This window comes from Erwinia amylovora, from assembly GCF_017161565.1.
Taxonomy (GTDB): Bacteria; Pseudomonadota; Gammaproteobacteria; order Enterobacterales; family Enterobacteriaceae; genus Erwinia; species Erwinia amylovora.
The window spans coordinates 3,219,891-3,681,263 of record NZ_CP066796.1 but is presented as its reverse complement, the minus strand read 5'-3'; the positions used below and the strand labels follow the sequence as shown (position 1 = coordinate 3,681,263).

Below are 461,373 nucleotides of genomic sequence, written 5' to 3'. Positions count from 1 at the left end.
ATCCCATGCTCTTACCTTTAACTCTTCTAAAATCTCAATAGCGAGAGGAGCAAGTGGGATGGCGATTCCTACACCAGACTTGCTTCTTTCTTTTGGTAAAGACCATTTTTTCTCTTTTAAATCAGATTCGGACCAAGGTGCTTCCGTTAGCTCACTTTTACGAACAGCAAGAAGCAATAGAAGTGCACAGGCCAGATAATTATCACGAGAGAAGCTGTCAGAGTGTTCTCTGAACACTTTAAAAACATGAGCAATCTCATCCAGGCTCAGTGCTCTTTCTCTGCTCTTTTCAATTCCTCCAGCATCGTTTACTCGGAATGCTGTGGCGGGATTGTTCTGAACAAGACCGAGTTTGATACCATGATTGAAGAGCTGTTTCATGTAGAGAAGGGCATCATTTGCGATAGTTGGTCTGTCACTCGCAGTAATTTTCTGGATGATAGAACGAACATCTATGGGAGTAACTTTCATCAAAGAGAGTCCACCAATCGTTGGTGCGATATCTTTTCTATAAACTCTTTCTGGTATGCCCGGATATTTTAATCTTTTAACAAGATCTTTATGCCAGTCTTCAAACAGCTCATTCACTGTAGTCAGTGCTTTAGGTCTGTTTAGCTTTCTTTCCGCGATAGGGTCATCTCCAGCTATAACCTTTTTGCGAACATCTTCTGCAAGGCTACGGGCTTCTGCGAGTGACACTATAGAAACCTTACCTAAAGTGATTTCCCGTCTCTTTGTGTGTGCTGTGTATCTCAGCATCCAGTATGGTTCACCCTTGGAGGGGATTTTCAGGTATAAACCTCGCTCATCTCCAAACTTACCAACTCCGCCTGCTTTTATCAGAGACTGAACGGCTTTTGCTGTTAATGAACCCATATACCTGACCTGTCATTTTTAGTGGGGGGTATCTGGTTATAGACTGTTATATTTTTCTAGTAAAGCAAATTACCCCCATTCTACCCCCCCGATATTTCTTGGATTTAAGCGGAGCAACATGTTCATTAGTGGAATTTATATACTATAAAAAAGCCCATTTAACATGGGCTTGCGGATAATAATGGGCGGTGTTGGTATTTACTCGATATTCTGAATCTGTTCTCTCATTTGCTCAATCAGCACCTTCAGCTCGATGGCCGATGCGGTGATTTCGGCATTGATCGATTTAGAACCGAGGGTGTTCGACTCGCGGTTGAACTCCTGCATCATAAAGTCGAGACGGCGGCCGACGGCTTCCTTCTTTTTCAAAATGTTATAGGTTTCTTTTACGTGCGCTTCCAGTCGGTCCAGCTCTTCCGCCACGTCAACGCGCTGGGCCAGCATCACCAGCTCCTGTTCCAGACGGTTGTTTTCCAGCTGTATCTGCGCATCTTCCAGGCGGCTGAGCAGGCGTTCACGCTGCCATTTCAGCACATCCGGCATATGCGCACGTACTTTGATCACTTCGGCGCTAACGCCTTGCAGGCGCTGCTCGATCAGCGCTTTAAGCGCTGCACCTTCACTTTCGCGAGCGATAATAAACTCATCGATGGCGGCATCCAGCGCGGTCAGCAGCTGGGCGGAAATGGCGTCCAGATCCTGTTCCTCTGCGGACATCACGCCTGGCCAGCGCAAAATATCGACCGGGTTGATTTCCCCCTCATCGCTCTGCATCTTCACCCAGTTTGCCGCCTGTACCAGCTGAACCGCCAGCTTTTCGTTCAGCACCAGCGCGCTTTGCGCGCGCGGGTCGGCGTCAAAACGCAGATTAACTTCGATTTTTCCGCGCGTCAGACGGTTGCGAATGCGTTCGCGCACCACCGGTTCAAGACCGCGGAACTGTTCCGGCAGGCGGATATAGGTTTCAAGATAGCGCTGGTTGACAGAACGCAGCTCCCAGGCTGCGCTGCCCCATTCGCCTTTGGTTTCGCGCCGGGCGTAGGCGGTCATGCTGCGGATCATATTGCGTACCGTGTCAGGGAAAGATGTGCAGATTATAGCGATGCAGGCGCTGGCTTAACAGGCATTCGCTTAAATGACGGCGTTTTGGCTGACGTTTGATCGCTCAGGGCTTAAGATGCTGACAGTAAAACCCTTAAACCAGGAGTACTGATGACGTCGCGCATAATGCTTTCTATCCTCATGCTATTGGCTTTGTCGGGCTGTAGCTCTCCGACGAGCCAGCTTATCTCATCTCCGTGGGCGGCCTGTGCCAGGGGAGATGCGATGACGCAATCCACACTCTATTTTGGCCTTAATCGCCCGCAGGGTACGGCGATTACCGAAGCAGAGTGGCAGTCTTTTGTTGACGAGCAGGTGACGCCGCGCTTTAAGGATGGACTTACAATATTCGCCGCAAAGGGACAGTGGATGGGCAATGATGGCCAGCTGGCGCGGGAAAACAGCAAAGCATTGTTGCTGATCCATGCGGCGGATCAAACCAGTGAACAGGGGATTGAAGCGCTACGCACGCTGTATAAACAGCGTTTTGCTCAAGACGCCGTGATGCGGGTTGATAACCCGGTCTGTGTCGCTTTCTGAAGATGACCCGGCGCGCATACGCCGGGTGGCATTGTTAAAGTACCAGTCCGGCGAAAGCTGCTGACAGCAGGCTAACCAGCGTGGAACCATAAATCAGCTTCAGGCCGAAACGCGATACCACATTGCCCTGCTGTTCGTTCAATCCTTTAATCGCCCCGGCCACAATGCCGATTGAGGCAAAGTTAGCGAAAGAAACCAGGAAGACTGACAGAATGCCCAGGCCGCGCGGCGACAGCTCTGCGGCGATTTTTTTCAGTTCGATCATCGCGACAAACTCGTTTGTCACCAGCTTGGTCGCCATAATACTGGCGGCTGGCAGGGCATCGGCCGTCGAAATGCCAATCAGCCAGGCAAATGGCCAGAAGAGGTAGCCGAGGATCTGCTGGAAACTGAAGCCGAAAAGGGTTGTAAACACGGCGTTCACCGCCGCAATCAGCGCAATAAACCCGATCAGCATCGCCAGAATAATCATCGCGACTTTAAAACCGGCCAGAATATACTCGCCGAGCATCTCAAAGAAGCTCTGATCCTCATGCAATTTTTCCAGGCGAATTTCAGGCTCGTCGCCGGCAGGCGTCGGGTTGATGATCGACAGGACAATAAATGTACTGAACATATTGAGGATCAGCGCGGCCACCACGTAGCGCGGTTCAATCATCGACATATAAGCCCCGACGATTGACAGCGACACGGTAGACATTGCCGCTGCGGCCATTGAGTAGAGGCGGCGTGGAGAAATATCGGTAAGGATGCCTTTGTAAGCGATGAAGTTTTCCGACTGTCCGAGGATCAGGGTGCTGACAGCATTAAACGACTCGAGTTTGCCCATTCCGTTCACTTTTGACAACAGGGTGCCAATCACTTTGATCAGCACCGGCAGAATTTTTACGTGCTGCAAGATGCCGATAAGTACAGAAATAAACACGATAGGACAGAGTACGCCGAGGAAGATAAATGCCAGCCCCTGTGAGCTCATGCCGCCAAATACGAAATCGGTGCCCTGTGCGGCATACTTCAGCAGCACTTCAAAGAAGCCGGAGAACGCGGTCACCACCTTCAGCCCGGCGGAGGCATGCAGGAAGAACCAGGCGAGCGCTGCTTCAATAACCACCAGTTGCAGCAGTACGCGCGGGCGGATTTTCTTGCGGTCAGAACTGGCCAGCAACGCCAGCAAGCCGATAACGGCCAAAGCCAGAATAAAATGGAAAACAGAGATCATGGGCAGCTCCAGCATCCGGAATCGAAACAGAGAGGCATTTAGCCATATTTCGCTACGGTTTACATCCTGTCAGTCAGACTCAGACTGTTTTATCCTTCAAATAGTCTTCAGTCGCATAACAACTTGCTTTTAGCTTAGTCTGCGATGGGCAATCATCTGCGAAATCCGTATAATGCGCAGCCAATTATGTTTTGCCAGCCGGAGATAAACTATGCGTCCATCAGGCCGTAGCGCACAGCAGGTGCGCCCTGTCACATTGACTCGCCATTACACCAAACATGCAGAGGGCTCGGTGCTGGTTGAATTCGGTGATACCAAAGTATTGTGCACCGCCACCATCGAAGAGGGCGTGCCGCGCTTTCTGAAGGGTCAGGGACAAGGTTGGGTCACCGCCGAATATGGCATGCTGCCACGCGCCACCCACAGCCGTAACGCGCGCGAGGCGGCGAAAGGCAAACAGGGTGGGCGCACGCTGGAGATCCAGCGCCTGATCGCCCGTTCATTGCGTGCAGCCATTGACCTGAAAGCGCTGGGTGAATTCACCATTACCCTTGACTGTGATGTGTTGCAGGCCGACGGCGGTACCCGCACAGCTTCTATCACCGGTGCCTGTGTGGCGCTGGCTGATGCGCTAAACCATCTGGTTTTTATCGGCAAACTTAAGGCCAATCCGATGAAAGGCATGGTGGCGGCGATTTCAGTGGGTATCGTCAACGGTGAAGCGCTGTGCGATCTGGAGTATGTCGAAGATTCTGCCGCCGAGACGGATATGAATGTGGTCATGACCGAAGATGGCCGCATGATTGAGGTGCAGGGGACCGCAGAGGGCGAACCATTCAGCCACGAAGAATTGCTGAAGTTACTGGAACTGGCGCGAGGTGGTATTGATACGCTGGTTGCCGCGCAGAAAGCCGCGTTAACCCACTGATCCTTCAGGCGACCTCCGGGTCGCCTTTTTTTGCCTGAATATTGAGGAACACGACATGAAAGCCTGGCAGCGCCAATTTATCGAATTCGCTATCAACAAGCAGGTGCTGAAGTTTGGTGAGTTCACGCTGAAATCGGGGCGGAAAAGCCCTTATTTCTTTAACGCAGGCCTGTTCAATACCGGACGCGACCTCGCTTTACTGGGCCGTTTCTACGCTCAGGCGCTGGTGGATTCGGGCATTGATTTTGATTTGGTCTTTGGGCCTGCTTACAAAGGCATCCCCATTGCCACAACCACCGTGGTGGCGCTGGCAGATCATCACGATCGCGATGTGCCTTACTGTTTTAACCGTAAGGAAGCCAAGGATCATGGCGAGGGCGGCACGCTGGTTGGCAGCGCGCTGCAGGGTAAAATCATGCTGGTGGATGATGTGATCACCGCAGGAACCGCCATTCGCGAATCGATGGAAATTATTGCAGCCAATCAGGCGACACTGGCCGGCGTACTGATATCCCTCGACCGTCAGGAGCGTGGACGCGGTGCGATCTCGGCCATTCAGGAAGTTGAACGTGATTATGGCTGCAAGGTGATTTCGATCATCACGCTGAACGAATTGATTGCATATCTGGAAGAAAAACCTGAATTGGCCGATCGGCTGGCGGCGGTACGCGCCTATCGCAGCGAGTTCGGTATTTGATGCAATAAAGCCCTGGCGGGCTGACAAAAAAGAGAGTCAGTCCCCGTCATGCGACGGGGCAGCAAGATCAACGTCAGATTAATTGTGCGGCCATTAGCGGCCAGCGCGCATCAAAGTCAACGGTGGGTCGATAGCGGAATTCGGAACGAACAAAGCGCGACAGTAACCCTTCACAGAATGCCAGCAGCTGAGTGGCCAGCAGCGCTTCGTCGGTAGTGAAGCCTTCACCCTCACGCATTTTTTTCTCGCGCATCACCTGACGCAACTGCATCTCAATTCGCTCAAACAGCTGGTTAATTCGCCCCTGCAGGCGATCCTGTTCGAACATCAGCGCATGGCCGGTCAGAATACGTGTCAGACCGGGATTCAGTTCACCAAAGCCTAATATCAACTGGGTAATCAGGCGCAGGCGGGGCATCGTCTCTTTTTCGTCTTTCAAAATCAGATTGATGCGCGTGATCAGGCTGTCTTCGATAAACTCGATCAGGCTGTCAAACATCTTGGTTTTGCTGGGAAAATGCCGATAAAGTGCCGCTTCAGAGACCCCAACACTCGCCGCCAGCTTGGCGGTGGTAATACGTTGACTGCCATCACTGGACTCCAGCATTTGCGCCAGTGCCTGCAAGATTTCTTCGCGACGATTCCCTTTCGCACTCTTTTTTTCAACCATCTTTTAAAAGACCCCTGAAACATCACCATAAACGGGCAAAAGCCCACGCAACGCCCGTGAGTTATCGCTCGCGGGAGAAAAAACAGGTTATTGTCGTTACGGGAGCAGTAGAGTTACTGGCGACCGGAGTGGCCGAAACCACCTTCACCTCTTGCGCTGGCATCAAAGTCATTCACCAGATTGAACTCTGCCTGTACCACCGGTACAAAGATCATTTGCGCTATACGCTCGCCTGGCTCGATAGTAAAGGAGTCCTGTCCACGGTTCCATACTGATACCATCAGCTGTCCCTGATAATCAGAGTCGATTAACCCCACCAGATTACCGAGCACCACGCCATGTTTGTGACCCAGCCCGGAGCGCGGCAGGATGACGGCTGCCAGCTGTGGGTCAGCAATATGAATGGCTAAGCCGGTTGGGATTAGCGTTGTGGCGCCGGGCGGTAACACCGTTGCTTCATCCAGGCATGCACGCAGATCCAACCCGGCAGAGCCAGAAGTGGCGTAAGTCGGTAAAGGGAAATCGGTCCCTACCCGGGCATCCAGCACCTTAACGTCGATTTTTTTCATCATATCGGCTGACAATCTCGTCTAATAAAAGTTGGCCAAGGAGTTGCTTATCGCTGAGCGGTAAGATTTTTTCTCCTTCATGCCAAAAAAGGTGAAGGGCATTGGTATCGCTGTTGAAACCCTGCCCGCTTTTGGCAACATCGTTGGCGCAGATCAAGTCCAGATTCTTGCGCGCCCGTTTTTGTTGTGCGTATTCTTCCACATTCTGTGTTTCTGCGGCAAATCCTACTACGTATGGACGGTACTGTTGCATGGTTGCAACCCCGGCAACAATATCCGGGTTTTTTACCATCTTTAGCGTGATTTCATCCCCCTGTTTTTTGATTTTTTCCCCGGCAACCGAGGCTGCACGGTAATCTGCCACGGCAGCGCAGCCGATGAATATCTGCTGGCTGGCCGCCAGGCCCATCACCGCTTGCTGCATTTCCAGCGCCGTAGTGACGTCAAGTCGATTGACCCCTTGCGGAGTCGGTAACTCTACCGGGCCGGCAACCAGCGTCACGGTCGCGCCGCGTTTCGCAGCGGCGGCGGCAATGGCAAAGCCCATTTTCCCTGAGCTATGGTTGCTGATGAAACGTACCGGATCCAGGGCTTCCCGAGTCGGGCCAGCGGTAATCATGATATTAAGATGTTGCAGATCGTTGACGGGGGTCGCCCATGCTGCGGTGTGGTCAACAATGACCAGCGGGTCGAGCATGCGGCCTGGGCCGATATCGCCACAGGCCTGGCTGCCGCTGTCCGGTCCCCAAATCATCACGCCGCGCCGGGCCAGCAGCCGTAAGTTGTCTTGAGTGGGCAGGGCGCGGTACATCTGCTGATTCATCGCCGGCACGATGGCAAGCGGGGCCGCCGTTGCCAGGCAAATGGTGGTCACCAGGTCATTCGCCATCCCGGCCGCCACGCGGGCAATCAGGTCAGCCGTAGCGGGAGCAAGAATGACCAGATCGGCCCACTTCCCCAGTTCGATGTGGCCCATCGCCGCCTCGGCAGCCGGATCAAGCAGGCTATCGGACACCGGATAACCTGATACCGCTTGCAGGCTTAACGGGGTGATAAACGCTTTTGCGGCGTCCGTCATCACCACTCGTACTTCGGCGCCGCGATCGCGCAGCCGACGTACCAGCTCTGGCGTTTTGTATGCCGCAATACCGCCGCTGACGCCCAGTACAATTCGTTTTCCGGTCAGTTCCATCATTTTGCTGTACGCCTTCTGCTTAAGCCTGCCGACATCTTCTTATGCCACAATCTGCCTATTTTACCACAGCCAGCCAGGTCGTTAATTTTGTCCCCTGCCAGCTTTGCGAGTCGTCTCGTAAATTCAACGGATAACCCTGTAAAAGTACTGTATATAATGCCATGCTTTCCCTCATTCAGGAAGGAGAAGCGCAAATGGATGAAAACTGGCTGGGGCTGCCCCCGCGTGAAAAACTGTTGAAGTGCGGCGCATCATCGCTTAGCGATAAAGAGTTATTAGCGATTTTCCTGCGTACCGGCGTGCGTGGGGTACATGTGATGACGCTGGCGCAGCAATTACTGAAGGAGTTTGGCTCGTTACACCGCCTGATGAACGCCCCGCACGATCGGTTTCAGGCTATCTGCGGAGTTGGCATGGCAAAATATGCCCAGCTGAATGCGGTGGCCGAACTGGCCCGACGTTGTTTTAGCTGTCAGGAAGCGCTGGAGGATCAGGTTGTCAGCAGTGTTGAGCAGATGCTGGACTTTTTAAACGGTTCGCTGGCACATCGGGAACGAGAAATTTTCCAGGTGATCTTTTTTGATAACCAACATCGGGTGATTCATACCAGCGAGATGTTCAGCGGCACGCTGAACAGCGTGGAGGTCCATCCACGAGAAATCGTGCGTGAAGCGTTAAAACGTAATGCAGCTGCGCTGATACTGGCGCATAATCACCCTTCTGGGTTGGCTGAACCAAGCCGTGCCGATCGCGATATTACGCTACAAATCGTGCGTGCCTGCTCTCTGATGAATATTCGGGTGCTTGACCATATGGTGATCGGCCGCGGTGAATATGTCTCTTTTGCTGAACGGGGCTGGATGTAAAATTGCGGCAACACCTAAGCCATTTAGCCAGTTAATTTTATTTTACAGGCCCAAATCCGTGCATTTCCCGTGCAAACAGGACGATTGTCAGCGATCCATAGAGATCTTTATCTGTTCGGGACTTGAGCACTTGCTCTTCAGAGCGTATACTACGCCACCTTTGAGAATCTCGGGTTTGGCGTTTGGGCCTGCTCAGCGGGTTCACACAGAACTCGCCTGGATGGGCTATAAGCCTGACGAGGCGGCCAGAACCTTATTTTTAAAGCTCGAGCTGATTTGATTTTTGGAGAATAGACATGTCACGAGTCTGCCAAGTAACTGGCAAGCGTCCGGTAACGGGTAACAACCGTTCCCACGCAATGAACGCGACGAAACGCCGTTTCCTGCCGAACCTGCACTCTCACCGTTTTTGGGTTGAGAGCGAAAAGCGCTTCGTTACACTACGCGTCTCTGCCAAAGGCATGCGTGTAATCGATAAGAAGGGTATTGAGACGGTCCTGGCCGATCTGCGTACCCGCGGTGAGAAGTACTAAGGTAAGGAACTGAAACATGGCTAAAGGTATTCGTGAGAAGATCAAGCTGGTTTCTTCTGCTGGTACAGGTCACTTCTATACCACCACGAAGAACAAGCGCACTAAGCCGGAAAAACTGGAACTGAAGAAATTCGATCCGGTTGTCCGCCAGCATGTGATCTATAAAGAAGCTAAGATTAAGTAATTAATCTCGGTGAATGGAAAACCCGGCTTCGGCCGGGTTTTTTTTTGTTTGCGGTATAGTGATACAGCACCCATTCAGATGTGACGACACAGCAACGGAGGCGAGGATATGCCAGAGTTACCAGAGGTAGAAACCAGTCGACGCGGAATTGAACCGCACCTTGTGGGAGCCACCATTCTGCACGCGGTAGTGCGTAACAATCGTCTGCGCTGGCCGGTTTCTCAGGAAATCCATACGCTCAGTGACCAGCCCGTGATCAGCGTCCAGCGCCGGGCAAAATACCTGTTGCTGGAGCTTCCCACCGGATGGATTATCATTCATCTGGGGATGTCGGGCAGCCTGCGTGTTCTGCCAGAAGATTTGCCGGCGGCAAAGCATGACCATGTCGACCTGGTGATGAGCCATGGCAAAGTACTGCGCTACACCGATCCGCGCCGCTTTGGTGCCTGGCTGTGGTGCGCCGACCTGAATGGCAGTTCGGTGTTATCTCATCTGGGGCCTGAACCGCTAAGTGAGGGTTTTTGCGCTCGGTATCTGTTTGAAAAATCGAGGGGTAGACGCACGGCTATTAAACCCTGGCTGATGGATAACAAAGTCGTGGTGGGCGTGGGTAATATTTATGCCAGCGAATCGCTATTTGTCGCTGGGATCCTGCCCGATCGTCCGGCGATGGCGCTCAGCGAGCAGGAAGCCGGACTGTTGGTCAGCACCATTAAAGCCGTTTTGTTACGTTCGATTGAGCAGGGCGGTACCACGCTGCGCGACTTTTTACAAAGTGACGGCAAGCCGGGTTATTTTGCCCAGGAGCTTCAGGTATATGGCCGGGAAGGTGAGCCTTGTCGCGTTTGCGCTTTGCCGATAGAGAGCAGTAAGCATGCGCAGCGTAGCACCTTTTTCTGCCGCCGTTGCCAGAAATAGGCCACGAGGTCAGAATCTGGCTTTAAGCGCCTGGTAAACCGCCGTCGGCAGGAAACTTTCTACATCACCGCCGTGGCGCGCAACTTCTTTCATCAGGGAAGAGGAAACAAAGGAATATTGCTCTGAAGGCATCAGGAACACGCTTTCCAGCGTTGGCAGCAGGTGGCGGTTCATCTGTGCCAGCTGCATTTCATACTCAAAATCAGACACCGCTCGCAGGCCGCGCACCAGTACGTTAGCCTGCTGCGCTTTGGCAAAGTTGGCCAATAAATCACTGAATCCCACCACTTCAACATTAGGCAGATGCGCGACCACTTCGCCTGCCAGCGCGACTCTCTCCTCAAGGGTGAACATCGGTTTCTTACTCGGGCTGGCTGCGATCGCCAGGACGATGCGATCGAACATCAGCGCAGCGCGTGTCACGATATCGAGATGTCCGTTGGTCATCGGATCAAAGGTGCCGGGATAGATGGCTTTAGTGCTCATGGTCTGCCGTTCCTCGATGCATGATTGAGAGCCCACAGGGCCGTGTATTTGTTGAAGGTATATTGGGCGTTAACCACCGCCAACAGCCAACCCTGTTTGCCATCCAGAAAGCCGGCGCGCAGGATCAGCGTCTTGATAAATGCCCCGGTGGTGTGGCCGAATATGGCCGCAATACCGCAACGCTTACCCTGCTGATGGCGCTGTTTTGCCCATGCTTCGGCGTAGGCAAACTGCTTCCATTGGAAGGCGGAAAAATCTCTGCAGGTGAGATGCAGCAGGTCGCCGCGCAACCGTTCTGTTTTTGCCTGTGCCGTTTCCAGCGACTCGTGGACCTGGTTATCGTTGTAGCGGAACTGCCGTGGGTAAAGACGGATAACGCGGTCCGGGTACCAGCCGCTGTGGCGCATAAATCGCCCGAGAAACAGATTGCAGCGCGCAAGGCTGTATACGACTTCTGTCGGCGGCTGTTGTAGTACCTTATCGATTGACTGCCTCAATTCTGGGGTTATGCGCTCATCGCTGTCGATCATCAAAATCATCGGGTGGCTGGCATAGCTCTGCGCGAGCTGGCGCTGCTTGCCGTAGCCGTGCCATTCGCTGGAGTGATAAACTTTTGCCCCATGACGCGCGGCTATCTGCGGGGTGGCGTCGCTGCTGCCGGAATCAAGTACAATAATCTCATCCGCCCAACTGACCGACTCCAGGCATTCTGGCAGCAACTCTGCCGCATCTTTGGCGATCGTCACCACCGACAGTTTTTGACGTGTGCTCATTTAATGATTCCGCTGTGGCAGATGAGGTTCAAGTAATTGCAGCAGGCGACCCAGCGCGCCCTGGTTCTGATGCAGCACGTCCACCGCGTGGCGGCCATAATAGAGACGATAGTCTTCATCGGTTAGCAGCGTATCAATTTCTTTATTCAGTGAGTCGGCATCGGTGACGGTGATCAGGCCATCGGCCCGTTGCAGCCGGGAACAAATATCCTTGAAATTGAAGGTGTGCGGGCCCATCAACACCGGGATGGCATGGGCGGCAGGTTCTAATGGATTATGGCCGCCGCGTTCGACCAGACTCCCGCCAACAAAGGCCAGGTCTGCAATGCCGTACAGCAACATCAGTTCACCCATGGTATCGCCAATCACCACCTGAGTGCTGCCGGATGGGATCTCGCCGCTGCTGCGCAGCGTGTAGCTGAAACCCTGCTTTTGCGTCAAAAAGCGAGCGGTTTCAAAACGTTCAGGGTGGCGCGGCACCAGAATCAGCAGCAAATTAGGGAAGCGCTCAAGCAGCTTACGGTGCGCGTCCAGAATAATGCTTTCTTCACCTTCATGCGTGCTGGTGGCAATCCACACCGGGCGGTGCGGCGCCCACTGCCGGCGCAGCGTCACCGCGCGCGCTGCCAGTTCTGGCGTCACCGAAATATCAAATTTCAGGCTTCCGGTGACCGCCAGCTGCGAGCGTTTTACGCCCAGGCCAATAAACCGTCCCCCATCTTCTTCATTCTGCGCGGCGATCAGCGTGATGCGCTGCAGCAGACGCTTCATGAACTTACCAATTTTTTGATAACCTCTGGCGGAGCGTTCAGACAGGCGGGCATTGGCAATGACCAGCGGGATTTTGCGCGCATGTAACAGGGTGATCATATTGGGCCACAGCTCGGTTTCCATAATGATCACCAGCCGTGGGCGTACCGTATCAAAGAAACGGCTCATGGCGCCGGGCAAGTCGTACGGCAGGTAAACATGATGAACATCTTTACCAAATGCCGAGCTGGCGCGCTCTGAACCGGTTGGCGTCATGGTGGTGACCACAATCGGCAGATCGGGATAGCGATGGCGTAAAGCCCGCACCAGAGGGATGGCAGCCAGCGTTTCACCGACCGAAACTGAATGCAGCAGAATACCGTCCGGTTTGACCTTACCCGTGCAGAAGCCATAACGTTCAGCCCAGCGCTTGCGGTAGGCAGGCGCTTTGCGGCCGCGTAGCCAGAGGCGAAGCCAGATAAAAGGCTGAAGGAGGTACAGCAAAGCGGTATAAATGGTCGTCATCACTTTGATTTCAGGTGAGCAGAGACTTGCGTCCGGAGATAGCCGAAAAATAATACGGCATGTTAGCAGATAAGTGTGTCCGGCTCACCCTACTTCATCTTACAGAGTCTGACTCACCTTATTACAGCGCCAGCTAGCGCCGCGAGCAAAACTGTCACCACCGTTGCAATCGGGTCAGGCGGGCACCACACAGGGCAAAAAGTTTTTTTGCTTTCGCTGTGCAATTTGGTTATTTGTGCTGTCACAGGGTATAGCAAAAACACACTTTCCCTTAAGGAAGACGCGATCCACGCGCTTTCAAACTGACAGTGAGTCCTTTTTACGCCGCCGGTCACAGCAGGCGAGAGGCATTGAGACCAGTACAGTAATGAAAAATATTTTGATTATACGGCGTGACAATATTGGCGATCTGGTTTGTACCACGCCGTTGATTGAGGGCGCTAAAACCCTTTTTCCTGATGCCAAAATCTATCTGTTAATCAATAGCATGTCCCAGGATGTGGTGAAAAACAATCCGTACATTGAACGGACTTTTATTTACCGCAAGGCCAAACACGCAGCCGGAAAACTGGCGAAGCTGGGCGTTCATTTTGAACGCCTCAAGATGTTCCTGCAATTACGACGTATCCGTTTTGATGCGGCGATTCTGGCTAATCCACAACCCTGTAAATACAGCGTGCGCCTGGCCAAAATGGCGGGAGCGAAGCACATCATTGGCGCGGATACCGGAGACCGGGCGATTACCGTGCCGTTTAGCCGCGCTGATTTTAGCGGGCAGCATCAGGTGGAACTGACTTTCAGCTACCTTTCCGCTCTCTCTGACAAACAGATCCCCATCCCCGAGGTGAGTATCTGGCTGACTGAACAGGAGCGGCAGCAGGCTCTCTGCCGTATTGACGGGCTGCACCCCGGCGTGCGTCCGGGGCTTGGGGTACATATCAGTAGCCGTAGTGCAAAACGTCGTTGGCCGCTGGAACGCTATGTCGACATTATCCAGCGTTATCTGCAGCAAAATAGCCACGGCAGCGTGCTGATATTCTGGTCACCACAAGGTGCGCTGGCCCCGGATGATATTGGCGACCAGCACCGGGCCGAGCAGGTGCTCGCCGCGTGTCATAGCTCGCGCGTATCGCTTTATCCTACCTCGTCGGTACGGGAACTGGTGGCTGCTTATGAATGCTGTGATCGGGTGTTGTGCAGTGACGGCGGGCAAATGCACCTGGCCGCTGCGATGAATAAGAAGCAGGTGGTGTTATTTGGTGATACTGACCGGAAAGTCTGGCATCCGTGGTCCGGTCAGTATGATATCTTGCAGACTCCATCCGGAGACTGTGTTGACGTCAGCGCGGACGATGTCTGGCAGCATCTGAGCCGTCTTTAACCGTTGAGGGTTAAATACTGCTGGCAGATGGGCTGCAGGTCGTAGCTCATCAACTGCTGTAGGTCTATTTCAGGCGGAGAATAGTAGATTTCGGCCATTTTCTCCGCCAGCGAACGACTGCTTAACTCCGCAAGGGCAATGTCCATCCCGGCCCGCTGCAAAATTTCAGCAGGTCCGCCCGGACAGCGCGTGCTGACGACCGGTGTTCCGCACAGTAAGGCTTCCACCAACACGTTACCGAAACCTTCGCTATCCGAACTGAGCACGAGTAGTGCCGCATGTTTAATCAGGGGGTAAGGATTGCTTTGAAAGCCGGCAAATATCACCCGTTCAGCAATACCCAACTGCTCTGCCTGCTTTTTTACCGCGTCGATCTGTTGCTTATCTCCGGTTCCCGCCAACACTAATTTTGCCGGGATGCCTGATGCCGCGTAGGCCTGCAGCAGGCGATCGTGACGCTTGTGCTGATGAAAACGACCAACATGGACCAGGTAGGGTTCCCCGGGCAGATCGAAAGGTTGAGCGGCCTGAGCAAGTATGTTCTTGATATCAAATGGATTATTAATCACCGCCAGCCGACCCGGTAAAATGGGCAGGTTTGACGTTAAATCTTCCGCCACGGCTTTTGAAACGGCAACGATACTTTTACCCTGATAGACGCGGGCGATTTTGCGCTGCTTCAGCCAGCGGTCCAGGCCGCGGCGATGTCCAAGATAGGAAGTGGACAGAATACCGTGGATGCAGAACCACACTTTATCCGCAGGCAGACGCCTGGCACCCGCAACGATGCGGTCGGTTTTGTGCAGATGGGAGAAAATAATATCGTAATCACCGCCCTGTTTTTCGCTTGCCTCAACGGCACGGTCCAGCGCGGCAGCCCGACGCGACAGCTCGGTGAGTTTGCGCCAGGGTAAGCGGCTGTGGCTTTCGACCACCTGATAGTCGATACCTTCAGGGAGCGCATAATGGCAAACATCACGCAGTGAAAACAGGCTGACCTGATGTCCCATTTGCTGCATGCCTTCACACAGTGTCAATACGACTTTCTCGGCTCCACCGCCGGGTAATCCGTCGATAATCATCAGGATGCGCATGGTTATTCCAGAATCTGTTGATAAAGGGAAACCAGCTGTTGAGACAGGCGTTGGGGGCTTGACCCCATTACCTGCTCGCGGGCATGTGAGGCCATCTGACTGCCGCTGGCCTGTTCGGGGAGCGCCATGATGGCGTCACGCAGAGCAGCGATATCAAGAGCATCGCAAATATAGCCATTTTCGCCAGGACGAATAAACTCGCTGCCGCCACAGCTGGTGGAGGTTATAACCGGTAAACCGCAGGCCATCGCTTCAAGGATCACATTCGGAAAAGGGTCATACAGGGTCGGTAGCAGCAGCCCGTCTGCGGCCTGATACCAGGGACGCGTATCCGCCTGCATGCCGGCAAATATCACCCGATTGGCGCAGCCCAGTCTGCTGGCTAACGCCCGATACTGCCGTTCCGCTTTGTCTTTACCCACTACCACCAGATAGCGGTTAGTCCCAGCCAGCGCACGCATCGCCGCTGCCAGCCCCTTACGTTCAAAACCGGAACCGACATAGATAAGCAGGCTGGCATCAGGCGGCAGGGAGAGCTGCTTCCTGAGCTGCCGACGCTGCTGCTCATCCACCGGAATAAACTGAGCGGTATTGATCGCGTTATAGATGACGTGAATTTTGTCGCTGGCGACGCCGAACCGCTCGATGATCTCCTGCCTGACCATGTGCGCGTTGCAAATCACCGCTTTCAGTTCAGGAGCCTGATACATAGCCCGCTCAGCCTCCATCACGTAGCGATGGTAACGGTTAGCCAGCAGCAGCTTCTGGCGCCAGGCAGGGAGCAGTCGGCAGCGCTGTTCCAGCCAGCGCTGGTGGACACCGTCTCCGGCTCGATAGATATCGCAACCGGCAATACGCTCGTGGCTCTGAACAATGTCGAATTTTTCTCGCTGCCAGAGTGCGCGCGCAGCGCTGGCAAAGCCGCGCTCGCGACTGATGCGCCCCCATTTCATCGGGTTGCACAGGTGCAAATGCCAGTTATCCTGACGTTGACCCTGCCACTGACGGGTGATCACGTTCAGATCCAGCGCCTGCTGATCAAGGGCCTCCAGCGCGCGGGCGATAAAGCGCTCAGCGCCGCCGTCCGGACGGTATTTCTGCCGGACTATCGCCAGCCGAATGGGTTTCATGCTAATAATCTCCTGGCCGCGTTCAGTACGGTTTCTACCGGGATAGCATCAAGATAGCGCTCTGAGGTTTTGGTATCGACGCTGTCCGGGTCCGGGAGTGGGGCGAAATCTCCCGCCCAGATCACCTCGCCGTTTACCTGCCACGGCCGCCAGAACACCAGTTTTGACGGGCCAAACAGCGCGATGCAGGGGGTTTTAAGCGCTGCGGCCATGTGCATCGGAACCGAATCCACGCCGATAAACAACCCGGCTTCGTCAATCAGCGCCGCCAGCTGATTCAGCGTTAGCTGGCCGGCCAGTGAAATCACCTTGTCGTCTGACGATAACAGGCTGATGATGTTTTTAACCATGCCAAGCTCTTTCGTATCGGGACCGGAGGTCAGCACGATGGTATGTCCGTCATCGCGCAGCGACTGCAATACGGCGGCAAATTTCTCTTCGCTCCAGCATTTAAAAAACCAGCGCGAGGTGGGCTGTATTACGATGTATTTCTCTGTGCCGTTGAGCAACCGCTGTACCGCATGTGCATCGTCCGGGCTGTAATGCATCCCCACCGTGCTGTCGATAGCGGCAAGATTCAGCGGGTGCAGCAGCGACAGATTTTGCTCAACGGTATGCATAGTCTGATGTTGATCGGTGGCAACCAGATGCGTATGGCAACGCTGCCAGAGTCCCCCCTGGCGTTTGGGGAAATCAAAGCCCAGCCTGACCGGAGCGCCAGTAAAACGCGTGATTATCGCACTGCGCCACTGGTCAGCGAGATTAACAACCACATCATAACGTTGTTGTCTCAGGATTTTTAGCAGCCGCCACTCCTGGCCAAGCTGAAAACGTAACCCTTCTTTCTTCCACGTACGGTCGATAGCATAAATCCGGTGAATATCCGGATGACAGGCGAGCATGGCCCGGGTTTCTTCATACAGCAGGACGTCGATTTCCGCTTCAGGCCATGCCGCCGTTAACGAGCGGATCACCGGAGTGGTAAGTAGCATATCGCCGTGGTGGCGGAATTTGATCACCAGGATGCGTTCAGGCTGGTGGGAAGAGGGCGGCAGGTGCGGACGTTTCATGCTATATCGCTGTTCAGTAAACCAGCCACTGATTCTAAAGCAGTCCTGTTAGCGTGACCAGCACCGCAACAGCAGCCTTAATGAATGGCAGAATAATTTTGCGCAATCGGCGTTCGCTACGTAACATAACCCGCATCTAAGCCACCGTGCAGGAAGGAAAATGGGTAAGCCCGCGTTTATCATCACCATCGATACCGAAGGCGATAACCTTTGGCAAAATCATGATCGGATCATGACGGAAAATAGCCGTTTTTTGCCGCGTTTTCAGCAACTGTGTGAGAAATATGCTTTTAAGCCCACCTGGCTGACCAACTACGAGATGGCGGTCGACCCGGCATATGTTGAGTTCGCTCGCGATGTTATCGCCCGTGATAGCGGTGAGATAGGTATGCACCTGCATGCCTGGAACAGTCCACCGCTGTATGATCTGACAGGCGATGACTGGCGGCATAAACCTTACCTGATAGAATACCCGCAAGATAACATCAGGGAAAAAGTCATTTATATGACTCGCCTGCTGGAAGATAGTTTACAGGTAAAAATGCGCAGCCATCGGGCGGGGCGCTGGGCGTTTAATGCCTTTTATGCCCGCTTACTGATTGAGCAGGGATATCAGGTGGATTGTTCTGTTACCCCGCGCGTAAACTGGCAGTTTTCCCCCGGAAACCCCGAAGGTAACGGCGGCACTGATTACCAGCATTTTCCCGATCGCGCGTATTTTATTGATGAACAGAATATTGCGAAAGCGGGGAACTCTGCGCTGCTTGAAGTCCCGATGAGCATTCAATACAAGCATCCACCGTTAATGAATCAGCTTAAAACGGTCTACGATCGTCTGCGTGGTAAGCAGCGTAGCCCGTCAGTGCACTGGCTGCGCCCGATGGGCGGGAACCTGGCGCAGATGATTCAGGTTGCGGAAAAAACGCTGTCCAACGGCAGCGATTATGTCGAGTTTATGCTGCACTCCTCCGAGTTTATGCCCGGCGGTAGCCCGACATTTAAGACGGAGGCCGACATTGAAGTGCTGTATAACGATCTGGAGCAGTTATTTGACTGGCTGCATATAAGAACAGTTGGTATGACATTGGCAGAATATTATCAGGAAAAAGTGAATTAACATGTCGAAGAAATGGAAGATTAATCTCACAAATTGGTTTCTGAAGAAATATACCGCTAAACATGGACGTCTGGAAAACAAGGAGAACTTCGACGCTGCCCTCTCGTTCGATAATATCGTCATCTATTCGACCACCGCACTTGGCGACTTTATGTTCAATACGCCAGCGATCCGTGCCATACGTGAAAGATATCCGGATGCACATATCACTTTGGTGGTTCATGAAAAAAATCGTGAGCTGGTGGAGGGGGGAAAAGACTATAACCGTGTCGTTTACTGGAACAGTAAAATAAAAACTCTTATGCCACTACTGAAGTCGTTGCGTCAGCATCAGCCCGACCTGGCGATTATTCTGCACTCACACTTGCCGTATGACGTTATCAGCGCGATTATGGCCGGTGCCAAATACGTGATAAGAGATAACTACAGTTCGGGGATCAGCGGGCTTGAGCAATGGCTGACTAACTACATTTTCCATTACTACGGTCATTTCATCCGTCGTAAACTTGAGTTAATTTCCATTCTGGGATGCCGTAGCGACGATCCCACTATGTTCATTCCTGCCCCTTATCGGGCGGCCATCAGAAATCCTCAGAAAACAACGATTGGCTTCCAGCTGGGTGCTTCAACGGAATCTCGCTGCTGGCCCGTTTCACACTACGTCACACTCGCGCAGCAGCTGGTTGCACAGCATGATAACGTGCAAATCGTGCTCATTGGCGGCGGCGGTGATGAAAATAAAGCCCGGCAATTTATGGCTCAGGTGAATGAGCAAACCCGCACCTTTACAGACGACCGCATTGGTAAAACAGGATTACAGCAACTGATTACGCTGATTGACGGTTTTGATGTACTGATTACCGGTGATACAGGGCCGTTGCATCTTGCAGTGGCATTGAAAGTAAAAACCATTAGCCTGTTTGTGACCGCCGATCCGCGTACCACCGGGCCGATCCAGGATAACGACCTTCATTGTATTATTCACGCTTCCCGGAGCGGGTTTACCATGCCATTGGAAGCAGAAAGCCCCGTTGGCGTGATCCAGCCTCAACGCGTGTACGACGAAGTCGTGAGGTTTTCAGGACTGCATTCAAAGGCATCCTGACGGCTTAACACACTATTTTTTGCAAAACAGACGGATTTTGGACAAGAACATATCCACCTGAGGATGGCGCATTTGCCAGATCTTTTTTGCCGGCACCGAGGTGCCAGCGCAAATGCGCGCTGCCTGCTGCAACGTGGCAATGGTCCGTTTATTATAGTGATAGTAACCATAAACTGCCTTAGTGAGACTCTTTACTTCACCAAAACAATTAACGATCATCATCGCGGCCAGGTTTTTTATTGCACTATTTTCTGTGTTTTTTGCAGCGTAGCGATCCATTTTATTTATCGCAAAAAGCATATCCTCAATATCTTCAGGTTTCACATTCCGGGTAATTCCCTGAGAGTTGTCACGATAGAAATAAAGCGTATGATCGAGATGAGCCATCCTTTCACTTTTAAAGTAAATGAACGGTGTAAATATAACATCCTCGTAGCGCCGACCTGGTTCAAAACGCTCCTCATTTAACAGTTCACGTTTATAAACCCTGTTCCACAGGTGCCACATCGATTGGCTGAAAAGGGGTTCCAGACAGCTTACGCCCTTCTTTTCAAAGCCGTATTCATTGATGCGAATGCCCTCTTCTTGATGGATTTCAGGTGGATTATCAGTAAAGCGGTGATAATCAAAATCGAGAAGATCATACTGGCCAGAAAATAAAACGGGTTTCAGTATTTCAACATAGTGGGGGCTTAATACATCGTCCCCATCAAGAAAAGTGATATAGCGCCCGCTGGCGTGTTGCAATCCGACATTGCGTGTACTCGCAATGCCGGAATTCTGTTGTGAGAAATAGCGCACCCTTGCTTCAGGGTAGCGTGCAAGGCATTGTGACGCCAGACAGGCAGAATTATCTGACGATCCGTCATTGATTAAAATGACTTCAATATCATTATCGATTTGGCTGAATAAAGATTCAAGGCAGGGGATAAGAAACGCTTCATTATTAAAAAATGGCACAATAACGCTGAGCAACGGGGGGGAGGTTAACATATGGGTTGCTCCGCCACAGTTTGATTTTTTTTCATGGAAAGGATGCTGGCGATAATCGCTAATAAGAACGTTGCAGTCGCCTCGGTACTGAAGAAAATAACATCACTTAATCCATAGATGATCATCGCCACAGTCAATCCAAACAGCATCGCATTACGCGACAGCCTGAAAGCAAGTACTGTCAGGCTGCCATAAAACGCTAATAGCAGAACGACTCCCCAGATCCCTTTCAGTGACCAGGTTTCAAGAATTTCATTATGCATATGCACGGTCAGGTAGCGTTTGGCATTATAGAGTTGTGGGTCAGCCTGAATGATTCTCATTGCCTCACTGGCACGTTGTTCTGCAGATTGACCCAATGGCGCCTCGCTACCCGTGCGGATTGCGACCACCTGCATCCATACGCGTGAGAATACCGAATTCTCTGCTTCAATATCATTGATGGCTATAATATTTCTTTCAAAATCATGTATTCTGCTCATCACCAGGTCTTTAAATACCAAACTGGTTGAGGTAAGGAGTACAGGGACTAACAGGATTACAGCGATCTTATGGCGTACGGTAATAATGTTTTTTGTCACAATTACCGTAAGCAGAATAAGGGCCGGGTAAGCTATCATTGCAGCTCGGGTGCCGGTGAGAATAATGGCGGAATAGCTAAGAATAAATGCGGCGATATAAAACCCAAGGCGATAGCGGATTTTAAGCATCAAAATCGACTGCATCATAACCAGGCTAATGGCCGTAAGCAGATAGGCGACTATCGTCGTGCGGTCGAAGTTTAGCTCGATTCTGGACTGAAGTAGCCACAATCCCTGATAGAGCGCGTATGTGTTAACCAACAGCCCAACGGCTACACTCACCACAAGGGTTATTTTCTGCATGGCAAGACGCTCGTTCAGCGCGACCAGACTCACCACCGACATGGCGCTAAACAGGCGTGCAGTCGACATATAAGATCGATATATATCGATATATGCACCCGGTTGCTTAAAAGCAATAAGCCAGAATGTCGTTCCCAAACCGAAAGCGAGAAATGACAACGAAACAACAAGCTTGAGTTTATCCAGCGTGTAATATCTTAGGTTTAAGACAATCGCAATGAATGAAATATAACTGGCAACATAAAAGATATCCCGGCCGAATTTCAAACCGAAAGGGACGGTAGCAAAAGCAATCGCACAACATGTGTAAATCAGGTAACTCAATATGGGCTGCGGACTTTTTTCTGTCAACATAATAACGGCAATCCTAAAATTACTGTCCGGTAAAAAGATTGAGTGTGTTGTCAAACTCTTTTTTAAACATTTCAAAGTTTGATAATTGTACGGAGTAAGTCTGTGCATTAAGGCTTAAATGGCGATATGTGTCTTCCACCATCAACTTCTCTACTGCATCAGCACAATCAATATGGGATAGCAGCATTGGTGGGACCATAGTGTCATTCACCGGATCGTAAACGTCATAGGGAAAATCAACGTTTAACCCTGAAAGTTTGTGATGTTCTGTTACCGACACCTTTGGTGAGATCCCCAGCCCACATACGCCATCACTGACGGCTTCTGGCTGACCATCGACAAGCGGGAAAATAACCGGGACGCCGTAATAGAGAGCCTCCATACAAGACAAGCCGAAAGGCTCAGTGACCGGAGTGCTCATGTAAATATCAATGCGGTTGAAGAAATCAGACACATTATGCTGAAAACCACTGAATGTGACGCGATCGTTTAACTTCAGTTTATCTGCCAGAGTTTCAAAAGCCTCTTTGTCCGGGCCTTTTCCGGCAATTTCCATAATAACGTCATGACCACGGCGGATTAATTCATCCAGCGTCAGCAGTGACACGCTAATCCCTTTCAGGCTGACTAAGCGCGATGCCGTACCGAGTCGCAGCGGTGTGTGCGGTACCTTTGGTTGATGACTTATGCCGGGCGGAGTTTTAATACGGTTAATGACTACCGGGTTCGGGCAGGGCAGGTTGAAACGCAATGCCATGACTCTTTTCGAAGCATGTGAAGCTGAAATGACGCCGTCCAGCATGGAAAAGAAGCGTAGCGTTTTTGCGTTACGAGCATAGCGCCACGAACAACCGTGATCGTAGTAGAGCAGCTTGCCTCGATCAGGTTTGGCAGCCAGCCCGGGGATCAGATCCCAGACAATGATGACATCGGCATTGGCCCTAAATATTTTCCATTGTAACAGATACTTACGCAAAAACTGCGGACAGCGTAGCGTTAACTTATTGCATAACCGGGTAGCAAAGGTCACCTTTTGTTGCGGCATCTGGCGCTTAATTTCTTCACCGATATCATTGCTTACACAGATTACCGCATCGCTGCCATCGGTGGTTTCATTGATGTATTGCAGAAACAGGCGCTCGACTCCACCCATTTTTGCCAAATTGATAATATGGAGTTTTTTCATGCTATAACCTGCTGTAGCGCTGTCTGAACTATCTCAGCGTTAAGTGTTGCCATATTTTTATCAGGTGAAATTAGCGCCTGTTGATGTTTGCCATAGCCGCCAATCAGCCCCGGATCGGTTGGGCCGTACAGGGTAATATTGGGGCGGTCAAGTGCGGCGGTAAGGTGGCTTAGTCCGGTATCGACTGACACCACGGCGCGTGCACCGGCCAGCGTACGTGCGACCTGCTCCAGCGTCAGTTTGGGCAGAACCTCCACAAAGTCAAAGCCCTCTGCCAACCGCAGCGCACGCTGGTATTCATGTCCGGCTCCCCAAGGCAATTTGATGCGCAAACCTGATGGTTGCATCAAAGCGATCAGCTCACGCCAGTGGCTCTCCGGCCAGTGTTTGTTATCGCGGGTGGTGGCATGCAGGAAAACCAGATACTGCCTGGCATCCTCGGGCAATTCCTGAGTAAAGTGCCGGGCGATAGCATAGTCACCGGTTGTTGCAGGTAGCGGATAGTTCAGACTTTTGGCGAACAGCTCGCGGGTACGCTGTACCGCATGTTGTTGTTTGCTGATTTCATAGCGTTTGTCGTACCACCAGCTGGCAAAGGGTTCCCGGGCGCTGCGGCTATCGGCACCATGTTTTATGCCTTTTGCCAGGCGGGTGACCAGCGCTGCGCTCTTAATCAGCCCCTGAGCATCGATGATGGCGTCATATTCACGCGATTGCAGTTCACGTTTAAACTCTACGCGCTCTTCGCGCGTCTGGCTGCCAAACCAGTGCTTGCGCCAGCGGCGTATCGCTACCGGCAGCACGCGATCCACGGCCGGATGCCAGCAAGGGATTTGGGCAAAGCCCTCTTCGACTACCCAGTCGAAACGGATCCCGGGAATAGCTCGCATCGCATCGGTGAGCGCCGGCAGTGAGTGCAGTACGTCCCCCATCGAGGAAGTTTTAATCATCAGGACCTGCATTCAAACTCCTGAAGTGGGGTGAAGCATGGTCAGTTCGGCCATGACCCGTTGTGGCGTAATATCGATCAGGCTCTGGTGATAGCCTTCTTCAGCATCCCCTTTGCGCAGTTTGTGATAGCCGGTAATCAAACGAATGACCCGTGCTTTCTCAGACAGCGGCGGGGTGAAGTCAGGGCTGCTCGGACCATAGAGTGCAATCAGCGGGCGATCCAGCGCGGCAGCAATATGCATCAGCCCGGAGTCATTGCTGACGATAGCGTGACAGCAGGCAAGCAGGATAACGGCCTGTTCAAGTTGGGTTTCACCGGCAAGATTGCGGCAATGTAGACGTGAGCCCTCTGACAGGCTTGTCAGGATCTGCTGCCCGGTGTCATGGTCTTTGGCAGAACCAAACAACAAGATTTGATAACCCTGTGCGATGAGACGTTGCGCCAGTGCAGCGTAGTGATAGTGCGGCCAGCGTTTGGCCGGGCCGAATTCCGCACCGGGACAGAACCCCACCATCGGCCGCTGGTTATCCAGTTTGAAGGCCCCGATGGTGGTCTGTTTTTCTGCGTCCAGCACCTTAAGCTCAGGGCGCAGCAGCGGCTGCGGCAGATCGTTGGCGCTGCGGATGATGGCTTTGTCATAGCCCAACGCCACATAGCGCTGCACCATCAGCGGGAAGGCGGTTTTGTCCAATACGCGCAGGTCATTCAACAGCCCGTAACGCATCTCACCGCGCCAGCCGGTACGGCGTGGAACGGCGGCGAAAAAGGGCACAAGCGCAGATTTGAACGAGCCAGGCAGCACGATAGCACGGTCATAACCAGTCGCCTGCAACGACTTACCCAGGCGACGGCGTTCAGCAATTTGTAGCGCACCGTGGCCCAGCGGCATCGGCAATGCCTGGTTGACTTCCGGCATGCGTGACAGTAACGGACGGCACCATGCGGGCGCCATCACATCGATGACCGTTTCAGGATTTTCGGTCTTCAGGGTGCGATAGAGACTGTGTGACATCATCATATCGCCGACCCATGAAGGGCCGATAACCAGAATTTTCATCTGCGGACCGCCTCTTACGCGTTACGGTTCAACCACGCCATATAGTCCGCGACACCTTCTGCAACGGTCTTAAAAGGCTTATCGTAGCCCGCTGCGCGCAGTTTGGTCAGATCGGCCAGCGTAAATTCCTGATAACGACCTTTCAGTTTTTCCGGGAAAGGGATGTATTCAATGTCACCGCTCTGATGGTATTTCAGCGCGGCGTCGGCGACTTCCTGGAAGGATTCGGCGCGACCGGTACCGCAGTTAAAGATGCCGGAAACGGCATTTTCCCAGAACCACAAATTCACCGAGGCGACATCTTCCACGTAGATGAAGTCGCGTTTGAAGCCGTCGCTTCCTGCGAACAGTTTAGGATTTTCGCCGTTCTTCAGCTGGGTGTTGAGATGGAATGCCACGCTCGCCATGCTGCCTTTATGCCCTTCACGCGGCCCGTAAACGTTGAAATAACGGAACCCACATACTTGCGACTGCGCTTCTGGCAGAATGTCACGCACGTAGTGATCAAACAGCATTTTAGAGTAGCCGTAAACATTCAGCGGCTGTTCATACTGGCGTTCTTCGATAAAGTCGGCGTTACGCCCACCGTAGGTGGCGGCAGATGAGGCATACAGGAACGGAACCTGATGTTCCAGGCACCAGTGCAGCAGCTCTTTTGAGTACTGATAGTTGTTATCCATCATGTATTTGCCATCCCACTCGGTAGTGGAAGAGCACGCGCCTTCATGGAAAACGGCTTCGACATCGCCGAAGTCTTCATCTGCCAGAATCGCAATCAGGAAGTCTTCTTTATCCATGTAGTCGGCAATATTCAGGTCGACAAGGTTAGCGAATTTAGTGCCGTCTTTCAGGTTATCGACCACCAGAATGTCGGTGAGACCCTTGTCATTAAGCGCTTTAATAATGTTACTACCAATTAATCCAGCACCGCCGGTAACGATAATCATGAGCTATAACCCTAAACAGTGGGGTGAAACAGGACGCTGCACGCGCGAATGGTTGACATCATAACATTTCCTCGCGTCATCGACAGCCTGCGGAATTTGTAACGCGCCTGAGTGTTTATACGACAGGCAGCAATTATTGCGCATGTTGCATCCCCAGGATACACGAGAACACAGCCCCGGTTTAAAAGCTGAACTTCACGGAAAGTTTTCTGCAAGTATCTTGCACCATTTGGTTGTTCTTAATGCTCTCGGTGATGGTGCCCAGCGCCCGCGATGCCGGAACCGGAGCCGCTTTTACAGGGCAAACAGCATCGCCACGGAAAGGATTACGCGGTTTCAGCGGATGTGCTTTGCTGTCTGCGGGCAAAGGGGCCGGGTTAATATGCTGTGTGGCATTGAGCAACTGACTGGGGCGCACCAGGGTAACGTCTGCGGGTAAGGTTGTCAGCATCTGCTGGAGTACCCTGACCGTCGATGGGTGAGGGTGGCCTATCGCAATGGCTGAGCCGTCGCGTTGGGCGAGGCGCACCGCGCGAGTGAACTGTACGCGGATATCCGCTTCATTCTGGCTGTCGTCCAGAAACACCCGACGTTTAACCACCTTCACACTCGTACCTGCCGCTGCGCGGGTGGCCTGACTGTTGCCGATAGTCATGCTGTCCAGGAAATAAAATTGATAGTGATTCAGTACCCGCATCACTTTCTGCATCCCCGGCAGGCTGGAGGTCATCGCGCTACCCATGTGATTATTCAGGCCGACGGCATAGGGTACTGCGGCAGCGGCCTCACGGATAATCCGGCCGATCTCCTCCGTGGACATATCAGGGCGCAGGGTATCTTTCTCCAGCGGCTGTTTGCTCAACGGTGCCATCGGCAGATGGATAAGCACCTCATGACCGCTCTGATGGGCTTTGGTGGCCATTTCTCGTGCGTGTGGCGCATGAGGTAGCACGGCGACGGAAATGGCGGCAGGCATCTGTAACACCTGCTGCTCTTGTGCGGGACGATAGCCAAAATCATCAATGACAATCGAAAGTTTAGCGGCCGAGGCCGGGCTGGCGATAGCGATGGCAATCAGCACCTCGCCGAGTTTTCGCAGTTGTTGCATCAAAACTTATCTTCCTAACCACGGTAGTGGATTGACGGCCTGTCCCTGGCGGCGAATTTCAAAATAGAGTGAAGGTGTGCCACGGCCACCGCTGGTGCCGACCAGAGCAATGGGCTGCCCGGCGTGCACCTGGGTCCCCACGCTGACCAGCGCGCTCTGATTGTAACCATACAGGCTCATATCGCCTTTACCGTGTTCAATCACCACCACCAGACCGTACCCTTGCAGCCAGTCAGCCATGAGGACGCGGCCATCGGCGATCGCTTTGACTTCGGTCCCTTCGGGAGCACCAATCACCAGCCCTTTCCAGCGCAGCTCTCCCTGTAACTGTTCGCCAAAGCGGTGTTCAATACCGCCGCGAACTGGCCATAGCGCCTGTCCCGCTGGCCGCCCAAGCCCGCCGGTACGCGATATCAGGGCGCGCTCGCTGTCGGTAGGTTTATAGGTCGAGCCTTTACTTTTGGCCTGTGCTTCACGCTGGCGTACTTTCTCGGCTTCACGCGCTTCCTGCTCTGCCCGCGCCCTGGCCTCACGTTCAGCTTTAGCCAGCTTATCACGCAGACGAATCTCGTTATGCTGCAGCTCAACCAGCTGCGCCTGATCTTTTTCCAGGGAGGACTCAAGGGTAGTCAGGGTTTTTTTACGCGCCAGGCGTGCCCCTTCCAGTTTCTGTGTCTGCGATTGCTGCTGCGTTAAGAGGGATTTTTGTTGCGTCTGTTTAGCGACCAGGCTGGTTTGCTGCAGCGTCAGGTCGCTGTGCGTCTGTCTGAGCGCCTCAATCGCTTTTTGCCGCGCCTCGTTCAGGTAGCCAAAATAAGCCAGCATGCGTTCGCTACGTTGGCTCTCTTCACCGCTCAGGATGAGCTGCAAACCGCTATGCTGACCCTGACGGAATGCGGCATCGAGCTGCGCGCTAAGGCTGGATTCCTGCTGCTTTTGCCGCTGCTGAAGTTGAGTCATTGAGGCGGCCAGTCCGGCAATCTCTTTATTCAGCGTAGACAGGTTGTCCTGAGTGACGCGCAACTGACGGCTGGCTTGCGCAATTATTTTTTCCTGACTTTGCAGCTGGTCCAGCAATTCGCTGCGCTGCCGTTTTTGCCGCTGTACGCTCTTCTCTTTCGCCGCGATATCTTGCTGAATGCTTTGCAGCTGTGATTTGCTGTCATCGGCTGCCAGCGCAAAAAAAGAGAACAACAGTGCCCCGGTGCAGAGTGCACTGGCGGTCAGGATGGACAAGCTTACACGTTGTGGCAGTGCTTTCACCTGCAGATAACGCGGGGTCCGTGAATGTAACACTGTTACTTTATCCCTCATAGCTGCGGATTATTCCACGATGAACAGCAGCTTACCAGCTGTCTCTCGGTGGTTTTCAATTTCTGGTAGTAACAATTCCGGCCTGACATGCGCAGCAGCGAACATGTTCATGTGGGCAGGCGGACGGTCAATCAGCATGTGCAAATATGTGAGGTTGCGCAACAATTGACCGCTTAAGATCGCTACGATGTCATCACAGGATAACCGTTTTCACTGATGGCAACTTTTTTTTGTCATCTGCCGCAGAAAACATAACTCTGAAGGGCTTCTCGACTGTACATGGCACTCCTGGCAGGTATACTCAGAACCCTTGTTTTAGCTTATTAACCCTTTCGGGAGTTGTTACCCCTCATGCAAGATATTATGCAGTTCGCAGGCAATCACACCATTTTGGCTTTGGCGTGGGTTGTTCTGCTGGTTTTGGTGATCGTGGCCACTGTTAAGGGCATGTTTTCCAAAGTAAAAGCAATTAGCCGTGGTGAAGCGACCCGATTAATTAACAAAGAAGAAGCCGTGGTAGTGGACGTGCGTGGGCGTGATGATTACCGCAAGGGCCATATTTCCAATGCGATTAACGTGCTGGCTGCGGATATTAAAAAAGGTAGCTTCGGCGAGCTGGAAAAACATAAAGCCCAGCCGCTGATCGTGGTATGTGCCACCGGCACCTCCGCTGTCGAATCCGCAGCGCAACTGAGTGCAGCGGGTTTCGGCCAGGTGTACGTGCTGAAAGACGGCGTTTCCGGTTGGAGCAGCGAGAATCTGCCATTGGTTCGCGGCAAATAACCCGCAGAGTCCATATAAACAAATGTTGGAGAGTCAGCATGGCCACCGTTGAAATTTACACCAAAGCAACCTGTCCTTTCTGCCACCGGGCAAAAGCGCTGCTGGACCAGAAAGGTGCCAGCTATCAGGAAATCCCGATTGATGGGGACGCCTCCCGGCGAGAGGTGATGATAAAACGCAGCGGTCGGACTACGGTCCCTCAAATTTTTATTGATGCACAGCACATCGGTGGCTGTGATGACCTGTTTGCTCTTGACGGTCGTAACGGTCTTGAGCCGCTGTTAAAATAGGAAAGGCTGCGCATCCGGCGCACTGTTGCCTGTCTATCGCTGCCGCACAATAACGGATTATTCACTAATAGGGTTAAGTACCATGTCAGAACAAAACAATTCCGAGACGTCTTTCCAGATCCAGCGTATTTATACCAAAGACATCTCTTTCGAAGCACCAAACGCGCCACAGGTTTTCCAGAAAGAGTGGGAGCCTGAAGTTAAGCTTGATCTCGATACCGCGTCGAGCCAGCTGGCTGACGATGTGTATGAGGTGGTGCTGCGAGTAACGGTGACCGCTACCGTGGGTGAAGACTCTGCGTTCCTGTGCGAAGTTCAGCAGGCGGGCATCTTCTCAGTCGGTGGCATTGAAGGCACCCAGATGGCGCATTGCCTGGGTGCTTACTGCCCGAACATCCTGTTCCCGTATGCCCGCGAATGCATTACCAGCCTGGTATCGCGTGGTACTTTCCCGCAGCTGAACCTTGCACCGGTTAACTTTGACGCGCTGTTTATGAACTATCTCCAGCAGTCAGAAGGTGCAGTGCAGCAGCAGGACGCGTAATGCGTAGCGCTTATGCTGCGATGAGCGTCATCGGTGCCGGTTCTTACGGCACCGCTTTGGCGATAACGCTGGCCCGTAATGGCCATAAGGTGGTGCTGTGGGGCCATAATCCCCGGCACCAGGCTCAGTTACAGGCCGACCGTTGCCACCGCGCTTTCCTTCCCGATGTGCCTTTTCCTGATACGTTGCTGGTTGAAACCGACCTTGCGGCGGCGATAGCGGCCAGTCGCGATCTGCTGGTGGTGGTGCCGAGTCACGTATTTGGCGATGTATTGCAGCAAATCAAGCCCCACTTGCGTGCCGATTCGCGTTTGGTTTGGGCTACTAAAGGCCTGGAAAAAGAGACCGGGCGATTACTCCAGGATGTGGCGCGTGAGATCCTCGGGGAGCGCATTCCGCTGGCGGTGATATCGGGGCCAACCTTCGCCAAAGAGCTGGCGGCTGGCATGCCAACCGCGATTGCACTGGCGGCGACGGATAGCATTTTTGCTGAAGAACTACAGCAGCTATTGCACTGTGGCAAAAGTTTTCGCGTGTACAACAATCCCGATTTTATCGGCGTACAGCTGGGCGGAGCGGTGAAAAACGTTATCGCTATCGGCGCAGGCATGTCGGATGGCATTGGTTTTGGAGCCAATGCCCGCACCGCATTAATCACCCGTGGCCTGGCGGAAATGAGCCGTCTTGGCGCTGCGCTGGGTGCCGATCCTGCCACTTTTATGGGGATGGCCGGGTTGGGCGATTTAGTGCTGACATGCACGGATAACCAGTCACGTAATCGACGCTTTGGCATGATGTTGGGGCAGGGCTCTGATGTTGAGGGCGCTCAGCTGACCATCGGCCAGGTTGTTGAAGGATTCCGCAATACGAAAGAAGTAAAAGTGCTGGCGGAGCGCTACGGTGTTGAGATGCCGATCACTGAGCAAATTTATCAGGTGCTCTATTGCGGCAAAAATGCGCATGACGCAGCATTAAGTTTGCTCGGGCGCACAAGGAAGGACGAGAACAACGGCAGTTAAGCCGAATGCAGTGCGCAGTCTGTGGCGTCTGACCGGGCGCCCTTTTTTATGGGGAGAAAGTCATGTGTGTGGAACCTGAACAGATCTGGGATGAAATCAAAACGGAAGCGCGCGAGCTGGCCGAATGTGAACCGATGCTGGCCAGTTTCTACCACGCCACGTTGTTAAAACATGACGATCTGGGCAGCGCGTTGAGCTACATGCTGGCTAATAAGTTGGCAAATCCGATTATGCCAGCTATTGCCGTGCGCGAAGTGATTCAGGACGCCTATCGGCAAGACCTGTCGATGATTATCTCCGCCGCCTGCGATATCCAGGCAGTACGTCTGCGCGACCCGGCGGTGGACAAGTACTCCACCCCGCTTCTCTATCTGAAGGGCTTCCATGCGTTGCAGGCTTACCGTATTGGCCACTGGTTGTGGAACGAAGGTCGCCGGGCGCTCGCCGTCTATCTGCAGAACGAAATTTCCGTCTCATTCGCTGTCGATATCCACCCTGCGGCGAAAATTGGTCGTGGCATTATGCTTGACCACGCAACCGGCATCGTTGTCGGCGAAACGGCAATTATCGAAGACGATGTCTCGATTCTGCAATCGGTAACGCTTGGCGGTACCGGTAAAACCAGTGGCGATCGTCACCCTAAGATCCGCGAAGGGGTAATGATCGGTGCCGGAGCCAAGATCCTCGGTAACATCGAAGTCGGGCGCGGTGCGAAGATCGGCGCTGGTTCGGTGGTGCTACAACCTGTGCCTCCGCACACCACCGCCGCTGGTGTTCCGGCTCGTATCGTCGGTAAGCCGAACAGCGACAAGCCATCGATGGAAATGGACCAGCACTTCAACGGGATGGTGCCTGGTTTCGAATTTGGTGACGGGATCTGACAACAGGCTGTAGGTTTGCCATTCTGGTCGTGGCGGTGCCCGTCGTTCCCGGGTATGGCCCGTTCATTCCGGCATCCCGGCCCCGCCTGCAACGTGATTCAGGTTCTCAGTATTGCGCCAGCGTAATCCAGCTGTCTCCACGCCTCGTAGACCACCACCGAAACCGCGTTAGATAAGTTCATGCTGCGGCTGTCCGGCATCATCGGGATGCGAATTTTCTGCTGTGCCGGCAGGGCGTTAAGCACCCTGGCCGGCAGACCCCGCGTCTCCGGTCCAAATAACAGGTAATCTCCCGCCTGGTAGCTTACCGCGCTGTGTGCAGGCGTTCCCTTCGTGGTTAAGGCAAACAGACGCTGTGGCGCTTCCGAGGCGGTAAACGCCTCGTAGCTGGCATGATGCCTGATTGCCGCGAATTCGTGATAGTCCAGCCCGGCCCGGCGCAGCCGTTTATCATCCCAGGCGAAACCGAGAGGCTCTATCAAATGCAGCTGAAAGCCGGTATTGGCACAAAGGCGGATGATGTTCCCGGTATTGGGCGGGATTTCGGGTTCAAATAAAACGATATGCATGTTATGGCCCTCAGGAACGAGGGCCGAAGGATAGCAAATTATTCGCTGTGAGTGGTATACAGCGGCAGCCATATTGTCAGGCGCAAACCACCCAGCGGGCTGTCATCGGCTCTGACCCAGCCGCGATGCTGTTGAATGGCGTTGTCAACAATTGCCAGCCCCAACCCGGTGCCGCCAGATTCACGGTCGCGCGCCTCATCGGTGCGGTAGAATGGTCGGAAAATCTGTTCGCGGTCTTCCTCGCTGACTCCCGGGCCATCGTCATCGACATGCACGGTAATGCCCTTTTTGTCTACTGCGAAGCTAACTGAGATTTTGCTGTGCGAATAACGTAAGGCGTTGCGCACGATGTTCTCAAGCGCGCTTTCCAGCGAGCTGGGGTTACCGTACAGCGGCCACGGGCCGGGAGGATAAAGGATTTCGAGCAATTTCCCCATCTGCTCTGCTTCAAAGCGCGCATCTTCCAGAACGTTCGACCACAGATGGTTAGCCTTGATTGCTTCGCTAATCAGCGCATTTTTGTGCTGGGTACGCGACAGCACCAGCAGGTCGTTGATCATCCCGTCAAGTCGCTGCGCCTCTGTTTCAATACGCTCCAGTTCTTTTCCTTCACCATGACGACGGCGCATCAGCGCGGTCGCCAGCTGCAGGCGCGTTAGCGGGGTACGTAGCTCATGGGAAATGTCGGATAATAAACGCTGCTGTGCGTTCATCATGCGTTCCAGCGCGCTGACCATCTGATTAAAACTGGCCCCGGCCGCGAGGAATTCCTGGGGGCCTGACTCCAGTTCGGGCCGCTGTCGCAAGTTTCCTGCTGCGACATCATCGGCGGCATGTTTTAGCTTTCGCGCGGGTTTTGCCAGGCTCCAGGCCAGCCACAGTAACAGCGGGGAGCTAATCAGCATGGTGACAATCAGCAGCAATAGCGGTCGGTCAAACAGCAGATTGATGAAGTCCAGCTGTGAGCTGCCTGCCGGGCGGATCAGATACAGCTGATAATTATCCTCGGCATCACGGATGGAGAACGGACCGACCATCTCCAGCCGGCCATACTTTTTCTTCTGCGGACGATCGGCATTATCAGATTGCCCGATAAAATTACGGATCACCTGCATTTCACTATGCTGCGCGCCAATCACTCGTCCTTCACTGGTGACCAGCAGCAGGCGTTGTCCGGGGGGGGCCCATTTGTCTATGGCGCGAAACAGCCTGCGCCACCACATTAAATCATTGGGCGGATCCTGCCTGAGTTCCGCTTCAACGTGCTGTTCAATCATCGTGCCCTGCCGCTGCTCGTTGTCCAGCAGCGGCGTCATCTGGCGCGAATCAAGTTTGGGCAGCATTAACACCAGCATCAGTACCAGCGCCAAAGTAAGCCAGAAGATGGCAAAGATACGGGTGGTCAGGCTGGATATCATGTTGCCGATACCATCAGGTATCCCCGGCCTCGCAAGGTTTTAAACCACGGATGGCCATCCTGGCGTTCCGGTAATTTGCGCCGCAGATTGGAGATATGCATGTCAATTGCCCGGTCAAATGGCGTCAGACGCTTGCCCAACACTTCCTGACTGAGATGTTCACGCGACACCACCTGGCCCAGATGCTGTGCCAGCAGGTACAGCAGCGTAAATTCAGTGCCGGTTAAATCCAGGGTTTGCCCATCAAAGCTGGCTTCCTGACGGCCCGGATTCAGGCGTAACAGATCAATGTCCAACGTCGGTGAGCTGTTATCGTGCTGCAGATGCTGCTGTTCGCTCCAGTTTGAACGGCGCAAAATAGCGCGAATACGCGCAACCAGCTCACGATCGTTAAAGGGTTTTGGCAGGTAGTCATCGGCCCCCAGTTCAAGCCCAAGTACGCGGTCCAGTTCGCTTCCGCGCGCTGTTAACATAATTACCGGCGTCTGATGTTGTTGACGCAGTTCCTTAAGAGTATCGAGACCGTTTTTCTTGGGCATCATCACATCAAGTAATAACAGGTCGACGGTGCTATCCAGTAGCGTCAGAGCTTGCTCGCCATCACCAGCAACCAGAACGTTAAACCCTTCCATTTCAAGCAATTCTTTCAGTAGCGAAGTCAATTCGCGGTCGTCGTCAACCAATAAGATCTTATTCATTTTTTGTTGCCCTCCGCAGGCAAAATACCGTGAACGAATGCGCTCAATCTATGACTTTACGTAGTTTTACACCCCCTTACGCATGTTTGCAGCATGCTCCGTAGACTCGATTTGGTTGAATCAAAATACGGAAACGTATCTGGGAGTGAACGATGCGCAAAGTAACTGCCGTCGTTGTGGTTCCGGCGCTGATAATGACTCTCTTCGCCGCCTGGGCTGCAATTGCCGCGACGACTGGAGAGATGCATCAGGATGACGCAACGAACCGTATACTGAGGCAAGTTCCACAAAGCAACATGTTTGATGGCATCAGCCTGACAGAGCAGCAACGTCAGCAGATGCGTGACCTGATGCAGCAGGCCAGGTACGATCGATCTCCTATAAGTATTAGCGATTTAGACCGTCTGCACGAGCTGATTATTGCAGATAAATTTGATGAAGCGGCCTACGAGGCTCAGGCGAAGAAAATTGCCCATGCTGAAGCTATCCGTCAGGTCGAAATGGGCAGGGTTCGCAACCAGATGTTCCATTTGTTAACGCCCCAGCAACAAAGTATTTTGCAACAGAAACACCAGCAGCGCCTTGATGAACTGCGCAGGCTGACGAATATGCAGCTATCTTCACCGCTGCAGGCAGCAAGCAGCACCGATAGCACCCCTTAGTCACCAGTAACACGGTCAGCAGAAACACATTATCCCTGTTTACCTTGCCACCGGCACATCCCTGTCTACCCCTGCCCTTATGGCGGGGTTTTTTTTGCCGGAGATCCAGTATACTTGATCAACTAAATCAGGTGAGCAGCGCTATGATGGCAAACTATGCGCGGCGGGTCTTTGCAGCGGCAATTGCCGCCACGGTACTGGCTTCGCTGCTGTTGATTATTAAAATCTTCGCCTGTTGGTATACCGGGTCGGTCAGCGTGCTGGCGGCGCTGGTGGATTCGCTGGTTGATATTGCCGCTTCATTAACTAACCTGCTGGTTGTGCGTTATTCGTTGCAGCCCGCCGATGCCGAACACACTTTTGGTCACGGTAAGGCCGAGTCTCTCGCCGCGCTGGCACAAAGTATGTTTATCTGCGGTTCCGCGCTTTTCCTGTTCCTTACCGGCTTACAACATCTTGCCTCCCCTGAACAGATGAAAGCCCCGTTGGTGGGGATTGTTGTTACGCTGACCGCACTGGTTTCTACATTGATTCTGGTCACTTTCCAGCGCTGGGTGGTTCGCCATACTCGCAGCCAGGCAATCCGCGCCGACATGCTGCACTATCAGTCTGACGTGGTGATGAATGGCGCTATTTTGCTGGCTTTGGCGCTGAGCTGGTATGGCTTTCACCGCGCCGATGCGTTGTTTGCTCTAGGCATTGGCTGCTGGATTTTATATAGCGCTTTACGTATGGGATATGATGCGGTGCAAGCACTGCTCGACCGTGCCCTGCCCGTTGCAGAACATCAGGCGATTGTTGATATTGTCGCAGCCTGGCCTGGCGTATGTGGCGCTCATGATATTCGTACCCGGCAGTCCGGCCCCACGCGTTTTATCCAGCTGCATCTGGAAATGGACGATCATCTGCCGCTATGTGAGGCGCATCAGCTGGCGGACCAGGTTGAACAGGCGCTGCTGCATAAGTTTCCTGGTTCTGATGTGATCATTCATCAGGATCCTCGCTCTGTGGTAGCGAAAGAACGCCGTGGCAAATTTGGCCAGTAATACGATCTCAGGAGAATGGCGTGCTCAAATTGTCTTAAAGATGCGACAGCGCAAAAAAATAGCCAAATACTGCCAGACCTCAACCAATTCAGCCTGCAGGGTTTGATATACTATTGCCATTAATTGAGTCGATTGTCTTTTTAGCACGTCGACCCGCTGCGGCGTCCAGAATTCATTATTTGCATCAACAAGTTCAGAGGTTGTCATGATCAAAAAAATCGGTGTACTGACCAGTGGTGGCGATGCCCCAGGCATGAATGCTGCGATCCGCGGTGTTGTGCGCGCCGCCCTTAGCGAAGGTCTTGAAGTTTGCGGCATTTATGACGGCTATCTGGGTTTGTATGAAGACCGCATGATCAATCTCGACCGCTACAGCGTGTCGGATATGATCAACCGCGGCGGTACTTTCCTGGGCTCCGCGCGCTTCCCGGAGTTTCGCCATGAGGACGTGCGCAGCGTCGCCATCGAAAACATGAAGAAACGTGGTATAGACGCACTGGTAGTGATCGGCGGTGACGGGTCTTATATGGGGGCCAAGCGCCTGACCGAAATGGGCTTCCCATGTATTGGACTGCCGGGCACTATTGATAACGACGTGGCCGGCACCGATTACACCATTGGCTATTTTACCGCGCTGGAAACCGTGGTGGAGGCTATCGACCGTCTGCGTGATACTTCGTCCTCGCACCAGCGTATTTCTATCGTCGAGGTTATGGGGCGTTACTGTGGCGATCTGACGCTGGCAGCGGCGATTGCCGGTGGCTGTGAGTTTATCGTGCTGCCGGAAATTCCTTATACCCGTGAAGAGCTGGTGGGTGAGATCAAAGCCGGGATTGCCAAAGGTAAAAAACATGCGATCGTGGCGATTACGGAACATATCTGCGATATCGACGATTTGGCGAAATATATCGAACAGGAAACCAAACGTGAAACGCGCGCGACGGTGCTGGGTCATATTCAGCGCGGCGGCGCTCCGGTTGCTTATGACCGTATTCTCGCGTCACGCATGGGTGCCTACTCGATAGAACTGCTGTTACAGGGCTACGGTGGCCGCTGTGTCGGCATTCAGAACGAGAAGATGGTGCATCACGATATTATCGACGCGATCGAAAACATGAAACGTCCGTTTAAAGGTGACTGGCTGGATACTGCCAAGAAACTATACTGAACAAAAACAAGGCGCTGGGAGACAGCGCCTTTATTATGCCAGTGTTTATTCCATATAGTTATTATAACTAATTTTTAATTCTTTAATACGTACAACACTCTGTGTCACGCTCCATAACAGATAAACCTTTGGGAGTGCGTGCAATGAATAAGTGGAGCGTGGGAGTTACCCTGGTACTGGCCTCAACCAGCGTACTGGCGAAGGACATCCAGTTATTAAACGTGTCATATGATCCGACCCGTGAGCTGTATGAACAGTACAACAGAGCCTTCAGCACGCACTATAAGCAGACTACCGGCGATAACGTCATCATTCGTCAGTCGCACGGAGGATCCGGCAAGCAGGCAACCTCGGTAATTAATGGTATCAAGGCCGATGTGGTAACGCTGGCGCTGGCGTCTGACGTGGACGCGATTGCCGAACGTGGCCGTATTGATAAAAACTGGATCAAACGCCTGCCGGATAACTCCGCACCTTACACTTCCACGATTGTGTTCCTGGTACGCAAAGGCAATCCGAAACAGATTCGAGACTGGCAGGATTTGATTAAGCCAGGCGTTTCGGTGATTACCCCAAATCCCAAAACGTCCGGCGGAGCGCGCTGGAACTATCTGGCTGCCTGGGGATGGGCGCTGGATCAGAATCACGGCAATCAGGCAAAAGCGCAGGAGTACGTTAAGGCGCTGTTTAAAAATGTTGAAGTACAGGACTCCGGCGCGCGCGGTGCAACCAACACCTTTGTTGAACGCGGCATTGGTGATGTGCTGATCGCATGGGAAAATGAGGCTTGTCTGGCGGTCAATAAGCTGGGTAAAGACCAGTTCGATATCGTTACCCCAAGCGAGTCGATCCTCGCTGAGCCGACCGTTTCCGTGGTCGATAAAGTGGTCGACGATCGCGGCACGCGTAAAGTGGCCGATGATTATCTGAAGTACCTCTATTCGACCGAAGGGCAGGACATTGCCGCACAAAATTTCTATCGCCCGCGTGATGCCGCCGTGGCTAAAAAGTATGCCGGCATCTTCCAGCCGGTAAAGCTGTTTACCATTGATGGCAAGTTCGGTGGCTGGACCCAGGCACAGAAAATTCACTTTGCAGAAGGCGGCACGTACGACCAGGTGATGAAGCGCTAATTCATTGCTTAATGCCGCCAAAGAGAGCTGACAACTGTTGGCTCTTTTTTTGGACCGTATTTGATTTAAGTGGATGTCGCGGTTAGTTTATTTCCAATAAATGCGCTAAAAATGAGTGATTCTCCATGATTTTCTGCCCTGCTTAGATTACATTGTGAGCAATTTTCGGGTAGAGGTTTGAAATAATGCAGGAGCGAAAACGGGTCATTACCGTTCTGATAGTTTTCTTGGGACTGATGACAGTATTTTGTGTCTATATCGCACTGAATCTTAGCAATAAATCAAATCATCTTTGGCAGGTAATCAGTCAGCAATGCATTCCAGGCCAGCTGCTGAAAAGCAACCCGGCCCCATGCCGTCAGGTCAATATTGCTGATGGATACGTGGTGATGAAAGATCGAAATGGCCAGCTACAATTTTTGCTGATCCCGGTTGCCAAAATTACCGGAATTGAGAGTCAAAAACTACTGAATCCTGCAACGCCTAATTTCCTCTCTGAAGCATGGCGGACACGCCACTTTATGGAGGAACGGCGCGGAGAGCGTATCGACGATCGCATCTATGCACTGGCCGTCAATTCACGCTGGGGGCGCACACAAAATCAGCTTCATGTCCATATCTCCTGTTTACGCCCGGATATTCGTCAGCGGCTGGATGAGCTGGGCCCGCAGCTGGATGCCACATGGCAAACCTATCAGCTCGGAGAACGTGAATATCTGCTGCGGGTAGTGACGCACGACGAATTTAAACGCACCAGCCCGTTTATCCGTCTGGCGAATGAACTGCCCGGCGCACGCGACGACATGGGCAGTTACAGCATCGCTGTCGCGGCATTAGGGGATGATAAACGGGTATTGATGGTCGTGAAACGTCATCTGCTGCTGTTAAACCGGGCTTCTGCCGAGGAGCTGCAGGATCACAGCTGTGCATTGTTGCAATAAAGCATTAACCAGTGGGATTCGGGAGCGTGGGCGACGAGAACCACTCCGGGGCCGACCTGTCAGGGGGATCGACCCGCAGGGAGTTCAGCCTTTCTCAGCGTTTTCAGCGTCTTCAGCGTCTTCCGGGTCGTTTGGGTATTGCGCCGTGGCGATCCAGGCGGCACAGAAAAGGATCAGCCGTGCAAAGAAGTAGAAAAATGCCATCAGTCCCAGCACTGAACCGAAAGCGGCCCCGGAAGGCGACGAAGCCAGTTCAGGCAGTGTCAGGGTCATGATGAATTTGATCGCTTCAAAACCTATTGCTGCCAGCAGGGTACCGCGAAACAGCGCCCGTTTGCGCGGTTTATGGCGCGGTAGTATCCAGAAAATCCACAAAAACAGTAAATAGTTAGCAAAAATCGAGATCGATAAAGCGATCAGCGTCATCACCGGGCGTAACCATTCAATATTTTCAAGCCCCAGTGCCCGCACGATACTTGCCTGTGCCGCCCCGGCGATTGAGGTAAGTGACAGGGTGATAATTAATGCCAGTACCAAACCGATTAGCGAAATAAAGTCGCGCGAATATTTAAACCAGATTTTTTCCTGGTCCTGCGGCGCCCGCTCCCAGACATCACGTGACTGGGCGCGGATGGCCTCGCGCAGGTTCCCCATCCAGCTAATTCCGGAATAAAGAGCGACCAGCAGTCCCGTCAGGCCGACGGTGGTGCGTTGCTGAATGGCGGTATTTACCGTATTTTTCAGCGTAGAGGCCAGCGACGGATCGCTAATGTTACTGACGATCTTGCCGATCAGCTCGGTCAGCAGATCCTGATTCGATGCGAGTACGAAACCGACGGCGGCAAACGAAACCATCAGGATGGGGATGAGTGACAAAAATGAAAAATAGGTGATGGCAGCGCCAAACTGGCTGCCGAGGCGGTCGTTAAATCGCTCTCCTGCCCGCAAAAAGTGCGCCACCGCCGGAATAGCCTGGAACCAGCTAACCAGCCGTGAGACGCGGGTGATGGATTTGTCGATAGTATGATTACCGGTTTTTATCGCAATCAGCGGGTGATCCGCAGACTGCGGTGAGTTTTCGATGTCGCATTGTTGATTATCCGTCATGAATCCTTCTTTTATCCTTTTGCTAAACTGTCTGCTGCCAATTATAGCCTGCTGGCCAGTCAACGTAAGGTTTCATAGCATGGCTAACCAGTTAATGAGCCTCGATAGTCTCTGTGGAGGATGAACAAAACCTGGCTTCATTAATGGTCATACTTGCAAAACGATAAATAACCAGGATATTTATGAGGGATTATCTTGATTTTCTCTTGCTACCTTACCCGCTTGTTGCCGTATCCGGAATGAGCAATCCACTACGCTTGCATCACCGCCAGTTGCCATGTTTCCAGGCATCACTGGCACGGCTGATGGAGGAGGTGTGGATCGCACATTTTCATCAGCCCGTGACATTGCTGCGAAGATCAGGCATTCAATCTGCCCGAACGTGCAATAAGCGGCGGACCAGACTGCCTGCCCGAACGTGCAATAAGCGGCGGACCAGACTGCACCCCGGCCCCGATATCTATACCTGAACGCTACCGTCAATCACCGTGACGGTTTGCCCGCCTATCCAGATACCGTCACAGGCATAATTAACGCTAAGCCGACCCGCGCGCTGTATCGCCGTTCCCTGGCGGACGTGATAATCCAGTTCCACCCCGCGCGCCTGGAAATAACGCGCCAGGCAGGCGTTGGCGCTGCCGGTCACCGGGTCTTCGGCCAGCGCGCCCTGTTCAGCCATCAGCGCCCGCACTTCGTACTGCTCATTTTCCCCTTGCAGCGGAGCAAATATCATTACCCCATTCACCCGTGCTTTTTGCACCAGGCGGGAAAACTCCACCGCATCTGGCTTCGTCGCTAAAACGGCCGCAGCAGAGGTCATCGGCACCAGCAGCCAGCGAATACCCATATCCGCAATCATCACCGGTAGCTGTTCCTCCAGCAGTTCGCTGTTCAGCGCGCTGGTGATGGGCGCATCGCTGAACGGGGTGAGAATGGCTTCAGGTGCGGCAAAAGCCAACGCACCGCCCGCGCTGATTTTGACTTTTACCAGGCCCAGCGGACATTCCTGCACCATCTGACCGGGCTGTTTGAGCGGATGACCGGCTTCCAGCAGCGCGTGGGCCGTGCCGAGCGTCGGATGACCGGCGAAGGGCAGCTCCATATCCTTAGTGAAAATACGCACCCGGTAGTCAGCAGCTTCATCGGTTGGCGGCAGCACGAAAGTGGTTTCCGAAAGATTGGTCCAGCGGGCGATCGATTGCATCTGCGCATCGCTCAGATTGCTGGCATCCATAATAACCGCCAGCGGGTTACCGCTGCAGGGGGTGGAGGTAAAAACATCGACCTGCTTAAAAGGGCGTAGTGGCGTCATAGCGGTACCTGTCAGGGTTAATGAGGGGGCGGTTGTCAGTATGCATCAGTATTAATAGAACATAATGGCTAAAAAAGGGATGGCATTATGCTTAAACATTAATTTTCGCCGGCGGCGATGCCGCTCATCTCTCAGGCCAGTGCGCCGGTGCCTGTCAGCGCTCAGATATAGCGTTGATCGAACGGATAGCAGCAGGAGAGCCGTAGCCTGGAGTTACAGCACACCCTCATGCTTGATCTCTCTTTTATCCGTTATATTACCGTGAGGTCGATGACCCGGGACCAATCAATCTGAAGCTGGCCACGTCCGGCGTTAACTCTGGACTGCGCCGGGCATGGCTGATGGCGGTTAACGTCGCGCTGATGCATGCGGTTAACAGCAAGATACTGACGGTGAGCTTTATGCTGCTGAACCTGCCGTACTTGTTGCTTTGGCCCTTGTTCGGCGATCGGCAGGGCAGACATTTACAGGAGGCAAGGAAGCTGCGGCTGTATCACTGCCTGATGGCGCTGTCATGACCGATGCCAACGCTGTCGTTGCTGAAAGCGGCAGTGGCTTAATGCGGGTGGAAGGTAAAGGCGATCCGCTGCGCGGTCGCCTTTGCCGCAGCTATTTTCCGATGACAGAACGGCTCGCGATGGTCGGCTCATCGTTGGCTGCCGGATCCATCGGCGTATAATCCAGCTGCAGAATGCGACTGGTTTCAGCCAGTTCTTTCTCGGTAGCTGCAACGTTACCGTTCAGCTTCTGTCCATAGAACGGAATAATCGCCTTCAGCTTGCTCTGCCATTGCGGCGTGGCCATCTGCTGTTTGAACACTTTGCTCATCAGTTCCAGCATGATGGGTGCTGCGGTAGAAGCGCCGGGAGATGCGCCGAGCAGCGCCGATATCGTGCCGTCCTGTGAAGTGACCACTTCGGTACCCAGCTTCAGCACGCCGCCCCTGTTAGCATCCTTCTGGATGATCTGCACGCGTTGACCGGCCTTCACCCTGCGCCAGTCGTGCTTCTGCGCCTGCGGGAAATACTCGCGTAATGCATTAATGCGGTCATCTTCACCCAGCATCACCTGGCCGACCAGATACTTCACCAGATTAAAATTATCAAGGCCGACACGCAGCATTGGTGCCAGGTTTGATGGGGTGATGGAGCTGAACATATCCCACAGGGAACCCTGTTTCAGGAACTTGGTGGAGAAGGTAGCAAAGGGCCCAAACAGCAGCACCTGCTTGCCGTCCAGCACTCTGGAATCCAGATGAGGGACCGACATGGGCGGCGCGCCAACGGAGGCTTTACCATACACCTTGGCTTGATGGCGCCTGACCAGCTCCGGGTTGTCGGTGACGAGGAACTCGCCGCCGACCGGGAATCCGGCGTAGTTTTTGGCTTCCGGAATACCGGATTCTTGCAGCAGCGTCAGGGCGGCCCCACCGGCCCCGATAAAGACGTATTTCGCCCTGATGACTGTTTTTTCATCGTTGTTTTTCAGGTCGGATACGGTAACGCACCAGCTGCCATCGGAATGACGTTTTATGGCACGTACTTCACGGTTGGTTTGACGCTCAAACTTTTCGCTCTTCTGTAGCGAAGCCACCAGCTGACGCGTGATTTCACCGAAGTTAACGTCAGTTCCGGTCGGAATTCGGGTTGCTGCCACTTTCTGCGTATGATCGCGGCCTTCCATCACCAGTGGTACCCACTCTCTGATCTGCTGCGGATCTTCTGAGAACTCCATACCACGGAACAGCGTGCTTTGCTGAAGGGTGGTGAAGCGTTTCTTGAGGAACTTGACGTTGGCGTCACCCCAGACAAAGCTCATATGCGACACGCTGGTGATAAAGCTTTGTGGATTGCTCATCACGTTACGTTGCACCTGGTGCGCCCAGAAACGACGGGAAATCTGGAATGCTTCGTTAATCTCTATCGCTTTTTTGATATTGACAGAGCCGTCGGCATTCTCCGGGGTATAGTTCAGCTCCATCAGGGCTGAATGGCCAGTTCCGGCATTATTCCAGCCGTTCGAGCTCTCTTCTGCCACGCCGTCCAGACGTTCTACCATGCTGATGCGCCATTCCGGCTCCAGCTCTTGCAGGTAAGTACCGAGTGTGGCGCTCATTACGCCACCCCCGATCAGTAATACATCGACGTGCTTGTCTACTGCCATTTTGCGCATGAGACGACATCTCCGTGTGTTGAATTAAATCAACCAGTTAGCCAGGGTAACAGCGCTGGGGTGTCAGCAACCAGTCTGACTGCCACGCTATTCCAGGGTTGCTGACAGTGAAAAACCACCTGGTTTAAAGGTGTTTAATCGCTGTGCAAACGCTTCAGAAATATACCATTGTTACGGGGAAATTAAAAAATTGTTTAAAGATTAAAAGTAAGAATGATAATGGTCATAGAATAAGTAACATTTATACTGATATTTGCACGATCGGCAGCGTTAGCGCTTGCCAGCATGATGAACAGCATGACCTGTTTGAACGGTTTGGTGTGAGCGTAGGGCAGATGAAAGAGGGGATAAAACGGTTTGGCAGGAACCTGCCCCGTATGGGGCAGGATAACCGCATCAGGCTTTTTTCGCTGCCGCTGCGGCTTTGACGATCGCTGCGAAAGCATCGGCCTTCAGGGATGCGCCGCCGACCAGGGCACCGTCGATATCCGGCTGAGCGAACAGCTCTGCCGCATTTTTATCGTTCACCGAACCCCCGTACTGAATGATGACCCGGGCGGCCACTGTCGCATCTTTCTTTGCAATATGGTCGCGGATAAATTTGTGTACCGCCTGAGCCTGAGCCGGGGTAGCTGATTTGCCGGTACCGATTGCCCATACGGGTTCGTAAGCAATAACCACGTTGTTAAAGGCATCAGCGCCCTGTGAATTCAGGACCGCATCGATCTGACGTGCGCATACTTCTTCGGTTTTACCCGCTTCGTTTTCCGCTTCGGTTTCACCAATGCACAGCACCGGGATCAGGCCCGCCGCTTTCAGCACGGCAAATTTCCTGGCGATCGCTTCATCGCTTTCTGCGTGCCAGGTACGGCGCTCGGAGTGGCCAATAATGATGTACCGTGCGCCGATGTCTTTCAGCATCTCGGCAGAAACTTCGCCGGTGAAAGCGCCAGACAGATTGACGTCCACGTTCTGCGCACCCAAGGCGACAGGGCTGCCGGAAATGGCCTGCTTCGCCTGATCCAGGTACATGACAGGTGGAGCAATCGCCACGCCACAACCATCAACGCCGTTCAGCTCGGTACGCAGACCGGCGATCAGTTCGTTGACCATGTGCTTGTTGCCGTTCAGTTTCCAGTTACCCATAACTAATGGATATCGCATTATATCCTCCACGCTTAGAGAGTGTTAAAGCTGCCACGGACAGCATTGTCTGCCGGACAGTATAAAGAGTAAATATCGGAAAGGCTTTGCTTTTCGTCATCCTTTGGGCCGGCCATCTTAAGGCGTTGCCAGCGCCAGCTTCACCGGCTCCACCGCGAAGGTCAGCCCTTTTTCGCCGTTATCCGCAACGATATAGCGCAGTGCGCCCTCGGTTTGCTGGTAAAAACGTAAACCCTTGCCCTTTGCCAACAGTGCGTTTACCCGCTGAACGCTCTTTTCAACACTGAGCATCGGTTCGAAGAAGCGTATCAAAGCAGCCATATAGGCCAGGGCTTTATCGCGTGAGCTTTTCTGCTCCGGGCCGGGTATCGGTAGCCAGGTAATCTGCAAGGTTTTGATTTTTCCCGTGCCGTGCTCCAGCGCGGTAGAGGAGTAAAGATTTTCATTGATCTTAGTGGCTGCACGCGTCAGATTGCTTTTATCATTCCGGCTGTCAATAGCGCGATATTCAGCTAAAGGCAGTGCGGCATTGGCCGCATTATACTTTTCGCGAAACTGAGCAATCGTGATATCGAAGACAGGCGCACCTGCTTGCAGGTACGGCGCGGACGAGATTGGATCCGTCTGGCCTGCTGGATCGACAGCGGCGCATGCGGCAGTTGTCGTTATGGAGGCAAGCAGTGCAATCCCTGCCCAAATCGCTTTCTTCATTTCGTCGGCCCTAATCCGTCATTTCAGCCCAAGATTAAAACGGACAATGGCTGTCCAAGTCAAAGGCGCCCGAATCCTGAGATAAAAATAATGACCTTACAAAAATGGTGTTTTTCTTATCGCGGTCGTCTGAGGCGGCGTGACTTCTGGATTTGGCAGTGTTGCTGGCTGTTAATGCTGGTACTGTTATTTACGCTGGCGGGCAATGGCCTACTGGAGACCCAGACCGCCGCATTCTGCGTTGTGGCCCTGCTGTGGCCAACCAGTGCGGTACTGGTGAAGCGTTTGCACGATCGCAACAAGGGGGGCCATTGGGCGCTGCTGGTGGTCGTGGCCTGGATGCTGATGGCGGGAAACTGGGCGCTGCTGCCGAACGAAGCGCAATGGCTGGTGGGCCGTTTCATTCCAACCCTGATCCTGATCGGCATGCTGGTGGAGATCGGCGGGTTAGCCGGCACGCCCAGCGACAATCGCTTTGGTAAACCGGCGCAGTCGGTGAATTTCCTACGCCGCAGAATGGCCGATTACCAGTAGTGTTCGCTGGTGATGTGCCCAGGCTTGCGTTTCAGGTGTTTACGCATACCGCGGCTCTCTTTCAGCAGCTGTTGCGTATCACGCACCATCTGCGGGTTGCCGCACAGCATCACATGGCTGTTTTCGGCATCTATCTTCAGGCCGGTGACGCTTTCCAGCTGCCCGTTTTCAATCAGCGCCGGGACTCTGCCGGTCAGTGAACCGGCAATCTCCTCACGACTGACAACGGTATGAACCTGTAGCTGCCCGCAGTAACGCTGTTGTAGCTGCTGCATCAGCGGCAGGTAGCTCAGATCCTGCGCGTAGCGCGCCGCATGGACCAGCACGATATTTTTAAAACGCGCCAGCCCTTTCCCTTCCTGCAAGATAGACAAATATGGTCCGATTGCCGTGCCCGTTGCCAGCATCCACAGCGTCTCGCACGGCGGAATTTCATCAAGGATAAAGAACCCCTGGGCGTCTGCGGTAATCATCACTTCATCACCGGGTTGCAGCGCATGCAGTTTCGGGCTCAGTTTGCCTTCCGGCACGGTAACCAGATAGAACTCGAGGTCCGGGCTGCGCGGAGCATTAACATAAGAGTAAGCACGCACCACGCGTTCGCCATCAGTTTCCAGCGCCAGCTTGGCATATTGCCCGGCAATAAACGGATCGATGGGGGCCGTCACCGTCAGGCTGAACAGACTGTCGGTCCAGTCGGTGACTTTTTTCACACGGGCATTAACCCATACGGCCATAAAACACTCCTTAATTCGTTTGCAACATGATTGGCGTTTCTGCGGCTATCTTTACCAGCCATGACGGTTTTTTCCAGCTGGCGAGCGTAGGGAAAGCTCATATCGACAAATTATGCGCACGAATGATCCCAGGCGTAAAAAAAAACTTACAGCAGCGCCTTTTTTTACTGACAGCAATACGTCTGCTATTTACGGCATCGCGCTCGCTTTGTCTGATAATCCTGATATTTTCTCCGCCATAATGCCGGATGTTCTGGCGGATCCTGCTGGCTAAAGGATTTTTTCCGCAAATGATACTGATGTGAGTCGATGAAAACGATTGAGAACAGATACCTGTTGGTGATGCTGATTACTTTGTTGGCGGTAGGGCAGATGGCGCAGACTATCTATGTCCCGGCGATGCCGACCATTGCTGCGGCATTTCATATTAGTGACGGTATGGTGCAACAGGTGATGGCTGCCTACCTGATGACCTACGGGGCATCACAGCTGTTTTATGGCCCGCTGTCAGACAGCATTGGCCGTCGTCCGGTGATTTTGCTGGGGATGGCGGTGTTTATTATGGGCTCTGTTACCGCGCTGCAGGCAAGCAGCCTGAACGCACTGGTGCTGGGAGCGGCCATCCAGGGAATGGGCACCGGCGTGGCCGGCGTCATGGCGCGTACCATGCCGCGCGATCTCTATGGCGGCAGCGCGCTGCGTCATGCCAACAGCCTGCTGAACATGGGGATCCTGATCAGTCCGCTGATTGCGCCTGCGATCGGTGCCGGGCTGACGTATCTGTTCGGCTGGCAGGCCTGCTTCGCCTTCTTACTGCTGCTGTGCCTGGCGGTGTCGGCGGCAATGCTGCGCTGGCTACCGGAGACCCGGCCAGCGGGTCAGCCGCAGCGGCCGTCTTTCTCACGCTATCGCCCACTGCTGGCCGATGGTCAGTTTGTTCGCTATCTGGTTATCCTGATAGGTGCACTGGCCGGCATTGCGGTGTTTGAGGCCAGCTGCGGCGTACTGATGGGTGGTGTGCTGGGCATGAGTAGCCTGGCCGTTAGCCTGCTGTTTATTTTGCCACTGCCTGCCGCTTTCTTCGGGGCCTGGTTTGCCGGACGCAGCGACAAACCCTTTGTTAGCGTGATGTGGTATGCGGTAAACAGCTGCCTGCTGGCGGGCGTGATGATGTGGATCCCCGGCTGGCTGGGGATTATGAACCTGTGGACACTGATCGTGCCGGCATCGCTGTTCTTTTTCGGTGCCGGAATGCTGTTTCCACTGGCCACCACCGGGGCGATGGAGCCGTGGCCGTATATGGCGGGTACCGCCGGGGCGCTGGTGGGCGGGCTACAGAATTTGGGTTCCGGCCTGACTGCGTGGCTGTCGGCCATGCTGCCGCAAAACGGTCAGTTCAGTCTCGGCATGCTGATGTTTACCACTGCGCTGCTGATCCTGCTGTGCTGGCTGCCGCTGTCAAAGGGACCCGAACCGTACAGGGCTTAAACGCCAGCGACCGGGCTTTATTGCGCGGCCCGCCCGGTGGATCACCAAATATACGGATGCAGATTTTCGTCTTTCAGGTCGAGATAATGAATCGACTGGATGCGGCGAATGGTGCGCGATTTGCCGCGGATCAGCAGCGTTTCACTGGTGGCCATATTGCCATTGCGCGTGATGCCTTTTAACAGGTCGCCGCTGGTAATGCCGGTGGCGGAGAAAATGACGTTGTCGTTGCGCGCCATTTGTTCCAGCGCCAGTACCTGGCCGGTCTTAATACCCATTTCATCGCAGCGGGCCTGTTCCTGCTCCCCCAGACGGCGATGTTCAGCGCTGTCGCCTTTTACCTCATGCCGGGCAAGCAGGCGGGCCTGCATATCGCCATCCAGCGCGCGGATCGCTGCTGCGGAAACCACACCTTCCGGCGCGCCGCCGATGCCATACATCACATCGACTTCGCTGTCCGGCATGCAGGTGAGGATTGAGGCGGCCACATCGCCATCCGGGAAGGTAAACACGCGCACGCCAAGACGTTGCAGGCGGGCAATCACCGCATCATGACGCGGCTTCGCCAGCAGCGTGACCGTCAGTTCACTTAGCGGTTTGTCCATGGCGCGGGCAACGCGCTGTAGGTTTTCTTCCAGCGGCAGGTTCAGATCGATCATGCCTTTTGCCGCCGGGCCGACCACCAGCTTTTCCATATACATATCCGGGGCGTGCAGGAAGGTGCCTTTATCGCCCACGGCCATTACCGCCAGCGCGTTGGCCTGGCCCAGCGCGGTCATGCGCGTGCCTTCAATCGGGTCGACGGCAATATCCACCGCATCACCGTTGCCGGTACCGACTTTTTCACCGATATACAGCATTGGTGCTTGATCAATTTCCCCTTCACCAATCACGATCTGTCCGTCGATATCCACCTTATTAAGCATGATACGCATCGCGTTTACTGCCGCGCCGTCCGCCGCGTTTTTATCGCCACGGCCCAGCCACTTATAGCCAGCCAGCGCGGCAGCCTCGGTGACACGGGAAAATTCAATCGCCAGTTCTCGTTTCATGTTATGCCTCGGGAAAATCATCAGGCGGCAAGTTTATCATCGTTACGCCCCTGTTTATCAAGGCTGTAGCGTTGCAGATCGGCTTTGTTCTGGTGCAACCGATTCAGAGGCGATACATTTCAGGACGCATCAGGCAATATGACTAAAATAACGCGTTTTTCGTCACGCTCCATGACCGGGCGTTGACCTCATAACAGAAGGATGAACGATAAGTGTCTGCGTCTGCCGCCAGCATGGCAGCCCGTATCAGGAACGGGTTTGAACACCATCAGGTCAGCATTTATTTTACCGCGGTAGTCGTTGCCAGCCTTGTCGCCCTTGTTCTGCCAGCGACAACAGCCCTTGCATCCGCCATTAACCCGGCGTTGGCGTTGATGCTGTATGTGACCTTCATGCAGGTGCCGGTGACGGAGCCTGGCAAAGCGATAACGCGGTTACGTTTCTTGTTACCTCTGTTACTGGCTAATTTTGTCATCGTCCCGGCTTTGGTTGCGGTGTTGATACCATTTCTGCCGGAAAACAGGATGTTGCTGCTCGGGGTGCTGTTGGTGCTGCTGACACCCTGTATCGACTATGTTGTTACTTTTTCCCAGCTTGGGCGCAGTGATTCCCGCCTGCTGCTGGCCTCCACGCCGGTGTTACTTATCGCTCAGGTGCTGCTGCTTCCACTATATCTGCATATTTTCCTTGGGGAAGATGCTTCAGGACTGATTAAGCCCAAACCATTTATTGAGGCTTTTCTCTGGCTGATTGCGGCTCCGCTGTGCCTTGCCGCTATCACGCAACGGTGGAGCAGGCGCAGCAGGCTGGGTGATTCAGTCTGCGAGGGGCTTGGCCTGTTGCCCGTTCCGGCAACCGCCGTGGTGTTATTTATCGTGGTGGCGGCCATGTTGCCACGGCTGGCAGGGGTTTGGCCCATGGCCTTGCAGGCCGTACCGATCTACGTGGCATTCGCCGTTCTGGCCCCGCTGGCCGGGTGGATGGTCGCCAGAATGTTCCGCCTTGAGCCTGCTGCGGGCAGGGCAGTGGCATTTAGCGCCGCAACCCGTAACTCTCTGGTGGTATTGCCGCTGGCGCTGGCCGTGCCCGGAGCCATCCCGGTTCTGCCCGCCATTATCATTACGCAGACTCTTGTAGAGCTGTTAAGTGAGCTGTTTTACATCCGCCTGATGCCTCAGCTGGGGCAGATGCGGCAAAATCAGTCGCGGACCTGATGCAAGGGGAGAGATGCCCGTGGCTGACTGCCACGGGCAGGTGCGCTTAGCTGTTGTCGGCCTCTTCCCATGCCTGAGCACGGGCAACGGCTTTTTGCCAGCCGGCGTACAGCACGTTACGCTGGGTGGTTTCGATGCCCGGGCGGAATTCGCGTTCGATCACCGACTTGGCACGTACTTCATCCAGGTCCTTCCAGAAACCAACGGCCAGGCCTGCCAGATAAGCCGATCCCAATGCGGTTACTTCACGCACTTCAGGGCGCTCAACGCGCGTACCGAGAATATCGGACTGGAACTGCATCAGGAAGTTATTGGCAACGGCACCCCCGTCCACGCGCAGCGATTGCAAGCGGGTGTTGGCATCGTTCTGCATCGCTTCCAGCACATCACGGGTTTGGTAGGCGATCGACTCCAGCGTGGCGCGGATAATATGATTAGCGTTGGCACCGCGCGTCAGGCCGAAAATGGCACCACGGGCATAGGGATCCCAGTACGGGGCGCCTAAGCCAGTGAAGGCGGGCACCATATAAACGCCGTTGGTGTCTTTCACTTTTGTCGCGAAATATTCCGAGTCTGTGGCGTCACCGATCAGCTTCATCTCGTCACGCAGCCACTGAATCGACGCGCCGCCGATAAACACCGCGCCTTCCAGCGCATAGTTGACTTCACCACGCGGGCCGCAGGCGATGGTGGTCAGCAGGCCGTGGGTAGAGGTGACAGCTTCGGTGCCGGTGTTCATCAGCATAAAGCAGCCGGTGCCGTAGGTGTTTTTCGCCATCCCCGGCTGAACGCACAGCTGGCCGTACAGCGCTGCCTGCTGGTCACCGGCAATACCCGCGATGGGGATGCGCGTACCGCCCTTACCGCCAATATTGGTCTGACCATAAATTTCAGAGGATGACTTCACTTCAGGCAGCATTTCATGCGGGATATCGAGAAGTTCCAGCATGCGCCGATCCCATTCAAGCTTATGAATGTTGAACATCATGGTACGCGACGCGTTGGTGTAGTCGGTGATGTGCACCCGTCCCTGTGTCATCTTCCACACCAGCCAGCTGTCGACGGTGCCAAACAGCAGTTCGCCACGCCTGGCGCGTTCGCGCGAACCTTCAACATGATCCAGGATCCATTTCACTTTAGTGCCGGAGAAGTAGGGGTTAATCACTAATCCGGTGGTGTGGCGAATGTACTCTTCCAGGCCCTGTTGTTTTAGCTTTGCGCAGTAATCAGCCGTGCGCGGATCCTGCCAGACAATGGCGTTATAGATCGGTTTACCGGTGTGTTTATCCCAGACAATGGTGGTTTCACGCTGATTAGTGATCCCGATAGCGGCAATCTGGTCGGAACTGATATCCGCATGCGCCAGCACTTCCACCAGCGTGGAGCTTTGCGAGGCCCAGATATCCATCGGGTCATGCTCAACCCAGCCAGGCTTAGGGTAGATTTGCTGGAATTCGCGCTGCGACACCGCGACAATGTTGGCGTCATGGTCGAGGATCACGGCGCGGGAACTGGTGGTTCCCTGGTCGAGGGCGACGATAAATTTCTTTTCGGCGGTCATAGTCTGTTCCTGATGGAGTAAGCAGTAAGCAGGACTGCGCTTATCATTGTTCAGCGCGCGAGGCTGGTTTTTCGTGTTTTACCACAACTTCGACCGGAAGGTTGCTGGTTATCAGCGCCCGATAGCCAAAGGCACCGAGGCTGGCACCAAGCAGCGGGCCAAAAATGGGTACAAGGAAGTAGGGAATATCACGGCCGCCGGTGAAAGCAATATGGCCCCAGCCAGCGACCCAGGCGAACAGTTTGGGGCCGAAGTCTCTTGCCGGGTTCAGGGCAAAACCTGTCAGAGGGCCCATTGATGCACCGATGGTGGCGATCAGCAAACCAATCAACAGTGGGGCTATCGGGCCACGCGGCAGGCCGTTACCGTCATCGGTGAGCGCCATGATCAGCGCCATCATAATGGCAGTGATGGTCAGTTCAACCAGAAACGCCTGGCCCACGCTGATATGCGGATTGGGGTAGGTTGAGAAGACGCCGGCGAGATCGAGACTTTCCACGCTGCCGCGTACCATTTGATGCGTCTGTTCGTAATCGAGGAACAGATTATGATACAGGCCGTAAACCAGCGCGGCGGAGCAAAATGCCCCGGCAACCTGGGCGGTAGCATAAGGGATCACTTTGCGGCCATCAAAGTTGGCAAACAGCCACATGGCAACGCTGACGGCAGGATTAAGGTGCGCACCCGAAATGCCGGCAGTGAGATAAACCGCCATGGCGACCGCAAGCCCCCAGACAATGCTGATTTCCCACTGACCAAAGGGGGTTCCTGCAACTTTCATGGCCGCGACACAGCCTGCCCCAAAAAATATGATGGTGGCCGTGCCGAGGAATTCCGCGATGCACTGCCCCTTAAGTGTGCTTGTTGCATAACTCATGATGTCATTCCTGTAGGCGAGGTGAAGGGTTGTTGTTTTGTCCATTGCTGGAACAGCCGAATCTGATGTAGGGCTAATGTGAATCTATCGTTAACGAACATTAACGAGAAATAGCGAAATTGAAAAATGTGTACCGCGTCATGAAAATGAGCGTTTTCGCGTATTTTAGCCTTCCCGGGGCCTCGCAAGGCGGATTTGATCGCTCACGGGTTGCGCGATTTCTTCACGCCGTATTCATCACCGGCGGCGTGATAAGAGAGCAAGGCCCGCTTAAAACGGAAAATTGTTACAGACTGCGCTCGCGTTGGGGTTCCCTGCTGGACTTGAGCTGCTGCTCTACTTACAATCGAAGCATCGTTGTTATCCGCGGAATGCCGGTTCATTCCTCACCCATGCGGCTAGCATCATCAATGCCCTGCGATTAGGAGAGGTTAGATAAATGTCATTTGAAGTGTTTGAGAAACTGGAAGCGAAAGTACAGCAGGCGATTGATACCATCACCCTGTTGCAGATGGAAATCGAAGAGCTAAAAGAACAAAACGGTAATCTGAACCATCAGGTTCAGCAGGCATCTGGCAGCAGAGAAACGCTGGTGCGTGAGAATCAGCAGCTGAAAGAAGAGCAGCACGTCTGGCAAGAGCGCCTGCGTGCGCTGCTGGGAAAAATGGAAGAGGTCTGATGCCTCTCCCTCGTTAAAACAGAGAGCGAAAGCTGAGAACGGGTGCCGTGAGGCACCCGTTTTGCTATTCGGTTGGGTTATTCAATATCAAGCGGGACTTCAGACAGGATCATACCGGTGTCGTCAGCATACAGGTGGTCGCCCGAAAAGAAGGTCACGCCGCCGAAATTCACCCGCACATCGCTTTCACCAATGCCTTCACCGGCGGCTCCGGCCGGAATAGCGGCAATCGCCTGAATGCCAATATCCAGCTCTTCCAGGTCATCAACCTGGCGCACCGAACCATAAACGACGATGCCTTCCCACTCGTTCTGCAGCGCCAGCCTGGCGAGAGCTGCATCAACCAGCGCGCGCCGCACCGACCCCCCGCCATCAACCAGCAGGATGCGGCCACGACCGTTTTCCTCCAGCAAATCGTAAAGCAGACCGTTGTCCTCGAAACATTTTACCGTGATGATTTGCCCGCCAAACGAGGTGCGCCCACCAAAGTTTGAAAAGAGCGGTTCAACGACGTTCACATCTTCGTGATAGATGTCGCACAGTTCTGACGTATCGTATTTCATAAGGTTATCGTCTGTTTGCCACAGGATGCTTAAGTATATCGCTTAAAGATGGCTGTTGGCAAAATCATCAATTTTAAACATTGATGCGTGGGCATAAAGAATTCTTTCAATTCAAGAAGCGAGTCGCAATGCGGCGTGGAAAACAGAAACCCGGCGGTAAAGCCGGGTTGGAGTAAGAGTTAAAGAATAAAGCGGCTGAGGTCTTCGTCGGCGACCAGTTCGTCCAGATGCTTGCTGACGTACTCGGCATCAATAGTGATCGACTGACCGTTAAGGTCGCTGGCATCATAGGAGATCTCCTCCATCAGACGCTCAAGCACGGTATGCAGGCGACGGGCGCCGATATTCTCTGCGGTTTCATTCACCTGCCAGGCGGCGGCGGCGATTTTGCTGACCCCATCCGCGGTAAAGTTGATATCCACCCCTTCGGTGTTCATCAGCGCTTTGTACTGCACGGTGATAGAGGCGCTCGGCTCGGTCAGAATGCGCTCGAAATCATTAGTAGTTAATGCCTGTAGCTCTACGCGAATAGGCAAGCGGCCCTGTAGCTCCGGGATCAAATCTGACGGGCTGGCCACCTGGAATGCACCGGAAGCAATAAACAGAATATGGTCAGTTTTCACCATGCCGTGTTTGGTTGATACGGTACAGCCTTCCACCAGCGGCAGCAGATCGCGCTGCACGCCTTCGCGTGAGACGTCCGGGCCGGAGGATTCGCCGCGTTTACACACCTTATCGATCTCATCGATAAACACAATGCCGTGCTGTTCGACCGCTTCGATGGCTTCCTGCTTCAGCTCCTCCGGGTTGACCAGCTTGGCCGCTTCCTCTTCCACCAGCAGCTTCATGGCTTCTTTGATTTTCAGCTTGCGGGGTTTCTGTTTCTGACCGCCGATGTTCTGAAACATTGACTGCAGCTGGCTGGTCATCTCTTCCATGCCCGGCGGCGCCATGATTTCGACCCCGCCGGACATCGCCGCCAGGTCTATTTCGATCTCTTTGTCATCAAGCTGACCTTCACGCAGTTTTTTGCGGAATGCCTGGCGTGCGGCGGATGGCTCTGCTGCTGCTTCGTTCTGGCCCCAGTTATTTTTCGCTGGCGGCACCAGCACATCAAGAACGCGCTCTTCTGCCATTTCCTCGGCGCGGTAGCGGTTCTTCTCAATTGCCTGTGAACGCACCATTTTGATCGCAGAATCGGTCAGATCGCGGATAATTGAGTCCACTTCCTTCCCCACATAGCCCACTTCGGTAAACTTGGTCGCTTCCACTTTGATAAACGGCGCATTCGCCAGCTTGGCCAGACGGCGGGCAATTTCAGTTTTACCCACGCCGGTTGGCCCAATCATCAGAATGTTTTTTGGCGTCACTTCATGACGTAATTCTTCGTCCAGCTGCATGCGGCGCCAGCGGTTGCGCAGGGCGATCGCCACCGCACGTTTGGCGCCATCCTGGCCGATGATAAATCTGTTCAGTTCGCTGACAATCTCGCGCGGAGTCATAGCAGACATAAATTAGGATCCTTACGCTTTGGACGGTAATTCTTCGATGGTGAGGTTATGGTTGGTGTAAATGCAGATATCACCTGCAATACCCAGCGCTTTCTCCACAATGTCGCGCGCGCCAATATCGGTATTTTCCAGTAGCGCACGCGCTGCTGCCTGAGCGTATGGACCGCCCGAACCGATGGCAATTAAGTCGTTTTCCGGCTGGATCACGTCACCGTTGCCGGTGATGATCAGTGAGGCGTTTTCGTCCGCCACGGCCAGCAGGGCTTCCAGCTTGCGCAGCATACGATCGGTACGCCAGTCTTTCGCCAGTTCCACCGCCGCTTTGACCAGGTGGCCCTGATGCATTTCCAGTTTTCGTTCAAAAAGTTCAAACAGGGTAAAAGCATCTGCCGTACCGCCAGCAAATCCAGCAATGACTTTGTCATTGTAGAGGCGACGCACCTTTTTAACGTTGCCTTTCATTACCGTATTCCCCAGGGTAGCCTGGCCATCGCCGCCAATGACTACCTGGCCGTTACGTCGTACGCTTACTATTGTTGTCACGGGCAGCCCCCTTGTTACAGTCAAAAAAACGGCCCTGCTCATTCGCGCAGGGCACTGATGTAACCAGATATGGGGCGAATTTGAGGGGTTTCAACCCCCGGCGGCAACGGGAATGCAATTTGAGTGGCCGGAACCATGCAGGCGTTTCAGGGTATTGTCCGCCGTGTTGCGCCCGTTATACGGGCCGATAACCACGCGGTTCCAGCCACCTCCGGTAGCGATGCGGCTTTCGAATCCTTCAAATGCCAGCTGGGCGCGGATGGACTCAGCCTGTTCAGTGCCTTTAAACGAACCACATTGCACAACCCAGCGTTGGGCGGCCTGTTTTTCCGCTTCTTTCGGTTTGTTTTCAGCTTTTGGCTGTAAGGCTGCTTCCGGTTTTGCCTGACGAACCGGCTCACGTGTTGCCGGCGTAATGGTAACGGAATGGGGAGAAGGAATCGGCGTGCGTGACGACGGAATGAGCTGCGCGGGCATGCGCGACTGCTGCTGTAACTGGTTCTGCTGCTGGCGTTGCAGGGTTTGCTGGCGCTGCACCGGGGTTTGTTCGTTCCACGGCACTTCGTTGAGTTGGGTTGGCTGCTGGCGCATATCCGCCTGCATCTGATCCAGCAGCTGTCGCTGCTCATCGGTGAGCTGCGCCTGCGAATGCGCCTCACCGCCTGAGGTCGGCTCCGTTGGCGTTGGGACGCCAATCTGGCGATTCTCCAGTTCTTTTATATAGCGCCAGCGTTCTTCCGGCTTGGGTGGCAGCCCGTTGCCGGCTGCCTTATGGTCCGCCATCGTCGGCGCCTGTTCTTTTTTATGATGCGCAATAAACCACAGGCCACCGACGAAGGTGATCAGAACGGCCACGGCCAGCACTATCATGATTTTCGATACGCCCGATCCGCTGCTGCGTTTTTTGCTGCGACTGCTGGCTTTTTTACCACGCGTCCCTGTCGCCCGCCCGCGGCTTACATAATCTTTTTGTGCCACTATCGTTCCGCTAATATTCTATGAAAGTAGGGCCGGGTGAAAAATGGTGCAGGTTGCCCGGCGATGGTCCGCCATGTTACTCAAGGGGCGGAAGTTTGACCAGCGACGATCTTGCTAAGAATGCACTGATTTACCCTCCGAAATGAGGGAAACCCGTCACTGCGGAAAAATCAGTCACAATCGCGCAGTGAAGGCGCAGTACTACCACGGATTTTTAACTCGAAATCCAGCAATCTTGAGCCGTTGCTGACGGTTTTTCCCTGTAGCTGCTCAAGCAAGAGTAGCATCGCTTCGCGGCCGATGTTGAATCGCGGCTGGGCCACGGTCGTTAACTGTGGATCGCTATAGCGTGACAGCTCTATATCATCGAACCCGATCAGCGACAGGGCCTGTGGCACGCGCAGCCCCATACTTTTCGCCTGTGACATGGCTCCCAGAGCGATAATATCGCTGTGGCAGAACAGGGCGTCGGGGGGTTGTGGTAGCCTCATCAGCTGTTTCATTGCCTGTGAGCCAGCGTCGAAAGTGAAGTCACCGCGCACAATGTATTGCGGATCCACGGTGACGCCGTGACGCCGCAATGCCTGAATATAGCCCTGCAGGCGATATTGACACAGCGGCATCTCCTCCGGCCCACAAATACAGGCTATACGCCGGTGGCCGAGCTTCTGTAGATGGCTGACTGCTTCAAAAGCCGCCGTCAGGTTGTCGATATGCACCGTCGGTATTTCCCGCTGCGGGGCAAACTCATTGGCCATCACCATCGGCGGCAAAATACGCGGATCCTCCATGCTGATATCAAACGGTATTAGCGACCCCAGCAGCACCACGCCGTCTGTCTGGCGCGTCAGCATCATATTCAGGAACGATTTATCCTGCTGGTTCTGGTGCGCGCAATCGCCGATCAGCACCAGATAACCGTGCCCCGCAGCGACAACCTCGATGCCACGAATGATTTCACTGAAAAAAGGGTCACAGATATCCGGGACAATCACCAATATGGTGCGTGATTCACCACGTCTGGCGTTACGCGCGATGGAATGAGCAGAGTAACCAACGGCAATAACCGCCTGTTCAACTTTGCTGCGCGTGGCAGCGGACACCTTTTCCGGATTCATCAGGGCGCGGGAAACCGTTGCCGTGGATACGCCTGCTTTGTTCGCCACGTCCTTCATGGTCGCCACGGTGGTATCTTGATAGTGCTTCAACGTTTCCCTCCTCACGCCAGCTTGAGCAGCTGACCTGACCAACTTATAACGATGAAAATTTAAAGTGATTCAGGCATCGTCCCTGAGCTGACAGGCCTGCATTGTTAACAAATATTGCGGCACGTTGTTACTTAATTTGCATAAAAGTTGTGACTTGTGCGACTTTTTTCGATGCGCTACGCAATTTTGCATGCAAACGGTGCCCCCGTTAACTCTCCGTCGGGTCGATATCCAGTGTCCATTTGACCTTGCGCGCCTGCGGCAACGAGCCAATTAACGGCAGGCTGCCTTTAATTAAACGCTGAAGTAACGCGCGGGAAGGATGCTGTAACAGTAACTGCCAGCGATAACGCCCGCTGCGCTTGGCCTGTAATGCCGGTACTGGCCCCATCACCCAGAAAGATTGATCGTTAAGGGGACTGGCCTCAAGCAGGTTGCGTAGCTGTTGCAGAAACAGGCTGGCCTGCTGGTTGTCATGATCTTCCGCGCGAAACAGAGCATGGCTGGTGAACGGTGGCAAAAATACGTTGTTACGTTCGTTCAATGCCTGGCTGGCAAACGCATCATAGCCCTGATGCAACAACGTTTGCAGTAGCGGATGTTCGGGATGGTGGGTTTGCAGCAGGACTTCCCCTTGTTTACCCGCGCGCCCGGCGCGCCCGGCGACCTGAGTATACAGTTGAGCAAAGCGTTCAGCGGAGCGGAAGTCAGCGGAAAACAGCGCTCCGTCCACATCCAGTAACGATACCAGCGTAACATCCGGGAAGTGGTGTCCTTTCGCCAGCATCTGCGTACCGACAAGAAGTCGTGCGCCGCCGCGATGCACTTCCGCCAACTGACGCTCCAGCGCCCCCTTGCGGCTGGTGGTGTCACGGTCGATACGCGTTAGCGGGGTGCCGGGAAACAGTTCTCCGAGATGCTGTTCCAGCTGTTCTGTTCCCAGCCCGACCGGCACCAGATGGGTGGATCCGCACTGCGGGCACTGATGCGGGACCGGTCGCTGGCTGTCGCAGTGGTGGCAGCGTAGCTGCCGCTGATGCTGATGGAGCGTGTAATAGCGGTCGCAGCGCTGACATTCGGCAATCCAGCCACATTCGTGGCACAGCAAGGTGGGAGAGAACCCACGACGGTTGAGAAACAGCAGTATCTGGTTATCGGCTTTCAGATGCTGGCCAATTTTTTTGACCAGCATCGGCGACAGGCCGCCCTGCAGCTTAACGCCTTTCAGGTCGACCAGCAGCTGTGTCGCTTTGGTGGCATTACCGGCTCGTTTGCTCAGGTTAAGCTGGCGATATTTACCTAACTGAACGTTGTGCAACGTTTCCAGCGCCGGGGTGGCTGACCCCATGACGATGGGGATATTTTCCTGACGTGCGCGGAACACCGCCAGATCGCGCGCGTGATAACGCCAGCCCTCCTGCTGCTTGTAAGAACTGTCGTGCTCTTCATCAATAACGATCACGCCCAGGCGGGCAAAGGGGGTAAACAGTGCAGAACGGGTGCCAATCACGATCGCCGTTTCACCGCTGCGCGCGCGCAGCCATACGGCGAGACGTTCGCTGTCATTTAACCCGGAATGCAGGACATCCACCGGGGCATTGAAACGCTGGCTGAAACGGGCGATAGTTTGTGGCGTCAGACCGATTTCCGGCACCAGTACCAGTGCCTGCTTGCCGCCGGCGAGGATATTTTCCAGCACGCTAAGATAAACTTCCGTTTTTCCAGAACCGGTGATGCCGGCCAGCAGCCAGGCAGAAAACTGGTCGTCGGTGCAGCGGATGGCACCCACGGCGGTGGCCTGTTCCGTGTTCAGCCGCAGACGTTCACCATTTACCGCATAGTTTTCGCGCCAGTCTTGTTGCGCGCGCGGCTGCGCCTTAAGTTCACACAGCCCCTTAGCGCACAGCGTCCGGAGCGTGGCCTCGGTGATGCCGTGCTGTCTGACTTCGTGGCGATAAAGCACCCGGTTACGCAACGCCGCCAGCGCCTGTTGCTGCTTCGGGGCGCGTTTCAGGCTTTCTGATGCGGTGGCACGTCCTTCTTCCGTTATCAGCCACTGCCACAGAGGTGCCTCTTCGGCCGCCTTTCCCTGTCGTAGCAGTAACGGCATGGCATGAAATAGGACTTCCCCTAACGGAAAGTGATAGTAGTCTGCCGCCCATTGCAAGATGCGCCAAAGGGAAGGGGGATACAGTGAGCAGGTATCCAGTACTTCATGCACGCTTTTCAACTGGTCGGGCGGAAAATCGCTGTGTTCGCCGATGGCCACCACCACGCCAATCGCCCGGCGTTGACCAAAAGGTACGCTAACGCGGCCGCCGATCACCGCATGGCAGAGATGGGGGGGCAACAGATAATCGAAGTTGCGGGCTAGCGGAACGGGTAGCGCGACCTGAACAACGGGCATGGATTCATCCGGGTGAAAAACAGAGCGAGTTAGTGTACACTGTGTCACCGGAAATGTGCGGATTCGATTGCAGCGGATGGTTATTTTCTGTATAGTCCGCCGCCGTTGGTACGGCATTTTGGTATCTACTTCACCTAAATATTAATCTTCGTGTGGTGCCGGTGCAGGAGTATTCCTGGCGCGGGAGAGCGACACGGCCTTAACTGAGGTTTTCCCATGAGAAAAGGTATTCACCCAAATTACGCTGAAGTTACTGCTAAATGTTCTTGCGGTAACGAAATCAAAACCCGCTCTACCGTGGGTCATGACCTGAACCTGGACGTGTGCGGCAACTGCCACCCGTTCTATACCGGTAAGCAGCGTGACGTTGCCAGCGGTGGTCGTGTGGATCGCTTCAACAAGCGTTTCAGCATCCCAGGCAGCAAATAAGCAATCCGCCAGAAACGTTTACCGTTTCGGATGCAAGAAAACCCGGCTTCGGCTGGGTTTTTTTATGGCGTTTATTCAGTCAATGGCGGCGATGCTGTGTGCCTGACCGGGGGAATTTTACACGATGTCAGAAATGTCGGTTGCTGCAGAGGCATGACGCTTCCCGGAGCAATCGATAAAACCTGGATAAAAGACACAAATTTGCCCCGCATGACCTGTCGGATGTCAGAAAATAACAAGAATTCGATTATTTGTGATAAAGATATATAACAGTATCTAAAAAAAACCTCAGTCCGCAGATATAGCTTAAGACAAGCGATTGTGAGAAAGAGTTATTTACAGGTTTTAAGGGGGCTTGCTTCATTCATCGTTTTCCTTGAACATGTGTTTGCAACCCCTTCCTTTTTCCACTACGCATTATCTCATATTTCACATTCTTCATTAGCGAGTTTTGCGGACGATAATAACCGCATTGATATATTTTTTACGGGAATATATTATTCAGAGTTGATTGTTACCGCGCGATTTAGCAGGATGGATATATACTGATACCTTGTGCCCTTGTTGGCGAAAACATATTTTTCTGTTATTTCAATGGCATCGGGGTACCTCGTTTCTGAGGTGTAATTCTACAGTTTGCTATTTACAGCGTTTATTTTGTCACAAAAATAAAGCGAATACCGCCGATCTTAACCATGACTTCTTTCTCTCTTATATGGCGGGGTATGACTTTCATACTGATAAGGGAGGATGGGTTTATGAGCCGGATATTCGTTCAGATTTTAATTGTCTGTCATTTTCGTAGGGGATGATAGTTTACTGCTTCAGAGATACATTCGAATTCAGTTTATTTTCTGCCATTAGTATCATCTTTTCAATTTTGATGATTTTTATTCTTACCGGCACGACGGATGCTGGTCATGTAAACCAGGTGTTTATCTCAACTTCATTCTTTTCTTTGTGACCAATATCAGGCTGGTCAATTCTACCTCCCCCGTTGGGAAAAAGCTGTTAAGCTGGGCGATTTTTCTGGGTGATTGATCTTAAACTTTGTATATTACGCATCTGCTTCATGCCAAATTAGCCTGAGCCATTATTGCAATGGGCCATAACGTTCCGGCTGTTATTGTGAACATATTTGTTATCTTGATAGCATGTGTTAAATATCAGTATACAGGTAAACCTTTGAACGAATTTGTAAAAAAAGCGGTGAATTAGAGCTAACTTCGTCTCTGATTTCTCATTTATGACTGACCCGGCTAAATGGCCGCGCGGATAACCGGACCGTTGCAGGCGTAGTGGCCATCCGACAGGCAATGAAGAAACGAGGACAGGGTGGGCACCTGCTATGACAACAGCTGCCCGACCTGATAACCGGTTTGTGCGTGCTCAGTATTCCCAGCTGTCGGGATCGACGCCCATAGCCCGCATGATCGCTTTTGCCTCTTCGGGGATTTCGTCACTGCGCTCTTTGCGCAGATCGACATCGTCCGGCAGGGGTTGACCGGTGAACGCATGCAGAAATGCTTCGCACAACAGTTCGCTGTTGGTGGCATGACGCAGGTTATTCACCTGGCGGCGGGTGCGCTCGTCGGTCAGAATTTTCAGTACTTTCAACGGAATGGATACCGTAATTTTTTTTACCTGCTCGCTCTTCTTGCCGTGTTCGGCGTAAGGGCTGATATATTCGCCGTTCCATTCAGCCATGAGATACCTTAGTCATATGTATAATGAGAAATGCCGAAATTTGGTGAATTATGCCCGAAGTCAGTGGCTGTCACATCGGGATGGCACCACTTTTTCCGGGCTATATTGGCATAATTCTAACGGTTATTGCGTTTCTGCTCAATCTATACGCAAAGACATTTAGAAGTCCAGATGTATTGACGTCTATCTTCCGGCTGTTTACTCTATACGCTTTCTCTATTCTCCAGCAGGAACTGATGCACCATGACGCGTAAACAGGCAACCATTGCAGTACGTAGCGGTTTGAATGATGACGAGCAGTATGGCTGCGTTGTCCCCCCTATTCACCTGTCCAGCACCTATAACTTCACCGAATTCAATCAGCCGCGCGTTCATGACTACTCTCGCCGGGGCAACCCGACACGTGATGTGGTGCAGCGTGCTCTGGCGGAGCTGGAGGGGGGATCCGGGGCGGTCATGACTAACACCGGGATGTCAGCGATTCATCTGGTGTGCACGGTGTTTCTGCAGCCGGGCGACCTGCTGGTCGCGCCGCACGACTGTTACGGTGGCAGCTACCGCCTTTTTGATAGCCTGAGTAAGCGCGGTGCTTATCGCGTGGAATTTGTCGACCAGGGCGACGAAGCTGCGTTACAGGCCGCGCTGGCGCAGAAACCGAAGCTGGTCCTGATTGAAAGCCCGAGCAACCCGCTGCTGCGCGTGGTTGATATTGCCAGCATCTGTCAGGCGGCGGCGGCGGCTGGCGCGATCAGCGTTGTGGATAACACCTTCCTTAGCCCGGCATTGCAAAACCCGCTGGCGCTGGGTGCTGACCTGGTTATTCACTCCTGCACGAAATATCTCAACGGTCACTCCGATGTGGTGGCCGGGGCGGTGATTGCCAAAGACCCGCAGCATGTTACCGAGCTTGCCTGGTGGGCTAACAATATCGGCGTAACCGGTGCGGCGTTTGACAGCTACCTGCTGCTGCGTGGGCTGCGCACACTGTCTCCGCGTATGGCCGCAGCACAACGTAATGCACTGGCGATTGTCGATTACCTGAAGCAACAACCGCTGGTGAAAAAGTTGTATCATCCTTCGCTGCCGGAGAACGCCGGGCATCAGTTTGCACTTACTCAACAAAAAGGCTTTGGCGCAATGCTGAGTTTTGAGCTGGATGGTGACGAGGCAACGCTGCGCCGTTTTCTCAAAGCGCTGCAATTATTCACTCTGGCGGAATCGCTGGGCGGCGTGGAAAGCCTGATTTCCCATACCGCCACCATGACGCATGCCGGCATGTCGGCCGCAGCACGCGCCGCGGCGGGCATTGCCGAAACGTTACTGCGGATTTCGGTGGGAATTGAAGATCATGAAGATTTAATCGCCGATCTGGATAATGCGTTTCAGGTTGCGGCCAAGAGGTGAGCATGAGTTATTCAGCAGTAGCGAAGGCGGGCAGTTCACGGCAGTTGCACAAATTTGGTGGCAGCAGCCTGGCTGATGCCAAATGCTACCAGCGCGTTGCCGGGATCATGGCGGAATACAGTCAGCCGGGCGATTTGATGGTGGTATCGGCAGCGGGCAGTACCACCAACCAGCTGATCAGCTGGCTCAAACTGAGCCAGAGCGATCGGCTGTCTGCCCATCAGGTGCAACAGGCGCTGCGGCGTTACCAGAGTGACCTGATTAGCAGCCTGCTACCGCCGGACGTTGCCGCCACGCTGATTGCTGAATTGATTTCTGACCTTGAAAAACTCGCGGCGTTGCTGGATGGCGTTATGACCGATGCCATCTACGCCGAGGTGGTAGGGCACGGCGAAATCTGGTCGGCGCGCCTGATGTCAGCGGTACTGACGCTGCGCGATATCGAAGCGGCTTGCCTGGATGCTCGCGATTTCTTACGCGCCGAGCGTGCGGTTCAGCCGCAGGTGGATGAAGTAAAATCATTGCCGCTGCTGCAACAGCTGATGGCGCAGTATCCGTCACAGCGCATGGTGGTAACAGGCTTTATCTGTGGCAATGATGCCGGTGAGACGGTGTTACTGGGGCGTAACGGCAGTGACTATTCGGCAACGCAAATCGGCGCGCTGGCGGGCGTAACACGCGTGACCATCTGGAGTGACGTTGCCGGTGTATACAGCGCTGACCCGCGCAAGGTAAAAGATGCCTGCCTGCTGCCGCTGCTGCGGCTGGATGAAGCCAGCGAGCTGGCGCGTCTGGCGGCTCCGGTGCTGCATAGCCGCACCCTGCAGCCGGTCTCCGGGAGCGACATCGATCTTCAACTGCGCTGTAGCTACCAGCCGGAGCAGGGGTCGACGCGCATTGAGCGCGTACTGGCCTCGGGCACCGGCGCGCGCATCGTGACCAGCCATGATGATGTCTGTCTGATTGAGTTCCAGGTGCCGGCGCAGCATGACTTTGCCAGTCTGCATAAAGAGATTGACCAGCTGCTGCAGCGCGCCCAGGTGCGTCCGCTGGCAACCGGCATCCATCCCGACCGTAATCTGCTTCAGCTTTGTTACACCTCGGAAGTGGTAAACAGCGCGCTAACCCTGTTACAGGATGCCGCTCTTCCGGGGCGCTTACAGCTGCGCGAGAGCATGGCGCTGGTGGCGATGGTCGGGGCGGGCGTTTGCCGTAATCCGCTGCACAGCCACCGCTTCTGGCAGCAGATGAAAGACCAGCCGGTTGAGTTTATCTGGCAGTCGCAGGACGGCATCAGCCTGGTGGCGGTGCTGCGCGTCGGGCCAACCGAGCATCTTATTCGCGGACTGCATCAGACGCTGTTCCGCGCAGAAAAGCAGATCGGCCTGGTGCTGTTTGGCAAAGGCAATATCGGTTCACGCTGGCTGGAGCTGTTTGCCCGCGAGCAGGAAACGATTTCCGCCCGTACCGGGTTTGAGTATATTCTGGCGGGGGTGGTGGACAGTCGCCGCAGCCTGCTGAGCTACCAAGGGCTGGACGCCAGCCGGGCAATGGCCTTCTTCGAAGATGAAGCGGTATTACAGGATGAGGAGTCGCTGTTCTTGTGGATGCGCGCGCACCCGTTTGACGATCTGGTGGTGCTGGACGTCACCGCCAGTGAAATCCTGGCCGGGCAGTATCTGGACTTCGCCAGCTACGGTTTCCACGTCATCGGTGCGAATAAAGTGGCAGGAGCCTCAACCAGCGACAGCTATCGCCAGATCCGCGATGCTTTCGCCAAAACCGGGGGGCACTGGCTGTATAACGCTACCGTCGGGGCCGGATTACCGGTAAACCATACGGTGCGCGATCTGCGTGAAAGCGGCGACAGCATTCTGTCAATTAGCGGTATTTTCTCCGGCACGCTGTCATGGCTGTTCTTACAGTTCGACGGTACGGTGCCGTTTACCGAGCTGGTCGATCAGGCCTGGCAGCAGGGGTTAACCGAACCGGACCCGCGTGTCGATCTCTCCGGGCAGGACGTGATGCGCAAGCTGGTGATCCTCGCCCGCGAAGCCGGTTATGATATCGAACCGGATCAGGTACGCGTTGAGTCCCTTGTGCCGGTGGATTGCCAGACGGGTTCCGTGGATCATTTCTTCGACAATGGCGATGCGCTTAACGACCAGATGCTGCAACGCTTTGAAGCTGCACAGGAAATGGGGCTGGTTCTGCGTTACGTTGCACGCTTCGATGCGAATGGAAAAGCGCGGGTCGGCGTGGAAGCGGTACGCGCCGATCATCCACTGGCCGCGCTGCTGCCGTGTGATAACGTCTTCGCCATTGAAAGCCGCTGGTATCGTGATAATCCGCTGGTGATCCGCGGGCCGGGGGCGGGGCGCGATGTGACTGCCGGAGCCATTCAGTCAGATCTCAACCGCCTGGCGCAGCTGCTGTAATATCACCTTAAAGACATGCCCCGGCGTACCATGCGCTACGTTGGGGTAATGCTGCCCTTGCTTCATCGCCTCTGGTGCCTTCTGAAATCGTCGCTGTTTTACAATACCTGAAATTTCCTCATCTGGGCGTGAGAAGATGTCAAGGCTGTTATTCATTTATCTGTTGACTGAATAACTGAACTCATCCATTTTGAATGTCTGGACGTCTAAATGGATAGACGTGTAATGGCAGCGATCGATGAGGTAACCGGGTATGAGTTTTTTCCATGCAAATCAGCGCGAAGCACTGAACCAGAGTCTGGCCGAAATCAGCGGACAGATTAATGTCTCCTTTGAATTTTTTCCGCCGCGTACCGGTGAAATGGAAGACATCCTGTGGAACTCAATCGATCGTTTAAGCAGCCTGAAACCGAAATTTGTTTCGGTAACCTACGGTGCGAACTCGGGCGAACGCGACCGAACCCACAGTATTATCAAAGGTATCAAGGAGCGCACCGGCCTGGAAGCGGCTCCGCATCTGACCTGCGTCGATGCCACCCGTGATGAGTTACGTAGCATCGCCGAAGATTACTGGCACAATGGTATTCGCCATATTGTGGCGCTACGCGGCGATCTGCCGCCGGGCGGCGGCCAGCCGGAAATGTACGGCGCCGATCTGGTTGCGCTGTTGAAGGAAGTGGGCGATTTTGATATCTCGGTCGCCGCCTATCCGGAAGTACACCCGGAAGCGAAAAGCGCGCAGTCTGACCTGATCAACCTTAAACGTAAGATAGACGCTGGCGCTAACCGTGCTATTACTCAGTTCTTCTTCGATGTGGAAAGCTATCTGCGTTTTCGCGATCGCTGTGTCTCTACCGGCATCGATGTTGAGATTGTACCGGGCATTCTTCCGGTATCGAACTTCAGGCAGCTGCAGCGTTTTGCCACTATGACCAACGTGCGTGTGCCGGGCTGGATGACCAGCATGTTTGCCGGGCTGGATGATGACCCGGAAACGCGCAAAATGGTAGGTGCCAACGTGGCGATGGATATGGTGAAAATCCTCAGTCGCGAAGGGGTGAAGGACTTCCATTTTTATACGCTGAACCGCGCGGAATTAAGCTATGCCATCTGCCATACGCTGGGCGTGCGTCCGGGTCTGGCGCTTGCCGCCTCTTAGCGGCACAGGAAAAAAAGGGTGGCTTTGTGCGCGTGCGGCCAATAGCAATCATATCAACGCACTTAATATCTCACGGCAGGCCAGGGCTTTGGCCAGGTGCACTGCCTGTGAGCGGTGGTGTTTATAGACGGTGATTTTTCCATTTTAACCCCTGCTTTCATCGAGTTAATGTTCTTATCATGGCACATCCCGGCGAGAGACAGGGAGTGATGCGCACTCCATGCCCGGTCTGATGACCGGGCAAAATGAGCATTTTCTGGCCAGCTGCATAGCCAGCGCCAGACGCAGCGTTAACCGGTATTACGCATTCCGGCCGCGACGCCAGCAATAGTCACCATCAGCGCCTGTTCGACGCGGGCATCCGGCTCGCTGCCCGCTGCTTCCTGCTGGCGTGAGCGGTGCAGCAGTTCGGCCTGCAATACGTTAAGCGGGTCGGTATAAACATTACGCAGCGCAATCGACTCGGCAATCCACGGCTGGTCGGCCATCAGATGCGCATCGTTGGCAATGGTCAGCACCGCTTTGATATCCGACTCCAGCCGATCGCGTAGCTGTTTGCCCAACGGCCACAGTGATTTATCGACCAGGCGCTGATCGTAATATTCCGCCAGCCACAGGTCGGCCTTCGAGAACACCATCTCCAGCATCCCCAGGCGGGTAGAGAAAAATGGCCAGTCGCGGCACATGGCTTCCAGCTGGTCCTGTTGACCGTCTGCCATCGCCTGCTGGAGCGCAGCCCCGGCACCGAGCCAGGCGGGCAGCATCAGGCGGTTCTGCGTCCAGGCGAAGATCCACGGAATGGCACGTAGCGATTCAACGCCGCCGCTGGGACGGCGTTTTGCCGGACGGGAGCCAAGCGGCAGTTTAGCCAGCTCCTGCTCTGGCGTGGCAGAGCGGAAGTACGGCACGAAGTCCGCGTGCTCACGCACATAGCCACGGTACATCTTGCAGGAGACCGCCGACAGCCGATCCATAATGCTGATCCACTCTGGCTTTGGCTCCGGCGGCGGCAACAGGTTGGCTTCGAGGATCGCCCCGGTGTACAGCGACAGGCTGCTGATGGTCACCTCCGGCAGGCCGTACTTGAAGCGGATCATCTCACCCTGTTCGGTGACGCGCAGCCCGCCTTTCAGGCTGCCCGGCGGCTGGGACAGCAGCGCCGCATGTGCCGGAGCGCCGCCGCGCCCAATGCTACCGCCGCGTCCGTGGAACAGCGTCAGGGTGATACCGGCTTTCTCACAGGTTTTGATCAGCGCGTCCTGTGCCTGATACTGCGCCCAGCTGGCCGCCATGACACCGGCATCTTTTGCCGAGTCAGAGTAACCAATCATCACCATCTGCTTGCCCTGAATCAGGCCGCGATACCAGTCGATACTCAGTAACTGGCTCATTACCTCGTTGGCATTATTCAGGTCGTCGAGGGTTTCAAACAGCGGCGCCACCGGCATGGCATAGCCAATCCCCGCTTCTTTCAACAGCAGATGCACCGCCAGCACGTCAGACGGCGTTTTCGCCATTGAGATAACATAGGCCGCAATCGATCCTTGTGGCGCTTCCGCGGCCACGCGACAGGTATCCAGCACCTCTTGGGTTTCGGCGCTGGGTTCCCACTGACGCGGCGTCAACGGGCGTTTAGAATTCAGCTCGCGGATCAGAAACGCCTGCTTGTCGGCTTCTGACCAGCTCTCGAAGTCACCCAGGCCGAGATAGCGGGTGATTTCAGCAATCGCTTCGGTGTGGCGGGTACTCTCCTGGCGGATATCGATGCGCACCAGCGGCACGCCAAAGCACTTCACGCGGCGCAGGGTATCAAGCAGCTGGCCGTTAGCGATAATGCCCATGCCGCAGGCCTGCAATGACTGGTAGCAGGTATACAGCGGGGCCCACAGCTGTTCGTTAGAGATCAGCAGGTTGGCAGGGCGCGCTACACGTTCGCCCTGCAGGCAGGCAGCCAGATAAGCCTGAGTGCCGTTCAGCTGGCTACGCAGGTTTTTCATGATCTCGCGGTACGGCTCCAGCGCTTCCGGGTTGCCACACAGTGCGCGCACTTCCGGCGTACACTCGGACATCGACAGCTCGGAAATCAGTACCGCGATATCGCGCAGGAACAGGTCGGTCGCTTTCCAGCGGCTAAGTTGCAGGACGTGGCGGGTGATATCGGCGGTGACGTTCGGGTTGCCGTCACGGTCGCCTCCCATCCATGAGGTAAACTGCACCGGGACAAAGTCGACCGGCAGGGTGTAACCAAAAGCGGCTTCCACCTGCTCGTTCAGCTCGCGCAGGAACTGAGGGACACCTTCCCACAGGCTGTTTTCCACCACCGCGAAGCCCCATTTGGCCTCATCGATCGGTGAAGGACGGTATTTACGGATTTCGTCGGTATGCCACGCCTGAGCCACCAGCTGACGCAGGCGGCGCATGATCTGTGCATGCTCGTAGTCTGACAGGTCATTGTGGTCCAGCTGCTTAAGGCAGCTGTTCACTTCCACCAGCTTGTGGATCAGGGTACGGCGCGTAATTTCAGTCGGGTGCGCGGTCAGCACCAGCTCCAGCGACAGGGACCCAAGTGCTTCATGAACGGCAGCTTCGGTCAGGCCCGGCTGCTGCTTCAGGCGCTGAAAAGTCTTCGCCAGCAGTTCCGGGTTCTTTGCGCCCTCGCCGTTAGGCGAAATGGTGTGGTACTGCTCGGCAACGTTGGTCAGATTCAGAAACTGGCTGAAAGCGCGCGCAACCGGCAACAGCTCATCGTTAGACAGATTTTGCAGCGTGGAAAGCAGTTGCTGACGGTGAGCGTCATTACCCGCACGAGATGACTTAGAGAGTTGACGAATGGTTTCTACCCGGTCGAGGATGTTCTCTCCCAGCGCATCCTTAATCGTATCCCCGAGCAGTTTGCCGAGCATACTGACATTACTTCGCATTGCGGAATATTGTTCGTTCATATGACCCCTGACACCCTTTCTGGTATTTATCGCGTTTTTCACCCTGACGGAGACTGTTATCTAGCCACGTAAAGCCCCGTCCGTCAATTGGCTTGGGTACGTCGTATGGTGCGGCTAAGTCCAAGAAATTTATAGCATTTAACGGCGCGATAGTGAGATTAATTATTCTAATTACCAGGAATAATCTAAATCGGGGGCAACTGGCTGTTTTTACAGTTGAATCCCCCGGACGTGACCTAATGATGGCAAAAGTGGTGCACCACCTGAGCAATTAATTCCCGCGTTGGCTTGATAAAGGCGGTATCGATAAATTCATCCGGCTGATGCGCCTGGTCGATCGATCCCGGGCCTAACACCAGCGTTGGGCAGATTTGCTGAATAAACGGCGCCTCGGTGCAATAGTTCACCACCTCGGTTTCGCAACCCAGCAGTTTTTCAACCACCTGCACCAGCTGGTGGTCACGCGGACACTCGTAGCCCGGAATGGGCGGGTGCAGCTCGCCAACGGTCAGACGGCCCGGCCAGCGCGCGCTGACCGGAGCCAGCGCCTCATTCAGCAGCCCGTCGAGATCGCTTAGCGTCAGGCCCGGCAGCGGCCGAATATCCATATGCAGTTCGCAGCAGGCGCAGATACGGTTGGCCGCATCCCCGCCGTGAATGTGGCCAAAATTCATCGTTGGGTAAGGAATGGCAAAACCCGCGTGATGGTAGCGCTCTTTCAGCGTGTTGCGCAGCCCCGTTAACCGGGTGATGGATTCGTGCATCAGTTCAATGGCGTTGACGCCGCGGCCCGGATCGCTGGAGTGGCCGGACTGCCCCTGAATACGGATGACGTTTGAGATATGGCCTTTATGCGCGCGCACCGGTTTTAGCGAGGTTGGTTCGCCAATGATGGCGCAGTCCGGGCGCAGAGCGGTGGATTCAGAGAAGAATTTCGCACCGGCCATCGTCGTTTCTTCGTCGGCGGTGGCCAGAACGTACAGCGGTTTTTTCAGCGCAGACAGGTCAACATCACGCAGCGTGTCTAAAATAAAGGCGAAGAAACCTTTCATATCGGCGGTGCCGAGTCCGTACAGCTTATTGTCATGCTCGTTAAGCGTGAAGGGATCGCGCGTCCAGCGGCCATCGTCAAAGGGAACGGTGTCGGTATGGCCCGCCAGCAGCAGGCCGCCGGCACCCTGTCCGCTCCTGGCCAGCATATTGAATTTATTGCGCGTGCCGGGAACCGGCTGTACCTCAACGCTGAAGCCAAGATCGCGGAACCAGCCGCCGAGCAAATTGATTAAAGTTTCATTGCTTTGATCGAGCGCGCTGTCGGTAGCACTGATTGATGGCGTTGCAATCAACTGGCGGTAAATCTCAATAAAATTGGGTAATTTTGTCTTCACTGTTGACAGTCCTTGCGTTAGGATAGTATCAATATTCATGCATTAATAGTGAATAAAAATACAATAGCGGCGGGCGAATGGGAACCGATAATTCTCTCTTACCCGCCGGCGGTTGCACCAACGCTTCGGCATCCCGCAGCGCAGTGATTGACAGAGAGCGACTTTATGACCAACCCGTTAATTATCAAGTTAGGTGGTGTTTTGCTGGACAGCGAAGAGGCGCTGGCGCGTCTTTTTACTGCGCTGGTAAGCTACCGTAGCACGCATCAGCGGCCTTTGCTGATTGTTCACGGTGGCGGCTGCCTGGTCGATGAACTGATGAGCAAACTGTCGCTTCCGGTGAAAAAGAAAAACGGCTTGCGCGTGACGCCTGCCGATCAGATTGACGTGATCACCGGCGCGCTGGCCGGAACGGCCAACAAAACCCTGCTGGCGTGGTCGAAAAAACACGGTATCGATGCGGTCGGCCTGTGTCTTGGTGATGGCGGCAGCGTCAATGTGGAGCGCTTCGACGATGAACTGGGGCACGTTGGCCTGGCGAAACCGGGTACGCCGCGCCTGATAAACACCCTGCTGGCTGCCGGCTTTCTGCCGGTGGTTAGCTCAATCGGTATCACGCAAGATGGCCTGCTGATGAACGTCAACGCCGATCAGGCCGCTACGGCGCTGGCTGCTACTCTGGGCGCCGACCTGATCCTGCTGTCTGACGTGAGCGGAATTCTGGACGCCAGTAAGCAGCGTATTGCAGAGATGACGGCCGGGAAAGCTGAAAAGCTGATTGCCGAAGGGGTGATCACCGACGGCATGGTGGTTAAAGTGAATGCCGCACTGGAGGCTGCCCGCACGCTGGGCCGCCCGGTCGATATTGCCAGCTGGCGCCATGCCGAACGGCTGCCCGACTTGTTTAACGGCGTGTCCATTGGCACCCGTATTCTCGCTCAATAAGTAACGTATTCATTCAAGGAAAAAAGACAATGCAAGACAAAAGCATCAAGAAAATCGTGCTGGCTTACTCCGGCGGTCTGGATACTTCAGCCATCATTCCGTGGCTGAAAGAGAACTATGGCGGCTGCGAAGTGGTGGCGTTCGTGGCGGATATCGGCCAGGAGCGTGGCGACCTGGAAGGCGTGGAGCAGAAAGCGCTGCAGTCCGGTGCGTCAGAGTGCCATGTGGTGGATCTGCGTGAAGAGTTCATCAGCGAGTACGTTTATCCGGTGCTGCAAACCGGTGCCCTGTATGAAGGCACCTACCTGCTGGGTACGTCGATGGCGCGCCCGATTATCGCCAAAGCCCAGGTAGAGCTGGCGCTGAAAGTGGGAGCCGATGCCCTGTGCCACGGTGCAACCGGCAAAGGGAATGACCAGGTGCGTTTCGAAACCACTTACACCGCGCTGGCGCCACAGCTGAAAGTGGTGGCGCCATGGCGTGAATGGGATCTGCGCTCGCGTGAGGCGCTGCTGGGCTATCTGAAAGAGCGTCATATCCCGACTACCGCATCGCTGGAAAAAATCTACAGCCGTGACGAAAACGCCTGGCATATCTCCACCGAAGGCGGCGTGCTGGAAAGCCCGTGGAACGCCCCGAACAAAGACTGCTGGGTGTGGACCGTCGATCCGCTGGAAGCGCCGGACCAGCCAGAACAGGTCACCGTTGCCGTTGAGAAAGGTCGCGTCGTGGCGGTAAACGGCGAAGCGTTAAGCCCGTTCGGCTGCCTGGACAAGCTGAATGCAATTGGTGCGCGTCACGGCGTGGGCCGTATCGACATCGTGGAAAACCGCCTGGTGGGCATTAAGTCGCGCGGCTGCTACGAAACCCCCGGTGGCACCATTATGGTCAACGCGCTGCGTGCGGTTGAACAGCTGGTTCTGGATCGTGACAGCTTTAAATGGCGCGAGCAGCTGGGGCTGGAAATGTCCTATGTGGTTTACGATGGCCGCTGGTTCGCACCGCTGCGTAAATCAATCCAGGCTTCCGCCGAAGCGCTGGCTGAAGAAGTGAACGGTGAAGTGGTGCTGCAACTCTACAAAGGTCAGGTTACCGCCATTCAGAAGAAATCAGCCAACAGCCTGTATTCCGAAGAGTTTGCCACTTTCGGCGAAGACGAAGTGTACGATCACCGCCATGCAGGCGGCTTTATCCGTCTGTTCTCACTCTCTTCACGCATCCGCGCGTTGAACGAAAAGAAGTAAATTTGCACCCGGGGCGAGGTTGACCTCGCTGCTGAATATATCAGGGGCGGCACAGGTGCCGTCCTTATCAGATAAGTTAAGGAGCACTGAGCATGGCACTTTGGGGTGGACGGTTTACGCAGCCAGCAGATCAACGTTTCAAGCAGTTTAATGACTCACTGCGCTTCGACTATCGTCTGGCAGAGCAGGACATTATCGGCTCCGTCGCCTGGTCCAAAGCGCTGGTAACGGTCAATGTATTAACCCACGCGGAGCAGCAGCAGCTGGAAAGCGCGCTGAATGCGCTGCTGGATGAAGTGCGCGCCGATCCGCAACAGATTCTGGCCAGTGATGCCGAAGATATTCATAGCTGGGTGGAAGGCAAACTGATTGATAAAGTCGGCGCGCTGGGTAAGAAACTTCACACCGGGCGTAGCCGCAATGACCAGGTCGCGACCGACCTGAAACTGTGGTGCAAAGCGCAGGTCAGCGAGCTGCTGGCCGCCACGCGTCAGTTCCAGCAGGCGCTGATCGCCACCGCGGAAGCCAATCAGGATGCGGTGATGCCGGGTTATACTCACCTGCAACGCGCTCAGCCGGTCACCTTTGCACACTGGTGCCTGGCCTATGTTGAGATGCTGGCGCGTGATGAAAGCCGGCTGCAGGATACGCTGAAACGCCTGGACGTCAGTCCGCTGGGCTGCGGCGCTCTGGCGGGAACCGCTTATGAAATCGATCGTGAGCAGCTGGCCGGCTGGTTAGGTTTTGCTTCTGCTACCCGCAACAGCCTTGATACCGTATCTGACCGCGACCATGTGCTGGAACTGCTGTCCGATGCTTCCATCGGCATGGTGCACCTGTCGCGCTTCGCGGAAGATCTGATTTTCTTCAATACCGGTGAAGCCGGGTTTGTGGAGCTGTCCGACAAGGTGACTTCTGGCTCCTCGCTGATGCCGCAGAAGAAAAACCCGGACGCGCTGGAGCTGATCCGTGGCAAGGTTGGCCGCGTACAGGGTGCTCTGACGGCGATGAGCATGACGCTGAAAGGCCTGCCGCTGGCCTATAACAAAGATATGCAGGAAGACAAAGAAGGGCTGTTCGACGCGCTCGACACCTGGGCTGACTGCCTGCATATGGCGGCGCTGGTGCTGGATGGCATTCAGGTGAAACGTCCGCGCTGTAAGGAAGCGGCCGAGCAGGGCTATGCCAATTCCACCGAACTGGCGGATTATCTGGTGGCTAAAGGCGTGCCCTTCCGTGAAGCGCACCATATAGTTGGCGAAGCGGTAGTGGAAGCGATTAAACGGGGCGTGGCGCTCGAAGCGCTGAAGCTGTCAGAATTGCAGCAGTTCAGTCGCGTCATCGGCGACGATGTTTATCCGATTCTGTCACTGCAATCCTGTCTGGATAAGCGTAACGCGAAAGGCGGCGTGTCTTTGCATCAGGTATCGCAAGCGATTACCGAAGCCAAACGGCTTCTGGCTTAAAAAAAGGGCGGGTCGTCAGACCCGCCGGGATCGCACTTCTGTTCGCGTCACTACGCTGTCAAAAACTGTTCTAAATCATCGCTGCCGCCAATATGGCGTCCGCCGATAAAGACCTGTGGCACGGTAGCGCGGCCGCTGACGGCGCGCAGGCTGACGGTGGTGGCATCCTGACCCAGCACAATCTCTTCAAACTGAATCCCACGATCCAACAGCATCTGCTTGGCTTTAGCACAGAACGGGCAGCCTGGTTTAGTGAACAGAGACACTGATTCCTGCACCTTATATTCCGGCGCCACATAGCGCAGCATGGTATCGGCATCGGACACTTCAAACGGGTCGCCCGGTTTGTTTGGCTCGACAAACATCTTCTCTACCACGCCGTTGCGAACCAGCATTGAGTAGCGCCATGAGCGCGGGCCAAAACCAAGATCGGCTTTCTCTACCAGCATTTCCATGCCTCGGGTGAAGTCGCCGTTGCCATCAGGAATAAAAGTAATGTGTTCGGCGCGCTGATCGGCTTTCCAGGCATTCATCACGAAGGTGTCGTTGACTGAGACACACAGAATGCTGTCCACGCCATGCTGTTTGAATACATCTGACAGTTCGTTATAACGCGGCAGATGGCTGGACGAGCAGGTAGGAGTAAACGCGCCCGGCAGTGAAAAAACGATCACCGTTTTGTCTTTGAACAGCTCATCAGTGGTGACATCAATCCAGCTATCGCCCTGACGCGTATGAAAAGTGACCTGCGGGATGGATTTACCTTCCTGACTTGCAAACATAAAAGACCTCTCGGTTAACAGATGAAGGAGTATTTAACGTGAACCGCCATATTATTAACATTCAAGCTTGATAGGGATAATCGTTGATTGCTATCCTATCTATCGCCACGGGCTATCGTGGAATGGAGGATAAGATGAATATTCGTGATCTGGAGTACCTTGTTGCGCTGGCGGAGCACCGCCATTTTCGCCGTGCGGCCGATGCCTGTCACGTCAGCCAGCCTACGCTGAGTGGCCAAATCCGTAAACTGGAAGATGAACTGGGCGTGATGCTGCTGGAACGGACCAGCCGCAAGGTGTTATTTACTCAGGCGGGTTTGCTGCTGGTGGATCAGGCGCGCACCGTACTGCGTGAAGTCAAGGTGCTGAAAGAGATGGCCAGCCAGCAGGGGGAAGCGATGTCCGGGCCGCTGCATATTGGTCTGATCCCCACCGTTGGCCCGTATCTGTTGCCGCAGATTATCCCCAATCTGCATCAGACTTTCCCTAAGCTGGAGATGTATCTGCATGAAGCGCAGACGCACCAGCTGTTGGCGCAGCTTGACAGCGGTAAGCTGGATTGCGCTATCCTCGGGCTGGTGAAAGAGTCGGAAGCCTTTATTGAAGTACCGTTGTTCGACGAGCCGATGCGGCTGGCAATTTATGCCGATCATCCGTGGCATGAACGCGATCGGGTGGCGATGTCCGAACTGGCTGGGGAAAAACTGTTGATGCTGGAGGATGGTCACTGTCTGCGCGACCAGGCGATGGGCTTCTGCTTCCAGGCGGGAGCAGACGAAGACACGCATTTCCGCGCCACCAGTCTGGAAACGCTGCGAAATATGGTGGCGGCGGGTAGCGGTATCACGCTGCTGCCCGCACTGGCGGTGCCGAAAGAGCGGGTGCGTGATGGGGTTTGCTACCTGCCGTGCTATAAGCCCGAGCCGCAGCGCACGATTGCCCTGGTGTATCGCCCGGGTTCACCTTTGCGTGGCCGTTATGAACAGCTGGCAGAGGCGATCCGTGAACATATGCAGGGCGTAATGTCGAATCTAAAATAGCCGGTTCAGGCCGTTTAGCGCCGCAACCCGGTAGGCTTCCGCCATTGTCGGGTAGTTAAAGGTGGTATTCACGAAGTACTCAATCGTGTTGCCACCGTTTTTCTGTTCCATGATCGCCTGACCGATATGAATAATCTCGGCGGCACGTTCGCCAAAGCAGTGAATGCCAAGGATCTCTTTGGTTTCACGGTGGAACAGGATTTTCAGGCTGCCGACGTTCATGCCGACGATCTGCGCGCGCGCAAGGTGCTTAAACTGCGCCCGGCCCACTTCGTAGGGCACTTTCATCGCCGTCAGCTGCTGCTCGGTTTTCCCGACGGAGCTGATTTCCGGGATGGTGTAGATCCCGGTTGGGATATCTTCAATCAGATGGGCGGTTGCTTCCCCTTTGATCATTGCCTGTGCGGCAATACGCCCCTGATCGTAGGCTGCCGAGGCCAGGCTTGGGTAACCAATCACATCACCTACCGCATAGATATGCGGCTGTGCCGTCTGGTACATGCTGTTCACTTTCAGCAGGCCGCGACCGTCTGCTTCCAGTCCAACATTTTCCAGAAACAATGAATCGGTATTGCCGGTACGGCCATTGGCGTACAGCAGGCAGTCAGCTTTCAGCTTTTTACCCGATTTCAGGTGCATGATGACGCCATCAGCCACTCCTTCAACCTTGTCGAACTCTTCGTTATGGCGGATCACCACCCCGTTATTCCAGAAATGATAGGAAAGAGAATCTGACATTTCCTGGTCGAGGAATGCCAGCAGGCGGTCACGGGTATTAATCAAATCGACTTTAACGGCAAGCCCGCGGAAAATAGATGCGTATTCACAGCCGATCACTCCGGCACCATAGATAATCACATGGCCTGGCTCATGGTGCAGATTGAGGATCGAGTCACTGTCATAGATACGCGGGTGGCTGAAATCGACGTCCGGTGGGTGATAAGGACGAGAACCACAGGCAATGACGAACTTTTCCGCCGTCAGCCGTTCAATGCTGCCGTCATGGCTTTCAATTTCGAGGGTGTTGGCATCAACAAAACGCGCATCCCCCTGATAGATCTGGCAGTGGTTGCGTTCATAGAAGCCCTGGCGCATATGGGTTTGCTGGCTAATCACATTTTCGGTGTGCTTGAGGATGTCGGCGAAAGAGGAACGCAGAAGACGTGTATGGTCGCTATAGAGGGGATTTTGGTTGAACTCGATAATACGGCTGACAGCGTGGCGCAGCGCTTTCGAAGGGATGGTCCCCCAATGTGTACAACCGCCGCCGATATTGTGATAGCGCTCAATCACGGCGATGCGCGCACCCTGTTTCACCAGCCCCATTGCGGCACCTTCACCGCCGGGACCTGATCCAATGACAATGGCGTCGTAATCATAAGACTTTTGCATACCAATACGCCCTATATTTTATACAAATTTACAACAGGATTGTAACATCATGCCGGCAACTTCCCAATTCTAACCGTATTTTATACCATCAATTGATAAAATGCCGAGTTAACAGGGATTGACGAAGTTTGCCGGACTGTACGCTGAAATTTTTGTTATAGTGCCCCTCTGGCATGCACAACAGGCTTAAAAATGGGCGTCAGGGCGCAGCAAAAAGAACGTACACGGCGTACACTTATCGAAGCGGCTTTCAGTCAACTTAGTGCCGAGCGAAGTTTTGCCAGTCTCAGTTTACGAGAAGTTTCCAGGGAAGCGGGTATTGCCCCAACTTCATTTTATCGTCACTTCCGTGATGTGGATGAATTAGGCTTAACCATGGTCGATGAAAGCGGTTTGATGTTACGGCAGCTGATGCGCCAGGCGCGCCAGCGTATCGCTAAAGGCGGCAGTGTGATCCGCACATCCGTCTCCACCTTTATGGAGTTTATCGACAATAATCCAAACGCATTTCGCCTGCTGCTACGTGAGCGTTCCGGCACGTCAGCCGCGTTTCGTGCCGCCGTTGCCCGCGAAATACAGCATTTCATTGCCGAGCTGGCGGATTATCTGGAGATTGAAAACCGCGTGCCGCGCAGCTTTACTGAAGCCCAGGCGGAAGCGATGGTCATTATTGTGTTCAATGCCGGTGCCGAAGCGCTGGATATCGATGGCGGCCAGCGTCGTCAGCTGGAAGAGCGGCTGGTACTCCAGCTTCGTATGATTTCGAAAGGCTCATACTATTGGTATCGGCGGGAACAGGAGAAGCTGGCGGTGATGCTGCAATCCAACGATAAAAAGGAGACGACATGAGTTTAGCTACGGGTCGCGATAAGGGAACCCTGTTATTGACATTTCTTAGCGGACTGGCGATCAACGGCTCTTTTGCCGCTTTGTTCAGTACGGTGGTGCCGTTTTCAATATTTCCTCTGATTGTGCTGGGCCTTTCTACCTGGGGCCTGCATCAACGTTATCTCAACCGTGCCATGCCGGACGGTATGCCGTCGCTGGCGGCGGCATTCTTCCTGCTGGGTATTCTGGTATACAGCGCGATAGTCAGAGCAGAGTACCCTGATATAGGCTCTAACTTTGTGCCTGTAATACTGATGGTGATAGTCGTTTTCTGGATTGGCATGCGCTTAAAACGGTACTCTTCCACCTAGCCGCTCTTTCCATGTTGCCTGCTTTCCAGCCAATAAGGCGACAGGTTAACGACAGAGTTTGCTATCACGCCCCTGCCTTGCTGACAGGGGCGTGTGGTATTAACTGCGGCGCGTGAGTAATACACCGCACTCCATATGATGGGTATACGGGAACTGGTCAAACAGCGCCAGGCGAGTGATGTCATGCGTGGTGGACAGCGTGGCCAGGTTGTCGCACAGCGTCTGCGGGTTGCAGGATATATAAAGAATACAGGGATAGGCCTGTACCATTTTCACCGTTTCATCATCCAGCCCGCTGCGCGGCGGATCGACGAATATGGTTTCGCACTGGTAGCTGGTGAGATCGATTCCCTCCAGTCGCTTAAAGCGCCTTTCGCCATTCATTGCTTGCGTGAACTCTTCTGCCGCCATGCGGATAATCTGTACATTGTCTATCTGGTTAACGGCAATATTGTACTGAGCAGAGGCCACCGAGGGTTTGGCGATCTCGGTCGCCAGCACGCGGTTGAAGTTGCGCGCCAGCGCCAGCGAGAAATTACCGTTACCACAGTAAAGTTCAAGCAGGTCGCCACTGGCATTGCGCGTGCTATCCAGCGCCCATTCCAGCATTTTGACGTTTACAGCAGCGTTTGGCTGCGTGAAGCTGTTCTCCACCTGGCGGTAGGTCATCTCACGGCCGTCTACGGTCAGACGTTCATCAACGTAATCTTGATCGAGGCAGATTTTTGTTTTAGTGGCGCGGCCGATCAGATGCAGATCGAAACCTTCCGCCCGCAGGCCATCACGTAGCGCAGTGGCGGCCCGTTGCCACTCTTCATCCAGCTTACGGTGATAGAGCATTGATACCACCATCTGACCGCTAACCGTTGACAAATAGTCAATCTGGAACAGTTTAAATCGCAGTACGTGCTGGTCACGTAACCTGTTAATCAGACGCGGCATCAGGCGGTTGATTAGCTCACTGGCTGCCGGGAAACTGTCGACGCGAATGCGCTCACGCGTCTGCTGGTCGAAAATAATGTGGTACAGATCGTCACCCTCGTGCCAGATGCGGAACTCTGCACGCATCCGATAATGGCTGACCGCTGAACGGAAGACTTCCACTTCAGGGACGTTAAACGCAGACATCATTGATGTCAGGCGTGTCACTTTCTCAGTGAGCTGGTCTTCATATTGCTCAATTGGCAGCTGTTCGGGGGTCATGTTGATTCCTGATGATTTGTCAGTGATAGCCGGCCGATTGTAGGGATTCTGCAACTCATGTCCAGCGTTGTCCTTATCGGCAAGCCGTCAGAATGAGCTGCGTTGGCTTGTGGTTTTTTTTCCCGTTTCCTATCCAGTGATATTCGGATTCAACGTTCGTGGTAGAATTGCCGACCTGTTCGATAAATCTCACGAGACAGCGTATGGCTATGAAACCCCTGGAAGGGAATATGACTTCAGAGGACGCGACACCTTCTGCTCCACGTCCCACCGTGCTGATCTTTGACTCCGGCGTGGGTGGGCTTTCTGTCTATAGTGAAATCCGCGCATTGTTGCCCGATCTCCATTATCTCTACGCCTTCGATAATGTCGCCTTTCCTTATGGTGAAAAGTCGGAAGAGTTCATCGTCGAGCGCGTGCTGGCCATTGTTACAGCAGTTACCCGCCGCTATCCCCTTGCTTTGGTGGTAATCGCTTGCAACTCTGCCAGCACTGTTACACTGCCAGCCCTACGTGCGCGCTTTGCATTTCCTGTGGTTGGGGTGGTGCCAGCAATCAAACCTGCCGCCCGCCTGACCCGAAATGGTATTGTCGGCCTGCTGGCAACGCGGGGCACGGTTAAGCGCCCTTATACACATGAACTGGTAGCCCGCTTCGCCGGTGAATGTAGAACCGAAATGTTAGGTTCAGGAGAGTTGGTCGAACTGGCCGAGGCTAAACTGCACGGACAGCCGGTGGCGATTGAAGAGGTGAGACGCATTTTGCAGCCGTGGCTGCGTATGTCGGAACCGCCTGATACGGTGGTATTGGGCTGCACGCATTTCCCTCTTATCAGCGAAGAGCTTCAGCAGGTACTGCCGGAAGGTACCCGGCTGATTGATTCGGGAGCGGCGATAGCTCGTCGCACGGTATGGTTACTGGAAAATGAGTCGCCTGTAGCGGTTTCAACCGATGACAACATGGCTTTATGTCTGGACAATACCGAACAGGCAGTACAATTAATACCCGTTCTGCAACGTTACGGTTTCAAAACGCTCGAAAAACTGGCGCTTTAAGGCTCTTTAGAATGAAAAAGCAACACTCAGAAAGTTTTTTTTGATTAGCCCTTGTCAGCCGTGAGAAACTCCCTATAATGCGCCTCCACTGACACGGAACAACGGCTTACCGGCCGGCGTGTGGAGAGGTTCAGGAAGTTCTGAACCGCCGGAAAAACTTCTGTAAAAGAGGTTGACTCCGGAGGAGGAAAGCGTAATATACGCCACCTCGCGACAGGATGCCAAGGCACTGTACGCACCGCTCTTTAACAATTTATCAGACAATCTGTGTGGGCACTCGCAGGATTGATATCAGACGCCTCCGGGCGTCAAAAAAATATCAAGTCTTAAGAGTGAACACATAATGAAATTCATTATGACGTTTTACGATTGAGCATCGCTGGACTTGTTTCAGCAAATCGAACTTTTAATTGAAGAGTTTGATCATGGCTCAGATTGAACGCTGGCGGCAGGCCTAACACATGCAAGTCGAACGGTAGCACAGAGAGCTTGCTCTTGGGTGACGAGTGGCGGACGGGTGAGTAATGTCTGGGAAACTGCCCGATGGAGGGGGATAACTACTGGAAACGGTAGCTAATACCGCATAACGTCTACGGACCAAAGTGGGGGACCTTCGGGCCTCACACCATCGGATGTGCCCAGATGGGATTAGCTGGTAGGTGGGGTAATGGCTCACCTAGGCGACGATCCCTAGCTGGTCTGAGAGGATGACCAGCCACACTGGAACTGAGACACGGTCCAGACTCCTACGGGAGGCAGCAGTGGGGAATATTGCACAATGGGCGCAAGCCTGATGCAGCCATGCCGCGTGTATGAAGAAGGCCTTCGGGTTGTAAAGTACTTTCAGCGGGGAGGAAGGGTGAGAGGTTAATAACCTCCAGCATTGACGTTACCCGCAGAAGAAGCACCGGCTAACTCCGTGCCAGCAGCCGCGGTAATACGGAGGGTGCAAGCGTTAATCGGAATTACTGGGCGTAAAGCGCACGCAGGCGGTCTGTCAAGTCGGATGTGAAATCCCCGGGCTTAACCTGGGAACTGCATTCGAAACTGGCAGGCTAGAGTCTCGTAGAGGGGGGTAGAATTCCAGGTGTAGCGGTGAAATGCGTAGAGATCTGGAGGAATACCGGTGGCGAAGGCGGCCCCCTGGACGAAGACTGACGCTCAGGTGCGAAAGCGTGGGGAGCAAACAGGATTAGATACCCTGGTAGTCCACGCCGTAAACGATGTCGACTTGGAGGCTGTTCCCTTGAGGAGTGGCTTCCGGAGCTAACGCGTTAAGTCGACCGCCTGGGGAGTACGGCCGCAAGGTTAAAACTCAAATGAATTGACGGGGGCCCGCACAAGCGGTGGAGCATGTGGTTTAATTCGATGCAACGCGAAGAACCTTACCTGGCCTTGACATCCACGGAATTCTGCAGAGATGCGGAAGTGCCTTCGGGAACCGTGAGACAGGTGCTGCATGGCTGTCGTCAGCTCGTGTTGTGAAATGTTGGGTTAAGTCCCGCAACGAGCGCAACCCTTATCCTTTGTTGCCAGCGATTCGGTCGGGAACTCAAAGGAGACTGCCGGTGATAAACCGGAGGAAGGTGGGGATGACGTCAAGTCATCATGGCCCTTACGGCCAGGGCTACACACGTGCTACAATGGCGCATACAAAGAGAAGCGACCTCGCGAGAGCAAGCGGACCTCATAAAGTGCGTCGTAGTCCGGATCGGAGTCTGCAACTCGACTCCGTGAAGTCGGAATCGCTAGTAATCGTAGATCAGAATGCTACGGTGAATACGTTCCCGGGCCTTGTACACACCGCCCGTCACACCATGGGAGTGGGTTGCAAAAGAAGTAGGTAGCTTAACCTTCGGGAGGGCGCTTACCACTTTGTGATTCATGACTGGGGTGAAGTCGTAACAAGGTAACCGTAGGGGAACCTGCGGTTGGATCACCTCCTTACCTGAAGATACCTTCCGGCGCAGTGTCCACACAGATTGTCTGATAAAAAGTAACGAGCAAAGTCACACCAGAGTCCCCATCGTCTAGAGGCCCAGGACACTGCCCTTTCACGGCTGTAACAGGGGTTCGAATCCCCTTGGGGACGCCATACCGGTAACGAAGTGAAAGACGTTATCACCCGTATCTCAAAACTGATTCCGCGAAAGCGAGTCACGTTTGAGATATTTGCTCTTTAACAATCCGGAACAAGCTGAAAATTGAAACGACATGTCGTGTTCATTCTCCGTAATCAGAATGAAGCCACGATATGTTCGAGTCTCTCAATGCCTGCAACCGACACACGTCTTTCGGGACGCTTGTGGGTTGTGAGGTTAAGCGACTAAGCGTACACGGTGGATGCCCAGGCAGTCAGAGGCGATGAAGGGCGTGCTAATCTGCGATAAGCGTCGGTAAGGTGATATGAACCGCAATACCCGACGATACCCGAATGGGGAAACCCAGTGCAATCCGTTGCACTATCATGTCATGAATACATAGTGGCATGAGGCGAACCGGGGGAACTGAAACATCTAAGTACCCCGAGGAAAAGAAATCAACCGAGATTCCCCCAGTAGCGGCGAGCGAACGGGGAACAGCCCAGAACCTGAATCAGTTTGTGCCTTAGTGGAAGCGTCTGGAAAGTCGCGCAGTAAAGGGTGACAGCCCCGTACACAAAAAGGCACTTGCTGTGAGTTCGATGAGTAGGGCGGGACACGTGACATCCTGTCTGAATATGGGGGGACCATCCTCCAAGGCTAAATACTCCTGACTGACCGATAGTGAACCAGTACCGTGAGGGAAAGGCGAAAAGAACCCCGGCGAGGGGAGTGAAACAGAACCTGAAACCGTGTACGTACAAGCAGTGGGAGCACCTTCGTGGTGTGACTGCGTACCTTTTGTATAATGGGTCAGCGACTTATATTCTGTAGCAAGGTTAACCGTATAGGGGAGCCGCAGGGAAACCGAGTCTTAACTGGGCGTTAAGTTGCAGGGTATAGACCCGAAACCCGGTGATCTAGCCATGGGCAGGTTGAAGGTTGGGTAACACTAACTGGAGGACCGAACCGACTAATGTTGAAAAATTAGCGGATGACCTGTGGCTGGGGGTGAAAGGCCAATCAAACCGGGAGATAGCTGGTTCTCCCCGAAAGCTATTTAGGTAGCGCCTCGTGAACTCATCTCCGGGGGTAGAGCACTGTTTCGGCTAGGGGGCCATCCCGGCTTACCAACCCGATGCAAACTGCGAATACCGGAGAATGTTATCACGGGAGACACACGGCGGGTGCTAACGTCCGTCGTGAAGAGGGAAACAACCCAGACCGCCAGCTAAGGTCCCAAAGTCATGGTTAAGTGGGAAACGATGTGGGAAGGCACAGACAGCCAGGATGTTGGCTTAGAAGCAGCCATCATTTAAAGAAAGCGTAATAGCTCACTGGTCGAGTCGGCCTGCGCGGAAGATGTAACGGGGCTAAACCATGCACCGAAGCTGCGGCAGCGGACGTATCACCCAAGCAGATTCACTGAAGTGGATAACGATTGACGGAGCGCAGCGACGTCAATGCGCCATCAAAGTCGAGTCGGCTTCGGGATACGTCCGTTGGGTAGGGGAGCGTTCTGTAAGCCGTCGAAGGTGTGCTGTGAGGCATGCTGGAGGTATCAGAAGTGCGAATGCTGACATAAGTAACGATAAAGCGGGTGAAAAGCCCGCTCGCCGGAAGACCAAGGGTTCCTGTCCAACGTTAATCGGGGCAGGGTGAGTCGACCCCTAAGGCGAGGCCGAAAGGCGTAGTCGATGGGAAACGGGTTAATATTCCCGTACTGGGTGTTACTGCGAAGGGGGGACGGAGAAGGCTATGTTAGCCGGGCGACGGTTGTCCCGGTTTAAGCGTGCAGGCTTGAGTTCCAGGCAAATCCGGAACTCTTTAAGGCTGAGGCGTGATGACGAGGCACCACGGTGCTGAAGTAACAAATGCCCTGCTTCCAGGAAAAGCCTCTAAGCATCAGGTAACATCCAATCGTACCCCAAACCGACACAGGTGGTCAGGTAGAGAATACCAAGGCGCTTGAGAGAACTCGGGTGAAGGAACTAGGCAAAATGGTGCCGTAACTTCGGGAGAAGGCACGCTGGCGCGTAGGTGAAGCGACTTGCTCGTGGAGCTGAAGCCAGTCGAAGATACCAGCTGGCTGCAACTGTTTATTAAAAACACAGCACTGTGCAAACACGAAAGTGGACGTATACGGTGTGACGCCTGCCCGGTGCCGGAAGGTTAATTGATGGGGTTATCCGCAAGGAGAAGCTCTTGATCGAAGCCCCGGTAAACGGCGGCCGTAACTATAACGGTCCTAAGGTAGCGAAATTCCTTGTCGGGTAAGTTCCGACCTGCACGAATGGCGTAATGATGGCCAGGCTGTCTCCACCCGAGACTCAGTGAAATTGAACTCGCTGTGAAGATGCAGTGTACCCGCGGCAAGACGGAAAGACCCCGTGAACCTTTACTACAGCTTGACACTGAACATTGAGCCTTGATGTGTAGGATAGGTGGGAGGCTTCGAAGCGTGGACGCCAGTCTGCGTGGAGCCAACCTTGAAATACCACCCTTTAACGTTTGATGTTCTAACCTGGCGCCGTTACCCGGCGTGGGGACAGTGTCTGGTGGGTAGTTTGACTGGGGCGGTCTCCTCCCAAAGAGTAACGGAGGAGCACGAAGGTCAGCTAATCACGGTCGGACATCGTGAGGTTAGTGCAATGGCATAAGCTGGCTTGACTGCGAGAGTGACGGCTCGAGCAGGTGCGAAAGCAGGTCATAGTGATCCGGTGGTTCTGAATGGAAGGGCCATCGCTCAACGGATAAAAGGTACTCCGGGGATAACAGGCTGATACCGCCCAAGAGTTCATATCGACGGCGGTGTTTGGCACCTCGATGTCGGCTCATCACATCCTGGGGCTGAAGTAGGTCCCAAGGGTACGGCTGTTCGCCGTTTAAAGTGGTACGCGAGCTGGGTTTAGAACGTCGTGAGACAGTTCGGTCCCTATCTGCCGTGGGCGCTGGAAGATTGAGAGGGGTTGCTCCTAGTACGAGAGGACCGGAGTGAACGCACCGCTGGTGTTCGGGTTGTCATGCCAATGGCATTGCCCGGTAGCTAAGTGCGGAAAAGATAAGCGCTGAAAGCATCTAAGCGCGAAACTTGCCTCGAGATGAATCTTCCCTGACTCCTTGAGAGTCCTGAAGGGACGTTGAAGACGACGACGTTGATAGGTCGGGTGTGTAAGCGCAGCGATGCGTTGAGCTAACCGGTACTAATGACCCGTGAGGCTTAACCTTACAACGCCAGAAGCGTTCTGGGTTGTGTTGAGAGACGAAAAACGATATTCAGCTTGTTCACCGGAAAACAGATTTGCAGGAAACGAAAGATTTTGTGCTGAAGCAAGGCGGCAGGTGCAGTGAAGGAAAGCGCATACTGAGGTATGTGACTGAGTTTACAGGCGCGGCCAGTGCGGCACCAGTGAAAAAGATCCGTTTCGTGCACAAAGAATTTGCCTGGCGGCTTTAGCGCGGTGGTCCCACCTGACCCCATGCCGAACTCAGAAGTGAAACGCCGTAGCGCCGATGGTAGTGTGGGGTCTCCCCATGCGAGAGTAGGGAACTGCCAGGCATCAAATACAGACCAGTCATCTGGTCGCGACTTTACCCCTGACAAGGTAAAGGTGATACACCTGAAATCAGACGTTTTCTGATATCAGTACAGAATCGGTGGAGCGGTAGTTCAGTTGGTTAGAATACCTGCCTGTCACGCAGGGGGTCGCGGGTTCGAGCCCCGTCCGTTCCGCCACCCTTTTAGGGGCGTAGTTCAATTGGTAGAGCACCGGTCTCCAAAACCGGGTGTTGGGAGTTCGAGTCTCTCCGCCCCTGCCAAAAATAAGAAAACCTTGCTTATGCAAGGTTTTTTTTTGCCTGAAATTCACGTCATTCCCTTGCTGTAACGCCTAAGACATCCTGTAAAAGAGGGCCAGTATTCTGACCCGGCGGGTTTTATGACTGGCTATTCACCGGGAATCTAAGCAACTGACGAATATGCGCCTGCTGGTCGCTGTTTCCCAACCATACCGCAAACAGCGGTCTGCGAGCGATTGCTGTGTCAGGAACAACCATAAGGTCGCTGTATTCTTTGCCCCAGGTTTCCGGTAAAAAAGCGCAGGCCCCGGTAGTATGAAGCAGCTGGCGGGTTAAGTGTGCAGAAGTCGTGCTTAACACTGGCACATCATCAGCACCGGCCAGGAAGCCTGCATGCTGGTGAAAATCAGCGCCCCAATCCATCCTGATATACTGATATTTTTCATTTTTGTTCGATTTACGCGAGCGGAATAGCGACAGTGCAATGTGACCAATTTGCTGGCTGGCCAGTTCGTCCATTTTTGGCGCTTCAGTGGCGATCAACAGGTCAAGCTGACGTTCGTGCAATTGCTTAACCAGCGAATTTCGCTGCGCGATCCGCGCTTCAATATGTAAGTTTTCATGTTTTTCGTATAATTTTTGTAACCATGGAGTCAGGCACGTTTCCCATAGTGAGGCACTGGCCCCTATCGACAACTCGTGATGTTGCTGGGTATGTGCCACCTCTTTTTTTGCCATCAGCCAGGTACTCATCAGGTTTTCCGCATAGGGCAATAAACGCTCACCCGCTGCTGTCAGTCTGATGTTATTACGGTGACGAGTGAACAGATTCACGCCCAGCTGGTTTTCAAGCTGCCTGATACGAAAACTAACAGCAGATTGAGTGAGATAGAGCGCTTCGGCAGCCCGGCCAAAGTGTCGTGTTTTGCTCACTTCAAGGAAGGTTTTCAGTAATTCCGTATCCACATCTGACTCCTAAAAAACATTTATCGTCATGATTTAAATGTTTTGTTTTACACTCTGTCAAGCCTATCTAATACTCCGCGCCATAAATAGCACGGCCATATAAGAGTCAGGAGCGTGTCAATGGCGGAAAGCTTCGCAACAACTAATCGGTTTTTTGACAACAAACATTACCCTCGTGGTTTCTCACGTCACGGTGATTTTACTATTAAAGAAGCTCAACTTCTTGAGCATTATGGTAACGCTTTTAATGAGCTGGACCTGGCAAAGCGTCAACCCACTACGGAAGAAGAGCGTTTGTTTATTGAGGTATGCCGTGGTGTGCGTGAGCCACAGACCGAGGCTGAAAAAGTATGGTCAAAATACATGACCCGCATTAAACGTCCTAAACGTTTTCATACCCTGTCCGGTGGCAAGCCACAAATGGAAGGCGTTGAAGACTATTCGGACAGCGATGATTAACGAAAAAGGGCTTCGGCCCTTTTTTATTAAGCTAATCCAGACTATTTTGTAGATGGATCAGTAAACGGTCGATAGCCCGGTAGCTAACGGCTTCGGTCAGGTGTTCCCGACTAATCCATGGCTCCCCGGCCATGTCTGCGATAGTGCGGGCAACTTTCAGAATGCGTTGCCATGCGCGTACCGACAGACCCAGCTGGATCATTACCCGCTCCAGCCATTCAGCATCCTCAGGCGTCAGTTTACAACAAGCCCGGATTTCCTGGTTGCTCATTGCTGCATTCATTTTATTACAGCGCGCCAGCTGCCGTTCACGGGCCAACAGCACCCGTTCGCGCACCTGATGGCTGGACTCACTTTCGCCATGTTGAGCACTCATCATTCCTGCTGGCAGCAGTGGTACTTCCAGAGAAATATCAAAACGGTCAAGGAATGGGCCGGAGAGGCGGCTCAGATAGCGCAGCGTCTGCTGGGGTGATGAGCGATTATGCGGGCCGCGATAATGTCCGGTTGGGCTGGGGTTCATTGCTGCAATCAGCTGGAAGCGGGCCGGATAAGTAATTTTTGCTCTGGCTCGCGAAATGCTAATCTCTCCCGATTCAAGCGGTTCACGCAGTGCATCCAGCGCACGGCGTTCAAACTCGGGCAGCTCATCCAGAAACAGTACCCCGTTATGGGCCAGCGAAATTTCCCCGGGTTTAGGCAGTGATCCTCCACCCACCAGCGCATACAGTGATGCGCTATGGTGAGGGGCGCGGAAGGGTCTCTGGCGCCAGTTATGCCGAAAATCGCTGCCGGATATCAGACTGGCAAGGCTGGCGCTCTCTAACGCTTCACGATCGCTCAGGGGCGGCATCAGGCCACTAAGTCTGGATGCCAGCATCGTTTTGCCGGTTCCCGGCGGGCCGATGAGCAACAGATTGTGCCCTCCCGCTGCCGTGATCTCCAGCGCGCGCTTTGCCTGCTGTTGGCCGATAATTTCATTTAAATCTCCCGTGGACGGCAGGGATTCTTCAGGTTCGCAGTGCGCAGCATCCAGTGGTGCTTTACCATGTAAAAAGGCGCACACCTCCAGAAGATGGGTGGCAATCAGGCTCTCGCCATGCCGAATCAACCCAACATCATGCTGATTCTCGGCTGAGAGAATCAGTTGCCGACGAGCGTCTAACGCCGCCAGCGCAGCGGGAGTAGCGCCCTGTACGCCACGTAGCGTGCCTGTGAGGGCCAGTTCACCCAGAAATTCATACTGAATAAGTTTTTCTGCCGGAACCTGTTCTGAAGCCGCGAGAATGGCGACAGCGATAGGTAAGTCATATCTGCCGCCTTCTTTAGGCAGGTCGGCCGGTGCCAGGCTAACGGTTATCCGTTTAGCCGGGAAAAAAAAACCGCTGTTAAGGATGGCGCTGCGCACTCTGTCACGAGCCTCCTTAACGGTGGTTTCCGGCAATCCAACCAGTGATAATGCAGGAAGGCCATTACTGAGATGAACTTCCACGGACACCAGTGGTGCCTGGATGCCAATCGCGGCACGGGTGTAAGCAACTGATAGCGACATAGACTCTCCTTGTCCATACTACTGTGCGCTACCTCGTTTTATTCGGCGAGCAGGAAATATCAGAATTATGCAGCATCCCGCAATACTGCCAGGCCCAACCAGCTCCTGCCCTCTCCTCTACGAAGTGATAACATACCGCCATGCCACGTGAGGAAGTGACGCAGCGTGATTAATGAAAAACATTCATAATGTGATTAAACACTGATTATAAAGCATATTTTACAAATCTGGTCGCGTCGCTCTGCAATTAAATTACGAAAAAAGTTGAATCAAATCCAGAAACTGTGATACCTCTGTAGGTATTACTTCGAACAAGCGAACGAAAAGAATTCCAATGAAAGCCCTTCTACGAGTCGTCAGCCTGGTCCTAATTAACGTCGTCGTGATTATTTTCACGCCGTGCGGGGCTACGCTCGGAGGAAGAAAGGCTTAAAAAACAAGCCTGATTTCGAAAGAACCCCCGCACCGAAAGGTCCGGGGGTTTTTTTTTGTCAAGGTATCTTCGGCAGATAAACGGATAAGGGATGGCAGAATAAAATGCTGTTCTATCCGGCAAGAGATGGTGGAATAACAATGAATGGTGCTCAGTGGGTAGTTCAATCTTTGCGTACACAGGGAGTCGAAACGGTTTTCGGCTATCCGGGTGGGGCTATCATGCCGGTCTACGACGCGCTTTATGACGGCGGGGTTGAACACCTGTTGTGCCGCCATGAGCAGGGTGCAGCAATGGCCGCTATCGGTTTTGCCCGTGCCACCGGCAAAGTCGGCGTTTGCATTGCTACCTCGGGGCCGGGTGCCACTAACCTGATCACCGGGCTGGCTGACGCGATGCTGGACTCGGTACCCATTGTGGCCATCACCGGGCAGGTATCTTCAGCGGTGATGGGAACCGATGCCTTTCAGGAGATCGATGTTCTGGGCCTGTCGCTGGCCTGCACCAAACACAGTTTCCTCGTTGAATCGCTTGCTGAACTGCCGTCGGTGATGGCTGAAGCTTTTGCGATGGCGAAATCGGGCCGCCCTGGCCCGGTGCTGGTTGATATCCCTAAAGATATCCAGCTGGCTCACGGCGAGTTAAGCGCGCACCTGATGCCGGTTGAACCGGAGATGGCGCACCCTCACACAGAATTACAGCAGGCGCGTGAGCTGCTGGCACAGTCCAGAAAACCCATTTTGTATGTTGGCGGTGGCGTGGGCATGGCGGACGCGGTTGATGCTCTGCGTGCTTTCGCCAGCGCCAGCGGAATTCCCACCGTGGCAACCCTGAAGGGGTTGGGCGCGCCGGATGCGGATGATGCCTGTTATCTGGGGATGCTGGGAATGCACGGAACAAAAGCGGCGAACCTGGCGGTACAGCGCTGCGACCTGTTGATTGCCGTGGGCGCACGCTTCGACGACCGGGTCACCGGCAAGCTTGACACCTTTGCACCCTGTGCCAGCGTGATCCATATTGATATCGACCCGGCTGAACTGCATAAACTGCGCCGGGCGCATGTCGGGCTGCAGGGCGATATCAATAAGCTGTTACCGGATTTGCATCAGCCGGCAGACATCAGCGCCTGGCGTGAAGAGGTCATGTCCTTAAAAGCCGGGCACGGCTGGCGTTATGATCACCCGGGCGACGCCATTTATGCTCCGCTGCTGCTGAAACAACTGTCGGACCGTCAGCCACAGAGTGCGGTCGTCACTACCGATGTTGGCCAGCACCAGATGTGGGCTGCGCAACACATGCGCTTCAGCCACCCGCAAAACTTCATTACTTCCAGCGGATTGGGCACGATGGGCTTTGGCCTGCCGGCAGCCGTTGGTGCACAGGTTGCGCGCCCAGATGACACGGTGATCTGCGTTTCTGGCGATGGATCTTTCATGATGAACGTCCAGGAGCTGGGTACCATCAAGCGCAAACAGCTGCCGGTGAAAATTCTGCTGCTGGATAACCAACGCCTGGGCATGGTGCGCCAGTGGCAGCAGCTGTTCTTCGAAGAGCGCTACAGTGAAACCAATTTGTCAGATAACCCCGATTTCCTCGTGCTGGCCAGTGCTTTTGGCATTAAAGGCCAGCGTATTAGCCGAAAAGATCAGGTCGACGCTGCATTAAACGCCTTGCTGCACAGTGAAGGCCCCTATCTGCTCCATGTGGCCATTGACGAACATGAGAACGTCTGGCCTTTAGTGCCGCCGGGTGCCAGCAACGAAAATATGATGGAGAAAACCTCATGAAACAGCATCAATTGTCTATAGAAGCGCGCTTTCGCCCGGAAATACTGGAACGCATTTTGCGCGTGGTACGCCACCGTGGTTTTCAGGTGTGCTCGATGAATATGGCATCGCTGGTCAATACATCCAATATTAATATTGAGATGACCGTTGCCAGCCAGCGCTCTGTCGATTTACTGTCAACGCAGCTGAGTAAACTGATGGATGTCGCATGCGTTCAGATCCAACAACAAACTACACAACAAATCCGCGCATAAGCGCGCAAGGAAACAAGAATGACGAAGAAAGCAGACTTTATCTGGTTCAATGGCGAGATGGTAAAGTGGGAAGAGGCTAAGGTCAGCGTGATGTCCCACGCATTGCACTACGGTACGTCAGTCTTTGAAGGCGTCCGTTGCTACGACTCGCACAAAGGGCCGGTGGTCTTCCGCCATCGTGAACATATGCAGCGTCTGCGCGATTCGGCAAAAATCTATCGTTTTCCTGTGAGCCTGAGCGTTGATGAGCTGATGGAAGCCTGCCGCGCCACTCTGCGCAAAAATAACCTGAAAAGTGCTTATATTCGTCCTCTGGTATTTGTTGGTGATGTCGGCCTGGGTGTTAACCCGCCGGCGGGCTACGATACTGATATCATTATTGCTGCTTTCCCGTGGGGGGCGTACCTGGGCGCGGAAGCGCTGGAACAGGGCATCGACGCGATGGTCTCGTCCTGGAACCGTGTAGCGCCAAACACTCTGCCAACCGCAGCGAAAGCCGGCGGTAACTATCTGTCATCGCTGCTGGTCGGTAGCGAAGCGCGCCGCCACGGCTATCAGGAAGGCATCGCGCTGGACACCCAGGGCTATATCTCTGAAGGTGCCGGTGAGAACCTGTTTGAAGTGAAAGACGGGATCCTGTTTACGCCGCCATTTACCTCTTCAGCGCTGCCGGGAATTACCCGCGATGCGATCATCAAACTGGCGCAGGATATGGGCATTGAAGTGCGTGAGCAGGTGCTGTCGCGTGAATCTCTCTACCTGGCCGATGAAGTCTTTATGTCCGGCACCGCCGCAGAGATCACTCCGGTGCGTAGCGTTGACGGCATCCAGGTTGGCGAAGGCAAACGCGGCCCGGTCACCGCACGCATCCAGTCCGCGTTCTTTGGCCTGTTCACTGGCGAAACGGAAGATAAATGGGGCTGGCTGGATCCGGTAAACCCATAAGAAAATTAATTTTCGCGGTGGTCAGATGACGGCCGCGCACTGTCTGATTTCTGGAGTATAAGAGCATGCCTAAGTACCGTTCTGCCACCACCACCCACGGGCGCAATATGGCCGGCGCCCGCGCCCTGTGGCGCGCCACAGGGATGACCGATGATGATTTCGGCAAGCCGATCATTGCGGTAGTTAACTCCTTTACGCAGTTTGTACCGGGTCACGTTCATCTGCGCGATCTGGGTAAGCTGGTGGCAGAAGAAATCGAAGCCTCCGGCGGCGTGGCGAAGGAGTTCAACACCATCGCGGTGGATGATGGCATCGCCATGGGCCACGGCGGCATGCTCTATTCTCTGCCGTCGCGCGAGCTGATTGCCGATTCCGTAGAGTACATGGTTAACGCGCACTGTGCTGACGCGATGGTCTGTATCTCCAACTGCGACAAAATCACTCCCGGCATGCTGATGGCGTCACTGCGCCTGAACATTCCGGTGATCTTTGTCTCCGGCGGCCCGATGGAAGCCGGCAAAACCAAACTGTCCGATCAAATCATCAAGCTGGATCTGGTCGATGCCATGATCCAGGGTGCGAATCCTAACGTCAGCGATGCCGATAGCGATCAGATCGAGCGCTCTGCCTGCCCGACATGCGGCTCCTGCTCCGGCATGTTTACCGCGAACTCAATGAACTGTCTGACCGAAGCGCTGGGCCTGTCACAGCCGGGTAACGGCTCGCTGCTGGCCACGCATGCCGATCGTCGCGAACTGTTTCTTAATGCGGGGCGCCGTATCGTTGGCCTGGCGAAACGCTACTACGAGCAGGATGACGACAGCGTGCTGCCGCGCAGTATCGCCAGCAAAGCGGCGTTTGAAAACGCCATGACGCTGGATATCGCCATGGGAGGATCTACGAATACCGTTCTGCACCTGCTGGCGGCGGCGCAGGAAGGGGAAATCGACTTCGATATTTCTGATATCGATCGGCTGTCACGCCAGGTGCCGCATTTGTGCAAAGTGGCACCAAGCACCCAGAAATATCATATGGAAGATGTGCACCGCGCCGGGGGCGTGCTCGGCATTCTTGGTGAACTGGATCGCGCCGGCCTGATGGACAATAGGGTACGTAACGTGCTGGGCCTCAGTCTGCGTGAAACGCTGGATCGCTACGACATTATGCTGACGCAAGATGAAGCGGTGAAAAAGATGTTCCGCGCCGGCCCGGCGGGTATCCGTACCACTCAGGCATTCTCGCAGGACACCCGCTGGGAGACGCTGGATGACGACCGTCAGCAGGGCTGTATTCGCTCCCGCGAATTCGCTTTCAGTCAGGACGGTGGCCTGGCGGTACTGTACGGTAACCTCGCTGAAAACGGCTGTATCGTGAAAACCGCTGGCGTTGACGAAGGCAGCCTGGTATTCAGCGGCCCGGCGAAAGTGTACGAAAGCCAGGACGACGCCGTGGCGGCGATCCTCGGTGGCAAAGTGGTCGCTGGCGATGTGGTGGTGATCCGCTATGAAGGCCCGAAAGGTGGCCCCGGCATGCAGGAGATGCTCTATCCCACCACCTATCTGAAATCGATGGGGCTGGGCAAGGCCTGTGCGCTGATCACCGATGGCCGTTTCTCCGGCGGGACTTCCGGGCTGTCGATCGGCCATGCATCGCCGGAAGCGGCCAGCGGTGGCACCATCGCGCTGGTGAAAGATGGCGATATCATCAATATCGACATCCCGCAGCGCGGTATTCAACTGGACGTGGCGGAAAACGAGCTGGCGGCGCGGCGTCTGGAAGAAGACGCGCGTGGTGAAGCGGCTTACACCCCGCACGGGCGTGAGCGTCAGGTCTCCTTTGCTTTGCGCGCCTATGCAACGCTGGCCACCAGCGCTGACAAAGGCGCCGTACGCGACAAAAGTAAGCTGGGAGGCTAACAACGATGGCTGAGTCTCAACCGCTGTCCGAACAACCCAGTGGGGCTGAATATCTGCGTGCGGTACTGCGCGCACCGGTATATGAAGCTGCACAGGTTACACCGTTGCAGAAGATGGAAAAAATTTCTGCGCGCCTCGGCAATACGATTTTAGTTAAGCGTGAAGATCGCCAGCCGGTACACAGCTTCAAGCTGCGTGGTGCCTACGCGATGATCGCCGGGCTGAATGAAGATCAGAAAGCGCAGGGCGTGGTGACCGCGTCGGCGGGTAACCATGCTCAGGGCGTTGCGCTGTCGGCGAGCAAGCTGGGCATCAAATCCCTGATTGTGATGCCGGTTGCCACGGCGGATATCAAAGTTGATGCGGTGCGGGCGTTTGGCGGTGAGGCTTATCTGTTTGGTGCCAACTTTGACGAAGCCAAAGCCAAAGCGCTGGAGCTGGCGCAGCAGCATGGCTATACCTTTGTGCCTCCCTTCGATCATCCGATGGTGATCGCCGGGCAGGGGACGCTGGCGATGGAGCTGCTACAGCAGGATGCGCATCTTGACCGCGTGTTCGTCCCGGTGGGCGGCGGCGGGCTGGCGGCAGGGGTTGCTGTGCTGATCAAGCAGCTGATGCCGCAAATCAAAGTGATTGCGGTGGAAGCCGCAGATTCAGCCTGTCTGCAAGCGGCGCTGGATGCGGGGCAGCCGGTCGATCTGCCTCGCGTCGGGCTGTTTGCCGAAGGCGTGGCGGTGAAGCGGATCGGCAGCGAAACCTTTCGTTTGTGCCAGGCGTATCTTGACGACATCGTCACCGTTGACAGCGATGCCATCTGCGCCGCGATGAAAGATCTGTTTGACGATGTGCGTGCGGTGGCCGAGCCTTCGGGCGCGCTGGCGCTGGCAGGAATGAAAAAGTACATTCAGCAGCACCAGATCCAGGGAGAACGCCTGGCCCATGTGCTGTCCGGGGCCAACGTTAACTTCCACGGTCTGCGCTACGTTTCGGAGCGCTGCGAACTGGGCGAACAGCGCGAAGCGCTGCTGGCCGTCACCATCCCGGAGCAGCAGGGCAGTTTCCTGCGCTTCTGCCAGCTGCTGGGGGGGCGGGCGGTGACCGAGTTCAACTACCGTTATGCCGATGCTGATGAAGCCTGTATTTTCGTCGGCGTCCGGCTGACGCGTGGATCGGAAGAGCGGCAGGAGATCCTGCACCTGCTGACCGGGGGCGGTTACAAGGTGGTGGATCTGTCCGACGACGAAATGGCGAAGCTGCATGTACGCTATATGGTTGGCGGGCGTCCTTCCAAACCGCTGCGCGAGCGCCTGTTCAGCTTTGAGTTCCCGGAAGCGCCCGGCGCGCTGCTGCGTTTCCTGCAAACGCTGGGCGCCCACTGGAATATCTCGCTGTTCCACTATCGCAGTCACGGTACTGACTACGGCCGCGTGCTGGCAGCATTTGAACTGAGCGACAGCGAGCCACAGTTTGAAGAGCACCTGGCGGCGCTGGGTTATGACTTCCACGATGAAAGCGATAACCCGTCGTTCCGCTTCTTCCTTGCCGGCTAAAGCAGTTTCCAGAAAGCATCAATCAGCGGCTCCATGAGCCGCTTTTTTTGTACGCACACGCCTATTTCCAACGGATCCACCATCTCCACGTCCGCCAGTTGCAGAATACGGTTACGCACCGATTCCGGGCTGTTTTCCAGCACCACGTCCGGCAGCAGGGCGATCCCGCAGCCAACCGCCACCATAGAGACAATCGCTTCATGCCCGGAAACCGTGGCATAAATCTGTGGGTTGGCGATGCGGCGGTGGCGAAACCAGAGATCGATGCGGCGGCGCGAAGGCCCCTGATCGGGCAGGATAAAAGGAATGTGTGACCAGTCAGGTTTCGGCTGCGTTGCCTGTACGCGCACCGGGCAGGGCAGTGCCGGGGCTATCAGCACCAATGGGATCAGCCCCAGCGGGGTAAAACCAACGCTGGCGGGCAGCGTGTCCGGCCGGCCGGCAATGGCCAGATCCATCTCACCGGACTGCACTTTCTCCACGGCATCGGCGGCGTCACCGGTGGTTAGCTTGATTTCGACTAAAGGGTGTTCGGCGCGAAAGCGGTCGAGGATCGGCGGCAGATGGCTGTAGGCTGCGGTCACCGAGCAGAACAGCCTCAACTCGCCGCTCAGTGACGGGCCGTTTTGTCCAAGCGCATGGCGCATCTGCTGATATTGTAACAACGTCTCTTGAGCGAACTGGCGCAGACGTTCTCCGGCATCGGTCAGGGTCACCGTGCGGTTGTCGCGTAAAAACAGCGCCTGGCCGAGGTCGTCTTCCAGCCGCTGGATCTGCCGTGACAGCGTGGACGGACTGACGTGCATGGCGCGTGCGCTGCGGCCGAAATGGCGGCTGTCGGCAAGATGGAGAAACAGTTTCAGGTCACGCAGATCCATCGGATTCAGCCCTTATTTTCACGTTGCAGAATGTGCAACAACACGTTGTTAATATATCAATTTAAGCAATGTATTTCCTGTCATATGATAAGGTCTATTCAGGGCAGGGAAATAAATGCCCGGACAACAAACAACAATGCGAACACAACCTCATACGGAGTACCCATGGCGAACTATTTCAACACGTTGAATCTGCGCAACCAGCTGGCGCAATTAGGCAAATGCCGTTTTATGGCGCGCGAAGAATTTGCTGATGAAGCCAGCTACCTGAAAGGCAAAAAGGTGGTCATCGTGGGTTGTGGTGCTCAGGGCCTGAACCAGGGGCTGAACATGCGTGATTCCGGCCTGGACATTGCCTACGCGCTGCGCGCTGAAGCGATTGCCGAAAAGCGTGCTTCATGGCGTAAGGCGACCGAAAACGGCTTCAAAGTCGGCACCTACGAAGAACTGATCCCACAGGCTGACCTGGTGGTTAACCTGACGCCGGACAAACAGCATACTTCCGTGGTGCAGGCGGTTCAGCCATTGATGAAAGACGGTGCTGCGCTGGGTTACTCGCACGGTTTCAACATTGTTGAAGTGGGCGAGCAGGTACGTAAAGACGTCACGGTCGTGATGGTGGCACCAAAATGTCCGGGTACTGAGGTACGTGAGGAGTACAAACGCGGTTTCGGCGTGCCTACGCTTATTGCGGTTCACCCGGAAAACGATCCGAAAGGCGAAGGCATGGCGATTGCTAAAGCCTGGGCTGCGGCAACCGGCGGTCACCGTGCGGGCGTACTGGAGTCATCCTTCGTTGCCGAAGTGAAGTCTGACCTGATGGGCGAGCAGACCATCCTGTGCGGTATGTTACAGGCCGGTTCGCTGCTGTGCTTCGATAAGCTGGTGGCTGAAGGTACCGACGCGGCTTACGCAGAAAAACTGATCCAGTTCGGTTGGGAAACCATCACCGAAGCGCTGAAGCAGGGCGGGATCACCCTGATGATGGATCGCCTGTCCAACCCGGCTAAGCTGCGTGCTTATGCGCTGTCTGAACAGCTGAAAACCATCATGGCTCCGCTGTTCCAGAAGCATATGGATGACATCATCTCCGGTGAGTTCTCATCCGGCATGATGGCTGACTGGGCCAACGACGATAAAAAACTGCTGGGCTGGCGCGAAGAGACCGGTAAGACCGCGTTCGAAACCGCCGCGCAGTTTGAAGGTAAAATCGGCGAACAGGATTACTTCGATCAGGGCGTAGTGATGATCGCGATGGTGAAAGCGGGCGTTGAGCTGGCGTTTGAAACCATGGTCGCTGCCGGGATCGTTGAAGAGTCTGCCTACTACGAATCTCTGCACGAGCTGCCGCTGATTGCCAACACCATTGCGCGTAAGCGCCTGTATGAAATGAACGTGGTTATCTCTGATACCGCCGAATACGGTAACTACCTGTTCTCTTACGCGGCGGTACCGCTGCTGAAAGAGTTTATGACCACCCTGCAGGCGGGCGATCTGGGCAAACAGGTCAACACGTCGACCAGCGTTGATAACGCGCAGCTGCGCGACGTTAACGAAGCGATTCGTCACCATGATATCGAAACCGTTGGCCGCAAACTGCGCGGTTATATGACCGATATGAAACGTATTGCGGTAGCAGGCTAAGCTTGCCGGGCGGATGATTTATCCGCCCCGATAAAAAAAGCGCCTTACGGCGCTTTTTTTAATTGCGGTACAGCACCTTAATGATGTGATACCCGAACTGAGTATGCAGCGGCCCCTGTGGCTCGATCAGCGGGCAGGAAAACACCACCTTATCGAATGCCGGTACCATGGCACCCTGTTTGAATTCGCCCAAGTGGCCGCCTTTCTTGCCAGACGGGCAGGTCGAGTGTTTCTTCGCCAGTTTTTCAAAGTCCGCGCCCTGCCTGAGCTGCTCTAACAGGTCAAGCGCCAGCTTCTCTTCTTTTACCAGAATGTGCAGTGCTGCTGCGTTTTTTGCCATGATGTTGCCTTGAGTTTTGTGGATTACGCTCGCTATACTACCACGCTGTAATTCCCCTCCTCCCGTAATTTCATCGAGTGATTTATCTATGCGTCTTAACCCTGGTCAGCAACACGCCGTGGAATTTGTTACCGGACCCTGTCTGGTACTGGCCGGAGCCGGATCGGGGAAAACGCGGGTGATTACTAACAAAATTGCCCATCTGATCCGCGAATGCGGCTATCAGCCGCGCCATATCGCGGCAGTGACTTTTACCAACAAAGCTTCGCGTGAGATGAAAGAACGCGTGGCGCAAACCCTGGGGCGCAAAGAAGCTCGTGGGCTGATGATCTCCACCTTCCACACGCTGGGGCTGGAGATCATCAAGCGTGAATACGCCGCGTTGGGGATGAAATCGAACTTTTCCCTGTTTGACGATCAGGACCAGCTGGCGTTGCTGAAAGATTTAACCGAACAGTGGCTGGAAAACGATAAAAATCTGCTGCAACAACTCGTTTCAACCATTTCAAACTGGAAAAACGATTTGATGGATCCGTCGCGCGCAGCGGCGGGCGCACTGTCAGAGCGTGACAGGCTGTTTGCCCACTGTTACGCGCTGTACGATAAGCATCTTAAATCCTGTAACGTCCTTGATTTTGACGACCTGATCCTGCTGCCTACGCTGCTTTTCCAGCGCAATCAGGAAGTGCGCGAACGCTGGCAGCAGCGCATCCGCTATCTGCTGGTGGATGAATATCAGGATACCAACACCAGCCAGTATGAGCTGGTAAAGCTGCTGGTGGGGACCAGGGCGCGCTTTACCGTGGTGGGGGATGACGATCAGTCTATCTATTCCTGGCGCGGGGCGCGGCCGCAAAACCTGGTGTTGTTACAGCAGGATTTCCCGGCGTTACAGGTGATTAAACTGGAACAGAACTACCGTTCTTCCGGGCGCATTCTCAAAGCGGCTAACATCCTGATTGCTAACAATCCGCACGTTTTTGAAAAACGTCTGTTCTCTGAACTGGGTTATGGTGCCGAGCTGAAAGTGGTCACCGCCAACCATGAAGACCACGAAGCGGAGCGGGTGATTGGTGAACTGATTGCCCACCATTTCATCAACAAAACGCAGTACAAAGACTACGCCATTCTTTATCGCGGCAACCATCAGTCGCGGGTGTTCGAAAAGTTGTTGATGCAGAACCGCATTCCGTATCGCATCTCGGGCGGTACGTCATTTTTCTCGCGCCCGGAAATCAAAGATCTGCTGGCTTATCTGCGGGTACTGACCAACGCCGACGATGACAGCGCTTTTATGCGTATCGTCAATACGCCGCGCCGGGAGATCGGTTCAGCAACCTTGCAGAAGCTGGGCGAATGGGCGATGCAGCGCAACAAAAGCCTGTTTACCGCCAGCTTCGATGTGGGCCTTGGGCAAACCCTGACCGGGCGCGGGCTGGAATCGTTGCAGCGTTTCACCCACTGGTTGCAGGATATCGCCAGGCTGGCGGAACGTGAGCCGGTGGCGGCGGTGCGCGATCTGATCCGTGGCATCGACTATGAAAGCTGGTTGTTTGAGACCTCTGCCAGCCCGAAAGCGGCCGAAATGCGCATGAAAAACGTCAATACGCTGTTCCAGTGGATGACGGAAATGCTGGAGGGCAGTGACATTGATGAACCGATGACGCTGACTCAGGTGGTCACGCGTTTCACCCTGCGTGACATGATGGAACGCGGTGAAAGCGATGAAGAGTCCGACCAGGTACAGCTGATGACGCTGCATGCCTCCAAAGGTCTTGAGTTCCCGTATGTCTTTTTGGTGGGGATGGAAGAAGGGCTGTTACCGCATCAGAGCAGCATTGATGAAAACAACGTCGAAGAAGAGCGCCGGCTGGCCTATGTGGGCATTACCCGTGCGCAGAAAGAGCTGACGTTTACCCTGTGCCGTGAGCGCCGTCAGTATGGCGAACTGGTGCGCCCGGAACCGAGTCGTTTTCTGCTGGAGCTGCCGCAGGACGATTTGCAGTGGGAAAGCGAACGTAAGGTGGTGAGCGCTGAAGAAAGAATGCAGACCGGCCAAAGCAGAGTGGCCGGTCTGCGTGCGATGCTGGATAAAGCCAGGAAGTAATGCAGCCTTCAGCGCTGCAAAGCACCTCTGCCTCAGACGATGATCAACGGCCAGTGCACGTAGCTCTGCCAGCGTGCCTCCTGCTGCAGCAGTTCAGCACGTAAGGGGTGCGCTTGCAGCCAGCCGGACGGCAGCATCACCGTCAGATTGTCATCATCGGCCAGCAGGCGCACCGCCGGTAATCTGTCATCGCGTCTGCGGCTGGCAAAAACGATCGCCAGACGCAGCAGGCGAGACAGGCGTTCAGCAATGCGCGGGAGTAGGGCATTTTGTTGGCTCAGTAACGGCAGGTCGATGTGGCCGACCTGATTTTGTAACAGGGTGGCCAACAGTTTTTTCTGCGCCGGAGTGAAACCGGGTAAATCCAGGTGGCCAACCAGATAGGCTGCATGCTGCGGTGCCTGACGGAAATCGACGCTTAGCCCAATTTCGTGGATCAGGCTGGCACTGGCCAGCAGCTCGCGGCTGCGTTCGTCCAGCTTCCAGCGCTGGCTGACCTGGCGGGCAAAGCTATCCGCCAGCTGGCGCACCCGTTCTGCCTGCTCCGCGTCGATAGCAAAACGACGCTGGACATCGTGTAGCGTGCGGCTGCGGATATCGCGATCGACCGGCAGATGCAGCATGCCATAAATCAGCCCTTCGCGCAGCGCACCGCCCGCCAGCGTCATGCTGCTGATGCCCAGTTCGTTAAAAATGGCGATAAGTATCGACAGCCCGCTCGGGAAGACCAACGCGCGTTCAAGGGTTAACCCTTCAATTTCCAGCTCTTCCAGCTTGCCACACTGAATTGCACGCTGTTTCAGCTGCTGCAGTTTGTTCAGCGTAATGCGCTCGTCCATACCTTGCGCCATCATGATTTCCTGCAGCGCCTGGACGGTGCCGGATGCCCCTACGCACACCTGCCAGCCTTGCTCTTTTAGCGAGCCAGCTATGGGGCGGATCATCGCGCGCGCGGCCTGCTCGGCCCGTTCGAAATTCACTTTGCCAAGTTGACGATCGCTGAAATAGCGCTCCAGCCAGGTGACGCAGCCCATAGACAGGCTAAACAGCGTAGTGGTTTGCGGCCCTTTGCCGGTCACCAGTTCGGTGCTGCCACCGCCGATATCGACCACCAGACGTTTATCCGATCCACCGGTGGTATGCGCCACGCCCTGATAAATCAGGCTCGCTTCTTCCTCGCCGCCGATCACGTTGACCGGGCAGCCAAGCACCTCTTGCGCTTTAACCAGAAAGCTTCCCGCATTGGCGGCAATGCGCAGGGTAGCCGTAGCCACCACGCGGATATGTTCGGAGGGGATATCCTCCAGCTGTTCAGAAAACAGCCGCAGACACTGCCATCCGCGCTCCATTGACTCATCGGAAAGGTTATTATCCGCATCAAGTCCGGCGGCAAGACGCACCTTGCGCTTGATGCGGGCGACGGTCTGGATGCTGCCAGCCACCTCACGCACCACCAACATGTGAAAGCTGTTCGACCCTAAATCGATCGCCGCATAGAGTGATGATGCGCTCAGCATAGCCCCTTAACCTGAACGTTTACGGTTAGGGCCACGTGGTGCACTGCTGCGGCGGTTGTTGTTACCGCCACGGCGCGGACCATTCCCTGAACGGTTGCGGGTTAAACGCTTAGGCGGCGGGAGATCGCCCATTAGCGCATCGCTGTTATACCGACTAACCGGGATGCTGTGGCCGATGTACTCTTCGATGGCCGTCAGATTCAGCGCGTACTCTTCACAGGCCAGGCTGATTGAATGCCCGTTAGCGCCCGCACGCCCGGTGCGACCAATACGGTGTACGTAATCTTCACGGTCGTCAGGCAAGTCGTAGTTAAAGACGTGAGTCACGGCGGGAATGTGCAGACCACGCGCGGCAACGTCAGTAGCCACGAGGATATCGACATCACCTTTGGTGAAGTCATCAAGGATGCGCAGGCGCTTTTTCTGCGCCACGTCGCCGGTCAGCAGGCCGACGCGATGGCCATCGGCAGCCAGATGGCCCCAGATATCTTCGCAACGATGCTTGGTATTGGCGAAAATGATGGTGCGATCCGGCCACTCTTCTTCAATCAGCGTTTGCAGCAAACGCATTTTTTCTTCGTTGGAAGGATAGAACAATTCTTCTTTAATACGATGCCCGGTTTTCTGGTCCGGCTCGACTTCAACGTATTCGGCATTGTTCATGTTCTCAAACGCCAGTTCTCGTACGCGGAATGACAGGGTGGCAGAGAACAGCATGTTCAGGCGTTGACTGGCGGCTGGCATGCGACGGAATAACCAGCGAATATCTTTGATGAAGCCAAGGTCGAACATACGATCGGCTTCGTCGAGTACCACGACCTGAATGGCGCCCAAATTGACGTGATTTTGTTTAGCGTAATCGATTAAACGGCCGGTGGTGCCGATCAGTACATCGACACCGCTTTCCAGCACTTTTAGCTGTTTGTCATAACCGTCGCCGCCATAGGCAAGGCCGAGCTTCAGGCCCGTTATCTGCGCCAGCGGTTCGGCGTCTGCATGGATTTGTACCGCCAGTTCGCGCGTTGGGGCAAGGATGAGTGCGCGGGGCTGGTTAACCTGACGGCCTTCCGGAGCAGGGTGAGAAAGAAGATGATGGAACGTTGACGTCAGAAACGCCATCGTTTTGCCGGTACCTGTTTGCGCCTGACCTGCTACATCACGCCCGGAGAGCGTAAACGGTAATGCCAGCGCCTGAATAGGCGTGCAATTATGAAACCCTTTAGTTTCAAGGGCTTCAATCACCTGAGGGTGCAGGGCGAAGTCGGAAAACTTCTGTTCTGTTAAGTGTGTTTTGCTCATAGTGTGGTAGAATATCAGCTTACTATTGCTTTACGAAAGCATATCCGGTGAAATAAAAGCAGTGAAATAAACTCAGCCTGATGCCGCTCAGTGCGACATCAAAGGTAAAGATAATCTCCTGGAGTAAACATGAGCGATAAAATTGTTCACCTGACCGATGACAGCTTTGAAACCGACGTCCTCAAAGCTGATGGGTTAACGCTGGTCGACTTCTGGGCAGAATGGTGCGGCCCGTGCAAAATGATCGCCCCGATTCTTGACGAAGTGGCTGCCGAATATGAAGGCAAACTGACTATTGCTAAGCTGAACATCGATGAGAACCCGGCCACGGCACCTAAATACGGCATTCGCGGTATTCCTACCCTGCTGTTGTTCAAAAATGGTGAGGTTGCTGCAACTAAAGTTGGCGCACTGTCTAAAGGCCAGCTTAAAGAGTTCCTGAACGCGAATCTGGGCTAATTATGTCCTGCCGGCGCCTTGCGGTTCGAATTTTTCGTTGACCGCTAGACGCCCGGCATTAAGCGTGCTAATTTAAGTCTACTGCACGACGAACTTACCTTTACCTGTAGTTTAAATCTTTAGAATTATTCCTTTGCTGAACAGCGTATCCATCTAAGCCTTACAAAGGTTCAGCAATCTGACGGTTAGTACCAACTGATTTCCGGATTCCTGTTTACCGTCTCCCTCGTTTCAGATCTGCATTTTCCTGCACGCGATCGTCGAGCGGACCTCAGAACCAGGAACCGATATAAACAGGCATGGATCTTTCGCCATACCATTCACGACAAACAGTTCAAGATATACCCCGAGTTTAAGAACCCACCATTATGAATCTTACCGAATTAAAAAATACGCCGGTTTCTGACCTGATCACTCTCGGCGAAAATATGGGGCTGGAAAACCTGGCCCGTATGCGTAAACAGGACATCATTTTCGCCATCCTTAAGCAACATGCTAAAAGCGGCGAAGACATCTTCGGCGATGGCGTACTCGAGATATTGCAGGACGGATTTGGTTTCCTCCGCTCCGGCGACAGCTCCTACCTCGCCGGTCCCGATGATATCTACGTTTCCCCCAGCCAAATCCGCCGCTTTAACCTTCGTACTGGTGACACCATCTCTGGCAAGATCCGCCCGCCTAAAGAGGGAGAGCGTTACTTTGCGCTACTGAAGGTTAACGAGGTTAACTATGACAAACCGGAAAATGCCCGTAACAAAATCCTGTTTGAAAACTTAACTCCGCTGCATGCCAACTCCCGTCTGCGCATGGAGCGTGGCAACGGTTCTACCGAAGACTTAACCGCACGCGTACTTGATTTGGCTTCGCCGATTGGTCGCGGTCAACGTGGCTTGATTGTCGCCCCGCCCAAAGCGGGTAAAACCATGCTGCTGCAAAATATCGCGCAGAGTATTGCCTACAACCACCCTGACTGCGTACTGATGGTGTTGCTGATTGACGAACGCCCGGAAGAAGTGACGGAGATGCAGCGTCTGGTGAAAGGGGAAGTCATCGCTTCTACCTTTGATGAACCTGCATCACGTCACGTTCAGGTCGCTGAAATGGTGATCGAGAAGGCCAAACGCCTGGTTGAGCACAAAAAAGACGTTATCATCCTGCTGGACTCTATCACTCGCCTGGCGCGTGCCTATAACACCGTGGTTCCTGCCTCTGGCAAGGTACTGACCGGTGGTGTGGACGCCAATGCCCTGCACCGTCCTAAGCGTTTCTTTGGCGCTGCACGTAACGTGGAGGAGGGCGGTAGCCTGACCATTATCGCTACCGCGCTGGTGGATACCGGTTCGAAGATGGATGAAGTGATCTACGAAGAATTTAAAGGTACAGGTAACATGGAACTGCATCTGGCGCGCAAAATCGCCGAAAAACGCGTGTTCCCTGCTATCGATTACAATCGCTCCGGTACGCGTAAGGAAGAGCTGCTGACGACGTCAGAAGAGCTGCAGAAAATGTGGATCCTGCGTAAGATCATTCACCCAATGGGCGAAATCGATGCGATGGAGTTTCTGATTAATAAGTTGGCGATGACCAAAACCAACGATGAATTCTTCGATATGATGAAACGTTCATAACTGAGTAAGGTTTGCGTAGCTTAGCGACGAGGCTGTCGTCATTGCCTGCAGCTGCTGCAACTAAACCGAACAAAACTCGGGTAACGCCACGCTAAGTCGTGGCGTTTTTTGTTTTTGCTCTATAGGATCTTCTCAACAAGCACGTTTACACCATAATATACGGCACAGGATGGAAGCCGCAGGGAGCGTTGATTATGCGCGCCCTGATGAATAAAATCAGAATCAGACGAGTGTATGTGGCATAAATTTTGCTTGTAACATGACGCGATTCCTAGCAGAGAGCTGGTTAATGTGAATTTACTCAATACGAGTACGGAGCTTGCCCTAACTTTTTTATTTTCGTTAGCGTTTCTTTTTTTTGCGCGTAAAGCCGCTAAGAAAATTGGACTGGTGGATAAACCTAACTACCGCAAGCGTCATCAGGGAGCGATTCCGTTAGTCGGCGGTATTTCAGTTTTTGCCGGAAGTTGCTTCGCCTTTACATTAACGGATTTCTACATTCCTCATATTTGGCTGTACTCAGGCTGTGCCGGCTGTCTGGTCATGGTGGGCGCACTGGACGATCGCTATGACATCAGCGTGAAATTTCGCGCCGTGGTCCAGGCGGCTGTTGCCGTCGTCATGATGATGAAAGCTAAGATTTATCTGCTTAGCCTGGGTTATATCTTCGGCCCCTGGGAGCTGATTGTCGGTCCATTTGGTTATGTCCTGACGCTGTTTGCCGTCTGGGCTGCTATCAATGCGTTCAATATGGTTGATGGAATCGACGGGCTGTTGGGCGGGTTGTCCTGCGTCACGTTCCTGGCTATGGGCATCATTTTACTCTTTGACGGCCAGAATAGCCTCGCCATGTGGTGCTTTATCATGATTGCCGCCATCATTCCCTATATTATGTTGAATCTCGGCATGCTTGGCCGCCGTTATAAAGTTTTTATGGGTGATGCGGGCAGCACGCTGATTGGTTTTACTATTATCTGGATCCTGCTGGAAACCACTCAAGGCCAGAATCATCCTATCACGCCCGTTACGGCCCTGTGGCTGATTGCCATCCCGCTGATGGATATGGTGGCGATTATGTATCGCCGACTGAGCAAAGGCATGAGTCCGTTCTCGGCTGACCGTCAACATATTCACCATCTGATCATGCGTGCGGGTTTTACCTCGCGCCAGGCGTTTGTGCTGATCACCGCAGCGGCGGCGTTGCTGGCGCTGATTGGCGGGCTTGGGGAATATCTTTCATTCGTGCCTGAATGGCTCATGCTGGTGCTGTTTTTACTGGCCTTTATGCTGTATGGCTACTGCATCAAACGCGCATGGCGTGTGGCGCGCATGATAAAACGCCTGAAGCGCCGGCTGCGCAATAGCAATAACGCTAATAAACCCTCTGATGACAGCTAAAAGCCTGACCACAAGGAAATTGAAGTATGAATCATCCTGATGCTGGCGATAACGAACTGGATATTCGCGGCCTTTGCTGCGCGCTATGGTGTGGTAAACTTTGGATTATCGCCGGTGGCGGGTTGTTTGCACTGCTGGCCTGGGTCTATTCACTGCTGGTGACGCCACAATGGAGTACGATTGCGATCGTCGATCGGCCAACGGTGAATGCGTTATCCGGGTTTTATTCTCAGCAGCAGTTTTTGAAAAATCTCGATATGCCTGCAGATAATCTGACCGTTGCACCGCAAACGGTCATTGATGAAGCGTATCAGGAATTCATCATGCAGCTGTTCGCCTGGGACAGTCGGCGTGAGTTCTGGCTGCATTCCAGCTACTACCAAAACAGGAAGAGCGGCAATGCGCGTCAAGATGCCGCGTTACTGGATGAACTGATAGCCAATATCCAGCTGCAGCCCGCCGACAGCGCAAAAAATATCAATGATACCGTTAAGATTGTGGCGGAAACGGCAGCCGATGCGAACACCCTGTTACGTCAATATGTGGCGTTCGCCAATGCACGCGCTACGGCTCATCTTAATCAGGAGTTGCGCGCGGCGTGGGCCGCACGCAGCATACAGATAAAAGCGCAGATCAAACGTCAGCAAGATGTCGCTAAAGCGATTTACCTCCGTCAGTTGAACAGCGTCCGGCAGGCTTTGAAGATCGCTCAGCAACAGGGTTTCGAGCAGTCAAGGACGCAAACGCCTTCCGAACAGCTGCCAGACTCCGAACTGTTCCTGCTTGGTCGCCCTATGCTACAGGCGCGGCTGGAGAATCTGCTGGCCAGCGGCCCGTCTTACGAACTGGCGTACTATCAAAACCGGGCAATGATGACGACGCTGAACGTTGGGCCAACGCTGGTCAAATCATTCCAGGCCTGGCGTTACTTGCGTACCCCGGAAGAACCGGTGAAGCGCGATAGCCCGCGCCGTGCGTTACTTATGATGATGTGGGGCGCAGTGGGCGTATTAGTGGGCGCTGGCACGGTGCTGATCCGCCGTCCCCGTCGTTAAGTTGTCACAGACTCATGCGGTTAAACACATTCGAATAAAGAGAGCCACGGTGAAAGTATTAACGGTTTTTGGCACGCGCCCCGAAGCGATAAAAATGGCACCGCTGGTGCATGCGCTGGCGCAGGAAGACGGAATAGAGTCGCGCCTGTGCGTGACTGCGCAGCACAGGGAAATGCTCGATCAGGTGCTACAGCTGTTCGCCATCGTGCCGGATTACGATCTTAATATCATGCAGCCGGGGCAGGGATTGACCGAGATCACCAGCCGCATTCTCGCCGGGTTGAAAACGGTATTTGCTGATTTCACCCCGGATGTGGTTCTGGTTCATGGCGATACCACCACCACGCTGGCGGCCAGTCTGGCCGCTTTTTATCATCGTATCCCGGTTGGGCATGTGGAAGCCGGGCTGCGCACCGGCGATCTCTGGTCTCCGTGGCCTGAGGAGGCGAACCGAACGTTGACGGGGCATCTGGCGAGCTATCATTTCACCCCTACCGCCAGCACGCAGCAGAACCTGCTGCGTGAGAATGTACCTGCTGAACGGATTTTCGTTACCGGCAATACGGTGATTGACGCGCTGTTCTGGGTGCGCGACCGGGTGTTAAGTGATGAGGGGTTAAGAAACGGTCTTGCGGCGCGTTACCCATTCCTCTGTACTGATAAAAAAATGATTTTGGTCACCGGACACCGACGCGAAAGCTTCGGCGATGGTTTTGAACGTATTTGCAACGCGCTGGCAGAGATTGCCCGCCTGCACCCGCAGACACAGATCGTCTACCCGGTACATCTTAATCCCAATGTGAGTGAGCCGGTCAATCGCATTCTGCACGGTATTGATAACGTCATTCTTATCGAACCGCAGGAATATCTGCCGTTTGTCTGGTTGATGAACCGCGCCCGGCTGATCCTGACTGATTCGGGCGGCATTCAGGAGGAAGCTCCTTCGTTGGGCACGCCGGTACTGGTGATGCGCGACACCACCGAACGCCCTGAAGCGGTTACTGCCGGCACGGTTCGTCTGGTTGGCACTGAGGGCGCGAAAATCGTTAGTGAAGTCACCCGTCTGCTGACCGATGATGAAGCCTGGCAATCCATGAGCCGCGCGCATAATCCCTACGGTGACGGGCTGGCGTGCCAGCGTATTGTGCAGGCGCTGAAAAAAATTGGATAACCTCATGAGCTTCAGAACCATTTCAGTCATCGGGCTGGGCTACATCGGCTTGCCCACCGCCGCAGCCTTTGCATCATGTCAAAGGCAGGTTATTGGTATTGATATCAATGCGCATGCGGTTGCCACCATCAATCGCGGAGAAGTTCATTTCACCGAGCCGGAGCTGGATCGCGTGGTGAAAACGGCGGTAGAGGGCGGTTTTTTACGCGCTGCAACCCGGCCGCAGCCTGCTGATGCCTTTCTGATTGCCGTTCCTACGCCGTTCAAAGGCAATCACCAGCCGGATATGACTTACGTGCAGGCAGCCGCAGAGTCTGTTGCAGTGGTACTGAAAAAGGGCGATTTGGTGATCCTTGAGTCCACCTCGCCAGTAGGCTCCACCGAGCAGATGGCGCAATGGATGGCGGCTGCCCGGCCGGATCTGTCGTTTCCACAGCAGGCGGGTGAAGCTGCTGATATCCAGGTGGCTTACTGCCCGGAACGCGTACTGCCAGGGAAAGTAATGACCGAACTGCGTAAAAACGATCGGGTGATCGGCGGCATGACCGCCACCTGTTCGCAGCGGGCCAGCGATCTCTACAAGCTGTTTGTGGAAGGCGAGTGCGTGGTGACGCACGCACGCACTGCCGAGATGTGTAAACTCACCGAGAACAGTTTCCGCGATGTGAATATTGCTTTCGCCAACGAACTGTCGCTGATCTGTACTGAACAGGGGATCAACGTCTGGGAACTTATCCGGCTGGCAAACCGTCATCCGCGCGTCAATATCCTGCAACCCGGACCTGGCGTTGGCGGTCACTGCATTGCCGTCGATCCGTGGTTTATCGTGGCACAGAATCCTGAGTTGGCGCGGATTATCCGCACCGCGCGTGAAGTTAACGATAGCAAACCGCACTGGGTACTGGAACAGGTACAGCGGCAGGTTGCCGATTGCCTGATGGCCAGCAACCGCCGTGCCAGCGAGCTGAAGATAGCCTGTCTTGGCCTGGCGTTTAAGCCCGACATTGACGATCTGCGTGAAAGCCCGGCGGTACAGGTGACCAGCATGATCGCCGCCTGGCATCAGGGGACCACGCTGGTGGTGGAGCCGAACGTGCCGCACCTTCCCGCCGCACTACAGGAAAAAGCCACGCTGGTCACTCTGGACGACGCCCTGCAACAGGCTGATGTACTGGTCATGTTGGTCGATCACCGTCAGTTTAAGGCCATCGATCCGGCCACGCTCAATCAGCCGTGGATCGTAGATACTAAAGGGGTATGGAAATGACGCGTATTCTGGTGACCGGTGGCGCAGGCTTTATCGGTTCTGCCGTTGTGCGTCACATCCTGTCTTCCTCGTCGGATCGGGTTCTGGTGCTGGATAAGCTCAGTTATGCAGGTAATCTGGCCTCTCTGGCTCCGGTTGCGGACAACCCGCGTTTTACCTTCAGCAAAACAGATATCTGCGACCGCGCCGCGCTGGATGGCGCGATCGCCGCTTTTCAGCCGCAGCTGATTATGCATCTTGCGGCAGAAAGCCACGTTGACCGCTCTATTGACGGCCCGCGGGCGTTTGTTGAAACCAATGTTGTTGGCACCTGCATGATGCTGGAGGCAGCAAGACACTACTGGCTTTCGTTGCCCGCACCAGAGAAATCGACTTTCGTTTTTCACCATATTTCCACCGATGAAGTGTTCGGCGATCTGGCAAACGACACGGATTTCTTCACCGAAACCACGCCTTATGCCCCCAGCAGCCCCTATTCTGCGACGAAAGCGAGTAGCGATCACTTAGTTCGCGCCTGGCATCGTACTTATGGGCTGCCGGTAATAGTGACCAACTGCTCCAATAACTACGGCCCGTACCATTTCCCGGAAAAGCTGATCCCTTTGATGATTATCAATGCGTTAGCGGGTAAGCCGCTGCCGGTTTATGGTGATGGCGGGCAGATTCGCGACTGGCTGTATGTTGACGATCATGCGCGTGCGCTTTATCAGGTTGTCACCGCTGGTAGGGTGGGGGAAACCTACAATATCGGCGGGCACAACCAACGGCGCAATATCGACGTCGTAGAAACACTGTGCGCATTGCTTGAAGAGCTGGCGCCTGAAAAACCGGCCGGATTGCGTCATTACCGCGACCTGATCACCCGGGTTGCCGACAGGCCGGGCCACGATCGACGCTATGCCATTGACGCCGGGAAAATTGAGCGTGAACTGGGCTGGCGTCCGCAGGAAACCTTTGAAAGCGGCATGCGTAAAACCGTAAGCTGGTTTATTAATCATCCGGCCTGGTGGCAAAGCGTTTTGGATGGCAGCTACCGCGGTGAACGCCTGGGGTTATCTTTGACTATGAAGAGAGGTAAACGATGAAAGGCATCGTTCTTGCCGGTGGATCTGGCACCCGCCTGTACCCGATTACCCGGGGGCTGTCCAAACAGCTGCTGCCGGTCTATGACAAACCGATGATCTATTATCCGCTGTCAGTGCTGATGCTGGCGGGCATTCGCGACATTCTCATTATTACCACCCCGGAAGACAAACCCCACTACCAGCGCTTGCTGGGTGCAGGAGATGCATTCGGCATCCGGCTTACCTATGCCGAACAGGCGAGTCCCGATGGACTGGCGCAGGCGTTTATCATCGGCGAGGCATTTATTGACGGCGACAGCTGCTGCCTGGTGCTGGGCGATAATATCTTCTTCGGCCAGGGGTTCAGCCCAAAACTGAAGCAGGTGGTGGAAAACCCCACTGGCGCGACCGTATTCGGTTACCAGGTGATGGACCCGGAACGTTTTGGCGTTGTCGAGTTCGACGACAACTTCCGCGCGCTGTCGCTGGAAGAAAAACCCAGCCAGCCGAAGTCGCGCTGGGCGGTGACCGGCCTCTATTTTTACGACAATCGTGTAATTGAATTCGCTAAACGGGTGCGCCCGTCGGTGCGGGGTGAGTTGGAAATTACCTCGATCAATCAGATGTACCTGGAGTGCGGCGAGCTTAACGTGCAGCTACTGGGCCGGGGATTTGCCTGGCTTGACACCGGCACCCATGACAGCCTGATTGAAGCCAGCACTTTTATACAGACGGTGGAAAAGCGCCAGGGATTCAAGATTGCCTGCCTTGAAGAGATCGGCTGGCGTAACGGCTGGCTGTCGGACGACGAGGTGCGCCGCTCTGCTGCTGCGCTGGCAAAAACCGGCTACGGCCAGTACTTATCCGATCTGCTGCATGTCCGTCCTCGCCAGTATTAAGCCCCTGGCGTGGGAGAGCGCCTTTTTTGGCCGCCGCTGCGCACTGCTGGAGCTGCAAGGTGACAGCGTGCTGGATGTGGCACGGCTGAATGACTGGGATCTGGTGCAGGTTAAAGTGATGGCGCAGCAGAGCGCCGAACTGGATGCGTTGAGCGCGCTCGGTTTTCGCCTGGTAGAAGGGGAAGCCGATTGCGCGTTGGGCATCGCTGCCGCTGATCGTCCGGCCGGTATCCGTATTGCCCGCGTGGAGCATATTGCGCAGCTTCGCCACGCCGCAGAACAAGCATTCACCTTTAGCCGTTTTCGAACCCCCTGGTTTGCTGCCGGCGACAGCGGGCGTTTCTACGCGCAGTGGATAGAGAATGCCGTGCGCGGCACTTTTGATCACCAGTGCCTGCTGGCGGTGGATGCGGCAGGCGCGATGCAGGGTTTTATCTCGCTACGTGAACTGCCGGATGGCACGGGGCGCATCGGCCTGCTGGCCGTGCTGCCCGAGTCACAGGGGCTGGGCATCGGCCAGCGGCTAATGAACGCCGCTAACGACTGGTGCCTGGCCCGCCGTCTCTCGCGTCTTCAGGTTGCAACCCAATTGGGTAATCTGTCCGCGTTGCGCCTCTATCTGCGCTGCGGGGGCATCATTGAACGTACCGCCTACTGGCTATATAGGGAAATAATATGATTCCGTTTAACGCCCCACCTGTGGTGGGCACTGAAATAGAATACATGCAGTCAGCAATGCGCAGCGGGAAGCTGTGCGGTGATGGTGGCTTTACCCACCGCTGCCAGCAGTGGATGGAGCAGCGTTTTGGTAGCCATAAAGTGTTGTTGACCCCGTCCTGTACGGCGTCGTTAGAGATGGCGGCGATCCTGCTTGATATTCAGCCCGGTGATGAAGTGATTATGCCGAGCTATACCTTTGTGTCTACCGCCAATGCGTTTGTACTGCGTGGTGCGACCATTGTGTTTGTCGATGTTCGTCCGGACACAATGAATATCGATGAAAACCTGATTGCAGCGGCCATCACTGAAAAAACCAAAGCGATTGTCCCGGTGCATTACGCCGGCGTGGCCTGTGAGATGGATACCATCATGGCGCTGGCGAAAAAGCACCGGCTGTGGGTGGTCGAGGATGCCGCTCAGGGCGTGATGTCGACTTACAAAGGCCGGGCGCTCGGCACGATTGGTCACATCGGTTGTTTCAGCTTCCATGAAACCAAAAACTATACTGCCGGAGGAGAAGGGGGAGCGACGCTTGTCAACGAGGCTGCGCTGGTCGAACGGGCAGAAATCGTTCGCGAGAAAGGCACCAATCGCAGCCAGTTCTTCCGAGGTCAGGTCGATAAGTACACCTGGCGGGATATCGGCTCCAGCTACCTGATGGCCGATTTGCAGGCCGCCTATCTTTGGGCGCAGCTGGAGGTGGCAGAAACCGTCAACCAGCAGCGTCTGCGCCTGTGGCAAAATTATCATGATGCTTTGCAACCCATTGCCGCACGTGGGCGGATCACGCTTCCCACCATACCGGATGGATGCGCGCACAATGCACATATGTTCTGGCTGAAACTGCGTGATAACGACGATCGCAGCGCGCTGATTGCCCGACTGAAAGAAGCCGGGATCCTTGCCGTGTTCCACTACATTCCGCTGCACGGTTCGCCTGCCGGAAAGCGGTTCGGCCGCCTCTGTGGTGAGGATCGTTACACGCAGCAGGAGAGCGACCGTCTGTTACGGCTACCGCTGTTTTACAACCTTTCTGACAGTCAGCAGAAAACGGTGATTAGCGCCTTGTTAAGTTATTTCTGCTGATATGTCACTGGCCAAGGCGTCAGCGTGGACAGCGGCTTCCACGCTGGTAAAAATTGTCGCCGGACTGCTGGTGGTGAAGATGCTGGCGGTTTCTTACGGGCCTGGCGGGGTTGGGCAAGCGGGGAATTTCCGTCAGCTGATTACCGTGCTGGGGGTGCTGGCCGGAGCCGGCATCTTCAACGGCGTCACTAAATACGTGGCGCAGTATCAGCAGCAGCCCACGCAGCTGCGGGCGGTTGTTGGTACCGCATCATCAATGGTGCTGGGTTTTTCGTTGATTCTGGCGCTGATATTTCTGTTGTTTGCTGCGCCAGTCAGTCGGGCGCTGTTCGGCCATGCGCAGTATCAGCAGGTGATCCGCATCGTCGCGTTTCTGCAAATGGGCATCGCCTGGGCCAATCTGGCGCTGGCGATCATGAAAGGCTACCGTGACGCTGCCGGTAACGCTATTGCCCTGATTGTCGGTAGCCTGATTGGCGTGGCCGCATGGTTTGTCTGCTACTGGCTGGGCGGCTACAGCGGTGCGCTGGTCGGGTTGGCTATGGTGCCTGCACTGGTGGTGGTGCCAGCCTTTGTCTTGCTGGCGCGGCGCGGCCGTCTGCCGATGAACTCTCTGTTACCCTGCTGGCAGCCGGAGTTGGCTCGCTGCCTGGGCAAATTTACCCTGATGGCATTAATCACTGCCGCCACGTTGCCCGTTGCCTGGATGATGATGCGTAATCTGCTGGCGCAGCACGCCGGTTGGCAGCAGGTAGGACTGTGGCAGGGGGTCAGCAGCATCTCGGATGCCTGGCTGCAGTTTATTACCGCTTCGTTCAGCGTCTGGCTGCTGCCAACGCTGGCGCGGCTGCAACATAAAGCGGATATTACGCGGGAAATCGTCAAGGCTCTGCGCGTTGTGTTACCGGTAGTGACCGCGGCGAGCCTTGCCGTCTGGCTGCTACGTGATTTTGCCATCTGGCTGCTGTTCTCCAGCGAATTTCACGCCATGCGCGATCTGTTTGTCTGGCAGCTGATCGGCGATGTGCTGAAAGTCGGCTGTTACGTTTTTGGTTATCTGGTGATCGCAAAAGCCTCACTGCGTTTTTACCTGCTAACGGAAGTGAGCCAGTTTGTCCTGCTTAGCGCATTTTCCCGCTGGCTGATCCCGCTGCATGGCGCAGCCGGCGCGGCTCAGGCTTATATGGCGACCTATATCGCTTACTTTGCACTCTGTGCTGGCGTATTTATCATCTATCGTAGAAGAGTATGACCACAGTAATTCATCTTTTAGGCGCTGATATCCCGCATCATAACCAGACGGTGCTGGGTTTCTTCGATCGGACCCTGTACCACGAGGTGCCCACGGCGGCGGCGCGTCAGTTCTGGCTGGTCAGTGGGCAGCCAGAACGGGCAGAACAGTTTCCCCGGTTGCATATCCGCGTCTTTGCCGACAAAGCGGCGCTGGCCAGCGCCGTCATCGATGCCGGTTGCCAGCAGCGCGAGCTACGCTTCTTCTGCCACGGTCAGTTTAATCCACGCCTGTGGCTGGCCCTGCTGTCTGGCAAGCTCAGGCGCAACCAGGTTTACTGGCATATCTGGGGTGCCGATCTGTATGAAGATGCGGCCGGGCTAAAATTCCGCCTGTTTTACCTGATGCGTCGCCTGGCGCAAAAACGCGTGGCGCATGTGTTCGCCACGCGTGGCGATATCCACCGTTTTCACCAGCGCAACCCGCAGATCCCGGCCTCATTACTCTACTTTCCTACCCGCCTGGCACAGCATGCAGTGACCAGCGAGCAGCCGGCGGGGCCATTAACGATCCTGCTTGGCAATTCGGGGGACGCCAGCAATCGCCATATTCAGGCCCTGCAGCAGATCCAACGGCAGTTTGGCTCAGAGATTAAGGTGGTCGTGCCGTTGGGATATCCGCTTAATAACGAAGCCTATATCCAGCGCGTGCGAGCAGTCGCTGACGATCTGTTTGCGCCCGGAACCGTGCAGCTGCTCACGGAGAAGCTGGCGTTCAGTGATTATCTGCAGCTGCTTTCCCGCTGCCATCTGGGCTACTTCCTGTTTCAACGTCAGCAAGGGATCGGCACGCTCTGCCTGCTGATGCAGGCGAATGTGCCTTTTGTAGTGAGTCGCAAAAACCCGTTCTGGCGGGATTTGGTCGAACAGCAGGTGCCGGTGCTGTTCACCAGCGACAGGCTGGACGTGGCCACGATAGGTGAGGCCCGCCGTCAGATGCAGCTGCTGGATAAAAGACACATCGCTTTCTTCGAACCGGGTTATCTGGCGGGCTGGCGACAGGCACTGCGTCTGGCAGAAGGAGATAACGCATGACGTTATTACAGTTCGCCGGCCTGCTGCTGGTCTGGCTGGTGTGCTGCGGTTTTATCCTCACGCTGACCTGGCGTGAATTCCGCCGCGTGCGCTTTAACTTTAATGTGTTCTTCTCAATGCTGTTTTTGCTGACTTTTTTCTTCGGCTTCCCGCTGACGAGCCTGCTGGTGTTCGCTTTTGATGTTGAGGTAGTCCCCGCGGAGTATCTGCTACAGGCGCTGCTGTCGGCAGGCTGTTTTTATGCTGTCTACTACGTCACCTACAAAACGCGTTTGCGTGCACGCCATCGCGCCCCGTCGCGTCCGGCATTTACCATTAATCGCATTGAAGCGCACCTGAGCTGGGCGATCATGGCGCTGGTGGCATTAGGCACCCTGAGCGTGTTCTTTCTGCACAATGGCTTCCTGCTGTTCAGACTGCACAGTTACAGTCAGATCTTCTCCGCTGACGTCTCCGGCGTGGCGTTGAAACGTTTTTTCTATTTCTTCATGCCAGCCATGCTGGTTATCTATTTTCTCAAGCAGGATGTTCGCAGCTGGCTGCTGTTCCTGGTCGGCACCGTGGCGTTTGGCCTGTTAACCTACACCATCGTCGGCGGTACGCGCGCCAACATAATTATTGCCTTCGCCCTGTTTCTGTTTATCGGCATTATTCGTGGCTGGATAACACTCTGGATGCTGGCCCTGGCGGGCGTTGGTGCAATTGTCGCGATGTTCTGGCTGGCGCTGAAGCGATATAACCTTGACGTCAGCGGATCACAGGCATTTTACACGTTCCTCTATCTGACGCGCGATACCTTCTCGCCGTGGGAAAACCTTGGTCTGCTGCTGCAAAACTACGACAAAATAGACTTCCAGGGACTGGCTCCGATCTGGCGTGATTTCTACGTGTTCATCCCGGGCTGGTTGTGGCATGAAAGACCTTCTGTGGTCCTCAACAGCGCCAACTATTTTACCTGGGAAGTGCTGGATAATCATTCGGGCCTGGCCATTTCTCCCACGCTGATTGGATCGCTGGTGGTGATGGGCGGCGCGCTGTTTATTCTGCCGGGCGCTATTACTGTTGGACTGATTATCAAATGGTTTGACTGGCTGTATGAAAAAGGTCGTCGTGAACATAACCGTTATAAAGCGGCTATCCTGCAAAGTTTTTGCTTCGGCGCGGTATTTAATATGATTGTGCTGGCGCGTGAGGGATTAGATGCGTTTGCTTCTCGCGTGGTCTTTTTTTGCATTATCTTTGCCGCCTGTGTGCTGGTGGCGAAACTGCTTTACTGGTTGCTCGACAGTGCAGGACTGGTGCGCGCGCGCGCCATGCCCAGCCCGCTTTCGGCCCGGTCGTCAACATTATCTTGAAGGGAACGATTGATGAGTGCCTCTCTAACCGTGCCGCAATATCAGATTCGCGGTTTAACCTTGACAGGCTTTGCCGATATGGCGCAGTTTGTGGATTACCTCAATCAGCATGGAGAGCTGAAAAAAGGCACGTTGGTAGCAATTAATGCTGAAAAAGTGCTGGCCGCTGAAGCCGACCCCGCCGTTTATCAACTGCTAAACGAGGCAGAATACAAATACGCCGACGGTATCAGCATTGTACGCTCCATCCGTAAGAAATATCCGCAGGCAAAGGTGTCACGCATTGCCGGTGCCGATCTGTGGGCGGCGCTGATGAAGCGTGCCGGACGTGAAGGCACGCCGGTATTTCTGGTCGGGGGGCGGCCTGAAATCCTCGCGCAGACGGCAGATAAGCTCATCAAACAGTGGCAGGTCAATATTGTCGGCTCTCAGGATGGTTTTTTCGCCCCGGGAGAGCGCGAAGCGCTGTTTGCGCGCATCAAAGCCAGCGGCGCTAAGCTTGTCACTGTGGCTATGGGGTCGCCACGCCAGGAGATCCTGATGCAGGAATGCAAGGCTGTTTACCCGCAGGCGCTGTATATGGGCGTAGGCGGAACCTATGACGTTTATACCGGGCAGGTCAAACGAGCGCCTGAGGTTTGGCAAAAAATGGGGCTGGAATGGTTGTACCGACTTATTTTGCAGCCGTCACGCCTTGGTCGTCAGCTAAAATTGCTTAAATACCTTAACTATCACCGGCGCGGCGATCTTTAACCGGCGACGTATTTTGTTCGCCAGAAATCGTATGGCCCCTGTTTTCGCAGCAAAAAGGCACAAAAACGCTGCGAGTTTAGACGTAATGCACAAAGCGTAAGCAAACGCGTTCTTTTGTGAAAAAAGCACTGGACAGGTAAGGCTCTCATCCGTAGTATGCACATCCGCAACGGCGCTACGCGCCCGTAGCTCAGCTGGATAGAGCGCTGCCCTCCGGAGGCAGAGGTCTCAGGTTCGAATCCTGTCGGGCGCGCCATTAACTTTGTGCGCAAGAGCTGCGGTGGTAACATTTACCGCGTTAGTAAGAAGTGAAGTTGTTCTGGTAGTTGTGGTGGCTATAGCTCAGTTGGTAGAGCCCTGGATTGTGATTCCAGTTGTCGTGGGTTCGAGTCCCATTAGCCACCCCAGATTTTGTTGTATGCGAAGGTGGCGGAATTGGTAGACGCGCTAGCTTCAGGTGTTAGTGTCTTAACGGACGTGAGGGTTCAAGTCCCTCTCTTCGCACCACAACATCGTCAGCGTTAAATGCAGTTTTCGGCGAGTAGCGCAGCTTGGTAGCGCAACTGGTTTGGGACCAGTGGGTCGGAGGTTCGAATCCTCTCTCGCCGACCAATTTTGACAACCTGCTGTTAAAAGCGGGTTGTGCACACCGAAAGGTTGCAGGATGAGAACCTCCGAAGGAGGTTTGAGCCGAGCGAAGCGAGACAACGTTGCTTTAGCAACGGCCCGAAGGGCGGCTCGAAGAGCCGTAATCCTCTCTCGCCGACCAATTTTGACAACCTGCTGGTAAAAGCGGGTTGTGTATAAAGATCAATAAACCTGCAGTTGCGGGTTTTTTGCTTAAACCGGAAGGGTTTTAGCAAAGATAAGAAAAGTAGTGGCAATAAAAGAAGTATTCGGCGAGTAGCGCAGCTTGGTAGCGCAACTGGTTTGGGACCAGTGGGTCGGAGGTTCGAATCCTCTCTCGCCGACCATTTCAGAAACCTGCTTGAAAAAGCAGGTTTTTTTTCGTCTGAAGCTAACAGGATGAGAACCTCCGAAGGAGGTTTGAGCCGAGCGAAGCGAGACAACGTTGCTTCAGCAACGGCCCGAAGGGCGGCTCGAGGAGCCGTAATCCTCTCTCGCCGACCATTTCAGAAACCTGCTTAAAAAAGCAGGTTTTTTTTCGTCTGAAGCTAACAGGATGAGAACCTCCGAAGGAGGTTCGAGCCGAGCGAAGCGAGACAACGTTGCTTCAGCAACGGCCCGAAGGGCGGCTCGAAGAGCCGTAATCCTCTCTCGCCGACCAATTCAGAAACCTGCCTGAAAAAGCAGGTTTTTTTTCGTCTGAAGTTAACAGGATGAGAACCTCCGAAGGAGGTTTGAGCCGAGCGAAGCGAGACAACGTTGCTTCAGCAACGGCCCGAAGGGCGGCTCGAAGAGCCGTAATCCTCTCTCGCCGACCATTTCAGAAACCTGCCTGAAAAACAGGTTTTTTTTCGTCTCAGGTTAACAGGCCAAGCCAGAAACGAATAAAGGCGGGATGGTAATTCCCCCGCCTTTATTCAGGTTTCTTCAGCCTTTACGGGCATCCGTTCAGCTGCTTGATGGCAACGATCATCTGCAATGTAACGAGGACAACCTCCAACGTGACAAGAATAGTAGCCAGGCTTATCACTTGGGCTACCTCCTTTCAAAGAGAGCCATACGCCGGTTATGCCTTTGGGTTTTCCTCCCGGTGCGCATCCTGTTGACAGACACAATCAGCATGGTTCCTGAAAGCGACCCCCCATCGTCACTGAACAGATAAAAAACCGGCAGATAATGCCGGTTTTTTTTCGCCGCCATCCAAACGCTGTATCAATCAAAGCGGTGTCTGAACGTGGGAACCGGGTGATCTTCTTGCCACAGGAATACTTAGCCGGTGAAACAGATCGCAATGGTCAGGCTTTATCGGCGCTGTTGATAAAGCGATGATACGGATTGTCGCCGTTTGCAGACGTATAACGTACTGATTTAAAAATGTTTTACTAAAATGTTTGCGATGTGTCTTTCGCTGGCGACGCATCCGGCATCCTTCCGTTATCTTCTGGTGTCAGTGAACTTAGCCAGTGAGAGCTGTTTGAAAATAAATAACAGGAAAATCATTGAGGTAGAAATTTTCTGCCAGAGTTACCGATATGGCACGTCATGTGCAGTGACATACCTGTAGATGCTCATTCCATCTCTTATGTGGGCGCAAGCGGCATAAACCGGGGAATGACGCAGAGCCATTACGGTACCTGTTGTCCAACCAGCCAATATGGTTCACGCCTTATTGGATTATCGGACAAAACGTTGAGTCGGGTACCCATCGGTTGTCTTGACCGACCTGATATTGACACCTGCCAACCGGCAGGTTTTTTTTCGTCGGTTTATAGCAGCATAAGCCCTGGCTATCTGCGATAGGATTGTGAACACAAAAAAGCCGGGCTATGCCCGGCGTGGTGAAATCCTTGATGACTCAGGGATTGTTTTTTAACGTCAGTAGCAGGCCATCGCGCCGCATGGTGGCGGCCTCTTCCGGCTTGTGCTGTCGGTCGAGCGTATCGGCCAGCCATGCATAGTCGAAAGCGTCCGGGCGCTGTTGCAACGCGGCGCGGAAGGCTTCGCCGGCCAGCTCCCACTCTCCGTGCTGCATCAACAGCTGCCCCAGCGTACTGTGCAACAGCGGCGTGGCACCGTGTTGCTTAATCTGCTGACGCAACGCTTTTTCCAGCTGTTGCGGATTGCCGGTTTTCAGTCGGGGCATCAGCAGCACCAGGCGCTCATCAAAGTGACGTTTCAACCCCTCCAGCACGATTGTCTGCGCGGTATCGTGATCGTCACAGACGATGAGATGGTCAGCCATCGCTACCTGCAGCGCGGTTTCATTGCGCGTTTTTCGACTTAGATTTTGCCACCAGCGCTTCAGGCCGTCGCTGCCCTGGTCGGCCATGGCCTGGTTCATCAGGCCAAGCCAGCACTGCTGTTGCAGTTCAAGGCGATGAGTGGCATCACCTAACTGGATCTTCTCCATGGCAGGCAGAATGTTCAGTAGAGCACCCCAGGCTTGAGTACGCATGTAAGCCTGTTCCGCCAGCCGAAGCACTTCAGGATGGCGCGGTGCGATCTCCAACAGGCGATCGATGCCGTGGCGTGCCGCATGATCTTCGTTACGTGCCAGCTGAATGCGCACGCGGGTGATCTCAACCGGCAGTGAGTCATTGTCATTCAGTTCGCTGGCACGATCCAGATGCTGGTTAGCGCGTGTTTCATCACCGCGCTGCTGCGCGGCTTCTGCCGCCAGCAGGTAGTTCACCATTGGCTGTTCGGCGTGGTCAGCATGGCGCGACAGCAGTTTCTCAACCTGCTTATAGTCGCCCTCAGCCAGTTTCACCAGCGCGGCGTTAGTCTGCTTACGTGCACTGCGTCTTTTGCGGCCGGTAAACCAGCCACGGGTGCGGGCGCCGGTGCGAAATAGCCGACGCAGCAGCCATTCAATCGCCAGAATGATGACCAGAGATAGCAACAGAATGATCGCCAGGCCGGTGACGCTGGTTTCAATATTCCAGTTATCGGTCTGGATCAGCACATAGCCCTGATGACCGGCAATCATCGGCCCTACGACCACGCCGGCAATCAACAGCAGAAATAACAGCAGAACTTTTAACATGATTAGTCTCCCTGTCCTGGCTGCGAGGTGGCAGCAGCGGCAGGCTGTGCAAGGAGATTGCGCACGCGTGTCTGCATCAGTTTGTCGACAATAGGCTGACTGATCAGTGTTTCGGGTACATCCATCGAGATACTCTGCTGGCTCAGGTCATCTAACTGATCGAGGTAAGCTTTGGTGTTCGCATCGCTGGTATCGTACCAGGCGCGTATCCACGCAGAGACGGTGTCGATCGACTGTTTGTAGATTTCATCCTGATGACGAGGCACCGCCTGAGCGGCGATTAACAGACGTGAACGGATGTTCTCACGCAGATAAACATCCTGATTCGGTGCCAGCAGGGGTTCGGCAGTAGCATCACGGCGGCGAATGGTAATGAAATCATCCATAAAGTTATGCCAGCTTTTCACCAGGTTCTGACGCCATTCACGCAAAGAGGAGGAGAGCGCACCGCTGTCGGCATCCATCGGCTCATCATCGCTGTCGTTATCAGCAAGACGCAGATTATCGATACCGTTAGATAGCTGATTCAGCTTGAGAATGACGCCGTCATAGTCAACCTGACTGAGAGCGGAAAGCGTGCTGATGTCCTGGGCCAGCGCACGGCGTGCGCCGATCATGCTGGGGTCGTTCATCTCTGCCAGGCTGGCATCGGCGCTTTTCAGCAGGGCGGCAGCGCTGGTGACATCCCGGTCGCTCCACAGCTTGCGTCCGGCCATTTTCACCAGATAGTCGGCTTGCGCCAGCATCCACGTCTGGGCATCGCTGCCTGAAATGGAGGCGACTTTCTGCTTCAGCTCATCCAATTGCTGGTTCATGGCGGCCTGCTGCTGACGTGCCGTATCAAGGGCGCTGGTTTGCGCCGTTAGCTTCTCCATAAGGGATTGCTTATCACTGATCGACTGCTGCTGTAGCTCTGCGATCTGTGCTGCCAGCGTCTGACTGGCAGCAGTCTGAAGTTGCGCCTGATGTTTTCCATACATGTAGAGACCCGCGCCCACCGCCAGAGCGATGGCGATGGCGATCACGCCAGGCACCACGCCACTGCGCCGGGTTTCAGGCGGCGGCTGTGGTTGACTGGTCGAGGTTTCAACCGCTGGAGTGGTCTCTTCAACCATGGCGGAGGAAGCTTTGTGTTCCGTCATAATGGCTAATCCCATATTTTAAGTAAAAAAGCCTTATTCTTTCGTGTTACTGGCGCATTGACTGCTTTTTTCCCCAATCGAATGAGGTCATTGTCGGCGATCCGCTCAGTTCTCGCTTATCTGCTGCACGAAATGGTTAAGGGCATAATTATAGCGCGCGTAACAGCGCATCGTTATCGGCACCGTCGGCGACATCAACGTTCGCCCACCCAAGCTTTCGCGCCAGAGTGGCCAGGCGTTCACTGACGACCACCAGCCGACAGTGCAGTAGCCATTCATCCCGATCGACATCGGGGAATAGTGAATAAAGCTGTTGCAACATTTCACCGCTGGTTACGACCAGCGTATCAATACCCTGGTTGCGCCAGCGCCGGCCCTCTTCCGCACCGTGATAATACTTTGCCCGCCGTTGGTAGCATTCAATAAACTCTACCTGAGCGCCCCGGCTAAGCAAAGTTTCTGCCAGTAATTCACGCCCACCGTTGCCGCGCAGAATTAAAGCACGCTTGCCCGCTACGGCCTGCAAAGCCGGAAGCTGGATCAGTATTTCACTGGTTTCCCGTTCATGCGGCCAGGAAACGTCATGCCCGCTGGCGGCATGAAACGCCAGCCCTGTACTGCGCCCTATTGCATAATAGTCCAGGCTGGCAGACCAGGGAGAATCTTCAGCGGTAAACGTGGGCCGGGCAAAATGAATGACGTGCTGTGACAAAATAAACACCAGGTCTCTTGCCTTCAGCGCCTTCAGGCGTTCGGGCAGAATATCCAGCTGTTTGCCCGGGGCAAACTCTATCAGCGGGAACGCCCAGGCAACACTCCCCCGCTGACGCAGACGGCTAACCAACTGATCGGCTGCCGGCAACGGGCGGGTGACCAGAATGCTCATGCTGGCGGATTTCCCTGATAAACGGCGGCGAGAATGTCGCGCGCGCCATTATCCAGCAGCTCTTCGGCCAGTGAGATGCCCATTTTTTCGGCATCCGCTCGCGAACCACGGCGTTCGCCGCGTACCATCTGGCTACCGTCCGGTGAGCCAACTAACCCACGCAGCCACAGTCGATCTCCCTCCAGCAGTGCATAACTGCCGATAGGCACCTGACAACCGCCCTCCAGACGGGTATTCATGGCACGTTCTGCGCTAACCCGGCAGGCGGTATCATCGTGATTCAACGCAGCGAGTAAACCGATCGTGCGCATATCATCGAGACGGCATTCAATACCGACCGCGCCCTGGCCAACGGCGGGCAGTGACTCTTCAGCAGGCATCACCTGACGGATACGACCGCTCAGGCCCAGTCGTTTTAACCCGGCGACGGCTAATATAATGGCATCATATTCTCCCGCATCCAGTTTACCGAGACGGGTCCCCACATTCCCACGCAGGGAGTGGATGACCAGATCCGGGCGGCGGGCGCTAAGCTGACACTGACGCCGCAGGCTGGATGTGCCAACAATTGCGCCCGCTGGCAGTGAGTCTACCGATGCATAGTGATTTGAAACAAATGCATCGTGTGGGTCGTCACGCTCGCAGATAGCGACCAGTCCCAGCCCTTGCGGGAAGGCAACCGGGACATCTTTCATTGAGTGCACGGCAATGTCTGCATGACCCGACAGCATGGCATTTTCCAGTTCTTTCACGAACAGCCCTTTGCCGCCCACTTTTGCCAGTGGCGTATCAAGGATCACATCTCCACGCGTCACCATCGGCACCAGCTCAACGCGTAGCCGCGGATGACAGTCGATTAAACGCTGTTGCACATATTTAGCCTGCCATAGAGCTAGCGGACTTTTCCTGGTGGCAATTCTTAAAATTTTGTCTGACATGCTCGATACCGTTTTGATCGTTCATTGATAATCCTATCATTGAACCGGGAATGCTGTCAGTTTAACGGCGGTGAGGGTGGTATTGCGCGAGTTTGAACGTAAAATGTGCTAGACTAGCTGGTAGCGTAACTTTCTCTTTGGTCAATCTGACGGGCGTTAGATTGATCACGTTTCCAGCCATAATTTGTATCACTATTTTTACAGCAAACGGCAGATTTCGGAAACCGAACTTTTTTATACCTGCGTTATTCACCAACGGGGTATAGGCACTGGGATAATCAGGCGAGACGTCTTGTACCTCTACATAGAGACACTGAAACAGAGACTGGATGCCATCAATCAGCTGCGCGTTGACCGCGCTTTGGCTGCGATGGGACCTGTATTCCAACAGGTTTACAGTCTGCTGCCAACCTTATTACATTATCATCATCCATTGATGCCCGGTTATCTGGAAGGTAACGTTCCACACGGCATCAGCTTTTACACGCCTGATGAAAGCCAACTCTCTTATCTTCACGGTTTGGAAGGACAATCCGGCTTCGACGCTGCCGTTCCTCCGCACGGCGAAATGCCTGTTACCGGCGTATATTCAATGGGCAGCACCTCTTCCGTTGGGCAAAACGCCACTTCCGATCTTGATATCTGGGTCTGCCACCAGTCATGGCTGGACAATGACGAACGTCTGAGCCTGCAAAAAAAATGTATTCTGCTGCAAAACTGGTGTGAGGAAATGGGCGTTGAGGTCAGTTTCTTCCTGATCGATGAAAATCGCTTCCGCCACAATGAAAGCGGTAGCCTTGGCGGGGAAGATTGTGGATCAACACAACATATTTTGTTGCTTGATGAGTTTTACCGCACGGCTGTCCGCATGGCGGGCAAACGTATTCTGTGGAATATGGTGCCGCGTGAGGAAGAGGATCATTACGACGACTATGTGATGTCGTTGTATCAGCGTGGGGTATTAACGCCTAACGAGTGGCTGGATCTCGGCGGTCTCGGTACGCTATCGGCAGAAGAGTATTTTGGTGCCAGCCTGTGGCAGCTGTATAAAAGTATCGACTCGCCGTACAAAGCGGTGTTGAAAACCCTGCTGCTTGAAGCGTATTCCTGGGAGTACCCTGACACGCGCCTGTTGGCGATGGACATTAAACAGCGCCTGCATGATGGAGAAATTGTTTCTTACGGCCTTGATCCTTACTGCATGATGCTTGAACGGGTTACCCGTTATCTCATCGGCATTGATGACCATGCCCGCCTCGACCTGGTACGGCGCTGTTTCTATCTGAAAGTCTGCGAGAAGCTGTCGCTGGCCACAGAAAATAACGGCTGGCGGCGCGAAATTCTCAGTCAGCTGGTGCAGGAGTGGGGCTGGGATAAGCAGCGCCTTGCCATGCTTGACAGCCGTGCCGACTGGAAAATCGGGCAGGTACGCGAAGCGCACAACGAGTTGCTGGATGCGATGATGCAGAGCTATCGCAATCTGATCCGCTTCGCCCGGCGCAATAATCTTAGCGTCAGCGCCAGCCCGCAGGATATTGGCGTGCTGACGCGCAAACTCTACGCCGCGTTCGAAGCGCTGCCGGGCAAAGTGACGCTGCTTAATCCGCAGATATCGCCCGATCTCTCTGAAGCAGATCTCACCTTTATCCATGTGCCAAATGGCCGGGCAAACCGTGCGGGCTGGTATCTGTATAACCAGTCTCCGCACATGAATTCAATTATCAGCCATCAGCCACTCGAATATAACCGCTATCTGAATAAGCTGGTGGCATGGGCGTGGTTCAACGGTTTGCTGACCAGTAAAACGCGCCTGCATATCAAAGGTAATGAGAGCTGCGATCTTGCCCGCCTGCAGGAACTGGTGGCAGATGTGACACATCATTTTCCCGTGCGCCTTACAGCGCCAACGGCGAAAGCGCTCTACAGCCCGTGTGAAATTCGCCATCTGGCCATTATCATCAACCTGGAAGTTGACCCGACGGCAGCCTTCCGCAACCAGGTGGTGCATTTCGATTTTCGTAAGCTGGACGTATTCAGCTTCGGCCAGCAGCAGCAATGTCTGGTGGGCAGCGTTGATCTGCTGTACCGCAACTCATGGAATGAAGTGCGTACCCTGCATTTCAGCGGCGAGCAGTCGATGATTGAAGCGTTGAAAACGATCCTTGGCAAAATGCATCAGGATGCCTCGCCGCCGGATTCGGTCGACGTATTTTGCTACAGCCAACATCTGCGTGGGTTGATTCGCACCCGCGTGCAGCAGCTGGTATCAGAGTGTGTTGAACTGCGTCTGTCCAGCACGCGCCAGGAGCCGGGCCGTTTCAAAGCGTTACGCGTGGCGGGCCAGACCTGGGGGCTGTTCTTTGAGCGCCTCAGCGTCTCGGTACAGAAACTTGAGAACGCGGTGGAGTTCTACGGCGCTATCTCGAATAATAAGCTGCACGGGCTGTCGCTGAAGGTAGAAAGCGATCAGGCCCGGCTGCCGGCGGCGGTTAATGGCTACGCCAGTGAAGGGATTATTCAGTTCTTCTTTGAAGATACCCGTAACGATCACGGCTTCAATATCTATATTCTCGATGAAACAAATCGTGTTGAGGTTTATCACCATTGCGAGGGGAGTAAAGAGGAGCTGGTGCGCGACGTCAGCCGCTTCTATTCTTCTACCCACGATCGTTTCACCTACGGTTCGAGCTTCATCAATTTCAACCTGCCGCAGTTTTATCAGATTGTGCAGGTCGATGAGCGCTGCCAGGTGATCCCTTTTCGCAGCCAGGCCATGACGCAACTGGGCGCCACTTTGCCGGACGGTGCTGCCGGGGAAGACAGTACCCACCGCTACCAGATGCATTAGCATTCATCACTTCCCGCCAGCTCAGATTCGCTTTTCCTGTTGCTTTTCGGACTTCAGCTGCGATGATAGGCGGCATCAACAGATCGAAGATGAGCAGAATGAGAATGAAGAACAGAATTTGCCAGCTGGCGTTAATCATCACTGTCACCAGCCTGGCGGGATGTGGTTTAAAAGGCCCGCTTTATTTTCCGAATCATGAGCAGTCCGGGCCGAAAACCATCCGGACAGCGCCATCGACGCAATCCGGCAGCAATGCACAACAGTCTGCGACCGCTAAAGGCCAGAGTGCGCAACCGATTCAGTAAATTATGACGCACCCGGCGGAGCAGAAAATGCAGTTCTCGAAAATGCACGGTCTTGGCAATGACTTCATGGTGGTTGATGCCGTCACGCAAAATGTCTATTTCTCTCCAGAGCTGATCCGTCGTCTGGCCGATCGCCATCTGGGGATCGGCTTCGATCAGTTACTGATCGTCGAACCACCTTACGACCCCGAGCTTGATTTTCACTATCGTATCTTCAATGCTGACGGCAGCGAAGTGGCGCAGTGCGGCAACGGCGCGCGCTGCTTTGCCCGTTTTGTCCGGCTTAAGGGCCTGACGAATAAAAGCGAGATCCGCGTCAGCACCCAGTCTGGCAGGATGATACTGAGCGTGACTCAGGATGAGCTGGTATGCGTGAATATGGGCGAGCCGGGTTTCGAGCCACAGCAGATACCGTTCCGCGCCAACAAAGCGGAAAACATCTATCTGATGCGGGCCGTTGAACAAACCGTCATGTGCGGGGTGGTATCAATGGGTAATCCGCACTGCGTCATACAGGTTGATAACGTCAAAACTGCGGCAGTTGAAACACTGGGCCCGGTACTGGAAAGCCATGAGCGTTTCCCGGAGCGGGTAAACGTGGGCTTTATGGAAGTGATGCATCGTGAACATATTCGTCTGCGCGTCTATGAACGTGGTGCTGGTGAAACTCAGGCCTGTGGTAGCGGGGCTTGCGCGGCGGTGGCGGTGGGTATTCAGCAGGGGTTGCTGGCAGAAAAAGTGCGGGTCGACTTGCCTGGCGGTTCGCTGAATATCGCCTGGAAAGGGCCAGGGCACCCGCTGTTTATGACCGGTCCCGCCACTCACGTTTATGACGGATTTATCCATTTATGAAACAGGTTGGAGAACACGCACAGGACGCTGAAACCATTTTGCTGAACGACAGCATCGTCAGTGATTTTCTGTGCCAAAACCCAGACTTTTTTATGCGTAATGCGCGCCAGGTCGAGCAGATGTTGATCCCGCACCCGGTGCGTGGCACGGTATCGCTGGTCGAATGGCAGCTGAAACGTCAGCGTCATCATATCCAGCAGCTGGAAGAAGAGATCACGTTGTTGATGGAGCAGGCCAGCGCCAATCAACAGCTGTTCGAACGTCTGCTCGCCTTGCAGGGGCTGCTGGCCTCGGCTTCCAGCCTGCATGATATGCTTAACAGACTGCATCGCTGGGCGCGTGAATTTGGCTTGGCGGGAGCCAACATCCGCTTATTCAGTGAGAAATGGCGTATCGGCGCTCCTTCTGATTTCACCCAGCTGGCATTGTCGCGCCAGGAGTTTGAGCCGTTGCGCATTCAGCGGCTGGGTAAGCAGAATCACTACTTAGGCCCTTTGAATGGCCCCGAACTGCTGCTGCTGCTGCCGCAAGCTAAAGCGATCGGCTCAGTGGCGGTGTCGCTGCTGGGCGAAGAGGGCGATCTCGGCGTACTGATTTTCAGCAGTCGTGACAGCCAGCATTATCAGGCTGGCATGGGAACGGTGCTGTTACAGCATCTGTCGCTGATGTTGCCGCAGCTGCTGTCGCGCTGGATTGAACGCGAGTGAACAGCGAATCCCCTCTGCTGACCGCCACAGAGGGCTTTCTGCGCTATCTGAAGGTGGAACGTCAGCTCAGTCCGCTTACCCAGGTCAACTATCGCCGCCAGCTTAGCGCCATCATTGTCCTGCTCGACGAGTTAAAAGTTGTTGAGTGGGCGCGGCTGGATGCGTCGCTGGTGCGCTCTCTGGCTGCACGCAGTACCCGCAGCGGATTGAAACCCGCCAGCCTCGCGCTGCGCCTTTCGGCATTACGCAGCTTTCTTGACTGGCTGGTGAGCCAGGGCGCGATCAAAGCCAACCCGGCGAAAGGCGTGGCAACGCCGCGTGCGGCACGCCACCTGCCGAAAAATATCGATGTCGATGAAGTTAACCGCCTGCTGGAAATTGATCTCAATGATCCGCTGGCGGTGCGCGATCGCGCAATGCTGGAAGCGATGTACGGGGCCGGGCTGCGCTTATCCGAACTGGTGGGCATTGACCTCGGCCATCTCGATCTGGCGTCCGGCGAGGTATGGGTTATCGGTAAGGGAAGTAAAGAGCGCCGCCTGCCGATGGGGCGTACCGCCGTGCACTGGGTTGAAAACTGGCTGGCAATGCGCGAACTGTTTGAGCCGCAAGACAACGCCCTGTTCCTGTCAAATCAGGGGAAGCGCATCTCGACGCGTAATGTGCAAAAACGCTTTGCCGAATGGGGGGTGAAGCAGGGCGTGTCGAGCCATATTCACCCGCATAAACTGCGTCATTCGTTTGCCACACATATGCTGGAATCCAGCGGCGATCTGCGCGCGGTGCAAGAGCTGCTTGGCCATGCAAACCTCACGACCACGCAGATCTATACCCATCTTGACTTTCAACACCTGGCATCGGTTTACGATGCTGCCCATCCCCGTGCGAAACGAGGAAAATCCTGATGCACTTTTACCGATCGCTGCGTCCTGTCGCGGCCATGACCTTCGACCTCGACGATACCCTGTATGATAATCATCCGGTGATCCGCCGCACCACGCAGGCCTCTCACGCCGCGTTGCAGGCGCATCATCCGGCGTTACAGGACTTTAGCGTGCAGCAGTATCAGCAGGTGCGTGAACGGCTGCTGGCCGCCGAGCCGGAAATTTACCACGATGTGACTGAATGGCGGCGTCGCGCCGTTGAACAATCTATGCGGGAAGTCGGCATACCGTTAGCGCAGGCCGTCAGCGGTGCGCGTGAAGTCATGGGCGTTTTCGCCCACTGGCGTAGCCAGATTGACGTGCCCGCAGAGACGCACAGCACGCTGGCGGCGCTGGCGGCACGTATTCCACTGGTGGCGATCACTAACGGTAATGCGGAACCTCATCTGTGCGGGCTGGATCAATACTTCCGGTTTATATTACGTGCCGGGCCGGATGGCCGCGCCAAGCCTTATCAGGACATGTATCACCGCGCCGCTGAACGCCTGAAACTGCGGCCTGAGCAAGTCCTGCATATCGGCGACGATCTGACCACCGATGTGGCTGGTGCAATACGTTCCGGGATGCAGGCGTGCTGGATTAACCCGTGTGAAAGGAGTCTGATGCACGTTGATGATTCCCGCCTGCTGCCCACGCTGGAAATTTCGCAGTTGGCATCGCTCACTGCGCTGATATAATAACCTGGTTATTTAACCAGTGGAGCGGTCTGACGCTCCCGATCCCCGATGGTGCCTATGGACGTTTCTGACCTGCTCGATAGCTTGAATGACAAACAACGTGAAGCCGTGGCCGCGCCGCGCAGTAATCTGCTGGTGCTGGCCGGAGCAGGCAGTGGTAAAACGCGCGTGCTGGTGCACCGCATTGCCTGGCTGATGGAGGTAGAAAACTGTTCGCCGCATTCGATCATGGCGGTGACCTTCACCAATAAGGCGGCGGCGGAAATGCGCCATCGTATTGAGCAGCTGATCGGCACCCGCCAGGGCGGGATGTGGATCGGCACCTTCCACGGGCTTGCGCATCGCTTGCTGCGTGCGCACCATCTCGATGCCAGACTGCCGCAGGACTTCCAGATCCTTGACAGTGAAGACCAGCTGCGCCTGCTGAAACGCCTGATTAAGGCGATGAATCTGGATGAGAAGCAGTGGCCGGCCCGTCAGGGGATGTGGTACATCAACGGCAAGAAAGACGAAGGCTTGCGCCCGATGCATATCGAAAGCTACGGCAACCCGATTGAGCAAACCTGGCTGCGTATTTACCAGGCCTACCAGGAGGCGTGCGATCGCGCCGGGCTGGTGGACTTCGCCGAGCTGCTGCTGCGCGCCCACGAGCTGTGGCTGAACAAACCGCATATCCTTAACCACTATCGTGAAAGGTTCACCAACATCCTGGTAGACGAGTTCCAGGATACCAACAATATCCAGTACGCCTGGATCCGCATGCTGGCCGGTGACACGGGGAAAGTGATCATCGTTGGTGACGACGATCAGTCGATTTACGGCTGGCGGGGCGCGCAGGTGGAAAATATTCAGCGCTTCCTGCAGGACTTCCCGGCGGCAGAAACCATACGCCTTGAGCAGAACTATCGTTCGACCAACAATATCCTCAAAGCCGCGAATACCCTGATTGCCAACAATAATGGTCGTCTGGGCAAAGAGCTGTGGACTGAAGACAGCGACGGCGAGCCAATCGCGATTTACTGCGCCTTTAACGAGCTGGATGAAGCGCGTTTTGTCGTCAATCGTATCAAGGTATGGATGGAAAAGGGCGGCGCGCTAAACGACTGCGCCATCCTGTACCGCAGCAACGCCCAGTCGCGCGTGCTGGAAGAAGCGCTGTTACAAACCAGCATGCCGTACCGTATTTATGGCGGTATGCGCTTCTTCGAACGCCAGGAAATCAAGGATTCTCTCGCCTATTTGCGCCTGATCTCCAACCGTAATGACGATGCGGCCTTTGAGCGCGTGGTGAATACCCCGACGCGCGGTATCGGCGACCGCACGCTTGATGTGGTGCGCCAGACGGCGCGTGAGCGCCAGCTAACCTTATGGCAAACCGCCCGGGCGCTGCTGCAGGAAAAAGCGCTGGCCGGGCGTGCGGCTTCCGCTTTGCAACGCTTCACCGAACTGGTGGACTCGCTGGCACAGGAAACCAGCGACATGCCGCTGCACGTTCAGACGGATCGAGTGATCAAAGACTCCGGCCTGTGGCTGATGTATGAGCAGGAGAAAGGCGAGAAGGGCCAGGCGCGTATCGAAAACCTTGAAGAACTGGTCAATGCCACCCGCCAGTACAGCTATCAGGATGAGGATGAAGACCTGATGCCGCTGCAGGCATTCTTGTCTCATGCCGCGCTGGAAGCGGGGGAAGGCCAGGCCGATAAGTGGCAGGATGCCGTGCAGCTGATGACCATGCACGCTGCAAAGGGGCTTGAGTTTATGCAGGTGTTTATCGTCGGCATGGAAGAAGGCATGTTTCCCAGCCAGATGTCGCTTGAAGAGGGCGGACGGCTGGAAGAAGAGCGCCGTCTTGCCTATGTCGGCGTGACGCGGGCGATGCAGAAACTGACGCTGACCTACGCCGAAACCCGGCGGCTGTATGGTAAGGAAGTCTATCACCGGCCGTCGCGCTTTATTGGCGAACTGCCGGTGGAGTGCGTGGAAGAGGTGCGGCTGCGCGCCAGCGTCAGTCGGCCGGTCAGTCATCAGCGCATGGGCACGCCGGTGGCGAAAAACGACAGCGGTTTTACCCTTGGCCAGCGGGTGCATCATGCGAAATTTGGCGAAGGCACCATCGTCAATCTGGAGGGCAGCGGCGAGCACAGCCGTTTGCAGGTGGCGTTCCAGGGCCAGGGCATTAAATGGCTGGTCGCCGCGTATGCCAAACTGGAAGCGATGTGAAGCCGGGGAGGGCGTTCAGGCTTGCTGTTGGCTTGACGCCTTTTTCGTCTCGGCGTAACATGCGCCCACTATTATCCTGAGAGGACATCCGCCTTGGACACACCCAGTAGATACTGGCTCACTGACCTGGACAACAGGTACAACTCCTAAGGCTATCCTCCATTACCGATAGCCTTCGTGGTTGTTGGCGATGCTATTTCCCCCTTCGCTGTGAGTCCTTTCCTATCGCTGACTGAAACGCATGTTTCCCGTGTTCAAGCGCTTTGTGCCAATAATCACCGCGAATTGGGAATACAGCTATGCTAAGCGCATTTAAACTGGAAAAAAGCCGTCTGACCCGCCTTGAACTGGATGATGCCGATGCCAGAGACGATCTGAGCGATTCCGTCTGGGTTGACCTGATCGAGCCGGAAGAAGCCGAGCGCGCACGCGTGCAGGACGAACTGGGCCAGGTGCTGGCCACCAGCCCGGAGCTGGAGGACATCGAAGCCTCCGCGCGTTTCTTTGAAGATGAGGATGGCCTGCACATCCACTCCTTTTTCTTTTATCAAGATGCAGAGGATCATGCCGGTAACTCAACGGTGGCCTTTACTATCCGCGAAGGGCGTCTTTATACACTGCGTGAGCGTGAGCTGCCGGCGTTTCGCCTGTACCGCATGCGCGCCCGTAGTCAGACCCTGATCGACGGCAATGCCTATGAGCTGTTGCTGGATCTGTTCGAAACCAAAATAGAACAGCTGGCGGATGAGATCGAAACCGTCTACAGCGACCTGGAAAAACTTAGCCGGGTGATTATGGAAGGGAAGCAGGGTGATGAATTTGATGACGCCCTGTCGACGCTGGCCGGGCAGGAGGATGTCGGCTGGAAGGTACGCCTGTGCCTGATGGACACCCAGCGTGCGCTGAACTTCCTGGTACGTAAGGCGCGGTTGCCGGGCAATCAGCTGGAGCAGGCGCGTGAGGTTCTGCGCGATATCGAATCCCTGCTGCCGCACAATGAGTCGCTGTTCCAGAAGGTCAACTTCCTGATGCAGGCGGCGATGGGCTTTATCAATATTGAGCAAAGCCGCATCATCAAGATCTTCTCGGTGGTATCGGTGGTGTTTCTGCCGCCAACGCTGGTGGCGTCAAGCTACGGCATGAACTTCGAGTTTATGCCAGAGCTGAAGTGGAGCCTGGGTTATCCGGCGGCGATTGTCCTGATGATCCTCGCCGGGCTGGCACCTTATGCCTACTTTAAGCGGAAAAACTGGCTGTAAACCACCCGCAGCAGCGTCGTCAACCGACCAGATAAGTGGCGCTGGCGCTGGCAATATGTACGCCAGCGTCATTATGCAGCTCTACTCTGGCAACGGAAATCTTGTTTCCTCCGCGCAGCAGGCTACTGCTGGCAATAAAGCGTTCCCCGCGTCCGGGCCGCAGATAATCCACCCGCAGATCGATGGTGCCCATGCGCGCCAGGCGCTGGCGCAGCTCGTCTTCATAAATGACCTGTTGGCGGGTCAAAGCGCCGCTGACGCACACCAGCCCGGCGGCCACATCCAGCACGGAGGCGATAACGCCACCGTGCAAAATGGCCTGTGCCGCATTGCCGACCAGCCGGGGCTGATTAACCAGACTCAGCTGGGCGAAGTCGGATTCAAGGCGGTCAAGTTCCACACCGAGCGCACGATTAAACGGCATATCATAAACAAAAATCTTGCCAAGCAAACGGCGCGCGGCCGCTGGTTCTAATGTCAGCGCGGACATGATAACGGATTCCTTTGAACGCGATCAGCGAAAAAAAGTGAAAAGGTAGCCTTATTTTATGCTTGATTATCCGTACTTGCTGCTTTCGGAAATCTGCACTCATGTAATAAGAATTTTCTGTGTAGAATGACGTGTTTTGAACCATTTTATCAGTTTCTGCCGGGAGAAAATTATGGCTCTGCTGAAAGGATTGTCGGCAACAACATTGCTGTTGCCGACGTTAGTAATGGCACAGGAAGCCTCGATCAAAGAGGTGCATGACAGTACCGCAGTGCCTGGCAGTATTATCGCCAACCTGTTGGAAAAACATGACAACCCCTTCGTGATGTATCCTTACGAAAGTAATTATCTGCTGTATACCGATACCAGCAATCTGAATAAGGAAGCGATCCAGTCCTACAGCTGGAGCGATAAAGCTAAGCACGATGAGGTGAAATTTCAACTGAGCCTGGCTTTCCCGCTGTGGCGCGGTATTGTTGGCGATAACTCGGTGCTGGCCGCTTCCTATACCCAGAAATCCTGGTGGCAGCTTTCTAATCGCGGTGCATCTTCACCGTTCCGCGAAACCGATTATGAACCGCAGATCTTCCTTGGCTGGGCCACGGATTACCGGTTTGCCGGCTGGACATTACGTGATGTCGAAACCGGTTTCAATCATCAGTCTAACGGCCGTTCTGAACCGACCTCACGCAGCTGGAACCGGGTCTATGCGCGTCTGATGGCTGAAAACGGTCACTGGCTGGTGGAAGTCAAACCCTGGTACCGTATTCCAGAAAGTGAAAATAATGATGATAACCCGGATATCACCAGGTACATGGGGTATTATCGCCTGACGGTGGGCTACCAGTGGGGTGACAGTATCTTCAGCCTGAAGAGCAACTACAACTGGAACAGCGGCTACGGCGGTGCCGAGCTGGGCTGGAGCTATCCCCTGACTGAGCATGTGCGCTTTTACACCCAGGTGTTCAGCGGGTACGGGGAGTCTCTGATCGACTACAACCATCGCCAAACGCGCGTTGGTGTCGGCGTAACGCTCAACGACCTGTTCTGAGGTCACAGCAACCGGGTGGAGCTGCCCGGTTGAATTTATGTCATTGCAGATATGGGGACAATGTGTCTACGGCAGCAGTCATCAATAACGAAGCGCTGGCAGACCAGGTATTGCGTGATACCTTCGGCTATCAGCAGTTTCGCCCGGGACAACAAACCATCATCCAGGAATCGCTGAACGGGCGTGACTGCCTGGTGGTGATGCCAACCGGTGGGGGCAAATCGCTCTGCTATCAAATTCCGGCGCTGGTGCGTCAGGGACTGACGCTGGTGGTGTCACCGCTGATCTCGCTGATGAAAGACCAGGTCGATCAGCTGCTGGCCAACGGGGTAGCGGCGGCCTGTCTCAATTCGACGCAAAATCGTGAAGAACAGCAGAACGTGATGGCAGGCTGCCGCAGCGGAAAAGTGCGTTTGCTCTACATTGCTCCTGAACGCCTGATGATGGACAACTTCCTTGAGCAGCTGACGCACTGCAACCCGGCGATGCTGGCGGTGGATGAAGCCCACTGTATCTCGCAGTGGGGCCATGATTTCCGCCCGGAATATGGCGCTTTGGGCCAGCTGCGTCAGCGGCTGCCTGACGTCCCGGTGATGGCGTTAACGGCGACAGCGGATGAGACCACCCGCAACGATATTGCCCGCCTGTTACAGCTTAATGACCCGCTGATCCAGATCAGCAGTTTCGACCGGCCGAATATTCGCTACACGCTGGTGGAGAAATTTAAGCCGACCGAACAGCTGCTGCGCTACGTTCAGGACCAGCGCGGCAAGTGTGGCATTATTTACTGCAACAGCCGGGCGAAAGTTGAAGATACCGCTGCCCGCCTGCAAAGCCGTGGTTTGAGCGTCGGGGCTTATCACGCCGGAATGGATAACGCGCACCGCGCCCAGGTGCAGGAAGCCTTTCAGCGCGACGACCTGCAAATTGTGGTGGCGACGGTGGCATTTGGGATGGGCATCAACAAACCCAACGTGCGCTTTGTGGTTCATTTCGATATCCCGCGCAATATCGAGTCCTATTACCAGGAAACCGGCCGTGCCGGGCGCGATGGCCTGCCTGCTGAAGCCCTGCTGCTGTACGATCCGGCCGATATGGCCTGGCTGCGCCGCTGTCTGGAGGAGAAAAAACAGGGGCCACTGCAGGATATTGAACGTCATAAGCTGAATGCGATGGGGGCCTTTGCCGAGGCACAGACCTGCCGACGTCTGGTGCTGCTGAACTATTTCGGTGAAGGGCGTCAGCAGGCGTGCGATAACTGCGATATTTGCCTGGATCCGCCGCGTCGCTACGATGGCCTGGTCGAAGCGCAAAAAGCGCTTTCCTGCATCTATCGCGTCGGCCAGCGCTTTGGCATGGGCTATATCGTTGAGATCTTGCGCGGTGCCAACAACCAGCGTATTCGCGATATGCAGCACGATAAGCTGCCGGTTTACGGCATCGGGCGCGATCAAAACCATGAACACTGGACCAGCGTGCTGCGCCAGCTGATCCACCTCGGTTTGGTGACGCAGAATATCGCTATGTACTCGGCTCTGCAATTAACCGAAGCCGCCCGTCCGGTGCTGCGCGGTGAAGTGTCCCTGTTGCTGGCCGTGCCGCGCCTGGTCAGTGTGAAAACACGCGGCAGCAGCCAGAAATCCTTCGGCGGCAACTACGATCGCAAGCTGTTTGCCAAATTGCGCAAACTGCGCAAAGCGATTGCCGATGAAGACAACCTCCCGCCCTACGTGGTGTTTAACGACGCGACGCTGATTGAAATGGCGGAGCAGATGCCGATCACCGCATCAGAGATGCTGAGCGTTAACGGCGTCGGGCACAAAAAACTGGAGCGCTTTGGCAAGCCGTTCCTGTTGATGATAAAGGAACATATCGACGGCGGTGATGACGAATAATCTCCGCGCCGCCGCTCACGCAAAAGCAGGTTCCTGGCACGGAGCCTGCTTTTTTTTGTTCAGGCAATGCGTCGTGCTGAAGCCAGTAAAGCGCCCACCGCCACAAACAGGCCGCCGAAGAGGCGGTTGAGTAATTTCATCTGCTGCGGGCCTTTGATCCACGCTGAAATACGTCGCGCCAGCGTGGCGTAACCCATCATAACGAAGATATCGACCACTACCGTCGTCGCGCCCAGAACCAGATACTGCATCGCCTGTGGCTGATGCGGCAGGATGAACTGTGGGAAAAGAGCCGCCAGGAAGACGATACTTTTGGGGTTGGTCAGGTTCACCATCACCGCACGCTTAAACAGCTTGCGGCGCGGCATCGCTGCGGCCAGCGCGTTCAAATCTATCGCTCCGGCAGATCGCCACTGCTGAATGCCGAGCCACACCAGATAAGCCGCTCCGGCCCATTTCAGGAACTCAAAGGCCAGCAGCGACTGCGAGAACAGCGCGCCCAACCCGACACCGACCAGCACGATGTGCAGCGACAACCCCACCTGCAGGCCAGCAATAGAGGCGACAGCGCCGCGATAACCGTGGCTGATGCCGGTGCTCATGGTATTGATGGCGCCGGAACCCGGCGACAGGCTTAAAATGAGGGTTGTTAACAGATAGGTCAGCCACCACTCAGTCGTCATGGTAAAACTCCCGTAAAACGCTCAATTGTGACACAATACGTTATTGTCGAACGCCTTGCTACGGGTCACTCTGTTCCCGTTGAGATAAGTGCTCCGTGTGGAAAACGCCTGATGAAACTACACCAGAAAAGCTGGTTAACGCGTGAAAAAGCCTTCGCGGCTTTTGCCACCGGCCCGTTGCTGGATTTCTGGAGGCAGCGCGAAGAGGGCGAGTTTTCAGGAGTGGATAACGTACCGATCCGCTACGTCCGCTTCATCTCATCGCAACATGACAAGGTGATATTACTGTGTCCGGGGCGCATTGAAAGCTATGTCAAATACCCGGAGCTGGCCTACGACCTGTTTCATAGCGGATATGACGTTTTCATTATCGATCATCGCGGGCAGGGGCGTTCGGGCAGACTGCTAAAGGATTCGCATCGTGGGCACGTTGTGGCGTTTGAAGACTACGTTGAGGATCTGGAAACGCTGTATTTACAGGAGATCGCCACACGCCACTATCGCCATCGCTATGCGCTGGCGCATTCAATGGGCGGGGCGATCCTCGCCCTGATGTTGGCACGACAGCCTGCAGCCTTTGACGCGGTGGCGCTGTCTTCACCGATGTTTGGCATTTTCCTGCCTTTGCCATTATGGATGGCGCGCCGCATTCTCAACTGGGCGGAAAAACGCCCGACGGTACGCGATGATTATGCGCTGGGTACCGGGAAGTGGCGTGCGCGCCCGTTTGCGATAAACGATCTGACGCATAGCCGCGAACGCTATCGCCGCAATGTGCGTTTTTATGCTGACGATCCCGGTATACGCGTTGGTGGCCCGACCTATCACTGGGTGCGGGAAGGCGTGCGGGCCGGGCAACGCGTTTTGCGCCAGGCCGCACAGATTTCCACCCCGCTGCTGCTGCTGCAGGCCGCTAACGATAAGGTGGTCGACAACCGTGCTCAGGACCTGTTCTGCCAGATGATGGTGGCCGCGGGTCAGCCCTGTCAGGGGGGGAAGCCGATGATTATCGAGGGTGCGCGCCATGAGATCCTGTTTGAGCAAGACCGGATGCGCGCAGCGGCGCTTGAAGCCGTCCTCGCCTTTTTTGCCCGCCATGCCTGAGTGGCCAGAATTAAATTACCGGTGGGCGCTTCCCGCCGGAGAATATTAACCAGAGGTGTTATGTACCGTATTGTTGCTTCAGACCTGGACGGCACGCTGCTGCTGCCAAACCACACGCTTTCCCCCTTTGCCCGCGAAACGCTGCAGCTGCTAACCGCTAAAGGCATTCATTTTATCTTCGCCACCGGACGTCACTATATTGACGTGGCGCAGATGCGTGACAGCCTCGGCATTGATGCCTGGATGATCACCTCTAACGGCGCACGCGTACACAACACCGCCGGTGAACTGATATTCAGTCAGAATCTTGATCAGGATATCGCGCGCGAGCTGTTCACCATGCAGCATACTCATGCGGATATCTGTACCAATGTTTACCGGGACGAAGAGTGGTTCCTGAATCGTCATCGTCCCGGTGAAATGGATTTCTTCCAGGAATCTGACTTCACCTGTCAAATTTACCAGCCGGGGCAGCTGGCGGCCGACGGCATCAGCAAAGTCTTTTTCACCTGTGCCATTCCTGAACTGCTGATCCCGCTGGAGCAGGCGCTGATAGCGCGCTGGGGCGATCGGGTAAACGTCAGTTTCTCATTGCCAACCTGTCTGGAAGTGATGGCCGGCGGCGTCTCAAAAGGCCACGCGCTGGATGCGGTAGCAAAATCACTGGGCTATTCGCTGCGCGAGTGCCTCTCTTTTGGTGACGGCATGAACGACAAAGAGATGCTGCGCATGGCGGGTAAAGGTTACATCATGAATAACGCTCATCAGCGGCTGAAGGACGTACTGCCAGAACTGGAAGTGATCGGTTCTAACGGCGAACAGGCGGTGCCGCACACTCTGCGCAGACTGTTTGGCGTTTAGAAAACCGGTACAGGCTGTGTAGCGACTTGTTACGTCTGCTGCCGCCACATTCGCCAGATTTAAACAGGCAGAGCGTGCTGCGGCAGATCGGCGAATGGCGCCGCGATGGGCATGGGCTGGTAGTCGCGGCCGAAGCCGCTAGCGAAAACGATTTACAACCTCAGGCGTCCTTCATTAAGTTGTGCGCTGCTTTTTCTCACTGAGCATGGTCATGACCAGCAAAATAACGGCCAGCACGCAGCCGCCCACCATCATGATAAAGCCACCGTTCCAGCCGAAATAGTCGACGGTGTAACCGACGAGGACGCTGGCGGCGACTGAACCGCCCAGATAGCCAAACAGCCCGGTGAACCCGGCGGCGGTTCCTGCCGCCTTTTTAGGGGCCAGCTCCAGCGCATGCAGGCCAATCAGCATCACCGGCCCATAAATCAGAAAGCCGATAATGATCATACAGGCCATATCCACGCCCGGATTCCCGGCCGGATTTATCCAGTAAACAACGGTAGCGAGGGTCACCAGCAGCATAAAGAAAACGCCGGTCGCGCCGCGGTTGCCTTTAAAGATCCTGTCCGACATCCAGCCGCACAGCAACGTACCGGGAATACCAGCATATTCGTAAAAGAAGTAGGCCCATGAAGACGTGTCCAGGGTGAAGTGTTTCACCTCTTTCAGGTAGGTCGGTGACCAGTCGAGGATGCCGTAACGCAACAGATAAATAAACACGTTGGCCAGCGCGATATACCACAGCAGCTTGTTGGGCAGGATGTACTGCTTAAAAATCTGCTTAGCGGTCAGCTCTTGTTCATGCTTTTCATCGTAATCAGGCGGATAGTCATTTTTATACTCTTCAATCGGCGGCAGGCCGCAGGACTGCGGGGTATCACGCATCAGCGCAAAGGCGAAAATGGCGACCAGGATAGCGGCAAAGGCCGGCATATACAGCGCGGCTTTCCAGTCGTTGAACCAGGCCATGCCCAGCAGAAACAGCAGCGGAGGAATACCGCCGCCGACGTTATGCGCGCAGTTCCATACCGATACGATACGGCCGCGCTCTTTTTGTGACCACCAGTGCACCATAGTGCGCCCGCAGGGGGGCCAGCCCATGCCCTGAAACCAGCCGCACAGAAACAGCAGAACGAACATCACCATAATGCCCGATGTCGCCCAAGGCACGAAGCCCATAAACAGCATCACGGCCGCGGCGAGGAGCAGTCCGGCAGGTAAAAATATGCGCGGGTTGGAGCGGTCAGAAACCGAACCCATAATGAATTTAGATAACCCGTAAGCGATTGAAATACCTGAGAGCGCAAAACCGAGATCGCCGCGTGAAAAGCCCTGCTCAACCAGGTAAGGCATCGCCAGCGCAAAGTTTTTACGCACCAGATAATAGGCGGCGTAGCCGAAGAAAATGCCCAGAAAGATCTGCCAGCGCAGCTTGCGATACAGCGGATCGAGGCGGTCGCCATCAACGCGAGGTTGATGCACGGCGGGTTGGAAAATACTCAACGGTTAAGCCTCCCGTGGCTCAGATACGGATATCCCGGTGAAATGTGCCGGGGAAGAACAACACGCAGCCGCGCATGGCCGCCATGTTCCATTGCGCACACAGCCTGGCAGCTGTCGGTAAAAATGACCGTGAAGAGAGGCACAAATGTGACATTTTTATGACGTTATGGCGCTGAATGTGACCAGAGATCGCTGTCTGGCTTCACACTGGCAGATGACATCGTTAACCGCATCGCGTTTGTGACACGGGCGGATTATCGGGTTCGTTTGCGGATTGCTCGTGCTCACAAGAAAGCATTTTACCGCAGGGATGGCGCATGGGGAGGAGAATGATTAACGCCATGCGGGGCGGTTAAATAGCGTTAATCAGTCACAATGCGGTGAGCTTATTTTTTTGCCGGGCGGATTTTCATCGTCAAACCTTTAAGGAAATTACGCAGGATCTGATCGCCGCATTCGCGATAGTTCTTGTGCCCCGGTTTGCGGAAGATCGCCCCAATCTCCGACTGACCCACCGCAAAATCAGCACTTTTTAACAGTTCGATGATGTCGGTCGTTTTCAGGTCGAACGCCACACGCAGCTTCTTCATCATGATGTTGTTAGTCATCTTTCGCTCGATGGAAGGGGCTGGTGCGTCTTCGCTTTTGCCACGGCGTTCAAAAATCAGGCCATTAAGAAAGTAACCCATGATGACATCGGGGCAGGGGCGATAGCCTGGCTCATCTTCTTTTTTCAGCAAGCTGTGCACTTCGGCTTCGGTGACTTCGCTCTCTGCCCGCGCCAGAATGCTTACAACTTGAGCATCGCTTAAATTCAGCATGTATCGCACGCTGCGCAGGACGTCATTATTGGTCATAAAAACTCTCTTCAGTGAAACTGTTGCAGTGCGCGCAGTATACCCCTTCATTGCCAAAGCTGCATCCCGCTAAACAGCCGCCTGCTCAATGCCGACGCCTGGCTCAGACGTTGTAAGCAGAAGGGAGTGGCGTTCCGGGACGTGATGCATCGCGTACCCGTGGTAAATGTTCACAGGCGTGCTGACGCGCGGAACGGGTAAACGCCTCAATCACAGGCTGACGCTGTTCACCGTCGCGCACTGCGGCATACAGCCGGCTCCACAGGCCATCGCCCAGCGCTTTAGTGACCACCAGTCCCTGGTGCTCAAAGCTCTCTACCACCCAGTGCGGCAGGGCAGCGATACCCATGCCGGCTGAAACCATCTGAATCAACAGCAGCGTATTATCCACGCTTTTCAGCGCCGGACTGACGCCCGCGGGTTGCAGGAAATGACGCCAGATATCCAGGCGCTGACGCTGCACCGGGTAGATCATCAGCACTTCGCTGGCGAGATCCTGGGGTGAGATAACCGTCTTTTGCGCCAGTGGATGGTTGGGAGCCAATACCAGGCGTACTTCAAAATCGAACATCGGCGAATAAAACAGTCCGCTGCGCGGCAGAATATCGGATGTCAGCACCACATCCAGCTCGCCCTGTTGCAGAGCCGGCTGCGGGTCAAAGGTGACGCCGGATTTAAAATCCATCACCACCTGAGGCCAGCTTTGGCGGAATTCGTTAAGCGCCGGGGTCAGCCACTGAATACAGCTGTGGCATTCAATGGCGATACGCAGCGTGGTTTGATGCGGTTCGTGGCAGGCCTGTAACGCCTGCTGTATCTGCGGCAATACCTGCTCAGCCAGCTGTAGCAGAACTTCGCCTTGCGGCGTGAAGCGCAGCGGCTGGCTTTTACGCACAAACAGTCGGAAACCAAGACGTTGTTCCAGGTCACTGAACTGGTGTGACAACGCCGACTGTGTTTGGTGAAGCTGGGCGGCAGCGGCGGCCAGCGAGCCGGTATTTTGCAGAGCCTGAAGCGTTCGCAGGTGTTTGAGTTCGATCATGAGAGTCCTTCACATCGACAGTGAATATTTTGCGCTTGTGGTTAATACAGTACCTGCGGATTATAGCGGTGTAAACATCTGGACGTCCAAATGAATATCGAGTAAATCAGGACGTGTTCAGCTAACGATTAATGTAAAGAGGCACAACTGATGACTATTCTGAACCATACTCTCGGCTTCCCCCGTGTCGGCCTGCAGCGCGAACTGAAGAAAGCGCAGGAAAGCTACTGGGCGGGTAACAGCACCCAGGAAGAATTGCTGGCAGTTGGACGTGAGCTGCGCGCCCGCCACTGGCAGCAGCAGAAAGACGCTGGCGTGGATCTGCTGCCGGTAGGTGATTTTGCCTGGTACGACCACGTACTGACCACCAGCCTGCTGCTGGGTAACGTGCCGGCACGTCACCAGAATAAAGATGGTTCAGTTGACCTCGATACCCTGTTTCGCCTGGGCCGTGGCCGTGCACCGAGCGGTGAACCCGCCGCTGCAGCAGAAATGACCAAATGGTTTAACACCAACTATCACTACATGGTGCCGGAGTTTGTGCAGGGCCAGCAGTTCAAACTGACCTGGACTCAGCTGCTGAATGAAGTCGACGAAGCGCTGGCGCTGGGTCATAAAGTGAAACCTGTGCTACTTGGCCCGGTGACCTATCTGTGGCTGGGCAAAGTGAAGGGCGACCAGTTCGATCGCCTTAACCTGTTGCAAGATATTCTGCCGGTGTACCAGCAGGTGCTGGCGGAACTGGCTAAGCGCGATGTCGAATGGGTGCAGATTGATGAGCCGGCGCTGGCGCTGGAACTGCCCGCCGAGTGGCTGGCTGCCTTTAAGCCCGCTTATGACGCGCTTCAGGGGCAAACCAAACTGCTGCTGACCACCTATTTCGACAGCATTGGCCAGAACCTTGAAACCATCAGCGCGCTGCCGGTTCAGGGGCTGCATGTTGATCTGGTGCACGGTAAAGACGACATCGCCCTGCTGAACAGCAAAGTACCGGCAGACTGGCTGCTGTCCGTTGGTGTGATTAACGGCCGTAACGTCTGGCGTGCGGATCTCAGTAGCTGGTTTGAACGCCTGCAGCCGCTGGTTGCACAGCGCAAACAGCTATGGATTGGCTCCTCCTGCTCACTGCTGCACAGCCCGATCGACCTGAGCGTGGAAACCCGCCTGGACGAAGAAGTGAAAAGCTGGTTTGCCTTTGCCCTACAGAAGTGCTCCGAGCTGTCACTGTTAAGCAATGCGCTGAACAACAATGACCCGGCTTCACTGGAAGCATGGAGTGCGCCAATTCGCGCCCGTCAGCACTCTACTCGCGTGCACAATGCCGCCGTCGGCCAGCGTCTGGCAGCGATTTCACCGCAGGACAGCTTGCGTAAGAACAGCTATCAGGTACGTGCTGAAGCCCAGCGTCAGCGCTTCCAGCTGCCGGCGTGGCCAACCACGACCATCGGTTCATTCCCGCAAACCACGGAAATTCGCGGGCTGCGACTCGACTTCAAACAGGGCCGTCTGGACGGCACCCGCTACCGCACCGGCATCGCCGGGCACATTAAGCAGGCTATCGTTGAGCAGGAGCGCTTAGGGCTGGACGTGCTGGTGCACGGCGAAGCGGAGCGTAACGACATGGTGGAATACTTCGGCGAACACCTTGACGGCTTCATTTTCACGCAGAATGGCTGGGTGCAGAGCTACGGTTCACGCTGCGTGAAGCCGCCGGTTATCATCGGTGATGTCAGCCGCCCGGAAGCGATTACCGTAGAATGGGCAAAATATGCTCAGTCACTGACTGACAAGCCGGTAAAAGGCATGCTGACCGGTCCGGTAACTATCCTGTGTTGGTCATTCCCGCGTGAAGATGTTTCGCGTGAAACTATCGCCAAACAGATTGCGCTGGCGCTGCGTGATGAAGTTGAAGATCTGGAAAAAGCGGGCATTGGTATCATTCAGATTGATGAGCCTGCACTGCGCGAAGGGCTGCCGCTGCATCAGTCCGACTGGGCGGCTTATCTGACGTGGGCGGTCGATGCCTTCCGTCTGAACGCCGCCGTGGCACAGGACGACACCCAGATCCATACCCACATGTGTTACTGCGAGTTCAACGACATCATGGATTCGATTGCCGCGCTGGATGCGGATGTGATCACCATCGAAACCTCACGTTCTGATATGGAACTGCTGGAGTCGTTTGAAGAGTTCGAGTATCCAAATGAAATCGGTCCGGGCGTTTACGATATCCACTCGCCAAACGTGCCAAGCGTAGAGTGGATGGAAGCGCTGCTGCTTAAAGCGGCACAGCGCATCCCTACTGAACGTCTGTGGGTGAACCCGGACTGCGGACTGAAAACCCGTGGCTGGCCGGAAACTCGCCAGGCGCTGGCAAACATGGTTAAAGCGGCGCAAAACTTGCGAAATGCACAAAAAGCTTAAATATCTGTGTTGTTGTGTTTTGATGTAACTATTATTTGGGGCGCTTAGCGCCCCTTTTTTTATGCTGCCGGCGTCACGCCATACTGCCTGAACCATGCCAGCATTCGCTGCCAGCCGTCCTTAGCGGAGCCGGCCTCATAGCTTGGGCGATAGTCAGCATTGAACGCATGCCCGGCATCGGGATAGACAATAATCTCGGCGTTGGCATTGGCGGCACGCAGTGCATGACGCATGGTTTCGACACTGTCGGGCGGAATGCCATCATCCTTACCGCCGTAAAGCCCCAAAACTGGCGCATCCAGATCCACCGCAATATCCACCGGCTGTTTTGGCTGCTTCATCGTCTTATCTCCCACCAGCTTGCCATACCAGGCAACGGCGGCTTTCAGCTGCGGGTTATGCGCGGCATAAAGCCAGGTAATGCGCCCACCCCAGCAAAAACCGGTCACTGCCAAACGCCGTATATCGCCGCCGTGGCGTGAAGTCCAGTTCGCCACATGATCGAGGTCGGCCAGCACCTGACTGTCTGGGATTTGACTGACCAGCTGTTTGACCAACGTAGGAATATCGGTGTAATCAGCAGGCTCGCCCTGACGAAAATAGAGTTCGGGTGCGACCGCCAGGTAACCTTCCAGCGCCAGTCGACGGCAGATATCACGAATATGTTCGTGAACGCCAAAAATTTCCTGCACCACCATTACTACCGGCAAAGGGCCTTGCGCATGGCGTGGTTTGGCGTGGAACGCGGGCATATTTTCGCCCTGAGTTGGGATGGAGGTCTCACCACAGAGAATGTCGGCGCTGTCGGTAATCATCGTGCTGGCAGCGGCAGGAACGACCGCTGGCGCGAAGCCTTTGTTGCTCAATTCTTGCGTCATGTTATTTTCGGGTTTCATGGTCATCTCCGTGCAGGCGCTACGTGTTGTCAGCTAACTATAGTCAGGAATGCATTGGGATTAACGATCGAATCAGGGTAACTCTTTATCACCAGATAAAGCCTGTCTACAGCTCCGGATGTGGGAAAATGGCGATAACTGATGGTCAATTGCGACTTGTATCACCTTTTGTAAGTTCGGAAGATGCAATTTTCATTTTGATTAAGGATGTTCATCACATAAAGTCACGAGCAATTTTCTTACATTAGCAGTTCGCTAATCATCCGCAGGTTTTGTATCAGGAGTTTTACATGGCACATTCTGACGTTTTCCATCTCGGCCTGACTCAAGCCGATCTTCAGGGCGCTACTCTGGCCATTGTGCCCGGTGACCCGGAGCGGGTGAAGAAAATTGCCGCCCTGATGGATAATCCGGTTTATCTGGCCTCGCACCGTGAATTTACCAGCTGGCGTGGTGAGATCGCAGGTAAAGCCGTTGTAGTTTGCTCAACCGGAATTGGGGGGCCTTCCACCTCCATCGCCGTGGAAGAACTGGCGCAGCTGGGCGTGCGCACCTTTCTGCGCGTCGGGACTACCGGCGCTATCCAGCCGCACATCAAGGTGGGTGATGTGCTGGTCACCACCGGTTCAGTAAGGCTGGACGGTGCCAGCCTGCACTTTGCGCCGCTGGAATTTCCGGCGGTGGCGGACTTTACCTGTACTACCGCGCTGGTGGATGCAGCAAAAGCGCAGGGCGCGAGAATGCATATCGGCATCACGGCGTCCTCCGATACCTTTTACCCTGGCCAGGAGCGCTATGACACCTTCTCTGGCCGGGTGGTCAGTCGCTTCCAGAATTCAATGCAGGAATGGCAACAGATGGGCGTGCTGAACTATGAAATGGAGTCGGCAACGCTGCTGACTATGTGTGCCAGCCAGGGGTTGCGTGCCGGCATGGTGGCCGGGGTGATCGTTAACCGCACCCAGCAGGAGATCCCCGAGGCACAAACCCTGCAAAGAACCGAGAATGATGCGGTGAAAATTGTGGTTGAAGCTGCCCGCCGTCTGCTGAAATGATCCCCGCTGCGGGCCACGCCTGTTACCGGCCTGCAAATTTCGCTTGCTTGCAATATATCTTCGAGCTGCCCCGCTTTTTTAGCTTGACGGGGCGCTCTCTGGTGTATTTTGTCTGGACATTTATACAGTGCGCCTCTATTTTTCCCCTGTCAGGGGTTCAGCAGGAGAATAGGGGTGGATGTTACAATCATTTACGGCGCGGGCTTTGCTCTGGCCGGGATACTGGCAGGCTGGCTGCTTGCCTTGCTACGCAGTCAGCAGCAGCTGGCGCAAGGCGAAACAGAACGGCAGCTGCTGATGCAGTCGGCGGAACAGGCGCAGCATGAACGCCAGCGTTTGCAGCAGCAGCTTGATGGCCAGCTGCTGCTGCAAAAACAGAATGAGCAGGAGCAGCGCCAGCTGCATGGCTCCCTGGCGGCGGCCGAGGAAAAACTCCACCACCTTGAACACTGGCGCAGTGAAACCCAGCAGCTGACGCGTGAGCTGCGCACGCAGCTGGAGATTAACAGCGCTCAGGAGGCGGAGCTGCGAGAAGTCACCATCCGGCTGGAGGAAACGCGCATGGCCGCCGAGGAAAAACAGCGGCTGCTGGTGAACAGCGAACAACGCCTGAATGCCCAGTTTGAAAATCTGGCGAATCGCATCTTCGAAAATAGCGGACGCCGGGTCGATGAACAAAACCGCCAAAGCCTGCATGGCCTGATCACCCCCTTACGCGAACAGCTTGAGGGGTTCCGCCGTCAGGTACAGGACGGGTTCGGTCAGGAAGCGCGTGAACGCCATACGCTCGCCCACGAAATTCGCAACCTGCAGCAGCTCAATGCCCGGATGGCCCAGGAAGCGATTAACCTGACAAAAGCGCTGAAAGGTGACAACAAAACTCAGGGTAACTGGGGGGAAGTGGTTCTCAGCCGGGTTCTGGAAGCATCCGGTCTGCGTGAAGGGCACGAGTACGAAACCCAGGTCAACATTCAGCTGGAGCAGAATGGACGCATGCAGCCCGACGTCATCGTCCGTTTACCGCAGGGCAAGGATGTGGTTATTGATGCGAAGATGACGCTGGTCGCCTATGAGCGCTACTTTAACGGCGAAAACGAAGCGCAGCGTGAGGCGGCGGTCAGCGAGCATATCGCTGCTGTTCGCGGACACTTACGCCAACTAAGCCGAAAAGATTATCAACAATTGCCGGGTTTACGCTCGCTGGATTATGTGTTGATGTTTATTCCGGTGGAGCCAGCCTTCCTGCTGGCTATCGACAGGCAGCCTGAACTGGTCAACGAAGCGCTGAACCAAAATATCATGCTGGTCAGCCCGACTACGCTGCTGGTGGCGCTGCGTACCATCAACAACCTGTGGCGTTATGAACATCAGAGCCGTCATGCGCAGCGTATTGCTGACCGTGCTGCCCGCCTGTATGACAAAATGCGTCTGTTTGTCGATGATATGAGCGCCATCGGACAAAGCCTTGATAAGGCTCAGGGCAGCTACCGTCAGGCAATGAAAAAACTGTCGGAAGGGCGCGGCAACCTGATTGCCCAAAGTGAAGGTTTTCGCCAGATGGGCGTGGAGATAAAACGGCCGATTGACCCACGGCTGGTGGCACAGGCTCTGCCGGAAGAAGCCGAAGAAGCGCAGGACGATGCGTGTTAGCATGGGCCTGAACATATCGGCTATTCTTCTCGCAGTACGCCTCACGGCATCAATGAATAAGCGCAGGGTCAGTGTTTGGCTGGCCCAACTCTGGTACACTTGGCTAATATTTGATTGTAGAGCAGGCAAAACAAATGGCAGATGAATCAAAGGACACTACCCACTTCGGCTATCGCACCGTAGCGAAAGATGAAAAAGCCGATATGGTTGCTGATGTTTTCCATTCGGTTGCGGCTAAATATGACCTGATGAACGATCTGATGTCATTTGGTATTCACCGCATCTGGAAGCGTTTTACCATCGACTGCAGCGGCGTGCGTCGCGGGCAGCGCGTGCTCGACCTTGCCGGCGGTACGGGTGACCTCACGGCGAAGTTCTCGCGTCTGGTCGGGGAAACCGGTGAAGTGGTGCTGGCGGACATTAACAGTTCGATGCTGAAAGTGGGCCGTGAAAAGCTGCGCAACAGAGGCATTATCGGCAACGTCAGCTATGTACAGGCGAATGCAGAAGCCCTGCCGTTCCCGGATAACTACTTCGACTGTATCAGCATCGCTTTTGGGCTGCGTAACGTTACCGATAAAGATAAAGCGCTGGCGTCGATGTTTCGGGTGCTTAAACCAGGTGGCCGTTTGCTGGTGCTGGAGTTCTCTAAACCGCAGTTCGAGCCGCTGAACAAGGCCTACGACGCCTACTCTTTCCACATCCTGCCGCGAATTGGTGAAATAGTGGCAAAAGACGCCGGCAGCTATCGCTATCTGGCAGAATCCATTCGTATGCATCCCGATCAGGAAACCCTGAAGCAGATGATGACGGATGTCGGCTTTGAAAACACCACGTATCATAATCTGACGGGCGGCATTGTTGCTTTGCACCGTGGATTTAAGTTTTAAACAGGGATATGCATGACATTAATGCCGCTGTTAACTGCCAGTCTCGAGACCGCGCTTAACCATGTTTTATATCGCGACCGTGGCCTGAAGTTGGCTCGTCAGCGTCTCAGCGGGCGCAGTCTGGCGATTGTCCTGGCCGAGCTGAAGCAGCCAGTCACGATTATTTTCAGCGAACAGCGGGTGGATGTGATTGGTCACTGGAGTGATACGCCCGACTGTACGGTGAAAACCCGTGTTGTCACGCTGCCAAAACTTCGCGATCGTCAGCAGCTGACTACGCTTATCCGCAGCGGTGAGCTGGAAGTAGAAGGCGACCTGCAAGTGGTGCAGCAATTCTCAGCTTTGCTGGATTTAGCTGAACTGGACCCGGCAGAGTACCTGTCTCCGTGGGTGGGTGACATTGCTGCGCAGGGCATGACCCGGTTCTTCCTTGGTGGCTTTAATGCCGTGCGGCGGGATGTGCAACGTAAGCAGGGTTATCTGGCGCAAACGCTGACCGAGGAGTGGCGCCAGGCTCCGGGGCCGCTTGAGCTGGCATCGTTCGCAGAAGAAGTTGATGCATTGACGCGTTCGTTAAATGCCCTTGATGCCCGTATTCATCGTCTGGAGGAAAAATGACCTACGGTGAACTGCGCCGTCTGTATCTGATTATCCGCGTGTTTCTTAGTTACGGCCTTGACGAACTCATCCCTAAAACGCGCCTGGCCCTTCCTCTGTTACTCTGGCGCAAGTGCCTGTTCTGGATGCCAAACATTCATAAAGATCAACCCCTGGGTGCACGTCTGCGCCTGGCGCTGGAACAGTTGGGACCGGTTTGGATTAAGTTTGGTCAGATGATGTCTACCCGTCGCGATCTGTTCCCGCCCCATATAGCCGATCAGCTGGCCATGCTGCAGGACAAGGTTCCTCCTTTTGATGGGGCACAGGCGCTGAAGCTCATTGAGCAATCGTTAGGTGCCTCCATTGACAGCCAGTTTGACAACTTTGATATCGTTCCGCTGGCGTCAGCATCCATCGCTCAGGTGCATACGGCAACGTTGAAAGAGAACGGCCGCGAAGTGGTGATAAAAGTGATCCGGCCCGATATTTTGCCGGTGATCAAAGCCGATATGAAGCTGATCTACCGCCTGGCGCGCTGGGTCCCGCGTTTGCTGCCTGATGGCCGCCGTTTGCGTCCGCAGGAAGTGGTTGCTGACTATGAAAAAACGCTGCTTGATGAGCTAAATTTGCTGCGCGAGGCCGCCAATGCTATTCAATTACGGCGTAACTTTGATCAAAGCAGAATGCTGTATGTGCCGGAAATTTACTCGGACTATTGCAGTGAAAACATGCTGGTGATGGAGCGAATTTACGGTATTCCCATCTCTGATATGGCAACGCTGGAACAGCACGGTGTCAACATGAAACTGCTGGCCGAACGTGGCGTGCAGGTGTTCTTTACCCAGGTATTCCGCGACAGCTTCTTTCATGCGGATATGCATCCTGGCAATATCTTTGTCAGCTACGAGCACCCGGAAGATCCGCAGTATATCGGGATTGACTGCGGCATTGTCGGTTCGTTGAACAAGGAAGACAAACGCTATCTGGCAGAAAACTTCATTGCTTTCTTCAACCGCGATTATCGCAAGGTTGCAGAACTGCATGTGGATTCGGGCTGGGTTCCGGCAGATACCAATGTGGAAGATTTCGAGTTTGCCATCCGTACCGTGTGCGAACCTATTTTCGAGAAACCCCTGGCAGAAATTTCCTTCGGCCACGTGCTGTTAAATCTGTTTAATACCGCACGTCGCTTTAACATGGAAGTTCAGCCGCAACTGGTTCTGTTACAGAAAACGTTACTGTATGTAGAAGGGGTTGGCCGCCAGCTTTATCCGCAGCTGGACTTGTGGAAGACCGCCAAGCCGTTTCTTGAAAACTGGATCAAAGATCAGATTGGTATTCCGGCCATCGTGCGTGCGTTAAAAGAGAAAGCGCCGTACTGGGCCGAGAAACTGCCGGAGTTGCCGGAGCTGTTCTATGACAGTCTGCGCCAACACAAGCATTTACAGCATAGCGTTGACCGACTGACGACAGACCTGAAGGGGGAACGCGTCAGGCAACATCAGTCGCATTATTTATTTGGCATTGGTGCCACTCTGCTACTGAGCGGCACCGCGGTTCTGCTGTCGCGACCGGCCTGGGACATGCTTTCTGCCGGGATGATGGCCGCAGGCCTGGTGGCCTGGCTGGTTGGCTGGCGCAGGACAAGCTGACTGTCATGAAAGGTAAATAGACAGCTTATAGCGCGCGTAAAAGGCTTTGCGCATCGTCAGTAAGACATAAGCTGTTATATACTAAAAATTCGCATCAATTATTGATATCAGAGGTAATAATGGGTGGCATTACACTTCCGCATTTATTGATTATCGCCGTACTGGTAGTACTGCTGTTCGGTACTAAAAAACTGCGTTCGCTGGGTTCTGACCTCGGTTCTTCTATCAAAGGCTTCAAAAAAGCCATGAGCGAAGAAGACGATAAAGAAAAAGAAAAAGAGAAAGCAACTGCTGAAGATGCTGATTTCAACGCCAAACTGGCTGATAAACAGCATACTGAAGTGAAGAAAGAAGACGTTAAGAACGACAAGGTATAAACCGTGTTCGACATAGGCTTTAGTGAACTGGTTCTGGTCTTCGTTATTGGCCTGGTGGTGCTTGGCCCTCAACGGTTACCGGTGGCGGTCAGGACGGTGATGGGCTGGATCCGCGCGCTGCGTTCGCTGGCAACCAGTGTTCAAAACGAACTGGCCCAGGAGTTGAAGCTCCAGGAACTGCAGGACGGCCTGAAAAAAATCGAGCAGGCCAGCAAAGATAACCTCTCTCCTGAGCTGAAAGCCTCGGTTGAGGAGCTGAAGCAAACTGCAAATTCGATGAAGCGCTCATACCTCGGCGACAATGAAAAAGCGGATGACGAAGCCCATACTATTCACAATCCGCTGCTGAAAGATGCGCAGGAAACCCATGACGGTGTAACCCCGGCGCAGGCGGATCATCAGGCTGATGCTCCGCCGCTGGCACCTGTTACGGTGACTCAGAAGGCATCATCGGAGCCGCAGCCTGATGTTAAACAGGAGCCGCCAGCACCCGTTGCCCCGCGTGCATCCGCGACCTCTACTTTACCTGGCGACGAACGTTAAACATGGCTGTAGAAGATACCCAACCGCTTATCAGCCACCTGATTGAGCTGCGTAAGCGCCTGTTGCACTGCATTATTGCTGTTCTGGCCATTTTCCTGTGCCTGGCTTACTTCTCGAACGATATTTACCAGCTGGTATCCGCGCCGTTGATCAAACAGATGCCTGCCGGGGCCAGTATGATTGCCACCGACGTGGCGTCACCGTTCTTCACCCCGATCAAGCTAACCATCATCGTTTCGCTGTTCCTTGCGGTGCCGGTGATCCTTTATCAGGTTTGGGCCTTTGTCGCCCCGGCGCTCTATCGCCACGAGCGCAGGCTGGTTATGCCGCTGTTGTTTTCAAGTTCATTCCTGTTCTATCTGGGGATGGCTTTCGCCTACTTTGTCGTCTTCCCGTTGGCGTTTGGCTTTTTCGCTAAAACTGCGCCTCAGGGCGTACAAATTGCCACCGACATTAATAACTATCTCGATTTTGTGATGACGTTATTTATGGCGTTTGGCGTGTCGTTTGAAGTTCCGATTGCTATCGTACTGTTGTGCTGGACCGGCGTCACCACGCCTGAAGATCTCAAGGCCAAACGCCCTTATGTTCTGGTTGGCGCGTTTGTCGTCGGCATGTTACTCACGCCACCGGATATTTTCTCCCAGACGCTGTTAGCCATTCCGATGTACTGTCTTTTTGAAGTCGGTGTGTTTGTTTCACGTTTCTATGTGGGTAAGAACCGCCGTGATGAGGATCACGACGACGAATCGGAGCAAGGTTGAGCCAACGGCCGCCGCTGGCAACACATGTTGAATTAACTAACCGCCCGTCAGGGCGGTTACTGTTTGGAAGGAATTATGTTTGATATTGGTGTAAATCTGACCAGCACCCAGTTTGCGAAAGATCGTGATAAGGTGGTAAAACGTGCGCGTGAAGCGGGCATCAGCGGTATGCTCATCACCGGCACCAACGCGCTGGAAAGTCAGCAGGCACTGAGTCTGGCGCGCCAGCATGCAAATTATTGCTGGTCAACGGCCGGCGTTCATCCTCATCATGCCAGCGAGTGGTCGGCAGAAACCGCTGCCACGCTGCGTCGGCTGGCGGAAAGCCCTCTAGTTGTGGCTATCGGGGAATGTGGCCTCGATTTCAACCGCAATTTCTCGCAGCCGGAACAGCAGGTCTATGCGTTTAATGCCCAGCTGGCGCTGGCCGCAGAGCTGTCTCTGCCCGTATTCCTGCACTGCCGCGAGGCCCACGAGCGTTTCATTACAATTCTTAAACCCTGGCTACCCAGTCTTAAGGCGGCGGTACTGCACTGCTTTACCGGCGCGCGCGCAGAGCTTGAGTCCTGCCTGGCAGAGGGTTTATCTATCGGTATTACCGGCTGGATATGCGATGAGCGGCGCGGACAGGAACTGCGTGAACTGGTGCCACTGATCCCCGCAGACCGCCTGTTGCTGGAAACGGATGCTCCCTGGCTACTGCCGCGAGATATGCGGCCGCGACCGCCATCAAGACGTAATGAGCCCTGTTTCTTACCGCATATTGTGCAGCAGGTAGCCTTATTACGTGGCGATGACGTTGATGAACTGGCGGCGCAAACGGCGTTAAACGCGCGTGCGCTGTTCGGTCTTTAGTCGGGCCGGGACATGATATGTGCCCCTGCTAAGGGGCAGGTTTACAGCATTTGAACTGCTGATTGGCGACACTGCGCACGACCTGTTTGTTTAACAGGTTTAACAGCAGCATCGAACGCGCTTCACCATCCGGTTCAGTAAATATCGCTTTCAGTCCTTCGAACGCCCCTTCAGTGATAATCACCGTATCGCCTGGTAGTGGCAATTGACCGCCGTCACGAGGTAACCCAGGACCGACCTGCAAAGCGTTTATTACACCTTGCGGCACGGTGGCAGGTTGATTGCCAAATCGAACAAAATGACTGACTCCACGCGTTGCACTGATGGTCGTGGTATGGATTAATTCCGGGTCGAATTCGACAAACAGATAATTAGGGAACAGCGGTTCACTGACTTGAGTAGGTTTACCACGCACCATTTTCTCTAAAGCAACCATCGGACTCAGGCAATGGACTGCCTGGCGCTCAAGATGCTCTTGTGCACGTAGTAGTTGGCCTCGTTTGCAGTAAAGTAAGTACCAGGATTCCATAACATCGCTTTCCAATTATCTTGCCTGCAAGAATAGCAAAAACGTTATCATAGTTATAGCGAGATCGGAGACAACAGTGGGTTGCCAAATGTCTTGATGACAGGTTATCGCATCGCGCGATGACTTTAAATCGGCATTAATTATCGTATTTGCAAGGCAACAGAGTGTCTAAACTTACCAACAAAATTAACCCTCAGCGGTGGATCGGCACTATAATGGCTGACTCACTGGCCGCATTGATGGAAAGTCATGAAATACCACGACTTACGCGACTTTATTTCTCTGCTTGAACAGCGTGGGGAATTGAAACGTATCAAACAACAGATCGACCCCGATCTGGAAATGACCGAAATTGCCGACCGCACGCTGCGTGCCGGTGGTCCGGCGCTGCTGTTCGAAAACCCGAAAGGTTACAACATGCCGGTGCTTTGCAATCTGTTTGGCACCCCGGATCGCGTGGCGATGGGAATGGGCCAGGAAGATGTGAAAGCACTGCGCGATGTGGGAAAGCTGCTGGCCTTCCTGAAAGAGCCTGAACCGCCGCGTGGCTTCCGCGACTTTTTTGACAAAATGCCGCAGTGGAAGCAGGTGCTGAATATGCCGACCAAACGGCTGCGTAATGCACCCTGTCAGCAGCAGATCTGGCAAGGCGATGATGTCGATCTGTCGCGCATCCCGGTGATGAAGTGCTGGCCGGGCGATGCCGCCCCGCTGGTGACCTGGGGGCTGACCGTAACGCGTGGCCCGCAAAAAGAGCGGCAGAATCTGGGCATCTATCGCCAGCAGGTGATCGGCAAAAACAAACTGATTATGCGCTGGCTCTCCCACCGTGGCGGCGCGCTGGACTACCACGAGTGGTGCCAGCAGCATCCGGGGGAACGCTTCCCGGTTTCCGTGGCGCTCGGTGCCGATCCGGCGACCATCCTCGGTGCGGTGACGCCAGTACCGGACACGCTGTCCGAATATGCCTTTGCCGGGCTGTTGCGCGGCACTAAAACCGAAGTGGTTAAGTGCGTCTCTAACGATCTGGAAGTACCGGCCAGCGCGGAGATTGTGCTGGAAGGTTATCTCGAACCGGGTGACATGGCGCCGGAAGGCCCCTACGGCGACCATACCGGCTATTACAATGAAGTGGATGATTTCCCGGTATTTACCATTACTCATATTACGCAGCGCCGTGATGCGATCTATCATTCTACCTACACCGGCCGTCCGCCGGATGAACCCGCGGTGCTCGGTGTGGCGCTGAATGAGGTTTTTGTTCCGATTTTACAAAAACAGTTCCCGGAGATCGTCGACTTCTATCTGCCGCCCGAAGGATGTTCCTATCGCCTGGCGATAGTGACGATTAAGAAGCAGTATGCCGGTCATGCCAAACGCGTCATGATGGGCGTCTGGTCCTTCCTGCGGCAATTTATGTACACCAAATTTGTTATCGTCTGCGATGAAGACATCAATGCGCGTGACTGGAATGATGTTATCTGGGCGATTACCACGCGTATGGACCCGGCACGCGATACGGTTCTGGTGGAAAACACGCCGATTGATTATCTTGATTTTGCCTCGCCGGTTTCCGGGTTGGGGTCAAAAATGGGGATGGATGCGACCAACAAATGGCCCGGTGAAACGCAGCGCGAGTGGGGGACTCCCATCCGTAAGGACCCCGCTGTTGTCGCCCGTATTGATGCGATCTGGGATGAGTTAGGCATCTTGAGTGATACACCAGCGCGCTGAAGCGCTGGTGGTCAAATGACAATGACGACCCGACAGGGGAACGCATGACAACCTTAAGCTGTAAAGTGACCTCAGTAGAGGCGATTACCGATACCGTGTACCGTGTCCGTCTGATCCCGGAGGCTGACTTCAGTTTTCGTGCGGGTCAGTATTTGATGGTGGTTATGGACGAGAACGATAAGCGTCCGTTCTCTCTGGCCTCCACGCCGATGGAAAAAGACATTATCGAACTGCATATTGGTGCTTCCGAGCTTAACCTCTATGCCATGGCGGTGATGGAGCGTATTCAGCAGCAGCGCCAGATTACCGTAGATATTCCCCATGGCGATGCGTGGTTTCGTGAAGAGGGCGATCGTCCGCTGCTACTGATTGCGGGCGGCACCGGTTTCTCCTACGTGCGTTCAATCCTCCTGACGGCACTGGCGCAACAGCCGGACCGCCACATTGCGATTTACTGGGGCGGGCGCGAGCTGAAGCACCTGTATGATTTGGACGAACTGAATGCGCTGGCGATCAAGCATCCGCACCTGAAGGTTGTCCCGGTGGTTGAACAGCCGGAAGAGGGCTTTACTGGCCGTAATGGCACCGTTCTGACGGCGGTGATGCAGGATTATGGCAGCCTGTCCGGGCACGATATTTATATCGCTGGCCGTTTTGAAATGGCGAAAATTGCGCGGGAGCGCTTCTGCGCCGAACGTGACGTGCAGGAAGCGCGCATGTTTGGCGATGCCTTTGCCTTTATCTGACGGGCAGGGGATCGCTTTGCTGTTCCTGCTTAATTCACCGGAATGAAAAACCGCCTTTGCCTGAAAGGCGGTTAACTGAGGTGCAGACAGACGGTATTATTCTGTTAAAGACGTTCGAATACGGTGGCGATCCCCTGGCCCAGCCCGATACACATGGTGGCAAGACCGAACTGGGCATCGCGCCGCTCCATCAGGTGCAGCAGCGTGGTGCTGATACGCGCTCCTGAGCAGCCCAGCGGGTGGCCGAGTGCAATCGCACCGCCGTTGAGGTTGACCTTCTCGTCAATTCTATCCATCAAACCCAGATCCTTAATGCACGGCAGCGTCTGTGCGGCAAAAGCTTCATTTAGCTCAAACACGTCAATATCCGTGGTACTAAGCCCGGCACGCTTCAGAGCCAGTTGAGAGGCGGGTACCGGGCCATAACCCATAATCGACGGATCGCAGCCAACCACCGCCATCGAGCGGATGCACACGCGTGCTTTCAGGCCCCGTTGCCGCGCCTGAGACTCACTCATTAGCAGCATGGCGGCCGCCCCATCGGACAGCGCCGAGCTGCTGCCGGCGGTCACCGTGCCGTTAACCGGAACAAAAGCCGGGCGTAAAGCCGCCAGGCTTTCCGGCGTGGTTTCGGGCCGTATCACCTCGTCTGCGTCAAAGCATATCAGTACGCCATCAGCATCATGGCCGGAAACGGCAACAATCTCGGCGGCAAAGTGCCCGGCCTGGGTTGCTGCCGCAGCGCGCTGATGTGAGCGGGCAGCAAACCGATCCTGCATCTCACGGCTGATACCGTGCATCCGCGCCAGCATTTCAGCGGTCAGCCCCATCATTGCGGCGGCTTTAGCAACGCGGCGGCTCAGCCCCGGATGGAAATCAACGCCGTGATCCATCGGTACGTGACCCATATGCTCTACGCCGCCAATCAGGCAGATACGTGCATCCCCGACCATAATGGCACGAGCGGCATCATGCAGCGCCTGCATGGAAGAGCCGCACAAACGGTTGACGGTGGTGGCAGGGACAGAATGCGGGATTTCCGCCAGCAGCGCGGCATTGCGTGCAATGTTAAACCCCTGTTCCAGGGTTTGCTGTACGCAGCCCCAGTAAATATCATCCAGCGTGGCGGCCGCTATCGACGGATTGCGACTCAGCAGGCTGCGCATCAGATGCGCAGAGAGATCTTCCGCCCGCACATGACGAAATGCACCGCCTTTTGAACGACCCATCGGCGTGCGGATGGCATCAACGATGACAACTTTTTCCATTTTGCTTTCCTCACGCCGTTTTTAATTTTGTCTCATCCGGCGGAGTCGCCGTGGAATACCAACTCGCGCCTTGAGTTGCCTTTTCACGTAAACTTGCCGGCACCTGATAGAGCGGGCCTAGCGCGCTGAACGGCTCGGCGCGCGCGATATAGCGATCGTTGCTTACGGTGTCCAGATAGCGGAAAGCACCGCCGTGGAATGGTGGGAAACCGAGACCATAAACCAGCGCCATATCGGCCTCTGCCGGGCTGGCGATCACGCCTTCATCCAGACATCGCACCACTTCGTTGATCATCGGTATCATCATGCGCGCCACGATATCTTCATCGCTGAAAACACGTTTTGGCTGGCAGACGCTTTGCAGCAGATCATCGGTTTCGCTGTCGGAGACTTTCTGCAGCTTGCCCTTGCTGTCGGTTTCCCAGCGCCAGAAGCCCTGCTGGTTTTTCTGCCCGTAGCGTTTCGCCGCAAACAGCACATCAACGGCGTCGCGATAATCCTTGTTCATCCGCGACGGGAACCCGACTGCCATCACGCTTTGTGCATGATGTGCGGTATCAATGCCCACCACGTCCAGCAGCCACGAAGGGCCCATCGGCCAGCCAAACTGTTTTTCCATCACTTTGTCGATTTGGCGGAAGTCGGCACCATCGCGCAGTAACAGGCTGAAACCGGCGAAGTAAGGGAACAACACGCGGTTAACAAAGAAGCCGGGGCAGTCATTGACCACAATCGGCGTTTTGCCCATTTTGCTGGCCCAGGCCACCACTTTGGCGATGGTGGCATCTGACGTTTTGCTGCCGCGAATCACCTCCACCAGCGGCATACGCGGTACCGGATTGAAAAAGTGCATGCCGCAGAAATTTTCCGGGCGGGTTAATGCTTCAGCGAGCTGGTCGATTGGAATGGTTGAGGTATTCGATGCGAGAATGGCATCCGGACGGATATGATGCTCGGCTTCCGCCAGCACTTCGGCTTTCACCTGTGGGTTCTCCACCACCGCTTCGACCACCACGTCGACGCGATCAAAGCCAGCATAGTGAAGCACTGGCTGGATCGTACTTATGATGCCGGCCAGCTTCAGGCCGTCAATCTTGCCACGCATCAACTGCTTATTAAGCAGCTTCGCCGCTTCACCAATCCCCAGCGTCAGTGCTTTTTCGCTAATGTCCTTCATCATGATCGGCACGCCTTTGCAGGCAGATTGATAAGCAATGCCGCCGCCCATGATGCCGGCACCTAATACGGCAGCACGCTCAGGGGCTGCGACGTCTTTTATCTGTTTTTTAACTTTAGCTTTCACCATCTGGTCATTAAGAAAGATGCCAACCAGCGCGCGGGCTTCATCAGAGCGCGCCAGCGGCACAAAGGCAGCCGTCTCCAGTTTCTGGGCTTCATCGCGGCCTGATCCTGCCGCTGCCTCAATGGTTTGCACCACGGTAAGCGGTGCCGGGTAGTGCTTGCCGGCCGTTTGCAGCACCATCGCTTCGGCGGTGCTGAAACTCATTGCTGCCTCGATGTTGCTTAGTTTCAGCGGTTCCAGTTTGATCTGCCGACGTTCACGCCAGGGTAATCTGCCCGCTATGGCTTCTTTCAGCACGGAAAGTGCTGCCGCGTGGAGTTTATCCACAGACACAACGGCATCCACCAGGCCAACCTTCAGTGCCTGTGCGGCATCAATGTCCTTTCCGCCGGCGATAATATCCAGCGCACTGTCAGCGCCCAGCAGGCGCGGCATACGCACCGATCCGCCAAAACCGGGTATAATGCCTAATTTGGTTTCCGGCAGCCCGATGCGCGTATCTGCGCTGGCAATACGAAAATCGGTAGCGAGCACACACTCACAACCGCCGCCCAGCGCGTAGCCATTAATGGCCGCAACGGTAGGCACCGGCAGATCCTCAAGCCGGTTAAAGACGCCGTTGGCAAACGCCAGCCACTGAGCCAGCTGTTCCGCTGGTGCGGCAAACAGGGACAAAAACGCCATAATATCGGCACCGACGATAAACGCCGATTTGCGCGAGCTAAGCAGCACTCCGCGCAATCCTGGCTGCTGTTCAAGCGTTGTGATGGCTTCGCCCAGGCTGGTAACGGTCTGCGTATCAAGCTTATTCACCGAGCCGGGGGCATCAAAAACCAGTTCGGCTATGCCGTCTTCCAGCCAGTCGAGGGAAAGGGTTGCGCCTTGGTAGAGCATATCTGTCTCCTGAACCGCGATGAAGGGATCTGGTCATACCAGATCTTCGTGAGTGTGGAATTGATATTTATGTTTTGCAAACCTGGCGTTGTGGATTTGCGGGCAGGTTCACAACTGCGGCGAGACGGCATACCCTTGCTGGCTGTGATAAGATGATAACAATTTCGCTATAAAGGAGACGGGTCATGGAGTCGTTGGTTACGCTCTATCAGGAGCATATTAAAATCCTGCAACAGCGTGTACAGCAGGTGCTGGCGCGCCATAATCTTGATGCAATGTTGATTCATTCCGGTGAATTACTGACGGTATTCCTTGACGATCACCCCTATCCTTTCAAAGTGAACCCGCAGTTCAAAGCCTGGGTGCCTGTTACCCAGCTGCCAAACTGTTGGCTGTGGATAGATGGCGTCAGCAAGCCTAAGCTGTGGTTCTATTCTCCGGTTGATTACTGGCATAACGTGGAGCCGCTGCCGAATAGTTTCTGGACAGGCGAAATGGATATTATGCCGCTGAAAAACGCCGATGATATTGCCCGGCTGTTGCCCGCACAGCGTCAGAATGTCGCCTACATTGGCCCGGTGGCCGCCCGTGCTACCGGGCTGGGTTTCAATAGCAAGGCGATTAATCCCCGGGGCGTTATCGATTTCCTGCATTACCATCGTGCCTACAAAACCGGCTATGAGCTGTATTGTTTGCGCCAGGCGCAGATGATTGCGGTAACCGGCCACCGGGCGGCAAAAGAGGCATTCAAAGCGCGGTTAAGTGAATTCGATATTAATGTGGCTTATCTCAGTGCCACCGGCCACCGGGATACTGACGTCCCGTACGGCAATATTATCGCGATGAACGAGCATGCAGCGGTATTGCATTACACAAAACTCGACCAGCAGCTGCCCGAAAAGCGCCGCAGTTTTCTGATTGATGCCGGGGCAGAATACAATGGCTATGCGGCAGATATCACCCGCAGCTATGCGGCGAATGAAGGTAGCGAGTATGCGCAGCTGATCAAAGACATGAATAGGGAAGAACTGGAGCTGATCGCCACTATGAAAGCGGGCGTACGCTACACCGAATATCATCAGCAGATGCATTTTCGCATCGCCAGCCTGCTGCTTAACCATCAGCTGGTCAACGGGCTTAGCGCAGAAGCGATGGTGAAAGAGGACCTCACAGGGCCGTTTATGCCGCATGGCGTAGGCCACTCGCTGGGCTTACAGGTCCATGACGTGGCAGGCTTTATGCAGGACGATCGCGGCACGCATCTCGCTGCGCCGCAGCAGTATCCCTATCTGCGCTGTACCCGCGTGCTGGAGCCGGGAATGGTACTGACCATTGAACCGGGGATCTATTTTATCGATTCGCTGCTGGCCCCCTGGCGTGCCGGTAAATTCAGCCAGTACTTTGACTGGGCGAAAATTGATGAGCTGAAAGCCTGTGGCGGCATTCGCATTGAAGACAATGTGGTTATCCATAAACACAGCGTGGAAAACATGACGCGCGATCTTCATCTGGCCTGATGGACGCTTACGATATTCCGGCAGAGCCGTGGAGCTTTAGCGAAGAGATAAAAAAAAGCCGTTTTATCACGCTGCTGGCCCATACTGATGGTGTTGACGAGGCGCGGGCCTTTGTCCGGCAGACCAAACAGCAGCATCCGGCAGCACGGCACCATTGCTGGGCATTTGTCGCCGGGGCGCCCGATGATTCGCAGCAGCTGGGATTCTCCGATGATGGTGAACCGTCCGGCACCGCCGGTAAACCCATACTGGCCCAGCTGATGGGAGGCCATATTGGCGAAATCACGGCGGTGGTTGTGCGCTATTACGGCGGCATTATGCTGGGAACCGGCGGGCTGGTTAAAGCTTACGGTGGCGGTGTCCAGCAGGCGCTACGCCTGCTGCCTCGCCGGGTTAAAGTCCCCATGCTCACGTTCAGCCTTATCTGCGACTATGCACAGTTGAGTGAAATTGAACGCCTGGTCGCTCGCTTCGACGGGCAGGTGCTCAACAGCGAGTTTGTGGAAAACATCACCCTCTCCCTGGCTTTGCCCCATGCACGGGTGGCGGGCTTCAGGCAGAATTTGTCAGACTTCAGCCGGGGCGCTCTGCAGTTAGTCTCGCTTAAATAACATTTCACGTCAGGAAAGGAACGGCAGAATGCATTTTCGCGCCATTACCCGCATAGTGGGTTTACTGGTCATTTTATTCTCAGGCACCATGATCGTGCCCGGACTGGTGGCATTGATTTACCGCGACGGTGCAGGGCGTGCATTTACTCAGACTTTTTTTATGGCGCTGATGATCGGCACGTTACTCTGGTGGCCAAACCGCAAAAAGAAGAGTGAACTGAAGCCGCGTGAAGGGTTCCTTATCGTGGTGCTGTTCTGGACGGTGTTGGGCAGCGTGGGGGCCATGCCGTTTATCTTCGCCGAACAGCCGAATCTCACGCTGACCGATGCTTTTTTTGAGTCATTTTCTGCGCTGACAACCACCGGCGCGACAACCTTGGTGGGGCTGGACGCATTGCCCAAGGCCATCCTGTTTTACCGCCAGATGTTGCAATGGTTGGGGGGGATGGGAATTATCGTGCTGGCCGTTGCAATTCTTCCTATCCTTGGCGTGGGGGGGATGCAGCTTTATCGTGCCGAAATGCCCGGTCCACTGAAAGACAACAAGATGCGCCCGCGCATTGCTGAAACGGCGAAAACGTTATGGCTGATCTACGTTTTGCTGACCCTGGCGTGCGCGCTGGCCCTGTGGCTGGCCGGCATGTCGCTGTTCGACGCAATTGGCCATAGCTTTTCCACCATCGCCATTGGTGGCTTTTCCACCCATGATGCCAGCATTGGCTATTTTAACAGTCCAACAATAAATACCATTATTGCCGTTTTCCTGCTGATATCCGGCTGTAACTATGGTTTACATTTCTCATTACTCAGCGGACGTAATCTGCGTGTTTACTGGCGCGATCCGGAATTTCGCATGTTTATTGGTGTGCAGATTACGCTGGTAGTGATTTGTACCCTGGTGTTATGGTTCCACGATGTCTACCAAAGCGGAATGCAGACGCTTAACCAGGCTTTTTTCCAGGTTGTTTCGATGGCGACCACCGCTGGCTTCACCACGGACAGTATTGCTCGTTGGCCATTATTCCTGCCGGTATTGCTGTTGTGTTCCGCGTTTATCGGCGGCTGTGCCGGTTCTACCGGCGGCGGTCTGAAGGTTATCCGCATTCTGCTGCTGTTTAAACAGGGATCGCGTGAGTTAAAAAGGCTGGTGCACCCCAATGCGGTTTACACTATCAAGCTGGGCAATCGTGCCTTGCCTGAACGTATCCTTGAAGCGGTGTGGGGGTTCTTCTCTGCTTATGCCCTGGTGTTTATCCTCAGCATGCTGGCGATCATTGCTACCGGTGTGGATGACTTTTCGGCATTTGCAGCGATCGCTGCCACGTTGAATAACCTCGGCCCAGGCTTGGGGGTAGTGGCGGAAAACTTCACTTCAATGAATGATACTGCCAAGTGGATTCTGATTTTGACGATGCTGTTCGGGCGTCTTGAAGTCTTTACCTTATTAGTTCTGTTTACGCCAACTTTCTGGCGTGAGTAAGCGAGAGTTTAATAATGAAAGCGCTAATCCTCTTTTCCAGCCGTGATGGTCAAACCCGCCAGATTGCCTTCTATATTGCCAACCTTCTTAAGGAGCAGCGTGAATGCGATGTTTTCAACATTCAGCATGTTGATGACATCGACTGGTCTCAATATGACAGGGTGCTGATTGGGGCATCGATCCGTTACGGTCACTTCCAGCCGGTGGTAGCCCAGTTTGTGAAAAGAAACCTCAACGCATTGCAGCAGCGCGCGAGTGGTTTCTTCTCTGTGAACCTGACGGCGAGAAAGCCTGAGAAGCGCACGCCGCAAACTAACGCTTACACACGTAAGTTCTTGCTTCAGTCCCCGTGGGAACCCGACTGTTGCGCGGTTTTTGCCGGCGCACTGCGTTATCCACTCTATGGCTTCTTTGATCGCACTATGATCCAGCTGATTATGCGCATGACGAAAGGTGAAACTGATACCAGTAAGGAAGTCGAGTACACCGACTGGCAGCAGGTGAGCCGCTTTGCCCATGAATTTGCTGAATTATCCAGCAAATTGCAGTAAAAAAACGCGTTTCGATGAAAAATAAGGCGCTCAATCATTTTTTTGCAATAAGCCCTTGTCAGCCGTCAGAAACTCCCTATAATGCGCCTCCACTGACACGGAACAACGGCTTACCGGCCGGCGTGTTGAGAGGTTCAGGAAGTTCTGAACCGCCTGGAAAAACTTCTGTAAAAGAGGTTGACTCCGGAGGAGGAAAGCGTAATATACGCCACCTCGCGACAGGATGCCAAGGCACTGTGCGCACCGCTCTTTAACAATTTATCAGACAATCTGTGTGGGCACTCGCAGGATTGATATCAGACGCTTCCGGGCGTCAAAAAAATATCAAGTCTTAAGAGTGAACACATAATGAAATTCATTATGACGTTTTACGATTGAGCATCGCTGGACTGGTTTCAGCAAATCGAACTTTTAATTGAAGAGTTTGATCATGGCTCAGATTGAACGCTGGCGGCAGGCCTAACACATGCAAGTCGAACGGTAGCACAGAGAGCTTGCTCTTGGGTGACGAGTGGCGGACGGGTGAGTAATGTCTGGGAAACTGCCCGATGGAGGGGGATAACTACTGGAAACGGTAGCTAATACCGCATAACGTCTACGGACCAAAGTGGGGGACCTTCGGGCCTCACACCATCGGATGTGCCCAGATGGGATTAGCTGGTAGGTGGGGTAACGGCTCACCTAGGCGACGATCCCTAGCTGGTCTGAGAGGATGACCAGCCACACTGGAACTGAGACACGGTCCAGACTCCTACGGGAGGCAGCAGTGGGGAATATTGCACAATGGGCGCAAGCCTGATGCAGCCATGCCGCGTGTATGAAGAAGGCCTTCGGGTTGTAAAGTACTTTCAGCGGGGAGGAAGGGGAAGAGGTTAATAACCTTTTCCATTGACGTTACCCGCAGAAGAAGCACCGGCTAACTCCGTGCCAGCAGCCGCGGTAATACGGAGGGTGCAAGCGTTAATCGGAATTACTGGGCGTAAAGCGCACGCAGGCGGTCTGTCAAGTCGGATGTGAAATCCCCGGGCTTAACCTGGGAACTGCATTCGAAACTGGCAGGCTAGAGTCTCGTAGAGGGGGGTAGAATTCCAGGTGTAGCGGTGAAATGCGTAGAGATCTGGAGGAATACCGGTGGCGAAGGCGGCCCCCTGGACGAAGACTGACGCTCAGGTGCGAAAGCGTGGGGAGCAAACAGGATTAGATACCCTGGTAGTCCACGCCGTAAACGATGTCGACTTGGAGGCTGTTCCCCTGAGGAGTGGCTTCCGGAGCTAACGCGTTAAGTCGACCGCCTGGGGAGTACGGCCGCAAGGTTAAAACTCAAATGAATTGACGGGGGCCCGCACAAGCGGTGGAGCATGTGGTTTAATTCGATGCAACGCGAAGAACCTTACCTGGCCTTGACATCCACGGAATTCTGCAGAGATGCGGAAGTGCCTTCGGGAACCGTGAGACAGGTGCTGCATGGCTGTCGTCAGCTCGTGTTGTGAAATGTTGGGTTAAGTCCCGCAACGAGCGCAACCCTTATCCTTTGTTGCCAGCGATTCGGTCGGGAACTCAAAGGAGACTGCCGGTGATAAACCGGAGGAAGGTGGGGATGACGTCAAGTCATCATGGCCCTTACGGCCAGGGCTACACACGTGCTACAATGGCGCATACAAAGAGAAGCGACCTCGCGAGAGCAAGCGGACCTCATAAAGTGCGTCGTAGTCCGGATCGGAGTCTGCAACTCGACTCCGTGAAGTCGGAATCGCTAGTAATCGTAGATCAGAATGCTACGGTGAATACGTTCCCGGGCCTTGTACACACCGCCCGTCACACCATGGGAGTGGGTTGCAAAAGAAGTAGGTAGCTTAACCTTCGGGAGGGCGCTTACCACTTTGTGATTCATGACTGGGGTGAAGTCGTAACAAGGTAACCGTAGGGGAACCTGCGGTTGGATCACCTCCTTACCTGAAGATACCTTCCGGCGCAGTGTCCACACAGATTGTCTGATAGAAGTAATGAGCAAGGCGCCTGCGAAGTCGCGACACACCGTGTCCCCTTCGTCTAGCGGTTAGGACTCCGCCCTTTCACGGCGGCAACAGGGGTTCGAATCCCCTAGGGGACGCCACTTGCTTGGTGACAGGTGAAAGGTGTCGCTAAAAATATCTTAAAGCTGACTGCAAAGTCAGGTTTAAGATATTGCTCTTTAACAATCCGGAACAAGCTGAAAATTGAAACGACATGTCGTGTTCATTCTCCGTAATCAGAATGAAATCACGATATGTTCGAGTCTCTCAAATACTTGCACCCGAAAGGGTCTCTTACTCAGGTTGAGTAATGAGCGAGCTAAGTGAAGGCAAGGCGTCAGCGCGCAGCAACGCGGAGTGGACTTGAGTCCATGAGCATTGCGAGCACTGCATAACGCCGCCGTCACGACGCGCAGCCATTACGTGAACCGGAGAGGGACGCTTGTGGGTTGTGAGGTTAAGCGACTAAGCGTACACGGTGGATGCCCAGGCAGTCAGAGGCGATGAAGGGCGTGCTAATCTGCGATAAGCGTCGGTAAGGTGATATGAACCGCAACAACCGACGATACCCGAATGGGGAAACCCAGTGCAATCCGTTGCACTATCATGTCATGAATACATAGTGGCATGAGGCGAACCGGGGGAACTGAAACATCTAAGTACCCCGAGGAAAAGAAATCAACCGAGATTCCCCCAGTAGCGGCGAGCGAACGGGGAACAGCCCAGAACCTGAATCAGTTTGTGCCTTAGTGGAAGCGTCTGGAAAGTCGCGCAGTAAAGGGTGACAGCCCCGTACACAAAAAGGCACTTGCTGTGAGTTCGATGAGTAGGGCGGGACACGTGACATCCTGTCTGAATATGGGGGGACCATCCTCCAAGGCTAAATACTCCTGACTGACCGATAGTGAACCAGTACCGTGAGGGAAAGGCGAAAAGAACCCCGGCGAGGGGAGTGAAACAGAACCTGAAACCGTGTACGTACAAGCAGTGGGAGCACCTTCGTGGTGTGACTGCGTACCTTTTGTATAATGGGTCAGCGACTTATATTCTGTAGCAAGGTTAACCGTATAGGGGAGCCGCAGGGAAACCGAGTCTTAACTGGGCGTTAAGTTGCAGGGTATAGACCCGAAACCCGGTGATCTAGCCATGGGCAGGTTGAAGGTTGGGTAACACTAACTGGAGGACCGAACCGACTAATGTTGAAAAATTAGCGGATGACCTGTGGCTGGGGGTGAAAGGCCAATCAAACCGGGAGATAGCTGGTTCTCCCCGAAAGCTATTTAGGTAGCGCCTCGTGAACTCATCTCCGGGGGTAGAGCACTGTTTCGGCTAGGGGGCCATCCCGGCTTACCAACCCGATGCAAACTGCGAATACCGGAGAATGTTATCACGGGAGACACACGGCGGGTGCTAACGTCCGTCGTGAAGAGGGAAACAACCCAGACCGCCAGCTAAGGTCCCAAAGTCATGGTTAAGTGGGAAACGATGTGGGAAGGCACAGACAGCCAGGATGTTGGCTTAGAAGCAGCCATCATTTAAAGAAAGCGTAATAGCTCACTGGTCGAGTCGGCCTGCGCGGAAGATGTAACGGGGCTAAACCATGCACCGAAGCTGCGGCAGCGGACGTATCACCCAAGCAGATTCACTGAAGTGGATAACGATTGACGGAGCGCAGCGACGTCAATGCGCCATCAAAGTCGAGTCGGCTTCGGGATACGTCCGTTGGGTAGGGGAGCGTTCTGTAAGCCGTCGAAGGTGTGCTGTGAGGCATGCTGGAGGTATCAGAAGTGCGAATGCTGACATAAGTAACGATAAAGCGGGTGAAAAGCCCGCTCGCCGGAAGACCAAGGGTTCCTGTCCAACGTTAATCGGGGCAGGGTGAGTCGACCCCTAAGGCGAGGCCGAAAGGCGTAGTCGATGGGAAACGGGTTAATATTCCCGTACTGGGTGTTACTGCGAAGGGGGGACGGAGAAGGCTATGTTAGCCGGGCGACGGTTGTCCCGGTTTAAGCGTGCAGGCTTGAGTTCCAGGCAAATCCGGAACTCTTTAAGGCTGAGGCGTGATGACGAGGCACCACGGTGCTGAAGTAACAAATGCCCTGCTTCCAGGAAAAGCCTCTAAGCATCAGGTAACATCCAATCGTACCCCAAACCGACACAGGTGGTCAGGTAGAGAATACCAAGGCGCTTGAGAGAACTCGGGTGAAGGAACTAGGCAAAATGGTGCCGTAACTTCGGGAGAAGGCACGCTGGCGCGTAGGTGAAGCGACTTGCTCGTGGAGCTGAAGCCAGTCGAAGATACCAGCTGGCTGCAACTGTTTATTAAAAACACAGCACTGTGCAAACACGAAAGTGGACGTATACGGTGTGACGCCTGCCCGGTGCCGGAAGGTTAATTGATGGGGTTATCCGTAAGGAGAAGCTCTTGATCGAAGCCCCGGTAAACGGCGGCCGTAACTATAACGGTCCTAAGGTAGCGAAATTCCTTGTCGGGTAAGTTCCGACCTGCACGAATGGCGTAATGATGGCCAGGCTGTCTCCACCCGAGACTCAGTGAAATTGAACTCGCTGTGAAGATGCAGTGTACCCGCGGCAAGACGGAAAGACCCCGTGAACCTTTACTACAGCTTGACACTGAACATTGAGCCTTGATGTGTAGGATAGGTGGGAGGCTTTGAAGCGTGGACGCCAGTCTGCGTGGAGCCAACCTTGAAATACCACCCTTTAACGTTTGATGTTCTAACCTGGCGCCGTTACCCGGCGTGGGGACAGTGTCTGGTGGGTAGTTTGACTGGGGCGGTCTCCTCCCAAAGAGTAACGGAGGAGCACGAAGGTCAGCTAATCACGGTCGGACATCGTGAGGTTAGTGCAATGGCATAAGCTGGCTTGACTGCGAGAGTGACGGCTCAAGCAGGTGCGAAAGCAGGTCATAGTGATCCGGTGGTTCTGAATGGAAGGGCCATCGCTCAACGGATAAAAGGTACTCCGGGGATAACAGGCTGATACCGCCCAAGAGTTCATATCGACGGCGGTGTTTGGCACCTCGATGTCGGCTCATCACATCCTGGGGCTGAAGTAGGTCCCAAGGGTACGGCTGTTCGCCGTTTAAAGTGGTACGCGAGCTGGGTTTAGAACGTCGTGAGACAGTTCGGTCCCTATCTGCCGTGGGCGCTGGAAGATTGAGAGGGGTTGCTCCTAGTACGAGAGGACCGGAGTGAACGCACCGCTGGTGTTCGGGTTGTCATGCCAATGGCATTGCCCGGTAGCTAAGTGCGGAAAAGATAAGCGCTGAAAGCATCTAAGCGCGAAACTTGCCTCGAGATGAATCTTCCCTGACTCCTTGAGAGTCCTGAAGGGACGTTGAAGACGACGACGTTGATAGGCCGGGTGTGTAAGCGCAGCGATGCGTTGAGCTAACCGGTACTAATGACCCGTGAGGCTTAACCTTGCAACGCCAGAAGCGTTCTGGGTTGTATTGAGAGACGAAAAGAGATTTTCAGCTTGTTCACCGGAAAACAGATTTGCAGGAAACGAAAGATTTTGTGCTGAAGCAAGGCGGCAGGTGCAGTGAAGGAAAGCGCATACTGAGGTATGTGACTGAGTTTACAGGCGCGGCCAGTGCGGCACCAGTGAAAAAGATCCGTTTCGTGCACAAAGAATTTGCCTGGCGGCTTTAGCGCGGTGGTCCCACCTGACCCCATGCCGAACTCAGAAGTGAAACGCCGTAGCGCCGATGGTAGTGTGGGGTCTCCCCATGCGAGAGTAGGGAACTGCCAGGCATCAAATAAAGCAAAAGGCCATCCTGCGGGATGGCCTTTTTGCGTTTTAAATATTGCGCAAAAATTCAATTCTAACCCGCTACTAAATTTAGCAACACATCTTGTAGCCTGAGGGCATTTCACTAATCCAGACAAAGTAGGGCAGAAGACGAAGTCTTCTGCGTGTCGCCTGCAACGGCCCTGAGGGTGAATGACGGAGTCGCTTATAAACGGCCGGACAACAAAACAACAGATAAGCCCCATGCGCAAGCATGGGGCTTATCTGTTTGCTGTGACCCGTACTGAATAGCATTGACACGTTTCGGCTTGATCCCTGAAAACGTGATAATGACTGATTTTAGAGGCACACTATCCTTTGTCGTTTTAAATCGACGTTGTTGAGCAGGTTGAAAAAAGCGAAATGACCTACAAACAGGCTCAACTGCACTGATGGATAAGAACAGAGAAAAATGAATCAACAGCTGCAACATCGCTCAGATCGTGGAATACGTAATCATTCAGAAAGTGCCCCGTCAGTCCATAAATGAAACGGGCTAATCTGCTCAATCACGGATGGCTATGACGGCTATCGGAACGCACTGGTGGAAAGACATTGCAGATCCGGGTAGTTTGCATTCCCGCTGCTATCTCATGCTGAAAGTCCTCAACTCGCTGCATACGGATCGGGTACACTATCCGGTAGTTTAATCGGTAAAGGTCGCACTATGTCCCGCCAGCAATATTCGTTGAAATCCTGGAATACCTTCGGTATTGACGCCTATGCAAAAAAAATTACTGTGGCAAACAGCCTGGAAGCACTTTGCCAGTGCTGGCAGCAAAGCGTGCAGCAAAACGAGCCGGTGCTGTTATTGGGCAAAGGAAGTAACGTACTGTTTCTGGGAGATTTTGTGGGTCAGGTGCTGATCAACCGCCTGAAGGGCATCAGCATTACGGAGACGGCCGATGCATGGCTATTACATGCAGGTGCGGGGGAGGACTGGCATCAACTGGTTGAAACCACGCTGGATAAAGGTATTGCCGGACTCGAAAACCTTGCACTGATCCCGGGATGTGTAGGCTCCGCCCCTATCCAGAATATCGGCGCCTACGGTGTCGAGCTGGAACAAATATGTGAGTACGTAGATATTGTCTCTCTTGGTGATGGCTTATGCCAGCGTTTGAGCGCAGCTGAATGCCAGTTTGGCTATCGCGACAGCATATTCAAGCATCGCTATCGTGATGGTTATGCCATCGTGGCCGTAGGATTCAGACTAAGGAAAAGCTGGCAGCCCGTATTAAGCTACGGAGAATTACGCACTCTTGATCCGCAGGCAGTCACACCACGACAGATATTTAATGCCGTTTGCCAAATGCGCCGTGGCAAACTGCCCGACCCTCAAATCACGGGTAATGCGGGTAGTTTCTTCAAAAACCCGTTGGTGAGCGCTCAAGTCGCTGCTGAACTACATAACCGGTATCCCGATATTCCACAATATCCACAGGAAAGTGGTGAGGTTAAGCTAGCCGCCGGCTGGCTGATTGAACGCTGTTCACTAAAAGGATTCCGCCTGGGTGGCGCAGCAGTGCATGAAAAGCAAGCGCTGGTAATAATCAATGCTGAATCCGCCAGTGGGCAGGACATCGTGAATTTAGCACGTACTGTGCGTCAGCGCGTGGCGGAGAAATTCAATATATGGCTGGAACCTGAAGTGCGCTTTATTGCTGCTAAGGGCGAAACAGATGCTGTAGAGGCTATTGCATGAAAGACAATACCGTACCGTTAAAGCTGATACAGATTCTGGCGGATGGGGAGTTCCATTCAGGAGAGCAGCTTGGTGAACAAATGGGCATGAGCCGTGCGGCAATTAACAAGCATGTTCATACATTGAAAGAGTGGGGGGTTGACGTCTTTACCGTCACCGGGAAAGGCTATAGCTTGCCATTGACCATGCAGTTGCTGGATGAGAAAGCGATTAATGCACAGCTGGAAGATGGCCGACTCACGGTGATCCCGGTAATTGACTCAACCAATCAGTATCTGATGGACAGAATGGCCAGTCTGCAATCGGGGGACGCCTGTGTGGCAGAATATCAGCAGGCGGGGCGCGGCAGGCGTGGACGGCAGTGGTTTTCTCCTTTTGGATCTAATCTGTATTTATCAATGTACTGGCATCTGGAACAAGGACCGGCAGCGGCAATGGGATTAAGTCTGGTTATCGGCATCGTTATCGCCGAAGCGCTTCAGCAACAGGGCGCGCCCGATATCAGGGTAAAATGGCCCAATGATATTTACCTTAACGATCGCAAGTTGGCCGGCATTCTCGTTGAGCTGACCGGGAAAACGGGGGATGCGGCACAAATCGTGATTGGTGCGGGAATTAATCTGGCGATGCGCGATCCGGCGCAAGACGAGATTAATCAGGGCTGGATAAACTTGCATGAAGCGGGGTGCAATGTTGATCGGAATGCCCTTTCTGCGCTGATTGTTAACAAGATGCGCACGGCGCTGGCACAGTTTGAACAGGATGGCCTTACCCCCTTTATTCAACGCTGGGCTGCGTTAGATAACTTCATTAATCGCCCGGTAAAACTCTTGATTGGCGACCGGGAAATTGTTGGTATTGCCAGAGGTATCGACCAACAGGGTGGCTTAATGCTGGAGCAGGATGGTGTTACCAAGTCCTGGGTCGGCGGGGAAATTTCGCTCCGGCCACAGGACTGACAGAGAGGAGCAACGCCCCTCTGTGGTTATTTTCTTAATCTGACGAGATCGACTGCATGGTTGGAGCTTTTCGTCATAATCAGGCTGGCGCGTTCGCGTGTAGGCAGAATATTCTCTTTCAGATTCCGGTAATTAATTTCGTTCCATAGCTGGCTGGCAATAGCCACCGCTTCTTGTTCAGGCAGTTGCGCATAGTGGTGAAAATAAGAATCTGGATCGGTAAATGCGCCCTGGCGAAATTTCAGGAAACGGTTGATATACCAGTTTTTCAGTAAATCTTCCGGCGCGTCAACGTAAATCGAAAAATCCACGAAGTCAGAGACAAAAACGTGATGTGGATCATGAGGATAATCCATACCGCTTTGCAATACGTTCAGCCCCTCAAGGATCAAAATATCAGGCTGCTGAACGATTTTGTCCCCCGCTGGAATGACATCATAAATCAGATGAGAATAGACCGGAGCAGTAACCTGAGCGGCACCCGATTTCAGGTCTGAGACAAAGTTAACCAGGCGATGCATATCATAGGAGAGGGGAAAGCCCTTCTTCTTCATCAACCCACGTTCTTTCAGTACGGAATTTGGATGCAGGAAGCCGTCAGTAGTGATCAATTCAACGCGACGATGCTCCGGCCAGCGGCTCAACAATGCTTGCAACACACGTGCAGTGGTACTTTTACCGACGGCAACGCTACCTGCAATACTAATGATATAGGGAATTTTCTGTCCATCAGTACCAAGGAACTGCTCAAGTACTGCCTGGCGCCGTAAATTAGAGCTGATATAAAAATTCAGCAGGCGAGAGAGCGGAAGGTAGATCTCCGCCACTTCTTCTATCGAAAGATCTTCATTTATGCCTTTAAGTCGGGCAATTTCCTCCTCCGAAAGGGTCATTGGCACCGAGTCGCGCAGCGCAGCCCACTGGGTCCGGTTGAACTGTAAATAGGGTGTGGTTAACAGAGAGTCTTTTTTGCTCATATGCCTGCTTCTGTCAGCGATTTTACCCTTCAAAAAAAGTTAGCGCACAATGTAACAGCAACACTTACTTGCCACACAGCAAGGCTACGAAGGGAAAGTTCATAAAACAATGGGCGGAGGTTACCACCAGACGGGCAGCAAAAAGAAGGAAAAAGATGCGCGGCAGCTGCAAACGTAATCGCGCCCGCATAAATGATAATTACCGCTGGCAATCAGCAGGGCGAACTGATTGAACTTCAACTGCGGCAAGGCGCACCTACCGGCTGAATATGATTTATCCAAATAAAACCTCTCTGCGCAAAGTGCTTTGTTATGCGAACTTTCGATATGATGCCAGTTAGCAAATTGAGGTGATGGATATTTGAACGAATTCGCACTGAAAAGCGGCTGTTTTCACCCTGTTTGCATAAATAGTGAACGTAAGAACAAATATCGCAAATTTTTTGTTGCATCCCGGCTCAGGTCTTTCTAGAATGCGCACCACTTGATGCCGGCTTAGCTCAGTTGGTAGAGCAACTGACTTGTAATCAGTAGGTCACCAGTTCGATTCCGGTAGCCGGCACCATCAAGTACCCCAGGTGGGATTCCCGAGCGGCCAAAGGGAGCAGACTGTAAATCTGCCGTCATCGACTTCGAAGGTTCGAATCCTTCTCCCACCACCATTTTCGACTTAGCGCTTTTAAGTCGAAACTAGAAGAGTTGAGCAATCACTTAACTGGAAAAGATGGCAGTCTTCTGAAGGCATGCTCATCAAGATTTAGACTGAGCTCAAGCACAGTCAGGGTCATCAGGCAAAAGCATGGTGGCTTGAGCGGCAAAGAAACATATTCTTTTCTGTTCAGCAAGCTACAGACAGAACAGGTAGCCGAGTTCCAGGATGCGGGCATCGTATAATGGCTATTACCTCAGCCTTCCAAGCTGATGATGCGGGTTCGATTCCCGCTGCCCGCTCCAAGCCGTGCTGATATGGCTCAGTTGGTAGAGCGCACCCTTGGTAAGGGTGAGGTCCCCAGTTCGACTCTGGGTATCAGCACCACTTTCAAAATCTCCCTCCCTGCTTCTTCTCTGTTAAAACAATTCAACTATTCAGGCGATGCCTGGTTGATGTGGTGATATCACCGATTAATCCGTGTCTTAGAGGGACAAGCGATGTCTAAAGAAAAATTTGAACGTTCCAAACCGCACGTCAACGTTGGTACTATCGGCCACGTTGACCACGGCAAAACTACCCTGACTGCTGCTATCACCACCGTTCTGGCTAAAACCTACGGCGGCGCGGCGCGTGCATTCGATCAGATCGATAACGCACCGGAAGAAAAAGCGCGTGGTATCACCATCAACACTTCACACGTTGAATATGACACCGAGTCTCGCCACTACGCGCACGTTGACTGCCCGGGCCACGCCGACTATGTGAAAAACATGATCACCGGTGCTGCGCAGATGGACGGCGCGATCCTGGTAGTTGCTGCGACTGACGGCCCAATGCCTCAGACCCGTGAGCACATCCTGCTGGGTCGCCAGGTTGGCGTGCCATACATCATCGTGTTCCTGAACAAATGTGACATGGTTGATGATGAAGAGCTGCTGGAGCTGGTTGAAATGGAAGTACGTGACCTGCTGTCACAGTACGACTTCCCAGGCGACGACACGCCAATCGTGCGTGGTTCTGCGCTGAAAGCGCTGCAGGGCGAAGCAGAGTGGGAAGCGAAGATCATCGAACTGGCTGGCCATCTGGATAACTACATCCCGGAACCAGAGCGTGCGATTGACAAACCGTTCCTGCTGCCAATTGAAGACGTCTTCTCCATCTCTGGCCGTGGTACCGTTGTTACCGGTCGTGTAGAGCGCGGTATCGTTAAAGTGGGTGAAGAAGTTGAAATCGTTGGTATCAAAGATACCGTGAAATCAACCTGTACCGGCGTTGAGATGTTCCGTAAGCTGCTGGACGAAGGCCGTGCGGGTGAGAACTGTGGTATCCTGCTGCGCGGTATCAAGCGCGAAGATATCCAGCGTGGTCAGGTTCTGGCGAAGCCAGGCACCATCAAGCCACACACCAAGTTCGAGTCAGAAGTTTATATTCTGTCTAAAGACGAAGGCGGCCGTCATACTCCGTTCTTCAAAGGCTACCGTCCACAGTTCTACTTCCGTACTACTGACGTGACCGGGACTATCGAACTGCCAGAAGGCGTTGAGATGGTGATGCCAGGCGACAACATTCAGATGGTTGTGACCCTGATCCACCCGATCGCCATGGACGACGGTCTGCGTTTCGCCATCCGTGAAGGTGGTCGTACCGTTGGTGCGGGTGTTGTTGCTAAAGTTATCGCTTAATCGCTGATAATATTTGACGCAATGCACACGAAAAGGGCATCATTTGATGCCCTTTTTGCACGCTGTAACATAGAACCTGACTCATCAGTGATTTTTTCGACCATAATCATTGCTGAGGCAGGCTCTGTAGCACGGCGTAAAGCCAATAGTTTTCAAGCTAAGGCCTGAAATTAAAGGATATGCCGAGTTAAGCCTAACAGCATCATTCGGTTCGGTTGCCTCGTCTTACGAGGCTAAAGTGTTTCTGATTTATTGTGGCAGGTTGGTTTATGAGTGCTAATACAGAAGCTCAAGGAAACGGGCGCGGCCTGGAAATAGTGAAGTGGTTGGGTGTGGTGGTGCTTCTGGTGGCCGCTGTTGCCGGCAACGCCTGGTATCGCGATGTAACATTACCGCTGCGTGCACTGGCTGTTGTGGTCCTGATGGCTGCAGCAGCTGGCCTTGCCCTGTTGACCGTTAAGGGTAAAGCAACGTTGGCTTTCGCCCGCGAAGCACGCACAGAAGTGCGTAAAGTCGTCTGGCCTACTCGTCAGGAAACGTTGCACACCACGTTGATCGTTGCCGCGGTGACTGCCGTGATGTCACTGATTTTGTGGGGACTGGATGGTATTCTGGTTCGCCTGGTATCGTTTATCACTGGCCTGAGGTTCTGAGATGTCTGAAGCTCCAAAAAAGCGCTGGTACGTCGTTCAGGCGTTTTCCGGTTTTGAAGGCCGCGTAGCTCAATCGCTGCGCGAGCATATCAAGTTACATAACATGGAAGAGCTGTTTGGCGAGGTCATGGTTCCCACCGAAGAGGTGGTTGAGATCCGTGGTGGCCAGCGTCGTAAAAGCGAGCGCAAGTTCTTCCCCGGATACGTGCTGGTCCAGATGGTGATGAACGATGCCAGTTGGCACCTGGTGCGCAGTGTGCCACGCGTGATGGGCTTTATCGGCGGTACTTCCGATCGCCCGGCACCGATCAGTGACAAAGAAGTTGACGCAATCATGAACCGCCTGCAGCAGGTTGGGGATAAACCGCGTCCGAAAACGCTGTTTGAGCCAGGCGAAATGGTGCGTGTCAATGACGGCCCGTTTGCCGACTTTAACGGTGTGGTGGAAGAAGTCGACTACGAGAAAAGCCGCCTGAAAGTGTCCGTGTCTATTTTTGGCCGTGCAACACCGGTTGAGCTGGACTTCGGTCAGGTGGAGAAAGGGTAGTTCCCCTGATATCCCCTGCTGTTGAACAGTCAGGGTGAACAAAAAATTACCAGTCGCCGTCATCTGGTGGTTGCGAGAGGCGCGAAATTGCAATACAATTTCGCGCCTTTTGTTTTTATGCGCTGTCACAGCGTATGAATATTAATCACGGGGAGCTCCTTCAGGAGCGTTATCACCCAATAGAGGAATTATCATGGCTAAGAAAGTACAAGCCTACGTTAAGTTGCAGGTTGCAGCTGGTATGGCAAACCCAAGTCCTCCGGTAGGCCCGGCTCTGGGTCAGCAAGGCGTTAACATCATGGAATTCTGTAAAGCGTTCAACGCCAAAACAGAATCTCTTGAGAAAGGTCTGCCGATCCCTGTCGTCATCACCGTTTACTCTGACCGTTCTTTCACCTTCGTTACTAAGACCCCTCCTGCAGCAGTACTGCTGAAGAAAGCGGCTGGTATCAAGTCTGGTTCTGGCAAGCCGAACAAAGACAAAGTAGGTAAAGTATCGCGTGCTCAGGTACGTGAAATCGCAGAAACCAAAGCTGCGGACATGACTGGTGCTGACATTGAAGCGATGACTCGCTCAATCGAAGGTACTGCTCGTTCCATGGGCCTGGTAGTAGAGGACTAAGAAATGGCTAAGCTGACCAAGCGCATGCGCGTGATCCGTGACAAAGTTGATGCAACTAAACAGTATGATATCAACGAAGCCGTTGCTCTGCTGAAAGAGCTGGCTACTGCTAAGTTCGTAGAAAGCGTTGACGTAGCGGTAAACCTCGGAATTGATGCACGTAAATCTGACCAGAACGTACGCGGTGCAACCGTACTGCCACACGGTACTGGCCGTTCTGTTCGCGTTGCCGTATTTGCTCAGGGCGCAAACGCTGAAGCTGCTAAAGCAGCCGGCGCTGAACTGGTAGGTATGGAAGATCTGGCTGATCAGATCAAAAAAGGCGAAATGAACTTCGACGTTGTTATTGCATCACCGGATGCAATGCGCGTTGTTGGCCAGCTGGGTCAGGTTCTCGGCCCACGCGGTCTGATGCCAAACCCGAAAGTTGGCACTGTAACCCCTAACGTTGCTGAAGCAGTGAAAAACGCCAAAGCCGGTCAGGTTCGTTACCGTAACGACAAAAACGGCATCATCCATACCACTATCGGTAAGGTTGATTTCGACGCGGATAAATTGAAAGAAAACCTGGAATCCCTGCTGGTTGCGCTGAAAAAAGCCAAACCTTCACAGGCTAAAGGCGTTTTCATCAAGAAAGTAAGCATCTCCACCACTATGGGTGCAGGTGTGGCAGTTGATCAGGCTGGCCTGAACGCTTCTGCTAGCTAATCTGTGCTTTACGCGGGCGTGTTTTTCCTCTAGAATCTTACGCCCGCTGCTCGGTTAAGATACTGAGCGTCTAATCCTGGCTTCACCATGTTGAACGCGGGGAATTAGAAAAGAATTTTTAGGTTGGAGCCTGGCCTTATCCAGGCCTCCGTCCAAGACCGCAGGCGTTTCTTTTGTCAGAAACTTAATCTCCTGCGTAGACGGTGACAGAACCAAAAGAATATTTTTATAGTCTTTGCTGGATTCTGCTCACCGTGTTTTAGCGCCTGTCTGTGGTAACACGGTTCAGGTGAAGTGAGTTCCGGGGAAATCCATCCCCGGCCAAAAATCCAGGAGCACAAGCTAATGGCCTTAAATCTTCAAGACAAACAAGCGATTGTTGCTGAAGTCAGCGAAGTAGCCAAAGGCGCGCTGTCTGCGGTAGTTGCGGATTCTCGTGGCGTTACCGTAGATAAAATGACCGAACTGCGTAAAGCAGGTCGTGAAGCTGGCGTATACATGCGTGTTGTTCGTAACACCCTGCTGCGCCGCGTCGTTGAAGGTACTCAGTTCGAGTGCCTGAAAGACACGTTAACCGGTCCAACCTTGATTGCATACTCTATGGAACACCCGGGCGCTGCTGCTCGTCTGTTCAAAGAGTTCGCGAAAGCGAATGCAAAATTTGAGGTTAAAGCTGCGGCCTTTGAAGGCGAGCTGATCAGTGCGGCTCAGATCGACCGCCTGGCAACTCTGCCTACTTACGATGAAGCAATCGCACGCCTGATGGCAACCATGAAAGAAGCCGCTGCCGGCAAACTGGTTCGCACTCTGGCTGCTGTACGCGATCAGAAAGAAGCGGCTGCTGCTTAATCAGCGCGCCTTTCTTCTCCGTTCACTTGCTTACGTATAAATTACTTTCTGAATTTAGGAACACGAAATGTCAATCACTAAAGACCAAATCATTGAAGGCGTTGCAGCTCTGTCTGTAATGGAAATCGTTGAACTGATCTCCGCTATGGAAGAGAAATTCGGCGTGTCAGCTGCTGCTGCCGTTGCAGGTCCTGCTGCTGCTGCTGAAGCTGTAGAAGAAAAAACCGAGTTCGACGTGGTACTGAAAGCTATCGGCGCGAACAAAGTTGCCGTGATCAAAGCAGTACGTGGCGCAACCGGTCTGGGCCTGAAAGAAGCTAAAGATCTGGTTGAGTCTGCACCTGCTGCCCTGAAAGAAGGCATCAGCAAAGACGACGCAGAAGCACTGAAGAAAGTACTGGAAGAAGCTGGCGCAGAAGTTGAAGTTAAATAAGCCAACCTTTCAGGTTGCAGCCTGGTTGTAGTTTGTACCAGGCTGATGGCTGGTGACTTTTTGGTCACCAGCCTTTTTGCGCTCTACAGCGTCAATGATATTTCACACTGTTTAGTCATTGATTAGCTTAATATCTTTCTCTATCGACGACTTAATATACTGCCTTCCTGCACGGGTTCCCTGCCCGGACAACGGCAATGAAATGATTTAAGCGTGATAGAAAGAGGTATTACGAAAGGCGATCTGCCCTTCGCACGTGACAAAACAGCGTTGCATGAACTGTCCCCGCTGGACGGACAGAAAGGTTCTACTTTTCAGCGAGCTGAGGAACCCCATGGTTTACTCCTATACCGAGAAAAAACGTATTCGTAAGGATTTTGGAAAACGTCCACAAGTTCTGGACATTCCTTATCTCCTTTCTATCCAGCTTGACTCGTTCCAGAAGTTCATCGAGCAAGATCCGGAAGGTCAATATGGGCTGGAAGCGGCATTCCGTTCCGTATTTCCAATCCAAAGCTATAGCGGTAACTCTGAGCTGCAGTACGTCAGCTACCGTTTAGGCGAGCCTGTATTTGATGTTAAAGAGTGTCAGATCCGTGGCGTCACGTTTTCTGCCCCTCTGCGCGTTAAGCTGCGCCTGGTGATCTACGAGCGCGAAGCGCCGGAAGGCACGGTTAAAGACATCAAAGAACAAGAAGTGTACATGGGTGAAATTCCACTCATGACCGATAACGGTACCTTCGTCATCAACGGTACAGAACGCGTTATCGTTTCTCAGCTGCATCGTAGTCCTGGTGTGTTCTTCGACAGCGATAAGGGTAAAACCCACTCATCGGGTAAAGTGCTGTACAACGCACGCATCATTCCTTATCGCGGCTCATGGCTGGACTTCGAGTTCGACCCGAAAGACAACCTGTTCGTCCGTATTGACCGTCGGCGTAAACTGCCTGCGACCATCATTCTGCGCGCGTTGAATTACACCACTGAGCAGATCCTTGACCTGTTCTTCGAAAAAGTGGTTTACCAGATCCGCGACAACAAGCTGCAGATGGAGCTGGTCCCGGAGCGCCTGCGTGGTGAAACTGCGTCATTCGACATCGAGTCGAACGGCACCGTTTACGTCGAAAAAGGCCGTCGCATTACCGCGCGCCATATTCGTCAGCTGGAAAAAGACGCTGTTGCTCATATCGAAGTTCCGGTTGAGTACATTGCGGGTAAAGTCGTCGCTAAAGACTATATCGACGAGAGCACCGGTGAACTGCTGATTGCAGCCAACATGGAGCTGTCGTTGGATCTGCTGGCCAAACTGAGCCAGTCGGGTCACAAGCGTATCGAAACGCTGTTCACTAACGATCTGGATCACGGCCCGTACATCTCTGAAACCGTACGCGTCGACCCAACCAGCGATCGCCTGAGCGCGCTGGTTGAGATCTACCGCATGATGCGCCCTGGTGAGCCACCAACGCGTGAAGCGGCTGAAAACCTGTTTGAGAACCTGTTCTTCTCCGAAGACCGCTACGATCTGTCTGCGGTTGGTCGCATGAAGTTCAACCGTTCTCTGCTGCGTGACGAGATCGAAGGTTCCGGTATCCTGAGCAAAGACGACATCATTCAGGTGATGAAGAAGCTCATCGGCATCCGTAACGGCATCGGCGAAGTGGATGATATCGATCACCTCGGCAACCGTCGTATCCGCTCCGTTGGCGAAATGGCCGAGAACCAGTTCCGTGTCGGCCTGGTGCGCGTAGAGCGTGCGGTGAAAGAGCGCCTGTCTCTGGGCGATCTGGATACCTTGATGCCACAGGACATGATCAACGCCAAGCCAATTTCTGCGGCAGTGAAGGAGTTCTTCGGCTCCAGCCAGCTGTCACAGTTTATGGATCAGAACAACCCGCTGTCTGAGATCACGCACAAACGTCGTATCTCTGCACTTGGCCCGGGCGGTCTGACGCGTGAACGTGCGGGCTTCGAAGTGCGAGACGTACACCCGACTCACTATGGTCGCGTATGTCCAATCGAAACCCCGGAAGGTCCGAACATCGGTTTGATCAACTCCTTGTCTGTCTATGCACAGACCAACGAGTACGGTTTCCTGGAAACCCCATACCGTCGCGTGCGCGATGGCGTGGTGACCGACGAAATTCATTACCTCTCTGCCATTGAAGAGGGTAACTACGTTATTGCTCAGGCAAACACCAACCTCGACGACGAAGGTCACTTCGTTGACGACCTGGTGACCTGCCGCAGCAAAGGCGAATCGAGCCTGTTCAGCCGCGATCAGGTTGACTACATGGACGTTTCCACCCAGCAGGTGGTTTCCGTTGGTGCGTCACTGATCCCGTTCCTGGAACACGATGACGCCAACCGCGCATTGATGGGTGCAAACATGCAACGTCAGGCGGTACCGACTCTGCGCGCTGATAAGCCGCTGGTAGGTACCGGTATGGAACGCGCGGTAGCGGTCGACTCCGGTGTTACTGCCGTAGCGAAACGTGGTGGTACCGTTCAGTATGTGGATGCATCGCGTATCGTTATCAAAGTTAACGAAGACGAAATGTACCCAGGCGAAGCCGGTATCGACATTTACAACCTGACCAAATACACCCGTTCTAACCAGAACACCTGCATCAACCAGATGCCGTGTGTCAACCTGGGCGAACCGATTGAACGCGGTGATGTGCTGGCTGATGGTCCTTCAACCGACCTCGGCGAACTGGCTCTGGGCCAGAACATGCGCGTGGCGTTCATGCCGTGGAACGGCTACAACTTCGAAGACTCCATCCTGGTCTCCGAGCGCGTGGTTCAGGAAGATCGCTTTACCACTATCCACATTCAGGAACTGGCCTGCGTGTCGCGTGACACCAAGCTGGGGCCGGAAGAGATCACCGCGGATATCCCGAACGTGGGTGAAGCTGCGCTCTCTAAACTGGATGAGTCCGGTATCGTGTACATCGGTGCTGAAGTGACCGGCGGTGACATCCTGGTGGGTAAGGTAACGCCGAAAGGTGAAACCCAGCTGACGCCAGAAGAGAAACTGCTGCGCGCTATTTTCGGTGAGAAAGCGTCTGACGTTAAAGACTCTTCTCTGCGCGTACCGAACGGCGTGTCAGGTACCGTTATCGACGTTCAGGTCTTCACCCGTGACGGTGTAGAAAAAGACAAACGTGCGCTGGAAATCGAAGAGATGCAGCTGAAGCAGGCGAAGAAAGACCTGTCTGAAGAGTTGCAGATCCTCGAAGCTGGCCTGTTCAGCCGCATTAACTACCTGCTGGTTTCCGGCGGCGTCGAAGCGGAAAAACTGGACAAGCTGCCACGCGAGCGCTGGCTGGAACTGGGCCTGAGCGACGAAGATAAGCAAAACCAGCTGGAACAGCTGGCCGAGCAGTACGACGAGCTGAAGCACGAGTTTGAGAAAAAACTCGATGCCAAGCGCCGCAAAATCACTCAGGGCGATGACCTGGCACCTGGCGTGCTGAAAATCGTTAAAGTGTATCTGGCGGTTAAACGTCAGATCCAGCCTGGTGATAAAATGGCAGGTCGCCACGGGAACAAAGGTGTTATCTCCAAGATCAACCCGATTGAAGATATGCCTTACGATGAGAACGGTACGCCGGTCGACATCGTACTGAACCCGCTGGGCGTACCCTCACGTATGAACATCGGTCAGATTCTTGAAACCCACCTGGGTATGGCTGCGAAGGGCATTGGCGAGAAAATCAACGCCATGCTGAAGAAGCAGGAAGAAGTGTCCAAACTGCGTGAGTTTATTCAGCGTGCTTACGATCTGGGCACCGACGTGCGTCAGAAAGTTGACCTGAACACCTTCAGCGACGACGAAGTGCTGCGTCTGGCAGAGAACCTGAAAAAAGGTATGCCAATCGCCACTCCGGTGTTTGATGGTGCGAAAGAGAGCGAAATCAAAGAGCTGTTACAGCTTGGCGGCCTGCCTTCTTCCGGTCAGATCACCCTGTTCGACGGTCGTACCGGTGAGCAGTTCGAACGCCAGGTTACCGTTGGCTACATGTACATGCTGAAACTCAACCACCTGGTGGATGACAAAATGCATGCGCGTTCTACCGGTTCTTACAGCCTTGTTACTCAGCAGCCGCTGGGTGGTAAAGCGCAGTTCGGTGGTCAGCGCTTCGGTGAGATGGAAGTGTGGGCACTGGAAGCATACGGTGCCGCGTATACCCTGCAGGAAATGCTGACCGTGAAGTCTGATGACGTCAACGGCCGTACGAAGATGTATAAGAACATCGTCGACGGCAACCATCAGATGGAACCGGGCATGCCGGAATCCTTCAACGTACTGTTGAAGGAGATCCGCTCGCTGGGTATCAACATCGAGCTGGAAGACGAGTAATAACTCGCATCTGCTGTACTGGTTACAGGGCGCCCGGGTCACTCCGGGCGTCTCTGAGAAGTCTCACTCCGACGGGAGCTAATCCGTGAAAGACTTACTTAAGTTTCTGAAAGCGCAAACTAAGACCGAAGAGTTTGATGCGATCAAGATCGCTCTGGCCTCGCCAGATATGATCCGTTCATGGTCTTTTGGTGAAGTTAAAAAGCCGGAAACCATTAACTACCGTACGTTCAAACCTGAACGTGACGGCCTTTTCTGTGCGCGTATTTTCGGGCCGGTAAAAGACTATGAGTGCCTGTGCGGTAAGTACAAGCGCCTGAAGCATCGCGGTGTGATCTGTGAGAAGTGTGGCGTTGAAGTCACGCAGACTAAAGTTCGCCGTGAGCGCATGGGTCACATTGAACTGGCCTCGCCAACCGCGCACATCTGGTTCCTGAAATCGCTGCCTTCGCGCATCGGTTTGCTGCTGGATATGCCACTGCGTGACATCGAACGCGTCCTGTACTTCGAGTCTTACGTGGTGATTGAAGGCGGCATGACCAACCTTGAAAAGCGCCAGATCCTGACTGAAGAGCAGTATCTTGACGCGCTGGAAGAGTTTGGTGACGAATTCGACGCTAAAATGGGTGCGGAAGCGATCCAGGCCCTGTTGAAAAACATGGACCTGGAACAAGAGTGTGAAACTCTGCGTGAAGAGTTGAACGAAACCAACTCCGAAACCAAGCGTAAAAAGCTGACCAAGCGTATCAAGCTGCTGGAAGCGTTTGTCCAGTCTGGCAACAAGCCAGAGTGGATGATCCTGACCGTGCTGCCGGTACTGCCACCGGATCTGCGTCCGCTGGTGCCGCTGGACGGCGGTCGTTTCGCCACCTCAGATCTGAACGATCTGTATCGTCGCGTTATCAACCGTAACAACCGTCTGAAACGCCTGCTGGATCTGGCTGCGCCGGATATCATCGTACGTAACGAAAAACGTATGCTGCAGGAAGCGGTCGATGCGCTGCTGGATAACGGCCGTCGCGGCCGTGCGATCACCGGTTCTAACAAACGTCCGCTGAAATCTTTGGCCGATATGATCAAAGGTAAACAGGGGCGTTTCCGTCAGAACCTGCTGGGTAAACGTGTCGACTATTCCGGTCGTTCGGTTATCACCGTAGGTCCATACCTGCGTCTGCATCAGTGCGGGCTGCCGAAGAAAATGGCGCTGGAGCTGTTCAAACCGTTTATCTACGGCAAGCTGGAACTGCGTGGTCTTGCTACCACCATCAAAGCCGCCAAGAAAATGGTTGAGCGCGAAGAATCCGTCGTCTGGGATATCCTGGATGAAGTGATCCGCGAGCATCCGGTATTGCTGAACCGTGCACCCACCCTGCACCGTTTGGGGATCCAGGCGTTCGAACCGGTACTGATCGAAGGTAAAGCTATCCAGCTGCACCCGCTGGTTTGTGCGGCCTATAACGCCGACTTTGATGGCGACCAGATGGCCGTTCACGTACCGCTGACGCTGGAAGCCCAGCTGGAAGCGCGTGCGCTGATGATGTCTACCAACAACATCCTGTCTCCGGCGAACGGTGAACCGATCATCGTTCCTTCTCAGGACGTTGTACTGGGTCTTTACTACATGACCCGCGACTGCGTTAACGCCAAAGGCGAAGGCATGGTGCTGACCGGGCCGAAAGAAGCGGAACGCGTTTACCGCGCCGGCCTCGCCTCGCTGCACGCTCGCGTTAAGGTGCGTATCACCGAACACGAGAAAAATGAGCATGATGAATGGGTTGCTAAAACCAGCATCGTCGACACCACCATTGGCCGCGCAATCCTGTGGATGATCGTGCCAAAAGGGCTGCCTTACTCTATCGTCAACCAGGCGCTGGGTAAGAAAGCTATTTCTAAGATGCTGAACACCTGTTACCGCATCCTGGGACTGAAGCCGACCGTTATCTTTGCTGACCAGACGATGTACACCGGTTTTGCCTATGCGGCACGCTCGGGTGCGTCTGTGGGTATCGACGACATGGTTATCCCAGAGAAGAAAGTGGAAATCATCACCGAAGCGGAAGCGGAAGTGGCTGAAATCCAGCAGCAGTTCCAGTCTGGTCTGGTTACCGCTGGCGAACGCTATAACAAAGTGATCGATATCTGGGCTGCGGCCAACGAACGCGTTGCTAAAGCAATGATGGAAAACCTCTCTACCGAAGTCGTGATTAACCGCGACGGCGTGGAAGAGCGTCAGGTTTCCTTCAACAGCATCTTTATGATGGCTGACTCCGGTGCGCGTGGCTCTGCGGCGCAGATCCGTCAGCTGGCCGGTATGCGTGGCCTGATGGCGAAACCAGATGGCTCGATCATCGAAACGCCAATCACCGCCAACTTCCGTGAAGGTCTGAACGTACTCCAGTACTTCATCTCCACGCACGGCGCGCGTAAAGGTTTGGCAGATACCGCACTGAAAACAGCTAACTCCGGTTATCTGACTCGTCGTCTGGTTGACGTCGCGCAGGACCTGGTGGTGACTGAAGATGACTGTGGTACGCACGAAGGCATCATGATGACTCCGGTTATCGAAGGCGGCGACGTGAAAGAGCCGCTGCGTGAGCGTGTACTGGGTCGTGTGACCGCAGAAGACGTGCTCAAGCCGGGTACTGCTGACATCCTGCTGCCACGCAACACCCTGCTGCACGAACAGCAGTGTGACCTGTTGGAAGAGCACTCTGTTGACAGCCTGAAAGTGCGCTCGGTGGTCAGTTGCGAAACGGACTTCGGCGTGTGCGCGCACTGCTACGGTCGTGATCTGGCGCGTGGCCACATCATCAACAAAGGTGAGGCCATCGGCGTTATCGCAGCACAGTCCATCGGTGAGCCGGGTACACAGCTGACGATGCGTACCTTCCACATCGGTGGTGCGGCATCGCGTGCGGCAGCTGAATCCAGCATTCAGGTGAAGAACAAAGGTACGCTGAAGCTGATCAACGCCAAGTCGGTGACCAACTCCGCAGGTAAGCTGGTTGTTACTTCACGTAACACCGAGCTGAAAATGATCGATGAATTTGGTCGTACCAAAGAGAGCTACAAAGTTCCTTATGGTTCTACCATGGCGAAAGGTGACGGCGAGCAGGTTGCAGCGGGCGAAACCGTCGCAAACTGGGATCCACACACCATGCCGGTTATCACCGAAGTGAGCGGTTTCATTCGCTTCACCGACATGATTGATGGCCAGACCATTACCCGCCAGACGGATGACCTGACCGGTTTGTCTTCTCTGGTGATTCTGGACAGTGCGGAACGTACTGCCGGTGGTAAAGATCTGCGTCCGGCGCTGAAAATCGTTGATGCTAACGGCAATGACGTGATGATCCCAGGATCGGATATGCCTGCTCAGTACTTCCTGCCGGGTAAAGCGATTGTCCAGCTGGAAGACGGCATCAAGATCAGCTCGGGTGATACCCTGGCGCGTGTTCCACAGGAATCCGGCGGTACCAAGGATATTACCGGTGGTCTGCCACGCGTTGCCGACCTGTTCGAAGCCCGTCGTCCGAAAGAGCCGGCAATTCTGGCTGAGATCAGCGGCATCATTTCCTTCGGTAAAGAAACCAAAGGGAAACGTCGTCTGGTGATCACCCCGATCGACGGTAGCGATCCGTACGAAGAGATGATCCCGAAATGGCGTCAGCTGAACGTGTTCGAAGGTGAACGCGTAGAGCGTGGTGACGTGGTTTCCGATGGCCCGGAATCGCCACATGACATTCTGCGTCTGCGCGGCGTGCATGCGGTGACGCGTTATATCACTAACGAAGTGCAGGAAGTTTACCGCCTGCAGGGCGTTAAGATTAACGATAAGCACATCGAAGTTATCGTGCGCCAGATGCTGCGTAAAGCAACCATCGAAAGCGCGGGAAGCTCTGACTTCCTCGACGGTGAGCAGGTTGAATTCTCTCGCGTTAAGATCTCTAACCGCGATCTGGAATCCAATGGCAAAATCGCTGCGACCTTCGTGCGCGATCTGCTGGGTATCACCAAGGCTTCTCTGGCAACCGAGTCGTTTATCTCTGCGGCCTCGTTCCAGGAAACCACGCGCGTGCTGACCGAAGCAGCCGTTGCGGGCAAACGCGACGAACTGCGCGGCCTGAAAGAGAACGTTATCGTGGGCCGTCTGATCCCAGCCGGTACCGGTTACGCTTATCATCAGGATCGTATGCGCCGTAAAGCAGCGGGTGAAGCACCAGTGGTTCCGCAGGTCACCGCGGATGAAGCTTCTGCCAGCCTCGCCGAGTTGCTGAACGCCGGTCTCGGTGGTCGTGACGACGAGTAATCGCTCACTGCGTTAATCAGCGAGTTGGGCCTGAGTTCGGTGCTTCACCGGACTCAGGCTTTTTTTTTCTGCTTTATGATGTCTCATAACGTTAGCCATGCACTGATACCACTTTGGGCATATCCGTTTTCTTGCCCCACGACTGAATCTCCTCGCCGACGCAAAACCACCACTGGTGCCAGGTCGCGCCAATGCCATCACATATCAATCAACCAGTTCAATACCCAGGCTTTCCAATAATGTTACGGCTTCCTGACGCGAAAATTTAGCGCGTGCGACTGTGTTATTCAGCACGTCGATACGATAGTCCCAGGAGTCGGTGAAATCCGCTGCGCTCAGGTCAGTATGATTGAAAAGGCTCCCGTACAGGTCGCACTCCGTCATCTCAGCACCTGCCAGATCACATTCCCTGAAATCAACTTCATGCAGTTTACACTCCTCCATTTTCATGCCCGGTAGCTTCAGACCGAAAAAAGATGCATGCGACAAAATACTTTTGTTGAAATGCAAGCCGGGGTCGAGGTTGAAAGCCGGCCAGTATGCCTGCGTCCAGTCTACGCCACTTAGCTTGCACTCGTGGAAACTGACATGGTTAAAGCGCGATGCCGGTATTTCCATCAGGCTCAGATTGCAATGACGAAAGTCGCAGTCGATAAATTTACAGCGGGAAAACTGAGCGGCAGTGAAGTTGCAATGTTCAAATTCACATTCTTCGAAGAGGGTATTCTCAATACCGCATGAGGACAGATCAAGCCTGGCATAGGCTTGCGTAAAATATTCCCTATTACTCATCAATTGCGTCATATTGAGCCTTATTCACACCTGAAACATGGCCTGGAGTAAGCCATAAATTAACGATGAGCCAGTGTAGTGTAATTTGCATGTTTTCACTAATTGCAGATAATACGCTTAAGCATACATTAACAGTATTTGATAATACTCTCCCCGTACGTTATTGACCAACGTCGGGCGACTGCCGATTATCACTCTCCTCACCAAGAGTAGTGAGTCGCACTACCGCAATGTTCTCTTTGAAATATTGCCATTTCTACTAATCCATACTTAAATTTCGATATATTAACCTTGTTATTTATTTATTTTAACTTTCGTATCTCATTTTTTTAATATTTACATGTTTCATTGATCAGTTTTTATGTCTTTTTATTTAGTGAATTTTCATATAGCATTCTTGTGATTTAAGAAAACCTCTCATTCACCGAAATGGCATTAGCAATGTGATTTTTAAAATAGGTGATATTTAATTTTCAGATGTTCTGAAATCTGTCCTGGATAGCGATATGACGTATTTAAATGCGGAGTGATGGAGTCAGTCTGCGTTATTCGAATTATGTGATGATTATATTCTAAGAAAGCTGTCAAGATCCGGGTAATCAATTTGGCGGCCGAAAAGGGTCTTCGAAATCGTAAAAAATAGCGCTTGATAGATTTTTATCTGCCTTGCAGTGAAGTCGGGTCAATTATTACTTTTAAGGGTGTGTTTTATTATTCCAGTAATGATCTGCCACGGTAGATCATATCAGGGAGGGATTAACCGGTGTTATTGGAACCAACAAAGGATGTCAGTGAACATCATGGGTTAAATAAGGGCTATTTGTGAACAAGTCCCGGGCGTCTTGATGTATTAACCAGACGATCTCAAAATTTTCCCATATTACATCAATCGCCGCTAATCACCGGAATGCAATATTCAGATGTTCTGGGTGGGATATGAAAAAAGTAATCAACTTTATTTTCCTGCTGCTGGCAGGTGCGGGTGAAGCTTGCGCTATTGCACCGGGTACGATGGTACAACGCACGCTATTTAGCGCTGATGTTGTGTCTTCTGCCTGTCATGTGGTTGTCGAAGCCGTGGGTGGCGGAGGCAGCCGCCTGATATTTGATAACTACCGCAAATCCATTGCGGCTGCCGTGCCGCCGCGGGATTTTATCGTGCGACTGTTTGAACCTGGTGCCACCGTACAGGGTTGCTCTGCATTTCTGGCCGGTCAGATAGCCACGATGGACTTTGGCAACCCGGGGCAGCTAGACGCCGGAGGCGTGGTAACCCGCGGTGCCGGGGACGGGATTCGGGTGGAGGTTCGGGCTTTGGATGCCCAGGCTGATTTTCGTGGGCGGCTGACGCAGGAAAACCACAGCGTAAATTATCCGGTGGATTTCGCTGCGAAGGGCCAACTTCGTTTCCGCGCACAATCCGTTATTCCGCATGGAGTTAAGGCTGGAGAATACAGCGGAGCCCTCTCCTTTGTGGTCATTTATCAATAAGGGATTCAGGGATGACGCCTAAGGTGAAGAGGTATGTGCTATTTGACGAAGCTTTCTGCCGTGCTGGCCTGACTCTTGCCATCGCAACGGCCATGGGGTTTGGTGCGGCTCGTGCCGGAGATAAGCTGGACATGTCCTTTATTCAGGGCGGAGCTGGCATTGACAGGGAAAGCTGGGCTGCATTGAATGGGACTTATGCTCCCGGGCGTTATCTGGTGGATGTCTCGTTGAACAGTAAGGATGTTGGTAAGCAGATTCTGAACGTTACGCCGCATGAAACCGAGGCACTGTGCCTTACGCAAAGCTGGCTTGAAAAATCCGGCATATACCTTAGTCGTGAATACTTTCGTGAGGGGTACGACGGGAGCCGACAGTGTTATGTCCTGTCGAAAGCGCCATCAGTGAAGGTGGATTTTGATGTTTCCACCCAAAGCCTGGCGCTGGCTATACCGCAGAGGGGGCTGATAAAAATGCCGGAAAGCGTGGAATGGGACTATGGGACTTCAGCGTTTCGGGTCAACTACAACGCTAACGCCAATACCGGGCGAAACAACATGTCTGCGTTCGGTTCGGCAGACCTTAAGGCGAATATCGGTCGCTGGGTAGTGAACTCGACGGCCACGGCCAGCGGTGGGAAAGGTGGAGGTAATGAGACCTCTCTGGACATGTTCACAGCCACCCGATCTATCCGCTCGCTCCGTGCAGATCTGGCCGTTGGCAAAACCCAAACCGGCAACAGCCTGCTGGGCAGTGCAGGGACATATGGGATGTCTCTGTCACGAAACAATAGCATGGTGCCGGGCAACCCTGGATACGTCCCGGTTTTTTCGGGAAGTGCAAACGGGCCATCTCGCGTCACTCTGTCCCAGAACGGACGCATATTGTACTCGGAGATGGTACCGGCGGGGCCGTTCTCCATCGCCGATGTCCCGTTGTACAACAGTGGAGACGTCACCATGAAGGTGACAGGCGAGAACGGTAAAACACAGGAACAGGTATTTCCTCTGTCAGTGATCGGTGGGCAGCTTAGCCCGGGACAGCACCAGTTCAGCATTGCTGCCGGGTTACCCGACAACGACAGTGACATGGAAGGAGGGGTGTTTGCCGCGTCCTATGGTTACGGTTTTAACGGTCTTACCCTGCAGGCTGGTGGTGTGTTCAATCAGCACTGGCTGGGAGGCAGTGTCGGTGCCGTGGTGGGGCTGGGGTATCTCGGAGCCGTTTCTGCGCAAGGGGCATACATGGCGGCGAAATACCAAAAACAGCCGAACCGCAGTGGCAATAAAGTCCAGCTGGCCTGGACAAAGCAGCTGGCAATGACCAACACCGGGCTGCGGCTGAGCTGGTCCAGGCAACATGAAGCCTTTGAGACGATGTCTTCTTTTACCCCGTCGAATAACCCGACAGGGCTGTGGCAGAACGATAATAAGGGCCGCCGCATCAAGGACGAGTTCAACGGCGGTATCAGTCAACCGATTGGCGGGCTGTTTAGCCTGTCGATGTCGGGCTGGCAAAGGAGCTATTACCCGCAAAGTGCTCGTTATGGCTATGCGGCGGATAATGGTCAGGAGACGGGAGCCACCGGTACGCTCAGTACCCAGATCAAAGGGGCAAGCCTGAACATCGGTACTTCAGGCTCCAGGAATTCACAGGGTGAGAACAACTGGGCGCTGTCTGCTTCGATCTCCGTGCCGTTTACGCTGTTGGAGCGTAAATACAGCAGCAGCACGTCGATCAACAGCAGCAGAGGAGGCGGACTGGGAATAAATAGCGGCGTCTCTGGATCATTGAGCGACAGCTTTAGCTACGGCCTGGGGGGCGGTCGCGACGGTGACGGCGGAACCAGCAGTTACCTGAATGCATCGTTTGCGGGTGAGCGAGCATGGATGAGTGGGGCGCTGAATCAATCCACGTCAGGAGGAACCAGCGGGTCGGTATCAGCCAGTGGTTCTATGATGGGGATGCCGGCGGCCGGGGGGATCCTGCTCAGTCGCACCACCGGTGACACGGTGGCAGTGGTAAACGTGAAAGATACGCCTGGCGTGAAGGTCAGTTCCGGTTATGGCGAAACGGATAGCGACGGCAACCTGGTCGTTGCGGTGAACAGCTATGACGTGAACACGGTGACCGTGGAGGCCGGCAGCCTGCCGTTGAATACAGAATTGACCACAACCAGTCATAGGGTGGTGCCGTCGGACAAGGCGGTAATATGGATGCCTTTTGAAGCATTAAAAGTGCGCCGCTACCTGCTACAGGTGAAACAGAAGGACGGGGCGTTCGTCGCGGGCGGCACCTGGGCACGCGACGATAAAAACACGCCGCTGGGCTTTATCGCTAACCACGGTGTACTGCTGATTAACACGGTTGACGTGCCCGGTGATATCACGCTTGGGCAGTGCCGAATACCGGCAGCGAAGCTGCAAGAGACAGAAAAGTTACAGGAGATAACGTGTGAATAAGGTTGGCACAGTAAAACAGCTTTTCGGCAATAAACGGATAAAAGCATTGGGATTGACGCTGGCATTGGCGTTGACGATCCAGAGCCCGCAGGCATCGTTGGCAACAGATCAGACGCGTTACATCTTTCGTGGAGACAAAGATAGCCTGTCCATTACGGTAACCAACAACGACAGGCAGCGAACGTTCGGAGGGCAGGCCTGGTTAGATAATATCGTTGAGAAAGATACACGCCCAACGTTTGTGGCTACGCCGTCGTTTTTTAAGGTGAAACCAAACGGTCAGCAGTCGCTACGGATCATCATGGCATCGGACCATTTGCCGCAGGACAAAGAGTCCGTCTACTGGCTGAACCTGCAGGATATTCCACCGGCGCTGGGCGGCAGTGGCATTGCCATTGCACTGCGCACCAAGCTGAAACTCTTTTATCGTCCTAAAGCCCTGCTGGAAGGCCGTAAAGGGGCGGAAGAAGGCATCAGCCTGCGGTCTCAGTCAGGCGGTAAAACAATACTGGTCAATACCACGCCATACATCTATGCCATCGGCAGCCTGCAGGATAAGTCGGGTAAGACGTTGGATGTGAGCAACGATACGGCCCAGAAGCTGCTGATGTTTATGCCGGGAGACGAGGTGGCGGTGAGCGGGAATGTAGTGAAGGTGGATTCGCTGAATGATTACGGTGAGCGGCAATCCTGGACAATTAACCAGAAACAGCCAGTCAATGCGGTCGGGCCAACGGAAGAAAAGCCCGCCGGGGGAACATGAGGAGTGGATGAATGAAAGACAAGGTAATCCAATTCATGCTGACGGTGCTGGTGGTGCTGACCATAGCCCCGTCACCGCTGCTGGCCAGCCGCGATAAAGAAAAGGTGATGTACCTCGGCGTGTTGAATGGCCAGGTGCAGGGCAACAGTGTGGTAAAGGTCACGCGCACGCTGCCGGATCCCGTGCTGTTCCGGGCGGAGCCGCCAGATACGCTGCCGCACAGCCTGATTGTCCGCAGTGCTGTAGGTCGGCCGGCGTCTGGCGGTACGGCCTGGGTAACCGTTAAGCAGGTACAGCCTGAAAGCGGGCAGGAGGCGCGGATCACGCTGAAGACCCTGCTAATGGTTGATGGTCAAAAAGTACCGCTGATCTTTACACCGCAGGGAGTTGATATGGTGATAACACTGCCAACGGCGGAGAAAAATGTGGAACTAAGGACAGATTCTCCGGCCGAGCTGGAGGTCCCGGCGAATTATCGGGGCAATGTGCAGTTAGCACTGCAGGTGGAGGGCGAACAGGCATCTTGAAAAATAGCAGCAGGATCAAATACCCAGAGTAAAAGGATTTGCCGTTATTTATCGGGTATAACGCACAGTCATTTCTAATGTTTTGAATAAATCAATGCTGTAATGAATGAAAACTGCAGGGGATGACTTTGCGGTAAGTCCGGTAAGACTCGCCAGAGGAATATTGACTTTTTAAGGATATCAAAAAGGAATGACCGTAATGAAAAAGACACTAATTACACTGGCGCTGGTAGCAACAGCCGCTTCCGGCTCGGCCATGGCGTGGACTGCAAGCGGTACCGGCGGTAATGTTGAACTGGGTGGTTCACTGAATCCTTTTGACAGCGAGACCCCCTGGGAAGTGAAGGTGGGAGATGCGATGACCGCTTTGGATGCGCAGGTTCAGAAAGGTCAGACCAAGGTCGATATTAAGGTTAATAACCCAATCCCGGTTCTGGGTATTCGTACTAAGGAGAAAAATGCATTTGCGGGAAACTCAGGTTATTGCCCACAAATTAACTTCGGTGACGCATTTGAAATTGAAGATTTTATTCAAGGAAAATTCACACTGACTCTGCCCGTCAAAGGGATGGACGACGCTAAGATAGGGACCATGACAGCGCCATTCGCTGTGGCTGGCATTATGTCCTTCAAATCCTCTGGCACCGGTGGTGCTACCGGGATGTATGCCGCCGACGTTGGGGATGGATTCTTCGGCGGTTTGCCACTCGCTAATTATAATCATGATCCCATTGGTAAGATGAAGATTGCGCTGGGTTTAATGCCTGACATTGCAAATAACTTTGACAAGCAAGGCTATGAATTAAGTGGCATGGACAAGGTCAGTTTTAAGTATCCAAGTACCTTGTACAGTGGTTTTTATGCTTCCGGAATTGAAACGGGTCAGACAATCAATATTTCTCTGGACTCCCCTGCATCAGCCGATATTCCGGTTCGCTGGAAAGCCTCTATGCCAGTTACTGTGACCTATATTTAATTTTGTTGTGGGTTATGTAACTCTATATTAGTCAGCCTTCTCTGTTGAAGTAAGAATTATCTTTCTGCGGGAAGAGAGTTCGAATATATAAGCCCGGCGTCTTGGTTTCTGGTTGTCTCCCTTTCTTGTTGGGTGGCCGAAATATACCACGGTCGGGCTTAAGCTATTTTTTATTGTGAGTTGTTTATCTCTTTCTTTTGTGATCGATAACAATAAATAAAGCGAGAAAATATAATGAGCAACAGAAAATATTTCATTTCTGCTTTATCCATTATAGCGCTTTCTTATTCACTACTGTCCCGTTCAGAGATCCTCGACGGTGGTGAAATTCAGTTTCAGGGTTTTGTTACTGACCAGGCTCCTAAATGGACCTGGCAGGTGGCGTCGCCTGAACAGAACTGGGCGGTGGACACTGCCGATGCCCGCCACGAGAACGGCCAGCTTGTTTTGGACCTGCATGATAAAAGTTCGCTGCCATTTCTCGAAGGTCATCTGCATGAGGTGGCGGAGCGCGGTGGCCCTGGATTAACGCCTGTTATTACCTTCAGCAGTGGTGGTCAGCCTTTTCTGGTTGCTGGGGGGGGCAGCACCAGGCCACAACAATTCCGGGCTTCTGTTCCCGTGCGCGACCCGGATACTGGTAACACGGTAGGGCAACTCTTTTTCACCCTTGACCAGGGAATGGCAGTGAGTGGCGGCTACCAGAAAGAGAGCATCATGCTGCCAGCGGGTATGTCACTGGTCAGTGGGGAAAGCGTGACGGCTGTTCAGACGGCGACTTTACCCCAGGGAGTAATGAACCGTCTTCCTGCCCTGTTATTAATGAACAGTGGGTTTGCTCACGGAATGAATGTCGTCAGCAGTGGTCAGGTTATCAGCCAGAGCGTTTTGGCTGATGCGCGGGTGGTCGATTTGGCCGCTGCCTATGCTTCGGCCATATCAGGCCTGGAGTTGCGTCTGCCGGCCGAAGGCACACCGGCACGGTGGCATGCCGGGCTGAATGTGACCGTAACGGTGCAGTAATCGCGGAACAGGGAGAGAAACAGAATGAAGAGGCTAACGTATTTATTGCTAACTGCCAGTCTGTTGCCGGCGGCTGCCCTGGCCTGGAGCACTCCCGGGCAAAATTTTAGCGGCGAACTGAATCTGAGGGGAGTCGTGACCAGTACCCGCAATCCCTGGGAGTGGCAGCTAAGCGAAGGAGCGGAAAACCTCGATGCGAAGTCGTCAGCTTCCCGGGGGATGAACGGGTGATTACGGTCGCCATTCCGGCGCTGAAAATATTACTGGGTAAGACGACCAGGAGCACGCCAGCAGGGCGGGAAGGGTTAGTGCCGCGGGTGACATTTGGACGGGGAGTGGAAGGATTTTCTCTGACCTGGAAGGATCCGGGGATGGCACAGGTGATCCTGCCCGTGACGGGGGAGGGAATTCTTCAGGCTGGCACCTTCAGTTTCCGCATGACGGCGGCAGCACTGCTGCGTCATGCTATCAGCGGACAGGCGGTGGTTGCCGGAGTCTATGACGACCTGGCGGGAAATGGGCTGCCGGAGCAGGTATGGGTAGCGGACCCGGAGCAGACGGGACGGCTGCTATCGACAATGTTTGCCGGTGAAGGTCCTGCATGGCTTCAGGACGCGGCGGCCAGTAGTACCACCGGACTGAGTCAGTTTGCGAATGCGGAACTTCGTCAGATTGAGGGCGTGTACGGCGCGCAAGTGGTGGCGGGAAGTGGCGAGCTGCGGTTCAAAGGAGCGCTTCCCCGGCGCTGGCACGTGTCACTGCCGGTCAGTATTGAGTATCAGTAGGGATATCCGCCAAAGCGTGGCTGCCTGAGCATACCCTATGCCTTATTCCGATCTGACGCCCTTAAGATAACTTAAGGCGGGGGCGAATTGGGGCAGGTATAGGTAAAAAAATAAAAGCCGGATCAACCGTCCGGCTAACTGATTCAGAAAGCGTATTTCAGGCCAACCGAGATCATATAGTTGTTATTCTCAATTCCGCTAACGTTTGCAAAGGTTTCTTCGGTGCCGTCGGTGTGATTGTTGACAGACATATTACCTTTTTTATTTGTTGTGCGGCTCCAGATACTATCCAGGTAAATTTTAGCCTTGGGCGTCACGTAATAACCAGCGTCTGCTGCGAGAGAGTAGAATTTCTGGTTTGCCGTGTTCGCCTTAAAGGTGGTATTTGTCAGGTAGTGTTCGTCATTGTCAGATGCACTTACCCATCCACTGAATTTAAAGGTGCCGCCGAATTCGAAACGCTCATAGCGGTAGCGACCTGTCAGACCCATATAGGGTATTTTAAAACGTTGCCTGTAGCCGATGACCGTAGTGCCCGCCGGGAAAGCGCCAATTTCACGTATGCTTGAGTCCTCACCAGGATAGTTGTAAAAGCCGCCGTTAGATTTAAAGCTGTAGCGGTTTTCCTGATAACCCCCCATGACGCCGAGGCGATAATCAGGTTCGTTTAACAACCACTGTTTGATGTTGAGATCGAACTCGTTCGCGTAGTTCAGCCGTGTGGCAGGATGTTTACTTTGTGCGGTCCACCTGCGCGAGCTTTCGTCCAGCCAGTCGGTATCATCCATATAACCGCCACGGCTGGCGATGGTTGTCCAGGCTGAAGCGCCGAGCGATAGCCACGGTATGAAATCCCAATAAAGAGCACCTTTAACGATTGCTGCATTACTGTATTTCCAGTTGAGCTGGCTGACCTTGTCGGCAGATACAGGATGGTAAACACGCTCCTTCGTTTTGCCGCTTAAAGTTCCTGCAGCCATTTCACCGCTTACTTTACCATGAGTAAAAGAATCGGTTACGGTATCGGCTATGGCCGCAAAGGCCAGCGGCGAGGAAAGAGCTAAAGCTAAAAGTTTGAAGCGCATAACCTTTATATCCTTATTATTGAATGGTTAGTTAATCTGCTCGTTAATATCATTGTAATAATACAGTCAGTCAACGTTTAATCGATGGGTGTTTATATATGGTTCGGGGTTTAATAAAGAGCAGGAATGAGTTAATGAGGGCGTGGCCTTTTAAACGCCGGCTATCCACTGGCTGTTTTTATTTAAAGCGACTGAATGATGTTTTTCAGGTCATTGAAGTGGCAATGTAATAAAAATAATGAGAAGTTTCGTAATTAATCGATGGCTGATTTGCAAGAGCACAAGATATGGATCATTTGAAAATAATCACGTGCTGGCAAATTCTTGCTGGCCAAAATTGATATTGCCAGATTTAAAAAAGTTAGAGAGATCCTAAACAGACTCATTCACTTAATCGCATTATCTCTGATTTCTTTAGGCTCTCTGCAAACTGTTTATTTTCAGAAAGTGATTTCTTTGAAGATTTGACTGACATTCTGCCCGTTCGGCTAGTGAACAGCGACCGGTCAGGCAATGCTGTCAGGCTCCGCGCTGGTGGCAGGCCCCGGTACTGAGAAATGGGGAAGGCAGGGCCAGCATAAAGGAAAAATGACTGACCCTGGCCGGCGGCGTCATTGTCACCGGCAGCATCACTATATAAGCCTCACGCTGGATGGAAAGTGCGCAGCAGCGGGGCTGCGCAATGCGTTCAAAACTTTATTTCGGTGTTACCTTAAATGACATAGATCTGTGCCATCCATTCCAGATATCGTCTGCGATAATTCAGACTGCATGGTCAGGCTCTTGGCGGGCGCTGCGTTTCTGCCAGCGCCAGCAGCTGACGCGTTGCGGCCTGCCAGTCGCTGGCCTGGGTGATGGCGCTCACCACGGCAATACTGCCCACGCCGGTGGCCAGAACAGCTGGCGCACGCTCAAGGCTGATGCCGCCAATCGCCACGGTAGATATGCCCGGCAGCCGCTTTATATAGCGCGACAGCGCCTCCAGCCCCTGTGGCGCGGAAGGCATATCCTTGGTGCGGGTAGGAAATACGTGGCCCAGTGCAATATAAGAAGGTTTTTCAGCCAGTGCGCGATCCAACTCGTCATCATCATGGGTTGACAGCCCCAAACGCAGTCCGGCAGCGTAAATGCTGTCCAGATCGGCGATATTGAGATCCTCCTGCCCCAGGTGTACGCCGTATGCCTGATGCTTTACGGCCAGCCGCCAGTAGTCGTTAATAAACAGCCGTGCCTGATAGCGCTTACCGAGGGCAATCGCCCCGGCGACCTGTGTTTCAACTTCCTGTTCCGTCCGGTCTTTAATGCGTAACTGAATGGTGCGTACGCCAGCCTCCAGCAGACGGGCGATCCACTGCACGTTATCAACCACCGGATAAAGCCCCAGCCGTGCTGCGGTTGCTGGAAATGCTCCACGGCTCATACTTTTTCCTCCGGCGTCGGGCTATCGGCGCGGTGATAAAGCTCGCCTCCCCGGCTGCGGAATTCCCGTGACATCTGTGCCATACCCATCTCGACAGGCTTTGCCTCCGCTTCCTGTCGTGCGGCGTATTCCCGCACTTCCTGAGTGATTTTCATGGAACAGAACTTCGGTCCGCACATCGAACAAAAGTGCGCCACCTTGCCCGATTCCTGCGGCAGAGTTTCATCGTGGTAGGCGCGGGCGGTATGCGGATCGAGGGCGAGATTAAACTGATCTTCCCAACGGAATTCGAAGCGTGCTTTTGACATGGCGTTGTCGCGGATCTGTGCGCCGGGATGGCCTTTGGCCAGGTCGGCGGCATGGGCCGCAATTTTATAGGTAATCAGTCCCTGTTTGACATCCTCCTTGTTCGGCAAGCCAAGATGCTCTTTGGGTGTGACGTAGCACAGCATGGCGCAGCCAAACCAGCCAATCATTGCGGCGCCAATCCCGGAGGTGAAATGGTCGTATCCCGGAGCGATATCGGTGGTCAGCGGGCCAAGCGTGTAGAATGGCGCTTCGTGGCAGTGTTCCAGCTGTTGCGTCATATTAGTGCGGATCATCTGCATTGGCACATGGCCAGGCCCTTCAATCATCACCTGCACGTCGTATTCCCAGGCGATTTTAGTCAGTTCACCCAGCGTGCGCAGCTCGGCGAACTGGGCCTCATCATTGGCGTCCTGAATCGAGCCGGGGCGCAGGCCATCGCCGAGCGACAGCGAAACGTCATAAGCGGCGCAGATTTCGCAGATTTCGCGAAAGTGCAGATAGAGAAAACTCTCCTGATGATGTGACAGGCACCATTTCGCCATAATCGAGCCGCCGCGCGAAACAATGCCGGTCAGACGTTTGGCGGTCATCGGCACATAGCGCAGCAGTACGCCGGCATGGATGGTGAAGTAGTCAACGCCCTGTTCAGCCTGTTCCAGCAGGGTATCGCGGAAGATTTCCCAGTTGAGGTCTTCCGCCACGCCGTTCACTTTTTCCAGCGCCTGATAGATCGGCACAGTACCAATGGGAACCGGGCTGTTGCGCAGGATCCACTCGCGGGTTTCATGGATATAACGCCCGGTGGACAGGTCCATCACCGTATCTGCGCCCCAGCGCGCTGACCACACCAGCTTTTCCACCTCTTCTTCGATAGAGGAGCTGACCGCCGAGTTGCCGATATTGGCGTTGATTTTCACCAGGAAATGACGGCCAATAATCATCGGTTCGGATTCCGGGTGGTTAATATTGGCGGGAATAATGGCGCGCCCGGCGGCAACTTCCTGACGGACAAATTCAGGGGTAATATTTTCCGGCAGGCTGGCACCAAAGCTGTTACCCGGATGCTGTTGTAACAGCACCTCAGCGCGAATACGCTCGCGCCCCATATTTTCACGGATGGCAATAAATTCCATTTCCGGGGTGATCACCCCAAGACGCGCGTAGTGCATCTGGGTCACACAGCGGCCGGCACGGGCGCGGCGAGGACAGGGCAAATTGTCGAAACGCAGATGATCCAGTCCTTCATCGGCCAGGCGTTGCTGGGTATAGGCGGAACTCAGTTCGGCGATCTGTTCTGTGTCATCGCGTTTAACGATCCAGTCAGCACGCAGTTTGGCCAGCCCGGCATAAACATCAATGCTCGCCTCCGGGTCGCCATAGGGACCGGCAGTATCATAGACCGGCACCGGTTCATTGCCGACAAGCGTTGGGTTATCTTTGCTGCCGCCTGTTACGGTGGGGCTAAGCTGGATCTCACGCATCGGCACGCGAATATCGGGCTGCGATCCGGTCAACCAGATGCGCTTTGAGTTGGGAAAGGCACTGCCCTGCAACGACTCAATAAACTGCTGCGCCTGGGCGCGCTGTTCGCGGCGGGTGGGTTTTTTTTCAACGATAGACATAGCAACTTCCTGATAGTAGGACGGAAATTGGCTTGCCTGGAGGCGGGAGTAATGACAACGATGGTGAGAAAAGGATACGACATCGTCATCACTGATTTACTCTTGTTCCCTTCGCAGGTACTAACCTGATCAGGTTCCGCGGATCCCGAATGAACGGTCTCAGCCCCTAAGGGCACTCCGACAAGATAATGACTGATTTTCCGACGGCTAAGCCAGAAATTCAGTCTGGAAAATTCGGTGAGGAAATCTCACCTTAATCCCGGTCAGCATAAAGGGGCTTGCAGGAAACTACAAGAAATTCACATTCTGTTCGCGCGTCAGGCGGGACGGGCGAGGGAGAGATCATTGGCTGCACTCTGTAACCCGGCATTTTTTTTTAGTGCCAGCTGAATAAATCTGTCTTCCAGCGTGAAACGCGCTTCAAGCGCTTCGCCTACCACGGAAAGTGCATGCTGGAAGTTGTGGTCGTTATCATGGTCGATAGCGGCCTCGAAATGCGTGTCGTACAGCTGCATAATTTGCGCAGTATTTTCCTGTAAAGAAGGATAAATCAGCGCCGCTTTAGCCAGCAATTCGGTTCCTTCCAGCTCCTTGATAAAGCGCTCGTAAATGGTGAAGTGACCGTTGGAAAGGTAATCAACCAGATTCTGGCAGAAAGCATCAAGGGCATTTTCATCAAGCGTAGTCAGCGATTCCTTGTTAGGCTTTATGCCGACCATCTGATAATACGCAACCAGCAGCTGTCTGCGGGCATGCAGACAAAAGTCTACCAGCTCACTGCATCCGCCAAAGCGGGCGGTGATGACTTCTAACTGGTTAAGCATGTATAGCTCCGGGATATAATTTTAACCCTGGCCTCAATTCAGTCTCTAAACTGAGGACGATGAGTAAATTATGGTACGTGAAATTCTAAGCATAGACGAAGGCTGGTGGGTTGTCAGCGAGGAACATAAAATTTGGCTACCAGGAGGTGAATTGCCGCATGGCAATGCCGCCTCGCTGGGCCTGACAGGATTGTCAGGATCGCACATTGGCGAGTGGCAAGGGGAAGCGGTGTGGTTGATCCGGGGTTCGCGCCCGGTGGAGATGGGATCGTTACGCCAGCTGCTCGGTCAGGATAGCGGCCTGTTTCAGCTGGCCGGGCGCGGCATTCAGCTGGCAGAGTTCTTCCGCTCCCACCAATGGTGCGGCTACTGCGGCCATAAAATGCACAGCAGCAAAACGGAATGGGCCTGTTTATGCCATCATTGCCGCCAGCGCTACTATCCACAGATTGCTCCTTGCATTATCGTCGCCATTCGACGCGGACCGGAGATCCTGCTGGCGCAGCATAACCGCCAGCGTAACGGGGTTTATACCGTGCTGGCGGGTTTTGTCGAAGTGGGAGAAACCCTGGAGCAGACGGTAGCACGCGAAGTGATGGAGGAGAGCAGCATCCAGGTCAAAAACCTGCGTTATGTCACCTCCCAACCCTGGCCTTTTCCGCAGTCGCTGATGGTGGCGTTTATGGCTGATTATGCTGGCGGGGAAATCAAAATTGATAAGAAAGAGCTATTGGATGCAGGCTGGTATCGTTACGACGCATTACCGCGATTGCCCCCTGCCGGTACGGTGGCACGCCGCCTTATCGAAGACACGGTGGCACGGTGTCGTGCCGACGAAGGATCACCGCGGTGAATCGCCGGATTAACCCAGTGGATTTTTGCCAGCCGTACCTCCTGTGGCAGATGCGGCCGGCCGGGGGAAATCAGCGGTGCGGGGATGGTCAGTCAGCGCATCGTGTCGTCCCGGAGAAAGGTATTTTTTTGAGCGCCGAATCACCGCAAATTGCAATGAATGTTACACTACGGGCCTGATTGGAGAGAGAGTCCTGTGATGAGTGAACTGAAGAACGATCGTTATCTGCGCGCCCTGCTGCGCCAGCCAGTTGATGTTACCCCGGTGTGGATGATGCGCCAGGCCGGGCGGTACTTGCCAGAATACAAAGCTACCCGCGCCGTTGCCGGTGACTTTATGTCGCTGTGCAAAAATGCTGAACTGGCCTGTGAAGTCACGCTGCAGCCGCTGCGGCGTTACGCGCTGGATGCGGCGATCCTGTTCTCCGATATTCTGACCATTCCTGATGCGATGGGCCTGGGACTCTATTTTGAAACGGGCGAAGGCCCGCGTTTTTCCTCCCCCGTGACCTGCCGTGCCGATGTCGAAAAGCTGCCGATCCCCGATCCCGAGCAGGAGCTGGGCTACGTGATGAACGCGGTGCGCACCATCCGTAAAAACCTTAACGGCGAAGTGCCGCTGATTGGCTTCTCCGGCAGCCCGTGGACGCTGGCAACCTATATGGTCGAAGGCGGCAGCAGCAAGGCGTTTACCCGGCTGAAAAAGATGATGTACGCGGAGCCGCAAACCCTGCACCTGATGCTGGATAAGCTGGCGGACAGCGTCACGCTGTACCTTAACGCGCAGATCCGCGCCGGAGCGCAGTCGGTGATGATTTTTGATACCTGGGGTGGGGTACTGACCGGGCGTGATTACCTGGAATTTTCGCTCAACTATATGCATAAAATTGTCGACGGGCTGCTGCGCGAAAACGACGGGCGTCGTGTGCCGGTCACGCTGTTTACCAAAGGTGGCGGACAGTGGCTGGAAGCGATGGCCGCCACCGGCTGTGATGCGCTGGGTCTTGACTGGACCACCGATATGGCTGATGCCCGCCGTCGCGTTGGCGACCGTGTCGCGCTGCAGGGCAATATGGACCCGTCTATGCTGTACGCTTCTCCTGCACGCATCGAACAGGAAGTCGCGGGCATCCTTGAGGGTTATGGTCATGGCAACGGGCATGTCTTTAACCTCGGCCACGGCATCCATCTGGATGTGCCGCCAGAACACGCGGGCGTATTTGTTGAGGCAGTACACCGGCTCTCGCGCCCTTACCACCTTGGGTAACGCTTGCCGTTAAAAAAGATACGCCGGGGGCTGCATGGATCTTGCTGCATTACGCGACCAGCAGCGGCAGCATGCCGCAGAGATAGTGACTCAGGATGATTTCGACGTTATGCCGCCGCGCTTTATCGGCGGTGCGGACGTCGGGTTTGAACAGAGTGGTGAGGTAACGCGCGCCGCGCTGGTTATTCTTGAGTATCCCTCCTTACAGCTTATCGAACACCAGGTGGCGCGTATTGCCACCACCATGCCCTATATTCCAGGTTTTCTGTCATTCCGTGAAATTCCGGCGCTGGAAGCCGCATGGCAGCAGCTGGCGCAGCGGCCCGATCTGTTACTGGTAGACGGTCATGGTATTGCCCATCCGCGCCGACTTGGCGTTGCCAGCCATTTTGGCCTGTTGGCGGATGTTCCGACCATCGGCGTTGCCAAGAAGCGCTTATGTGGCCAGTTCACGCCGCCCGATGCGGATCCCGGTAGCTGTCAGCCTCTGATGGATACCGACCAGCAGCTGGGATGGGTACTGCGCAGCAAGTCACGCTGCAATCCCCTGTTTATCTCCCCTGGCCATCGGGTGAGTCAGGCAACGGCGCTGGACTGGGTGCAGAAATGCCTGCATGGCTACCGTTTGCCGGAACCGACGCGCTGGGCTGATGCCATCGCCTCGCGGCGTCCGGCTTCCGACACGCTATTACGCGGTTAACCCCCCCGTGCTGCCTCATGGCTTTTCAGGTACACTGCGGCAAGCGCATTCATTCTGAGATCCCGATATGTTACGTAATCCGATTCATCTGCGGCTGGAAAAGCTGGAAAGCTGGCAGCACGTTACTTTTATGGCCTGCCTGTGTGAGCGCATGGCCCCTAATTACCGCGAATTTTGCCAGCAAACGGGATTTGCTGACGGTCAGCTGTATCGCCGTATTCTCGACCTCCTGTGGGAAACGCTGGTGGTGAAAGATGCGAAGGTAAACTTCGACAGTCAGCTGGAGAAGCTGGAGGAGGCGATCCCCTCCGCAGAGGATTACGACCTGTACGGCGTTTACCCGGCGATTGATGCCTGTGTGGCGCTGAGCGAACTGCTGCACTCGCGCCTCAGTGGTGAAACGTTGGCGCACGCCATTGCCGTTAGCGAGACCTCGATCACCACCGTCGCCATGCTGGAGATGACCCAGGCCGGCCGCGAAATGACCGAAGAAGAGCTAAAGGCTAACCCCGCCGTGGAAGAAGAGTGGGACATCCAGTGGGAGATATTCCGCCTGCTCGCGGCCTGCGAAGAGCGGGATGTGGAACTGATCAAAGGACTGCGATCTGACCTGCGAGAATCAGGGATAAGTAATATCGGTATAAATTTTCAGCAGTAAGACCATAAAACGTGACTTCAACTCTGAATTGTAGCGCCTTTGGGCTTCACATTCGCCCCCTGTCTGGTCTACATTTGGGGGGCTGAAAAATGTTGCTATCGGTGCGTGTATGCAGGAGAGTGCCAGAATCTGGTTTTTCCCTCGCACTTGATGCTTAGCAAGCGATAAATACACTGTAAGGATAACTTATGAACAAGACTCAACTGATTGATGTAATTGCGGACAAAGCGGACCTGTCTAAGACCCAGGCTAAAGCTGCACTGGAATCCACCCTGGCAGCGATTACTGAGTCTCTGAAAGAAGGTGATGCAGTACAACTGGTTGGTTTTGGTACTTTTAAAGTTAATCACCGCGCTGAGCGCACTGGCCGCAACCCACAGACTGGCAAAGAAATTAAAATTGCTGCTGCAAACGTGCCGGCATTTGTATCTGGTAAAGCTCTGAAAGACGCTGTTAAGTAATCGTCTGACGGTGACAGGTTTAAACAGGGGGGCGATTTCGCCCCTTTTGTTTAGCCTGTTTTCCTGACGTACGCCCCTCCGGCTTAAGCGATTCCACAGCTAAGTAAGGCGTTGGTTCTGGAATACTTTTATCATGATGCAACTAACCACCTTTATCCAATATAACGCCCTTGCCCTGCTGATGCTGTTAGCAGGCTGCAGCTCGCATTCCAATCTGCCAGACTTCACCGCCAGCGGCTATCTTGCCGATCGCGGTGCCGTACGTATCTGGCGTAAAAACCAGCCGCAGCAGTTGGTACGCCTGATGACCGAGTATACGCCATTCAGGGGGTCAGCCGTGGAAAGCAGCGACTATCTCTGGCAGCAGGGGAAACTGATTTCGATAGAGCGCCGTGTCACCGGGGGACAGCCCGATAATGTGACCCTGCGCTTCGATCGGGATGGCAATGTAAGCTTTATGCAGCGCCAGCTTGCCGGGCGGCGTGAAGCGCTCTCTGCGGATGCGGTTGCGCTATATCAGTTTGATAGCCAGCGTATGCTGAAAGTCAGCGACGATTTGCTGTCAGGCAGGGTTTTACTAAAACAAGGGAAATGGCAGCCGGATGGTACGGTCGTCAGCTGCCAGGGCGGGCGTGTTCGACCTCAACTGGATAGCACGGAGTTAGGCCGTATTGCACGCCAGCAGCGTGACACATCCGGTTCTCCAGACATTGCATGGCTGGAGGCGCCAGCCGGCACGGAACTGCTGATGGTCACCGCTACCGATCTGTGTCAAAGCGAGCCTGAAGAAGACGGCTTCTGAGCATGAAAAAGGGCGAGTAAAGATCGCCCCTGTGTCATACCGTTTAGTGCAACAGCACTGACCCGCCGGCAACGTTATTGACGATCGATGGCGCGATAGCCAATATCCGAGCGGCAAAAGCTGCCATTCCAGTAAATGGGCTTTGCCAGCTGGTAGGCGCGTCGTTGGGCTGCGGCTACGTCTTCGCCCAGCGCGGTGACGCACAGCACGCGGCCGCCGCTGGTTACCACCAGGCCGTCCTGAAGCGTCGTCCCCGCATGGAACACTTTCCCGTCTGCCACTTCTTCCACAGGCAGGCCGTGGATCTGCTCACCGTTGATATAGTCTCCCGGGTAGCCACCGGCTGCCAGAACCACGCCCAGTGATGGACGAGGATCCCAGACGGAATTTTTCTGATCCAGCTTACCTTCAACGGCAGCCAGGCACAGATCGACCAGATCGGATTGCAGACGCAGCATGATCGGCTGGGTTTCCGGATCGCCAAAGCGACAGTTAAATTCAATCACCTTTGGCTGACCGCTTTTGTCGATCATCAAGCCGGCATACAGGAACCCGGTATAGACATTGCCTTCAGCAGCCATGCCTCGCACGGTTGGCCAGATCACTTCGTCCATCACCCGCTGATGAATGACATCGGTGACCACCGGTGCCGGGGAATAAGCCCCCATACCACCGGTATTCGGGCCGCTATCGCCATCGCCCACGCGCTTGTGATCCTGGCTGGTGGCCATTGGCAGCACGTTTTTGCCATCGACCATCACAATAAAGCTGGCTTCTTCGCCGTCGAGAAACTCCTCTACCACGATGCGGTGCCCGGCGTTGCCAAACGCATTGCCCGCCAGCATATGCTGGATAGCGTCTTCCGCTTCCTGCAGCGTCATGGCAACGATTACCCCTTTACCCGCGGCCAGGCCATCGGCCTTAATCACAATCGGTGCACCTTTCTCACGTACGTAAGCAAGAGCCGGTTCGACCGCGGTGAAGTTCTGGTATTCAGCGGACGGGATCTGATGGCGTGCAAGAAAATCTTTGGTGAATGCCTTCGAACCTTCCAGCTGTGCGGCGGCCTGAGTCGGGCCGAATATTTTCAGTCCGGCGCTGCGGAATGCGTCCACCACGCCGATAACCAGCGGCGCTTCCGGGCCGACAATCGTCAGGTCGATGTTTTCATTCAGGGCAAAGTTCAGCAGCCCCTGAATATCGGTGGGGCTGATAGCCACGTTGTGTAAGGCCGGTTCCAGCGCGGTTCCGGCATTGCCCGGAGCAACAAATACACGATCGGCCAGCGGAGACTGAGCGGCTTTCCAGGCCAGCGCGTGCTCACGGCCACCGTTACCAATGACTAAAATTTTCATCTGGGACTCCGTAATTAATGGCGGAAGTGACGCATGTCGGTAAAGATCATGGCAATGCCGTGTTCATCTGCCGCAGCGATCACTTCATCATCTCGAATTGAGCCTCCCGGCTGGATCACGCAGGTCACGCCAACGGCGGCGGCGGCATCAATACCGTCGCGGAACGGGAAGAAAGCGTCAGAAGCCATCGCCGAACCTGTGACTGCCAGACCTTCATCAGCGGCTTTGATACCGGCGATTTTAGTCGAGTAAACGCGGCTCATCTGACCGGCCCCTATGCCGATGGTCATATTATCACGGGCATAAACAATGGCGTTTGACTTAACAAATTTAGCCACTTTCCAGCAGAACAGCGCATCACGCAGTTCCTGCTCGCCTGGCTGGCGCTTACTGACCACGCGTAGCTGGCTTTCACCTACCATGCCGAGATCGCGATCCTGCACCAGCAGGCCACCGTTGACACGCTTGAAGTCGAGACCCGTCTGACGCTGCTGCCACTGACCACAGGTCAGCACGCGCACGTTCTGTTTAGTAGCGGTCACCTTCAGCGCCGCATCGCTGGCGGAAGGCGCAATGATAACCTCTACAAACTGGCGGCTGCTGATCGCCTGTGCGGTGGCTTCATCCAGCTCACGGTTGAAGGCGATAATGCCGCCGAAAGCAGAAGTGGGGTCGGTTTGGTAAGCACGCCCGTAGGCATCGAGAATTGAGCTGCCTGTCGCCACGCCGCACGGGTTCGCATGCTTGACGATAACGCAGGCCGGCTGGTTGAACTCCTTTACGCACTCCAGCGCGGCGTCGGTATCAGCGATGTTGTTATAAGAGAGGGCTTTACCCTGTACCTGCTGTGCGGTGGCAACGGACGCCTCACTGACCTCCTCTTCTATATAGAAGGCAGCCTGCTGGTGGCTGTTTTCGCCATAGCGCATATCCTGCTTTTTAATAAAGTTCAGATTCAGCGTGCGCGGGAAACGGCCGGCGGGTTCGGTTGTCTCACCGTGATAGGCGGGGACCATACTGCCAAAGTAGTTGGCAATCATACTGTCGTAAGCCGCAGTGTGTTCAAAAGCTTTGATCGCCAGATCAAAACGGGTTGCCAGCGTCAGTGAATTCTCATTGGCATCCAGTTCTGCAATGATGGCCTGATAGTCGCTGCTCTTCACCACGATAGCCACGTCCTTATGATTCTTGGCGGCAGAGCGCACCATTGTGGGGCCACCGATATCGATATTTTCAACCGCATCTTCCAGCGAACAGTCTGCACGAGCTACGGTTTGGGCGAAGGGATAAAGGTTAACGACGACCATATCAACGGGCGAGATACCGTGTTCGGCCATAACGGCATCATCCTGACCACGGCGTCCTAAAATACCGCCATGCACTTTCGGATGTAACGTTTTAACGCGCCCATCCATCATTTCCGGGAAACCGGTGTAGTCCGAGACTTCAGTAACGGGCAGACCGGCATCAGCCAGCAGGCGGGCAGTCCCGCCGGTGGAGAGCAGTTCGACGCCGCGCCGGGAAAGCGCCTGTGCGAATTCGAGGATACCGGCTTTGTCAGACACGCTGAGCAGCGCGCGGCGTACAGGACGATGTAGTTGCATGAGGTTTATCCCTTGGCTTTGGATCGCATAAAAAGAGCGTTATATGAAGCTTGCTCATTTTCTTCTATAAACAAGAAAAGTTTCAGATAACGCCCCTGAGGGGGCTGACTCTTTGCGCGGGCATTGTAGCGAAAACGTTTGCGCGTTGCTCGTCAAAATTGCCACGATGCAAGCAGTGTGGATAAGTTTGTGCATAACAGGGTATAAAGTGGGGTTTTGCTGGGGATTGCGGCAAACAGGCATATTATCGCAAATTAGCCCTTGTCAGCCGTCAGAAACTCCCTATAATGCGCCTCCACTGACACGGAACAACGGCTTACCGGCCGGCGTGTTGAGAGGTTCAGGAAGTTCTGAACCGCCTGGAAAAACTTCTGTAAAAGAGGTTGACTCCGGAGGAGGAAAGCGTAATATACGCCACCTCGCGACAGGATGCCAAGGCACTGTGCGCACCGCTCTTTAACAATTTATCAGACAATCTGTGTGGGCACTCGCAGGATTGATATCAGACGCCTCCGGGCGTAAAAAAAATATCAAGTCTTAAGAGTGAACACATAATGAAATTCATTATGACGTTTTACGATTGAGCATCGCTGGACTGGTTTCAGCAAATCGAACTTTTAATTGAAGAGTTTGATCATGGCTCAGATTGAACGCTGGCGGCAGGCCTAACACATGCAAGTCGAACGGTAGCACAGAGAGCTTGCTCTTGGGTGACGAGTGGCGGACGGGTGAGTAATGTCTGGGAAACTGCCCGATGGAGGGGGATAACTACTGGAAACGGTAGCTAATACCGCATAACGTCTACGGACCAAAGTGGGGGACCTTCGGGCCTCACACCATCGGATGTGCCCAGATGGGATTAGCTGGTAGGTGAGGTAACGGCTCACCTAGGCGACGATCCCTAGCTGGTCTGAGAGGATGACCAGCCACACTGGAACTGAGACACGGTCCAGACTCCTACGGGAGGCAGCAGTGGGGAATATTGCACAATGGGCGCAAGCCTGATGCAGCCATGCCGCGTGTATGAAGAAGGCCTTCGGGTTGTAAAGTACTTTCAGCGGGGAGGAAGGGTGAGAGGTTAATAACCTCCTGCATTGACGTTACCCGCAGAAGAAGCACCGGCTAACTCCGTGCCAGCAGCCGCGGTAATACGGAGGGTGCAAGCGTTAATCGGAATTACTGGGCGTAAAGCGCACGCAGGCGGTCTGTCAAGTCGGATGTGAAATCCCCGGGCTTAACCTGGGAACTGCATTCGAAACTGGCAGGCTAGAGTCTCGTAGAGGGGGGTAGAATTCCAGGTGTAGCGGTGAAATGCGTAGAGATCTGGAGGAATACCGGTGGCGAAGGCGGCCCCCTGGACGAAGACTGACGCTCAGGTGCGAAAGCGTGGGGAGCAAACAGGATTAGATACCCTGGTAGTCCACGCCGTAAACGATGTCGACTTGGAGGCTGTTCCCCTGAGGAGTGGCTTCCGGAGCTAACGCGTTAAGTCGACCGCCTGGGGAGTACGGCCGCAAGGTTAAAACTCAAATGAATTGACGGGGGCCCGCACAAGCGGTGGAGCATGTGGTTTAATTCGATGCAACGCGAAGAACCTTACCTGGCCTTGACATCCACGGAATTCTGCAGAGATGCGGAAGTGCCTTCGGGAACCGTGAGACAGGTGCTGCATGGCTGTCGTCAGCTCGTGTTGTGAAATGTTGGGTTAAGTCCCGCAACGAGCGCAACCCTTATCCTTTGTTGCCAGCGATTCGGTCGGGAACTCAAAGGAGACTGCCGGTGATAAACCGGAGGAAGGTGGGGATGACGTCAAGTCATCATGGCCCTTACGGCCAGGGCTACACACGTGCTACAATGGCGCATACAAAGAGAAGCGACCTCGCGAGAGCAAGCGGACCTCATAAAGTGCGTCGTAGTCCGGATCGGAGTCTGCAACTCGACTCCGTGAAGTCGGAATCGCTAGTAATCGTAGATCAGAATGCTACGGTGAATACGTTCCCGGGCCTTGTACACACCGCCCGTCACACCATGGGAGTGGGTTGCAAAAGAAGTAGGTAGCTTAACCTTCGGGAGGGCGCTTACCACTTTGTGATTCATGACTGGGGTGAAGTCGTAACAAGGTAACCGTAGGGGAACCTGCGGTTGGATCACCTCCTTACCTGAAGATACCTTCCGGCGCAGTGTCCACACAGATTGTCTGATAGAAGTAATGAGCAAGGCGCCTGCGAAGTCGCGACACACCGTGTCCCCTTCGTCTAGCGGTTAGGACTCCGCCCTTTCACGGCGGCAACAGGGGTTCGAATCCCCTAGGGGACGCCACTTGCTTGGTGACAGGTGAAAGGTGTCGCTAAAAATATCTTAAAGCTGACTGCAAAGTCAGGTTTAAGATATTGCTCTTTAACAATCCGGAACAAGCTGAAAATTGAAACGACATGTCGTATTCATTCTCCGTAATCAGAATGAAGCCACGATATGTTCGAGTCTCTCAATGCCTGCAACCGACACACGTCTTTCGGGACGCTTGTGGGTTGTGAGGTTAAGCGACTAAGCGTACACGGTGGATGCCCAGGCAGTCAGAGGCGATGAAGGGCGTGCTAATCTGCGATAAGCGTCGGTAAGGTGATATGAACCGCAATACCCGACGATACCCGAATGGGGAAACCCAGTGCAATCCGTTGCACTATCATGTCATGAATACATAGTGGCATGAGGCGAACCGGGGGAACTGAAACATCTAAGTACCCCGAGGAAAAGAAATCAACCGAGATTCCCCCAGTAGCGGCGAGCGAACGGGGAACAGCCCAGAACCTGAATCAGTTTGTGCCTTAGTGGAAGCGTCTGGAAAGTCGCGCAGTAAAGGGTGACAGCCCCGTACACAAAAAGGCACTTGCTGTGAGTTCGATGAGTAGGGCGGGACACGTGACATCCTGTCTGAATATGGGGGGACCATCCTCCAAGGCTAAATACTCCTGACTGACCGATAGTGAACCAGTACCGTGAGGGAAAGGCGAAAAGAACCCCGGCGAGGGGAGTGAAACAGAACCTGAAACCGTGTACGTACAAGCAGTGGGAGCACCTTCGTGGTGTGACTGCGTACCTTTTGTATAATGGGTCAGCGACTTATATTCTGTAGCAAGGTTAACCGTATAGGGGAGCCGCAGGGAAACCGAGTCTTAACTGGGCGTTAAGTTGCAGGGTATAGACCCGAAACCCGGTGATCTAGCCATGGGCAGGTTGAAGGTTGGGTAACACTAACTGGAGGACCGAACCGACTAATGTTGAAAAATTAGCGGATGACCTGTGGCTGGGGGTGAAAGGCCAATCAAACCGGGAGATAGCTGGTTCTCCCCGAAAGCTATTTAGGTAGCGCCTCGTGAATTCATCTCCGGGGGTAGAGCACTGTTTCGGCTAGGGGGCCATCCCGGCTTACCAACCCGATGCAAACTGCGAATACCGGAGAATGTTATCACGGGAGACACACGGCGGGTGCTAACGTCCGTCGTGAAGAGGGAAACAACCCAGACCGCCAGCTAAGGTCCCAAAGTCATGGTTAAGTGGGAAACGATGTGGGAAGGCACAGACAGCCAGGATGTTGGCTTAGAAGCAGCCATCATTTAAAGAAAGCGTAATAGCTCACTGGTCGAGTCGGCCTGCGCGGAAGATGTAACGGGGCTAAACCATGCACCGAAGCTGCGGCAGCGGCGCGAATGCGTTGTTGGGTAGGGGAGCGTTCTGTAAGCCGTCGAAGGTGTGCTGTGAGGCATGCTGGAGGTATCAGAAGTGCGAATGCTGACATAAGTAACGATAAAGCGGGTGAAAAGCCCGCTCGCCGGAAGACCAAGGGTTCCTGTCCAACGTTAATCGGGGCAGGGTGAGTCGACCCCTAAGGCGAGGCCGAAAGGCGTAGTCGATGGGAAACGGGTTAATATTCCCGTACTGGGTGTTACTGCGAAGGGGGGACGGAGAAGGCTATGTTAGCCGGGCGACGGTTGTCCCGGTTTAAGCGTGCAGGCTTGAGTTCCAGGCAAATCCGGAACTCTTTAAGGCTGAGGCGTGATGACGAGGCACCACGGTGCTGAAGTAACAAATGCCCTGCTTCCAGGAAAAGCCTCTAAGCATCAGGTAACATCCAATCGTACCCCAAACCGACACAGGTGGTCAGGTAGAGAATACCAAGGCGCTTGAGAGAACTCGGGTGAAGGAACTAGGCAAAATGGTGCCGTAACTTCGGGAGAAGGCACGCTGGCGCGTAGGTGAAGCGACTTGCTCGTGGAGCTGAAGCCAGTCGAAGATACCAGCTGGCTGCAACTGTTTATTAAAAACACAGCACTGTGCAAACACGAAAGTGGACGTATACGGTGTGACGCCTGCCCGGTGCCGGAAGGTTAATTGATGGGGTTATCCGTAAGGAGAAGCTCTTGATCGAAGCCCCGGTAAACGGCGGCCGTAACTATAACGGTCCTAAGGTAGCGAAATTCCTTGTCGGGTAAGTTCCGACCTGCACGAATGGCGTAATGATGGCCAGGCTGTCTCCACCCGAGACTCAGTGAAATTGAACTCGCTGTGAAGATGCAGTGTACCCGCGGCAAGACGGAAAGACCCCGTGAACCTTTACTACAGCTTGACACTGAACATTGAGCCTTGATGTGTAGGATAGGTGGGAGGCTTTGAAGCGTGGACGCCAGTCTGCGTGGAGCCAACCTTGAAATACCACCCTTTAACGTTTGATGTTCTAACCTGGCGCCGTAATCCGGCGTGGGGACAGTGTCTGGTGGGTAGTTTGACTGGGGCGGTCTCCTCCCAAAGAGTAACGGAGGAGCACGAAGGTCAGCTAATCACGGTCGGACATCGTGAGGTTAGTGCAATGGCATAAGCTGGCTTGACTGCGAGAGTGACGGCTCGAGCAGGTGCGAAAGCAGGTCATAGTGATCCGGTGGTTCTGAATGGAAGGGCCATCGCTCAACGGATAAAAGGTACTCCGGGGATAACAGGCTGATACCGCCCAAGAGTTCATATCGACGGCGGTGTTTGGCACCTCGATGTCGGCTCATCACATCCTGGGGCTGAAGTAGGTCCCAAGGGTACGGCTGTTCGCCGTTTAAAGTGGTACGCGAGCTGGGTTTAGAACGTCGTGAGACAGTTCGGTCCCTATCTGCCGTGGGCGCTGGAAGATTGAGAGGGGTTGCTCCTAGTACGAGAGGACCGGAGTGAACGCACCGCTGGTGTTCGGGTTGTCATGCCAATGGCATTGCCCGGTAGCTAAGTGCGGAAAAGATAAGCGCTGAAAGCATCTAAGCGCGAAACTTGCCTCGAGATGAATCTTCCCTGACTCCTTGAGAGTCCTGAAGGGACGTTGAAGACGACGACGTTGATAGGCCGGGTGTGTAAGCGCAGCGATGCGTTGAGCTAACCGGTACTAATGACCCGTGAGGCTTAACCTTACAACGCCAGAAGCGTTCTGGGTTGTGTTGAGAGACGAAAAACGATATTCAGCTTGTTCACCGGAATTAAGTCCGAAGGATTTTGCGCTGAGGCAAGGCGGTAACCGAGACGGCACGAAGAAGCATACATCAGTATGTGACTGATGTGTTGCCAGGGCGGCCAACGCAGCATCAGCACAAAAGACACAGGACAGAGCACAAAGAATTTGCCTGGCGGCTGTAGCGCGGTGGTCCCACCTGACCCCATGCCGAACTCAGAAGTGAAACGCCGTAGCGCCGATGGTAGTGTGGGGTCTCCCCATGCGAGAGTAGGGAACTGCCAGGCATCAAATAAAGCAAAAGGCCATCCTGCGGGATGGCCTTTTTGCGTTCTGAGGAAAAAAATTTATATACCCCAGCTAACTGTCCCTGATATCAGATGAGGATAATATAAACGACAAATTTTCATCTTCGTTATGCCATTACCTGCGATGTAATGAAACATTTTCAATTATCCGATAAGTACTAGACATTAGCTTCGCTTAACGTTATTTTTAGCTGTCTGGATGTCTAAACGTATAAGCGTATGTAATGAGGAAGTAGGCGATGCCAATCAGGGTACCCGATGAATTACCTGCGGTGAGTTTTTTGCGCAACGAGAACGTCTTTGTGATGACCTCTACTCGTGCCAGCACTCAGATGATCCGCCCGTTAAAAGTACTGGTGCTGAATCTGATGCCGAAGAAAATTGAAACGGAGAACCAGTTTCTGCGTTTGCTTTCTAACTCACCATTGCAGATCGATATCCAGCTATTGCGCATCGATACACGTGAATCTCGCAATACGCCGTCGGAACATTTGAATAATTTCTACTGTAATTTTGAAGATATACAGAATGATAACTTTGATGGGCTGATCGTAACCGGCGCGCCGCTTGGTCTTATTGAGTTTTGCGATGTTGCCTACTGGCCACAAATCCAGAAGGTGCTACATTGGGCAAAAGAGCACGTAACTTCCACGCTGTTTGTCTGTTGGGCAGTACAGGCCGCACTAAACATCCTGTATGGCATTCCTAAGCAGACGCGCGATAGCAAACTGTCTGGCGTATTTGATCACCGTATATTACATCCGCATGCTCTGCTAACCCGTGGCTTTGATGATAACTTTCTGGCGCCTCATTCACGTTACGCTGACTTCCCTACGGGACTGCTACGTGACTATACCGACCTGGAGATATATGCTGAATCAGAACATACCGGCGCGTATCTGTTCGCCAGTAAGGATAAGCGTCTCGCATTCGTGACCGGTCACCCTGAATATGATGCGTTAACCTTAGCGGGTGAATATCACCGGGATTATGAGGCAGGCTTGAATCCACAAGTACCGTTTAACTACTTCCCGCAAGACAATCCGCAGCTGCCTCCGCGTGCCAGCTGGCGCAGTCACGGTAACCTGCTGTTCTCTAACTGGTTAAACTACTATGTTTACCAGATCACGCCGTTCGATCTGCGCCATATGAATCCAACGCTGGATTGAGCTGCCGGGGGCATATGCAGTTCTGCCCAGTTTGCCGGCGATTGATGGCAGCACAGGCTCCAGCCTGTACCCGACATCTTAATCGTCTGACGTTCGTAGATATCCAGCCCGGCAAAAGGCATGCCTTACTGGCTGCCATTACAACATCCTGAACTTCAAATAATGCAATGTTAACAGCTTACAGGGATAAAAGAGAACCTCTGAAGCTGATGAAAAATTATGAGTCTGATACCATGACAATAGATAGCCGTCGGTGTTTATTGACATAATTTTTTAATGCTAAATTATATTATCGTTAATCTACAAGTGATTATAAACACATAGTAAATAATCTCTTCTGCGCAAAAATATCATTTTTAGAGGATTTTAAAATCCTTGCGTCAATCCCTCTCTTGCAAGTGACTTTCTTTTTATGGCAGATGTTTATCCCTGTTAGAATATAACTTTATTAAAGATATCTGCTTTGACTTACTACGCCGTTTATAATGCGACTGTTAGCCTGTGTGCTGATTTTCTTCCATTTTTTGAACGTCACCCCTCAAAGGGTCAAGACTTGAAGAGTATGTAAGTATTCGCTAACTTTTTTTTTGTTATAAGAGGCTTTCTGGCAATACGCTATTTGCGCGTTCTGCCCCAGAGGGTTGCCGTAAAGGGTAAATTCGGCACGTTGGTGAGATAAATCGTCGGTCATTGCGCCCGGTTATTGGCCAGAAATTAACTGATAAGATGGCAGTAGCTATCAATTACGAATAAAACTGTCTTACAATACCCCGTTACCTGAGATTATCGGCGCACTATCGATTTTTATCGGCATAACGCGATCTGGCATTTTAGCTCATTCTTCCAGGAAACCGACGCATCAACGCCACAAAACACGACCTTATATTTTTTTCACAAAATACTTTATCTAAATATCAGCTAAAATAAACGACGTATAGCTGGCGCGATTGATATGCGGTGCTTTTAACTCAGGGAGGTCAATATCGGTGTTAACTCTGCTTAATCTTTTTGCGGCCGTCGCGTTATTGGTATGGGGAACTCATATCGTGCGTACGGGGATCATGCGTGTCTATGGTGCTGATTTGCGGCGGGTACTGAGTCGCAGCATGGCAAAAAAACCCGTGGCGTTTCTGGCCGGTATTGGCGTAACTGCGCTGGTACAAAGCAGTAATGCCACCACCATGCTGGTTACCTCATTCGTGGCACAGGAACTGGTGGGATTAGCCCCGGCGTTGGTGATTATTCTTGGTGGCGATGTGGGAACTGCGCTAATGGCGCGTATCCTGACATTCGATCTTTCATGGCTTTCACCGCTATTTATCTTTTTGGCGTGGTGTTCTTTCTGAGTCGCAAGCAGACCCGCACCGGTCAGTTAGGTCGTGCCAGCATTGGCCTTGGTTTAATTCTGCTGGCACTGCAGCTGATCGTTGCCGCTGCCACGCCCATTACTCAGGCAGCCGGGGTAAAAGTGCTGTTTTCATCGCTGACCGGGGACGTGATGCTCGACGCTTTGATCGGCGCACTGTTTGCCATTATCAGTTACTCAAGCCTGGCGGCGGTATTACTCACTGCTACCCTGGCGGCTACCGGGGTTATTTCTTTTAAAGTGGCATTATGTCTGGTGATTGGCGCTAATCTCGGCAGCGGACTGTTGGCGATGTTAAACAACAGTAAGTCCAACGCCGCCGGTAAACGGGTGGCGCTCGGCAGCCTGCTGTTTAAGTTTATTGGCTCGCTGCTGGTACTGCCTTTTATTGACCCGCTGGCGAACTGGCTGGCGAAAATGCCGGTTAACAATGAAGAGTTAGTGATTTTCTTCCATGTGTTTTATAACCTGATCCGCTGCCTGATCATGGTGCCTTTTGTCGGGCCGATGGCCTCATTATGTCAGCGCCTGATCCGCGATGAAGCGGAAACCGATCTTCGACTTAAACCCAAACACCTGGACAGCGCATCACTGGACACCCCGGCACTGGCGCTGGCGAATGCGGCGCGCGAAACGCTGCGCATGGGGGATGTACTGGAACAAATGCTCATCACCTTCAGCAAGGTGGTGCATGGTGAACGGAGTGAAGATCGGGAAATTCGTAAGCTCGATGACGATGTCGATGTGTTGTATACCGCCATTAAACTCTATCTTGCGCAGATGCCGAAAGAAGATCTGCCGGAAAAGGATTCGCGCCGTTGGGCAGAAACGATTGAAATGGCGCTCAATCTTGAAATGGCCGGGGATATTCTTGAACGGATGAGTGGTGATGTGGCGGATAAGTCGCTGGCGGCAGGACGGGCCTTTTCACTGCAGGGCATGAAAGAGCTGGATGCCCAGCTGGAGCTGCTCACCAGCAATTTGCGTCTCAGTCTGTCGGTGTTTTTATCTTGCGATCTCACCAGCGCTAAACGGCTGCGTCGCGCCAAGCATCGTTTTCGCATCACCAACCGCCGCTACTCATACACTCACGTTGAGCGCCTCCACCAGCAAAATGTACAGAGCATTGAAACCAGTTCGCTGCATTTAGGGCTGTTAGGCGATATGAAGCGTCTGAACTCGCTGTTTTGTGCAGTGGCTTACAGCGTGCTGGAAGTGCCTGAGGATCAACGCGTCGAGGAGTGAGTGGTTACTATCGCGCGGTTCGCCGTTGGAACGGCTTCGTAAGGCGCCACGGAGCCGGCAATCGTTGCATTTACTGACAGCGCAGTGAAGAAAACCGGGCAAGGCCCGGTTTCAGTATCATTCAAAGATATTGCGATGCAGTGTCTGCACGATCTTCTCCGCATCATTACCCGGTACCAGGAAGCAGAGGTTATAGCTGCTTGCGCCGTAACAGATCATGCGCAGGTTAAACGGCTCCAGCACGCCGAATACCTCTTTACCCACGCCGCACGCCTTCGAGAGTTGATTCCCAATAATCGCCACCAGCGCCAGGTTCTCTTCGACTTCTACGCGACACAATGAGGAGAGTTCTGTCAGCAGTGCCTGAGTCAGCAGACTGTCACTGGTCGAGGTCGAACCGGTGGTATCCAGCGTCAGCGCCACGCTGACTTCCGAGGTGGTAATCAAATCCACGGAGATACTGTGACGTGCAAGGATATTAAATACCTCAGCAAGGAAACCGCGCGCGTGTAGCATATTCAGGCTGTGCAGCGTCAGTAGCGTTTGCTTACGGCGCAGCGCGAGAGCGCGGAACAGCGGTGGGTGACGGGTTTCATTGCATACTATCGTCCCCCCGGCGGACGGATTTTTACTGGAGCCGACAAACACTGGAATATCGCTGCGCACCGCAGGCAGCAGGGTGGCCGGGTGAAGCACCTTCGCACCGAAGGTCGCCATTTCAGCGGCTTCTTCAAAAGTGATCTCGTCGATACGCTTGGCAGAGGGGACCACGCGTGGGTCGGTAGTGTAAATGCCCGGTACATCGGTCCAGATATCAATGCGGCTGGCGTGTAGCGCCTCCCCCAGCAGTGCCGCGGTATAATCACTGCCGCCACGGCCCAGCGTGGTGGTGCGGCCTTGCGCTTCGCAACCGATAAAGCCTTGGGTGACGATTAAGGCTTCGGCAGTGCGGGGCTTCAGCTGGCTGTTGACCAGCTCGGTTAAGGCTGTGGATTCTGGCTCGGCACGGCCAAAACGGTCATTGGTACGCATCACTTTACGTACATCAAACCACTCGGCAGCCACGTTGCGCTGGCGCAGGACCTCAACAAACAGCAGGGTGGACATTAGCTCACCGTGGCCTACCAGCTCATCGGTCAATGCAGTCGATGTCGCCAGCGCGGCGGCATCAGACAGCGTGCTGATATTATCCAGGATGCGGTCGATTTCCTCGCGTATAACGCCCGGATGGTTAAGCGGGTTGATAATCGCGTATTGAATTCGGCGGATTTCATCCAGCAGGGCGGTGCGCTGTTCCTGCTGCTGGCCTTCAGCGAGGGCAACCAGCAGATTGGTTACGCCCGCAGACGCGGAGAGAACCACCAGACGCACATCGGGGTTGGATAACACCACATCGGCACTGCGGTTCATAGCGGTATAGTCGGCAACGCTGGTGCCGCCGAATTTCGCCACGATCAAATTTTGAGACATTACATTGACTACCTTCATGTCAGGATTTATTACATCAGCTTGGCACAAGGAAAGGGCACGACCAGGAGAAGACGTAGAAGTAAACGACTACGAGTCACCCAGAAGCGCCCCACCTCGCCGCCCGACTACCGGACGTTGCTGGTGACAACCCAGAGGATTCAGCCTCTGCGGTCGATACGCCCCACTCCGCGTGGTTAATACCTCGGCGTCACTCCCCCTGATGTGCTATCAATGGATTCGGTTCCTCAAGCACACTGCCTGGGCGACGCGCCTCTTCTGGCAAGCGCAAAGATGCGCAAGTTGCGGCATAGAAATATCGGGTTATGACTCTGCTGTCAACGCCTGTCGCCTGTCGATTGGGCATTTTTATTTAATCCTCTTTGATATCACCTGAGCTAATAATTTTTGGTCTGAAAACGACCGTGCAGATCGAATACGCCAACTTTTATCAGAACTGTTCGGGCTATAATTTTTTGTCATAACAGCGTATGAATAGTCATACTCAAGTTCTGAGTGGAACTGTCCTCACCGGTTGCATACCCATCTCATGAGATGATAGCCGCAACCTGTTGCAGGAAAAGGAGAGGCAATATCCCGTAGCGGGTAGCATATCTTCCGATCTGAATGATGTTTCTCAATTAAAAAGAGTGTGTTGCTATGAAAAATACCAATCCGACAAAAACCGCAGCCTGGAAGGCGCTGCAGCAGCATTTTGAACAGATGAAAGATGTCCACATTTCTGACCTTTTCGCCGCGGATGCCAACCGGTTTGCTGACTTCTCTGCCACGTTCGACGATCGGATGCTGGTGGATTTCTCAAAAAACCGCATCACCAGTGAAACGCTGGAAAAATTGCAGGCGCTGGCGAAAGAGACTGATTTGCAGAGCGCGATTAAAGCGATGTATTCCGGTGAGAAGATCAACCGTACCGAAGACCGCGCGGTGCTACATGTTGCGCTGCGTAACCGCAGTAATACGCCGATCGTCGTTGATGGCAAAGACGTGATGCCTGAGGTGAATGCGGTGCTGGCGAAAATGAAAGCGTTCTCTGAGCGCATCATCAGCGGCGAATGGAAAGGTTTTACCGGAAAGGCCATCACCGACGTGGTGAATATCGGTATTGGTGGTTCCGATCTTGGCCCGTTTATGGTGACAGAAGCGCTGCGTCCATATAAGAACCATCTTAAAATGCATTTCGTTTCTAACGTTGATGGCACCCATATTGCTGAAACGCTGAAAATGCTAAGCCCGGAAACCACGCTGTTCCTCGTCGCCTCAAAAACGTTCACCACTCAGGAAACCATGACCAATGCCCATAGCGCGCGTGAATGGTTCCTGACCTCAGGCCAACCGCGGGATGTGGCGAAACACTTTGCCGCATTGTCGACTAACGGCAAAGCGGTGAGTGAGTTTGGTATTGATACCGACAACATGTTTGAGTTCTGGGACTGGGTTGGTGGCCGTTACTCGATGTGGTCAGCGATTGGCTTGTCTATCGTGCTTTCTATCGGTTTCGAAAACTTTGAGAAACTGCTGGACGGTGCACACGCCATGGACCGCCACTTTGCGGATACCCCGGAAGAAAAAAACCTGCCGATACTGCTGGCGCTGATTGGCATCTGGTATAACAACTTCTTTGGCGCAGAAACTGAAGCGATCCTGCCATACGACCAGTATATGCACCGTTTTGCCGCCTATTTCCAGCAGGGCAATATGGAGTCCAATGGTAAGTATATCGATCGTGCTGGCAATGCGGTTTCTTACCAGACTGGCCCAATTATCTGGGGAGAGCCGGGTACAAACGGACAGCATGCGTTTTACCAGCTGATCCATCAGGGCACCAAGCTGGTCCCTTGTGACTTCATCGCCCCGGCGGTGTCGCATAATAAGCTAAGCGACCATCACAGCAAGCTGCTGTCGAACTTCTTTGCCCAGACTGAAGCGCTGGCGTTTGGTAAATCGCGCGAGGCGGTGGAACAAGAGTTTGCCGATGCAGGCAAGGATGCGAAATCAGTCGAACACATTGTGCCTTACAAGGTATTCGAGGGTAATCGTCCTACCAACTCAATACTGCTGCGCGATATCACCCCGTACACCCTCGGTGCGCTGGTTGCACTGTATGAGCATAAGATCTTCACTCAGGGCGCAATACTCAACATCTTCAGCTTTGATCAATGGGGTGTTGAGCTGGGTAAACAACTGGCCAGCCGGATTCTGCCTGAGCTGTCTGATGCGTCAGAAGTCAGCAGCCATGACAGTTCTACTAACGGGCTGATTAACCGTTATAAATCCTGGCGTTAATCGTCGATGCGATAAACCCTGGCTGCAGCCAGGCTGCTGGTCCCGTTACTGCTTTAGCCTCCATATCCTGGGGGCTTTTATCCGCTATGCCGTTAAAAACAGTTCTTAAGGGGCGGGGAGCGATGCCAAAATCGGGTGATTGCTGATGTTGGTTGACACCAGGCTACGTTTTCACCGGCTCCACTCTGGGCTGGCTCTTACTGGGTGGGGAAGTAGAAATTGTCATCCGGGACGGGCTAAAACGCGGGTTAATGGAGTAAGTTTTTTCCTAAAATAGTCGAGAAAAGCGCTTTTTTCAAATGGGAAATTCCTAAAATATCACGCCAGTAATGACCGGTGAAATCGGCGGTAATTCATTTATCTTTTTGAAAAATATATTTTTTTATGAAAATTCGGCTGTTTATCAATGCAATGCGATGAATAACCTGCCTGATTGATTTTTCAGGATTAAATCCTAACATTTATAAATTTATTAGTTCAATATCTTAACCTAAATTTTTAATGTAGCTTATTAAACTAATTTTCATCTTTTTTCGGCTGATATAACCAGGCGCCTTTCTTCGGGTCATGACGGGGAGCCATCCGCTGCATTCTCACCATTATTTTTACATACTAGGGGGGCCAGAAACCATCCCGGTCCTGGTTTCCATTCATCAAGTGAAGGGAAATTTAATGAAAAAAGTCTTATGGGCTCTAACAGCCATAATGTACTTAGCGGGCGCTTCTGGCGTATTTGCCGCCGAGCCTACTGGTGCAGCGTTGCAAAACGGCAGTGCAGCCGGTGGCGAAGCAGGTGCAATATCAGCCGGTACCACGACTGCCGTAGGTATCGGTGTTGTCGGCGCTTTGGCCGGTATTGCCGTAGCCTCGTCTGGCGGCAGTAGTAGTGGTTCTAATACCGCAACCAGTACGACTGTCGCTACGACCCGTTAAGTATGCAAAAACTAATCATAACCACACATTTGTGTGGTTATTTTTTAGCTTTATTCTATTTTGTTCAAGGATCCCTCGTTGCGAAACCTACCACTGCTGCTGCTTTGCCTTTTGCTTCAGGCATGTAGCCAAACTCAAAAAGGATTGGGTGAATCCCTCCGGTTGGCCCTGTTCGGCGCAGATGACATCCGGATGACTAACGGACAGATCAACAATCTGCCCTACGCCAGTATGTATTTGCGGGTAAACGGCGGGCAGCAAATTTTTGTGGTGCTGGGTTATAACGAAAACGGCCAGCAGAAGTGGATAACGCGTGATAAAGCGATGCTGGCGATGGAGCATGGCCGCCTGGTTAAAACCGTAGGATTGGCGGATAACCTCAACGAGGTCAGTAATCTGCAGCGTGACCCGCTGCGAGATGCGCTGCACCTGAGTGAAGGGGCGAGCTGGAGCCGTATTGTCAGCTGGACGGTAAACGGTAAATCGCGAGCCGCTACGGTAACCTCGCGCTTTATCCAGGGGCAAGATGAGGTGCTGCAACTGGCCGGTCAGCCGGTAGCCTGTCGCGTCTGGTACGAAGAGGTTGCGCTGGCTGAAAATGGCGCATCCTGGCGCAATACATTCTGGGTTGATGCCTCCAGTGGGCAGGTTCGTCAGTCACAGCAAACACTGGGAACAGACGCTCTCTCTATCGAAGCTACCATTTTGAAACCTGCAACATCATGAAAAAAATAACCATTTTACTAGCGGGAATTTTGGCAGTGCTTTCGCTGCAGGCCCGTGCGGACGGGAAGGTCAATATTTTTTATCCCGGACAGAATCAGCCGCTGGTAGTTAATCATATGGCGGATCTGGAACAGCTGGTCACCAACCCGGCGCTGGCGCAGAAAACCTGGTGGCCGGGTACGGCGATCGGCGAAAAGCAGGCAACGGCGGGCGTGATCCAACAGCAACAGCAACTTTTGGCACGCTTACAGACGTGGCGCGATCAATTGCGCAATGACGATGACGGCGCACTGGCAGCAGCAGTGGAAAACGTCCGTCAGCAGATCGCCGCGCTGAAGGTTACCGGGCGTCAATTTGTTAACCTGGACCCGGACTGGGTGCGATTACGGCCAGGAGCCAACCGCCGGCTTGAGGGCGAATATAGCGTCTACACGTTAAAGAAACCGACTTCGATCACCTTGGCAGGCGTGATTGAAAATTCAGGGAGAACCCCTTGGGTAGCAGGTCGGTCAGCGTCCGGGTATCTGAGTGAACATCCGCGAATGAGCGGTGCCGAGCGCAACATCGCGCTGCTTATCTCACCCGGTGGTGAAGTGTCGGAGGTGCCGGTAGCGTACTGGAATCACCGCCACACAGAGCCGCAGGCGGGCAGTACGCTGTTTGTCGGCTTCTCCGCCTGGACGCTGCCGCGCGCCTACGCCGATCTCAACATACAGATCGTTTCTGTCCTGACGCACTGGATCCCTGACTGATGAAAAAACGCTATCTTCTCAGCCTGCTGTCACTTTCCGTTGCCTGTGCCTGCCAGGCTCAGGCTGACATCTATGCAGACCCCATTGGCCCGTCACAGTCCGACTTTGGTGGCGCAGGCTTGCTACAGGTACCCAGTGCGCGCATGGCCCGCGAGGGCGAGTTCAGTCTTAACTATCGCTACAACGACCAGTATGTTTTCTACTCATCCTCGGTTCAGCTGTTCCCGTGGATGGAGGCAACAATCCGCTATACCGATGTGAAAACCCGCGAGTACAGCGCGGATTCAAGCTTCTCCGGCACACAGACTTACAAAGATAAGGCTTTCGACCTCAAGCTGCGGCTATGGCAGGAGGGGTTCTGGCTACCGCAGGTTTCCCTGGGAGCGCGCGATCTGGGCGGCACCGGACTGTTTGACAGCGAATATCTGGCGGCCAGTAAAGCCTGGGGCCCGTTTGATTTCACCCTTGGCCTGGGGTGGGGCTATATCGGCAACAGCGGTACGGTGAAAAATCCGTTCTGTTCGATCGGGAGTAGATATTGCCAGCGCACCAAAGGCAACGGTACTGCCGGTTCGCTCAGCGCCGGCGAGATGTTCAAAGGACCTACGGCGTTCTTTGGCGGGGTTGAATACCAAACCCCGTGGCGACCGTTGCGCCTGAAGGTGGAGTATGAAGGCAATGACTATCAGGGTGACTTTGCTGGCCGTCTGAAGCAGAACAGCAAGGTTAACGTCGGTGCCATTTACCGCCTGACCGACTGGGCAGATGTCAACGTCAGCTACGAGCGTGGTAACACCTTAATGGCTGGTTTTACCTTGCGTACCAACTTCAACGATCTGCATCAAAATCAGCTGGATAGCGCCAAACCGTCCTATAACCCGCAGCCGCAGGAACGTTTCCTCGATCCGGCCGTGACCGCTGAACAGCTGAACCAGCTGAAATACAACGCCGGGCTGGACGCGCCGAATATGCAGGTGGACGGCAGTACTCTGTATGTCACCGGAGAACAGGATAAATACCGTGATACCCAGCTCAGCGTGGATCGCGCCAATGTGATTATGGCGAATCATCTGCCGGCCGGTATCGATACGCTACGCGTGACCCAAACGCGCAGTCACATGCCGCAGGTCACTACGCAAACCGATGTTGCCAGCCTGCAACGTCAGCTGGCGGGCTATCCACTCGGGAAGGAAGAGAAATTACAGCAGCAGCGAGTTAACCCGATTGCGCCGCGGCATGTCGAGCAGGGATTCCACATCAGTGACAATCGCCTGGACTACGGCCTCTCACCAATTCTTAACCAGTCGGTTGGGGGGCCAGAAAGTTTTTATCTGTATCAGGTTGGCGTCATGGCCAATGCCAGCTTCTGGCTAACGGATCATCTGCTGCTGGATGGCAGCCTGTTCGGCAATCTGTCCAACAACTACGATAAGTTCAACTACGACGGCGCGCCGAATGACTCGACGCTGCCACGGGTACGCACCCATATTCGAGACTACGTTGAAAATGACGTGTATGTGAGTAACCTGCAGGTTAACTACATGCATGAGCTGGGTAACGGATTCTACGGCCAGCTCTACGGCGGCTATCTGGAGACGATGTTCGGTGGGGCCGGCGGCGAAGTGCTGTATCGCCCGCTGGACGCCAGCTGGGCGGTGGGGGTCGATGCTAACTATGTCAAGCGTCGCGACTGGAATAATATGATGAAGTTCACCGACTATACGGCCAGGGTGGGCAATATCACCGCTTACTGGCAGCCGTGGTTTATGCGTAACCTGCTGGTAAAAGCCAGCGTTGGCCAATATCTGGCCGAGGATAAAGGCGTTACGCTGGACGTGTCGAAGCGCTTTAACAGCGGGATTATCGTAGGGGCTTATGCCACCAAGACCAACGTTTCATCGCAAGAGTACGGCGAAGGGGACTTTACCAAAGGTTTCTATATTTCCATCCCGCTGGATGTGTTCAGCGTGATACCAACCCGGGATCGTGCGCAGATCAACTGGACGCCGCTGACGCGTGACGGTGGTCAGATGTTGGGACGTAAATACCAGTTGTATGATATGACCAGCGATCGCGACGCCAGCTACCGATAATCCTCAGGAGTGGCTGCTGGCAAGATGCGCCATATGCCTGGCTACCAGCAGCTGCGATCGGGCGTATATTGGCCTGTCCATGCGCTTCGTTAAGCCGGTATATCGCGGAACGGCAGCATCACGGTCGCCGGGATGTCTTGTGATCTGCATCACGCTAAAGCATATTGTAGCCGTCGGAAACCCCGACGGTTCATTATGACTTTTGAGGTGTAACATGACTTCCCCTGTGCGCAGTACTCCTGCCATTCGCCTGGCGTTTGCCCTGCAAATGGTGCTAAACGCTGGCCTGATTGTACTTGCCTGTATCCTGATTATCTTCCTCGGCAAAGAGACTATGCATCTCGGTAATGTGTTGCTGAATACCGGGGAACAGACCTCGTCTTATCTACTGATTGATGGCATCGTCATCTACTTTCTCTATTTCGAGTTCATTGCCTTAATCATCAAATACTTCCAGTCGGGTTATCACTTCCCGTTACGCTATTTCGTCTATATCGGTATTACCGCGATTATTCGCCTGATTATCGTCGATCATAAAAACCCGTTTGATACTCTGGCCTATGCCATAGCGATCCTGATATTAGTCATCACCCTGTGGCTGGCGAACACCAATCGCCTGAAGCGCGAATAACCGTCAGCGAAGCCTGCTGCGGAAAGGCCACGCAGGCAGTGACAGGCACAACGCGGCAAAATTTTGCCGCGCATTGATAGGTTTGCTGACAGGGTCTGCGTTACACTGGCGCACTGAAAGTTTTACGGAGAAGTGCTATGGCGGAGAACGCGCTGTCGCTATTAAGCGCGATCGAATGGATCCCCGACTCATCACCCTTGCTGACCGCCCCTCTGCTTGACTGGCTGATGGAAGTTGACTCCATGACCCGGCGTTTTGAACGCCATTGCCAGCGGGTGACGGTGAATCTGTTACGTGAGGGGTTTGTCAGCCCAGAGGAAATCGCGCAAGAAGTTATTATGCTGCCAGCAGAAAGCCGTTACTGGCTGCGTGAAATTGAGCTTTGTGCCGACGGGGTGCCGTGGCTGGTGGCGCGGACGCTGGTGCCGGAGTCGACGCTGATTGGCCCGGAGCAGAAGTTACAGCAGTTGGGTACCGTACCGCTGGGGCGTTATCTGTTTGCCTCCTCAACCCTGACACGTGACTTCATCGATGTTGGCCAGAGCGCAGGTTTGTGGGCGCGACGCTCGCGTTTGCGCCTGTCGGGAAAACCGCTGTTACTCAGCGAACTGTTTTTACCCGCTTGCCCCCTGTATGAAAGCCTGGCAAAAGGGGAGCAGTAGTATGGAGAAAAGTGTGCAAATGAGTAAGTTCTCGGCTTACTGCCGTCTGATGCGTATTGATAAACCCATTGGTTCACTGCTGCTGCTATGGCCCACATTATGGGCGCTGTGGCTGGCGGGGATGCAGGTCCCGCCGCTCAAGGTGCTGCTGGTATTTGTGCTGGGCGTATTCTTTATGCGTGCGGCGGGCTGCGTAGTCAATGATTTTGCCGACCGCAACATTGACGGACACGTGAAGCGCACCCGTGAGCGGCCGTTGCCAAGCGGCGCGGTGACAGCGCGTGAGGCGAAGCTGCTGTTTGCCGGGCTGGTGCTCATCTCCTTCGCGCTGGTGATGACGATGAACAGCATGACCATCTGGCTGTCGCTGGGCGGGCTGGGTTTGGCCTGGATGTACCCGTTTATGAAGCGTTACACCCATCTGCCACAGGTGGTGCTGGGGGCGGCGTTTGGCTGGGCGATCCCGATGGCGTGGGCGGCGGTGAGTGAAAGCGTGCCGCTGACCTGCTGGCTACTGTTCCTGGCGAATATCTGCTGGACGGTGGCTTACGATACGCAATACGCGATGGTTGACCGCGATGACGATGTGAAAATCGGCGTGAAATCTACCGCAATCCTGTTTGGCCGTTATGACAAACTGATTATTGGCATGTTGCAGCTGGCGACGCTGCTTCTGCTGACGCTGGTGGGCTGGCGGACGGGGCTGAACGGCATCTTCTACGGCACGGTGCTGGCGGCGGGCGCACTGTTTATCTATCAGCAAAAGCTGATAGCCCGGCGTCAGCGCGAGCTGTGCTTTAAGGCTTTTCTGAATAACAACTGGGTAGGGCTGCTGCTGTTTATCGGCGTGGCGCTCAGCCTCTGATGGAAAAAGCCGCTGGAAAACCAGCGGCTCTGCTGTATCAGGTTGGAGCGTCTCGCCCGGCCTGACCGTCACATCCCATCACTCGTGGCCGACGGCACTCTCAATGGTCATTCTCACATCTTGCGTTATCAGGTCAGCCAGCAGCTGGTAAACCTGCCCGGTACGCTCAACCTGAGCATCGCCGGAATCGCTGATATAGCCCTCATCACGCAGTGTTAATACCAGCGAAGTGAATACCGCTTTGTCGAAGAACTCCGGGGCGTTGATGCCGTGCAGCACCGACAGGCGCTGCGCCATAGTGCGACTTTCTTTCTCCAGCGTGCCACGGTTAATCGTCGGATCGGCACTGAGGATTGAGAAAGTAATGGCGTAACGTTGCAGGGTTTCGCGTACGCCGGCGGCCAGCAATTGCAGAGTATGAAAACGGCCAGCGCTCAGGCGCAGAGTGCTTTGTTCCGCAATCAACAGCCCCTGGCGAGCCATTTCAGCCACTAACGCGTCCAGTAAGTCAGGCAGATCTTGCTGCTGCCAACGCAGGAACAGTTCGCTTTTGAGCATAGGATAAATCACCGCTGCCTGGCGCAACAGTTCGCTGCGGCTCACTTCGCGGTGCTGCATCAGAATGGCGGCGATCAGCGACGGCATGACCAGCATATGGTGAATGTTATTGCGATAATAGGTCATCAGCACGGCCTGTTCACGCGGCAGAATGACGATTTCACCGATGCTGTCCTGCTCCAGCTCAAACTTATTCATGCCGAGTGCGTGTTCAAGCAGTGCTTCGGGCGCTACGGCTGGCACGGTGGAGTCAGGAGAATACGGCACGTTACGCAACAGTTGAACGTAGCAGTCAAGCTGCCCGGTGAGCTGTTCACGGGTCATGGAGCGCTGACGTGAGGCCAGCAGGGCCGTCACACACAGGTTCATGGCATTCGCCGCCCCGGCGTTGTTTATCCGTACCATCACCTGCTGCGCAATATCATTAACCGCCGGGGTTAACCATGCCGGGCGCTGGGATTCAATCGGATCGATGGCATCACGCCACTCCGGTACTTGCTGGTTGAGGTAGTTGACCAGCGGTAGCGGCTCACCAAAGTTAACGTAACCCTGGCCGAGGTTACGCAGCTTGCGCAGTCCGCGTACCATCGACATTAAGCCCTCTTTCTCTTTTGTCGCTCCGCGCAGCTCTTTGGCGTAGGTTCCTACTTCCATCACATGTTCGTACCCGATGTAGATAGGCACCAGGGTGATGGGGCGGTTGCCGCCGCGCAGCATCGCCTGAATGGTCATCGACAGCGTACCCGTTTTGGGGTCGAGTAAACGGCCAGTACGTGAGCGCCCACCTTCCACAAAGTATTCAACCGAATAACCGCGGGTAAACAGTTCGCCGAGGTATTCACGGAACACCGTCGAATAGAGTTTGTTGCCCTTAAAGGTGCGGCGAATAAAGAACGCGCCCAGGCGACGGAAGATTGGCCCGGCAGGCCAGAAATTCAGGTTGATACCGGCGGCAATATGCGGCGGTACCAGCCCCTGGTGGTACAGCACGTAAGAGAGCAGCAGATAATCCATATGGCTGCGGTGGCAAGGCACATACACAATTTCATGCCCGTCCTGTGCCAGCTGGCGCACGCGTTCGCCGCCACTGACGTTAATCCCCTGGTAGAGTTTGCTCCAGGTCCAGCCCATGATGCGGTCAGTGAGGCGAATCGCCTCGTAAGAGAAGTCGGCAGCGACCTCCTCCATCAGTTCTATCGCATTTTGCTGCGCTTTCTCGTGGGAGATCTTCTTGCTGCGCGCTTCATCCTCTACCGCTTTAGCGATGGCCTTGGACTGTAAAAGCTTATTGAACAGATCCTGACGCACCGGCAGGCGTGGCCCGACTGCCGCCAAACGCTGGCGGGCAAAGTGCATGCGCGCCACGCGGGCCAGCTTCTGGGCAATAATTTTGTCGGTACCGTGTTCAGTTGCCATATGGCGCAGCGACACCATCGGCGAGAAGCGCACAAAACTGTCACGGCCCAGCCAGAGTACGGCAAAGAATTTCTGGATGCCGTTCAGCACGCGCAGATGCGGCTGCTGGTCGCCCTGCACCTCGCGACCGGGGGCGCGTCCAAACATCACCGAGACGGGTACCATCTGGACATCAAGTTCCGGATGGTTGCGGTGCAAATCCAGATAGTCATGGAACAGCTTAACTGACTCCAGATTCGGCACGAAATAGGGGAATACGCGCGGGCCATCATGGATAAACACGTGGCGTGGCAGCAGATTGCCATCGATCTCCAGCGGTTCCAGTGGATCGGGCAAATCCTGTTTGCGACACTGCTCGCGCAGCGCCAGGAGATCGGCCTTTGAATCATAAGGCAGTACATACATAATAGGGCGCGACGTATCAAGCCCGAGTTCAGCAACCGGCTCAGCCGGAATTGCTTTACTTTTTACCAGAAATTTAACAGGTAAATTCAATAAGTTATAATATAAATTACGCCAACCTGACATAGATAACATGAAGCCTCTTGTTAGCAAAGCAACGCAAGCATACCAGAAAGTGCCAGCGGAATCTGTGATGTTACAAAAGCTGAACACCCAGTGATTAACATTCAACTTCTTAAAGGGCCACCTGATTATGGCAAATAATGCCACCGGATTGACGCGAATTTTTAAGGCTGCCGGGTATTCGTGGAAAGGTCTGCGCGCCGCATGGCGGCACGAAGCGGCCTTTCGCCAGGAAGCAGCGGCTGCGATTCTCGCCGTTGTTATTGCGGGTCTTCTTGATGTCGACGCGATAACGCGTGTACTGCTGATCGGCTCCGTCATATTAGTGATTGTCGTCGAAATCCTGAACAGCGCCATTGAAGCGGTCGTTGACCGTATCGGTAATGAAATCCATCCCCTTGCCGGCCGGGCAAAAGATATGGGTTCTGCCGCCGTATTGATAACACTTCTGCTGGCCGTCTTTGTCTGGATAATGTTGCTGGTGCCGCGTTTGTGATGAGTCACTCAGAAAACGCAACAAACTGAATTTCGTCCAGCTTTAGGTTTTCAATACAGAAATACCTGTATATACTCACAGTCGACTGTATAAACAACCAGGGGGCGGAATGAAAGCACTAACGGCAAGGCAGCAGCAGGTTTATGACCTGATTCGCGACCACATTAATCAAACCGGCATGCCCCCGACTCGGGCAGAAATAGCTGCGCAGCTCGGTTTTCGCTCTCCGAATGCGGCTGAAGAACACCTCAAAGCACTGGCACGTAAAGGCGTGATTGAAATTGTCTCCGGTGCTTCACGCGGTATTCGCCTGATGATGGAAGAAGAAGGCGGGCTTCCGTTAATTGGCCGGGTAGCAGCCGGTGAGCCACTGCTGGCAGAACAGCATATCGAAGGGCACTATCAGGTCGACCCGGCTCTGTTCAGACCAGGTGCTGATTTTCTGCTGCGTGTTAGCGGTATGTCGATGAAAAACATCGGTATTATGGATGGGGACCTGCTGGCGGTGCATAAAACGGAAGATGTGCGCAATGGCCAGGTTGTTGTGGCGCGCATCGATGATGAAGTTACCGTTAAACGGCTGAAAAAAAACGGAAATATGGTGGAGCTGCTGCCGGAAAACCCGGAGTTCCAGCCGATTGTGGTCGACCTGCGTCAGCAAACGCTGACCATTGAAGGACTGGCAGTTGGCGTCATCCGCAACGGAAACTGGCTTTGATCGTCGTCCTTTATTCAATATTGCGCGCTGTACCCACGGCGCGTAGCTCCCCGGAGCAGCAATTTTTCCCAAGATAATGCGAGTTGCAGCAGGGCGATTAGCAGTTAAGCCAACGTGCTTGTCAGCATAAGCGATGCGGCGGGCAAAGAGAGCGGCTAACGTACCACCTGCTGCTGGCACACTAAGGCGTTAATGCGTTTATTATCTCCTGATGATAGAAACCTCTGGCGGCTTGCGCTGCCGATGATCCTCTCCAATATCACCGTCCCGTTACTGGGACTGGTGGATACCGCTGTGATTGGGCATCTTGATAGTGCTGCTTATCTTGGCGGCGTGGCGATTGGCACCACGGTGACCAGCTTCCTGTTTATGCTGCTGCTTTTTTTGCGCATGAGTACCACCGGGCTTACCGCGCAAGCGTTTGGTGCTAACGACAAACTCGCGCTGGGCAAGGCGTTAATACAGCCACTTATGCTGGCCCTGCTGGCGGGAGGGCTGTTTATCGCCCTGAAAATGCCGCTTATCCATCTGGCCCTGAAACTGACCGGCGGCAGCGAGCAGGTTCTGCATCAGGCTGCGCTATTTATGCAGGTGCGTTGGCTAAGCGCCCCCGCTACGCTGATAAACCTGGTACTGCTTGGCTGGCTGCTGGGCGTACAATATGCTCGTGCGCCGGCGATCCTGATGGTCGTTGGCAACCTGGTGAATATCCTGCTGGTTCTGTGGTTTGTGGTCGGCCTTAAATGGGGCGTGCAGGGGGCGGGTGCGGCGACGGCGATTGCTGAATACGTCAGCCTGATCGTCGGGCTGCTGATGGTGAGGCGGGTAATGGTGTTACGCGGGCTGTCGCTGCGTCAGATGCTTACGGCCTGGCGTGGGGGGTTCACTCGCCTGCTGCGCCTAAATCGCGATATTATGCTGCGTTCGTTATTACTGCAAATCTGCTTTGCCACCCTGACTCTCCTTGGCGCGCGCTTAGGGAATGAGGTGCTGGCGGTGAATGCGGTGCTGATGATGTTCCTTACCTTCACTGCGTATGCCCTTGATGGCTTTGCCTATGCGGTTGAAGCTTGCTCAGGAAAAGCCTGTGGCGCGAAGGATAGTAAGCAGTTACTTACTGTATGGCATGCCGCCTGCAGGCAGGCGCTGGTGGTGGCGCTGGCCTTCTCGCTGATTTACGCCGTAAGCGGAATGCAGATTGTTGCGCTGTTAACGTCACTGGAGCCGCTGCGCGAGCTGGCGGACCGCTATTTGTGGTGGCAGGTACTGATGCCGTTAGCAGGCGTCGGCTGTTATTTGCTGGACGGAATGTTTATCGGTGCCACACGCGCCAGCGAAATGCGTAATGGTATGGCGATAGCCGCTCTGGGCTTTGCACTGACGCTGTTTAGCGTGCCGTGGTTAGGCAATCACGGCCTTTGGCTGTCATTAACCGTGTTTATGCTGCTGCGGGGCATGACGCTTTGGACGATATGGCGAAGACACTGGCGTAACGGCAGCTGGTTTGTTCGTTGACACAATTTATTACGCAACCCGAATGCTTGATATCACCCTGATTTAAAGGTTTTTTCATTTAATGCCGCCTGAAAGCCAGCGAGTTGACTTCCGTAATGTTATTTCCCTACTACAATTATCTCTGTGTCAGGTTTTTTACCAGATATTAACCTGGTTATAAGCTTAACTACGAAGCTAAAAAGCGGTTTTAACGCAAGGTAGAGGATGCATATTATGAATAAACATGAAGCCGGCGGTAACTGGAAACAGTTTAAAGGTAAAGTTAAAGAGCAGTGGGGTAAGCTGACTGAGGATGACTTGACGGTTGTTGAAGGCAAACGCGACCAGCTGGTCGGTAAGATTCAGGAGCGTTATGGTTATCAGAAAGATCAGGCCGAGAAAGAGTTAAGCGACTGGGAAACTCGTCACGATCACCGCTGGTAATTAGCGGCCCTTAGTGGGCAAACCGCCTTGACAGGCACAAGGACAGTGCCACCCGACTCAGGCCAACACGGTAATCCGCGTTTATCGCCCACGTTTCTTACTCTGTACGCTGTGGTCGTGATGACAGACATCCTGACGTGTACAGGCTTCTATTTCACCGCACTGCCGACAAAAACCATGTGCTTCAATCACGCTGTGGCCGAGGACAAAACCTGACGTCATGGCCAGCGATTTCAATATATCCTCCACGCCTTCTGCCCGCTGTTCCGTCACCAGACCGCAACGATCGCATATCAGCATCGCCGAGGTATGTGACGGCTGCTCGAAATGGTGACAGACAACGTAGCTATTGGTCGACTCAACACGATGAATAAAGCCTTGCTCCAGCAGAAAGTCCAGTGCGCGATAGATGGTCGGGGGTTTTGCCTGTGGTTCAGAAGCACGCAATAAATCCAGTAGATCATAAGCGCTAATCGCTCCGTTATGCTCACTCATCAGGCGCAGAACTTCAAGACGTTGTGGCGTCAGCCGCACGCTGCGTTGCTGACAGAAAATTTCTGCCTGCGTCAGAATTTTTTCAACGCTGGTCATGTTTATTGTTCCTCATCAGGCCAGAATCAGGATGTTATTTTATCACGTCTGGTACAAAACACCGAGTTTGCCATCCCCGGGGGCACTTCAGATTATCTCTTCAGTAGTTATGTTGAAGATTATATGTCGCGTGAGCGGGTTGATCTAACAGTATGATAATAATATATATTAATGTTTTTCCCCTGCCGTTTTGAACCTTTCCATTGATTTAAAACGACAAAATATATTTACATCCCTTAACTGTCTTGATTATCCTTTGAGCAGAGGCTGAAAATGATCGGTTATAAAACCCTTACCTGAAACGTAACGGTAAGCTTTGTAGCAGATCCATAAAAAGACAATAAACCAATCAGCCCCCTTATCTTCACTGAATTCACAGCAATGAAATGCAGACTTTATGTCCATGATCAAGGAATAAGAGCACTGCGCACTTTTTAGCATTCGCATTTTCATTTCTAGGGTGAATTAGGGAAAATGACAAACAAATTCAAAGTATTAGCCTCGTTGCGACCATCGGTAGCATTGACTTCACTTTTATTAGCCCCGCTGGGTGCGCTGGCTGCCGGTAATTATTTTGATGCCCGTAACGATGCAATGGGTGGAACTGGCGTCGCTTCTTCCACTTACGGATCGGCGGTTCTGGCCAACCCCGCGTTGATGGTCAAGGCTCAGCCACTGGACAAAGTCAGCATTATTCTGCCGGCGGCCGGTGCGCAGCTTAGCGATAAAAATAAACTGGTTGATAAGGTCGATGACCTTTCGGATACCGTCGATCACTACAAGGCCATGCGGGATAACATCACTTTTGAAGATATTCCTAACCTGCTTGCAGCCAGCGGCGATTTGGCTGACCGACTGCGTGATATCCGTGGTGAAAAAGCCTGGGGCCAGGCCGGTGCGGCCCTTGCCGTCACGATCCCTGACTACGCGCTACCGTTTGCCTTTGTTACTAAAGCTTACGGCTCTGCCTATGGCACCAGCAATATCACCCAGCATGATATCGACTTGTTACAGGGAATCGCAGATGCGACGACATTTCCGTCTTCTGAGGACCAGCTGACCTCCACCGCACTGGGTCGGGCGGCAGTTGTTTATGATATCGGTGTTGCCGTGGCACATGAGTTTGATATTGTCGGCCATCCGTTTTCACTGGGCGTTACGCCGAAGTTACAAAAAACCACCTTGTATAACTACAGCGCCTCGGTTTACAGCTATAAAAGATCGGATCTCACCGACGGTAAATATAAAAACACCGATACCGGCTTTAACCTTGACGTGGGGGCAGCAACCGATTTGGGTGACAACTGGACGCTGGGTCTGAGCGGCCAAAACCTGATCCCGCGCGATATCGATACTAAAGAAGTGAACGGATATCAGGATACTTACCAGATCCGCCCGCTGGTGACTTCCGGCGTATCCTTTCACACCGAACGCCTGACCGCCGCGTTGGATGTCGATATCACCCCGACTAAGCGCTTTAAAATCCAGCAGGATAGCCAGTACGCGGGCATCGGTGCCGAATATCGTCTGCTGGACTGGCTGCAATTGCGTGGTGGCTACCGTGCCGATATGAAGTCAAACGACACTAACGTGTTTACCGGCGGTTTCGGCATATCACCTTATAACAAGGTGCACCTTGACCTCGCCGGGATGGTAGGGAAAGACAACACCTGGGGGGCGGTCGCACAGCTGAACTTTACTTTCTAATCATTGCGGTTGCAGGGGGGAGGCAATCTCCACCCTGCGCTATATCCGCGCTTACCGCCGTGTTATCATTGCGCACATTATCGTCACATTTTTTCTGATACAGAGTTAGCGCTTTTGATGACCGAAAAATGACCTGCACACCGCTTTTCCATTGCTCCGATGCTCGATAGGACGTACTGCTAAATAAAATCAATTAGTTACATGGTTGTGGTGTCCTATTGGCGTCCTCGCTCTACAGTTTTACCTGTTCTTGCTAAGCTTTCCTCCCAGTCTGCCGATAGGTTTATGAGGGGTAAAAATTTTTGTCCATATTTATCCGCTGATAAGTCTGAAAGCAATTGTTAACATGCATAAATTGATTACTTTTTGGTTGTCTCTATGCTCTCTTTAAATGAATTAGCGCAACTAACTTATACTACCCTTCAGTACTACATGGATCAGCGCGGCATTGATCTTGCCGTTTGACCATCAACCGTGGCTGACACAACTTCACTGTGTAGGGCATCCCGATCTTAACTGGGAGTGGTACATAACGGAGACAGGCAACAGGGACGACTGTTTTGAGCTTGGCATCAAGCTGATTACATCGCGTGAGCACAAGTTAGTTGAGAGTTCGCCAGCTGGTGTCTCAATGTCCACCTATAGCATCAGTGCCAAGACATTTGACATTCATGCTGTTGATAATTTGTCCAAGGACTCAGAGGATCACCCATTTGCGCCGACGGATGGTTTTGTATACTCTATACGCCGCAGTGATTTTTATGAACCAAGCTGGTGGTGAAACTATACGTATCATCGAACCAGTAAAAGAAAGCATCCCTTACTTTGAATCCTTTGGTTTCGAGGTAAGTGATTGTTCTTACGTCATGACATGCTCTTTAGCGAAACTCCAAGAAACCATGGCAAGTTTAGCTGACTAAATTTCGTCTTGAAAATTAAGTGGATGCACACCATGTGTTATAGTGTATCTGTGAAATGTAGTTGTAGCCTGTAAAGAGCTTGGCAGCTACCAAGCGGCTCCTCTGTCGTTACGAATGTATCGATAGGTGGAAACAGGTTATGGCACGTCTGATATGTATTAGACTTAGGGTGTGAACGTTAGCACGCATCGCTGTCGTACATTGAAGACGCTACCTCATTTAATATCTGGAATATGAGATTCCATTGAGGTGTTCTATGAAAATGCATGAAGAACGTATGTTTGATACGATCCAAACTTACAAAAAAGCTGGTGCAGCTCTCGATTTCCTTATGAAAATTGGTCCTACACTGGACGAAAGGGCGCAGGCTCCTGGCCAAGAAAAGCAGGGCCGTCGCCGTTGCCGTGAAGCCGCATAGATGTAAATCGTCTCAATGAACTAAGAAAAACCTCGCTTCGGCGGGGTTTTTTGCTTTTAGCCGTTAGCACTTCTCTTTTTATTCACCATTTAACTGCAGCCAAAAAAAAAGGGCTGCCTTTCGGCTACCCTCGGGGTCATTGCATCTTTTGCAACTCGTCTTTTGCTTCCTTTCTTCGTTTATCAATAAACTCCGCTAGATCTGAAACATGCACCATGCGGGGTGATTTCTGACCTGCTCCGATCCTGAATGAAGCGAGGGGCAATTCGCCGCAGCTTGCTTTTTTATCGGCAGTGGATGGGCGCATGCCGAGGTAACGTTCAGCAATAACAGCGAGAGGGATCGTTGAGGTCTCGAACTCCGCCATAAGCAGAAACACAGTATTCATAGGTTTACTCCCGCTGATGTCGCAATTAGTTAAGCGCTCACGCCGTGAGAAGCCATTAACAGCTGATGGATGACAGAAACATACTTGGCTTGGTGGATAGCATCGGCCAGTGCGTTGTGGCGCTCGCCGGCGAATGGCATGTCGCGCTTGGAGTCGAAACCAAGCTGCTTGCCGAGCAACACCATGGTGCGCATGTCGCTATCGTTCCAGAATTGCCACGTGCTGACTTTGCCCGAGCTGTGCTGGTGGGCAATTCGCTGTGATGTTGTCGCGGCGCTGCCGGACGGGATGGCACGTAAATCTCTGCGTATGCCGGATGAGGTGATTCAGTCAGTAACCCGGGAAAGTGACATTGTACCCGCAGTACAGGCCACAGGCATCGTGCTGGCGAAAGCACAATCAGTTGATACCGCATTCGGGGATCACGAAAGCCAGCAGGTGCAGGAAAAGCCTGTCCTGAAGCTTGCGGTCGACCCCGAAAGCCCGGAATCATTTATGTTGAGACCGAAGCGCCGCCGCTGGGAAAATCAGGCATATACGCGCTGGGTGAAAACGCAACCGTGCGCCGCCTGCTGCCGCCCTGCAGACGATCCGCATCATGTTATCGGTCATGGTATGGGTGGAACCGGCACCAAATCCCACGATCTGTTTGTTATTCCCCTCTGCCGGAGTTGTCACAACGCGCTGCACGCTGACGTGGCCGCCTTCGAGCAAAAAAACGGTACGCAGCTGGAGCTGCTGTTTCGGTTTATCGACCGGGTACTGGCGATAGGCGTTATTGCCACGGCAACGAAAAATAGCGGAGACAAGAATGCGTGATATTCAGCTGATACTGGAGCGCTGGGGCAACTGGTCAAAACACCGGATTGAAAGTGACGTTGGGTATTCTGCCATTGCAGCCGGGTTTGAAGGGCTGTTAGCTGAAAACTCTACGGGTATGAGTTGCACCGAAAACGATGCGCTGATCATTGATGCATGCGTGGGACGGTTGAAACAGAAACGTCCGGATGAGTACGCGTTGCTGTCTGACCACTATATCAAAGATATTTCAAAACGCGCGCTGGGGCGAAAGTTGAAGTTGTCTGAGGGGATGATCAGGATAAAGTTTCAGATGGCAGAAGGGTTTATTGAGGGCTGCCTGTCGATGCTGGATGTCAGGCTTGAAATGGAGTAACGTTGCCGAAACGGTGGCTCTAATGAGGGCCACTGTTGTAATTAAGGCAAAAGCAGGCCGAAAAAAGCGAAAGTGATAAGACACGCCGTCGCTGCAAGCCACAGGAAAGAAAAGAACCTCATCCATGTATGTATTTGGATTTGATTATCATCAAAGAAATAATATGCCGGATCATTGCGGTCCATAAAAAAAACTTTCTTTCTCTGGCTTGATTTTATAAAGAATCGAATCACCGGAAAGGCACCAAAGAAACCGACCATATGATAGAAAGAATATGGGGCAGGGAATGTGTATTTTTTCGTATAGGATGAGACTAACTTATAATAATCTTGCCTTTTTACTGCATAGATTAAAAATGAGATGAATATCAGGCCACTGGCAGCCAGTCCAAAAAATAATGCGGCATGAGCTAATATTTTGTTAGTTATCATAATATTCTGTTACTTTGTTGATTATTGCTTCTGCGCCTGTGCTTCCCATATATCCACCAAAAACTGACCCCACAGCGATGCGGGCAGTTTTGCTAAATTGATATTTTTTTGCTTACCGGACCATAGATAAGATAACGGCAGCTAAAGCAGAAATCAGATAAAGCACCGTTCCAGTCATCCACATGGCTGACAAATATTTCATCCACGGTTGAATTTTTAAATCATTTTCCTCAAAAAAATTATAAGCCGGGTCATCCTGCTTGAGTAAGAAAATCTTCTTTTTCTTACTCAATTTGATAAAAAATCTGCTAACGGGGAAAACACCAAAAAAACCAACCATATGGTAAAATGAGCTCGGGGCTGGGAATGTATATTTTTCCTTGAAAAGAGAGACTAAATTTTCATAACTACTTTTATTAGCCAGGTAGAGAAAAAATGATACAAAAATAAGCGTGCTGGCGAATAGCCCAAAGAATAATCCTACTTTGGCTAGTATATGTTCAATCACCGGTTGACTCCAAAAACATGTTGACCAGTTTCTCGCCAGCCACACTACCAGCGTAACCTCCGGCGATAGATCAGACTGCTGCGCATGCACTTTCCTGCCCGACAGTACTGGTATGAGCTACTTCATCAAGTCATAACGATAGATAAGGTGCCTATAGTTGAATTTTTTCTTTAGCATTTAATAAAATAGCAAGAATGATCAGAAATGAATAACAGAAAAAACTAGTGATAAATAGATAATAGAATGGGCTTATCCATTTAACTAAGCTGGAATTTTTATTAATAAAAAAAAGATAAGAATCACTATTTTTATTAAGAAAAAAAACCTTCCTTTGATTCTTTAATCCGCGAAAAAAATAAGCTATAAGGGGGGCGCCAAAAAAACCAATCTGTGAGTTAAAGGAGTAAGGGGCTGGAAGGTGATGCTCTTTCTGAAACAGGCTCAATAACTCATGGTATTTTGCTCGATTTAACCCGTACATAATGACAGATGCAATAAAGCAAATGCTTGCAAGAGAAATAATGAATATTGCAAAGTACTTTAATGTCATTTTAAATGCCCCAGTAGTTATATAGCGTTTCCATACCCCAGTCAGCGGCCTGACTGCCAGCATAACCAGCGGCAATAGAACCTACTGCAGCACAGGCCAAGCCTCCTACGCCTGCTGTTGCTATACCTACAGCAGCGCATACCCCAATACCTCCAACAGAACCTATCGCACCCGCACCCATACCAATCGCTGTTGTTGCCCCGAACTTTTCGTATTCCCTGAAAGCAACTTTGCCGCATTCACCTTCACGCCCTTTGGTGCAGGCATCCGCCACATCATTAGTCGTTCCGGCAAAAGCGAACCCAATGCCAATATACCCCCCGTACTTGAGGAAGCGCGCGGCTTTTGCGGCGTTGCCGACATAGGTGGAATAGCCCGGTATGCCAGTGACGCCGGACGTTGACCATTCATGCACAATAGAACGACTGGAGAGATTTAGCGCCCTGCGCATATCTTCGTAGGGCCTGAATTTTACGGAGTGGCGGGCAAGGGATTTGACCAGCGGTTTGTTGACCAGCTCTTTTAACTGATGCAGTAGCTGATTGCGCTCAGCATAAAACTGTTGACCGATGAGCGTACCCTGCGTGCGGTACTGGTTCTGATAGCTGGCTTCGATTTTCTTCAGGGTCTGCTCAATGGCAGAAAAATACTTTTCTCCCACGTCTCCCGCAGTGCCAAATATTTTATCACCGGCGCTGGTCAGTCCGGCAATCATGCCGTAGTGCTTTTGAAGAAAGCCGGCATCCTCTGCGCTGACGCCGATAAGGGCGTTATTGGTATTTTGTTTTGCCTGCCTGAGTTTGTGCAGCATCTGCGTAGTGACAGGTGCGGTCGTATCCGGATCGGCCACAATCAATATCTGACCGGGCTTTAGCCACTGTGTATCAGCATTGAGTTTCATAAACAGGCTGGCCGCAGGGGAGCGGGTATCCCTGAACAGCTCCCGCGCCTGGAAATCCAGGTTTCCCGGACGTTCGACAATACAGTAACCAGGCGCAATCTGACGTGCCATGCATCCGTTCTCCGTTGAGTTTGAGCATGGCGTCAGCTGGCCATAATACTCAGTTATTCAAGGCAATCGCGCTGCAATAGTAAATAATTCTGCTGCGTTACGCAAAAAGTATTGTAACGTGTTAAGGGTGGTGACAACGACAACAGCTTACCATCGTAAAAATTCACAGCCCTGGCCTCTGCCGGGGCTTTTTTTATTCTGAAAGCGATAAATGAGTTGTTGTTGAATTGAACACGAGTTATCTGTGCGTCATCAGACACGGAACGGATAAAAGACATGTTAAAACAGCATTATCTTTGCCGGCCATTATGGGGCTGAAGGTTTTGCCAAAGGGCAGGCCGGGTATGCTTCAAAATGCGCAGAGCTGAAAGGTGACGTGTTCGCGCCACTGATAGAGTATTTCGTCAATGCGAGGGAATCTTTGGGCGTCACTGCGAAAGAGATTAACGAGGCAACAGGGCGGCAGATGTGCAGCCACTGGTTCTCTCGTTCCCAATGGCAATTGCCAAATCGTGAGCAGTACGAAAGCCTGCAACGCCTTTTCGCCAGCAAAGCGAAAGCTAAGGGCTTGCACTCAACGCTCGATAATGACTATTCAGGACTGGTGGAAAACCACGCAAACCTGCAACAGGATTACGGGCTGCTACGTAAACAGTTCGATGAATTGCGCCAGCAGTATGAAAACCTGCGCCGACCGTTTAGCGTTACCTCCGAAGTGCCTTATACCGACGTCTGGACGTTCAAGCCGGTTGCCAGTTATCCGGGAAAACATCCCTGTGAGAAGCCAGCCGAACTGATGGAACATATCATCACCAGCAGCACCAGGCCGGGCGATGTGGTTGCCGACTTCTTTATGGGATCGGGCGCTACAGTGAAAGCGGCGCTGAAGCTTGGAAGGACGGCAATAGGCGTTGAGCTGGAAGAAGAGCGATTTCTTCAGACGAAAGCAGAGATTGGATAAAATAAAACCCCGGCAAAATACCGGGGGAGGGAAAGTTAAGGCGGAGGCATGCCGCTAAACTGCTTTGTGTAACTCGTTACGCGTAGCAGAGGCAATGAATCCGCTCCGGCTCTTGTACTCTGGTTTGTTTCTGACAACATCGTCAATTTGGTGTAATAACCGGTGCGGCAGCGTGATGTTAATCCTCTCTGCCCGTCCATCAAACTTATCCATGTTTACCCATACCAGCGCCCACTGGCCAGCTGTGTATTGCGCCGCATCTTTTGTGATGTGGTCCTGCATAGTTTTAGGTACAGGAATTTCCATATCATTTTCGGTCAACGCTTCAAAGTGCGCATCAATGGCGCTTTGTGCGTCAGCATAGGCATCATCAATGGAGTCTCCGGCAAAAATACAGCCATCTACATCGGGAAACCACCCGCTGGCCGTACCGTCTTTGTCGATCTCAATAAATGCTGGGTAATGCATATTTATCTCCCCGTAGAGTTCGTCGTAAAGGAGCGCCCCGGAGACGCTTCCTGGTTACTTGATCCCGGCCTTCTTCAATATCTGCCTGAGAGTTCCAGGTTTAATATCCTTGCTGGGATGGGGTACTGTGACTAAGTCAGTAAAATCTGGATTTTTGAACGTGTGGTGACTCCCTTTTACCCTTACCAACGTCCATCCATTTTCTTCTAACCGCTCTATCAGTTTCGAACTCTTCAGGCATCCTCCGTCTCGCTAACTGATAGGGTAATTATAGACACCACACACACCAAAACGCCACGAATTAATGTGTATTGTGTGTATTTATCACAAGCCCGCTCAGGTGGGTTTTTTGTTTCTTTAACCCACACACCACGGCTGGCCGGAGGTGAGAGATATGCGTATGCCTAACAATCCTAACTCCTGGCCAGATCTGTATGACGTGATGCATAGCTGGTGGCGTGGAGAAACGCCGATCGGCGCAGTACTGATGGCCTGTGGTATGGCGGTAATACGCATTGCCTATACGGGCGGCGGCTGGAAAAAGATGATCCTGGAAGGGCTGCTGTGTGGCGCGTTAACGCTCACCTTTGCTTCAGCCCTTGAATACCCCGACCTTCCAAAATCGATATCTATCGCTATTGGCGGTGGTATCGGATTTATCGGCGTGGACGCGTTTCGTGCGTTTGCGTTGCGTTTTATCGGCAATCGTTTCGGAGTTAATGATGACAACCAGCGGCAGTTAGCATTCCTGTTTTTAACATTACTGATATGTATTGGTTGCTCTGTGAGGTGACGTTTACGCGCGATAAGCGTGGGACAACGGCCGAGCTTACTATGATGCCGCCAGAGGCGTTCACCGTTGAGCCGTACCAGTTCTATCAGCAGGTCAGGGAGCTTAATTACTAATGGATATCAGCGCCGCTTACCGGCAACTCTTGCGCCGCGTTCAGATGGCGCTATCTATTGGCCGCGTGACGGCGGCCAGCGATAGCGGCCCCATTCAAAAGCTACAGGTACAGACTCCCTTAGAGGTGCGAGGCGATACGCCGCGTATGAGCGACTTTGGTTTTTGTCTGGTTTGCCGGTGGGCTCTGACGTGGTAATCGCGTTTTTAGGTGGAGACCGTTCATCAGGCGTAATTATTGCGTCATATCATCAAGCCCATCGGCAATCTGACATGAAACCCGGATAAACGGTTATCTATAGCCAGTGGGGCCAGCTCGTAAAGCTCACAGAAACAGGCATAACCATAGACGCAGCGGGTCAGCCGATGGACGTTGTGAACTCAACGATCGTGACGATTACGGCTAGCCAGGAGGCTATGGTTAAAACGCCGGTACTGAAATGCACTGGAGACATTATTGATAACTGTGAAAGTAATACAGCGACCCTTAAGCAGCTACGAGAGGCTTACAACGGCCATGATCACCAGGTTAAAAACATTGAGGGTGGTAACAACACAGTCGACAGTGAAAAACCGTCTAACCCCGTAGGAGGGTAGCCAAGAAATGGGATGGAAAAAAGTGGGTAAAGGATGAAGAAACAGAAAAAGCGGCGCTACTAAGTGAGACTGAGGCTAAAAAAACCAGTTTGATGCAATCAGCGAACAATCAGATTGCACCATTACAGGATGCTGTTGATCTGGATATGGCTACAGATGTGGAAAAACAGACGTTGGCAGACTGGAAAAAGTATCGGGTATTATTGAATCGGGTCGATATCTCAACAGCACCGAATATTGATTGGCCGCCTGAACCTGCAAAATATCTTTATTATATAAATAAGCTCCCTCGCCGTATGCGGCCAGTTATTTTATCTGACATGATGAACTGTTTCGACGAGAGTAAAAATAAAGCCCTCATATTCAAAATTGAGGGCTTATAAATATCAAAAATAGTTTCTTCCTAGGACGACTATAGCATTGTTATCAGATATGAATAATGAGTAGTATTCATTATATGATACAGGTGTAACTCCTTTATTTATCATGTTAGCAAGTCGATCTTTGTTTCCTTTCTCATCACCGTAACCATGTAGAGTTTGCGGCAATCCTTTGTTGATCAACTGAAAGGATGCTAAAAACTCAGTCGCTGGGAAAACAAAATAACCTATCAATGGTTTATTTTCTATTAAAATTTTTGTTCGTTCATTAAAGTTCAACCATCCTACAGTTCCAATGGAGGTTAGATTATTATGACTGGAAATGTCTTTTGCAATCATGTTAAAAACAAAATTTTCATAATCTTGCTGTGACTTCATGGCGCTGCTTAGTTGGGCGCTAAAAGCAAATACGGTGATAACTGGTATAAGCGAGACGTATTTAAGGCAAGGTGCGAAATGCATAACCGGTATGGCGATTATAACCAGTATGACTGAAAATGAAACCAGAGAACGAGGGAATACTGGTGCATCCTGGAGTAATACTGCTGGCCCCAGCAGTGAAACGAGGAATATAAGGAATGAAATAAAACCATAGATGATAAAGGGTAATATTTTTTCTTTGTGTGTGTAGTAAGATACCACCATGAATACACAAATTATCACGATTGGAATTGTGAAGTAAATATATACCGGATTGTAAAAGTAGGAGAGAACCAATTCTTTTAAAGAATTTAATGTTCCAGACAAATGCGCTAAGCCCTCAGTATTTAATGGTATTAACTCTGCGCGAGAATTGTTTTTAGGTGCAAAGAATGGAGCGTATATAAAATAAAACGATATAAATAAGATCGCTTTTCTGAATGTAAGGGCTATAGCCTCTTTGATTGATACGTGTCTTCTTATTGCGATGATTATGAAATCAATGGCGAGAAAGCCAATAAAAATGTTTGCACATGGTTGATACAAAGTTAAAGACAATACGCCAGTTATTATCTTTACTGAAATTGATTTGAATACACTGCTATTGTCATAAGTGTAAGCCATTGTGGCAAGGAAGAAAGCAACTGACATCCCCAAACAGTCATATCTATAAGCCATGTTTTGCAGAATGAATGGGTTGAAAATTAATAGTGCAGCAACTATTTTTTCGTTAGGTATATCTAATTTAATTAAATGTCTGCTGAGTAAAAGGGAAGCTCCGGCTATAAAAAGACAAGATGCAATCATTGTATAAGGGAACAGGTCAAGGTTATAGTGACCACTGGCAGACAGAATTTTCATCAAGATATCTGCAACAGGACGACCTAAACCACGCCAACCGTACTGACCAGTGATAGACCTATCCAAGTCGTCTCTATAAAACCCCCCTGATTGAATTATCGGGTAAATGAATAATAGAGCAAAACCTGAGTAAATAAGTAATGTTTTTTTGTCGGCTTTAGAAAACATTTAAAATTTCTTCTCTTTTTTATTACGTAGCGTGGGCGTTGTTTGGTTTCAATGTATATTCTACCTATGTACTCTCCGAGTACACCGATCCCTGTTAACTGTACGCCGCCAAGGAATAGTATTGAAACAATAATAGATGGGTATCCTGCTACCGGGTTTCCCCAAACTATTTTGTCCGTAATCATCCACGCGCCGTATAGGAATGATAAAGCGGCTGCAAAAAATCCAATGTAAGTCCAGATGCGTAAAGGGAATGTCGAAAAACTGGTAATGCCCTCCAATGCAAGATTCCACAATTTCCAGCCATTAAATTTCGATTTACCAGCAATTCGCCCTGCTCGTGTGTACTCTATAACATCAGTACAGCCACCTACCCAACTAAGGACACCTTTCATAAAGAGATTACGTTCAGGCATGAGTTTGATGTTTTCCACTACTTCACGGGACATTAGCCGAAAGTCGCCAACGTTCTCTTCGATTTTCGGGTCACTTATTTTATTGTGAAATTTATAAAACCATTCAGCGGTCTTTCGTTTTAGTTTCCCATCCGTGGAACGGTCAGAGCGCTTTGCTAGCACGATATCAGCACCAGATAGCCATTTATCTATCATGAGAGGAATGACTTCAATCGGATCCTGCAGGTCCACATCAATAGGAATGACGGCTTCGCCGGTGGAATACTTAAGACCTGCGCATATTGCTGGTTCTTTTCCAAAATTGCGTGTGAATGAAATTGGAACTACGAGCTTATCCGCTACGGCAAGAGCATTGATGATTGATTCTGTTGCGTCTTTGCTGCCGTCGTTGATAAACACAATTTCAATATCATGCTTTTTAGTTCCGTAAGCTCTCGCACCGTCTTGTAGAAAATAGGTATTGTATCTTCTTCATTGAAAACAGGCACAATCAGAGAAATTTTCATTTCTGCTCCCTAAAACAACAAACTTGGAGTATATAAAGCTACATACCTGGCTAATTGATGAGAACTCAAGTAACGTTATGAGAGGGGAGATGTTGTAGTGATCAGATAGCTGACCAGAGATAAAACTCAACAACCCCATAAAGCAAACAAATAGTAAGTATCCCCTACCGGTGGCTTTTGCATCAAGCGTAAATTTTGCGTTAGCGAAAAATGAAAATGTTACGGCGATTAAAAATGCCACCACATTGCTTACAGCCTGGTCATTTTTCATGATGAACACCATTATACCGAACCCGGCCCAGTGCAATGCTGTATTGATGATGCCTGCGGAAATGTAACGGGATAATAGTTTTATCATTATGAAAACAGGCCGAATAAGAAGGGAGCCATTTTAACATTGATGCAAAATCAGATCGACATTTTGAGATCCAGTTTGAGCGGTATGGCCGATGCTTGAATAGTAAGGTGAGGCCGCAACTCCCCGTATGCAAGAGGGGCTGCGACCAGCTGGCGATCGTTCGATAGTGCGAGTATTGAATGGTTGCCAGCCGGCGCAGAGTTTACACGGTAGTTAACGAACAAACCAAGCATCAGTACTTTCCCACGTTTCTTGCAGGATCTCTTCAATGACTTCTTTGTCTTCTGGCGTACCATTTCGCACTGATAGTCCATCCATGCCAGCCATACGAACGACAGCATCAACATCGGTAAACTTTCGTCGTAGCCTCTTTTTCAGTTCGACGGCTAAAGCGGAGGCTGCGCCTGCGGGGAGCTTTTTTTCTTTTTTTATCGATAGTCACTTCAACATGTAGCATGATAACCCTCCTTTAATTTTTACCTGGTTATTTGTACAGTTAAGTTATTTTTTGATCAACTTAGATTTTTGTTGTTCGTCGAATTTTTCATGTAAAGATTTTGGGTATAGCTCCGTATAAACCTGCCATAAAACGTTCAGCGAGCGATGGCCGGTGACCTGAGCGACTTCTTCTATACTGAATCCTGCTTCAAACAGGCGGCTTCGCGGCGCAGATCGTGATAGCGCAAGTCTTCAATGCCCAAGGCGTTCCTGACACGTTGAAAACCTGCCGTTACAGAACGGGAGTTGTAAGGGCAAATTAACTCGTTGTTTTGGGCTGGCGTCGCACGATGTTCCAGGCTTCTCCCAGCAGCGCAACCAGCATGTGATTACCTGATTTTTTGCGCGGGTCTTTTCTGTCTCTCACCAGTACCGCTTTTTGTTTCTCGTCCACATCCTCCCACCTGATCTTGCACACCTCGCCAACCCGCATGCAACTTAGTATGGAGAAGTTCAGAATATCAACGAAGGGGATTTTTGCCGCGACATGATCGCTTCTGGCTTTAAGCCCTGCCAGTAATCTATCCATTTCGTCGCTTACCGGGCGTCGGCTGCGGCGTTTAGATTTTCCAATCAGCCCCATCTGGAGCAGGAGCGATCTTGCATCGGTTGCGGGGTTGGTGGTGTAGTCGATGCCGTAGACAGGTTTGGCAGAAGCTAACACAGAAGATAGGTAACTCACATCGTGGTTAACTGTGGATGGGCCAGCGCCAGCACCGTTTCTCTGGCGGCAATGCTCGATAACATGGCTGGTTGAAAGATCCGTAAGTAAAACATCGGCTATGTCGCAATCCAGCAGCATATCGGGCACATAGCGTTTTGTGCGGCCAGCCTTGCCACCAAGATTTGGATCGTTGATATAACGTTTTAACAGGTCCCCTACAGTCATTTTCCCGATGTCGTTGCTGTTGGGTACACCATTTTCTTCCAGTTCGGTTACGCGTTTTGCCCCCCATGTTTTGGCTTGAGCTAATTTACCAAAGGTTCGCGTTTCTCGGTGTAGATGTTTGCCACTTTCTTTTACGCCAGCAGTGCAGCGGTACCTTACAGTACCGTCAGCACGCGGACGTTTTACTATGTTATAGTAAGCCATACTTCTGCCAATTCCTGTATCTCGGTACACCATTGATGTGGTGTACCTTATGGTGTACTGAGAAAGCAAAAATACGACATAAAGAAAAAAATGCACGAAAATAAAGAATCCATCAACTCGCATAAAACCAGCGTAAACAGTGATTCAGCGCCAAAATACAGCCCTTCACGATTCAGCGTTGCTCCGATGCTCGACTGGACCGACCGCCACTGCCGTTACTTCCATCGTCAGCTGACGCGGCAGACGCTGCTGTATACCGAAATGGTGACTACCGGAGCCATTATTCATGGCAAAGGTGACTACCTGGCATTCAGTAGCGAGGAGCATCCCGTCGCCCTCCAGCTGGGTGGCAGCGATCCGGCTGCGCTGGCGCAGTGTGCCAAACTGGCTGAACGGCGCGGCTATCAGGAAATCAACCTCAACGTTGGCTGCCCGTCAGACCGTGTCCAGAACGGCCGGTTTGGTGCCTGCCTGATGGGGGAAGCGCAGCTGGTTGCGGACGGCATTAAAGCGATGCGCGATGTGGTGTCAGTACCGGTAACGGTGAAAACCCGTATCGGGATTGATGACCAGGACAGCTACGAATTCCTGTGTGACTTTATGCGCACGGTGTCGGAGCAGGGCGGCTGTGAGATGTTTATTATCCATGCCCGCAAAGCCTGGCTCTCCGGCCTTAGCCCGAAAGAGAACCGCGAGGTACCGCCCCTTGACTACCCGCGCGTTTACCAGCTTAAGCGCGACTTCCCGCATCTGACTTTGTCGATTAATGGCGGCGTAAAGTCCCTGGCGGAGGCGAAGATCCATTTACAGCATCTGGACGGCGTGATGATGGGGCGTGAAGCTTATCAGAACCCGGGACTGCTGGCACAGGTCGACCGCGAACTGTTTGGCTGTACATCGCCTTCAATCGATCCGATAGCGGTAGTGCGCTCGATGTATCCTTATATTGAACGCGAGCTTGCTGGCGGCACTTATTTAGGCCATGTCACCCGGCATATGCTCGGTTTGTTCCAGGGGATCCCCGGCGCGCGTCAGTGGCGTCGATATCTGAGTGAAAATGCCCATAAGGCGGGTGCAGGTATTGATGTTGTCGAAAAAGCGCTGTCTATGGTGGCAGAAAAGGTTCCCGCCGATAGCTGATTTCGTCAAAAATTAACCACTTAATGATGAAATTCACCAGGCTTTCTGCATCCCTGGTGAATTTCTGCTTTACGTTTCAACGAGTTAATTTTCCGTATTGCTGGCATGCTTTTTGTAATTATCCTTGCAGAGTCCTTTGTTCTGGAGCGTAAGGCCATGTTCGAGATCCTGTTTGTTGTTGGTTTCTTTACGATGCTGTTACTGACCGGCATCTCGCTGCTGGGCATTATTGCGGCGCTGCTGGTGGCAACCCTGGTGATGTTTATCGGCGGGCTGTTCGCAATTGTTGTGAAATTGTTGCCATGGCTGGTGCTGGCGGTGGTGGCTGCCTGGCTCTATCGTGCTTATCTTAAACCGCGGCTGCGCGATAAAGATGGGTTATCCCGTTAATATCAACGGGTTGCCGCTAATTTCAGCTGATGTTATGCGGACTGGATCACATCATGGCATATTGCCGGGTGCATTTGAGCAACTAAACATATTTTTTACTTATGATTTCTGGCAGGATGTTCTCGCTAAAGCAAAACGTATTCATCGCCGCTGATCCTACAATCCGTGCGAACAATAAAAAGAAAGACCACAGGGCCTCCTCCGGGAGGCCCTGACCATTTGTAGCTTAAGGGATCAGCAGGCAGGAACCCTGGGTACCGCGGCCTTCCAGCATCTGATGCGCCCGTTGCGCATCCGCCAACGCAAACTGTTGTGCAGCGGGTACCTCCACCTTAATCGCCCCACTGGCTATCAGCGAAAACAGTTCATTACCGGCATGGGTTAGCGCTTCACGAGTAGTAAGATAACCGTTCAACGATGGGCGGGTGACGTACAACGACCCTTTTTGATTAAGAATGCCCAGATTGACACCGGTTACCGGGCCGGATGAGTTGCCGAAACTGACCATCAAACCGCGCCGTTGCAGGCAGTCGAGCGAGGCCTCCCAGGTGTCTTTACCCACCGAGTCATACACCACGCGCAGCTTCTTGCCCTGGGTCAGCGCACAGACGCGTTCGGCAATATCCTCTTGCCGATAGTTTATGGTGGCCCAGGCGCCGGCGTTTTCAGCCCGCCGCGCTTTTTCTGCCGAACCTACTGTGCCAATCAGATGTGCGCCGAGCGCCTTTGCCCACTGGCAGGCAATCAGGCCGACCCCACCCGCCGCCGCGTGGAAAAGAAACATTTCATCCGGCTTCACCACATAGGTTTGACGCAACAGATAGTGCACCGTCAGCCCCTTCAGGAACGAGGCCGCCGCCTGCTCGAATGAAATGGCATCCGGCAGCAATGCCAGTTTATCCACCGGCACGTTGTGCACCTCGCTATAGGCCCCAAGCGGCGACTGGGCGTACACCACGCGGTCACCGGGTTTTACTGCGCTAACGCCCGCGCCGACGTGCATCACTACGCCGGCCGCCTCTGTCCCCAATCCGGCAGGCAGCACCGCCGGGTACAGGCCGCTGCGCACGTAGGTATCTATGTAATTGATACCAATTGCTTTGTTAGCCACCTGTACTTCGCCGGGGGCAGGGGCAGCAGGGTCGAAACTCACCAGCTGCATCACCTCGGGCGCGCCGTGCTGGCTGATTTGTATACGTTTTGCCATCTTCAGTCCTCGGATTACCCGTAATGTGAAGGAGGACGCCAGCCCTGCAAACAGGTATACTCGCGCGTTCCCCCACGAGATTTTTGGTATCACATCACTATGGCAGGAAATAAACCCACCAACAAATCCTACGAAAACCGCGAGCCGCGTGACCGTCAGATGGAAGGTCTGAAGCTGCCACCGCATTCGCTGGAGGCAGAACAGTCGGTGTTGGGCGGTTTAATGCTGGATAACGAACGCTGGGATAACGTGTCGGAACGCGTGGTCGCGAAGGACTTCTTCAGTCGCCCGCACCGGATGATCTTTGCGGAAATGCAGCGCCTGCTTGAACAGAGTAAACCGATCGATCTCATTACCCTCTCCGAATCGATGGAAACCAAGGGCGAGCTGAGCATGGTCGGCGGCTTTGCCTATCTGGCCGAGCTGTCAAAAAATACGCCAAGCGCGGCGAATATCGGAGCCTACGCCGATATCGTGCGTGAACGTGCGGTGGTGCGCGAGATGATCGCCGTAGCGAATGAGATCGCCGATGCGGGATACGATCCGCAGGGGCGCAGCAGTGAGGATCTGCTCGATCTTGCTGAATCACGCGTATTCCAGATCGCCGAAAACCGCGCCAATAAAGATGAAGGGCCGAAAAGCGTCGATCAAATCCTCGAAGCCACTATCGCGCGTATCGAATCCTTGTATCAGACACCGCATGACGGCGTCACCGGGGTTGATACCGGCTACCAGGATCTGAACAAGAAAACCGCCGGTCTTCAGCGTTCGGATCTGATTATCGTCGCCGCCCGACCGTCGATGGGTAAAACGACCTTCGCCATGAATCTGTGCGAAAACGCGGCAATGTTGCAACAAAAACCGGTGCTGATCTTCAGCCTTGAGATGCCCGGCGAACAGCTTATGATGCGCATGCTGGCATCGCTGTCACGCGTTGACCAAACCCGCATCCGTACCGGCCAGCTCGACGACGAGGACTGGGCGCGTATCTCCAGCACTATGGGTATTCTGCTGGAGAAGAAGAACATGTTTATTGATGATTCTTCCGGCTTGACGCCGACCGAAGTGCGTTCGCGCGCGCGCCGTATATTCCGCGAGCACGGTGGGCTTAGCCTGATTATGATCGACTACCTGCAGCTGATGCGTGTTCCGGCACTGTCCGATAACCGCACACTGGAAATCGCCGAGATATCGCGCTCGCTGAAAGCGCTGGCAAAAGAGCTACAGGTGCCGGTGGTGGCGCTGTCGCAGCTTAACCGCTCGCTGGAGCAGCGCGCCGATAAGCGCCCGGTCAACTCCGACCTGCGTGAATCCGGCTCTATCGAGCAGGATGCCGACTTAATCATGTTTATCTATCGCGATGAGGTTTACCACGAGAACAGCGATTTGAAAGGCGTAGCGGAAATTATCCTGGGTAAACAGCGTAACGGCCCAATCGGTACCGTGCGCCTGACCTTTAACGGGCAGTGGTCACGTTTTGATAATTACGCCGGGCCACAGTACGACGACGAATAACCCTGTTGCGCGTGCCGGCCAACGTCACATCAGAGTTTTTGCATGTATTGATGGCATAACCCTGAGGGTGCACACAAAATCAGTCAGTAAAGTGCCTTATGCTTAACACGTGTTCGGCCTCGTTTTTACCGATCAATATTCCGTTTTACCGGCTGGCGTCCAGACGTAGGGGGTGGCTTTCATGCTGAAACCCCCTTTGCGCCAGCGCTGGTGCCACTTTTCAGCCAACTGCATCCGTTATTTATTCATTTCTCTGCGCTGGATCCCTTTTATGCGACACTATTTGGAAATGCAGTGATGGGCGTTGGCTTTACAGTGCTATTGAGTCATCAGGCCAGTCCTGACGGCATCAACAGTCTGGCGTTATGGCGACAGGATCGTTACGGTATTCGTGCCGGTAAACTGCAAATGGCGTTGGAGACCTGTGTGGTGCTGACCTCGCTTTTCGTTGCTTCACGCGAGATGCTCGCGGCGTCGATGACCGGAGCCGTGGAGCTGAACCCGATCATCGCTGTGAACCATCGCCCTGGCCTGGCTGATTTAAGCACGATGCCGCACTGGCTTCGTGTGCATCACTAATTATTTTAATGGAGACTTGCACCGTGTTTCAAAACGTTGATGCCTATGCTGGCGATCCTATCCTCTCTCTGATGGAGACCTTCAAGCATGACGGCCGTGCGCATAAGGTGAATCTGAGCATCGGCCTGTATTATGATCAGCATGGTGTGATCCCACAAATGCAGGCGGTGGCTGCAGCTGAAGCACTGATTAACGCGCAGCCGCCGGGCGCCTCGCTCTACCTGCCGATGGAAGGTTTGCCGTCTTACCGCAGTGCGGTAGCCCCGCTGCTTTTTGGTGCAGAGGATCCACAGCTGAAAGCCGGGCATATCACCACCATTCAGACGCTGGGTGGCTCCGGGGCGCTGAAAGTGGGCGCTGACTTCCTTAAATGCTACTTTCCTAATTCCCAGGTGTGGGTTAGTGACCCGACCTGGGAAAACCACGTTGCCATCTTTACCGGTGCCGGCTTCATCGTGAACAGCTATCCGTGGTATGACGCGCAGACCCAGGGCGTAAAATTTAATGCGCTGCTGGAAAAACTGAACGTCCTGCCGCCAAAAAGCATCGTGTTGCTGCATCCGTGCTGCCACAACCCGACCGGAGCCGATCTGACCGATGCGCAGTGGGATGAAGTGACAGCGGTGCTGAAGGCCCGCGAGCTGATCCCATTCCTCGACATCGCCTACCAGGGCTTTGGTGCCGGCATGGAAGAAGATGCTTACGCCATCCGGGCGATTACCATGGCGGGGCTGCCTGCTCTGGTAAGTAACTCATTCTCTAAAATTTTCTCGCTGTACGGTGAGCGCGTTGGCGGCCTGTCTGTCGTTTGTCAAGATGGCGACGAAGCCGCACGCGTGCTCGGCCAGCTGAAAGCGACCGTGCGCCGTAACTACTCCAGCCCGCCAAACTATGGCGCTCAGGTCGTGTCATGCGTGCTGAATAATCCCGAACTGAAAGCCAGCTGGCTGGCAGAAGTGGAAGAAATGCGTACGCGTATTGTGGAAATGCGTCATGTGCTGGCGGAGGTTCTTGGCAAGGCCGTGCCCGGTAAGAACTTCGACTACCTGCTGAAGCAGCGAGGTATGTTTAGCTACACCGGCCTTAGTCCGGCACAGGTAGACCGCCTGCGCGATGAATTCGCTGTCTACCTGATCGCCAGTGGCCGTGTATGCATGGCCGGTCTTAACCGCAACAACGTCTACCCGGTGGCGGAAGCCCTGGCTGCCGTTATGTAATTGTCTCTGGCCGGGTGACCCGGCCAGCAGATCTGCTCTTTTTTGTCTTTTCAGGTTTACCTTTTCGCCACTTGCTGCACACTTAATGACACGATTAAGTTCAGGAGCGGCACAATGTGGTATCAGCAAACCCTCATCCTCGGCGAAAAATCGCGTGGCTTTCATCTGGTGACCGACGAAATCGTTAGTGAATTGCGGCGACTGGACGACGTCCAGACCGGACTGTTACACCTGCTGCTGCAACATACTTCTGCCTCACTGACGCTGAATGAAAACTGTGACCCGACGGTGCGCAGCGATATGGAGCAACATTTTCTGCGTGCGGTAGCGGAAGACGCAGCGTATCAGCACGATTACGAAGGGGCGGATGATATGCCCGCACATATCAAATCATCGCTGCTGGGCACCTCACTGATGCTGCCAGTCAGCCGTGGACGCCTGGTGCTGGGTACATGGCAGGGTATCTGGCTGGGTGAGCACCGTATCCACGGCGGTGCCAGGCGCATTGTTGCCACGTTACAGGGGGATGATTAATCATGGAAGTATCTGAACTACTGGCTTATTGCGCAAGTAAACCGGGCGCGCAGCAGAGCGAACACCGCGACTGGAACGCGATCCAGTTCAAGGTGAATGAGGTGCTGTTTGCGATGTTCTACGAGGTGGGCGGGCGCCCGGCAATAGACTTAAAAAGCAGCCCAACGCTGGCTGACATGATACGTGACCAGCATGGCGACGTGCAGGCGAGCACGTATTTGAATCCGTCGCACTGGAACACCGTGCTGCTGGATGGATCGCTGAATGATTCGCAAATTTACTATCTGGTGGATGCGTCTTTGCAGCAGGTGCAGCGCTAAGCGAAAGCGGCCGTCAAGACTGAAGCGGGGGGCCGTTTTACTGGCCCCCCGTGCGATGTTTCTTCGTTGACCACTGGTGCGCTTAGTTGCGATCGCCGCCGTTATAAAACACTAATTCCGGAGATGGCGATGCTGTAAACAGAAGCCAGCGGTGCACCAACTATCACGAAAGGTATACTACCAGCAGATAGCTTCCAATATTTGGCATAAGCAGAAATCATCCTTATTGAGCAATTATTTTATAATATCAACATAAGGCTTGTTTATTGCGCTGCCGCTGCCAAACCAGTTATGAGGATCAGCAGCCCAATATTCAAAATCTTTACCGTAATAGTTAACTCTCGCCCCTACAAAATAGCTGCCGTCGTGGCTTTTCCAGCACTCACGGCCAATTTGTGTGGCGCCGAATGTAATCGGTGCTGTTGAAACTATATTGCGGTGGATATTTGGAAATTGACCACTGCGAGCATGACCGTTTTGTTCTCCGCGCATCAGTCCGGTAAAGTTCATCGGCGATATTAATACCTTACCGTTAAAATCTATCTCACCTCCGTCAACAATGGCATTAACCCAATGTTCTTTTCCCGCTGGTCCCGCGATTTCCCGGCAGGTTGATTCGACTCCATTATCAGAATAAATTCTGGCGCGAGATTTTACGGATAATCTTTTCCAGATTTGATCTGGCGGTAAATTTTTCACGTGTATCCCGGCTGATTTATTCGTATTGATGAGCTTGCCATATCCTTGCGCCATCAGCTCTACGTGAAGTTCCGTACCCCAGAACGAAGTTTTCGGCTCGAATGTGGCCATTCCACTTCCTGAAGAGTGATCCACTATTTTCTGCGCAAGCACATTTCCTTTACTGTCTTTCAGGGAAACACTAATTAATTTTGCTTTGCTGAATTCATTTGAATTATCGGTAGCCCATGACACAGAGAGGTTGTCCACGGTAAATACCGGCGTCCACGCACCTTTATTCGCTAACGAGCCTTTGTTGATATAATTAACATGATCTATGACGACAGAGGGTTTACTGTAAATCCGCACATCGTAATAGCCGGAACTGGCGTGGTAATAGTCGTTGTCAGCCACGTTGAGCGTGAGCCGGGTTTTACCCTTACTGGCTTTTCCCTGTAGGCTTCCCGTACTGGATATGTTCAGTACTTCTACATCGGCAGACTTCCATCTGATAACGGCATCTGAGGGAATTGGTTTTTCGGGCAATTGCAGCGTGAAGGTTTCTTCATCCGTTGTAGTTATTACATCCTCTTTGAAGCTGAGGTCGACGGTTCCTTTTTCCAGCTGGTAGGCCACATCAACAGAGGCGGCCTTAAACTGGGCTGTCTCCGGCGTACTTACCGTTATGCTGGTGCTGCCCGGTTTCACTGCCTTTAATTCTCCGTTATCTGCCACCGTCACGACCTCGGTGTTTTTGCTGGTATAGGTCGCTTCCAGGCTATTATTTGCGTCGGTATTGCCGAAGGTTGGCGTAACGCTCCAGACCTTACCGTCGGCCCACTGGGTTGCAATGGGGCTACCGTCCCGGACTTGCAGCTGTGGATCTGCCCTGTCAATCTTCAGCAGATAACTGGCCTGTCCCGGAATGAATTGGTCATTCCCTGACGTTTTCACCGTGATGGTAGTTTGACCCGATTTCAGTAAAGTCACCTTGCCCACTTCATTCACCGTTGCCACGCTCTCATCCGCACTCGACCACTTCTGTTCAACGCCATCGGGTAGGCCGTTTACAGCCTGCGATCCGCTAAAGTTTTTGGTCCAGGTCACATTTTGTTGGGCATGAGCAAAGCTCAGATCGGGAGTCAGGCTGGCGCCCGTTATGGTCAGCGTCTTGCTATGACCGAATGGTTTACCGTCGACCTTCACTGACAGCGTGGCCTTACCTGCTTTAATGGCGGTGACCGTCATACGATAGTGGCCTGGATTATTCGGGATTTCCTCGCCGTCACTAATGTTGACCATGCTGTTGTCGCTTTGTCCACGTACCGAATTACCGGACAGCAGATTGCCATTTTTATCACGCAGGATCAGCGCCAGCGTTGCCCGATCTTTTCCGGCATTGATAACTGGCGGTGACAGAGTGAGTTCAGAGCGGCTTTCATCAGGAACATCAGCGCTAAACACGACATCCGGCGCGGGATATTTGCCCGATGGTATGGTCAGGCTGACCTTTGCCGTACCCGGCTGCATGCGCGTCAGGGTCACCACGACCGTGCCGGTTTCGTCGCTACTGGTCGTCTGTGCATCTAAGGTGCTGCCATCATTGGCGCTCCAGTTCACCGGGATACCGGCTCCCTGCGGGTTGCCTTGCTTATCCGTCAATACGGCAGCATAGGTCACTGTGGTTCCCACGACGGCAGAAGCCGGCGTGACGCTGATGGGATCTTTAATCACCACCGAATCCGCGTTCGCCACCAGCTCTACGCTTACCGGTGCAAAACGAATGTTTCGCGCTGAAGGGACGATGGTGAACGATTCCGGCAGCGTGCCGGCCGTGAGCGTGGCGATATATTCTCCGACTGCGCTGCGGCTGAATTCAGTCATCGTTGTGACGCCAGCGGCACGCAGTTTTGATTCCTTCAAAACGCTGATTTCGCTTTCCGCAATATCAACCGGTTTGCCATCGCGATCGTTAATCTTGAGGACCAGCTGCTGCTGCGTTTTTCCATCTGCCAGGAGCGTTATTTTTGCCGGAGTAACCGGACTCATACTGGCGTCGATGGCTGCCTGTGAGACAGTCACTTGCGTATCGGCTCTGGCAGAAACGTTCCCTTTTTTGTCCACCGCTACACCGCTGATTGTCCAGGTATTAACGGCCTGAGCGCCGGGCTTATGTTCCGGCAGTATCACGCTCCAGTTGCCCGCGTCTTCGCGTACCAGTTTCCCTCCGGAAGCCAGCAGGGAGGAGGCCGACCAATCGATGCGTTCCAGACCGTAATTACTGTTGACCGATACGCCCAGCGACTTCTTTTCCCCGGCATAGCCGGTCACCCGATCGACCGTATGCAGCCGTACCATCTCTTTTTTGCGATATTGCAGCAGAATATGATTATTTCGCTCTACCAGGTCATAACGGCTTCCCGCCAGGCTGCGCATTGTGGCTACTGCCTGTGGATTAATCTGCTGCTGCCACGGCATGCCCAGCCGATAGCTGAAGTCGGCGCTTATTCGCTTGTCATTTTTTCCTGACGCCCCCTGACGATGCTCTGCGCCAAGCGTTAGCAGCGGGAACGGGGTGAAATTCACCCCCGCCGTGACGGCGTGTGGGTTCTGCTGCAGGTTTTCCTTGCCGAACAGCGCCACCCCCTTGCCGTAATATTGCTCGTAGGTGAGCTTACCACCCAGCTGTGGCAGCGATGGCAACCAGGCCTGTGCACGAATGTCCCAACCGTTGGCCGGGCGCTCCTGATAGTCCATCATATTCGGCGAATCCCGCCAGTCGCTAAGGCGCAGATAACCGTTGGCAGACAGCTTCAGGAAATCACGCCAGTATTCCACGCCTACCCCCGTGCGGCTATGGTCGCGTGAGAGATCATAGTCACCGAAGATATTGCCACCAAGCATGTACGAGGGCGCGAAGTAACGCAGCCCGAACCCGAAGTTAGCTTGGGTGCGGTCATCAGTACGGTGCAGGCTGCCCTGTGTGAAGAGAAGCCTGTCCTTTCGCTCGTAAAAAGGGATAAGCAGGTCAATCTGAGAGTTTTTCAGCGAAAAATGTTCATCTGCCTCCAGCTGAACGCGCGCGGTACCGAACTGATTCAGCCACTTCTGTACCTGCCCGCTGGCCTCGGCGCTGGCCTGACCGCGAGCCATGGATAAAGCCGCGTCCCCGCCTGGACTATTTGACAGAAAATCGCCTGTCCGGGAGGCTATATCGGCCATTTTCCTGGCCCCGGCGTCTTCCTTCGAGGTCGACGTGGCTGGCTCATCTTTGTCCCAGATTATTGCAGGAGGAGCCGCTTTACCCCCCTGCATAACTGCAGGTACATCCAGTTCATCGCCGGGCTGCACGTTATCAAAACCGTGTGCGAAGGTGCGCAGCAGGTTGAGCTTGCGCAGTGCTTCCGGGGTTATGTGGAATTTTTTTGCTACCGACGCGGAGGTTTCACCATGAGACAGGACGTATATCCGTGTCTTGCTGGGTTGCTCCTTCGCCGTCTCGTAAATATGGCGGTCAATGCCGGCTCCTGCCGTGGCTGGCGTAAAAGCCAGAGTTAACGGAAAAGCGGACTGTACGCCAATATTTGCCCAGGCAAATAGCTTTATGCGTAAGGGGATGGGCTGCTGGTGTGTTATTTTCACAAATGGACTCCATAGAAAGGCCACCGTCAGATGGCAAGAAAATCCTGACAGGATTTGTTAAATATTCAGGTAACCGTTTATCACTCGGAAAGATGAGGACGTTGAGGCTGGTATGGGCCAAATTTCCTCGTCATGTTTATTTCCAGGCGTTAACGGTGGTCGTTTTGTTGACTAAGGTATTCGATAAGCCAGCACTTCATCTTCGAAGAAAAAGCTTCAGGAAGTACTTATAAGTCTTATTCTGGTGCGCGAAGGGGGCAGGAAATTTATTTCCATGCGGTTGAGTGCTTAGCTGGATGGTTATCGCATTGGCATGGTTAGGTACAGAAGAAATACAGAGGCGCTTCACCATCCTGAACGGGCGAAAAGGTATCAGGTGACGTCTGGCTAAAATCATGCCAGCGGTGTGATCAGGGCAATAAAATGGAGTAAAAATGGTGATCAGTGCATGAATGACACTGAGGTAAATAACCCGGCATCTTGCCATTTTATCTGAGGAAATTCGACAGAGTTTCGCTGAGATATAATTTACTTCTGTGACATTCTTTGCAAACAGGAGGTCATTCCCGACCCCGAAATAAACGTATCCGTTTGTCATATACTCCATCCCTTGGCGACGCTGTTATTCTTATTTAATGGTTTGCATAACGATGAACTATATTTAAACCGCAGTAAAAGATAATTTCGCCATTGGTTGTGGCTGGTTTTTACCAGTGTTAAATACAGGTTTAATCCTTCAGCTAATATTGCAGGCAGGCAACCTGAATGTTGTAGGGAAGCTGCCTGAATGCTCATCAGCGTAATTGTACATAAAATATAAAATTGGTCAAAAACGATCAAAAAGTCATTATTAATAGCTTTCGCAAATCAATATAATGTCTATTGATCGAGATAAATGTACCTATTTTTCTGGAGTTACAAAAAAAACCCTTATATTTCATAGTTGAGTTGCTATGTTCCTGGGATGCATGTCTCTGTTAAAATGCAGCACAGCATCGGGCATAGAAAAAATCTTGAAGCAATTTGTTACAATTAATGAGCGAGCAGTGAATTAAAGAAATGGGTAGAACCACCGCTAATTATTATCAATATTTTAATTTTATTTAGCGATTTTAATATATTTTTGGTTTTTCATTGTCTCAGGTTGTGAAATTTATAGTTTTTTTATTTTTGGATTGGCAGGGCTAAATCGGCATGATGGAGCATAATTCTGGTATTATTGATAATTAAGTTATCATATATGCTGCTATTTTTATTCAATTCACCATTTTTGCGCAGTAGCACGTTATTAATAACTGGATTGATGCGGCTGTAAGTCACCCTGATAATACCATATTGTCCGTAGTTCACTCTGTCCGTCGTTGTTTATATTGGGAAGGCCCGCAATAGCGATATTATATCATTTTAGCCTCAGAGATTCGGGTCGGCCGCTTTTACTGCAGCGATAGTTCGGTAAAATTCAGGCATGCAAGCGGAGGTATAAGGGAGAAGATATGGGTGAAGGAAAACTCCAGCCCCACTGTAATGATTGTTGGTGATGCGGAAGCCGGGTGTTATTACACAAAGAGGCGGTGCGGGTTGCAATATGTTGCTGTTCAGCGGGCGATATCATAATTAATCGTGGCCGATCGTTTATAATTATGGCAAAAATCCAGTCAGAGAGATAAGCCCATACGGGATGTTATTTTTCCCGTATGGCCAGGGTTATTACGGTTTCTCAACGACCGTTGAAGGATTACGCGCGCAGTGAACTGATATCGATAACGAAGCGATATTTCACGTCGCTTTTCAAAATGCGCTCGTAAGCATCGTTAATCTGGTCAATGTTAATCATCTCGATATCTGAGGTGATATTATGCTTACCGCAGAAATCTAACATCTCTTGAGTCTCTTTAATTCCGCCGATCAGTGAACCGGCAATGCTGCGGCGTTTAAAGATCAGATTAAATACTTGTGGTGACGGATGATCATGTTCAGGTGCTCCAACCAGCGTCATGGTGCCATCGCGGCGCAGCAGGCTGATAAATGGGTTCAGATCGTGCCGGGCGGCAACGGTATTGAGAATAAAGTCAAAACTATTGGTATGTTGTGCCATCTGGCCGGCATCTTTAGAGATCACCACTTCGTCTGCACCGAGGCGCTTACCATCGTCGATTTTTGACGCCGATGTGGTAAACAGCACGACATGGGCGCCCATCGCATGGGCGATTTTCACGCCCATGTGACCGAGGCCCCCCAGGCCAACGATGCCAACTTTTTTACCCGGACCAACGCCCCAGTGATGCAGCGGTGAGAAAGTAGTAATGCCAGCGCACAACAGCGGGGCGGCACCGGCCGGATCGAGGTTCGACGGAACTTTCAGCACAAAGTCTTCATGCACCACGACCTGAGTGGCATAACCACCGAAAGTGATATCGCCGCTGATGCGGTCCTGGCCGTTATAGGTGCCGACAAAGCCCTCTTCACAGTACTGTTCCAGGTCATCTTTACAGTTCTCGCAGGTACGGCAGGAATCAACCATACAGCCCACGCCGACCAGGTCACCGACCTTATATTTGTGACCCTGTGCGCCAACCGCCGTGACACGGCCCACAATTTCATGGCCGGGCACTACCGGGAAGACGGTGTTATGCCATTCGTTACGTGCCTGGTGCAGGTCGGAGTGGCAGACGCCGCAGTAGAGTACTTCAATCTGCACATCATGTTCGCGCAGTTCGCGCGGCTGGTACTTAAATGGAGCCAGCGGAGATTTTGCGTCCTGGGCAGCATAAGCGTGCGTAATATTCATTGTTGTCTCCAGTTGTTGATGATGTGGCGCAATGGCCGTCATCGCGGGAGCCGGTAAGTAAAGCTTACCTTTTCCGCAGAATGGCGAAGATTAAGCATAGCTATAGAAGGGAGATCGGTATTGGTCTAAAACTCGCTAAGTCTTGCCTGATCCTGCAAGAATGCGTGGTAAAGGTAAGAAAAGAAGCGCAAACAGCGGAAAAAACTCTTTGCATAAAAAAGGCCGGGCAACTGCCCGGCCGCTGGAAGAGACATCGCTACAAGGGGTCTCGTAGCGGGTCATCTTATTGCTCCAGCAGTGGCTTAAGGAAGCGTGCGGTGTGGGAACGTTCGCACTGCGCAACGGTTTCCGGCGTACCGGATACCAGGATCTCACCGCCACCGCTGCCGCCCTCCGGACCCAGATCGACAATCCAGTCGGCGGTTTTGATCACATCAAGGTTGTGCTCAATAACCACGATGGTATTGCCCTGGTCGCGCAGCTGATGCAGGACTGCCAGCAGCTGCTGGATGTCTGCAAAGTGCAGGCCGGTAGTGGGTTCATCAAGGATATACAGCGTCTGGCCGGTGCCGCGTTTTGACAGTTCACGCGCCAGCTTCACGCGCTGCGCTTCACCGCCGGACAGCGTGGTCGCCGACTGCCCAAGACGAATATAAGACAGGCCAACATCAATCAGGGTTTGCAGCTTGCGCGCCAGCGCCGGAACGGCATCAAAGAACTCACGCGCTTCTTCAATGGTCATTTCCAGCACTTCGTGAATGTTCTTACCCTTGTACTTCACTTCCAGCGTCTCGCGGTTGTAGCGCTTGCCCTTACACTGATCGCAGGGGACGTAGATATCCGGCAGGAAGTGCATCTCAACCTTGATAACGCCGTCGCCCTGGCAGGCCTCACAACGCCCGCCGCGTACATTGAAGCTGAAGCGCCCGGGGGTATAACCACGGGTGCGCGATTCCGGCACGCCGGCAAACAGCTCACGCACCGGGGTAAAGATTCCGGTATAGGTTGCCGGGTTGGAGCGCGGGGTACGACCAATCGGGCTTTGGTCGATGTCGATAACCTTATCGAAATGCTCCATACCGGTAACGGTACGGTAAGGGGCCGCTTCAGCAATGGTCGCGCCGTTGAGCTGGCGCTGGGCAATCGGGAACAGGGTGTCATTAATCAACGTCGACTTACCGGAACCAGAAACCCCGGTTATGCAGGTAAACAGCCCGACCGGTAGCGTCAGAGTAACCTCCTTCAGGTTGTTACCGCTGGCACCGGTAAGCTTCATTACCTTGGCCGGATTACCTTTCACCCGCTGCTCAGGAATGGCAATGCCGCGTTTTCCGCTGAGGAACTGACCGGTCAGGGATGCTTCGACCGCCATAATGTCGTCAACCGTACCTTCAGCAACAACCTGTCCACCATGTACCCCGGCACCGGGGCCGATATCAATAACGTGGTCAGCGGCGCGAATGGCATCTTCGTCGTGCTCTACCACAATCACGGTATTCCCGAGATTGCGCAGGTGAACAAGGGTTTCCAGCAGACGTTCGTTGTCGCGCTGATGCAAGCCGATGGAAGGCTCATCCAGCACGTACATGACGCCCACCAGCCCGGCACCAATCTGGCTGGCCAGACGGATTCGTTGCGCTTCCCCACCGGACAGCGTCTCTGCCGAACGTGACATCGACAGGTAATTGAGGCCAACGTTTACCAGGAATTTCAGGCGGTCGCCGATCTCTTTCAGCACTTTTTCGGCAATTTTAGCGCGCTGGCCGCTGAGCTTCATATTTTGGAAGAATTCCATCGCATGACCAATGCTCATATCCGAAATAGTGGGAAGCGTGGTGTTCTCAACAAAAACGTGACGCGCTTCACGACGCAGGCGCGTGCCGTGGCAGCTGACACAGGAGCGATTGCTGATATATTTCGCCAGCTCCTCACGCACCGCAGAGGACTCGGTCTCTTTATAGCGGCGCTCCATATTATGCAGAACGCCTTCAAACGGATGGCGGCGCACGGAAGTATCGCCACGGTCGTTTACGTATTTAAATTCGATATTTTCTTTGCCGGAACCGTACAAGATCACTTTGCGCGAGCGGTCGTCAAGGCTGTTAAACGGTGCTTCGATATCGAACTTCAGATGCTCCGCCAGCGAGCGCAACATCTGGAAATAGTAGAAATTACGACGATCCCAGCCACGGATTGCGCCACCGGAAAGCGACAGTTCGGGGTTTTGCACCACGCGATCGGGATCAAAATACTGCTGTACGCCCAGCCCGTCACAGGTTGGGCAGGCGCCGGCCGGGTTGTTGAAGGAGAACAGACGCGGTTCCAGCTCGTTCATGCTATAGCCGCAGATCGGGCAGGCGAAGTTGGCCGAAAACAGCAGCTCTTCGACGCTGGAATCGTCCATATCGGCGACCACGGCGCTGCCGCCGGAGAGTTCCAGCGCGGTCTCAAACGATTCCGCCAGACGCTGCGTCAGATCGTCGCGTACTTTAAAACGATCGACCACCACTTCAATGGTATGTTTCTTGTGCAGTTCCAGCTTTGGCGGATCTGACAGATCGCATACTTCACCGTCGATGCGCGCGCGGATATACCCCTGGCTGGCGAGATTTTCCAGCGTTTTGCTGTGCTCCCCCTTGCGGTCTTTAACGATCGGGGCCAGCAGCATCAGGCGGCGTCCTTCGGGCTGTGACAGCACGTTATCTACCATCTGACTGACAGTCTGCGCCGCCAGCGTTACGTCGTGATCCGGGCAGCGCGGCTCACCGACACGGGCAAACAGCAGACGCAGGTAGTCGTGAATTTCGGTGATGGTCCCGACGGTAGAACGCGGGTTGTGTGAGGTGGATTTTTGCTCAATCGAAATCGCCGGTGACAACCCTTCTATGTGATCGACGTCCGGCTTTTCCATCAGCGACAGAAACTGACGCGCATAGGCAGAGAGCGACTCAACGTAGCGGCGTTGCCCCTCCGCGTACAGCGTGTCAAACGCCAGCGAGGATTTGCCGGAACCTGACAGCCCGGTGACAACGATCAGTTTATCGCGCGGAATGATCAGGTTAATGTTTTTCAAATTGTGGGTGCGGGCACCCCGTACTTCGATGTTATCCATTCACGATTCCCGGATTAGCACAAACCTCACCATGCCTGGCTGGCACGGCCAGAAACAAACGAGTTAGTATGGCACAAAAAAGCCTGAATGGATAACCAGTGTTTTGACCAGTAATGCCATACACATTGATGTTATGCGGTGACCCTTTGCCGCGTTTTTCGGGGCATCTCCTAAATATAGGATCTGCGGGTATGCCATGTTAGAATTTTGCGCGTAGACTACAAGACAGAACATTTAACCGGAGACAGAGACATGGCCAGCAGAGGCGTAAACAAAGTAATTTTAGTCGGAAATCTGGGGCAGGATCCGGAAGTCCGCTACATGCCAAATGGCGGCGCCGTTGCCAACATCACTCTGGCCACCTCCGAAAGCTGGCGTGACAAGCAGACTGGCGAAACCAAAGAAAAAACCGAATGGCACCGCGTGGTACTGTTTGGCAAGCTGGCCGAAGTGGCCGGTGAGTATCTGCGCAAAGGCTCTCAGGTATATATTGAGGGCGCTCTGCAAACGCGTAAATGGACCGATCAGGCTGGCGTTGAGAAATACACCACCGAAGTGGTGGTCAACGTTGGCGGCACCATGCAGATGCTGGGCGGTCGTGCACAGGGCGGCGGTGCACCAGCCGGTGGCCAGGGTGGTGGGAACAATAACAATGGTTGGGGCCAGCCGCAGCAGCCGCAGGGCGGCAACCAGTTCAGCGGCGGCGCACAGCAGTCCCGCCCGCAGCCGCAGCAGCCGCAGCAGAACAGCACACCGGCGAATAATGAACCGCCAATCGACTTTGATGATGATATTCCGTTCTGAAAAATACCTGTCAGTTAATTGAGAACGCTTAAAACCCTGCTTCGGCGGGGTTTTTTTATCAATAAATAGCCGGAAAACACCGTGCATCCATGCTTTCCTTGACCTTCACTCTCCTGAGGAGTGCTGTTGGCAAGGCATGATTATCTGCGAACGATATGCCTTTTCTCCTCACCTTTTATACAGATTTTCTTAGTGATTAACTCACTCAATACCCTCCTGGAGGGATTACCCCCAAGATCCAAACGTGTTTCCCATAAAGAAATTTGCTTTGATTTATGCAGATTGTTTAAAAAAATTATTGATTACCTTGCTTTTCACTTGATGCAATGGATAATAACTTAAAATTACATTGTGTTACATTTTGAAAACGGATTTTCAATTTAATGGCTGGATTATTACATTTTTTGCGGCGGGTAGCCCATATGCCCGTCCTGAACGGCATGTTGTTGGTTTCATTTCCGTTTACCCTGGCTGAGCCTGTACCCGGTAGTCATGCCCTGCAAGGCGAAATCCCTGATGCGCAGCAACAGCAGCGGCAACAGACGCGCGAGCGCATATTGCAACAGCAAAATACGGCGCAAAGTGAAGTGCGTCTGGCGCCGTCTGAAGTCGTCTTACCTGATTACCCTGGCAATGAACCCTCTTGTTTTATCGTTAATACTCTGCGGCTGATAGGGGTTCCTGACGCACGTTTTCGGTGGGCGCTGAATGCGGCAGATGTGGCACAAGATCATTGCCTGGGTGGGCCGGTTATCTTGTTGCTTATCAATCAGGTACAGAACGTCATTCTGGCCGAAGGCTATGCCATCACTCGGGTAATGGCCCGGAAACAGAGTCTGACGAAAGGGGTGCTGACGCAGACTATTCAGCCCGATCGCATTGGCGACATCCGTTTCGATCGGTTGTGGAATGCTATTCCGACATCGTCGGGCGAGATGCTCAACCTGAGGGCGACAGAACAAGGTACGGAGAACGTCAAACGCCTACCCGGCGCCACTGCCGACATCAAAATTGTGCGCGGCCAGCGGGACGCGACCAGCGATCTGCGCGTGAGCTGGCAACAGGGCAACCCGGCCCGACTTAGTCTGGGGCTGGACGACAGCGGATCGAAAAGCACTGGCCGCTACCTCGGCTCCGCCACGCTGGCGCTTGATGCCCCCTTTGCTCACAACGACCTGTTCTATGCCAACCTGGGTGAAGATCTGCCCGGACGCGGCCCGTGCGGTAACCGTTTTCATACCCTGTATTACTTCTTCCCCGTTGGCTACTGGGGCTTTTCCGCCAACTACAACCACTACAACTGGTACCAGAATATCGCCGGCACGAACCAGATGCTGACCTACCGGGGCAAGAGCGGCAATGTGCAGCTGACTTTATCCCGCTTGCTGTATCGCAATCAGTTGCACAAGACCACGCTCATTATGCGCGCCTGGCGGCGTCACTCCAGCATTGCGGTCAACGATATTGACATTGAGCAGCGGCGGCGGCGCACCGCCGGCTGGGAGCTGGGCTTTAGCCAGCGCAGCTATATCGGGGCTGCCACCCTGGATGTTAACCTCAACTGGCGGCGGGGCACTGCCGCATCAGGAGCGCTCAGATCGCCTGAAGAGAATACGCATAGCGGCAGCGCTCGTACCGGTATTGCGTTGGGTGATATCAGCCTGAATCAGCCTTTGGCCTTCGGCGAGCAGACATGGCGTTTTGTCACCAGCGTGCGCGGGCAGTGGAGCCGTCAAGCATTGACGTCGCCGGATCGAATGGCCATCGCCGGGCGTTACACGGTGCGCGGATTTGACGGTGAACGCATGTTATCCGGAGAAAGGGCGGTTATCTGGCGCAATGAGCTGGCGTGGAATGTGCTGTCTCGCGGGCATGAGCTTTACGCTGCCGCTGATTACGGGCGCGTTGCCGACCCCGGCCCCCATTCTCTGGCCCGGCATCAGTTGGTGGGCAGTGCACTGGGGGTGCGCGGCGCGCTGTGGCAACGCCTGAGCTATGACCTGTTTGCTGGCGTGCCGCTGGTCAAACCACGGTCATTTCATACCTCCGGTGCCACCGCTGGCTTCAGCCTTAATCTGGAAATCTGATGCGCTCTGTTTGTTAAACGACGGGCGCTTTTCACCCTATCGACTTACAGGCGGTCAAAACGCTAAGCATCAGCAGCGAAGGAAAACTTGTCTGGCAAGCGGCCGATCGGGAGTCGCTAACCCGGGCGGGCGGCAATATCGGCCTTGCTACCCGGGGCGATATCGCACGTCACGGCAAGCTGCACAGCGGCGGATCGCTGTCTGTTACAAGCCGCAGCGGCGATCTGAAACAGTCCGGTACGTTGGTGGCGGCCGGTGACGTGCTGATGCATGTCGGACAGGGTATTGGCAGCAGCGGGCATCTGTTGGCCGGCAGTGATGAAACCAGCCTGCTGATGCGCGCCGCAGATTTAACCTTGACCAGTGAGGGGCAGCCCCGCGCCAGCGGCAGCCCGTTGAGTGACAAGAATATAAACCTGAACGGCTGGCGGGTTGATATCAGCCAGAGTCAGCTTGCGGCCGGTCGTACCACGCTTAGTAAAGGATCTGGCGGCGTGGTGCTCCGTCAGACAACGGTTGACAGCGGGATGCGGGTCATCAATACGGCAGGCAGTATCGACGCGCGACAGGCACAAGTCAGAGCTGGCCAGTGGGATGTTACCGGCAACAATCTGTTCAGCCAGAAGGCCGTCTGGCCTCAGACCGGAGACGCAGAGAGCCGCTTCGTTGCATCACTCGCCGGATAAACCGGCCACCGTGATGGGCGACGATATCATCGTGCGGGCGCGCATCGTTGACAATCACGGGCGCGATGCGGTGATGGCAGCTACTGCGACGCTGCATCTGAATACCGTCGGGCGCATAAAATAACGGCGATGGAGCGCAGCTGGCTATTGATGCCAGCAGCGTGCGCAGGTTCGGGTGAAGGACAACAAGGGGCAGCGGAAGGATCTCTGGATCAATGACCTGTCCTTAACGCCCAATGCGGAGGGGGGCACCATAGCGTTTTATGAAACGCACGCCGGACGCCAGCGCCCTGACATTGAATGGCAATCTGACCCTCAACGGGGCGGCAAAGTTGATAACTGCGGGTGGTTGAGCTGGAAACCTGAAACGTGGACTTCAGCAGGAAGGTACTGCCCGTCGCGCCGGTTTGCGTGCGCGGCAAGAAGGTAAGCAACAGCTGAAGCCAGCGGTGACCATCGCCAGCCGGTCAATAACAGCGGCTTGAGGCAACTCGCATTCACCCAGGCTACAGTCTCCACGGTGCAATTTCCGCTGAAAAAGTGAGCGACGGAGAGGCGGCACAAGATGCAGTATGCATTAACCTTGCAACGGCCTGACCCAACCCATACCGGTAATCCGGCCATTAATAAAACCAGTAAAAAGAAGCCGCGGGCATAAATCTGGCCCACTGCGCCAACGTCGGGATCTCTGGCCACGAGCTGCGCCCAGAGCGTGCCACCTGGCTATTTGTGCCAGTTCCAGGATAAACGGTGACTGAAACGGCAATAAAGTGAAGGAGCAGGGTGGATTAGCCGGCTAAATTCAATACAATCACAGGCGCATGGCAATGCATGATTGATAATGAGGTAAAGACGTGAGTTATCCGGAGTGGTCTGCATGAAAAAGTGGTTGCTGATGCTGGTGACAGCAATCGCCGCCTTCGGGGCGGCGGCGGCGGAGCATAATAACGATCCACAGAGCACCAGCCGGGCCTTTTACAGCTGGTATCTGACGGCGCTAAGTCAAGAAGAAAGCCCAATCGATGAACACGATCCGCTATTAAATAAATATGTTACCCAGCGACTGCTGCAAAAAATTAACCTGCTGATTAAAAGCCCGGACGGCATGGAAGACGACTATTTCCTGCAGGATCAGGACTACAGCGACGGCTGGGTCAATAACGTCAGCGTCAGCAGTTTCACCTGTGAGGGTAACCGCGCGGCGGGTGACGTCACGCTCGGAAGCGATCCCGGCGACAGTCAACATCTGTTGGTTACGCTGATTCACCAACACGACGGTTGGAAGATCGACGAGGTCCAACCCGAATCGGAACGCCCTGAGCAGTAATTCATTAAAGTGGAAACGCGTGAACTGCTGGCGAAGATCCTCCAGCCGCCGCCGTTCAGTCAACAGTCTCTCACAGCATCGGGTCGCCTGGCGGATCGTTTCGCCGTGCGCCCCTTGCAAAACACCGACAAGTCATACCCGCTGACCGCTGCGCTTCATTAGTCAGCCGCGGCTAAACGCCATGTTTACGCCGGGCTACTCGTGTGCAGCCCCGCTCTTAATCAAATTTTGCTGTAAAAAATCATGAGATGTTGACTGTACCGGCAGCCTGAGATCCAGCTAATGATAAGTTAAATTGCCATCAGGACGTAAAAACTGCATAACTGTGATATTAACTGGTAAGTATGTTTAATGTTTTTTTCTGCGGGTAATAAACGTTACGCTGGAACAAATGTCATGGTGATGAACTGTTCTCTGGCACTGTTGCTAAATCCTGGGCGAATTCATCATGGAAATAGAAAATTATCCTGACCGGACGGTTGATAGCTGGATTTAAGGATGGCACCTTGACCCTGGTGTTAAAGATAAACGTGCAGCGAACTCATTGATGATATTCAATTTCTACCAGTGCGGCCAGGCGTTAAACAGGCCATCTGTCAATGTCCGCACCGGGCAGGCAAACGGGATATTCAGTTAGCCATAAAAATATTTTTTGCCCCGCCTACCCTAAACTTGCCATCACCAATGCCACGATCAGTTTTCACCACTGTTGGGATAGTGGTAAACACTGCGGCTGATGTCCAGCAGACGGCAACTGCGGCGTGTGCCAACTTGATAAGTATTTTGTAAAAAATTAACGGCTTGACGCTTGTCTTTGGTGGTGAAAAAGTGCTTCAGCACGCTTTGCAGCATCTCTTTGTCTGAGGACATAAGCTGTAATTCACGTTCAATACGGTGAAGTTTCTCCTCCATGTCTCTCATTTTCCTCCCCTTTTCTGAAGATAAATCAGCATACTTCTTTTTCCAGCTGTACAGGGTTGCTGCGGAAATTCCCAATGCGTCACAGATTACATTTACCCTGGTTCCGTCTTCAGAAGCTTTAATGGCGCTGGTGATTTGCTCTTCGCTGTATCGTGACTTTCTCATAATGCTATTACCTTTCTTAACAATACTTGAATAAGTGTGACTTAATTAATAAATGGATCTGTTATTTCAGATATTATCTAATCCTGAGAAATCAGGTGATTGGGCTGTCATACCTTACGTTAGGTTATTATGAGGAAAATAACATTATGGGATTCATCCTATTTTTTTAAAAAAGAGTTTTGACGGCTTTTGATATTGTTTATTTTGCTATCAGTTCCTCTCATCTCAATTCAAACCATTAGTATAATTAGGAAAATTCGCGCGGGATGTAAAAACTGTGCTACTTCAATCCGGTTCAACGGGTTATGTAAAAATTACCGCTAACTGTCGTCGCCAGAGATCCCCCTGATAGTAAAATTGAATCAGGGACAGGTTAAAATCAGGCTTTTCAAGCAGTAACAACGTGCCCTTTTAAAACCCGGGTATTTTGAAGGGTGAAATTATTTTAAAAATTCAAATTTGCCACCAGCGATAAAACCCACAGACAGGTTAAACGATGTTAAATATCAAAGCGGAAATAAGGAAAGGTTGTATTTACCCGGTCGAAAAACGCCCTGGTTTGACCTGGATAAAACTTTCTAAAGCAAAACATGTGAAAAGACGCCTGACATCCGTAAACGAAAATTTTAATGAGAAAGTTCCGCATCGGTAGTATATCAGCAATCACCACCTGAGCTTTGCCAGCTTGTAAAGGTTTCATATCTTTAACAAGCAAGGTGGACAATCCGGGGACGTCAGACAGGCGATGTAAAGCCGGGTTAGTGCTAAGGCGTAGGCTCGTCAGTGGGTGTTTGGCTTGTTACATCGGCAAACCCCTCTTTGCTACTATGCCAGGCGTTAAGCAGGTTTCGCGTATGCAACGACATAGCCAACAGCCCGCTGGTAACCAGCTTGACATAGCGAGATCAATACCGGCAAAAGCGGCTGGCATAAGACGGCGGCGGCACCGTGCATTTAGGGGGCTGGCGTGAAACATCGTGTCGAGACTCAAACGGTGATGAGCCAGTCGCCTGCTGTCTGTGGCAGAAAAGGGTTGGCGAGCGGGCATGAGGTTGTGGCGGGCATCAGCGCTGCGGATCCCCGCACGGGCATTTAGTTACAGATTGGGCAGCTTTTGTCATTTCGCTGCGGTTGAAAGCTGCTGGCCGGGTAGTCGCCGCAGTCAAAATTCCAGCTGCTGCGCTGTAGCCTCTGGCGGCGCATGGTATTACGGTAAGCCGTTGGCGTCTGGGAAAACTGACGACGAAATACCCGGGAGAAAGTTTGCTGCGAATCGTAACCATATTGCATGGCGATATCAAAAACCGGGCGTTGACTCTGGCGCAGCGCTTCGGCAGCCCGCATTAAACGGCGTTCCCGGATATATCCACCCAACGTCTGTTTTGTCACCGCGCGGAACATTCGCTGTAAATGCCACTTTGAGTAGCCTGATTTTGCAGCCACTTCCTCAATCGACAGGGCTTTGTCCAGATTATTGTCGATCCAGTTGGTCAGGGTGTTGATGATGTCGTCATGCATACATTTTTCTCCCAAATCTCTGACGAAAATGGATTGATACCTCTCGCGGCCTCACTGGTCGGTGAGTATAATTCCTCAAGTTTACTTGAGGTAAAGTGCTAAATGAAAAAAAGTACCCATAATCCCAACAAGCGGGAACTGACTCCTGGTGATGTGGCGCAGCGCTGCGGCGTGGCGGTATCTACGCTGCATTTCTATGAAAGCAAAGGGTTAATTAGCAGCTATCGCAACGGGGGCAATCAGCGGCGTTACACCCGTGACGTGCTGCGTCGCGTTGCGGTGATCAAAATAGCCCAGCGTATCGGCATACCGCTTGCCACCATCGGCGATAGCCTGATGCAGTATTCCCCCGGTAAGCGTATGACCACCAGAGAATGGGCACTGTTGTCACAGCAGTGGCGTGATGAACTGGATCGTCGTATTGAAACGCTGACCCACCTGAGAGACGATCTCGACGGCTGCATCGGCTGTGGTTGCCTGTCGATGGAGGATTGCCCGCTACGTAATCCTGATGACCGCCTGAGCGAACAGGGTACCGGGGCCATACTGCTGGATGTAAAAAGCGTCTGAGCTCCTATACTGATGATTTGATTGCCGACATTAAGGAGTGATGATGATCACTGTGCACCATCTTAACAATTCACGTTCGCAGCGAGTGCTGTGGCTGCTGGAAGAGCTGGAAGTGCCGTATCAGATTAAATGCTATCAGCGTGAGGCCAGCATGCTGGCTCCTGACGAGCTAAAAAAAGTGCACCCGCTGGGCAAATCCCCGGTTATTACCGATGGGAATCGCGTGGTGGCGGAATCCGGCGCGATCCTGGAGTACCTGGCGGCGCATTATGACGCCGAAGATCGGCTGAAACTTTTTGATGATGAAGAGGTAATACAATCGCGTTATTGGTTGCACTATGCCGAAGGTTCATTAATGCCGTTGCTGGTGATGAAACTGATCTTCAGCCGGATGGGTAAAGCGCCGGTACCCTGGCTGCTGCGACCGATTGGTAGTGCATTTGGTAAAGGGGTGCAGAAGGGCTATATCGATCCCCAGTTGGCCACCCATCGCCAGTTTATCGAGCAGCATCTGACCAGCAATGAGTGGTTTGCCGGCAGTCGATTCAGCATTGCCGATGTGCAGATGAGCTTTCCGATACAGGCGATGACCGCGCGCGGTGGTGCCGCTGGCAGCCCTGCGATTCAGGCCTGGCTGGAAAAAGTGCAGTGCCGCGCGGCCTGGCAGCGCGCTTTGGATAAAGGGGGCGAAATTCACCTTGTGTGAACAGTTTTCCCGTCTGTGAAAAAACGTTTTACCCCTCCCGTGCCGGATAACGGTTATAAGAAAATCTTTGCAGTGTACCGGGGCTAATCCCGGTACTATATCAGCGCTTATGGCGGATGTTGGTGCATCGCCAGACAATGGCATGTCAGCGCGAACAGGTGTTGAAAGTACGACATAAAACACTGGATAATCGTTTGCCTGCAATTAATCGTCATCTTGCAAGTCTGTGTTCTGCTGACGGGTATTCGTCACAGTCCCGGCTTAGCGTTTGCCAGCGGCACCAATGACGCAGAATATTTATTACGCACACTATGCGTGGAATAAAAACGTTTGCCTGTATTCGGTTTATGCCCCGTACGATGTACTGTGCGCGGCGAATATTGCACCAGGGATGCAAACGGAGATCGCTGCGCGCCGCAGCGATGCCACGCAGCAACAACTCATAAAAAAAGCTCAGAGGAATACTATGTCTACTCCTTCTCAACCGGCGAGCGGCTCTTTAGACGCCTGGTTTAAAATTTCCGCACGCGGCAGTAGCGTACGCCAGGAAGTGATCGCCGGCTTGACGACCTTCCTGGCGATGGTTTATTCAGTGATTGTTGTCCCATCTATGCTCGGTAAAGCGGGTTTTCCGCCGGCTGCCGTCTTCGTTGCAACCTGCCTGGTTGCCGGATTTGGTTCTCTGCTGATGGGGCTGTGGGCCAATCTGCCGATGGCAATTGGTTGTGCCCTTTCTCTGACGGCGTTTACCGCTTTCAGCCTGGTACTGGGCCAGCAAATTAGCCTGGCGGTGGCGTTGGGGGCGGTATTCCTGATGGGGGGGCTGTTTACCCTGATCTCCGCGACCGGCATCCGCGCCTGGATTTTGCGCAATCTGCCAATGGGCGTGGCACACGGCACCGGCGTGGGTATCGGGCTGTTTTTGCTGCTTATCGCGGCGGACGGCGTCGGTCTGGTGATAAAAAATCCGGGGCCGGGACTGCCGGTCGCATTGGGGCATTTCCCTTCTTTCCCGATTGTCATGACTTTGCTGGGCCTGGCGGTGATTTTTGGTCTGGAAAAGCGGCGCGTCCCCGGCGGTATTTTACTGACCATTATTGTGATATCGGTCATTGGTCTGATATTCGATCCTGCCGTGCGCTATCAAGGGCTGTTTTCCATGCCAAGCCTGAGCGACAAGCAGGGGAACTCACTGGTATTTAGCCTGGATATTATTGGTGCGCTGAAACCGGCAGTGCTGCCAAGCGTGCTGGCGCTGGTGATGACGGCCGTATTTGATGCCACCGGGACCATTCGTGCCGTGGCGGGTCAGGCTAATCTGTTGGATAAAAACAATCAGATTATCAGCGGCGGTAGGGCGCTGACCAGCGACTCACTGAGCAGCATCTTCTCTGGATTGGTCGGTGCGGCTCCTGCCGCGGTGTATATCGAGTCGGCGGCCGGTACGGCAGCGGGCGGCAAAACCGGGCTGACGGCGGTTGTGGTCGGCGTGATGTTCCTGCTCATCCTGTTTTTGTCACCGCTGGCCTACCTGGTTCCGGGTTATGCCACCGCACCAGCACTGATGTACGTCGGGCTGCTGATGCTGAGCAACGTGTCAAAAATCGACTTTAACGATTTTGTCGATGCGATGTCTGGTTTGCTGGCAGCGGTATTTATCGTGCTAACCTGCAATATCGTCACCGGTATCATGCTCGGTTTCGGTTCGTTGATCGTTGGCCGCCTTGTTGCCGGTGAGTGGCGTAAGCTGAACGTGGGCACGGTCGTTATTGGTGTCATCCTGGTCGCATTCTATGCCGGCGGTTGGGCAATTTAATCCAGTTTGGGGCCGTAATTTGCGGCCCCGGCTGCAGATGCAGCCAAATTTTCCCGCTTAACGCACTTCCTGTTTTTCAACGTCTGATGAATTTGCTTTACTATCAGGTGGGCATATACATCGCCATGCCCCAATCCCACTGGAAGACGTATAAAAAAGGAAAACATGGAAATCTTCTTTACCATCCTCATTCTGACGCTGGTTGTCTCGTTGTCAGGCGTGGCTGCTCGTATCATTCCATTTCAAATTCCCCTGCCGCTGGTGCAAATCGCGATGGGAGCGCTGCTTGCCTGGCCAACGTTTGGCCTGCATGTCGACTTTGACCCGGAGTTGTTTTTAGTCCTGTTTATTCCGCCGTTGCTGTTTGCCGATGGTTGGAAAACCCCCACCAGCGAGTTTTTACACCACGGGCGTGAGATCCTTGGCCTGGCGCTGATGCTGGTGCTGATTACCGTTGTTGGCATTGGCTATCTGATTTACTGGCTGGTGCCGGGGATCCCACTGCTGTCTGCCTTTGCCCTGGCTGCCGTGCTGTCCCCTACCGATGCGGTAGCGCTCTCCGGCATTGTTGGCGAGGGGCGCATCCCGAAAAAAATTATGGCCATTTTGCAGGGCGAAGCGCTGATGAACGACGCTTCCGGTCTGGTATCCATGAAGTTTGCCGTGGCCGTGACGATGGGTACGATGGTGTTTACCGTCTCCGGTGCGACGTTGGAGTTCCTCAAAGTGGCTATCGGCGGTTTGCTGGCGGGCATCACCATCTGCTGGCTGTACGGTAAATCTCTGCGCCTGTTCAGCCGCTGGAGCGGTGACGATCCGGCAACGCAGACGGTACTGCTGCTGCTGCTGCCGTTTGCTTCCTATTTGATTGCGGAACATATTGGCGTTTCCGGCATTCTCGCGGCGGTGGCAGCGGGTATGACCATCTCGCGTTCCGGCATTATTCGCCATGCTCCGCTGGCAATGCGACTGCGTGCTAACAGCGTCTGGCAGATGCTGGAATTTGTCTTTAACGGCATGGTCTTCCTGATGCTGGGCTTGCAGCTGCCGGACATTCTCGAGGTATCGTTAAATCAGGCGAATGCCGATCCTGATGTCGAGCTGTGGGCGCTGTTTGCCTCGGTGGTTCTGATCTATGCTGCGTTGATGATTGTGCGCTTCGGATGGCTGTGGACGATGCGTTTGATCAGCCGCCGAATGTTGAAAAAACGCCCGATGGAGTTTTCCAATTACTCAACGCGCGAGCTGCTGATTGCCTCATTTGCCGGCGTACGTGGGGCAATCACGCTGGCCGGTGTGCTGTCTATTCCGCTGTTACTGACCAACGGCAGTGATTTCCCGGCGCGTTATGAGTTGGTGTTCCTGGCAACCGGGGTGATCCTGTTCTCGCTGCTGATCGGGGTGATGGTGCTGCCGGTGCTGCTGCGCGGCGTTGAAGGGATTGATAAATCCGTGCATCGGCGCGAAGTACAAACGGCGCGAGCATTGATGGCGGCCACTGCTATTGAAAGCCTGCATCACATGGAAGAGCGGCTGGCCTCCGATGCCGATGAGAACATCGATAGCGAGCTGCTAAAAGAGGTTAGCCTGCGCGTGTCGGGCAACCTGCGCCGCCGGGTTGATGGCAAAGATGATATGGAACGTGCGCTGTATGCGGAAAATCTGGAGCGCCGTTTCCGTCTCAACGCGCTGCGTGCCGAACGTGGCGAGCTGTATCATCTGCGCGCCACGCAGAAAATCAGCAACGAAACCATGCGCAAGTTACAGCACGATCTCGACCTGATGGAAACGCTGCTGACGGATAAAGAGGAATAGCGCTCTGTTGCTGCCGCGCAGCGGGCGATGCTGGTCGCCTGCTGCCACCTTATAGCGATAAGCGAGGCGTTTCACCCGGCCAAAACTCGCGGCAACAGCCTATCCAGGCCTGGGCGCTGCGCGACAAATAGCTGCCCTCGCGCCAGATTAACCCCAGATCCCACACCAGGTCCGATTCCAGCGGCAGCCACAGCAGCTGGCTTTTGTCCAGACGCTGGCAGATCGGCTCCGGCAGAATGGCTACTCCCATCCCTGCCTGTACCATTGCCGCCAGAAAGTCCCACTGTCCGCTGCGCACCGCAATTTGCGGCGTAAATCCGCTGGACTGAAAAGCCCGCATCAGCTGGCGATTGAGCGAAAATTCTTCGTTATAGATCAATATCGGGTGCCCGGCCAGCTCACCGATGGGCATATGGCTACGGCGTAACCACTCTTCGGTACGTGGAACCAACACGCACAGTGGGTGGCTCATCAGCGCCAGCGAGTTGAGCGGCAGGTCGTCCGCCACCGGCAGGGCGGTCATGGCAATATCCAGACTGCCTGACAGCACCGCCTGTTGCACCGTCAGGCCACCGAATTCGGCGATCCTTAACTCCACGCCAGGGTAGCGCTGGCGGAAAGCGGATATTGAACCGGCAATCTGCATGCCAACCATCGGTGGAATGCCAAGACGCAACTCGCCGGTTTTCAACTGGTTAATATCGCCGATCTCCGCCTCCAGCTGCTTAAACTCTTGCAGAATGGTCAGCCCGCGCTGATAGACCGCCTGGCCCGTGTCGGACAGATGCAGTTTGCGGCCCTCACGGATCAGTAATGTACAGCCCAGTTCATCTTCCAGCTGCCGTAACATCTTGCTGATGGTGGGCTGGGTAACGTACAGCTTCTCTGCGGCACGGGTGAAGCTCTGCTGGCGAACCACTTCGACAAAATAGCGCAGTGCACGAACGTCCATAATTATTCCTGTCTGGCATAGTTCGAATAATTTTAAGTCATTTTTTTCACCCTTCGCCAGCGCTTTATACTCTCTGTCAACTTATCTCCCCCTGTGAGTAAACACGATATGGCATTGGTAACGCGTCAGCAGGCAATGGGCTGGCTGCAACGGGTACAGGTTCCGCTGCAGGTGGCTCTTGTTATGGCTATTTTTATTATATCCGAACAGCTGGTTAGCTGGCTGCGCCTGCCGCTGCCAGCCAATATCGTTGGCATGTTGCTGCTGCTGGCGATGATCGTGCTGCGCGTGCTGCCGCTCGGCTGGGTGAGAGCGGGAGCCAGCTGGCTGCTGGCTGAAATGCTGCTGTTCTTTATTCCGGCGGTGGTGGCTGTGGTTAATTACGCCGATCTGCTGCGCGTAGAAGGCGGACGCATTTTGCTGGTGATCGTCATCAGCACCCTGCTGGTAATGGCTGCGACATCGCTGGTGGTGGACCGCGTTTACCGTTTAGAGATCTGGCTGGCAGCGCGGAAACAGGGGCAGCGCAATGAGTGATTTTGTGATCGGCATTCTGTGTTTGCTGGCGACCCTGGTGGTGTACTTCTGTAATAAGCATCTGTATCGCCGCTGGCGTCGCCTGGTGCTGATGCCGCTGGTGATGACGCCGATGGTGCTGGTGGCGCTACTGGTATTCACTCGCATCTCCTGGCAAGACTATATCGGCGAAAGTCGCTGGCTGCTGTGGCTGCTTGGCCCGGCGACGCTGGCATTCGCCGTACCGCTATATGAGAACCTGGCGATCGTTCGCCGTCACTGGCTGTCTCTTAGCGCCGGGGTGTTCACGGCAACCCTGGTGGCCGTCTGTAGTTCCGTGTGGCTGGCGCGGCTGCTGACGCTACCGGAAGCTGTCCAGCGCAGTCTTGCGGTGCGCTCGATCACCACGCCCTTTGCGCTGGCGGCAGCGAAGCAGGTAGGAGGTCAGCCCGACCTGGTCGCGCTGTTTGTGGTTATTACCGGCGTGTTCGGCATGGCAACCGGCGATCTGCTGTTTCTGCGCCTGGCGATTAAACAGGGGGTGGCTAAAGGAGCCGGATTGGGTGCCGCATCACACGGTGCCGGCACGGCGCGCGCCTATGAAATCGGGCAGCAGGAGGGCGTGGTGTCCAGCCTGGTGATGATGCTTTCAGGCGTGGTGACGGTGATGATCGCCCCTGCCATTGGCCATATGATGTGGGCAACAAGCTGAAACAGATACTTGCATTTTGTATTGTTATGTTACTTAAATGCAATATTTTACTCCGGCTTCCCATATAATTCCTTGTACGCCTGGTTTACTCTTCAGGGCAAACGCATCAAGGCGTAAGTTACATTAACCGGGAGAAAATAATGAAAAGAGTGGCATTGACAACGGGCGCGGTGGCGCTGTTGGCGCTGGTGGGATCTGCTCAGGCTATCGAAGGTAGCGTGAACGTAGGCAAAGATTACACCGACGTGCATGCAGGGCTGGGCACCACTACGCCCGGTTTTGCGCTCTCTGGTGACTGGTTGCGCAGCGATCATGACGGCAATGTGTCCAGCATTGGCCTGGGCTACAACGTGGCAATTGGCGATGTGTTCCTGTCTCCGACGGTGAAAGCCATGTCGACTAACCCGAAAGACTCGAAAGATGGCTACGCGATTGCGGTTGGCGGCGGTGTACGCGTGCCGGTAACCAAAATGTTTAATCTGTATGGCGAGTATTACTTTTCACCGGATGCTTTCTCCAGCCATATCGACAACTATCAGGAAGCCTCTGTTGGCATGAGCTTCCAGCCGATTTCGCTGGTTGACTTCAGCGTGGGCTACAAGTACATGGCCCTGAACGGCAAGGACGGGCGTAAAGACAACGTGGTCGCAGATGGCCCATACGTCGGCGCGGCACTGCACTTCTGATATTAACGTGGGGCGACCGTAAACGGGTCGCCCCGGCAGCGGGTGAGTAGCTGATTGCTAACTAATGCCCTTTCCCGCCTTCAATCCCCACACCGGTTTGTGAACGTACAAACTGCGCGCGGAAGCGCAGCCGTTCCCCGGCACCCTGTGCGGAATTATCCGTGACGGAGAAGAGCCAGGTGCCAATAAACGCTACCAGCATGGAGAACAAAGCGGGATACTCATACGGGAAAATTGCCCGCGTATGGCCCAGCACCTCCACCCAAACGGTTGGGCCGAGGATCATCAAAATAACCGCCGTCAGCAGGCCCAACCATCCGCCCGTCATCGCCCCTCGCGTGGTCAGCTTCGACCAGTACATCGACAGCAGGATAATGGGGAAATTACAGCTGGCAGCGATAGAAAATGCCAGTCCGACCATAAAGGCGATGTTTTGCTTTTCAAATAAAATGCCCAGCAGGATTGCCACCATACCGAGCGCGACAACGGTGATTTTCGATACGCGCAGCTCGTCACGTTCGCTGGCCTGGCCTTTACGCATCACGCTGGCATACAGGTCGTGTGAAACCGCTGAGGCTCCCGCCAGCGTCAGCCCGGCTACCACCGCAAGGATAGTGGCAAAGGCCACGGCAGATATAAAGCCTAAGAACAGACTGCCGCCGACCGCATCGGCCAAATGAACCGCCGCCATATTGTTACCACCGAGCAGCGCCCCGCCGGCATCTTTGAACGCCGGGTTGGCTCCGACCAGCAAAATGGCGCCAAAACCGATGATAAAGGTCAGGAAGTAGAAGTAACCCATCAGGCCGGTAGCATAGAACACGCTTTTACGCGCTTCCCGCGCATCGCTGACGGTAAAGAAGCGCATGAGAATATGCGGCAAGCCGGCAGTACCAAACATCAGGCCTAGGCCGAGTGAAAGGGCAGAGATCGGATCGTTGACCAGCCCGCCAGGGCGCATTATGGCAATCCCCTTCGGATGGACCTTCATTGCTTCGCTGAACAGCGTATCAAAGCTGAATCCAACGCTTTTCATCACCATGATGGCCATAAAACTGGCACCAAACAGCAGCAGTACAGCTTTGATGATCTGTACCCAGGTGGTGGCCAGCATGCCGCCAAACAGCACGTACATCACCATCAGTATGCCCACCAGCACCACGGCAACATGGTAGTCCAGGCCGAACAGGAGTTGGATCAGTTTACCCGCGCCCACCATCTGCGCAATCAGGTACAAAGCCACCACCACCAGTGAACCGCAGGCCGACAGCGTGCGGATTGGCTTCTGCTGCAGCCGGTAAGAGGCCACATCGGCAAAGGTATAGCGGCCAAGGTTACGCAATCGCTCGGCGATCAGGAACAGGATAATCGGCCAGCCGACCAGGAAGCCGAGCGAGTAGATAAGCCCGTCATAACCCGAAGTGTAAACCAGCGCGGAAATGCCGAGAAACGAGGCGGCAGACATGAAATCCCCGGCCATTGCCAGCCCGTTCTGAAACCCGGTGATATTGCCGCCAGCCGTATAGTAATCGCTGCGTGAACGAGTACGTTTGGAAGCCCACCAGGTAATTCCCAGCGTCAGTGAGACAAAGAGCAGAAACATCACAATCGCTTCAACATTGACTGGCTGGCGTTCAACCGCACCGCTAATGGCATCGGCGGCCATTGCAGGCCGCTGTAGCAGCACCGCCAGTACGGGTAACAGATCACGTTTTTTCATCCTCTCACCTCATTCAGCAGTTCGCGGGTCAGGCGATCGAACTCGCCGTTGGCGCGCCAGACATAAATACCGGTCAGCAGGAATGAGACAACGATCAGCCCAACCCCGATGGGAATGCCTCGCGTGACGCTGGTGCCGTGATACAACGGTGCACCAAGCCAGCCGGGCGCGAAGGCGATCAGCAGAATAAAGCCGACGTAGAGGACTAACATCATGATGGATAGCAGGGCGGCGAAACGCTGGCGTTTTTCCACCAACACCTTGAAACGATTGCTTTTCTCAATTCTTTCGTAGAGGACATCATTCATCACAGCATCTCCAGAGGTGATATCCCTCATGATTGAATCTGCTGCCTTAACCGCGGCAACGGCAATGATGTGGGATACATATTGTTGTTATCAATCTATCGTGCTGACGATCAGGAGGTAATAAGACAGGCAATCAACAGGGGCCAGCAGCCCCCGTTGCGGTTATGGCATTTTAATCGACAGTTTTTCTTCGAGTAATTTGTCTACCACGCCGGGATCGGCCAGCGTAGAAGTATCGCCGAGATTGCTGGTATCGCCGGTGGCAATTTTGCGTAAAATACGGCGCATAATTTTCCCCGAGCGGGTTTTGGGTAATGAATCGGTCCAGTGCAGCACGTCCGGCGTAGCAATGGGGCCAATCTCTTTACGCACCCAGGCACGCACTTCGCTGTACAGCTGCGGCGAAGGTTCTTCACCACTGTTCAGCGTTATATAGGCGTAGATTGCCTGGCCTTTTAAAGCGTGTGGAATCCCGACCACGGCGGCTTCAGCAATTTTCGGATGCGAGACCAGCGCGGACTCGATCTCTGCCGTGCCCAGCCGATGACCGGAAACATTCAGTACGTCGTCGACGCGTCCGGTTATCCAGTAATAACCGTCTTCATCACGGCGAGCGCCGTCGCCGCTGAAATAGCGGTTTTTGAAGGTGGAGAAGTAGGTCTGCTCAAAGCGCTGATGATCGCCAAATAGCGTGCGCGCCTGGCCAGGCCAGGAATCAACGATAACCAGATTGCCTTCGCTGGCACCTTCCTGCAGATTACCTTCGTTATCGACCAGCGCTGGCTGTACGCCAAAAAATGGATGGGTAGCCGATCCGGGTTTCAGCGCGGTGGCTCCGGGGAGCGGAGCGATCATAAAACCGCCTGTTTCCGTCTGCCACCAGGTATCTGAAATGGGGCATCGGCCATTACCGATTTTTTGATGGAACCACTCCCAGGCCTCCGGGTTGATCGGTTCACCTACTGAGCCAAGGATGCGCAGGCTGGAACGATGGGTGCCGGCAATCGCTTTATCCCCTTCGGCCATTAACGCGCGCACTGCCGTGGGCGCCGTATACAGGATGGTCACCTGGTGTTTATCCACCACTTCGGCCATACGACTTGGTTTTGGCCAGTTAGGCACTCCTTCAAACATCAGCGTGGTGGCACCACAGGCCAGCGGACCGTACAGCAGGTAACTGTGTCCGGTAATCCACCCGACATCGGCGGTACACCAATAGATATCCTCCGGGTGATAATCGAAAACGTATTTGAAAGTGGTCGCGGCATAAACCAGATAACCGCCAGTGGTATGCAGCACCCCCTTTGGTTTGCCGGTAGAACCGGAGGTATACAGGATGAATAATGGGTCTTCCGCGTTCATCTCTTCAGGCTGATGCTGCTCGCTGGCACTGTTCATCCGCTCATGCCACCAAAGGTCACGGCCGTGGTGCCAGTGAATATCTTTGCCGGTGCGCCTGAGGACAATGACTTTGTCGACGCTGGTCACCCCGCGATCAGTCAGAGCATCATCGACGTTTTGCTTCAGCGGAATGGTGCGTCCGGCACGCACGCCTTCGTCGGCGGTGATCACCAGACGGGCATGACTGTCGATAATTCGCCCGGCGACGGCTTCCGGTGAAAAACCGCCAAAGATAACCGAATGCACGGCACCGATGCGCGCGCAGGCCAGCATTGCCACAGCGGCTTCTGGCACCATTGGCATATAGATCGCCACCACATCACCCTTTTTGATTCCCAGCGCTTGCAGGGCATTGGCAAAGCGACATACGTCGTGATGCAGTTCGCGGTAAGTAATGGTTTTGCTTTCGCTGGCGTCATCCCCTTCCCAGATAATTGCCGGGCGATCGCCGCGCGCTGCCAGATGCCGGTCGAGGCAGTTGGCGGCCAGGTTAAGCGTGCCGTCCTCATACCAGCGAATGGAGATATTGCCAGGGGCAAAGGAGGTGTTCTTTACCGTAGCGTAAGGTTTTATCCAGTCCAGGATCTTGCCTTGCTCTCCCCAAAATGCCTCGGGGTCCTGTATCGATTGCTGATACATTAAGTGATACTGCCGGGGATTTATCAGCGTATTTTGCGCAATGTTGGCCGGGATAGGGTAAATATGTGAATGGCTCATGGCTGCCCTCCTTGAAGATTGTTGATGATATGTCAATCAAAGGTTAAAGGGAGGTATAAGCATGGCTTTGTTTTCTTTTTGCGCGGCAGATCACGCAGATGGAATAGATGGATGGATGACCTAAAATCAGCTAAACCATAACAACATTCCTAAAACCCTGATCGGGGTGCCTAAAAAATAAGCACATAGACCATTTAGTTTCTGCGGGGAAATGCATGTGTTATGCATAGATATGCGTTATTAATGGGAAAAATTTTCTTTAATAACAGTGAGTTATTTTCCCTTATTGTTAATTGGCTTTTCTCCAGCCGGAAGCAAAGCAAGTAGCCACATATCGCGTAGGGTTGCATTCACACTATCGGAAATGGTACTGATTACGCGCCTCTATTCAGGCATCACCCATCAATTACCTGTGAATTGCCGAATATCGGTCAGCCTCCTTTGAGTGTCATTCACTCCGTATGAACTACGCGGAAAGCAGGTTTTGTTAAGGAAAAAGACAAGTTATGAAAGCAGTAAAATTCAGCCTTGCCTGGCAAATACTGATTGCGTTAGTACTGGGGATTAGCGTTGGTGCCGTGCTGCATAACCAGCCGGAGAATCGTGAATGGCTAGTCACTAACATTCTCAGCCCGGCAGGTGATATCTTTATTCATCTGATTAAAATGATCGTCGTACCGATCGTGATTTCCACTCTGATTGTCGGTATTGCCGGCGTAGGGGATGCGAAAAAACTCGGGCGGATCGGCGTAAAAACCATCCTCTACTTCGAAGTGATCACCACCATTGCCATCGTGGCAGGAATAACCCTGGCGAACGTGTTCCAACCCGGCTCCGGCATCGATATGTCTACGCTGGCAACGGTGGATATCTCTAAATATGAAGCCACTACGGCGCAGGTGCAGGGACAACCACATAGCCTGGTTGCCACCATCCTGTCGTTGATCCCGCAGAATATTTTTGCAGCGATTGCTAAGGGCGAGATGCTGCCTGTCATCTTCTTCTCGGTGCTGTTTGGCCTCGGTCTCTCTTCACTGTCCGCTGAACACCGTGAGCCGCTGTTGAAGGTGTTCCGTTCAACGTCGGAAACGATGTTTAAAGTCACCAATATGATCATGCGCTATGCGCCAGTCGGGGTGTTCGCGCTGATCTCGGTCACCGTGGCTAACTTCGGCTTTGCTTCATTATGGCCGTTAGCAAAGCTGGTGCTGCTGGTGTACTTTGCAATCCTGTTCTTCGCGCTGGTCGTGCTGGGAGCCGTTGCACGCTTCTGCAATCTGCGTATCACCACTCTGATACGCATTCTTAAGGATGAGCTGATCCTCGCATTCTCTACCGCCAGTTCTGAGACCGTGCTGCCTCGTATCATGCAGAAGATGGAGGCTTACGGCGCGCCGAAGTCGATCACCAGCTTCGTGGTACCAACCGGCTATTCGTTTAACCTCGACGGCTCCACGCTTTACCAAAGCATCGCGGCGATATTTATTGCCCAGCTGTACGGTATTGAAATGTCGATCGGCCAGGAAGTGATACTGGTACTGACGCTCATGGTGACGTCGAAAGGGATCGCTGGCGTACCCGGTGTTTCCTTCGTGGTGTTACTGGCCACGCTGGGCAGCGTAGGGATTCCGCTGGAAGGGCTGGCCTTTATTGCCGGTGTAGACCGCATCCTTGACATGGCGCGTACCGCGCTCAATGTGGTGGGTAATGCGCTGGCGGTGCTGGTCATTGCCAAGTGGGAAAACCAGTTTGATGCCGAAAAGGCAGCATCCTATGAGGTAAAGCTTAAGGGCCTGCCTTCAGTCTGATAAGCTAACGGGCTTGGGATCCTCCCCCGGCCCGTTTTGTCTGCCCCTTGCTGGCTGGCGAATTCATCCCTTCTGGTCACATCATTCCTCTGAGCTGTTACCTTTTTACTGATTCAAACAGCACAGATTATAAATTAGTCTGAAGAGTATTTTTAATGAAGATGCATGTCTGTGCAGTTAGCTTACCCTTTAGCTTATTGCACAGTGCCTGAACACGAGCTGCCATTCGTTTTTCCCCGTTAACAAAATTTCTTCAATTCGCTAAAGTTCCATTAATGTCTGCCGAAAACATAAAATAAATTATCGTTTCTTCCTGCCAGCTTTACGCTGATCCATTAAAAGGATTTGATTTATGCGCAACAATCTTCCCATCACTCAGCAAGAATATGTTTTCGGCGACGATGCGACATTGATGTCAACAACCGATGCTAACAGCGTGATCACCTACGCCAACGATGCTTTTATTGAGGTCAGCGGCTTCACGTCTGAAGAGATTAACGGGAAGCCACATAATATCGTGCGCCACCCGGATATGCCGCCGGAAGCCTTTGCCGATATGTGGTCGACGCTGAAACAGGGCGAGCCATGGACGGCCCTTGTGAAGAACCGCCGCAAAAATGGTGACCACTACTGGGTGCGAGCCAACGCTATCCCGGTCGTGCGCAATGGTCATGTAAAGGGCTATATGTCAGTTCGAACTAAACCCAACCAGCAGGAGATCCGCGCCACCGAGAGGCTATATGAGAAATTCCGTGCAGGAAGAGCCAAGGGGCTGCGGTTCCATAAAGGGTTGATTGTGCGTAGCGGACTGATGAGTTGGCGCTCCCTGTTTAAAACGCTGCCACTGCGCTGGCGGATCCGCAGCACGCTAATGCTAATGCTGCCGCTGGCAACGCTGGGCGTATGGGGATTAGGAGTTAGCCACAGCGCACTGGCCATGTTCACTGCAGGGATGGCGCTGCTGCTGCTGCTGGCTTGCGTCTGGCTGGAGATGCAAGTCTCACGGCCAATTGAGCGTGTCTGCCAGCAGGCGCTGCGCGTTGCCAGCGGCGCTGACCACAGAGTAGAGCAGATGGAACGGGTTGATGAAGTTGGCACCACGCTGCGTGCCATCGGTCAGCTGGGGCTGATGTTTCGCTGGCTGGTGGATGATGTCAGTGGTCAGGCAATCAATGTATTGAGTGCCAGTGACGCCATTGCGCAAAGCAACGGTGAACTGAGCCGCCGCACCGGGCAGACGGCGGCCAACGTTCAGCAGACGGCAGCCACCATGAATCAGATGACCGCAACGGTGAAGAGCAACACCGAAACCGCCACCAAAGTAAACAACCTGTCGAACGATACCAGCAACGCAGCCATTAAGGGCGGAAATGCCATGACCGACATGGTCAAAATGATGGCGGAAATTACCGAGAGCTCGAAAAAAATTACCAGTATCACCAGTGTGATCGACGGTATCGCTTTCCAGACTAATATTCTGGCGCTTAATGCAGCCGTGGAAGCTGCCCGTGCCGGGGAGCAGGGCAAAGGCTTTGCGGTGGTGGCGGGAGAAGTTCGCAGCCTTGCGCAGCGTAGCGCCAAGGCAGCCAGCGAAATTAAAACGTTGGTGGAAAGCAGCGCACATAAGGTGAAATCAGGCACAATACATGTCAATGAAACGGGCAAAACCATGGAAAATATCGTTTCACAGGTGCAGAACGTGTCGTCATTGATTGCTCAGATCAGCGAAGCCAGCGCCGAACAGGAGATCGCTATCAGTGAGATTGATCTGGCGGTGGAGGAACTGGACAATATTACTCATCAGAATGCTGCGAGGGTGGAAGAAGGGGCGCAAGCTTCCGAACGTATGGCACGCCAGTCTACGCGTCTGGTAGAAGCGATCAGCGTATTCCGATGATTTTCTAAATATAATGTTTGGGGGTGACGAGTATGCAGGTCACCCCAGCTGAAGCATTTGCCATTTTTGTTTAAGTGCGAATCTCACCCGCCGCCGTTGCAATATTGAACCTCTCTTATTGGCTTTTTGATGCCCCGGTAGCTGATTCTGCGGGTTGGCAAAAAAAACGGCCTTCATCGACTTAACAGCAACGTGGGCAGGATGAAAAAAGCAGAGAGCGATCTCTGCATTGCCCGTGCCTGGTGATGGCATAGGGTTTTTATCGTTATGTGGCACAGCAGCACCGGGAAGTCATTTAAATAGTTGAATTTACGATGTTAATGAAGGTTGCTTTAAGGTAATGACCTGTGAACGGTCCACAGGGTTTATATCAATTTAATTTTAAACAGGCGTGAAGGTTAAATTGAAGTTGTGATATATACATGATTTTAATTTCTATTTCTTACTAATTTTTTTATAAAAAACTCAATCATATATTATTTTTTTAATTCTATTGAAAAACCATCCCCCGCTATATATTCTTCTGCATACTCTTGCTTCTGCTGAATTTTCAGTGCGTCTTTTTAATTAATGAAAATGATAATAAGTTCCGTTGTTGTTTCAGGCATGATATTAATTACCCCAGCCAGCGGAGATTACTGTCGGCAGGACCGCTATATATTGTGGTGTCCGGGAAGTTATTTTTTCGCGCGCAAGGTCAGGTAATTTTTTTATTACATTCAAACATAATATCTCAACCTGGGAAATAAACCGTGCTGGCTAAAACAACCACGAATACATCGCTATTTCCGACTCACATGACCAACCCCCGCGTGGCTTCAGAACCCGAAGAGCGCTGGTTCAATGCAAAAGATGAGATGACCGACATCTGGCACGATGTCATTGAGGCGGAAGCGGATGACGCCTGGTATGATGCCGAAGACGGACCTCCTGCTGACAACAGTCCCGCAGCTCAATCTGCAGATCCGCCGGTTTCGCCAGGGGAAGACTGCCTCCGGGGCCTCAGGCAGGTCATCAGAATAATGGGCGATGCGGGTCAGAGCGAGCTGATTTCCGTACTGATGGCAAAAATGTTTCCTGATTTGCCGGCGGGTATCATCATGGCCGCCGGCAGTCTGTACACGGCCATTATTGAAAAAAGAGAAACCGACAGCGCCGTATTACATGCCCTCGGGCTGATGTCCGGCTATCTTCCCGCCATCTCCGGGCTGGCCGCTTTTATCAGGAGTACGCTAATCAGCTGTCCGGGCGGCGGGTTCCTGCAGGAGACCCCGGGCGGCCATGACGGCCATCAGGATGAGCTGTACACGGCGCTGGCCCTGGCGGCCGTTGCTGCCAGCTGCTTTATCACCGGTAACAGCTCCCCGCAGCGCGCCGTCTGCCGGGTACCGGCCGCCCTGACCCGGCTGCTGCTGCGTGCCTGTAAATACTGGCGGGCGCTGGGCGTCATGGTGCAGAACGGCACTCTCGCGGAGGAAACCGCCCGCCCGCCGGCTTTCGAGGTCGACTCCAGCATTGAAACGACCGCCTGCGCCGGGGAAGCTTCAGGCTCCGGCGTGGCTGACGGTGCCGCAAAAACCGTCATCACCGGCCTGACATCGAACTCAACGGTGACCCCTGAAGCTTACACAAAGGCAACGGCAGCAAACCGGCAGAGGCAAAGCCGGGGACGTGCGTACGGCGTGGCAGAGCAGGCACACGTTCTGGCAACGCAGAAGCTGATGATGGAAAGCGGGCTGTCCGGCCTGGATTATTGCGCCACCCGCCGGACACGGACGCGCCAGCGGCAGGGCGGCGTGGACATCACCCACACGCATTTCAATACCCGGTGTGACGCCACGCCGCATCCGGTTGCGCTGCCCGCATCCGCCACGGTTTTTCAGGAGCAAGCGCAAGAGCCGGTACCGCAGAGGAGCCAGGCGGCAGACAGGCCGTACGTATACACCGTTATTCCCGTGGCAGCCTCTGCTTCAGTACTCAGTGCAAACCCCCGTACGCTGGCGATGAAAAGCCGGGTGGTGATGGCTGCCGGCGCCGTCACCGCCCTGACCGGGCTTGCATTCGGGGGCAGGAAGCTGTGGGACACGTTCATTTCGCCGCATCGCGGCGAGGATATCGCACCATCACCGGAGGCGCATAAGGGCAACCGGCAACACCACCGGACAGTGACGGAGAAAACCAACACGCGGCTGGCGAGGAAAATGCAGAAGCTGGGCATTCTTGATGAAACGAGGCGTGCCGGCTCCTTTCAGAAGGAGGAAATCATTGCCGCCGTCGGCATCGCGCTGTTTGCACCCGACCCGCATTTTGTTTACGGCGTAACCGAATTTGATAACAGGCTGCAAGAGGTGGCAAAAACGATCCTGAGGGCAGAAGAGCTTTATGGCGGCTGGGCGGACGAGGGGATCAGCGCCGTGCGTGCCGGGATGGTGGTGCGGAGCTGGCTGTTTAAAAACGTACTGGGGATGCCAGCCGAATCCTTTCTCGCCCGACAGCTGGCGGCATTTACCAACCCAGAGGACTTTACCGCCTCCGTCATGAATACCCTGCTGGAGTCAGACGTACTGCGATCGGCCGGTATAATCGATCTGGAAGCGCTCAGTTTTGGACAAACTCAGCAGTTCGAAAAGTTCTGGAACTACGCGCTGGACAATACGCTGCCCGTCAGGCGTTTTGCCGAAGCGGGCGGGGCGAACTCCCTGAGCGCCACGGACGACGATTTTGTCTGGTTACATTCCGGCGCGCTGTGGCTGAAAGACGCGGGGGCGACACTGGGTGAGTTCAGTGCAGAAGCGTGTCAGACGTTCGGGAAGGCGCTCTGGCAGCGGGCGGAGGCTGGCGATATGAATGTCAGTTATCTGAGATACCTCACCCTGCCGGCCCTGCTTTTTGAGGCGGTGAGCCATCCTGGAAAGGCTTTCGGTAACCAAGATGATGAATTTATACACCGCCTGAAAGCGGTTAATGATTATGCTGAATTTCGCAGGATCACTGCGCTGTATTATGCCGACTTTCGCGCAAAAGTTGACGAATTCAACGGGGCTTCAAAGGATTGGAAATCGCGGGGAGCGATAGCGGATAACTATGTCGGGCAATGTCCAGATCAAACGCTGATCGATATGGGAGACATTCCCCTTCCCCCGGTGTTGGGGGGGCGACCTTATCCGTTTAATTCAAAGGATTTACCCTCTGATCCAGTGCTCAAAAGTGGTAAAAAGGCCGTCAGACAAGCCTATCTCAACGGCAAGACAACGCCTGGATGCCCACTCACTGATGTCACCGCCGAGTTCACATCAATAACCCGACGGCTGGCGGTTGCATTCTCTCAGGTTGATGAATATATCATCGGCATGGCGCTGGCCGCTCTTGATAAAGGTGAGCTGGACTTTATTCATTCAGAACAAGCCACTATCAGACAGGTGACATCAAAACTGTGCCGCGTTGCGCCTTCCATTAAGGAAGGAGTAAAGGAGCTAAAGAATACTGACCTTTTCTCCGTTGTCGTTGGTAAGGACGAGAGGATCTACACATTCGTGGCCAAAAAGGAGGGGGGATATGATGTCAGGCGGGTTGACAGGGATGTTGCAAAATATATTGAGTATGATCTTTTCGGGTCAGGCAAGGGAAGTCAGGTGGCCGTAAGAAATGATGGTGTCGTGTTATTCCCCACAACTGTATCAGGTAAGCCGCGCGTTCCCTACGTTCAAAGTTTTTCTGTTTTTCCCTCCCCCATTAAGGGGGCGGATGTGACATTGGTTAACTTAGTAAAGTTTATTAAAGACAAACACCAAATCGATTTTTATAAAAAATGTGGGCGTCAGGATATGATGCTTCCACTAATGAGAAGATCCGGGATTTTTTCAAACATTTAATTCCTTTCTATGATTGCGTCAATGATAAATTCCCCGCTAATCTCGCATCCTGTATCGTCGATGCATTGGCCTTTATACCCCTGTTTGGCCAGGCTGCAAGTCTGAGCGGGAAGTTTGGGATAAGTCTTTCCAGAGCAGCAGGGGCCGGAATGAAATTTTTATCTGTTGAAACCCTGTCTCAAAATATAGTAAAAACGGCCGGAAAGCAGGCTTTGAAAGAAGTCAGTTTGCCCACCATCAGTGAGCTGGCCTCCGTGGGCAAAACTGCTATACGGACGCTGGATCCGGGATTTGAACTGCTGACTGGCGTGGGTAAATATTCTTACAGGGAACTAAAGAAACTCACGGACTGGGTCAGGGCCGGAAAGGACGCTGACGAAATAAAAAAAATGGAAAGCCTGTTGCAAAGAATGAAAGCTGTCGATGTGATAAGTCCCGAAGAGCCTGTTGCTTTTAAACAGGCATTTCTGCCAAATTCAGCGATAAAAGTCCCGATAAAATCGCTCAGAGGAGAACACGAAAAGGAAGTATATGTGATTATTAATCCTGAAACAGGAGAGGCGTTGGGCGGGGCTTATTACCTTGATAAGGGAAATCTCAGACGCATATCGGATTTTTCAGGTAAAAAGCCACATCAGGAACATGTTGGTGATTTAGAAATAAAAGGGGCAGAAGCTAATTTAGAAAATGGGAATGTAAAAGCTGAAAATTCACATGTTCCTCATCGGAAGGATCTCGTCATACAGTGCACACACCGTTTCAAGCGAGGTATCACGGAACTGTCTGAAAACGTAGCCTTTGAACTTTGTGAGCCAAATGACTTTATAAAATTTAACTTAGAAGATGGCAGGTCAATACAGGGTTTTCTGCCAATTAAGCTATTAGAGATTAATCCTGTACGCTACAGGCTCCTAAAAGGGAGCATGCATAATGCTTATGGAGCAAGCCAATCTGCGGCAAAAAAAATAAGTAAAATGACGAACAGTCAGATAAAAGACTCTTTTGCTAAGTATACGGGCGTAAAAATAAATGATTGCCAGGCTGTTATCCTAAAAGAGCGAGTATTGGAAATTGAAAAGGCTTGTAAAATATATTTTTTGCAGGGTGAGGACAGGATTGTATTGCTTTCTGGCTTCGTTGAGGGAGATCCTCCTTTATTTTTTAATCGGGAGCACTACGGGGTTTTTATATTTGAAAAAATTTTTGAAATGCGTAATTCGGCTCTGTTTGAACATGTGCTAATACATGAAGCTTCCCATGCGATAAATACAAAAGATTATTTTTATCTGCCTAAATATATAATCTTTCCTGATGATAAAACAATAACAGAGTTTTGTGCTAACCTTAAAGAGGAACCCATTGATATCTATAAAAAACATATAGCGGCTTTAGCAGGAGAACCTGGTATGTCAAACGTGATGTATGGTAACGATATGTACCGGGAATTAAATTTTCCCTTAACCCCTGTACTGCCATGGGATGATGCTGCCGTGAACAGTGAAATGCTAGCGAAGGGAGTGACGCTCTCTGACTGGACAATAAATAACGCCGATTCTTTGTCTTTCTACGTATTGGCTCTGGGCACTGATGGGAAAGGTCCGCACAGGATTAACGTTGATCGACTTTTCGAAGATGAAAAAAACAGTGAAAAATTCCCCACTCTGACCACGTAATTCATGCTTTTTCATAGCTTTAAAGAGTCGCATGTGGTGTACAACACGCACTTTTCAGTTTGTATTCACTCAGGCCAGATCTGGCAGTTACCGGTGGTTTATACAGCAGTGTTACCAGAATTAAGATAATCCTGGTTAGAAGGGGTTCCCGGCGCTGCCAGTAGCCCGTTAATCCGCGTGGCCTGAAGTCAGGGCGCGACAGAATTGCTGAACCTTCAGGCCATTAGCGTTGCGCAGCTGTAATGCCAGGTTGATCTCCTCCAGAGTACGCGCATTTTCGGCCAGTGGCGCAGCTATTTTTCCATGTCGCTGTAACCACGACGCCACGCTTGCCCAGCTCCACAGCGGCGAGTTGCCGTTGATACGTTGTATCGGCGAGGGAAAATCACCTGTGCCGCGCGTGCCGTCTTTTAGCATGGCGATCGACTGACGGGTCAGATTACTGAGTTGGGCAATATCGCTTAGCCCGACCAGACTGGCATCTACCGCTGTCACCGTTGCGGCCAGTGGAGATGATTCAATTGCGCGCACGGCGCTCATGATGGCGTTGGCAAAGCTGTCACTGTGACGGTCAAATTCAAGGTAAACCGCCTTACCGTAAAAACACACCAGCGCATCATCACAGCCGCTGGCGTAAAGATGGTCTTCAAGCTCAGGAGTTTCTGAAGTGACGTCTTTCAACAGCAGAGTAAAGTGAAAAAGTGGCATAATTGTCTCCCTGACTTTGTCTTCAGTGGGTAAGAATGCTGCTCTGGCAGCTATCGACCTTACGGCGGATTTGGGCGGCATGGTGCTCAGGTACGCGCGGTGTTGACCAAACGCTCATCTGATGCTGTCGATGTTCTGCAATTCCACATATGAGTCGTCCGAAGGCGTGTCCACTGGCTGGCCGAAAACGCCAGTCCTGCTCCATTGCGTATGCTATCGCTGCCTGGATATGTTTATTGGGATGTTCCTTCATCGTCACTCTCAGTCATGTTTACAGGATAAAATCATTGTTGACTGGCGTCAACAGTATGTTCAACTTTTATCCTCTGAAATTTCTGCAGCGATGACCATGCGTTTAAATCAGTTTCTCGCGCTCCCTCTCAAAGATGTTTCGCGCCCTGGGTAACCGGAGTTTGATTATCCGGCACGTTATCCAACGTCTGCTCGAAGCTGCGCAGGCGTTTATAGATCGACATCAGCTCCACCAGTGTGGTCCACGAGTTGATCAGATACTGGAACGAGTTGCGCACCTGGTCGAAGACGTTGGAGATTTGGGTCATCAAACCGAGGGTGATCGCCCCGGAAATAATCGATGGAAAAAGTACAAATATGCTGAAAAGTGCATCCAATTGCAGGTAAAAAACGCGTACCACGTTGAAGTAGAGATAATGAAAATAGAGTCGAAAATAGTTCTTCCGCACCCTGGCGAACAGTTCCCGTACCGTCTGCGGGGCAGCACGTTGCGCATCGTCTTCGCCGTACACCAGCTCTTTACGATAAGCGGCTTCCACCCGCTGATTACGAAACGATAAACCCGGTAGCTTGATGCCGACAACGGCCAGCAGTCCGGTGCCGAACAGCGACCATACTACCGCCGCAATAACCAAAGCATAAGGGATCTGTCCCAGGATCGGCACGGTTTTTACATGCACCGACAGCGCTACCAGCACCGGCAGAAAGGCAATCAGCGTCATAATGGCATTAATAAAACTGACGCCCATGTCTTCCAGCGTAGAGGCAAAGCGCATCGTATCCTCCTGAACACGCTGTGCGGCACCTTCGATGTGCCGTAAGTGCTGCCAGTTTTCCATATAGTAGTCGTTCATGGCCGTGCGCCAGCGAAATACATAGTGGCTGACAAAAAACAGATTTATCACGTTGATCACCACGGCTATCAGCACAATGCTGAGAATGTCGTTAACCAGATGATAAAACGTCTCAATCTTGATGGTATTAGGATGCGCCATTGCCTTTTGTATCAGGTCATAAAACGGTTCATACCAGCTATTGACCGCCACCCCGACCTGCACCGAAAACCAGGTAATGAAGACGATCAGCGAACTGCCCAGAATAGACCAGCGCTGCCAGGGATGTGGGCAGAACACAAACCAGAAAGCCGCGAACAGCAACGTAGCAAGCAGATAATAGCTGTAAAAGCCCAGTGCGCCCGGGGCGATGAAACGCAGTGCGTTCTCAGGCAACGGGCCAGCAGGCAGCAGTGAAAAATGCATCAGACGGGTAAATTCGGCCTCTGCACCCGCAAACCACAGTGCAATTGCCATCAGGCTCCAGATAACCACGCTGCTGAAAAACAGCGCTGGTTTTGGAAAAAATGAGGTAAACATAAGCGCTCCCGGGTGAAAATATGAAGTTATACCGCAATTGATTGTGCTTTTTCTCGCTTCTGTTGTATCGACAAATTTCTGCTGATGAAACCCCCCCCCACCGGCAGATATTTTCGTCGGCAATAAATCAAATCTCTCTTATTTAATTCTACAGATGACATATTTCCCTATACATCCTTTGGCTATTTTGGAACTGAATTTAAATTAACGCTGAATATTTAACGATAAAAGTCGATAACAATCGATGAGCTGCGGGGAATTGACAGAGATTGATTGAATCATCTCAAGTTTGTGGATTATCACCTGTGGTTTAAACCCGCAGAACGACGGCAATCCCGTTGCCCGTCGGGCGCGTGAGATAAACTTTTCGCCAGTTATTGGCGTATTTGCGTTGGGGTCATTTTTCGTATTACGGGAAGTCACTGTCAATGCCAGGCGAATGAATCATGAATGAAGACTCAGATGTTGTGTACCAGCTTTTGGCAAGAAGCGAGGGCAACTGCGCTATTTACATGCTGGATCCAGAGGGGATCGTTGCCAGCTGGAGCCTTGGCGCTCAACACGCCAAAGGCTATCTGCCTGCTGAAATCATTGGCAGAAATTTTAGCTGTTTCTACAGTCAACAGGACCAAATGCTGGGTAAACCGCGGCACGGTTTGCAGGTTGCCCGTGAGGCCGGTCGCTTTGCGACGAAAGGCTGGCGTTATCGCAAAGATGGCAGTGCTTTCTGGGCTCATGAGGTGATCGATGCCGTTTTTGATGATAACGGTAAATTATTGGGCTACGCGAAAATTACCCGTAACTGCACCGGGCAGCTTCAGCAAGATCGGCAGCAGCGCGACCAGACTTTCCGCCTGCTGGTTGAAGGCATTAATGATTACGCTATCTATATGCTTGATTTAAATGGCCTGGTTTTGAACTGGAACGCCGGAGCTTGCCGCGCCAAAGGTTTTACCTGCAACGAGATCATCGGTAAACACTTCTCCTGCTTTTACAGTGAACAGGATCGACGGCACAATCTCCCGGATAAGAACCTGCAGCAGGCCACCGCCACCGGGCATTTTGAGGATAATGGCTGGCGCTACCGTAAAGATGGCAGCGCCTTCTGGGCGCATGTGGTGATTGATGCCATCCGCAATGACGGCGGGGAGCTTATCGGTTTTGCCAAGATCACTCGCGACTGTACCGAAATGCGCGAGTACGAACGGCAGATCATTAATGCTAAAGATTTGGCGGAAAAGAGCAGTAAAAAAATGGCGTCACTTTCGCAGTTTCTCGACTCCATCGTTGCCAACATTCCCTCGTGCGTCATCGTTGAAGACGCCGTCTCGGGCGAAATATTGTTGATTAACAACCGTGCTGAACAGCTGTTGGGCGGCAGCCAGTGTGAATTTATTGGTAAAAAGGCCCAGGAGTGTATGACCCCGGCGATGAGCGCGTACTTTATGCAGCTTTCCGACGCGGCACAGCGTAAAGGGGGGGTACAGCGTAACGAACGGCAACTGGCCACCTCCGGCGGCGACCGAATTATCAGTGCCAGCGCTTCAATGGTGCGTGGCAAAGACGCCCGTCACAGTTACGTGCTGCTTATCGCCGATGATGTTACTGACCAGCGTGCGGCGGATGCGCGCATCCATCATATGGCGCACCACGATAACCTGACCAGCTTGCCCAACCGCGTGCTGTTCAATCAGCACCTGACCACGGCGCTGCGTGAAGATCGTGACGCACAGCGCCTGACGGCGGTGTTGGGGCTTGACCTGGATAACTTTAAAAACGTCAACGATGCGTTAGGCCATCAGGTAGGCGATGCGCTGCTATGTTCAGTCGCCGTTCGTCTGCGCAGCGTGCTGCGCAATCGCGATACGCTGGCACGTAACGGCGGGGATGAGTTTTCGATTGTTCTGCCTGGCTTGTCCCATCCGGAAGAGGCTGAAGCAATGGCCCGTCGCTTGATTGAGACGATTCGGCCGCCGTTTACCGTTCATGGTCACAATCTCTCAATCGGACTGAGCATTGGTATTACTCTCGCGCAGCACGGCATGACCTCGCCGGACTATCTGCTGCGCTGCGCTGATATGGCATTGTATGCGGCGAAACGTAATGGCCGTAATCGTTTCGAACATTTCACCAAAGCGATGGGCGATACGGCGCAGAAACGCCGCATTATTGAGAACGACTTGCGTGAGGCGATCACCTACCGCCAGCTGAAGCTCTATTACCAGCCGATCACCAACAACCAGCATCGAGAGATCATCGGTTACGAGGCGTTGATGCGCTGGCACCACCCGGAAAAAGGCATCATTATGCCGCTGGAATTTATACCGATAGCCGAAGAAACCGGGCTGATCCATAGCCTGGGTACCTATGCATTATACGAAGCCTGCCGCGAAGCGGCGAGTTGGCCCGGCGAGCAGACGGTAGCGGTCAACCTGTCGCCGTTGCAGTTTAAGAACAGCGCGCTGATAGCGGTAGTGGAAGGCGCTCTTAAAGAGTCGGGACTGGCGCCGCACCGGCTGGAGGTGGAAATAACCGAATCGGTATTACTGGATAATACGCTGGCGAATATCGATATTTTGCGAGAACTAAAGGCGCTGGGCGTGCAAATTGCACTGGACGACTTTGGTACTGGCTATTCATCCCTGAGCTATCTGCGATCCTTCCCGTTTGACAAGATTAAAATCGATAAATCCTTTATTAACGATATGCAGGACAGCCGCGAGGCGCTGGCAATTATAAGGGCGATTACCGGCATGAGTCGAAGCCTGGATATCCAGATTACCGCAGAAGGGGTGGAGAGCAACGAGCAGTTTCAGCGGCTGAAAGCGGAAGGTTGTACCCTGTTTCAGGGCTATTATTTTGGCCGCCCGCAGCCGCCGGAGCGCCGCCTCAAAGAATTTTAGTCCAGTGCAATGCGGCGGGCTGACCTGAAGATATCGCGGGTCAGCCTGCGGTGGATGTTAATGATTTTGTGCCATTTTGTTTCTATCTCCTCACGTTTTCTGCGTCATACTGTTACAATATAGCTATTGTTACCGGTAACAGTCACTCTGGTAAATATTTCAGTCAGCGACTATATTCTCCCTACACTTTATACTACTAAAATCAATCCGACCCCATATTAGCCGGCACGACGCTGCTGGTTTGAGAAGGCAATGTCATGTCAGAGCAAAAAAATGGAAGTACACGCAGGGACTTCCTGCTGAAAACCATCACCCTGGCGCCCGCCATGGCGATAGGTTCAGCAGGATTGGGAAGTCTGGCCGCGGTGGCACCTGCTGTGGCGAAGGAAGCTGCAGCAACAGGCCCGAAGCCAGCGCGTGAATATCGGCCGACATGGTTTACCCCGGAAGAGTTCGCCTTCATACAGGCGGCGGTGGCGCGGCTAATCCCGTCTGACGAACGTGGTCCCGGCGCGCTGGAAGCGGGCGTGCCTGAGTATATCGATCGCCAGATGAACACGCCGTATGCCACCGGCGCTAACTGGTATATGCAGGGGCCGTTCCATCCGGATGCGGATAAGGCGCTGGGCTATCAGCTGCCGTTGACACCGCGTGATATTTACCGTCTTGGCCTGGCTGATGCCGACGTGCTGGCAAAACAGCAGTATGGCAAGGTGTTCGCGCAGCTTAACGGCGAACAGCAGGACGCACTGTTACAGGCGTTGGAAGCGGGTAGCGTTGAGCTGCGCCAGCTGCCGGCCAAAACCTTTTTCACCTTCCTGTTGCAGAATACCCGTGAAGGTTTCTTCAGCGATCCGGTGCATGGTGGCAATCAGGGGCTGGTCGGCTGGAAGCTGATCAACTTCCCCGGCGCACGCGCTGACTTTATGGACTGGGTAGAACGTGGCGTACGCTACACGCTGCCGCCGGTATCCATTCGCGGGGAAAGGGATTGAGCATGGCAAACGTACAGAAAAAAGCAGATGCGGTGATTGTTGGTTTCGGCTGGGCCGGGGCGATCATGGCGAAAGAGCTGACCGAAGCAGGCCTGAACGTGGTGGCGCTGGAGCGTGGCCCGCATCGCGATACTTATCCTGATGGGGCTTATCCGCAGGTTATCGATGAGCTGACCTATAACGTTCGTAAGAAGCTGTTTCAGGACCTGTCGAAAAGCACCGTGACCATCCGTCATAACGCGGCGCAGACTGCACAACCGTATCGTCAGCTGGCGGCATTTTTGCCCGGCACCGGCACCGGTGGAGCCGGTTTGCACTGGTCCGGCGTCCATTTTCGCGTCGATCCGATCGAGCTGCGTATGCGTAGCCATTACGAAGAGCGCTATGGCAAAAGCTTTATCCCGCAGGGCATGACGATTCAGGATTTTGGCGTAAGCTATGCCGAGCTGGAACCGTTCTTTGACCAGGCAGAAAACGTGTTCGGGACGTCCGGATCGGCCTGGAGCATTAAAGGCAAAGTGGTCGGCCAGGCGGGTAAAGGCAATCCGTTTGCCGCAGATCGCTCCAGCGACTTCCCGCTCCCGGCGCAGAAGCGCACTTATTCGGCGCAGCTGTTTGCTCAGGCAGCAGAGAGTATCGGCTATCATCCTTACGATCTGCCCTCCGCTAACACCTCCGGCCCGTATACCAACACCTACGGCGCACAGATGGGGCCGTGTAATTTCTGTGGCTACTGCAGCGGCTATGCCTGCTATATGTATTCCAAAGCCTCGCCGAACGTGAATATTCTGCCGGCGTTACGTCAGGAATCGAAGTTTGAACTGCGCAATAATGCGTATGTGCTGCGCGTAAATCTCACCAATGACAAGAAACGTGCCACCGGCGTGACCTATATAGACGCGTCGGGGCGTGAAAACGAACAGCCCGCAGATCTGGTGATCCTGTCTGCTTTCCAGTTCCACAATGTGCATCTGATGCTGCTGTCCGGTATTGGTAAACCTTATGATCCGGTGACGAATGAAGGCACAGTAGGGCGAAACTTTGCCTACCAGAATATCTCCACCATCAAGGCATTCTTCGATAAAGACGTCTTCACCAATAACTTTATTGGTGCAGGCGGTGCGGGGGTGGGGGTTGACGACTTTAACGCCGATAACTTCGACCATGCCAAATACGGCTTTGTTGGCGGTTCGCCGATGTGGGTGAACCAGGCCGGGGTGAAGCCGATCTCCGGTCTGCCGACCCCGCCGGGGACGCCAAACTGGGGCAGCAAATGGAAAGCGGCGGTAGCCGATCATTACACCCATCATGTCTCTATGGATGCTCACGGCGCGCATCAGTCGTACCGCAATAACTACCTCGATCTCGATCCAAACTACAAAGACATCCACGGCCAGCCGCTGCTGCGTATGACTTTCGACTGGCAGGATAACGACATCAAAATGTCGCAGTTTATGCACGGTCGCATGCACAAAATAGCCGAAGCGATGGATCCTAAGCTGATTAGCGGCGCACCGAAAATGCCAGGTACCCACTTCGATACCACCGTGTATCAAACCACACATATGAACGGTGGTGCGATCATGGGTGAAGATCCGAAGACCAGCGCCATCAACCGCTATTTACAGAGCTGGGATGTCCCGAACGTATTTGTACCTGGCGCTTCTGCTTTCCCACAGGGGCTGGGCTACAACCCGACTGGCCTGCTTGCTGCGCTGACCTACTGGTCGGCGAAAGCAATTCGTGAGCAGTATCTGAAAAACCCCGGTCCGCTGGTGCAGGCATAAGGATAAGCCGATGAAAAAGATCACTTTCACTGCCCTGGTGCTGGGCATTATGGCGTTTAACGTTGCCGCAGATGATGCCGCCGTTGAGCAGATCAAACGCGGTGAATATCTGGCGCGTGCCGGGGACTGCACCGCCTGCCATACCAAAGTGGGCGCAGCCGCTTTCGCTGGCGGGCTGCCGATGGTGACGCCCATCGGCACCATTTACTCCACCAATATCACGCCGGATAAACAGTACGGCATCGGTGATTACAGCTACGACGACTTCCAGAAAGCGGTGCGCCACGGCGTAGCGAAGAATGGCGACACGCTCTATCCGGCAATGCCGTATCCGTCTTATGCGGTAGTCAGCGACGAGGATATGCAGGCGCTGTACGCTTACTTTATGCATGGCGTGCAGCCCGTGGCCCAGGCCAATCAGGACAGCGATATTCCCTGGCCGTTATCGATGCGCTGGCCGCTGGCCATCTGGCGCGGCATCTTTGCGCCGGATGTGAAAGCCTTTCAGCCGATAAAAGGCCAGGATGCGGCGTTGGCACGCGGTCAGTACCTGGTTGAAGGGCTGGGGCACTGCGGGGCCTGCCATACGCCGCGCAGTATCACCATGCAGGAAAAAGCGCTGAACGACGCCGAAGGCAGCGATTATCTGTCAGGCAGCAGCGCGCCGATTGACGGCTGGACCGCCAGTAATCTGCGTGGTGACAGCGGCGATGGGCTGGGTCGCTGGAGCGAGGATCAGCTGGTACAGTTTCTGTGTACCGGGCGCAACGATCATACCGCGGTGTTCGGTGGCATGACTGACGTGGTGCAGCACAGTCTGCAACATCTGACGGCGGAAGATGCCACCGCCATTGCCCGCTACCTGAAGTCGCTTGGGGCAAAAGATCCAAACCAGGTGGTATTCACGCCGGATGATACGGTGGCGAAAGCGCTGTGGAAAGGCGACGACAGCAAAACCGGTGCATCGGTTTATGTCGATAACTGCGCTGCCTGCCACAAAACCGACGGCAGCGGCTATCAGCGCTTTTTCCCGGTGCTGCGTGGCAACCCGGTGGTGCTGGCATCCGACCCGACATCGCTGATTCATATCATAATAAGCGGTGCGCAGCTGCCGGGCATGAAGGGCGCGCCGACGACCATCACCATGCCGGCCTTTGGCTGGCGACTGAACGACCAGCAGGTTGCAGACGTGGTGAACTTCATTCGCACCAGCTGGGGTAACAGCACGGCATCCATGGTCTCGGCCAGCGATGTGGCAAAAGTCCGCAAAGATGAAGCGGTGGTGAATCACCAGGGCAATGCGGATGTCGGGAAGCTGTCGCCGTAAAGCTCACTCACCGGCGTACACATGGAGTAAGGGCGACCGTTTACGGCCGCCCTTACTCGTTGGTTGGTGGGTGATGGCAAACCATATTCAGTTGCGGATTCAGTTAAGCCGCTGGCGTAGCGGAATATCCGTTATGCCCCTCTGCCATTAATCTGCAGCTATATATCTAATTTTAACAGGTAAAAAATCCATAAGCTCCTGTTTATTTATTAAATTAGTTTGTAAACAAGAAATAATAATAATACGTTTGTGGACATCGACAGCCAAACCCGGACATTTCACCGCCCTTTTTTATGTCCCTTTTACACCAAATGCCCCTTTTTCTGCCCCTGTAAATGAGCTGTTATGAGCGCATAGTGAATGAGGGCCAGCCTGGTAATTCAATTCAAATCATTCCATGTAACGCAGCAATATTTATGCAATACCCTGTTAACTGGATAAATTTAAATTATTTTCATCCCTCGTTCATACAATGAACAGACATTAACACACATCCAAATACTCCAATAATCACACATGGTTAGCTTTATTTTTGGGGAAGTGGCTGGTAAAGTGGTCGGGCGTGGAAAACGTAAGTCTCGCAAGAGGCTTGATCAATTATCAATGGACTGACTAACTTAATGGCTACATGCAAACAAAAAAATTTAGAATCAATACAGGCTCTACGTGGTTTGGCTGCTATGCTCGTAATGCTCTTCCATTACGGTATATCATTGAATCTTAACGCTGAGAATAAACTTGCAATCCTGCTAAGTCATGGCTGGTCTGGTGTTGATATGTTCTTTGTCGTTTCCGGTTTTATCGCTGCTTACACAGTAAGTATTGATGACAAAGGTTTGCGAGCAAGTATTGAATATCTGATAAAGCGTTTAATCAGAATTGTACCATTGTACTATCTTGTAACAATACTGAGCGCTGGCCACAGCATAGAATCCTTTATCGAGACTGGAAAATCTCTTCTTTTCATCCCTATTGGTGGCTTGCCCCCGGACGGATGGGGGCCAGGATATGGGGGTGCCAGGGTCGGACAAGGCTGGACTTTAAACTACGAAATGTATTTCTATTTGGTAGTTGCGATATCAATGGTGTTCGGCCGAGCTAAATGGCTTTTCACCACTGGATTTATAGCTCTTGTTGTGTTGACTCCTTTCGCTTTTTTTAGCGTTCCCGAAAACTACGGATTTGCTGGATTCTATTTTAACCATCAGTATGTAAACCTTATGACTAACCCAATAGTCCTGGAGTTTATTTTTGGCGTGGCTGTTTTCTTTATCTATAAAAACATGGGTAACAAAATGTCGTTAGTATGGGGGGGGGCGATAGTTGCTTCGGTTTTATACTTTTGTGTAAACCTTTACTCACCCTTTTATTTCAGCTCCAGAATTTACGCATGGGGAATACCCTCTGCAATATTGATAGTTGCACTTCTGAAACTGGAAAAAATGACGAAAATTAAATTCCCGAATGCAATTTTGCAACTTGGAAATATTTCGTTTTCTGTATACTTATTGCACGAGGGTGTTTTTGGTATTCTATCAAAAATAATCAAACACGCCTCTGGAAATGAAAAAATCTATTCACACCTGAGTGCGCGATTTATTTTATTTTCGCTATCTATATTTTTCACCGTATACTTATCAACTTTATCATACAAATACTTAGAGAAAAAACTTTACACTAAGCTAAAGCAAATGTTGCTACCTACACAAATTAATAATGAAAAACAGCCTGTATAACAGGCTGTTCCAGAGGCTATGCGCTACGGTACCAGCCCGTTAACTTAATAAATGAGTTAGCCACAGCAAATGCCGTGCCTGAACCTGCACTAGCTGTTGTGCCTGAAACTGAGTGAGAGTGCGCACCAATGTTTACCCAATGATCGTGCGCTCCTGTATATACGTTATGGGCGTGAGCACCGGCTGCAGACGTAGCATTCCCTCTGATAGTAGTTTGCCAGTTACCGCCAATATCATTCCAGAAGCGCCACGAGGTATCACCTCATTATACGTGTGTTGGTGATCACCCTGTACGTCAGTTTGCTTCCATCCATAATCAAACCCGGTGGTTGTTCGGAACCATGATCAAAATCACTGGTATTCGCCGAAAACGTGTGGCCGTGCGCTGGGATATTTCTTACCTCCAGCGTGACCGAGTCGAAACCGCCAGCTGCCATAACGTCACTACCGTTAGCGCTGGCCAGCCGAATCGTGCGGTTCCCACCAATATTTTTCCACGTTGTACCGGGGAATCGCTGATTCGGATCTTCGTTATATTGCCTATAAAGGTAAGCAGGAATAATCTGCTCAATTAGAGCGTGCATATTGCTTCACCTGAATGAGTGATGCCGAGGTGGAGAAATAGGCGCAGGTGTCGCCATAAACCAGGCTTGACTCTGGTGCCGGTGGTTTGATTGCGCCGTTAATCCTGATTTTAACTCGAATCATTGAAACCAGAGACCGAAAAGCAGAAGCTGCACTTCGTGTTGATGCCCCGTCCTGAGCGAGACAGACAGTCGCCCCACTACGCCTTAAATTCGCTTATATCACTCTGGACAGCGCAGTACGTAAATCAGGGATCAGACGCCGCCGGCCGTACCAGACGCGTCACAGCTGTGCATACTGGTTGCTGTCAGCTGGCGCTAACCCCGCTGTTATAGCCAGCCAGATGGGGCATGAGAATGCAGAGATGGTTTATGCGGTATATTCTGCATGGTTACATGCCCTCGATGGCGATCAGATAGAGTTCCTGAATCAACGCATCGGTGGAGTTAATGCCCCCATAGCGCTCCTGCACGTTAATGCGGTGTGGTTGAGCTATTGTTTTTGAGGCAATAATCAATGAGGAAGCTGTTTGTCCAGGGGGTGTGAGGCGTATACCGCCCCGGCTGCTGTTATTCAACCTGTAGCTTCGCCAGCGTATTCAGCAATGCGTCAACCTTCGGCATCAGCTGTTTGCGCCGTGGCCACACCACGTACAGCGGCAGCCCCGCTACGCTCAACTGCGGTAAAATTGGTATCAGCTCACCTTGCGCCAGCTGCTGCTCCATTAACCACGTTGCCATCTGCGCTACTCCCAGCCCGGCCGCTACCGCCGAGCGCTGCGCTTCACCATCCGCCAGCGCCATGCGGTGCGCTACGGTACGTGTAGTGATACGGCCATCCAGTGAGGCCACATGCCACGGGCTGGTGCTGCCGTCGATGCGGTTGTAAACAATCGCCTTGTGCTGTTCCAGCTGCGCCAGCGACTGCGGGATACCGTGCTGCGCCAGATAGTCTGGGGCAGCACAGAAAATCAGACGCTCGCTGCCGAGATAACGCACGCCGAGAGAGGGCGGATAGTTGCCTGGCCCACCAATACGCACCGCCACATCGATTCCCTCTTCAAACAGGTCAACAAAACGGTCCGAGAATGACAGATTAAGCTGCATCTCCGGGTGCTGTCGGCAGAAGTCGTTGAGCAGCGGCATCACATGCAGGCGGCCAAAAGTATGCGGTACCGCCACGCGCAGACGCCCGACCGGCATGCTGCGCTGCGCCGCCAGCACCGATTCCGCTTCGGCCAGCTCGCCCAGCACGCGGGCGCAGGTATCATAAAATGCCTGGCCGGCATCGGTCAGCACCAGGCTGCGCGTGGTGCGCTCAAACAGGCGAGAGCCAAGGCGTGCTTCCAGCCGGGCAATGCTTTTACTCACCGCCGAGCAGGTGAGATGCAGGCGCCCGGCGGCGGCGGTGAAGCTGCCGCTTTCCACGCTGGCGACGAAGGGCGTGATCCCCCGGAGACGATCTTCGGATACCGGCATTAATTCCTCCTGTTCATTAATACTATGAATTTATACCTTAGATAAGAATTAAATTCTCTATTAAGCTGGTGTCATCAACAAAGCGGGAGAAACATCATGCAGCAACGAGCTTTAATTGTGGGCGTTAGTGGCGTCACCGGAAGTGCACTGGCCGAACGCCTGTTGGCGCAGGGCTGGCAGGTTTATGGCTTGTCACGCGGGCGCACGGCGGTCATCACTGGCGTCACCTCACTGGCTGCCGATCTGACGGATGAGGATGCGGTAAAAACCGTATTGCAGGATATCACCGTTGATAAGGTGTTTTTCAGCGCCTGGGCACGCCAGAAAAATGAAAAAGAGAACATCCGCGTTAACGGGGCGATGGTACGCAACGTGTTGGATGCGCTTGGTGCAGGGCTGAAAGGCGGCCATGTGGCGCTGATTACCGGACTGAAGCACTATCTTGGCCCGTTTGATGCCTACGGCAAAGGTGCGGTTCCGGTCACCCCGTTCCGCGAAGAACAGGGCCGCCAGCCGGTCGAAAACTTCTACTATGCCCAGGAGGATGAAGTGTTCGCTGCGGCCGATAAGTACGGTTTCAGCTGGAGCGTCCACCGTCCGCATACGGTAATCGGTTTTGCCGTTGGTAACGCGATGAATATGGGCCAGACGCTGGCGGTTTATGCCACCTTGTGCAAGCAGAGCGGGCTGCCGTTCATCTTCCCTGGCTCCAAAGCGCAGTGGGAAGGGGTGACCGATATGACCGATGCGCGTCTGCTGGCCGAGCAGCTGATTTGGGCGGCCACCACGCCATCGGCGCAGGATCAGGATTATAACGTGGTTAACGGCGATGTATTCCGCTGGAAGTGGATGTGGGGCGAGATTGCCCGCTACTTTGACATTGAGGCGCAGCCTTTCCCCGGCACCATGCAGCCGCTGGAAGGGCGGATGGATGCGGCGCAGCAGCAGTGGCAGGAGATCGCCCGGCGCTACCACCTGCAGCAGGAAGATGTCTCGAAGCTGGCGTCCTGGTGGCACACCGATGCCGATCTCGGACGGCCGATGGAAGTGTTTACCGACATCAGCAAAAGCCGCAAGGCGGGTTTCAACGGTTACCAGGCTACCCGCGATGCCTTCTTTGCGCTGTTTGACCGGCTGAAAGCCGAAAAGCTTATCCCACACGCATAGCGCAAGTATTGTTTCTTAATGGAAACAATTAAGGTGATGTTTCGTTTATTGTTGCGCTGAAAACTGATTGTGGCAGGATGGATGCAACGGGTGATTACCCACTCAACTTGAAGCGAATGCGTAGCGAAGGATAGGGCGATGAACGATAAAAAAGTTAACTGGAATGGTGGTTTACAGCCGGAAGCAGTAGAGATCCTGTCGGCGAACGGCGGCATGATCGTCTGCCCAACCAAGGTGGGCTATATCATCATGACTTCCGACGCCAAAGGCCTCGAGCGCAAGTTTGACGCCAAGCAGCGCAATCGTAACAAGCCGGGCGTGGTGCTGTGCGGCTCTCTGGAGCAGCTGAAGGAGCTGGCGCAGTTGAACCCGGAGATCGAAGCGCTTTATCAGCAGCACTGGGATAAGGACGTGTTGCTGGGCTGCATTCTGCCTTGGAAAGAAGAAGCGGTGGCGCGAATTCCTGATGACGGCTCGAAAGAGTTGATGATGGACCGCCGTCAGACCAGCTGCTTTGTTATCAAATTCGGCTTGCCCGGAGAAAACCTGGCGAAAGAGCTGTGGGAAAATCATGGCAAATTCTCCTTCGCCAGTTCGGCTAACCCGTCAGGCAAAGGCAACCGTGGCCTGGTGGAAGGCATCGGCGATCGCATTGAGCAGCACGCTGACCTGATCATCGCGGCCAATGACTATGTTAAGTCTATCCAGCCGAACGAGTCGGAAAAGACCCGTTACGAGCAGGGGGTGATGGTGGCGATGGTGGATGAAAACGGCAAGCTGGTTCCCGAGCAGAACGGCGAACGTAATATCACTCCTTGCCCGGTGCTGATCCGTAAAGGACTGGACGTGGATAAAATCATGTCAATGATGTCTGATATTTTCACCACCTGGGATTACCGCCACGGTAACTACTATTAATACCGCTACGAATTAATCCGCCAGAATAAAAAACCCGCCAGTCAAGGCGGGTTTTTTATTGTCTGGTTCAGGCGATGAGTCACTATTTATTGCCGACCGCTTTTAGCTCCCGCTGTAATTCTTCAATAAATAAACGCACGCGCGGAGAAACAAAACTGTCGCTTTTTATCAGCACATACGACTTATAGATATCCATTTCCCATTCAGGTAACAGCCGCACCAGTTTCCCGCTCTCCACCGCTTCCCCGGCGATATAACTGGGTAAATAGGCAATGCCGGTTTCTGCTACGGCCGAATTCAGCAGGGCGATGCTGTTATTGGCGCGAAAACGACTGCGTACCTCAATATCTTTTTTCTGTTTCTCTTTGCGAAAGGGTAATGAAATAGTATGGGCCGGGCCACGGAACAGAATAAATTCATGGCGCTGTAAATCATCCGGGCTGGTAACCGGCGTGCGGTTAAGCAGGTAGTCCGGCGCGGCATACAGCCCCCAGGCGATATCCATCAGCGGGCGGTAGTGCCGGTGATCGGGAAGATCGCGGGTGATGGCAATCGCGATATCAATACGATCATCTTCGAAATTCAGCGGACGGTCGGTCAGATCGAGGTCAACACTAACGTGGATATTGCTGGCGATAAAGCGGTTGAGCGCCGGGACGATGCACTGGCAGCCAAAGGTGACCGGGGCAACCACGCGCAGGCTGCCGCCGGGCTCCTCATGGAACTGGCGGATAAACCGGTCGGCGCTTTTCACCTCGTGCAGAATGCGATAGCAGTAGTGATAATAAGTCATACCGACTTCGGTAACCTGAATGCGCCGGGTGGTACGCTGGAGCAATTTTGCCCCGAGGCGTACTTCCAGCGCCGAAATCTCCTTACTGACCGACGATTTTGCCAGTCCGAGCGCTTTCGCCGCTTCGGTATAGCTGAGCGTTTCCACCACTTTGGCAAAAATAAACATCCCGTGCAGATTTTCAACGTCGCTCATTATTATCCCGGGTTTTTCTAGAGAGAAACAACGGACGATATTAGCATATTTCCCGTTCACCTCGCAGTGAAAAACAGTAAGGTCACTACCGCTAAATTCATCTTTCACGGTCGGTTTATCATGCAGAGATAATATTAACGGGTCAGACAACCGGTCAGAAAATATCTGACTGTGCCAGCGGGTGGAAATGCATTTCGCTGCGAGAAATCATTTGAGAAAAAGTCGACAGATTCATCTGGCACGATCCTGTACGCCGGGTGTTACCGGCACGTTTGAAAAAGGGTTCGGCGCTCAGGCGTAAGTCAGCGATGCTGAACGCTTTATTATGATCCCTGATCACTTTGTTTATTCCGCCGACCGGCAGGCTAATCAGAATACTCGTATGATGCGTAAATTGTCCCGCCAACAGCAGATCGCATATTCTTACGCTGTCGGCACGCCATAAATATAGCCAAAATAGTTCGAGTGGCAGGACGGCGGCAAGTGCGTGGATCCCGCTGACCTTAGGCAACAAAGTGATTCAGGCGAACGCGAGCAGCCAGCGCATCCTTAGCCTGGAGTATGTCGGTTATGAAGGGATGTGTTAAATCGGCCTGTCAGAAGGGGGGCACACGAGGTCGGGAGAAGTGCTGCCGGGAACCGGATCGCCGCCGTCACCGCCGGAGCATTTGACTGATTTGCCATTGGCCCGGGTATTTCCAATGCCGCTTATGCGCTGAACAGCAGGCCAACATGCTTGAGGCTGGCGGGCTGCTTGTCCGCGCCAGCGGTCGTATCGTAACTACTTTGCCGAAATCGCCAGTGCGCCACCGGCAAAGACAAACAGGCTGCCGGTAGAACGATTCAATATGCGCAGCCGCCGGGCGTTAGAAAAGACGCCCGCCAGACGGCGACCCGCGCAGGCGTAACCGAACATGATGCCGCTATCCAGCACTGTCCAGGTGATTGCCAGCGTGGCAAACTGTAAAGCGTGTGGCTGGCTGGCATCAATAAAATTTGGGAACAGTGCTGCAAAGAACAGCAGATCTTTTGGGTTACTGATGCCCACCGTGAAACCTTTGCGGAACAGGCGCATGGCGCCAGGCGCTTCTTCAAGTTCCGCAGCGTTAACCTGAGCGGGCTGGCTATTGTCGCGCCACGCGGCGATACCCAGCCAAATCAGATAGGCAGCACCGACCACCTTCAGCACGATAAAGGCGGTGGTTGAGGCGGCCAGAATGGCACCCAGCCCCAGCGCAGAGGCGGTCATCAGTATCATGGCCGCCAGCACGCCGCCGCCGACCGTAGCCAGCGCTTGTTTACGCCCGTAGCGCAGACCATGCGTCATATTGATCAGCGCAGAGGGGCCGGGAATAGCGATCAGCGCGGCAATCACACCGGTATAAGCCAGCCAAAGTTCAAGCGTCATTACATCATCCTTTCAGGTTAGGCCCTGTGACTGAGCGCAATAAAGTGATTAGGTCCTCTTCACTGAGTGACCGGGGCGATAGTTTATTTTCTCGTCAGTGAGAAGTAAATCACAGTAAAAAAATAATCTCTTTACCGTGCCAGCGGTAAGGCATCTGGCGGATGTTTTTCATTATCTGGCCGGCCTGCCACCGTGGTGAATGGGCAAATTGACCCGAAAAGGATTTAACCGCTGCAAAGATCGGGGCAATGCCCGTTATTTCAGCCAGCAAAAGCAGGGGGCATAAATGCGGTAGCAGGGAGCGGGCAACATTTATCGCTATCTGCAGCATTGTGGAAAATTGTTTTCCGCCCCGGGACAGCAATATATTGGTAACCGGCTGTCATATCGCCATGAACTGAAAATAATGAGTGAGTTATATAAATATGTTTGTTGCTGTTTATTATGGTGGATAAATATTTCACTGCTGAATACAACCGCAAGAGTTAAGATTTAACCTATTTCTGAAAAAACATCTTCTTACCAAGTGTTATATCGTTGCCGGGTTGCGCCGCGAGGTGGCAGTACTATAATAATCACCAGCTATTTTACTCACCAGACTGGATTTGCCGCAGGCATGGGCATCAGGAGGTTTTTATCACTTTCAACCAAAATGAAGCGATGATTAACAACAACCCTGTTGAATTCGAAGCCTGGTATCATGGTTATGAAGCAGGCCCGGAAAACGCTGGCGAGCCGCACCCGGAGCCGATCCGCGGTTTGCCTGCTTCAGATACACTCACGCCTTCCGACCGCTATCAGGATCTGTTTGCGGCGGTGCAGTTGTCGCATATCTTCAGCGACAGTAAAACGTTTGCGGACTGCGCGCCTAAGACGGATCCGCAACACATTCTTTTTCGCTACTACCTTGAGCGCGAGCGGGAAGAATTTAACTTACTTGAATTTGTGTTGGAAAATTTTGATCTACCGAGCGTTCACGAAAGCCGCTACGTTTCCGACCCTGATAACACGATGACAGAACATATTGACGGGCTGTGGCCGGTACTCACCCGTCAGCCGGAGAAACATCGTAAGTTCTCTTCGCTGCTGCCGCTACCCAGGCCCTATGTTGTGCCCGGCGGGCGTTTTAGTGAAGCCTACTACTGGGATTCCTATTTCAGCATGTTGGGCTTTGCTGCCGCAGGTCGTGGCGAATTGATGCGCAGCATGGCGGATAACTTCGCATGGATGATTGATAAATACGGGCACATCCCGAACGGCAATCGCACCTACTATCTCAGTCGCTCGCAGCCGCCGGTATTTGCCATGATGGTGGAGCTGTTCGAAAAGAACAATGTTCATGAGGCTCAACACTATCTGCCGCAGCTGAAAAGCGAATATGAATTCTGGATGGACGGGCAGGCAACCTTGTCATCCAATCAGGCATATCGACATGTGGTGATGCTGGACGATGGATCGGTGCTTAACCGTTACTGGGACGATCGCGATACGCCACGCGACGAGTCATATCGGGAAGACGTGGAAACGGCGCGTCATTCCTCGCGCCCGTCCAGCGAGGTTTACCGCGATCTACGTGCCGGTGCGGCATCGGGTTGGGATTACACTTCGCGCTGGCTAAGCGAGCCTGGCCACCTGGAAAGTATTCAGACTACCAGCATTGTGCCCATTGACCTTAACGCGTTTCTCTACAAGCTGGAAACCACGATTGCCCGCCTTTCGGCCAGCAAGGGAGATCTGGACGCGGCCGATCGTTTCCAGCAGCTGGCGCTGCGCCGCCGCGAAGCGGTCGACAAATTTCTGTGGGATGAGCCGGCGGGGCTGTACCGTGATTACAACTGGCGCGAAGGCGAACAGGCGACATTTTCTGCCGCCGCCGTCACCCCGTTGTATGTTGGCATGGCCAGTCTTGATCAGGCCAGCCGCACCGCTAAAGCGGTGCGCGACCATCTGTTGGCTCCGGGCGGCATTTTGTGCAGCATGAACGTCACCGGCGAGCAGTGGGACAGTCCGAACGGCTGGGCGCCGGTGCAGTGGATGGCGATCAAAGGTTTTCACAGCTACGGCAATGAGCTACTGGCACAGGAAATTGCCTCCCGCTGGCTGCATACCGTCAGTAGCACCTGGCAGCAGCATCACAAGATGGTAGAGAAGTACAATATCAGCGGTGACGCTGCCTTGTTGGGCGGGGGCGGAGAATATCCGTTGCAGGATGGTTTCGGTTGGACCAACGGCGTGACGCGCCGCCTGCTGGAAATGTACCCCCAGCTTTGATCCTCTCAGGGGGGCCTGTCGGCTGCCCCTGTTCTGCCCTCGCCAAAGGCAAACCGCCAGGTAACGGCGTTAAGCCACAGGCCAGCAGCCTGTTTATCCGCAATAAAATCCAGCTGTGGCCGGCCGGAGCTAACATGAGGATGCCTCAGGCAGCCGCACTGCAAGGAAAGATCTGCTGCGTGGCGTAAGGTCCGCCCGGCGGGGCTGCGCCAGGAAGACGCCGTACGCATTTTCCTGAAATCAGAAACAAAAAGAGAGCCCGGCGGCAAAGCCGGGTTCTTTTTTTGTTCTCGCTATTGCGGGTAACGACGGCGAGAACGCAATCACCAGCACCCTGCAACAGGCACAATATTAGTATATGTGAGCAGGTTCAAAATAAAACCCGGGGTAACTGTCGCTAAGGGTACTGCCATGACACCGTTGTTGGCTTGGCTGGTCATTTTGTCGCCGGGCAGGTTCAGGTTTTGCTCTCGACGAAGACCAGGTGGTGCCGTCCGGTTTGCCTCCACCCGAAGTACTTCTCAACAATGGATGCTTCGTCGCAAGGAGCAATGGAAAAACACTTGCCGCGCTGTGCTCGCTCGCTCACAAGGAGTGTGCTAAGTGATAATCGCAGAGGCTGTGCTGTTGGCGCTGTAGATCTTTCTCGCCGACCTGCAAATTACCGTTGCCTTGCGGCAACTGACCAGTGACCGTTGATATGCGTTTAACGAAACAGCTTCTGCACAAACTCCGCATAAGCAGGTCGCCAGACATCCATCTCATGTCCCAGCTTTGGCCAGCTGCGGTAGTCGAACTTCACGCCTTTCTGCTCCAGTGTTTTTTTCAGCCCGGCAATATCATTGCCGGTAATGTTGTCTTGCTCGCCGATCGCCAGAGTAAGGTTTTTTAACTGTCGGTTAATCGCATCCGGCTTTGCCAGCTGCGCCGCAACCTTATCATTTGGCACGCTGGTGGTGGTGACCCCGCTTAACGTTGCCAGCGCGCCGAAGCTATCAAGATGGCTCATGCCGGAAACCAGCGCCTGATAACCCCCCTGTGACAGGCCCGCCAGCGCACGCCCTGCCGCATCGTGGCGTACGTTGAAACGCTGGTTAATGAGCGGAATAATTTCATACATCAGCTCGCGGTCGGCGGCGTCAGCGTTAAGCGGGTAAAACACCTTGCGGCGTTCCTGTGGCAGATAATCTTCCGCAATGATGCCGTTGGCATCTGTTTCGGTATCTGCCATTACCACCAGCATGGGTTTGATTTTACCCTCTGCCAGCAGGTTATCCATGATCTCCGGTACGCGGCCCTGATCCAGGCCCGAGCGCAGAGTGTCACCAAAGCCATGATAGAAATAGAGTACCGGTAGCGCATTGCCTTGACCGTTATAGCCAGGCGGTGTCCAGACTATTACCTGGCGTTCGCGCTGCAGCTGTGAGGAGTGCCAGGTTAACGTGCGCAGCTCGCCGTGCGGGACGTGACGTACGTCGAGAATACTGCCCGGCACCAGCACCAGGCTGGTATTGACCTGCCGCTGCGGTTTGGTCCAGGCCGTGCCGGTATCGATACTGCGCAGCCCGTCCACACTGAAGAAGTACTCATACAGGCCCGGTGGAAGTACCCCTGAACGGAAGCTCCAGATACCGTTGGCCTCTTTCGCCATGGCATGCGGCACACAGCTCTCCGCGGTGGCTCCGGTCAATACCCTGACCTGTTTTGCCAGCGGGGCAAACAGACGGAAGGTGATGCTGCGGTCAGCATTCACCTGAGTCACATACTGATTCACCGCCATATTTTGTGGCGGCAATGGCGGAAAACCAGCGGGGAGCGGGCTGGCAGACAGCGGGAGCGATGCCCCCAGTATCAAAGCTGACAGCAGCAGGGAAGCAGGGGATTTCCTCATTCATTTTCCTTAGCATTGAACAGAGTCGAAGTGTTTTTTTAATAATAAGCTTTTGTATCGCTAAACTCGTGGCCTGCCATGAGATCTCGTATGCCTCTCTACAATCTGTGATGAAACTAACACTTAGCCGCGAAGCGCGTGGCTATTCTGCCTGTGGCGATATTTCCGGGTATTTTCAGGAGAGCAGCAATGAGCAACGGCTTTATCAGTGCGGATCATATTCGTGACCGCTTTTCCAAAGCGATGTCGACGATGTATCAGGCAGAGGTTCCGCAATATGGCACCCTGTTACGGCTGGTGCGCACGGTCAATGAGCAGGTCTTGCAGGAGAGCGCCGGGCAGCCTGCGGCAGAGCGCTGGCAGCAGGAGAGTCGCCTGAGCGTTGAACGTCACGGAGCCATCCGCGTGGGGACCGCACAGGAGCTGGCCACGTTACGCCAGCTGTTCGCGGTGATGGGCATGTCACCGGTGGGCTATTACGATTTGTCGGCAGCCGGTGTGCCGGTACATGCAACCGCTTTTCGTCCGGTGACGGATCGTGCTTTACAAATCAATCCGTTCCGCGTGTTTACCTCATTGTTGCGCCTTGAGTTGATTGACGATGCCGCTCTGCGCCAGCGGGCGGGCGAGATACTGGCGCAACGCGATATTTTCACGCCCCGGCTGCGTGAACTGCTGGCGATGTGGCAACAGCAGGGGGGGCTGAATGAGGGGGAGGCCAATGACTTCGTGCGTCAGGCGTTGGAAACCTTCCGCTGGCACCAGCAGGCTTCGGTCGATCTCAAGACTTATCACGCGCTGCTGGCACAGCACCGCCTGATTGCCGACGTGGTCTGTTTTCGCGGGCCGCATATTAATCATTTGACGCCGCGCACGCTGGATATCGACCGTGTGCAGCAGCTGATGCCCGAGAATGGCATCACGCCGAAAGAGACGATTGAAGGCCCACCCGCACGCCGTTGCCCGATACTGCTGCGCCAGACCAGTTTTAAAGCGTTGAGCGAAGCAATCGATTTTACCGATCGGCTTCAGGGAATGCACAGCGCCCGCTTCGGTGAAATTGAACAGCGCGGCGTGGCGCTGACGCCCAAAGGGCGCGAGTTGTACGATCGCCTGCTGGCTGAAGCATCGAAACAGAAGTTTGCCGACAACGCCAGCTATCAGCAGCATTTGCGCGCGGTGTTTGCCGACTTCCCGGATGATGCAGGCGAGCTGCGCCGTGAGCAGCTCGCCTGGTATCGCTACCGACGCAATCCTCGGATAGCCGCCGCACCGGGGCTGGATCTCGAAAGCCTGATTGCCAGCGGCGCAGTAGTGGCAGAGCCTGTTACCTATGAGGATTTTCTCCCGGTCAGCGCCGCCGGGATTTTCCAGTCTAACCTCGGCGGTGACGGCCATCATGCCAGCAGCGGCCATGCCAGCCAGGCCGCGTTCGAACAGGCGCTCGGAGCCACGGTGGCGGACGCGTTCAGCCTGTACCAGCAATGCCAGCAGGGATCGCTCGACCGCCTCCGGCTGGACGTTTAACGGGCAAAGGGGGCGCTTTGTGTCAGCACCCGTTCGATCACATTGAGCGCCCCCTGGTGGTTATTACTGTCGGTGTGATAGCCGGCCACCTGCTTTACGGCCGGTTGCGCGTTGGCCATGGCGAATCCATAGCCTGCATGCGCCAGCATTTCGATATCGTTGCCGCTGTCGCCTATTGCCACCACCTCATGGTCGGCAATCTGCCATTGCTTCTGCAACAGCGACAGCCCGTGCGCCTTGTGCACTCCGGGGATAATCAAATCAACAAAGCCCGATCCGCTGGAAACCGGCGTCACGATGCCATCAAGGGCGTGACCTACATGATCCATCAGCTCGGGGATTTTTTCATCGGCCAGATTCAGTGAAAACTTAAAAATGGTGTCGTTTAAGCACTCGAAATTCTCGCGCAGTTCCAGCCGGTGGTAATGCTTAGACATCAGCGTCAGCAGCACATCCGGCGTATCGTTAAGCATATAAGCGCAACGCGGGCCACAGACAACCGCATGGGCATAGGGAATGCGCTGCAGGACGGTCAGGACTTGCGTCAGGTGTTCATCACTCAGCTTTGCGCAAAATAGCGTATTGCCCTTATCGACGATGTTGGCCCCATTTTCGGCGACAAAAGCGATTTCACCGCAGATTTCAGGGAAAAAGCTGATCAGTTGGTAATACTGATTACCGCTTGCTACCACGAGTTTGATATCGCGCTGCTTCAGCTGTTGATAAAGCGGTAAAAAACGTGCCTTGTTATAGGTTTTTTTATCGTCGAGAAAGGTTCCGTCCATATCGACGGCAATCATTTTAATCATCGATCCGGCCGTGGGTAGAAAGGTAAAAACGGTCTCAATTATCGCCGGGATAATCAGCGCAAAAAAGGGGCGGTTTTAAGCATTCAGTTCCCCTTTTGCTGGCGTGACATTTTGCGCGGCTTGAAATCATTGTTGGCGGAAGCATCACCTTTTCGCTAAATCCGCAAACGTCAGTTACGCTCTATGCTGTGGATACTGATGCAAAGGAGCATTTCATGAGTACTGAGTTAAGTAAAAAACCGCAGTCCGATGCCGCAGAGCATAACGCTTTCTTTCCCTCGCCTTACTCGTTGGATCAGTTTACCAGCCGCGTGTCTGACCTTGCAGGGGCTGATTATCCGACGTCTTACCGTGGTAATAAGAAGATCCTGGTGATCGCGGCCGATGAGCGTTATCTCCCGGTCAGCGGTGACAAACTGTTCTCAACCGGTAATCATCCGGTTGAAACTTTGTTGCCTATGTATCATCTGCATAAGGCGGGTTTTAAGTGTGATATCGCCACGCTTTCCGGCGAAATGGTGAAATTTGAACACTGGGCGATGCCGGTCGATGACACAATAATCACCGGATTCTTTGCTGACTACCTGGCGGATTTCCGTCAGCCGCTGAAACTGTCAGAGGTGGTCAAACAACTCGGCGCGGACAGTGATTATGCCGGGGTATTTATTCCTGGAGGCCATGGCGCTTTAATCGGTCTGCCAGAAAGCGAGGATGTTGCCGCTGCCATTCGCTGGACTCTGGATCAGGATAACTATCTGATTTCACTGTGCCACGGGCCGGCCGCATTCCTGTCGGTGAGTCAGGGGGATAACCCGCTAAAAGGCTATTCCATCTGCGCGTTCCCGGACAGCGCTGATAAGCAGACGCCGGATATCGGCTATATGCCTGGTCATCTTACCTGGCACTTCGGTGAACGGCTGAAAGAGATGGACCTTACCCTGGTGAATGATGATATTTCCGGTGCTGTCCATCAGGACCGTAAAGTATTAACCGGAGACAGTCCTTTCGCCGCCAATGCGCTGGGCAAACTGGCCGCCAATGCCCTGTTGCAAGCGTTTAGCTAGCCGTTAACGCTCCAGCTGGCGGTGAAAAGTGCACATAACCCGCTAAGGGGTTGGAGACTGCCGGCGGCAGTGCAGTCTCCTCATTGCAGCATCTATGCCCGCAGAAACACGGTGAAGACGCTAAAAAGCACAAAATCACATTTATATATTTAAATTTATAAATATAATGACGATTCACTTTCTGTCACAGGCGAGACGCTGTTATGAAGCACAACACTCTTTTTAGCCCTCTGAACATTGGCGATCTGACATTATGTAACCGGATAGCCCTTCCTCCACTCACGCGTTGTCGCAGCGAACAGCCTGGCAATATTCCGGGTGACATGATGGTCGAGTATTACCGCCAGCGTGCAGGAGCAGGGTTTATGGTAACCGAAGGGACTCAGATTGAACCTCGCGGTCAGGGCTATGCCTGGACGCCGGGCATCCACAGTGCAGATCAGATCTCCGGCTGGAAAAAAGTGACCGATGCGGTGCATCAGGAAGGCGGGGTGATATTCTGCCAGCTGTGGCACGTCGGGCGGGTTTCACACAGTGAATTACAGCCGGAGAAGCAGCCGCCGGTTGCTCCTTCTGCGCTGGCGGCAACCGGCGTGCGGGTGTTTATCGAGACCGCACCGGGCGAAGGTATCCTTACCGACCCGGAAACCCCGCGCGCCCTTAGCACGGCAGAAGTGAAGGAGATCGTTGCGCTCTACCGTCAGGCCGCCGTCAATGCCAAAGCAGCGGGTTTCGACGGTGTGGAGCTGCATGCCGCAAATGGCTACCTGATCAACCAGTTCATTTCTCAACATACCAATTTCCGCAGCGATGAATACGGCGGAACGCTGGACAACCGGCTGCGCTTTCTGCGTGAAATTGTCGCTGCGGTAAGCGCTGTTTTCGGCAGCCAGCGGGTTGGGGTGCGCTTTGCGCCGTTATTTACCAGCACCGATGAAGAACGGGTGTATCTCGGCCTGGTAGAACAGGATCCGCATGCAACCTATATTGCCGCGGCAAAAATGCTTGATGAGATGGCAGTCGGCTATCTCTCTGTTGCAGAAGCCGACTGGGATAACAGCCCCGACCTGCCCGACAGTTTCCGCCGCGAGCTGCGCGCAACATTCCGCGCCCCGATTATGTATTCCGGCCGCTATACTCGTGAAAAAGCGGAACATGTCTTCCGCCAGGGATGGGGAGATTTGTTTGGCTTTGGCAGAACCTTTATCGCCAATCCGGATCTGCCAACCCGCTTGCAGCACGGGCTGCCGTTAAATCCTGTTGATGCCTCGTCGCTGTATGGGGGAACCGCTAAAGGGTATACTGACTACCCGGTTTATCGTTCCTGAAGCTTGCGAGGCGGCATGTCACCAGAAAGCGCCATAAAAATACTGGCTAATCCAACAAGGATGGCGGTACTGAAGTGGCTTAAAAACCCGGCAGAGTCCTTTGCCGGTTACAGTCAATTATATGATTTTGAGCGCTACGGTGTGTGTGCCAGCCTGATCCAGAACAAGGCCGGATTATCCCAACCTGCTACGTCACTTTGTCTTAAGGTGCTCTATGAAGCAGGGCTGCTGGAGGCCAGTAAAGTGGGTAAATGGACCTATTATCGTCGCAGCGAGGCGCGTGTCCGCGAGGTCACCTTAACAGTCACCGAATGCCTGAACGATCTGTGACCCGTCAAAGCCGCGATTGGCGGCGGGCGCACCGTTAGCTGAAAGATGGCATAAAGCGGCCAAACCCGGTGGGCCGCTGCGTTCAGGTATTAACCCTTTCCGCCCTGGAACGAGGGGTACAGAGTCATGCCACCATCGACAAAAAGGGTTTGCCCGGTTACGTACGCGGATTGTTCGGAGGCCAGCCAGGCGGCAACATTGGCAACAACCTCTGGTTCGGCGACAAATTTCATCGGGATAAGCTCCTCTAACTCCAGACGAAGCGCCTCATCGCCCATCTTTTCCTGGTTCATCGGAGTATTGATGGCGCCCGGACCGATGGCGTTAACCCGAATGCCTTTTTCGGCGTATTCCAGGGCAAGAGATTGCGTCAGCATTCTGATGCCACCTTTGCTGGCGGCATAGCTGACAAAAGTCGGCCAGGGAATAATCTCATGTACTGAAGAGATGTTGATGATATTACCCTTGATGTTTTTTTCGGTGAAGTAATTCAGCGCAGAGCGGGCGGTGAGGAAATAGCTGGTGAGATTGACGTCAATCACCTTGCGCCAGTCTTCGAGGGTTATTTTATGCGCCGGGCTTTGGATCTCAATGCCGGCATTATTAATCAGCAAATCCAGCTGGCCGAAATTTTCAATCGCAGAGTGAACAAAGTGATGAGCGACGTTTTCATCGCTGATATCACCACCAAATACGATGGCTTTGCCCGATCTCCGGGCATTCAACTTATCGGCTAATTCCTGCGCTTCTTCCTTGTTTGAATGATAATTAATGACGACATTCATCCCTTCTTCGACCAGGCGTGTGACAAGTGCAGCCCCAATCCCTCTGGAGGAGCCTGTTACCGCTGCCACTTTCCCCTGAAGATCTGTATACATATTACTCCCCGAGAACATTTTTTAAACAAAAATGAAACGTATGAGCAGAACAGCCATGACGGTTAAAATTGCCCGATAGCGAGATATCAATCATTGGCAGGAACAACCACGCACTTCTGTGAAGACCAGACAGACGATTGCGCTCGTGGCGGCGACTCCCTGTAAGACACAGAATGCCCTTAAAAAGCTAGCAACAGATCTTTATATACGCAAGCTCACGGCAGCAGCAGGTTAAGGTTTTTCTGGAAGTGACACGCCCGGGAGCCGGGCGCGGCGGGGATGCACACAGCGCTGCACGGTCAGGAAAAGGATCCCGTTTCCTGACCAGCGGATAAACACGCAGTCAGCCCGTTTATCCGTTATTCGCAATCGTCCGACAGTCTGATCAGCGCCGCCTGCTGAACCGCCGCATTATCTGAAGCAAATACCGCAACGCCTTTCACGGGCTGCCCTTTTTTCACCGTGCCTTTGGTGAGTTTTTCATCAACCTTATTCAGCTTAAATTCCTGATGATCCGGGGCAATCGCTCTCAGACAAAGTTTCGCTAAATCAAAATCTTTATCAGACAGGTTGGCGACCACCACGGCAAAGGTTTTGGTATAGGTATCTTTGCCGCCAGTCGATATCGATCCTTTAGATTGTTCCGTCGAGTATACGGCAGCATTGTCAGGCACAGTGGCATGCGCGGAAAAGCAAAAACCGGCCATCGCAACCGATGCAGCCGTAATAATAAGTTTCATATTAACTCCCTTATTTGGGTTTGAATTTTGCTTAATCTACCTGGTCAAGGCAAAGTGGTGAAACAGTCCTGTCCCGGCAAGCTAAACCAGCGATAAGTATAGCCAGTGTTTACCGTTTCATCGGGCGCTACAGCAGCCCCGCCGGATTGGTGTCTGTGCTGTCCGGCTGGAACACAATGCGAATCCTGGCCTTGATGGCAAAACCTGCTGTGCCAGCCGGCGTATATCAGCAGCAGATGGGGCAGGTGCTGCGGGCCTGATTAATCGAGGCCGTTAAAGACGCTTGTCTCTATCTCGCTGTATTAGAAATAAATATGGTCACGTCTTGAAATACGACATAAAAAAAGATAATAATTCTCATTTACATAGTAAAATCGGTTACATTCAGGTTATGCGCGCCTGTCTGCTCTGGATCCATCCGCGAAATAAGAGTAATAAGTCTAATCTTTGTAAGGGAATAAACATGAGAATGCCTTTTAGCCTCAAGCGTTCTGTGCTGCTCTGTGGCATAGCACTTTTCACGCCGGGTATGACCTGGGCCGCAGATACGCTGGTGGTTACCGCTAAACCGGAAGAAACCGCCAGCACGCCGACGGAAGGCTACACCGCGAAGATCAGCAGCGGGGCGACCAAGACCGATCGCCCATTGATCACCACCGGCCAGTCCGTTTCCGTGGTGACTCGTCAGCAGATGGAAGATCAGGGGGCGATGGACGTTAATCAGGCGCTGAATTACACCGCCGGGGCCTTTACTAACTTTGCTGGCGCGGCATCACGTTATGATACGGTATCGTTGCGTGGATTCCACGGCGGCGATGTCGACAACATTTTTGTTGATGGCCTGCGCCTGATGAGCGATCCGGGTAGCTTCAATGCGTTGCAGATTGATCCGTGGTTTCTCGACAGGATCGACGTGATCAAAGGCCCTTCTTCCGCTCTGTATGGTCAGACCGTGCCGGGTGGGCTGGTGATGGAAAGCTCTAAACGCCCGCAGTTTGCCCCTGAAGGCCATTTCCGCCTGTCGACCGGCTCCAACAGTACCAACAGCGCGGCGTTTGATTACACCGATGCAATCAACGAGCAATGGGCGTTTCGTCTGACCGGCATTACCCGTAGCAGTCATACCCAGTACGATCATACCCGCGAAGAAAAATACGCCATTTCCCCGTCGCTGCTGTGGCAGCCGGATGAGGATACGTCCCTGCTGCTTCGTGCCTATCTGCAAAAAGATCCTTCCGGCGGTTACCACAGTGCGGTTCCGGGTGAGGGCAGCATTACCGCACACAACGGCAGAAAACTGAGCACCGGTTTTTATGACGGCGACAGTTCATTGGATCAGTTTAAACGCCGGGAGCAGATCTACAGCGCTCAATTCTCGCACCGCTTTAACGACACCTGGGCGTTTCGTTCCAACGCCAGCTATTCACATTCAAATGTCGATCTCGACCAGGTTTATCAGATTGGCTGGGACACTAATAACGCCGATCTGTTGAATCGTTACTATTCAGGATCGCGATCATCGCTAAATGCCTTTGCCATCGATAATCAGCTGGAAGCCGACTTCGCTACCGCGGAAGTTGCTCACAGAGTAGTACTGGGAGCTGAATATCACCAGTACAAGAATGACCTGAGTGATGCCAGAGGTTCGGCCAGCCAGCTCAATGCCCTTACCGGCCAGGTGGTGGGCAGCAATGACAATTTTACCTTCTCTAAATCGCAGCGCCGTTACTATCAGGCCGGGGTTTATCTGCAGGATGAAATGACGTGGGATAAATGGCATCTGGATCTCTCCGGCCGCTACGATCGCCTCGTTGCCCGGACCGACAACATTGACCAGGAGACTAAATTCCGTCGCCAGGACGACCACGTCGGCGGGCGCGCATCCCTGCTGTATGCGTTTGATAACGGTATTTCCCCTTATGCCAGCTACAGCCAGGCGATTACGCCGCAGTCTCTTCCTGGCAAGGACGGCAATGTGCTGAAACCGACGACTTCTGAGCAGTATGAAGCCGGGGTGAAATACCAGCCGGTGGGAACGTCGGATCTCTATTCCATCGCCGTCTACGATCTGACGCAAAAAGATGTCGGCAACCGCGTTATTGTAGGCTCTTATTATGTCCCAGCCGGGAAAGTTCATTCACAGGGCCTGGAACTGGAAGCCCACAACCAGCTGACGCCGCGACTCAGTACCCTTGCTACCTACACGTTGAATCACGTACGTTATAAGGATGCCATTGATGGCAATGACGGCCACACCCCTTACGTTACGCCAAATTCGATGGCTTCAGCCTGGGCCAAATACCAGTTTGACTACGGGATTAGCGTGGGGGCCGGGGTGCGCTACATCGGCAAGCAGTGGGCGGATAACGCAAACACTACCCGTCTGCCATCGGCCACGCTATTTGACGCGTCCGTTCGTGCCGATCTCGGCGCCTGGAACAGCAGCCTGAAAGGGGCCTTTGTGCAGGTAAATGCCAATAACCTGACCGATCGCGACTACGTTTCTGCCTGTTACGGTACCGGGTATTGTTATTGGGGCGCTGAACGTACGGTGATGGCTACCGTCGGTTACGATTTCTAACCCGCGATTCGGTTTACCTGAATAAAAAGCACGGCCGTTTAAGCGGCCGTGCTTTTTTTTACCCAGAAGAAGGAGGACGTTAACGCCAGCGGGCGATCGGGTTGACCAGCGTACCGGCAAATTTCAGATTTTCAGCCGGGTCTGACAGATTGATCATTTGCTGGTTATTGGCCAGCTGTAGTCGGTTGAGGCAGGAGCGGGTGAATTCCGGCGCGAACATATCGTAACGGGAAAACTTGCTGGCCAGATGCGGATGGGCCTGCTGGTACTCCTTCACGCAGCGCGCGACCGCCTGCCAGAATTGTTCTTCCGGCAGAGTGGCGGACTGGTGAAGAATAGCGCTGATAAAGCGGAAAATGCAGTCGAACACGTCGGTAAAGACCGACAGCAGCTTGAGGTTTTCCGGCACGTCCACCGCCAGGCGCTGTACTTTTTCCGGCAGCACGGCATCCGGGTTCATCACCGCAATTTCTTCGCCGATGTCTTTCATATAGGCGCTGACCGGGACGTTATTCTCCAGCAGCAGGATCAGGTTTTCGCCGTGCGGCATAAACACCAGATCGTGCTGGTAGAAGCAGTGCAGCAGCGGACTGAGGTAGCAGCTCAGATAGCGTTCCACCCAGCGTTCAGCGGCCAGCCCGGAATCGGCGATCAGCGCTGGCAGCAGGGCTTTCTGGTGATGATCAACGTGCAGGAATGAGGCCATGGTCATCAGGCGCTGGCCGGGTTTGAGCTCGGCAACCGGATTATCACGCCACAGCGCGGCAAACATTTTCTTGTAGGCGGAATCACCCTTGATGGCTTTTTCATAGTGGCGGTTATGGTAACCCACTGCCGCCACTTCGCGCAGAATGCGGAAATCACAGCGCTGTAGCCATTCATCCCCGGCCACCAGATCTTGCAGCCATTCATTAATCGCCGGCGTGGTCGCCATATAATAGGGAGAAAGACCGCGCATAAAGCCCATATTCAGCACTGACAGTGCTGTTTTGACATAGCGCTTGTTAGGATGGCTGCGGTTGAAAAAGGTCCGAATAGACTGCTGCGCCTGATATTGATCGTCGCCGACGCCAAGCCAGACAATATCGTTATTGGCGATATCTGCCGCAAATACCGTCAGCAGCTTGTTCTGCCACTGCCAGGGGTGAACCGGCATAAAGAGGTAATCAGCGTGGGTAAGTCCTTTCTCCGTCAGCTGTGCATTAAACTGTTCAACCGTTGACTGCCCCAGTTCTTCACGCATCAGGCGCTCGTATTGCAGGTCACTCAGGCTGGAGAAGTGGGCGTTGCGCCGGTGCACGGCAACCCAGATAAGATTAACCGGCGTGGCAGCTTCAGGCGCGTAAGCCAGATAGTCACGCGCATCAAAGCCAATGCGCCCGTTGTTCGCCACGAAGCACGGGTGCCCTTCGGTCATTGAGGATTCAACGGTCTGAAAGTCTGCGTTGACCAGTGCCCGGCTGTCCGGGTTATTCTTCTGCAGTTTGAAAACGCTGCTGCACAACGTGCTGCTGATCTCTTCCATATAGGTTGCCAGCAGAGCCTGTGGAATACCGATTACCTCATTGAATTCCGTAATAAATTGTAAGGCGTCCAGCGCCAGGGGATGACCGTTTTCCTGTTTAGTCAGCGAAGCGGCGTCTATCTCCCAGTGATCCAGCGCGAGGCGGCTGGCGGTAAACTGGTATTCTGTTTCGCTGCCCGGCACGGCCAGAGAGTAGCGGCCGTGAGCGCATTCAGCAGGCGTTACGATTTTCTCATGAGCGAACTCGGCGATAGCTTTGCGGATCAGCAGACGGTTGGCCTCAGCCCAGTTATCTCCGGTCAGCCAGGTGCCGGCTTGCAGCAGATGGGTATCATTCATATTCAGCGATTCCTTCAGTAAAGCCTGTTGATAATTTTCGCGCTGGCAGAAGGCCAGCCAGGCGGTTTTATGGCCCATATCGATGGTGTGCTGGTAGCAAAAGCCCGCGCGCTTGTTCAGTCGATGAATTTTTGTATTACGCTCGTCCGGCTCCACCACTACCCGCTTAACCTCCGGCAGGCTGAACATAAAGTCGATTACCGTCGAGAAAACCTGCCAGCTGAACTGCTGCACCGGGTGAGTGGCAGGCGCTATCAGCAGATGCATACCGTAATCGCCCGGCTGCGCGGCATAGAACTTGCCGATGTCATCCTCACTGGCCTTGTAGAACTCCATCAGGAACACCGGCTGGTCGTTGCAGCAACCGATCAGCGCGGCGTGCGGGTTATGAGCCGTCAGCTGGTGATAAAAGGCCGCAACCTGTTCGATGCTGTTGTCCTGCATCCCCCAGAAGCGGGCATACTCTTGTGTGACCCAACGGTGGACCATTGCGGCGTCTTCATGGCGCATTGGGCGGAGGGTGAACCGGCCCGCGGGACGGCCCGTACTGTAAAGAGTGGAATTTGGCATATCACATTTCCGATTGTGCGGGGAAAGTCTGGAAAGCGATCTGGCGTTCGACGGGGTAGACTTCCCGGCCGGTGATTTCGCGCAGTAACACGGAATTGCGGTAGCAGGCCATGCCTAAATCAGGCGTGACAAAGCCGTGCGTATGCAGCTCGGCATTTTGCACGAAGACCTGGTTATGGCGATCGATGCTGTAATTACGTTGTACGTCATAACGGTCTTTCTCATCCCATTGGATCCGCTGCTGGATGCCTTCAACAAACGCCGGTGGTTGATAGTGATAGCCCGTGGCCATCACTAATCCCTCAGTACGGCGGCTGTAGGCACGATCCTGTTCCTGCTGATGCAGCTTGAGCTCAAACTCACCTTCCGCCAGCCAGCGCATGTCGGTCAGCTCCGAATGGGTAAAGAGATTGACGTCGAGCTTTCCGTCCAGCTGCTTAACGTACAACAGGTCGTAAATCGCATTAATCAGGCTGCTGTTGATGCCTTTATAGAGATTTTTCTGGCTGGCGTTAAGCTCGTCGCGTTTCGCCGCCGGCAGACTGTGAAAATAGTCAATCCATTCTGGCGAGGTCATTTCCAGCGTCAGTTTCGTGTACTCAAGCGGGTAGAAGCGCGGCGCGCGAGTTATCCAGTTCAGCTGATAGCCGAAACGATCGATATCCGTCAGCAGATCGTAATAGATTTCGGCCGCGCTCTGGCCGCTGCCCAGTACGGTGATGGAGCGTTTTTTCTGCAATTTTTCTTTGTTGAGCAGATATTCGCTGGAGTGGACGAAGCGCTCGCGATACGGTTGGCTGCAGGCGGGACTCCAGGCGCTGGGGCCGGTGCCCAGTACCAGACGATGCGCCAGCCATTCCTGCTGTTTACCGCTGACGGTATCTGTCGAACGGACACGATAGCATTGCAGATTGTCATCGTAGCTGACGTATTCAACCCGGGTGTTCCAGCGCAGGTTGCCGAGCCGTTCAGCGGCCCATTGGCAATACTGGTTGTACTCTTTTCTCATCAGGAAAAAATCTTCGCGGATGTAAAAAGAGTAAAGTTTTCCCTTCTGCTTCATAAAATTGAGCAGGCTGTAAGGGCTGGTCGGATCGGCCAGCGTCACCAGATCGGCCATAAAAGGCGTTTGCAAATGGGCGCTTTCCAGCATCATGCCGGTATGCCAGTCAAAGCCGGGGTTCTGATCGAGAAAAACGCCGTTCAACCCTTCAACCGGTTCGCTCAGACAGGCAAGGCCCAGATTGAATGGTCCAATGCCAATACCAATAAAATCATAGATGGTGTTATTCATAACGGAGATCTCACAAAGGTGCCGTCGTGACGGCCGGGCCACGTACCTGTTCACGGCCGTAATGCACAATCAGAGCAATCACGTCTTCAATATCAGCCGCGGTGGTGTTGGGGTTTAAAAGGGTGAATTTCAGATACTGACGACCGTTTACTTTGGTGCCGGCAATAACGGCGTTACCTGAGCGAAACACCGCCTTACGTATGTTGGTGTTGATTTCATCGGTCAGCGCATCGTTCATGCCCGGACGGGGAACATAACGGAAAATCTGGGTGGTCAGTTCAGGAACATGTAAAACCTCAATTGCCGGATGTGCATTCAACAACTGATGGGCGATCTGCGTCAGCGCCAGAATGTCATCGAAGGCATTCCCCAAGGCCATTGGCCCTGACACGCGCAGCGTCAACCACATTTTAAGCGCGTCAAAGCGGCGCGTGGTCTGAATGCTTTTATTGACCAGGTTGGGTGTGCCTTCCTGTTGCGCACTTAGCGGGTTGAGATAATCGGCGTGATGAGTGACATGGCTCAGATGGTGCTTATCACGCACGAAGAACGCCCCGCAGCTGACAGTCTGGAAGAAGGATTTGTGGTAGTCCACGGTAACCGAGTCTGCTTTTTCAATACCGGCAAGGCGCGGACGATGACTTTCCGATACCAGCAGACCGCAGCCGTAGGCTGCATCGACATGCATCCACATGCCGTGGTGTTTGCACAGCTCAGAGATAGCCCCCAGCGGATCGATACTGCCGAAATCAGTGGTGCCGCTGGTGGCGACCACCGCGACTGGGATCAGGCCCTGTTGCAGACAGCGCTGAACTTCTTGCTTCAGGCAGTCAACATCCATGCGGTACCGCTCATCGTAGTCGACCGGGATAACGGCATCGTAGCCCAGCCCCAGGATCGCCATTGATTTCTGGATACTGAAGTGGCTGAGCTTTGAGGTAAAGACGCGCCATTTAGCGGCATCATGAGGTAACCCCCGATGCTTAATCAGATGGCCGGGATGATGCGCCGCGCACCAGCTGTCACGAGCCAGCAGCATTGCCATCAGGTTGGACTGAGTACCACCGCTGGTGAAGATGCCATCAGCACCCGCAGGCAGACCAATACGGCTAAGCGTCCAGTCAATCACCTTTTGTTCAATCAGCGTGCCTCCGGCGCTTTGGTCCCAGGTATCTACTGAGCTGTTGACTGCGGCCATAATCTGCTCTGCCAGCAGGGAAGGCAGCACCACCGGGCAGTTCAGGTGTGCGACGTATTTTGGGTGGTGAAACCAGACGGCATCGCGCAGATAGAGCTTTTTCAGCTCCTCTAACGCCGCTTCGTTGCTGCCCAGCGACTGGTCGAGGTCGACGCCGCTGAATTCCCGGGCAAGCTCATGAGGAAGGATGCCGCTGAAAGGTTTTTCTACGCCTTTCACCGTTTCGGTCATCAATGCCAGCACCTGTTCTGTCTGTCTGGCCCACGCAGACAGCTGGTGGTCATTGAAAATGAAATCATGAGGATTGCCAGTGCCACAATCTGGGGGCAGTGCGGATACTGGCGAAGTTTGCGAACCTGGGACCATAACCTGTTCCTTTATTGAAGACGTAAGAAGCCCTGCTGTCAGGTGAGAGCGACAGCATTGTGCGTCAGACGGCGTAACGTCAGTTTAGGAGTTCTAATATTCCACTATTGCGAAGATCCCAGCGATGGATGCAAGCAAGAATTTTTGTTGTGTAAAACGCAAAAAAGCGACATTACCTATGTCTTTTTAACAGTTATGCGAGTCATTACTGTAAGTGAGATTCTAAATGAATCTTATTATCATTCAATATTTTTTTTGTGAATTTTTTTCATAAGCATTTCTACTTAATAAGTCGGCGGGCTATTGTCAGATCCGGGGACCGTATGATGGCGAATGAGAGCAGGCGGTAGGTCTTTTGTGCTGATCCCCTGCAGGGCGTACCGCTCTGTACGCGGCTGAACTCGCTGGCAGCGCCCACACAGGGGCATGGCGTTTTTTATCGATCCGGGCAGACTGGTAGACGATTGGTGACTTACCCGATCCGGTAAAGGCGTGATATGGCCTGCACAGCGGTATCGCAGAGGAGAGGGGGCCAGGCTGCCAGATAATTTCCTCTTTTGAGCAGCTCCCCCGGCTGCTGGCGATAATGTGCCATGGTTTTTTGCCAGCAGGCTTCTTACCGCCTTTATATGACCTCATATAGCAATATCATCGTTGATGAAATTAATAAAACAGGCAGATATGTATTATTATTTTTTGTATTCTGTCATCAGTAATGGGAATATGTTCCAGTATTTTTCGGGCAGACGCTGATTCAGTGTTGATAAATGGATTAATCCAATAAAAATTCAATAGCTCGGTGCGGATAAGTAATAGCGTGAAATCAAGGGTAGTGTCGGTAAATATATTTTAGTATGCATTTAGCTTTTTATTTATTGCGTCATGAAATGGCGAAAAAAAGGTGCCGGGGTTGACTCATCGTGTTGGGCACTAAAGAATGATACGTCAAACGCCAGCTATTTATTCCCAGATGCCATTTCATAATCCTGGTGTTATGTAAGCAGGAAATATGCATTTATGATTGTGGATTAGCATGATTTATATAAGCCAAAAATAGTGAGGTAATGCCTGTGAGCGATATATCAACCAGCGGATGGGACGTGGTCAGCATCACTAACCTTGACACCATTAACAAAATTATCAGTAACGGAAATCGCTATCCACCAGAATTCTCAATGAATGACAATATTCTGGGATCCAAAATTAGCGTTAACGGCAAATGGGGGCGATGGCTGCTGACCAATAATGCCAGTGGCGGAAAAATTAATATAAAATGTGAAATAGCAGCAGGAACGGTGGACTATGAAGGGAGCAGGCTGAACATTAACGACAGCAGCAATCATTCATATATAGAAATTGAACTGTCACTCAGGGGGAAACACGTTGAGCCAGATGAATGGGTGTTTGATAATAATATTATTGACGATAACACCTGCTGTTATCAGTTGGTGGCAGACTCCGATAATAAGGTGATTATTATCAGCGCTGTCTTCAGCGGTTCGGAAATGAAAAATGATAATCTGAACATGATATTACCCGCGCTGTTTGGCGGCTGGTTTAAAAATAACCTGAGTGCTTTTGATCAAATTTTTGCGGTGATCCTGATTGGGCTGCGGGCTAAAAAAAGTGATTTTCAGTGGCTTTACCCTTCCGCATACAGCTATGCTGCGAACAGTTCACTTGATAACAAAACCACGGGATTTGGTATTCTGACGCTCGTCGACGGCAGAACGGATACCGGAAAACTGCAGCAGTCCGTTGATATTTCAGCACTCAGACTGGTGAATAAATTTGGCGCAAATCTGGCGCTGGTCATCAGCAAAGGGATGTTTGTCAAGCACACGCTGTTGAAAGCCGCTGTTGACCTGATAAAGCATGCCACAGTCAGCGATTTCATCATAAGCGATAGCGGATTATCGCTGACCAACCGCCGCGAAATGGTATGGCAAGATTTCCATGCTGGCGATAATGTCTATATTTCCCCCATCTTGCCTAAAGAAGGTCTTATTCTGACGCTGCAGTCAGATTATATCCATCTCACCATTCAGGGCGCATATTATCGTCCTCATACCGGGGTCACGGTCTACATGGGCTTGGAGCAAAACTTCAGATATAAGGTAGCTAATAATGCCAGGGGGGAACCTGTTTTTGTGCCGGACGAGAAAGGGCTGGGCGATGCACAGATAGTCTGCACTGTTAAATTTGATAAGTGGTTGCAGGCGGTAGAAATAACAATGGGCGTCATTGCGTCAATCGCTTCTATTATCTCACTCGGTACGCTCGCTTATAGTGCCATAACGGCAAGGGCGGCGGCCACGTTGGTCGCCGCTGAGAGGGAAGGGTCAGTGATATTCTCTGTCAATGCTGCGGAGGCAGAGATTGTTGCTTCAGAAGCAACGGCGATAGCCAGGGGAATTGTGAATGGTGCGGTGTCAAACCCGACAATTTTTAATGTCGTCAGAATGTGCTCGGCGGTGACGGCAACGATTACCGGAGCAGCAGCAGGAGCCATAGCGATATCTGAGGCCATTTATAAATCAAAATATGATGATATGCCTACGTTCCACCATTTTGCTTCAATTATAACCGGCACCAGTATTTGGCCTCATATGAATAATATTAAGCTGAAATCCGCATCGCTGGCCGACAGCTTTGTCATAGGGCTTGAAATAAGCCAGGGGTAACGGCATGGATATGTATAACTGGGATATGGTATGTGCTGTTTCCTGCCGCGATCTGAATAAGGAACTTAAGAAGTCGGTGCGCAATAACTTTGGCGAGTTCAGCTGGGCAGATGGTGCGGGAAATCGGATTTCGGGTATGTTTGATCGTTGGGAGATTGTGCCCGGTGGGGATGTGCAGCGGCTTAACCTTATCACACCGCTTATCACAGGCAAACTTGAGGCTTCCGTCCTGGGAAAGGATATGAATGTTGCGGTTGATAACCTTTGTCCAAAACTTCAGGTTGTGTTGGCTTTTGTCAGCGGTGAAAACGGCGATGATACCCATCTTAAATTCAATTGCAGACGTATAAGCACCAGCAGCACGGAAACCGCCAGTGAGGGCAGTGTTGTTATATTGGAAAACGATATTAATAACCCCCTTGCCGACAGAGATAATATTGTGCCTGCGTTGTTCTGCGCACTGATGGCAAAGATGATTGTTGCCCGGCGCAATGATTTAAAATTCATTTTTGCAGAAATTCTGACTATTCCGGCTACAAGCGAGGTTTCATGGATGAAGCTGCACCTGCTCAGGTATGCGTACAATGAGAAAATAAGCGGAGAACTGGGCTGTCTGGCCGTACTGGGGATATTAAGGAGCAACGCTTTCCCACCCCATCCGGATGAACTTCAGCCGGTCTTTGACTCCTCACTTGTCAGAGACGATGGCAACAGCGGATTTATGCTATCCCGGCAGGTTTTTATGAAAAATGTTGTGCTTCCTGCACTGCCAACGGTATTTAAGGGGGCAGAAATTAGTCAGTTTTATCTCGCTGATGGTAACGTAATTAGGAACAGCGGTAATATCTCATTAAGTCCCATTAATGGCTATACCCCCTATTTTAACCATTTTGAAATGGAAGTTGTAGACCTCAGGATTATGCTGAATAACGCCCGGGGCCGCTGTGATGTGGTGAGGAACAGCAGCTATGTCAGTTTCGACTTATCAGCTGCTTATATCCCACAATTATCTGTGGTTAACGGCGTATGCAAAGTGAACCTCGTCTGCGCGACCAGGCCCGTTTTTAACAGTCAGGGGTATGATACGGCAGCGCAAATTTTTTGGATTTTTGGCGGCTGGGTTGTTGATGCGCTGATTCAGGGGATCCGCAGCCAGATGGAGCACCTTCTTTTCGAGTTTGGCAACCGCGGGATAAGCTTTGATATTTATCCGATAAAATTCAGTTCGGCTTCAGAATATACGGAATGCGGTCTGGCAGAGAATTTCTTCATGCGAAATTAACGACGGATTATTACGGAGGTTATATGAGCTTTATTGAAACCGTTAAATATGTGCGGCAGCTAAGCGTTATTGATGAATTTGGTGGGAGAGGAGATGCTGGGGAAATATCAGAGTTTTATATCATTTTCAGGGCCACCGATGGGAATGGTACAGATCTGTCCGTGAGCAAAAATGACGTCGAAGAAGCTGTGCTAAATAATTATATTGTCATCTCCAATTACATCGGCGATGCGCAATACAGCCTGGGGTTACTGGAACGCAACCCGAATAACGATCACTTTATAGTCAGCAAAATCGACTACAAGTTTAATTCAAATGTCATTACCCTGTCTGTGCGTGACTTTAAAGGCTATGCCAGTATCAGTGTTAAATTTAAAAATGCTAACAAGGTCTTTGCTTCGACCTGTTATCTTTCAGGTAATCCATCATGCTTCTTCCTCTCCAGAAAGCCTTAATCAGTCAAGCCGGTATTTAATGTTCGCCTGCAAATAAACAGGCAGGTGGCGATTTTTATTCATGTTTATTATTAATGTACCCGCTAGTGATCGGATTGTTTTCTGTATTTAAAGCGGAGAGTAATTCGATGCCCGACATTTTTAACTTTAACCTGATTAGTTTGGGCTGGCTGTAATCTGTAATTAGAACCCTTCTCAGAGTTCAATGAAAACAGGAATATCAGATGAATAGTAAACTGTATGATTCACCGGAAGATATCACCAGCGTTGACCTGACTATACAGGCGGCATCCGGTAATTTATCTCCCGTTATCTATGCCAACGGCCGCAACCAGCTCCCGATAGAAATCATTGCCAAAGCCACCAAAGAAAACCCGGATCATAGCGAATCAGTTTTGCATTTTTCAAAGGAGACATGGATTCACATTCTGAATCTTCGTCATGCCGAATCTGATGAAATTCTCACCTGGCAAGGCAATGCCGGGTGGTGCTTCACGGCAGTTGAAAATGATTATAGCCTTGAAGTGCTCACCAAAGAGTATTCGGTCGAACCCCGCTATATGGAACCCGGCGACACTCTGATCACGTTATATGTCTACTCGGGCGATATCAGTGCCAGGCGCATTGCCGTCAGCATTGACACCGATGGAGGAGGGCACTTTACCACCGCAGACAATTCTACCGTGGTTGAGAGAAGCTCCATCACGGTACGCGCCTTACAGCCTGTTAGCTATTTAACGAGTGATCTCATTCAGGAAAGAGTGAGTGAATTAGGCAAAACCCGGGTTACCATGCATTACACTGGCGACAATGTTACCTGGTCAAAAAAGTTCGATGGGCATTATGATAATCTTTATTTTTCCATAAAGAACAAAATATGCAATTACACCGTCAACAATTATGGCAAAGATGGCAAGGTGGATATCAGTTACCCTGAAAGGACGTCTCAGTACTGGGTTTATAATAACGACCAGCATATGCTGGTCGCTAATCCGTCAGCGTTTCCTGAGGGTGAGAGTAATAACGGATTTTATGGCCGGGCCAGCTGGAATGAAACGTTGTCTGCGTACCCATCTACAGCTACCTACGATTTATTCCTGGATTATAAATATAACGATCGGCCAAAAACGATCTGCTGGACACACTTCTCTTTTGCTGCATCAGATGAGTGGATATTACCAGCGGATATTGCACTGCACGTCAACGATACTGACCTTCAACAATATAATCTTAATCCCTGGTTTGATTTTTATGACCTGTACGGAAATTACGGCAGATTCAGTATTCACTACAATTCAGTCAGCCATGAAATCGAAGTCAGCCAGAAGTAAGACATCTCATTCTGTTTATGAGCCAGCCCGGTCGGTATCAACGCTATTTGCTAACGGAGTCTACTTATGAAATCACCCTCTTTTTATTCTCAGGCGGGTAACTTTATCAGCGCTACCTTGGGGGGCGTCGATCCGCGCACCGGCCTTTTTAATCTCAGTTTACCGCTGGTTAATCTTCACTCCGCAAAGCTGGCTGGCCCGGCGCTGGCGCTGTCGTTGCAATATTCTCCGCTGTCATCCGACAATGAGGGGTTTGGCAGGGGGTTTGCCCTCAACCTGACTCGCTATAACCTGCCCGCGCGAAAGTTAACGCTATCCACAGGGGAGGAATATCGTGTCAGCAGTAGCGGGACGGTGGTTAAACAAAAAAAACTCAATAACTTTATCTTTGAAAATACGGGGAACGCCACCTGCCGGGTCATTCACAAATCCGGACTTATCGAGAACCTGGCACAATACGATTCGCTGTTTCTTCCCACTCTTATTACCGCCCCCGATGGACGGAGCCTTAGTTTTGTGTGGAGCTCATCGCATTCGCCATCCCGTCTGGTGCGGGTGACAGATGATGACGGAACGGTGTTGTGCGCGATATCCCATGCCGATGAGTCGGTCGCCACTGTGGCGTTAGACGTGCTGCCGGATAGTGTGGAATCGTCATACCAGTTGATATTTAAATTCATCAATGCGCATCTGGTCCGCGTGACCAGCAGTGCAGACGCGGCACCGCTGAACTGGAATTTTCTGTATGACGATGTCGGCCCCGCAAACGATTACCGGGTCATTACCAGCTTAACATCGCCAACGGGGCTGGTGGAGAAGGTCGACTATTATGCTGACCGGGGAATGGCGTTCCCCGATATGGCAGGCCTGGCGGCGCTACCGTGCGTGCATCTGCACAAAATTTTCCCCGGAGGCGGGCAGCCAAGGATCGTTACCCAGTGGGAGTGGACGGAGAATAATTACCTTGGCAGGGATGCGGGCCAGAATCAGTGGCAGCCTGATACTGACCAGATGCTGGATATCCTGCTCAACGATTATCAGTACGGCTCCACGGCAAAAGTGCTGGATATGGATGGCAGCACGATACTGAGTGCGCTGACCCGATGCTACAACAGTTATCATCTGCAGGTGACAGACAGCACGCTCAGGGCCGGAAAAACGTTCCTGTTTTGCACGCAATACCATGCCAGGCCTGGCGCGACTTTTGCTGAACAGCCCGCGCAATATGCCTTGCCAGCGTTACAGACCAGGTCCTGGGATGATGGTAGTGATGCCCCGCCCCGCACGCGCGTTACCCGCTGGCAGTTCGATGAGGCGGGTAACCCTTTGCGTCAGGACGGCCCGGACGGCACCGTCACAGAATATGTTTATTATCCGGCTGAAGGTGAGGGCGAAGCCTGTCCAGCCGATCCAAACGCTTTTACCCGCTATCTGAAAAGTAAAACGCTCACCCCCCGCCAGGTAAAGGGTGACGAACCTGTTACCCTGTTGGTCAATAGCTGGAAAAAGCAGGGGGCGCTAAACGGTCAAGGCTATGCCGTCGTGCCGGATACGGTAACGCAAACCATCGGCAGCGCCCAAATCTTCATCACCCGCGAGTACTATCGTGAAGTGACCGACAGGCTGTCGTTCGGCCGTGAAAAAGCACGTACCACCACCCTGACGCCGGACGTGCAGTCCAGCGAAACCTACACTCGCAGGCAAGCCTTCAGTTATAACGCTTCACCGATGGGCCTGAGACAGTCTGAGGCTTTTATCGCCCACGATGGCCTGTTGGCATATCGCTCGATTTTGCGGCATGCCCACATGGGGTATGTTCTGTCTGAAACGGATGCGCAGGGCGTGACGGTGAACTGGACGTATGACAAGGCAGGCCGCGTATTAACCCGAAGAGTCATGCCGGGAATGATGCATGAGCGTAAAACAACCTGGTCGTATGCCATTGAGGATAAAGGCCCGATCACCCTCGAAACCGATGCGGCAGGCAACCAGATGAAAACCTTCTATGATGGAGCAGGCCGTGAAGCAAGCTGCCAGCGTCTTGATTGGGATGGGGCGCAGAAGTGGTTTGAGGTTTCTTCGCGCACCTGGGGTATGTTGGGTGAAGTGGTTGCCGGTGCCTGCAGCGACTGGCTGACGGATTCGTCAGAGCAATACCGCCTGGGTACCTTCGTCTCGCGTGATGGCTGGGGCTGCGTCAGCGAACAAGATTTCAGTGACGGCACAAAGAGCGTGCAGATCACCGACCCGGTGCGGCTGACTCAAACCGTTTCGGTGCACGGCAGCGCGGGCGGTGAAAGTCTTAACTCCGGGACGTTTACCACGCTGCTGGACGAACAGAGTCGCTTGCCGCTGACGGTGACCTGTAAAGACACCCACGGAGAGATGCAGGGCGAACGCCGCCATGAGTGGGACGGTCTCGGCCGCCTGAGGTTGAACACGGATGAGCTGCACAATAAAACGGAAAGGAGCTACGACGCATTCGGACGCGTGCTGGTGCAGATCCTGGCGGACGGTAGCAAAGTGAACAGAACGTATGCCCCTCATCTCACCGGCAATCAGGTGGCTTGTATTAGCGTTACCGGGCAGGACCAGCAGGGCAACCCGCATACCTGGCAGCTGGGGATGCAAAAGTTTGATGGTTTGGGGCGGGTTACAGAGCGCACCAGCGGCGGCAGAACCACCGCGTACATCTACGAGGGGGCGGCGCCAGTCCCTTCCTCGATGACCTTACCGTCGGGGAAAATACTGAAGTATGCCTATATTCCCGAGCTGGGCAACGCGGTCAGCAGCATGACGGCGGACGACGCAGCGCAGACGTTCAGCTATTACCCCGCAACGGGCTGCCTGAAGACGGCAGAGGGAGGCCTTACCCGGATCCATCATACCCGTAATCCATCCGGTAGTCTGAAGGCGGAGACCTTCACCCACGGGGGAAGCACGCGTGATACAGCCTATACCCGTACGCTGGCCGGGAAAATGGTAACCTACACGGATATTGCTGCCAGAACAACAACCTGTGAACGAGATGCGTCCGGGCGGATAACAGCGATAAAAGATGCGGCCCTGACGGTCGATCTGAAGTACGACGCGCTGGGGCGGCTGAACTGGCAGCGGGTTAAGGACATCGCTACGCAGGCCACATTACTCACCCGGATGACATTCGACGATTTTGGCCGGGAAACCGTCCGTTCGATTATTGACTGCCACGGCGTCACATTGGAGGTGGTTCAAACCTGGCTGCACAACGGCCTGCTGGCTGGCCGGACTACGCAGCGGGATCGGGTAGTGATACGACAGGAGCGGTACGAGTACGATGTCCGCAACCGTCTGACGGGCTACAGGGTGAGCGGAACCAGCCTGCCGCAGGATGCTTATGGCCATCAGATAACCGCGCAGGCGTACAGATATGATCCGCTGAACAACCTGACGACGGTGACCACCCCACTGATATACGGCAGTATTGATGTAGCGACGTACTGTTACGGAAACAGCGCTGATCCTACGCAGCTGACTGCCGTGTTGCACACCCAGGTCGGCTACCCACCGGTCATCCGGCTTGAGTATGACGCAGAGGGGCGGATGACCCGGGACGAGGCGGGACGCTCGCTGTCCTATGACGCCATCGGCAGACTGGCCGGCATCGGCGGTGAAAGCCGTTACGAATATGACGCGCTGAACCGCCTGGTCGGTCAGAACGTCAGCGATGCAGACAGCCGTCAACTCTACTACCGTGGTGCAGAACGGGTGAATGAGGTGTTGGTACAGCAGGGCCAGGTAACCCGCCTGGTTAAAAACGGGCACACCTGCCTGGGGATGAGCGATGGCAGCAACCTGACGCTGATGTCCAGCGATCGCCACGACAGTCTGATTTGGTCATGTGATGGCAGCCAGAAAGAAGGGAAACCGCACTTCTGGTTACCGTACGGTAAAGGAGGTAACGTCGGGCTGCTGCCGGGCTTCAACGGCGAACGATCTGATCCAGTCAGCGGCAGCTACCATCTGGGCAACGGCTATCGTGTTTATAACCCCGCACTGATGCGTTTTAACTGCCCGGATAGTCTGAGTCCGTTTGGTGCCGGGGGCATTAACCCTTACGCATACTGCGCCGGTGACCCGATAAACCACACGGATCCGTCGGGGCACATAAGTTGGCAGGGGGTGTTGGGCATCGTGACGGGGACGCTGGGGCTGGCATTTTCTGTCTTTACGGCGGGAGCATCGATAGCGGCCACGAGCGGGTGTATGGCGGCACTTGGCGCGGCATCGACCACATCGCTGATCGTAGGGGGACTGGGCGTGATAGCGGATGTGACTGCCATTGCAGGTGGAGCCACGGAAGAGAGTAATCCGCGGGCATCATCCGTGCTGGGCTGGGTGTCAATGGCGACAGGTATTGCCGGGGTGGTGACCGGGCTGGCGCAGATGGGTAAAGCCCTTACCGGAGCAAAAACAAGCGTGCACTTGTCAAGACTCGAAGAGATGGGTATAGGATCGCCAAAGGTGATTGGTGCTCATGATTTCGGCGGTTACCACCCGCATCCGGATATCCCCCCCACACCGGTTCATGCCACCTACACCGCAATTGACTGGGATAGCGGACTTCCCCGATTGAATATTGTGGCGCACGGTACTCCGGGGTTTTTACTCGTAGATCGTGATTCATGGGTCGATGCCGATGCGCTTTATCACCTGTTATTCGAGCACGGCGTTATCAACTATAACTATTATGAAATTAGAATGCTGGTTTGTCACAGCGCTGAATCTTCATCTGCGGGAATCAGCGTGGCAGAGCGTTTTGCACAGATAACAGGCCGGCCGGTTGAAGGTTTTCATGGCATTATGACGATGCATGAGACGCTGAATCTTACCGGTGTCCCCATCTCTGCACTGTACATGGTTAATGATGCTTATGCACAGGGAGGGGCGTTAGCCGCGACTGAGCTTATGCACAGGTATCGAGCCTATATAACTATCGGACCGCATCCCACTCCGCCAATACCCAATATTTCTCAAACCTTTTATCCATAATGGAAAGGGATGCCCACAGTGCGGATAACGGGCATTCGACTTAGCGGACGGCTGCATCAGATTGAGGTTATTGAAAGCCTGCTATCCAGTGAGCGGGCCAGCGCTGCGCGGAAGTGCGGCTGATGCCGGTACGGCCAGCCAGCTAATGCAGCAACAGGCATGAACCGCACCAGGTGACGTAACTGAAATAAGACAAAGCGGATGGCATGGTGATGTATTTATCAACCGCTTTCGGCAAATACATTTTTGAATAAAACGAATAATGCTGATTCAGGTAAAAGATAATAAAAATCGAAATAAAGAAATAACTCCCTCCTTTCACTGCGCCCGGTCACGATCCGCCTCTCATTTTTAAAAAATGTGTTGGATTCTTTTTTTCATACAATTGGTGGTGTTTTATTTATTTTTTATACCTAAGCCGGGATAATTATTTTTTACGCTTCCTTACGCCCTGTGGCCTGCAAGGGTTTTGGTTGGAAAGTTCTTATAAATCAGCGGCATGATCTCTTTTTGTTTAATTCCTTGCATGTCACATCTTGTTACATATTTTTAATTCCAATGGCCGCGCTAACGTTTCTAAAATCCGCTCGTAGGTAATTATCCAAAATTTAGCCTTTCAGAAAAAAATATTCAAAAACAAGTGTCGTGTTCGATGGTAAATAGAAATTACCTGCTTCTGACTTGCGTTGTCAGTTAGCGCGAGTGGGGAGTTTCTATTGCAAGGTAAGCCTTTCTTATTTATTTATCAGTGGCATTGACCATCTTTAATATTCATCAGAACAGGGAAAGTTATGTCTAACTCCTGGCAGTCCGAGATCCCCAAGGCTCGCGTTAACATTCAGTTAAGTCTGCACACGGGTGGCGCGCAGAAAAAAGTGGAATTACCCCTCAAGTTGATGGTGGTAGGCGATTACAGCAACGGCGCTGAACAGCGTGCGGTATCTGAGCGTGAACCTGTCAGCGTCGATAAAAACAACTTCAACAGCGTGCTGTCCGAATTCTCTCCCTCCCTGGATATTTCCGTGGAAAACACGCTGGCGGGTGACGGCAGTGAAGAAAATGTCAGCCTCTCTTTCGGTGAGATGAAAGACTTCGGGCCGGAGCAGGTAGCCCGCCAGATACCCCAGCTCAAAGCCATGCTGGCCATGCGCAATCTGCTTCGCGACCTGAAAGCAAACCTGCTGGACAACGTGACCTTCCGCAAGGAGCTGGAAAAAATCCTGCTTGACCCAACGCTCAGTGCTGAACTGCGCAGCGAGCTGTCTGCCCTGGCACCGAAAAACGCCTGACGGTGGCGATATTTAACGGATTAACCAAGAGAAAATGCTGATGTCGGTAAAAAATGATAACGCCGCTGGTGGTGAAAACATCGTGCTGGAGCGTGCGAAAGCGGGCAGCGTGTACGCCTCCCTGTTTGAGAAAATTAACCTGAATCCGGTATCAAAGTTGAGCGCGCTGGATATCTGGCAGGATAATCAGGCGATGTCGGATGCAACGGCCGATGAGCGTCTGACCGCCGGCATGCGGGTGTTCCTGGATTGCCTGAGTAAAGCGGGTTCGAAGGTTGAAAAGCTGGATAAGAGCCTGATTGACCACCATATCGCGGAGCTGGACTACCAGATTAGCCGCCAGCTGGACGCGGTGATGCATCATGAAGCATTCCAGCGCGTCGAATCCCTGTGGCGCGGAGTAAAATCACTGGTAGATAAAACCGATTTCCGTCAGAACGTCAAAATCGCGCTGCTTGACCTGTCGAAAGAGGATTTGCGTCAAGATTTTGAAGACGCGCCGGAAATTATACAGAGCGGGTTGTACCAGCACACGTACACGGCCGAGTACGACAGCCCGGGCGGAGAGCCTGTTGCCGCGCTGATTTCCGCCTACGAGTTTGATGCGTCGGCTCAGGACGTGGCGCTGCTGCGTCATATCTCCAACGTTTCTGCCGCTGCGCATATGCCGTTTATCGGTTCGGCCGGAGCGCAATTCTTCCTGAAAGAGTCGATGGAAGAGGTGGCGGCGATCAAAGACATTGGCAACTACTTCGACCGCGCCGAGTACATCAAATGGAAATCCTTCCGTGATACCGACGACTCCCGCTATGTCGGCCTGGTAATGCCGCGCGTGCTGGGGCGCTTGCCGTATGGCCCGGACACCATGCCGGTGCGCAGCTTCAACTACGTGGAGGAAGTGAAAGGCCCGGACCATAACAAATACCTGTGGACTAACGCCTCGTTTGCTTTTGCGGCCAACATGGTGAAAAGCTTTATCAACAACGGCTGGTGCGTACAAATTCGTGGCCCGCAGGCCGGTGGCGCGGTGCAGGATCTGCCGATTCATCTGTACGACCTGGGCACCGGCAATCAGGTGAAGATCCCCTCTGAGGTGATGATCCCGGAAACCCGTGAGTTTGAATTTGCTAACCTCGGTTTTATTCCGCTGTCGTACTACAAAAACCGCGACTATGCCTGCTTTTTCTCGGCCAATTCCACGCAAAAGCCGGTGCGGTATGATACGGCTGATGCGACGGCCAACAGCCGCATCAACTCGCGTCTGCCGTACATCTTGCTGCTATCGCGCATTGCTCACTACCTGAAGCTTATTCAGCGCGAAAACATCGGTACGACTAAAGACCGCCGCCTGCTGGAGTTGGAGCTGAATACGTGGGTGCGTGGGTTGGTGACTGAAATGACCGATCCGGGTGATTCACTTCAGGCATCACATCCGCTGCGTGATGCCAGAGTGGTGGTGGAAGATATCGAGGACAACCCGGGCTTCTTCCGCGTGAGGCTGTTTGCAGTACCGCACTTCCAGGTGGAAGGCATGGACGTCAATCTGTCGCTGGTGTCGCAGATGCCAAAAGCCAAGGCATAAGGCGAGGGTCATCAGGCATGAAAATTTATCGTCCATTGTGGAATGAGGGGGCGCTGCTGTCCCCCAGCAATTCCAGCAGCAGTCGGAATGGGAGTCTTTTCGCAGTGCGGGGATCTCTGCACTGGCCTCGCCATTTCCGTGGGGAGTGGAAACGCTAAAGTTTGATGACCCCCTGCTGGCTTCCGGGCTGATCCAGATCTCACCGCTGCGTCTCTGGCTGGAAGATGGCTCCCTTATCGATGCGCAATGCAGCGATCTGCCGCCTGTACCACGAGAACTCAATTCCGCTCAGTTGGCGGGTCTTGATGCGGTCACTGTCGTTATTGCGCTGCCCCTGATGCAGCAAGGTGTGAACAACGTTCAGCAAGATGCGGAGATGTCAGACAGACCGCAGCGCTATCGCGAAGAGTGGCTACCGGTTCAGGATGCTTTCGGCACGGAAGAAGAGTTCATGGCCGTCGCCCGCTTCAATTACTCCATCCGGTTTGCCCATGAAAATAACGCGTCGTGGCGAACCTGCCCTGTGGCGCGTCTGATTTGGGACGGACAGAACGGATGGCGTCAGGACGCGGCGTTTATTCCTCCTGTGGCCTTATTCTCCGCCAGCCCGATGCTGTGCGAACGCCTGGTTCTGCTCAATCGCCAGCTTCGCTCCCGCCGTCAGCGCCTGATGGCTATGCGTCGTGAGAGTAATGAACGTCTGGCTGATTTCGCCGTTGCCGATGTTTCGCTGTTCTGGTTGCTGAACGCGCTTAATTCCCATGCGCGGGTGCTGTCGGAATACGAACGCTTTCCGGCCAGGCACCCGGAGCAGGTGTGGGCAGAGCTTGCCAGGCTGGCGGGCAGCCTGCTGACCTTTTCTCTCAACCACGATCTGGACGCTATTCCCGGCTATGACCACGCTGAACCGGCCCATACTTTCCCGCCGCTGTTTGAACTGATAACCGGTTTGCTGGAAGCCAGCCTGCCGTCGAGGGTGATCGCACTTGAGATGTCGCGTCCGGATGAGCAGACGTGGAAAGCCTCTTTACACGATATCCGTTTGCGCGAAGAGGCCGACCTGTACCTCTCCGTGCGCTCAGATATTCCAGCCTGGCAGCTCGCCGATAAGTTTCCTGCACTTTGTCAGGCCGGTTCACCCGATGACGTGAAAGAAATCTACAGCGCCGCACTCAAGGGGATCCCACTTATTGCCGTCAGCCGCGTACCGGCAGCATTGCCGGTACGCATGGAAAACCAGTACTTCGCGCTGGATATGGAAAGCCCCGCTGCCCGCGAGATGCAGGATCAGGGCGTGTGCATGTTCTATGTGCCTGCTTTGCTGGGCCGGCTGGAGCTTGAGCTGTTTGCGGTGCTGCGATCATGAGACAAGAAATCGATATCGACCAACTGATGACGGAAACCTGGCTGACCGTCACCTTACTGAGGCGGGGGGCCACCACGCTGGACGGCGCAGCGCTTTATGATAACTGCACGAAGCAGGTTGAAAACGCCCGTGAGGCGCTGCAACGCGCAGGGTACGACGAAGCCAGCATTGGGCATATCACCTACGCCCAGTGCGCCCTGCTGGATGAAGCGGTGATGAGTCGAAAATCCGTGGAGAATGCACACCGGCTGGATGACAGCCAGGTGGCCTGGCGTAAAGCGCCGCTTCAGGCGCGTTTTTTTGGCTCCCTGCATGCCGGTGAGGCGCTTTGGGAGCGTATTGCGGAAGTGCTGCGGCAGCCTGCACCGGATAACGCGGTGCTGACCTGTTATCACCGCGTCATTGCGTTGGGCTTCCAGGGGCTGTACAGCGTGGAGACCGTCAGCCAGGAACAGCGGGGAGAGGTGATTAAGGCACTTTCTGAACGGGTGCCGATGCCTGATGCGGATCTGTCTCTGGTGATCCACCGGACCGCTAAACACCGCTACAGCATGGTGCGCTCAGTTTGGTTCTGGGTAATCATGACGGCCGTACTGACGGCGGGAGTCTGGTGGGGCGGGCACCTTTGGCTCCAGGCGCTGCTATCTGCGCAAATACCGGAGCTGCGACGTTAATGCGCCCCTCTGCTATTGCCTCTGTTGTATTACACATCCTGACGGGAGCGGCAGCGCTGTTGTGGCTGCTTTGGTATTTCATTCCGCTGGGCAATCTGTTCAGGTTGATGCTCACCCTGCTGGTTGTCGCAGTTGCAGGTTGGCTGGCGTGGAAAGGTTGTCGTTACCGTAAAGTGCCCGCAGACGGCGCACTTTCATCCATTGAGATCCCCACTTTAGACACGCAGAAACCTGTGGTGCTGGTGTGTGGTGAGGGGCTGGATAGCCTGTTTCCGGTGCAGAATCTGCGAAAAACAGCCCAGGGTTGGTGGTTGCGCGTCGGCAACATCAGCCAGCTTAAAGACGCGGTGCGCCTTGTGCTGGAACAACAATTTCGCCAGGCAGGCCAGCTTTCGGTGATGTACGTTTGCCTCCCTGACCAACATCAGGATGAGGCCGTTTTACGGGCATCGATTAGCGCTTTGCGGCAGCAAATCAGCCAACTGACTACGCTGACCGGTTTTGCCTTACCTGTTGTTCTGCACTGCGCATTCTCCGGTCCGCAAACGCCCTGGGTGATCGTTCGCGGAGACAAACCGCTGGTATGTGCCGCCAATGAGCTGCCCCAGGCGCTGGTCGACTGGCAGCAGACGGGAAATAACCTCTCAATGCTACCGGTCCTTGGCCAGGCTTTCACCTTTATCCATGACACGCTGCTTGATGAGATGGCGAAAGCGGACCGCTTAATCCCGCCCGTTGCTCCGTTTGCTGTCGCTTTGCGTACCGGTGCGGCATCCGCAGAGTCTCATTCAGTATGGGCACAGTGGCTTTATCGCCGAACCTGTTTGCAATTTCCACCGGTGAAGGGGGGCCTGGAGCTGGCCTGCCCCTTTCCCGATGCCGTTCTGCCTTTACTGGCTCCTTTTGCCTCGCCGGTACAAGGCGGTCAACGCAGCCGCCGCGTTGTGCTTCTGCTTTGGCTTTGCGCCCTGGCCGCGCTGGTTTTTTCTGCAGCCAATAACCTGGCTCTCATTCGTCTGGTGGCTGCTGACCTGCAGCGTTGGTCCGCCATTCCGATGACTCATTACGCGCCCAAGGCGCAATCCCTCATTGCTCTGAAGCAGCATGTACTGATGCTTGAACGCTGGCAGCGCCAGGGTGAGCCAATGCGTTACGGCCTGGGGTATTACCCGGGACAACGTCTGTGGCTGGTTCTTCAACAGGCTATTGATAGCTGGGTTCCGGCGCCCCCCTCTTTAATACCTGTTGAGAAAGACACGCCACAAGCCGTGCGTCTCGATGCCCTGTCGCTGTTTGATACCGGTAAGTATCAGCTTAAACCGAACAGCACCAAAATGTTGGTAAAGGCGTTGATGGGCATTAAGGCCAAACCCGGTTGGCTGATTGTGGTCGCGGGTCATACCGACAACACCGGGGAGGCTAATGCGAACCAGGTACTGTCGCATAAACGTGCTGAAGCACTTCGTCACTGGATGCTGTCGACCAGTGATGTATCACCCACCTGCTTTGCCGTTCAGGGCTACGGCGCAACGCGCCCAATCGCTTCTAACGACACGGTGGAAGGCCGTGAGGCCAACCGCCGTGTTGAAATTAGTCTGGTGCCACAGGTTGATGCCTGTCAAACACCCGCACCTCAAGGCCCATCAAATGATTGATGAGTTGTTAATTTAGAAATGGAGATCTACCCATGGCAATTCCAATTTATCTATGGCTGAAAGACGACGGCGGCGCGGCCATTAAAGGCTCCGTAAATGTTAAAGACCGTGAGGGCAGCATCGAAGTTCTCTCGCAGGATCATAGCCTGTATATGCCAACCGATAACAATACCGGCAAACTGACGGGCACCCGCATTCATACCCCGTTCCAGTTTAGCAAAGAAATCGATTCCTCCAGCCCGTACCTGTACAGAGCGGTAACCTCTGGCAAAAAGCTGAAGTCTGCCGAGTTCAAGTGGTACAGAATCAACGATGCGGGTCAGGAAGTGGAGTATTTCAATACCCGACTTGAGGACGTCAAGCTGGTAAAGGTCGCGCCAAAAATGCACGACATTAAAGACCCGACCAAAGAGAAGCATAATCACCTCGAAATCATCGAGCTGCGTTATGAAAAAATCACCTGGACCTATAAAGACGGCAACATCATTTATTCCGATTCCTGGGACGATCGCCCCAGCGCGTAATGCCTTCCAGCAGACGGTGAAGCGTCTGCTGCTTTTGTGGTTTTCAAAACTGCCGGCCCGTGGTAACGGCAGTTTCGCAAACACCAAATAATTCGGACATCGACCTTATGAGCCTGGATCCCTGCAACGGAAAGGCTAAGGGCGGTAGCGTACCTAAAAAGGAATAAAGCATGGAACACCGGTCAGCCATCTTACTTCGTCGCTTAAACCCGTACTGTGCAAAAGCGCTGGAAGCCGCCGCCACCCTGTGTCAGACGCGAGCGCACGCACAAATCACCATTGAGCACTGGCTACTCAAGCTGCTGGAAATGGGCGAGGGTGACATCACCGTGCTGGCTCGCCGCTACGAATGGGATATGGATGCACTGTGGCAGAGTTTGCTGTCACATCTTGATGCTTTGCCGCGCTCGGTATATTCCCGCCCACCGCTCTCCGATGACATGCAGGCGCTGATGGAAGCCGCCTGGCTGGTGGCGTCATTAGAAGATAATAACCAGACTATCCGCAGTGTAAACCTGCTGGAGGCGCTGATGACCAGGCCGAAGCTGCTGCGCTGCGACGATCTGTGGCCGCTGTTCAGCCTCAGTGAGTCACAAATCAGCCGCCTGAAACCGCTGCTGGATGCGCAATCCGATGAACGCCCTGAACGGCAACAGCAGGAACGTCTGGGTCAAATGCCCTTCACGCTGGGTGAAGAAACGGCACAGGATAGCGGTATTTCTGGCAATCATTTAAGCGATGCGCTTCAGGCCGCGCTGGACAAATTCACGCTGGACGTGACCGCTAAAGCCAGAGCCGGGCAGATTGATCCGATATTTGGCCGCGACAACGAAATCCGCCAGATGGTGGATATTCTCTCCCGTCGTCGCAAAAACAACCCCATCTTAGTCGGCGAACCGGGCGTCGGGAAAACGGCGCTAATCGAAGGCCTGGCGCTCCGCATCAGCGAGGGTAACGTGCCGGACAGCCTGAAAAACGTCAGTCTGCGCACGCTGGATATGGGGCTGCTGCAGGCCGGGGCGGGTGTGAAGGGCGAATTCGAACAGCGTCTTAAAAACGTCATCGACGCGGTGCAGAACTCGCCGACGCCGGTTTTACTGTTTATCGACGAAGCGCACACCCTGATCGGTGCCGGCAATCAGGCGGGGGGAGCGGATGCGGCCAACCTGCTTAAACCCGCTCTCGCCCGTGGCGAACTGCGTACTATTGCGGCGACCACCTGGTCCGAGTACAAGCAGTATTTTGAGCGCGATGCCGTCCTGGAACGCCGCTTTCAGAGGGTTAAAGTCGATGAGCCTGATGAGCAGACGGCCTGCCTGATGCTACGTGGCCTGAAGTCCCGCTACGCCCGGCACCACGGTGTGCACATTACCGATGAAGCGGTGAAAGCCGCCGTCAGCCTGTCGCGCCGCTACATCCCCGGTCGTCAGTTGCCGGACAAAGCCGTTGACCTGCTGGATACCGCCTCCGCCCGGGTGCGCATGAGCCTTGATACCCTGCCGGAAGAGTTGACCCGCCTGAAAGCGCAAATCACCGCGCTGGATATGGAAGCGCAGGCGCTGCGTGAAGATACCGCGCTAAGAAACCATCCCCACGGCGACCGCCTGGCACAGATTGAGCAACAGACGAATGCGCTTGGCGACCAGCTTGCGCAATTTGACATGCAGTATCTTGCCGAAAAAGCCCTGACCCGGCAACTGCTGGAAGTGCGCCAGGACAGCAACCGTCAGGAAGATAGTATTGGACTGCAACAGCAACTGAGCGATTTGCAGGGCAGTGCACCCTTGATGAGCATTGATGTGGACGTGCGCACCGTGGCCACCGTAATTGCCGACTGGACCGGCGTTCCACTGACCAGCCTGCTGAAGGATGAACAGACCGACCTGCTGCAGCTGGAAAGCCATCTGGGTCAGCGCGTCGTCGGGCAAGAGCACGCCCTTATCGACCTGGCCCGGCGGCTGCGCGCCGCCAAAACCGGACTCACTTGCGGAAACGGCCCGCTGGGCGTGTTCCTGCTGGTGGGGCCGAGCGGGGTGGGTAAAACCGAGACGGCGCTTTCATTGGCCGATTGCCTGTTTGGCGGAGAAAAGTCCCTCATCACCATCAACATGTCTGAGTACCAGGAAGCGCATACCGTTTCCCAGCTCAAAGGTTCGCCTCCTGGCTACGTCGGTTACGGTCAGGGCGGCATTCTCACCGAGGCGGTGCGCAAGCGCCCGTACAGCGTGGTGCTGCTTGATGAAGTGGAAAAAGCCCATACGGACGTGATGAACCTGTTTTATCAGGTTTTCGACCGTGGCTTTATGCGGGACGGGGAAGGGCGCGAAATCGACTTTCGCAACAGCGTCATTCTGATGACGGCCAATCTGGGCAGTGACCATCTGATTCAGCTGCTGGACGAACGGCCGGAAGCGACCCACGGCGATTTGCATGCGCTGCTGCGCCCGATATTGCGCGACCACTTCCAGCCCGCCCTGCTGGCCCGTTTCCAGACGCTGATCTACCGTCCGCTGGACGCCAGTGCACTGCGCACCGTTGTCAAAATGAAACTGGCCCAGGTCGCCAAACGTCTGAACACACATTATGGCCTGCATTGCACCATCGGGGAGAGCCTCTACGACATCCTGATCGCTGCCTGCCTGCTGCCGGATACCGGCGCACGCAACATCGACAGCCTGCTCAATCAGCAGATTTTACCGGTACTGAGTCAGCAGTTATTAAGCCTGATGGCGGCTAAGCAGAAGCCGTCCTCCCTACAGCTTTCCTGGGATGATGCAGAAGGCATTGTACTGGCGTTTGATTCGGTATCGGCGAAGTCAGATAAAACCTAACTTAATAAACCTTCACAAAACACACAGGGCTTCAGCACTATAGTTAAAAAAATTAGCCTACTGTCAATGACTGTTTCTGTTTCGCATGGGGCAAAAGCAGGGCGGCAGACTGAAACGTAGCGCAACCGTTTCTATCAAACTCCCGCAAGAAGTGATCAATGTTATAAGTGACTTTCCGGATCAGTTATTACTGATAACAGTAGGTTACGGTGATCTTAGCAATGGCAGTGTAGCCCTGGGTAATATTCGCTACAGCATGAAACTTGCAGATAATAAAAAAACATATCCTGGTTAGCGATCTGAATAAATATTATCCAGTGTCAGATAAGGTTTACCAACGGGCGTATTGCTTATCTCGTTGGCAACAATTATTGAAATAGCGTGATGCGTTGAGTCGATTCGCGTGTCGCAGTGTTAATGCAAAAGTTTGGGGATGGGGCATGAGTAATAGTGTAATTAATCTGACTGGACAAAAAACACAGCAACTTCCCGGCCAGTCCCGATACCGTATGGATGTACATAACTGCCCGCATTGTTTGGATGTGTTGAGTTTTCGGGCAGAAGAATCATTCAGCCGGCCCTGGCACTACGCGGTGTCACTCACTTGCCAAACGCCGGATCTCAACTGCGACACGCTGCTGCTGAAACCCGCCTCATTTACCTGTCAGACGCCGTTGTTTAGCGGTGCGCCTGCCGCGCCGGTGCGTACCGTTTTTGGCGTGGTGAGCGCGTTTCGCCGCTTATCCACCTCTGAAGATGAAACCCGATATGCATTGACGCTGGTGCCGCGGATTGCCCTGTTAGCGCACACGAAAGGCAGTGAAGTTTTTCTCAACCAGTCCGTTATCGAAGTGGTGGAGCAGGTATTGCGCAAGCATGGTCTGGAGGGGCCTGACTTTGAGTTCCGCCTGTCGCGTGAGTACCCAGCCCGCGAGCTTATTACCCAGTGGCGGGAAACCGATCTTGAATTTGTGCAGCGCCTGCTGGCAGAGGTGGGGATTTTCTGGCGCTTTGAAATGGACGGCCGACTTGAACAGGACGTGGTGATATTCCAGGATAGCCAGGAGCAGTATCAGTTCGGCGTGACCCTGCCGCTGCGCAACCCTGCCGGGATGAGCGACAGCGGCCAGGAAAGCATCTGGGGCATCCACACCGCTTACAACGTGGTGAGTGGCCGTGTCACCACCCGTGATTACAACTACCGCGAGGCGCTTACGCCGCAGGACAGCTCGGAAAGCATCAGCGGTAAAGAAGGCATCACTACCGGTGAGGTTTGTCATTACGCGGAGCCATTCCTCACTGCCGGCGATACTGATAACACGGAAACAGGGGCTTATTTTGCCCGACTGCGACACGAACGTATTCTGAACGGGCAATCTACCGTCAGCGGCCGTTCCTCCAGCCCCTTTCTGGCCCCCGGACAGGTGTTGGAAGCCGATACCCGTCTGCCTGATGCCGTAAAAGACGGCATTGTTATCACCACTGTACGCAGCAGTGGTTCACGTAAAAGCAGCTTCACGCTCACGTTTGAAGGTATTCCGTACAGCGAAACCGTCTGCTACCGCCCGGCGCTCATCAATCGCCCGGTCATTTCCGGTTCCCTGCCGGCCCGTGTGGAAAGCGCCCAAAAAGGCGATATCTACGCCTGGCTGGACGAGCAGGGGCGCTACCGCGTGAGGATGGACTTCGACCGCAACAGCACCGAACAAGGTTATGCATATCTGTGGCTGCGGATGGCAAAGCCGTATGCCGGCGATACCTACGGCTGGCATGCGCCGCTTCTCGACGGCACGGAAGTGTCCGTGGTGTTTGACAGCGGCGACCCGGATCGCCCGTATATCGCCTGTGCCCAGCACGATTCCGAACATCCCGACCACGTCACCAGCGATAACCCTACGCGCAACATCTGGCGCACACCGGCAAATAACAAGCTACGCATGGAGGATAAGCGCCAGGAAGAGCATATCAAGCTCGCCACGGAATACGGCAAGACCCAGCTCAACCTGGGCCACCTGGTCAACGCACAGCGTGAACAACGTGGGGCGGGTTTTGAATTACGCACTGACGAATTCGGCGTGGTTCGTGCAGGAAAAGGCCTGTTCCTGACGGCGGATGAACAGCTGAAAGCACAGGGGCCGGTGCTGGAAATGAAACAGGCTATAAACCAGATTAATCAGGCCAACAGCCAGATGCAGTCACTGAACAGTGCCGCAGAAGCCGCAGGGGCGCTGGTATCAGACATCAGCACCCAGATAAGCCTGGTGACAGAACGGCTTAAAAACCTTCAGTCCGCCGTTCTGCTGGCCAGTGCACCGCAGGGCGTGGCGCTGACCTCAGGTGAGCACCTACAGCTCACCAGCACCCGTAACACCATGATTAACGCGGGCCAGCACCTTGACATCGGGGCAATGAAAAACCTGTCCATCTCGGTTGAAAAAGCGCTGGGGCTGTTCGTGCATAAAGACGGCGCTAAGCTGATCGCCAATCAGGGAGATGTGGAAATTCAGGCCCGGCACAACACCATGGCGCTCTTCGCCAGGCAGCAAATAACGGTCACCAGCAGCGATGACGAAATTGTTATCAGCACGCCGAAAACGCTGACGCTGAACGGCGGCGGTTCGTACCTTAAGTTGAGTCAGAATGGGATCGAACATGGATCTTGCGGTGATTATCTGATCAAAGCCGCCCACTACCAAGTGCTTGTGGGGGGAGCTTCATTGGATACCGAAAGGCCGGTTTTTGACAAGACTTCTCTTGAGCTTTTGCCCCCTGTAACCGATGACGATATGTCACGCTAAGGTCGCTAATGAAAATATGCTTCCCGGTTCGCAAACATATTCTTCTAAGAAGGAAGTCATGGGCTTGATAGGCCGTGAGCCACATGGCTTGCTGGTATAAACCAACTTTGGCATGGGGTATTCATGTCAGACAGGTATTGGCACCGGGTTCAGTGCTTACAGCCGACTCTGTGGATGAAGCCGTGCCCTTGCCGTGGATGGCAAAAGGTCAGGTGGTGGCCTGGTGTCTGAATAAGGAGCACAGAATGGCTGATGACATTGGAAAAGAATCACGTTATCCAAGTACCTTTGTTCTGGTGAAGTTGACCTGCAAACCTGACCCGGAAAAAGAAAATAGCCGGCTGGAGTTCTATTCGCTGTATACGGGCCTTGCGCCACTTTCTGCAAAGGTGATAAAGGTTAATTTATTGTCTGTAAGTCCTGGTGGTAAATGGTGTAAAGCAAGATATAACAATGTTAAAAATAAAGCCATTGATAGTAATGTGCAGCATTCAGAGTATTTAATCTCTGGCATTAAAGTTTTCAATTTAATACAGTGGCGAAATATTTTTCTGTGGGCTGCCCATCACCGGAGGATATATTCACGGAGATCCGGAAATTTCAAATCTTTATAACTATATAATAAATGGTAAGTTCAAATATAAATAATAATGTGGATGCTCTGAATAATGACACATACGTATCGCCCTCTGTTATTAGCGGCCCATTAATCAACCAATGTATTTTTACATGGTTCTTTCCAGGAATCTGTCATGCTTATGATTATCCGTAAAGGTAATACAACCACTCACGGCGGTTCGGTGATAACCGCATCCGACACTATGAAATTCGGCGGTATCAGTATTGCCCGTAAAGGCGACGAAGTTTCTTGTCTGCTTGAAGGCCATGGCCCCACTACCATCATTGAAGGAAACCGAAATCCGGATTATCACGATTGTGTTATTCCTGTGGCGTTTCACGGCCATCAATGCGGTGGTGGCTGCACATGGGTCAGCTCAACTGTCGCGGTAAGGGTTGGCTGATTATGCCTGTCTGGCTGGATGCCATTCCCGAAAAGGCAAAAAAAATAGCGCGTCCAAGTACTAAACGTTGGCTACTGCTATTGGCGTTTGTCATGCCGGGAGGGGGTGCACTGACTCTCTGGGGATGGGGCGCAGAATACAATGGCTTTATCTTCTGGTTTACCGCTCTTGGACTTCCATTCTGCACTTGGGGGCTTGTTTTCGCTTTGCGCCGGTTTGCCTACAAAGCCGAACAGGTCGGGGCAGAGGCCCGTAACGTGGAGCGCGAAGCGATCCTCGAGCGTGAAATCTACCGCGGCCAGCGCGGTGCCTGGATCCTGGGTACGCATATTCAGACGATGGCCGGAAACAGAGCCAGTGAACTGCTGACGGCAATGATCCGTGGGGTGCCCGTTGTCGATTTTTCAATACCGCGTGGATGTAAAAAACCCGTCAGATATGCTGCACTGACCGCGTTCCAGACAAATCTGCGCGAAGAACTGAAAGCGACGGTGTCTGAACTGACGACTCGGTTTGAACGGATCGTGAAACCGCTTCCGCAAGGGCTCCCTTGCTGGTTAATGCTTGATTGCGACAGCGATCTTTTTCCCCAATTTGCCGAACAGCTTACCACTGAGCTTCTACAGAAGACCGGCAGTGTAATCCGCCTGATGCCAGATAAAGGACTTGCTGCGTACGATGCCTGGCTGGATAAGCACTGGGACAATCCGGCTATTCTGCTCGCCATGACGCTGTCGTTACCTGCCGTGCCAGCGGAAGGGGACGCCGATGCTGTCTCAATGGTGGTTTTCAGCAACCGTAAAGCACTCTCTTACCCTGATGCATTGCGCCTTAACCGCCCGGAAAGAGGAACGGAACCCACGCTGACTAAAACGCTATCCAGGGCGCTACTCTGGGCGAAGGTCCGAGCCGATCAACTTCAGGGCAGCTGGTTTTCCGGAACTGCACTGACACAAGGCAGCGGATGGAATAATGCCTGTGAAGAAAACGGGGTGACGTTCAGTCTGTCAGAAGAAAACTTCAGTATCGATCTGGTGCTGGGCTACACCGGTCACGCGGCTGCGTGGGTTGTCATTACGCTTGCCGATTCAGCCTTTGAACAGCGTGGAGTGCAGGTTATTGCCGCACAACCTGACGCTGACAAAGATGAGATCTGGGTCACCGTTATTACTAAAGAAGAAATTCGCAAGGAATCGCCAGGGAATGTCTAAGGTAAAAGTCAAAACGCTCATTGGCTCCGTCGTCACTGTCGCCTTCTTCCTGACAGTCATCGTTGGGTTTGTGTTTTATGCCTTTCCGGCAAATGTTGCTTCGTTAACCGGGGTTGGACCCTATGACGGTCTACGCATTTTCGCATTCTGTGCCGCGCTGGTGGCCGCGCTTATTCTGCTTGGATGGCTGGTCGAAAAGGTCTTCGATTTTGCAGGTCAATCCGGGTTGTACTTTCACTGGGGGCAGAACAAGGATCAGGTTGTCAGCCCGATGAGGCAAACTATTGCCAGTGAAGAAGACGACATTGAACCGTTATTCAGTGAAGAACAGGTGACTGAACATCTGCGTCTACGTTATGGACGCCGCTGGCAGCGTAAGGTGCGGATCCTGCTGGTCATGGGAAACAGAGATAACGTCCAGAAAGCTGCCCCGGGCCTGATTCACGATTTATGGCAGGAAGGCGACGGCGATGTACTGATTTATGGTGGTGATGCTCAGTCACTTTCTGATGATGTTTTCTTTTCGAAACTGAAACGTCTGCGTTCCGCTAACCCACTGGACGGCATCGTTCAAGTCATCAATAGCTTAGCGTTACCGGATGATATCGCGTGCGATGCCTTTTTACGCTGCCGCCAGAAAGCCGATAACCTGCTTGGCTGGCAGGCGCCCGTATGGCTGTGGCTGACCGACGAAGCGATCGGGCTGCAGGAAGGTCGTGCAGATGTCGCCACAGGGGTGATGTTCGGCCCGGGGGCAGCACCGGGGGATATTAGCGCAACGCTCGATGCGCTGGTTCCACGTCTGCGTAGCGCTGGCATCGCTCAGCTACTGGGCGATGCGCAGCATGACGGGTTTCTAAGCCTGTCCTCACGTTTGCATGGCGAATTAAAGGAGAGGTTAAACGTCCTGCTCGGCGCGTTGATGCAGGGTTCAGCGGCATATCGTCTGCGCGGCGTGGTGTTCAGCCCTGAGCTGTCTGTCGCGGGTTCGGTACCCAATACCCGGCTCGATACCCCGACCTGGAAAGCGGTGATCGACGACTGTGATGCGGTGCGGCCTAAAAAACTCACCTTTGACTGTATCAGGGGACTGCGCTTAGCGCTGCTCACGCTGATTACCCTGTGGGGAGCCGGTACCATGGTGTCGCTCGCCGTTAACCGGGCGCAAATTTATCAGGCACAGGAAACGGCCCGTCTTGCCGCTGATACGAAACAGCCACTGACTGAGCGTCTGCGTAACCAGCTGGTGCTTCAGCAGGCCATTGCGCGACTGCAAAACCGCGAGGCCAGCGGTGCCCCCTGGTATACCCGCTTTTGGCTTAATCAGGACGGCGACACGCTGACCGCGCTATGGCCGTTGTATGCCCGCAACAATGCACTGTTAATGCGCGATGCCACCACCGCACAGTTTACCCGGCAGCTCAATGCCTTCGTGCAACTTCCCCCGGCCAGCAGCGCCCGTGCACAGGGCACGCAACGCACTTACGGCGTGCTGAAAAGCTACCTGATGATGGCCCGACCGGATAAAGCGGAGGCCGGATGGCTGGCGAAAAATGTGCTGATGGCCTGGCCCAAACGCCACGGCGTGCCGGAGGGTAGCTGGCAGGAGCTTGCCCCCAAATTATTGGGGTTCTATGCGCAAAACCTTCCGGCACATCCGGAATGGAAAATTAAGCCCGATGCCGGACTGATCGGCAATGTGCGTCAAATCCTGCTCAAGCAGATTGGACAGCGTAACGCTGAATCCGGGCTGTATCAGGACATGTTGAAGCGCGTTGCCAGCAACTGGCCCGACCTGACGCTGGCTGATATGACCGGCGACACTGATGCTTCCACGCTATTCCGTACCGAAGAGGTGGTGCCGGGGATGTTCACCCGTCAGGCCTGGGAAGAGCAGGTTCAGGATGCGATCAATGAAATGGTGATAACCCGCCGTGATGAAATCGACTGGGTGCTGACAGACAAATCCCTCCAGCCGGCCAGCGATGTGTCACCGGAAGCGCTGAAAACCCGTCTGATCGAACGCTATTTCACCGACTTCGGTAACGCCTGGCTGAATATGATCAACAGTATTCAGTGGCAGGAGGCCACCTCGCTTTCGGAGGCTATTGCCCAGCTCAACCTGATAGGTGATGTTCGCCAGTCACCGCTGGTGGCATTAATGAACGCGCTCGGCTGGCAGGGTAAAACAGGGCAGAAAGGCGGGGCATTGGCGGATTCGATCGTGAATTCAGCGAAAAAGCTGATCGGCAGCAAAACAAAACCGCAACAGTTTATTGAGCAGGGCCAAACGGCCAAAGGCCCGCTGGATGGCCTGTTTGGCCCGTTATTGGGGGTGATGGAAGGCAAAGACAGCAGCGGCGGCAACGGCAGCCTGAGCTTCCAGTCATGGCTTGCCCGCGTCACGCAGGTGCGTCTTAAGCTTCAGCAGGTGACCAGTGCGCCAGACCCACAGGCAATGTCGCAAATGCTGGCTCAGACCGTGTTCCAGGGTAAAGCCACCGACCTGACCGATACGCGTGATTACGGCAGCCTGCTGGCCGCCAGCCTTGGGCAGGAGTGGAGTGGCTTCGGGCAGTCGTTATTTGTGCAGCCCCTGGACCTGGCGTGGCGGCAGGTGCTGGCCCCGGCGGCGGAAAGCCTCAACGCCCGCTGGCAGAGCACGATCGTGGATCAATGGCACACAGCTTTTGCCGGTCGCTATCCGTTCAAGGTCACCGGCAGCGATGCCTCTCTGCCTCTGCTGGCACAATTTCTGCGCAGTGACTCGGGCCGGATCACCAGGTTCCTGAAAACTAACCTTGGCGGCATCCTGCATCAGGAGGGTAATCGTTGGGTAGTGGATCCCGCCGCAAGCCAGGGGATGGTGGTGCACCCTGATTTTCTCCGGGCGATAAACCAGCTGGCAGAGTTATCAGATATCGTTTTTGCCCAGGGGGATGCCGGGATCCACTTTGAGCTGATGGCGCGCCCTTCGCGAGATGTCGCGCGTATGCGGCTCACCCTTAATGAGCAGAATCTGGATTACTTCAACCAGATGGAAAGCTGGCAAAACTTCGCCTGGCCGGGGAATACGTATTACCCGGGGGCCAGCCTAAGCTGGCGCAGCGTGAATACGGGTATGCAGCTCTACGCCAGTAACCCGGGCAACTGGGGATTTATTCGTTTACTGGGCCATGCGCAAATCACGCCATTGGATGGCAGTCGAACACAATTGGTGTGGGCAGCCCCAGATGGCAATCCACTGAAATTTGTTATGCGCAGTGAACTGGGGGACGGTCCGTTGGCATTGCTGAAACTTCAGGGGTTTACGTTACCAGAGTCCATTTTCAGCGTGGGTAAGGCCAGGAGGCAGAAAGAATGAGTTCGCCAGAAGCGTTGTTATCAGCCTGCACCACAGACAAGAAAGAGCAGCAGCATCTTCTCTCGCGGGCATCTGAAGCCCTGTCACTTTGGGATAACTGGTTACGTCCTCTCGGCCCGGAACAGGGAGCCGGAGACGATCCGGCCTATGATGATAACTTCCAACTGATGCGCGAAGAAATCAACAAACTTTCCGGTACCGATGCGCAACTGCTGTGTGAGCTGGCGGAAAAATGCCTGTGCGAGAGCGCCAAAGATATCCGGGTAGTGACCTGGTACATTCAGGCCCGTCTGAGCCGTGAGGGCGAGAAAGGGCTGGCGGAGGGCTTATTGCTGTTGGCTGCCATGCTGTCCCATTACGGAAAACGGTGCCATCCACAGCGCCCCAACGCCCGCAAGGCTGCGCTGGAGTGGCTGAACAGTGGCAAAGTGCTCGACGCACTGTCGCTATGGCCGGAGGCGGACCGCAACGACGCGGGCCTGACTGCCGGAGCCGTTACTCTGCTTGCTTCCGCTATTGCTGACTGGCCGGATAGCGAAAAACCATCCTTTGCAGGACTCTGTATCGCACTGGAAAATCGCCTGGCACGTTCAGGAGGCATGGAGGCATTGATTCCCCAAAACAGTGGTGCCCGGGAAGTGGGTCGCGCATTCGTCCTTTCCGATTCACCACTGTTGTCTGCCGTGAAGTCCGGTCGCGACTTGCTTGACCAGGCCAGGTTGCTTGCCCGCTGGCTGGGCGAGCAACCCCAGGGCTGGCTCGCCTCGCACCGACTAATGAAAACCGTGCGCTGGGACACGGTCGATCAGGTCCCGCCGCTGGACAACAGTGGACGGACCCGGCTGGTGCCGCCCAAAGCGGAATACCGTGCGCAGTTAAAGCGCTTTTATCTGCAGAAAAACTGGACTGAGCTGGTGGAGCAGGCCAGCCAGATGTTCTGCGAAGGGGTTAACCACTTCTGGCTCGATCTCCAGTGGTATCTCTGGCAGGGACTCAGTCACGGCGGTCAGCCGTGGGAAACCTGGGCTGATTCTGTCCTGCTGGATTTGCGACTGTTCCTGCAACGTCTGCCCGGGCTGGATCTGCTTGCCTGGAGCGATGGCACCCCGTTTGCCGATGAGGTTACACAGGGTTGGATAGCCGGGAAGGTGAATGAGGATGAGAGGGTATTCCATGATGACGCTGCCACGGTAGCCAACAGCCAGGCGGATGATGTGCTGTCGCTGGAGGCGGAGGCGATGGAAAAGGGTGACAGCGAGAGCCCGGAAGCCGCGATCGCCTGGCTTCAGATCCGACCTGGCGCGGAGACACCACGCCAACGCTGGCTGATGCGCCTGCTGATGGCCCGGGTGGCCGAACAGTACGGTCGCAACGACATGGCCTTGCATCTGCTGGGTGAACTGACCGCCAGCGCCCCGCGGCTGACGTTGGTTGACTGGGAGCCTGCCCTGTTGTTTGAAGTGCAGGCCCGTCGCCTGAAGCTGTTACGCATGAAAGCCGGCCGCAGCGCGGCCGAAAAAGCCCTTATGATGCCCGAAATGGACACCTTGCTGGCTGGCCTTATCGCTATCGACCCTGCCCGGGCCATGGTGCTCTGTGGCTAATTTTTGTCCTACCCGTTATAGCTGAAGTTGTCTCTGTGTTGGCTGCGTTCGCTTACCCGATGAACTGACTTCACTCAGATCACCGGGAAGCACTCTCCTGGCACCTTGATGCAGCTGCTGTTATTCAGGGTATATAACGTTCAGGGATCCGTACATGGATGATTTAACGCTGCGCTACTTTGACGCAGAAATGCGCTACTTGCGGGAGGCCGGTAAAGAGTTTGCCCACGCTCACCCGGACCGGGCGGCAATGCTTAACCTGGATAAACCCGGCGCGCGCGACCCGTACGTCGAACGCCTGTTTGAAGGTTTCGCCTTTCTGATGGGGCGTCTGCGTGAAAAACTTGATGATGACCTGCCAGAGTTGACTGAAGGCTTAGTCAGCCTGTTGTGGCCGCATTACATGCGCACCATTCCGTCGCTGGCCATCGTGGAGTTTTCCCCCGACTGGCACCGTCTTCGCCAGTCTGAGTGTCTGTCGGAGGGTTTTTCTGTCCTGTCCCGTCCCGTGGGGCCGCATCAAACTGCCTGCCAGTACCGGACCACCCGTGACCTCCTGCTGCAGCCGCTGCATCTGGCGGATGCGCGCCTGCACACCGAAACCGATGGTCGCTCTGCAATCCGTTTGCGTTTTGAGTGCACGGAGAAAGTGGACTGGAGCAAAGCCGGGGCAGACAAGGTCGCCATTTTTCTCAATGCCGAAAGCCCGCTCAGCTCGGCACTGCATCTGGCATTGACCCGCCGGGTTCACGCCATGTATGCCCGACATGTAGCTACCGGTACTGAACGCCGCAGGTTTGATGGCTGGTGTAAACCCATGGGTTTTGATGACCATGACGGGCTGTGGCAGAAGGCCGATTCCGCCTTCAGCGGTTATCAGCTGTTGCTGGAATACTTCAGTTTCCGGCCGAAGTTTATGTTTATTGAGCTGCGCGGTCTTGAGACCGTTGGGCTTAACTCTGCCAGCCGCTGGTTTGAAATCGATATCGTTCTGACGGAGGCCTGGTCATCCGACTTACCGTTTACAAGCGAGAACTTCCGCCTGCACTGTGCGCCGGTGATTAACCTCTTTACCCTCGAAGCCGATCCGCTGACGCTTAACCCGCTGGACAATGAATATCTGCTGCGCCCGCTGCGTCTGCAGGACGGCCATACCGAAATCTACAGCGTGGATAACATCCACGGCGCGGTGAAACACGGCAAGCACCCGTACGTACCTTTTACCAGCTTCCGCCACCGGGGCGGCATGATGCGCCATGATGCGCCCGAACGCTACTATCATACCCGTGTAAAGCGCGGTGTATCCGGTCTGTATAACACCTGGCTTATTCTTGGCGGGCGCTCTTTCGAGCTTGACCAGCTCTCTGAGAAACCTGAGTCGCTCTCCATGCGTATCACCGCAACCAACGGCCAGCTACCGCGTAAGGCGCTGGAAAGCACCCTGCTGGACCGGGTGGTCAAGGCAGGCAAAGTACCGGTTAAGGTGCTGAACGTCTCGGCACCAACGCTGCCGCTGTACCCGCCTGCAAACGATCGTTTCCACTGGCGGGTAATGAGCCACCTTGGATCGAATTTCCTTAGCATGATGGACAATCCGGAAGTGCTGCGCGGAACCCTGGCGCTGTACGACTGGAGCAATGATGAGATTAACCGCCGGCGTCTGGAGGCGATCGTTGCGGTAAAACACACGCTCATTCGCCGCTTTGAGAAAGGCTTTATGCTGCGCGGCGTGGATATCGAGGTCACGCTGAATGCGGATAACTTCGCGGGCGAGGGGGATGTGAATCTCTTCGGCGAGATGCTGCATCGCTTCTTCGGGCTGTATGCGGATATTCACCTATTCAATCAGCTTACGCTGTTGCTGCAACCGACAGGGAAACGACTGCGATGGAACGAAATTCACAGCCAGCACGTACCGGGCTGACGTTAGCCCTCAATAAAGACATCTGGCGGGCCAACTTTTACCGCTTTTGCCAGCTGCTGGAGCAGGAAAACCCGGATTCACCCAGGCTGGGGGCGACCAGCCATCCGGGCAGCGATCCGGTACGGTTCAGGCCGTGGCCGGGGATGGGTTTTCCGGTCAGTACCCTGAAAACCGTGGAGACCGACGAAGACCATCCCGAACTTCCTCCGACCGTACGCACCACTTTTTTGGGCATGTACGGCGTGGATTCACCGCTACCCAGTTCGTATCTGGATGATATTGCACAGCGGCGGGAAGGACATGAGGCAGTTAGCTCATTTCTGGATATCTTCAGCCACCGTATCACCACCCAGTATTACCGTATCTGGCGCAAATATGCCTACCCGGCCACTTTTGAAGCTGGCGGCCGTGACGCCACCTCACAGTGTCTGCTGGGGCTGGTGGGGCTGGGTATTCCGGGCACGGCTGAACAAGTGACCACCCCCATCTCGCGTTTTCTGGCGTTGCTGGGCACCATGCGTTTACCTACCCGCAACGCCGAGGGGATACGCGCCCTGGTCCGTCTGCTGGCGCCTGATACGCGGGCCACCCTCATCCAGCCCGATTCGGTCAGGGTCCATATCAACAACCGCAGCGGTCTGGGGGCGGGGAACCGCGTCCGGCTGTCGCAGCGGGCCACGCTGGGTAAGACCGCTAAAGAAGCCTGCAGCAGGGTGCTGGTGGTGCTGGAGACTGAAAATCCGCAGGAGGCAGAAGGCTGGTTACCGGGGGGTCACATGCACACCGACCTGCTGGCGCTGATGCGCGTCTATCTGGGATATCGCAGCGCTGCCCGGCTGCGCCTTACCGTACCGGTGCGGTTGCTGCCCGAACCCCGACTGGGTAACAGCAGACGCATACAGCTGGGGCGAACTGGGCTGGCCGGTCTTAAAGACGGCAAACTCAGTATTGATCGGCAAACCCTGACGGTCAGCCTGGGCTGCTATGAGGGGCTGCAATGTGCTTCATTGCCTCCGGCTGAAGATGGCCATTACCGCTTTAAATAATCATTTTCTGCAAGGAATTCATCTGATGACAAGAGTAAACCGGAGGCGGGCGCTAACGCTCATGGCCTGCTGCCTGCTTGCAGGCTGCGGCCTGACCCGTGCCGTCACCGACGGCACGGTAAACATGACGAAGTCCATCTTCTATAAAAAAATCAGAATGCTGCATCTGGATTTTACCCCGCGTACCGCGATGAACGCCGATGGTGCTCAGATCCCGCTGGCAACCATGGTGAGGATCTACCAGCTGAAGGACCGTAAGGCGGTTGATGCAGCCGATTACCGGACTATGCTGCGCAACGCCGACGCGGCGCTGAAAGATGACCTTGTGGTGTCAAAAGAGCTGCTGGTGATGCCCAAAGGCAGCATGACGCTGAACATGCCGATGGATGAGAACGCGCAGTTTGTTGCCGTGATCGGGTTATTTAACCGTCCCGATCTGCAAGACAACCGCTGGCGGCTGGTACTGACCCGTGACGATCTTGACCCGGATAAACCGCGCACCGCTGAACTGGGCGATGGCTGGCTCAGCCTTGTGCCGCTAAAGGAGTGAAGTGATGAATAACTGGCTGGCGCTTTTTGACGGGCAGAGCCGCTACGTACTGGAGATTCATGACAGCCCGGTACACCCTGATGTGCTGCGCTTTTATGGGCGCGAGGCGTTAAGCGAACCGTTCACATGGGATATTGAATTCACCACGGAACAGGCAAATATTGCCCCCGGACAGGTGCTGATGAAGTACGCGTCCTTGCGGATGCGCAGCGGCAAAAATGTCCACGGCATCATTACCCGCCTGGAATGGCGGTCAACGACAGCTGACCAGTCGCACTACACAATCAGGCTCAGCTCGCGCCTGGCGCTGCTGTCGCACAGCCGGAAATGCGCCGTATACCAGAATCAGTCGGTACCGGAGGTGGTGGCACAGGTGCTGCGCCAGCACGGACTGGCAGGGGCTGATTTTGCATTTCGTCTGGTGCGCACCTACCCGCCGCGTGAGCTGATAACCCGGTGGCGGGAGACGGATTTGCAGTTTATCCGGCGGCTGTTGTCGGAAGTGGGGATTTACTGGCGCACGGAGATGGACAGCACGCGGGAGCTGGACGTGTACATCTTTGCCGACAGCCAGCTTAACTACCAGTTTGACGTGCGCCTGCCGTACAGCGAGCCGTCTGGGTTGTTCGACGGTGCGGAAGAATCGGTGTGGGACGTGCGCAGCTGGCATAACGTGGTCACCGGCAGCGTCGTTACCCGCGACCACAACTACCGCACGGCCGCCACGCCGCTGAATGCGACCGTCAGCGTGCGCAACGATGCGGTGACCAGCGGTGAACACTATCGTTACGCCGCCCCGTACCAAGAAGCCGGGGACGACAGCGACCCGGAGCCTGAAACGGAAAGCGGGGCGTTTTACGCCCGCATGCATCACGAGCGCGAACTGAATCAGTCCGCGCGCATTCACCTGTTCAGTAACGCCCCGCACCTGACGCCGGGTCAGGTGCTGGAGCCGCAGGGCGATGTGATAAATGCGCTGAAAGAGGGGGTTATCATCACGCTTGCCACTTACCGCGCCTCGCGTGATACCCGCCTGCACGTATCGGTATGGGGAATGCCATACAGCGAGCGCTACAGCTTCCGTCCGGTGGAAATCCCGCGTCCGGCCATCCACGGCACGCTGCCGGCGCGCATTGAGAGCGGGGAAAAGAACGACATTTATGCGCACCCGGATGAGCAGGGCCGCTACCGGGTGAGGCTGGATTTTGACCGCGAAGGTACGGGCCCGGGTTATCTGTGGCTGCGCATGGCGAAACCCTACTCCGGAGAGACCTCCGGCTGGCATATGCCGCTTGTCGACGGCACCGGAGTGGCGATTGCCTGGGGCAACGGCGACATTGACCTGCCGTATATCGCCCATGCGCTGCACGACTCAGAGCACCCGGACCCCGTAAACCGCGATAACCCCACCCGCAATATTCTGTGCACTGCGGCTAACAACCAGCTGCGGATGGAGGACAAACGCGGCGAGGAGCATATCGCACTCGCCACGGAATACGGCAAAACCGGGCTCAATAGCGGCCATCTGGTGGATGCACAGGGCATGCCGCGCGGTGCCGGTACGGAACTGCGTACCGATGAACGGGGCACGATACGTGCCGGAAAAGGGCTGTTGCTCAGTGCGGATAACCAGCCGAAAGCCCAGGGCGAAGTGCCGGACAGGGCCGCCGCGCTGAAGGAAACCGGCCGGCTTCAGCAGCAACTCAGACAGCTTGAAATGGCGGCAGAGCAGGCACAGGCGCTGAAGGCGGATATCGACAGCCAGATGCGGATGTTAGCGCAACGGCTGAAGCCGCTGCATAAAATCATCCATTTTACCGCCCCGCAGGGGATGGCACTGACCAGCGGCGAAGATACGCAGCTGGCTGCCACGGAGAACTTGGCGATGAATGCCGGGGGCGACATCAGCGCGGGCGTGACGGGCAACCTGGCGGCGCTTGCCGGAGAAAGGCTGGGGCTGTATGCCCGGACGGGGCCCCTGAGTCTGAAAGCGGGTGAAGGTCCGGTGGATATGCAGGCGCAGAACGGCAATATGCGGCTGTTTGCGGAGCAGAAGCTGACCATTGCGTCAGAAGAGGACATCCTGTTTGCCGGCAAGAAGCGCATCACGCTGACAGGCGGAGGCGGCAGTTATCTGCGGCTTGAGGCGGGGAAAGTGGAGTACGGCACTACCGGAACGTACAGGCGGCGGGTGAAAAGGACGATGGTGGCTGGGGCGGCGAATCTGCCACTTCCGTTCAGGAATAAGGGGTTATGCCTGAGTTGTCTGATGGATGCAGCGATGAATGGAACACCTGTAGTACTGAGGGGGAATTAAGATGCCAGAACAGCATTATGCACACCGGGAACGGGTACAACTCAGTGAAGATTCTGAGATTCTGAAGTTATATGCCCTGGTTGATGGTATTCAGTACGATCGTTTTTTTGATGAACCGCTTGAGGAAGCAGCAGGCGTGCGCTCCCTTTTCAGTTTGCCGGAAGATAAAGTCCTCGCATGTGCCGGACCATGGTTACTGGATGAATCAGACTTATCACAAGAGCATCTCACCAAAATCAGACAGTTAGAAAGAAACTATCCAGCGGTGTCATGGCTTATCAGTGAACAGCCCTTTTTTACACTGGCCCGGCATTTTGAATCCAGCCTGAGGGTTTCACTCCCTTCAAAAGAAACAGGGTTATTTCGCTTTTACGATTGTCGGGTTCTGAAAATGCTCCCTGAGCTTTTGTCGTCACAACAGATGACTCATTTGATGAAATATGCAGTGCGCTGGATTTTTCTCTATGAGGGTAAAGTTTCCGGTTATCAGATAGATAGAGAAAGTTTGAGTGTGAGTATGTTGAGGAGTTATGCCGAAAACAAGGAGAAATCGTAATGGACTGGAATTCACTGTTTGACCCAACGACGATGCCTGATTGCACAGGCGAAACAGATGAACCTGCTGCCAGATGTCATCAGGAGTTTACCCACCAGATTAAGCTTGTGCCAGCTGCAAGTGAAACGGTAAATCTAAACGGTATACCCTGGTCTGTTCACTTTGAGGATAAAAAATATAACGCACAGGGTAAGACCGACGTTGCCGGTAAAACTGGGCGAACCAGGACGCCACAGCCTAAAAAATTTTTTGCGCTCGCTGGCAAACTGTCTGAGGGGTATCGCAGAAGAGGAGGAAGTTTCGGAACCTTAAAGGAAGTGGATGAAAGGAAAATATTGCTGGTAACTGCACCCAAATACCCTGAAAAGGAAGTGTCTTATTGCAGTGGATATGACTTTATAACAGTAGTTGCAGCCAGAACTGCCCCCAGGGACTGGCGCTGGCAGGGAGGGTTTGGCCTGACTGCTGAGGGTAAAGGTAATCAGTATCGTTTTATTAATTGTGGATTACGACAGTTAAGAGAGTTTCCATTACCCAGTAAGGGGGATTATTCTGTTCAGCGTATTATGGTGGTTTTTCAACAGGGGTATACTGAATATGATATCAGGAAAATAAATGAGTATACAAAAGTGCAAAAGGCCCGAATTGTATATGTGAAAAATAAGAATGAACTTGTTGATTTTTTAAAGCGGAGAAAGGATAAAAAAAGGCTTATAAAAAAACATGGTATTTTTTTGTCATGGCATCATCAATACTGCATCCTTTCATTACGCAGGAGATAATGTTGAAGCGGGTGAATTTAAAGTTGATGATATTACAAATGTATACGAGTCAATTTTTGATTATGATGCAGAAGTCACGACTTATGCGTGCAGAGCCGGGATCTCGCTAGATGGTAGCGATTTGACCGGAAGAGATGCTGGACAAAAGGATGGCCCCGCTCAGAAAATGGCTGACACATGGGATGTGAAAGTAAATGCCTTTGAAATGCGTTCAAGTTACGTGGGGATATATGGGACAGTTGAAGAAATAAAATTAGCGAATGATTATGGTGAAATAATAAAGGATTATAAAAATGAATTATCTAAGTATGAAGAACTCATGGCCCGGGGAGATAAGAATGCGAAATCACCTCACAAACCAGATGATTATGATAAGAATCTCAAACGATATCTGGCTATCAAAGAAAGAGAGGCAAATGAGGACAATAATGGTGGCCCTATTGATCCTAATGGCTCCTGGTCATTCCCTACGACAGGTAACACACCTACCGGGTTAAAAAAAGGCCTGCAGTTATACACGCCATTGGAATGGAAATAATGATAAAGTCAAAAAAAAAGGTTTGTTTTAACATTTATATCAATTCTGGGGGTTTTGATTTATGGGGGGGGCTATATGTATCAACAGAAATATCAGATGTATGTCCGTGTTACTCCAGATAGGGAGAGTGATCCAGAGTGGCCTGGTAAGAAGAAGTGGTTCGATTCCAGTAGATGGCTGAAAGACCCACGCTATATAAAAATTAGTGATTCATATGTGTTAAATGCTGAATATAAGCCTATAGATAACTTAAATGATTTCCGTATTACTCTTACATTGCAGGAAGCTATTAAAAAGTCGATTGATCTTGAATTAGGGTTATTGAATCTCGATGGGATGGATAATCAGAGTTTCTTTCGTCATATGAAAGACAACCTTTCTTGTGAATATTTGAGGACGCAATTTAATTCACAGACATTAACACCTGTTAATGACTACTTTCTTTTTTTCTTTACTTATGATGGGCGGGTTTATGAAGTTGAAATGTTAAGGGAGCCGTATGGAGATGGATTTTCATTTCCTTATGCCAGCCTTGTTCACAAGGCTGGTTACTGGCATTCAACGTCTCCGGCTGGATATTCTTACAGGGACTACCTTGAAGGTAAGCCTGTAAAATAACGTTACTGTTAAAAATAATATTTTTTCGGTGGATGGGCGTTTAAATGGAATTCAGTAACAGTCAAGTTGATGTACTAAAAAAACTATCTTTTGCAAATTATCTTAATGAGATTATGCAGCATTATGAAATTATGTTTCCATTATTGATTCCGCTGTTAAAAAAGGAGTGTTTTCGTTCGTTTGTGGAACAGGGGATCGTGCTGGCGAAAGAATCTGGCTATACTCAAAGAGGACCTGTTCGTCTGTATCTGGACATGATGATTATATTTGGATCCCATTTTGAGCAAGATCCTCTTTTTAAAAAGCTAAAGGTTGAAGAAGATAAGAATGTATCGCAGATAGAAAAGAGCGTTACACTCTATACTTTACTGGGTAAATACCTTAAGACTGTTTATGGTTTAAGTGGTCTTTACTTTAAGGAAAGTATTAGGGTGTTTCAGCGTTTAAATATTAAGACTCTGCCTGTCGGTATAAATGTAAGTAATAATGAATTGCATGAGTTATTAAGGGGTATATATCCACAACGATATGACTTCGCGACTTCTGACTCAATAGATGAATTGATTACTCTCTCAGATGAATACTGTAGACGTCACGGACTAAAAAACCAAAATAATAAATCATATTTGATTTTGGTTATGTTTTTATTCGGCTGCTCATTCGGCCAGGGTTCCTTTCGCGATCGTTTCATTAAGGGGTTGTTGATAAAATACTTTAATAATAAAGATGTCAGCAACCATTGTGCAATTGTTTCACATTACGCATCTTTTCAGATTAATAATATGTAGAACAAATAATAACGACATAACATAAATCGTTGCGAAGGCTAACGCTCATGGCCTGCTTGCAGGCTGCGGCCTGACCCGTGCCGTCACCGACGGCACGGTAAACATGACGAAGTCCATCTTCTATAAAAAAATCAGAACGCTGCATCTGGATTTTACCCCGCGTACCGCGATGAACGCCGATGGTGCTCAGATCCCGCTGGCAACCATGGTGAGGATCTACCAGCTGAAGGACCGCAAGGCGGTTGATGCAGCCGATTACCGGACAATGCTGCGCAACGCCGACGCGGCGCTGAAAGATGACCTTGTGGTGTCAAAAGAGCTGCTGGTGATGCCCAAAGGCAGCATGACGCTGAACATGCCGATGGATGAGAACGCGCAGTTTGTTGCCGTGATCGGGTTATTTAACCGTCCCGATCTGCAAGACAACCGCTGGCGGCTGGTACTGACCCGTGACGATCCTGACCCGGATAAACCGCGCACCGCTGAACTGGGCGATGGCTGACTCAGCCTTGTGCCGCTAAAGGAGTGAAGTGATGAATAACTGGCTGGCGCTTTTTGACGGGCAGAGCCGCTACGTACTGGAGATTCATGACAGCCCGGTACACCCTGATGTGCTGCGCTTTTATGGGCGCGAGGCGCTAAGCGAACCGTTCACATGGGATATTGAATTTACCACGGAACAGGCAAATCTTGCCCCCGGACAGGTGCTGATGAAGTTCGTAGATAAGTTAGAGATTATGGAAAATGGTGAATTTAAGAGTTGCTACCTAAATTTTAGTGACCTGACAGCTATCGAGTTGGAAAAGAAAAGTCAGTTTAATTATATAAAGATTGGTAGTACGTTGTGGGAAAAAGCAACAGATGATCTGGATGACGTGTATGGGGCACTTGATTCTTTCATAATCAAAGTCGCGTTTACCGATCTTGATGTCACCAGAGATAGCAGCGGGTTCGTGAGGCTAGAGATTAAGGAACTTGGTTTATACGTCAGAGATACTTATGATTTCATTAATGATGGTGATGATCAGTTGCTGGGATATTGGGGGAGTAATGGGGTGATTAAACCCGGGGTAATAAGTGAGTTAATGAAAAAAAAGATACATCGACAAAGAAAATGAAAGATACTTTAGGGTTACCAATTCGTCATTTTTAAGTTACAGGGAAAAATTTAAAAACACCAATAAAAGCGGGGATTTTTTTGTATACTCGACAGTAAAGAAAATCCCCACCAATATTGTCATTCATTTGAATAAGGTAGATATGGAAGAGTATTTCTCCTGGAGGAAAGAAAATGCCAATGGTTAACCTTATAAAAAAAACATGCGCTTTCGCATTGTTAATGTCCCTTTTTTTTTGCGTTTTTCTTATGTTTGTCAAAATAATGGCTTATCAAAATGCGATAAAATATGATTCTATGTGGAGTAATGGAAGGAAATGCGAGCTGGTTATTTATATTCCTGATTATCGTCCATATGGTGGTATTGGAAGAGTATTGAGAATGTTCTCTAACCAATCATTTTTTATTGTGTACGATACCAATGGGAAGAAGTTAAAAAGCTCTGCCTGGTATTTTTGGAAAGCCCAGTTTTCAAATCTGGTATCACCAGAATGGCATGGAAAATATGCGGTATATCCTACAAGTGATGGATGGGATGGATGGCGTCTTCCTGAGTGTAATTAGTTATTGGATGTCTCAGAGAACGGTTCTGTCATGTTATGAAATAGCGTAAGGATCATGAAGAATTCTTGCCCTCTTATCTGTGGTTGCGTCAGACAGATAGCAGACAAACTAGAAATTAGTAGTGTATTAACTCAGTGGCAAAAGATGCCTTCAGGCCAGCATTTCCCAGCCTGTTCTCAGTGCAATATGGTGGTTAAGGTGCTGGATAAAGCGCGGATGGTGGGTATTTAGTCGATTGCAGATCAAAAAACTGTATGCAGTTTGTTATCTCAACAGTGCAAAACAATTACAGGGATCAGAGGAAAAGCAGGAATCACTGTAAAAGGTGAGTCAGGACCGTATATCGCCCATGCGCTGCACGACTCAGAGCGCCCGGACCCCGTAAAACGCGATAACCCCACCCGCAACATTCTGTGCACTGCGGCTAACAACCAGCTGCGGATGGAGGACAAACGCGGCGAGGAGCCTATCGCACTCGCCACGGAATACGGCAAAACCGGGCTCAATAGCGGCCATCTGGTGGATGCACAGGGCATGCCGCGCGGTGCCGGTACGGAACTGCGTACCGATGAACGGGGCACGATACGTGCCGGAAAAGGGCTGTTGCTCAGTGCGGATAACCAGCCGAAAGCCCTGGGCGAAGTGCCGGACAGGGCCGCCGCGCTGAAGGAAACCGGCCGGCTTCAGCAGCAACTCAGACAGCTTGAAATGGCGGCAGAGCAGGCACAGGCGCTGAAGGCGGATATCGACAGCCAGATGCGGATGTTAGCGCAACGGCTGAAGCCGCTGCATAAAATCATCCATTTTACCGCCCCGCAGGGGATGGCACTGACCAGCGGCGAAGATATGCAGCTGGCTGCCACGGAGAACGTGGCGATGAATGCCGGGGGCGACATCAGCGCGGGCGTGACGGGCAACATGGCGGCGCTTGCCGGAGAAAGGCTGGGGCTGTATGCCCGGACAGGGCCCCTGAGTCTGAAAGCGGGTGAAGGTCCGGTGGATATGCAGGCGCAGAACGGCAATATGCGGCTGTTTGCGGAGCAGAAGCTGACCATTGCGTCAGAAGAGGACATCCTGTTTGCCGGCAAGAAGCGCATCACGCTGATTGTTCATTTTTTATTTGTACGGTTATTTAAAATTGATAAATACTAAACTATCATTTTTGTATGAAATTATTATCGGTTATCCCCTCGGGAAATTTTATTTCTCTCCCCAGGAAATACGTGAATACAGTTGTCAGCAGCCAGAAGGGCGAGGAAAACGATGCGCTGGCGATTTGTGAAACAGCATCCCGCCCTGCATCCATTTCTTCATGGCGAAGGATAGGCAATTCTGCATGAACGCGTCACCTGCCTGATAAAGAAATTGCCGCATTGTCTTCACAACAGACAGCATATTGTCAACTAATGAGAAATTTTTCAGGGGGGGCTGACATCAAGAACCTCGTGGCATTTTTTAATATAGCTTGCTGCGTTTCATACTTTGAAGTTTTTTCTTCAGTTCTCGTATTTAATCTGCTCAGGCTTCATTAGCATCGCTGTGGGTGATTTTCCCCTTCGCTCTTCTTTCAACTGCCGGGCACACTAATCCATTGTGGATTTAAATATATTCATTTCCGTGGCAGCGGCGGCATCGGTTTAGTGGTGCACAAGCACCAACCGGGCGGCTTTGGGGTGGAAATCGGGGCTAAATTTGGGTTTGATACGTTCGCTTATAATGTCACCTGTTTTGATTGTGAGGTAATAACATCACCTTTGTTCAGGTGGCCAAATTCAGCGTGCCACTACAAAAAAAGGAATGAATATTTCGACGCTTCGTCTGCTTTCTCGCTCTGATGCTGGTATTCTATTTCAGAAATTAAACTTGATTAGATCAATATCAATATGGAAAGTAAATCTCCCTCTCTCTATGAAATTCTTACCGGAAACTTTATCGGTGATTTACCACTTGAACTCATTAGCGAAGAAGATCAGGTTATTTTATCCGTACTGGATCAGATTCAACGGATAATGAACTCTCGTGCCGGTACCCTATCCCATCTGCCAGATTACGGTTTGCCGGATATGACCCAAATTTTGCAAGGAATGCCGGGCACTGCCCAGCAATTAATGAGAATACTTTCCGCCGTACTGCTCAAATATGAACCCCGTTTGAAGAGCATTAAGGTTTCGATGCTTGAGCAGACAATTCCCGGCGAACTGCGCTACGCCATCGATGCCGAACTCAAGGGCATGGGTCTGGTGCGCTACGGTACGGAATTTATGCCGGAAGGGCGGGTACTCATCAGGCATTTAAAGCAACAGCAATATCTTTCCTTGCGGACATCAGTGTACTGATTTGCAGATAATTCATTTATTTTCTTTTCTTTAAGGCTACTCCTATGACGCACTTTTCTGAACGTTATCTGAAAACTGGCGCCGACCCGCGCACGCTGCCGGATTATGCCGCTCTGCGCGATGAATTGTCTAAACTGGCTCACCCGGCTCGGCCCGATGTTAACTGGCACTATGCGGAAAAACTCTGTCTCGCGTTGTTCGGGCACAACGGCGTGGAGCTTCAGACTGCAGCCTGGTACACGCTTTGCCGCACTCAGCTTGCCGGGCTGTTCGGCTTAAATGAAGGGCTGGCAATCCTTGATGCACTGATTTCTCACCAGTGGTCAGGATTGTGGCCGCAGCCGGTGCATGCACGGATGGAGATTCTCAGCAGTCTTAGCCAGCGCATTCAGCAACTGATGCGCAGGCTACCTTTAAACTACAGCGACCTCAGCCAGCTTTATCGGGCGGAGCAGCTACTCAGTAGTATGGGCTCAGCGTTACAGCGTTTGGAACTAAAGCATCTATGCCAGTTTGACCCCCTGCGTACCTTAATGCATAACAGTGCCGTTCGGCTGGAAAACAGTGATGTTGCTTCAGGTCATACTGCAGACAATCAGCCGGGTTTCAAGCTGTCAATCGATGCAACGCCAAAAGCGGCAATATCCGTTGGTGGTCTGTCCGGCATACCCGGGTCAGCCAAAAGCGAATCGCCAAACACGGTGAAATGGGTCTGTGTGGCGCAGCCAGCATATCAGCCAAATGTCGGGGTTGTGACGGAAATGCCTTCATCAACTAAACCCTGGAAACCTTTTGCTACAGGAATGGTGACCATGTTGGTGATAAGCGCCACAACGGTATGGGGCTGGAACGCTTTTCACCGACCGGATCCGCTACAGACGCAGCTTGCTGCATCACTGGCCCCTTTACCTTCGGTGCTCTCTTCCGAGCAACTGGAGGGACTGCGTCAGCAAGCTCCTCTGCCGGAAACGATAATCAAAAATACCCGGCAGCAGCTCGCCCGCCTTGAGCAATTGCCTCCGGGCTGGACCTCCCAATATGGCCACCAACTGGTACAACAGGCTTTAATGATGTGGCCAGAGCAGGCAAAAGGACTGGCGAGGGAGTGGCAACAGCAGCTTAACGCCGCAGCGCTGCCGACAGAAAACCTGAATGGCTGGCACGAAGGGATGTCGCAACTGCAGCAACTGAGTCATAAGCTGAATGGGCTGGACGGGCAAAAAGGCAAATACATGACGGTCAGCGAACTGAAGTCGGTGGTGTATTCAGCCACTCAGGCGTTTAACCGCTCCATACCCGCAGAGGAACAGCTGCGACGGTACGCTGTCAACCCTTCTGATATTCAGCGGCGGCAGGTGGAAACAGTCCTGCAGCAACTCCAGAAGCGCTATGCTTTGTTCAGGCTTGGACAGCAAAAAGAAACAACAATATTGGCAACAGAATGATTTTAAAGTAATTATTCGCGGGGTAGCTCGTCCGGATGGCCGTGCAAGGATGCGCCGACCAGCCGTGGCGCGGGCAGCAGCGCCTTATCCGCATGGTGGTGGACCGCGGGATTGGCAAGATCAATCATGCCCGATGCCGCCGATCGCCATGCCTGACAAGACCTGTGAGCGCGTGATCGGGGCACTGTCGGGCGGCGGCGTGATCTGTGTGCGCCAGTACGGGGCGCAGGTCCCTGACTGGCTGCAGCGTCATTTTAATCTGCGTGGATAAAGGGGCCATGTACCGTGACACCGCCTATTTTGACCGCCACAGCACGCCGTAAGTCGCGATGCCGGTGCAGAACGATTTTGCCGATATCCTTCCTTTCACTGCGCCTGTGTCAGATCCTGAACACGGCGTGTGGTGGTACGATAACCAGGCGCATTGCGCCATTCCTGTCAAGAAGCTGCGTCATCCACCGGGCGCGGGCACAATTACCATGAAATGCAATGCGGCAAAAATAAAATCAATGCACTGATCGACCTGTCATCGGTAGGAACGATGGTGTGCACGACCATGGTGCTACCGCCACAGGACACGCCGGAAAACGAATCTGACAAGGCGTGCAAAAAGGCCATCGGCGAAAACACCAAGCCCGGCTGGTTACTGAATAACCAGGGGATCGCCATAAGCTGTACCTTGCCGTTATACCTCCCTGCCGCGTGCCGGCTATCTGAACACGCTCAATCACAAACGCCTCAATCTCACCAACGCGTTGACCGGGACAGGACTGCCGCCGGTACGCCTGATTTGACGTGGCGCCGAACAACACTTGCCGGTGACCCTTACCGATGTGTTTAACCCGGAGAAGAACAAGAAGAACGGGTATACCCGCCCGGCATGGGTGGAGCATCTGGCGGGGTTATTGCCGTTGACCGGCCGCGAGACCGGGACCGGTCACTCCGGCATGAGCTTCATCAACCGCGGTGGTGATTACGCTGACGTTTGGTCCGCTCATCATGCCCGACCGCAGCCAAAATGCACAGGTGCTGCATTTTGGCCCAACCGGCGCGGGGAAATCCACAATGTATTGCACTGGCAATGCACGGTGTCTCGGGCCAGAGCGTTACAGGCTGTGCTGGCTGGTATGGCTTTTCCATCCGTTGGGGAGCCACGAGCATTTCTTGTTATTGTCCCTGATCTGGATCGTAGTGCTTACCTGTAATGAGGGCAAAGCACATAAAAAGGTAAAGTGACGTTATTAAAACATAAGGATTGCGAAAGAAAAGTTGTTTAGAAAGTGTGGAGCTTATTTGTTTTTTGTGATTTAGATCACTGAAATTGAAACTCAAATAATTATTAATCAATACATGAGCGCAATTTTTAGGGGTAAAACAGAGATTTGCAACTCGTTTGTTAACGCAATTGTTGCGGTAGCTATCAAGCAAGATAAGTTTTACATATAAGATAAGCTAATTATTATTAGTAGAATGTATACCATCCACGGCGGTTCGATGACTCACAGTTGGCTGCCATGTGACACAAGTTGGGAAGTGCGCTCATTCTATACCGGTGAACGATCCTTTCCTGTGAGCACGGGAGGTGCATATGAGGACACCACGATTTACAGCTGAATTTGAAGAACTAGCCGTCCGTGAAATCACAAAAAGTGGCAATTTCATTGTCGAAACCTCCGACAACATGGAATGGGTACAGCATTTTGGTGATTTCACGTAGGCTAAAGAGGGTAACTTGAAAGCCTGGTAAGCAATTATCATATTTTTCAGAAAACGTGAAATCTCAAAAAGGCCACGAGATTCATTGCAAAATCCTGAATGAAGTTATTCTTCATCCTTGAATACCGCTCTGATGGGATATTATGTATATGTGTCAGACATTGAAAGTTGTCATGGGGAGGATTTAAATATGGCGATATAATTCTGTCTCCTCGCGCGATAAATACAACAGTAGTTTCTGATGCAGATTCGTTGTCCAAATTGTTCCGTTGGTCGTGTGTATGTTTCTCGCTAGATTAATGACGCTCTAAGCGTGATCGGAGGAGCATGTTGTAAAAATAGAATGAGACATCTCGTGTAATTTCACCAGTTCATAACTGTTAGTAATTACAAAGTGCCAGATTGCATGTTTTATTTGCTTCATCATTAAACCATACAGTGAACAGGAAGAAGAATGAATAACACAGTTATATTATTAGGGTACAGAGATGGTATAGTCGCCGAACTGACCGATAAAGGATATCAGATTATATACCTGGTAGAAAAATTCAGACCCGCGCTTACTGGCACAAAATACTATTTGGTAAAAAGTTTAGAGGATGCCCAAGAGGTTCTGCGTTGTGTGTTGAGTCTGCCTTTACATACTGTGACAGGTGTTGTTACAGGGCTTGAAAATGCAGTATTTACAGCCACACTATTACGAAATATGCTGAATTTACCGGGCCCCAAAGACTATGCCGGTGCTTTGTTTTTTAGAGATAAGTTTTTACAAAAACTCAAACTGTCAGATGTTGTCCCACACGCTAACTGCAAATATGTGACCCGTGATAGCGATTACTTAAAGCTGATCGATGAGCTAGGTTCACCTTTCATTATAAAACCATCAAATGGTATGGGATCACATGCCACTACTCCAATCAACTCAAACCTGGAGTTTGAAGATTATCTTAAAAAATATGTGAATAATGAAGGTAGCGTGGCTTTCGTGGTAGAAAACAAAATCATTGGCAATGAGTTTTGCGTTGATGGAATTTGGTCAAATGGACAATTACATTGGTTCTCTATCAGCCAATATGCTACATCTCTAATGAGATGCCATATAGAAAAATTACCCACCATACAAATTTTGTCACGCCATGATTTTCCAGATTTATATCGTCAAATTGAGCAGTTATGCTCTCGGGCTTTGGAACAATTAAATGCAAGTAACGGTGTTTTTCATCTTGAGTTTTTTGAAAATGATGAAGGAGTATTTTTCAGCGAATGTGCCTTAAGGCCGGGAGGAGCACGAATACCTGAGATGATAAAACTTGCCTATAATGTCGATCTGTATCATGCGCACACTGCACTTTCTATGGGATTACCATACGAACAGCATCTTCCTTTGCATCCTTCTATGCTTTTTGCTGTTGTGCTTTTACGTTCTTTTGACGGTGTTACACTGACAAAAGACGATTTTTATAACAATTTTGATATAGCTGAACTGAACTGGACAGAGGATGTGCACGCACAGTCTCATAGTATTCACCGTTGTACTGGCTACGCGATCATCAAGCACAAAGATCACCGTACATTGGAAAATAACGTCAGCAAGCTCGTCGCATTCACCGGTGCGCGATGAGTGGAAACTTTTTAACATGAAAAACAGTACGCAATGAGATCTGTGTAATTAATGAATGACATCAGAAATACCCTTGCGCGTTTCAAAAGTGAGTTATCTGAGTTATAGAAGAGCATTCAATGCATAGTGGAATTGATTAACCAGAATATTTGATAATCAACTGGTGAAACTGATTGATTGAAAGGCTAAAGCTGTCCATATGGAGAAGTATATGGACAGTTAAATACAAAATAAGCTATCAGACTTTTTCTCATGCTGAAATGACTGAGAACACTACACTCGCGATGATAAAAAGTGGCGAACTGATTCAAAGATTTGTTGTGTTAATAGATGAAAGTTTCTGATAACGCAACTATTTTTGAGTCTGAAATGATGGCATTAATGAACGGTATTATGACAAGGATCAACTTAAACTGAGAAATGTCTAAATAACCCTATCAATGAAAATTATCTTTTGGTAACTTTCATTTGTAACTGAATCAAGTTTAGTCCGCCTGAGCGATTAATGCAAATTTTTGCAGGTAAAAAATGCTTTCCGGGGGTTCCTGAGTTATGAAAAGACCTGAATTATCAGATTTGAGAAAACTACGTGAGGTATAAGGTCCGCAAGAAAAAATTGCTCAATGATTGCAATATAATTTTTCTTTTGTTAAAAATATATTTCAGTCTATTAAACAAAATCAATAGATTTTGTGAGGCCAATTATTCTATACGAGTGATTAGCAAGGCCCTACCACTTTGAGATTTAATAAAAAAGATATTATCAGTATCTTACTTACGTATCACATCGACAGTTCGTAATTTTAATTAGCGTAACACAGGCTAATCAGAGTTTATGAACTTTTAATATAGAATGCACTTACCATTCAATGCGGGTTTATTCATATGATACAAGGAAATTATGCAAGAGTTACAAAACTGCCTGTAACTGAACAAGCCTCTAAGCTACTTGTTTATTCTCTTGATATGAGTTTTCATAAACTCAGAGAAGAAGGTAAGCTATCTTCAGTTTTAAATGAGGAGTTCATCAAAACAACCGCTATTAAAAACAAAATTAGCGTTGGCAACGAAGAATATACGCCTGTTAGCATAGGAAGCACCTGGTTATTAAAATGCGAGGTAGATCATCAATTCCATTATCATACGTTTGAAGATGACGATTTCCTTAGCTATCGCAAAGTATTGTTCTTTAGTGATGCTGGTTTTACATTAGAGTTTTATTCGATAGATCATAGTACTGGGAAAATGTCTAATCAACTTGAAAAATTTGTCGTTGAAAAGGCATCTGTTGTTGAACTGGAGTTTGATGGCCGTATAGTACATCGATTTAGGCCAGTTAAAGAGGGTAAGCTGTTTGCCTATTCAATTCATATTAAAGATTTGAGTGCTGGCAATGATGCCGCCAAAACACAAACACATGAAGTTTTGAATGTTCCCCCTCAAGAAGAGCAGCTAATATTAGTCTGATATAGTCAGCACCACAAGGAACTAATTGCAGGACCGATTAGTTATATAAACAGATGGAATTCTTATTTTCCACAACTAGAAATTGGATAAAATTAAATGCAAAACCCAAATTATAAACTGTTGGAGTTAGAAAATAGAGAAGTTGATAAAACATGGATTGAAATTGAACGTGCGGGAGTGATTAAGTCCGTTTCTAATTACCTGCTGTGCCAGGTTATATTCGCTTGTCATCAAGCTGGTATTGCTGCTAGTTTATATCAACAAGAAGAGATTAATGAAGAGGAGATTTATAAAAATCGCGACTCTTATCTGTGCAAACATTTATTAAATTATCTCGAAACACATGACCTTCTCACTGTAAAAAATAATACAATCAAGGTTAAAAAAGAGGCGGAGGGGTGGTTTTCACCGGTTGCTGGAGCACAGCTAGGGTTTTACTTAGAAGCTTATGGGCCAGTGGTTAGAGAGATCCCTTCTCTAATATCAGGTAAATCAATTTATGGCGAAGATGTTTTAAGGAATGGCAGGGCATTAGGCATTCATTGTGCCACTCTTTTTCAAAGTTACCACACCGATACCGTACTTCAGGCTTTATCAGACAAAAGTTCGAGTCATATATTGGATCTCGGCTGTGGTGCCGGGCAGTTTTTAATTGATGCCTGCCTAAGAGATCCAAGCCTCACAGGCGTTGGTTTGGATATTTCTGCACCCGCTATAGAAGAAGCTAATGAGCTATGCATAAAATACAACCTTACGAATCGCTTGACGTTTGTAGTGGGTGACGCATTCCAACCAGATAGCTGGTCGGAGGAATGCCGAAAAGCGGATGTGATATGTGCAGTAGGGGTAATACACGAGCATTTCAGAGACGGCGAGCAGGCCGTTATAAATATATTAAATACCTATGCTAAAAGCATGAAGAACAAATGTAAGCGTTTTATTTTGGGTGAGCCTGAAATAAGATACGATTTGGAAAAAAATGATTGTGATTTATATCTTGTCCATATCTTTACCGCTCAGGGGTTTCCTCGTTATCGGGAAGAATGGATGGAAATTATTGAAAAAACTGACTTTGACTGCCTTGGAGTCTATTCCAGGCCTCATGGTGGTCCGAGATTCAATTTCTTTGTCTTAGAAACGCCTGATATCTAGTTTCTGATTTTGATATTATGACTTATAAGGTATATGAACAGTGAGTAGTAATGGATTTGAGTATCTTCGTTTACCAAAAGGCTTTCATGTCCGTGGTGAAAAATATTTAGACGTCTACCTTAAATCCTTACTGCGGTTAACTGAAATTTCAAGATCGTGTGGCTATGAATCTATAGTTTTACCTTCTCTGGGGTTTCAGTCGACCTTTGGTCGGGCCGCTAATGTTTTGGGTGATAAAACCTTTGAATTTTTAGACAGGAAGGGTAGAAACGTATTAATGTCACCTGATTCTACAGCCGGCCTGTTAAGATGGCATGCAGAGTCCAGAACCATGAATGATTGTAGTAAAATAGGCTGGTTTGCCCCGGTTTTTAGATATCGTAACGTTGAAAACAGGGGTTTTCACCAGATTGGTTTTTCTGCAATAAACTGGTTTCACAACCCACAAGACATTGACTGGCCTTTAATTGATTTATCTAATAACTTATTGGATCTGATTAGAGGAGTTCTGGATGAGCCAGGATCGGTTAAAATAAACAATGTTGGTGCTATAAAAAGAACTATTACTTCATTATTGTCTCTCTCTGACAGTAAAGAGTTGATAGCCAAGCTAATGAAGGAAAAGTCTACTGCAGGAAAAATCGAGCTGCTCACTGTTTCCCTTCCTGATTCAGATGAAAAACTAGCCTTGCTAAGTATTTTTGGTGCTACGGCTAGATTAAATAAAGGGGCAACAAATTTAGTTTTAGAAATGCAGAAAGACATGCATAATTTTGCAGATAAACTGAAAAATGTAGACAAAATAGATTTTGCATTAGATAACTTACATTCATCAGAAATTGTTAGCGGTATAGGCATTGAATTTTATACTGCTAATGGGGCAAGGATTGGTGATGGTGGTCGATATGATGAATATGCCAAGATATTTGATAGTCGTTGCCAAACGCTTGTCAGCGTTTGTAGCGGCATTGAGGCTTTCTTTAGGAATATAAATTCATATAATGAACCGCATCCGAATATTGACCTGGCAATAATCTGTTTTCCAGAGGCTCAATCACTGTTAAAGGATTGTGTTTATAAATTGCGCAACAAAAACATACGAGTGGAGGAGATACCACTGCTTGGGAAGATCAAGGGGGCCATATCGAAGGTGAAACAGAAAGCAAAGTATTATTGTATAATTGGTAATGATGAGATGCGTGATGCACACTTTATTGTACATAACAGCACTGGTGATTACAGTGAGAAGATCTCATTAAATATGGCTCAATCAAGACTTTTTGAAATTATTTCTGGACAAAAATGAGAAAAACATCCGTATTGTTTATCGGTATCGGCGGGATAGGGGCGCCGATAGCTTCACAACTTATTTCCCATCCTGGTATAAGCTTGAGCTGCCTTTGTAAATCTACACAATCAGAAAGAGGGATGCGAACCATAACCGTTAAAAAGGATGGTGGAACAAAAACATTTGATTTAGAAGAAATTACGAATTATCCTCTCTTCAATGACCCTAAAGATATTATAATTCTTTCCTGCAAAGCCCACCAGAATAAACATATTTATCAGAGTCTCGTTAAGTACTCAGATGAGAACACGCTTCTGCTTGTTATGCAAAATGGCGTTGGCATAGATAAGGAATTGGCTTATTATAATTTCCCTGGTATTATATTTAATTGTGTCGTAGTGAGCTGTAGCCACAAGATTTCAACAGACACAGTATTAATTGAACAATTTCCCAGGCTGTTTTTTTCGCTAGACAATAAACAACATAGAAAACAAAGTTTACTGCTGCAGGATATATTCAAATATACTGATATACCTTATTTTTTCACTCAAGAAACACCAGAAGAATTGATGTGGAAAAAATTCGCCTTTATTATATGTGTATCTGCTGCAACAATTAAGTTCCCCGGACCCTGCTCGATGATTATTGAGCACGAGGAGTGCCTGCATTTCTTCAAGAGCTTGTGCCACGAATTCAGTCACTTTGCTAAAATTAGGGGGGTCGATATTGACGCAGATCGATTGATTGAAGATGGTTTATTTAGAGCTAATAAAATGCCTGTTGAAAATTACTCATCTATGACCCTTGATGCACTGGAACATAAATATGGAGAGTTAGCGTTTTTCCTGAAAGAGATGCTTCTCAAAACGCAGATTGAACTTCCTAATTTCAAAAAAATTGCCAACTTACTGTCGCAAGATAAAGATTAAGGACAGAAGTTGGCTGATGCCACCATTAAGTTGAAACTTTAAAAGTTTCTATATCAAATACGTATTGCTCTTCAGACTCAAGGTCTTTTACTTCATTTAGAGAAGGAAATACCACGTATCGTATCGCTTTTTTATTAGCATAACTCAATTGTTTCTGTATTTTATCAGATTTGAAATAAACTTCTGTATTGATGTTCTTAGCTCGTAATTTCTCACCTAATGTATGCAGTGATTTTTCATCAATACTATCTTCCCAGGCAATCAATACATCTGTGGGGGTTTTCTTTTTTATCGCAATGGCACCACTTTGAACTAATTTACCATATATACGTGAAAGGCCCACAGACATTCCTACTCCAGGGAGGCTTTTGCGTATATAGGACCCTGCCAAATCCTCGTAACGTCCACCTGCGGCGATACTTCCCAAATGCGGATAGTCATTCCATTTTACTTCGTATACAGTACCTGTATAATAATCAAAGCCTCTGGTAATAGATAAGTCAACAACAAATCTACCGCTATTTTGGGAAGAAGTTTGTAGTCTCTCCATGACATATTTGAGTTCTTCTAGCCCTTTTTCTAACGTACCATTAGTGACACCCAGCTCTAATACTTGATCAACGAAACTTAAGTCAGCACAAGATATCGATGCAATTTTTACTACTTGCTCGGCTTTCTGGGTGTCTAATTGCAATTCATCTTGAAGAGCACTTATTACACCATGCCGGCCGATCTTATCTATTTTATCCAGTATGCGAGTGGCGGCCTGCAAATTTTCAATATTTAAACCTTCCAGATAACCGCTAAGAATTTTTCTGTTTGAAATGCGGAACACGTAGTTATCTATGCCTATTATTTGTAATGCCGAATTGACAATAAGAGGAATATCAGCATCGAAACTGAGTGACACATTATCCGGATTTATAATATCAATGTCTGCCTGAGTAAACTGACGATATCGACCATCCTGGGGTCTTTCCCCTCTGAAGCAACTACCAATGTGGAAACGTTTAAAAGGAAACGCAATGTTATTGAAATGCTGTGCGACATACCGAGCTAGTGGAACGGTTAAATCATATCTCAGAGCGACACTTGCATCTGAATTATCATCATCATTGGCCCTGGCTCTGGTAATGGTATAAATTTCCTTGTCTACATCTCCACCTTTGGCTGCCAATATTTCCAATCTCTCCACAACCGGGGTATCAATAGGTACAAATCCGTGGGATGAAAACAACTTTCTGAGCTCACTAAGCAATCCATCGTAATGAAGTTGAATCTCAGGCATGAATTCTAAAAAGCCGCTTATTGGCGAAGGTTTTACAATGGATTTTTTCTGATTCATAGCGCCATTCTCTTATTATATCGAAAATTAATTATTCTTCAGGTGTATTGAGTTTATCTTTTACTAGAATTTGAATGTGTTTACAATATTCCACTAAGCTCATAATTTCCTCTTTTGCTCTCATCGAGAGAAGTTATCAAAAGAAAGGTGACATATCTGTACGATACTGTTTCCCTTCAAGCTCAATGTTCCCGGCTGCATTTAATACATTGCGTTTTATTAACTCAAATTCTGAGCCAGTATCTCTGAATGCTACTATCCGTCCGCCGGAGGGATAGAATTGGTCAGCGCTTTTGGTTATAGATTCTCCAAATACATCACAGCAATTTTCAGGATAAACGTTAGCAATGGGTACTGAAAAATGATCTTCATTTATCACGGGGTAATCTTTGGTTGTAACAAATGAAGTCAGCGAATAGCCCCGTTTCCAGTTTTCAGGTGCAGAGAATTCTAAAGCATCAATCAAGTTGCTATCTAACAATCCAAGTATTGAAATCCATTCCGGGTTGCCTGAGCGTACATTATATTCTAATAAATAGGGTGTATCATCACTTATCATTAAGCCAAAATATAATATAGAGTTGAACTCGATACCTTCTTTATTCAATCCAAGCAGCGTAGGCTCAATTATCCTGGATTTTATATTATGCATCAGTTTTTTTGGATAATTTCCATTAAAAGCGAGCGCTGCCATTCCGTGCGTCATCGGGCCTTTATCCTGATCGCACAGCCTCTTATAGTCTTGCACCAAAGGTAATATAAAATAATCATCTCCGGAAAACAGGACATGTAATGATAGTTCATACCCTGAGATCCTATTCTCTAAAATTACAGGGGAGTCAGGGTTAATGGTGTAAAACCGCCGCAAATGGCGTATTGCCTCTTCCAAAGAGTCCGGAGTGGCAGTACGATCATAAGCATTCATTGAAAAAATATCAGGTTTAATGACTAAATTTCTTTCTGACCATTCACTCTTTAAGATCTGCTCTGCCATAGAGTAGTCAGTGAATAGTCGACATTCTGGTGTGGGAATGTTGTAGCGTTGCATAAAGTTTTTGGCAAAACTCTTACTACTTTCCAGCAGTGAAGACCGCTTCGACGCACCAAAAGTATTAAAGCCTGCTAAACGGAATTTGTCACAATCTCCGGCAATAAGCTCTGACGGGCTTAAGATCAGGACCCTATCGATAGCGAGTTCTCTTGCAAGGACAATGGCCTCATTAGCATTTCTGATACGATGAACGTTAGGCATTAACTCCAATAGCGCATTGGAGTTTTTTATAGCACAGTAGCATTCGCAATCCATGTCTTGCCGAATTGCATCGTATGTAGCATGCTCTCTACTATTACCAGAACCATAAATGAGAATTTTGCGTTTTCTAGTGGTCATGTCTGATTTCCTGCTATTGGATATTCTTCTTCCAGCCAAATTGTTGCGGGGCCTTCCATCAGTTCCTGTTGAGTTTGAATCAGATAACCTTCGAAGTAGTTTTTGTCCTCATCACTTAGCACAATATGCATGATAATGGGCAAAGATACAACTTCCGGCTCTGTCAGATCCATAGGGTCGGCCAGTTTGATGTACTTCAATGTGAAAAACCTGAAGCTTTCTGGGTTTAAGAAAGATCTCATTTCTGAAATAATGGTCTCAGCCTTAGTGACCCCACTGGCAATGATTTTTCTGCCCTTTTCTAATGTTTGATAGGCTCGTTGGAATTCTTCTAATTTTTCACGCTGTAGGCGCATTAGACGTGAAGATATGGCAATTCCACTTCGATATCTGACACAGGGCACGGCAATCACTTCCGTGTCGATCATGAAATCTTTAACCGCCTGGCGGACTAATAAATACTGAGCGATGTCTTTCAACCCAAAATAAGTACGATTTGGTCTGGTGAAGACTATCCATCTAACTGACATGGTGATCATGCCTTTAAATATCGTTGGCATAACTATACCATCCAGTCTGCCATATATTTCACCCTGGCTCAGGAATGTACAATAATCTGGTTGATAAATTTCACTTTCGTCCATCGTAATTAAATGTGTTGCACCAAAACTCGCTGCATACTCGCAATCTCTATCAGGATCGTAAACATATTTATGAGTTGTAGAAAGTTGTTCTTTATTTGGATAGATAGTTACAATGACAAAATCGTTCTCTGCAGCCGCTTGTTCAATCAGCTTGGCATGCCCAATATGCAAATCTCCCAGTGAGTGAACCGAACCAATAGATTTTCCGGTTCCCTTGAGGGTACGTATCCCATGCAACGCCTCTTGATATGTTTTCCAACGAACGTAATTTTCCAAGATCTGCCCCTTTTTTTTGTGAATATCTAATAATTAAACTGCCGGCACAGTAGTAAGTAATCTAATTAGTAATGGCACTAATCAGAGTGCTGGTATTTAATTGAGGTCTGTTTTCTGAACCTTTAAGTTTCGTGAATCCATGTTCAATATAGCGGCAAAAATTAAATACCTCTTCCGGATTGGATTCGTCAATCTGATAATTTTCTTTATAATTCGAAATTGTTTTCAAATCTGCTTTCATTCTATCTGGTGAGGTTTTGTAATACTCAGAAATAGCTTTATAATAAATGCTTTTACCAGGATCGTTAGATCCGAATCCGGCCCCTTGATTCATTCCCAATTTGGGCCTGTTTCGTATAATATCTGGCATCAATCGCGACATCATGTTACGCAGTAGCCATTTATTTTCATTATTTCTGATGCGAAATTCTCCAGGGAGTTCAGTGTTAAATGCCACCCAATCTTCATCCAGATAAGGTACTCTTACCTCTAGTGTGGCAAACATTGAAGCCCTGTCTGTCATTTTAAGGTAAGTATGATTTAGCTGATTTAGTGCATATCCAATATTCAGATCGATTTCATTTTTTGGAAAAAGTTCAAAGTAGTCATATCCACCCAACACTTCATCTGCGCCTTCTCCGCTTAATGCGAATTTAAACCCATCATCACTGATTTTTTGGCTTAAAAAATGATAACTAACAGCATTTCGTACCAGGGCAGGTTCATAGGTTTCCGTCATCCATACGCCTTTTGCTTTGTAGAAATCAGTTAATTGCAAATGGGTGGGCGTCACCACTCTTAATGGAACATCCAGATGCTCACAAATAATTTTCGCGGCCTCATAATCATCGGAGGAAGAAGCATCTTTATTATAGAAAGTGTAGGCTACTACGGGACCCTCATGAAGATTTCGCATTAAGGTCAAAATGCTGGAACTATCTACTCCACCACTTAGCATACATGCTGCAATTTCCCCTTTTCTGGGAAGCATTTTGCTAACCGCTCGTTTGAGCTTATCAATTCCCACATTGATAGCATTAGCATCGCTCCATTTTCCTGAGTTCTCATCATTGAATCGGTAGTTCTTACCTGGTCTGGTAAACGCTCGGTTTTTCATCACCGCGCCACATGGGAAATCTAAAATGACATCAATGTTTAGGCCATAAAAAGACTTTAGTTCTGACGAAAACAGGCAGTGTTCTTCATCAAATGCATAATAAAGTGGCTTTATACCTAAATGATCTCTTGCCAGGTACCAGGTTTGTTTGTTGCTGTCATAAATTGCAACTGCATACATTCCCTGAATCAGTTCAAAAATCTCTTCACCAAAATGAAGATAACCCGCCAGTACAACTTCTGAGTCACAGCTGCTTTTAAACGCGTAATGTTTTTGAAGGTTTTTGCGTAATTCATTATGGTTGTATATCTCACCATTGAGAACACACTGCACTTTTGCGTCAGGTGAATAAAATGGTTGGCGCCCCATATTTTCATCAACAATGGCCAGTCTGTTTGTGCCAAAATTGAATCCTGAGGCCCGATTGGTTTCTGCTTGATAACTTGATTCGCCACGATGGGAAATATAGTGAAGCATTTTTTCTACATCATACTGCTCTGCATGATTACCAAATACCCCTGCAATTCCACACATATTTTACACCGTCATATATAAAAGGAATGATTACAGACTGCTTCCGCAAGCCGGAAACTATTTTCTTCCAGTCACAGGACACGAGACAGTTGAAAGATTATTTTCTGTACTTATCTTATGTATTCATGTGCCAATAAATTCTTTAAGGACTTATGCAGCGATATCATATAAATTCGGATAGAGATAAGTCATATAAATGCACTATCCGAAAGTCATGAATCCTGGAATACGGCTTTTAAATTCAACTGGCAGAAGTGACAGGCACCATCCGGGCCTCGCTATCGAGCGGTTGATGATTGTTTCCTACAGCAATCATTACTAATTCCGTTGTGGCTTTAATTGCATGATCGACATTCCCTGGCACCATGTAACAAACTCCCGGCTCGAGGGCATAATCAACTTTGTTATACTCCACAAAACCAAAGCCTTTTATAACGATAAGAATGTGATCACCTTCATGCGTGTGGTTCGTAACTCCTTCATTCTCGCCAAACCTTATAACGTCTGCTCCAAAGGAATTTAACTTGAGTAAAGGGGTACCTGTCCCATCACTGTTGCACATTTTTATTGGCCTGAGACCTGATTCAACCTGTAAACCTTCCTTTGAATCTGAATTGGCCCACCTGGAAATCTGTATTGTATGCATATCAACCTGCCTTGAAGAAAAATTAATGTTAAATCACGGTTATCAATACGTAAACAATAACCTAATGAAATCATTAGGATGCAATCATATGACTGCATATCAACAAATTAGCACTGATGAACTAAAGTTTGAACAACATCTTTCCAGGATTAATGCCTTTTTCTGTGATCGATATCTCATTAATTAGAAAAAGTTCACACTAAATTTGTTCAGCACTATTGATGTATTGGCCAAACATACTAGCGATAGGTACGATCCTTCTGAGTGATTTTGCTTATCAAATATTGCGGAATTGAACTATTACAATCAGGTCAGATGTCCGGTTGCAATTAAAACACTCGATATAACCGAACTTATTGAAATTCTAATGAGGCAGCAATGAAAGAGCGCACGATAGCATGTAGTGACAACCTGACGATCAGACAGACAGTTGCCACCTTTCCTGGAAAGGTATCGATCTTGCTATTTTTTACATTCCTGACACGCATAAGTTTCTTTATGGCTTGGCCATTTTTATCCATAATACTGACGCGTACTTATCAACTTACCCCTATCGCTATAGGAGGGTTGATGTCAGGTTGTACGATTGTTTCTATAATTATGGGGGTTTATGGCGGGGCGATGTCTGACCGTCTGGGAAGAAAAAAACTGATGATATTTGGTTGCCTTTTCGCCATCGTTGGTTACGCCAGTATAGGGATGGCGAATAGTGTGCCTGTCTTCGCTTTTGGTCTTTTATTGACCAGTATATCTTTTTCCTGGGCAGATGTGCCTGGTCGGGCACTTATGAGTGATTTACTGCAAGATCAGAAACGACGAGAGCTTGCATTGCAAATTCGCTACTGCGCAATAAATATCGCAGCGGTAAGTGGGCCAATTATTGGTATTACTATTGGGCTTAACTCGCAAAAAAGCACCTTTCTTTTAACTTCTCTCTCTTATGTACCTTTTTTACTCTTTTCTTTATTCTTTGTTCCAGCCGGCAAACTGGTTGATCACAAAGATTCGGATGAAACATCCGACACGAAAATGAACACCTGGCAGATGTGCCGTGTTATCCTGAAAGATAATGTTTATGTTGTAGTACTTATCAGCAGCATTCTCAGCTACTTAGTTTACTCTCAGTTTGATTCAGTTTTACCACAATATTTTTTGATGCTGGACTCCGCACTGGCAGTCGATCTGGTGACGGTGGTTTTAGTAACCAACGCTCTCACTGTATTGGTTGCACAGTTATATCTGGTACCTTATTTCGTCAATACTTCACTTGAGAAACGAATTACTGTTGGTGTAGTGATTTTAGCTGTTTCACAATTACTTTTTTGGTCCAACGAGACATCAAGCACGCTTTGGTGGGGGGCCTGTGCGTTTGTTTTCAGCGTTGCGGAAGCGATCCTCTTGCCCAATTTAAGTATTTTGCTCGACCGTCTGGCGCCTGCACATCATCGTGGTGCTTATCTGGGGGCCTCAACGTTAGTTATGCTCGGTCTTTCTTTAGGGCGAATTATTGGTGGGGCGTTGCTGGAGTGGTGTGGGAAGAATGTATTTTTCGTAATGTCACTGTTATGTTTGTGCATTGCGTTTCTGATGCTTATAAATGACAAAAAAATAAAAATCCGACTAACTGATAGTTAAAGATTTACTTAGAACTGGTATGTCTCCTGCCTGGTATTCAACTAAATACTATTCGCAATGAAATACGAGGCAGTTCAAATTCAATGACATACTGAATTTCACCCTCTCAATAGCCATAAAGACGGATTGAACCGGTTTGTAAGGAATGGCTGTTGTATATCTCCCCGGGGTGAGCATTATCTGCTTACTATAACCTTCCCCCGGCCACGGCGTTTGTCGTAAAGCTTATTTCACAATTTCTCAGTGATCACAAAAGAGTATACTCTCCGGTGCGACTTCTTGGTTGACGCTTTTAGGGGCAAAACCGCGACCACAGGTCAGTGCATTATGAAAAACCACCGACCAGCTCTGATTCACCGCTCGCGGGTGGATAAGGGGGCAAAATCTGAGGATAAGTTGTGATGCAAAGGCCAGAGAGAAATCTCAATGACGTCCAGATGCTGCCCGGTCATTCACGTCTGGCGGTGACGCTGGAGTACGTTGAAGCCAATATTGATACCCTGCGGAGAAATCTTGGTGCAGCTTTTGCCACCAGGGGGAGCTTTTAAGTCGGATTTTACGGAATTGGTGCGGAGAAAGAGGCAAATCAGGGCAATTTTTTTACAGACGGTTGACAGAATAACGTGTAAAAAGCGGAAACCTGTAACTGAAAGTGTTGGGACGGAAGAAACCCGAATGATGCGTCAACATTATCCGGGTTCTTGATCCCCAAATCATCAGATGCAGAACGAATGTACCTCATCCTGCACGATAACGATCCGGGTTACTGTCATGCCCGTCAGGAATACATTTCTTAACGAACAGGCTCTGAAGATGGTGCCCGGACTCGGAATCGAACCAAGGACACGGGGATTTTCAATCCCCTGCTCTACCGACTGAGCTATCCGGGCAACGGGGCGCATTAAACCGTAAAGGCCGTTCGTCGTCAACGGGTTTGTCATAAAAAAGTGTTAAAACCCGCTCGTCTGTCTGCTTTTTATTCACCGGGGATAAAAGCTGTTCAGCTTAGTGCGCCGTTCTTACGGCACAGGGCAATGCTCAATATATCTTCCGCAAGGCGGCAAGCGTTCTCCACCTCTTGCACGTTACGTTTCACCAGCAGGCGCGACAGGCACCCCTCCAGAATCAGCTCCATCTGATGCGCCACCAGTGGCGGGTTGTCGGTTTCCAGCTCGCAGAGCAGGTCGTGACTAAATTGCCATGATGCCTGCTTTTGCAGCTCCGCGACCTCGTGAATGGGGTGATCCGGCTGTTGATAGAAGCAACAGGCGGCAATAAACAAACAGCCGGGATAGCGCTGATTTCTCACCGCTTCTGCCAGTACCCGATAGCGGGCCAGCAGTTTCTGTTCGGTATTCAGGCTGTCATCCAACAGCAGCTTGCGCCGCCAGGTGTCAATCTGCTGGCCATGATAACGCAGTGCGTCATACAGCAGCGCATCACGATCTGGCCAGAAACGTTGCAGTTGCTGTTCGCTATATCCCAGCTCGTTCGCCATCATCACCAGAGAGGTGGCGGCGAGTCCATGCTGCTCCAGGATATTCAGAACCTGTCCAAGTACTTTTTCACGCTGCACGCGGTTCTCCCCATTTATCATTTAACGTTAGTGTTATTTACTGCGTCAGTTTCTGCAAATGCGCGTGGAAATCGGAGGGTTTCATAAAACCCGTGATGCGTGAATCGGGAATTTCGTGCCCGTCGGCAGCAAAAAACAGAATGCTCGGCAGTCCCAACACGTTCAGATGCTTAAGCAGGGCGCTGTCACGGCTGTTATTAGCTGTTACATCGGCCTGTAACAACTGCATAGGATTGAGCGCCGCACGTACCCTGGCATCACTGAAGGTGTACTTATCAAACTCTTTGCAGGCCACGCACCAGTCGGCGTACAGGTCGAGCATGGTAATTTTGCCGGTGCTGTTTTGCAGTTGCTGGTTAAGCAGCTCAACATGGGTAACAGGTTTAAAACTGATTGGGGCAGCCGCTTGCGGGCCTTGAGCGTTGCCAAAAGCCCAGTCCTGTAATGGACGTGAAGTGATGAGCATGGCGCCCAGCAGCAGAACTTGCAGCACGCGCAGCCAGCCGCGGTTGCTCTTCAGGCTAGTGATAAATGCCCAGCCGAAAAAGGCCACGCACAGCCCGCTCCACAGGCGCATCCCCCAAATTTCACCGACCACGCGTTCCAACAGAAATACCGGCAACGCGAGAATGACAAAACCAAACCCTTCTTTTACCGTTTGCATCCACGGGCCGTTTTTCGGTAACAGCCGGTTACCGAACAGGGTAATGGCGATCAGCGGCAGGCCCATCCCGAGTGCGTACAGATACAGCGTTGCGGCTCCGGTCAGCATGTTCCCGCTCTGGGCGATATACAGCAGGATGGCGCTAAGCGGTGCGGTGGTGCAGGGCGAGCAAATCAGCCCCGCCAGCGCCCCCATCAGGAATACGCCGGTCAGTGAACCGCCCTGCTGGCGGTTGCTCCATAGCGTCAGACGGGTTTGCAGCGCGGGGGGAAGCTGCAGGTTGAACAGGCCAAACATCGACAGCGCCAACAGGATAAACAGCGCCGAGAGCACGATCAGCACGGCAGGTGCCTGTAATGCGGCCTGGAAACGCAGCCCGGCAGCTGCAACCACCAGCCCCATGAGCGTATAGGTCAGCGCCATCCCCTGTACATAGAACATGGCAAGTGCAAACAGGCGGCCCAGGCTGTACTGGCGATTGCCGCCGAGGATAATAGCGGAGATCAGTGGATACATCGGCAGCACGCAGGGAGTAAAAGCAACGCCGATACCGATCAGCAGCGCCCACAGTGTGGAAAATGGCAGAGAGTGTTCTTGACTGTCCTTTAATGAGCTGGCTGGCATGGCTGCATTTGCCGGTGAACTCTGCGCGACAACCGCGTTTAACGGCACGTTACGCGTTTCCGGTGGATAGCAGAATCCGGCGGCGGCGCACCCCTGATAGCTCACGGTGAGCTGTGCGCCGGTAGCGGCCTGAGTAAGGGTAAAAGGCAGCGTCAGGTTGTCCGGGTAAACCGCAGTTTTGCCGTAGAATTCATCTTCATGCGGATGGCCCGCAGGCAGGCTCCACCGGGCGAGCGTTGCCCCTTTCAGGCTAATTTTGATCTGCTGGCGATAAAGGTAATAGCCGGGTTTTACCTGCCAGCTCAGGGTGAGGCGGTCATTTTTCTGAGAAAAATCGAATGCAAAAGCCTGGTTAACCGTCACAAACTGGCCGGTGTTGTTCTGTCCGAACGGTGTTGCGCTGGCGTTCAGGTTGAACAGGGTGGTTAACAGCAGGAAAATAAAGGGCGTGATGCGCTGTACCATGTCGGTTATTTACTCTCTCCATGTGAATCGGGCAATGGCAGATATCAAGGTTCTGGCCATTCCTTGCACTGCAAGCGCAGATAATAGCATGGCAGAGCGGGCATGGGGCTTTCAGGATAGGGCGATCGGGCCGGGTAACTCATTGTTGCCATGACGACATGACGGGGGCCAATCGCGGTTGGCGATCGGCCCGCGGGGGCATGTCTACAGCATAACCCCACCCAGCAGGAAACCAAACGCCACCGCCAGGACGATAGCCAGCGTGCCGGGCACCAGGAATGAGTGATTAAACACCAGGCGGCCGATGCGCGTTGAGCCGGTATCGTCCATCTCTACTGCCGCGAGTAGTGTTGGATAGGTTGGCAGGACAAACAGGGCGGAAACCGCAGCAAATGACGCGACGGCGGTGATCGGCGAGACGCCCAGCATCAGCGCCGCAGGCATCAGTGCTTTAGTGGTGGCCGCCTGAGAGTAAAGCAGGGTGGATGCAAAGAACAGGATAACTGCCAGCATCCACGGATAATCATGCAGGAGATTGCCAGCCACCTGCTGAATATCGCCAATATGGGCTTTGACAAAGGTATCTCCCAGCCATGCCACGCCCAGTACGCAGACGCAGGCGCTCATGCCGGATTTGAAGGTGCTGGCATTAAGGATCTCTGCGCTATCAATTTTGCAGGTAAGGCAGATCAGCATGGCCACCGTCAGCATAAATACCACAATGGCTTCATTACGTGGCAGTACCGGGTTATCGATCAGCCCCACCGCATCGCTGATAGCGGTGGCGTACATCACTACGGCGACAATGCCTGTCAGCAGCAACAGAACCGAGCGTTTCGCCCCGGGTTTCAGCTCGAACTTGCTGGCCCCGCGCAGTGTGACTTCCCCTTTCGCCAGCCTTGCCTGAAACAACGCATCGTCTTTCAGCTCTTTACCGAGGAAATTAGTGATCAAAGCAGCGATAAAGATACCGGCCATGGTAGCCGGAATAGCTACCGCCAGCAGCAGCAGATAACTGATCCCTTTTGGCTCCAGGATACCGGCCATAAACACCACCGCAGCTGATATCGGTGAGGCGGTGATTGCAATTTGCGATGAAACCACGGCAATCGACAACGGCCGCGAAGGGCGCACGCCCTGCTCCTTGGCGACTTCAGCAATCACCGGTAGCGTGGAGAATGCCGTATGTCCGGTTCCCGCCAGCAGCGACATCAGGTACGTCACCAGTGGAGCGAGTAGGGTAATATAACGCGGATGCTTGCGCAGCAGGCGCTCGGCCAGATTAACCAAATAGTCCATGCCGCCAGCCACCTGCATCGCGGCAATGGCGGCGATGACCGCCATAATTATTTCTATGACATCGAACGGAATAGCCCCCGGCAAGATCTGAAATCCGAGGGTTAATACCAGCACCCCGAGACCGCCAGCGAAGCCGATGCCTATCCCCCCCAATCGGCTACCCAGATAGATAGCGGCAAAGACGACAAGAAGTTCTGGTACTAACATATTGCTTTCCTTTATATATTGCTAACTGGCTGTTAATTATTTGTGGGCTGTAAAAAGCAAAAGGCACGTCGCAGTAAAAACCGACGTGCCTTAAATACTCCTTTATGCTTAAGCGGCAGATGCGTTGGCTCTGCGTACTCATTCTCACTTTATCATTTTCGATAGGCCTGCCAGCGATTTACCGGCCAACCACCTTCCTGATAAGGGGGTGAGATGAGGCATTGTCAGATTGCTGAATTACTGTTCGTTTTCATCCGTGTAACGCCTGGCTTTATACACCGGGAACATCAAATTTTGTGTAGAGAAGATATCATCCAGCTCGCTTTCAGTCAGCAGACCACGCTCCAGCACCACTTCACGCACGCTTTTACCCGTTTCTGCGCAGATTTTGCCGACGATATCGCCGTTATGGTGGCCGATATACGGGTTAAGGTAGGTGACGATACCGATCGAGTTAAACACGTAGGCTTCACATACCGCTTTGTTGGCGGTGATGCCGTCGACGCATTTTTCCAGCAGGTTATAGCAGGCGTTTGTCAGAATATGAATGGATTCGAACAGCGCCTGACCGATCACGGGTTCCATCACGTTTAGCTGCAGCTGACCGGCTTCAGAAGCCATGGTAACGGTGATATCGTTGCCAATAACTTTGAAGCACACCTGATTGACCACTTCCGGCACCACCGGGTTCACCTTGGCTGGCATGATTGACGAACCGGCCTGCAATTCTGGCAGGTTGATTTCGTTCAGCCCGGCGCGCGGACCGGAGGAGAGCAGGCGCAGGTCATTACAGATTTTCGACAGCTTTACCGCCAGGCGCTTCAGCGAGCTGTGTACCATTACATAGGCACCGCAGTCGGAAGTGGCTTCAATTAAGTCTTCGGCTGGAACACAGGCCAGGCCGCTGACTTCCGCCAGTTTTGCCACCGCCAGCTGCTGATAGCCATCCGGGGTGTTGAGGCGTGTACCGATTGCCGTTGCGCCAAGATTGACTTCCAGCAGCAATTCTGCGGTGCGCAAAATGCTACGTATCTCTTCGTTTAACAACACGTTGAAGGCATGAAACTCCTGGCCGAGGGTCATCGGCACCGCGTCCTGTAACTGGGTGCGCCCCATTTTCAGGATGGTAGTAAACTCAACCGCTTTCCGCTGAAAGCCTTCGCTCAATTGACCAATAGCGTCGAGGAGTTTGAGAATGGAGCTGTAAACCGCGATGCGAAAACCGGTAGGATAGGCATCGTTGGTGGACTGGCATTTGTTGACGTGATCGTTCGGGTTAAGAAACTGATACTCACCTTTCTGGTGGCCCATTAACTCCAGGCCGATGTTAGCCAGCACCTCATTGGTGTTCATATTGACTGAAGTGCCCGCTCCGCCCTGATACACATCGATCGGAAACTGATCCATACACTTACCGTTATTCAGCACTTCGTCGCAGGCATTGATAATGGCATTCGCCACGTTGCGCGGGATCGTTTGTAATTCTTTGTTCGCCAACGCTGCTGCCTTTTTAACCATCACCATGCCACGAACAAACTCAGGAATATCGCTGATTTTGCTGTTGCTAATGTAAAAGTTTTCAATCGCACGCAGAGTATGAACACCGTAGTAGGCATCCGCAGGAACTTCGCGCATGCCCAGCAGGTCTTCTTCGATACGAATGTTATTAACCATGAGAACCTTCTTTAAGGGGATACTGATAGAATCATCACAGTGTCACTGCTGTGTTAGCAGGCATCATCCCGTAAGTATGCGCCGTGGTACGCCTGTTGCGACATTTTATCTGTTTGTGTCGGGGCGAGCACGATCATATTCCGGTGAAATGCAAAAGCCTGAAACCGAAGCGGTTGAATTTCGTGTTATATCAAACAGTTTCAATGATATCTGTTCCAGGTCACATTGGAAGTTCCCAAAGGATTTTCAACATTTTAAGTTTAAAAATCGGGTTGGCGCTCCCATTTTCTATATAATAGGGCGTTACGAGCCTTTTTTGCAGGTCGCCGTGTTTGCTGCAAGGCGACCATTGATACAGGAGAATACGGTGCGCTGGTTACCGTTCTTAATTATGTTTGTCCTGGTATGGATTGAGATTTCTCTTTTCATTCAGGTTGCCCATGTTGTTGGCGTGTTACTAACGATGCTGCTGGTGATTTTCACCTCCTGCATAGGTATTTCGCTGGTGAAAAACCAGGGAATGAAAAACTTCATGCTGATGCAGCAGAAGCTCAATGCGGGTGAAAGCCCCGCAGCAGAGATGATCAAAAGTGTGTCGTTGATGTTGGCGGGTTTTCTGCTGCTGTTGCCGGGCTTCTTTACCGACTTTATCGGCCTGCTGCTGCTGCTACCACCGGTGCAGAAGCATCTGACGCTCAAGCTCATGCCCTATCTGAAAGTGTGGCGAGGCACAGGCGCCGATAGCGGATTCACCGTTGACGGTGAGTTTGAGCGCAAAGAGGCTAAGCGGATTGAACACGACGATGGCAATCCCCCTCATCAATAATCCCTTCTGCTACGGCGCGCACTCTCACAGGCGCGCCGTTTTACTATCTGCATTCTCTTACGGCTAAAAAAACGGCAAACGCCGCAGTTAAAAAAAAAATTACCTCCGCCCCTTGAAAGGCCATCAGTACGGCCGCATCTCTTCCGTCACAAGGCCGGTAGCCACTGTAGCCCGGCTTTCATCCCAAACTGATTGGACTTCTCAAAGGAGAGCTAACAATGAAAATTCGTCCATTGCACGATCGTGTGATCGTCAAGCGCAAAGAAGTTGAATCCAAATCTGCTGGCGGCATTGTACTGACCGGTTCTGCAGCGGGTAAATCTACCCGTGGTGAAGTGCTGGCAGTTGGCAACGGCCGCATCCTGGAAAGCGGTGATGTGAAGCCGCTGGACGTGAAAGTGGGTGACGTGGTCATCTTCAGCGAAGGCTACGGCGCGAAAACCGAAAAAATCGACAACGAAGAAGTTCTGATCATCTCAGAAAGCGACATTCTGGCGATTGTTGAAGCGTAATTTACTGAACGTAACGAATTTAAGGAAAAAGATAAAATGGCAGCTAAAGACGTAAAATTCGGTAATGACGCTCGCGTAAAAATGCTGCGCGGTGTCAACGTACTGGCAGATGCAGTAAAAGTGACCCTTGGCCCGAAAGGTCGTAACGTGGTGCTGGATAAATCCTTCGGTTCACCCACCATTACTAAAGATGGTGTTTCCGTAGCGCGTGAAATCGAACTGGAAGACAAGTTCGAAAACATGGGCGCACAGATGGTGAAAGAAGTCGCTTCTAAAGCCAACGATGCTGCCGGTGACGGCACCACCACCGCGACCGTACTGGCTCAGTCCATCGTTAACGAAGGCCTGAAAGCCGTTGCTGCTGGTATGAACCCAATGGACCTGAAGCGCGGTATCGACAAAGCAGTCATCGCTGCGGTTGAAGAGCTGAAAAAACTGTCTGTGCCTTGCTCTGACTCTAAAGCTATCGCTCAGGTAGGTACCATCTCTGCGAACTCCGACGAAACCGTGGGCGAACTGATTGCTCAGGCGATGGAAAAAGTGGGCAAAGAAGGTGTGATCACCGTTGAAGAAGGTACCGGCCTGCAGGACGAGCTGGACGTGGTTGAAGGTATGCAGTTCGACCGTGGCTACCTGTCGCCTTACTTCATCAACAAGCCAGAAACCGGTGCCGTAGAGCTGGAATCCCCGTTCATCCTGCTGGCTGATAAAAAAATCTCCAACATCCGTGAATTGCTGCCAGTACTGGAAGCGGTTGCTAAAGCCGGTAAACCACTGCTGATTATTGCGGAAGATGTGGAAGGCGAAGCGCTGGCTACTCTGGTGGTGAACACCATGCGTGGCATCGTGAAAGTGGCTGCGGTTAAGGCACCGGGCTTCGGCGATCGTCGTAAAGCCATGCTGCAGGATATCGCCGTGCTGACCGGTGGTACCGTGATCTCTGAAGAAATCGGTATGGAGTTGGAAAAAGCGGCTCTGGAAGATATGGGCCAGGCAAAACGCGTTGTTATCAATAAAGACACCACCACCATTATTGATGGCACCGGTGAAGAAGTGGCTATCTCTGGCCGCGTAACTCAGATCCGCCAGCAGATCGAAGAAGCGACTTCTGATTACGACCGTGAAAAACTGCAGGAGCGCGTAGCGAAACTGGCGGGCGGCGTAGCCGTACTGAAAGTGGGCGCAGCAACTGAAGTTGAAATGAAAGAGAAAAAAGCACGCGTTGAAGATGCCCTGCACGCAACCCGTGCTGCGGTTGAAGAAGGCGTGGTTGCTGGTGGTGGCGTGGCGCTGGTTCGCGTTGCGGCAGTGCTCGCTGACCTTCGTGGTCAGAACGAAGACCAGAACGTGGGTATCAAAGTTGCGCTACGCGCAATGGAGTCTCCACTGCGTCAGATCGTCTCTAACGCCGGTGAAGAGCCATCTGTAGTGACTAACGCCGTAAAAGCAGGCGAAGGTAACTACGGTTACAACGCGCAGACCGAAGAGTATGGCAACATGATCGACTTCGGTATCCTTGACCCGACTAAAGTGACCCGTTCTGCTCTGCAGTACGCGGCCTCTGTTGCTGGCCTGATGATCACTACCGAATGCATGGTGACCGACCTGCCTAAAGGCGATGCACCTGACTTAGGTGCTGGCGGCGGCATGGGTGGAATGGGCGGCATGGGCGGCATGATGTAATCCCCCAAGGCACCTGTCCGAATAAACCCTCTGTCTTTGACAGGGGGTTTTTCTTTTTGGCGGGGAAATAGTATAAATAATGGCGTAAAGCTAACCTGATAAGCGGGTTATGGGGTAAGGATGGATCGGAAATCTTGAAGATTTCAGCGATGCCCGGGCCTGACACTGATGATAATAATATGGGGAATAAAATGCGGATCAACTTGCTGGGACTCTCTGTGGCGGCGCTGCTGCTGGCAGGCTGTAGTTCTTCTCACACGCTGAGTTCTGCGGGCGAGCGCGTGACCTTTACTGACCAGCAGCCAACCAGTCGCTGCCAGCTGTTGGGCAACGTCACCGGCGCACAAAGTAACTGGTTCTCTGGCTCCGGTGGGGAAGGCAGTTCATTGCGCGGTGCGGCTAACGATTTGCGTAACCGTGCGGCGGAGATGGGCGGCAACGTGATCTATGGTGCTACCAGTCCTACCCAGAACTTCTGGTCCAGCTTCGCACCGCTGGATAGTAAGATGAGCGGCCAGGTCTATAAGTGCCCTTAACAGGCAGATTTAAAGGACATCGCCAGCCCAGGGCGGATCGTCGATCTGCCCGCACTGCGTCTATTCCTGACGCAGCTGTAAATCCAGCGGCGTTTTGCTCGGCTCCCCACCAATCTCACGCGCCAGTTTTGGCACCATGTAGCCTGAGACCATTGTCAGCAGCTCACGCACGATGATGCGTGCGCGCTCGTCACTGACGTAGAAATGCGCTGCGCCCTGCACTTTATCCAGCACGTGCAGGTAGTAGGGCAGGATGCCGGCATCAAACAGCGCATTGCTCAGTGCGGCAAGCACAGGCGCACTGTCGTTGATATCGCGCAGCAGCACGCTTTGGTTAAGCAAGGTGACCCCGGCGCGTTTCAGCATACGCATGCCGTGACGCAGATCCTCATCAATCTCCTGAGCGTGGTTGATATGGGTAACCATCAGCGTTTGCAGACGTGTCTGAGCCAGGCGCTGACACAGGGCTTCGGTAATACGTTTCGGGATCACCACCGGCAGACGACTGTGAATACGCAGACGCCTGAGGTGCGGGATCTGCTCAAGCTGGCCGATTAGCCAGTCCAGCTCATGATCTTTCGCCATCAACGGATCGCCACCGGATAAAATAATCTCATCCAGTTCTGGCTGTTGTCGGATATACTCCAGGGCTTGCTGCCAGTTGCGCTTATTCCCCTGGTTCTCCTGGTAGGGAAAATGACGGCGGAAACAGTAACGGCAATTGACGGCGCAGCCGCCTTTGACCAGCAACAGCGCACGATTACGATATTTATGTAACAGACCCGGCACCACGCTGCTCTGCTCATCGAGCGGATCGGCACTGTAACCTGGTGCATCGACAAACTCCTGTCGCGAGGTGATCACCTGCAGCAGCAGAGGATCTTGCGGATCGCCTTTGCGCATACGTGCCGCAAACGCCTTGGGTACGCGCAGGGCGAAAAGACGCCGTGCGTCATGGCCTGAAACCAGCTCAGGATGATGCTGCAACGCTAAAAGCTGCAGCAATTCAGCGGGATCGGTGATGACATCAGCAAGTTGATGCAGCCATTCTTCTCGCACAGGGGTATTTAGGGTTACAATGTGTGCCATTTTTTTGGCTAAGTACCAGTAATAAATTGTAGAGGGCCTTTATGGCGACTTATTCTAGCAACGATTTCCGTCCCGGTCTTAAAATCATGTTCGAAGGCGAACCTTACGCTATCGAATCCAGCGAGTTCGTTAAACCGGGCAAAGGCCAGGCTTTCGCACGCGTGAAAATGCGTCGCCTGCTGACCGGCAGCCGCGTTGAGAAAACCTTCAAGTCTACCGACTCCGCTGAAGGCGCGGACGTGGTCGATACTAACCTGAACTACCTGTACAACGACGGTGAGTTTTACCACTTTATGCACCCGGAAACCTTCGAACAGCATCCTGTTGAAGCGAAAACCGTGGGCGATGCGGCTAAATGGTTGCTCGACAATGCTGAATGTATCGTGACCCTGTGGAACGGTAAGCCGATCCAGGTTCTGCCACCGAACTTCGTCGAGCTGGAGATCGTTGATACCGATCCTGGCCTGAAAGGTGATACCGCCGGTACCGGTGGAAAGCCAGCGACTCTCTCTACCGGTGCGGTAGTGAAAGTGCCACTGTTCGTGCAGATTGGCGAAGTGATTAAAGTGGATACCCGTTCTGGCGAATACGTTTCGCGCGTAAAATAAGCTGGGCGAACGGGGCCTGATCAGCAGGCCCCGATAATTCTTAAAGCGAAGGAACTTTATTACACGGTAATTCACTCACTAATTTATTACTAACGTAGAGTAACTAAATAGTGAAAGTCAGTCATCTCACATCCCCCGCCCCTGTCGTAATCGAGCACCAGCCTCGTCAATCAGAGAAAGTAAGCCGCGATGGCGATGTCATCAAACCCTGGTCCCAGCTACCGGCCGCAGCGCCATCTTTTGGCGGATGTTTCGGCAAAAGTAAAAAGTCCAGAGGGTACGACTCTGGAAGCAGTTCCGGCTCTCGCAGTAACGCCGGCTTTCGCTTAAACCATGTACCTTATGTGTCTCAACAGAATGAGCGAATGGGCTGCTGGTATGCCTGCACCAGAATGCTGGGCCATAGCATCAGCAGCGGCCCACGGCTGGGGCTGCCAGAACTCTATGACTCTTCAGGCCCGCAAGGACTACAACAACGTGAAGATGTGCTCAGGCTGATGCGAAATGAAAACCTTGCCGAAGTGAGTTTACCGGAATCAAGGCAGTTTTCAGCCAATGAACTCGGCAATCTCTTGTGTCGCCATGGACCCATTATGTTTGGTTGGCAAACCCCGGCCGGCAGCTGGCATATGTCTGTGCTGACCGGGATAGACAAGCCCAACGATGCGATTATTTTTCACGATCCGCAACGCGGTCCGGATCTGACCATGCCGTTGGATTCATTCAACCAGCGTCTGGCATGGCGGGTGCCACACGCCATGTTATACAGTGAAAATTAGCTCTTCTCAGGGGGAGCATTCCAAAGTCATTACTGCAACGTATAAGCGGTAAAACGGATCAATGGACCGCGGGGGGAACGACCGCATGGATAAGCACCATGCGATGAATACAGGCGCATTAACTCTCCTCCCTGCTGATCCAGAATGGCTATCCGCTGCGTTCTGCGCGGCCCGGCATGGACGCGCAGCACTGTAAACTGAACGTGCATTCTTCTGAAAATAGCGTGTTCATTTTTCCAGCCAGCCGCAGAGATCATGGCTATGCTTATAACGCTGTGCTTAAACGCTAACGAAAAGGAAATGGCTATGAAGAAAAGTCTTGTTGCTCTGCTTTCTGTTCTGGTGCTCTCTTCCGTGCTCACGGCCTGCAACACCACGCGTGGCGTAGGCGAAGATGTTGAAGCGGGCGGTAAAGCGATTCAGAGAAGCACCCAGTAAATGAGGTAACGGGCTGATGCGCCGCACCAGCCTGTCACTTCATCCTCAGGCCTGGCGCTGATCGATCCAGATCAGCTTATCCACCGCGAACCCGGCCCGCCGCGCCTGTTCAACCAGCCCCTGCTTAACCTGCTCATCCAGCTGTGGCGTGCGCGATAATATCCAGAGATAGTCACGACTTGGCCCACAAACCAGCGCATGCTGGTAATCTTTATCCAGCGCTATCACATTGTAGCCGGCGTAAAATGGCCCGAAGAAGGACACTTTTAGCGCCGCGCGATCGTTCGGGCCGGTGAAATACGCTTTCCCCGTGCTCTCCTGCCAGCGCTGCTTCTTCGGGTTAAAGCCGCGATTGACCACTTTCAGCCCGCCATCGTCGCGTTGGCTGTAGCTGGCGGTGACGTGATCCAGTCCGCGTTCAAAGGGATGATTAAATCGGGCAATTTCATACCAGCTGCCGAGATAGCGCTTGCTGTCAAAATTTGCTACCGGCGTCACGCCAGCCGGTGGGGTGGTGCTGCAGGCCACGGAAAGTAGTGCGCCGACAATGGCTGTAAGCTTTTTCCACAACTTCATAAGACGATCCCTTTACCAATCAATCATTACATTATAGACCTAAAGCTCAGGGGTGCCTCTGTCGCGGGAGAGGCGCTGGTACGATTTGTCTGCGTCATCATAGGGTATTATTTTGCGCAGAATTGTGTGTTACTACGCAGGCAGGTAGACTTTTTCCCCCTGACTGACTTTGGAGTAGATAATATGAGCGATACGGCCAGCTGGCAGCCGAGTGCATCGATCGCCAATTTATTAAAGCGAGCGACGATTTTGGCTGAAATCCGGCGTTTCTTTGCCGATCGTGGCGTACTGGAAGTGGAAACCCCGGCGATGAGCCAGGCAACGGTAACCGATGTACACCTGTTCCCGTTTCAGACGCGCTTCGTTGGCCCGGGGGCGGCAGCGGGCGTCGATCTTTATCTGATGACCAGCCCGGAATACCACATGAAACGCCTGCTGGCAGCGGGTAGCGGCCCGATTTATCAGCTGTGTCGCAGCTTCCGTAACGAAGAGATGGGGCGTTATCATAACCCGGAATTCACTATGCTGGAGTGGTATCGCCCGCATTACGACATGTACCGGCTGATGAATGAGGTCGATGACCTGTTGCAGCAGGTGCTTGAGTGCGCGCCGGCAGAAACCCTTTCGTACCAGCAGGCGTTTCAGCGTCATCTGGAGATTGACCCTCTGTCGGCAGATAAAGCGCAGCTGCGTGAAGTGGCAGAGAAACTCGGTGCCGCTGACCTCGCCAACCGTGAAGAAGACCGCGATACCCTGTTGCAGCTGCTGTTTGTGCTTGGCGTGGAGCCGGAAATCGGCAAAGAGAAACCGGCGTTTGTCTATCACTTCCCGGCGTCCCAGGCCGCGCTGGCCGAAATCAGCCCGGAAGACCATCGCGTGGCCGAGCGTTTCGAGGTCTATTTCAAGGGAATTGAGCTGGCGAATGGTTTCCGCGAACTGACCGATAGCCGCGAACAACGCCAGCGTTTTGAACAGGATAACCACAAGCGCGCCGTAGCCGGGTTGCCGCAACAGCCGATTGATACTTATCTGCTGGATGCGCTTGCAGAGGGGATGCCGCAGAGTTCCGGCGTGGCGTTAGGCGTCGACCGTCTGGTGATGCTGGCGCTAAAGGCGGAACGACTCAGTGACGTTATCGCCTTTACGGTAGATCGCTGTTAAGCAGGCGCTTAGTGCGACAGAGACAGAACGCCCGCGCCAAGGTGCACGCAGTGCGTTTGTCATGGGCGGGGCGGCACAAGTCGTTGCCGTTCGTGCTAAACCCCGCCAGATTTGAAGCTACGCGCCGTCGGTACACCTTTGCTGGCGGGGACTTTACGCCCGAAGGTTTCCATACGCACCTGGAATGGTGGGAACGGCATCTCCAGACCGTGTTCCTGGAAACCCCGCAGGATCAGCTGATGCAGCTCATGGCGCAGCGGCATACGGTGCCCCATCTCGGCGGCGTGAATACGCAATTCAAATAACTGGATCCCCTGTTGTAAATCCACCAGGAAGGCTTCCGGCTGTGGGGTTTCCAGCACGTAGCTACAGCGCTGTGCGGCTGTTAACAGCACGTTGGTCACTTCTTCGCTGTTAGCTTCCGCCGGAGCCGGAATGCTCAGTACCACGCGGGTGACGGAATCCGACAGCGACCAGTTAATAAACTGCTCGGTGATAAATGCCTTATTCGGCACGATGATCTCTTTGCGATCCCAGTCCGTGATGGTGGTGGCACGGGTATTAATCCGCGTGATGCTACCGGTCAGATCGCGGATGGTCACGGTATCGCCGATGCGGATCGGCTTTTCAAACAGGATGATCAAGCCGGACATAAAGTTGGCGAAGATCTCCTGCAGGCCAAAGCCTAACCCTAAGGTCAAACCGGCAACCAGCCACTGTAATTTGGACCAGTCGATGCCAATCAGGGCAAAGCCCGTCAGGCCGCCGATCAGGATCAGCAGATATTTAGTCAGGGTGGTAATGGCATAGCCGGTACCCGGCGTCAGGCTAAGGTGCTGCAGCAGCGCCAGTTCCAGCAGCGCGGGCATATTGCGTACCAGCTGGGTAGTGATGATCAACACCAGAATGGCGATCATCACCGAGCCGAGCGTAATCGGTTGCAGGCTTTCGACGCCCTGTACGGTAGTGCTGACATCCCACAGGCGAATATTTTCCAGGAAGCCAAAGGCAGAGTGGATTTCTGACCACAAGACGATCACCGAGACCAGCGCAATCAGCGTCAGGATCGAGCGTACCAGCCGTAGCGACTGCGCGCTGATGGCATCGAGATCGATAACCGGCTCTTCGATCTCGATGTTATCGGCGGCAGTCTGCTGGGCGGCCAGTTCTTCTTCGCTGCGTGCGCGCTGGGCGAGGATTTCCGCGCGGCGCGCGCGTGCGCGATCGAAGGCAATGCGTCGGCGCTGGATCAGCATCCAGCGCCGAATAATATGATAAATCACCAGCAGCAGGAACCAGATAGCCAGCGACGTTTCCAGCCTGGCCAGCAGGGCCTGGGAGGTCTCCAGATAACCAACACAGGAAGCCAGTGCCGCCACCATCGGGATGGCAATCATCACATTCCACAAGACGTTATTGATAAAGTTCTCGCCGCTGCCTTCTTTGTCAAGGTGCAGTGGAATACCGGCACGTTTAAGGCTTACCGTTACCATACTCAGTGCGCCGCAAATCAGAATAAAACACAGGCGGCCAAGGGTAGGTGAGAACTCGCGTTCCGACAGATTATCGAAAGCGATCAGCAGCATCACCAGCGGAACCACCAGCCCGATGCACAGCGTATAGAAACGCATTGCGCGCGCGACGCGATTTCGCGGCCAGCGGAAGTGTACAATAAACAGCCCCTGCTGACGGGCAAAGGTGTTACAGACCATAAACGCCCACAGCAGCGGTACGCTGGCGGTGACGCCGTCGCCAATGGCAACCGCAATCGGCCAGGGCCAGGCATGCTGTAAACCGTAACCCAGTGCCGCCCACAGTACCGGCAGCGGCAGGGCAACCAAAATTGACCAAAATACGGTGCGTATCGTCAGGCTGAACTGATCCTGGGTGACTTTGCCCACCTTGCTGGAAGCGCGTTCAAGAAATGCGCGGAAGTGGCGGCGAGAGCTTATGCTGAAACCGACCAGCACAATGGCGGCGAAAAGTGGCAGCAGGGTTTCACGGCTGGTGACCATCATCACCATCGCTCCCCCCAACTGACCGAGGGTATCAAGCGACAGCAGGCGCTTAAGATCGTGCGCCAGTTCGAGCGGATAGCTGAAGCTTAACGCACTGACGTCAGCGGTCCAGAACAGATAACGGTGGGTGGCTTCCTTCACTTCATTGAGCGCATCCACCAGCTGGCTGTTACCTACTTTCAGCTTGGTGACTTCCAGAATCAGGGTATCGCAGCCGGAAAGCAGCGAGGTCAGCAGTTCACGCTGGGTTTTCAACTGCGCGGTGAGAATGCGCTCCTGCTCGCTGGTCAGGTTACTGTTGTCATCCTGGCGCAGCTGACGCAGCGATGGCTGCTGTTCCAGCAGATCTTCGTAATACAGGCGTTTGACGCGCAGCTCGGCCATTTCGTTATCCAGCTGCTGCGGTTTGGGCATCTCAGGCAATCGGGCGACCTGTGCGCGCAGCGCTTCACCCAGCACGTTCGACACGCCCAGCCACTGCGACTGTTCGCGGATAGTACTCAACGCCTGACGAACCTGAATGGTTTGATTGGCGGCGGTGCGCTGCTGCGAGGTCACCAGATCCATACGCTGCGCCTGCTGATTCAGCGCTGCGGACAGCTCCCGATTAATGCGGAACTGTTCGGTAATGCCGTGCGGCATATCCCCGCTGTCTTCTGCCAGCTGCTCGGTGTGTGCTAACGCCAGCTCGGCCTCGCGCTGGCGCAGGTTGTTTAGCTGGTTGCGCAATTCTTGCAGCCAGCCGTCCAGCTCGGCAGCTTTGCGCTGGTGCACTTCAGCGCGCATGCGCGCCAGTTCCTGACGGTTATTGGCCGACAGTTGCGCCAGCTCCAGTTCATCTACCCGCGCCTTCTGCGCGGCGGATTCAGCCTGTCTTTGTGCCCGCAGTGCCTGGCCTGCCGGGGTAGAAGGGGATGGCTGCCCCTGCAGGCGGCGCTCAATAGTGCCCAGTGCACGACGCGCTTCGGTTTGCTGCTGCGGTAGCTGAGAAAGGGAGTCACTGATTTCCCTGGCGCGATCCTGTTCTTGCTGAACCTGGCGGCTCTCCTCCAGCAGCTGGCTGCTACCCAGCAGGATCTCCTGCTCAAGATCGGCGGCGCTCATGCTGCTGCGCAGCGGTTTTCTGCTGTCAGTCTGCGTGGCGATCTGCTGGCGCAGCTCTCGCGACAGTTTGGGGAAGTTATCGATAACCTGCTGATAATCCTGTGCCCGGTCGAGGGATTGCTGGCGTTCTTCCAGCCAGTTCAGCGTGGACTGCAACGCGTCGACAATCGCCGTCTGATTCGCACTGGTTTTGTTGGACCTGGCCTCCTCAAGTTCCTGTTTGATCTGCTGCGCATCCGGTACGCTGGCGGCATAAACTGGCTGGAGCAAGTTCCAGCCTAACAAAAGAGTCAGAATCAGACGTGACATGGCTATCCCGCTATGGGTGATGAAGGACGTCTTCAGCGCTCTCTTTCTGTAGCGCGGTGGCCAGCGGTGCGCCAAGACGGGTTTGACTTCCTGCCGTCAGGTGTTCAGCCAGTTTCACTTTACCGGCGGCAAACAGGTTAATCACCGTCGAGCCGAGTTTGAAGCGGCCCATCTCCTGTCCCTTGAGCAATACCACCGACCCATCTTCTTCGGCACCCGGCCAGCTCCAGCGTTTAATCACGCCTTCACGCGGTGGCGTAACGGTTCCCGACCAAACGGTTTCGATACTGCCGACAATGGTTGCGCCCACCAGAATCTGCACCATCGGGCCAAATTCAGTATCAAAGCGGCAGATGACGCGCTCGTTACGGGCAAATAGATTGGGGACATGTTGTGCCGTTAGCGGGTTGACTGAATAGAGATCGCCCGGCACGTAGATCATCTCGCGCAGAATACCGTTACAAGGCATATGCACGCGGTGATAGTCGCGCGGCGCAAGGTACGTGGTAACAAACTCGCCGTTGCGCAACATATCGGTCATGGCGGCATTGCCCGCCAGCAGTGCTTCCAGCGAATAGGTGTGGCCCTTCGCCTGAAAAATCTGGTCGTCTTCAATCGTGCCGAGCTGGCTGATAGCGCCATCGGCCGGCAAAATAAGCAGGTTAGGGTCGGTTTCAATCGGGCGTGCTTCATCGCGTAGCGGGCGCACGAAGAAATCATTGAAGGTACGATAGCTGGCGGTATCAGGTTTCTGCGCCTCTTTCATATCAACCTTGTAGTACCAGACGAAAGCATCGATGACCGCTTTGGTCAACCACCCGGCACGCTTGCTGGCTCCCCAGCCGGCCAGTTCGGTCAGGGCTTTTTTGGGCAGTAAATGATTCAAGCCGAGTTTAATACGATCTAACACGTTAGCCTCCTGGCTTAAGCGAACTGCAAAATTGAAGGGGTGCGGATTGTATCAGCGCCCGGGGTTTCAGACTATGACGGTTACCTCAGCGGGTTTTCACTCTTTATCCGCCGAGAAGCTGCGGCGGGTCTTCGCCTGCACTTCGGACATACTTTCCAGGATATGGTGGTAATTGACGAAGCGTGACTCGTCGATTTCGCCTTTATCTACTGCTGCACGGATCGCACAGCCCGGATCGGTATCATGTTTGCAGTCACGGAACTTGCAACCGCCGAGGTAATCTCGAAATTCGACAAATCCCCGGGTGATTTGTTCCGGTTCAAGATGCCACAAACCAAATTCTCGCACGCCGGGGGAGTCGATGACATCGCCGCCGTGCGGGAAATGGTACAGGCGGGCGGCGGTGGTGGTGTGCTGGCCAAGGCCAGAGACATCGGAAACATCGTTGGTCAGGATCTCTTCGCTGCCCAGTTCCAGGCCCAACAGGGCGTTCAGCAGGCTGGACTTACCCACGCCCGACTGACCGGCGAAAATGCTGACGCGGCCGGTCAGCGCACCTTCCAGCTCACGCAGCCCCTCTTTTTTGTGGCTGGAAACCATCAGCACGCGGTAACCGATATGGCGGTAGATTTCCATCTGCTCATCAACAAACTCGCGGCCTTCATCGTCGAGCAGGTCGGTTTTGTTCAGCACCAGCAGCGGTTCCACGTTCAGGGTTTCACTGGCGACCAGATAACGGTCGATAATATTCAGCGACAGTTCCGGCAAAATCGCTGAAACAATCACGATTTGATTAATATTGGCAGCAATCGGTTTTACGCCGTCGTAGAAATCAGGGCGGGTCAGGACCGAGGTGCGCTCATGTACCGCTTCGACAATCCCTTTAACGGTGGCACCGCCCTCAACGCCCGGCCGCCAGAGCACCCGGTCACCGGTCACCAGCGAGCGAATGGTACGGCGGATATTACAGCGGTGCACGGAACCATCCGCATCTTCTACGTCGGCATGCATACCAAACCGGCTGATCACCACGCCGTCGCGCGCTTCGCCGAACAGATTGTCGTCCGGTTCGGGTTTATCTGCACGTTGCTTCAGGCGACGATCGTGGTTGGCGCTGACGCGACGTTGCTGACCTTTGGAGAGTTTGTTTTTACTCACTTTTCCTCACACCGTTTCGGCATATTTCGCCCTGGCAGGGCAAAACGTCTATCATACACCTTAATTCACTACGATGCCGCCGAGACGCACTATGACAGCAAATGCTAATAACCTGATTTGGATTGATCTTGAAATGACCGGGCTGGACCCGGAACGGGACCGTATTATTGAAATCGCCACGCTGGTGACCGATGCCGATCTGAATATCCTTGCTGAAGGACCGGTATTTGCCGTACATCAGTCCGATGCGCAGCTGGGGCTGATGGACGAGTGGAACGTGCGTACCCATACCAATAGCGGGCTGGTGGAGCGGGTAAAGGCCAGCCAGGTCGATGACCGTGCCGCCGAGCTGGCAACCATTGAATTTCTGCAACAGTGGGTGCCTGCTAACAGTTCACCCATTTGTGGCAACAGCATCGGCCAGGATCGCCGCTTTCTGTTTAAATATATGCCGCAGCTGGAAGCGTATTTCCACTACCGTTACCTGGATGTCAGCACGTTAAAAGAGCTGGCGCGCCGCTGGAAGCCGGATATCCTGGCGGGCTTTAAGAAGCAGGGCACTCATCAGGCGCTGGATGACATTCGGGAGTCGGTGGCGGAGCTGGCTTACTACCGCGAACACTTTATTCAGCTGGCGCCGCCGCAGGCCGGTTAACCGCACCGGCTCAACGCGGCAACCCGGTTTAAAATGCTGATTAAAACGCCATTCTGCTGTTTTAGTCGGCAGTCAGAGGTTAGATCTGAAATTTTTTTGTTGCCGGGGTTGCGGTACGGGCAAATCCTCGTATAATGCGCAACCCGTAACGGTGATGAATTTACATCGTTGCGCCTAAGCGGGAATAGCTCAGTTGGTAGAGCACGACCTTGCCAAGGTCGGGGTCGCGAGTTCGAGTCTCGTTTCCCGCTCCAAATTTTAGCAGTGAAAGCACCACCCAAGCGGGAATAGCTCAGTTGGTAGAGCACGACCTTGCCAAGGTCGGGGTCGCGAGTTCGAGTCTCGTTTCCCGCTCCAAATTCAGTTTGCAGATCTGTTATGCTCTCTGCAAACCATCAAAAAAAGAGCCGTACGGCTCTTTTTTTGTTTCCGTACTACCATCACTAAGCCCCCCCCTGATGACCAGCCCCCTTCTGCCTCGCGCGGTACGGCCAGTGATGCGTCACCGGGAAAATGGCGTCAGTTTTGTCGAAAACGGGCTACGCTTATCGTGGTCGACACCACCTTGAATGAGCGTCGGTTAAACGGGGCGGGTGCGCAATATCAGCACGGCTTGAATTTTTTGCGTGCAAGCGCTTGCCAGTGCCAAAAAACAGGTCCATAATAGCGACCTCTCCTACGAAAGTAAGAGTTAAAAGCTACTATAATCAATTAGTTACAGATTTTTAGCGCAGAAATTCAGCATCACTCCTAAGCGGGAATAGCTCAGTTGGTAGAGCACGACCTTGCCAAGGTCGGGGTCGCGAGTTCGAGTCTCGTTTCCCGCTCCAGAATATATTTTCCTTATCCGTTAGCCTGAAAATTATCCACAGATAAAATCTGTTTGCGATAACGCGTCAATCCCAGCCGGGAAACTGTTGTAAACAGAGTTATCCACAGCTTCAGTTCGCGTTGGTTGTCTGTGCCAACCAGGTAGATCCTCACGATTAATTTCTAACTTATTGTTATTTCACTTATTACAGCTATTCCAATTTGTTATTTTAATTGCTTGTGTTCTCTGTGACGATTGAATGACAACGCTTTTCTATTTTTATACACAGCGTGTGGAAAAGTTTATCAGCGAATAAAATCCGTGCCGTTACAAGGTCGGACGTCAGAATTATCCCTTTTTCTCCCCATCGTACCAGTCGTTGAAGCTGCCTTTCTGCGGAGCCGGTTATTCTCTTCTGTAGTGACGCCTTAATGGTGCGTTATCCAGCCCGTTTCACCCCCTGCATCCCTGAACGGCTGTGGTCTCACCCGCTGTTCAAAACCATTACGCGATATTTTCGGGCGATATTGCCCGGCGCAAAAACGCAGATTATTCCCCTGATGCAGTTTTTTAAGCATGCGGGCAGCCTGTTAGCGCATGCGTTGCCCCGCCGCAGCGTAACCGGTTGCATTCCCGGCCAGCATGGTCTGGTTTAACCCGCTAAAGTGATTAATGTTAAAGTCAGATTGATGTAAATCGAGAGGATGCGACATGAATCACCTGAACCTGCAAAACGACCACGCCAGTTTGCCTGATTCTGTCTGGCCAGCGGAAGCGTTGACGCACATAGAGCAACAAGGAGCCGACTGCCTTGGGATAACCCTGTTTGAACTGATGCAGCGCGCCGGAGAGGCGGCTTTTAATATGCTGCGTAAGCAATGGCCAGCCGCGCAACACTGGCTGATCCTTTGTGGGCACGGCAACAACGGTGGGGATGGTTACATTGTGGCCCGGCTGGCACAGTCAGCCGGACTGGCGGTAACGCTGGTTGCCGTAGAAGGCAGTCAATCCCTGCCGAAAGAGGCGCAGCAGGCGCGTGAGGCATGGCTGGCGGCAGGTGGTGTGATTCATGATGCGGCGATTGCCTGGCCTGCACCGACAGATCTGATTGTCGATGCCCTGCTAGGTACCGGGCTGAATCGTGCGCCAGCAGCGGCTTATGCTGCGCTGATCGCCCAGGCCAACTGCCATCCCGCGCCGATTTTCTCGCTGGATATTCCATCTGGGTTAGTGGCTGCTAACGGCACAACGCCAGGATCGGTGATACATGCTTCGCATACGCTCACGTTTATAGCCCTTAAACCGGGCCTGCTGACGGGTAAGGCGCGTGATTGCGTTGGGCAGCTGCACCATCACAGTCTTGGCCTGCAGCCGTGGCTGGCCACTCAATCAGCACCGATGGCGCGCTATGATGCCAGCCATCTGGCAAACTGGCTGCCATCGCGCCGTCCTACCTCGCATAAAGGCGATCAGGGTCGGTTGCTGGTGATTGGTGGTGACCACGGCACGGCAGGTGCCATTCGTATGACGGCAGAAGCGGCACTGCGCAGCGGATCAGGGATGGTGCGAGTACTTACTCACAAAGAGAATATCGGCCCGCTGCTCACCGCGCGCCCCGAGCTAATGGTACAGGGACTGAGCCGCTCAACTCTCGATGCCGGGCTGGAGTGGGCGGATGTGATTGTTATTGGCCCGGGGCTGGGGCAGGGGCAATGGGGTAAGGAAGCGCTGAAGAAGGTAGAAAACTCGCAGAAAACCATGCTTTGGGACGCTGATGCGCTTAACCTGCTGGCAATCAGCCCCGATAAACGTCAAAATCGAATCATTACGCCACATCCCGGTGAAGCAGCCCGATTGTTAAATGTCAAAACCGCTGAAATTGAGAGTGACCGCTTACTGGCGGTACGCCGGCTGGTCAAACGTTATGGCGGCGTGGTGGTGCTGAAAGGTGCCGGTACGCTGATTGCAGGCGGGGACAAGTTGGCATTCGCTGACGTTGGTAACGCCGGGATGGCCAGCGGGGGGATGGGAGATGTGTTATCTGGTATCATCGGCAGCCTGGCGGGGCAAAAGCTTCCACCGTTCGATGCCGCCTGTGCAGGATGCGTAGCGCATGGCGCGGCAGCTGATGCGGTGGCACAACGCCGTGGTACACGCGGCATGTTGGCTACCGATCTCTTCTCCGCGCTGTATTTGTTTGTCAATCCTGAGATCTTGAATACGAAAGAATGAAGACCTGTGTAATTGCATTGCCCGATGAAGCAGCAACCCTTGAATTGGGTGCCAGCCTGGCCCGCACCTGTGAAGGCGCGGCGACTCTCTATCTTTACGGTTCCCTGGGAGCGGGTAAAACCACCTTTAGCCGGGGATTCTTGCAGGCGCTTGGTCATCAGGGCAACGTGAAAAGCCCGACTTATACCCTGGTCGAGCCTTATATGTTGGCCGATCGCCGTGTGTACCACTTCGATCTTTATCGCCTGTCTGACCCGGAAGAACTGGAGTTTATGGGCATACGTGATTACTTCGGCCCTGACAGCGTGTGCCTGGTGGAGTGGCCGCAGCAGGGCGCAGGCGTGCTGCCTGAACCCGATCTGGAACTGCATCTCAGTTACCAGGGCCATGCGCGTGAAGCTGTGCTGCGCGCCTGTTCGCCGGTCGGTGAGGTGATGGTGCAGCGCATTGCCGCTGAACGGGGTGAAGCATGATGCGGCGCCTGATGTGCTGCTGGCTGCTGGCGCTGTTCTGCTGCTCGTTCGCTGCTGTAGCCGCCAATTTGTCAGATATCAACGTTTCTAACGGCAGCAACGAAGCGCAGATCACTCTGAGCTTTGCCGGTCAGCCAGTTTATGCCTTTTTCCCGCTGCACAATCCGGAACGCGTCGTGCTGGATATTCGCCAGAGCGCCATTGTGCGCGGGTTGCCGCTGGATTTCAGCGGCGACAACATTGTTAAACGTATTCGTGCCAGTACGGCAAAAGACAGCCAAAGCATTCGCCTGGTCTTTGACCTGACCCGTCGCGGCAAAACCCGCGCGGTTACCCGGCGCGACGGCCGTTACAAGGTGGTGTTTACTATCACCGGCAACCAGCCCGCACTCGCGGCCAGCCGCAGCGTAAACGCCAGCGGCAACGTTATTTCGCGTGCGGCCAGTTCGCCCAAAAGTCCGTTCGACGAGGATCGCGTGACCCGTGTCAGCAGCGGTGATGAGGTGGCACGTCCGCGCCGGGCGCGCAGCAGCAACGATACGGTGATTGTCGCCATTGATGCCGGACACGGCGGGCAGGATCCCGGCGCGGTTGGCGGCGGCGGTCTGAAAGAAAAAAACGTCACCATTGCCATTGCCCGCAAATTAAGGGCGTTGCTGAATGCCGACCCGATGTTTAGAGGGGTAATGACCCGTGAAGGTGACTATTTTATCTCCGTGATGGGTCGTTCGGACGTGGCGCGTAAGCAAAATGCCAATTTACTGGTTTCCATCCACGCAGACGCTGCGCCTGCTCGCAACGCTTCCGGTGCCTCGGTCTGGGTGCTGTCTAACCGCCGTGCCAATAGCGAAATGGCGGGCTGGCTGGAGCAGCATGAGAAGCAGTCCGAGCTGCTGGGCGGTGCCGGAGATCTGCTGGCCAACAGCCAGATGGATCCGTATCTGAGCCAGGCAGTGCTGGACTTGCAATTCGGCCACTCGCAGCGGGTGGGTTATGATGTGGCAATAAAAGTGATCGGGCAGCTGCAGCGTGTGGGCGCGCTGCATAAGCGTAGACCGGAACATGCCAGCCTGGGCGTTCTGCGCTCGCCGGATATTCCCTCACTGCTGGTAGAAACCGGCTTTATCAGTAACCCTTCGGAGGAGCGGCTGCTGGGCAGCAGCGCTTACCAGCAGAAGATTGCCGAGTCGATATATAAAGGCTTGCGCAACTATTTCCTGGCGCACCCGCTGCAATCTTTCCCAAAGGAGGAAAACCGACCGTTGCAGCCCGCAGCGGCGGTTGAACCAGAAGCGGATCCGCCAGCGGCCAGCCTGTCCTATGCAGGGGCGAGCCAGCGCCATGTGGTGAAACGCGGGGAAACGCTGTCCGGCATTGCGGCACATTACGGCGTCAGCATGGCGACTCTTCGCGGGATGAATCACCTTAAAAATGACGTGGTATGGGTGGGGCAGCGCCTGAAAGTCCCGGCAGCAAGCAAGGTCGCGAGCGTGGCAAAGCGTGAAAAGTCAGTAAAGCACAAAGTGGTGAGCGGTGACTCGTTGACGGCCATTGCCGCCCATTACGGCGTCAGTCCACAGGCTGTCCAGCAGGCGAATAAGCTGAAGTCACAGAATGTGATGCTGGGGCAGACGCTGACCATACCCACCTCATAACCTAAGGATATTCAATGCCCATTCAGGTCTTACCGCCGCAGCTTGCTAACCAGATCGCCGCCGGTGAGGTGGTAGAACGCCCGGCGTCGGTGGTGAAGGAGCTGGTGGAAAATAGCCTGGATGCCGGGGCCACGCGCATTGATATCGACATCGAAAAGGGCGGGGCCAGGCTGATCCGTATTCGTGATAACGGCTGCGGGATCGATAAAGGCGAACTGGCGATGGCATTAGCCCGTCATGCAACCAGTAAAATCGCCAGCCTGGATGACCTGGAGGCGATTATCAGCCTCGGCTTTCGCGGCGAAGCGCTGGCCAGTATCAGCTCGGTATCTCGTCTGACGCTGACTTCGCGTACTGAAGCGCAAAGTGAAGCCTGGCAGGCCTATGCGGAAGGTCGCGATCAGGCGGTGACCGTTAAGCCAGCCGCGCACCCGGTGGGAACCACGCTTGAAGTGCTGGATCTGTTTTACAATACCCCGGCGCGGCGCAAATTCATGCGCACTGAGAAAACCGAATTCACCCATATTGATGAGATTATCCGGCGCATTGCGCTGGCGCGTTTTGACGTGGCCATTTCGCTCAGTCACAACGGCAAGCTGGTACGGCAATATCGCGCCGTGAGCGATGACGGTCAGCGTGAGCGTCGTCTTGGTGCCATCTGCGGCACCGCCTTTCTCACTCACGCCCTGAAAATTGCCTGGCAGCATAGTGAGCTGAATCTGCACGGCTGGGTGGCGGATCCGGTGGGTTCTAAAACGTTAAGCGAACTGCAATATTGTTATGTTAATGGCCGCATGATGCGTGACCGCCTGATCAATCATGCCATCCGTCAAGCCTATCAGGACAAGCTGGGAGATCGGCATCAGCCGGCGTACGTGCTTTATCTGGAAATCGACCCGCACCAGGTGGATGTTAACGTCCATCCGGCCAAACATGAGGTGCGCTTCCATCAGTCGCGGCTGGTGCACGACTTTATTTATCAGGGCGTGGTTAGCGTGTTACAGGAAAGCGGAGCAGAGACGCTGCCGGAAATCGCCACTGTTCAGCCCGCTGAACGCTGGCAGCCGGAGAACCGCCAGGCGGCGGGAGGCAACCACTTCTCTACCCCAGCCACAGCCCCCGCCGCTGCCCCACGTCCGGCGTTAACCGGCGGTGGCAGCTGGCAGCGTCAGGAACCGGTGTATCAAAAGCGTGAAGGTGCGGTCTATCAACAGCTGCTGCAAACGCCCGCGCGCAGTGAAGAACCGCAGACTGCACCTGCATCCGCAACGCAGAACAAAGAGCCTCCGCTAAGCGGGCATACGCATAGCTTTGGCCGTGTGCTGACGGTGGTTCAGCAACAGTACGCGCTGCTTGAAGCTAAGAATAGTTTGGCGCTGCTGGCGCTGGCGGTGGCCGCGCGCTGGCTGAAACAGGCGCAGCTGGAACCCGGCAGTGAGGGGCTGAAACCGCAGCCGTTATTGATTCCGCTACGGCTGAAGCTGGAGAAGGCCGAACGTGACGCCGGGAGCCGCTGCAACGCTTTACTGAATCAGATGGGCATTGACCTGCTGTTTGATGCGCATCACGTGATGCTGCGCGCCGTGCCTTTACCGTTACGCCAACAAAATTTACAAAACTTGATTCCAGAAATGCTAGGGTATTTGGCGCGTCATCAAGAGGTTACAGCATATCAGCTGGCGCAGTGGCTGGCGCGTCAGTCGGCATCTGAGCATCAGCACTGGAATCATTCGCAGGCGATTACCCTGCTGGCAGAAGTCGAAAGACTTTGCCCGCAGCTGGTGAAATCACCACCTTCCGGATTATTACAAAACGTCGATATTGAAATGGCGATGAACGCCCTGAACCATGAGTGAACAATCCACGGCTGGCCTGCCTAAGGCCATATTTTTGATGGGGCCGACGGCCTCCGGCAAGACCGCTCTGGCGATTGCACTACGCCAGGCGCTGCCGGTAGAGCTGATTAGCGTTGATTCGGCGCTGATCTATCGTGGTATGGATATTGGCACCGCTAAACCCTCTGCACAAGAACAGGCGCTTGCACCCCATCGCCTGCTGGATATCCGCGACCCTTCAGAGGCCTATTCGGCCGCCGAATTTCGTCGCGATGCGCTGGCAGAAATGGCGGAGATTACCCGGCGTGGCAATATTCCGCTGCTTGTTGGCGGCACAATGCTCTATTACAAGGCGTTACTGGAAGGATTATCGCCGCTGCCCTCGGCCGATCCGGAAGTTCGTCAGCGTATAGAGCAAATGGCGCGCGAAGCCGGTTGGCAAGCTCTACATCGGCAGTTATGTGATATAGATCCCGTTGCGGCCCATCGTATTCATCCGAATGATCCGCAGAGACTCTCGCGAGCACTGGAAGTTTTTTTTATTTCGGGTAAAACTTTAACCGAACTGATAAAAACGTCGGGTCAGGCTCTGCCGTATGATGTTTCACAATTTGCTATCGCTCCGGCGAGCCGCGAACTGATCCACCAGCGCATCGAGCAGCGTTTTCACCAGATGCTGGCGTCAGGATTTGAAGCGGAGGCTCGGGCGCTCTTTGCACGAGGTGATTTGCATACGGAAATGCCTTCCGTTCGTTGCGTTGGTTACCGCCAGATGTGGTCATATTTATCGGGTGAAATTAACTACGATGACATGGTTTATCGGGGAGTTTGTGCCACCCGACAGTTAGCTAAGCGCCAGATGACCTGGCTACGCGGCTGGAAAGATGTTCACTGGCTTGATAGCGAACAACCTGATGCGGCGTATAGCAGAGTGCTACAGGTTCTTAGTGCGAAGCCTGGGTGATTGTGTACAATTGGTACATTACTTTGCGCAAATTTTTTTCGTTGTATTTCGAACCGCATGGTTCTCAAGTTACAAACAACAAGCATATAAGGAAAAGACAGAATGGCTAAGGGGCAATCATTACAAGACCCGTTCTTAAACGCATTGCGTCGCGAACGTGTTCCGGTTTCGATTTATTTAGTAAATGGTATCAAACTGCAGGGCCAGATCGAGTCGTTTGACCAGTTTGTAATTCTTTTGAAAAATACGGTTAGTCAGATGGTGTATAAGCACGCTATTTCTACCGTTGTTCCGTCCCGTCCGGTTTCTCATCATAGCAATAATACCGGTGGCGGTAGCAACAACTATCACCATAGCAGTAGCAATCAGGCGCCTTCTTCTCAGCCTCAGCAAGACAGTGCTGACGCCGAATAACCAGCGTGACCGTTCCTCCACGACGGGGAGTCTTTGTGTCCCGGACCCCCGTCCTGGCAGTACCTCCAAGTGGTAATGACATATCGTCTGATTTTCCACATCGCGCAGCTGATATGGCGTGAGGCCATACAAAACGCCGTTCTTTAAACCGGACGCGCATCCTGAATCTGATATTGACGCAGTGTGGCCAACGCGCAGCAGGTTTAACAAGGTATTGAGAGGTTTTAAGTTTGTTTGACCGTTATGATGCCGGTGAGCAGGCCGTTCTGGTGCACATCTATTTTTCTCAAGACAAAGATACGGATGATCTACAGGAATTTGAAACCCTGGTTTCGTCCGCCGGTGTTGAAGCGCTGCGTGTCGTGACCGGCAGCCGTAAAGCGCCTCACCCCAAGTATTTTGTCGGTGAAGGAAAGGCGGTAGAAATTGCCGATGCGGTAAAAGAGAGCGGTGCCACGGTGGTGCTGTTCGATCACGCCTTGAGTCCGGCACAGGAACGCAATCTTGAAGCGCTGTGCGAGTGCCGGGTTATCGATCGCACCGGGCTGATCCTGGACATTTTCGCTCAACGCGCCCGTACCCATGAAGGGAAGTTGCAGGTGGAGCTGGCCCAGCTGCGCCATCTTGCCACGCGTCTGGTACGCGGCTGGACGCACCTCGAACGCCAGAAAGGCGGAATCGGTCTGCGTGGCCCCGGTGAGACCCAGCTGGAAACCGACCGTCGATTACTGCGTAACCGTATCACCCTGATCCTTTCCCGCCTTGAGCGCGTGTCAAAACAGCGCGAGCAGGGCAGACAGGCACGTAACAAAGCGGATGTGCCGACCGTGTCGCTGGTAGGTTATACCAATGCGGGTAAATCCACGCTGTTTAATCGCTTAACCTCGGCGGAGGTTTACGCAGCCGACCAGCTGTTTGCCACGCTCGATCCAACGCTGCGTCGTGTTGATGTTGCCGATGTCGGCGAAGTGGTACTGGCGGATACCGTCGGCTTTATCCGCCATTTGCCGCATGACCTGGTGGCTGCATTTAAAGCCACGCTGCAGGAGACCCGTGAAGCCGCTCTGTTGCTGCACATCGTTGATGCAGCGGATCTGCGGATCGAAGAGAACATCGACGCGGTCAATGTGGTTCTGGAAGAGATAGAATCCGATGACATCCCCAGCCTGCTGGTGATGAACAAAATCGATATGCTGGACGGCTTCGTACCGCGTATCGATCGTGATGAAGAAAATCTGCCTGTCAGGGTATGGCTTTCCGCGCAAACCGGAGAAGGCATTCCGCTGCTGTTTCAGGCGCTGACCGAGCGTCTGGCCGGTGAGATTGCGCAGTTTGAGTTACGTCTGCCGCCAGCAGCCGGACGGCTGCGCAGTCGTTTTTACCAACTGCGGGCGATAGAGAAAGAGTGGAACGAAGAGGATGGCAGCCTGGGATTGCAGATACGTATGCCGATTGTCGACTGGCGTCGCCTGTGTAAACAGGAACCAGAGCTGGTGGATTACATTGTTTAACAAGGCTATGTCCCGGCAGCGAGGCTCGCGCGCAGTGGCGGGACGCAGCCTGATTTTGCCTGACATGTGTATCCCTTTTTGGGGTACCACCGCACACACTATTAATGGAGTATAAACATGGCGTGGAATCAGCCCGGAAATAACGGACAGGACCGCGACCCGTGGGGAAGCAGCAATAATCAAGGCGGCAACTCTGGGGGAAATAAAGGGGGGCGCGACAAAGCGCCACCTGATTTGGACGATATCTTCCGTAAACTGAGCAATAAGCTTGGTGGCCTGGGCGGTGGTAAAAAAGGCGGTGGCGGCAATGGCGGTACACCGCGCGCCGCTGGAAATGGCGGACGACTGGTTGGCATTGTGGCTGTGGCCGCAGTGGTTATCTGGGCCGCCAGCGGCTTCTATACCATCAAAGAGGCTGAACGGGGCGTGGTAACGCGCTTTGGTAAATTCAGCCACCTGGTTGAGCCGGGGCTCAACTGGAAACCGACGTTTATTGATCGGGTGCGTGCGGTGAACGTGGAATCGGTGCGCGAGCTGTCTGCCTCCGGCACCATGCTTACCTCGGATGAGAATGTGGTACGTGTTGAAATGAACGTTCAGTACCGCGTGACCAACCCTGAACGCTATCTGTTTGCCGTGACCAGCGCTGATGACAGTCTGCGTCAGGCAACTGATAGCGCACTGCGTGGCGTGATCGGTCGTTCGACCATGGATCGCATTCTGACCGAAGGCCGCACCGTGGTGCGTAGCGATACGCAGCGTGAGCTGGAGGAAACCATCCGTCCTTACGATATGGGCATTACCCTGCTGGACGTTAACTTCCAGACGGCGCGCCCACCGGAAGATGTTAAAGCATCCTTCGATGATGCGATTGCCGCGCGTGAAAACCGCGAGCAGTCGGTGCGTGAAGCCGAAGCCTATGCTAACGACAAACTGCCGCGTGCCCGTGGTGATGCGCAGGGCATTCTGGAAAAGGCCCGTGCCTATAAAGCCCGCGTCACTCTGGAAGCGCAGGGTGAAGTGGACAGCTTTGCCCGTATCCTGCCGGAATATAAAGCAGCACCGCAGATTACGCGGGAACGCCTGTATATCGAAACCATGGAACGCGTACTGGGCCATACCCGTAAGGTGCTGGTTAACGATAAGGGCAGCAACCTGATGGTGCTGCCGCTGGACCAGCTGATGCGTGGTCAGGCTGGCGCATCAACCGGCAATGCACAGGATGGAAGCAGCCGTCTGCTGCGTCTGCCTCCTGCTTCTGACAGCAACGAACGCGCCAACAGCAGTTCGTCGTTCAGTCCGGACGACATTATGGATCAGCGCCGGGTGAATGCTCAGCGTTCCGATACCCAGCGCGAAGGGAGAGAGTAAGCGATGCGTAAGCCATTAATCGTTGTATTGATTGTTGTGCTGATGGTGCTGTACACGTCAATGTTTGTCGTGCAGGAAGGCCAGCGCGGCATTGTCATGCGCTTCGGCAAAGTTCTGCGAGATAACGAGAATAAACCGCTGGTGTACGCGCCAGGTTTGCATTTCAAGATCCCATTCCTGGAGTCGGTGAAGTCACTCGATGCGCGTATCCAGACCATGGATAACCAGGCCGATCGCTTCGTCACCAAAGAGAAGAAAGATCTGATCGTAGATTCCTACATCAAATGGCGCGTTAGCGATTTCAGCCGTTACTATCTCGCCACCGGCGGCGGTGATGTTTCTCAGGCTGAAGTCCTGCTGAAACGTAAGTTCAGTGACCGTCTGCGTTCTGAGATTGGTCGTCTGGATGTCAAGGATATCGTCACCGATTCCCGTGGCCGTCTGACTACAGACGTACGCGATGCGCTGAATACCGGCAGCGTGGGCCAGGATGATGATGTCGCGACGCCGGCCGCCGATGATGCGATTGCCTCAGTCGCCAAGCGCGTTGAGCGGGAGACCAACAGTAACGAACCCGCTATCAACCCGAACAGCATGGCTGCGTTGGGTATTCAGGTCGTTGACGTGCGTATCAAGCAGATTAACCTGCCGACCGAAGTTTCTGACGCCATCTATGCACGTATGCGCGCCGAGCGTGAATCTGTTGCCCGCAGCCAGCGTGCTCAGGGGGCGGAAGAAGCGGCTAAAGTTCGTGCACAGGCGGATTACGAGGTTGAGCACACGCTGGCAGAAGCCCGCCGTCAGGCGCTGATTACTCAGGGTGAAGGTGATGCTGAAGCGGCAAAACTGTTTGCCGATGCGTTCAGCAAGGACCCGGACTTCTATGCTTTCGTACGCAGTCTGCGTGCCTATGACAACAGTTTCAAAAGCAACCAGGATGTGATGGTGCTCAGCCCGGATAGCGACTTCTTCCGCTTTATGAAAAGTCCTGCTACCACCACACGTTAATCATTTGCTATCATAGTCAAAGGGCCGGATTTTCCGGCCCTTTTTTTTGCAGTAACGAAAGCGCTAAGTGAACTAACAGCATATCACCGTGTGGATGGCGCTGGGATAAACGTTGATATTTGGCGGAGTGGGGCCGATGTTCAGGCCGCGCCTGTGGCGGCGCATGAATATGGCGCTGGCGCAGATGCCGGACAGCCTGCTGCGCCGGGTGGGGGGCGACCTGGTGGTAGCGGGTATGGTCATCTGTTACCTGCTAAGCCTTACTCCCGCTGGTTGAACGCTCGAAAAGCTGCGCAAAACACATTTTAGCTAAAAAGAGCGCAATCGTATGCTAAAACAGCTGAAAGAGGAAAATGACGATGGTAGAATCCTTTTTTAAGCAATCGGTGATTTTGAAAATGGGTAAGAACGTCGTCGTACTGGGCACCCAATGGGGTGACGAAGGTAAAGGTAAGATTGTTGACCTCCTGACCGAGCGTGCTAAATACGTAGTACGCTACCAGGGAGGCCATAACGCTGGCCATACGCTAGTCATCAACGGTGAGAAAACCGTCCTCCACTTAATTCCATCTGGTATCCTGCGTGAAAACGTCACCAGCATCATCGGCAACGGTGTTGTGCTGTCTCCGGCTGCGCTGATGAAAGAGATGAAAGGTCTGGAAGATCGAGGTTTCCCGGTACGCGAACGTCTGTTCATTTCCGAAGCCTGCCCGCTGATCCTTGAGTATCATGTGGCGCTGGATGTGGCGCGTGAAAAAGCACGCGGTGCGAAAGCGATCGGCACCACCGGTCGTGGTATTGGTCCTGCTTATGAAGATAAAGTTGCCCGTCGCGGTCTGCGCGTAGGCGATTTGTTCAATAAAGAGACCTTCGCCGCGAAGCTGAAAGAAGTGATGGAATATCACAACTTCCAGCTGGTGAACTACTACAAAACAGAAGCCGTTGATTACGACAAAGTACTGGCAGACGTCATGGCGATTGCCGATATCCTCACCAGCATGGTGGTTGACGTGTCCGAATTGTTGGACGGCGCGCGTCAGCGTGGCGATCTGATCATGTTTGAAGGCGCTCAGGGCACGCTGCTGGATATCGATCACGGTACTTACCCGTACGTCACCTCGTCTAACACCACGGCCGGTGGTGTAGCAACCGGCTCCGGCATTGGCCCGCGCTATGTTGATTACGTGCTGGGCATTGTAAAAGCTTACTCCACCCGCGTGGGTGCAGGACCGTTCCCAACAGAACTGTTTGATGAAACCGGTGAGTTCCTGTGCAAACAGGGCAACGAGTTTGGCGCAACGACCGGACGTCGTCGTCGTACCGGCTGGCTGGACGCGGTCGCCGTGCGCCGTGCGGTGCAGATCAACTCCCTGTCGGGCTTCTGTATGACCAAACTCGACGTGCTGGACGGGCTGAAAGAAGTGAAGATCTGTGTGGCCTATCGTATGCCGGATGGCAGCGAGGTGACCACCACGCCGCTGGCAGCAGAAGGCTGGGAAGGCATTGAGCCCATCTACGAAACGCTGCCGGGCTGGAGCGAAACCACTTTCGGCGTCAAAACGCTGGACGGTCTGCCGCAGGCAGCGCGTGACTACATCAAGCGTGTTGAAGAGGTGACCGGAGTCCCGGTTGATATCATCTCTACCGGTCCGGATCGTAGCGAAACCATGATTCTGCGCGATCCGTTTGACGCATAATTCTGCTTCAGGCCGGGCGTTGCCCGGCCAGATCTTACTCTGCACCGGTACTCTGCCGTTCCCGTCTGTTGTTGTCGTTTATTCCCGCTGCTTAAATATATTGGCCTGCAACACGACGGCTGGTTTATTATCATTGCTAACAAATACATTCTTGAGCGGATGGCAACGTCAGTTGTCGTTGGATCCCTGAGGTTACCGTGCAGCTAATCCGCTTCACAGATGATGGTTTACGTGCGCTGTTCTGTCCCGCTTCGCTGCGCACGGGCCGGATGAGCAATAGCAGTCAATTTTTGTCATATCACCTCAGCCTGCCGCCTGAAAACAGCCGCGCATGAAAGGGTGCAAAGTTATCTGCACGAGCTGGACCGATACACCCAAGCCGAACTGGTTGAAGACAACCATCTGCTCTACCCAATTTTGCTGACTGAATACCCTTCACTCAGTCGCTGACAACGGAGGAACCTCGATGTCACACGATCCTTTTCAGCAACGAGAAGCTGAAAAATACGACAACCCTATTCCGAGCCGCGAATTCATTCTTGCCCATCTGGACAAACGCGAAAAGCCAGCCAGCCGTGAAGAGCTGGCGCAAGAATTAGACATTAGCGGAGAAGAACAAACCGAGGCGCTGCGTCGCCGACTGCGTGCGATGGAACGCGACGGGCAGCTGGTGTTCACCCGCCGCCAGTGTTACGCGCTGCCGGAACGCCTGGATCTGCTAAAAGGTAAGGTGATAGGCCATCGCGACGGCTTTGGTTTCTTACGCATTGAAGGCAGCAAGGACGATCTCTATCTTTCTGCCGAGCAGATGAAAATGTGCATGCACGGGGATGTGATCCTCGCACAGGCAATGGGTGCCGACCGCAAAGGCCGCCGCGAAGCGCGTGTGGTTCGCGTGCTGGAGCCGCGTAAGAGCCAGATCGTGGGTCGCTACTTTACCGATGCCGGCGTGGGCTTTGTGGTGCCGGACGACAGCCGTCTGAGCTTCGATATACTGATCCCCGCCGAAGAGCTAATGGGCGCGCGTATGGGCTTTGTGGTGGTGGTTGAACTGACCCAGCGCCCGACCCGCCGCACCAAAGCCGTAGGCAAAATTGTGGAAGTCCTTGGCGATAACATGGGCACCAGCATGGCCGTCGATATGGCGCTGCGCACGCATGATATTCCGCATGTCTGGCCGGAAACGCTGGAAAAACAGATTGCTCATCTGAGTGAAGAAGTGCCGGAAGAGGCCAAGCGTGGCCGCGTTGATTTGCGCGATCTGCCGCTGGTGACCATTGACGGTGAAGATGCGCGTGACTTCGATGACGCGGTGTTTTGCGAACGCAAACGCGGCGGCGGCTGGCGTTTGTGGGTGGCCATTGCTGACGTCAGCTACTACGTGCGTCCCGGCACGCCGCTGGACGATGAAGCGGTCAACCGTGGGACCTCGGTCTATTTCCCGTCGCAGGTGGTGCCGATGTTGCCGGAAGTGCTGTCCAACGGCCTGTGTTCACTGAACCCGGAGGTTGACCGTCTGTGCATGGTGTGTGAGATGACCATCTCTTCCACCGGCAAGCTAACCGGCTATAAGCATTACGAAGCGGTGATGAACTCCTTTGCCCGCCTGACCTACAACAAAGTGTGGAACATTCTGCAAGGGAACCAGGAGCTGCGTCAGCATTATGAGCCGCTGGTGAAAGACCTGGAAGAGCTGCACCGCATGTATCTGGCGCTGGAAAAATCCCGCGAGCAGCGCGGCGGCATCTCGTTTGAAACCGAGGAAGCGAAGTTTATCTTCAATGCCGACCGACGCATTGAACGCGTTGAGCAGGTGGTGCGCAACGATGCGCATAAGCTGATTGAAGAGTGCATGATCCTCGCTAACATCGCTTCGGCGCGCTTCGTTGAGAAGAATAACGAACCGGCGCTGTTCCGCGATCACGACCGCCCGGGGGAAGAAAATGTCAAGAGCTTCCGCTCGGTATTGAACGAGCTGGGGCTGACGCTACCCGGCGGTGACAAGCCGCAGCCGCTGGATTATGCCGAGTTGCTGAAGCAGATCGTCGGTCGCCCGGACCACGAAATGTTGCAAACCATGCTGCTGCGCTCGATGAAGCAGGCGGTCTACGATCCGGAAAACCGGGGTCACTTTGGCCTGGCGCTGGCGTCCTACGCGCACTTTACCTCACCAATTCGCCGCTATCCTGACCTGTTACTGCACCGGGCGATCAAGTATTTGCTGGCGAAAGAGGCGGGTACATTACAGGGCAATACCACGCCAAATGGCGGCTTCCACTATGAAATGCCGCAGATGTTGCAGTTTGGCCAGCACTGTTCAATGACCGAGCGCCGCGCCGATGAAGCAACGCGTGACGTAGCCGACTGGCTGAAATGTGACTTTATGCAGGATCAGGTCGGGGAAACCTTTAGCGGCGTGATCTCCAGCGTGACCGGCTTCGGTTTCTTCGTGCGCCTGACCGATCTGTTTATCGACGGGCTGGTACACGTTTCGACGCTGGATAACGATTACTACCGCTTTGATGCCGTCGGTCAGCGACTGATTGGTGAGTCCGGCGGTCGTACCTATCGCCTGGGCGATACGGTGGAAGTCCGCGTGGATGCCGTGCATATGGATGAGCGTAAAATCGACTTCGCGCTGATCTCCAGCAGCCGTAAACCGCGTGGCGAGGGCAAAACCGAACGCGAGCGTGAAAAAGCCAAAAATAGCGGCAGCCGTCGTCGTGCACCGCGTAAGGGGGCAAACTTTGAGCCGGATAGCGCTTTCCGCCCGGCGAAATCTGCTGACGGCGACCCGGCTGCGGCAAAAACGAAAAAGTCGCGTAAACCGTCGGACAAAAGTCGCAAAATTGCGTCTGCTGCGCGAGCCAAACGTGCGAAGAAAGGCGACGACGCATAACGCAACGCGGTAAACCATCAACACCGGGCGATCGGCCTAAGGATCGCCGCTATCAATGACCTTTGAGTATGTGAAACATGAGTGAAATTGTTTTTGGTATCCACGCCGTACAGGCGCTACTTGACAGCTGCCCACAGCGTTTCCAGGAAGTCTTTATCCTGAAAGGCCGTGATGACCGGCGTCTGCAGACGTTGGTGAAAGCACTGGAGGCGCAGGGCATCGTCATTCAGGTGGCGAATAAGCAGATGCTGGATAACACATCGGAGGGAGCGGTGCACCAGGGCATTATTGCGCGCGTCAAGCCCGGGCGTCAGTATCAGGAGGGCGATCTGCCGGATCTGCTGGCCAGCCTGGAAAACCCGTTTTTGCTGATCCTTGACGGCGTCACCGACCCGCACAACCTCGGGGCCTGTATGCGCAGCGCCGATGCCGCCGGCGTTCACGCGGTGATTGTGCCGAAAGACCGTTCCGCAGCGCTGAATGCCACGGCGAAAAAAGTGGCCAGCGGCGCGGCAGAGCATATCCCACTGATCCGCGTGACCAATCTGGCACGTACCATGCGCGTGTTGCAGGAAGCGAATGTCTGGATTGTCGGCACCGCCGGTGAGGCCGATCACACCCTGCATCAAAGCAGAATGACCGGGCCGATGGCATTGGTGATGGGCGCCGAAGGGGAAGGAATGCGCCGTCTGACGCGTGAACATTGTGACGAGCTAATCAGTATTCCGATGGCGGGGAGCGTCTCTTCGCTTAATGTCTCGGTGGCAACCGGGGTTTGTCTGTTCGAAGCGGTGCGCCAGCGCAGCGTGAAATAAATATATCGGGGCGCGTTCTGCGCCCCGGTAGTTGACTTGCCCGTCACGTTATTTATCTGGCTGGTTCAGTTCGCGCGGGTGGCCGCTCCTGCCGGACCATATAAGATCGCTGAACCATACCAGATGCCGCCCCTCCTTTTTTCAGAGAGCGCCAGGATCTGATAGTAGGGAGCTCCGGCAGCGTTGGCCCTGGCCGCCAGCGCCCGCCCTGCATCGTCGGGAGAGCCTTCAATCGTCACGTTCACAATGCCGAGGCGCGACAAGCCAGTGCTCTGTGCACGGCCAATTTCCTGTGCCTGAGCCGTTGGCGCAGGTAAAGGTTGTGGCGAGTGATAGAGTGAATGGCAACTGCTAAGCAGAAGCGTTATGAGTACAGCGGCTATCTTACGCATCATCATTACCTCAAAGGAATGATAGCTCTTAGTATAGGTCATTTTATGACCTGACGCGGAAGACCTTTACCCGTTCATTGAGGTAACGCCCCTTGCTGTTCAGCTCTTGCGCCGTCATTTCGGAGTCGGCAACGCGCTGGCTGTTTTGTTGCGAAGCCTGACCGATTTGTGCCATTGCCTGATTCACTTGACCGATACCACTGGACTGCTCCTGTGAGGCGATGTTGATATCACCCATCAACGTTTTCACCTGTTCAATGCGGGCGGTGATATTATCCATCGCCTGTCGCGTCTGACCCGACAGCTGTTGCCCCTGTACCACTTTATCCAGCGAATCGGCGATCAGCCGATCGATCTCTTTGGCCGCTTGCGCGCTGCGCTGCGATAAGGCTCTCACTTCGGCTGCGACGACGGCGAAGCCTCTTCCCTGTTCCCCGGCGCGGGCCGCTTCAACCGCCGCGTTCAGTGCGAGGATATTAGTCTGGAAAGCAATGGATTCAATCACTTGCGTAATATCTGCAATGCTCTGCGCAGCAGAGTTGATCTCCGACATCGTGGCGGCTGAACGACCGACGGTTTCACCGCCCTGGCTGACGGCTTCAGCGGCTTCACCGACCAGCTTCAGGGCTTGCATCACATTGTGCGCATTTTGTTCCACCGTGGCACCCAGCTGCTCCATGCTGGCACAGGTTTCCTCCACGCTGCTGGCCTGGCGGGAAATCTGCTTACTGATCTCACTGCTGCTGCTGACGATCGCATCTGTACCGCTGGAGATTTCATCGGCGGCGCTACGCACCTGGGCGACCACCTGCTGCAGACCGTCGCCTATTCCGTTAATCGCCACAATCAGCTGCCCGACCTCGTCCTGGCGCCGGGTTTTCAGCGTGGCCAGCAGGTTGCCAGCCGCATACTGCTGCGCGAGGTTAATCACCCTGTGCAGCGGGTGGCTCAGCCAGCGTTGGATCGCCCAGATGAACAGCCCGGCGAACACCACCACCAGCGCGGCACCGATCAGCAGAAACAGATTGCGCGTATGCTTTACCGGGGCCAGCAGGTTGTTCTTGTGAACCTCGCCAACCACCACCCAATTCCACTCGGGCAGATAACGCCAGGTGAGCATTTTTGCTTCACTCGTGTCATCAACACATTCAAGCGTCCCCTGAGGCTGACTGAGTATCTGCTGCTGCGCCGCCAGCGGCAGGTCCGGCAGCTGACCTTCCTGGCCAGGATGAAGCAGATACTGACCGCGATGGGGGCCAGCAGTGCTATTAAGCACGTAGAAAGAACCACTGTCGCCGAGATGTTTTGCCAGCACTTTTTCACGGATCGCGTGATATTGTTTGCTGATATCCATGCCGATAAACTGAATCGCGATAATGCGGCCTGACTTATCGCGCAACGGCTGGTACTGGGTGATATAGCGTTTGCCAAACAGCAGGGCCACGCCCTGGAAAACCTCGCCCTTGTGTAGCGGTTGCCATGCCGGACTATTGTGATCCAGCCGGGTAGCAAGTGCGCGCTCGCCATTCTCTTTACGCAATGAGGTGGAAATACGCACAAACTCATCGCCGCTGCGTACGAAAATTGTGGCAATCGCACCGGTGCGCTGCTGGAAATCATCGACCAGCGCCTGATCGAGATTCAGCTGACGCACGCCGGCGCGCAGCATCGGTGTGGAAAGTGAGCCAACCTGAATGTTCCGGGACTCATCCAGCGAAAAAGGTCCAGGCAGGTAGCTCCGGAACAGCTGGCTGTAGTTGCTCACTTCCTCACGCAGGCTGGTGTTAAGCATACTGGCCATATCGCCAATACCGTCCACCTGATTTTGCATATCTGCCATGGCCAGGGCGCGAACCTGCTGTGCAGCATTGTAACTCAGGGTTAGCGTTAAAATTAACAGCAGCACCGCCACGCTGAACGAAGTCAGTACTGAAAGTTGCACGCCCAAGCTCCTTGTTTTAAGAAAGAAGCGCTTCATTGTTATGCCTTATATCATTTGAGTGAAAACGCGAATTATACGGAAGAAAAATATAATATTCTCTTTAAAATTAAAGGCTTATTCTTAATGCATATTCCTGGGGGGGATTCCTGGTTGCGTTTGCTCCGTGCGTCAAAACCCCCAACCGGCCCGCTCCTGCTGCGGGATTAGCTAAATATCAACAGGAGATATCATGATTGAGCTGAATACCGAACGTTTCGCAGAAATCGAATGTTTACATGCTTTTCCGGCCGGTAAACGGTATCAGGCGTTACCCACCGTGCTGTTCTATCATGGCTACAGTTCGTCGAAAGAGGTGTACGCCTACTTTGCCGTGGCGCTGGCGCAGGCGGGTTATCGCGCCGTACTGCCGGATGCCGATATGCACGGTGCGCGGTATGACGGTGATGACGAGCGGCGGCTAACGCGCTTCTGGGAGATTTTGCGCACCAATATTGATGAGCTGCCACAGATTGAACGGGCGCTGCGCCAGCATCAGCTGGTAGAGGGGGCACGTCTGGCGGTGGCGGGCGCCTCCATGGGCGGAATGACTGCCCTGGGGGCATTAGCGCGCTACCCACAGCTGCACAGCTGTGCGTGCCTGATGGGTTCCGGTTATTACCGCCAGCTGGCGTCAACGTTGTTCCCGCCGCGGGCGGCAGATCGTGCTGAACAGGAAAAACAGCTGGCGGAGTATGACGTGAGTCACCAGCTGGCGCGCTTTGCCAACCGCCCCCTGCTGGTTTGGCACGGTGATGCCGACGAAGTGGTGCCGGTCGCCGAAAGCGTGCGTTTAGAGCAGGCCTTGCGACACAGCGGCCTGGATCGCAATCTGACATATTTGATCGAAAAAGGTGTGGGTCACCGTATTACCCCTCCGGCGCTGGCGGCACTGAAGGCTTTTTTTGCCCATCATCTGCCATTATCTGCTGGCGATGGAAAAGCCACCTGATAGCCTTGGGGGGATGCACAGGTGCCAGGGGGCTCCTTTATCCGCCTGCTGAATTTTTTTCAGGGGCGATCTTTACCTTGTGTTTCCGCCGTCTCGCCAGTATGATTACGCGTCAATTTTTCAGCCGTACACAAACAACGTTCCTTGCTTCCATGGGCCACGGCTGACCCTGACAGGAGGCTGAATAATCCGTAAGGAGCAAATTCGATGCGTCATTACGAAATCGTATTTATGGTTCATCCTGACCAAAGCGAACAGGTTCCTGGCATGATCGAGCGCTATTCTGCCACCATTACTGGTGCAGAAGGTACGATCCACCGCCTGGAAGACTGGGGCCGTCGTCAGCTGGCTTACCCGATCAATAAACTGCACAAAGCTCACTACGTTCTGCTGAACGTGGAAGCTCCACAGGAAGCGATCGATGAGCTGGAAACTAACTTCCGCTTCAACGACGCCGTTATCCGCAGCATGGTTATGCGCGTTAAGCACGCGGTAACTGAAGCATCTCCGATGGTTAAAGCGAAAGACGAGCGCCGTGAGCGTCGTGAAGATTTTGCTAACGAAACCTCTGATGATGCAGATGCTGGGGATTCTGAAGAGTAATTTCCGTGACGGCTAATCGGCTGACGCTGTCTGGCACCGTGTGCAAGGCACCGATGCGAAAAGTCAGCCCGTCAGGAATTCCACACTGCCAGTTGGTGCTTGAGCATCGTTCACTGCAGGTGGAAGCCGGTTTTAACCGGCAGGCCTGGTGCCGGATGCCGGTGATCATCAGCGGCAAAGCCCATCAGGCCATTACTCAAAGTATAACGGTCGGCACGCAGCTTACGGTTCAGGGGTTTATTTGTAGCCATCAAGGGCGCAATGGCCTGAACAAAATCGTACTGCATGCCGAGCAGATTGAATTGATAGATTCTGGAGACTAGCCAAATGGCACGTTATTTCCGTCGTCGCAAGTTCTGCCGTTTCACCGCGGAAGGCGTTCAAGAGATCGATTATAAAGATATCGCAACGCTGAAAAATTACATCACCGAAAGTGGTAAGATCGTACCGAGCCGTATCACCGGTACTCGCGCTAAATACCAGCGTCAGCTGGCTCGTGCTATCAAGCGCGCGCGTTACCTGTCCCTGCTGCCGTACACCGATCGTCATCAGTAACGGCAACTGTCCATCAACGACTTTAAGAGGATAAGGTAATGCAAGTTATTCTGCTTGATAAAGTAGCAAACCTGGGCAGCCTGGGCGATCAGGTCAACGTTAAAGCGGGCTACGCCCGTAACTTCCTGGTTCCACAGGGCAAAGCTGTTCCTGCAACCAAGAAAAACGTTGAATTCTTCGAAACACGTCGCGCAGAACTGGAAGCCAAAGTGGCTGACGTTCTCGCAGCAGCTAATGCGCGTGCAGAGAAAATCAATGCACTGGGCACCGTTACCCTTGCGTCTAAATCAGGCGACGAAGGTAAACTGTTCGGTTCCATCGGTACCCGCGACATCGCTGATGCAGTAACTGCAGCTGGCGTTGAAGTGGCGAAAAGCGAAGTTCGTCTGCCAAATGGCGTTCTGCGTACTACCGGTGAGCACGAAGTGGACTTCCAGGTTCACAGCGAAGTCTTCGCTAAACTGATTGTAAATATCGTTGCTGAAGCTTAATCGCTAAAGCCCGATACAAAACGCCGACCTCAGGGTCGGCGTTTTTGTTTCTACTGAGCCTGAATAAAGGTGCCATCCGGCTGGCGGCTAAACAAAATACTGCCGTTAGCCTTATCCAGCGTCAGGCCGGTCACCACACCCTGCGCATTTTGACGAATTTTCACCGTCTGACCGCTGTGCAAGGTACTGAGAGGTTTATCATTACCCTCTACCTGAGCCATGGCAAACACATCATTCACCGGCAGATTGTTATCGCGAAATAGCTGTGCCAGCGTCTGGCCCGAAGCAACGGTGTAATTTCGCCACTGGCCTTCTGCATCAGGCTGGGGGGCGAGAGGGGAAGGTGAAACGTCAGTGAGCTGCGCCTGTACCGGGGGTTCAGTGGCGACGGAGCCGCTTTGCAGCGGCGTGACGGGTCGCACGCTGCGCTGCTCAGGGGGGGACGGCCACAAAAACGCCAGCAGCATCAACAGCGCAGCGGCAATAATGCCACGGCGATGCGGAGCGGGCAGGGGATCCATCCAGCTTATCTGTTCTGGCAGATGCCACAGGCGGCTGGGCCATGATAATAAATGTGAACCGGGCGAAACTTGTGGCATGACGGCCTCCTCCTGACGCGAAAATCGCGCAAACGGTGAGCTTTGCGCAAGCCATTTTTTGGTATGGCTGGCAACAAGCGGCGGGCTTCTCCCTGGCCTGCGGGCTATTGGGCCCATTTTTACCTCTGATACTTTGTAGCTTAGCAGACGAACGGTGGCCTGATGGTATCAGTAGCCGTCCGCTCGCCGTTCTGCGGCTGGAAAACGGGAAAGGTATTGTTTCCGTTTCGCTGTGAAAAGTCACCAGGGGAATATGGGATTTTACGCCCGTTGTCTGCGCTGTTATGCTTCGCTCTCGGTTTTATCAATGATGAAAGGAAAATCCATGACTACCCCTTCTTTTGACAGCGTGGAAGCGCAAGCAAGTTACGGTATCGGTTTACAGGTCGGTCAGCAGCTGCAGGAATCTGGCCTGCAGGGTTTGCAGCCTGAAGCTCTACTGGCAGGTCTGCGCGATGCGCTGGAAGGGAATGCCCCGGCGGTGCCTGTAGATGTCGTTCACCGCGCCTTGCGTGAAGTGCACGAACGCGCCGAAGACGTTCGCCAGGAGCGTCAAAAGGCTCTGGCAGCGGAAGGTCAGAAGTTTCTGGAAGAGAATGCGCAGCGCGAAGGCGTCAGCAGCACTGAGACCGGGCTGCAGTTCAGCGTACTGACTCAGGGAGAAGGTGCAATCCCATCCCGCCAGGATCGTGTACGCGTTCACTACACCGGTAAACTGATCGACGGCAGCGTGTTTGACAGCTCCGTACAGCGTGGCGAACCGGCTGAATTTCCGGTCAGCGGTGTGATCCCTGGCTGGATTGAAGCATTGACCCTGATGCCGGTCGGATCCAAGTGGCAGCTGGTGATCCCTCACAACCTCGCTTATGGCGAACGCGGTGCCGGTGCCTCTATCCCGCCTTTCAGCACCCTGGTGTTTGAAGTCGAACTGTTAGAAATTCTGTAAATCGGCTGGCATTCCGGCCGGCGTATAGCGCCGGAATGCCCTGCTGCTATAGCTACAGTTTTAGCTGATAAATCGCAAAACCGATCCGATCTGTTCCCTTATATTCCAATGGATAGCGCGCATGGTTGCGTATAAACTCTGCCGCTTTCTCTCCCGGCGCGGTTTCAAAACGGATATCCAGCGGGATGCTGCTGTTGATGGGGGCCAGACGCCAGTTGTTATCCGCCTGAGCGTTGACCTCTCCCTTGGCCCGGGTCTGTGCGCCAATATAGCCAGCGAGTATCGACCGGTTCTCGTCCGGCGAGGCAAACGCGATCTGTTTCTCGCCCGTTCCGGCAAACTGACCGCCCCAGGCACGATAGTTATTGGTTGCAATCAGGAAGGTGGCGGCCGGATCGACAGGCTTACCTTGCCAGGTCAGATCGCGAATGCGTGAGGCCTTGCTGTTAATCAGCTGGCATTCTCCGTTGTAGCGTGCCGGCTGCGTCACATCAATCTGATAATTCACCCCGTCAATCACATCAAAGTTGTAGGTACGGAAATCCCAGTTGATAAGCGATTGCGGTTTGCGACTATGAATATCAATCTGATTAAACTGCCCGGCAGAACACTCCAGCCACTGTTTAACCTGCTCGCCGCTGGCTTTGACCACCACCAGCGTGTTGGGGTACAGGTAGAGATCGGCGGCATTACGCAAGGTAAGCTGTCCCTTATCCACTTCAACATAGCTGGCCGGATCGTTCTTACGCCCGCCGGCCTTGAAAGGCGCTGCGGCTGCCAGTACCGGTAGCTGCGCCAGATCGGGATCGCCCTGAATAAAGTGTTCAACGTAGGCACGTTGGGCATTGTTGACGATTTGCACCGTCGGGTCGTCCTGCACCAGCGACAGATAGCTGGCCATCGTCTCTGCCGACTTGCCAATGGGCTGGCTGACAAATTGGCGGGTGGCAGCATGATCTTCGCTCAAAACCGCAACCAGCGCGGGATCTTCCGCCGCCAGCGGCTGCTTCGCCACCTTATCGTACACCGGACGAGCTTCCGCGCGTGCGCTGCTCACCTGCCAGCGTCCCGCGTCATTGTTCAGTACCAGATCAACCACGCCGAGGTGATCGCCCCACATGCCGGGCATCACCGCGGGAATGCCGTTCAGCGTACCCTGGGCAATATCTGCTCCTTTAAGGGCAGAGAAATCGCTGCCCGGGAAAACGGCGTGAGCGTGGCCAAACAGTATCGCGTCGATGCCGGCCACCTGGCTAAGGTAGTAAACGGAGTTTTCTGCCAGCGCCTGCCACGGTTCGCTGGAGATGCCGGAGTGCGGGATAGCAACAACAATATCGGCTCCCTGCTGGCGAATCTGCGGCACCCATTTTTTAGCCGTTACGGTGATATCCTCCACCGTGACTTTGCCGCTCAGATTAGCCCGGTCCCAGGTCATAATCTGTGGGGGAGCAAAGCCAATATAGCCGACCTTCAGCGTGTGGGTTTTGCCCTCGCGATCGCGTACCGTCACGGGTTTAATCAGCCAGGGTGTAAACAGCGGCTTGCCACTTTTCACCTCGATGATATTGGCATTGATATAGGGGAAGCGCGCGCCGCGTATCGCCTTTTGCAGATAATCAAGACCGTAATTAAATTCGTGGTTACCAAGGTTACCCACGCTGTAGTCCAGGGTGTTCATCGCTTTATAAACCGGATGAATATCCTCCTCGTGCAGCCCTTTCGCCGCCATATAATCACCCAGCGGGCTGCCCTGGATCACATCACCATTATCAATCAGCACGCTGTTACTGACCTGCTGCCGTGCCGCTTTGATCAGTGAGGCGGTGCGCACCAGGCCATACTTATCGGTGGGCCTGTCTTTGTAATAGTCAAAGTCCATCATATTGCTATGCAGATCGGTGGTTTCCAGTATGCGGAAGTCAACGGTGGCCGCGTACAGCGCGTGGCTGGCCAGCAGTGCGCCCAGCGTAAGGCAGGATTTGAACATGTATTCTCCCTTAAACGTTCTTTAATAAACTTTTGTAACCATCGCAGAGTATGGTGAAACGATGTCAGATGGTCACCGATAAATGTGACACAGCACGAATAATTCCGTCATAACGCGTGCTTAAACCGGAAGTTATCCCGCTAACTTAATGATTATTCGAAAAATAGCAGTATACCGTGCTCCGTTACCACAGGTGCGTTATGCTGATGAAAACACCAGAATATTAAGGAGGTGCATCATGTTAGAAAAAATTTGCCAACTGGCGCGTGAAGCAGGTGATGCCATCATGCAAGTGTATGACGGGCAGGCTCCGCTGGATGTGGCGCAGAAGTCCGATGACTCGCCGGTGACAGCCGCAGACATGGCGGCGCACAGGGTGATCGTCGCCGGATTACAGGCGTTAACGCCCACCATCCCGGTGCTGTCAGAAGAAGCGCCACAGAGCTGGGAAGAACGCCAGCACTGGCAGGAATACTGGCTGGTGGATCCGCTTGACGGCACGAAAGAGTTTATCAAACGTAACGGGGAGTTTACGGTCAATATTGCGCTGATCAAAGCGGGAAAGGCGGTGCTGGGCGTGGTCTATGCGCCGGTACTGGCGGTGATGTATTGCGCTGCAGAAGGCAAAGCCTGGAAGGAAGAGGGCGGCCATAAAATAAGGATCCAGGTGCAGGATGCGCGGCCGCCGCTGGTGGTAGTCAGCCGTTCGCATGCAGACAGCGAACTGGAAGATTACCTCAAGCACCTGGGCGATCACCAAACCACCGCGATTGGCTCATCGCTGAAGTTCTGCCTGGTGGCAGAGGGAAAAGCTCAGCTTTATCCGCGTTTCGGACCGACTAATATCTGGGATACGGGGGCAGGCCACGCGGTGGCGTTGGCGGCGGGTGCGCACGTTAATGACTGGCAGGGTAAACCCCTTGACTATGCGCCGCGCGAGTCATTCCTTAATCCGGGGTTCCGCGTTTCCCTCTTTTGACCTGGCAAGCTGGCATTAAGGCGGGCGAAAAAAAGGTTCGCCCGCCGGGCGAATAACACATATCGGCTTAGCTACGCTTCTGTAACCGGCCCGAACTGACCTTGCCAGGCGGTCAGCATGCCACTACATCTGGCGCATGAGTTCAATTGAGCCGTTCCCACTCTGTTGCCAGGATATGCCTGAACGTTCAACTTCCTTATTTGTCATGCCAGTCTGCGCAAGCGCTGGCCCGGGGTCAGGTGGTCGGTCGGTTGGTCATGCTAATGAAATAATCGGCGTGCAAGATGCCGCCAGACGCACTGCCTTAACAGGATTGCTGCATGACGCACAAAACCCTGTTTGTTGACTGTTTATACTGTTTCATGACGGTCATGTGACAGAGTATTCTGTAATGATGTGTAAACACGGTAAAAAAACTCAATTTTAAGAACATTGGAAACCAACCATGTTCTATAGTCACTGTACTTTGCGTTTCATCAACTCGCGCCGCATTTGGCAGCGAAGAGACGTAGTTAATTTTCAGGAGTAGTAAGATAATGAAGATCTTCCAGCGATATAATCCATTACAGGTCGCTAAGTACGTTAAGACACTGTTTCGGGGAAGGTTCTACATCAAGGATGTTGGTGCGTTTGAATTCGATAAGGGCAAAATTCTGATCCCACGCGTTAAAGATAAACAACATTATAGCGTGATGTCAGAAGTGAACCGACAGGTTCTGCGCTTGCAGACCGAGTTTGACTAGCAGCAAAAAAGGCGCATACGCGCCTGTTTATCGATTGCCGCCGCTGATTACGCTGTCTCTTCCGCATCTTTAGGGAGGACTGCAGCCAGCGGACGCGCATCGATACGCGTTACCAGCAGCTGGTCAATGCGATAGCTGTCAATGTCCACCACCTCAAATTTGTAGCCGTGCAGCTTAACGAAGTCGGTACGTTTCGGAATTTTGCGCAGCATAAACATCATAAAGCCGCCAATGGTCTCGTAGTTACCCGACTGCGGGAACTCGTCGATATGTAAAACACGCATCACATCTTCGATTGGCGTGCCGCCTTCGACCAGCCATGAGTTCTCATCACGCGCGACAATCTGCTCTTCCAACCCCTGGCCGACCAGGTCGCCCATTAGCGTGGTCATCACATCGTTGAGCGTGATAATACCGACCACCAGCGCGTACTCATTCATGATGACGGCAAAATCTTCGCCGGCGGTTTTAAAGCTCTCCAGGGCTTCGGACAATGTCAGGGTATCGGGCACGATAAGCGCCGAGCGGATCTGCACGCCGCTGTTAAGCGCCATACTCTGGTTGCCCAACACACGCAGCAGCAGCTCTTTTGAGTCTACGTAGCCAACGATATGGTCAATGTCTTGATTGCAGACGAGAAACTTTGAGTGTGGATGGCGCGCAATCTTCTCTTTAAGACTGGTTTCATCTTCGTGCAGGTCAAACCACACCACGTTTTCGCGTGAGGTCATTGAGGAGGGCACAGTACGCGATTCCAGCTCAAATACGTTTTCAATCAGTTCGTGCTCCTGCTTACGCAGCACGCCGGCCAGCGCGCCGGCTTCCACCACGGCATAAATATCGTCTGAGGTGATATCGTCTTTGCGCACCAGCGGGATTTTAAACAGACGGAAAATGATATTGGCCCCGCCGTTAAAGAACCACACCAGCGGTCGGAAGATAAACAGGCAGAAACGCATCGGGTTGATGATTTTCAGCGCCACGGTTTCCGGAGCAATCATACCCAGGCGCTTGGGAAACAGGTCGGCGAACAGGATAAACAGGCTGGTGACCAGAGTGAACGAACAGATAAAGCTGATTCGTTCGGCCATTTCAGCATCGAAAAAGCGTTCAAACAGCGCTTTGAAAGCGGGTGAGAACGCCGCATCGCCGACGATACCGCCGAGGATCGCTACCGCATTCAGGCCAATTTGCACTACGGTAAAGAACATGCCGGGGGTTTCCTGCATTTTCAGTACGCGTTGGGCGTTGATATTGCCTTCATCGGCCAGCAGCTTAAGTTTGATTTTGCGCGCTGCCGCCAGTGAAATTTCTGACAGCGAGAAAAATGAGCTGACCGCAATCAGCAGTACGATGACAAGGAAACTGTCTAACATAAAACATCCATATGGTGGCTTGGCTCCGGGGCAATCAGGATAGCGATCGCGTTGTCAGAGCGCGCCGGGTTAATCACTTGTCATTTTTGGCCTGGGCAGCGCGCAGGATTCGAATTCTGCGTATGTCACATCAGGAAGTTCAGCGATTCAGGGGCTATCCGTGCCAAAAATGTCTGCGGTTCGGCGTAAGGCCGGAGCAGAAGGGTAATGAGGCCGCGGTGCGGACCGTGCAGAGATTATAACTGCGGCGACGAGCGCTTACAATTGCGGCAGTGAACAGAGCGCTATTCTGCTGCTATTTGCAGGTTAAACGCGCTAAGACTGGTAAGAGGCTGATAGCGCGTTAAACTACCTCATACCCTTTATACTTCCCGCGGCAGCTGCCTTACCGCACTCGGGTTATTTGGGTTTATCTCGTTCGGTTGCAATCCGGTGTTGTAACCTGTCGTGACTTTGCACACAATGCCAACAAAATTTTGTGATGTTCCGCGCCAGCTGAACAGGTTAAGCGAGCCTGCTGGTGAAAAACCTGTACGGTGAACGGTTTAAGATATTGTTATCAGGTTAAGCCTTCAGGATTAAGGGCTGGCAATAATAAATGGGAGTCCGCGTGCCACGAATCCATGTGTATTGCATGTCTTGTCTGCTGATCGCCGCCCCTGTTGTGCAGGCGGCGAATGTCCGCTTGCAGGTGACAGGATTGTCCGGCCAGCTGGAAAAAAATGTCAGGGCGCGTTTATCCACCATCACCAGTGATGAAGTAAGCGCCGATGGCCGCTTTCGTTCGCGTGTCAGCGAGGCGGTGAAAGAAGGGTTGAAAGCGCTGGGTTATTACGAACCGCAGATTGATTTTGAGCTGCAGCCACCACCCGCAGGCGGCAAGCGCCCGCTGCTGGTGGCGAAAGTCTTACCGGGGCAGCCGATTAAACTGGCCGGGGAAACGGTGATACTGCGTGGCGGCGCACGTACCGATGAGGATTACCGCCGGCTGGTTAATGACGCAAAACCCCAACCCGGCAGCGTACTTAATCACAACGACTACGACAAATTTAAAAGCTCGCTAAGCAATATGGCGCTGCGTAAAGGCTATTTCGACGCAGACTATCGCAAAAGCCAGCTTGGCGTGTCCGTCGAGCGGCACGAGGCATTCTGGGACATCGACTACGACAGCGGTCAACGCTATCGTTTTGGCGACGTCAGCTTCTCTGGTTCACAAATCCGCAATGACTATTTGCAAAACCTGGTGCCATTTAAAAAGGGCGATGATTACAACTCGCGTGACCTGGCGGAGCTGAACCGACGCCTGTCTGCGACCGGCTGGTTTAATTCGGTGGTAGTGGTGCCAGAATTTGACCAAGGGCGCGCCAGCAAGGTGCTGCCGCTGCACGGCGTTGTCTCGCCGCGCACCGAGAACACCATTGAAACCGGCGTCGGTTACTCGACGGACGTCGGCCCGCGCGTCAAAGCAACGTGGAAAAAGCCGTGGGTCAATGACCGTGGGCACAGTTTCAGCACCAGTGCGAACCTCTCCGCGCCGGAACAGCAGCTTGACTTTAGCTACAAGATCCCGCTGCTTAAAAGCCCGCTGGAGCAGTATTACCTGTTACAGGGCGGCCTAAAAAGGACCGATCTCAACGACACCAAAGCGGACTCCTCCACCCTGGCCGCATCGCGTTACTGGGACAGCTCCAGCGGCTGGCAGCGTGCGATTAATCTGCGCTGGAGCCTGGATCACTTTACGCAAGGCAACGTCACCAACACTACCATGCTGATTTACCCGGGGGTCAGTATTAACCGTACCCGTTCGCGCGGTGGGCTGATGCCGACCTGGGGCGACTCACAGCGCTATTCTGTTGATGTTTCTGATACCGCCTGGGGATCGGATATCGACTTTGCGGTTATCCAGGCGCAGAACGTGTGGATCCGTACCCTGGCTGAAAAGCACCGTTTTGTGGCGCGCGCGAATCTCGGCTGGATTGAAACCAATAATTTCGAAAAAGTGCCGCCGGACTTGCGCTTTTTTGCCGGTGGCGACCGCAGCATTCGCGGCTACAAGTACAAAGGTATCTCACCGCGTGATGAGGATGGCAAGCTGACCGGTGCCTCGAAACTGGCGACCGGCTCGCTGGAATACCAGTACAACGTGACGGGTAAATGGTGGAGCGCGGTGTTCATTGATTCAGGTGAGGCGGTCAACGATATCAAGCAGAGCAACGTGAAGACAGGTGCCGGTGTTGGCGTGCGCTGGCAGTCGCCAATCGGGCCTGTCAAACTCGATATTGCCCGAGCGATTGGCGATGAGGATAAGCGTGATATTCAGTTCTATATTGGTTTGGGGCCTGAATTATGAAAGGGTGGAAAAAGGGCCTGATTGGCATTCTTATCTTTATCGTCCTGTTGGTCGGCGGCATTGCCTGTTTACTCTGCACCACTACCGGCCTGCATCTGGTATTGAACTCGGCGGCACGCTGGGTACCGGGGCTGGATATTCAGCAGGTGGATGGCGGCTGGCGTAATCTGACCCTGAAAGGCGTGAGCTATAAAATGCCCGGTGTGACCGTCGATGCGGGCGAGTTTCATCTTGCTCTGCGCCCCGGCTGTCTGAAACAGAGCGCGTTGTGCATTAACGATCTGGCGTTTAAAGACGTAAACGTGGTGGTAGACAGCAAACAGATGCCGCCCGCTGCAAAACAGCCGGTGGAAGAAGAAAGCAGCACAGGCGAAATCAGCACGCCTTATCCGCTGACGCTAAGCAGGCTGGCGCTGCACAACATCAATGTGAAGATCGACAATACCGCTATTTCACTGGCAGACTTCACCAGCGGACTGCACTGGCAGGAACGGGCGATGACGCTCACCCCGACCCATATTCAGGGACTGCTGATAGCGTTGCCTGGGGCGGCACAGGTGGCGAAAGAGCAGGTCGCACCGCCTGAAACTGAACAACCGGCGGCGCAAGATGCTGCGCTGGGCGAAACGCTCAAGGCACTGTTTGCCAAACCGCTTCTGCCCGATCTGCCGGAATTTGTCCTGCCACTTGATGTCAACGTGCAGCAGATCCTTGGCGAAAAGCTGCGTATCAGCGGGGATAGCAATATCGCCATCAACCGGCTGCTATTAAGGGCCAAAACCGAGCGAAACCGGCTACAGCTGCAAGCGCTTGACGTTGACTCGCCCCAGGGGCAGCTGAATGCACAGGGCGAGGCAACCCTTAGCGGTAGCTGGCCGCTGAACTTTACGCTCAATAGTGCGCTTAACGTTGAGCCGCTTAAAGGCGAGAAGATCAAAATGACTCTGGGCGGCGGCTTGCGCGACACAACGAAGCTGGCGCTTAATCTGTCTGGCCCGCTGCGGGCGCAGCTGGATGCCGACAGCCAGCTGGCCGTAGCGGGCTTGCCGCTTAATATGCGCTTACAAAGCCCGCAGCTGCGCTGGCCGCTGGACGGTGCGGCACAGTTCCAGGCAAGCAATGTCAATTTTAGCTTCAACGGTCAAGCTACGGACTATGTGATGTCGCTAAAAGCGGCCTTGCAGGGGGAAGGGTTACCGCCCGCCACGCTGACGCTGGATGGCAAAGGCAATGTTGCACAGTTCTCCCTCGACAAGCTGCGACTGGCGGCACTGCAGGGCAATACTGACCTGACGGCGCTGATTGACTGGAGCAAGGCGATAAGCTGGCGCAGTGAACTGACCCTGTCCGGGATCAATACGGCGAAACAGTACCCGGACTGGCCGGCGAAGCTGGAGGGGAAAATCACCACCCGTGGCAGCCTGTACGGCGGCAGCTGGCAGATGCGCGTGCCGGAGCTGAAGCTGAAAGGCAACGTGCGCAATAACGCCGTTAGCGCCGACGGCTCCTTATCCGGCAACAGTTACAATCAGTGGGATATTCCCGGTATTAAGCTGGTACTGGGGCGCAATAACCTTAATCTGAAAGGGGCGCTGGGCGATAAGCTGAACCTCGATGCCGATATTGATGCCAGGCATCTGGATAATGCGTTGCCAGGCCTGGGCGGCGCGGCGCAAGGCACCCTCCGCGCGCGTGGCGACCTGAAAACGCCGCAGCTGCTGGCGGATTTAACCGCCAGCGGGTTACGCTGGCAGGCAATGCGTATTGGCCATATCAAACTGGATGGCGATATCCGCTCTGGCGAACAGATTCAGGGTAAGGTTAAGCTGCGGGTGGAACAGCTGAAGCAGGATACGCTGGCGGTCAGTCTGCTGCAGCTTGATGCCAGCGGCACGGAAAAACAGCACCAGCTGAAACTCAATGTGCAGGGTGAACCGGTTGCCGGGCAGCTGGCGCTTAACGGCAATTTTGACCGTGCCGCCGGGCGCTGGCAGGGCACGCTGAACCAGACCCGCTTCGCTACCCCGCTAGGGGATTGGCGCTTAACCCGTGCCATTGCGCTCGATTATCTTAACGCGAAACAGACGGTGAGCATCGGGCCACACTGCTGGCAGAATCCGAACGCCGAGCTGTGTGTGCCACAGACGATTGAAGCCGGGCCGTCCGGTCATGCCCGCGTGGTGCTTAGCCGCTTTGATCTGGCGATGATCAAACCGTTTATGCCTGAAACCACCCAGCTGGCCGGGGTATTTAATGGTGATGCGGATGTCAGCTGGACCGCCGACGGCGGCCTGCCTACCGGGCGCGTAGCCTTGAAGGGGCGCGGGGTTAAGGTCGAGCAGGACGTGCAGGGCAATACCCTGCCAATAGCTTTTGATACGCTGAACCTTAACGCGGCGCTAAAAAATGGCCGTGCGCAGCTCGACTGGCTGATCCGTATTGCCAATAACGGGCAACTTGACGGTAACGTGCAGATTGCCGATCCGCAAGGGCGACGCACGCTGTCCGGAAATGTCAATATCACCAACCTGTCGCTGGCGATGCTCAATCCGGCCCTGATGCAGGGCGAGAAAATGGTCGGAATGCTGAATACGCGTTTGCGTCTTGGCGGCAACCTGCAAAAGCCTCAGGTATTTGGTGAGCTGGGGCTGCGCAACGTCGATGTCGACGGTAGCTTTATGCCGGTCGACCTCACCGCTGCTAACCTGACTATGGCCTTCAACGGCATGAGTTCGACGCTGGAGGGGCTGGTTCAGACCTCGCAAGGGCAGATTTCGCTTAACGGTAATGCTGACTGGAGCCAGCTGAATGCCTGGCGTGCGCGTATTGCCGCGAAAGGGGAGAAGATACGCGTCACCGTGCCGCCAATGGTTCGCATGGACGTCTCGCCGGATCTGGTGTTTGAAGCCACTCCGCAGCTGTTTAACCTTGACGGTCGTGTCGATATTCCCTGGGCGCGCATTACGGTACAGGAAGTCCCTGGTAGTGCGGTCGGGGTTTCTTCCGATGAAGTGCTGCTGGATGAACACCTGAAGCCGATAACACAGAAATCAGCCTCGATCCCCATCAATAGCAATCTGACTATTCATGTCGGGGACGATGTGCGCCTCAGCGCCTTTGGCCTGAAAGCCAAACTCAATGGCGATCTGAAGATGGTACAGGACAAGCGGGGTGTGGGACTGAACGGACAGATCAATATCCCGTCCGGGCGCTTCCACGCCTACGGGCAGGACCTGATCGTGCGTAAAGGTGAGCTGCAATTCTCTGGGCCGGTGGACCAACCGTATCTGAATATTGAAGCGATCCGCAACCCGGAAGCCACCGAAGACGATGTCACCGCCGGGGTACGCGTTACCGGGCTGGCGGATGAACCCAAAGTGGAGATTTTCTCCGACCCAGCCAAATCACAGCAGGAAGCTTTATCCTACCTGCTGCGCGGCCAGGGGTTGGGCGCTTCCGGCAGCGACAGCGACGCATTGACCTCTGCACTGGTCGGATTGGGGCTTGCACAAAGTGGGCAGGTTGTGGGTAAAATCGGCGAGACCTTTGGTGTCAGTAATCTGGCGCTGGATACCACCGGGGTTGGCGACAGCCAGAAGGTGCAGGTCAGCGGCTATGTACTGCCAGGTCTACAGGTTAAATACGGTGTTGGCATCTTTGATTCACTGGCAACGTTAACGCTGCGTTATCGCCTGATGCCCAAGCTCTATTTGGAAGCGGTGTCTGGGGTCGATCAGGCACTGGATTTGCTTTATCAGTTTGAGTTTTAGTCATGCGAATAATTGTCTACGGCAGCCTGCGGCGTAAGCAGGGTAACAGTCACTGGATGACCAACGCGCAGTGGCTGGGCGATCACCCGATCGACGGCTACGCGCTATACAATCTGGGGCATTACCCTGGGGTGGTGACGGGGGATGGACGGGTTTATTGTGAAGTCTATCGCATTGATGCCGCCACCCTGGGTGAGCTGGATGCGCTCAGAACCAAAGGCGGTGAGTATCGGCGCGAGCTGGTCTCTACCCCTTACGGCAGCGCCTGGCTGTATGTCTATCAGCGGTCAGTGCTGGGGAAAAAACGTATCGAAAGCGGGGACTGGCTGCAAAAAGATGCAGCCGCTCAGTAACGATTAAAAAACACCGCCTGCATGCAGGCGGTGTTTTTTTTTGCACGGCGACCTTAAAAACGCTCGTCCTGACGCGGGTACCCATACCGCCAGCGTCAGGGCAGCGCATTATTTTTTTGCCGCGCGCTCGAAAGAAGAGACGATTTCAGCTTTTGCCGCAGCAACGCCTTCCCAGCCGTCAACTTTAACCCACTTGCCCTTTTCCAGCGCTTTGTACTGCTCGAAGAAGTGGCTAATCTGGCCACGCAGCAGTTCCGGCAAGTCGTTGACATCCTGGATGTGCTCATACTCTTTGCTCAGTTTGCTGTGCGGAACCGCAACCACTTTCGCATCTTCGCCAGACTCATCGGTCATTTTCAGCACGCCAACCGGGCGGCAGCGTATCACAGAACCCGGCTGCAGCGGATAAGGCGTAGGCACCAGTACGTCAACCGGGTCACCATCCAGAGAGAGGGTGTTATTGATATAACCGTAGTTGCACGGGTAGAACATCGCGGTGGCCATAAAGCGGTCTACGAACAGAGCGCCAGACTCTTTATCGACTTCATATTTGATTGGGGCAGCGTTAGCCGGGATCTCAATAACGACATAAATGTCATCCGGCAGGTCTTTGCCAGCAGGTACGTGGTTCAGGCTCATGGTAAATTCCTTCAATCATCCTAGGTTAAGTGCCCGATATTATAGCCATCTCATCGGCAAAGTACCCTCCTTTTTCAGGCTTTAGGAATGCTCCGTGGCAGCAACGGCGCGCCAGCGGGTACCAACTTACCTCAAATATAATGTTAAGTATTTTTAATCATTTTTATTGACTGCGCTAGTTATCTCTCGGCGATTGCTGGTGGGAAATGGGTGCTGGTGCGCCAAACCAGTCACTTCCTGAAGTGATGGCCTGATGACGAATTGATGTATGTCTCTCACCAATTAATGAAATCATCATTTTCGGTAAAGTTACCAGGGATTACTGCCGATAACTTGGTCGATTTAAATTGCGAGAATTTATTGGCTTAACACTACCGGGAAAATCATCATGCTAAAAAGAATCTCAATACGTTCGGGTTTACTGGCGCTACTTGGCCTGATGACGCTGCTGCTAATTGTAGTCAGCGTGATGGGCATTATCGCCATACAAAAGGGTAATCGCTCGCTGGACGCCGTCAATCGTATTCAGGGTATTGAGTTAAATGCGCTTTATATCAGTAATGGCAACCTGCTGCGCGCCCGTGCTGTAGCCTCGCTGGCAATGCGTCAGCTGGAAAATGGCAAGCCCGATACAGCAGCTAAAACGGCCGAACGTGCCCTCAGTTATGTCGCTATTTCAGAAAACGAGCTGAAAAAATTCATCGCAGCCGGAACCGTAACCGAACATGGCCGGATTCTGGCTGAGGCAGTTGCCCTAAACTACCGCGAGTATCTTGCTAACGGCATCAACCCGCTGATGGCGGCGGTGCAAAAGCAGAATTCAGGTGATTATTACGCGATACTGGAGGGCAATCTTTCATCACTGTCGGGTAAATATAGCGACGCGGTGGACAACTTTGGTCGCTATGCGAACGTGGTGACCGCATCGCGGCTGGACCAGGCAGCGTATAATCAATCAATGATGACCATTTTGATTCTGGTGAGCGGCGCGCTGACGCTGTTGCTGGTGGCAGCGGCATGGATGATCTTGCGCGAATTGTTACTGAAACCACTGGATGCTGCGATCCAACATCTGGAGCACATTGCCGCGGGTGATCTGACCCGGCAGGTAGCGGAAAGCAGTAAAAACGAAATTGGCCGCCTGAATGCGGCACTTGGCATGATGCAGCACTCGCTACAGCATTCGGTCAGTAAGGTGCGTGATGCCAGTATACAGATTGATATTGGTAGCCGTGAACTGTCATCGGGCAACCTCAATCTTTCGCAACGCACTGAAGAGTCCGCGGCATCGCTGGAGCAAACGGCAGCAAGTATGGAACAGCTGACGGCCACGGTGAAGCAGAACGCAGATAATGCCCAGCAGGCGCATTCACTGGCGAAATCCGTTTCAGATACCGCTGAACGTGGTGCGGAAGTAGTCAATTATGTGATGGAAAAAATGTCTGAAATATCAAGCAGCTCCAAGCGTGTTGGCGACATTCTTGGCGTGATCGACGGTATTGCTTTCCAGACCAACATTCTGGCGTTAAATGCTTCCGTCGAAGCGGCGCGTGCCGGGGAGCAGGGGCGCGGTTTCGCCGTGGTAGCCAGCGAAGTGCGTAACCTTGCCCAACGCAGTGCGACTGCGGCGAAAGAGATCCGCACGTTGATTGCCGAGTCGCAAACCCGCGTCAGCGAAGGTTCCGATATGGCGACCAAAGCGGGTGAAACCATGGACGAAATCTCAAGTGAGGTGATGCGCGTGACAACGCTGATGAAAGAGATTTCCAGCGCATCGCAGGAACAAAGTCACGGTATTGAGCAGGTGAATGTCGCCGTCACACAAATGGATGAAGTGGCACAGCACAACGCCGCGTTGGTCGAAGAGGCCGCCGCAGCTACGCAGTCGCTGGAAGAGCAGTCCCGGCAGCTGATGCAAACCATGGCGGCATTTAAGGTTACACAGCTTGCCTGATAGCACCTGATTTCGGGGCAGACCTTTGGGGCTGCCCCTTTTTTTCAGGAAGATTCTTTTTTTAACGTTAAGCTCCGTGCAGATATCTGGCGTTTATTTATCCGGATACTCACGCAGGAAACGTTCGGTATCATTCACCATATGGTCGTTGCCGACGAAGAACGGTGAACGCTGGTGCAGGGTTTCCGGCACCAGGTCGAGAATGCGGTTTTTACCGTCAGAAGCTTTGCCACCGGCCTGTTCAGCGAGGAAAGCCATTGGGTTGCACTCATACAGCAGGCGCAGCTTGCCTTTCGGATGGCTGGCGGTGCTCGGATAAAGATAGATGCCGCCCTTCAGCAGATTACGGTGGAAGTCGGCTACCAGCGAGCCAATATAGCGTGAGGTATAGGGACGGCTGGAGGCTTTATCTTCTTCCTGACAGAATTTAAGGTATTTTTTCACCCCCTGTGGGAAGCGAATGTAGTTACCTTCATTAATGGAATAGGTGTAACCGGTTTTCGGGAAGGTCATACGCTCCGCGCTCAGGCAGAACACCCCCAGCGAAGGGTCATAGGTAAAGGCATGTACGCCGCAGCCTGTGGTATATACCAGCATGGTGGACGAACCATAAACTACGTAACCTGCTGCGACCTGCTGACTGCCGGGCTGCAGGAAATCTTCTTCAGTCACTGGCGTACCCGCCGGGGTGATACGGCGGTAAATCGAAAAAATGGTGCCGACTGAGACGTTAACGTCGATATTAGAAGAGCCGTCGAGGGGGTCCATCAGCACTACGTATTTGCCGTTTTCCACACCTTCGAAAATAACGATTTCATCTTCTTCTTCTGACGCAATACCAGCCACAAAGCCGCGAGCTTTCAGGGCAGCCTTTAGCTTTTCATTGGCGTAAAGATCAAGTTTCATCTGCTGCTCGCCCTGAATATTTTCAGCGCCGCTGGCGCCAAGAATATCTACCAGACCAGCCTTATTTATATCCCGGTGAATAATTTTTGCGCCCAGTTTGATCGCGGAGATCAACGCGGTCAGTTCACCGGTGGCGTGCGGAAAGTCGTGTTGCTTTTCGACGATAAATTCGCCTAACGTTTTCATAACACAATTCCTGAATCTGCGGTTGAGTAGCAGCTTGATTCACAAACTGCCAGTGTATGCATATGCGATTGCAGTTTAGCCGATTGAATAGTAAAGAACATAGGGAGAATCCGTTTCTTCCGCACGATGGGGACGGTACACTAGAGCTGAACTTTTAAGAAACGGACCTTTTATGCGTATTCATATCCTTGGTATCTGTGGCACCTTCATGGGCGGTTTGGCGATGCTGGCACGCGCGCTTGGCCATGAAGTAACGGGCTCTGATGCTAACGTCTATCCGCCAATGAGCACGCTGCTGGAAAAGCAGGGTATTGATTTAATTCAGGGTTATGATGCTTCACAGCTCGATCCTGTGCCTGATTTGGTCATTATTGGTAACGCCATGACGCGTGGTAATCCCTGTGTGGAAGCGGTGCTGGAACGCAATATTCCTTACCTCTCTGGCCCACAGTGGCTACATGATTTCGTGTTGCGTGACCGATGGGTGATTGCGGTCGCCGGAACCCACGGTAAAACCACCACGGCGGGCATGACAGCATGGATTTTACAGGCCTGTGGTTATGAGCC

The 461,373-nt window shown here is 53.2% G+C and carries 373 protein-coding genes, 18 tRNA genes, 9 rRNA genes, 4 other RNA genes, 15 pseudogenes and 2 riboswitches (2 of these 421 running past the window's edge); of the genes and pseudogenes, 281 read left to right on the top strand and 138 right to left on the bottom strand.

Annotation, left to right across the window (positions count from 1 at the left end; genetic code table 11):
* Nucleotides 1-876: the 5' portion of a tyrosine-type recombinase/integrase gene (locus JGC47_RS16800; RefSeq protein WP_013034823.1), read on the bottom strand. The gene continues 348 nt to the left of window position 1, outside the view; only the first 876 of its 1,224 coding nucleotides appear in the window; it begins with the start codon at nt 874-876; the stop codon falls past the left edge of the window.
* Between the two features lie 198 nt (nt 877-1,074).
* Nucleotides 1,075-1,938 carry a YicC/YloC family endoribonuclease gene (locus JGC47_RS16795; RefSeq protein WP_004154785.1) on the bottom strand — a complete coding sequence of 288 codons (864 nt, stop codon included), beginning with the start codon at nt 1,936-1,938 and terminating at the stop codon, nt 1,075-1,077.
* A gap of 150 nt (nt 1,939-2,088) precedes the next feature.
* Here JGC47_RS16795 and JGC47_RS16790 point away from each other — a divergent pair, with 150 nt between their 5' ends.
* A complete protein-coding gene (locus tag JGC47_RS16790; protein ID WP_004154786.1) occupies nt 2,089-2,517 on the top strand; it encodes a DUF3574 domain-containing protein in 429 nt (142 codons plus the stop codon).
* 34 nt (nt 2,518-2,551) lie between these two features.
* Here the strand turns inward: JGC47_RS16790 and JGC47_RS16785 are convergent, their stop codons facing one another.
* A complete protein-coding gene (locus JGC47_RS16785; protein WP_004154788.1) occupies nt 2,552-3,736 on the bottom strand; it encodes a NupC/NupG family nucleoside CNT transporter in 1,185 nt (394 codons plus the stop codon).
* A gap of 211 nt (nt 3,737-3,947) precedes the next feature.
* Between JGC47_RS16785 and rph the strand changes: the two genes are divergently transcribed.
* A complete protein-coding gene (gene rph, locus JGC47_RS16780) occupies nt 3,948-4,664 on the top strand; it encodes a ribonuclease PH (RefSeq protein WP_004154791.1) in 717 nt (238 codons plus the stop codon).
* Nucleotides 4,665-4,719: 55 nt separating this feature from the next.
* Nucleotides 4,720-5,361 carry an orotate phosphoribosyltransferase gene (gene pyrE / locus JGC47_RS16775; protein ID WP_004154792.1) on the top strand — a complete coding sequence of 214 codons (642 nt, stop codon included), beginning with the start codon at nt 4,720-4,722 and terminating at the stop codon, nt 5,359-5,361.
* Nucleotides 5,362-5,434: 73 nt separating this feature from the next.
* Here pyrE and slmA read toward each other — a convergent pair whose 3' ends face one another.
* From slmA to coaBC, 3 genes are all read right to left on the bottom strand, one after another.
* Nucleotides 5,435-6,031 carry a nucleoid occlusion factor SlmA gene (gene slmA / locus JGC47_RS16770; RefSeq protein WP_004154793.1) on the bottom strand — a complete coding sequence of 199 codons (597 nt, stop codon included), beginning with the start codon at nt 6,029-6,031 and terminating at the stop codon, nt 5,435-5,437.
* A gap of 113 nt (nt 6,032-6,144) precedes the next feature.
* Nucleotides 6,145-6,603 carry a dUTP diphosphatase gene (gene dut, locus JGC47_RS16765; RefSeq protein ID WP_004154794.1) on the bottom strand — a complete coding sequence of 153 codons (459 nt, stop codon included), beginning with the start codon at nt 6,601-6,603 and terminating at the stop codon, nt 6,145-6,147.
* Nucleotides 6,581-7,792 carry a bifunctional phosphopantothenoylcysteine decarboxylase/phosphopantothenate--cysteine ligase CoaBC gene (gene coaBC, locus JGC47_RS16760; protein ID WP_169799825.1) on the bottom strand — a complete coding sequence of 404 codons (1,212 nt, stop codon included), beginning with the start codon at nt 7,790-7,792 and terminating at the stop codon, nt 6,581-6,583. Before coaBC ends, dut begins: the two co-directional genes overlap by 23 nt.
* 197 nt (nt 7,793-7,989) lie before the next feature.
* On the opposite strand from coaBC, the gene radC reads away from it, so the two are divergent.
* The 4 genes from radC to mutM all read left to right on the top strand — a co-directional run bounded on the left by radC (nt 7,990) and on the right by mutM (nt 10,296).
* Nucleotides 7,990-8,661, top strand: a complete 672-nt coding sequence (radC, locus tag JGC47_RS16755; protein ID WP_004154797.1) for a RadC family protein — start codon at nt 7,990-7,992, stop codon at nt 8,659-8,661.
* A gap of 296 nt (nt 8,662-8,957) precedes the next feature.
* Nucleotides 8,958-9,194 carry a 50S ribosomal protein L28 gene (rpmB, locus tag JGC47_RS16750; RefSeq protein WP_004154798.1) on the top strand — a complete coding sequence of 79 codons (237 nt, stop codon included), beginning with the start codon at nt 8,958-8,960 and terminating at the stop codon, nt 9,192-9,194.
* A 16-nt stretch (nt 9,195-9,210) separates the two neighbouring features.
* Nucleotides 9,211-9,378, top strand: a complete 168-nt coding sequence (rpmG, locus tag JGC47_RS16745) for a 50S ribosomal protein L33 (RefSeq protein ID WP_001051798.1) — start codon at nt 9,211-9,213, stop codon at nt 9,376-9,378.
* 108 nt (nt 9,379-9,486) lie between these two features.
* Nucleotides 9,487-10,296, top strand: a complete 810-nt coding sequence (gene mutM / locus JGC47_RS16740) for a bifunctional DNA-formamidopyrimidine glycosylase/DNA-(apurinic or apyrimidinic site) lyase (RefSeq protein ID WP_004154799.1) — start codon at nt 9,487-9,489, stop codon at nt 10,294-10,296.
* 9 nt (nt 10,297-10,305) lie between these two features.
* Here the strand turns inward: mutM and coaD are convergent, their stop codons facing one another.
* From coaD to waaA, 3 genes are read right to left on the bottom strand one after another with little or no spacing between them, the layout of a single operon-like run.
* Nucleotides 10,306-10,782, bottom strand: coding sequence for a pantetheine-phosphate adenylyltransferase (coaD, locus tag JGC47_RS16735; RefSeq protein ID WP_004154800.1), 477 nt, complete (start codon nt 10,780-10,782; stop codon nt 10,306-10,308).
* Nucleotides 10,779-11,555, bottom strand: coding sequence for a glycosyltransferase family 2 protein (locus JGC47_RS16730; protein ID WP_004154801.1), 777 nt, complete (start codon nt 11,553-11,555; stop codon nt 10,779-10,781). Before JGC47_RS16730 ends, coaD begins: the two co-directional genes overlap by 4 nt.
* The gene (gene waaA, locus JGC47_RS16725) at nt 11,556-12,830 is read right to left on the bottom strand and encodes a lipid IV(A) 3-deoxy-D-manno-octulosonic acid transferase (protein ID WP_004154802.1); all 1,275 of its coding nucleotides are present in this window, start codon (nt 12,828-12,830) and stop codon (nt 11,556-11,558) included.
* 367 nt (nt 12,831-13,197) lie between these two features.
* Here waaA and JGC47_RS16720 point away from each other — a divergent pair, with 367 nt between their 5' ends.
* Nucleotides 13,198-14,211, top strand: coding sequence for a glycosyltransferase family 9 protein (locus JGC47_RS16720; protein WP_004154803.1), 1,014 nt, complete (start codon nt 13,198-13,200; stop codon nt 14,209-14,211).
* Here the strand turns inward: JGC47_RS16720 and JGC47_RS16715 are convergent.
* From JGC47_RS16715 to rfaQ, 3 genes are read right to left on the bottom strand one after another with little or no spacing between them, the layout of a single operon-like run.
* Nucleotides 14,208-15,305, bottom strand: coding sequence for a glycosyltransferase (locus JGC47_RS16715; protein ID WP_004154804.1), 1,098 nt, complete (start codon nt 15,303-15,305; stop codon nt 14,208-14,210). The genes JGC47_RS16720 and JGC47_RS16715 overlap by 4 nt on opposite strands.
* A gap of 2 nt (nt 15,306-15,307) precedes the next feature.
* Nucleotides 15,308-16,435 carry a glycosyltransferase family 4 protein gene (locus JGC47_RS16710; RefSeq protein WP_004154806.1) on the bottom strand — a complete coding sequence of 376 codons (1,128 nt, stop codon included), beginning with the start codon at nt 16,433-16,435 and terminating at the stop codon, nt 15,308-15,310.
* Nucleotides 16,432-17,505 (bottom strand): putative lipopolysaccharide heptosyltransferase III, encoded by a 1,074-nt coding sequence (gene rfaQ / locus JGC47_RS16705; protein ID WP_004154807.1) that lies wholly within the window; start codon nt 17,503-17,505, stop codon nt 16,432-16,434. Before rfaQ ends, JGC47_RS16710 begins: the two co-directional genes overlap by 4 nt.
* A gap of 160 nt (nt 17,506-17,665) precedes the next feature.
* Here rfaQ and JGC47_RS16700 point away from each other — a divergent pair, with 160 nt between their 5' ends.
* Both JGC47_RS16700 and JGC47_RS16695 read left to right on the top strand, forming a co-directional pair.
* Complete coding sequence (locus JGC47_RS16700; RefSeq protein WP_004154809.1) at nt 17,666-18,622, top strand: polysaccharide deacetylase family protein; 957 nt, start codon at nt 17,666-17,668, stop codon at nt 18,620-18,622.
* A 1-nt stretch (nt 18,623) separates the two neighbouring features.
* Nucleotides 18,624-19,727, top strand: a complete 1,104-nt coding sequence (locus tag JGC47_RS16695) for a glycosyltransferase family 9 protein (protein ID WP_004154810.1) — start codon at nt 18,624-18,626, stop codon at nt 19,725-19,727.
* A 12-nt stretch (nt 19,728-19,739) separates the two neighbouring features.
* Here JGC47_RS16695 and JGC47_RS16690 read toward each other — a convergent pair whose 3' ends face one another.
* The 8 genes from JGC47_RS16690 to envC all read right to left on the bottom strand — a co-directional run bounded on the left by JGC47_RS16690 (nt 19,740) and on the right by envC (nt 28,522).
* Complete coding sequence (locus JGC47_RS16690) at nt 19,740-20,720, bottom strand: glycosyltransferase (RefSeq protein WP_004154811.1); 981 nt, start codon at nt 20,718-20,720, stop codon at nt 19,740-19,742.
* On the bottom strand, nt 20,714-21,958 hold the full coding sequence (locus tag JGC47_RS16685; protein ID WP_004154812.1) for an O-antigen ligase family protein: 1,245 nt from the start codon (nt 21,956-21,958) through the stop codon (nt 20,714-20,716). The genes JGC47_RS16690 and JGC47_RS16685 overlap by 7 nt, the downstream gene beginning before the upstream one ends.
* 19 nt (nt 21,959-21,977) lie before the next feature.
* Nucleotides 21,978-23,144: a glycosyltransferase gene (locus tag JGC47_RS16680; protein ID WP_004154813.1), complete on the bottom strand. Its 1,167-nt coding sequence runs from the start codon at nt 23,142-23,144 to the stop codon at nt 21,978-21,980.
* Entirely contained in the window at nt 23,141-24,106 is a 966-nt protein-coding gene (gene rfaC / locus JGC47_RS16675) for a lipopolysaccharide heptosyltransferase RfaC (RefSeq protein ID WP_004154815.1), read from the bottom strand. Before rfaC ends, JGC47_RS16680 begins: the two co-directional genes overlap by 4 nt.
* Nucleotides 24,107-25,153 (bottom strand): ADP-heptose--LPS heptosyltransferase RfaF, encoded by a 1,047-nt coding sequence (gene rfaF / locus JGC47_RS16670; protein WP_004154816.1) that lies wholly within the window; start codon nt 25,151-25,153, stop codon nt 24,107-24,109.
* Nucleotides 25,154-25,167: 14 nt separating this feature from the next.
* Nucleotides 25,168-26,100, bottom strand: coding sequence for an ADP-glyceromanno-heptose 6-epimerase (gene rfaD / locus JGC47_RS16665; protein WP_004154817.1), 933 nt, complete (start codon nt 26,098-26,100; stop codon nt 25,168-25,170).
* Nucleotides 26,101-26,281: 181 nt separating this feature from the next.
* Complete coding sequence (locus JGC47_RS16660; protein ID WP_004154818.1) at nt 26,282-27,208, bottom strand: divergent polysaccharide deacetylase family protein; 927 nt, start codon at nt 27,206-27,208, stop codon at nt 26,282-26,284.
* Nucleotides 27,209-27,214: 6 nt separating this feature from the next.
* Nucleotides 27,215-28,522 (bottom strand): murein hydrolase activator EnvC, encoded by a 1,308-nt coding sequence (envC, locus tag JGC47_RS16655; RefSeq protein WP_033477523.1) that lies wholly within the window; start codon nt 28,520-28,522, stop codon nt 27,215-27,217.
* 351 nt (nt 28,523-28,873) lie between these two features.
* On the opposite strand from envC, the gene JGC47_RS16650 reads away from it, so the two are divergent.
* The 5 genes from JGC47_RS16650 to cysE all read left to right on the top strand — a co-directional run bounded on the left by JGC47_RS16650 (nt 28,874) and on the right by cysE (nt 32,039).
* Nucleotides 28,874-29,305 carry a rhodanese-like domain-containing protein gene (locus JGC47_RS16650; protein ID WP_004154820.1) on the top strand — a complete coding sequence of 144 codons (432 nt, stop codon included), beginning with the start codon at nt 28,874-28,876 and terminating at the stop codon, nt 29,303-29,305.
* Nucleotides 29,306-29,343: 38 nt separating this feature from the next.
* Nucleotides 29,344-29,595, top strand: coding sequence for a glutaredoxin 3 (grxC, locus tag JGC47_RS16645; RefSeq protein ID WP_004154821.1), 252 nt, complete (start codon nt 29,344-29,346; stop codon nt 29,593-29,595).
* A gap of 82 nt (nt 29,596-29,677) precedes the next feature.
* Complete coding sequence (gene secB, locus JGC47_RS16640; RefSeq protein ID WP_004154822.1) at nt 29,678-30,139, top strand: protein-export chaperone SecB; 462 nt, start codon at nt 29,678-29,680, stop codon at nt 30,137-30,139.
* Nucleotides 30,139-31,158 (top strand): NAD(P)H-dependent glycerol-3-phosphate dehydrogenase, encoded by a 1,020-nt coding sequence (gene gpsA, locus JGC47_RS16635; RefSeq protein ID WP_004154825.1) that lies wholly within the window; start codon nt 30,139-30,141, stop codon nt 31,156-31,158. The genes secB and gpsA overlap by 1 nt, the downstream gene beginning before the upstream one ends.
* 62 nt (nt 31,159-31,220) lie before the next feature.
* Nucleotides 31,221-32,039: a serine O-acetyltransferase gene (cysE, locus tag JGC47_RS16630; protein ID WP_004154826.1), complete on the top strand. Its 819-nt coding sequence runs from the start codon at nt 31,221-31,223 to the stop codon at nt 32,037-32,039.
* A gap of 98 nt (nt 32,040-32,137) precedes the next feature.
* Here the strand turns inward: cysE and trmL are convergent, their stop codons facing one another.
* From trmL to cpxR, 3 genes are read right to left on the bottom strand one after another with little or no spacing between them, the layout of a single operon-like run.
* Entirely contained in the window at nt 32,138-32,608 is a 471-nt protein-coding gene (gene trmL, locus JGC47_RS16625) for a tRNA (uridine(34)/cytosine(34)/5-carboxymethylaminomethyluridine(34)-2'-O)-methyltransferase TrmL (protein WP_004154828.1), read from the bottom strand.
* A 38-nt stretch (nt 32,609-32,646) separates the two neighbouring features.
* Complete coding sequence (gene cpxA, locus JGC47_RS16620; RefSeq protein ID WP_004154829.1) at nt 32,647-34,026, bottom strand: envelope stress sensor histidine kinase CpxA; 1,380 nt, start codon at nt 34,024-34,026, stop codon at nt 32,647-32,649.
* The gene (cpxR, locus tag JGC47_RS16615; RefSeq protein WP_004154830.1) at nt 34,023-34,724 is read right to left on the bottom strand and encodes an envelope stress response regulator transcription factor CpxR; all 702 of its coding nucleotides are present in this window, start codon (nt 34,722-34,724) and stop codon (nt 34,023-34,025) included. The genes cpxA and cpxR overlap by 4 nt, the downstream gene beginning before the upstream one ends.
* A 152-nt stretch (nt 34,725-34,876) precedes the next feature.
* Between cpxR and cpxP the strand changes: the two genes are divergently transcribed.
* The 5 genes from cpxP to JGC47_RS16590 all read left to right on the top strand — a co-directional run bounded on the left by cpxP (nt 34,877) and on the right by JGC47_RS16590 (nt 39,674).
* The gene (gene cpxP / locus JGC47_RS16610) at nt 34,877-35,386 is read left to right on the top strand and encodes a cell-envelope stress modulator CpxP (RefSeq protein ID WP_004154831.1); all 510 of its coding nucleotides are present in this window, start codon (nt 34,877-34,879) and stop codon (nt 35,384-35,386) included.
* A 143-nt stretch (nt 35,387-35,529) separates the two neighbouring features.
* Nucleotides 35,530-36,432, top strand: a complete 903-nt coding sequence (gene fieF / locus JGC47_RS16605) for a CDF family cation-efflux transporter FieF (protein WP_004154833.1) — start codon at nt 35,530-35,532, stop codon at nt 36,430-36,432.
* A gap of 205 nt (nt 36,433-36,637) precedes the next feature.
* On the top strand, nt 36,638-37,600 hold the full coding sequence (gene pfkA, locus JGC47_RS16600) for a 6-phosphofructokinase (RefSeq protein WP_004154834.1): 963 nt from the start codon (nt 36,638-36,640) through the stop codon (nt 37,598-37,600).
* Nucleotides 37,601-37,743: 143 nt separating this feature from the next.
* Nucleotides 37,744-38,733 (top strand): sulfate ABC transporter substrate-binding protein, encoded by a 990-nt coding sequence (locus JGC47_RS16595; protein ID WP_004154835.1) that lies wholly within the window; start codon nt 37,744-37,746, stop codon nt 38,731-38,733.
* Nucleotides 38,734-38,918: 185 nt separating this feature from the next.
* A complete protein-coding gene (locus JGC47_RS16590) occupies nt 38,919-39,674 on the top strand; it encodes a CDP-diacylglycerol diphosphatase (protein WP_004154836.1) in 756 nt (251 codons plus the stop codon).
* Between the two features lie 84 nt (nt 39,675-39,758).
* Here JGC47_RS16590 and yhjD read toward each other — a convergent pair whose 3' ends face one another.
* Entirely contained in the window at nt 39,759-40,781 is a 1,023-nt protein-coding gene (gene yhjD / locus JGC47_RS16585; protein ID WP_004154837.1) for an inner membrane protein YhjD, read from the bottom strand.
* A 460-nt stretch (nt 40,782-41,241) separates the two neighbouring features.
* Nucleotides 41,242-42,093: a PhzF family phenazine biosynthesis protein gene (locus JGC47_RS16580; protein ID WP_004154839.1), complete on the bottom strand. Its 852-nt coding sequence runs from the start codon at nt 42,091-42,093 to the stop codon at nt 41,242-41,244.
* Between the two features lie 341 nt (nt 42,094-42,434).
* On the opposite strand from JGC47_RS16580, the gene JGC47_RS16575 reads away from it, so the two are divergent.
* Nucleotides 42,435-42,611: a hypothetical protein gene (locus JGC47_RS16575; protein WP_004154840.1), complete on the top strand. Its 177-nt coding sequence runs from the start codon at nt 42,435-42,437 to the stop codon at nt 42,609-42,611.
* Nucleotides 42,612-42,702: 91 nt separating this feature from the next.
* Here JGC47_RS16575 and mqo read toward each other — a convergent pair whose 3' ends face one another.
* Complete coding sequence (gene mqo / locus JGC47_RS16570; protein ID WP_004154841.1) at nt 42,703-44,265, bottom strand: malate dehydrogenase (quinone); 1,563 nt, start codon at nt 44,263-44,265, stop codon at nt 42,703-42,705.
* A gap of 143 nt (nt 44,266-44,408) precedes the next feature.
* Between mqo and JGC47_RS16565 the strand changes: the two genes are divergently transcribed.
* Nucleotides 44,409-44,693: a hypothetical protein gene (locus tag JGC47_RS16565; RefSeq protein WP_004154842.1), complete on the top strand. Its 285-nt coding sequence runs from the start codon at nt 44,409-44,411 to the stop codon at nt 44,691-44,693.
* Here JGC47_RS16565 and tpiA read toward each other — a convergent pair.
* On the bottom strand, nt 44,662-45,429 hold the full coding sequence (tpiA, locus tag JGC47_RS16560) for a triose-phosphate isomerase (RefSeq protein ID WP_004154843.1): 768 nt from the start codon (nt 45,427-45,429) through the stop codon (nt 44,662-44,664). The genes JGC47_RS16565 and tpiA overlap by 32 nt on opposite strands.
* A 117-nt stretch (nt 45,430-45,546) precedes the next feature.
* Complete coding sequence (locus JGC47_RS16555; RefSeq protein ID WP_004154844.1) at nt 45,547-46,140, bottom strand: DUF1454 family protein; 594 nt, start codon at nt 46,138-46,140, stop codon at nt 45,547-45,549.
* A 90-nt stretch (nt 46,141-46,230) separates the two neighbouring features.
* Here JGC47_RS16555 and JGC47_RS16550 point away from each other — a divergent pair, with 90 nt between their 5' ends.
* Complete coding sequence (locus tag JGC47_RS16550; protein ID WP_004154845.1) at nt 46,231-46,674, top strand: DUF805 domain-containing protein; 444 nt, start codon at nt 46,231-46,233, stop codon at nt 46,672-46,674.
* Here JGC47_RS16550 and fpr read toward each other — a convergent pair.
* Nucleotides 46,665-47,411, bottom strand: coding sequence for a ferredoxin--NADP(+) reductase (gene fpr / locus JGC47_RS16545; RefSeq protein WP_004154847.1), 747 nt, complete (start codon nt 47,409-47,411; stop codon nt 46,665-46,667). The two genes, JGC47_RS16550 and fpr, sit on opposite strands and share 10 nt — an antisense overlap.
* Before the next feature lie 112 nt (nt 47,412-47,523).
* Between fpr and JGC47_RS16540 the strand changes: the two genes are divergently transcribed.
* Together JGC47_RS16540 and emrD are read left to right on the top strand one after the other, a co-directional pair.
* Nucleotides 47,524-47,685, top strand: a complete 162-nt coding sequence (locus JGC47_RS16540; RefSeq protein ID WP_169799806.1) for a hypothetical protein — start codon at nt 47,524-47,526, stop codon at nt 47,683-47,685.
* A gap of 35 nt (nt 47,686-47,720) precedes the next feature.
* Nucleotides 47,721-48,899, top strand: coding sequence for a multidrug efflux MFS transporter EmrD (gene emrD / locus JGC47_RS16535; RefSeq protein WP_004163733.1), 1,179 nt, complete (start codon nt 47,721-47,723; stop codon nt 48,897-48,899).
* 41 nt (nt 48,900-48,940) lie between these two features.
* On the opposite strand, the gene glpX is transcribed toward emrD, so the two are convergent.
* Nucleotides 48,941-49,951: a class II fructose-bisphosphatase gene (gene glpX, locus JGC47_RS16530; RefSeq protein WP_004154851.1), complete on the bottom strand. Its 1,011-nt coding sequence runs from the start codon at nt 49,949-49,951 to the stop codon at nt 48,941-48,943.
* A 212-nt stretch (nt 49,952-50,163) separates the two neighbouring features.
* Here glpX and JGC47_RS16525 point away from each other — a divergent pair, with 212 nt between their 5' ends.
* Nucleotides 50,164-51,165, top strand: coding sequence for an arsenic resistance protein (locus JGC47_RS16525; protein ID WP_004154855.1), 1,002 nt, complete (start codon nt 50,164-50,166; stop codon nt 51,163-51,165).
* A gap of 46 nt (nt 51,166-51,211) precedes the next feature.
* Here JGC47_RS16525 and glpK read toward each other — a convergent pair whose 3' ends face one another.
* Complete coding sequence (gene glpK / locus JGC47_RS16520) at nt 51,212-52,726, bottom strand: glycerol kinase GlpK (RefSeq protein WP_004154856.1); 1,515 nt, start codon at nt 52,724-52,726, stop codon at nt 51,212-51,214.
* Between the two features lie 43 nt (nt 52,727-52,769).
* A complete protein-coding gene (locus JGC47_RS16515) occupies nt 52,770-53,603 on the bottom strand; it encodes an MIP/aquaporin family protein (protein WP_004154857.1) in 834 nt (277 codons plus the stop codon).
* Between the two features lie 439 nt (nt 53,604-54,042).
* On the opposite strand from JGC47_RS16515, the gene zapB reads away from it, so the two are divergent.
* Nucleotides 54,043-54,282 (top strand): cell division protein ZapB, encoded by a 240-nt coding sequence (gene zapB, locus JGC47_RS16510; protein ID WP_004154859.1) that lies wholly within the window; start codon nt 54,043-54,045, stop codon nt 54,280-54,282.
* Nucleotides 54,283-54,359: 77 nt separating this feature from the next.
* On the opposite strand, the gene rraA is transcribed toward zapB, so the two are convergent.
* The 6 genes from rraA to priA all read right to left on the bottom strand — a co-directional run bounded on the left by rraA (nt 54,360) and on the right by priA (nt 61,492).
* Nucleotides 54,360-54,845, bottom strand: a complete 486-nt coding sequence (gene rraA, locus JGC47_RS16505) for a ribonuclease E activity regulator RraA (RefSeq protein ID WP_004154861.1) — start codon at nt 54,843-54,845, stop codon at nt 54,360-54,362.
* 179 nt (nt 54,846-55,024) lie between these two features.
* Nucleotides 55,025-56,356 carry an HslU--HslV peptidase ATPase subunit gene (gene hslU / locus JGC47_RS16500; protein WP_004154862.1) on the bottom strand — a complete coding sequence of 444 codons (1,332 nt, stop codon included), beginning with the start codon at nt 56,354-56,356 and terminating at the stop codon, nt 55,025-55,027.
* A gap of 12 nt (nt 56,357-56,368) precedes the next feature.
* Nucleotides 56,369-56,899 (bottom strand): ATP-dependent protease subunit HslV, encoded by a 531-nt coding sequence (gene hslV / locus JGC47_RS16495; protein ID WP_004154863.1) that lies wholly within the window; start codon nt 56,897-56,899, stop codon nt 56,369-56,371.
* A gap of 90 nt (nt 56,900-56,989) precedes the next feature.
* Nucleotides 56,990-57,877 (bottom strand): cell division protein FtsN, encoded by an 888-nt coding sequence (gene ftsN, locus JGC47_RS16490; RefSeq protein ID WP_004154864.1) that lies wholly within the window; start codon nt 57,875-57,877, stop codon nt 56,990-56,992.
* Between the two features lie 170 nt (nt 57,878-58,047).
* Nucleotides 58,048-59,085, bottom strand: coding sequence for a DNA-binding transcriptional regulator CytR (gene cytR, locus JGC47_RS16485; protein WP_004163735.1), 1,038 nt, complete (start codon nt 59,083-59,085; stop codon nt 58,048-58,050).
* Between the two features lie 208 nt (nt 59,086-59,293).
* A complete protein-coding gene (gene priA / locus JGC47_RS16480) occupies nt 59,294-61,492 on the bottom strand; it encodes a primosomal protein N' (protein WP_013035755.1) in 2,199 nt (732 codons plus the stop codon).
* A gap of 216 nt (nt 61,493-61,708) precedes the next feature.
* Here priA and rpmE point away from each other — a divergent pair, with 216 nt between their 5' ends.
* Nucleotides 61,709-61,921 (top strand): 50S ribosomal protein L31, encoded by a 213-nt coding sequence (gene rpmE, locus JGC47_RS16475; protein ID WP_004154867.1) that lies wholly within the window; start codon nt 61,709-61,711, stop codon nt 61,919-61,921.
* A gap of 1,389 nt (nt 61,922-63,310) precedes the next feature.
* Here the strand turns inward: rpmE and metJ are convergent.
* Complete coding sequence (gene metJ, locus JGC47_RS16470; protein ID WP_004154869.1) at nt 63,311-63,628, bottom strand: met regulon transcriptional regulator MetJ; 318 nt, start codon at nt 63,626-63,628, stop codon at nt 63,311-63,313.
* Nucleotides 63,629-63,871: 243 nt separating this feature from the next.
* Between metJ and metB the strand changes: the two genes are divergently transcribed.
* The 3 genes from metB to metF all read left to right on the top strand — a co-directional run bounded on the left by metB (nt 63,872) and on the right by metF (nt 68,629).
* The gene (metB, locus tag JGC47_RS16465; RefSeq protein WP_004154870.1) at nt 63,872-65,032 is read left to right on the top strand and encodes a cystathionine gamma-synthase; all 1,161 of its coding nucleotides are present in this window, start codon (nt 63,872-63,874) and stop codon (nt 65,030-65,032) included.
* Nucleotides 65,033-65,034: 2 nt separating this feature from the next.
* On the top strand, nt 65,035-67,470 hold the full coding sequence (locus JGC47_RS16460; protein WP_004154871.1) for a bifunctional aspartate kinase/homoserine dehydrogenase II: 2,436 nt from the start codon (nt 65,035-65,037) through the stop codon (nt 67,468-67,470).
* Nucleotides 67,471-67,723: 253 nt separating this feature from the next.
* On the top strand, nt 67,724-68,629 hold the full coding sequence (gene metF / locus JGC47_RS16455; protein WP_004154873.1) for a methylenetetrahydrofolate reductase: 906 nt from the start codon (nt 67,724-67,726) through the stop codon (nt 68,627-68,629).
* 290 nt (nt 68,630-68,919) lie between these two features.
* Here the strand turns inward: metF and ppc are convergent, their stop codons facing one another.
* Complete coding sequence (gene ppc, locus JGC47_RS16450) at nt 68,920-71,571, bottom strand: phosphoenolpyruvate carboxylase (protein ID WP_004163738.1); 2,652 nt, start codon at nt 71,569-71,571, stop codon at nt 68,920-68,922.
* Between the two features lie 236 nt (nt 71,572-71,807).
* Entirely contained in the window at nt 71,808-72,959 is a 1,152-nt protein-coding gene (gene argE, locus JGC47_RS16445; protein ID WP_004154875.1) for an acetylornithine deacetylase, read from the bottom strand.
* A gap of 165 nt (nt 72,960-73,124) precedes the next feature.
* Here argE and argB point away from each other — a divergent pair, with 165 nt between their 5' ends.
* The 3 genes from argB to argH all read left to right on the top strand — a co-directional run bounded on the left by argB (nt 73,125) and on the right by argH (nt 76,614).
* Entirely contained in the window at nt 73,125-73,904 is a 780-nt protein-coding gene (argB, locus tag JGC47_RS16440; RefSeq protein WP_004154876.1) for an acetylglutamate kinase, read from the top strand.
* Between the two features lie 29 nt (nt 73,905-73,933).
* On the top strand, nt 73,934-75,148 hold the full coding sequence (locus tag JGC47_RS16435) for an argininosuccinate synthase (protein WP_004154877.1): 1,215 nt from the start codon (nt 73,934-73,936) through the stop codon (nt 75,146-75,148).
* 92 nt (nt 75,149-75,240) lie between these two features.
* A complete protein-coding gene (argH, locus tag JGC47_RS16430; RefSeq protein WP_004154878.1) occupies nt 75,241-76,614 on the top strand; it encodes an argininosuccinate lyase in 1,374 nt (457 codons plus the stop codon).
* Between the two features lie 50 nt (nt 76,615-76,664).
* Here the strand turns inward: argH and JGC47_RS16425 are convergent, their stop codons facing one another.
* Complete coding sequence (locus JGC47_RS16425) at nt 76,665-77,396, bottom strand: glutathione peroxidase (RefSeq protein WP_004154879.1); 732 nt, start codon at nt 77,394-77,396, stop codon at nt 76,665-76,667.
* A gap of 134 nt (nt 77,397-77,530) precedes the next feature.
* Between JGC47_RS16425 and oxyR the strand changes: the two genes are divergently transcribed.
* Nucleotides 77,531-78,436 (top strand): DNA-binding transcriptional regulator OxyR, encoded by a 906-nt coding sequence (oxyR, locus tag JGC47_RS16420; protein ID WP_004154880.1) that lies wholly within the window; start codon nt 77,531-77,533, stop codon nt 78,434-78,436.
* Here the strand turns inward: oxyR and sthA are convergent.
* Nucleotides 78,428-79,828, bottom strand: coding sequence for a Si-specific NAD(P)(+) transhydrogenase (sthA, locus tag JGC47_RS16415; protein ID WP_004154881.1), 1,401 nt, complete (start codon nt 79,826-79,828; stop codon nt 78,428-78,430). The genes oxyR and sthA overlap by 9 nt on opposite strands.
* 192 nt (nt 79,829-80,020) lie before the next feature.
* Here sthA and fabR point away from each other — a divergent pair, with 192 nt between their 5' ends.
* Together fabR and JGC47_RS16405 are read left to right on the top strand one after the other, a co-directional pair.
* Nucleotides 80,021-80,677 carry an HTH-type transcriptional repressor FabR gene (fabR, locus tag JGC47_RS16410; RefSeq protein WP_004154882.1) on the top strand — a complete coding sequence of 219 codons (657 nt, stop codon included), beginning with the start codon at nt 80,021-80,023 and terminating at the stop codon, nt 80,675-80,677.
* A complete protein-coding gene (locus JGC47_RS16405) occupies nt 80,674-81,027 on the top strand; it encodes a YijD family membrane protein (protein WP_004154883.1) in 354 nt (117 codons plus the stop codon). Before fabR ends, JGC47_RS16405 begins: the two co-directional genes overlap by 4 nt.
* A gap of 99 nt (nt 81,028-81,126) precedes the next feature.
* Here JGC47_RS16405 and trmA read toward each other — a convergent pair whose 3' ends face one another.
* The gene (gene trmA, locus JGC47_RS16400) at nt 81,127-82,230 is read right to left on the bottom strand and encodes a tRNA (uridine(54)-C5)-methyltransferase TrmA (protein WP_004154884.1); all 1,104 of its coding nucleotides are present in this window, start codon (nt 82,228-82,230) and stop codon (nt 81,127-81,129) included.
* A 203-nt stretch (nt 82,231-82,433) separates the two neighbouring features.
* Between trmA and murI the strand changes: the two genes are divergently transcribed.
* The 7 genes from murI (at nt 82,434) to JGC47_RS16365 (ending at nt 89,185) form a co-directional block, all read left to right on the top strand.
* Nucleotides 82,434-83,285 carry a glutamate racemase gene (gene murI, locus JGC47_RS16395; protein WP_004154885.1) on the top strand — a complete coding sequence of 284 codons (852 nt, stop codon included), beginning with the start codon at nt 82,434-82,436 and terminating at the stop codon, nt 83,283-83,285.
* Nucleotides 83,286-83,692: 407 nt separating this feature from the next.
* A 16S ribosomal RNA gene (locus JGC47_RS16390) occupies nt 83,693-85,232 on the top strand.
* A 72-nt stretch (nt 85,233-85,304) separates the two neighbouring features.
* A tRNA-Glu gene (locus tag JGC47_RS16385) sits at nt 85,305-85,380 on the top strand.
* Between the two features lie 221 nt (nt 85,381-85,601).
* Nucleotides 85,602-88,594, top strand: a 23S ribosomal RNA gene (locus JGC47_RS16380).
* 215 nt (nt 88,595-88,809) lie between these two features.
* Nucleotides 88,810-88,925 (top strand): 5S ribosomal RNA (gene rrf / locus JGC47_RS16375).
* The 16S, 23S and 5S rRNA genes sit together here with 3 tRNA genes alongside, the layout of an rRNA operon.
* Nucleotides 88,926-89,025: 100 nt before the next feature.
* A tRNA-Asp gene (locus tag JGC47_RS16370) sits at nt 89,026-89,102 on the top strand.
* A 7-nt stretch (nt 89,103-89,109) separates the two neighbouring features.
* A tRNA-Trp gene (locus tag JGC47_RS16365) sits at nt 89,110-89,185 on the top strand.
* Nucleotides 89,186-89,302: 117 nt separating this feature from the next.
* Here JGC47_RS16365 and hdfR read toward each other — a convergent pair.
* Nucleotides 89,303-90,130: an HTH-type transcriptional regulator HdfR gene (hdfR, locus tag JGC47_RS16360; protein WP_004154889.1), complete on the bottom strand. Its 828-nt coding sequence runs from the start codon at nt 90,128-90,130 to the stop codon at nt 89,303-89,305.
* Nucleotides 90,131-90,250: 120 nt separating this feature from the next.
* Between hdfR and JGC47_RS16355 the strand changes: the two genes are divergently transcribed.
* Nucleotides 90,251-90,589: a MaoP family protein gene (locus JGC47_RS16355; RefSeq protein ID WP_004154890.1), complete on the top strand. Its 339-nt coding sequence runs from the start codon at nt 90,251-90,253 to the stop codon at nt 90,587-90,589.
* A 31-nt stretch (nt 90,590-90,620) separates the two neighbouring features.
* Here the strand turns inward: JGC47_RS16355 and JGC47_RS16350 are convergent, their stop codons facing one another.
* Nucleotides 90,621-92,141, bottom strand: coding sequence for a YifB family Mg chelatase-like AAA ATPase (locus JGC47_RS16350; RefSeq protein ID WP_004154893.1), 1,521 nt, complete (start codon nt 92,139-92,141; stop codon nt 90,621-90,623).
* Between the two features lie 334 nt (nt 92,142-92,475).
* Between JGC47_RS16350 and JGC47_RS16345 the strand changes: the two genes are divergently transcribed.
* From JGC47_RS16345 to ilvA, 6 genes are all read left to right on the top strand, one after another.
* A complete protein-coding gene (locus JGC47_RS16345; protein ID WP_099258353.1) occupies nt 92,476-92,574 on the top strand; it encodes an IlvGEDA operon leader peptide in 99 nt (32 codons plus the stop codon).
* A 140-nt stretch (nt 92,575-92,714) separates the two neighbouring features.
* On the top strand, nt 92,715-94,361 hold the full coding sequence (ilvG, locus tag JGC47_RS16340) for an acetolactate synthase 2 catalytic subunit (RefSeq protein ID WP_013035760.1): 1,647 nt from the start codon (nt 92,715-92,717) through the stop codon (nt 94,359-94,361).
* Nucleotides 94,358-94,615 carry an acetolactate synthase 2 small subunit gene (gene ilvM / locus JGC47_RS16335; protein ID WP_004154896.1) on the top strand — a complete coding sequence of 86 codons (258 nt, stop codon included), beginning with the start codon at nt 94,358-94,360 and terminating at the stop codon, nt 94,613-94,615. Before ilvG ends, ilvM begins: the two co-directional genes overlap by 4 nt.
* Before the next feature lie 18 nt (nt 94,616-94,633).
* A complete protein-coding gene (locus tag JGC47_RS16330) occupies nt 94,634-95,560 on the top strand; it encodes a branched-chain amino acid transaminase (protein WP_004154897.1) in 927 nt (308 codons plus the stop codon).
* Nucleotides 95,561-95,625: 65 nt separating this feature from the next.
* Entirely contained in the window at nt 95,626-97,476 is a 1,851-nt protein-coding gene (gene ilvD / locus JGC47_RS16325; RefSeq protein WP_004154898.1) for a dihydroxy-acid dehydratase, read from the top strand.
* 5 nt (nt 97,477-97,481) lie between these two features.
* Nucleotides 97,482-99,026 carry a threonine ammonia-lyase, biosynthetic gene (gene ilvA / locus JGC47_RS16320; RefSeq protein ID WP_004154899.1) on the top strand — a complete coding sequence of 515 codons (1,545 nt, stop codon included), beginning with the start codon at nt 97,482-97,484 and terminating at the stop codon, nt 99,024-99,026.
* Here the strand turns inward: ilvA and ilvY are convergent.
* Complete coding sequence (gene ilvY, locus JGC47_RS16315) at nt 99,023-99,904, bottom strand: HTH-type transcriptional activator IlvY (protein WP_004154900.1); 882 nt, start codon at nt 99,902-99,904, stop codon at nt 99,023-99,025. The genes ilvA and ilvY overlap by 4 nt on opposite strands.
* A 165-nt stretch (nt 99,905-100,069) precedes the next feature.
* Between ilvY and ilvC the strand changes: the two genes are divergently transcribed.
* Nucleotides 100,070-101,548 (top strand): ketol-acid reductoisomerase, encoded by a 1,479-nt coding sequence (ilvC, locus tag JGC47_RS16310; protein ID WP_004154901.1) that lies wholly within the window; start codon nt 100,070-100,072, stop codon nt 101,546-101,548.
* A gap of 58 nt (nt 101,549-101,606) precedes the next feature.
* Here the strand turns inward: ilvC and ppiC are convergent, their stop codons facing one another.
* A complete protein-coding gene (ppiC, locus tag JGC47_RS16305; RefSeq protein WP_004154902.1) occupies nt 101,607-101,888 on the bottom strand; it encodes a peptidylprolyl isomerase PpiC in 282 nt (93 codons plus the stop codon).
* A gap of 88 nt (nt 101,889-101,976) precedes the next feature.
* Between ppiC and rep the strand changes: the two genes are divergently transcribed.
* Complete coding sequence (gene rep, locus JGC47_RS16300) at nt 101,977-103,995, top strand: DNA helicase Rep (RefSeq protein ID WP_004154904.1); 2,019 nt, start codon at nt 101,977-101,979, stop codon at nt 103,993-103,995.
* A gap of 32 nt (nt 103,996-104,027) precedes the next feature.
* Here the strand turns inward: rep and gppA are convergent, their stop codons facing one another.
* Nucleotides 104,028-105,512 (bottom strand): guanosine-5'-triphosphate,3'-diphosphate diphosphatase, encoded by a 1,485-nt coding sequence (gene gppA, locus JGC47_RS16295; protein ID WP_004154905.1) that lies wholly within the window; start codon nt 105,510-105,512, stop codon nt 104,028-104,030.
* Between the two features lie 6 nt (nt 105,513-105,518).
* Complete coding sequence (gene rhlB / locus JGC47_RS16290; protein ID WP_004163750.1) at nt 105,519-106,811, bottom strand: ATP-dependent RNA helicase RhlB; 1,293 nt, start codon at nt 106,809-106,811, stop codon at nt 105,519-105,521.
* Nucleotides 106,812-106,940: 129 nt separating this feature from the next.
* Between rhlB and trxA the strand changes: the two genes are divergently transcribed.
* The 23 genes from trxA (at nt 106,941) to JGC47_RS16175 (ending at nt 123,436) form a co-directional block, all read left to right on the top strand.
* Nucleotides 106,941-107,270, top strand: a complete 330-nt coding sequence (trxA, locus tag JGC47_RS16285; protein ID WP_004154907.1) for a thioredoxin TrxA — start codon at nt 106,941-106,943, stop codon at nt 107,268-107,270.
* A gap of 368 nt (nt 107,271-107,638) precedes the next feature.
* Nucleotides 107,639-108,898, top strand: coding sequence for a transcription termination factor Rho (gene rho / locus JGC47_RS16280; RefSeq protein ID WP_004154908.1), 1,260 nt, complete (start codon nt 107,639-107,641; stop codon nt 108,896-108,898).
* 291 nt (nt 108,899-109,189) lie between these two features.
* Nucleotides 109,190-110,296, top strand: coding sequence for a UDP-N-acetylglucosamine--undecaprenyl-phosphate N-acetylglucosaminephosphotransferase (gene wecA / locus JGC47_RS16275; RefSeq protein WP_004154909.1), 1,107 nt, complete (start codon nt 109,190-109,192; stop codon nt 110,294-110,296).
* A gap of 26 nt (nt 110,297-110,322) precedes the next feature.
* Nucleotides 110,323-111,351, top strand: coding sequence for an ECA polysaccharide chain length modulation protein (gene wzzE / locus JGC47_RS16270; protein WP_004154910.1), 1,029 nt, complete (start codon nt 110,323-110,325; stop codon nt 111,349-111,351).
* 49 nt (nt 111,352-111,400) lie between these two features.
* The gene (gene wecB, locus JGC47_RS16265) at nt 111,401-112,522 is read left to right on the top strand and encodes a non-hydrolyzing UDP-N-acetylglucosamine 2-epimerase (protein WP_004163751.1); all 1,122 of its coding nucleotides are present in this window, start codon (nt 111,401-111,403) and stop codon (nt 112,520-112,522) included.
* A gap of 4 nt (nt 112,523-112,526) precedes the next feature.
* Nucleotides 112,527-113,789 carry a UDP-N-acetyl-D-mannosamine dehydrogenase gene (gene wecC / locus JGC47_RS16260; RefSeq protein WP_004154912.1) on the top strand — a complete coding sequence of 421 codons (1,263 nt, stop codon included), beginning with the start codon at nt 112,527-112,529 and terminating at the stop codon, nt 113,787-113,789.
* Entirely contained in the window at nt 113,786-114,874 is a 1,089-nt protein-coding gene (gene rfbB / locus JGC47_RS16255) for a dTDP-glucose 4,6-dehydratase (protein WP_004154914.1), read from the top strand. Before wecC ends, rfbB begins: the two co-directional genes overlap by 4 nt.
* Nucleotides 114,871-115,752 carry a glucose-1-phosphate thymidylyltransferase RfbA gene (rfbA, locus tag JGC47_RS16250; protein ID WP_004154915.1) on the top strand — a complete coding sequence of 294 codons (882 nt, stop codon included), beginning with the start codon at nt 114,871-114,873 and terminating at the stop codon, nt 115,750-115,752. The genes rfbB and rfbA overlap by 4 nt, the downstream gene beginning before the upstream one ends.
* Complete coding sequence (gene rffC / locus JGC47_RS16245) at nt 115,730-116,431, top strand: dTDP-4-amino-4,6-dideoxy-D-galactose acyltransferase (protein ID WP_004154917.1); 702 nt, start codon at nt 115,730-115,732, stop codon at nt 116,429-116,431. The genes rfbA and rffC overlap by 23 nt, the downstream gene beginning before the upstream one ends.
* Nucleotides 116,428-117,558, top strand: a complete 1,131-nt coding sequence (gene rffA, locus JGC47_RS16240; protein WP_004154919.1) for a dTDP-4-amino-4,6-dideoxygalactose transaminase — start codon at nt 116,428-116,430, stop codon at nt 117,556-117,558. Before rffC ends, rffA begins: the two co-directional genes overlap by 4 nt.
* A 1-nt stretch (nt 117,559) precedes the next feature.
* On the top strand, nt 117,560-118,810 hold the full coding sequence (gene wzxE, locus JGC47_RS16235) for a lipid III flippase WzxE (protein WP_004154920.1): 1,251 nt from the start codon (nt 117,560-117,562) through the stop codon (nt 118,808-118,810).
* Complete coding sequence (locus tag JGC47_RS16230) at nt 118,807-119,883, top strand: TDP-N-acetylfucosamine:lipid II N-acetylfucosaminyltransferase (RefSeq protein ID WP_004154921.1); 1,077 nt, start codon at nt 118,807-118,809, stop codon at nt 119,881-119,883. The genes wzxE and JGC47_RS16230 overlap by 4 nt, the downstream gene beginning before the upstream one ends.
* Nucleotides 119,880-121,238, top strand: coding sequence for an ECA oligosaccharide polymerase (gene wzyE / locus JGC47_RS16225; protein WP_004154923.1), 1,359 nt, complete (start codon nt 119,880-119,882; stop codon nt 121,236-121,238). The genes JGC47_RS16230 and wzyE overlap by 4 nt, the downstream gene beginning before the upstream one ends.
* A gap of 12 nt (nt 121,239-121,250) precedes the next feature.
* A complete protein-coding gene (gene wecG / locus JGC47_RS16220) occupies nt 121,251-121,991 on the top strand; it encodes a lipopolysaccharide N-acetylmannosaminouronosyltransferase (RefSeq protein ID WP_004154924.1) in 741 nt (246 codons plus the stop codon).
* Between the two features lie 179 nt (nt 121,992-122,170).
* A tRNA-Arg gene (locus JGC47_RS16215) sits at nt 122,171-122,247 on the top strand.
* Between the two features lie 75 nt (nt 122,248-122,322).
* Nucleotides 122,323-122,398, top strand: a tRNA-His gene (locus JGC47_RS16210).
* Between the two features lie 13 nt (nt 122,399-122,411).
* Nucleotides 122,412-122,498 (top strand) — tRNA-Leu (locus JGC47_RS16205).
* Nucleotides 122,499-122,526: 28 nt separating this feature from the next.
* A tRNA-Pro gene (locus JGC47_RS16200) sits at nt 122,527-122,603 on the top strand.
* Between the two features lie 31 nt (nt 122,604-122,634).
* A non-coding RNA gene (locus tag JGC47_RS16195) (RtT sRNA) lies at nt 122,635-122,760 on the top strand.
* A 128-nt stretch (nt 122,761-122,888) separates the two neighbouring features.
* Nucleotides 122,889-122,965 (top strand) — tRNA-Pro (locus tag JGC47_RS16190).
* A gap of 31 nt (nt 122,966-122,996) precedes the next feature.
* Nucleotides 122,997-123,122, top strand: a non-coding RNA gene (locus JGC47_RS16185) — RtT sRNA.
* A gap of 31 nt (nt 123,123-123,153) precedes the next feature.
* Nucleotides 123,154-123,279: non-coding RNA, RtT sRNA (locus JGC47_RS16180), on the top strand.
* Between the two features lie 31 nt (nt 123,280-123,310).
* Nucleotides 123,311-123,436: non-coding RNA, RtT sRNA (locus tag JGC47_RS16175), on the top strand.
* A 1,037-nt stretch (nt 123,437-124,473) separates the two neighbouring features.
* On the opposite strand, the gene hemY is transcribed toward JGC47_RS16175, so the two are convergent.
* The 4 genes from hemY to hemC form a co-directional block, all read right to left on the bottom strand.
* On the bottom strand, nt 124,474-125,664 hold the full coding sequence (gene hemY / locus JGC47_RS16170; RefSeq protein WP_004154926.1) for a protoheme IX biogenesis protein HemY: 1,191 nt from the start codon (nt 125,662-125,664) through the stop codon (nt 124,474-124,476).
* Nucleotides 125,665-125,666: 2 nt separating this feature from the next.
* Nucleotides 125,667-126,806, bottom strand: a complete 1,140-nt coding sequence (hemX, locus tag JGC47_RS16165) for a uroporphyrinogen-III C-methyltransferase (protein WP_004154927.1) — start codon at nt 126,804-126,806, stop codon at nt 125,667-125,669.
* A 148-nt stretch (nt 126,807-126,954) separates the two neighbouring features.
* Nucleotides 126,955-127,692 (bottom strand): uroporphyrinogen-III synthase, encoded by a 738-nt coding sequence (gene hemD / locus JGC47_RS16160; RefSeq protein WP_004154928.1) that lies wholly within the window; start codon nt 127,690-127,692, stop codon nt 126,955-126,957.
* Nucleotides 127,689-128,630, bottom strand: coding sequence for a hydroxymethylbilane synthase (gene hemC, locus JGC47_RS16155; RefSeq protein ID WP_004154929.1), 942 nt, complete (start codon nt 128,628-128,630; stop codon nt 127,689-127,691). Before hemC ends, hemD begins: the two co-directional genes overlap by 4 nt.
* A 292-nt stretch (nt 128,631-128,922) precedes the next feature.
* Between hemC and JGC47_RS16150 the strand changes: the two genes are divergently transcribed.
* The 9 genes from JGC47_RS16150 to corA all read left to right on the top strand — a co-directional run bounded on the left by JGC47_RS16150 (nt 128,923) and on the right by corA (nt 138,442).
* The gene (locus JGC47_RS16150) at nt 128,923-131,478 is read left to right on the top strand and encodes a class I adenylate cyclase (protein WP_013035762.1); all 2,556 of its coding nucleotides are present in this window, start codon (nt 128,923-128,925) and stop codon (nt 131,476-131,478) included.
* Nucleotides 131,479-131,582: 104 nt separating this feature from the next.
* Nucleotides 131,583-131,783, top strand: coding sequence for an LPS translocon maturation chaperone LptM (lptM, locus tag JGC47_RS16145; RefSeq protein ID WP_013035763.1), 201 nt, complete (start codon nt 131,583-131,585; stop codon nt 131,781-131,783).
* Nucleotides 131,784-131,810: 27 nt separating this feature from the next.
* Entirely contained in the window at nt 131,811-132,635 is an 825-nt protein-coding gene (dapF, locus tag JGC47_RS16140) for a diaminopimelate epimerase (RefSeq protein WP_004154932.1), read from the top strand.
* A complete protein-coding gene (locus JGC47_RS16135; protein ID WP_004154933.1) occupies nt 132,632-133,342 on the top strand; it encodes a DUF484 domain-containing protein in 711 nt (236 codons plus the stop codon). The genes dapF and JGC47_RS16135 overlap by 4 nt, the downstream gene beginning before the upstream one ends.
* Nucleotides 133,339-134,247 carry a tyrosine recombinase XerC gene (gene xerC, locus JGC47_RS16130; protein ID WP_004154934.1) on the top strand — a complete coding sequence of 303 codons (909 nt, stop codon included), beginning with the start codon at nt 133,339-133,341 and terminating at the stop codon, nt 134,245-134,247. Before JGC47_RS16135 ends, xerC begins: the two co-directional genes overlap by 4 nt.
* Nucleotides 134,247-134,963, top strand: a complete 717-nt coding sequence (gene yigB, locus JGC47_RS16125) for a 5-amino-6-(5-phospho-D-ribitylamino)uracil phosphatase YigB (RefSeq protein ID WP_004154935.1) — start codon at nt 134,247-134,249, stop codon at nt 134,961-134,963. Before xerC ends, yigB begins: the two co-directional genes overlap by 1 nt.
* A gap of 57 nt (nt 134,964-135,020) precedes the next feature.
* Nucleotides 135,021-137,183, top strand: a complete 2,163-nt coding sequence (uvrD, locus tag JGC47_RS16120; protein WP_013035764.1) for a DNA helicase II — start codon at nt 135,021-135,023, stop codon at nt 137,181-137,183.
* A 93-nt stretch (nt 137,184-137,276) separates the two neighbouring features.
* Complete coding sequence (gene ysgD, locus JGC47_RS18070) at nt 137,277-137,333, top strand: YsgD/CorL family protein (RefSeq protein WP_349842145.1); 57 nt, start codon at nt 137,277-137,279, stop codon at nt 137,331-137,333.
* Between the two features lie 149 nt (nt 137,334-137,482).
* Nucleotides 137,483-138,442 (top strand): magnesium/cobalt transporter CorA, encoded by a 960-nt coding sequence (corA, locus tag JGC47_RS16115; protein ID WP_004154937.1) that lies wholly within the window; start codon nt 137,483-137,485, stop codon nt 138,440-138,442.
* Nucleotides 138,443-138,461: 19 nt separating this feature from the next.
* Here corA and JGC47_RS16110 read toward each other — a convergent pair whose 3' ends face one another.
* A complete protein-coding gene (locus JGC47_RS16110; protein ID WP_004154939.1) occupies nt 138,462-138,932 on the bottom strand; it encodes a thioesterase family protein in 471 nt (156 codons plus the stop codon).
* 172 nt (nt 138,933-139,104) lie between these two features.
* On the opposite strand from JGC47_RS16110, the gene pldA reads away from it, so the two are divergent.
* Nucleotides 139,105-139,983, top strand: coding sequence for a phospholipase A (pldA, locus tag JGC47_RS16105; RefSeq protein WP_004154940.1), 879 nt, complete (start codon nt 139,105-139,107; stop codon nt 139,981-139,983).
* Nucleotides 139,984-140,045: 62 nt separating this feature from the next.
* Complete coding sequence (gene recQ, locus JGC47_RS16100; protein WP_004154941.1) at nt 140,046-141,878, top strand: ATP-dependent DNA helicase RecQ; 1,833 nt, start codon at nt 140,046-140,048, stop codon at nt 141,876-141,878.
* 59 nt (nt 141,879-141,937) lie between these two features.
* Here recQ and rhtB read toward each other — a convergent pair whose 3' ends face one another.
* Nucleotides 141,938-142,561 (bottom strand): homoserine/homoserine lactone efflux protein, encoded by a 624-nt coding sequence (rhtB, locus tag JGC47_RS16095; protein ID WP_004154942.1) that lies wholly within the window; start codon nt 142,559-142,561, stop codon nt 141,938-141,940.
* A 111-nt stretch (nt 142,562-142,672) separates the two neighbouring features.
* Between rhtB and pldB the strand changes: the two genes are divergently transcribed.
* Nucleotides 142,673-143,665 carry a lysophospholipase L2 gene (gene pldB, locus JGC47_RS16090; protein WP_004154943.1) on the top strand — a complete coding sequence of 331 codons (993 nt, stop codon included), beginning with the start codon at nt 142,673-142,675 and terminating at the stop codon, nt 143,663-143,665.
* 60 nt (nt 143,666-143,725) lie between these two features.
* On the top strand, nt 143,726-144,526 hold the full coding sequence (gene yigL / locus JGC47_RS16085; protein ID WP_004154944.1) for a sugar/pyridoxal phosphate phosphatase YigL: 801 nt from the start codon (nt 143,726-143,728) through the stop codon (nt 144,524-144,526).
* A 174-nt stretch (nt 144,527-144,700) separates the two neighbouring features.
* Here the strand turns inward: yigL and glpT are convergent, their stop codons facing one another.
* From glpT to metR, 3 genes are all read right to left on the bottom strand, one after another.
* Nucleotides 144,701-146,032 (bottom strand): glycerol-3-phosphate transporter, encoded by a 1,332-nt coding sequence (gene glpT / locus JGC47_RS16080; protein ID WP_004154946.1) that lies wholly within the window; start codon nt 146,030-146,032, stop codon nt 144,701-144,703.
* 386 nt (nt 146,033-146,418) lie between these two features.
* A complete protein-coding gene (locus JGC47_RS16075) occupies nt 146,419-146,889 on the bottom strand; it encodes a YehS family protein (protein ID WP_004154947.1) in 471 nt (156 codons plus the stop codon).
* 103 nt (nt 146,890-146,992) lie between these two features.
* Nucleotides 146,993-147,931 (bottom strand): HTH-type transcriptional regulator MetR, encoded by a 939-nt coding sequence (gene metR, locus JGC47_RS16070; RefSeq protein ID WP_004154950.1) that lies wholly within the window; start codon nt 147,929-147,931, stop codon nt 146,993-146,995.
* 150 nt (nt 147,932-148,081) lie between these two features.
* Between metR and metE the strand changes: the two genes are divergently transcribed.
* Complete coding sequence (gene metE, locus JGC47_RS16065) at nt 148,082-150,355, top strand: 5-methyltetrahydropteroyltriglutamate--homocysteine S-methyltransferase (RefSeq protein WP_004154951.1); 2,274 nt, start codon at nt 148,082-148,084, stop codon at nt 150,353-150,355.
* A gap of 59 nt (nt 150,356-150,414) precedes the next feature.
* On the opposite strand, the gene JGC47_RS16060 is transcribed toward metE, so the two are convergent.
* Nucleotides 150,415-151,251 (bottom strand): dienelactone hydrolase family protein, encoded by an 837-nt coding sequence (locus JGC47_RS16060; RefSeq protein WP_004154952.1) that lies wholly within the window; start codon nt 151,249-151,251, stop codon nt 150,415-150,417.
* 290 nt (nt 151,252-151,541) lie between these two features.
* On the opposite strand from JGC47_RS16060, the gene udp reads away from it, so the two are divergent.
* The 9 genes from udp (at nt 151,542) to tatD (ending at nt 159,637) form a co-directional block, all read left to right on the top strand.
* Nucleotides 151,542-152,306: a uridine phosphorylase gene (gene udp / locus JGC47_RS16055; RefSeq protein ID WP_004154953.1), complete on the top strand. Its 765-nt coding sequence runs from the start codon at nt 151,542-151,544 to the stop codon at nt 152,304-152,306.
* 174 nt (nt 152,307-152,480) lie between these two features.
* Nucleotides 152,481-153,956, top strand: a complete 1,476-nt coding sequence (rmuC, locus tag JGC47_RS16050; RefSeq protein ID WP_004154954.1) for a DNA recombination protein RmuC — start codon at nt 152,481-152,483, stop codon at nt 153,954-153,956.
* Between the two features lie 134 nt (nt 153,957-154,090).
* Nucleotides 154,091-154,846 (top strand): bifunctional demethylmenaquinone methyltransferase/2-methoxy-6-polyprenyl-1,4-benzoquinol methylase UbiE, encoded by a 756-nt coding sequence (ubiE, locus tag JGC47_RS16045; protein ID WP_004154955.1) that lies wholly within the window; start codon nt 154,091-154,093, stop codon nt 154,844-154,846.
* A gap of 12 nt (nt 154,847-154,858) precedes the next feature.
* Complete coding sequence (ubiJ, locus tag JGC47_RS16040) at nt 154,859-155,464, top strand: ubiquinone biosynthesis protein UbiJ (protein WP_004154956.1); 606 nt, start codon at nt 154,859-154,861, stop codon at nt 155,462-155,464.
* Nucleotides 155,461-157,098, top strand: a complete 1,638-nt coding sequence (gene ubiB, locus JGC47_RS16035) for a ubiquinone biosynthesis regulatory protein kinase UbiB (RefSeq protein ID WP_004154957.1) — start codon at nt 155,461-155,463, stop codon at nt 157,096-157,098. Before ubiJ ends, ubiB begins: the two co-directional genes overlap by 4 nt.
* Nucleotides 157,099-157,217: 119 nt before the next feature.
* Complete coding sequence (gene tatA, locus JGC47_RS16030) at nt 157,218-157,475, top strand: twin-arginine translocase TatA/TatE family subunit (RefSeq protein WP_004154958.1); 258 nt, start codon at nt 157,218-157,220, stop codon at nt 157,473-157,475.
* 3 nt (nt 157,476-157,478) lie between these two features.
* On the top strand, nt 157,479-158,018 hold the full coding sequence (tatB, locus tag JGC47_RS16025; protein WP_004154959.1) for a Sec-independent protein translocase protein TatB: 540 nt from the start codon (nt 157,479-157,481) through the stop codon (nt 158,016-158,018).
* A gap of 2 nt (nt 158,019-158,020) precedes the next feature.
* A complete protein-coding gene (gene tatC, locus JGC47_RS16020; RefSeq protein WP_004154960.1) occupies nt 158,021-158,782 on the top strand; it encodes a Sec-independent protein translocase subunit TatC in 762 nt (253 codons plus the stop codon).
* Nucleotides 158,783-158,857: 75 nt separating this feature from the next.
* Nucleotides 158,858-159,637, top strand: a complete 780-nt coding sequence (gene tatD / locus JGC47_RS16015) for a 3'-5' ssDNA/RNA exonuclease TatD (RefSeq protein WP_004154961.1) — start codon at nt 158,858-158,860, stop codon at nt 159,635-159,637.
* Nucleotides 159,638-159,665: 28 nt separating this feature from the next.
* On the opposite strand, the gene rfaH is transcribed toward tatD, so the two are convergent.
* On the bottom strand, nt 159,666-160,166 hold the full coding sequence (gene rfaH / locus JGC47_RS16010) for a transcription/translation regulatory transformer protein RfaH (RefSeq protein ID WP_004154962.1): 501 nt from the start codon (nt 160,164-160,166) through the stop codon (nt 159,666-159,668).
* A 249-nt stretch (nt 160,167-160,415) separates the two neighbouring features.
* On the opposite strand from rfaH, the gene ubiD reads away from it, so the two are divergent.
* Nucleotides 160,416-161,900 carry a 4-hydroxy-3-polyprenylbenzoate decarboxylase gene (gene ubiD, locus JGC47_RS16005; RefSeq protein ID WP_004154964.1) on the top strand — a complete coding sequence of 495 codons (1,485 nt, stop codon included), beginning with the start codon at nt 160,416-160,418 and terminating at the stop codon, nt 161,898-161,900.
* A gap of 44 nt (nt 161,901-161,944) precedes the next feature.
* A complete protein-coding gene (gene fre / locus JGC47_RS16000) occupies nt 161,945-162,646 on the top strand; it encodes an NAD(P)H-flavin reductase (protein ID WP_004154965.1) in 702 nt (233 codons plus the stop codon).
* A gap of 104 nt (nt 162,647-162,750) precedes the next feature.
* Here fre and fadA read toward each other — a convergent pair whose 3' ends face one another.
* Complete coding sequence (gene fadA, locus JGC47_RS15995; RefSeq protein ID WP_004154966.1) at nt 162,751-163,914, bottom strand: acetyl-CoA C-acyltransferase FadA; 1,164 nt, start codon at nt 163,912-163,914, stop codon at nt 162,751-162,753.
* A gap of 10 nt (nt 163,915-163,924) precedes the next feature.
* Complete coding sequence (gene fadB, locus JGC47_RS15990; protein WP_004154967.1) at nt 163,925-166,111, bottom strand: fatty acid oxidation complex subunit alpha FadB; 2,187 nt, start codon at nt 166,109-166,111, stop codon at nt 163,925-163,927.
* A 185-nt stretch (nt 166,112-166,296) separates the two neighbouring features.
* On the opposite strand from fadB, the gene pepQ reads away from it, so the two are divergent.
* The 11 genes from pepQ (at nt 166,297) to birA (ending at nt 178,762) form a co-directional block, all read left to right on the top strand.
* On the top strand, nt 166,297-167,628 hold the full coding sequence (gene pepQ / locus JGC47_RS15985; protein WP_004154969.1) for a Xaa-Pro dipeptidase: 1,332 nt from the start codon (nt 166,297-166,299) through the stop codon (nt 167,626-167,628).
* Complete coding sequence (locus JGC47_RS15980) at nt 167,628-168,239, top strand: IMPACT family protein (protein ID WP_004154970.1); 612 nt, start codon at nt 167,628-167,630, stop codon at nt 168,237-168,239. Before pepQ ends, JGC47_RS15980 begins: the two co-directional genes overlap by 1 nt.
* Before the next feature lie 28 nt (nt 168,240-168,267).
* Nucleotides 168,268-169,719: a Trk system potassium transporter TrkH gene (gene trkH / locus JGC47_RS15975; RefSeq protein ID WP_004154972.1), complete on the top strand. Its 1,452-nt coding sequence runs from the start codon at nt 168,268-168,270 to the stop codon at nt 169,717-169,719.
* 14 nt (nt 169,720-169,733) lie between these two features.
* Nucleotides 169,734-170,270: a menaquinone-dependent protoporphyrinogen IX dehydrogenase gene (hemG, locus tag JGC47_RS15970; protein ID WP_004154973.1), complete on the top strand. Its 537-nt coding sequence runs from the start codon at nt 169,734-169,736 to the stop codon at nt 170,268-170,270.
* Between the two features lie 412 nt (nt 170,271-170,682).
* Nucleotides 170,683-172,222: ribosomal RNA gene (locus JGC47_RS15965) — 16S ribosomal RNA — on the top strand.
* An 86-nt stretch (nt 172,223-172,308) separates the two neighbouring features.
* Nucleotides 172,309-172,383, top strand: a tRNA-Glu gene (locus JGC47_RS15960).
* 354 nt (nt 172,384-172,737) lie between these two features.
* Nucleotides 172,738-175,730, top strand: a 23S ribosomal RNA gene (locus JGC47_RS15955).
* 215 nt (nt 175,731-175,945) lie between these two features.
* A 5S ribosomal RNA gene (rrf, locus tag JGC47_RS15950) occupies nt 175,946-176,061 on the top strand.
* A gap of 558 nt (nt 176,062-176,619) precedes the next feature.
* Nucleotides 176,620-176,748 carry a hypothetical protein gene (locus JGC47_RS17825; RefSeq protein WP_024015133.1) on the top strand — a complete coding sequence of 43 codons (129 nt, stop codon included), beginning with the start codon at nt 176,620-176,622 and terminating at the stop codon, nt 176,746-176,748.
* A 17-nt stretch (nt 176,749-176,765) separates the two neighbouring features.
* Entirely contained in the window at nt 176,766-177,803 is a 1,038-nt protein-coding gene (gene murB / locus JGC47_RS15945; protein WP_004154977.1) for a UDP-N-acetylmuramate dehydrogenase, read from the top strand.
* Nucleotides 177,800-178,762 carry a bifunctional biotin--[acetyl-CoA-carboxylase] ligase/biotin operon repressor BirA gene (birA, locus tag JGC47_RS15940; RefSeq protein ID WP_004154979.1) on the top strand — a complete coding sequence of 321 codons (963 nt, stop codon included), beginning with the start codon at nt 177,800-177,802 and terminating at the stop codon, nt 178,760-178,762. Before murB ends, birA begins: the two co-directional genes overlap by 4 nt.
* Nucleotides 178,763-178,788: 26 nt before the next feature.
* On the opposite strand, the gene coaA is transcribed toward birA, so the two are convergent.
* Nucleotides 178,789-179,739, bottom strand: a complete 951-nt coding sequence (gene coaA / locus JGC47_RS15935; RefSeq protein WP_004154980.1) for a type I pantothenate kinase — start codon at nt 179,737-179,739, stop codon at nt 178,789-178,791.
* A gap of 489 nt (nt 179,740-180,228) precedes the next feature.
* Here coaA and JGC47_RS15930 point away from each other — a divergent pair.
* The 13 genes from JGC47_RS15930 to rpoC all read left to right on the top strand — a co-directional run bounded on the left by JGC47_RS15930 (nt 180,229) and on the right by rpoC (nt 194,557).
* Nucleotides 180,229-180,304, top strand: a tRNA-Thr gene (locus JGC47_RS15930).
* 12 nt (nt 180,305-180,316) lie between these two features.
* A tRNA-Tyr gene (locus JGC47_RS15925) sits at nt 180,317-180,401 on the top strand.
* A 217-nt stretch (nt 180,402-180,618) separates the two neighbouring features.
* Nucleotides 180,619-180,693: transfer RNA gene (locus tag JGC47_RS15920), tRNA-Gly, on the top strand.
* Between the two features lie 6 nt (nt 180,694-180,699).
* A tRNA-Thr gene (locus JGC47_RS15915) sits at nt 180,700-180,775 on the top strand.
* A 113-nt stretch (nt 180,776-180,888) separates the two neighbouring features.
* The gene (tuf, locus tag JGC47_RS15910; RefSeq protein ID WP_004154983.1) at nt 180,889-182,073 is read left to right on the top strand and encodes an elongation factor Tu; all 1,185 of its coding nucleotides are present in this window, start codon (nt 180,889-180,891) and stop codon (nt 182,071-182,073) included.
* Between the two features lie 269 nt (nt 182,074-182,342).
* Nucleotides 182,343-182,726 (top strand): preprotein translocase subunit SecE, encoded by a 384-nt coding sequence (gene secE, locus JGC47_RS15905; protein WP_004154984.1) that lies wholly within the window; start codon nt 182,343-182,345, stop codon nt 182,724-182,726.
* A 1-nt stretch (nt 182,727) separates the two neighbouring features.
* Nucleotides 182,728-183,273: a transcription termination/antitermination protein NusG gene (gene nusG / locus JGC47_RS15900; RefSeq protein WP_004154985.1), complete on the top strand. Its 546-nt coding sequence runs from the start codon at nt 182,728-182,730 to the stop codon at nt 183,271-183,273.
* Nucleotides 183,274-183,466: 193 nt separating this feature from the next.
* The gene (rplK, locus tag JGC47_RS15895) at nt 183,467-183,895 is read left to right on the top strand and encodes a 50S ribosomal protein L11 (protein WP_004154986.1); all 429 of its coding nucleotides are present in this window, start codon (nt 183,467-183,469) and stop codon (nt 183,893-183,895) included.
* Nucleotides 183,896-183,898: 3 nt separating this feature from the next.
* A complete protein-coding gene (gene rplA, locus JGC47_RS15890; protein WP_004154987.1) occupies nt 183,899-184,603 on the top strand; it encodes a 50S ribosomal protein L1 in 705 nt (234 codons plus the stop codon).
* Nucleotides 184,604-184,948: 345 nt separating this feature from the next.
* The gene (gene rplJ / locus JGC47_RS15885; protein WP_004154988.1) at nt 184,949-185,452 is read left to right on the top strand and encodes a 50S ribosomal protein L10; all 504 of its coding nucleotides are present in this window, start codon (nt 184,949-184,951) and stop codon (nt 185,450-185,452) included.
* A gap of 67 nt (nt 185,453-185,519) precedes the next feature.
* Nucleotides 185,520-185,885: a 50S ribosomal protein L7/L12 gene (gene rplL, locus JGC47_RS15880; RefSeq protein WP_004154989.1), complete on the top strand. Its 366-nt coding sequence runs from the start codon at nt 185,520-185,522 to the stop codon at nt 185,883-185,885.
* A gap of 334 nt (nt 185,886-186,219) precedes the next feature.
* Nucleotides 186,220-190,248, top strand: a complete 4,029-nt coding sequence (rpoB, locus tag JGC47_RS15875; RefSeq protein WP_004154990.1) for a DNA-directed RNA polymerase subunit beta — start codon at nt 186,220-186,222, stop codon at nt 190,246-190,248.
* Nucleotides 190,249-190,333: 85 nt separating this feature from the next.
* Nucleotides 190,334-194,557, top strand: a complete 4,224-nt coding sequence (gene rpoC / locus JGC47_RS15870; RefSeq protein ID WP_004154991.1) for a DNA-directed RNA polymerase subunit beta' — start codon at nt 190,334-190,336, stop codon at nt 194,555-194,557.
* Between the two features lie 204 nt (nt 194,558-194,761).
* On the opposite strand, the gene JGC47_RS15865 is transcribed toward rpoC, so the two are convergent.
* Nucleotides 194,762-195,361 carry a pentapeptide repeat-containing protein gene (locus tag JGC47_RS15865; RefSeq protein WP_004154992.1) on the bottom strand — a complete coding sequence of 200 codons (600 nt, stop codon included), beginning with the start codon at nt 195,359-195,361 and terminating at the stop codon, nt 194,762-194,764.
* 924 nt (nt 195,362-196,285) lie between these two features.
* On the opposite strand from JGC47_RS15865, the gene JGC47_RS15860 reads away from it, so the two are divergent.
* From JGC47_RS15860 to JGC47_RS15830, 7 genes and pseudogenes are all read left to right on the top strand, one after another.
* A complete protein-coding gene (locus JGC47_RS15860; RefSeq protein WP_004154993.1) occupies nt 196,286-196,840 on the top strand; it encodes a fimbrial protein in 555 nt (184 codons plus the stop codon).
* An 11-nt stretch (nt 196,841-196,851) separates the two neighbouring features.
* Nucleotides 196,852-199,299: a F4 (K88) fimbrial usher FaeD gene (faeD, locus tag JGC47_RS15855; protein WP_004154994.1), complete on the top strand. Its 2,448-nt coding sequence runs from the start codon at nt 196,852-196,854 to the stop codon at nt 199,297-199,299.
* Nucleotides 199,292-200,062: a fimbria/pilus periplasmic chaperone gene (locus JGC47_RS15850; protein WP_004154995.1), complete on the top strand. Its 771-nt coding sequence runs from the start codon at nt 199,292-199,294 to the stop codon at nt 200,060-200,062. Before faeD ends, JGC47_RS15850 begins: the two co-directional genes overlap by 8 nt.
* An 11-nt stretch (nt 200,063-200,073) precedes the next feature.
* Nucleotides 200,074-200,589: a DUF5462 family protein gene (locus JGC47_RS15845; protein ID WP_004154996.1), complete on the top strand. Its 516-nt coding sequence runs from the start codon at nt 200,074-200,076 to the stop codon at nt 200,587-200,589.
* Nucleotides 200,590-200,788: 199 nt separating this feature from the next.
* Complete coding sequence (locus JGC47_RS15840) at nt 200,789-201,565, top strand: F4 family fimbrial subunit (protein ID WP_013035767.1); 777 nt, start codon at nt 200,789-200,791, stop codon at nt 201,563-201,565.
* A gap of 234 nt (nt 201,566-201,799) precedes the next feature.
* Nucleotides 201,800-202,588, top strand: coding sequence for a F4 family fimbrial subunit (locus JGC47_RS15835; RefSeq protein WP_004155000.1), 789 nt, complete (start codon nt 201,800-201,802; stop codon nt 202,586-202,588).
* A 24-nt stretch (nt 202,589-202,612) separates the two neighbouring features.
* Nucleotides 202,613-203,373 (top strand): annotated as a pseudogene (locus JGC47_RS15830) (F4 family fimbrial subunit).
* A gap of 143 nt (nt 203,374-203,516) precedes the next feature.
* On the opposite strand, the gene JGC47_RS15825 reads toward JGC47_RS15830, so the two are convergent.
* The 4 genes from JGC47_RS15825 to JGC47_RS15810 all read right to left on the bottom strand — a co-directional run bounded on the left by JGC47_RS15825 (nt 203,517) and on the right by JGC47_RS15810 (nt 208,633).
* Nucleotides 203,517-204,458 (bottom strand): omptin family outer membrane protease, encoded by a 942-nt coding sequence (locus tag JGC47_RS15825; protein ID WP_004161755.1) that lies wholly within the window; start codon nt 204,456-204,458, stop codon nt 203,517-203,519.
* Nucleotides 204,459-205,233: 775 nt separating this feature from the next.
* On the bottom strand, nt 205,234-205,878 hold the full coding sequence (gene thiE / locus JGC47_RS15820) for a thiamine phosphate synthase (protein ID WP_004155006.1): 645 nt from the start codon (nt 205,876-205,878) through the stop codon (nt 205,234-205,236).
* The gene (thiC, locus tag JGC47_RS15815) at nt 205,875-207,809 is read right to left on the bottom strand and encodes a phosphomethylpyrimidine synthase ThiC (protein WP_004155007.1); all 1,935 of its coding nucleotides are present in this window, start codon (nt 207,807-207,809) and stop codon (nt 205,875-205,877) included. Before thiC ends, thiE begins: the two co-directional genes overlap by 4 nt.
* 89 nt (nt 207,810-207,898) lie before the next feature.
* A riboswitch (TPP riboswitch) is annotated at nt 207,899-207,999 on the bottom strand.
* Nucleotides 208,000-208,126: 127 nt separating this feature from the next.
* Entirely contained in the window at nt 208,127-208,633 is a 507-nt protein-coding gene (locus JGC47_RS15810; RefSeq protein WP_004155008.1) for an Rsd/AlgQ family anti-sigma factor, read from the bottom strand.
* Nucleotides 208,634-208,703: 70 nt separating this feature from the next.
* On the opposite strand from JGC47_RS15810, the gene nudC reads away from it, so the two are divergent.
* From nudC to JGC47_RS15780, 6 genes are all read left to right on the top strand, one after another.
* Nucleotides 208,704-209,486 carry an NAD(+) diphosphatase gene (gene nudC / locus JGC47_RS15805; protein ID WP_004155009.1) on the top strand — a complete coding sequence of 261 codons (783 nt, stop codon included), beginning with the start codon at nt 208,704-208,706 and terminating at the stop codon, nt 209,484-209,486.
* A gap of 198 nt (nt 209,487-209,684) precedes the next feature.
* Nucleotides 209,685-210,752 carry a uroporphyrinogen decarboxylase gene (gene hemE, locus JGC47_RS15800; protein ID WP_013035768.1) on the top strand — a complete coding sequence of 356 codons (1,068 nt, stop codon included), beginning with the start codon at nt 209,685-209,687 and terminating at the stop codon, nt 210,750-210,752.
* A 34-nt stretch (nt 210,753-210,786) separates the two neighbouring features.
* A complete protein-coding gene (gene nfi, locus JGC47_RS15795; protein ID WP_004155014.1) occupies nt 210,787-211,452 on the top strand; it encodes a deoxyribonuclease V in 666 nt (221 codons plus the stop codon).
* A gap of 67 nt (nt 211,453-211,519) precedes the next feature.
* Nucleotides 211,520-212,110, top strand: a complete 591-nt coding sequence (locus JGC47_RS15790) for a YjaG family protein (protein WP_004155015.1) — start codon at nt 211,520-211,522, stop codon at nt 212,108-212,110.
* 188 nt (nt 212,111-212,298) lie between these two features.
* Nucleotides 212,299-212,571, top strand: coding sequence for a nucleoid-associated protein HU-alpha (gene hupA, locus JGC47_RS15785; protein ID WP_002438605.1), 273 nt, complete (start codon nt 212,299-212,301; stop codon nt 212,569-212,571).
* A 133-nt stretch (nt 212,572-212,704) separates the two neighbouring features.
* Nucleotides 212,705-213,373, top strand: coding sequence for a DUF1481 domain-containing protein (locus JGC47_RS15780; protein WP_004155016.1), 669 nt, complete (start codon nt 212,705-212,707; stop codon nt 213,371-213,373).
* A gap of 74 nt (nt 213,374-213,447) precedes the next feature.
* Here JGC47_RS15780 and purD read toward each other — a convergent pair whose 3' ends face one another.
* Complete coding sequence (gene purD / locus JGC47_RS15775; RefSeq protein ID WP_004155017.1) at nt 213,448-214,728, bottom strand: phosphoribosylamine--glycine ligase; 1,281 nt, start codon at nt 214,726-214,728, stop codon at nt 213,448-213,450.
* 14 nt (nt 214,729-214,742) lie between these two features.
* On the bottom strand, nt 214,743-216,332 hold the full coding sequence (gene purH, locus JGC47_RS15770) for a bifunctional phosphoribosylaminoimidazolecarboxamide formyltransferase/IMP cyclohydrolase (protein WP_004155018.1): 1,590 nt from the start codon (nt 216,330-216,332) through the stop codon (nt 214,743-214,745).
* A 618-nt stretch (nt 216,333-216,950) separates the two neighbouring features.
* On the opposite strand from purH, the gene JGC47_RS15765 reads away from it, so the two are divergent.
* From JGC47_RS15765 to JGC47_RS15740, 6 genes and pseudogenes are all read left to right on the top strand, one after another.
* Nucleotides 216,951-218,490 (top strand): 16S ribosomal RNA (locus JGC47_RS15765).
* 86 nt (nt 218,491-218,576) lie between these two features.
* Nucleotides 218,577-218,651 (top strand) — tRNA-Glu (locus JGC47_RS15760).
* A 215-nt stretch (nt 218,652-218,866) separates the two neighbouring features.
* Nucleotides 218,867-221,773, top strand: a 23S ribosomal RNA gene (locus JGC47_RS15755).
* 209 nt (nt 221,774-221,982) lie between these two features.
* A 5S ribosomal RNA gene (gene rrf / locus JGC47_RS15750) occupies nt 221,983-222,098 on the top strand.
* Nucleotides 222,099-222,358: 260 nt separating this feature from the next.
* Nucleotides 222,359-223,288 carry a homoserine O-acetyltransferase MetA gene (gene metA / locus JGC47_RS15745; RefSeq protein ID WP_004160518.1) on the top strand — a complete coding sequence of 310 codons (930 nt, stop codon included), beginning with the start codon at nt 222,359-222,361 and terminating at the stop codon, nt 223,286-223,288.
* Nucleotides 223,289-224,274: 986 nt separating this feature from the next.
* A pseudogene (locus tag JGC47_RS15740) lies at nt 224,275-225,899 on the top strand (Na/Pi cotransporter family protein).
* Between the two features lie 117 nt (nt 225,900-226,016).
* Here the strand turns inward: JGC47_RS15740 and lysC are convergent.
* Complete coding sequence (gene lysC / locus JGC47_RS15735; RefSeq protein WP_004160514.1) at nt 226,017-227,369, bottom strand: lysine-sensitive aspartokinase 3; 1,353 nt, start codon at nt 227,367-227,369, stop codon at nt 226,017-226,019.
* Between the two features lie 94 nt (nt 227,370-227,463).
* Nucleotides 227,464-227,653: riboswitch (Lysine riboswitch) on the bottom strand.
* Nucleotides 227,654-228,026: 373 nt separating this feature from the next.
* Here lysC and pgi point away from each other — a divergent pair.
* The 8 genes from pgi (at nt 228,027) to ubiA (ending at nt 236,332) form a co-directional block, all read left to right on the top strand.
* Nucleotides 228,027-229,670 (top strand): glucose-6-phosphate isomerase, encoded by a 1,644-nt coding sequence (gene pgi / locus JGC47_RS15730; RefSeq protein WP_004160513.1) that lies wholly within the window; start codon nt 228,027-228,029, stop codon nt 229,668-229,670.
* Nucleotides 229,671-230,342: 672 nt separating this feature from the next.
* Nucleotides 230,343-230,603, top strand: a complete 261-nt coding sequence (yjbE, locus tag JGC47_RS15725; protein ID WP_004160510.1) for an exopolysaccharide production protein YjbE — start codon at nt 230,343-230,345, stop codon at nt 230,601-230,603.
* A 78-nt stretch (nt 230,604-230,681) separates the two neighbouring features.
* Nucleotides 230,682-231,329 (top strand): YjbF family lipoprotein, encoded by a 648-nt coding sequence (locus JGC47_RS15720; RefSeq protein ID WP_004160509.1) that lies wholly within the window; start codon nt 230,682-230,684, stop codon nt 231,327-231,329.
* Nucleotides 231,326-232,081: a capsule biosynthesis GfcC D2 domain-containing protein gene (locus JGC47_RS15715; protein WP_004160507.1), complete on the top strand. Its 756-nt coding sequence runs from the start codon at nt 231,326-231,328 to the stop codon at nt 232,079-232,081. Before JGC47_RS15720 ends, JGC47_RS15715 begins: the two co-directional genes overlap by 4 nt.
* Nucleotides 232,081-234,174, top strand: coding sequence for a YjbH domain-containing protein (locus JGC47_RS15710; RefSeq protein ID WP_004160506.1), 2,094 nt, complete (start codon nt 232,081-232,083; stop codon nt 234,172-234,174). The genes JGC47_RS15715 and JGC47_RS15710 overlap by 1 nt, the downstream gene beginning before the upstream one ends.
* Nucleotides 234,175-234,388: 214 nt before the next feature.
* Nucleotides 234,389-234,805 carry a phosphate-starvation-inducible protein PsiE gene (psiE, locus tag JGC47_RS15705; protein ID WP_004160505.1) on the top strand — a complete coding sequence of 139 codons (417 nt, stop codon included), beginning with the start codon at nt 234,389-234,391 and terminating at the stop codon, nt 234,803-234,805.
* Between the two features lie 137 nt (nt 234,806-234,942).
* Entirely contained in the window at nt 234,943-235,467 is a 525-nt protein-coding gene (gene ubiC, locus JGC47_RS15700; RefSeq protein WP_004160504.1) for a chorismate lyase, read from the top strand.
* 1 nt (nt 235,468) lies between these two features.
* Nucleotides 235,469-236,332 (top strand): 4-hydroxybenzoate octaprenyltransferase, encoded by an 864-nt coding sequence (gene ubiA / locus JGC47_RS15695; RefSeq protein WP_004160503.1) that lies wholly within the window; start codon nt 235,469-235,471, stop codon nt 236,330-236,332.
* 78 nt (nt 236,333-236,410) lie between these two features.
* Here ubiA and plsB read toward each other — a convergent pair whose 3' ends face one another.
* Nucleotides 236,411-238,834: a glycerol-3-phosphate 1-O-acyltransferase PlsB gene (plsB, locus tag JGC47_RS15690; protein WP_033477748.1), complete on the bottom strand. Its 2,424-nt coding sequence runs from the start codon at nt 238,832-238,834 to the stop codon at nt 236,411-236,413.
* 127 nt (nt 238,835-238,961) lie between these two features.
* Here plsB and JGC47_RS15685 point away from each other — a divergent pair, with 127 nt between their 5' ends.
* The 4 genes from JGC47_RS15685 (at nt 238,962) to JGC47_RS15670 (ending at nt 241,983) form a co-directional block, all read left to right on the top strand.
* Nucleotides 238,962-239,327: a diacylglycerol kinase gene (locus JGC47_RS15685; protein ID WP_004160499.1), complete on the top strand. Its 366-nt coding sequence runs from the start codon at nt 238,962-238,964 to the stop codon at nt 239,325-239,327.
* 109 nt (nt 239,328-239,436) lie between these two features.
* Entirely contained in the window at nt 239,437-240,045 is a 609-nt protein-coding gene (lexA, locus tag JGC47_RS15680; RefSeq protein ID WP_004160497.1) for a transcriptional repressor LexA, read from the top strand.
* A 192-nt stretch (nt 240,046-240,237) separates the two neighbouring features.
* Complete coding sequence (gene dinF, locus JGC47_RS15675; RefSeq protein ID WP_004160495.1) at nt 240,238-241,560, top strand: MATE family efflux transporter DinF; 1,323 nt, start codon at nt 240,238-240,240, stop codon at nt 241,558-241,560.
* 213 nt (nt 241,561-241,773) lie between these two features.
* Nucleotides 241,774-241,983 (top strand): CsbD family protein, encoded by a 210-nt coding sequence (locus JGC47_RS15670; RefSeq protein WP_004160488.1) that lies wholly within the window; start codon nt 241,774-241,776, stop codon nt 241,981-241,983.
* Between the two features lie 81 nt (nt 241,984-242,064).
* On the opposite strand, the gene zur is transcribed toward JGC47_RS15670, so the two are convergent.
* A complete protein-coding gene (zur, locus tag JGC47_RS15665) occupies nt 242,065-242,574 on the bottom strand; it encodes a zinc uptake transcriptional repressor Zur (protein WP_004160486.1) in 510 nt (169 codons plus the stop codon).
* 474 nt (nt 242,575-243,048) lie between these two features.
* Here zur and JGC47_RS15660 point away from each other — a divergent pair, with 474 nt between their 5' ends.
* Entirely contained in the window at nt 243,049-244,281 is a 1,233-nt protein-coding gene (locus JGC47_RS15660) for a conjugal transfer protein TraF (protein ID WP_004160481.1), read from the top strand.
* A gap of 1,176 nt (nt 244,282-245,457) precedes the next feature.
* Nucleotides 245,458-245,619, top strand: a complete 162-nt coding sequence (locus tag JGC47_RS15655; protein ID WP_004160480.1) for a hypothetical protein — start codon at nt 245,458-245,460, stop codon at nt 245,617-245,619.
* Nucleotides 245,620-245,755: 136 nt separating this feature from the next.
* Here the strand turns inward: JGC47_RS15655 and JGC47_RS15650 are convergent, their stop codons facing one another.
* Together JGC47_RS15650 and JGC47_RS17745 are read right to left on the bottom strand one after the other, a co-directional pair.
* Entirely contained in the window at nt 245,756-246,007 is a 252-nt protein-coding gene (locus JGC47_RS15650) for a pyocin activator PrtN family protein (protein ID WP_013035771.1), read from the bottom strand.
* Nucleotides 246,008-246,036: 29 nt separating this feature from the next.
* Nucleotides 246,037-246,243, bottom strand: a pseudogene (locus tag JGC47_RS17745) (3'-5' exonuclease); the annotation flags it as partial.
* Between JGC47_RS17745 and JGC47_RS15645 the strand changes: the two are divergent.
* Nucleotides 246,188-246,826 (top strand): annotated as a pseudogene (locus tag JGC47_RS15645) (DUF968 domain-containing protein); the annotation flags it as partial. The pseudogenes JGC47_RS17745 and JGC47_RS15645 sit on opposite strands and share 56 nt — an antisense overlap.
* The gene (locus JGC47_RS15640; RefSeq protein ID WP_004160476.1) at nt 246,819-247,181 is read left to right on the top strand and encodes an antiterminator Q family protein; all 363 of its coding nucleotides are present in this window, start codon (nt 246,819-246,821) and stop codon (nt 247,179-247,181) included. The pseudogene JGC47_RS15645 and the gene JGC47_RS15640, both read left to right, overlap by 8 nt.
* Nucleotides 247,182-247,222: 41 nt before the next feature.
* Here the strand turns inward: JGC47_RS15640 and JGC47_RS15635 are convergent, their stop codons facing one another.
* The 3 genes from JGC47_RS15635 to JGC47_RS15625 form a co-directional block, all read right to left on the bottom strand.
* The gene (locus JGC47_RS15635) at nt 247,223-247,612 is read right to left on the bottom strand and encodes a hypothetical protein (protein WP_004160474.1); all 390 of its coding nucleotides are present in this window, start codon (nt 247,610-247,612) and stop codon (nt 247,223-247,225) included.
* Nucleotides 247,613-247,724: 112 nt separating this feature from the next.
* A complete protein-coding gene (locus JGC47_RS15630) occupies nt 247,725-248,210 on the bottom strand; it encodes a hypothetical protein (protein WP_013035773.1) in 486 nt (161 codons plus the stop codon).
* Nucleotides 248,211-248,671: 461 nt separating this feature from the next.
* The gene (locus JGC47_RS15625) at nt 248,672-249,682 is read right to left on the bottom strand and encodes a hypothetical protein (RefSeq protein ID WP_004160468.1); all 1,011 of its coding nucleotides are present in this window, start codon (nt 249,680-249,682) and stop codon (nt 248,672-248,674) included.
* A gap of 289 nt (nt 249,683-249,971) precedes the next feature.
* Between JGC47_RS15625 and JGC47_RS15620 the strand changes: the two are divergent.
* Nucleotides 249,972-250,643 (top strand): annotated as a pseudogene (locus JGC47_RS15620) (DNA methyltransferase); the annotation flags it as partial.
* Nucleotides 250,644-250,697: 54 nt separating this feature from the next.
* Here JGC47_RS15620 and JGC47_RS15615 read toward each other — a convergent pair.
* Together JGC47_RS15615 and JGC47_RS15610 are read right to left on the bottom strand one after the other, a co-directional pair.
* Nucleotides 250,698-251,111, bottom strand: coding sequence for a type II toxin-antitoxin system HicB family antitoxin (locus JGC47_RS15615; protein ID WP_004160463.1), 414 nt, complete (start codon nt 251,109-251,111; stop codon nt 250,698-250,700).
* Nucleotides 251,112-251,165: 54 nt separating this feature from the next.
* On the bottom strand, nt 251,166-251,348 hold the full coding sequence (locus JGC47_RS15610; protein ID WP_071524100.1) for a type II toxin-antitoxin system HicA family toxin: 183 nt from the start codon (nt 251,346-251,348) through the stop codon (nt 251,166-251,168).
* A 157-nt stretch (nt 251,349-251,505) separates the two neighbouring features.
* Between JGC47_RS15610 and JGC47_RS15605 the strand changes: the two genes are divergently transcribed.
* The 3 genes and pseudogenes from JGC47_RS15605 to JGC47_RS17740 all read left to right on the top strand — a co-directional run.
* Complete coding sequence (locus JGC47_RS15605) at nt 251,506-251,904, top strand: phage holin, lambda family (RefSeq protein WP_004160460.1); 399 nt, start codon at nt 251,506-251,508, stop codon at nt 251,902-251,904.
* A gap of 112 nt (nt 251,905-252,016) precedes the next feature.
* Nucleotides 252,017-252,612 (top strand): annotated as a pseudogene (locus JGC47_RS15600) (phage baseplate assembly protein domain-containing protein).
* Nucleotides 252,613-252,614: 2 nt separating this feature from the next.
* Nucleotides 252,615-252,860 (top strand): annotated as a pseudogene (locus JGC47_RS17740) (tail fiber assembly protein); the annotation flags it as partial.
* A gap of 138 nt (nt 252,861-252,998) precedes the next feature.
* Here JGC47_RS17740 and JGC47_RS15590 read toward each other — a convergent pair.
* The 5 genes and pseudogenes from JGC47_RS15590 to JGC47_RS15570 all read right to left on the bottom strand — a co-directional run bounded on the left by JGC47_RS15590 (nt 252,999) and on the right by JGC47_RS15570 (nt 257,312).
* Nucleotides 252,999-254,441 (bottom strand): glucosyltransferase domain-containing protein, encoded by a 1,443-nt coding sequence (locus JGC47_RS15590; RefSeq protein WP_004160456.1) that lies wholly within the window; start codon nt 254,439-254,441, stop codon nt 252,999-253,001.
* A pseudogene (locus JGC47_RS15585) lies at nt 254,369-255,363 on the bottom strand (glycosyltransferase family 2 protein). Before JGC47_RS15585 ends, JGC47_RS15590 begins: the two are co-directional and overlap by 73 nt.
* Entirely contained in the window at nt 255,329-255,646 is a 318-nt protein-coding gene (locus tag JGC47_RS15580; RefSeq protein ID WP_229510611.1) for a GtrA family protein, read from the bottom strand. Before JGC47_RS15580 ends, JGC47_RS15585 begins: the two are co-directional and overlap by 35 nt.
* 288 nt (nt 255,647-255,934) lie before the next feature.
* Nucleotides 255,935-256,099, bottom strand: a complete 165-nt coding sequence (locus JGC47_RS15575) for a DinI-like family protein (protein WP_229510610.1) — start codon at nt 256,097-256,099, stop codon at nt 255,935-255,937.
* 123 nt (nt 256,100-256,222) lie between these two features.
* Nucleotides 256,223-257,312, bottom strand: a pseudogene (locus JGC47_RS15570) (site-specific integrase).
* 186 nt (nt 257,313-257,498) lie between these two features.
* Between JGC47_RS15570 and dusA the strand changes: the two are divergent.
* On the top strand, nt 257,499-258,452 hold the full coding sequence (gene dusA, locus JGC47_RS15565) for a tRNA dihydrouridine(20/20a) synthase DusA (RefSeq protein WP_374107356.1): 954 nt from the start codon (nt 257,499-257,501) through the stop codon (nt 258,450-258,452).
* Nucleotides 258,453-258,608: 156 nt separating this feature from the next.
* On the top strand, nt 258,609-258,842 hold the full coding sequence (gene pspG / locus JGC47_RS15560; protein ID WP_013035780.1) for an envelope stress response protein PspG: 234 nt from the start codon (nt 258,609-258,611) through the stop codon (nt 258,840-258,842).
* A 226-nt stretch (nt 258,843-259,068) separates the two neighbouring features.
* Here pspG and JGC47_RS15555 read toward each other — a convergent pair whose 3' ends face one another.
* Nucleotides 259,069-260,049, bottom strand: coding sequence for a quinone oxidoreductase (locus tag JGC47_RS15555; RefSeq protein WP_004160441.1), 981 nt, complete (start codon nt 260,047-260,049; stop codon nt 259,069-259,071).
* Between the two features lie 99 nt (nt 260,050-260,148).
* On the opposite strand from JGC47_RS15555, the gene dnaB reads away from it, so the two are divergent.
* The 5 genes and pseudogenes from dnaB to JGC47_RS15530 all read left to right on the top strand — a co-directional run bounded on the left by dnaB (nt 260,149) and on the right by JGC47_RS15530 (nt 264,214).
* A complete protein-coding gene (dnaB, locus tag JGC47_RS15550) occupies nt 260,149-261,564 on the top strand; it encodes a replicative DNA helicase (RefSeq protein WP_004160440.1) in 1,416 nt (471 codons plus the stop codon).
* A 116-nt stretch (nt 261,565-261,680) separates the two neighbouring features.
* Nucleotides 261,681-262,143 (top strand): annotated as a pseudogene (locus JGC47_RS15545) (YitT family protein); the annotation flags it as partial.
* A 23-nt stretch (nt 262,144-262,166) separates the two neighbouring features.
* On the top strand, nt 262,167-263,360 hold the full coding sequence (locus tag JGC47_RS15540) for an amino acid aminotransferase (RefSeq protein WP_004160437.1): 1,194 nt from the start codon (nt 262,167-262,169) through the stop codon (nt 263,358-263,360).
* Nucleotides 263,361-263,474: 114 nt separating this feature from the next.
* On the top strand, nt 263,475-263,894 hold the full coding sequence (locus JGC47_RS15535) for a secondary thiamine-phosphate synthase enzyme YjbQ (RefSeq protein ID WP_004160436.1): 420 nt from the start codon (nt 263,475-263,477) through the stop codon (nt 263,892-263,894).
* A gap of 2 nt (nt 263,895-263,896) precedes the next feature.
* On the top strand, nt 263,897-264,214 hold the full coding sequence (locus JGC47_RS15530) for an MmcQ/YjbR family DNA-binding protein (RefSeq protein WP_004160435.1): 318 nt from the start codon (nt 263,897-263,899) through the stop codon (nt 264,212-264,214).
* Between the two features lie 234 nt (nt 264,215-264,448).
* On the opposite strand, the gene JGC47_RS15525 is transcribed toward JGC47_RS15530, so the two are convergent.
* From JGC47_RS15525 to uvrA, 3 genes are all read right to left on the bottom strand, one after another.
* Nucleotides 264,449-268,534 (bottom strand): inverse autotransporter beta domain-containing protein, encoded by a 4,086-nt coding sequence (locus tag JGC47_RS15525; protein ID WP_004160434.1) that lies wholly within the window; start codon nt 268,532-268,534, stop codon nt 264,449-264,451.
* Between the two features lie 1,735 nt (nt 268,535-270,269).
* A complete protein-coding gene (locus JGC47_RS15520) occupies nt 270,270-271,322 on the bottom strand; it encodes an NAD(P)-dependent alcohol dehydrogenase (RefSeq protein ID WP_004163328.1) in 1,053 nt (350 codons plus the stop codon).
* A gap of 283 nt (nt 271,323-271,605) precedes the next feature.
* A complete protein-coding gene (gene uvrA / locus JGC47_RS15515; RefSeq protein ID WP_004160425.1) occupies nt 271,606-274,434 on the bottom strand; it encodes an excinuclease ABC subunit UvrA in 2,829 nt (942 codons plus the stop codon).
* Between the two features lie 252 nt (nt 274,435-274,686).
* On the opposite strand from uvrA, the gene JGC47_RS15510 reads away from it, so the two are divergent.
* From JGC47_RS15510 to JGC47_RS15495, 4 genes are all read left to right on the top strand, one after another.
* Nucleotides 274,687-275,238 carry a single-stranded DNA-binding protein gene (locus tag JGC47_RS15510; protein WP_004160424.1) on the top strand — a complete coding sequence of 184 codons (552 nt, stop codon included), beginning with the start codon at nt 274,687-274,689 and terminating at the stop codon, nt 275,236-275,238.
* A 422-nt stretch (nt 275,239-275,660) separates the two neighbouring features.
* On the top strand, nt 275,661-277,325 hold the full coding sequence (locus JGC47_RS15505; RefSeq protein WP_004160423.1) for a ShlB/FhaC/HecB family hemolysin secretion/activation protein: 1,665 nt from the start codon (nt 275,661-275,663) through the stop codon (nt 277,323-277,325).
* Nucleotides 277,326-277,570: 245 nt separating this feature from the next.
* Entirely contained in the window at nt 277,571-278,011 is a 441-nt protein-coding gene (locus JGC47_RS15500) for a hemagglutinin (RefSeq protein WP_223386214.1), read from the top strand.
* A gap of 877 nt (nt 278,012-278,888) precedes the next feature.
* Nucleotides 278,889-279,338, top strand: a complete 450-nt coding sequence (locus JGC47_RS15495; protein WP_004160420.1) for a DUF3828 domain-containing protein — start codon at nt 278,889-278,891, stop codon at nt 279,336-279,338.
* A gap of 693 nt (nt 279,339-280,031) precedes the next feature.
* Here JGC47_RS15495 and JGC47_RS15490 read toward each other — a convergent pair.
* The gene (locus JGC47_RS15490; RefSeq protein WP_004160418.1) at nt 280,032-280,424 is read right to left on the bottom strand and encodes a transposase; all 393 of its coding nucleotides are present in this window, start codon (nt 280,422-280,424) and stop codon (nt 280,032-280,034) included.
* 1,092 nt (nt 280,425-281,516) lie between these two features.
* Entirely contained in the window at nt 281,517-281,942 is a 426-nt protein-coding gene (soxS, locus tag JGC47_RS15485) for a superoxide response transcriptional regulator SoxS (RefSeq protein WP_004160413.1), read from the bottom strand.
* Between the two features lie 102 nt (nt 281,943-282,044).
* Here soxS and soxR point away from each other — a divergent pair, with 102 nt between their 5' ends.
* The 4 genes from soxR (at nt 282,045) to JGC47_RS15465 (ending at nt 286,849) form a co-directional block, all read left to right on the top strand.
* Nucleotides 282,045-282,512 (top strand): redox-sensitive transcriptional activator SoxR, encoded by a 468-nt coding sequence (gene soxR, locus JGC47_RS15480; protein WP_004160412.1) that lies wholly within the window; start codon nt 282,045-282,047, stop codon nt 282,510-282,512.
* 43 nt (nt 282,513-282,555) lie between these two features.
* Nucleotides 282,556-283,218: a glutathione S-transferase gene (locus JGC47_RS15475; RefSeq protein ID WP_004160411.1), complete on the top strand. Its 663-nt coding sequence runs from the start codon at nt 282,556-282,558 to the stop codon at nt 283,216-283,218.
* 466 nt (nt 283,219-283,684) lie between these two features.
* Entirely contained in the window at nt 283,685-285,034 is a 1,350-nt protein-coding gene (locus tag JGC47_RS15470; RefSeq protein WP_004160409.1) for an NCS2 family permease, read from the top strand.
* A 165-nt stretch (nt 285,035-285,199) separates the two neighbouring features.
* Nucleotides 285,200-286,849: a Na+/H+ antiporter gene (locus JGC47_RS15465; RefSeq protein ID WP_004160407.1), complete on the top strand. Its 1,650-nt coding sequence runs from the start codon at nt 285,200-285,202 to the stop codon at nt 286,847-286,849.
* A gap of 49 nt (nt 286,850-286,898) precedes the next feature.
* Here JGC47_RS15465 and JGC47_RS15460 read toward each other — a convergent pair whose 3' ends face one another.
* Nucleotides 286,899-287,801: a LysR family transcriptional regulator gene (locus JGC47_RS15460; protein WP_004160403.1), complete on the bottom strand. Its 903-nt coding sequence runs from the start codon at nt 287,799-287,801 to the stop codon at nt 286,899-286,901.
* A gap of 108 nt (nt 287,802-287,909) precedes the next feature.
* Between JGC47_RS15460 and JGC47_RS15455 the strand changes: the two genes are divergently transcribed.
* The 3 genes from JGC47_RS15455 (at nt 287,910) to JGC47_RS15445 (ending at nt 289,715) form a co-directional block, all read left to right on the top strand.
* Nucleotides 287,910-288,338 carry a CidA/LrgA family protein gene (locus JGC47_RS15455; protein ID WP_004160397.1) on the top strand — a complete coding sequence of 143 codons (429 nt, stop codon included), beginning with the start codon at nt 287,910-287,912 and terminating at the stop codon, nt 288,336-288,338.
* Nucleotides 288,331-289,029 carry an LrgB family protein gene (locus JGC47_RS15450; protein WP_004160396.1) on the top strand — a complete coding sequence of 233 codons (699 nt, stop codon included), beginning with the start codon at nt 288,331-288,333 and terminating at the stop codon, nt 289,027-289,029. Before JGC47_RS15455 ends, JGC47_RS15450 begins: the two co-directional genes overlap by 8 nt.
* A gap of 140 nt (nt 289,030-289,169) precedes the next feature.
* Entirely contained in the window at nt 289,170-289,715 is a 546-nt protein-coding gene (locus tag JGC47_RS15445) for a YfaZ family outer membrane protein (RefSeq protein WP_004160394.1), read from the top strand.
* Between the two features lie 61 nt (nt 289,716-289,776).
* Here the strand turns inward: JGC47_RS15445 and actP are convergent, their stop codons facing one another.
* The 3 genes from actP to acs all read right to left on the bottom strand — a co-directional run bounded on the left by actP (nt 289,777) and on the right by acs (nt 293,861).
* Nucleotides 289,777-291,435 (bottom strand): cation/acetate symporter ActP, encoded by a 1,659-nt coding sequence (actP, locus tag JGC47_RS15440; protein WP_004160391.1) that lies wholly within the window; start codon nt 291,433-291,435, stop codon nt 289,777-289,779.
* Nucleotides 291,432-291,743: a DUF485 domain-containing protein gene (locus tag JGC47_RS15435; RefSeq protein WP_004160390.1), complete on the bottom strand. Its 312-nt coding sequence runs from the start codon at nt 291,741-291,743 to the stop codon at nt 291,432-291,434. Before JGC47_RS15435 ends, actP begins: the two co-directional genes overlap by 4 nt.
* Nucleotides 291,744-291,905: 162 nt before the next feature.
* Nucleotides 291,906-293,861 carry an acetate--CoA ligase gene (acs, locus tag JGC47_RS15430; protein ID WP_004160389.1) on the bottom strand — a complete coding sequence of 652 codons (1,956 nt, stop codon included), beginning with the start codon at nt 293,859-293,861 and terminating at the stop codon, nt 291,906-291,908.
* Between the two features lie 506 nt (nt 293,862-294,367).
* Here acs and gltP point away from each other — a divergent pair.
* Nucleotides 294,368-295,669 (top strand): glutamate/aspartate:proton symporter GltP, encoded by a 1,302-nt coding sequence (gene gltP, locus JGC47_RS15425; RefSeq protein WP_004160388.1) that lies wholly within the window; start codon nt 294,368-294,370, stop codon nt 295,667-295,669.
* Between the two features lie 352 nt (nt 295,670-296,021).
* On the top strand, nt 296,022-297,566 hold the full coding sequence (locus JGC47_RS15420) for a methyl-accepting chemotaxis protein (protein WP_004160387.1): 1,545 nt from the start codon (nt 296,022-296,024) through the stop codon (nt 297,564-297,566).
* Between the two features lie 39 nt (nt 297,567-297,605).
* Here the strand turns inward: JGC47_RS15420 and JGC47_RS15415 are convergent, their stop codons facing one another.
* Both JGC47_RS15415 and JGC47_RS17735 read right to left on the bottom strand, forming a co-directional pair.
* Nucleotides 297,606-297,842 (bottom strand): hypothetical protein, encoded by a 237-nt coding sequence (locus JGC47_RS15415; protein ID WP_127133428.1) that lies wholly within the window; start codon nt 297,840-297,842, stop codon nt 297,606-297,608.
* Between the two features lie 1,015 nt (nt 297,843-298,857).
* A complete protein-coding gene (locus JGC47_RS17735) occupies nt 298,858-299,151 on the bottom strand; it encodes a hypothetical protein (protein WP_241097885.1) in 294 nt (97 codons plus the stop codon).
* Here JGC47_RS17735 and JGC47_RS17730 point away from each other — a divergent pair.
* Both JGC47_RS17730 and JGC47_RS17725 read left to right on the top strand, forming a co-directional pair.
* Nucleotides 299,123-301,438 carry a hypothetical protein gene (locus tag JGC47_RS17730; protein ID WP_241097884.1) on the top strand — a complete coding sequence of 772 codons (2,316 nt, stop codon included), beginning with the start codon at nt 299,123-299,125 and terminating at the stop codon, nt 301,436-301,438. The genes JGC47_RS17735 and JGC47_RS17730 overlap by 29 nt on opposite strands.
* Before the next feature lie 149 nt (nt 301,439-301,587).
* Nucleotides 301,588-303,111: a hypothetical protein gene (locus JGC47_RS17725; protein ID WP_241097883.1), complete on the top strand. Its 1,524-nt coding sequence runs from the start codon at nt 301,588-301,590 to the stop codon at nt 303,109-303,111.
* A 168-nt stretch (nt 303,112-303,279) separates the two neighbouring features.
* On the opposite strand, the gene JGC47_RS15405 is transcribed toward JGC47_RS17725, so the two are convergent.
* The 3 genes from JGC47_RS15405 to sbmA form a co-directional block, all read right to left on the bottom strand.
* Nucleotides 303,280-303,819 (bottom strand): hypothetical protein, encoded by a 540-nt coding sequence (locus tag JGC47_RS15405; protein ID WP_009351312.1) that lies wholly within the window; start codon nt 303,817-303,819, stop codon nt 303,280-303,282.
* 22 nt (nt 303,820-303,841) lie between these two features.
* Nucleotides 303,842-304,072, bottom strand: a complete 231-nt coding sequence (locus tag JGC47_RS17720; protein ID WP_004160385.1) for a hypothetical protein — start codon at nt 304,070-304,072, stop codon at nt 303,842-303,844.
* Between the two features lie 127 nt (nt 304,073-304,199).
* Nucleotides 304,200-305,444, bottom strand: coding sequence for a peptide antibiotic transporter SbmA (gene sbmA, locus JGC47_RS15400; RefSeq protein ID WP_004160384.1), 1,245 nt, complete (start codon nt 305,442-305,444; stop codon nt 304,200-304,202).
* 446 nt (nt 305,445-305,890) lie between these two features.
* Here sbmA and JGC47_RS15395 point away from each other — a divergent pair, with 446 nt between their 5' ends.
* From JGC47_RS15395 to JGC47_RS15375, 5 genes are all read left to right on the top strand, one after another.
* Nucleotides 305,891-308,347: a sensor domain-containing protein gene (locus JGC47_RS15395; RefSeq protein ID WP_004160380.1), complete on the top strand. Its 2,457-nt coding sequence runs from the start codon at nt 305,891-305,893 to the stop codon at nt 308,345-308,347.
* A 257-nt stretch (nt 308,348-308,604) separates the two neighbouring features.
* The gene (locus JGC47_RS15390; protein WP_004160374.1) at nt 308,605-309,342 is read left to right on the top strand and encodes a gluconate 2-dehydrogenase subunit 3 family protein; all 738 of its coding nucleotides are present in this window, start codon (nt 308,605-308,607) and stop codon (nt 309,340-309,342) included.
* A 2-nt stretch (nt 309,343-309,344) separates the two neighbouring features.
* Entirely contained in the window at nt 309,345-311,129 is a 1,785-nt protein-coding gene (locus JGC47_RS15385; RefSeq protein WP_004160372.1) for a GMC family oxidoreductase, read from the top strand.
* Nucleotides 311,130-311,139: 10 nt separating this feature from the next.
* Complete coding sequence (locus JGC47_RS15380) at nt 311,140-312,456, top strand: cytochrome c (RefSeq protein WP_004160370.1); 1,317 nt, start codon at nt 311,140-311,142, stop codon at nt 312,454-312,456.
* A 620-nt stretch (nt 312,457-313,076) separates the two neighbouring features.
* Nucleotides 313,077-314,192 (top strand): acyltransferase family protein, encoded by a 1,116-nt coding sequence (locus JGC47_RS15375; RefSeq protein WP_004160368.1) that lies wholly within the window; start codon nt 313,077-313,079, stop codon nt 314,190-314,192.
* 257 nt (nt 314,193-314,449) lie between these two features.
* On the opposite strand, the gene JGC47_RS17715 is transcribed toward JGC47_RS15375, so the two are convergent.
* A complete protein-coding gene (locus JGC47_RS17715; protein WP_004160367.1) occupies nt 314,450-314,776 on the bottom strand; it encodes a hypothetical protein in 327 nt (108 codons plus the stop codon).
* 221 nt (nt 314,777-314,997) lie between these two features.
* Here JGC47_RS17715 and JGC47_RS17710 point away from each other — a divergent pair.
* Nucleotides 314,998-315,102, top strand: a pseudogene (locus tag JGC47_RS17710) (site-specific integrase); the annotation flags it as partial.
* 66 nt (nt 315,103-315,168) lie between these two features.
* On the opposite strand, the gene JGC47_RS17705 reads toward JGC47_RS17710, so the two are convergent.
* Both JGC47_RS17705 and JGC47_RS15360 read right to left on the bottom strand, forming a co-directional pair.
* Complete coding sequence (locus tag JGC47_RS17705; protein ID WP_013034908.1) at nt 315,169-315,354, bottom strand: hypothetical protein; 186 nt, start codon at nt 315,352-315,354, stop codon at nt 315,169-315,171.
* Nucleotides 315,347-316,255, bottom strand: coding sequence for a LysR family transcriptional regulator (locus JGC47_RS15360; protein WP_004160362.1), 909 nt, complete (start codon nt 316,253-316,255; stop codon nt 315,347-315,349). Before JGC47_RS15360 ends, JGC47_RS17705 begins: the two co-directional genes overlap by 8 nt.
* A gap of 96 nt (nt 316,256-316,351) precedes the next feature.
* Here JGC47_RS15360 and JGC47_RS15355 point away from each other — a divergent pair, with 96 nt between their 5' ends.
* Nucleotides 316,352-317,422: an SDR family oxidoreductase gene (locus tag JGC47_RS15355; protein ID WP_004160360.1), complete on the top strand. Its 1,071-nt coding sequence runs from the start codon at nt 316,352-316,354 to the stop codon at nt 317,420-317,422.
* 138 nt (nt 317,423-317,560) lie between these two features.
* The gene (locus JGC47_RS15350) at nt 317,561-318,340 is read left to right on the top strand and encodes an L-threonylcarbamoyladenylate synthase (RefSeq protein WP_004160359.1); all 780 of its coding nucleotides are present in this window, start codon (nt 317,561-317,563) and stop codon (nt 318,338-318,340) included.
* An 82-nt stretch (nt 318,341-318,422) separates the two neighbouring features.
* Here JGC47_RS15350 and JGC47_RS15345 read toward each other — a convergent pair whose 3' ends face one another.
* Together JGC47_RS15345 and JGC47_RS15340 are read right to left on the bottom strand one after the other, a co-directional pair.
* A complete protein-coding gene (locus JGC47_RS15345; protein ID WP_004160357.1) occupies nt 318,423-319,328 on the bottom strand; it encodes a LysR family transcriptional regulator in 906 nt (301 codons plus the stop codon).
* Between the two features lie 781 nt (nt 319,329-320,109).
* On the bottom strand, nt 320,110-320,736 hold the full coding sequence (locus JGC47_RS15340; RefSeq protein ID WP_004160348.1) for a LysE family translocator: 627 nt from the start codon (nt 320,734-320,736) through the stop codon (nt 320,110-320,112).
* 660 nt (nt 320,737-321,396) lie between these two features.
* Between JGC47_RS15340 and JGC47_RS15335 the strand changes: the two genes are divergently transcribed.
* Entirely contained in the window at nt 321,397-323,007 is a 1,611-nt protein-coding gene (locus JGC47_RS15335; RefSeq protein WP_004160338.1) for an alpha,alpha-trehalase, read from the top strand.
* Nucleotides 323,008-323,713: 706 nt separating this feature from the next.
* Here JGC47_RS15335 and JGC47_RS15330 read toward each other — a convergent pair.
* Entirely contained in the window at nt 323,714-324,898 is a 1,185-nt protein-coding gene (locus JGC47_RS15330; protein ID WP_004160325.1) for an alpha/beta hydrolase-fold protein, read from the bottom strand.
* A gap of 189 nt (nt 324,899-325,087) precedes the next feature.
* Between JGC47_RS15330 and hglS the strand changes: the two genes are divergently transcribed.
* Nucleotides 325,088-326,425 carry a 2-oxoadipate dioxygenase/decarboxylase HglS gene (hglS, locus tag JGC47_RS15325; protein ID WP_004160322.1) on the top strand — a complete coding sequence of 446 codons (1,338 nt, stop codon included), beginning with the start codon at nt 325,088-325,090 and terminating at the stop codon, nt 326,423-326,425.
* On the opposite strand, the gene JGC47_RS15320 is transcribed toward hglS, so the two are convergent.
* Nucleotides 326,422-327,234 carry a Cof-type HAD-IIB family hydrolase gene (locus JGC47_RS15320; RefSeq protein ID WP_004160321.1) on the bottom strand — a complete coding sequence of 271 codons (813 nt, stop codon included), beginning with the start codon at nt 327,232-327,234 and terminating at the stop codon, nt 326,422-326,424. The genes hglS and JGC47_RS15320 overlap by 4 nt on opposite strands.
* Before the next feature lie 215 nt (nt 327,235-327,449).
* Here JGC47_RS15320 and hchA point away from each other — a divergent pair, with 215 nt between their 5' ends.
* The 3 genes from hchA (at nt 327,450) to JGC47_RS15305 (ending at nt 329,956) form a co-directional block, all read left to right on the top strand.
* A complete protein-coding gene (gene hchA / locus JGC47_RS15315; protein ID WP_004160320.1) occupies nt 327,450-328,298 on the top strand; it encodes a glyoxalase III HchA in 849 nt (282 codons plus the stop codon).
* A gap of 203 nt (nt 328,299-328,501) precedes the next feature.
* On the top strand, nt 328,502-329,626 hold the full coding sequence (locus JGC47_RS15310) for an alkene reductase (RefSeq protein ID WP_004160319.1): 1,125 nt from the start codon (nt 328,502-328,504) through the stop codon (nt 329,624-329,626).
* 15 nt (nt 329,627-329,641) lie between these two features.
* A complete protein-coding gene (locus JGC47_RS15305; RefSeq protein WP_004160318.1) occupies nt 329,642-329,956 on the top strand; it encodes an ArsR/SmtB family transcription factor in 315 nt (104 codons plus the stop codon).
* An 89-nt stretch (nt 329,957-330,045) separates the two neighbouring features.
* On the opposite strand, the gene JGC47_RS15300 is transcribed toward JGC47_RS15305, so the two are convergent.
* Nucleotides 330,046-330,834 (bottom strand): glucose 1-dehydrogenase, encoded by a 789-nt coding sequence (locus JGC47_RS15300; protein WP_004160316.1) that lies wholly within the window; start codon nt 330,832-330,834, stop codon nt 330,046-330,048.
* Nucleotides 330,835-331,193: 359 nt separating this feature from the next.
* Nucleotides 331,194-331,574, bottom strand: a complete 381-nt coding sequence (locus tag JGC47_RS15295) for a DUF4354 family protein (RefSeq protein ID WP_004160312.1) — start codon at nt 331,572-331,574, stop codon at nt 331,194-331,196.
* Nucleotides 331,575-332,037: 463 nt separating this feature from the next.
* Here JGC47_RS15295 and JGC47_RS15290 point away from each other — a divergent pair, with 463 nt between their 5' ends.
* Nucleotides 332,038-334,155, top strand: a complete 2,118-nt coding sequence (locus JGC47_RS15290; RefSeq protein ID WP_004160310.1) for a TonB-dependent siderophore receptor — start codon at nt 332,038-332,040, stop codon at nt 334,153-334,155.
* 79 nt (nt 334,156-334,234) lie between these two features.
* On the opposite strand, the gene JGC47_RS15285 is transcribed toward JGC47_RS15290, so the two are convergent.
* The 3 genes from JGC47_RS15285 to JGC47_RS15275 are packed head-to-tail and all read right to left on the bottom strand — an operon-like array spanning nt 334,235 to nt 339,447.
* Nucleotides 334,235-336,589 carry a GNAT family N-acetyltransferase gene (locus JGC47_RS15285; protein WP_004160308.1) on the bottom strand — a complete coding sequence of 785 codons (2,355 nt, stop codon included), beginning with the start codon at nt 336,587-336,589 and terminating at the stop codon, nt 334,235-334,237.
* A gap of 1 nt (nt 336,590) precedes the next feature.
* Nucleotides 336,591-337,883, bottom strand: coding sequence for a lysine N(6)-hydroxylase/L-ornithine N(5)-oxygenase family protein (locus JGC47_RS15280; RefSeq protein WP_004160307.1), 1,293 nt, complete (start codon nt 337,881-337,883; stop codon nt 336,591-336,593).
* A 10-nt stretch (nt 337,884-337,893) separates the two neighbouring features.
* Nucleotides 337,894-339,447: a pyridoxal phosphate-dependent decarboxylase family protein gene (locus JGC47_RS15275; protein WP_004160306.1), complete on the bottom strand. Its 1,554-nt coding sequence runs from the start codon at nt 339,445-339,447 to the stop codon at nt 337,894-337,896.
* 1,064 nt (nt 339,448-340,511) lie between these two features.
* Here JGC47_RS15275 and JGC47_RS15270 point away from each other — a divergent pair.
* The 35 genes and pseudogenes from JGC47_RS15270 to JGC47_RS15110 all read left to right on the top strand — a co-directional run bounded on the left by JGC47_RS15270 (nt 340,512) and on the right by JGC47_RS15110 (nt 384,731).
* Nucleotides 340,512-342,131: a TULIP family P47-like protein gene (locus tag JGC47_RS15270; protein WP_004160293.1), complete on the top strand. Its 1,620-nt coding sequence runs from the start codon at nt 340,512-340,514 to the stop codon at nt 342,129-342,131.
* A gap of 4 nt (nt 342,132-342,135) precedes the next feature.
* The gene (locus tag JGC47_RS15265; protein ID WP_004160292.1) at nt 342,136-343,413 is read left to right on the top strand and encodes a TULIP family P47-like protein; all 1,278 of its coding nucleotides are present in this window, start codon (nt 342,136-342,138) and stop codon (nt 343,411-343,413) included.
* Nucleotides 343,377-343,868, top strand: coding sequence for a hypothetical protein (locus JGC47_RS15260; RefSeq protein WP_004160291.1), 492 nt, complete (start codon nt 343,377-343,379; stop codon nt 343,866-343,868). The genes JGC47_RS15265 and JGC47_RS15260 overlap by 37 nt, the downstream gene beginning before the upstream one ends.
* 224 nt (nt 343,869-344,092) lie before the next feature.
* Nucleotides 344,093-345,199 carry a hypothetical protein gene (locus tag JGC47_RS15255; RefSeq protein ID WP_004160290.1) on the top strand — a complete coding sequence of 369 codons (1,107 nt, stop codon included), beginning with the start codon at nt 344,093-344,095 and terminating at the stop codon, nt 345,197-345,199.
* 66 nt (nt 345,200-345,265) lie between these two features.
* Nucleotides 345,266-350,230 carry an RHS repeat domain-containing protein gene (locus JGC47_RS15250; RefSeq protein ID WP_004160289.1) on the top strand — a complete coding sequence of 1,655 codons (4,965 nt, stop codon included), beginning with the start codon at nt 345,266-345,268 and terminating at the stop codon, nt 350,228-350,230.
* 791 nt (nt 350,231-351,021) lie between these two features.
* Entirely contained in the window at nt 351,022-351,519 is a 498-nt protein-coding gene (gene tssB / locus JGC47_RS15245; RefSeq protein ID WP_004160284.1) for a type VI secretion system contractile sheath small subunit, read from the top strand.
* Nucleotides 351,520-351,553: 34 nt separating this feature from the next.
* Entirely contained in the window at nt 351,554-353,101 is a 1,548-nt protein-coding gene (gene tssC / locus JGC47_RS15240; protein ID WP_004160283.1) for a type VI secretion system contractile sheath large subunit, read from the top strand.
* Nucleotides 353,102-353,118: 17 nt separating this feature from the next.
* Nucleotides 353,119-354,467, top strand: a pseudogene (tssK, locus tag JGC47_RS15235) (type VI secretion system baseplate subunit TssK).
* Nucleotides 354,464-355,141, top strand: a complete 678-nt coding sequence (gene tssL / locus JGC47_RS15230) for a type VI secretion system protein TssL, short form (RefSeq protein ID WP_004160281.1) — start codon at nt 354,464-354,466, stop codon at nt 355,139-355,141. The pseudogene tssK and the gene tssL overlap by 4 nt, the downstream one beginning before the upstream one ends.
* Nucleotides 355,141-356,796 (top strand): OmpA family protein, encoded by a 1,656-nt coding sequence (locus JGC47_RS15225; RefSeq protein ID WP_004160280.1) that lies wholly within the window; start codon nt 355,141-355,143, stop codon nt 356,794-356,796. Before tssL ends, JGC47_RS15225 begins: the two co-directional genes overlap by 1 nt.
* 32 nt (nt 356,797-356,828) lie before the next feature.
* Entirely contained in the window at nt 356,829-357,320 is a 492-nt protein-coding gene (locus tag JGC47_RS15220; RefSeq protein WP_004160279.1) for an Hcp family type VI secretion system effector, read from the top strand.
* 170 nt (nt 357,321-357,490) lie between these two features.
* On the top strand, nt 357,491-360,151 hold the full coding sequence (gene tssH, locus JGC47_RS15215; RefSeq protein WP_004160277.1) for a type VI secretion system ATPase TssH: 2,661 nt from the start codon (nt 357,491-357,493) through the stop codon (nt 360,149-360,151).
* Nucleotides 360,152-360,591: 440 nt separating this feature from the next.
* Nucleotides 360,592-362,949 (top strand): type VI secretion system Vgr family protein, encoded by a 2,358-nt coding sequence (locus JGC47_RS15210; RefSeq protein ID WP_004160272.1) that lies wholly within the window; start codon nt 360,592-360,594, stop codon nt 362,947-362,949.
* Between the two features lie 83 nt (nt 362,950-363,032).
* On the top strand, nt 363,033-363,563 hold the full coding sequence (locus tag JGC47_RS15205) for a hypothetical protein (RefSeq protein ID WP_013035792.1): 531 nt from the start codon (nt 363,033-363,035) through the stop codon (nt 363,561-363,563).
* Nucleotides 363,564-363,701: 138 nt separating this feature from the next.
* The gene (locus JGC47_RS15200; RefSeq protein WP_004160268.1) at nt 363,702-363,971 is read left to right on the top strand and encodes a PAAR domain-containing protein; all 270 of its coding nucleotides are present in this window, start codon (nt 363,702-363,704) and stop codon (nt 363,969-363,971) included.
* Between the two features lie 2 nt (nt 363,972-363,973).
* Nucleotides 363,974-365,182 carry a hypothetical protein gene (locus JGC47_RS15195; protein WP_004160265.1) on the top strand — a complete coding sequence of 403 codons (1,209 nt, stop codon included), beginning with the start codon at nt 363,974-363,976 and terminating at the stop codon, nt 365,180-365,182.
* The gene (locus tag JGC47_RS15190) at nt 365,175-368,546 is read left to right on the top strand and encodes an ImcF-related family protein (RefSeq protein ID WP_004160264.1); all 3,372 of its coding nucleotides are present in this window, start codon (nt 365,175-365,177) and stop codon (nt 368,544-368,546) included. Before JGC47_RS15195 ends, JGC47_RS15190 begins: the two co-directional genes overlap by 8 nt.
* On the top strand, nt 368,543-370,150 hold the full coding sequence (tssA, locus tag JGC47_RS15185; protein WP_004160263.1) for a type VI secretion system protein TssA: 1,608 nt from the start codon (nt 368,543-368,545) through the stop codon (nt 370,148-370,150). The genes JGC47_RS15190 and tssA overlap by 4 nt, the downstream gene beginning before the upstream one ends.
* A 154-nt stretch (nt 370,151-370,304) precedes the next feature.
* A complete protein-coding gene (tssF, locus tag JGC47_RS15180; RefSeq protein WP_004160262.1) occupies nt 370,305-372,074 on the top strand; it encodes a type VI secretion system baseplate subunit TssF in 1,770 nt (589 codons plus the stop codon).
* Entirely contained in the window at nt 372,038-373,120 is a 1,083-nt protein-coding gene (tssG, locus tag JGC47_RS15175) for a type VI secretion system baseplate subunit TssG (RefSeq protein ID WP_004160261.1), read from the top strand. The genes tssF and tssG overlap by 37 nt, the downstream gene beginning before the upstream one ends.
* A gap of 25 nt (nt 373,121-373,145) precedes the next feature.
* Complete coding sequence (gene tssJ, locus JGC47_RS15170) at nt 373,146-373,670, top strand: type VI secretion system lipoprotein TssJ (RefSeq protein WP_013035793.1); 525 nt, start codon at nt 373,146-373,148, stop codon at nt 373,668-373,670.
* A 4-nt stretch (nt 373,671-373,674) separates the two neighbouring features.
* Nucleotides 373,675-375,987 (top strand): type VI secretion system Vgr family protein, encoded by a 2,313-nt coding sequence (locus tag JGC47_RS15165; RefSeq protein WP_004160259.1) that lies wholly within the window; start codon nt 373,675-373,677, stop codon nt 375,985-375,987.
* 1 nt (nt 375,988) lies between these two features.
* The gene (locus JGC47_RS15160) at nt 375,989-376,543 is read left to right on the top strand and encodes a DUF4123 domain-containing protein (protein WP_004160257.1); all 555 of its coding nucleotides are present in this window, start codon (nt 375,989-375,991) and stop codon (nt 376,541-376,543) included.
* Nucleotides 376,543-377,325 carry a hypothetical protein gene (locus JGC47_RS15155; protein ID WP_013034907.1) on the top strand — a complete coding sequence of 261 codons (783 nt, stop codon included), beginning with the start codon at nt 376,543-376,545 and terminating at the stop codon, nt 377,323-377,325. Before JGC47_RS15160 ends, JGC47_RS15155 begins: the two co-directional genes overlap by 1 nt.
* Nucleotides 377,267-377,863, top strand: coding sequence for a hypothetical protein (locus JGC47_RS15150; protein WP_004160254.1), 597 nt, complete (start codon nt 377,267-377,269; stop codon nt 377,861-377,863). The genes JGC47_RS15155 and JGC47_RS15150 overlap by 59 nt, the downstream gene beginning before the upstream one ends.
* A gap of 75 nt (nt 377,864-377,938) precedes the next feature.
* Complete coding sequence (locus JGC47_RS15145; protein ID WP_004164822.1) at nt 377,939-378,481, top strand: hypothetical protein; 543 nt, start codon at nt 377,939-377,941, stop codon at nt 378,479-378,481.
* A 44-nt stretch (nt 378,482-378,525) separates the two neighbouring features.
* Nucleotides 378,526-379,269, top strand: a complete 744-nt coding sequence (locus JGC47_RS15140; RefSeq protein WP_004160252.1) for a hypothetical protein — start codon at nt 378,526-378,528, stop codon at nt 379,267-379,269.
* A gap of 25 nt (nt 379,270-379,294) precedes the next feature.
* Nucleotides 379,295-379,771, top strand: a complete 477-nt coding sequence (tssJ, locus tag JGC47_RS15135; protein WP_033477797.1) for a type VI secretion system lipoprotein TssJ — start codon at nt 379,295-379,297, stop codon at nt 379,769-379,771.
* Between the two features lie 31 nt (nt 379,772-379,802).
* A pseudogene (locus JGC47_RS18065) lies at nt 379,803-379,988 on the top strand (DUF6402 family protein); the annotation flags it as partial.
* Complete coding sequence (locus JGC47_RS18060; RefSeq protein ID WP_371411817.1) at nt 379,980-380,387, top strand: DUF6402 family protein; 408 nt, start codon at nt 379,980-379,982, stop codon at nt 380,385-380,387. The pseudogene JGC47_RS18065 and the gene JGC47_RS18060, both read left to right, overlap by 9 nt.
* Nucleotides 380,371-380,574, top strand: a complete 204-nt coding sequence (locus JGC47_RS18055; protein WP_301331500.1) for a DUF6402 family protein — start codon at nt 380,371-380,373, stop codon at nt 380,572-380,574. Before JGC47_RS18060 ends, JGC47_RS18055 begins: the two co-directional genes overlap by 17 nt.
* Nucleotides 380,561-380,950, top strand: a complete 390-nt coding sequence (locus tag JGC47_RS15125; RefSeq protein WP_004160249.1) for a hypothetical protein — start codon at nt 380,561-380,563, stop codon at nt 380,948-380,950. The genes JGC47_RS18055 and JGC47_RS15125 overlap by 14 nt, the downstream gene beginning before the upstream one ends.
* Before the next feature lie 336 nt (nt 380,951-381,286).
* Nucleotides 381,287-382,054, top strand: a pseudogene (locus JGC47_RS15120) (type VI secretion system Vgr family protein); the annotation flags it as partial.
* Between the two features lie 779 nt (nt 382,055-382,833).
* A complete protein-coding gene (tssE, locus tag JGC47_RS15115) occupies nt 382,834-383,286 on the top strand; it encodes a type VI secretion system baseplate subunit TssE (RefSeq protein WP_004160237.1) in 453 nt (150 codons plus the stop codon).
* Nucleotides 383,287-383,330: 44 nt separating this feature from the next.
* Nucleotides 383,331-384,731: a VasL domain-containing protein gene (locus JGC47_RS15110; RefSeq protein WP_004160233.1), complete on the top strand. Its 1,401-nt coding sequence runs from the start codon at nt 383,331-383,333 to the stop codon at nt 384,729-384,731.
* 474 nt (nt 384,732-385,205) lie between these two features.
* Here the strand turns inward: JGC47_RS15110 and JGC47_RS15105 are convergent, their stop codons facing one another.
* A complete protein-coding gene (locus JGC47_RS15105; RefSeq protein ID WP_024015356.1) occupies nt 385,206-385,400 on the bottom strand; it encodes a hypothetical protein in 195 nt (64 codons plus the stop codon).
* 1,501 nt (nt 385,401-386,901) lie between these two features.
* Here JGC47_RS15105 and JGC47_RS15100 point away from each other — a divergent pair.
* The 5 genes from JGC47_RS15100 to JGC47_RS15080 all read left to right on the top strand — a co-directional run bounded on the left by JGC47_RS15100 (nt 386,902) and on the right by JGC47_RS15080 (nt 392,904).
* On the top strand, nt 386,902-388,068 hold the full coding sequence (locus tag JGC47_RS15100; protein ID WP_004160224.1) for an ATP-grasp domain-containing protein: 1,167 nt from the start codon (nt 386,902-386,904) through the stop codon (nt 388,066-388,068).
* Between the two features lie 885 nt (nt 388,069-388,953).
* On the top strand, nt 388,954-389,535 hold the full coding sequence (locus JGC47_RS15095; protein WP_004160221.1) for a hypothetical protein: 582 nt from the start codon (nt 388,954-388,956) through the stop codon (nt 389,533-389,535).
* A 96-nt stretch (nt 389,536-389,631) separates the two neighbouring features.
* Nucleotides 389,632-390,687, top strand: coding sequence for a class I SAM-dependent methyltransferase (locus tag JGC47_RS15090; RefSeq protein WP_004160219.1), 1,056 nt, complete (start codon nt 389,632-389,634; stop codon nt 390,685-390,687).
* A 40-nt stretch (nt 390,688-390,727) separates the two neighbouring features.
* Nucleotides 390,728-391,993 carry an ATP phosphoribosyltransferase regulatory subunit gene (locus JGC47_RS15085; protein ID WP_004160217.1) on the top strand — a complete coding sequence of 422 codons (1,266 nt, stop codon included), beginning with the start codon at nt 390,728-390,730 and terminating at the stop codon, nt 391,991-391,993.
* A complete protein-coding gene (locus JGC47_RS15080; protein WP_004160215.1) occupies nt 391,990-392,904 on the top strand; it encodes a ketopantoate reductase family protein in 915 nt (304 codons plus the stop codon). Before JGC47_RS15085 ends, JGC47_RS15080 begins: the two co-directional genes overlap by 4 nt.
* Nucleotides 392,905-392,929: 25 nt before the next feature.
* Here JGC47_RS15080 and hisS read toward each other — a convergent pair whose 3' ends face one another.
* From hisS to JGC47_RS15055, 5 genes are all read right to left on the bottom strand, one after another.
* Complete coding sequence (gene hisS, locus JGC47_RS15075) at nt 392,930-394,249, bottom strand: histidine--tRNA ligase (RefSeq protein ID WP_004160213.1); 1,320 nt, start codon at nt 394,247-394,249, stop codon at nt 392,930-392,932.
* A gap of 136 nt (nt 394,250-394,385) precedes the next feature.
* Nucleotides 394,386-395,639, bottom strand: coding sequence for a phosphoribosylamine--glycine ligase (locus tag JGC47_RS15070; RefSeq protein WP_004160211.1), 1,254 nt, complete (start codon nt 395,637-395,639; stop codon nt 394,386-394,388).
* On the bottom strand, nt 395,636-396,559 hold the full coding sequence (locus JGC47_RS15065; RefSeq protein WP_004160209.1) for a pantoate--beta-alanine ligase: 924 nt from the start codon (nt 396,557-396,559) through the stop codon (nt 395,636-395,638). The genes JGC47_RS15070 and JGC47_RS15065 overlap by 4 nt, the downstream gene beginning before the upstream one ends.
* A 61-nt stretch (nt 396,560-396,620) precedes the next feature.
* The gene (locus JGC47_RS15060) at nt 396,621-398,210 is read right to left on the bottom strand and encodes an asparagine synthetase B family protein (protein WP_004160201.1); all 1,590 of its coding nucleotides are present in this window, start codon (nt 398,208-398,210) and stop codon (nt 396,621-396,623) included.
* Nucleotides 398,211-398,451: 241 nt separating this feature from the next.
* Nucleotides 398,452-398,856: a cupin domain-containing protein gene (locus JGC47_RS15055; protein WP_013035800.1), complete on the bottom strand. Its 405-nt coding sequence runs from the start codon at nt 398,854-398,856 to the stop codon at nt 398,452-398,454.
* Between the two features lie 378 nt (nt 398,857-399,234).
* Here JGC47_RS15055 and JGC47_RS15050 point away from each other — a divergent pair, with 378 nt between their 5' ends.
* Nucleotides 399,235-400,491, top strand: coding sequence for an MFS transporter (locus tag JGC47_RS15050; protein WP_013035801.1), 1,257 nt, complete (start codon nt 399,235-399,237; stop codon nt 400,489-400,491).
* Nucleotides 400,492-400,892: 401 nt separating this feature from the next.
* Nucleotides 400,893-401,039, top strand: a complete 147-nt coding sequence (locus tag JGC47_RS15045; RefSeq protein WP_004160197.1) for a hypothetical protein — start codon at nt 400,893-400,895, stop codon at nt 401,037-401,039.
* Between the two features lie 266 nt (nt 401,040-401,305).
* Here the strand turns inward: JGC47_RS15045 and JGC47_RS15040 are convergent.
* The 5 genes from JGC47_RS15040 to aspA all read right to left on the bottom strand — a co-directional run bounded on the left by JGC47_RS15040 (nt 401,306) and on the right by aspA (nt 407,000).
* Nucleotides 401,306-401,381, bottom strand: a tRNA-Phe gene (locus JGC47_RS15040).
* Between the two features lie 110 nt (nt 401,382-401,491).
* Nucleotides 401,492-402,067 (bottom strand): transcriptional regulator, encoded by a 576-nt coding sequence (locus JGC47_RS15035; RefSeq protein WP_004160193.1) that lies wholly within the window; start codon nt 402,065-402,067, stop codon nt 401,492-401,494.
* Between the two features lie 37 nt (nt 402,068-402,104).
* The gene (locus tag JGC47_RS15030) at nt 402,105-403,820 is read right to left on the bottom strand and encodes a protein-disulfide reductase DsbD (RefSeq protein ID WP_004160191.1); all 1,716 of its coding nucleotides are present in this window, start codon (nt 403,818-403,820) and stop codon (nt 402,105-402,107) included.
* Between the two features lie 204 nt (nt 403,821-404,024).
* Nucleotides 404,025-405,326, bottom strand: coding sequence for an anaerobic C4-dicarboxylate transporter (locus tag JGC47_RS15025; RefSeq protein ID WP_004160189.1), 1,302 nt, complete (start codon nt 405,324-405,326; stop codon nt 404,025-404,027).
* A 237-nt stretch (nt 405,327-405,563) separates the two neighbouring features.
* Entirely contained in the window at nt 405,564-407,000 is a 1,437-nt protein-coding gene (gene aspA / locus JGC47_RS15020) for an aspartate ammonia-lyase (RefSeq protein ID WP_004160186.1), read from the bottom strand.
* A gap of 367 nt (nt 407,001-407,367) precedes the next feature.
* Here aspA and JGC47_RS17700 point away from each other — a divergent pair, with 367 nt between their 5' ends.
* The 4 genes from JGC47_RS17700 to JGC47_RS15000 all read left to right on the top strand — a co-directional run bounded on the left by JGC47_RS17700 (nt 407,368) and on the right by JGC47_RS15000 (nt 410,557).
* A complete protein-coding gene (locus JGC47_RS17700) occupies nt 407,368-407,826 on the top strand; it encodes an FxsA family protein (RefSeq protein WP_013035802.1) in 459 nt (152 codons plus the stop codon).
* Between the two features lie 218 nt (nt 407,827-408,044).
* Nucleotides 408,045-408,338: a co-chaperone GroES gene (locus JGC47_RS15010; protein ID WP_004160183.1), complete on the top strand. Its 294-nt coding sequence runs from the start codon at nt 408,045-408,047 to the stop codon at nt 408,336-408,338.
* Between the two features lie 36 nt (nt 408,339-408,374).
* Nucleotides 408,375-410,021 (top strand): chaperonin GroEL, encoded by a 1,647-nt coding sequence (groL, locus tag JGC47_RS15005; RefSeq protein WP_004160181.1) that lies wholly within the window; start codon nt 408,375-408,377, stop codon nt 410,019-410,021.
* 191 nt (nt 410,022-410,212) lie between these two features.
* Nucleotides 410,213-410,557: a DUF4156 domain-containing protein gene (locus JGC47_RS15000; protein WP_004160179.1), complete on the top strand. Its 345-nt coding sequence runs from the start codon at nt 410,213-410,215 to the stop codon at nt 410,555-410,557.
* Between the two features lie 60 nt (nt 410,558-410,617).
* Here JGC47_RS15000 and epmB read toward each other — a convergent pair whose 3' ends face one another.
* On the bottom strand, nt 410,618-411,646 hold the full coding sequence (gene epmB / locus JGC47_RS14995) for an EF-P beta-lysylation protein EpmB (protein WP_004160178.1): 1,029 nt from the start codon (nt 411,644-411,646) through the stop codon (nt 410,618-410,620).
* Nucleotides 411,647-411,687: 41 nt separating this feature from the next.
* On the opposite strand from epmB, the gene efp reads away from it, so the two are divergent.
* The 3 genes from efp to JGC47_RS14980 all read left to right on the top strand — a co-directional run bounded on the left by efp (nt 411,688) and on the right by JGC47_RS14980 (nt 413,471).
* The gene (gene efp / locus JGC47_RS14990) at nt 411,688-412,254 is read left to right on the top strand and encodes an elongation factor P (protein ID WP_004160177.1); all 567 of its coding nucleotides are present in this window, start codon (nt 411,688-411,690) and stop codon (nt 412,252-412,254) included.
* A gap of 344 nt (nt 412,255-412,598) precedes the next feature.
* The gene (locus JGC47_RS14985; RefSeq protein ID WP_071524097.1) at nt 412,599-413,033 is read left to right on the top strand and encodes a papain-like cysteine protease family protein; all 435 of its coding nucleotides are present in this window, start codon (nt 412,599-412,601) and stop codon (nt 413,031-413,033) included.
* Between the two features lie 306 nt (nt 413,034-413,339).
* Complete coding sequence (locus JGC47_RS14980; RefSeq protein ID WP_004160172.1) at nt 413,340-413,471, top strand: entericidin A/B family lipoprotein; 132 nt, start codon at nt 413,340-413,342, stop codon at nt 413,469-413,471.
* A 45-nt stretch (nt 413,472-413,516) separates the two neighbouring features.
* On the opposite strand, the gene JGC47_RS14975 is transcribed toward JGC47_RS14980, so the two are convergent.
* Nucleotides 413,517-414,047 (bottom strand): lipocalin family protein, encoded by a 531-nt coding sequence (locus tag JGC47_RS14975; RefSeq protein WP_004160171.1) that lies wholly within the window; start codon nt 414,045-414,047, stop codon nt 413,517-413,519.
* A 183-nt stretch (nt 414,048-414,230) separates the two neighbouring features.
* Here JGC47_RS14975 and epmA point away from each other — a divergent pair, with 183 nt between their 5' ends.
* Entirely contained in the window at nt 414,231-415,208 is a 978-nt protein-coding gene (gene epmA / locus JGC47_RS14970; protein WP_004160169.1) for an elongation factor P--(R)-beta-lysine ligase, read from the top strand.
* Between the two features lie 95 nt (nt 415,209-415,303).
* Here the strand turns inward: epmA and mscM are convergent, their stop codons facing one another.
* From mscM to rsgA, 3 genes are all read right to left on the bottom strand, one after another.
* Entirely contained in the window at nt 415,304-418,639 is a 3,336-nt protein-coding gene (gene mscM, locus JGC47_RS14965) for a miniconductance mechanosensitive channel MscM (RefSeq protein ID WP_004160165.1), read from the bottom strand.
* 10 nt (nt 418,640-418,649) lie between these two features.
* Complete coding sequence (gene asd, locus JGC47_RS14960) at nt 418,650-419,549, bottom strand: archaetidylserine decarboxylase (RefSeq protein ID WP_004160162.1); 900 nt, start codon at nt 419,547-419,549, stop codon at nt 418,650-418,652.
* 96 nt (nt 419,550-419,645) lie between these two features.
* Nucleotides 419,646-420,707, bottom strand: a complete 1,062-nt coding sequence (gene rsgA, locus JGC47_RS14955; protein WP_004160160.1) for a small ribosomal subunit biogenesis GTPase RsgA — start codon at nt 420,705-420,707, stop codon at nt 419,646-419,648.
* A gap of 91 nt (nt 420,708-420,798) precedes the next feature.
* Between rsgA and orn the strand changes: the two genes are divergently transcribed.
* The 4 genes from orn to JGC47_RS14935 all read left to right on the top strand — a co-directional run bounded on the left by orn (nt 420,799) and on the right by JGC47_RS14935 (nt 422,192).
* Entirely contained in the window at nt 420,799-421,362 is a 564-nt protein-coding gene (gene orn / locus JGC47_RS14950; protein ID WP_013035805.1) for an oligoribonuclease, read from the top strand.
* Between the two features lie 178 nt (nt 421,363-421,540).
* Nucleotides 421,541-421,616, top strand: a tRNA-Gly gene (locus tag JGC47_RS14945).
* A 27-nt stretch (nt 421,617-421,643) separates the two neighbouring features.
* Nucleotides 421,644-421,719: transfer RNA gene (locus JGC47_RS14940), tRNA-Gly, on the top strand.
* Between the two features lie 397 nt (nt 421,720-422,116).
* A tRNA-Gly gene (locus tag JGC47_RS14935) sits at nt 422,117-422,192 on the top strand.
* A gap of 409 nt (nt 422,193-422,601) precedes the next feature.
* Here JGC47_RS14935 and JGC47_RS14930 read toward each other — a convergent pair.
* Entirely contained in the window at nt 422,602-422,751 is a 150-nt protein-coding gene (locus tag JGC47_RS14930; RefSeq protein ID WP_004160153.1) for a hypothetical protein, read from the bottom strand.
* A 12-nt stretch (nt 422,752-422,763) separates the two neighbouring features.
* Nucleotides 422,764-422,886: a hypothetical protein gene (locus JGC47_RS17820; protein ID WP_004160149.1), complete on the bottom strand. Its 123-nt coding sequence runs from the start codon at nt 422,884-422,886 to the stop codon at nt 422,764-422,766.
* On the opposite strand from JGC47_RS17820, the gene nnr reads away from it, so the two are divergent.
* The 14 genes and pseudogenes from nnr (at nt 422,885) to rlmB (ending at nt 439,047) form a co-directional block, all read left to right on the top strand.
* The gene (gene nnr / locus JGC47_RS14925; RefSeq protein WP_004160147.1) at nt 422,885-424,405 is read left to right on the top strand and encodes a bifunctional ADP-dependent NAD(P)H-hydrate dehydratase/NAD(P)H-hydrate epimerase; all 1,521 of its coding nucleotides are present in this window, start codon (nt 422,885-422,887) and stop codon (nt 424,403-424,405) included. The two genes, JGC47_RS17820 and nnr, sit on opposite strands and share 2 nt — an antisense overlap.
* Nucleotides 424,402-424,878, top strand: a complete 477-nt coding sequence (gene tsaE, locus JGC47_RS14920; protein WP_004160145.1) for a tRNA (adenosine(37)-N6)-threonylcarbamoyltransferase complex ATPase subunit type 1 TsaE — start codon at nt 424,402-424,404, stop codon at nt 424,876-424,878. Before nnr ends, tsaE begins: the two co-directional genes overlap by 4 nt.
* On the top strand, nt 424,878-426,533 hold the full coding sequence (gene amiB, locus JGC47_RS14915) for an N-acetylmuramoyl-L-alanine amidase AmiB (RefSeq protein WP_004160143.1): 1,656 nt from the start codon (nt 424,878-424,880) through the stop codon (nt 426,531-426,533). Before tsaE ends, amiB begins: the two co-directional genes overlap by 1 nt.
* Nucleotides 426,534-426,547: 14 nt before the next feature.
* Complete coding sequence (gene mutL / locus JGC47_RS14910) at nt 426,548-428,389, top strand: DNA mismatch repair endonuclease MutL (RefSeq protein ID WP_004160136.1); 1,842 nt, start codon at nt 426,548-426,550, stop codon at nt 428,387-428,389.
* Nucleotides 428,382-429,332, top strand: a complete 951-nt coding sequence (gene miaA, locus JGC47_RS14905) for a tRNA (adenosine(37)-N6)-dimethylallyltransferase MiaA (protein ID WP_004160135.1) — start codon at nt 428,382-428,384, stop codon at nt 429,330-429,332. Before mutL ends, miaA begins: the two co-directional genes overlap by 8 nt.
* Before the next feature lie 102 nt (nt 429,333-429,434).
* Entirely contained in the window at nt 429,435-429,746 is a 312-nt protein-coding gene (hfq, locus tag JGC47_RS14900; protein WP_004160134.1) for an RNA chaperone Hfq, read from the top strand.
* A gap of 230 nt (nt 429,747-429,976) precedes the next feature.
* A complete protein-coding gene (hflX, locus tag JGC47_RS14895) occupies nt 429,977-431,257 on the top strand; it encodes a ribosome rescue GTPase HflX (protein ID WP_004160133.1) in 1,281 nt (426 codons plus the stop codon).
* A gap of 117 nt (nt 431,258-431,374) precedes the next feature.
* A complete protein-coding gene (gene hflK / locus JGC47_RS14890; protein WP_004160132.1) occupies nt 431,375-432,628 on the top strand; it encodes an FtsH protease activity modulator HflK in 1,254 nt (417 codons plus the stop codon).
* Between the two features lie 3 nt (nt 432,629-432,631).
* Nucleotides 432,632-433,636, top strand: a complete 1,005-nt coding sequence (hflC, locus tag JGC47_RS14885) for a protease modulator HflC (protein ID WP_004160130.1) — start codon at nt 432,632-432,634, stop codon at nt 433,634-433,636.
* 136 nt (nt 433,637-433,772) lie between these two features.
* Entirely contained in the window at nt 433,773-433,913 is a 141-nt protein-coding gene (locus JGC47_RS14880; RefSeq protein ID WP_004160128.1) for a DUF2065 family protein, read from the top strand.
* 121 nt (nt 433,914-434,034) lie between these two features.
* On the top strand, nt 434,035-435,333 hold the full coding sequence (locus JGC47_RS14875) for an adenylosuccinate synthase (RefSeq protein WP_004160126.1): 1,299 nt from the start codon (nt 434,035-434,037) through the stop codon (nt 435,331-435,333).
* Nucleotides 435,334-435,621: 288 nt separating this feature from the next.
* Nucleotides 435,622-435,783 (top strand): annotated as a pseudogene (locus tag JGC47_RS17695) (nucleoside transporter); the annotation flags it as partial.
* Between the two features lie 16 nt (nt 435,784-435,799).
* The gene (rnr, locus tag JGC47_RS14870; RefSeq protein WP_004160121.1) at nt 435,800-438,232 is read left to right on the top strand and encodes a ribonuclease R; all 2,433 of its coding nucleotides are present in this window, start codon (nt 435,800-435,802) and stop codon (nt 438,230-438,232) included.
* Between the two features lie 77 nt (nt 438,233-438,309).
* The gene (gene rlmB, locus JGC47_RS14865) at nt 438,310-439,047 is read left to right on the top strand and encodes a 23S rRNA (guanosine(2251)-2'-O)-methyltransferase RlmB (protein WP_004160115.1); all 738 of its coding nucleotides are present in this window, start codon (nt 438,310-438,312) and stop codon (nt 439,045-439,047) included.
* A gap of 65 nt (nt 439,048-439,112) precedes the next feature.
* Here the strand turns inward: rlmB and bsmA are convergent, their stop codons facing one another.
* Both bsmA and JGC47_RS14855 read right to left on the bottom strand, forming a co-directional pair.
* Nucleotides 439,113-439,439 carry a biofilm peroxide resistance protein BsmA gene (gene bsmA / locus JGC47_RS14860; RefSeq protein ID WP_459178092.1) on the bottom strand — a complete coding sequence of 109 codons (327 nt, stop codon included), beginning with the start codon at nt 439,437-439,439 and terminating at the stop codon, nt 439,113-439,115.
* A 43-nt stretch (nt 439,440-439,482) separates the two neighbouring features.
* Nucleotides 439,483-441,417 (bottom strand): methyl-accepting chemotaxis protein, encoded by a 1,935-nt coding sequence (locus JGC47_RS14855; protein WP_004164814.1) that lies wholly within the window; start codon nt 441,415-441,417, stop codon nt 439,483-439,485.
* A 193-nt stretch (nt 441,418-441,610) separates the two neighbouring features.
* On the opposite strand from JGC47_RS14855, the gene yjfP reads away from it, so the two are divergent.
* From yjfP to rplI, 5 genes are all read left to right on the top strand, one after another.
* Nucleotides 441,611-442,369 carry an esterase gene (yjfP, locus tag JGC47_RS14850; protein ID WP_004160105.1) on the top strand — a complete coding sequence of 253 codons (759 nt, stop codon included), beginning with the start codon at nt 441,611-441,613 and terminating at the stop codon, nt 442,367-442,369.
* 207 nt (nt 442,370-442,576) lie between these two features.
* A complete protein-coding gene (gene rpsF, locus JGC47_RS14845) occupies nt 442,577-442,972 on the top strand; it encodes a 30S ribosomal protein S6 (protein ID WP_004160104.1) in 396 nt (131 codons plus the stop codon).
* 5 nt (nt 442,973-442,977) lie between these two features.
* A complete protein-coding gene (gene priB, locus JGC47_RS14840) occupies nt 442,978-443,295 on the top strand; it encodes a primosomal replication protein N (protein ID WP_004160103.1) in 318 nt (105 codons plus the stop codon).
* Between the two features lie 4 nt (nt 443,296-443,299).
* The gene (gene rpsR, locus JGC47_RS14835; RefSeq protein WP_000135199.1) at nt 443,300-443,527 is read left to right on the top strand and encodes a 30S ribosomal protein S18; all 228 of its coding nucleotides are present in this window, start codon (nt 443,300-443,302) and stop codon (nt 443,525-443,527) included.
* Between the two features lie 38 nt (nt 443,528-443,565).
* Entirely contained in the window at nt 443,566-444,018 is a 453-nt protein-coding gene (rplI, locus tag JGC47_RS14830; RefSeq protein WP_004160101.1) for a 50S ribosomal protein L9, read from the top strand.
* A gap of 50 nt (nt 444,019-444,068) precedes the next feature.
* Here rplI and JGC47_RS14825 read toward each other — a convergent pair whose 3' ends face one another.
* Nucleotides 444,069-444,617 carry a LysM-like peptidoglycan-binding domain-containing protein gene (locus JGC47_RS14825; RefSeq protein WP_004160098.1) on the bottom strand — a complete coding sequence of 183 codons (549 nt, stop codon included), beginning with the start codon at nt 444,615-444,617 and terminating at the stop codon, nt 444,069-444,071.
* Between the two features lie 325 nt (nt 444,618-444,942).
* On the opposite strand from JGC47_RS14825, the gene bamJ reads away from it, so the two are divergent.
* Entirely contained in the window at nt 444,943-445,563 is a 621-nt protein-coding gene (gene bamJ, locus JGC47_RS14820) for a BamJ family beta-barrel-assembly machinery protein (RefSeq protein ID WP_004160096.1), read from the top strand.
* A gap of 52 nt (nt 445,564-445,615) precedes the next feature.
* Here the strand turns inward: bamJ and JGC47_RS14815 are convergent, their stop codons facing one another.
* Nucleotides 445,616-447,550, bottom strand: a complete 1,935-nt coding sequence (locus JGC47_RS14815) for a bifunctional 2',3'-cyclic-nucleotide 2'-phosphodiesterase/3'-nucleotidase (protein WP_004160095.1) — start codon at nt 447,548-447,550, stop codon at nt 445,616-445,618.
* A gap of 238 nt (nt 447,551-447,788) precedes the next feature.
* Here JGC47_RS14815 and cysQ point away from each other — a divergent pair, with 238 nt between their 5' ends.
* The gene (gene cysQ, locus JGC47_RS14810) at nt 447,789-448,529 is read left to right on the top strand and encodes a 3'(2'),5'-bisphosphate nucleotidase CysQ (RefSeq protein WP_004160094.1); all 741 of its coding nucleotides are present in this window, start codon (nt 447,789-447,791) and stop codon (nt 448,527-448,529) included.
* A gap of 536 nt (nt 448,530-449,065) precedes the next feature.
* The gene (locus JGC47_RS14805; RefSeq protein ID WP_004160093.1) at nt 449,066-449,272 is read left to right on the top strand and encodes a DUF1107 domain-containing protein; all 207 of its coding nucleotides are present in this window, start codon (nt 449,066-449,068) and stop codon (nt 449,270-449,272) included.
* A 47-nt stretch (nt 449,273-449,319) separates the two neighbouring features.
* Here JGC47_RS14805 and paeA read toward each other — a convergent pair whose 3' ends face one another.
* Nucleotides 449,320-450,648, bottom strand: coding sequence for a polyamine export protein PaeA (gene paeA, locus JGC47_RS14800; RefSeq protein ID WP_004160092.1), 1,329 nt, complete (start codon nt 450,646-450,648; stop codon nt 449,320-449,322).
* Nucleotides 450,649-451,282: 634 nt separating this feature from the next.
* Here paeA and tamA point away from each other — a divergent pair.
* From tamA to JGC47_RS14785, 3 genes are read left to right on the top strand one after another with little or no spacing between them, the layout of a single operon-like run.
* Entirely contained in the window at nt 451,283-452,998 is a 1,716-nt protein-coding gene (tamA, locus tag JGC47_RS14795) for an autotransporter assembly complex protein TamA (RefSeq protein WP_169799808.1), read from the top strand.
* Nucleotides 452,995-456,768 carry an autotransporter assembly complex protein TamB gene (gene tamB, locus JGC47_RS14790; protein WP_004164813.1) on the top strand — a complete coding sequence of 1,258 codons (3,774 nt, stop codon included), beginning with the start codon at nt 452,995-452,997 and terminating at the stop codon, nt 456,766-456,768. Before tamA ends, tamB begins: the two co-directional genes overlap by 4 nt.
* A 2-nt stretch (nt 456,769-456,770) precedes the next feature.
* A complete protein-coding gene (locus JGC47_RS14785) occupies nt 456,771-457,121 on the top strand; it encodes a gamma-glutamylcyclotransferase family protein (RefSeq protein ID WP_004160089.1) in 351 nt (116 codons plus the stop codon).
* A gap of 108 nt (nt 457,122-457,229) precedes the next feature.
* On the opposite strand, the gene ppa is transcribed toward JGC47_RS14785, so the two are convergent.
* Nucleotides 457,230-457,760, bottom strand: coding sequence for an inorganic diphosphatase (ppa, locus tag JGC47_RS14780; protein ID WP_004160088.1), 531 nt, complete (start codon nt 457,758-457,760; stop codon nt 457,230-457,232).
* Nucleotides 457,761-458,148: 388 nt separating this feature from the next.
* On the opposite strand from ppa, the gene JGC47_RS14775 reads away from it, so the two are divergent.
* On the top strand, nt 458,149-459,714 hold the full coding sequence (locus JGC47_RS14775) for a methyl-accepting chemotaxis protein (RefSeq protein ID WP_004160087.1): 1,566 nt from the start codon (nt 458,149-458,151) through the stop codon (nt 459,712-459,714).
* Between the two features lie 93 nt (nt 459,715-459,807).
* Here the strand turns inward: JGC47_RS14775 and fbp are convergent, their stop codons facing one another.
* Nucleotides 459,808-460,806: a class 1 fructose-bisphosphatase gene (gene fbp, locus JGC47_RS14770; protein WP_004160085.1), complete on the bottom strand. Its 999-nt coding sequence runs from the start codon at nt 460,804-460,806 to the stop codon at nt 459,808-459,810.
* Nucleotides 460,807-460,978: 172 nt separating this feature from the next.
* Here fbp and mpl point away from each other — a divergent pair, with 172 nt between their 5' ends.
* A protein-coding gene (mpl, locus tag JGC47_RS14765) for a UDP-N-acetylmuramate:L-alanyl-gamma-D-glutamyl-meso-diaminopimelate ligase (RefSeq protein ID WP_004160084.1) crosses the window boundary here: on the top strand, nt 460,979-461,373 show its 5' portion. Its footprint extends 958 nt past the window's final position; only the first 395 of its 1,353 coding nucleotides appear in the window; its start codon is at nt 460,979-460,981; its stop codon lies off the right edge, out of view.

Excerpts from the sequence above, each read along its gene's own strand:
- JGC47_RS16795 (WP_004154785.1), bottom strand. The coding sequence starts at position 1,938 with ATGATCCGCAGCATGACCGCCTACGCCCGGCGCGAAACCAAAGGCGAA.
- JGC47_RS16790 (WP_004154786.1), top strand. The coding sequence starts at position 2,089 with ATGACGTCGCGCATAATGCTTTCTATCCTCATGCTATTGGCTTTGTCG.
- JGC47_RS16785 (WP_004154788.1), bottom strand. The coding sequence starts at position 3,736 with ATGATCTCTGTTTTCCATTTTATTCTGGCTTTGGCCGTTATCGGCTTG.
- rph (WP_004154791.1), top strand. The coding sequence starts at position 3,948 with ATGCGTCCATCAGGCCGTAGCGCACAGCAGGTGCGCCCTGTCACATTG.
- pyrE (WP_004154792.1), top strand. The coding sequence starts at position 4,720 with ATGAAAGCCTGGCAGCGCCAATTTATCGAATTCGCTATCAACAAGCAG.
- slmA (WP_004154793.1), bottom strand. The coding sequence starts at position 6,031 with ATGGTTGAAAAAAAGAGTGCGAAAGGGAATCGTCGCGAAGAAATCTTG.
- dut (WP_004154794.1), bottom strand. The coding sequence starts at position 6,603 with ATGATGAAAAAAATCGACGTTAAGGTGCTGGATGCCCGGGTAGGGACC.
- coaBC (WP_169799825.1), bottom strand. The coding sequence starts at position 7,792 with ATGGAACTGACCGGAAAACGAATTGTACTGGGCGTCAGCGGCGGTATT.
- radC (WP_004154797.1), top strand. The coding sequence starts at position 7,990 with ATGGATGAAAACTGGCTGGGGCTGCCCCCGCGTGAAAAACTGTTGAAG.
- rpmB (WP_004154798.1), top strand. The coding sequence starts at position 8,958 with ATGTCACGAGTCTGCCAAGTAACTGGCAAGCGTCCGGTAACGGGTAAC.
- rpmG (WP_001051798.1), top strand. The coding sequence starts at position 9,211 with ATGGCTAAAGGTATTCGTGAGAAGATCAAGCTGGTTTCTTCTGCTGGT.
- mutM (WP_004154799.1), top strand. The coding sequence starts at position 9,487 with ATGCCAGAGTTACCAGAGGTAGAAACCAGTCGACGCGGAATTGAACCG.
- coaD (WP_004154800.1), bottom strand. The coding sequence starts at position 10,782 with ATGAGCACTAAAGCCATCTATCCCGGCACCTTTGATCCGATGACCAAC.
- JGC47_RS16730 (WP_004154801.1), bottom strand. The coding sequence starts at position 11,555 with ATGAGCACACGTCAAAAACTGTCGGTGGTGACGATCGCCAAAGATGCG.
- waaA (WP_004154802.1), bottom strand. The coding sequence starts at position 12,830 with ATGACGACCATTTATACCGCTTTGCTGTACCTCCTTCAGCCTTTTATC.
- JGC47_RS16720 (WP_004154803.1), top strand. The coding sequence starts at position 13,198 with ATGAAAAATATTTTGATTATACGGCGTGACAATATTGGCGATCTGGTT.
- JGC47_RS16715 (WP_004154804.1), bottom strand. The coding sequence starts at position 15,305 with ATGCGCATCCTGATGATTATCGACGGATTACCCGGCGGTGGAGCCGAG.
- JGC47_RS16710 (WP_004154806.1), bottom strand. The coding sequence starts at position 16,435 with ATGAAACCCATTCGGCTGGCGATAGTCCGGCAGAAATACCGTCCGGAC.
- rfaQ (WP_004154807.1), bottom strand. The coding sequence starts at position 17,505 with ATGAAACGTCCGCACCTGCCGCCCTCTTCCCACCAGCCTGAACGCATC.
- JGC47_RS16700 (WP_004154809.1), top strand. The coding sequence starts at position 17,666 with ATGGGTAAGCCCGCGTTTATCATCACCATCGATACCGAAGGCGATAAC.
- JGC47_RS16695 (WP_004154810.1), top strand. The coding sequence starts at position 18,624 with ATGTCGAAGAAATGGAAGATTAATCTCACAAATTGGTTTCTGAAGAAA.
- JGC47_RS16690 (WP_004154811.1), bottom strand. The coding sequence starts at position 20,720 with ATGTTAACCTCCCCCCCGTTGCTCAGCGTTATTGTGCCATTTTTTAAT.
- JGC47_RS16685 (WP_004154812.1), bottom strand. The coding sequence starts at position 21,958 with ATGTTGACAGAAAAAAGTCCGCAGCCCATATTGAGTTACCTGATTTAC.
- JGC47_RS16680 (WP_004154813.1), bottom strand. The coding sequence starts at position 23,144 with ATGAAAAAACTCCATATTATCAATTTGGCAAAAATGGGTGGAGTCGAG.
- rfaC (WP_004154815.1), bottom strand. The coding sequence starts at position 24,106 with ATGCAGGTCCTGATGATTAAAACTTCCTCGATGGGGGACGTACTGCAC.
- rfaF (WP_004154816.1), bottom strand. The coding sequence starts at position 25,153 with ATGAAAATTCTGGTTATCGGCCCTTCATGGGTCGGCGATATGATGATG.
- rfaD (WP_004154817.1), bottom strand. The coding sequence starts at position 26,100 with ATGATTATCGTTACCGGCGGTGCTGGATTAATTGGTAGTAACATTATT.
- JGC47_RS16660 (WP_004154818.1), bottom strand. The coding sequence starts at position 27,208 with ATGCAACAACTGCGAAAACTCGGCGAGGTGCTGATTGCCATCGCTATC.
- envC (WP_033477523.1), bottom strand. The coding sequence starts at position 28,522 with ATGAGGGATAAAGTAACAGTGTTACATTCACGGACCCCGCGTTATCTG.
- JGC47_RS16650 (WP_004154820.1), top strand. The coding sequence starts at position 28,874 with ATGCAAGATATTATGCAGTTCGCAGGCAATCACACCATTTTGGCTTTG.
- grxC (WP_004154821.1), top strand. The coding sequence starts at position 29,344 with ATGGCCACCGTTGAAATTTACACCAAAGCAACCTGTCCTTTCTGCCAC.
- secB (WP_004154822.1), top strand. The coding sequence starts at position 29,678 with ATGTCAGAACAAAACAATTCCGAGACGTCTTTCCAGATCCAGCGTATT.
- gpsA (WP_004154825.1), top strand. The coding sequence starts at position 30,139 with ATGCGTAGCGCTTATGCTGCGATGAGCGTCATCGGTGCCGGTTCTTAC.
- cysE (WP_004154826.1), top strand. The coding sequence starts at position 31,221 with ATGTGTGTGGAACCTGAACAGATCTGGGATGAAATCAAAACGGAAGCG.
- trmL (WP_004154828.1), bottom strand. The coding sequence starts at position 32,608 with ATGCATATCGTTTTATTTGAACCCGAAATCCCGCCCAATACCGGGAAC.
- cpxA (WP_004154829.1), bottom strand. The coding sequence starts at position 34,026 with ATGATATCCAGCCTGACCACCCGTATCTTTGCCATCTTCTGGCTTACT.
- cpxR (WP_004154830.1), bottom strand. The coding sequence starts at position 34,724 with ATGAATAAGATCTTATTGGTTGACGACGACCGCGAATTGACTTCGCTA.
- cpxP (WP_004154831.1), top strand. The coding sequence starts at position 34,877 with ATGCGCAAAGTAACTGCCGTCGTTGTGGTTCCGGCGCTGATAATGACT.
- fieF (WP_004154833.1), top strand. The coding sequence starts at position 35,530 with ATGATGGCAAACTATGCGCGGCGGGTCTTTGCAGCGGCAATTGCCGCC.
- pfkA (WP_004154834.1), top strand. The coding sequence starts at position 36,638 with ATGATCAAAAAAATCGGTGTACTGACCAGTGGTGGCGATGCCCCAGGC.
- JGC47_RS16595 (WP_004154835.1), top strand. The coding sequence starts at position 37,744 with ATGAATAAGTGGAGCGTGGGAGTTACCCTGGTACTGGCCTCAACCAGC.
- JGC47_RS16590 (WP_004154836.1), top strand. The coding sequence starts at position 38,919 with ATGCAGGAGCGAAAACGGGTCATTACCGTTCTGATAGTTTTCTTGGGA.
- yhjD (WP_004154837.1), bottom strand. The coding sequence starts at position 40,781 with ATGACGGATAATCAACAATGCGACATCGAAAACTCACCGCAGTCTGCG.
- JGC47_RS16580 (WP_004154839.1), bottom strand. The coding sequence starts at position 42,093 with ATGACGCCACTACGCCCTTTTAAGCAGGTCGATGTTTTTACCTCCACC.
- JGC47_RS16575 (WP_004154840.1), top strand. The coding sequence starts at position 42,435 with ATGGCGGTTAACGTCGCGCTGATGCATGCGGTTAACAGCAAGATACTG.
- mqo (WP_004154841.1), bottom strand. The coding sequence starts at position 44,265 with ATGCGCAAAATGGCAGTAGACAAGCACGTCGATGTATTACTGATCGGG.
- tpiA (WP_004154843.1), bottom strand. The coding sequence starts at position 45,429 with ATGCGATATCCATTAGTTATGGGTAACTGGAAACTGAACGGCAACAAG.
- JGC47_RS16555 (WP_004154844.1), bottom strand. The coding sequence starts at position 46,140 with ATGAAGAAAGCGATTTGGGCAGGGATTGCACTGCTTGCCTCCATAACG.
- JGC47_RS16550 (WP_004154845.1), top strand. The coding sequence starts at position 46,231 with ATGACCTTACAAAAATGGTGTTTTTCTTATCGCGGTCGTCTGAGGCGG.
- fpr (WP_004154847.1), bottom strand. The coding sequence starts at position 47,411 with ATGGCCGTATGGGTTAATGCCCGTGTGAAAAAAGTCACCGACTGGACC.
- JGC47_RS16540 (WP_169799806.1), top strand. The coding sequence starts at position 47,524 with ATGCGCACGAATGATCCCAGGCGTAAAAAAAAACTTACAGCAGCGCCT.
- emrD (WP_004163733.1), top strand. The coding sequence starts at position 47,721 with ATGAAAACGATTGAGAACAGATACCTGTTGGTGATGCTGATTACTTTG.
- glpX (WP_004154851.1), bottom strand. The coding sequence starts at position 49,951 with ATGAAACGAGAACTGGCGATTGAATTTTCCCGTGTCACCGAGGCTGCC.
- glpK (WP_004154856.1), bottom strand. The coding sequence starts at position 52,726 with ATGACCGCCGAAAAGAAATTTATCGTCGCCCTCGACCAGGGAACCACC.
- JGC47_RS16515 (WP_004154857.1), bottom strand. The coding sequence starts at position 53,603 with ATGAGTTATGCAACAAGCACACTTAAGGGGCAGTGCATCGCGGAATTC.
- zapB (WP_004154859.1), top strand. The coding sequence starts at position 54,043 with ATGTCATTTGAAGTGTTTGAGAAACTGGAAGCGAAAGTACAGCAGGCG.
- rraA (WP_004154861.1), bottom strand. The coding sequence starts at position 54,845 with ATGAAATACGATACGTCAGAACTGTGCGACATCTATCACGAAGATGTG.
- hslU (WP_004154862.1), bottom strand. The coding sequence starts at position 56,356 with ATGTCTGCTATGACTCCGCGCGAGATTGTCAGCGAACTGAACAGATTT.
- priA (WP_013035755.1), bottom strand. The coding sequence starts at position 61,492 with ATGCCCGTTGTTCAGGTCGCGCTACCCGTTCCGCTAGCCCGCAACTTC.
- rpmE (WP_004154867.1), top strand. The coding sequence starts at position 61,709 with ATGAGAAAAGGTATTCACCCAAATTACGCTGAAGTTACTGCTAAATGT.
- metJ (WP_004154869.1), bottom strand. The coding sequence starts at position 63,628 with ATGGCTGAATGGAACGGCGAATATATCAGCCCTTACGCCGAACACGGC.
- metB (WP_004154870.1), top strand. The coding sequence starts at position 63,872 with ATGACGCGTAAACAGGCAACCATTGCAGTACGTAGCGGTTTGAATGAT.
- JGC47_RS16460 (WP_004154871.1), top strand. The coding sequence starts at position 65,035 with ATGAGTTATTCAGCAGTAGCGAAGGCGGGCAGTTCACGGCAGTTGCAC.
- metF (WP_004154873.1), top strand. The coding sequence starts at position 67,724 with ATGAGTTTTTTCCATGCAAATCAGCGCGAAGCACTGAACCAGAGTCTG.
- ppc (WP_004163738.1), bottom strand. The coding sequence starts at position 71,571 with ATGAACGAACAATATTCCGCAATGCGAAGTAATGTCAGTATGCTCGGC.
- argB (WP_004154876.1), top strand. The coding sequence starts at position 73,125 with ATGACCAACCCGTTAATTATCAAGTTAGGTGGTGTTTTGCTGGACAGC.
- JGC47_RS16435 (WP_004154877.1), top strand. The coding sequence starts at position 73,934 with ATGCAAGACAAAAGCATCAAGAAAATCGTGCTGGCTTACTCCGGCGGT.
- argH (WP_004154878.1), top strand. The coding sequence starts at position 75,241 with ATGGCACTTTGGGGTGGACGGTTTACGCAGCCAGCAGATCAACGTTTC.
- JGC47_RS16425 (WP_004154879.1), bottom strand. The coding sequence starts at position 77,396 with ATGTTTGCAAGTCAGGAAGGTAAATCCATCCCGCAGGTCACTTTTCAT.
- oxyR (WP_004154880.1), top strand. The coding sequence starts at position 77,531 with ATGAATATTCGTGATCTGGAGTACCTTGTTGCGCTGGCGGAGCACCGC.
- sthA (WP_004154881.1), bottom strand. The coding sequence starts at position 79,828 with ATGCAAAAGTCTTATGATTACGACGCCATTGTCATTGGATCAGGTCCC.
- fabR (WP_004154882.1), top strand. The coding sequence starts at position 80,021 with ATGGGCGTCAGGGCGCAGCAAAAAGAACGTACACGGCGTACACTTATC.
- JGC47_RS16405 (WP_004154883.1), top strand. The coding sequence starts at position 80,674 with ATGAGTTTAGCTACGGGTCGCGATAAGGGAACCCTGTTATTGACATTT.
- trmA (WP_004154884.1), bottom strand. The coding sequence starts at position 82,230 with ATGACCCCCGAACAGCTGCCAATTGAGCAATATGAAGACCAGCTCACT.
- murI (WP_004154885.1), top strand. The coding sequence starts at position 82,434 with ATGGCTATGAAACCCCTGGAAGGGAATATGACTTCAGAGGACGCGACA.
- JGC47_RS16355 (WP_004154890.1), top strand. The coding sequence starts at position 90,251 with ATGGCGGAAAGCTTCGCAACAACTAATCGGTTTTTTGACAACAAACAT.
- JGC47_RS16350 (WP_004154893.1), bottom strand. The coding sequence starts at position 92,141 with ATGTCGCTATCAGTTGCTTACACCCGTGCCGCGATTGGCATCCAGGCA.
- JGC47_RS16345 (WP_099258353.1), top strand. The coding sequence starts at position 92,476 with ATGAAAGCCCTTCTACGAGTCGTCAGCCTGGTCCTAATTAACGTCGTC.
- ilvG (WP_013035760.1), top strand. The coding sequence starts at position 92,715 with ATGAATGGTGCTCAGTGGGTAGTTCAATCTTTGCGTACACAGGGAGTC.
- ilvM (WP_004154896.1), top strand. The coding sequence starts at position 94,358 with ATGAAACAGCATCAATTGTCTATAGAAGCGCGCTTTCGCCCGGAAATA.
- JGC47_RS16330 (WP_004154897.1), top strand. The coding sequence starts at position 94,634 with ATGACGAAGAAAGCAGACTTTATCTGGTTCAATGGCGAGATGGTAAAG.
- ilvD (WP_004154898.1), top strand. The coding sequence starts at position 95,626 with ATGCCTAAGTACCGTTCTGCCACCACCACCCACGGGCGCAATATGGCC.
- ilvA (WP_004154899.1), top strand. The coding sequence starts at position 97,482 with ATGGCTGAGTCTCAACCGCTGTCCGAACAACCCAGTGGGGCTGAATAT.
- ilvY (WP_004154900.1), bottom strand. The coding sequence starts at position 99,904 with ATGGATCTGCGTGACCTGAAACTGTTTCTCCATCTTGCCGACAGCCGC.
- ilvC (WP_004154901.1), top strand. The coding sequence starts at position 100,070 with ATGGCGAACTATTTCAACACGTTGAATCTGCGCAACCAGCTGGCGCAA.
- ppiC (WP_004154902.1), bottom strand. The coding sequence starts at position 101,888 with ATGGCAAAAAACGCAGCAGCACTGCACATTCTGGTAAAAGAAGAGAAG.
- rep (WP_004154904.1), top strand. The coding sequence starts at position 101,977 with ATGCGTCTTAACCCTGGTCAGCAACACGCCGTGGAATTTGTTACCGGA.
- gppA (WP_004154905.1), bottom strand. The coding sequence starts at position 105,512 with ATGCTGAGCGCATCATCACTCTATGCGGCGATCGATTTAGGGTCGAAC.
- rhlB (WP_004163750.1), bottom strand. The coding sequence starts at position 106,811 with ATGAGCAAAACACACTTAACAGAACAGAAGTTTTCCGACTTCGCCCTG.
- trxA (WP_004154907.1), top strand. The coding sequence starts at position 106,941 with ATGAGCGATAAAATTGTTCACCTGACCGATGACAGCTTTGAAACCGAC.
- rho (WP_004154908.1), top strand. The coding sequence starts at position 107,639 with ATGAATCTTACCGAATTAAAAAATACGCCGGTTTCTGACCTGATCACT.
- wzzE (WP_004154910.1), top strand. The coding sequence starts at position 110,323 with ATGAATCATCCTGATGCTGGCGATAACGAACTGGATATTCGCGGCCTT.
- wecC (WP_004154912.1), top strand. The coding sequence starts at position 112,527 with ATGAGCTTCAGAACCATTTCAGTCATCGGGCTGGGCTACATCGGCTTG.
- rfbB (WP_004154914.1), top strand. The coding sequence starts at position 113,786 with ATGACGCGTATTCTGGTGACCGGTGGCGCAGGCTTTATCGGTTCTGCC.
- rfbA (WP_004154915.1), top strand. The coding sequence starts at position 114,871 with ATGAAAGGCATCGTTCTTGCCGGTGGATCTGGCACCCGCCTGTACCCG.
- rffC (WP_004154917.1), top strand. The coding sequence starts at position 115,730 with ATGTCCGTCCTCGCCAGTATTAAGCCCCTGGCGTGGGAGAGCGCCTTT.
- rffA (WP_004154919.1), top strand. The coding sequence starts at position 116,428 with ATGATTCCGTTTAACGCCCCACCTGTGGTGGGCACTGAAATAGAATAC.
- wzxE (WP_004154920.1), top strand. The coding sequence starts at position 117,560 with ATGTCACTGGCCAAGGCGTCAGCGTGGACAGCGGCTTCCACGCTGGTA.
- JGC47_RS16230 (WP_004154921.1), top strand. The coding sequence starts at position 118,807 with ATGACCACAGTAATTCATCTTTTAGGCGCTGATATCCCGCATCATAAC.
- wzyE (WP_004154923.1), top strand. The coding sequence starts at position 119,880 with ATGACGTTATTACAGTTCGCCGGCCTGCTGCTGGTCTGGCTGGTGTGC.
- wecG (WP_004154924.1), top strand. The coding sequence starts at position 121,251 with ATGAGTGCCTCTCTAACCGTGCCGCAATATCAGATTCGCGGTTTAACC.
- hemY (WP_004154926.1), bottom strand. The coding sequence starts at position 125,664 with ATGTTAAAAGTTCTGCTGTTATTTCTGCTGTTGATTGCCGGCGTGGTC.
- hemX (WP_004154927.1), bottom strand. The coding sequence starts at position 126,806 with ATGACGGAACACAAAGCTTCCTCCGCCATGGTTGAAGAGACCACTCCA.
- hemD (WP_004154928.1), bottom strand. The coding sequence starts at position 127,692 with ATGAGCATTCTGGTCACCCGCCCGTTGCCGGCAGCCGATCAGTTGGTT.
- hemC (WP_004154929.1), bottom strand. The coding sequence starts at position 128,630 with ATGTCAGACAAAATTTTAAGAATTGCCACCAGGAAAAGTCCGCTAGCT.
- lptM (WP_013035763.1), top strand. The coding sequence starts at position 131,583 with ATGAAGAACAGAATTTGCCAGCTGGCGTTAATCATCACTGTCACCAGC.
- dapF (WP_004154932.1), top strand. The coding sequence starts at position 131,811 with ATGCAGTTCTCGAAAATGCACGGTCTTGGCAATGACTTCATGGTGGTT.
- JGC47_RS16135 (WP_004154933.1), top strand. The coding sequence starts at position 132,632 with ATGAAACAGGTTGGAGAACACGCACAGGACGCTGAAACCATTTTGCTG.
- yigB (WP_004154935.1), top strand. The coding sequence starts at position 134,247 with ATGCACTTTTACCGATCGCTGCGTCCTGTCGCGGCCATGACCTTCGAC.
- uvrD (WP_013035764.1), top strand. The coding sequence starts at position 135,021 with ATGGACGTTTCTGACCTGCTCGATAGCTTGAATGACAAACAACGTGAA.
- corA (WP_004154937.1), top strand. The coding sequence starts at position 137,483 with ATGCTAAGCGCATTTAAACTGGAAAAAAGCCGTCTGACCCGCCTTGAA.
- JGC47_RS16110 (WP_004154939.1), bottom strand. The coding sequence starts at position 138,932 with ATGTCCGCGCTGACATTAGAACCAGCGGCCGCGCGCCGTTTGCTTGGC.
- pldA (WP_004154940.1), top strand. The coding sequence starts at position 139,105 with ATGGCTCTGCTGAAAGGATTGTCGGCAACAACATTGCTGTTGCCGACG.
- rhtB (WP_004154942.1), bottom strand. The coding sequence starts at position 142,561 with ATGACGACTGAGTGGTGGCTGACCTATCTGTTAACAACCCTCATTTTA.
- pldB (WP_004154943.1), top strand. The coding sequence starts at position 142,673 with ATGAAACTACACCAGAAAAGCTGGTTAACGCGTGAAAAAGCCTTCGCG.
- yigL (WP_004154944.1), top strand. The coding sequence starts at position 143,726 with ATGTACCGTATTGTTGCTTCAGACCTGGACGGCACGCTGCTGCTGCCA.
- JGC47_RS16075 (WP_004154947.1), bottom strand. The coding sequence starts at position 146,889 with ATGACCAATAATGACGTCCTGCGCAGCGTGCGATACATGCTGAATTTA.
- metR (WP_004154950.1), bottom strand. The coding sequence starts at position 147,931 with ATGATCGAACTCAAACACCTGCGAACGCTTCAGGCTCTGCAAAATACC.
- metE (WP_004154951.1), top strand. The coding sequence starts at position 148,082 with ATGACTATTCTGAACCATACTCTCGGCTTCCCCCGTGTCGGCCTGCAG.
- JGC47_RS16060 (WP_004154952.1), bottom strand. The coding sequence starts at position 151,251 with ATGAAACCCGAAAATAACATGACGCAAGAATTGAGCAACAAAGGCTTC.
- udp (WP_004154953.1), top strand. The coding sequence starts at position 151,542 with ATGGCACATTCTGACGTTTTCCATCTCGGCCTGACTCAAGCCGATCTT.
- ubiE (WP_004154955.1), top strand. The coding sequence starts at position 154,091 with ATGGCAGATGAATCAAAGGACACTACCCACTTCGGCTATCGCACCGTA.
- ubiJ (WP_004154956.1), top strand. The coding sequence starts at position 154,859 with ATGACATTAATGCCGCTGTTAACTGCCAGTCTCGAGACCGCGCTTAAC.
- ubiB (WP_004154957.1), top strand. The coding sequence starts at position 155,461 with ATGACCTACGGTGAACTGCGCCGTCTGTATCTGATTATCCGCGTGTTT.
- tatA (WP_004154958.1), top strand. The coding sequence starts at position 157,218 with ATGGGTGGCATTACACTTCCGCATTTATTGATTATCGCCGTACTGGTA.
- tatC (WP_004154960.1), top strand. The coding sequence starts at position 158,021 with ATGGCTGTAGAAGATACCCAACCGCTTATCAGCCACCTGATTGAGCTG.
- tatD (WP_004154961.1), top strand. The coding sequence starts at position 158,858 with ATGTTTGATATTGGTGTAAATCTGACCAGCACCCAGTTTGCGAAAGAT.
- rfaH (WP_004154962.1), bottom strand. The coding sequence starts at position 160,166 with ATGGAATCCTGGTACTTACTTTACTGCAAACGAGGCCAACTACTACGT.
- ubiD (WP_004154964.1), top strand. The coding sequence starts at position 160,416 with ATGAAATACCACGACTTACGCGACTTTATTTCTCTGCTTGAACAGCGT.
- fre (WP_004154965.1), top strand. The coding sequence starts at position 161,945 with ATGACAACCTTAAGCTGTAAAGTGACCTCAGTAGAGGCGATTACCGAT.
- fadA (WP_004154966.1), bottom strand. The coding sequence starts at position 163,914 with ATGGAAAAAGTTGTCATCGTTGATGCCATCCGCACGCCGATGGGTCGT.
- fadB (WP_004154967.1), bottom strand. The coding sequence starts at position 166,111 with ATGCTCTACCAAGGCGCAACCCTTTCCCTCGACTGGCTGGAAGACGGC.
- pepQ (WP_004154969.1), top strand. The coding sequence starts at position 166,297 with ATGGAGTCGTTGGTTACGCTCTATCAGGAGCATATTAAAATCCTGCAA.
- JGC47_RS15980 (WP_004154970.1), top strand. The coding sequence starts at position 167,628 with ATGGACGCTTACGATATTCCGGCAGAGCCGTGGAGCTTTAGCGAAGAG.
- trkH (WP_004154972.1), top strand. The coding sequence starts at position 168,268 with ATGCATTTTCGCGCCATTACCCGCATAGTGGGTTTACTGGTCATTTTA.
- hemG (WP_004154973.1), top strand. The coding sequence starts at position 169,734 with ATGAAAGCGCTAATCCTCTTTTCCAGCCGTGATGGTCAAACCCGCCAG.
- JGC47_RS17825 (WP_024015133.1), top strand. The coding sequence starts at position 176,620 with ATGACGGCTATCGGAACGCACTGGTGGAAAGACATTGCAGATCCGGGT.
- murB (WP_004154977.1), top strand. The coding sequence starts at position 176,766 with ATGTCCCGCCAGCAATATTCGTTGAAATCCTGGAATACCTTCGGTATT.
- birA (WP_004154979.1), top strand. The coding sequence starts at position 177,800 with ATGAAAGACAATACCGTACCGTTAAAGCTGATACAGATTCTGGCGGAT.
- coaA (WP_004154980.1), bottom strand. The coding sequence starts at position 179,739 with ATGAGCAAAAAAGACTCTCTGTTAACCACACCCTATTTACAGTTCAAC.
- tuf (WP_004154983.1), top strand. The coding sequence starts at position 180,889 with ATGTCTAAAGAAAAATTTGAACGTTCCAAACCGCACGTCAACGTTGGT.
- secE (WP_004154984.1), top strand. The coding sequence starts at position 182,343 with ATGAGTGCTAATACAGAAGCTCAAGGAAACGGGCGCGGCCTGGAAATA.
- nusG (WP_004154985.1), top strand. The coding sequence starts at position 182,728 with ATGTCTGAAGCTCCAAAAAAGCGCTGGTACGTCGTTCAGGCGTTTTCC.
- rplK (WP_004154986.1), top strand. The coding sequence starts at position 183,467 with ATGGCTAAGAAAGTACAAGCCTACGTTAAGTTGCAGGTTGCAGCTGGT.
- rplA (WP_004154987.1), top strand. The coding sequence starts at position 183,899 with ATGGCTAAGCTGACCAAGCGCATGCGCGTGATCCGTGACAAAGTTGAT.
- rplJ (WP_004154988.1), top strand. The coding sequence starts at position 184,949 with ATGGCCTTAAATCTTCAAGACAAACAAGCGATTGTTGCTGAAGTCAGC.
- rplL (WP_004154989.1), top strand. The coding sequence starts at position 185,520 with ATGTCAATCACTAAAGACCAAATCATTGAAGGCGTTGCAGCTCTGTCT.
- rpoB (WP_004154990.1), top strand. The coding sequence starts at position 186,220 with ATGGTTTACTCCTATACCGAGAAAAAACGTATTCGTAAGGATTTTGGA.
- JGC47_RS15865 (WP_004154992.1), bottom strand. The coding sequence starts at position 195,361 with ATGACGCAATTGATGAGTAATAGGGAATATTTTACGCAAGCCTATGCC.
- JGC47_RS15860 (WP_004154993.1), top strand. The coding sequence starts at position 196,286 with ATGAAAAAAGTAATCAACTTTATTTTCCTGCTGCTGGCAGGTGCGGGT.
- faeD (WP_004154994.1), top strand. The coding sequence starts at position 196,852 with ATGACGCCTAAGGTGAAGAGGTATGTGCTATTTGACGAAGCTTTCTGC.
- JGC47_RS15845 (WP_004154996.1), top strand. The coding sequence starts at position 200,074 with ATGAAAGACAAGGTAATCCAATTCATGCTGACGGTGCTGGTGGTGCTG.
- JGC47_RS15840 (WP_013035767.1), top strand. The coding sequence starts at position 200,789 with ATGAAAAAGACACTAATTACACTGGCGCTGGTAGCAACAGCCGCTTCC.
- JGC47_RS15835 (WP_004155000.1), top strand. The coding sequence starts at position 201,800 with ATGAGCAACAGAAAATATTTCATTTCTGCTTTATCCATTATAGCGCTT.
- JGC47_RS15825 (WP_004161755.1), bottom strand. The coding sequence starts at position 204,458 with ATGCGCTTCAAACTTTTAGCTTTAGCTCTTTCCTCGCCGCTGGCCTTT.
- thiE (WP_004155006.1), bottom strand. The coding sequence starts at position 205,878 with ATGAGCCGTGGAGCATTTCCAGCAACCGCAGCACGGCTGGGGCTTTAT.
- thiC (WP_004155007.1), bottom strand. The coding sequence starts at position 207,809 with ATGTCTATCGTTGAAAAAAAACCCACCCGCCGCGAACAGCGCGCCCAG.
- JGC47_RS15810 (WP_004155008.1), bottom strand. The coding sequence starts at position 208,633 with ATGCTTAACCAGTTAGAAGTCATCACCGCCCGCTTTGGCGGATGCAGT.
- nudC (WP_004155009.1), top strand. The coding sequence starts at position 208,704 with ATGGTACGTGAAATTCTAAGCATAGACGAAGGCTGGTGGGTTGTCAGC.
- hemE (WP_013035768.1), top strand. The coding sequence starts at position 209,685 with ATGAGTGAACTGAAGAACGATCGTTATCTGCGCGCCCTGCTGCGCCAG.
- nfi (WP_004155014.1), top strand. The coding sequence starts at position 210,787 with ATGGATCTTGCTGCATTACGCGACCAGCAGCGGCAGCATGCCGCAGAG.
- JGC47_RS15790 (WP_004155015.1), top strand. The coding sequence starts at position 211,520 with ATGTTACGTAATCCGATTCATCTGCGGCTGGAAAAGCTGGAAAGCTGG.
- hupA (WP_002438605.1), top strand. The coding sequence starts at position 212,299 with ATGAACAAGACTCAACTGATTGATGTAATTGCGGACAAAGCGGACCTG.
- JGC47_RS15780 (WP_004155016.1), top strand. The coding sequence starts at position 212,705 with ATGATGCAACTAACCACCTTTATCCAATATAACGCCCTTGCCCTGCTG.
- purD (WP_004155017.1), bottom strand. The coding sequence starts at position 214,728 with ATGAAAATTTTAGTCATTGGTAACGGTGGCCGTGAGCACGCGCTGGCC.
- purH (WP_004155018.1), bottom strand. The coding sequence starts at position 216,332 with ATGCAACTACATCGTCCTGTACGCCGCGCGCTGCTCAGCGTGTCTGAC.
- metA (WP_004160518.1), top strand. The coding sequence starts at position 222,359 with ATGCCAATCAGGGTACCCGATGAATTACCTGCGGTGAGTTTTTTGCGC.
- lysC (WP_004160514.1), bottom strand. The coding sequence starts at position 227,369 with ATGTCTCAAAATTTGATCGTGGCGAAATTCGGCGGCACCAGCGTTGCC.
- pgi (WP_004160513.1), top strand. The coding sequence starts at position 228,027 with ATGAAAAATACCAATCCGACAAAAACCGCAGCCTGGAAGGCGCTGCAG.
- yjbE (WP_004160510.1), top strand. The coding sequence starts at position 230,343 with ATGAAAAAAGTCTTATGGGCTCTAACAGCCATAATGTACTTAGCGGGC.
- JGC47_RS15715 (WP_004160507.1), top strand. The coding sequence starts at position 231,326 with ATGAAAAAAATAACCATTTTACTAGCGGGAATTTTGGCAGTGCTTTCG.
- JGC47_RS15710 (WP_004160506.1), top strand. The coding sequence starts at position 232,081 with ATGAAAAAACGCTATCTTCTCAGCCTGCTGTCACTTTCCGTTGCCTGT.
- psiE (WP_004160505.1), top strand. The coding sequence starts at position 234,389 with ATGACTTCCCCTGTGCGCAGTACTCCTGCCATTCGCCTGGCGTTTGCC.
- ubiC (WP_004160504.1), top strand. The coding sequence starts at position 234,943 with ATGGCGGAGAACGCGCTGTCGCTATTAAGCGCGATCGAATGGATCCCC.
- ubiA (WP_004160503.1), top strand. The coding sequence starts at position 235,469 with ATGGAGAAAAGTGTGCAAATGAGTAAGTTCTCGGCTTACTGCCGTCTG.
- plsB (WP_033477748.1), bottom strand. The coding sequence starts at position 238,834 with ATGTCAGGTTGGCGTAATTTATATTATAACTTATTGAATTTACCTGTT.
- JGC47_RS15685 (WP_004160499.1), top strand. The coding sequence starts at position 238,962 with ATGGCAAATAATGCCACCGGATTGACGCGAATTTTTAAGGCTGCCGGG.
- lexA (WP_004160497.1), top strand. The coding sequence starts at position 239,437 with ATGAAAGCACTAACGGCAAGGCAGCAGCAGGTTTATGACCTGATTCGC.
- dinF (WP_004160495.1), top strand. The coding sequence starts at position 240,238 with ATGCGTTTATTATCTCCTGATGATAGAAACCTCTGGCGGCTTGCGCTG.
- JGC47_RS15670 (WP_004160488.1), top strand. The coding sequence starts at position 241,774 with ATGAATAAACATGAAGCCGGCGGTAACTGGAAACAGTTTAAAGGTAAA.
- zur (WP_004160486.1), bottom strand. The coding sequence starts at position 242,574 with ATGACCAGCGTTGAAAAAATTCTGACGCAGGCAGAAATTTTCTGTCAG.
- JGC47_RS15660 (WP_004160481.1), top strand. The coding sequence starts at position 243,049 with ATGACAAACAAATTCAAAGTATTAGCCTCGTTGCGACCATCGGTAGCA.
- JGC47_RS15655 (WP_004160480.1), top strand. The coding sequence starts at position 245,458 with ATGAAAATGCATGAAGAACGTATGTTTGATACGATCCAAACTTACAAA.
- JGC47_RS15650 (WP_013035771.1), bottom strand. The coding sequence starts at position 246,007 with ATGAATACTGTGTTTCTGCTTATGGCGGAGTTCGAGACCTCAACGATC.
- JGC47_RS15640 (WP_004160476.1), top strand. The coding sequence starts at position 246,819 with ATGCGTGATATTCAGCTGATACTGGAGCGCTGGGGCAACTGGTCAAAA.
- JGC47_RS15635 (WP_004160474.1), bottom strand. The coding sequence starts at position 247,612 with ATGATAACTAACAAAATATTAGCTCATGCCGCATTATTTTTTGGACTG.
- JGC47_RS15625 (WP_004160468.1), bottom strand. The coding sequence starts at position 249,682 with ATGGCACGTCAGATTGCGCCTGGTTACTGTATTGTCGAACGTCCGGGA.
- JGC47_RS15615 (WP_004160463.1), bottom strand. The coding sequence starts at position 251,111 with ATGCATTACCCAGCATTTATTGAGATCGACAAAGACGGTACGGCCAGC.
- JGC47_RS15605 (WP_004160460.1), top strand. The coding sequence starts at position 251,506 with ATGCGTATGCCTAACAATCCTAACTCCTGGCCAGATCTGTATGACGTG.
- JGC47_RS15590 (WP_004160456.1), bottom strand. The coding sequence starts at position 254,441 with ATGTTTTCTAAAGCCGACAAAAAAACATTACTTATTTACTCAGGTTTT.
- JGC47_RS15580 (WP_229510611.1), bottom strand. The coding sequence starts at position 255,646 with ATGGTGTTCATCATGAAAAATGACCAGGCTGTAAGCAATGTGGTGGCA.
- dusA (WP_374107356.1), top strand. The coding sequence starts at position 257,499 with ATGCTCGACTGGACCGACCGCCACTGCCGTTACTTCCATCGTCAGCTG.
- pspG (WP_013035780.1), top strand. The coding sequence starts at position 258,609 with ATGTTCGAGATCCTGTTTGTTGTTGGTTTCTTTACGATGCTGTTACTG.
- JGC47_RS15555 (WP_004160441.1), bottom strand. The coding sequence starts at position 260,049 with ATGGCAAAACGTATACAAATCAGCCAGCACGGCGCGCCCGAGGTGATG.
- dnaB (WP_004160440.1), top strand. The coding sequence starts at position 260,149 with ATGGCAGGAAATAAACCCACCAACAAATCCTACGAAAACCGCGAGCCG.
- JGC47_RS15535 (WP_004160436.1), top strand. The coding sequence starts at position 263,475 with ATGTGGTATCAGCAAACCCTCATCCTCGGCGAAAAATCGCGTGGCTTT.
- JGC47_RS15530 (WP_004160435.1), top strand. The coding sequence starts at position 263,897 with ATGGAAGTATCTGAACTACTGGCTTATTGCGCAAGTAAACCGGGCGCG.
- JGC47_RS15520 (WP_004163328.1), bottom strand. The coding sequence starts at position 271,322 with ATGAATATTACGCACGCTTATGCTGCCCAGGACGCAAAATCTCCGCTG.
- uvrA (WP_004160425.1), bottom strand. The coding sequence starts at position 274,434 with ATGGATAACATCGAAGTACGGGGTGCCCGCACCCACAATTTGAAAAAC.
- JGC47_RS15510 (WP_004160424.1), top strand. The coding sequence starts at position 274,687 with ATGGCCAGCAGAGGCGTAAACAAAGTAATTTTAGTCGGAAATCTGGGG.
- JGC47_RS15505 (WP_004160423.1), top strand. The coding sequence starts at position 275,661 with ATGCCCGTCCTGAACGGCATGTTGTTGGTTTCATTTCCGTTTACCCTG.
- JGC47_RS15495 (WP_004160420.1), top strand. The coding sequence starts at position 278,889 with ATGAAAAAGTGGTTGCTGATGCTGGTGACAGCAATCGCCGCCTTCGGG.
- JGC47_RS15490 (WP_004160418.1), bottom strand. The coding sequence starts at position 280,424 with ATGAGAAAGTCACGATACAGCGAAGAGCAAATCACCAGCGCCATTAAA.
- soxS (WP_004160413.1), bottom strand. The coding sequence starts at position 281,942 with ATGCATGACGACATCATCAACACCCTGACCAACTGGATCGACAATAAT.
- soxR (WP_004160412.1), top strand. The coding sequence starts at position 282,045 with ATGAAAAAAAGTACCCATAATCCCAACAAGCGGGAACTGACTCCTGGT.
- JGC47_RS15475 (WP_004160411.1), top strand. The coding sequence starts at position 282,556 with ATGATCACTGTGCACCATCTTAACAATTCACGTTCGCAGCGAGTGCTG.
- JGC47_RS15470 (WP_004160409.1), top strand. The coding sequence starts at position 283,685 with ATGTCTACTCCTTCTCAACCGGCGAGCGGCTCTTTAGACGCCTGGTTT.
- JGC47_RS15465 (WP_004160407.1), top strand. The coding sequence starts at position 285,200 with ATGGAAATCTTCTTTACCATCCTCATTCTGACGCTGGTTGTCTCGTTG.
- JGC47_RS15460 (WP_004160403.1), bottom strand. The coding sequence starts at position 287,801 with ATGGACGTTCGTGCACTGCGCTATTTTGTCGAAGTGGTTCGCCAGCAG.
- JGC47_RS15455 (WP_004160397.1), top strand. The coding sequence starts at position 287,910 with ATGGCATTGGTAACGCGTCAGCAGGCAATGGGCTGGCTGCAACGGGTA.
- JGC47_RS15450 (WP_004160396.1), top strand. The coding sequence starts at position 288,331 with ATGAGTGATTTTGTGATCGGCATTCTGTGTTTGCTGGCGACCCTGGTG.
- JGC47_RS15445 (WP_004160394.1), top strand. The coding sequence starts at position 289,170 with ATGAAAAGAGTGGCATTGACAACGGGCGCGGTGGCGCTGTTGGCGCTG.
- actP (WP_004160391.1), bottom strand. The coding sequence starts at position 291,435 with ATGAAAAAACGTGATCTGTTACCCGTACTGGCGGTGCTGCTACAGCGG.
- JGC47_RS15435 (WP_004160390.1), bottom strand. The coding sequence starts at position 291,743 with ATGAATGATGTCCTCTACGAAAGAATTGAGAAAAGCAATCGTTTCAAG.
- acs (WP_004160389.1), bottom strand. The coding sequence starts at position 293,861 with ATGAGCCATTCACATATTTACCCTATCCCGGCCAACATTGCGCAAAAT.
- gltP (WP_004160388.1), top strand. The coding sequence starts at position 294,368 with ATGAAAGCAGTAAAATTCAGCCTTGCCTGGCAAATACTGATTGCGTTA.
- JGC47_RS15420 (WP_004160387.1), top strand. The coding sequence starts at position 296,022 with ATGCGCAACAATCTTCCCATCACTCAGCAAGAATATGTTTTCGGCGAC.
- JGC47_RS17735 (WP_241097885.1), bottom strand. The coding sequence starts at position 299,151 with ATGACGGTTTTTGCGGCACCGTCAGCCACGCCGGAGCCTGAAGCTTCC.
- JGC47_RS17725 (WP_241097883.1), top strand. The coding sequence starts at position 301,588 with ATGAAATTTTTATCTGTTGAAACCCTGTCTCAAAATATAGTAAAAACG.
- JGC47_RS15405 (WP_009351312.1), bottom strand. The coding sequence starts at position 303,819 with ATGCCACTTTTTCACTTTACTCTGCTGTTGAAAGACGTCACTTCAGAA.
- JGC47_RS17720 (WP_004160385.1), bottom strand. The coding sequence starts at position 304,072 with ATGAAGGAACATCCCAATAAACATATCCAGGCAGCGATAGCATACGCA.
- sbmA (WP_004160384.1), bottom strand. The coding sequence starts at position 305,444 with ATGTTTACCTCATTTTTTCCAAAACCAGCGCTGTTTTTCAGCAGCGTG.
- JGC47_RS15395 (WP_004160380.1), top strand. The coding sequence starts at position 305,891 with ATGAATGAAGACTCAGATGTTGTGTACCAGCTTTTGGCAAGAAGCGAG.
- JGC47_RS15390 (WP_004160374.1), top strand. The coding sequence starts at position 308,605 with ATGTCAGAGCAAAAAAATGGAAGTACACGCAGGGACTTCCTGCTGAAA.
- JGC47_RS15385 (WP_004160372.1), top strand. The coding sequence starts at position 309,345 with ATGGCAAACGTACAGAAAAAAGCAGATGCGGTGATTGTTGGTTTCGGC.
- JGC47_RS15380 (WP_004160370.1), top strand. The coding sequence starts at position 311,140 with ATGAAAAAGATCACTTTCACTGCCCTGGTGCTGGGCATTATGGCGTTT.
- JGC47_RS15375 (WP_004160368.1), top strand. The coding sequence starts at position 313,077 with ATGGCTACATGCAAACAAAAAAATTTAGAATCAATACAGGCTCTACGT.
- JGC47_RS17715 (WP_004160367.1), bottom strand. The coding sequence starts at position 314,776 with ATGCACGCTCTAATTGAGCAGATTATTCCTGCTTACCTTTATAGGCAA.
- JGC47_RS15360 (WP_004160362.1), bottom strand. The coding sequence starts at position 316,255 with ATGCCGGTATCCGAAGATCGTCTCCGGGGGATCACGCCCTTCGTCGCC.
- JGC47_RS15355 (WP_004160360.1), top strand. The coding sequence starts at position 316,352 with ATGCAGCAACGAGCTTTAATTGTGGGCGTTAGTGGCGTCACCGGAAGT.
- JGC47_RS15350 (WP_004160359.1), top strand. The coding sequence starts at position 317,561 with ATGAACGATAAAAAAGTTAACTGGAATGGTGGTTTACAGCCGGAAGCA.
- JGC47_RS15345 (WP_004160357.1), bottom strand. The coding sequence starts at position 319,328 with ATGAGCGACGTTGAAAATCTGCACGGGATGTTTATTTTTGCCAAAGTG.
- JGC47_RS15340 (WP_004160348.1), bottom strand. The coding sequence starts at position 320,736 with ATGACGCTTGAACTTTGGCTGGCTTATACCGGTGTGATTGCCGCGCTG.
- JGC47_RS15335 (WP_004160338.1), top strand. The coding sequence starts at position 321,397 with ATGATTAACAACAACCCTGTTGAATTCGAAGCCTGGTATCATGGTTAT.
- JGC47_RS15330 (WP_004160325.1), bottom strand. The coding sequence starts at position 324,898 with ATGAGGAAATCCCCTGCTTCCCTGCTGCTGTCAGCTTTGATACTGGGG.
- hglS (WP_004160322.1), top strand. The coding sequence starts at position 325,088 with ATGAGCAACGGCTTTATCAGTGCGGATCATATTCGTGACCGCTTTTCC.
- JGC47_RS15320 (WP_004160321.1), bottom strand. The coding sequence starts at position 327,234 with ATGATTAAAATGATTGCCGTCGATATGGACGGAACCTTTCTCGACGAT.
- hchA (WP_004160320.1), top strand. The coding sequence starts at position 327,450 with ATGAGTACTGAGTTAAGTAAAAAACCGCAGTCCGATGCCGCAGAGCAT.
- JGC47_RS15310 (WP_004160319.1), top strand. The coding sequence starts at position 328,502 with ATGAAGCACAACACTCTTTTTAGCCCTCTGAACATTGGCGATCTGACA.
- JGC47_RS15305 (WP_004160318.1), top strand. The coding sequence starts at position 329,642 with ATGTCACCAGAAAGCGCCATAAAAATACTGGCTAATCCAACAAGGATG.
- JGC47_RS15300 (WP_004160316.1), bottom strand. The coding sequence starts at position 330,834 with ATGTATACAGATCTTCAGGGGAAAGTGGCAGCGGTAACAGGCTCCTCC.
- JGC47_RS15295 (WP_004160312.1), bottom strand. The coding sequence starts at position 331,574 with ATGAAACTTATTATTACGGCTGCATCGGTTGCGATGGCCGGTTTTTGC.
- JGC47_RS15290 (WP_004160310.1), top strand. The coding sequence starts at position 332,038 with ATGAGAATGCCTTTTAGCCTCAAGCGTTCTGTGCTGCTCTGTGGCATA.
- JGC47_RS15285 (WP_004160308.1), bottom strand. The coding sequence starts at position 336,589 with ATGCCAAATTCCACTCTTTACAGTACGGGCCGTCCCGCGGGCCGGTTC.
- JGC47_RS15280 (WP_004160307.1), bottom strand. The coding sequence starts at position 337,883 with ATGAATAACACCATCTATGATTTTATTGGTATTGGCATTGGACCATTC.
- JGC47_RS15275 (WP_004160306.1), bottom strand. The coding sequence starts at position 339,447 with ATGGTCCCAGGTTCGCAAACTTCGCCAGTATCCGCACTGCCCCCAGAT.
- JGC47_RS15270 (WP_004160293.1), top strand. The coding sequence starts at position 340,512 with ATGCCTGTGAGCGATATATCAACCAGCGGATGGGACGTGGTCAGCATC.
- JGC47_RS15265 (WP_004160292.1), top strand. The coding sequence starts at position 342,136 with ATGGATATGTATAACTGGGATATGGTATGTGCTGTTTCCTGCCGCGAT.
- JGC47_RS15260 (WP_004160291.1), top strand. The coding sequence starts at position 343,377 with ATGCGGTCTGGCAGAGAATTTCTTCATGCGAAATTAACGACGGATTAT.
- JGC47_RS15255 (WP_004160290.1), top strand. The coding sequence starts at position 344,093 with ATGAATAGTAAACTGTATGATTCACCGGAAGATATCACCAGCGTTGAC.
- JGC47_RS15250 (WP_004160289.1), top strand. The coding sequence starts at position 345,266 with ATGAAATCACCCTCTTTTTATTCTCAGGCGGGTAACTTTATCAGCGCT.
- tssB (WP_004160284.1), top strand. The coding sequence starts at position 351,022 with ATGTCTAACTCCTGGCAGTCCGAGATCCCCAAGGCTCGCGTTAACATT.
- tssC (WP_004160283.1), top strand. The coding sequence starts at position 351,554 with ATGCTGATGTCGGTAAAAAATGATAACGCCGCTGGTGGTGAAAACATC.
- tssL (WP_004160281.1), top strand. The coding sequence starts at position 354,464 with ATGAGACAAGAAATCGATATCGACCAACTGATGACGGAAACCTGGCTG.
- JGC47_RS15225 (WP_004160280.1), top strand. The coding sequence starts at position 355,141 with ATGCGCCCCTCTGCTATTGCCTCTGTTGTATTACACATCCTGACGGGA.
- JGC47_RS15220 (WP_004160279.1), top strand. The coding sequence starts at position 356,829 with ATGGCAATTCCAATTTATCTATGGCTGAAAGACGACGGCGGCGCGGCC.
- tssH (WP_004160277.1), top strand. The coding sequence starts at position 357,491 with ATGGAACACCGGTCAGCCATCTTACTTCGTCGCTTAAACCCGTACTGT.
- JGC47_RS15210 (WP_004160272.1), top strand. The coding sequence starts at position 360,592 with ATGAGTAATAGTGTAATTAATCTGACTGGACAAAAAACACAGCAACTT.
- JGC47_RS15205 (WP_013035792.1), top strand. The coding sequence starts at position 363,033 with ATGGCTTGCTGGTATAAACCAACTTTGGCATGGGGTATTCATGTCAGA.
- JGC47_RS15200 (WP_004160268.1), top strand. The coding sequence starts at position 363,702 with ATGCTTATGATTATCCGTAAAGGTAATACAACCACTCACGGCGGTTCG.
- JGC47_RS15195 (WP_004160265.1), top strand. The coding sequence starts at position 363,974 with ATGCCTGTCTGGCTGGATGCCATTCCCGAAAAGGCAAAAAAAATAGCG.
- JGC47_RS15190 (WP_004160264.1), top strand. The coding sequence starts at position 365,175 with ATGTCTAAGGTAAAAGTCAAAACGCTCATTGGCTCCGTCGTCACTGTC.
- tssA (WP_004160263.1), top strand. The coding sequence starts at position 368,543 with ATGAGTTCGCCAGAAGCGTTGTTATCAGCCTGCACCACAGACAAGAAA.
- tssF (WP_004160262.1), top strand. The coding sequence starts at position 370,305 with ATGGATGATTTAACGCTGCGCTACTTTGACGCAGAAATGCGCTACTTG.
- tssG (WP_004160261.1), top strand. The coding sequence starts at position 372,038 with ATGGAACGAAATTCACAGCCAGCACGTACCGGGCTGACGTTAGCCCTC.
- tssJ (WP_013035793.1), top strand. The coding sequence starts at position 373,146 with ATGACAAGAGTAAACCGGAGGCGGGCGCTAACGCTCATGGCCTGCTGC.
- JGC47_RS15165 (WP_004160259.1), top strand. The coding sequence starts at position 373,675 with ATGAATAACTGGCTGGCGCTTTTTGACGGGCAGAGCCGCTACGTACTG.
- JGC47_RS15160 (WP_004160257.1), top strand. The coding sequence starts at position 375,989 with ATGCCAGAACAGCATTATGCACACCGGGAACGGGTACAACTCAGTGAA.
- JGC47_RS15155 (WP_013034907.1), top strand. The coding sequence starts at position 376,543 with ATGGACTGGAATTCACTGTTTGACCCAACGACGATGCCTGATTGCACA.
- JGC47_RS15150 (WP_004160254.1), top strand. The coding sequence starts at position 377,267 with ATGGTATTTTTTTGTCATGGCATCATCAATACTGCATCCTTTCATTAC.
- JGC47_RS15145 (WP_004164822.1), top strand. The coding sequence starts at position 377,939 with ATGTATCAACAGAAATATCAGATGTATGTCCGTGTTACTCCAGATAGG.
- JGC47_RS15140 (WP_004160252.1), top strand. The coding sequence starts at position 378,526 with ATGGAATTCAGTAACAGTCAAGTTGATGTACTAAAAAAACTATCTTTT.
- JGC47_RS18060 (WP_371411817.1), top strand. The coding sequence starts at position 379,980 with ATGAAGTTCGTAGATAAGTTAGAGATTATGGAAAATGGTGAATTTAAG.
- JGC47_RS15125 (WP_004160249.1), top strand. The coding sequence starts at position 380,561 with ATGCCAATGGTTAACCTTATAAAAAAAACATGCGCTTTCGCATTGTTA.
- tssE (WP_004160237.1), top strand. The coding sequence starts at position 382,834 with ATGGAAAGTAAATCTCCCTCTCTCTATGAAATTCTTACCGGAAACTTT.
- JGC47_RS15110 (WP_004160233.1), top strand. The coding sequence starts at position 383,331 with ATGACGCACTTTTCTGAACGTTATCTGAAAACTGGCGCCGACCCGCGC.
- JGC47_RS15105 (WP_024015356.1), bottom strand. The coding sequence starts at position 385,400 with ATGGCGATCCCCTGGTTATTCAGTAACCAGCCGGGCTTGGTGTTTTCG.
- JGC47_RS15100 (WP_004160224.1), top strand. The coding sequence starts at position 386,902 with ATGAATAACACAGTTATATTATTAGGGTACAGAGATGGTATAGTCGCC.
- JGC47_RS15095 (WP_004160221.1), top strand. The coding sequence starts at position 388,954 with ATGATACAAGGAAATTATGCAAGAGTTACAAAACTGCCTGTAACTGAA.
- JGC47_RS15090 (WP_004160219.1), top strand. The coding sequence starts at position 389,632 with ATGCAAAACCCAAATTATAAACTGTTGGAGTTAGAAAATAGAGAAGTT.
- JGC47_RS15080 (WP_004160215.1), top strand. The coding sequence starts at position 391,990 with ATGAGAAAAACATCCGTATTGTTTATCGGTATCGGCGGGATAGGGGCG.
- hisS (WP_004160213.1), bottom strand. The coding sequence starts at position 394,249 with ATGAATCAGAAAAAATCCATTGTAAAACCTTCGCCAATAAGCGGCTTT.
- JGC47_RS15070 (WP_004160211.1), bottom strand. The coding sequence starts at position 395,639 with ATGACCACTAGAAAACGCAAAATTCTCATTTATGGTTCTGGTAATAGT.
- JGC47_RS15060 (WP_004160201.1), bottom strand. The coding sequence starts at position 398,210 with ATGTGTGGAATTGCAGGGGTATTTGGTAATCATGCAGAGCAGTATGAT.
- JGC47_RS15055 (WP_013035800.1), bottom strand. The coding sequence starts at position 398,856 with ATGCATACAATACAGATTTCCAGGTGGGCCAATTCAGATTCAAAGGAA.
- JGC47_RS15050 (WP_013035801.1), top strand. The coding sequence starts at position 399,235 with ATGAAAGAGCGCACGATAGCATGTAGTGACAACCTGACGATCAGACAG.
- JGC47_RS15045 (WP_004160197.1), top strand. The coding sequence starts at position 400,893 with ATGCAAAGGCCAGAGAGAAATCTCAATGACGTCCAGATGCTGCCCGGT.
- JGC47_RS15030 (WP_004160191.1), bottom strand. The coding sequence starts at position 403,820 with ATGGTACAGCGCATCACGCCCTTTATTTTCCTGCTGTTAACCACCCTG.
- JGC47_RS15025 (WP_004160189.1), bottom strand. The coding sequence starts at position 405,326 with ATGTTAGTACCAGAACTTCTTGTCGTCTTTGCCGCTATCTATCTGGGT.
- aspA (WP_004160186.1), bottom strand. The coding sequence starts at position 407,000 with ATGGTTAATAACATTCGTATCGAAGAAGACCTGCTGGGCATGCGCGAA.
- JGC47_RS15010 (WP_004160183.1), top strand. The coding sequence starts at position 408,045 with ATGAAAATTCGTCCATTGCACGATCGTGTGATCGTCAAGCGCAAAGAA.
- groL (WP_004160181.1), top strand. The coding sequence starts at position 408,375 with ATGGCAGCTAAAGACGTAAAATTCGGTAATGACGCTCGCGTAAAAATG.
- JGC47_RS15000 (WP_004160179.1), top strand. The coding sequence starts at position 410,213 with ATGCGGATCAACTTGCTGGGACTCTCTGTGGCGGCGCTGCTGCTGGCA.
- epmB (WP_004160178.1), bottom strand. The coding sequence starts at position 411,646 with ATGGCACACATTGTAACCCTAAATACCCCTGTGCGAGAAGAATGGCTG.
- efp (WP_004160177.1), top strand. The coding sequence starts at position 411,688 with ATGGCGACTTATTCTAGCAACGATTTCCGTCCCGGTCTTAAAATCATG.
- JGC47_RS14980 (WP_004160172.1), top strand. The coding sequence starts at position 413,340 with ATGAAGAAAAGTCTTGTTGCTCTGCTTTCTGTTCTGGTGCTCTCTTCC.
- JGC47_RS14975 (WP_004160171.1), bottom strand. The coding sequence starts at position 414,047 with ATGAAGTTGTGGAAAAAGCTTACAGCCATTGTCGGCGCACTACTTTCC.
- epmA (WP_004160169.1), top strand. The coding sequence starts at position 414,231 with ATGAGCGATACGGCCAGCTGGCAGCCGAGTGCATCGATCGCCAATTTA.
- mscM (WP_004160165.1), bottom strand. The coding sequence starts at position 418,639 with ATGTCACGTCTGATTCTGACTCTTTTGTTAGGCTGGAACTTGCTCCAG.
- orn (WP_013035805.1), top strand. The coding sequence starts at position 420,799 with ATGACAGCAAATGCTAATAACCTGATTTGGATTGATCTTGAAATGACC.
- JGC47_RS14930 (WP_004160153.1), bottom strand. The coding sequence starts at position 422,751 with ATGCTTAAAAAACTGCATCAGGGGAATAATCTGCGTTTTTGCGCCGGG.
- nnr (WP_004160147.1), top strand. The coding sequence starts at position 422,885 with ATGAATCACCTGAACCTGCAAAACGACCACGCCAGTTTGCCTGATTCT.
- JGC47_RS17820 (WP_004160149.1), bottom strand. The coding sequence starts at position 422,886 with ATGTCGCATCCTCTCGATTTACATCAATCTGACTTTAACATTAATCAC.
- tsaE (WP_004160145.1), top strand. The coding sequence starts at position 424,402 with ATGAAGACCTGTGTAATTGCATTGCCCGATGAAGCAGCAACCCTTGAA.
- amiB (WP_004160143.1), top strand. The coding sequence starts at position 424,878 with ATGCGGCGCCTGATGTGCTGCTGGCTGCTGGCGCTGTTCTGCTGCTCG.
- mutL (WP_004160136.1), top strand. The coding sequence starts at position 426,548 with ATGCCCATTCAGGTCTTACCGCCGCAGCTTGCTAACCAGATCGCCGCC.
- miaA (WP_004160135.1), top strand. The coding sequence starts at position 428,382 with ATGAGTGAACAATCCACGGCTGGCCTGCCTAAGGCCATATTTTTGATG.
- hfq (WP_004160134.1), top strand. The coding sequence starts at position 429,435 with ATGGCTAAGGGGCAATCATTACAAGACCCGTTCTTAAACGCATTGCGT.
- hflK (WP_004160132.1), top strand. The coding sequence starts at position 431,375 with ATGGCGTGGAATCAGCCCGGAAATAACGGACAGGACCGCGACCCGTGG.
- hflC (WP_004160130.1), top strand. The coding sequence starts at position 432,632 with ATGCGTAAGCCATTAATCGTTGTATTGATTGTTGTGCTGATGGTGCTG.
- JGC47_RS14880 (WP_004160128.1), top strand. The coding sequence starts at position 433,773 with ATGTTCAGGCCGCGCCTGTGGCGGCGCATGAATATGGCGCTGGCGCAG.
- JGC47_RS14875 (WP_004160126.1), top strand. The coding sequence starts at position 434,035 with ATGGGTAAGAACGTCGTCGTACTGGGCACCCAATGGGGTGACGAAGGT.
- rnr (WP_004160121.1), top strand. The coding sequence starts at position 435,800 with ATGTCACACGATCCTTTTCAGCAACGAGAAGCTGAAAAATACGACAAC.
- rlmB (WP_004160115.1), top strand. The coding sequence starts at position 438,310 with ATGAGTGAAATTGTTTTTGGTATCCACGCCGTACAGGCGCTACTTGAC.
- bsmA (WP_459178092.1), bottom strand. The coding sequence starts at position 439,439 with ATGCGTAAGATAGCCGCTGTACTCATAACGCTTCTGCTTAGCAGTTGC.
- JGC47_RS14855 (WP_004164814.1), bottom strand. The coding sequence starts at position 441,417 with ATGAAGCGCTTCTTTCTTAAAACAAGGAGCTTGGGCGTGCAACTTTCA.
- yjfP (WP_004160105.1), top strand. The coding sequence starts at position 441,611 with ATGATTGAGCTGAATACCGAACGTTTCGCAGAAATCGAATGTTTACAT.
- rpsF (WP_004160104.1), top strand. The coding sequence starts at position 442,577 with ATGCGTCATTACGAAATCGTATTTATGGTTCATCCTGACCAAAGCGAA.
- rpsR (WP_000135199.1), top strand. The coding sequence starts at position 443,300 with ATGGCACGTTATTTCCGTCGTCGCAAGTTCTGCCGTTTCACCGCGGAA.
- rplI (WP_004160101.1), top strand. The coding sequence starts at position 443,566 with ATGCAAGTTATTCTGCTTGATAAAGTAGCAAACCTGGGCAGCCTGGGC.
- JGC47_RS14825 (WP_004160098.1), bottom strand. The coding sequence starts at position 444,617 with ATGCCACAAGTTTCGCCCGGTTCACATTTATTATCATGGCCCAGCCGC.
- bamJ (WP_004160096.1), top strand. The coding sequence starts at position 444,943 with ATGACTACCCCTTCTTTTGACAGCGTGGAAGCGCAAGCAAGTTACGGT.
- JGC47_RS14815 (WP_004160095.1), bottom strand. The coding sequence starts at position 447,550 with ATGTTCAAATCCTGCCTTACGCTGGGCGCACTGCTGGCCAGCCACGCG.
- cysQ (WP_004160094.1), top strand. The coding sequence starts at position 447,789 with ATGTTAGAAAAAATTTGCCAACTGGCGCGTGAAGCAGGTGATGCCATC.
- JGC47_RS14805 (WP_004160093.1), top strand. The coding sequence starts at position 449,066 with ATGAAGATCTTCCAGCGATATAATCCATTACAGGTCGCTAAGTACGTT.
- paeA (WP_004160092.1), bottom strand. The coding sequence starts at position 450,648 with ATGTTAGACAGTTTCCTTGTCATCGTACTGCTGATTGCGGTCAGCTCA.
- tamA (WP_169799808.1), top strand. The coding sequence starts at position 451,283 with ATGTCTTGTCTGCTGATCGCCGCCCCTGTTGTGCAGGCGGCGAATGTC.
- tamB (WP_004164813.1), top strand. The coding sequence starts at position 452,995 with ATGAAAGGGTGGAAAAAGGGCCTGATTGGCATTCTTATCTTTATCGTC.
- JGC47_RS14785 (WP_004160089.1), top strand. The coding sequence starts at position 456,771 with ATGCGAATAATTGTCTACGGCAGCCTGCGGCGTAAGCAGGGTAACAGT.
- ppa (WP_004160088.1), bottom strand. The coding sequence starts at position 457,760 with ATGAGCCTGAACCACGTACCTGCTGGCAAAGACCTGCCGGATGACATT.
- JGC47_RS14775 (WP_004160087.1), top strand. The coding sequence starts at position 458,149 with ATGCTAAAAAGAATCTCAATACGTTCGGGTTTACTGGCGCTACTTGGC.
- fbp (WP_004160085.1), bottom strand. The coding sequence starts at position 460,806 with ATGAAAACGTTAGGCGAATTTATCGTCGAAAAGCAACACGACTTTCCG.